Genomic DNA, 461,373 nt, shown 5'->3' with positions numbered 1-461,373 from the left:
GCATATTATTGAAAAGCATTTGTACACCGATGCCTGTCGCATTGTTGGTGCCGCTGGTGATAGCCATCACGCCGTCAGGTTTAGACGCATAGGCAGGGGAACTCATGCTCATTGTGATATTGACCGGATTATCGCAGGTCACCGGAATGAAGAAGTTTCTGTCGCCTGCGGTAGAACCCGGACCGGTAAAAGCATTCACCGGGATATCGCCCAGCGGAACGGGGACAGTACTTCCCGTTGAACAGGAAACGCTGCGATAGATAATATTCCCCGCGTAAGAAACGGAGCTGTCGGTTGAACTGCCCAGACCCCAGCCGGTGTTATACATGCCGATACCGAATTTAGTCTGCGACTGGTTAAGCGAGCCGGTGCCGATGGTGGCAGAGGTTTTAACCAGCGCCAGAGTCATGCTGACAGAAAATGTTTTTCCGGGCGTACTGGAAATATATCCCAGCGGCGTGTTGCGGGTATCACAGCTCGTGCCCGCCCCCACGACACGTTGTCCGGCGGAATTGACCAGCGTAATGCCAATGCCGCTGACGCCGGTATTATAAACGCCGGGCATACCGCTGATTTCTGTCCCGCTACCGTAATAACAGGTGATGATCACCGCGCCCTGAGGGACGCCACTGATTGCCGCGCAGTTACCGGTAAAAGCGAACACTTTCTCCGTGCCGGGAATGGTCGATCCAACGGGTAAGCTGGCATCTACCGCGATACTACCGAGCGTTGCGACACCCGGAATATTTGGCGAGCTGGTGCAACCGGTATTGGCCGCCAGCGCAGCGGGTGAAAGAAAACTCAGTCCGGCGAGTAAACCGGCCAGCATCACTATTTTTTTGATTATTTTCATCATCGGTATCCTTTCCCTTACCTGCATTGCGCGTTCAGCACCTGAACGCCTGTTGAGTCTGTCGCTGGTTTTGCCAGGCTGTAATGCACGGCACACTGTTCCGCCGGGGTGTTTCCCCATTTCGCCAGCAGCGAACCGCTTTCTGCCATACCGGTCAGATAGACCTGTCCGGCGTCGCCGACAATAAAGCCCTGTGCGGTTTTCTGCGCCGTATCACTGACCGTGGCACCGAAAGGTACCGGTGAGCCATTCTGGCGCTGCAATGTCATCATCATGCGCAGGCCCACGCTTGCCGCAAAACGGGCACGCACGACCGCGCCGCGGGTCGGGATCACCGTCTGCGTGGTCTGTGGCAGTTCAACATCGTCAGGCAATGTTTCAGTATCCAGTTGCACCAGATTCTTACGGTACGGACTGCTGTAGGGAACGATGGCATAACCGCGCCAGTCGGTTTTTACGCCAGGCTGATTGCTGATGCTGACACCGCTGGCGCCGGAAGCCTGGACCAGCGCAAGGGTTTCGCCCATCGGCTGACCGAGCGTGATGCCGTTTTCATGAGCCAAAATGCCGCCCTGAAGGCCATAGTTCAGGCGGCGACTGTTCTGGTCATAGGCATAACCCGCAGTCATTTCGCCGTAGGTACCCCGGTAATCGGCGTTCATATTGCCGCTGTTTCCCGTGCCCTGACTGCCATAGCCTTCCTGCACATTCCAGTTGAGGTTATTGGCAGCAAGCGCCGAACCGTTGAGCCCGACGGTATGCGTGGTATTTCCTTGTTTGCTGGTGTTGTAGCTGTAAGTGGCGTACACCGGGGCATCGAATAAACTTAACGGCACGCTGATGTTGAAACCGATGATTTGATCCCGGTCGTAAACACGTTTTCCGTTAGTGCCATCGTGACTGTTGCTGCTGGCATTTTCGTTATAGCTGTAGTTGAGCCCGTAACTGATCCCGCGCCAGCTGTTGTTGTAGCCGACCCCGACTGAGCGCATTGAACGCCCGCTGTTCCAGTAATTCTCGCTAATCCAGCTCAGGGAAAACGACCCGGCACCCTGCCACAGGTTTTGACTCATGGTCATTTCACTGCGGTTACGGCGTCGTCCGGCAGGCAGTTCAGCATTCTGATCCCGCCAGGTATCCATCACTTCCTGCAGGTTGTAATAACCGTCAGTGGAGTATCGGTAACCTGCAATCGCGAAGTTAGTGCCGGTCTGTACGATGTTTTTGCTGTAGCGCACCCGCAGGGACTGACCGCTGACATGGGGCTGATTTTCCATCGCTGACCACGCGTGCGTCAGATCAGAGGAAAAGGCGCCGAAGTCGCCCAGATTCTTGCCCATGCCCAGCGTCACCGACTGATAGTGACTGGAGAACTGGCTGCCGCCGTAGGCCGTCAGACCATGAGGCAGACCATAAATAGCCGTCCCCTGACCAAAAGGTGTCGCGTCAACATTGTTGTCATACGCGCGATATTGTCCGCCGGTCAGACTGTATTTCAGGCGGCCTTCACGTTGTAACACCGGCAATGAGGCGAAGGGCACCACCAGCAACTGCTCGCTGCCATCGGCTTCTTTAATGGTCACGTATAAATCGCCGGAGCCACCGGTCGGGAACATATCCGCGATTTCAAATGCCCCGGGCGAAACGTAACTTTGGTAGATGACGTAGCCGTTCTGGCGCACGATGACCTGCGCATTGGTGCGCGCAATCCCCCGCACCACCGGCGCATATCCCTTCATACTTTCCGGCAGCATGTCATCGTCGGATGCCAGCTGCACGCCGCGAAACGGCACGCTGTCAAAGATGTCAGCGGGCGAAGAACTGTCCCCGATCGTCATCTGACTTTTCAGCGAAATAATGCTGCGCGTGGCGTAGGTATAAACGGTATCCCATTTATCTTTGCCGCTGCCGTCATGCTCCCAGGTGGTGTAATTACGCAGCCGCCACGGGCCGATATTCAGACCAGGGCGCAAATTGGCGTATTGCGTACTGCTGTTAGTGCCGGTGTGACTGCGGGCAGAATTGTCCGCGCCGCTCAGGTTGTAGTTGAGCAACGCGGCAGTGATGCCGTTATCCCACTGAGTTTCAGGTACATTTCCCCGGGCTTTCTGCGTTATCGCCGCCTGCGGTACGCTGAGTAACAGCTGCTGCGCACTGAAGCGAAATTCGGCTGTCCCCTGCGGGATGGCATCCAGATTGGCGCAGGGCGTCTGCGCGTTGCCCAGCTCAGGAAACAGCGGCGTTCTGATGCCCATGTCTTCCAGCTGTGCGAGGGTCAGGCAGGGCGCCAGAGCCGTGGAGCCGTCGGCCATTTTCTGCGTATGGAACTCCACGTCCCGGGTATCCTGCAATTCATTGTTGAGATAAATATCAACGCGATAGGTACCGGGTAACTGACCTGAGCCTGTTTCAAATACCGACAGGTCGGCGCTGCCCTGACCCGCGCTTTCAATCTCAAGTAAGGCCGGGTTAAAGGTCTCACCTGCCTGAACGGCAAAAGAGGTTCCAGCGTAAAGGGCCAGCTGGCTGGCGATCAGACAGGCGAGGCTGTTCAAAGGCTGAGAAAATGGGGACTTTCCCTGTTGCTTGTGGCGATTCATCCATGTATTCCCCTGCCGGAAGGGCGGAGAACGCCGCCTTCTGGCTTCATATTTATGTTTGGGCGCAGGTGTTTTGTGCTGACGGGTTTTGCAAAAGTGAATTACAGGGCAGCGGTATGCTCATCCCCGATACCGCCGTAATCACTGATGATTTTCCAGCTGACGCTACCTGCATTCGCGCCAGCGGGCAGGGCGAAACTGGCAGCGCCACCGGGGGCGACGAACGTCACATCCTTCACGTCTTTTCCGCCCACTTTCACCTGCATAAAGTTCATGTAAAACGGCGTCGGATTGCTCACCTGCAAGGTATTCCCGTTGCGCTGCCAGTGAAGCTTTTCGGTCACGGATTCCGGTACCCCCGTCACGCCTTTTGGCCGGTAAATCAGCTTGATGCGGGTTTTCACCGCAATCTGTAATGTGTTTTGATGATCATTACTTTCCGCCGCAGGAATGGATTTGATATTCATCCAGTACAGGGATTCTTTGTCAGACGGCAGATTGCCACCGGCCTGAACAACGCGAAGCACGTTCTGTTGTCCGCTGTTGAGGCGGAACAGCGGCGGTGTGACCATAAAAGGAGCTTTCTCAGCGCCCGTTCCGGCGGCCTCTACCCAGGTCTGGATCAGGTAAGGTTTTTTGTCCGGATTACTGACGCTCAGTGAAGACTCCTTCTTGCCACCGTCATAGATCAGACGCGTGCCGCCGACGACAACCCCGGCCTGTGCGGATGTGGCGCATACCAGCGTCACGGCCAGTAATGTGCATGGGAATATTTTCATAATGCATTTCCGATAACGTAGAAATACTGGCCGGCAGTGTCTGCCGGCCAGAAGTAAAACTCAGTCGCCCGGTGAAGGGCGACGAAGGATCAGTTGTAAATCACAGAGAAATTCGCGACGGAGTTAGCAGGGCCCGGATTAACAGTGTCGGACGTAGCGATGTAACGTGCTATGAAATCCAGATTGTTGTCCTGGGTGCTGGTCAGCGGATACGCTTTGGTTTCAGTGAACAGTGGCACCAGAGTATTGGTGTCATCGGTCAGTTGAATCGCCACGTTTTGCGCTACGCCTGCTTGCTGAGTCAGTGCGAGCAGGCTGGTATCGCCATTCACACTGGAACCGTCAAATTTAATCTTTGCCGTAGAGACAGTTGCCGGGCAGTTGGTCAGCACCAGGGTGAATTTGGTCGGTGCAGCGGTAGAACCGGCCCCGGTAAATTCACTTTTTGCCACCTGACCCATGACGACATTCAGCGGAGAGCTTGGGGTATTCACGATGTCGCAACCGGCATCGATAATTTCACCCGTAAAGTTCACCTGACCGCCTGCCGCCATCGCTGAAGTACCCCAAAAAATAGCGGTAGTAATAACAGCGAGACTGATTAAATTCTTTTTCATAATAATTCCTTTAAATGAATGAATCTGACTAAGAAAATAAAGTTCTGGATTTAGGGTAAATAAATCCCATCACTTTGAAATTCAAAGTGTCCATGATGTGTTATGTTTTTTTGCAGTGCCGGCAGCCCTAAGCAATCTCCGCTGAAAGTTAAATAACTTACTAAAACGCTAAGGTATAAACCGATGCGGAAATACTTATGACTGCGGTTGCTGGCGGCGATTTTGATTGAAGTGTGAGGATCTATACAAGATATTTATGGGTGTAATTTTACACCCATAAATAACTTTATAATTTAACGGGTTTTCGCATAATCCCTGCGCAAGAAAAGTCCCGGTAGTACTGGAGATTCGTGGAGGGAATCACGTGCAACGAGATATAAAGCCTTTTTTTACAGATAATTGCAGTATCAGAGACAAAAAGCCTCTGAAAGAAATTGAAACGTTAATCGAACATCTTTCTCCGGACTCACACATTCTCGAAACGAATATCAGGGACTCACTGAGTTATTCCGCTGATAAACAAAAGAATTGCTTCTTATTACACAGCGGCAACGTGATGCTGCACCGTAAAATCGATGGCATGGTATTAAATTCTGAATCCGCGCCCTATGTATTTGGAATAAGTACCCAATATACTGATCCGGATTATCTTTTTATCCGCATCCATGAACATTCGCAGGTCAGTTCACTGCCTGTCGATCTGGCGAATCAGATTGTTTCGGCAAACAATTTATGGCGCAGTCTGGCGCAGTTATTAATTTATACCGCCACACGGGTTTATGATCACTGCGCCAAGATTTCTGCGCTGTCCTCGTATGAAATTATTTGTTATCAGCTGTATGAGCTGATGTATGAACCGGAGGAGGTCAGGAATAATATCACCGTTGTGTCCTATGTGATGAACCGTACCTTCCTTTCGCGAAGTACCATCATGAAAATTCTCGCGCAACTGAAAACCGGGGGTTACATCGCTATGGAAAAAGGCATTTTAAAAACGATTAACCGTATTCCTTCACGTTATTAAGCGCTTGCTCTGATTATCTCCGCGTTTATTTTTTGCTAAAAGAAGCAAAGTCCTCCCTGTGAGGTTTAACGTAAGTCATTCATGAATAAAATTCATAACGCCATTCTGATTAGCCCTCTGGTGGCTGTCCGCTAAGGGCGATATTGTTACCTGACAATCAAACGGCCAGCGACAGTCTGTGCCGAAGCGGAGAATGAAATGACTGATAAAATGAAAATCACCAAAAGCGGTTCTGTGCCTTCACAAAAAGGGCCGGAGAATTATTTCACCGGTAAGGTGCGTATCGATTCGCCTTTCAGCGGCACGGAATCCGCCCGCGTCGGCGGTGCAACAGTGACTTTCGAGCCGGGTGCGCGTACCGCATGGCATACGCATCCGCTGGGTCAGACGCTGATTATCACGCAGGGGCGCGGCTGGTTGCAGGAAGAAGGCGGTGAGATCCGTGAGATGAATGTCGGCGATATCGTGTGGATCCCGGAAGGCGTAAAACACTGGCACGGTGCTACTCCTGAAAATGCCATGACCCACATCGCGATTGCCGAATCTCTGAACGGCAGCCCGGTTGAGTGGATGGAAAAAGTGACTGACGCTCAGTACTCAAAATAATTTTCCACCCTGCCTCAGGACGCAGTTTTTTGGCTGCGTTCACTCAAATCCTGTCCGGTATTGCTGGTCAGGATTTCGTTGTTTAACCTAAATTCGCGCATTAACGATCAATCCCTCCGATTTACGCCTAAAAACCCCGCTGTTCGGGCTATTGAAACCCATGCTTTCTGTAGCTCTCTCATAAGCAACTCGACTACTATAAATAGATATCAACTTAAGAGTCGCTTCAGGTATGCCATATTATTCTCCTGGTGAAAGCCTTGTTCGCGAGCGTTCAGATCGCTTCTTACGCCGAATGTACTTTATGCGCATGCTGGGCACATTTCTGTGCTTTTTCCCGATCCTTTCCGTTCTTCTGGAACGGGGGGCTTCCTGGATTGCGGTCTCTTTGCTGACGCTGAATGCCTTTGTCTGGCCACATGTCGCGATGATGATTTCCCAGCGGTCTAAACACCCCAATCAGGCTGAATTTCGAAATCTGGCGTTTGATGCGATTGCCGGTGGCGCGTGGGTGGCGCAGATGGGGGTTTGTTTGCTGCCCTCGGCGGTGATCACCTCAATTCTCATTGCTGACCGGTTCTCTGCCGGAGGCTGGCAGTTACTGCGCCGCGCTGCGCTGTTTTACTGCATCGGATTTATTGTTTGCTGGCCGTTCACCGGGATGACCTTCTATACCACCGTCACTGACCGGACGTTATGGCTGACATTGCCTCTTTCGACGATTTACATTATTGCGTTCAGCGCAGCCAATTATTCCATCTCAAGAAAGCTGCGTGATAAACAGCATGAGCTGGAGAAATCGGCGCTGATGGATCCATTTCTCGGTTTGCCCAACAGAAGGTTACTTGACCGGCGACTGATGCTGGAATTTGAACGTTCTAAACATGACCTGGCCTGTCTGATGGTGCTGGGCGTGGACGATCTGAAAATGGTGAATGATCTGTTCGGGCGCGAAGCGGGCGATTATGTGTTGCGATCGGTTTCCGTTATTTTGCGTCAGGAAACGGGGCTGAATGATTTTCCAGCTATTCTGGGTGGCGATGAATTTGTGGTTATTCTGCCGGGCGTTTCGGAGGAAGAAGCTTATGCCGTCGGTTACCGGTTATTACTGAAAACGTCTGAAATTCATTTATCGCAGGATGAAGGGTTTCAGTGTTCATTGAGTATTGGTGTGGCGACATCGAAACATCATGAGGATTATCATCAGTGGCTGGCGACAGCGGAACGTGCGCTGATGAATGTAAAACGTAATGGTAAAAACAGTATTGGCAGCGCGGGCAGGGCAGAAGCCGTCGCCTGACTATACTGAATACACTATTCGCGACATAACGACATACACGAATGAACAAATATTTTCCCGGATGAAAAATGAAAAATATTAAAATAATGATGGTGGCAGCAGTTGCAGTGACGGGTGTTCTGGCAGGATGCTCATCAATAGATAAACCCGTTGGCGCTGAAACTTACCGGCCTGCGAATTACGATGCATCTTTTGCTCAGGGCGAGGCGAGCTATACCACGTCAGTGTTTTCGATACTTGAACGCCAGCGTCGCGCGGATACTTACAAGAAGATCTTCGAATTCTGCAGCGGCAAATTCCAGACGCTGGGCGAAAGTGACGACGGCGAAACGATGCATATCCGCTTCGCCTGCTTGCCAAAAGAAACGGTTCAGACCCAAAGTTCTTATTCAATACAGCAGAAGTCTCCTTCACTTTACTGAGTTTAAAACTGACTCGGAGGATTTATGAGCAAGGAAAGACCTGATTTTATCCGTCACTGGACTGAGCTCGAAGGCGCTGACGACGGCAATTATCCTGGCGATGACGAGCTGATGTCGATTGGCGCGCCGCTCGGCAAAACGCTCGGACTGACGCGTATTGGCATTCATCATGAACGCCTGTTGCCTGGCCGCCGCACCTGTTATGCCCACGCGGAAAGTGCAGAAGACGAATTCGTGTATGTGCTGGAAGGGCATCCTGATGCCTGGATTAACGGCACATTGCACCGGCTGAACGCAGGTGACGCAGTGGCGTTTCCGCACGGTACGGGGATTTGCCATACCTTCATCAATAACACGGATGAGGAAGTGCGGTTGCTGGTCGTGGGTGAAGCCAATAAACCGGAAAACCGGATTTATTATCCGCTCAATCAGGAATATGAGGCGACGCGCAAAGACCGCTGGCAGGAGGTTCCGCAGCAGGAATTTGGCGGGCACGATGGTCTTTCCGATGTAAGAAGACAGCAAATAAAAAAACCGGTGTAGAAACCGGTCTTTCTGTTCTTTCCATTAATTTCTCAATAATTACTGGATGGAAAGCGACTGCCAGCGTTGCTGACAATAAGGCATCATCTTGTGGATCTTCAGACTTTGCGCCTGATGATGATTCAGGGAATAACCTTCCGGCGTGATCTCTAAGGTATCACCGGCTTTCAGGGTAAAATCGTTATCCACGGACAGGATCAGCTTCAGATTTCTGAACGCCTGAATGCAGATATACTTCAGCCCCGTCTGAGGGATGCTCAGGATATCTATGATTTTCCATTCCATATTCTCACTCCTTTCGTGTTTCTGTCTGATTTCTCGTGAGTCTTTCTGCCTCTTTTTTAACTCATAAGTCCGTCATGTTTTGTCATCACAAAGTAATGATTTCTTTATAGGCGTTCCGATAGGTTCAATGCTTGAACTGACTCACAAAAGAGGCAGGAAGAACTTTCACAGATCGCATAATGGATTAATTAGGACAAAATGCATTTATTAGCGACGAACTCTGGAAATGAAAACGAAAGCAAAAAGACTTGAAATGACAACGATAAAACAGGTATTTCTGAATCCTTTCTGATTTTCAGGGCTGAACATCATGACAACTGATTCATTATCTGTGCCGGAGGATGATTTCATCTGGCTGGAAGGATTGCGTAACGAAAAAGCGCTCGAATGGGCGCACGAACAAAATGCCATCACACTGGCGGCTTTCACACAAGGCAGTGAATTTACGCCTCTGCGCGAGAAAGTGCTGCTAGGGCTGAACTCTCCGGAGCAGATCCCGGTCGTCTCAAAGTGCGGCAATGACTGGTACAACTTCTGGCAGGATGCACAGAATCCCAAAGGATTACTGCGCAGAACCACGCTCGACGAGTTTCGTAAACCGCAGCCGAAGTGGGAAACCGTGCTGGACATCGATGCGCTGGGCAAAGCCGAAGGCAAAGACTGGGTGTATCACGGCGTGTTCGCGCTGAAGCCCGATTTTAACCGTGCGCTGATTTTTCTGTCACCGGATGGCGGCGATGCTTCTGAAGTACGTGAGTTTGATTTGCGGACGCTGGAATTTGTCTCTGACGGATTTTTCCTGCCCGTCGCCAAAAGCCGTACCGGCTGGATTGATCACGACCATCTGTTTGTCGCCACCGACTTTGGCGAAGGCTCGCTGACCGATTCCGGTTATCCGCGCATTGTAAAAATCTGGCAGCGCGGCACACCGCTCTCAGAAGCCAAAACGGTATTCAGCGCCGATAAGAAAGACATGCTGGCGGCCGGTTATCACGACAGTTTTAAAGGTTTCGAACGCGATTTTGTGGTGCGCGTTATCGACTTTTATCACCGCGAGGCCTTTGTGCTCAATGGGCAAAAAGAGCTGACCCGGATTGACCTGCCAACGGATGCCAAATTCAGTACCTGGCGCGACTGGCTGCTGATCCAGCCTTCCAGCGAATGGCAGATTAACGGCGAAACCTGGCCTTCCGGCTCGCTGCTGACCGTAAACTTTGAGGCGTTTCTGGCCGGGGAACGCGCGCTGAAACCGCTGTTTATGCCGGGGGCGCATTCCTCCCTCAGCGGTGTGACGGCAACCCGCGACCAGCTAAACGGTTATTCCTTCACCAGCGATCACATCATCCTCAGTATCACGCACGATGTGGTCAACCGCCTCGAAGTGCTGACGCCGGAAAACGGTGAATGGCGGCGTGAACCGTTCGGCAAGGTGCCGGAGCTGAGTAAAATTCATGCCTGGGGCGTGGATGACGACACCAACGAATATTTCGTGACGGTCAGCGGGTTCCTGCAACCGGCGAGTTTATCACTCGGTAATCTGGATAACGGTGTGGAGGTGGAGGCTGAACTACTGAAACAGGATCCTTCGCATTTTGATGCATCGCGTTATCAGGTCAGCCAGCATTTCGCGCAATCTGATGACGGCACACGCGTGCCGTATTTTGTTATCTGTCGCAAAGACGTGGTGTACGACGGGCAAAATCCGACGCTCCTTTATGGTTACGGCGGCTTTGAAGTCTCGCTGGATCCGTATTATCTCGGCGTCAGCGGCGTGTCGTGGCTGGATCGCGGCGGCGTCTTTGTGGTCGCCAATATCCGTGGCGGCGGTGAATACGGGCCGGAATGGCATAAAGCGGCACTGAAAGAAAAACGTCTGCGGGCGTATGAGGATTTCGCCTCGGTCGCCAAAGCGCTCATCGCCAGCAACATCACCTCTCCGGCGCATCTTGCGGCGCAGGGTGGCAGCAACGGTGGTTTGCTGGTCGGCAATATGCTGACGCGTTATCCGGAGTTATTCGGGGCGATTGTTTGTGAAGTTGCGCTGCTGGATATGTACCGTTATACGCAAATTTCGGCAGGCGCTTCGTGGATTGCCGAATATGGCGACCCGCAGAAGCCGGAAGAGTGGGCGTTTATCCGCGAGTTTTCGCCGTATCATAATCTTGATGCAACGAAAAAATATCCGCCGGTGCTGATAACCACTGCCACCAGCGATGATCGCGTCGGACCTGACCATGCACGTAAAATGACCGCCAAAATGCAGGCAATGGGCATCCCGGATGTGTATTTTTATGAGAATACCGACGGGGGGCATAGCGCAGCGGCAGACAAGGCGCAGTCTGCGTTTAAGCGCGTGATGGTGAGTGAGTTTCTGTTGCACTTCATTGGACGTAAAGCATAGAAAGAAAGCCGATGCAGTGATTCGGTGACTTAAGCCAAACGGGATGCCATTACGGTATCCCGTTAATATTTCGACATGTTTTAACCGCCAATATTCTCCCTAAAAACATTGCCCCGCCAATCCTTCCTTGTTTATTATTTCAGCCTTACTTGATAACAATTATCAAAATCATTTCTTATTCATTCTCATCTTCGGGTAATCGCATGTTAAAGAACACCGCTCGCGTGCTGTCTGTTACAGGTCTGATGGCTGCCTCATTCTCCGTTTTTGCTACCACCTATCCGCTGACCGTGACCGATATGGCCGGGCAAAAGGTCACCATTGATAAAGCGCCGCAGCGTGTGATTTTGCAGGACGGGCGTGATCTGCTGGCGCTGGCCGTTCTGGACAAAGCCAATCCGTTCCAGCATGTGGTGGCGTGGAATAACCTGCTGAAGAAAACGGACAGCGGCACCTGGGACATGCTGAAAAGCAAATGGCCTGACTCAGCGAAAATCCTCGATATGGGATTCAGCGATAAGGGGCAGGTGGATCTGGAAACGGTGATCGCCAAAAAACCGGATCTGATGATTGCCCAGACGCGTGCCAAAGACTCGCTGGCGCAGGCTGGTGTGCTGGAAAAACTGGCTGCGCTGCATATTCCGGTGCTGTTCGTGGATTACGAACTGGATCCGGCCAAAAATACCGCGCCGAGCATTGAGCTGCTGGGTAAAGTGATGAATCAGGAAGACAATGCCCGCGCCTATACCGCGTTTTATAATGAGCACTTCCAGGCTATTCAGAAGGCCGTCGCTGCGATTAAAACCAGGCCTAATGTGTTCATCGAGCCGATTGCCGGGCGTGACGATTCCTGCTGCTTTACCCATGGGAATGCAGGCTGGGGCAAACTGATCCAGGCCGTTGATGCCAATAATATTGGTTCTAAACTGCTGCCGGGCGCATCAGGCACGGTTTCTCTGGAACAAGTCATCAGCATGAAACCGGACGTTTACATCATGACCGGTTCTGCGCGTCCGGCTTCCGGTTCCGTGACGCACATTCTGCCGTTCGGTTATGGCGCGAATGAAGCTGATGTGGATAAACAAGCCAAAGTGTTGCTCTCCCGTACCGGCGTTGCGCAGATCCCGGCGGTTAGCGCCAACCATGTGTATGGCGTTTATCACCAGTTCTACAACCATCCTTACAACATTGTCGGCATGGAATATCTGGCGAAATTTATCTATCCGCAACAGTTCAAAGATCTGGATCCGGCGAAGACTTATCACGACATCGTGCGTAACTTCACTAACCTGCCGGATCAGGATTTCATTCTGGGCTGGACGCCGAAAAAGTAACGACTGACATCTGTCCTTCTCAGGTCTGATGATTCCGCCTGTGGTCCCGCAGGCGGGTTTTCAATCCCTCCGCATGTTTTCTGCACCAACTTTACCTTCGTCACATTTGTTGACACTCCGTTAATTCATACAAAAATGTAACTGTATTACTGTAGCGTTATCACGCCGGTGAATACCGTATAAGGCGTCGTACGACACATCAACAAGGTGAATTTATGCAATCTGAAGAACAGCGTTTAATTGACGGACTTTTTGGTCGCTTACAACAGGCTGAGTCCAATACAGCACCGCGTGATGCGGAAGCTGAGCGTGTGATTCAGGCCCATATTCGTCAGCAACCGTCTGCCCCGTACTACATGGCGCAGGCGATGATTATTCAGGAAGCGGCGCTGACCAAGCTCAATGCGCAGGTGCAGGAACTGCAACAGCAGAATGAACAGCTGCAACAGCAGGCGCAAACCGCCAAACCGCAAAGCAGCGGTTTTCTGGCCGGTTTGTTTGGCGGCGGCTCCTCCCAGGCTGCGCCACAGCGTCAGGCGTCGCAGGGCAGCCAGCCTATTCCCGGTACGCAAGGGTGGGGCAGTCAGCCTCAGCAACAGCAATATGCGGCACAACCTCAGCAGCAGGCTCCGGCTCAGGCCGCGCCTCAGCAGCCGGGCTTTTTAGGCAGCGCACTGCGCACAGCCGCCGGTGTCGCGGGCGGTGTGGTGCTGGCGGATATGCTGACCGGCATGTTCCATCACAGCCAGCCGCAGGAAATCGTCAATATTATCGAAGAGCCGCCAGTGCAGGATCTCAATCCGGCTGACAGCAGTTTCCTCGACAATAATCAGAGTTTTGATAGCGGTCAGCCTTCCTGGGAAGACGCCTCGCTGCGCAATGACAATTCGGATTTGGGTTTTGGAAATGATGATTTCGACACTGACGATTTCAACAATGATGACGACTCATTCTTCTAACCGGTTGATGTCATAAGGCGATTAAAGGCCTTTTTGACAGCAGAACAAAGCAACAGAAAGTCAGGAGTGAGAGCTTTATCGCTTATTACCATCAGAATTCTGGACAAAAGTGAAATCTGTTGCTGTACTGTATTTGACACACATTTTGTGTCCAACATTCACGTAAAGGTAAGTTTGATGTCTAAGATTAAAGGTAGCGTTAAGTGGTTCAATGAATCTAAAGGTTTTGGTTTCATTACCCCTGAAGATGGCAGCAAAGATGTTTTCGTTCATTTCTCTGCTATTTCCAGCAACGGTTTCAAGACCCTTGCTGAAGGCCAGCGCGTAGAGTTCGAAATCACCAATGGTGCCAAAGGCCCGTCGGCTGCTAACGTTATCGCTATCTGACTTTAGCCGAATTCTAAAAAACCCGCCGAAGCGGGTTTTTTTTTGCCTGTCATTCGTGAAATGTTTACGCCGGTCTGCGGACCAGCATCATGAACATCAGGATAGCAATCGCGTAGCAGCCAAGAATGGTCAGCCCCATCGACAGGGCGGGCTGGCTGCCAAAGCCGGTCACCGGCACCGCCAGTGCGCCAAGCGCAAACATACAAACCCCGAGCAGAGCAGAAGCGCTGCCTGCGTTTTTCCCCTGACTTTGCATTGCCAGTGATCCGGCATTCGGGCCGATAATTCCTATCACCATCACCGAGAAGAACAGCGGGATCAGCAGCATCACCAGCGGCGCGTTAAAGCTTGCGGCGATGACCAGTGCAACGGAGGCCACAGCGGCGATACCTAAACCGGCTTTCACCAGTGCCAGTTCACCAAAACGACGACTCAGGCGGGTAGATACCTGCGCGGAAATCACCAGTCCGATGCCGTTTATCGCAAAGCACAGGCTGAACATCTGCGGGCTGAGATGGTAAATCTGTTGCAGCACAAACGGCGATGCGCCGATATACGCAAACATTCCCGCCATGATAAAGCCCTGTGTCAGGCATAAACCCATAAACGGGCGGTGTTTCAGCAGGCTGAATACCGAGCCTAACATGCTGAAAATGCCGCCCGGCGAACGGCGTTCGGGGGCTAAGGTTTCATGCAGTTTCAGCGATGAGAAGCTGAACAGTAAGATGGCAATGAACGCCAGTACGCCGAATATTCCCCGCCAGTTCACCCAGTTCAGTAAGGCGCCGCCAAGTACCGGCGCGATAATCGGTGCCAGCCCGTTGACCAGCATCAGCAACGCAAAAAAACGTGTCAGCTCATGTCCGTTATATAAATCCCTCGCGACTGCGCGTGACAACACGGCACCTCCGGCACCGGCGATCCCTTGTAAAAGACGGGCGACGATCAGCTGACTGATATCCTGCGCTACGGCGCACCAGACTGACGCGGCCAGCAATAAAGCCAGTGACCATAATAAAGGTCGCATACGGCCATAGCGGTCGCTCAGCGGGCCAAAGAGTAACTGGCCGAAACCTAGGCCGAGTAAACCGGCGGTCAGACTAAGTTGGGCGCTGGCGGTTGTGGTATTCAGATCGCCTGCCATTTCTGGCAGCGCGGGAAGATATAAATCGGTGCATAAGGGACCCAGTGCGGCGAGGGAGCCTAGCACCAGGGCATAACCGAGGCGTTTTTCTTGCAGATGAGCGCTCATGGTAAAGGTTTATTCCGGTTTGCTGGTGATTAAATCCGTTTCGAAGAGGCTCTGGAAGTAGCGATGGTAGATGGCTTCCAGAAGCTCCGCGTCGGCGTGAATTGTCGTCAGTCGACGAAATGCGGTCCCTTCACAAATCACTGCTAAAGTTTCCACTTTGGCCGTCATTTCAGCTTCTGAAAATTGCGGGAAGGTGGCACTGAGCAGAGACTTTGCTTCGTTGAACAATTGTTTTTCAGAGTCGCGCCAGATCTTTTCCACAACAGGATTGCGGGTGGCTTCTGCGGCTACTTCCAGCATTAATGCGTGGTCAATTTCTGCCTGTTCTTTTTGAACCGCGCACAGTTCTTCTTTATAAGGCGCGCTGAGATTGCCAATCCGGCGGTATGCCAGATTGTGTGCCACCTGCTGCAGATTATGAGCATTGCCGGTCATCAGTCTGATTTTTTTCATCACGATGCGGCGCACAATCTCTTCGATGATGGCGTCTTTATTCGCGAAATAGCGGTAAATTTGTCCCACGCTGAGCAGTGAAGTTTTAGCGATTTCAGCCATGCCGGCACCGTGAAAGCCGTGCTTGCGAAAACACAGGCGTGCTGCGGCAATAATCTGGTCGCGCCGTGCGCTGATGCGCGCGTCTTTACTGCATTGTTGTGGGTGAAGCATGATTTACCTGAGAATTTTGCTGACAGTGACTGTGAACGATCATTCTCAAGTATAGGCAATAAGGAGGAACAGGTAAATATTTGTATTATGAATGGAATGAAAATGACGTTTAGTTTCAGCGCTATTACGCACGACGCTGAAATGCAAACGACGCAAACCTGAGGAATGCGCCGCTTACGGAAAAGGGAGAAGTGATAACTCTACGGGCAAGGCATTGTTGTTCAGGCAAAGTAAGCCTGTAAAAAAGCGACAACAGTCAGAATACAGAGAGCAACAACCAGAAGCTCAGAAGACGTTTTTGGAACAGAAAACATGCCATACCTCGAAAATAAACCAGAGTGAACTGACGCTATTATCAGTACAGAAGATGAAGGAAACATTAAGGCGAGGCGGAAGGATAAGAACCTGTGTCACAAATTTAGGGCAGCGATGCCTTTTGTCATAAAAAAGGCATCGCCGGAAGATAGTATCAGTGCGCGCTGAACCAGCTGACCAGCATGAAGGCCAGTAACGTCATGGCCAGGGAACCGGCAAGATTGAGCGCCATATTAAGAAGGGCGGCACCAAAACGGCCATCCTGTAACATGTATACGACTTCCAGTGAGAAGGTGGAGAAGGTGGTTAAACCGCCGCAAAAACCGGTGGTGATCAGCAGTTTCCACACCGGATCAATATGAGTCAGACGGGTGAAAAGGGCGATACACAGACCAATAATAAAAGCGCCGACCAGATTCACCGTCAGTGTACCCACGGGCAGAACCGGACTCATCCCGTTCATTTTGAGGCTGACATACCAGCGGACCACGCTGCCAATACCACCGCCAATAAAGACTGCAAGTAAGGTGCTAAACATAGTAATGCCTTAAAAAAGCAGATGAATTCAGAAAGGGCCGGGCGCTAAGTTTACCTCGCGTCCTGAGGCTTGTGTAGCCACGATACAGAAACAGTATGTAACCAGGAAAATGCCATGCTAATCAGAGAAGGTGTTGTTTCAGACGCGCAGATTCTGGCGCAATTGCTGGGCGATTTGGATTATCCCAACACGCCGGAAGCCATAGCAGAACGTGTGGTAAAAATGGCGACCAACCCGGACAGTTGTCTGCTGGTTGCTGAAGCAGACGGCAAAGCGGTGGGCTTTATCTCGTTGCACTATATCCCGCAAATCGCCCTGGCCGGAGAATTCTGCCGTATCAGCTATTTATGCGTCAGTGATCAGTGTCGTGGCGGCGGTATCGGCCAGAAATTGCTCGATGAAGCAGAGCGTCTGGCGGCGGAGCGCGGCTGTGACCGTATGGAAGTTCACAGCCATACCCGCCGCGTGCGCGCCCACCAGTTCTATGCGCGGGCGCAGTACGAAGAGTCGCCGAAGTATTTGCTAAAAAAACGGTAAATCATCAGGCACCCATTGCCAGAACCAAAGCATCGGCAATTAAATCAACCTGTTCCGGTTTCACCTGACTGGTACTGATACGGATAAACTGCCCCGGCCCGATGCGGCTGCGCTCGCCGGGCAGAACGGCAATGCCCCGCGCAGCCATTGTGACCAGTGCGAACTGCTCCGATGGCACCGGGATCCACATCGCCAGCCCGTCGCGTTCGGGAATGTTAATCCCGCGTATGCGTAAGGCATCGGACATGGCTTTACGGCGCTGTGCATATACGCTTTTGGCGTGCGAAATACCTTCCTGCGTTTTCGGATCTTTAATCAGCCAGGCCAGTGCTTCCTGTAAAATTCGGCTCGACCAGCCGGCACCAAAGTTACGGAATGATTTGATTTGTTTGATTAAATCTTTCGATCCTGAAATGACGGCCAGCCGCAAATCCGGCCCGTAAGCTTTGGAATAGGAGCGAACATGCACCGTCCGGTCAGGCAGGCGACTGCCCATACTGAGCGGCGGATGACAGGACAATTGCCCGATGCCGTCATCTTCAATAATCAGCGTATTGCTCTGGCTGAGAATTTCCGCCAGCGCAGCATAACGTTCCGCATTGATGGCGTGACCGCAATGTGAGTGCGTACGGGGCTGATAAATAAACGCGGAAGGATTTTTCAGCAGCGCCTGAGCCAGGGATTCCGGCTGCGGGCCGAACTCATCACATTTCACGGCAATGACCTGCGCGCCCAGATTGTCCAGCATATCCAGCAAACGGGTAGCGGTCGGATCTTCGATAGCCACCACGGAACCCTGCATCAGCAAGGTTTGCAACGTCAGGTTCATCCCGTCAAACCCCCCATCCGCAGACATAAAAGCCGGCGCGTCATAAGGCCAGTCCTGTTTAGCCGCTTCAAGCAAAGACGGCGCGATGGCCTCACGCTGATAGCTGTTGAGATTGTCTGCGCCAACGCCGTGTTGCATGGCTTCGAGCAGGTTTGGCAGCAACTCCGGATCCGGCGAAGACAGCGCCAGATCCGCAATGATATGTTCGCCAAAATTGCCGATTTTCTCGAACCGCGCCGGTCTCGGCGAGAGCATGTCCCCGCATACCCAGACGCCGTTACGCCCGCGACCGGCGATCACTTTTTGTCTGCGGAGTTGCCCCCAGGCGGCGGATACCGTGGCCGGACTGACCCCCAGCGCCTGCGCCAGTTCGCGGACGGCGGGCAGGTGCGTTCCGATTTCAATCACGCCGGAGCGGATCATCGCCGCGGTTTCAATTGCAATGCCCCGCATGGAACGATCCTGTAATTGCGTCGCTAACCATTGTGCATCCAGCGTTTTTTCGAGGGGGTTTTCTGCCATTTTCTCGCCTTTTGTTCAGTAACAAAGAATCTATTGTACATATTAATTTATGCCATTAGTATCAAACTTAGCCAGAGGAGGCGATAAAATAATCACATTACGATGAAGATGGTCTCCTTCGTAAAAGAATTTGGTGTGTTTGCCGGAAGGTTTGTAAACGCACAGTTGTTTTTCTGCATATCAACCATGCTGACACTTAAGGGGACAGATGTGACGATTACCATCAGGCTGGCAGTTCGTGACTGGGATTATTTTACGCCGCTGGCGTTGGGCGACCTCAAACCGGAAGGCTTTAATCTTGAAATCGATCGCGTGGGTACGCTGGTCGATAATCTGGGCAGCAGCGATAAATACGATGCGGGCGAAGTCTCTTTCAGCCGCTACGCACAAGGGCGTGCGCGGGGCGAATCCGATTTGCTGGCGATACCGCATTTCCTGATGCGCGGTTTCCGCCAGCGTTGCATCATCACCCGCGAAGACAGCCCGCTGACCGAACTTTCTCAGCTGGCAGGCAAACGTATCGGACTGACCGGCTGGCAGGATTCCGGCAACACCTGGACCCGCACGTTGCTGGCGCTGGAAGGCGTGGGCATTGAAGATGCGAACTGGTATGTCGGTCGTCTGACCGAAGCGCATCCGGTTGTGGATCGTCTGGCAGGTTTTGGTCGTGAAGGCCGTATTGAAGCGGTGCCGGAAGAGCGTCCGATGATGGAGTTGTTGCAGGAAGGCTGGCTGGACGCGATTTTCACGCCCTTCATGCCTGACGGTTTCTTCAAACCTGACTCCGGTTTCCGTCAGTTCCAGCCGGATTTCCGTGCCGCCGAACTGGCCTATTTTAACCGCGTCGGTTATATCCCTGGCATTCACCTGCTGGCGATCAAACCTGCACTGGCCGAGGAACACCCGTGGTTACCGCAGGCACTGAGCGAAATTATCGACCGTTCTTATCAGGTCTGGATGGATAAGCGTGCTAAATATGCCGATACCACACCGTGGTTGCTGGACGATTTACGTCGTACGGTCATCGATTTACCTGCGGACTGGAATGCAAACGGTTACGCGGCCAATGAGAAAATGATCGACGATTTTGCTCATGAATTACATGCGCAGGGGCTGACGGCTAAACGCCTGACGCCGCAGGAGTTGTTCCCGCAATTTGCTAATACTATCTAACCACTTGCCTGAATTCTCAGGCGACAGGGGAGTAAAGATGAAAGTTGCATTAGGTCAGTTTGCCGTTTCCCGTGAATGGGAAGCGAACGTCGAAACCTGCCTTTCGCTGATGGCGAAATCGCTGGAAGCGGGTGCGGATTTGCTGGTATTGCCGGAAGGCATTCTGGCGCGCGACATCACCGATCCGGATCTGGTTTTGAAAGCGGCACAGCCTCTGGATGGCCCGTTTGTCAGCCAGCTGGTCGCCGCCAGCCGGGGCAATCAGATGACCACCATGATGAGCGTGCACACGCCCGCACCGGACGGTCGTGCCTATAACGTGCTGATTTCCATCCGTAATGGCGAAATTATCTCTGAATACCAGAAGCTGCATCTTTATGATGCCTTTTCTTCACAGGAATCGAAAAACGTTACGGCTGGCGATGAAGTGCCGCCGCTGGTCAATGTCGCCGGTTTTAACATCGGCCTGATGACCTGTTATGACGTGCGTTTCCCGGAACTGGCGCGGCGTCTGGTGCTGGATGGCGCAGACGTGCTGGTTCTGCCTGCCGCGTGGGTGAAAGGCCCGCTGAAAGAAATGCATTGGGAAGTGCTTGTCACGGCGCGTGCACTGGAAAACACCACTTATATGGTGGCAGTGGGCGAGTGTGGCGAGCGTAATATCGGCAACAGTATGGTGGTCGATCCGCTGGGTGTGGCCATTGCCCGCGCAGCAGAAGCCCCGGCGCTGGTGTTTGCCGAACTGGATAAAGATCGTCTGGCACATGCCCGCAAGGTGTTACCGGTGCTGGCAAACCGCCGCTTTGGTTTACCGCAATTGCGTCAGGACTGATTTCGCTGCCGGTCCTCAACGGCGGCCACTGATTTCATGCAGTACCGCGCCCTCACCAGGGAATGCGTTTGTTTTATAAATAAAAGGCTAAAGCTGTTTTTAATAGCCATAGAAAAAACCATAGAAAAAGCTTCGAAAAGAAGCATCCGGAATCCCGCCACGGAAGGCACTCACTATAAATACACAACATTCATAAACTCACAGACCGACTTTTTCGACAGAGGAAATAAGAGAATGATGGCAAAAAAATTACGTCAGGCTGCTGTTCTGACTGCTGCATTACTTTCCGTATCTTCCATGAATGCCCTGGCTGCTGAAAATGTGACCATCCCGACGCAGACAATGGATCCGGCGATCCACGCTAAATTACCTGCGGATATTCAAAAGTCAGGCGTGATGACGTCGGTGAACAACGGGTCATTCCCTCCGTATGAAATCGTCACCGGCGCAAACGGTCTGGACGGTGCAAGCGCCGATCTGGCACACGCGCTGGCCGAAGTGTTAGGTGTGAAAATTGAACATGCTTCCGTGAGCGGTTTATCTGGCATCCTCAGCGGTATGGCGGCTGGTCGTTACCAGATGGGCATCGGCCCGATTGGTGATTATCCGGATCGTCAGGCGAAAAATGATTTCATCGATTTTGTGAAAGAATACGTGGTGTTCGGCGTACGCAAAGGTAATCCGGAAAAGATCACTTCTCTCGATGATACCTGCGGTAAACGCATCGCTGTCATGGCGGGCGGGTCTGCTGAACAGGTTATCCGCAAGCAATCGGATGTGTGTGTCAAAGACGGTAAACCGACAGTCACGGTGCAATCTTTCAGCGATCAGCCGACGTCAATTTTGGCTGTGCGCTCAAACCGTTCCGACGCGTTCTTCTCTTCTCAGGCTCCGCTGACCTATTTCGTGGAAAAAGCCAACGGCCAGCTTGAGCTGACCGGCACCGGTAAATCCAACGGATTTGGCGATATCTTCCAGGGCACGGTGGTGGCAAAAGATTCCCCAGTGCGTGATGCGATCCTTGCCGGTTATCAGAAATTGTTCGATAACGGCACCTACGCCATCATCATGAAAAAATGGGGGCTGGAAGGCAATATGATCCCAGCACCGGGCATCAACCTGGCAAAGGCGCAGGCTAAATGACTGATAAAACGTATAGTTCAACGCCGGCAGTCAAGGACGACTATACGCAGGATCCACGACGTAACGTTGAGTTTTCCCATGCACCGCGAAACTACGGTCGCTGGATTGCCTGGATAGTGGTGCTGCTGATTGCCGCGGATGTTCTCTGGGCTGTCTCTCACAATCCCAATTTCGAATGGCATGTGGTGGCGCAGTGGTTTACGGAAGGTACAGTCATCAAAGGCCTGGGCGTCACGCTTGGCCTTACCGTGGTCTCAATGGTGCTCGGTGTTTTCATCGGCCTGATGCTGGCGATTGCCCGATTGTCCGACAGCATGCTGCTGCGAAGATTAGCAGGATTGTACATCTGGTTCTTCCGCGGTACGCCGCTGCTGGTGCAATTGCTGTTCTGGTACAACATGTCGACGCTGTTCCCTCGGGTGGTGCTCGGTATCCCGTTTGGTCCGCAATATTTGAGCTGGAATACCAATGATCTGATCACGCCGCTGACGGCAGCGATTGCCGGTCTGGCGCTGAACGAAGCGGCGTATATGGCCGAAATCATCCGCGCCGGTTTGTTATCGGTGGATAACGGTCAGGCGGAAACTGCGCAGGCGTTCGGCATGAGCCGTGGTCGCGCGCTTCGCCGGATCATCATTCCGCAGGCGATGCGTTCGATTATCCCTCCGACCGGTAATCAGCTGATCAGCATGATTAAAGCGACGTCGCTGGTCAGCGTTATTGCTATGGGCGACCTGCTGTATTCGGTGCAAACCATTTATAACCGCACCTTTGAAGTGGTACCGATGCTGATGGTGGCGGTGATCTGGTATCTGTTTATCACGTCATTACTCAATCTCGGACAGTCGGCGATAGAACGCTATTATTCCCGGGGTACGCGCCGGACGTTGCCTAATGCGAAGCGACGTCAGGGTAATGCGGAAGAAAAAACCGCGCCGATCATTAACTCGCCGGGTCTGGCCCGAAAGGAGGACTTATGAGTCAACTATTATCCGACGCACAGTCATCCGAACCGGCATCACTGGTGACAGCCCGTAACGTACATAAAAGTTACGGTGATAATGAAGTGCTGAAAGGCATTGATCTGGATGTGAAACCCAGCGAAGTGGTGGTGATCCTCGGGCCGTCAGGCTCAGGTAAATCGACATTCCTGCGCTGTATTAATCATCTGGAAGATATCGATCGCGGTTCTATTATGATGGGCGGTGAGCAAATCGGTTATGAGCTGCGCGGCGATCGTTTGCATAAATTGCCTGAACGGGCGATTGCGCGCCAGCGCCGGGATATCGGCATGGTGTTTCAGCAATTCAATCTTTATCCGCATATGACCGTGCTGCAAAACATTATTGAAGCCCCGGTCGGCGTGCATAAAGAAAGCCGTCAGGACGCAGAGAAATATGCCCGTGAGTTGCTGCAAAAGGTCGGACTGAGCGATAAGGCCGATGCGTATCCGCGCCATCTTTCCGGCGGACAACAGCAGCGCGTCGCGATTGCCCGTGCGCTGGCAGTGAAACCTAAACTGATGTTGTTTGATGAACCCACTTCAGCGCTTGACCCTGAACTGGTGGGCGAGGTGCTTGCGACTATGCGCGATCTGGCGCAGCAGGGGCTGACCATGATTGTGGTCACCCATGAAATCGGTTTTGCGAAAGAAGCAGCTGACCGTGTGGTGTTTATGGATCGCGGAGTGGTGGTTGAGCAGGGCGCGGCAGATGAGGTGCTGGTGAATCCTCAGCATCCTCGCACGCAGGCATTCCTGAGCCGCTTCATCTGATAACAGCGGGCAGAACACGGGGAAGCGATATATTTACTCTGCTATCTCAACCCGGTTCCGCCCGTTTTTATTCGCCTCAAACACCACATGGTCGGGCGGGCTAATCGGGCGTGTAAAACGGGTCGAAATCAAAGACGAAGTGGTTTTGCTGTAAATAAAGACAGAATTACTTTATGAGCAGGCTATTCACGCTCATAATAGCTCACTATGGTCATAATGCGCACAGTTCTGGATCCGTTCTGTTACATTTTCGGGTTGTATTAACGTCGCGAATGGCCGTTAATAGCGACAAATTGTCACTGCTGTTTTCCAGCACTCAGTGTAAAGAAGGTATGTATGGAAGGTCTAAGTATTACTAAATTGTTGGTGGTCGGCGTGCTGATCGTTCTGTTGTTCGGTACCAGCAAACTGCGTTCTCTGGGCGGCGACCTGGGTGCAGCACTGCGTGGCTTCAAGAAAGCCATGAATGATGATCCGGCTCCGGCAGCTGCTGAAAAAACAGCAGAAGCTAAACCGGCTGAGCGCGTAGAGCACAAAGACTGAGTCTGACTCAATCACGTTTTCCGGGCATGAAAAAAGGTTGTTCTCACGAACAACCTTTTTTGTTTTCGGCGATAAGAAGTAACAAAATATTAAACGCAGTGCCGGAGCACCACGTCAGACTTTATTTAACTTCTAAGCCTTTGGCTTGCAGATCGGCGTGATAAGAAGAACGCACGAACGGACCGCAGGCTGCATGGGTGAAGCCCATTTCCATCGCCGCTTCTTTCATCTGGTCAAACTCTTCCGGGCTCACGTAACGCTGAACCGGCAAATGGTGACGGCTTGGCTGTAAGTACTGGCCGAGCGTCAGCATGGTCACACCGTGGCGACGCAGGTCGCGCATCACTTCGATGATTTCTTCGTTGGTTTCACCCAGACCGACCATCAGACCAGATTTGGTAGGGATTTCCGGGTGCGCTTCTTTAAAGCGTTGCAGCAGGGTCAGTGACCATTCGTAGTTCGCGCCAGGACGAACCTGACGGTAAACGCGTGGCACGTTTTCCAGATTGTGGTTAAACACATCCGGCGGGCTGGCGTTGAGAATGTCCAGTGCGCGATCCATACGGCCACGGAAATCCGGTACCAGCGTTTCGATTTTGATGGTCGGGTTTTTCGCGCGGATTGCCGTAATACAATCAGCAAAGTGCTGAGCACCGCCGTCGCGCAGATCATCACGGTCAACAGAGGTGATAACCACATAACGCAGACCCATATCCGAGATGGTTTGCGCCAGTTTTTCTGGCTCGTTGGTGTCTGGTGCGGTCGGACGACCATGTGCCACGTCGCAGAACGGGCAGCGACGGGTACAAATAGCGCCCAGGATCATGAAGGTCGCGGTGCCGTGGTTGAAGCATTCGGAAAGGTTAGGACAAGCCGCTTCTTCACAGACAGAATGCAGGCCGTTCTTGCGCAGCGCTGATTTAATGCCCTGAATTTTCGTTGAGTCGGCAGGTAATTTGATTTTCATCCATGCCGGCTTACGTAACATTTCCTGCCGGTCACTGACCACGGTTTTCACCGGGATTAACGCCATCTTGTCTGCATCGCGGTATTTGACGCCGCGTTCCATCTGAATCGGTTTACTCATAATCTCGCAGCTTCCAGGTTTGTCACTCGTTACCCGAGTTTTTTCAGGACATTCAATGAACTGGCTGATTCATCAAAAAAAGTAGAAATAATGCGGAAATTATATCATTGAAGCATCCCTGCGTTCAGCCCTTCGTCATGGCCTGAAGTGCTAAATGCTGCAATTATTTAACCTTAAACAAGAATAATTCTCGAAAAACCAACCCTGTAATGATTCCAGTGGATTGAAAATATTAGCTTTTTCCACAAACACCCCCTGCCGGAGAGAGGGTGTTAATGGTGTGTAAATATTTTTTCGCAGCAGGTTTTATGACGCAGTTTTTGAATCGATGAAAATCATTCCGCTGAAGAGGAATAGTGTTCGATCTGCCACGGCAGATAATCAACCTGCTGATAATCAAGGCGATGGTTAAAGGATTTCACCAGAACAGGCATGACCTGATCGACTGTTAATCCCGGCTTTTCCAGACTGGCCTGAGTCATTTCGAGACCGGCATATCCGCAGGGATTGATCCGGTGGAACGGCTCCAGATCCATATCAATATTCAGCGCCAGACCGTGTAACGAACAGCCTTTGCGAATGCGCAGACCAAGCGAACAAATCTTCTTGCCATCGACATAGACACCCGGCGCGTCGGCACGCGGATAAGCGTCGATAGAGAAATGCGCCAGCGTATCCACCACCGTTTGTTCGATAGCTGTGACCAGCTGACGGACGCCGAGCTTTTTGCGCTTGAGATCCACCATCACGTACATCACCTGCTGACCGGGACCGTGATACGTCACCTGACCGCCGCGATCACTCTGGATAACCGGAATATCGCCGGGCATCAGAACATGTTCAGCTTTGCCTGCCTGACCCTGCGTAAAGACACGCGGATGCTGAACCAGCCAGATCTCGTCAAGCGAGTCAGCGTTACGGTGTTCAGTGAAGTGGTGCATGGCCAGAGAAACGGGCTCATAAGGCTGAAGGCCAAGCTGGCGCAGTACGATACGTTCTTGCGGGTTATGTGGTTGCACGGCAGTTATCGTCAGTCAGGGAAGGGGAGAACGCGCGACAGTGTTGTGGCTCCCGCGCGTATCGGTCAGAAAGGGCTTACAGCACCATGCGGACAATTTCGATATTGCCCAGCTCATCGTACAGGGTCTCTACCTGATCGATGTGGGTGGCAGTGATCGTAATAGAAACGGAGTGATAATTCCCTTTACTGCTCGGTTTTACCTGAGGATTGTAGTCACCAGGCGCATGGCGTTGCACGACTTCCACAACCTGGTCCACCAGCTCGGGTTGTGCCAGGCCCATTACTTTGTAAGTAAAGGGACAAGGGAATTCGAGCAGTTCGTTCAGTTTGGTTTTCATGTGCACTCCAGCGTGTTGTACAGCGTATTAAGTTTTGTCTCTGAAAGTATAACTCCCGCCGTAGCGGGAGCCATAATCTATACCGGTTATATGGGGATTGTTGCAAACTTTTTCAAGCAGCCACTTAACCGAACCAGTGGTGGAACATCAGTTTGATGTAATCCACGATGCGACCAAAGAAGCCGCCTTCTTTCACTTCGTTCATCACCACCAGAGGACGCTCATCAATGGTTTTACCATCAAGCTGGAAGTTGATTGAGCCAACCACCTGATTTTTCTGCAACGGCGCGTGCAGTTCAGGAGTGTTCAGCACGTAGCTGGCTTTCAGATCTTTCATACGTCCACGTGGGATGGTCAGGTATGCATCTTTTTCGACACCCAGCGCCACACGGTCGGTATCGCCAAACCAGACTGGCTCAGAGGCAAACTCTTTCCCGGCTTTCAGCGGAGAAACCGTTTCGAAGAAGCGGAAGCCCCAGGTCAGCAGCTTTTTACTTTCAACTTCACGACCTTTATAGGTGTGACCGCCCATGACGGCAGAGATCAGACGCATCTGGCCTTCAGTTGCAGAAGCCACCAGGTTGTAACCTGCTGAATCTGTGTGACCGGTTTTAATGCCGTCAACATTCAGACTGTTATCCCACAGCAAACCGTTACGGTTCATCTGGCGGATATTGTTGAAGGTGAATTCTTTCTCTTTATAGGTGGCGTATTCTTCCGGCACATCACGGATCAGCGCCTGACCAATCAGCGCCATATCACGGGCGGAGCTGTACTGACCGGCGGCATCAAGACCATGAACGGTACCGAAATGGGTATTTTTCAGACCCAGCGCGTTCACGTAGTTGTTCATGATGGCGACGAAAGCGTCCTGGCTGCCGGCGACATGGTCGGCCATCGCCACACAGGCGTCGTTACCTGATTGCAGGATAATCCCGCGGTTCAGTTCAGAAACCGGCACGCGATCGCCTGGTTTTAAGAACATCAGGGAAGAACCTTTGAACACCGGATTGCCGGTTGCCCAGGCGTCCTGACCGACGGTCACGATATCAGTTGGGGAGATTTTGCCGGCTTTGATGGACTGACCAATCACATAACTGGTCATCATTTTTGTCAGGCTGGCAGGGTCGCGGCGTGCGTCGGCATTCATTTCTGCCAAAACTTTACCGGAGTTGTAGTCGATCAGGACATAGGCTTCAGCATCAATTTGCGGAACGCCAGGGATCATTGTTTTTAAATTAACATCGTCGGCATAGGCGGACGCTGCACTTAAAGTGATTACGGTGCCAAATGCGAGGCTTTTGACTAAACGTGAAGTATTTACAAGTTTCATGATCGGGACAACAACATCCGTGGGAGTAAGTGATAAACGTGCGCCACTATAGCAGAAGAGTCATAAGTCAGACATCTTCGATTACCGGCGCTTACTGATTTTTACTTATAAGACAGAGCCCTTATAAGACAGAGCACTGATAAAAACGGGGCCGCAGCCCCGTATTTCTAAATTACATACTGGCAGTGACGAAAGACTGCTGCTGGGCTTCGCTGGCCAGTCGCTGTTTCAGCTGTTCGGCCTGCTGGCGGGTGCTGAACGGACCAAGCTGCACGCGATAGGTGCTGCCATTGGCCTGTACTTTACCGGGTACAGAGAAACGCTGGCTGAGGCTTTTTTGCCACAGTTGCGCATTCTGAGGATTACTCAGTGCGCCAACCTGCACCATAAATCCCGAGGAAGGAACGGCAGTGGTATGCGCAGGCGCTGCGGAAGCCGCAGTTGCTGCAACCGGCGCGGCACTGGCGACAGCAACCGGTGCTGCCACCGGTTCGCTGCCTTCTAACACCCCCTGACGCAGAGGTGTTGGCGCACTCAGAAATCCGCCGCCGCTGCTGTTACCGGACATCGTGGTCGCTGCTGGCGCAGAGGCTACGGCGGTGTTGTTATCTTCGTCATTGGTTAATGGCGCAGCATTCTGATTACTTAGGGTGCTGTTGCTGATCGGACGCACATCTGAGGTATCGACCGGTTGAGTGCTCAGCGTCGGCGTGCCCATGCTGCTGGCACCTAAACTTGGACGTGACGGCAGGGCGTAAGATTGTTTAGCGACAGTCGTACCAATCGTACCCGGTCCGGACAATGTGCCGTCTTGCGCCACATTGATGAAGTCGATACGGACTTTAGTGCTGTTGGTCAGATTCAGGCGATCTGCGGCCGCCTGTGACAGGTCAATTATTTTGCCCGGCACATAAGGACCACGGTCGTTAACACGCACAACCAGCATACGGCCTGTTGCCATGTTAGTGACGCGAACATAGCTTGGGATCGGCAGTGTCGGGTGCGCGGCGGTCATGGCACTCGGGTCGAATTCTTCACCGATTGCCGTGGTATTGCCGCCATTTTCCTGACCGTACCAGGCAGCCTGACCGACCTGAGAGAAGTTAGACGGGTCTTTGATGATCTTATAGGTTTTACCGTTGACGGTATAATCCTGCATCGTGCCCTGATTATAAGGTTCGTAACGCGGATCAGCCCCGCCGATTTCCACCACAGGGCCGTTATAGGCTTGTTGCGGTGCCGGTTGTTGTTGCTGGGTATCATCAGTGGCGCAACCACTTAACAGCAAACCGATAATGACAGCTCCAAGCCACTCCTTACGCATTGCTCACCTCTATAAATTTTTTGACAACATTTTTCGATGAGTATGTATCGACATGACGATACCAAACCCTGCCATTAGCACGATGAGTGCTGACCCGCCATAGCTGACCAGAGGCAAAGGTACCCCAACTACCGGGACAATACCACTGACCATGCCGATGTTAACAAAGACATAAACGAAGAGAATCAGCATCAGCCCGCCGGACATGACACGCCCGAAAGTTGTTTGCGCATTGGCGGCGATCACCAAACCACGCATGATCAGGCACAGGTACAGCCCCAGCAGCACCAGCACGCCAATCAGGCCCAGTTCTTCGGCCAGTACGGCAAAGATAAAGTCGGTGTGTCGTTCCGGCAAGAATTCCAGCTGTGACTGCGTACCGTGCAGCCAGCCTTTACCGGATAGTCCGCCCGAACCGATAGCAATTTTCGACTGAATAATATGATAGCCGGCTCCCAGCGGATCGCTTTCCGGATCGAGGAGCATCATCACGCGGTCACGCTGATAATCGTGCATCAGGAAGAACCACAAAATCGGGATAAACGCGGCAACCAGAATGGCGGCGACGGCGATCAGTTTCCAGCTCATACCGGAAAGAAACAGCACAAACAGACCTGAGGCGGCAATCAGAATCGAGGTGCCGAGATCGGGCTGCGCGGCCACCAGCAGGGTAGGGATAAAAATCAGCGCCAGTGCGATAGCGGTATTTTTCAGTGACGGCGGACAGACGTCGCGGTTGATAAAGCGCGCGACCATTAACGGCACGGCGATCTTCGCCAGTTCCGACGGCTGGAATTTGATAATCCCCAGATCCAGCCAGCGCTGTGCACCTTTACTGATACTGCCGAACGCATCTACCAGCACTAACAGGAAGACGCAGAAGATATAAAGATAGGGCGCCCAGCTTTCATAAACGCGCGGGGGAATTTGCGCCATGACCAGCATGATCACCAGACCCATCAGGATCTGGCCGATTTTACGTTCCATCATGCCCATATCCTGACCGCTGGCGCTCCACATGACAAACGCACTGTACGTCAGCAGCGCAAGTATGATCAGCAACATCGTCAGGTCGATATGCATTTTCGACCACAATGATCTTTTCTGTTGGTTCTCAGTCATTGACGGTTAATCACCTTCGGTTCCCGGCGGCGCTGGCGCGTCAGCCGGTAATTGTGTCGTATTGTCGCCCAGTAAAATATGGTCGAGTATCTGGCGGGAAATAGTCCCCACTGCCGGACCTGCACCGCCGTTCTCCAGCACCACGGCCACGGCCACAGTCGGTTTATCGTACGGTGCGAAAGAGGTCATCAGCTTATGGTCACGCAGATGCTCAGCGATTTTATGCGCATTATAGATTTCATTGGCTTTCAAACCGTAAACTTGTGCTGTCCCCGATTTGGCCGCTGCTTTGTAAGGCGCATCAGCAAAATATTTGCGCGCAGTCCCGTTTGGTCGGTTAGCTACGCCGTACATCCCGTCTTTGGCAATTTCCCAGTAGCCGGAATGGATATCACCAATTTGCGTGGTTTCCTGTTGCTTATAAGGCACGAGCTGCCCGTCAACTTTGGTACTCAGCAGTAAATGCGGCGTTTTGACATTGCCGTCATTAATCAGCGTGGTCATGGCCTTCATGATTTGGACCGGTGTTGCTGTCCAGTAGCCCTGACCGATACCGACCGGAATGGTGTCGCCCTGATACCACGGTTTTTTGAAGCGTTTAAACTTCCAGTCACGGTTTGGCATATTACCGCTGCGTTCTTCCGATAAATCGATGCCGCTGTAGTGTCCGTAACCAAATTTGCCCATCCACTCGGAAAGGCGGTCGATCCCCATATCATAAGCCACCTGATAGAAGAAGGTATCAGCCGATTCCTCAAGTGCTTTGGTGACATTCAGACGACCATGCCCCCAGTGTTTCCAGTCGCGATAACGCTTGTCTGAGCCCGGCAACTGCCACCAGCCCGGATCGAACAACGACGTGTTTTTAGTGATTACGCCCGAGGTCAGTGCTGAAACCGAAATGTACGGTTTCACGGTCGAGGCCGGCGGGTAAACACCTTGCGTGGTACGGTTAATCAGCGGTTTGTTCGGGTCGTTAAGAAGACCGCTGTAATCCTTGCTGGAGATGCCATCCACAAACAGGTTCGGATCATAACTTGGGTTAGATACCAGCGCGCGGATCGCGCCATCGCGTGGATCGGTCACCACCACGGCGGCGCGGCTGCCGGTCAGCAACACTTCAATGTATTGCTGCAAAGGCAGGTCGATGGTCAGGTAAATATCTTTCCCCGCCTGAGGCGGTTCTTCGTGAAGCTGGCGGATAACGCGGCCGCGGTTATTAACTTCTACCTCTTCGTAGCCGGTTTTACCGTGCAGGGTATCTTCGTAATAACGCTCAATGCCGAGCTTACCAATGTCGTGCGTCGCCGCGTAGTTGGCGAGAATACCGTCTTTATCCAGACGTTCTACGTCGCGGTCGTTAATTTTCGACACGTAGCCGATCACGTGCGTCAGTGCAGAGCCGTAAGGATAATAGCGACGCTGATAGCCTTTGACTTCAACGCCGGGGAAATGAAACTGGTTCACGGAGAAACGCGCGACCTGAACTTCGGTCAGGGCTGTTTTTACCGCTATTGAAGTGAAACGCCGCGAGCGCTGACGTTCTTTCTTGAAGTTTTCGATATCTTCATCGGTGAGATCAACAATCGGTCTGAGGCCTTCGAGCGTGGCCTGCAAATCGTCAACCTTTTCCGGCACCAGTTCCAGCTGATAAATCGTCCGGTTCAGCGCCAGCGGGGTGCCGTTGCGGTCATAGATAATCCCGCGGCTTGGCGCAATCGGCACCAGCTTGATGCGGTTATCGTTGGAACGGGTTTGGTAATCCTGAAACCGGACGATTTGCAGGTTATAGAGATTGAAGGCCAGGACACCGCTAAGTAGCAGAATGCCGATGAACGCCACCAGTGCACGGCGCACAAAGAGGGCTGATTCAGCCGTATAGTCGCGAAAAGGGTTACGATCTATTTTCATCCCACTACTTAATTCATGTTGCTGACATTCACCACCCGTTATTCGCGGTGGTATGGATGATTAGTGGTAATACTCCAGGCACGGTAAAGACTTTCCGCGACCAGAACCCGAACCAGCGGGTGAGGGAGTGTCAACGGAGAGAGCGACCAGCTCTGTTCCGCCGCCGCCTTGCAGGCCGGAGCTAATCCTTCCGGACCGCCGATCAGCAGGCTGACATTACGTCCGTCCTGTTTCCAGCGTTCCAGTTGCTGCGCCAGTTGCGGGGTTTCCCACGGTGTCCCTGGAATATCCAGCGTCACGATGCGATTCCCTTTTCCGACCGCGGCCAGCATCAGCTCGCCTTCTTTCTCAAGAATGCGTTTGATATCCGCGTTCTTCCCGCGCTTCCCTGCCGGAACCTCAGTCAGTTCAAACGGCATGTCTTTAGGAAAGCGGTGCAGATAATCGTTAAAACCGGTTTGTACCCAGTCAGGCATTTTAGTGCCGACGGCGACAAGTTGCAGCTTCACGCATCAGCCCCAGAGTTTCTCAAGCTCATACAACTGACGGCTTTCTTCCTGCATAACATGAACGATCACTTCGCCCAGATCGACAACGACCCAGTCAGCTTCGTTGATGCCTTTCACGCCCATCGCATCGAGACCGACGGCTTTGATTTCTTCAACCAAATGCCCGGCGATGGACATAACATGGCGGCTTGATGTGCCGGTACAAATAATCATGCAGTCAGTGATGCTTGATTTACCTTTAACATCAATGGCAATGATGTCTTGTGCTTTCAGGTCGTCGACTTTATCGACAACAAAATCTTGGAGCGCTTTACCTTGCAAAGGTTCCCCCTGGGGATGTTTGAAACAATTGACACCACAAGACGTTCGCCGGTGCGGCACCGAAGCGACAATCAGTCTCATGATGGATAAACATAGCGGTTATCAGGAAAACAGCCTAAAACGTTTAACAATCAATACATTGTATTGGTGAGTCACGTAGCGTTATCGAGAGCCGAAATTAAGCGGCGCAGTATAGCACGCGTTCGCTACTGGCGGTACAAGCCCTGCGATTCAATATAGTGCTCAACCGCTGCTGGCAGTAAATCTGAGCAATCTAGCCCCGCATGGCGCCGTTCCCGGATTTCTGTCGCTGAAATATCCAGCAGGGGCGTATTGGCCTGATAAATGAATCCGCAGGGTTTCTGTTTCAGCTTTTCAGCATCAGTCACCCGGTGGGCGTCATACCATTTCTGTAATTCTGGCGTATCGAGACGCTCTTTGTATCCCGGACGCGCCATCACCACCAGATGACAGAAATCCAGCAGTGACGCCCAGCGGTGCCATTTATGCAACGTCAGCAATGAATCCTGCCCAATGATAAACGCCAGCGGGCAATCATCGCCATGTTCTTTACGTAACGTTGCAAGTGTCTCGATGGTGTAGGAGGGCGTATCCACCATCAGTTCGCGGGGATCAACAGAAAACAGCGGATCGGCGGCGACGGCAAGCTCAACCATCTGCAGGCGTTGTTGCGCCGTGGCCTCGGGCTGCGGACGATGCGGCGGGACATTATTGGGCAGCAGGATAACCTGATCAAACCCGGCGATATTCGCCAGACTGGCCACCGGTTTCAGATGACCGTAATGGATCGGATCGAACGTGCCGCCAAAAAAGGCCAGCAACGGTGCTGGGCCGGAGGAAGAAGTAAGAGAGGTGTTACGCGGCATAACGGATACCTGACTTCAATACGAACCCAAACCAGCGAAATGGGTGGGTAATGGTTTTCCACATAATAGCATGGAGAGGCTTTCAAGCTCCGACCAGACTGACTGACCGTAATCTTGTTTTAGCGTAATCTCCATTTGAGTCAGTAAACGTACGGCCTGAGAAAGTTGCGCTAGCGATAAGCGTTGCAGCGCCTGTGTCACCAGTGCCCGGCGATTTTGCCAGACTTTTTGCTGATCAAACAATGTGCGGAGTGGCGTGTTATCCATTTTACGTTTCAGATTCAACAGCATCAGAAGTTCACGTTGCACGGTGCGCAGTAAAATAACCGGCTCGCTGTCTTCCTGTTGCAGCTGACGCAAAATGTGCCAGGCACGTTTACTTTTCCCCGCAAGCAGAGCATCCAGCCAGTGATATGGCGTAAAATGCGCAGCATCATTCACGGCTTCTTCCACGCGTGGCAGCGTGAGTTTACCATCCGGATAAAGCAGGGAGAGGCGCTCCAGAGACTGCGCTAACGCCAGAAGGTTGCCTTCATAACAGTAACACAAAAGCTGGTTGGCGGGCTCATCAAGCTCCAGAGATAACTCTTTCGCACGGCGTGAAACCCAGCGCGGCAACTGAGCCTGTTCGGGCGTCTGGCAACTGATGAAAACGCCTTTGTCACTCAGCGCTTTAAACCATGCACTGTTTTCCTGAGCTTTGGTCAGCTTAGTTCCGCGTAACAGCAGCAGGATGTCATCATGCAATAACGTCGTGAGCTTAAGGAGTTGTTCGGCAACCGGCGCTGTCGGACCATTTTCGGGCAGGATAAGCATCAGGGTCTGACGGCTGGCGAAAAGGCTGAGCGCCTGGCAGATGCTGAAGATTGATTCCCATTCAGTATGGTTATCGATGATAAAGGTGTAATGCTCTTCGAAATTAGCCAGCTGCGCCGCTTTGCGGATGCTGTCCTGACTTTCCTGCAGCAACAAAGGATCGTTGCCACATAACACATAACAAGCGCGCAGCCCCTCACGGAGCTGCGCGGCAAGTTGTTCCGGATAAACTCGGATCATTTTACAGACGTGCTGGACGACGTCGTTGGTGGTACCTCTTTGGTATCCTCAGACGACTTGCTGCCAGCGGATGTACTGGTAGAAATGACTTCTACCTCACGTCCGCCGACATCTTCAGCTTTATGCAGTTCAGACGCATGAACGGTCAGCAACTTACGGATCAGTTGCTGTGCAGCCTGCTGACGCATTTCATCGATAATGATGTCCTGCTCGTTATCTTTTGCCAGCGCCGTTAACGGGTTGTCAAAGAACGAACGGAACACTTTCACGTGGATTGGATAAATATCTTTACCCGGCATCAGTACGGTTGCACTCAGATTCATTTCCATCTGGTACTCAGCGGTTTTACCGTCCTGGAAGATCGACGCGGTACTTTGACCTACTGACTCTGCACCCACGCGCAGCGAAGGAATATCCTTACGCTGCTGTTTGGTTGGATCATCAACAATGGTCACATTGCTAAGACGCAGCTGAGTCCTGATATTACGAGTCATCGGACCATACGGATCCCCACTGTCTAAAACGATTGTTTGCAGTTCGTCGGGAACGTTGGTTTTTCCACGTAAATGGAATCCGCAACCTGCTGTCACCATAACTGCGGCGGTCAGCAGCAGTGTCACTAAGGGATGTCGCACAGATCCTCCTTGACTCAACCTACAACCAGGTTAAGAAGTTTGCCCGGGACGTAGATTACTTTGCGAACCGTAACCCCATCCAGATATTTTGCGACCAAATGCTCTTCTGCCGCACGCTCGCGCACTTGCTGCTCGGTAGCATCAGCGGCTACGGTGATTTTAGCACGCACTTTACCGTTCACCTGTACCACGACCAGCTTAGAGTCTTCAACCATTGCCTTTTCGTCAGCCTGTGGCCACGGCGCGGTATCGACATCGCCTTCACCTTTCAGTGACTGCCAGAGGGTGAAGCAAACGTGTGGAGTGAACGGATAAAGCATACGCACAACCGCCAGCAACGATTCCTGCAGCAACGCACGATCCTGTTCGGTCTCTTGCGGCGCACGCCCCAGCTTGTTCATCAGCTCCATCACGGCTGCAATAGCGGTGTTGAAGGTCTGACGACGGCCAATATCATCGGTCACTTTAGCGATCGTTTTGTGCAGGTCGCGACGCAGATCTTTTTGCGCTTCGTTCAGAGAAGCTGCGTCCAGATCAACGGTAGCGCCTTTTGCAGTGTGCTCGAAGGCCAGTTTCCAGACGCGTTTCAGGAAGCGGTTTGCCCCTTCAACGCCTGATTCCTGCCATTCCAGCGTCATTTCAGCCGGTGAAGCGAACATCATAAACAGACGCACAGTATCGGCGCCGTATTTATCTACCATGACCTGCGGGTCGATGCCGTTGTTTTTAGACTTGGACATCTTGCTCATGCCGGCATAAACCAGCTCGCGGCCCTGCGGATCAGTGGCTTTAGTAATGCGGCCTTTTTCGTCACGCTCAACCGTGGCATCTGTCGGAGAAACCCAGATACGTTCGCCGTTGCTGCCGGTGTGGTAGAAGGCGTCAGCCAGAACCATACCCTGACACAGCAGACGTTTTGCCGGTTCGTCAGAATCAACCAGACCTGCGTCACGCATCAGTTTGTGGAAGAAGCGGAAATACATCAGGTGCATGATGGCGTGTTCGATACCACCGACATACTGATCAACCGGCAGCCAGTAGTTGGCAGCAGCCGGATCCAGCATACCTTCGTCATATTGCGGGCAGGTGTAACGCGCGTAATACCAGGAAGATTCCATGAAGGTATCGAAGGTGTCGGTTTCACGCAGACCCGGGATACCGTTCACGGTGGTTTTCGCCCACTCAGGATCGGCTTTGATCGGGCTGGTGATGCCATCCATTACGACGTCTTCCGGCAGAATAACCGGCAGTTGATCTTCTGGTGTAGGAATAACGGTACCGTCTTCCAACGTGATCATCGGGATTGGTGCACCCCAGTAACGCTGACGGGAAACACCCCAGTCGCGCAGGCGGTAATTGACTTTGCGCTGACCTACGCCCTGAGCAACCAGTTTGTCGGCAATGGCATTAAAGCCGTCTTCGTGGCTCAGACCGTCAAATTCGCCTGAATTGAACAGCGTGCCTTTCTCTGTCATCGCTTCTGCGCTGACGTCAGGCTGGCTGCCATCAAGATTCAGGATAACCGGTTTAATTTGCAGGTCATATTTAGTGGCGAATTCCCAGTCACGCTGGTCGTGACCTGGAACGGCCATCACGGCGCCGGTGCCGTATTCCATCAGAACGAAGTTAGCGACCCAGATTGGCAGCTTTTCACCAGACAGCGGGTGAATAGCAAACAGACCGGTTGCCATGCCTTTTTTCTCCATTGTTGCCATTTCTGCTTCGGCAACTTTGGTATTGCGGCATTCATCGATGAAATCGGTCAGGGCAGGATTGTTTTGTGCACCCTGTTGCGCCAGCGGATGACCCGCAGCCACGGCGACATAAGTCGCGCCCATGAAGGTGTCCGGACGGGTGGTGTAAACCGTCACTTTTTCGTCGCTGTCTGCCACGTCAAAAGTGATTTCCACGCCTTCGGAACGGCCAATCCAGTTGCGCTGCATGGTCTTAACCTGCTCTGGCCAGCTTTCCAGCGTGTCCAGATCGTTAAGCAGCTGATCGGCGTAATCGGTGATTTTGATAAACCACTGAGGGATTTCTTTGCGTTCTACTTTGGTATCACAACGCCAGCAGCAGCCATCGATAACCTGTTCGTTCGCCAGAACAGTCAGGTCATGCGGGCACCAGTTCACCGCGGAGGTCTTCTTATAAACCATGCCTTTTTCATAGAGCTTGGTGAAGAACCATTGTTCCCAGCGATAATAATCCGGTTTGCAGGTCGCCACTTCGCGATCCCAGTCATAGCCGAAGCCCAGCAATTTAAGCTGGTTCTTCATGTATTCGATGTTTTCGTACGTCCACGGAGCAGGCGCAGTGTTGTTTTTCACCGCAGCACCTTCAGCAGGCAGGCCGAAAGCATCCCAGCCGATTGGCTGCAGAACGTTTTTGCCGAGCATACGCTGATAACGGGAAATCACGTCACCGATGGTGTAGTTGCGCACGTGTCCCATATGGAGACGACCCGACGGGTAAGGCAACATGGAGAGGCAGTAGTATTTCTCCTTGCCAGGCTGTTCGGTAACTTTGAAGGTTTGCTTCTCTTGCCAGTGAAGCTGAACGTGTGACTCGATGTCTTCTGGACGGTATTGCTCTTGCATGGCGGCCGGTGGTCCTGTGAGTGAAAACAGCTACGCCTGTAGCTCAAAAAGTTTTAATCAAAAGATCCGCATAGCATAGCTGATAAGCGGATGGTGCAACAACACCCAGCGAAGGCTAAAGGGGATTTCTGTCCGCTATTGGCGCAATATTCATAATCTGCGAGCCGGCACGACATAATCTGCGCAACGGATCAGGGATTTACGGCTAAAATAAAGTCAATGCGCTTTCGTCGGGCAAATGATCACGTCAGTTCAAGGAGAAGAAATTATGAGCAATATTACGCAATCTTACCGCCAGCTGGTGGCTTCACTCACTGAACGGTTAAAAAATGGGGAACGTGATATCAGCGCGCTGGTGCAGGATGCCCGTATTGAGCTGCAAAACGAAGGCAAACTGTCTGAAATCCAGATTGAACAGCTAACGTCAGCGGTAAGACGCGACCTGCATGAGTTTGCGCGCAGTTATTCTGAAAATCAGCAGGCAGTAGCAGAAGCTGAAGATGACGGCACGGACAGCGTATTTATGCGGGTGATTAAAGAAAGCCTGTGGAAAGAGCTGGCGGATATGACCGACAAAACCCAGCTGGAATGGAAAGAAGTGTTTAAAGATGTCAGCCATCACGGGATTTATCACAGTGGGGAAGTGGTCGGGCTGGGGAATCTGGTCTGTGAAAACTGTCATTTCAATTTAGCGGTGTATACGCCGGAAATTCTGAGCAAATGTCCTAAGTGCGGCCATACAGAGTTTACGCGCCGTCCGTTTGAGCCTTGATTATCAATAATCAGCCCCGCAAATGCGGGGCTGATTTGTTCCTGTTGCTGGAACTAGTCTGATCAGTGCAGGATTTTCGCTAGGAAGTCCCGCGCACGGTCTGATTCCGGATTATTGAAGAAATCGTCTTTATTACGATCTTCCACAATTTTACCTTCATCCATGAAAATCACGCGGTTAGCCACTTTACGGGCGAAGCCCATTTCGTGCGTGACCACCATCATCGTCATGCCTTCGTTTGCCAGTTCAACCATCACGTCCAGCACTTCGTTGATCATTTCCGGATCAAGCGCAGAAGTCGGTTCGTCAAACAACATGGCGATAGGATCCATACATAACGCACGGGCAATCGCCACACGCTGCTGCTGACCACCGGAAAGCTGACCCGGAAACTTATTGGCATGTGCGGATAAACCGACGCGATCCAGTAATTTCAGGCCTTTGTCTTTTGCTGCGGCTTTATCGCGTTTCAGGACCTTGACCTGTGCCAGCGTCAGGTTATCGATGATAGAAAGGTGCGGGAACAATTCAAAATGCTGGAACACCATGCCCACTTTGGCACGCAGTTGCGCCAGATTGGTTTTCTTATCATTCACTGGCGTGCCGTTAACCAGGATTTGGCCTTTCTGAACCGGCTCCAGACCGTTAACGGTTTTGATCAGCGTCGATTTACCTGAGCCGGAAGGCCCGCAAACCACCACAACTTCACCTTTTTTAACTTCGGTGCTGCAATCGGTAAGCACCTGAAAGTGCCCGTACCATTTAGAAACATTCTTCAGTGAAATCATGAAACGGTCCTTTTCTTCAAATAACGCACCAGCAAGGAAGCACAAAGGCTGATAACAAAGTAAATAAGTCCTGCAAACAGCACCATCTCAACCAGCGTACCGTCGCGGTCGCCAATGTTGGATGCACTGCGGAAGAAGTCCGCGAGGCCCAGAACGTACACCAGCGAAGTATCCTGGAATAATACGATCGCCTGTGTCAGCAGCAGCGGCACCATGGCGCGGAAAGCCTGCGGCAATATAACCAGCTTCATCGACTGCCACTGCGTCATACCCAGCGCCAGTGCGGCAGAAGACTGGCCGCGGGCGATACTGATAATGCCTGCGCGGATGATCTCGGAATAGTAGGCCGCTTCAAACAGCGCAAATGCCACCATCGCTGAAATCAGGCGGATATCAGTTTTCGGTGACAGCCCGAGCACTTTCTGTAAAAAGCCCGGCACAATCAGATAGAACCACAACAACACCATTACCAGCGGAACGGCACGGAACAGATTGACGTAGGCAGAAGCAAACCAGCTGATCGGTTTAAACGTCGATAAACGCATCACCGCCAGCAACGTGCCCCACAAAATACCGACCACAATCGCCAGTGACGTAATCTTCAGCGTAATGACCATGCCTTGCCACAGATAGGGCAGACCGGGACCAATAGAACTCCAGTCAAATTCATGCATGCTTATTTACCTCCCATGTTGCCCGGCAGGCGGACTTTCCGTTCTACAAAGTGCATCAGCAGCATGATGACGGCATTAATCAGAACATAAGCCAGGGTAATCGCAGTGAAAGACTCATACGCATGCGCGGAGTAATCCAGCAATTTACCGGCCTGTGCCGCCATATCGACCAGACCAATCGTCGAGGCGATGGCGGAGTTTTTAACAAGGTTGACCATCTCAGAAGTCATCGGCGGCACAATCACGCGATAAGCATTCGGCAAAAGCACATAACGGTAGGTTTGTGGCAGGGTCAGACCCATCGCCAGTCCCGCGTTGCGTTGCCCGCTTGGCAGTGACTGAATCGCAGCACGCACCTGCTCGCACACGCGGGCAGCGGTGAACAAACCGAGACAAATCACAGATGAGGTGAAGAATTGCACGTCCGGCGCCAGTTCAGATTTAAACCACATGCCGATATTTTCAGGCAGTAATTCAGGGACCACCAGATACCAGATGAAGAACTGAACGATCAATGGGACGTTACGGAATAACTCAACGTAACACGTACCAATGCCTGAGAGGACGCGATTGGGGACGGTACGTAAGATACCGAACAGAGAACCGACGAAGAAGGCGATGATCCATGCGCAAATTGACAGTGCGACAGTGACCTGAAATCCATTCCAAATCCAGCCCAGATAAGTGGTATTGCCGAAGGGCGCTTGTTGCAGAAAAATGCCCCAGTTCCAATCTATTGACATAAAAACTCCGTAACACGGGTAATGAATTACCCTCTGAGTGATGACGTAATTCCGCCTAAAGTGAATGGGAAGAAACGCGGGGTGGGGAACGACCACCCCGCATCTTTATCATCACAGGCTGGTGGGCCAGCCTTATATTTTAGTCACTTTTCACTCTTCTCTTGGTTATACCTGTCTGTCTGGTATTTCTTACAGCGCTTTATCGTTTGGCGCTTTGAACAGAGCTTTCATGTCGTCAGACAGTTCAAAGTTCATGTTCAGGTTTTTCGGAGGAATTGGTTTTTTGAACCAGGTTTCAAACCATTTAGTGGCTTCACCGGAGGTCTGCGCTTTCACGATGGTGTCATCAACCAGTTTTTTGAACTCCGCATCGTCTTTACGCATCATGCAGCCATAAGCTTCTTTGGACTGCGGGGTGCCGATGATTTCCCAGTTATCAGGTTTTTTGGCTTTAGCACGTTCACCGGCCAGCAGGGCATCGTCCATCATAAAGGCAACAGCACGGCCAGTTTCCAGCGTACGGAAGGAGTCACCGTGGTCTTTCGCGCTGATGATGCGCAGATCCAGTTTCTTCTCTTCGTTAAGCTTGTTGAGCAGCACTTCTGAGGTAGTACCGGAAGTCACCACTACAGTTTTGCCTTTCAGATCAGCAAAATCTTTAATGTCGGAGCCTTTTTTCACCAGCAGGCGGGTACCAATCACGAAGATGGTGTCAGAGAACGCGGCCTGTTGCTGACGTTCCAGATTGTTGGTGGTTGAACCGCACTCAAAATCGTAGGTCCCATTTTGCAACAGCGGGATACGGTTCTGGGAAGTGATCGGCATCATCTTGACTTGCAGGTTTGGCAGGTCGAGTTTTTTCTTCACGGCATCGACGATAGCGTCAGAGTAGTCCTGTGAATAACCCACGACTTTTTGTTCGTTATTGTAATAAGAGAAGGGCACTGAGGATTCGCGGTGACCCACAACGATAACGCCGTTGTCTTTAATTTTTTTCAGGGTACCGGTCAGTTCTTCTGCGTGAGCAAAGCTGCTTACGGTAACGCTTGCCAACAGTACTGATAATGCCAATTTGCGCAATTGCATGTCCAACTCCTTGCTGTCATTAGGGATCCAAACTCAGGGATCAGAAAGTACTAATGCCTCGTCATATGAAGCTAGAAAATAGCTGAATGTGAATATTATGAAACCATATTGTTTCTTTTTTGAGACGAGACGCGCACCAATTCGAAGCAATCAAATAGCTGTGCACTGAAAAAGTGCATGAGGATCAGCCTGTTTGTATCAAAATGATGCATCCCGTCGCAAAAAATCACTAAACAGATATCTTTCAATCAGATGTAGCAAGACTCGTGCCAGATAGCCCGATTTAACTTCATTAGCCGTCATTCCTGCAGCGCTAAATGCGGTAGTCTCAAAAATCGGCAGCAGGTAAAAGGGAGCGGGAAGAGCGGGGCAGAACAGGGTGCGACATAAAAGAACAGGCACCCGGAGGTGCCTGTTTTCACTGCGAAATGCGTTTACTTAGGATTTACGACGGCCAAGCCACAAGGCGGCGCCCGCCATCACTACTGTTGCGAACCATACCGGCCACCAGCCCACCCGGGCATACGGTGTCATACCGGTTGTCGGTGTGACTTTCACGTTCAGCACCTGACGGGTGAATTGCGGGATTTCGTGTGTCACATCGCCCTGCGCATTCACCACGGCGGTAATGCCGTTGTTGGTGCTGCGCAGTAACGGGCGACCCAGTTCGAGCGAACGCATACGTGCCATCTGGAAATGCTGCCACGGGCCGATGGAATGTCCGAACCAGGCATCATTGGAAATCGTCAGCAGGAAGTTAGTGTCCGGTTGCAGGTTATCACGCACCTGTTCACCGAAGACCACTTCATAACATATTGCCGTGGTCAGATTCAGGCCGCTGACCACCAGCGGTTTTTGCACGTAATCACCACTGGTCAGTCCTGACATCGGCAAATCAAAGAACGGTGCCAGAGGGCGAAGAATGGCTTCAAGCGGCACGAATTCACCGAACGGCACCAGATGATGCTTGTTGAAACGATTTTCGTCGGGATAGCGATACGGCTTTTCCCCGCCGAGCACGATGGCGCTGTTATACACCTTCATGCCTTCTTCGTTACGGCGCGCATCGATAATGCCGGTGATGAGTTGGGTGCCGTGTGAGCGATAGATATTATCTACCATGCTCAGGAAACCTTGCTGATCGGATTCAATGTCTGAAATCGCCGATTCCGGCCAGATGATCATGCTGGATTTGCCCACGTACGGACGGCTGAGATCCAGATAGGTCTGCAATGCACTTTCCAGCGCCTTTGGATCCCACTTCATCGACTGCGGAATATTGCCCTGAACCAGTGCCACATCGACCGTTTTATCGGTCTGTTCCTGATACCAGTGGATATAACGCAACGGCCACGGCAGCAGCAACATAGCAACAGCAATGAGCCCCGGCGTGATGCGACGCTGATGTACCGCATACACAATCAGGCCGCTCAGCGAAGTGAGCAAAATCGTGATGCCATCGACGCCAGTGATGGGGGCAAGGCCTTTAAGCGGGCCATCGATTTGGCTGTAACCAAACTGTAGCCACGGGAAACCGGTCAGTACCCAGCCGCGCAGAAATTCAGTCATCTGCCACAGGGCGGGCGCGCCAAGAGCCAGTTTCCACCAGGTGGTTTTTGGCCACAGTTTGCTGAACAATCCGGCAAACAGCATGGTGTACAGCGACAAATAGGCTGCCAGCAACACGACGAGGAAAAGGTTAATCGCTTCCGGCATGCCGCCAAAGGTGGCGATACTGACATACACCCAGTTTACGCCGCTGCCAAACAGTCCCATCCCCCAGAAGAAGCCGATCAACGCGGCCTGACCCGGACGGCGATCGAGCGTTAATGCCAGCAGACCGCACAGCGAAATAATCGCCGCAGGCCAGAAGTCATAAGGGGAAAATGACAGCGTGCCACAGGCACCGAAAAAGAGCGCCAGCAGGGCGCGAACCCGCTGGCGTTGATATAAAGAGGCAATTGCCATGGAGAATTATTCTTCCAGTATCGGTTGCGGCGCGTCGTCCGGTATTTTTACGTGAACCTGAATGATACGGCGGCTATCGGCCATCGCAACCTTGAACAGGTAACCGTCAATTTCAATGCTTTCGCCACGCGCCGGTAAATGGCCAAATGACTGCATCACCAGACCACCAATGGTATCGACTTCGTCGTCACTGTAGTGGGTCTGGAACACTTCATTGAAATCTTCAATCGGCGCCAGGGCGCGGACGGTATACGTATGACGGCTGAGCTGGCGAATATCCAGATCTTCCGCTTCGTCGTACTCATCATCGATTTCGCCGACGATCAGTTCGAGAATATCTTCGATGGTGACCAGGCCGGAAACGCCGCCGAATTCATCCACGACAATCGCCATGTGGTAACGCTGGGAGCGGAATTCTTTCAGCATGCGGTCTACGCGTTTGCTTTCAGGAACAACGACCGCGGTTCTCAGCACTTTATCGATGCTGAAGGGTTCAGACTCTGTGCGCATAAACGGCAACAGGTCTTTGGCCATCAGGATGCCTTCAATGTGATCCTTATCTTCGCTGATCACCGGGAAGCGTGAGTGTGCGGATTCGATGATGACATCGAGGCACTCTTCCAGCGGCTGATTGCGTTTTAGCGTGATCATCTGAGAACGGGGGATCATGATGTCCCGCACGCGCTGCTCGGCGATATCCATCACGCCTTCCAGCATGTCCCGGGTATCGGGGTCGATCAGATCGTTTTGTTCTGAATCACGGATCAGCTCAACCAGATCGCCACGGTTTTTAGGTTCACCGTGAAAAAGCTGGCTAAGGATAAGGGAAAAGAAGCCCTTCTTGGGACTGGGGCTGTCACTATTTTGTGAATGGTCATCGCTCATGGCGTTTGGTTTTTTTTACTCGTAGTTAGTGAAAATTATGCGAAACGCCTGCGGATGATAAACCTTCACCGGGCAGGCGCTGCGCGAGTTTACTGATAAATCAGTGGTCTTCTTTCTCTGAAATGTACGGATCTGGATAACCCAAACCCTGCATGATTTCAGTTTCAATCGATTCCATTTCTTCGGCTTCTTCGTCAACGATATGGTCATAGCCCAGCAAATGCAAACTGCCGTGAATCACCATATGCGCCCAGTGGGCCAGAAGTTCTTTATCCTGCTCTTTCGCTTCTTTTTCAACGACCTGACGACAAATAATCAGGTCGCCAAGAAGTGGCATCTCCATACCCGGAGGTGCTTCGAACGGGAAGGATAACACGTTGGTCGGTTTATCCATGCCACGATACGTCATATTCAGTTCATGACTTTCGGGGATATCGACCAGACGGATGGTCACTTCCGATTCTTCCTGAAATTGTGGAAGAACAGCTTCGAGCCATTTTTGAAAGTCATTTTCAGACGGTAAACCTGCGGGTTCTTCGCAGGCAATTTGTAAATCGAGAATTACCGTATTCATTGACCGGCCTGTTGTGTTGAGCTGTTCTGGTGTTCATGTTTACGCTCTGCGGCAATCGCATCGCGGCGTTTTTGGTCTTCTTCTTCCCAGGCTTCGTACGCGACAACAATGCGCGCCACCACCGGATGACGGACGACGTCCTCACTGTGGAAGAAGTTGAAGCTGAGTTCTTCAACGGAAGACAGCACTTCAATGGCATGACGAAGCCCTGATTTCTGATGACGCGGCAAGTCGATTTGCGTGACGTCACCGGTGATCACCGCTTTGGAGTTAAAACCAATACGGGTCAGGAACATCTTCATCTGTTCGATAGAGGTGTTCTGGCTTTCATCGAGAATAATAAAGGCGTCGTTCAGCGTACGGCCACGCATGTAAGCCAGCGGGGCGACTTCAATGACGTTGCGCTCAATCAGTTTTTCCACTTTTTCAAAGCCGAGCATTTCGAATAATGCGTCATACAGCGGGCGCAGGTACGGGTCGACTTTCTGGCTGAGATCGCCCGGCAGGAAGCCCAGCTTTTCACCGGCTTCAACAGCAGGGCGGGTCAGCAGAATACGGCGTACTTCCTGACGCTCCAGCGCATCCACCGCAGCAGCCACGGCCAGATAGGTTTTACCCGTACCCGCAGGACCAATCCCGAAGGTGATATCGTGGTCGAGGATATTAGCGATGTATTGCGCCTGATTTGGCGTGCGCGGCTTCACCATCCCGCGTTTGGTTTTGATAATGACCGCTTTGCCGAAATCCGGCACGCTTTCTGCGGTTTGTTCCAGCACCCGGCTTTCTTTGATCGCCAGATGGATTTTTTCAGGGTCGATATCCTGGATTTCACCACGCAGCGGCGCAGTGTCTACGTATAAATCACGCAGGATGTCGGCGGCTGCCGCAACAGGCAGACTCTTTCCGACCAATTTAAACGCGTTATCACGACGGTTGATTTCAACGCCCAACCGGCGCTCCAGTTGTTTGATATTGTCATCAAACGGCCCGCACAGGCTCAGCAAACGCTGGTTGTCTTCGGGCTCCAGTAAAATCTCTTGTGTTACAACGTTCAAACGAATCCTTTGGGTCACTTCGGACCAGTTTACCCTTCATTCTGAAGCTACAGAGTGTGTTGGCTGCATTCACTCGACTTTATGCAACTCGAATTATTACGGGTACGTTTTATGAAACACCCGGCTGATTACTGCTTTCAGCCGTCAACCATACCTGACTTAATAATACATGCCCTTGGCAAAATATGCTGCGCCGTGGCAGCAGTTGCAGGGACCTTCATCCGGATATGCGGCCTTTGCTGGAAAATTAAACCCTTGTGATGAAGGTATTAGCGAAAATTTCAAAAGAAACAGGACGCCGGAGCGCCCTGTCGATATCGGGTCATACATCATTACTATGGTTCAGGGTTGATACATTCCAACGCCCAATTCATTTTCTTTACGGGTACGTTCGATGACCGATTGCGGAGATTCATGCAGGCGCAGCGCCATCTGTTCTTCGGTGCGGACAACCACACCGCGCAGTGAGTTGGCATACACATCGACAATTTCGACATCCACGAACTTACCGATCATATCCGGCGTGCCTTCGAAGTTGACCACGCGGTTACATTCGGTACGCCCGGTCAGCTCCATAATGTCCTTGCGGGACGTGCCTTCCACCAGAATGCGCTGAACGGTGCCCAGCGTGGCGCGGCTGAAACGCATGACCTGCTGAGTGATTCTGTCCTGTAACAGCGCCAGACGCTGTTTCTTCTCGTCCATGCTCACATCATCCACCATGTCCGCCGCCGGTGTGCCAGGGCGCGGAGAGTAGATGAAGCTGAAACTGACGTCGTAATTGACCTGTGCGATCAAATCCATTGTGCGTTCAAAATCTTCATTGGTTTCGCCAGGGAAGCCAATGATGAAATCTGAACTGAAATGAATATCAGGACGCGCAGCGCGTAACTTACGGATCGTCGATTTGTATTCCAGCACCGTATGAGGGCGTTTCATCATGGTCAGAATGCGGTCGGAACCGCTCTGAATCGGCAGATGCAGGAAGCTCACCACTTCCGGCGTGTCTTTGTAGACATCAATAATGTCATCGGTAAATTCGACCGGATGACTGGTGGTGAAACGGATACGGTCGATGCCGTCAATGGCCGCCACCAGACGCAGCAGCTCAGCGAAGGTGCAGATGCCGCCGTCAAAAGAATCGCCGCGATACGCATTGACGTTCTGGCCCAGCAGATTGACTTCACGTACGCCTTGCGCGGCCAGCTGGGCGACTTCGAACAGCACGTCATCGCACGGGCGGCTGACTTCTTCGCCGCGGGTATAAGGCACCACGCAGAAGCTGCAATATTTGTTGCAGCCTTCCATGATGGAAACGAAAGCGGTCGGGCCGTCGGCGCGCGGTTCCGGCAGCCGGTCAAATTTTTCGATTTCAGGGAAACTGATATCGACGACAGGACTTTTAGTGCCACGCACATGGTTCACCATTTCTGGCAAGCGGTGCAGGGTTTGCGGGCCGAAGACGATATCAACACAAGGCGCGCGTTTACGCAGCATTTCGCCTTCCTGCGAGGCTACACAGCCACCGACGCCGATAATGATATCCGGATTTTTCTTCTTCAGTAATTTCCAGTGTCCGAGCAGGCTGAAGACTTTCTCCTGCGCTTTTTCCCTGATTGAGCAGGTGTTCAGCAGCAGAATGTCTGCTTCTTCAGCGTTATCCGTCAGCTGGTAACCATGGGTGCTGTCGAGAAGGTCAGCCATCTTAGATGAATCATATTCATTCATCTGGCAGCCCCAGGTTTTTATGTGCAGTTTTTTAGTCATCAGCGTGTCAGTACTCAATACGGGGAACGTGAGATCGGCAATGCCGCAGTGCAAAGCATAGTTCAGGGGCGCTATTGTAAACCCTCACTCCGGTGCTGACCAGTGCAGGAAAGCAGCTTAGGCCCTGATGCTGACACAAAAATCCGGTACACTTCGCATAATGAACTGAACAGAAAGCCGGAATAAAATGAATAATTCTGAGAAGACATTTGATGCAGTAATTGTCGGCGGCGGCATGGTCGGCGCAGCTGCGGCGTTGGGGCTGGCAAAACAAGGTCTGCAAGTCGCACTGATAGAGAATGAAGCGCCCGCCGGATTTGATCCGTCGGCACCGGCTGATTTGCGTATTTCCGCCATTGGCTGTGCATCCGCCCGCTTTTTACAGAAACTGGGCGCATGGGAATCCGTTGAGAAAATGCGCTCAGTACCGTACCGCCGCCTGGAAACCTGGGAAGTGGACGGTTCTGAGGTGAAATTTGACGCGCAATCCCTAGGATTACCGGAGCTTGGATTCATGGTCGAAAACCGTGTATTGCAGCTTGCGTTGTGGCAGCAGTTCGACGCACTCACCAATCTGACGCGTTTTTGTCCGGCAAAGTTACGCCATCTTTTGCAGCACGATGATAAAACCTGGTCGCTTCAGCTGACCACGGGGGATTTGTTGCGTACGAAACTGGTGATTGCCGCCGACGGGGCGAACTCACTGGTACGCCAGCTGGCGGGCATTGGCGTGGATGGCTGGGAATACCGCCAGCACTGCATGCTGATTAACGTTGAAACTGAAACGCCGGATCAGGACGTCACCTGGCAGCAATTTTTCCCTTCCGGCCCGCGGGCGTTTCTGCCTCTGTTCGGCAATCAGGCCTCGCTGGTCTGGTATGACAGTCCGCAGCGTATCCGTTATCTGAAAACGCTGAATATGCAGCAGCTCACAACAGAAGTGATGCAGGCGTTCCCTGCACGACTGGGCACGGTCAAAGCGTTATCCGCAGGGGCGTTTCCACTGGTTCGCCGTCATGCTCAGCGTTACGTGTTACCGGGGCTGGCGCTGGTGGGTGACGCGGCGCATACCATTAATCCGCTGGCAGGGCAGGGCGTGAATCTGGGATATCGTGACGTGGAAGCATTGCTCTCAGTGCTGGAGAAAGCGCGGGATCATGATGAGGCGTGGAGCAGTGAAAAAGTGTTGTTACGCTATCAGCGTCAGCGTCGTCTGGATAATTTGCTGATGCAAAGCGGCATGGATTTGTTCTATACCGCCTTCAGCAACGATCTGCCACCGGTGAAAGCGTTGCGTAATCTGGCGTTAATGACCGCACAGCGTGCCGGCGCACTGAAAACCAAAGCACTGAAATATGCTTTAGGGATTTAATCAGCTCAGGGCAAACCGGAGAAATACTGGTTTGCCTTTCTTTTTTGCTGACTAAAAGACAAATAGCAAAAAGCCCGCACGAGGCGGGCTTTCTTAATGTGGCTGGGGTGCCAGGATTCGAACCTGGGTATGCTGGTATCAGAAACCAGAGCCTTACCGCTTGGCGACACCCCAATTTTATTTCTCACTACCTTTTGAGCAGTGTACTGCAAGTAAAATGGTGGCTACGACGGGATTTGAACCTGTGACCCCATCATTATGAGTGATGTGCTCTAACCAGCTGAGCTACGTAGCCAAATTTTACTGACTTACTTCAAAACTTCAAGCACTAATTTAACTAACTTAATAATAAATTTCAAGTGCTTACCAATTATACAGAAAGAAGTATGGCTGGGGTACCTGGATTCGAACCAGGGTATGCTGGTATCAAAAACCAGTGCCTTACCGCTTGGCGATACCCCAACAGTACAACTTCTTCAAATTGGATTTTCCTCACAAACACATCAGTAACGCAATGTGAAAGATAAGAAAATGGCTGGGGTACCAGGATTCGAACCTGGGAATGCTGGTATCAAAAACCAGTGCCTTACCGCTTGGCGATACCCCAACTGTGCTACCGATGTCTGGAAATGGTGCGGGAGGCGAGACTTGAACTCGCACACCTTGCGGCGCTAGAACCTAAATCTAGTGCGTCTACCAATTTCGCCACTCCCGCAAAAAAGATGGTGGCTACGACGGGATTCGAACCTGTGACCCCATCATTATGAGTGATGTGCTCTAACCAACTGAGCTACGTAGCCATCTTTTTTCGCGCTACCTTCATCGGCGTTGCGGGGCGCATTATGCGTATATGACCGTTTTGCGTCAACACCTTTTTTGGAGAAAAAGCCCTGATGGCGTCCATTTGTCTGGCTTATAACCACTCTGGTGATTAATTGGACAAAAGACATTATTTTTAGTGGCTTTACCCACAAAAAAACGGGCCATAACAGGCCCGTTTGTTACAAGGAGATTTACCAGGGAAGAGATTATTTGTAGGCGGACTGGTGCACGCCAACAGCACGCCCGGATGGATCGTCCATGTTTTTGAACGCTTCATCCCACTCAATCGCTTTCGCAGAAGAACAGGCCACAGAAGGGCCGCCAGGCACGCATTCCGCCGCGCTTGGGACCGGGAACAATTCTTCAAAAATCGTGCGGTACAGGTAGCCTTCTTTGGACGTCGGCGTGTTGTACGGGAAACGGAAATGCGCAGTTTCGAGCTGTTGATCGGTGATCTGCTGAGAGGCCACTTCTTTTAAAGTATCGATCCAGCTATAACCTACGCCATCAGAGAATTGTTCTTTCTGACGCCATGCCACGCTGTGTGGCAGATATGACTCGAAACATTCACGCAGGATATGTTTTTCCATCTTGCCGTTGCCGCACATCTTGTCTTTAGGGTTGATACGCATCGCAACGTCGAGGAATTTTTTGTCCAGGAACGGTACGCGGGCTTCCACACCCCAGGCTGACATGGCTTTGTTGGCACGCGCACAGTCATACATGTGCAGGGCCAGCAATTTACGCACGGTTTCTTCGTGGAATTCTTTGGCGTTTGGCGCTTTATGGAAATACAGGTAGCCGCCCAACACTTCGTCTGCGCCTTCGCCAGATAACACCATTTTGATGCCCATCGCTTTGATTTTACGCGACATCAGATACATCGGCGTTGATGCACGGATAGTCGTCACGTCGTACGTTTCGATGTGATAGATAACATCACGGATAGCATCCAGACCTTCCTGCACGGTGAAATGAATTTCGTGGTGCACGGTACCTAAATGGTTAGCGACTTCCTGAGCTGCGCGCAGATCCGGAGAACCTTCCAGACCGACCGCAAAGGAATGCAGTTGCGGCCACCAGGCTTCGCTCTGATCTTTATCTTCGATACGACGACCGGCAAATTTCTTGGTGATCGCGGAAATCACGGAGGAATCCAGACCACCTGACAGCAGCACGCCGTATGGCACGTCAGACATCAGATGGCTTTTCACTGCTTCTTCCAGCGCATCTTTCAGCGCCGCAGCGTCAGTGACGTTGTCTTTGACGTTTTCGAAGTCAAACCAGTCACGTTGGTAATATTCGCGAATTTCACCGTCCTGGCTCCACAGATAGCTGCCTGCCGGGAATTCTTTGATGGTGCGGCAAACCGGCACCAGCGCTTTCATTTCAGAAGCGACATACATGTTGCCGTGTTCGTCGTAACCCATATACAGCGGAATGATGCCCAGATGGTCACGGCCAATCAGGTACGCGTCTTTTTCTGTGTCATACAGAATAAAGGCGAACATGCCTTGCAGTTCATCGAGGAAAGCAGGGCCTTTCTCCTGATACAGCGCCAGAATAACTTCGCAGTCAGATGCGGTCTGGAATTCATATTTATCGCCCAGTTCTGCGCGCAGAGCCTGGTGGTTGTAGATTTCGCCGTTAACAGCCAGAACGTGAGTGTGTGCTGCGTTGTACAGAGGCTGTGCGCCGTTGTTCACGTCAACGATGGACAGACGCTCGTGCGACAGAATCGCTTTATCGCTGGCAAACACGCCGGACCAGTCTGGTCCGCGGTGACGCATCAGGCGCGACAGTTCCAGCGCTTTTTTGCGCAGCTCGACGGAGTCAGTTTTGATATCGAGCACACCGAAAATTGAACACATATTGCTTTCTCCCTAACGACGTTTCTCTGGCTGTCATTTTTACGTTTATGAATGAGGATCAACGTTGCCGTTCTTGCAGTTTTAACCGGCGGTTGTTGCGTTGCTGACTATGAAAATGCGTCAAAACCCCCATGTTGTGCAAGTGGTTTAACGCTCTTCTGATAAATAGTTGGTAGAGGGAGGGTGATCTTTAACGAATCATCATTTTTATGGCGTTTTCTTTAGCGAATTCTTAATTTAATTGCCAAAAATTGAGGAGGATTCAAAAAAATAGAAAAGTGGATAAAAATCAGGCGGCAAGACGAAAAAAAACGAGCCGGGAGTCAAATCCGGGCTCGTTTTCATAGACTTATCAGTGGCCGTTAAATTACGTCAATATCGGCAACGGAAGGATAAATCCAGGTCGGGCGGAATGGCATTCCCTCAATATCATTGAGCGTGGAAACGCCGGACAGCACCAGAATGGTTTCCAGACCGGCCTGGAAGCCCGCCAGTATGTCGGTGCGCAGATTGTCACCCACAATGACCGTCTCTTCGGAATGCGCCTGCATTTTATTCAGCGCCGAGCGGATGATCCACGGGCTTGGCTTGCCGACGTAAAACGGCTGGCGTCCGGTGATTTTTTCGATAGGTGCGCATAACGCGCCACAGGCCGGGACAAAACCGTGTCCGTGATTATCCGGATTGGTCGCGATAAAGCGTGCGCCGTTAGCCACGAAATACGCGGCTTTATGGATCATATCCCAGTTGTAAGAACGGGTTTCGCCAACAATCACGAAATCAGGATTGATATCGGTAATGGTGAAACCAGCTTTATACAGTTCATGAATCAATGCGCCTTCGCCGACGACATAGGCTTTTTTGCCTTCCTGGCGTTTCAGGAAATCGGCGGTCGCCATCGCGGAGGTGAAAAATGCACTTTCAGGCACTTCAAGACCGGCTGCGCTGAAGCGGTTAGCCAGATCCTGCGCTGTCTGGGAAGGGTAGTTAGTGAGGATAACTAACGGCATTCCCTGTTCCTGAATTCGCGCGAGAAAACGGTCGGCGCCGGGTACTGCGGTATTGTCGTGCAACAGCACGCCATCAATGTCACAAATTACGTTCTTTATTGTCATGATTTCCAAACCCACATTTTCAGTCCCATTCCTGGCAGCCTGATACTATAGCACGTCTCAATTTTCCATCAGACGCTGCAACAGAACGCCATTCAGCATCGCCCGTTTGACCAGCGCAAAAGCGCCAATCGCAGACTGATGATTCAGGGCTGACGTCACTACGGGTAAATTGCGGCGGAAATCCTTCAGAACCTGCGCATTAATACAGTTCTGAATCGCAGGAAGCAGTACTTTGTCGGCCTCCGTGATTTCACCGGCAATCACCACTTTTTGCGGATTAAACAGGTTAATGGCAATCGAAACGCCTTTACCCAACTGGCGCCCCACATGCTCAATGACTTCGGTGGCTAGCGCATCGTGGCGATTGGCGGCCTTACAAATGGCGGAAATCGAACAGTCTTCCAGGCTCAGTTTGCTGGCATAGCCTTGCGTAAGCAGGTGGCGCACACGATTTTCGATGGCGGCGTTGGCCGCAACGGTTTCCAGACAACCGAAATTACCGCAATGACAGCGTTCGCCCAGCGGATCAATTTGGATATGCCCGATTTCCCCCACATTGCCGTTGCTGCCCAGGAAAATCTGCCCGTTAACGATGATCCCGGCACCTGTACCACGGTGTAAACGAACCAAAATCGAGTCCTGACAGTCGCGGGTCGCACCGAAATAGTGCTCAGCCAGCGCCAGACTGCGGATATCGTGGCCAACAAAACTGGTGACTTTAAATTTTGCCTCCAGCGCATCCACTAATTTCCACGCACCGACGCTGATATGCGGCATGTAGCGCACAATTCCTTTATTAGGATCGACCAGCCCCGGAAGGATGACAGAAATGGCAATCAGTTCGCGGATTTTACGCTGATTCAGCTCGATGAACTGGGCAATAGCCTCGAACAGCGCGTTCTCCAGCGTTTCCTGAGTGCGCTCGGGCAGGGCGTAATATTGTTCAGCCAGCGATTTGGCACTGAGATCGTAGAGGGTAATCGTTGCATCGTGGCGGCCAAGGCGCACCGCAATAGCGTGGAAAGGGCGGGTTTCAGTAATGATGGAAATTGCGCGGCGGCCTCCCGTGGAAGCCTGCTGATCCACTTCTTTGATCAGCCCGCGCTCAAGCAATTGCCGGGTAATTTTGGTGACACTGGCGGGTGCCAGCTGGCTCATGTCGGCAATCTGAATGCGCGAGATGGGCCCTTGCTGGTCAATCAGGCGGTAAACGGCTGCGCCGTTTAACTGCTTAACCAGATCAACGTTGCCGATTTGTGCCTGCTGTCCGCCAGTTGTCATCAATGCTGTTATCCGCTCAATTAAACTTCGTCACCATTAACGATAGTTTTTGTGATTTTAAAATCATGAGTGAACGCGGTGAGGTTGGCGACTTTACCTGCTTCGATGCTGCCAAGCTGATCTTCAAGACCAATGGCGCGAGCCGGATAAAGCGATGCCATACGCAGCGTTTCATCCAGAGCTATTCCGACATGTTCGACGCTGTTTTGCACCGCTTCGATCATCGTCAGCGCAGAGCCGCTCAGCGTACCGTTTTCGTCCACACAGAGTCCGTCACGGTAGTATATTGTTTTACCGGCAAAAATGAACTCATCAATATTCGCACCCGCTGGCGCGGTGGCATCAGTGACCAGCACCAGCTTCTCGCCTTTGAGCTTTTTCGCGTTACGGATATTGGCCCAGTCCACATGCAAACCATCTGCAATCACACCGGTATACACTTCAGGCGTATCGAAGATTGCACCAATAAGGCCAGGCTGACGACCGGTAATGGCGGGCATTGCATTATAAAGGTGCGTCGCAAAGCTGATACCTGCCGCAAAACCGGCACGGGCTTCAGCATACGTTGAATTTGAATGGCCTGCGGAAATCACGATCCCTGCATCACGCAACTGGCGGATATATTTCGCATCAACCTGTTCCGGTGCGAGCGTCAGTTGGGTAATTACATCAGCATTCGCGCACAGGAAATCAATCATGGCGCTGTCTGGCAGGCGGATAAAGGCTGGATTATGCGTGCCTTTTTTTGCCGGGCTGAGGTATGGCCCTTCCAGATGCAGACCCAAAGCCTGGTTCGGATACTTTTCCAGATACGTGCGCATCACGCTGATACCGTGTTTCATGTAGTCGTCGCTACAAGTGATCAGCGTCGGTAAGAAACTGGTACAGCCGGATTTTTCATTGGCTTTCTGCATGATTTCTAACGTTTCTACTGAAATGGCTTCCAGAGAATCGTTGAACTGCACGCCGCCACAACCATTAAGTTGCAGATCGATAAATCCGGGGGCAAGAATGGCGCCGTCCAGACTGCGGGTTTCCACATTCGCCGGCAATTCACTCACCGGGCAGACACGTTCGATTTTGCCATCGGCAATCACTACCGCGTGGTTATCCAGAACGTCATGACCGGTATAGACCCGGCAGTTCACTAATGCGTACATCATGCCCCCATTCCCCTAAATCCTTTGAGCCGCAGCAGCGTTGGCTACCTTCACTCACTCCGGTCACTTACTTGAGTAAGCTCCCGGAGACTCGTTCCGTTGCCGCCTTGCTGCAACTCCAATGCTTTCGGGGACTCAGTTAATTAAAGGTTCTTCATATTTTCCGCTTCTAACTCGCGGAAATATTTAACAGTTTTGACTTTCAGTTCCATGGTGGAAGGTTCATCACACACCATAACGGCTTTTGCGTGTAATTGCAGGCAACTGATGGTCCACATGTGGTTGATATTACCTTCAACAGCGGCTTCCAGCGCCTGCGCTTTCGCGTGACCAGTAACCAGAATCATCACTTCTTCCGCATCCAGCAGCGTACCCACGCCAACGGTCAGGGCGAATTTTGGCACCTGAGACACATCGTTGTCGAAGAAACGGGAGTTCGCGATACGGGTTTCATGGGTCAGGGTTTTGATACGCGTACGTGAAGCCAGGGATGAAGCCGGTTCGTTGAACGCGATATGACCGTCGTTACCCACGCCACCCATGAACAGGTTAATTTTGCCGTAAGACTTAATTTTCGCTTCGTACTGGCGACATTCTTCGTCGACGTCGGGTGCATTACCATTCAGCAAGTTGATATTTTCGCGTGGAATATCAACGTGATCAAAGAAGTTTTTATACATGAAGGTATGGTAGCTCTCAGGGTGTTCCTGCGGCAGACCCACATATTCATCCATGTTAAAGGTGACGACGTTCTTGAAGCTAACCTGGCCTGCTTTATGCATGGCGATTAAATGTTTGTAAGCTTCGAGAGGGGTACCACCAGTAGGCAGGCCCAGAACGAAAGGACGGTCGGCGGTAGGTTTGAAAGCGTTAATACGTTCAACGATATGACGTGCAGCCCATTTGCCAACTTCAGTGGTGGTGTTTAAAGGAATAAGTCTCATCACGTACCTCTAGTTTCAGAATATTGAATATACTGTTGATATCCTTTGTCCTTGACGCTGCAGGGGCGTTGGCTGCTCTCGCTCACCCGAATCACTTACCTGTGTAAGCTCATCGGGATCCACTCGATTGCCGCCTTCCTGCAACGTCAATGACTGCGGATATACGTAGTCAAAGTAAAAACTAAGTTCGTCAGTTCAAAGGCGGTCTTGTTAAGCGTAAACCACCGCGGCGGTTTATGACTGGCACAATGCCGTCTAGATTTTTTTAATGATAAAATAAGTTTTGTGTGTTGACCAGTCTGATGGCATGTTATGACCTCTTTTTGGTGACATTTCTCACAAAAAGAGAGGTTTTAATTTGCGATACGAAATAATCTTTTTACACTCGCAGTGCTGTTAGTTATAAGTGCAGTTGGTTAAATCGGAACGGTAAATGTAAAGGTAGTAACCATACTAATTAAACTACTTAGGTGATTCGCCTGACGGCGGATAGGGGGAAATGTGAATATTCTTGGATTCTTTCAGCGTTTAGGCAGAGCGCTACAGCTGCCGATAGCCGTACTGCCGGTCGCTGCTTTACTGCTGCGTTTCGGTCAGCCTGATCTTCTTAATATGCCTTTCATCGCGCAAGCCGGTGGCGGGATTTTCGATAACCTCGCATTAATTTTTGCTATTGGTGTGGCATCCAGCTGGTCTAAAGACAATGCGGGTGCAGCAGCATTAGCCGGTGGTATTGGTTACTTCATCCTGACTAAAGCGATGATCACCATCAACCCTGCGGTAAACATGGGCGTGCTGGCCGGTATTATCACCGGTCTGGTGGGCGGTATGGTTTACAACCGCTGGTCTGATATCAAACTGCCTGACTTCCTGAGCTTCTTCGGTGGGAAACGCTTCGTTCCTATCGCAACCGGCTTCTTCTGTCTGATTCTGGCCGCTATCTTCGGTTACGTCTGGCCTCCGGTGCAGGATGCAATCCGTGCGGGCGGGGAGTGGATCGTAGGTGCTGGCGCATTCGGTGCAGGTATCTTTGGTTTCGTTAACCGTTTGCTGATCCCAACCGGTCTGCATCAGGTTCTGAACACCATCGCATGGTTCCAGATTGGTGACTTCACTAACGCTGCAGGTACTATATTCCACGGTGACATCAACCGCTTCTACGCGGGTGACGGCACTGCAGGGATGTTCATGTCCGGCTTCTTCCCAATCATGATGTTCGGTCTGCCAGGCGCAGCCTGTGCCATGTACTTCGCTGCACCGAAAGAGCGTCGTCCGTTAGTAGGCGGTATGCTGGTGTCCGTCGCGGTGACTGCATTCCTGACCGGTGTGACCGAGCCATTAGAATTCCTGTTCATGTTCCTTGCTCCGTTGCTGTACTTAGTGCACGCCATCCTGACCGGGATCAGCCTGTACATCGCAACCGCTCTGGGCATTCACGCAGGCTTCTCCTTCTCTGCAGGCGCCATCGACTATGCATTGATGTACAACCTGCCAGCAGCAAGTAAAAACGTCTGGATGTTGCTGGTGATGGGTGTGATCTTCTTCATCATCTACTTCGTTCTGTTCAGCGTTATCATCCGTATGTTCAACCTGAAAACGCCAGGTCGTGAAGACGACGTTGATCATATCGGTGAGCCTGAAGCAAACAGCAACACTGAAGAAGGTCTGAATCAGCTGGCTGTGAGCTACATCGGTGCTCTGGGTGGTTCTGATAACTTCAAAGGTATTGATGCCTGTATTACCCGTCTGCGTCTGAACGTGAAAGATGCCGGCACCGTTGATGACGCCGCATGTAAACGTCTGGGCGCATCAGGTATTGTTCGTCTGAACAAACAAAGTATTCAGGTTATCGTCGGCGCTAAAGCAGAATCTCTGGCAGATGCCATGAAGAAAGTGATGGCGCGTGGCCCGATTGCTGCCGGTGTCGTTACGCCAGTGGCTGCGGTTAAAGCAGCGCCGCAGGCTGTGCCAAACAGCGTCAAAACCGTCGTAGAGACGCTGGTTTCGCCGGTTACCGGTGACATCGTTGCGCTGGATCAGGTGCCTGATGAAGCATTTGCCAGCAAAGCGGTCGGTGATGGCGTCGCTATTCGTCCGACAGACAAAATCGTCGTTTCTCCTGCGGCCGGTACTGTGGTGAAAATCTTCAATACCAACCATGCGTTTTGCCTGGAAACCACTTCCGGCGCTGAAATCGTGGTGCATATGGGGATTGATACGGTTGCACTGAACGGTCAGGGCTTCACCCGCCTGGTTGAAGAAGGTGCAACGGTCGTCGCTGGTCAGCCTGTACTGGAACTGGATCTGGATTATCTGAACGCCAATGCGCGCTCAATGATAAGCCCGGTTGTGGTCAGCAACATCGACGATTACACCGGTGTGATTTCTCTGGCCAGCGGCTCAGTGGTTGCCGGTCAGACCAAACTGTTCGAGATCCAGAGTAAGTAACTCTGTTGATTGATTCACAGTAGAAAGCCCTGTCGCGGGAAGAGAGTAATCTCTTCCCGCGTTTTTATTGCTTCTAAGCAGAAGTCATGCAGATAACCACGATTTTATGCAACTAACGGTTGTTTCCTTACGTGGCTTGTTGGAACATAAGCGGTTATCCGTAGAGTCAAATGTCGCGTAGAGGAATTGCACAATGAGTGAGGCAGAAGCCCGCCCAACAAATTTTATCCGTCAGATTATTGATGAAGATCTGGCGACCGGGAAACACAATACCGTTCATACCCGTTTCCCGCCTGAGCCTAATGGCTATCTGCATATTGGTCATGCGAAATCTATCTGCCTGAATTTTGGCATCGCGCAAGACTATCAGGGGCAGTGCAACCTGCGTTTTGACGATACCAACCCGGCAAAAGAAGATATTGAATTCGTTGAGTCCATCAAACACGACGTGCAATGGTTAGGTTTCGACTGGAGTGGTGATATTCACTATTCTTCAGACTATTTTGATCAGCTGCACGCCTATGCGCTGGAACTGATCAATAAAGGTCTGGCGTATGTTGATGAACTGTCTCCTGATCAGATCCGCGAATACCGTGGTTCCCTGACCTCGCCGGGTAAAAACAGCCCGTATCGCGATCGCAGCGTAGAAGAGAACATCGCGCTGTTCGAAAAAATGCGTAACGGCGAATTTGCTGAAGGCGCTGCGTGTCTGCGTGCAAAAATCGATATGGCTTCGCCATTCTTCGTGATGCGTGATCCGGTAATTTACCGTATCAAATTTGCAGAACACCATCAGACCGGCAACAAATGGTGCATCTACCCGATGTACGATTTCACCCACTGCATTTCCGATGCGCTGGAAGGGATCACCCATTCACTGTGTACGCTGGAATTCCAGGACAACCGTCGTCTGTACGACTGGGTGCTGGATAACATCAGCATTCCATGCCATCCGCGTCAGTACGAGTTCTCCCGTCTGAATCTCGAATACTCCATCATGTCCAAGCGTAAGCTGAACCTGCTGGTGACGGATAAAATCGTTGAAGGCTGGGATGACCCGCGTATGCCGACCGTTTCCGGTCTGCGTCGCCGTGGCTACACTGCCGCGTCTATCCGTGAATTCTGCCGTCGTATCGGCGTGACAAAACAAGATAACAACGTCGAAATGATGGCGCTGGAATCCTGTATTCGTGACGATCTGAACGAAAACGCACCGCGCGCCATGGCGGTTATCAATCCGGTTAAAGTGATCATCGAGAACTTTACCGGTGATGACGTGCAGATGGTGAAAATGCCGAATCATCCGAGCAAGCCGGAAATGGGTACCCGCGAAGTGCCGTTCACGCGCGAAATTTACATCGATCAGGCTGATTTCCGCGAAGAAGCGAACAAACAGTACAAGCGTCTGGTGCTGGGCAAAGAAGTTCGTCTGCGCAATGCGTATGTGATCAAAGCGGAACGCATTGAGAAAGACGCAGAAGGCAATATCACCACCATCTTCTGTTCTTACGATATCGAAACGCTGAGCAAAGATCCCGCTGATGGCCGCAAGGTGAAAGGTGTGATCCACTGGGTTTCTGCGACAGAAGGTAAACCGGCGGAATTCCGTCTGTATGACCGTCTGTTCATCGTGGCGAATCCTGGCCAGGCAGAAGACTTCCTGACCACGATCAACCCGGAATCGCTGGTGATTGCTCACGGTTTTGTTGAGCCTTCTCTGGTGGCTGCTCAGGCTGAAATCAGCCTGCAGTTCGAGCGTGAAGGTTACTTCTGCGCCGACAGCCGCTACTCAAGCGCTGACAATCTGGTGTTCAACCGTACCGTTGGTCTGCGTGATACCTGGGAAAGCAAACCCGTCGTGTAATTGCCTCTGAATGGCTTGTTTGAACGACTGATGAAACGCAGCTCCGGCTGCGTTTTTTTTATGTCTGCTATTTCTGTCTGCTAGTAATGACAGGTGCATGGTGATTTTGTTTTTCATCGCGAATTAATGTATTTTTGATGTTTACTTTTAAACCCTGTTTTTTGTGTGCTGAAACGTTTAAATGAAAGCTTAAAATTTACAATTTACTGATTCTATTATTTATTTTTATCAACTCTCTGCCTGACCCTTTCTTAAAGCTTTTTGTTACACTTTTTCATCTTTATGTGCACTTAGTCATACTTCGGCGATCAAGGAGTAATTACTCATTGATAATTCGCGTCGCGAAAAATACTCTTGATCATGAATTAACCGGTTACGCCTTTGGCGGCCGCTTTTAATACCCGTTTGGGTTTTGTTGGTATTTTTTAGTCAAAGATGAGGAATTTCTATGCACAAGCACCTTAACAGGGGCAGGGGATCGGCTTACCTGAAACCTGCACTATATTCTCTTGCCGGCACCTTATTGGGTGGCGGAATGATGTTTTCTGAAGATGCCAAAGCGGCAGGTTTTATTGATGATTCGACGCTGACCGGCGGTGTGTATTACTGGCAGCGTGAGCGTGACCGCAAGGACATGGATCCGGCGAGCGACAACTACAAAGACTACACAACCAACCTTTCGCATTCTACCGCAAACCTGAATCTCGATTTTTCTTCCGGCTATGCCTGGGACATGTTTGGTATTGATATCGCAGCCTTTACGGCGATTGAAATGGCCGAAAGCAGCGAAAGCGGACATCCCAACGAAATCGCTTTCTCCAACAGCAACCGTGCCTACGACGAAGATTACTCCGGCGATAAAAGTGGGGTCAGCCTGTACAAAGCCGCCGGTAAATTTAAATACGGCGGATTCTGGGGACATGCCGGCTACATCCAGCCAACGGGCCAGACACTGATTGCGCCGCACTGGAGCTTCATGCCGGGAACTTACCGCGGCGCGGAAGCGGGCTACAAGCATGACTTCGGTGATCCGGGAGAGTTGAGTTTCTCCTACATGTGGGCGGACGAATATAAATCTCCGTGGCATCTGGAAATGGATGATTTCCGCCAGAACGATAAGAAAACGGGCGTTTCGTACATCCACTCTCTTGGAGCGAAATACGACTTCAAAAACGACTTTGTGCTGGAAGGCGCTTTTGGTCAGGCTGAAAGTTACGTCGATCAGTATTTTGCCAAAGCGTCTTACAAAATCGATCTGATGGGCAATCCGCTGACCACCAGCTACCAGTTCTACGGTGCGGAAGATCGCATCAGCAATAAGAACGATCCGAACAGCTTGTATGACGGGATGGCCTGGTTGCAGGCGCTGACTTTCGGTTACACCACCGGTCAGTTTAACTGGCGGCTGGAAGGTACGATGGTCAAAGCGGAAGGTAATCAGGGCTACTTCCTGCAACGTATGACCCCGACGTATTCCTCCTCCAACGGTCGTCTTGACGTGTGGTGGGATAACCGTTCGGACTTCAACGCCAACGGCGAGAAAGCGGTGTACGCCGGCGTACTTTACGATCTGGCGAAATGGGATCTGCCGGGCTTTGCCGTCGGGGGTTCTTACGTTTACGCGTGGGACGCCAAACCGAGTACCAATGCCGCTTATGACCAGAGCCAGCGTCTGAAAGAGACCGCCTGGAGCCTGGATGCGCTTTACACCATTCAGGAAGGCCGCGCTAAGGGGACATTGTTCAAACTGCATTACACCCAGTACGACAACCACTCGGATATTCCGAGCTGGGGCGGGGGTTACGGCAACATATTCCAGGATGAAAAAGACGTGAAATTCATCGTTATTGCTCCATTCACTATTTTCTGAGGTCGTTATGTCGATGAATAAATTACTGATGATGGCGGTATCTGTTGTTCTGCTGGCAGGCTGTGCGCCAACGGCCGATCAGGCTCAGATTTCGCAAACGCGTGAAGACTACCGCGCGTGTATTAATTCTTCAGAAGGTAATCCGGACAAACTGGCGACTTGTCAGGTGTTGCTGAACAAGCTGAAACAGGAAAAAGAACACCAAAAATTTGCGGAACAGGAAACAGTACGCGTGCTGGATTACCAGCGCTGTCTGACGGCGCGCAAAACCGGTGATGGTCAGGCATATGCGGCGGATTGCGGTAAAATCTGGCAGGAAATCACATCCAATAACGCGCCTGTAATGGCGAATTAATAGCAGATTTTTGTAAAAGCCTTAGCTGGCAAAATCATCATTATCAAAAGCGAAACCCCGGCTTGCCGGGGTTTTTTACGTCGGTAAGCGGCGTCTGTGTTCGGGGTGAAACGCAGACATAAAAAAACCGCTTTCCAGCGGTTAGTTTATTTAGAGTATTTGCGACAATCGAAGCTGTGCAAATTAATGCGCAGGTTTGTCATTGTGCAAAGATTCATCTTCACGGCAGTCGCCTGCTTCACAGTGACCGTACAGGTACAGACTGTGGTTGGTCAGTTTAATGCCATGTTTTTTAGCAATCTCACGCTGACGACCTTCAATATATTCGTCACGGAATTCAATCACACGACCGCAATCCAGGCAGATCAGGTGATCGTGGTGATGTTGCTGAGTCAGTTCGAATACGGACTTGCCGCCTTCGAAGTTATGACGGGTGACGATACCAGCATCATCAAACTGGTTCAGAACACGGTAAACCGTGGCCAGACCAATTTCTTCGCCCATATCAATCAGTTGCTTGTACAGATCTTCCGCACTAACGTGATGACCTTCCGGCGCTTGCAGCACTTCCAGGATTTTGAGGCGCGGAAGCGTGACTTTTAAGCCGGCTTTCTTCAGTGCGGTGTTGTTGTCAGTCATGCGGATTCAGTCCTGTTACTATGTGCTAATCAAGTTGAGGCATGCAGCCTGTGGCATCGGCGGCACAAAATTGTTCGTTTACTGTTCTTCGTTTAAGGGAAGTGTGCCCATTCTCGTAAACGACAGCCTGTTAATAAAGATCACAAATTGCCTGTCACATTAATAATGCAACGACTTGATCGATAGAAAAAACAGATGAACTCAGTGTACCTTGATACGACCAAAAGTTACAATTTTGTAGCGGTTAAATTGTTAATTTCAGTAATAGTTTGGCCCTTCAATTGTAGAATAAATCCTCAGGGCCAACAGGGTTTTAGCCGATAATTTCTGAAAGGCTGAGTTCTTCTGTGATCTGTTTCACCCACGCATCAACACGTTCAGCGGTCAGTTCCGGCTGACGGTCTTCGTCAATTGCCAGTCCGATGAAGTGCTTATCATCTGCCAGGCCTTTGGATGCTTCAAAGTGGTAACCTTCAGTTGGCCAGTGTCCGACAATCACTGCGCCGCGTGGCTCAATGATATCGCGCACGGTACCCAGTGCATCGCAGAAATACTCGGCATAGTCTTCCTGATCGCCGCAGCCAAACAGGGCAACCAGCTTACCTTCGAAATCTATCTCTTCGAGCGACGGGAAAAAGTCATCCCAGTCACACTGCGCTTCACCGTAATACCAGGTTGGAATTCCGATCAGCAAAATATCGAATTTTTCCAGATCCTCTTTGCTGCTCTTCGCAATGTCATGCACCTCAGCCACATCTTTACCCAATTGTTTCTGGATCATTTTAGCGATGTTTTCGGTGTTACCTGTATCGGATCCAAAGAAGATACCTACAACGGCCATAAGATTATCTAACCTCTTGTTCTAAATGAAGTGCCCTGCATTGCAGGCAATAATAGCGAAGATGATACCAAACTCGCGAGGCGGAGAATATGCTTCTGCTCGCCTTCTTAACTGGGGAATAAGTTTATCGGGCAATATTTTAAAGTGTTATCGCCATCGTGTGCTTATCAACCACAGAGTTCCTGAGGTCATAAGCAAAGTGAAGAAATATACCGGCTCCTTCCTTAAGTTTATGCATGTCCCGCCGATAGATGATGCGAGAGCAATCTCAACATAATAAAGAAATCGATGCCCGGAGAGGTGTTCAAACATGTCCGGGGGCGTAAGCCTGCTGGTTACCTGTTTTGATTCTCCGCATCCCCGTCAATCCTCAGACCAGAAACAGTCCTGTTTCGAGAGAGGCATATCGTGCAGTTTTTAAAAAATATTACCATCAGGGCCGCTTTATTAACCATTCTTGGCATCTTCTGCGTGATGTGGGCTGGTGTTTCCCTTTATACCGTCACATCACTTGGCACATTAACGCAAAATACCAGGAACAGTACCGAACTGGTCAACAACATGACGCTGATCAGCAAAGGCAACGATCAGTATTTCCGTACCGTGACGCGTCTGAGTCGTGCGGTTGCACAGCTTCAGGCTGACCCGTCAAAAGGCCCTGAAATTTTTGACAGTGCCAAACAATCTCTTGATGGACTGACTCAGGCGCTGGCTGGTTTTAAATCAGTACCCCATCCGGGCCTGGAAGAATCAGCCATTCAGGAACTGCAGACCAGTTGGGAAAACCTGCTGACACAGGGCGTTACGCCGTTATTCAATGCTGCCAGCAGTAAGAATACCGACACCTATAACCAGTTAGCCAACACCACGGTTCCGGCGCTGAGCCGTACTTTTGGTTTATCAATGGAAAAGGTCAGCAGCCAGATTGCAGTTGATTTTCAGGCCGCACAAAATGAATCCAATCATCTGACCTACATGAGCAAAGTGATCCAGCTGAGCGCATTTGGTATTGGTTTGATCCTGTTGCTGCTGACCGATCGTTATCTGGTGATGGCGCTGGTGAAACCGCTGGATAAAATCCGCGATCAGTTCGCGGTGATCGCCAGCGGTGACCTGACGCAGTATATGGAAGAGTTCGGTAAAAACTGCGCCGGTAAACTGATCCCGCTGCTGAATGTGATGCAGGCGAGTCTGGTGAATACGGTGCAGACGATCCGTAACTGTACTAACCATATCTATCAGGGCGCATCGGAAATTTCAGCGGGCAATAATGACTTGTCTTCGCGTACCGAAGAACAGGCTTCTGCTCTGGAAGAAACCGCAGCCAGCATGGAAGAACTGACAGCGACGGTGAAACACAATGCCGATAACGCACATCACGCCAGCCAGCTGGTGATTGAAGCTTCCGGCACGGCGCAGAAGGGCGGTAATATTGTGGCGGACGTGGTCAGTACCATGAAAGACATTTCCGGCAGCTCAAAGAAAATTGCTGAAATTACGTCGGTCATCAACAGCATTGCTTTCCAGACCAACATTCTGGCGCTGAACGCCGCGGTTGAAGCCGCACGTGCGGGCGAACAGGGGCGTGGATTTGCGGTGGTCGCCAGCGAAGTGCGCAATCTGGCACAGCGCAGCGCCCAGGCGGCGAAAGAAATCGAATCCCTGATCAGTGAATCGGTTTCCCGCGTCGACAGCGGTTCAAAACTGGTTGAAAACGCCGGTCTGACGATGAATGAAGTGGTGCGCTCAATTACGCATGTCACCGATATCATGGCGGAAATCGCTTCGGCATCTGATGAGCAAAGCAAAGGCATCGGTCAGGTGGCGGTGGCGATCACTCAGATGGACAGTGTGACGCAGCAGAACGCCTCGCTGGTTGAAGAGGCATCGCAGGCTGCGGTTTCTCTGGAAGAACAGGCTGCATTACTCAACAACGCCGTGGCCACGTTCAAACTCAAAGACAGCGTGACCAACGTGAAGGGACGTCCAGCGAAAGCGGTTTCCGCTCCGTTGCTGCGTCCGGATACCGGGATGGGCGGGGTGCTTTCGGCGAATAGCGCGAAAAGTGCTGAGAACTGGGAAACGTTTTGAGAAGGGCGAAGAGAGTTAGCGTTGAATAAGTAAGAAAAAACAAACGGGTAGCCTGGAAAGGTTACCCGTTTTCAATCAGCCTTCATGACCGTTAAGATGCGCCAGCAGCATCTCTTCAATCAGTTCACTACGACTGATGTTACGTTCTTCAGCCAGCTTATTGAGCGTATCAACAGCATCGGCATTCATTTTCAGCTCCACGCGACGCAGACCGCTCGCTTTATCGCGGCGTAACTGATTGCGCTTGTTGATCCTGAGCTGTTCATCACGGGATAGCGGATTTGTTTTTGGACGCCCCGGACGGCGGTCATCTGCGAACAGATCAATCGTCGTGCGATCCAGTTGTTCTTTTGCCATAGGTAGCGGTACAACCAGGGAAGTTTTTACATCGGAAAACGGCAAGCCGATTCCTGACGAGCGTTTCACACATTTCGGGCTAAGAAACCCTGACCCAATTTACCCCCCGCGACTCAGCCTGAGTGAAACGGGGCGGCAAAATTATAGCGCGCAATCATACACTGGCGCGCCTGGGGTTCACAACGCCTGATTGCCCTGATTTCATGATAACTTTCTAAGTTGTGCAGGCTTTTTGCACAATTTATCCCCAGGATGTTAAACCTTAGTCCACATCGATGAAACGGTGAACAGCACGCAGCACGGCCTCAGGTTTTTCCGCGTGAACCCAATGTCCGGTTCCGGCGACGACATAGGCTTTGGCCTGCGGGAACTGACGGGCAATATCTTCGCGGTAAGCGTCCTGCACATACGGCGACAATCCGCCGCGGATAAATAACGCCGGGTGATCCCACGCCGGTACGTCTTCCCAGCCGGTGATGGTTTCATATTCACTGAGCAGAACCGGAACGTTGAAGCGCCATTCTCCCTGCTGGAAAGATTTCAGCAGAAACTGAATCACGCCGTCTTCCTTTATATACTCGCGCATACAGGTGGCAGCCGACGTGCGGTCACGTAATCCGGCAGCGGTGACGGCGTTAATCGCCGCAAAAATCTCATCGTGACGGCGCACGCGGTAATCGACCGGCGCGACATCAATGGCGATCAGCTTCTCGATACGGTCAGGGATCAGCGCGGTCAGCGCCATCGCTGCTTTGCCGCCCATCGAGTGGCCGATAACAATGATTTTTTGGAAACCCACTTCATCCAGCGTTTCTGCTAAATCCTGCGCCATCGCGGCGTATGACATCTCATCAGAACGCCCGGACTGGCCGTGGTTACGCAAATCGACCTGTAACACTCTATGCTGTTGTTTCAGGTCGCGGCCTAGAACGCCCAGATTATCAAGGGTTCCGAACAAGCCGTGGATTAACAAAACCGGCAGGGCATGGCTGCCAGCGACTTCAGGTTCTTGCAGGCGATAATGTAATTTCATGGCGAAGTTCATACTGATAAACGATTCCATTAGGTTATCATGAGTTGCGGATGATTTTTTAAAACAGAAAGTTTCTGCCAGATGCCTGAGCGGGATTTGACTACCAGAAGCAAGAACAGGCCGGAGCCTGCATGTAGCAAAAACGGGAAGTAGTCTGGTTTTTGCTTCGCGGCACAATTCCCCTGTTTGTTACTGTGTAGAAATTTGTATAATCCTTTTGAATTAAGTAGAAAAACAGTACTGGATAAAGATGAAAACTATTGAGGTTGACGAAGAACTCTACCGCTACATTGCCAGCCACACGCAGGCTATCGGTGAAAGTGCGTCTGATATTTTACGCCGTATGTTGAAGTTTACTGCCGGACAGACCGCTCCTGCCGCGACAGTGAATGCTTCCATTATTGCCGGCACCGTTGCACAGGAAAAACCTGTCGCCGCTGCAGCACCGACGTCGCGTGATAAAGTCCGCGCCGTCCGTGAACTGTTGTTGTCTGACGAATACGCAGAGCAGACCAAAGCGGTGAACCGCTTTATGTTGATCCTGTCGACCTTGTATGGCCTGAACCCGAAAGAATTTGCAGTTGCGACTGAGTCATTAACGGGCCGCACGCGTACCTATTTTGCCGGTGACCAGCAAACCCTGCTGCAAAACGGCATTCATACCAAGCCTAAACACGTTCCCGGAACGCCGTATTGGGTTATTACGAACACCAACACAGGTCGCAAACGCAGCATGATCGAACACATCATGCAACTCATGCAGTTCCCGGCGGAACTGACTGACAAAGTGTGCGGCACCCTCTAAATTTCAGCGTAAGGGAGAAGCGCCAGTGGCTAATCACCCCCGTGCAGGGCAACCTGCTCAGCAAAGCGATTTGATTAATGTGGCGCAGTTAACGTCACAGTATTACGTTCTGCAACCGGATCCGGCTAACACAGCACACGCTGTGAAATTCGGCACGTCCGGTCATCGCGGTAGTTCGTTGCGTCACAGCTTTAATGAAGCGCACATCCTGGCCATTGCTCAGGCAATTGCTGAAGTGCGTAAAGAGCAGGGCACCACCGGCCCGTGCTACGTGGGTAAAGACACACATGCGTTGTCCGAACCGGCGTTTATCTCTGTGCTGGAAGTGCTGACGGCGAATGGCGTAGATGTCATCGTTCAGGACGACAACGGCTTCACGCCGACGCCTGCGGTGTCTCACGCTATCCTGACCCACAACCGCAACGGCGGCGCGCTGGCTGATGGCATCGTCATCACCCCTTCGCACAACCCGCCGGAAGATGGCGGCATAAAATATAATCCGACCAACGGTGGCCCGGCAGATACCAATCTGACCTCCGTGATTGAGAAACGCGCTAACGCACTGCTGGCTGCCAAGCTTGCGGGTGTGAAACGTCAGTCTCTGGATCAGGCGTGGAAAAGTGGTCATCTGGTGGCGCAGGATCTGGTTCAGCCGTTTATCGAAGGCCTGACCGATATCGTTGATATGGCCGCGATTCAGAAAGCAGGCCTGAAACTGGGTGTGGATCCTCTCGGTGGTTCCGGTATCGAATACTGGAAGCGCATCGCTGAGCATTACAAACTGGATCTGACGCTGGTGAACGATGAAGTCGATCAGACTTTCCGTTTCATGCATCTCGATCACGATGGTGTGATCCGCATGGACTGCTCGTCTGAATCCGCCATGGCCGGTTTGCTGGCGCTGCGGGATAAATTCGATCTGGCCTTTGCCAATGACCCTGACTACGATCGACACGGTATCGTGACGCCAGCCGGTCTGATGAACCCGAACCATTATCTGGCGGTGGCGATTCAGTACCTGTTCCAGCACCGTCCGCAGTGGGGCAAAGAGGTTGCCGTCGGTAAAACGCTGGTATCCAGCGCGATGATCGACCGCGTAGTGGAAGATTTAGGCCGTAAACTGGTAGAAGTACCGGTAGGCTTTAAATGGTTCGTTGATGGTCTGTTTGACGGCAGCTTCGGTTTTGGTGGCGAAGAAAGTGCAGGGGCTTCTTTCCTGCGTTTCAACGGCACCCCGTGGTCTACCGACAAAGACGGTATCATCATGTGCCTGCTGGCCGCGGAAATCACCGCCGTCACCGGCAAGAACCCGCAGGAACATTACAACGAGCTGGCTGCCCGCTTTGGCGCGCCAAGCTACAACCGTATTCAGGCACCTGCAACTCACGCGCAGAAAGCCGCGCTGTCTAAACTTTCTCCTGAACAGGTGAAAGCCGACACGCTGGCTGGTGACCCGATCACTGCCCGTCTGACCAACGCTCCGGGTAACGGCGCGTCAATCGGCGGCCTGAAAGTGATGACCAAAAACGGCTGGTTCGCGGCACGCCCGTCGGGTACAGAAGAAGCCTACAAAATTTATTGTGAAAGCTTCCTCGGTGCTGAACACCGTGAACAAATCGAGAAAGAAGCGGTAGAAATCGTCAGCAAGGTTCTTGCCGACGCTAAATAAGCCGTTCTCTGCTTCTCATCAAAGGCGCTGATTATTCAGCGCTTTTTTTTTGCGCGTTTCTTGCCGCCAGTTCAGAGACGAAAAAGATATATCTAAATGCGCTTTTCGGCTTGCCAGTTTCTGAAAATCGATCTAGTTTAGATATATCGAAATAATTCGATATATCTAAATAGGACGTAAACTATGTTTAGTAAAATGTTTGAAGGCCGCCACCGCGGTCACGGTTGCCGGGAAGAAGGGCATCGTGGTCATTGCCGTCATGAATCAGATCGCAGCGATCACAGCGAGCGTCACATGTTGCGCCGGGATGGCCGCCATCGTGGTGAAGAACGTGGTGAAGAAGGGCGCGAACGTCGCGGACGTGGCGAAGGCCGTCGCGGTGGCCGTGGCGAGCGCGGTGTGCATCGTCTGTTTGAACACGGTGATTTGCGCCGCGTGCTGCTGGCGCTGGTGGCGAAGAAACCGAGCCACGGTTATGAGCTGATCAAAGCCATCGAAGAAGCGTCTTCCGGTCTGTATGTGCCAAGCCCGGGCGTCATTTACCCGACGCTGACGCTGCTGGAGGAGCAGGATTTTCTCGAGCCTGTCGCCACCGGTAATGGTCGTAAAAGCTATCAGATAACTGAAGCCGGAAAAGTCGAACTGGCGCAGCATCAGGCGGCGGTGGATGTGATTTTTGCCCGTCTGGCTGGCGCTCAGCGTCCGCGCAAAAACAATCTGGCAGAAGGTATTCATGAATCGATGCACCGCCTGCGTCACGCGCTGCGCGGCAACATGATGCGTTCGGATTTAACGCCGGAGCAGGTGGTGCGGGTGAGTGCCATTTTGCAGCAGGCTGCGGAAAGTCTGGAAGCTGAATTTGGCGAAGCCAAACCGGAAACTGACGAACCTAAGGCATAAAACGATAGCCCACGCCGGTTTCAGTCAGTAAATGACGCGGCCGGGTGGCGTCGGCCTCCAGTTTCTGGCGCAAATGCCCCATGTAGATGCGCAGATAATGGCTGTGTTCGACGTAATTCGGGCCCCACACGTGGCTGAGTAACTGACGCTGAGTAATCACTTTGCCGCTGTTTGCCAGCAGTTCGGCCAGCAGGCGAAACTCAATCGGCGTCAGATGACAGTCTTCCCCGTTTCGCTGTACGCGGCGGTTGATCAAATCTACCGTCACATCCGCAAACGTGACCAGCGGGCTTTCCTGTGAGCTGCCCGCATGGCGGCGCAACGCAACGCGAACCCTCGCCAGCAGTTCACCAACGCCAAACGGCTTGGTCAGAAAATCATCAGCACCGGCATCCAGCGCAGCAATTTTGTCTTCTTCGCTCGTGCGTGCTGACAACACAATAATTGGGATCGCGCTCCAGTGGCGCAAATCGCGGATATAAGTCAGGCCGTCACCGTCCGGTAAACCGAGATCGAGAATAATCAGATCCGGTTTACGCGTGCCGGCCTCAATCAGCCCGCGTTGCAGCGTCTCACTTTCAAATACCCGTAAGCCTTCCGCCTCTAGCGCCGTGCGCACAAAGCGGCGGATCTCTTTTTCGTCTTCAACAATTAAAATATTTACCGGGGATGCGCTCACGTTGCCTCGTCGATGTCAGTGTCCATATCCGCTTCCATCTCAGGCAGGGCTTCCAGCGGCAGCCTGAAACGGAAACGCGCGCCGCCGTCAGGGCCATTCTCCGCCCAAATACGTCCGTCGTGCACCTCAATAATGGCACGGCAAATCGCTAATCCCAACCCCACACCGGGAATGGCTGACTCTTTATTTCCCCTGGCGAATTTTTCGAAAATAGCGTGTTCGGCACCGGCCGGAATTCCCGGACCGTTATCCCAGACTTCGATCTCCAGCCACTCATCCAGTGGTGTGGCTTTTATGCCAATCGTCGCGCCAATTCCGGCATATTTATGGGCATTTTCCAGCAGATTGATCAGCACCCGTTCAATCAGGCTGGCGTCGCAGTTCACCAGCACCATTTCCTTCGGCAAATCTATCTCGATGTGGTCGTGAGCCAGCACCGGCTCAAGCATCCGCAGCGCGCTGCCGGTGATTTCTTCCACTGACTGCCACTCTTTGCGCAGATTAAATCCGCCGGACTGAATGCGCGCCATATCCAGCAGATTATTCACCAGCCGTGTGGTGCTCAGTACCTGCTGGCGGATCTGGCTGGCCTGCGGGGCGTGCTTCGAACCTTCCGACGCCAGATCCAGCGTCAGGATTTCCGCCTGCCCGAAAAGCACCGTCAGCGGTGTGCGCAGGTCATGGGAAAGCGCTGAAAGCAGTGAGTTGCGCAGTTGCTCGCGTTCAGTTTCCAGTCTTGCTGTTTCCGCGCTGGCGGCCAGATGCAGACGTTCCAGGGCATTAGCAATCAGCACGGTGAAAGTTTGTAGCAGACGTTGCTGTTCCGGCACCAGTAGCTGGCGGATATTCGGCGGTTCGACCGCCAGCAGACCGCGCGATTCCCCGGAAGCAATCAGCGGCAGAAGCTGATACGGCACGCCGGGCAGGGTATCGGTGCCCGCACCGGCAGGCAGTTTTTTATCGAAACTCCAGCGGGCGATGGCGTCATCCACCACAATCGAGGCGGTTTCACCGGCAGGTTGTGCCAGTTCGCCATTCTCCTGCGGCAGCAAAATGGCGGTTTTGGCATTCAGGCTGGACGAAATAAAGTGGCGGCTGGTTTTCGCAATGGCTTCCGGCGTCAGCGACTGGCTCAGCCCTTTGGACATTTCATACAGATGCTGCGCGCGTTTTTCACGGTGACGGGCGATGCGCGCCTGATAACGCACACCGGCGGTCAGATTCCCGATCAGAATACCGACAATCAGCATGACGCCGAACGTCACCAGATACTGTGCATCAGTGACCGCCAGCGAGCCGCGCGGCTGGACGAAAAACAGATCGAAGCTGACGACATTGATTACTGCCGCCAGCACCGACGGCCAGCGGCCATAAAACAGCGCGACAATCACCACGCCGAGCAGATACACCATCACCAGGTTGGCCTGATCGAAGGTCGGCACCAGCCATTGCGACATCACGGTGATCACCGCACACAGCGCCACCGCCAGCGAGCAGCCCCAGAGCTGGCGGCTGAAGCGGTCAGCGAATGTACGTGAGTCCTGTTCTTTGCGTGCCGGATTGGGTGGAGAATCTTCCAGTCCGACCACGATGAGATCGAGATCCGGCGCGATATTTGCCAGTTTATCGGCAAAACTGGCACTGAACTTCCAGCGTTTTTCGCGGCGGCGACCGGTCACGATTTTGCCCAGACGATGCTCGCGGGCGTAGCGCAAAATAGCCTGTTCTTCCTGCGGATCGGAGAGCGTGGCGGTTTCTGCGCCCAGTTCCTGCGCCAGTTTCAGGGAATGCAAAATGGCACGGCGCTGGCCTTCAGGCAGACGATGCAGACGAGGCGTTTCTACATACACGGCGTGCCAGACGCAGCCGAGACGTGCGGCCATGCGCGACGCGACACGCACCAGTTTTTCATTACCGCCGCCGTGACCAATGCACAGCAACAGCGCGTCGCGGGTATGCCAGACACGATTAACGCCCTGATCGTCGCGATATTCGCGCATCTGATCGTCAACGCGATCGGCGGTGCGGCGCAGGGAAAGCTCGCGCAGGGCAATCAGATTGCCTTTACGGAAGAAGTGTTCGATGGCGCGTTCGGCCTGACCGGGAATATAAACTTTGCCTTCTTTCAGGCGCTGGCGCAGGGAGTCTGGCGGCAAATCCACCAGCACCACTTCGCTGGCGTCATCAAACAGACGGTCGGGAACGGTTTCGCGAATAATAATGCCGGTGACGCCGCTGACCACATCGTTCAGGCTTTCGAGATGCTGCACGTTGACGGTGGTAAACACGTCGATTCCGGCATCGAGTAACTCTTCGACATCCTGCCAGCGCTTCGGATGGCGCGAACCGGCGGCGTTACTGTGTGCCAGTTCGTCCATCAGGATCAGGGCAGGGCGGCGGGCCAGCGCGGCATCGAGGTCAAATTCCTGCACCTGACGACCGCGGTGGTTTATGCGTTTCGGGGGTAACAGAGAAAGCCCCGGCAGCAGCGCCTGCGTTTCCTCCCTTCCGTGGGTTTCCACCACGCCAACCAGCACGTCGAGACCGGTGGCACGCAGACGCTGTGCTTCCTGCAACATGGCAAAAGTTTTCCCGACGCCCGCACAGGCGCCGAAAAAGACTTTCAGTTGCCCGCGTGGCTTCTCATTGGCGAGCGCCAGCAGGCTGTCAGGATCGGGTCTTTCTTCTGTCATATCACCCTTCATACTTCGAGCTGCAGGTGCGTTGGCTTCACTCAGTCACCCGAATCACTTACTTATGTAAGCTCATCGGGACTCCTTCACTTGTCGCCTTCCTGCAACCCGAATTATTTTGGTTGGTTAATTGGTTAATTGGTTAATTGGTTTTCAGTTCATCCAGCGCCTGATTCAGGCCGAGCACGTTAACCACGTCGGGGCCGAGGAAACCAATCAGCGGCGATGATGTATTATCATCAATCAATTTATTCACTTGCGCCAGTGGCAGACCACGCGCGGCAGCAATGCGCGGTGCCTGCCATTGGGCGGCGGCGACCGAAATCTGCGGGTCTAAACCACTGCCACTGGCAGTGACCAGATCCACCGGCACCGCCGCCGGACTTTGCGGGTTGGCCTTGCGCAGCGCAGCTACGCGGTCTTTCACCGCCTGATCCAGCGCCGGATTACTGGCCGCCAGATTGCTGCCAGCGGACGCCATCGGGTTATATGGCGAGTCGGAGGTGACAGAAGGACGTCCCCAGAAATAATCATTACGGGTAAAATTCTGCCCGATCAGTTCTGAGCCAATCACTTTGTTGCCGCTGTCTTTTACCAGCGAACCCATGGCCTGAGTACGGAACACCAGCTCGGAAACCCCGGTGGTCAGCAGCGGATAAACGACGCCGGTCGCCAGCGTCAGCAGAACCGTCATCACCAGAGCCGGGCGGACATAGGATATTCTTTTAACGGACATAATGGTCTTCCTCAAAAATCAGCTCAGATGTAAAACGGTCAGGATCACGTCAATCAGTTTGATACCTGCAAACGGCACCAGCAGTCCGCCGACGCCATAAATCCACAGGTTACGGCGCAGCAGGGCGGCGGCACTCATGGCTTTATAGCTCACGCCTTTCAGCGCCAGCGGGATCAGAAACACAATCACCAGGGCGTTGAAAATAACCGCCGACATAATGGCCGACGACGGCGACGTCAGGTGCATGACGTTCAGCGCATTCAGTTGCGGATAGGTCGCCGCGAATGCCGCCGGAATAATGGCGAAATACTTCGCCACGTCGTTGGCGATACTGAAGGTGGTCAGTGAGCCGCGCGTCATCAGCATCTGTTTACCGATATGCACCACTTCAATCAGCTTGGTCGGATTGGAATCGAGATCGACCATGTTCCCCGCTTCTTTCGCCGCCTGTGTACCGGAGTTCATCGCCACCGCGACATCTGCCTGCGCCAGAGCCGGGGCGTCGTTGGTACCGTCGCCGGTCATCGCCACTAAACGGCCTTCCGACTGATACTGACGGATCAACGCCAGTTTGGCTTCCGGCGTGGCTTCCGCCAGAAAATCATCCACACCTGCTTCGGCGGCAATCGCAGCGGCTGTCAGACGGTTATCCCCGGTGATCATCACCGTTTTTATGCCCATTTTGCGCAGTTCGGCGAAACGTTCCTTGATGCCGCCTTTGACGATATCTTTCAGTTCGACCACGCCCAGCACTTTTGCGCCTTCGGCCACCACCAGTGGCGTGCCGCCTTTGCGCGCTACGTTTTCCACCAGACCATCGACGGCTTTCGGGAAGGTGCCGCCGTTGGATTCCACATGACGACGGATCGCATCCACCGCACCTTTACGAATACTGCGCTCACCGACGTTTACGCCGCTCATGCGGGTTTGCGCGGAGAAGGGCACGAAGGTCGCATTCAGTGAATGAATATCGCGTTCGCGCAGGTTAAAGCGCTGCTTCGCCAGCACTACGATACTGCGGCCTTCCGGCGTTTCATCCGCCAGAGACGATAACTGCGCGGCATCGGCCAGTTCCTGTTCCGTCACCTGAGGGGCGGGCAGGAACTGCGAAGCCTGACGGTTACCGAGCGTGATGGTGCCGGTTTTATCCAGCAGCAATACATCCACGTCACCGGCGGCTTCTACCGCACGACCGCTGGTGGCAATGACGTTGGCTTCCAGCATACGGCTCATCCCCGCCACGCCGATAGCCGACAATAAGCCGCCGATGGTGGTCGGGATCAGACACACCAGCAGCGCGACCAGCACGGTGACAGTCACCGGAATACCGGCGTGACTTGCGCCCACGCTGAACAGTGAGAACGGATACAGCGTCGCCGTTGCCAGCACGAACACCAGCGTCAGCGCCACCAGCAAAATGGTCAGCGCCACTTCGTTCGGGGTCTTGCGGCGTTTCGCGCCTTCGACCATCGCAATCATGCGATCGAGGAAGGTATCGCCGGGGTTTGCTGAACACTCCACAACCAGCCAGTCGGACAACACGCGCGTCCCGCCGGTAACCGAGGAGAAATCACCGCCGGATTCGCGGATCACTGGCGCGGACTCACCGGTAATCGCGCTTTCATCCACAGATGCACCGCCGATCAGCACTTCGCCGTCGCACGGCACGGTATCGCCCGCTTCGATCAGCACGTAATCGCCTTTGCGCAGCGTATCGGCGGCGACTTTGATCACCGGTGATTCAGGGCGCGGTTCGTAGATTTTTTTCGCCCAGCTGGTTTTCTGCACGCCTTTCAGGCTCTGCGCCTGCGCCTTGCTGCGGCCTTCCGCCAGCGCTTCGGCGAAGTTGGCAAACAGCACGGTGAACCACAGCCACAGCGACACGCTGCCGGTAAAAGCCGCGCTGCCGTCGGTACGGTGCAGCAAGATCGCCAGCCAGATAAGGGTGGTCAGGATGCTGCCCAGATACACCACGAACATCACCGGATTGCGCCACTGAACGCGGGGATCCAGCTTTTTCACTGAATCCAGCAGGGCAGTGCGGATCAGGCGGGGTTCAAATAACGCACGTTGTTTACGACTCATCTTTTTAGTCTCTATATTCATCAGTTCAACGAGTTACGCAGCATTACTGTGCTGACCAGACCTGCAAATGTTCCGCGACCGGTCCCAGCGCCAGTGCCGGAATAAAGGTCAGCGCGCCGACTAACAACACGGTGCCGACCAGCAGACCGATAAACAGCGGGCCGGACGTCGGCAGGGTGCCGTTGCCTGCCTGCTGGCGCTTTTTCGCCACCAGTGAACCGGCAATCGCCAGCACCGGAATGATCACCCCGAAGCGGCCAAAGAACATGCACGCGGCCAGCAACAGGTTGTAGAACGGTGTGTTCACACTCAGCCCGGCAAATGCGCTGCCGTTGTTGTTGGCGGCGGAGGACACCGCGTACAGCACTTCACTGAAACCGTGTGCGCCGGGGTTTAAAATCCCCGCGCGACCTGCGTCGGTGACCAGTGCCAGCGCAGTGCCAAGCAGCACCAGCGTCGGTGTAACCAGGATCGCCAGTGCGGTCATCTTCATGTCGTAAACGTCGATTTTCTTACCGAGATATTCCGGTGTGCGGCCTATCATCAGCCCGGCGATAAACACCGTCAGCAGCACGAACAACAGCATGCCGTACAGGCCGGAACCCACGCCGCCGAACACCACTTCACCGATCTGCATCAGCCACATCGGTACCATGCCGCCGAGCGCGGTGAAGGAATCGTGCATGGCGTTGACCGCACCGCACGATGCCGCCGTGGTGACCACCGCATACAGGCTGGAAGCCAGAATGCCGAAGCGGCTTTCCTTCCCTTCCATATTGAAGTTGCTGTCAGCGCCGAGCATCGTGAAGTGCGGATTGCCCTTGAGTTCGGCGTACATCACCACCACCACAGAGACGACGAAAATCACCGACATCGCCCAGACCAGCGCGTGTCCCTGACGGTTGTCGCCGACCACCCGGCCAAACGCGAAGCACAGCGCACAAGGGATAATGAAAATTGCCAGCATCTGCACCATGTTGGTCAGCGCCGTCGGGTTCTCAAACGGATGCGCGGAGTTAGCGCCAAAGAAGCCACCGCCGTTGGTGCCGAGCATTTTGATCGCTTCCTGAGAAGCCACCGGCCCCATCGGCAACGTCTGTTGCAGGCCTTCCAGCGTAGTGATGTGCTGATACGCTTCGAAGTTTTGCAGTACGCCCTGACTGACGAAAAACAGCGCCAGCAGGAAAGATACCGGCAGAAGCAGATACAGCGTGATGCGCCATAAATCTGTCCAGGCATTACCGATGGTCTGCGCTGAAGGACGCGCAAAAGCGCGGATCAGAGCGAACGCTACGGCGATACCGGTGGCAGCAGAGAGGAAGTTTTGCACGGTCAGTCCGACCATCTGACTGAGATAGCTCAGCGTACTTTCGCCGCTGTAAGCCTGCCAGTTAGTGTTGGTGATGAAACTTACCGCGGTGTTAAAGGCCAGATCCCATGACAGTCCGCCATAGTGCTGCGGATTCATCGGCAACGCGCCCTGTGCCATCAGCATCGCCGTCAGCACAATAATGCCCAGAATGTTGAATACCATGATCGCCAGTGCGTACTGCCACCAGTTCATTTCAGCATGGCTGCTGCCAGACGTGCGTAAAACACCGTTTTCTATGCGCTGAATAAATGCGCCGGGCTGTCCTTCGATCAGTTGAGCAATAAAGTTACCCAGTGGTTTTGCCAGCAGCAAAAGCACCAGCATAAAACTGGCAATCAGTAAGAATCCGGTTGCGGCCATTTAAAAATCCTCCGCATTCAGCAGGGCATAAACCAGATAGCCGAGCAGCAGAAGAACCAGTAATGCGCCGCAGATTACGCCAACACTCACAATCCACCTCCACAGGTGTGTTTTTATGTTGTGGCGAGAATAAGGAAAGGCGGGAAAAGATCCTGAAAAGAAACATAACCGCAGTGTAAAAAAAGTATAAAAATGCGCAAAAATGAAACCATAAATAAACTTTAATTGCGTATTTATTTAACCATTCTGTAACTCAATTACAGCGCCAGGGCGAAATTGGCGAATATTTACACTTTTAAGTGGTCAGATGAGTAGTAAAATTTCATCAATTGCAGTATATTTTTCGCAACTTACAGTTTCCGAAAACTTTCCAAATTTCACAGGAGCAACGCGATGAATGAATACACGCCATATACAATGACCCGCATACTGGCCCGCCGCGCTTGTGTTATCGCAGCCGGTGTTCTGGCTTTGCCGGTCATGCTGTTCCGCGCTGACCGCGCCCGTTTTTATAGCTATTTACACCGCGTCTGGATGAAAACCAGCGATAAGCCGGTGTGGCTGAGTCATGCTGAGATGGCGACACAAGATTTTTACTGATTTATTCCCGTCGTCCTTGACGCCGCAGCTGCGTTGGCTACATTCGCTCACCCGAATCACTGACCTCAGTCAGCTCATCGGGATTTGCTCATTCGCCGTCTTGCTGCAACGCCAATGACTCGGGACTAACCTGAGAAGTTTAAGAAACCCCGTTTCCCTGCGGGGTTTTTTATTGCTTGTCGATAAACCTGTACAACATTATTTTTATGTATAACTTGTGCTAAGGTTATACATGCAGGTGATGAAGTTAAGGCACCCCTCTTTTTTCTCAATACCGGGAGCTGACCATGGCGAAAACAATTCCAGTTGGCATCAGTGCATGTCTGTTGGGCGACAACGTGCGTTTTGATGGCGGTCATAAACGCCTGGCGTTTGCCGTCGAGCAGTTATCGCCTTATGTGCGCTTTGAGTCGATCTGTCCGGAAATGGCCATCGGCTTGCCGGCACCTCGTGCCGCACTGCGTCTGATTAAACACGATGACGGCGTGATCATGCGTTTCAGCAACGATGACACGACCGATATCACTGAGAAGATGCAGGCCTACGCGGAAAAACGCGTTGCACCGCTCGATCACCTTTGCGGCTATATCGTTTGTGCAAAATCTCCCAGCTGCGGAATGGAGCGGGTGCGGGTGTACAGCGCCAACGGTAAAGATGCCAAAAAATCCGGCGTCGGGATTTATACCGCCGAGCTGATGAAGCAGCATCCCTGGTTGCCGGTAGAAGAGGACGGGCGTCTTAATGATCCGGTGTTACGTGAGAATTTTGTCGAGCGCATTTTTACGCTGTTTGAACTGAATCAGCTGCGGGAAAGCGGTCTGACGCGCGGCAAACTGATGGCTTTCCACAGCCGTTATAAACTCATTCTGCTGGCCCATTCGCAGCCGGAATACCGCGAGCTGGGGCGCTTTGTTGCCGCAATGGCCGAATGGGATTCCCTTGAAGAATACTTTAAAGAATATCGCCTGCGGTTAATGAATCTGCTGAGTCATAAGGCCACGCGCCGCAATCACACCAACGTGCTGATGCATGTGCAGGGATATTTCCGCAAACAGCTGAGTTCGCCGCAACGTCAGGAACTTGCCGGGCTGATCGACCGTTATCGTCAGGGCATGCAGCCGCTGCTGGCGCCAATCACGTTGCTCAAGCATTACATGTCGGAATATCCGGACGCTTATCTGGCTGACCAGCGTTATTTCGAGCCTTACCCGGAAGCACTAAAACTTCGATACGGACATTAAAAGGAGTGTTATGACCACGCATTTAGTCTGGTTCCGTAATGATCTGCGGATAACCGATAACCGCGCGTTGCATGCTGCCTGTGAAGACCCGCAGGCGCGAGTGATTGCCCTTTTTATCGCCACGCCGGAACAGTGGAAACTGCATCAGATGGCACCACGGCAGGCGATGTTTATTTATCAGCATCTTCAGGCACTGCAACATTCACTGGCTGAGCGCGGTATCGGACTGCATTACCATCAGTGTGATGATTTTGCTGACAGCGTGGACTGGCTGAAGGATTTCTGTAAATCCGAAAAAGTGGATGCGCTGTTTTACAATAAACAGTATGAATTCAATGAACGTCAGCGCGATGCAGCAGTTGAAAAAGCGGTCAGTGAATCGGCCATCTGCCACGCGTTTGACGACAGCTTGCTGCTGCCGCCGGGTTCGGTCACGACCGGCAATAATGAAATGTACAAGGTGTATACGCCTTTTCGCCGCGCGTTTTTATCCCGCCTGACCGAGTCCGACAGCCGTTCCCTGCCTGCGCCACAAGCCCGGGAAAATGCCGGAAAAGTGGTGATGCACCGGCTGATGCCCTTCGATTATCCGCTGGCGGATATTGGTGACGACTTTGCGATTGGCGAAGAAGCTGCGCGTCATCAGCTGCGCAGTTTCTGCCGGGAACAGGTTCAGGATTATCTCGAACAACGCGATCTACCGGCGGTTGACGGCACCAGTTCGCTGTCGCCGTATCTGGCGATTGGTGTGCTGTCGCCGCGTCAGTGTCTTAACCGTCTGCGCACCGAATGCCCGGATGTGCTGGAGAAAACCGACGGCGGCGCGTTCGGCTGGCTGAATGAGCTGGTGTGGCGTGAGTTTTACCGTCATCTGATTGTTGCCTGGCCGAAGCTTTGTAAGCATCAGCCGTTCGTGGAATGGACCGACAATGTACGCTGGCGTCATGCACCGGAAGAGTTACAGGCGTGGAAAGACGGTAAAACCGGTTATCCGATTGTGGATGCGGCAATGCGTCAGCTGAATTCGACAGGCTGGATGCATAACCGCCTGCGTATGATTGTCGCCAGTTTTCTGGTGAAAGATTTGCTGATCAACTGGCGCGAAGGCGAGCGTTATTTCATGTCGCAACTGCTCGACGGCGATCTGGCGGCCAACAATGGCGGCTGGCAGTGGGGCGCTTCTACCGGCACCGACGCCGCACCGTATTTCCGTATTTTCAACCCGACCACGCAGGGTGAACGTTTTGATAAAGCAGGACGCTTTATCAAAGCCTGGGTGCCTGAACTGGCGGATGTGCCAGAAAGAGACATTCATCAACCCCATCGCTGGGCGGAAAAACAACATCGCGTGCTAGACTACCCGCTGCCGGTTATTGATCATGCGCGGGCGAGAAAAGACACGCTCGCGGCGTTTGAGGCGGCAAAAAACCGGTCTGACTGACCTTACTCTCACCACGACAAGGAGCGATGTGATGAAAAAGCACCTGCTGGCGCTGATGCTGGCATGCTGGGCGGGACAGGCCACCGCAGGATTTGATGTGGTGGCGCTGGGCGTGAACGGCGGCGTCGAAGAAGGCAATCTCACCTCGTACCTGATCAGAAGTGATGATCAAAAACTCTATCTCGGGCTGGATGCCGGTTCTGTTTTACCGGGCATCCGCAAGGCGCTGGATAAGGGCAGTTTTCCGCAGGTGACCGCTGAAAATGCCGCGCCACTGACCCCGCAGGGTGCGGTTTTCCGCAATCTGATTGGCGGATACTTTATCAGTCACGGTCATCTCGACCATCTTGCAGGGTTGATTATCAGCTCGCCGGAAGACAGCAAAAAACCGATTTACGGCACGGCGGATACCATCGGTACGCTGCGTCAGCATTATTTCAATGGCCGCGTCTGGCCTAACTTCACCGACTCCGGCAGCGGTTTGCGCATCGGCACTTATCGCCTGAATCAGCAGCGTCCGGCACAACGTTTCTCCCTCGGGCTGACCGGTCTGGACGGCAATATTTACCCGCTCAGCCATGGCGGCACACCATCGAGCATGATTCTGGTGAGCCGCAATAAAGAGTCGTTTGCCTTCTTCGGCGATACCGGCCCGGATGAAGTCGAAAAATCGAAGAACCTGGATACCGTCTGGCGCGTGCTCGGTGATGAGGTGAAAGCCAAACGGCTGAAAGGCATCATCATCGAGACCTCTTATCCTGATGGTGTGCCTGACAGCAAACTGTTCGGGCACCTGACACCGGACTGGTTGCTCAAAGAACTGGGGATTTTGCAGCAATACGCAGGGGGCGAGGGTTCGCTGAAAGATATTACGGTGATCATCAGCCACGTCAAACCGGGCCTGAAAGCGGGTGCGGATCCTGAAAAAGAGATCATGGCACAGCTGGAGAAAGGCAATAAATTTGGCGTGAAGTTTGTCAGAATGGCGCAGGGTGATAAATTAGAGGTCAAATAGACCATTCATTTAATAACGAGAAACGCCATGAATAATCTCCAGCTTGAACGCCTGATTAATCAGAAACTGGACATCAGCAACTACAAAGATTACGCGCCGAACGGATTACAGGTTGAAGGCCGTCGCGAAGTACAGCGCGTGGTGACCGGTGTGACGGCGTCGCAAGATTTGCTGGATGCCGCGATTGCGGTGGAAGCCGATGCGGTGCTGGTGCATCACGGTTACTTCTGGAAAGACGAACCGGCTGAAATTCGTGGCATGAAACGCAACCGTCTCAAGACGTTGCTGGCGACCGATACCAACATGTACGCCTATCATCTGCCGCTTGACGGCCATCCTGAACTGGGCAATAACGCGCAACTGGCAAAGCTGTTCGGAATTAATGTGCAGGGCGAAATTGCCGTGCTGTTGCCGTGGGGCGAGCTGGAAAAACCGCTGACCGGTGAAGAGTTTCGCCAGCGCATCGAAGTGACGCTGGATCGCAACGTCCTTCACAGTTCACAGAATGCACCGGCTGAAATCCGCCGTGTGGCGTGGTGTTCCGGTGGTGGTCAGGGCTACATTCAGAAAGCGGCGGAATATGGCGTCGATGCCTTTATCAGCGGCGAAGTGTCCGAACAGACGATACATATTGCCCGCGAAATGGGACTGCATTTCTACGCCGCCGGCCATCACGCCACAGAACGTTATGGCGTGAAAGCGCTGGGTGAATGGCTGGCAGCGGAACATGGGTTAGACGTCATGTTTATCGACATTGATAACCCTGCCTAGGGGCTATCTTATTTGCCATTTTGAATCCGGGCAGTGCTCGTGACAGTCACGTACTCATTGTACGCTCCTGTCCCTGCGCGCTGGCCGAATCCAAACTGCCTGCAACGATTACGCCCCTTACTTATGTATCGTTTTATCAGTTGTCTCTTCAGAAACGCTGTCTTCCAGCAGAGTAAACGCCCGCTGTAATCCGGTATCCACTTCGGGGTCTGCGCCCTGCGGTGGATACTTGCTTTCCTCTTCTTCCTCTTCTTCCTCTTCTACCTCTGCGGCTTCGCTTTCCTCAACCAGCGGTTCAACCACATTTTCCGGCGCGGGCATGGTGTCCTGAATCATCTGCTCATCAAACGCCGGATTCAGTGCAGGAGAGAGCGGGGAACTGCTGAGGCTGTCCGGCATGGCGATGTGCGGAACCGGTGCATCGACCGCCATCTGCGTCTCTTCTTCTTTTTTCGATGTCCGGCTCAGCGCCACAATGCCGCCGCCGCAAATAGCAAAAAATGCGTACAAAATATTGCCACCCAGTGGCTCGATCAGCGCGCCGACCGCCAGCGGACCGATACAGGCACCGACGCCGAACGCCATCAGCAGACAGGCGGACAGCGAAACACGCCGTTCCGGCTCGATCATGTCATTGGCCAGCGCGACGACCAGCGGGTACAACGTGAACTGCATCAGGCTGACGATAAAACCGATGCCAAGCAGCAGCGGGAAGGAGATATGCGTGAGCAGCGCCAGCGGCAATGCCGCCACGGCCAGCAGAATCGCGTTAATGCGCATCAGCATGTTGCGGTTATACCGATCCGAAAGCCAGCTCAGCGGGAACTGCGCCAGTAATCCGGCGAAAATCGCCAGCGCCATAAACAGACCGGTTTGTTGTGTGCTCAGCGATTGCTGGCTGGTGTAAATTGGCGCCAGCCCGTAGAACGACCCGACGACCATGCCAATCAGCAACGTGATAGCCAGCACTTTGGGGATCGCGCCGATAAAGAATTTCAGCTCCATCGGCGCCGGAGACATATGTCCGACGTTGGTGCGCGTCGTCAGGGCAATCGGCACCAGACACAGGGCGAAACACAGCGCGATAACGATAAGCGTACTGACGCCTAAATCGCTGTTGAGCATCAGCACCACCTGACCAAGTGCCATCCCGAGATAAGACGCCACCATATAAAAGCCGAATACCACGCCGCGCTGACTGGCTTCGGCCTGGTCGTTAAGCCAGCTTTCCAGCACCATATATTGCACCATCATGCACAAGCCGATGATCAGGCGCAGCACTACCCAGATCGGGATAATGTCGGTCAGGCCGTGACCCAGCACGGCAGCGGTAATAATGCCGGAACAGGAAACGTATGCGCGAATATGCCCGACGCGGGCAATCAGAATGTGGCCGACTTTACCGCCGATCACCAGCCCGATGTAGTTGGCCGCGATGATTGCCCCGATCATCGCGCCGCTGACGTGGACAGCGGACAAACGCAGGGAAATGTAGGTAGTCAGCAGGCCGGAGCCCAGCAGCATCAGTAATGTCGTGGTGTACAGCGGAAAGAAGAGTGCTAACGGTTTTCTCACAGGCCATCCCTATTGTGTAACGAAGGCGTTATCCAAACGCTAAAAAAACAGCAACTTTTATGAGAGTACCAGTTGCGGACGGCGGGCGAAACCTCAGTGTCCTGCGCAAACGGGCAGATGAGTTGACATCACCACTCGATTTCACGCATAACTGATAACAAATCTCACACTATTGATTTAGTGAATAACCTGATGATCCACAACCTTTCTTTGAGGAGTGCCTGAGTGCAACGAGCACGATGTTACCTGCTGGGTGAACGCGCAGTAGTGCTGGAACTGGAACCTCCGGTTTCGCTGGCGAGCCAGCAGCGTATCTGGGGACTGGCTCAGCGTTTACAGGATCGGGCGACCTATCCCGGTGTCCGCGAAGTCATACCCGGTATGAATAATCTGACGGTGTTACTCACCGATGCACAAAGTTCGGCGCTGGATGCGATTGAACGCCTGCAAACCTGGTGGGAAGAGAGTGAAGCGATTGAGCCGGCATCACGGCTGATTGAAATTCCGGTGGTTTACGGCGGGACACAGGGCCCGGATTTAGAGCATGTGGCGCAGCATACCGGTATGACGCCGCGTCAGGTGGTCGAATGCCACAGTGGCATTGATTACACCGTCTACTTCCTCGGTTTCCAGCCCGGCTTCCCTTATCTGGGCGGTATGCCGGAGAAACTGAGCACACCGCGTCATGGTGAACCGCGTCTTTCTGTACCCGCAGGCTCGGTCGGTATCGGCGGCAGCCAGACGGGCATTTATCCGCTGGTCACGCCGGGCGGCTGGCAGTTGATCGGGCAAACGTCGCTGGCAATGTTTGACCCGCAGCGCGAAATTCCGACATTACTCCTGCCGGGTGACAGCGTGCGCTTCGTGCCACAAAAGGAGGGCGTATGCTGAAGGTTTTACGCGCAGGGATGTTGACCACCGTGCAGGATTTAGGCCGTAACGGTTATCGCCAGCAGGGCGTCAGCCAGTCCGGTGCGCTGGATGCGCCGGCGTTGCGGATTGCTAATCTGCTGGTCGGCAATGATGAGAATGCCGCCGGTCTGGAAATCACGCTCGGTCAGTTCAGCGCAGAGCTCCACCGCGAAGGTTGGATTGCGCTGACCGGTGCGGGCTGCCACGCGCAACTCGATGGCAAAGATCTCTGGACCGGCTGGAACTATCCGGTGAAGCCGGGGCAAATTCTGACCATGAAAATGCCGACGCGCGGTATGCGCAGTTATCTGGCGATTTCCGGCGGGATTGATGTGCCGCAAGTCATGGGGTCGCGCAGTACGGATCTGAAAGCCAGGTTTGGTGGTTTTCAGGGGCGTCAGTTGCAGGATGGCGATCAGCTTCCCACCGGCGACTCATACCAGCAGCCGAAGCATTCCGGCGGCATTAAACAGTTGCTGTTCGGCAACCGTATCCGCGCCTTGCCGGGACCGGAATATCAGGAATTTAGCGCGCAGTCGCGTGAAGAATTCTGGCGTGCCTCGTGGCAGCTTAGTCCGCAAAGTAACCGTATGGGCTATCGTCTGCACGGGCATGTCCTGAAGCGCGAAACTGACCGCGAAATGTTGTCGCACGGCCTGTTACCGGGCGTTGTACAGGTGCCGCACGGCGGACAACCGATTGTGCTGATGGCCGATGCCCAGACTACCGGCGGTTATCCGCGTATCGCCTGTGTCATCGAAGCCGATTTATACAATCTGGCGCAAATCCGCCTTGGCGAACCCGTTCACTTTGTGAAATGTACGCCAGAAGAGGCGCAGAAAGCGCTGCGTGAGCAATCGCTGTTTATTGAGCAGGTAAAACGGGGGCTGCATGGTCGTTGATCTCAACGCGGATTTAGGCGAAGGCTGTGCCAACGATGAGGCACTGTTGCAACTGGTCAGTTCCGCCAATATTGCCTGCGGATTCCATGCCGGTGACGCGCAGACCATGCGTCAGTCTGTGCGCTGGGCGCTGAAATACGGCGTGGCGATTGGCGCGCATCCGTCGTTTCCCGACCGGGAAAACTTTGGCCGTACTGCGATGCGGTTGCCTCCTGAAACGGTGTACGCACAGGTGGTGTATCAGCTCGGTGCACTGGCCGCCATCACCCGTGCGGAAGGCGGGGAAATGGTTCACGTGAAGCCGCACGGCATGCTTTACAATCAGGCTGCGACCGACGCTATTCTGGCTGATGCGATTGCCCGTGCGGTGCATACCATCAACCCGGGGCTGCGTCTGGTCGGACTGGCGGGCAGTGAATTGATCCGCGCGGGTGAGCGGCTCGGGCTGAAAACGCGGCAGGAAGTGTTTGCTGACCGCCGGTATCAAAGTGACGGCACGCTGGTGCCGCGCAGTCAGCCGGATGCCATGATTGAAAGCGATGAACTGGCGCTGGACCAGACGCTGGCGATGGTGCAACAAGGCAAAGTTCTCAGCCGCGAAGGCCTCTGGGTGCCGGTCAGCGCCGATACTGTCTGCCTTCACGGCGACGGTGAGCACGCACTGACTTTCGCCCGCCGGTTGCGGGAAGCGTTTGGTGAGCAAAACATTCAGATCAGCGCGGGCTGATCTTAGGGAATCTCAATGCGTAAAGTTCTGGTAACCGGTTTTGAGCCTTTTGGCGGCGAGCGTGTGAATCCGTCATGGGAAGTGGTCAAACAGCTCGGCGATCTGGAGTTATCCGGCGCGCAGATTGTGGTGCGTCAGTTGCCTTGTGTGTTCGGTAAAGCTATTGATGCGCTGAATGCGGCAATTGATGAAATCCTGCCGGAAATGGTGCTTTGCGTCGGACAGGCGGGCGGGCGCGTCGATTTCAGTCTCGAACGTGTGGCAATCAACGTCGACGATGCGCGTATTCCTGATAACGAAGGCAATCAGCCGGTGGACGAAACCATTGTCACCGGCGGACCTGCGGCCTATTTTTCCTCACTGCCGATCAAAACGATTGTCAGCGGATTACGCGAATCCGGTATTCCGGCGTGCGTATCACAAACCGCCGGCACCTATGTCTGTAATCACGTGATGTACGGGCTGATGCACCGTCTGGCGCAGCCGTCATGCAAGGTGGTGAAGGGCGGTTTTATCCATATTCCTTATCTGCCGGAACAGGCGGCGAAGCATCCTGGCGCGCCGAGTATGTCAGTACACACTGTCCTGAACGCCCTTGAGCTGACTATCGCTATCGCGCTGCACACGGAACAAGATTTAAAAATTGCTGAGGGTGCGACTCACTGATGCCAGAAGGTCCTGAAATCCGCCGCGCTGCCGATTTACTGGCAGAAGCGGTGGTCAATAAACCGCTTACGGAAGCGTGGTTTGCGTTTCCCTCATTAAAACCTTATCAGTCTGCACTGCGCGGAACGAAAATCACCTCGATTGAAACGCGTGGCAAAGCGCTGCTGACGCACTTTTCTAACGGACTGACGCTCTACAGCCACAATCAGCTCTATGGTGTCTGGCGGGTGGTGAATGCCGGTGAAGTGGCGAAAGAAACCAAACGCTCGCTGCGGGTAAAATTGCAGACCACCGACGCGGCGATCCTGCTGTACAGCGCATCGGAGATCAGTATTTACGATACGGCGGAAATCGAGAATCATCCGTTCCTGCAACGTATCGGCCCCGACGTGCTGGATGAGACGTTGACGGTCGCACAGGTACGTGAGCGGTTACTCTCACCTAAATTCTGCAACCGGCAGTTAGGCGGAATGTTGCTGGATCAGGCTTTTCTGGCCGGGCTGGGTAACTATCTGCGGGCGGAAATTCTCTGGCTGGCGAAACTATTGCCAGATCATAAACCGAAAGAACTGAACGACGAGGAGCTGGATGCGCTGGCGGATGCCTGTTTGTCTGTTGCGCGGTTATCTTATGCCACACGCGGCACGATGGATGAAAATGTGCATCACGGCGCGCTGTTTCGCTTCAAGGTGTTTGGCCGCACGGGTCAGCCTTGTGAGCGCTGCGGTGATCCGATCGCGAAAACCAGCGTGTCATCGCGACCGTTTTTCTGGTGTCCGGTGTGTCAGGTATGAGTGATAAAAAAGGGCACCGGAGTGCCCTTGCTCTGTCTAATAAGGATCAGAAATTCATTTTGATACCCAGATTGCCGCTGTAGCCTTCCAGATCTGAATCAAAGCCTTTCTGGTAGCGGACGTCAGTATAAATCGTGGTGTTTTCACTGAGTTTGCCCGCCAGACCTGCGCCTGTCTGCCACCAGCTGTCGCTGAATTCTGCTTTCAATCGCTGATCCGCGATTTGTACATCAGGTTCATCGCCGATAGTAGTGACAGCATCCAGCGTCAGATAAGGCGTCCAGGTTGGATTATCCAGGAACAGGCGCACACCGCCGCGTGCCTGCGCGTTACTGGTTGATACGCCGGAGACATGGCTGATGTCATCGTTGAAATCATCCAGATTCAGATACTGATAGATCACCTGCGCCTGTGGTTCAATTTTCAGATTTTCATGCAGGGTAAATGGCTTGCCAGCTTCTACTGATAGCGCGACGCCATAACCGTCCTGATCGGCATCATGCGTGCTGTCATAGCTGTTTTTATACCAGCTGCCCATGCCCACCGCGTCAATGTATCCGCCATCTTGCGCTTTCAGCGTGTAATAACCGCCAAAGCTGTAGATGTCGCTGTCTACACTGCCGGTTTGTACGGAATACAACGGATTATTGCTGCGAAGGCTGTCTTCCGCATCAGTATTCTGACGTCCGAGTGTCACGAGAATACCGGCACTGCGTTCGGTGTTTTCTTCGTTTTTATCCCACATCAGATCCATACCCAACTGCGCATACCAGGTATCGGTGTCATAGCTGTAACGACCTGCATCATTTTCAGTGTGAGTACCGACAATCCGACCCCAGGCTCCGTCTTTATGCAACACATCACCGCCGGTACGCTGGTGATAAGTGCCGATGGCATCAAAGCCATACTGCATATTCAGCACCGGCGCCGCGATATATCCCGGCACTTCCTCACGCCATGGCTGAATGTCGTCGGATGGTGTCGGGGTAGGGTTCACATCCGGATTGTTGTCTGGAATATCGTCAGGGATGTTATCAGGATTAGCATCAGGATTGTCGTCCGGATTATCATCTGGCGTTGGGTCCGGAATAGGATCTGGATCCGGGATAGGCGTTGAACAATCGTAACTGGCGCACGTGCTCAGATACCAGTTTTCGCCCTCACCGGTGGTGATATCGCCTTTACGCAGACCGTAGTTGAAAGCGCCGGCAGAAACAGAATTCCCCAGCGTGAAAGCATCGGTTCCCTGCGAATTCGTTCCCTCCACGGTAACCACTTCAATCCCGTTACCCAGCGTATTATTACCGTTGCCGCCAGTGCTGGTGACAAACAGGGTATTTTGACCGGTAATGTCGCCCGTTACGTGGATCTTATCTGTCGGCGAATTACTGTCATCCAGATAAGTATTGATACGGTATGTACCGTCGCCGGTCATATTGCCATTCACGGTCAGCTCAGAATATTCACTACCGCTGTGAGTGAAGTGAGTGGTGCCGCTGGAATTCATCTGCGAAATCGTCGAATCACCGGTCAGCGTCCACAGGCTGGAATCGTCGATGTTGACGCTGTTGGTACTTGCGGTAATGCCTTGCCATTCAGAGCCACTGTTAAGATACACATCCACAACACTGCCGGTATCGACAATTATTTCGCCTTCCATGTGCGAGTTACTTGCAGATAAGTTCACCTGACTTTGCGCGGTCACGCCCGTATCTGTATAATTTTTGGCTCTCAGCAGAATACCGTTTCCGCTTTGCACGGTTGACCCGTTGTTCACGTTAATCCGGGTATTGGCACCTGCAGCCAGTATTCCCTCGCTGGTGGCGCTGCTAACAAGGCTGTTATCCAGCGTTACGACGGCCTGATGGTCTGCATCAAAACCCTGCGTATAGATGCCATTTGCTAATGCACCGGTGGCCGATAATTCGCTGTTGCTGATGGTCATCTGGCTGTTGGCGTAGGAACGGACAGCAGAAGCACCATTACCGGTCGAATTCCCCTTAACTGCGTTGGCACTCAGGGTAGAATCATTCATTGCTACCAGCAGATTACTGTTTGCTCCCTGAGTTGTGATCTCAGCGCCATCAAGATCCATAATCCCTGCGCGGGCAGCGACGACTGCAGCGGAGTTGGAACCTGTGGTGTTGATCTTCATATCTTTGGCAGTCAGTGTGGCGAGGGGCAATCCCGCGTTTGTCGCTTCATTGGAATCGACATAAAGGCCATAGGACTGATCACCCAGAGTCGTGATGCTGACGTTATTTAATTCTGTCTCCCCCCGGGCATCCACCGCATTGGAATGTATGCCATTGGTGGTGAGCGCCAGATCACTGGCGGTTAACTTCGCGCCTTTACTCGCTGTAAAGAATCCGGTGTTATTATCACCTACCGCTGTATATGTCCCGCCATTGAGCGTGACATCGCTGTAAATGTTTGTGTTCACCATAGTATCGCCAGTTCCGGTCATTTCGACGTTGCCGTTTATTATCTCAGCGGTGGCTTTCTTGGTGTCGCTCGAACCTGATACATAAACAGCTGATTGAGTACTTTCAGATTTTTGACTAATGGTGAGGTTTTCAATGATCGCGGTTGAGTCCGATACCGTGATCGCGTTTCGGCCATTGGTTAAGGTAATATCAATATTGCTCAGATCAGCTGACGCACCTGAGCGGATATTAATTCCCCGGGCCTGAGCTGCATCACTGGTGATACGAATATCATTGCCTGTTAAAGCCGATCCTTTATCGGAGACATAAATAACACTGCTATCTTGTTTGCCTGAACTTATATCGGCGTTATTAATTTCAGCCGAAGCGCCGGTAGTAATGTTAAATGTTTTTCCGGAATTAGTTGTGCTGACGTCAGCATAATTAAGTACCAGTTTACCTTCATTAATAATATTGAAAGCATAGGCTTCGTTGCCGGTCGTGGAGACTACAGATTGGTAAGGCGCCGTCATCTCGCCAAGCGTAATTTCACCATCGACGGTCACTATTGTATTCGCGTCAGTGATGACATAGGCATGTTCCTCGTCAGCTGTAGTTGAAGAGATCATATAGTCAAAAGGTGATGAATTCCCGCCAGAAAATGTAGTTGTTGCAAGTACAACCGATGACGGTAATAAAAGGCTAAAAATGGCACTCGATAATAATGTTCTTTTAAACGATCGTGAGCCGTTCCGATATTCTTCCATGTCAGAATGTCCTTGGTTTAATAATGGCATGTTTATATTATATGTTTCATTTATCCGTTCTTTTAATTACCGGATTGCAATGAATCGTGTTAATGGTGACTATGGCTTTTGTAGCCGGGTGAATTTCGGGGGATGGTATATCACAGAGGGGTAATCGTCAAACATTGGTATTGGTTTTTATATGCTTTTAAAAATCTTAATATATAATTAAGTTGTCATGTGAATTAATAAATAAAAAAAAGGCCGATGAGTTATTCATCGGCCTTATATATTGAAGGTGAGTTATTTCTTCAGCTGAGAATGGAAATCGCGTTTATCGTAGCCGGTATACAGCTGGCGAGGACGGGCGATTTTAATGCCTTCCTGATGCATTTCGCTCCAGTGAGCAATCCAGCCAACAGTACGCGCCATCGCGAAGATAACGGTAAACATTGAAGACGGAATACCCATCGCTTTCAGAATGATGCCGGAGTAGAAATCGACGTTCGGGTACAGTTTCTTCTCGATGAAGTACGGGTCGTTGAGCGCAATGTGCTCAAGTTCCATCGCCACTTCCAGCAGGTTGTCTTTCAGATCCAGCTCTTTCAGCACTTCATGACAGGTTTCACGCATTACGGTAGCGCGCGGGTCATAGTTTTTGTAAACACGGTGACCGAAGCCCATCAGGCGGAAGGAATCATTTTTGTCTTTCGCACGCTTAACGAATTCCGGAATGTGATCAACGCTGCTGATCTCTTCCAGCATTTTCAGCGCAGCTTCGTTGGCGCCACCGTGAGCCGGTCCCCACAGGGATGCGATGCCCGCAGCGATACAGGCAAACGGGTTAGCGCCTGAAGAACCGGCGGTACGCACGGTAGACGTGGAGGCGTTTTGTTCGTGGTCAGCGTGCAGGATCAGAATACGATCCATGGCGCGTTCCAGAATCGGGTTCACTTTGTATTCTTCGCACGGCGTGGAGAACATCATGTGCAGGAAGTTACCGGCATACGACAGGTCGTTGCGCGGATATACAAACGGCTGGCCGATGGAATATTTGTAACACATGGCTGCCACGGTCGGCATTTTGGACAGCAGGCGGTAAGCGGCGATTTCACGGTGACGTTCATTTTCGACGTCAATCGAGTCGTGATAAAACGCCGCCAGTGCGCCGGTCACACCACACAGCACAGCCATCGGGTGAGAGTCACGACGGAAACCGTGGAACAGGCGGGTGATTTGCTCGTGAACCATCGTGTGACGGGTCACATTGGTTTTGAATTCTTCATACTGTTCTGGCGTCGGGGTTTCGCCGTTGAGCAGCAGATAACTCACTTCCAGGAAAGTAGATTCTTGCGCCAGTTGATCAATCGGGAAGCCGCGATGTAACAGGATCCCTTCGTCACCGTCGATAAAGGTGATTTTAGATTCGCAAGATGCGGTAGACGTAAAACCGGGGTCATAGGTGAAAAAACCTTTCGCGCCTAACGGGCGGATATCAATTTCATCCTGGCCCAGTGTGCCGGACAGCACGTTTAGTTCGATCGGGTCGTGACCTTGTAGGGTAAGTGTCGCTTTCTTATCAGCCATTTACAGTCTCCTTAGCGCCTTATTTTTAAAAATCCCTAACAACAGAAATGCCTGGAAGCGACGCCTTGTAAGGTCATTATTATTGTCAGCCTTAGCTCTTCGATCGAATGAAAAAGGGAACGTAGAGCTGAGTCGAATTGCAGTCTCAGACTGCTCTGTGACAAACAAGCGGCGTTTCATCGTTGTTAAAGATTCGGTAAATCATTACTGTTCTGTCACTCAGTACCTGTGAGAAGCATGAGGATTTACACAATCACCACTTTTGCATAACTTGAGCCATCAGGGAAGACCCGTATTTGCGATTGTGTGATCCACTGATTCTTCAGAAACTTTCACCCTATTGGTGCATCAGGCGAAAGCCGGTATGTGCTCAGTATCACAGTCCTATAGAGATAGCTCATTTGTAATGGAAATGTTGATCAATTGTCAAACCAGATAATTTATTTTGTGTCTTTTATGAAAAGTGAGAGCTAACTCACTGTTTCAGAGAAATGTGAATAAAGCATTTGTAGGGCAATTGTAATAAGAATGTGATCAACCTATACTCCTACAAGGTCTCCGGACAATCCGAAGTAGGAGCACCCAGCATCATTTTCTTCGCCCTTTACGTTACGGCTACGAAAATACGTTTATCGCGCCTTTTAAGCACACTGGATGTCGTCCTTTGAGCGCGAAAACTGATGAGCTTTTAGCTCAGCTTTCCAAAGTTATTGGTGTTGTGGGAAGACGGCAAGCAACCGAATCCCTATGAGCTGACATAGGTCAGTGATTAGGGTGAGCGCGCGCAGCCAACGCACCCACAGCGACAAGAACGAAGGAAAGGGTGCTGTCTGACATACTGCTCCGGGCCGGAGGGAAAATAATAAGAGCTGTGTGGGCAAAACCGTGAAAAAACAAAGACCTGTCAATCTGGATCTGCAAACGATCCGGTTTCCTGTTACTGCGATAGCGTCCATCTTACACCGAGTCTCTGGCGTAATTACCTTCGTCGCCGTCGGTATCCTCCTCTGGCTTTTAGGCCTGTCTCTCTCTTCTCCTGAAGGGTTTGCACATGCTGCCGCCATCATGAATAGCTTCTTCGTCAAATTCATCTTTTGGGGAATACTCACTGCGCTGGCCTATCACGTTTGCGGTGGCATCCGCCATTTGCTGATGGATTTTGGCTATATCGAAGAGAGTTTGGCTGCCGGTACCCGTTCTGCCCAGGTGGCAATCGGTCTGACCGTCGTGCTGTCAATTCTGGCTGGAGTCCTCGTATGGTAAGCAACGTTTCTGCGTTAGGGCGCAATGGTGTGCACGACTGGCTGTTACTGCGTGCTTCCGCAATTATCCTCACCCTGTACATCCTCTATATTCTGGGCTTCGTGGTTCTGGCTCAGGAACTGACATTTGATGTCTGGCATGGCTTCTTCTCTTCCTCCATCACCAAAGTATTCACACTGCTGGCGCTGCTGTCGATTCTGATCCACGCGTGGATCGGCATGTGGCAGGTGTTAACGGACTATGTGAAACCGGTAGCTGTCCGGCTTGTGCTGCAACTGGCCATTGTCGTGACATTAGTGGTTTACCTACTTTACGGAACAATTGTTGTTTGGGGAGCGTAGTAAATGAATCTGCCAGTCAGAGAGTTTGATGCTGTCGTTATCGGTGCAGGTGGCGCCGGAATGCGTGCCGCGTTACAAATTTCACAAATGGGGCTGTCTTGCGCCCTGATTTCAAAAGTCTTCCCGACCCGCTCCCATACGGTGTCAGCGCAGGGCGGTATCACCGTCGCGCTGGGTAACACCCATGAGGATGACTGGGAATGGCACATGTACGACACCGTAAAAGGTTCCGACTATATCGGTGACCAGGACGCCATTGAATATATGTGTAAAACCGGCCCGGAAGCGATTCTGGAACTGGAGCACATGGGGCTGCCTTTCTCCCGTCTTGAAGACGGTCGTATTTATCAGCGTCCGTTTGGTGGCCAGTCGAAGAACTTCGGCGGCGAACAGGCGGCACGTACTGCAGCAGCCGCTGACCGTACCGGTCACGCCTTGCTGCACACGCTGTATCAGCAAAACCTGAAGAACGGCACCACGATTTTCTCCGAATGGTATTCACTGGATTTAGTGAAAAACCAGGACGGCGCCATCGTCGGCTGTACGGCTATCTGTATCGAAACCGGTGAAGTGGTGTACTTCAAAGCCAAAGCCACCGTGCTGGCAACCGGCGGTGCAGGGCGTATTTATCAGTCCACCACCAACGCCCACATTAATACCGGTGACGGTGTCGGCATGGCGCTGCGTGCAGGCGTGCCGGTGCAGGATATGGAAATGTGGCAGTTCCACCCGACCGGTATTGCCGGTGCAGGGGTTCTGGTAACAGAAGGCTGTCGTGGTGAAGGCGGTTATCTGCTTAATAAAGACGGCGAGCGTTTCATGGAACGTTATGCGCCGAATGCGAAAGACCTGGCGGGTCGTGACGTGGTGGCGCGTTCCATCATGATCGAAATCCGTGAAGGCCGTGGCTGTGAAGGTCCGTGGGGCCCGCACGCCAAACTGAAACTTGATCATCTGGGTAAAGACGTTCTGGAATCCCGCCTGCCGGGTATTCTCGAACTGTCGCGTACCTTCGCACACGTCGATCCGGTGAAAGAGCCAATTCCTGTTATCCCAACCTGCCACTACATGATGGGCGGTATTCCGACCAAAGTGACCGGTCAGGCGCTGCGAGTGAATGCACAGGGTCAGGATGAAGTGATCCCGGGGCTGTTTGCGGTCGGCGAAATCGCCTGCGTATCGGTTCACGGCGCTAACCGCCTTGGTGGTAACTCACTGCTGGATCTGGTGGTGTTTGGTCGTGCAGCGGGTATGCATCTGCAGGAATCCATTGCCGAGCAGGGCGACAGCCGCGATGCGTCTCAGGATGATATCGATGTGTCTCTGGAACGTCTGAACCGCTGGAACAACACCCGTTCAGGTGAAGATCCGGTGGCAATCCGTAAAGACCTGCAATCGTGCATGCAGAACAACTTCTCGGTATTCCGTGAAGGTGATGCGATGGCGAAAGGTCTGGAAGAACTGAAAGTGATCCGCGAGCGTCTGAAATCAGCGCGTCTGGATGATACCTCCTCAGAATTCAACACCCAGCGCGTCGAGTGTCTGGAGCTGGATAACCTGATGGAAACTGCGTTCTCTACTGCCGTCTCCGCAAACTACCGCACCGAAAGCCGTGGCGCACACAGCCGCTTCGACTTCCCTGAGCGTGATGATGCGAACTGGTTGTGCCATACGCTGTATCAGCCGGAAACAGAAAGCATGACCCGCCGTGAGGTGAACATGCAGCCTAAGCTTCGCGCGGCGTTCCCGCCGAAAGCGCGTACTTACTAGGGCGGAGCGGAGACAGATTATGAAAATTGAATTTTCGATTTATCGCTACAACCCGGACGTCGATGACGTTCCGTACATGAAGGATTACGTGCTGGAAGCTAAAGAAGGGCGCGACATGATGTTGCTCGACGCGCTGATTTTGCTGAAAGAACAGGATCCGACGCTGGCTTTCCGCCGCTCATGCCGTGAAGGTGTATGCGGGTCAGATGGCGTGAACATGAACGGTAAAAACGGTCTGGCGTGTATCACGCCGGTATCGACGTTGCGTAACGGAAGCAAGAAAATTGTTATCCGTCCGTTACCAGGTTTGCCTGTTGTGCGCGACCTTGTTGTGGACATGGGACAATTCTATAAGCAGTATGAGAAGATTAAGCCTTACCTGTTGAATGATGGGAAGAATCCTCCGGCGCGTGAACATTTACAGATGCCGGATGACCGTGAAAAGCTGGACGGATTGTACGAATGTATTCTCTGCGCCTGCTGCTCAACATCTTGTCCTTCGTTCTGGTGGAATCCGGACAAATTTGTCGGTCCGGCAGGCCTTCTGGCCGCTTACCGCTTCCTGATCGACAGCCGCGATACCGAAACACAATCGCGTCTCGACGATCTGAACGATGCTTTCAGCGTATTCCGCTGCCACAGCATCATGAACTGTGTGAGTGTGTGTCCGAAAGGGCTGAACCCGACCAAGGCGATCGGCCACATCAAATCCATGCTTCTGCAGCGTGGTGCCTGAGTGGTTTAGGTGACGCAATCAGCGGGAACTCAGGTTCCCGCTGTTATTTAGTTACTACCGGTTTTGCACTTTCTTTAGTTACAAATGCGGTAACTGAGGCGACGATAGCAAATAAGTAATTTTTTAATAACAAAGTAGCAACAAGTGCAACAAAGTTGCGCCTGACTGGAGTAAGATAGCCGGGTCAATATCAGGGGATAAAAGGGCAGTAAAGAGTCGGGAAGTAAAAGCAGGGCAACTTCAAAAATCACTCAGCCAGATGGATGATTTTTGAAGGTTCCTTGAAGAGCCAAACGCTCAACCAGCGAACTGTTTTAGTAAGGAAAACCGTTTTACCGCGGTGTATCACGGTCAATATTATTAACCACGGCGAAAACTAAAGCTTCAAAGCTTAAGGGATCACGATGCAGAACGGCGCAATGAAGGCCTGGCTGGATTCCTCCTATCTGGCGGGTGCGAACCAGTCTTACATAGAACAACTCTATGAAGACTACTTAACCGATCCTGGTTCCGTTGACGATAGCTGGCGTTCGATTTTTAAACAGCTACCAACAGTGGGTGTGAAACCAGAGCAACTCCATTCTCAAACACGAGACTACTTCCGCCGACTGGCGAAAGACGCGTCACGTTATAACTCCTCCATCAGCGATCCGGAAACGGATGCCAAGCAAGTCAAGGTGCTGCAGTTAATCAACGCCTTCCGCTTCCGTGGCCATCAGAACGCGAACCTTGATCCCCTCGGCCTGTGGAAACTGGACGATGTACCTGATCTGGATCCTGCGTTCCATCATCTGACAGAAGCTGATTTCCAGGAGACCTTCAACGTCGGTTCATTTGCCATTGGCAAGGAAACCATGCAGCTCGGCGAGCTGTATAAAGCCCTGAAGCAAACCTATTGCGGATCCATTGGTGCGGAATACATGCACATCACCAACACCGAAGAGAAACGCTGGATCCAGCAGCGTATCGAATCCGTGGCGGGTCGTGCGAATTTCACCAATGATGAAAAGAAAACCTTCCTGAAAGAACTGACCGCAGCTGAAGGTCTGGAACGTTATCTGGGTGCGAAATTCCCGGGTGCAAAACGTTTCTCTCTCGAAGGTGGCGATGCGCTGGTTCCGATGCTCAAAGACATGATCCGTCATGCCGGCAAAAACGGAACCCGCGAAGTGGTGCTGGGTATGGCGCACCGCGGTCGTCTGAACGTGCTGATCAACGTGCTGGGGAAAAAACCTCAGGATCTGTTCGACGAATTCTCCGGTAAGCATAAAGAACACCTGGGTACCGGTGACGTGAAATACCACATGGGCTATTCGTCTGATGTGGAAACCGAAGGCGGTATGGTTCACCTGGCGCTGGCGTTTAACCCGTCGCACCTGGAAATTGTCAGCCCGGTTGTCATCGGTTCTGTTCGTGCCCGTCGTGACCGTCTGGACGAAGCGCGCAGCAACATGGTTCTGCCAATCACTATTCACGGTGACGCGGCAATTACCGGTCAGGGTGTGGTTCAGGAAACCCTGAACATGTCGCTGGCACGCGGTTATGAAGTGGGCGGTACCGTGCGTATCGTCATCAATAACCAGGTGGGCTTCACCACCTCGAATCCGAAAGATGCGCGTTCTACCGATTACTGTACTGATATTGCGAAAATGGTGCAGGCACCGATTTTCCACGTCAATGCAGATGATCCTGAAGCGGTCGCTTTCGTGACCCGTCTGGCACTGGATTTCCGTAACACCTTTAAACGTGACGTCATGATCGACCTGGTTTGCTACCGTCGCCACGGCCATAACGAGGCCGACGAACCTAGCGCAACCCAGCCGCTGATGTACACCAAGATCAAGAAACACCCGACGCCACGCAAAATCTACGCAGATGTCCTGACTGAGCAGAATGTTGCCAGCCTCGAAGATGCGACGGAAATGGTCAATCTGTACCGTGATGCGCTGGATGCCGGTGAGTGCGTAGTGGAAGAGTGGCGTCAGAATGACATGCACACTTTCACCTGGTCGCCGTATCTGAATCATGAGTGGGACGAGCCATACCCGAATAAGGTTGAGCTGAAACGTCTGCAGGAACTGGCGCGTCGCGTCAGCCATGTGCCGGATGCTATTGAAATGCAGTCACGCGTTGCCAAGATTTACGGCGACCGTAACGAGATGGCTGAGGGTAATAAGAAATTCGACTGGGGCGGCGCAGAAAATCTGGCGTACGCTACTCTGGTGGACGAAGGCATTCCGATTCGTCTGTCCGGTGAAGATACCGGTCGTGGCACCTTCTTCCACCGTCATGCTGTGATCCACAATCAGAAAAACGGTTCCGTATACGTGCCGCTGGCCAATATTCATAACAGCCAGGGCGAGTTCAACGTCTGGGATTCCGTGCTTTCCGAAGAAGCGGTACTGGCGTTTGAATACGGTTATGCGACTGCTGAACCGCGCACCCTGACCATCTGGGAAGCGCAGTTCGGTGACTTCGCCAACGGTGCGCAGGTAGTTATCGACCAGTTCATCAGTTCCGGCGAACAGAAATGGGGCCGCATGTGTGGTCTGGTGATGCTGCTGCCGCATGGCTACGAAGGGCAGGGGCCGGAGCACTCCTCCGCGCGTCTGGAACGCTATCTGCAACTTTGCGCTGAGCAAAACATGCAGGTGTGTATCCCGTCTACCCCGGCGCAGGTTTACCACATGATCCGTCGTCAGGCACTGCGCGGTATGCGCCGTCCGCTGATCGTGATGTCACCGAAGTCACTGTTGCGTCATCCTCTGGCGGTTTCTACGCTGGAAGAACTGGCCGACGGCAGCTTCCTGCCAGCGATTGGTGAAGTTGACGAACTGGATCCAAAACAGGTTAAGCGCGTGGTGATGTGCTCCGGTAAGGTTTACTACGACCTGCTGGAACAACGTCGCAAAAACGAGCAAACCGATGTGGCGATTGTCCGCATCGAGCAGCTGTATCCGTTCCCGCACAAAGCGATTCAGGAAGTGCTTGAGAAATTCTCACACGTTCATGACTTCGTCTGGTGTCAGGAAGAGCCGTTGAACCAGGGCGCGTGGTATTGCAGCCAGCACAATTTCCGTGAAGTGATTCCTTTCGGGGCTTCTTTACGTTACGCAGGACGTCCGGCCTCTGCTTCCCCGGCAGTCGGCTACATGTCCGTTCACCAGAAGCAACAGCAAGATCTGGTTAACGATGCGCTTAACGTTAAATAACGCGTTGGCGTGAGTTAACACTATGGAACATAAGAAGGATTTATAATGAGTAGCGTAGATATTCTGGTCCCTGACCTTCCTGAATCCGTTGCGGATGCGACGGTTGCCACCTGGCACAAAAAACCGGGCGACAGTGTTGAGCGTGACGATGTACTGGTAGAAATTGAAACCGATAAAGTGGTTCTGGAAGTGCCAGCAAGTGAAGCCGGTATTCTGGACAGCATCATCGAAGACGAAGGCGCTACCGTGATTTCCCGCCAGATCCTGGCGCGTATCCGTCCGGGCAACAGCTCCGGTAAGCCAAGCACTGAGAAAAGCTCCGAAAAAGAAGCGACTCCTGCGGCACGCCACACAGCAGCACTGGAAGAAGAGAACAATGACGCACTCAGCCCGGCTATCCGCCGCCTGATTGCTGAACATTCTCTGGATGCCAGCGCCATCAAAGGCAGCGGTGTCGGCGGTCGTCTGACCCGTGAAGATATCGAACAGCATCTGGCGAAAGCCAAAGATGCTAAACCGGCAGCCGCGCCAGCCGCCGCTCCGGCAGCTTCCAGCGCCGCTCCTGCTCTGGGTTCACGTAGCGAAAAACGTGTGCCGATGACCCGTCTGCGTAAGCGCGTGGCTGAGCGTCTGCTTGAAGCGAAAAACAGCACTGCGATGCTGACCACCTTCAACGAAATCAACATGAAGCCAATCATGGATCTGCGTAAGCAGTACGGTGATGGTTTCGAAAAACGTCACGGCGTGCGTCTGGGCTTCATGTCTTTCTATCTGAAAGCCGTGGTTGAAGCGCTGAAACGCTATCCGGAAGTGAACGCGTCTATTGATGGCGAAGATGTGGTTTACCACAACTATTTCGACGTCAGCATTGCGGTATCGACTCCACGTGGTCTGGTCACGCCAGTTCTGCGTGACGTAGATACGCTGGGCATGGCTGATATCGAGAAGCAAATCAAAGAGCTGGCGATCAAAGGTCGTGACGGCAAACTGAAAGTGGAAGAACTGACCGGCGGTAACTTTACCGTGACCAACGGCGGCGTCTTCGGCTCCCTGATGTCCACGCCAATCATCAACCCACCACAGAGTGCGATCCTCGGCATGCATGCCATTAAAGATCGTCCTATGGCGGTTAATGGTCAGGTAGTGATTCTGCCAATGATGTATCTGGCACTGTCCTACGATCACCGTCTGGTGGACGGCCGTGAATCGGTCGGCTTCCTGGTGACCATCAAAGAAATGCTGGAAGATCCGGCTCGTCTGCTGCTGGACGTCTAGTCCCGGCGCAGCGAAAGATTAGAGATCGAAAAATCTGCGGCACAGTTCGCTGTGCCCTGATAAGCCTTCCTACTTACCGAATAAGAATGGATAGAACATCATGAATTTACACGAGTATCAGGCGAAACAGCTGTTCCTGCGCTACGGCCTGCCAGCACCATCAGGCTTCGCCTGTTCCACCCCGCGTGAAGCGGAAGAGGCTGCATCGAAAATCGGTGCCGGTCCGTGGGTGGTGAAATGTCAAGTTCATGCCGGTGGCCGCGGTAAAGCGGGCGGCGTGAAAGTGGTTAAAAGCAAAGAAGAAATTCGCGCTTTTGCTGAGCACTGGCTGGGTAAACGTCTGGTGACTTACCAGACAGACGCCAGCGGTCAGCCGGTTAACCAGATCCTGGTTGAAGCGGCAACGGATATCGATCAGGAACTGTACCTCGGTGCGGTAGTTGATCGCAGCTCCCGTCGTGTGGTGTTCATGGCCTCTACCGAAGGCGGCGTGGAAATTGAGAAAGTGGCAGAAGAAACGCCACACCTGATCCATAAAGTGGCACTGGATCCGCTGGCAGGTCCGCAGCCTTACCAGGGTCGCGAACTGGCTTTCAAACTGGGTCTGACCGGTAAGCAGGTTCAGCAGTTCACTAAGATCTTCATGGGTCTGGCGAACATCTTCCTTGAGCGCGACCTTGCGCTGATCGAAATCAACCCGCTGGTGGTGACTACCGCTGGCGACCTGATCTGCCTCGACGGCAAACTGGGTGCGGACGGCAACGCCTTGTTCCGTCAGCCAGAATTGCGCGAAATGCGCGATTACAGCCAGGAAGATGCCCGTGAATCACAGGCAGCGCAGTGGGAACTGAACTACGTTGCCCTCGACGGCAACATCGGTTGCATGGTGAACGGTGCCGGTCTGGCAATGGGTACCATGGACATCGTGAAACTGCACGGTGGCGAACCGGCTAACTTCCTGGATGTTGGCGGTGGTGCAACCAAAGAACGCGTGACTGAAGCCTTCAAAATCATTCTGTCTGATGAAAAAGTGAAAGCCGTCTTCGTTAACATCTTCGGCGGTATCGTACGTTGCGACCTGATCGCCGACGGTATCATCGGCGCGGTGGAAGAAGTGGGCGTCAGCGTACCGGTTGTGGTACGTCTTGAAGGTAACAATGCAGAGCTGGGTGCCAAAAAACTGGCAGACAGCGGTTTGAACATCATTGCAGCGACCAGCCTGACGAATGCGGCTCAACAAGTTGTCGCGGCAGTGGAGGGGAAATAATGTCGATTTTAATCAACAAGAATACCAAAGTTATCTGCCAGGGTTTCACCGGTAGCCAGGGGACTTTCCACTCCGAACAAGCCATCGCTTACGGCACCAAAATGGTTGGCGGCGTTACGCCAGGCAAAGGCGGCACCGAGCACCTGGGTCTGCCCGTGTTCAACACCGTGCGTGAAGCGGTAGAAACTACCGGCGCAACGGCGTCTGTAATTTATGTTCCGGCTCCGTTCTGCAAAGACTCCATTCTGGAAGCGCTGGATGCAGGTATCAAACTGATCATCTGTATCACTGAAGGCATCCCGACGCTGGATATGCTGGTGGTTAAAGTGAAACTGGATCAGAGCGATGCCGTGATGATCGGACCAAACTGCCCGGGCGTTATCACTCCTGGCGAATGCAAAATCGGCATCATGCCTGGCCATATTCACCTGCCAGGCAAAGTGGGCATCGTTTCCCGCTCCGGTACACTGACCTATGAAGCGGTTAAACAGACGACTGATTACGGTTACGGCCAGTCTACCTGCGTCGGCATCGGCGGTGACCCGATCCCAGGCTCTAACTTCATTGATATTCTGAAGCTGTTCCAGGAAGATCCACAGACTGAAGTGATCGTCATGATCGGTGAAATCGGTGGTAACGCAGAAGAAGAAGCTGCTGCGTACATCAAAGCACACGTGACTAAACCGGTTGTGGGCTACATCGCCGGTGTGACTGCGCCTAAAGGCAAGCGTATGGGCCACGCAGGTGCCATCATTGCCGGTGGTAAAGGCACTGCAGACGAGAAATTTGCAGCACTGGAAGCGGCCGGCGTTAAAACCGTTCGCAGCCTGGCTGATATCGGCGAAGCCGTGAAATCTGTCCTGCCGCAATAAGTAATACCCGTCGCGCCGGAAAAAATCCGGTGCGATGTAAGTCGATTTATTTAAGAAACTGATTCGACATGTTGGCCGCCTTCGGGTGGCCTTTTTTATTTTAAGCGAAATATTTAACATTCGCTGAATTGAGCTATATTTATTAACACAGCACGATAGGTTCATTGGAAATAAAAGGTTAATAATTAGGTTTCAACAGGTAGCAAAATAGATATTAATGACAACCATATAAGTACAATTAATTAACATTAAGTCCACCCTTAAAGCCCAATGAAACCAATGATTAACATCCTGAAATATTTTTTCAGAAATTGATGTGGGTAATATAGAAATAAACAAGGAGATAGGCTTAAATTGCGGCAGATCAATTACAGCGATTTTCACTGTTTTGTTCTTAAATTGACCTGTACACGGAAATCCGCTTTGGGTCACTAAAAAACCTATTTAATGTGTGGGATTACTGGCGTAACATATTGGTCCTGTAACATCAGTTTTTTGTATGTTTACTTTTCCCCGTGATTTCGCCTGCTCATCAGCCTCTTAGAGGCTTACTGACCGTGCGCTTTCCGGGTTCAGAGTGCCTGCCGCGGGCATTTCTGTTCTACACACATTTGAATATTGGTAGTCAAGAGGCGTTCCGGCAACCGGTTCGTCAAAGATCGCAATTTGGGGTCTTCCTCCGAGGAGCAAGGGGTCAAGATGTTTGATATCGTTGAACTGTCGCGTTTACAGTTTGCTTTAACAGCCATGTACCATTTCCTATTTGTCCCATTAACGCTGGGTATGGCGTTTTTACTGGCAATTATGGAAACGGTTTATGTGCTTTCCGGCAAACAAATCTATAAAGATATGACCAAATTCTGGGGCAAACTCTTTGCAATTAACTTTGCACTGGGCGTTGCAACCGGTTTAACCATGGAATTCCAGTTCGGTACTAACTGGTCATATTTCTCACATTACGTCGGTGATATCTTCGGGGCGCCTCTGGCGATCGAAGGTTTGATGGCGTTCTTCCTGGAATCCACTTTAGTCGGCCTGTTCTTCTTCGGTTGGGATCGTCTCTCTAAAGTTCAACACATGACAGTGACCTGGTTTGTGGCGCTTGGCTCAAACTTGTCCGCCTTGTGGATCCTGGTGGCGAACGGCTGGATGCAAAACCCGATTGCGTCCACCTTCAACTACGAAACCATGCGTATGGAAATGGTCAGCTTCTCTGAGCTGGTCCTGAACCCGGTTGCGCAGGTTAAATTCGTTCACACCGTAGCGTCTGGTTATGTGACTGGCGCGATGTTCATCCTGGCTATCAGCTCTTACTACCTGCTTAAAGGTCGTGACATCGGTTTCGCGAAACGCTCATTTGCGATTGCTGCAAGCTTTGGTCTGGCTGCCGTACTTTCCGTTATCGTGCTGGGTGATGAATCCGGTTATGAAATGGGTGATGTGCAGAAAACCAAACTGGCAGCTATTGAAGCAGAGTGGGACACCCAACCTGCACCGGCCAGCTTCACGCTGTTTGGTATGCCTAACCAGGACAAAATGGAGAACGAATATTCTATTCAGATCCCATATTTGCTCGGCCTGATTGCCACGCGTTCTGTTGATACGCCGGTCACCGGTCTGAAAGACCTGATGGCGCAACACGAAGTGCGTATCCGCAATGGTATGAAAGCCTACACCCTGCTGGAAGAACTGCGTTCGGGCAACACTGACCCGAAAGTACGCAGCGATTTCGAAAATGCTAAGCAGGATCTGGGCTACGGTATGTTGCTGAAACGTTATACCGACAACCCGGCGGGTGCGACTGACGCACAAATTCAGAAAGCGACCAAAGATTCTATCCCGCGCGTTCTGCCGCTGTACTTCGCATTCCGTATCATGGTTGCCTGCGGCATCCTGATGTTCGTGCTGATTGCGCTGTCCTTCTACACCGTATTGCGCGGCAAGATTGGTCAGAAACGCTGGTTACACCGCGCGGTATTCATCGGCCTGCCATTGCCGTGGATTGCTGTCGAAGCGGGCTGGTTCGTGGCCGAATATGGCCGTCAGCCTTGGGCGATTGGTGAAGTGTTACCGACTGCGGTTGCGCACTCTTCACTGACTGTGGGTGATGTACTCTCCTCGATGATCCTCATCTGTGGCCTGTACACCCTGTTCCTGATCGCTGAAATGTTCCTGATGTTCAAATATGCGCGCCTGGGCCCAAGCAGCCTGAAAACTGGCCGTTATCATTATGAACAAACTTCAGCGCCACTTGAGCAAGCTCGGTAATAGGGAGTCCACTTATGTTTGATTATGAAGTTTTACGGTTCATCTGGTGGGTGCTGATTGGCGTGCTGTTTATCGGCTTCGCAGTCACCGATGGATTTGATATGGGCGTGGGCATTCTGGTGCGCATTATCGGTAAAACCGATACTGACCGCCGCGTGATGATCAACGCCATCGCCCCGCACTGGGACGGTAACCAGGTCTGGCTGATCACCGCCGGTGGTGCATTGTTTGCAGCATGGCCGATGGTTTACGCCGCGGCATTCTCCGGCTTCTACGCCGCGATGGTGCTGGTGCTGTGCGCCTTGTTCTTCCGTCCGCTGGGCTTTGACTATCGTTCAAAACTCGAGAGCCCGCGCTGGCGTGGCATGTGGGACTGGGGCATCTTTATCGGCAGTTTCGTCCCTGCACTGGTGTTCGGTGTGGCGTTCGGTAACCTGCTGCTGGGTGTTCCGTTCCATATCGACAGCGACCTGCGTCTGTTCTACACCGGTAACCTGTTTGGCCTGCTGAACCCGTACGGTATTCTGGCCGGTCTGGTCAGCCTGACCATGCTTATCACGCAAGGTGCCACCTATCTGCAAATGCGTACTGTGGGTGAACTGCACCTGCGTACCCGCACCGCGTCGCAGATTTCTGCACTGGTGATGATGGTGTGCTTCCTGCTGGCAGGTATCTGGTTAGTGAAAGGGATTGATGGCTTCACCGTGACGTCTGTTATGGATCACGCCGGCCCGTCTAACCCGCTGCGTAAAACGGTGTCTCATGAAGCCGGTGCATGGCTGGCTAACTTCAACAAGACTCCGGGCCTGTGGGCGATCCCTGCACTGGGTGTGATTCTGCCGCTGCTGACCATTTTGTTCTCACGCATGAACAAAGCTGCGCTGGCATTCATCAGTAACTCACTGACTATCGCCTGTGTGATCCTGACTGCGGGTATCACTATGTTCCCGTTCGTGATGCCGTCAATCACTGAGCCGAACGCCAGCCTGACCATGTGGGATGCGACATCCACCTTGCTGACGCTCAGAGTGATGACCGTTGTTGCCTGTATCTTTGTACCAATCATCCTGATTTACACCTCATGGGCGTATTACAAGATGTTCGGTCGCCTCGATAAACACTACATCGAGAACAACAAGCATTCGTTGTATTAAGGAGAACACCATGTGGTATTTTGCCTGGATCCTCGGCACCTTACTGGCTTGCTCATTCGGTATTATTACCGCGCTGGCGTTTGAACACAGCGAAGCCAATAAAGCGGCTAAAGAAGAGAAGTAATAATGAGTGTGATCGTGGATAAACTCTACGCCATCACAGACAAGGGCCCCTTGCGGGCCCTTTCGCTTGTGATGTCACTGGTGCTTGCCGGATGCGTATTCTGGAAACCGGGCCTGTTTGCCTCGTCAACCAGCCAGCTGGAAGTCTGGCACGGCATCATTCTGATATGGGCAGTCTGTGCCGGTGTGATCCACGGCCTTGGCTTTCGTCCGCATAAATCGGTATGGAAGGCATTCTTCTCTCCGATACTTGCCATGATTGCGCTGGCCGCAGGACTTTTTTACTTTTTCAGCTGATTCTTTGCTGAAATAAAAGACAAATTTACAGTAATCGTCCTATGGGCCGCTCTGGCCCATAATTATTTTCGTTCCAGCAATGCAACCCATTCCCAACCCCAACTCACTTGAGTATAGTAGTGCCGTCAAATTGCATTACGGGATGTAGAGTGAGTAATTCGTTGTTCCGATGGCCGGTTCGTGTCTACTTTGAAGACACAGACGCGGGAGGTGTGGTCTACCATGCCCGATACGTCGCCTTTTATGAAAGGGCTCGCACAGAGATGTTGCGCCAACGCAATTTTCACCAGCAACAACTGCTGGGAGAACATGTCGCTTTTGCTGTCCGCCGCATGACGGTCGAATACTTTGCACCAGCTCGCCTAGATGACCTGCTGGATGTTCAGAGTGAGATTACGTCCATTCGCGGAGCTTCTCTTACTTTTGCACAACGAATTCTTGATTCGCATGGAAACCTTCTGAGTTCTGCAGAAGTGTTGATTGCGTGCATTGATCCACACCAAATGAAGCCACGTGCGCTTCCTAAGTCTATTGTCGCGGAGTTTAAGCAGTGACTGACATGAACATGCTTGATTTATTTTTAAAGGCCAGCATCCTGGTTAAGCTGATTATGCTTATCCTGGTGTGCTTCTCTGTCGCGTCCTGGGCGATCATCATTCAACGCACGAAAGTGCTGAATGCCGCCACCCGTGAGGCAGAAGCATTTGAAGATAAATTCTGGTCCGGTATTGAGCTTTCCCGTTTGTATCAGGAAAGCCAGGGCCGTCGCGAAACCCTGAGCGGGGCAGAGCAAATCTTCCATTCCGGTTTTAAAGAGTTTGCGCGTCTTCATCGTGCCAACAGCCATGCGCCTGAGTCGGTGATCGAAGGCTCTTCACGTGCGATGCGTATTTCCTTTAACCGTGAACTCGAATCTCTTGAAATGCACATTCCTTTCCTTGGTACCGTCGGTTCCATCAGCCCGTATATCGGCCTGTTCGGTACGGTCTGGGGGATCATGCACGCCTTTATCGGCTTAGGTTCTGTAAAACAAGCTACCCTGCAAATGGTTGCGCCGGGTATCGCAGAAGCACTGATCGCCACCGCGATTGGTTTGTTTGCTGCTATCCCTGCGGTGATGGCGTATAACCGCCTGAACCAGCGTGTGAACAAGCTTGAGCAAAACTACGATAACTTCATGGAAGAATTTACGGCCATCCTGCACCGTCAGGCTTTCTCTCGCGAAACCAGCAGTAACTAAAGGGGGAGCGTATGGCTCGTTCACGAGGTCGTCGTAACCGTCGCGAAGGTAAGTCGGAGATCAACATTGTTCCGCTGTTGGACGTACTGCTGGTTCTGTTACTGATTTTTATGGCAACAGCTCCCATCATTACCCAGAGCGTGGAAGTGGATCTGCCAGACGCGACGGATTCCAAAACGGTATCCAGCGATGATAACCCGCCAGTGATTGTGGAAGTCTCCGGCGTGGGTCAGTACACCATAGTGGTGGATCATCAGCGTATGGAACAATTGCCTGAACAGCAGGTTATCGCGGAAGCGACCAGCCGAATCCAGGCCAATCCGAAGACGGTATTTCTGATCGGCGGCGCAAAAGATGTACCTTATGATGAAATCATTAAGGCGCTGAATATGCTGCATCAGGCTGGCGTGAAGTCTGTCGGATTGATGACACAACCTATCTGAGGATAGGTAATTTGTAACACTTATTTGAAACCCGGCATTCTCTGGCTTGTTAAAAGTATGACAGGCAATACAGGAAACCGGGTTTTTAGTAATCCTGTCTTGGGAAATCTATTTTGGTAAAGGCAACTGCAACTGAACAAAACGATAAGCTCAAACGCGCCGTTATTGTTTCGGTCGTTCTGCATATCATCATTATAGGCCTGCTGATTTTGGGATCGCTGGACGAAGATACCAGCATGAGTGGTGGCGGTGGCGGCAGCGATATCTCTGCCGTAATGGTTGATCCCAGTGCCGTGGTCGATCAGTACAACCGTCAGCAACAGCAACAGGCTGATTCCCAACGCGCTGCTGCAGCGCGTCAGAAAAAATCAGAGCAACAGGCTGAAGAGCTTCAGCAGAAACAGGCCGCCGAACAACAGCGCCTGAAAGAACTTGAAAAAGAGCGTCTGCAAGCGCAGCAGGATGCGAAGCAGCAGGCTCAGGAACAGGCTCAGCAGCAAAAACAAGCTGAGCAAGCCGCTGAACAGGCGAAAGAACAACAGAAGCAGGCTGAAGCTGCCGCTGCACAAGCGAAAGCCGAAGCAGCAAAAGCGGCGGCACAGGCCAAAGCGGATGCCGCGAAAGAAGCGGCTAAAGCACAAGCAGACGCACAGAAAAAAGCTGCTGCTGATGCTCAGAAAAAAGCAGAGGCTGAAGCAACCGCCGCTGCTGCCGCTGCGAAGAAACAAGCAGAAGCTGACGCGAAGAAAGAAGCGGCTGCAGAAGCGAAGAAACAAGCTGCTGCAGAAGCCAAAGCGCAGGCCGCTGCAGATGCAAAAGCCCAGGCTGAAGCGGATGCGAAAGCGGCTGCTGATGCCAAAGCCGCTGCTGCTGCTGAGAAAAAAGCAGAAGCTGCAGCTGCAGCGAAGAAAGCCGCAGCCGATAAAAAAGCTGCCGCTGCCGCCGCTGCGAAAGAAGCAGCTGATGCGAATAACTTATTTGATGGTCTTGCTGACTCCAAAAATGCACCGAAAGGCGCAACAGGTGGCGGCGCTTCTGCTCCGGCAGGGAAGGGGACTCAGAAAAAGGCAGGCGCATCAGGTGCCGATATTGCTAACTATGGCAGCCAGATTAAGGCAGCTATCGAGAGCAGATTCTATGACGCGTCATCGTATGCGGGTAAAACTTGTTCGTTGCGCGTTAAAATGAACCCGGATGGCTCGCTTATCAGCGTGTCGGCGGAAGGTGGGGATCCTGCACTTTGTCAGGCAGCGCTTGCCGCAGCCCGACAGGCGAAGTTCCCGAAACCACCTTCTGAAGCAGTCTATGAAGTCTTTAAAAATGCTCCGATAGATTTTAAACCGTAGAAAGACGAAAATAATTTCTTTTCAGAATTTTACGATAGATTGCAGGGTGTAATTCTAGTTTTGTATGCGTTGGTTTGTTAAAATTCTGCTAAATTATCGCGGGCAGATACGTCCAGATAAGGGAGATACAATGAAGCAGGCATTTCGAGTAGCGTTCGGCCTTTTGATGATGTGGGCATCTGTGGTTCATGCAGAAGTTCGCATTGAAATTACCCAAGGGGTAGATACAGCTCGCCCGATTGGCGTTGTGCCATTCAAATGGGCTGGCCCGGGTACACCACCTGAAGATGTGGGTGGTATCGTTGCAGCTGACTTACGTAACAGCGGCAAGTTCAATCCTATTGATGCATCACGTATGCCACAACAGCCGACCTCTGCCGCAGAAGTAACTCCTGCTGCATGGACTGCGCTGGGCATTGATGCGGTTGTTATCGGTCAGGTTCAGCCTGCAGCCGATGGCAGCTACGTGGTGTCTTACCAGCTGGTTGATACCTCTGGTGCACCAGGTACCGTGCTGGCACAAAACCAGTACAAAGTGACCAAACAGTGGTTACGTTATTCCGCCCATACCGCCAGTGATGAAGTTTTCGAAAAGCTGACCGGTGTGAAAGGCGCATTCCGTACCCGTATCGCTTATATCGTGCAGACCAACGGCGGTAAATTCCCGTATGAACTGCGCGTAGCGGATTATGACGGTTACAACCAGTTCGTGGTTCACCGTTCACCAGAGCCACTGATGTCTCCGGCCTGGTCGCCGGATGGCAGCAAACTGGCGTACGTCACGTTTGAAAGCGGTCGTTCAGCACTGGTTGTGCAGACTCTGGCTAATGGCGCTATCAAACAGATTGCTTCATTCCCGCGTCACAACGGTGCACCGGCGTTCTCACCTGATGGCAGCAAACTGGCTTTCGCTCTGTCTAAAGACGGCAGCCTGAACCTGTATGTAATGAATCTGTCTTCTGGTCAGATTAGCCAGGTGACAAACGGACGCAGCAACAACACTGAACCAACCTGGTTCCCGGACAGCCAGAATCTGGCGTTCACATCGGATCAGGGTGGTCGTCCGCAAGTTTATAAAGTCAATATTAATGGCGGTGCGCCTCAGCGTCTGACCTGGGAAGGCTCGCAGAACCAGGACTCTGACGTAAGTGCAGATGGTAAGTTCCTGGTGATGGTGAGCAGCGCCAGCGGTACACAGCACATCGCTAAACAAGATCTGGCAACGGGAGCCGTTCAAACATTGACGGACACGTTCCTGGATGAAACGCCTAGCCTCGCACCAAACGGCACCATGGTAATTTACAGCTCTTCACAGGGCCTGGGTTCCGTATTGCAGTTGGTATCGACTGATGGGCGCTTCAAAGCGCGTCTTCCGGCAACTGATGGACAGGTCAAATTCCCTGCCTGGTCGCCGTATCTGTAATGCATAGAAAACTATGTATGGCAAAAAATTATAAAAGGATCGAATAGATGCAACTGAATAAAGTGCTGAAAGGGCTGATGCTGGCGTTGCCTGTACTGGCTGTAGCTGCTTGTAGTTCTCACAAGAACGCAGACAACGACCAATCTAATGGTATGGGTCTGAACTCTGGCGCAGGCACTGAAAACGCAAACATGTCTTCAGAAGAGCAAGCTCGTCTGCAGATGCAAGAACTGCAGAAAAACAACATCGTTTACTTTGGCCTGGACAAATACGATGTGTCTTCTGAATTCGCTCAGATGTTAGACGCGCACGCAGCATTCCTGCGTAGCAACCCGTCTTACAAAGTGACTGTAGAAGGTCATGCTGACGAACGTGGTACGCCAGAGTACAACATCGCCCTGGGCGAACGTCGTGCTACTGCTGTTAAAATGTACCTGCAAGGCAAAGGCGTTTCTGCTGACCAAATCTCTATCGTTTCTTACGGTAAAGAAAAACCAGCTGTACTGGGCCATGACGAAGCGGCATACGCTAAAAACCGTCGTGCAGTACTGGTATACTAAGAGAATAGTATGAGCAGTAACTTCAGAACTCACTTGTTGAGTCTGTCGTTACTGGTTGGCGTAGCGGTCCCATGGGCCGCTACTGCCCAAGCGCCAATCAGTAATGTCGGCTCAGGCTCGATTGAAGATCGGGTCACCTCTCTGGAGCGTATTTCTAACGCTCACAGCCAGCTATTAACTCAACTCCAGCAACAACTTTCTGATACCCAACGTGATATGGATACTCTTCGTGGTCAAATCCAGGAGAACCAGTATCAGTTGAGTCAGCTTGGTGATCGCCAGAAGCAAATTTTTAATCAACTGGACAGCTTAAGCCAGGGCAATGCCGGAGCCGCCAGTACGGGCGCTGCAGCAGCCACAGGTGACGCAGCCGGTTCTGCTGCCGCAACGCCGGACGCGGGTGCTGTACAAGCGCCTGCAAGCACCGGTGACGTGAACAGCGATTACAATGCTGCGGTTTCACTGGCGCTGGAAAAGAAACAGTATGATGAGGCAATTGCTGCCTTTCAGAGTTTCGTCAAAAAATATCCTGATTCAACTTATCAGCCTAACGCCAACTACTGGTTAGGACAGTTGTATTACAACAAGGGTAAAAAAGACGACGCTGCGTATTATTTTGCAGTTGTGGTCAAAAATTACCCTAAGTCTCCAAAAAGTTCTGACGCGATGTTTAAGGTTGGGGTGATCATGCAGGAGAAAGGTCAGGCTGATAAAGCCAAAGCCGTCTTCACGCAGGTTGTAAAACAGTACCCAAATACCGATGCGGCAAAACAAGCTCAAAAACGTTTATCTGCAAAGTAGTTCCTCATTCAGGTCTGGAAAATGTACATATCGTGCATTTTCTGGGCTTTAGTGTGTGAAACGCCATCAGTTAGCACTCTTTCTGAAAATTAAAGTTGCACTGAAAAGTTAAATAAGTAATATATGCCGCCGTTGCCCAGACAACTCCAAACGGCTAACGCTGTCAGAGATTTAGGCAATATGCAGTAGGTTTAGAAGGGCCGTTAGCTCAGTTGGTAGAGCAGTTGACTTTTAATCAATTGGTCGCTGGTTCGAATCCAGCACGGCCCACCAAATCTAAATCATTTATTGCATGTGGCTTGCACACCAACTGCAAGACACGCAGGCAGACAGAAGTATTCAGGAAGGGCCGTTAGCTCAGTTGGTAGAGCAGTTGACTTTTAATCAATTGGTCGCTGGTTCGAATCCAGCACGGCCCACCACTTTTAAAGTGGAAAATGTAGTGAAGCAGTGCAGGATGAGAAGCAATGGTTCGAGCCGAGCGAAGCGAGACGACAACGCGCAAGCGTTGCCCGCAGGGCGAGGTGAAACCGAGTCAATCCAGCACGGCCCACCACTCTTTTAGAGTGAACGCCCTGAATAGTTTTAGACGCCGACAGTAAAAAGTAGTACCCAGCATTTAGATGGGCCGTTAGCTCAGTTGGTAGAGCAGTTGACTTTTAATCAATTGGTCGCTGGTTCGAATCCAGCACGGCCCACCATCTAAAGCACACTTTCAGAGAAAAGCGCCTTTTGGCGCTTTTTTCGCATCTGACGCCTGAAACTTCCTCCCATCGCGATATCCATTTCTCCGGCAATTTTGTCAATCCTCGTCTCTTTTAAGTGCAGTAAACATTTTTAGCTTTATGGCTAATATATGGACGACTTTCCCTGTATTTTGCGGTATTTTGTTTAGCATACAAAACCAACGGGTTTCCGGATGGGATCTGTTGCGGCTTCTGGCGTTTCAGGCGTGCTGCCTGACTGAATGAGATGACGAGTATGAGCGAAACATTGGACCTGAATGCGACGGTTTATCCTTTTCCTCCTAAACCCGCAGTTCTGAGTGCAGATGAAAAGACTTTCTACAAAGAGAAGATCAGAAAATTGCTCAGGGAACGTGATGCCGTGATGGTGGCGCATTACTACACTGATCCTGAAATTCAGGCGCTTGCAGAAGAAACCGGGGGCATTGTCGCAGACTCTCTGGAAATGGCGCGCTTTGGCAGTCAGCATCCGGCTTCCACGTTGCTGGTGGCCGGCGTACGCTTCATGGGTGAAACGGCCAAAATTCTCAGCCCTGAAAAAACAGTGCTCATGCCGACGCTCAATGCGGAATGCTCGCTGGATCTGGGTTGCCCGGAACAGGCTTTCTCAGATTTCTGCGACCAGCACCCCGATCGCACCGTTGTGGTCTACGCTAATACCTCTGCGGCGGTGAAAGCCCGTGCCGACTGGGTAGTTACGTCGAGCATTGCGGTAGAACTGATTGAACATCTTGATAGTCTGGGCGAAAAAATAATCTGGGCACCGGATCGTCACCTCGGCAATTATGTTCGCAAGCAGACGGGCGCTGATGTGCTGTGCTGGCAGGGCGCCTGTATCGTCCATGACGAGTTTAAAACCCAGGCCCTGACCCGAATGAAAGGCTTGTATCCAAACGCCGCTGTTCTGGTGCATCCTGAGTCTCCGCAGGCGATTGTGGATATGGCAGATGCGGTCGGTTCTACCAGTCAGCTCATTCAGGCTGCAAAAACCTTGCCTCAGAAACAGCTGATCGTCGCTACTGACCGCGGGATTTTCTACAAAATGCAGCAAGCGTGCCCGGATAAAGAATTATTCGAAGCGCCAACGGCAGGCGAGGGCGCAAGTTGCCGCACCTGCGCGCATTGCCCGTGGATGGCGATGAACGGCCTGAAAGCCATTGCTGAAGGTCTGGAGCACGGCGGAGCAGAACATGCGATAGAAGTGGATGAGGCGCTGCGTGTGAAGTCATTGATTCCGCTGAACCGTATGCTGGATTTTGCCGCGCAACTCAAATTACGCACACAGGCCAAAGCCCTGTAAGCAAACGCGATGTGACTGACGAAAAAGGAAGGACGTGATGATGGATTTTTTCAGTACCAGCAATATTCTGGTTCATATTCCTCTCGGCAAAGGCGGATATGATCTGTCTTGGATTGAAGCGGTTGGCACTATTTTTGGTTTGCTTTGTATCTGGTACGCCAGCAAAGAAAAATTGATCAATTACGCGTTCGGTCTGATCAACGTCACCTTGTTTGCGATCATCTTCTTCCAGATCCAGCTCTACGCCAGTTTACTGCTGCAAATCTTCTTCTTTGCCGCCAATATTTATGGCTGGTACGCCTGGAGCCGTCAGACAGCGGATCAGGAAGCCGAATTGCAGATCCGCTGGTTGCCACGTGGGAAAGCGCTGATATGGGGCGTGGTGTGCGTCGCAGGCATTTTGCTGATGACGTTTAACATTGACCGCGTATTTGCTGCGCTCACTCTGGTGGCGGTCAATCTGATGCAGGCGCTGGGGATGAATGTGCAGATGCCAGAATTGCAGCCGGATGCTTTCCCGTTCTGGGATTCATCAATGATGGTGCTGTCGATTGTGGCGATGCTGCTGATGACGCGCAAATATGTCGAGAACTGGTTGCTGTGGGTGGTGATCGACGTGATAAGTGTGGCGATTTTTGCTTATCAGGGCGTCTATGCGATGGCGCTCGAATACGTGTTGCTGACGCTGATTGCACTCAATGGTTCGTGGCTGTGGATCAAGAGCGCGAAGCAAAATGGCTCGCAGCCACTGCAAACCGTCTGAATCTGCTTAAACAAAAACGCCTCCATACCGGAGGCGTTTTGCTTTCTGTTATTGGTGAACATCAGTGATGATGGTGTGCGTGGGAGTGACCATGATGATCGTGCCCTGCGCTGGCAGCCGGGATTTCATTAATCTCGCAATCCGGTGTTTCACAGCGACCGTATTCCATCTGAATCGTCGCGTGGCCGATACGGCATTTCTCCAGCAAATGATGCTGAATGCGGTCTAACAGCGCATCGTGATCGTGCGGTGGCACCACCTGCACATGCAGCGTCATCAGCCGCTGTTCACCAATCTGCCAGACGTGAACGTGATGGACATTGCGAACTTCAGGGATGCTGAGCGACAAATCACGGCGCAGTTTATCGATATCAATTTCCTCAGGCGTACCTTCCAGCAACTCATGAAAACTTTCGCGCAGTAGCCGCCAGGCGTTGTTCAGCACCAGACACGACACAAGCACCGACAGAATCGGGTCGATGGGCGTCCAGCCGGTATACATGATGATCAGTGCTGCAGCGACCGCACCAATCGATCCCAGTAAATCACCCAGCACATGCAGAGCCGCAGCGCGCACGTTGATGTTGGCTTTTTCCTGACCCTGATGCAGTAACCAGAACGCCAGAATATTGGCAAACAGCCCGGCGATAGCGATGACCAGCATCGTGGTACCCATCACCGGCTGTGGATTGAAGAAGCGGGCAATGGCTTCCCAGACGATCAGCACCACAATCACTAACAGCGCGGCGGCGTTAACGAAAGCCGCCATTGTCGTCAGGCGCAGATAACCAAAGGTATGACGGGAATTGGGCTTACGTTTTGCAAAACGCACGGCCATCAGCGCCACGAGCAACGCGGCAGCATCTGTCAGCATGTGACCGGCATCTGCCAGCAACGCCAGAGAGCCAGAAATCAGCCCGCCGATAACTTCCGCAACCATAAAAACAACGGTTACAAGGAAAGCCAGTAACAGGCGACGGCTATTTTTATCCTGCGGTAACAGGGAAGAAGACATAGTTATATTCACAAAGATGATGAACAGAGACGATCACAATAGCGTAATCAGATGACGTTGCAAGAAGGGGAAGTATCGGAATAAGGAGGAACCGAAGTTCCTCCTGAGCGAGAGACTACCGGCGTATTTATTTACCAGTTTCTTTTGATTGCGTGGTTCCAGGTGCCTGGTCAGGACAACGACCATCTTTGCACATCGCTTTCTTATGCTGTTTGTCCTTGCTCATATGCTGCTTGGTGGTATCCGTTTTGGTATTCACTTCATCTGCTGGCTTGTTCGTGTTGTTAATCTGGTCATTATCAACACTTTTAGGTGCCATATTCTGAATTGAGCCAGGTGAACCGGACTGATTGGCCTGACCGTTGTTATCACCAGCCGAGGTTTCACCGGCGGCAAAGGCCGCGCCCGTTGTCAGAGCCATAGTGGCAGTCAGTAACATGATTGCGAGCTTTTTCATAATGTCATCTCCATTGTTTCAGAAAGGTCCGTGGTCGTGTTTCATGTGTCTGCTTAAAGCCTAGCTAAATAAATTATGTCCTAAATCAAAATGAGACTAATCGTAAGTGTAAAAGCAGGTTTACACTGCTCCCCATTACGGCTAGATTGAACGCGGTCAGCGTTTCGCTTTGTCTCTTATGAACACCCGAATGGAACTGTTATGAATTATCAAAACGACGATTTACGCATCAAAGAAATCAAAGAACTTTTACCTCCGGTTGCCCTGCTCGAAAAATTTCCCGCCACTGACAAAGCGGCAAAAACAGTTTCTCAGGCTCGTAATGCTATTCATAAGATCCTGAAAGGAAACGATGATCGTCTGCTGGTTGTTATCGGGCCTTGCTCAATCAATGATCCTAAAGCTGCCAAAGAATATGCGGCACGCCTGCTGAAAATGCGTGAAGAATTGCAGGGTGAGCTGGAAGTGGTAATGCGCGTTTATTTCGAAAAACCGCGTACTACGGTGGGCTGGAAAGGGCTGATCAACGATCCGCACATGAACAACAGCTACCAGATTAACGATGGGTTGCGCATTGCCCGCAAATTGTTACTTGATATTACTGACACCGGTTTGCCTGCCGCAGGCGAGTTCCTGGACATGATCACGCCACAATATCTGGCGGATTTAATGAGCTGGGGCGCAATCGGTGCGCGTACCACAGAATCTCAGGTTCACCGCGAGCTTTCCTCCGGTTTATCCTGCCCGGTCGGTTTCAAAAATGGTACCGACGGCACCATCAAAGTGGCTATCGACGCCATTAACGCCGCAGGCGCGCCGCATTGCTTCCTGTCTGTCACCAAATGGGGTCACTCCGCCATCGTGAATACCAGCGGTAACAACGACTGCCATATCATTCTGCGCGGCGGCAAAAAGCCAAACTACAGCGCTCAGGACGTGCTCGAAGTGAAAGACGGCCTGAAAAAAGGCGGTCTGCCAGCACGTATCATGATCGACTTCAGCCATGCGAACAGCAGTAAGCAATTCAAAAAGCAGATGGAAGTTTGCGAAGACGTTTGCGGGCAGATTGCTGGCGGTGAACAGGCAGTTATGGGCGTGATGGTTGAGAGCCATCTGGTGGAAGGTAACCAGAGCCTCGACAGCGGCGAGCCGCTGGTTTACGGCCAGAGCGTGACCGATGCTTGCATCGGCTGGGAAGACACAGAAGTGCTGCTGCGTAATCTCGCGAACGCCGTTAAAGCGCGTCGCGGATAATTCTTTAACGCCAGCACATCTTTCTGAGCCCCGCTTTTGCGGGGCTTTTTATTAGCTGAATACGTCAAAGTGCGCAGCGCATCTCCATGCAACGCAAATCGGCATTCGCCATTTCTGACCGGTACAGACCCTCTTTTACCAGGCTGAATCCGTTCCTCTTATAAAACTCAAAAGCATTGGGCGTGGATGACAGGATGATCTCTTTAAACCCCCGCGATTTTGCTTCAGCTTTTAGTGTATTGAGAATTTGCGTAGCGAGTCCTTTTCCTTCGAATTCCGGCAAGGTGAATATCGCCTCAACGCTGCCATTTTTCAGGTCGAGATAACCCGTTGCCGCAGGTGTACCCAGACCGTGCGCTTCAGCCACATAAAAAGGATTCTCAGCAATGGCTTTACGGTAACCGGGCGGCATCTGATCCGGCGTCCAGGCCATCACAATGTCGGTGCCATAGGTATTTTTACATCCGTGGCGGATAGCCTGATTTCTGATTTCCCAGAGTATTTCTGCTTCATCGGGGCAGGCGAGTCTGACGGGCATCGGTTTCTCCTCAGGTTCAGATACAAAAAAGGCACGCTTGCGCGTGCCTGTTCCAATCGCTCTGCTTAACACAGAAAACGCGAAATTACTTCGCTTTACCCTGGTTTGCCACGGCCGCTGCTTTCGCTGCGATTTCGTCGGCATTACCCAGATAGTAACGTTTGATTGGTTTGTAGTTTTCGTCGAATTCGTAAACTAATGGAACACCGGTAGGGATGTTCAGTTCCAGAATTTCGTCTTCGCTCAGGTCATCGAGATATTTGACCAGTGCACGCAGGGAGTTACCGTGCGCAGCGATGATCACGCGCTCGCCGCTGGCGATACGTGGTTTGATCACGTCAGTCCAGTAAGGGATAACACGTTCGATGGTCAGTGCCAGGCTTTCAGTCGTTGGCAGTTCAGCCGCAGTCAGTTTTGCATAGCGCGGGTCATGGCCAGGGAAACGCTCATCAGCGCGATCCAGTTCTGGCGGAGTTACCGCGAAGCCACGACGCCATTGTTTAACTTGCTCGTCACCGTATTTCTGAGCGGTTTCTGCTTTATCCAGACCCTGCAACGCGCCGTAATGACGTTCGTTCAGTTTCCAGGATTTCTCAACCGGCAGCCATGGCTGGTTCAGTTCGTCCAAAACGCTCCACAGAGTATGGATGGCACGTTTCAGCACAGAGGTATAAGCGAAGTCGAATTGGAAGCCTTCGTCTTTGAGCAACTGACCAGCAGCTTTTGCTTCAGTGCGACCCTTATCGGACAGTTCAACATCATGCCAACCGGTAAAACGGTTTTCTTTGTTCCACTCACTTTCACCGTGTCTTACCAGCACCAGCTTGGTTACAGCCATAGCTAAACTCCTCAGTTAACTGAATTTTCAATGATAACGGTTATCATTATAGGGGCTTGGCCTCCCGTACAGCAATCTGAAACTTCCTCAGGAAGCCTTTGCGGGACACCGTTTGTATTAAACATAACGAATTTGCTGCGGCGATGTAAAACAAAACGCGCGAACGGTTTCCCGGACAGCGCGTTTTTTGCAAAAGGACAGCAGTTAGCTGGCTTTTTTCAGGCAGGTACTCATGAAGGTTTTACGTGCATCGCCTTTAAGCTCTTTTTTCGCTGCGTCAGCGTTACAGGTTTTCATTTTTTCCTGCTGAGGCGTCATGCCTGCCGTCGCCGGTTTGGTTTCCGCCTTGAGGCACTGACTCATGAATTTTTTACGGTCATCACCTTTCAGGGACTGGGTAGTGGCCTGCTGATTACAGTCGGTCATCTTTTGGCGTTGCTCAGTCTGAGCAGGAGAAGGCACTTTAACAGGGTCAGCCGCCAGAGCGGAGCCAGCCGCGCAAAGCGTTGCCAGCAGGGATAACACAACAGGTAAACGCATATCGAACTCCTTATTAAACGTCCTTTTATGCAGGACACTCTCTAAGAGTAGATGCGGGAAATGCCTTTAGCTGAAAAAGTGCTGATACAGATGCGCCATGAGTCACAAATTTGCAGAAGTCGGAATAAATGAAGACAGGGCCGGGCGACCCTGTCTGACAGACGTTAAAGATGATGGACGTTATAGCGCGAAGAACTGATACGTGGTGGCAGATTTATATGCCTGTCCCGGTTTGATCCAGCAGCTTGGCTGTGGCCAGGTTGCGTGGTTCGGGCTGTCTGGCAGGAATTCACTTTCCAGCGCCACACCGCTATAGCTGGCATATTCGCCGCCGCTGCGATTCGGTGTTCCGCCGAGGAAATTGCCGCTATAAAGCTGAACCGCTGGCGCCGAGGTAAACATGGTCATTTTCACTTTGCCATCCGCAGACCACAAATGTGCTGCCGGATTTGTAGCGGCATTGCATGAGCGGTTGAGCAGATACGCGTGGTCATAACCTTTCACCCGTTGCTGATCGCGATCCTTGAGGAAATCTTTCGCCAGCGTTTTTGCGGCGTTGAAATCCATGCCGGTATGTTCAACTGGCGTCGGATCGGCGCAAGGAATGCCGTCGCTGTCCACTGGCAGGAAGCGGTCAGCAAACAGTTGCAGCTTATGCTGGCGCGCGTCAGTGCCTTCGCCGTCGAGATTGAAATAGGCGTGATTGGTCAGATTGACCGGGCACAGCTTATCGACAGTCGCTTCATAACGAATTTCCAGACGGTTATCGTCAGTCAGCTGATAATGCACTTTGGCGGTCATATTGCCCGGGTAACCCTGATCGCCATCGGCTGAGAACAATTCGAACGTCAGTTTTTGCGCGGTTTTCCCGAGGATCTTCCAGCGACGCGCATGGAAGCCTTCCGGCCCGCCGTGCAGCTGATGAACGCCCTGATTGGCGACGACCAGATGCGGTTTGCCGTCAACTTCAAACTGCGAACGTGCGATACGGTTGGCGTAACGCCCCACGGTGGCACCCAGATACGCGCTCTGATTCATGTACTCCGGCGGCGACTCGCAGCCGAGCAACAGCTCACGAGAGGTGCCGTCGGCCAGCGGCAGCGTGAAAGATAACCAGGTCGCGCCCCAGTCCATAAACGTGGCGGTGGCACCCGCCGCATTCTGTAGCGTTACCTGTTCAAACGGCTGGCCGTCGGGCGCCAGCTGTGTGTTTTCAGGTTTTAACATATGCCTGCTCCCTGTGATGCGGTGCAAACGTAGAAGGTTTCTTTCAGGCCGCTGTGGGCGTGATATTGCTGTTCAACGGCATGACGGACTTTTTCCACCATGTCTTCCGGAACCAGCGCTACGATACAGCCGCCGAAACCGCCACCGGTCATACGCACGCCGCCTTTATCGCCAATCACGTCTTTGACGATTTCTACCAGCTTGTCGATCTGCGGAACGGTGATTTCAAAATCATCGCGCATGGAAGCGTGAGATTCCGCCATCAGCTCGCCCATACGTTTCAGGTCGCCGCTGGCCAGTGCATCCGCTGCCGCCAGTGTGCGGTCGTTCTCAGTGATCACGTGACGCGCACGGCGGGCAACCACCGGATCCAGTTCATCCTGAATGGAGAAGAACAGGGCAGGATCCACGTCACGCAGCGCTTTTACACCGAAGAACCGGGCGGCGACTTCGCACTGTTCGCGACGGGCATTATATTCGCTGTCGACCAGACCGCGTTTCACGTTGGAGTTGATGATCACCACCGCCGCGTTTGTCGGCATAGACACCGCACGGGTTTCCAGTGAACGGCAGTCGATCAGCAGGGAATGATTTTCCTTGCCGAGTGCGGAAATCAGCTGATCCATAATGCCGCAGTTACAGCCGACAAACTGATTCTCCGCTTCCTGACCGTTCAGTGCCAGCGCCACGCCATCCAGCGGCAAATCGTACAATGATTTCAGCGCCTGACCGACGGCCACTTCCAGAGATGCCGATGAACTCAGGCCCGCGCCCTGCGGCACATTGCCGCTGATCACCATGTCAGCGCCGGAGAAATCTTTGTTACGCAGCATCAGATGTTTCACCACGCCACGCACATAGTTGGCCCACGGGTGCGCGTCGGTGTGCAGAATCGGTTCGTCGAGAGAAAAGCTGTCTTCGTCATTGTCGTAATCGGCGGCGATCACACGGATGGTGCGGTCGTTACGCTGCGCGCAGGCGATCACCGTTTCGTAGTCGATCGCGCACGGCAATACGAAGCCGTCGTTATAGTCGGTATGTTCGCCAATCAGGTTTACGCGGCCCGGTGCCTTGATAGTGATGGTCGCAGGGTAGCCAAATTTATCGGCAAAGATTTCCAGGGTCTTGGTTTTCAGTTTCATTGTTTTTCTCCGGCCTCACGATAATGAACATCACTCACCGCCCGCAGACGTTCTGCGGCTTGTTCCGCTGTCAGGTCGCGTTGGGTTTCAGCCAGCATTTCGTAGCCGACCATGAATTTGCGCACTGTCGCTGAACGCAGCAACGGTGGATAGAAATGCGCATGCAACTGCCAGTGTTCGTTGTCGCCTTCGGTAAACGGCGCGCCGTGCCAGCCCATTGAATACGGGAAAGAGCACTGGAACAGATTATCGTAGCGGCTGGTCAGCTTTTTCAGCGCCAGCGCCAGATCACTGCGCTGTTCATCAGAAAGCTCGGTGATGCGCTTCACATGCACTTTCGGCAGTAATATCGTTTCGAACGGCCACGCCGCCCAGTAAGGTACTACCGCCAGCCAGTGTTCGGTTTCGACTACCGTACGGCTGCCGTCTGCCAGCTCGCGCTGCACGTAATCCACCAGCATCGGCGAGCCCTGTTTTTCCAGATAGGCACGTTGCAGGCGGTCTTCACGCTCGGCTTCGTTAGGCAGGAAGCTGTTGGCCCAAATCTGGCCGTGCGGATGCGGATTCGAACAGCCCATTGCGGCGCCTTTATTCTCAAAAACCTGCACCCACGGATAAGTTTTTGCCAAATCTGCGCTCTGTTCCTGCCAGGTTCTGACGATTTCCGTCAGTGCTTCAACTGACAACTGGGGCAAAGTTTTGCTGTGATCCGGCGAGAAGCAAATCACACGGCTGGTGCCGCGTGCGCTCTGAACGCGCATCAGCGGATCGTCGCTTTCCGGCGCAAACGGTGTGTCCGGCATCAGCGCGGCATAATCGTTGGTGAACACGTAGGTGCCGGTGTATTTCGGATTCACATCACCGGTCACACGGGTATTTCCCGGACACAGGAAACAGTCTGGATCGTGTGCTGGCAGCACTTCCTGCGAAACCGCTTCCTGCTGGCCCTGCCACGGGCGCTTGGCGCGGTGCGGACTGACTAAAACCCACTGATCGGTCAGCGGATTGTAGCGGCGATGCGGATGGTCAATCGGGTTAAACGTTGTCATAACTTTCCTTAGTGCTCCTTAATCCGGGTAGCCCTGCGGGTTTTTCGACTGCCACAGCCAGGTGTCGTTGGCCATGTCTTCCAGCGTGCGGGTGACTTTCCAGTGCAGCTCTTTCTCGGCTTTCGTCGGATCCGCCCAGTACGCCGGTAAGTCGCCATCGCGACGTGGTGCAAATTTGTAATTCACCGGCTTGCCGCAGGCTTTGCTGAAGGCATTAACCACGTCCAGCACGCTGTGACCAAAGCCCGCGCCCAGGTTGTAGATATGTACGCCCGCTTTGTTGTGCAGGGTTTTCATCGCCGCGATATGGCCGTCAGCCAGATCCACCACGTGAATATAGTCACGCACGCCGGTACCGTCTGGGGTCGGATAGTCGTTGCCGAAAATGGCCACCGATTCGCGACGACCTACCGCGACCTGCGCGATAAATGGCATCAGGTTATTCGGTACGCCTTGCGGATCTTCGCCCATCAGGCCAGACGGATGCGCGCCGACCGGATTGAAATAACGCAGCAGCGTCATGCTCCATTCCGGTTCCGCACGTTGCACATCTTCCAGAATTTGCTCGACCATCAGTTTGCTGCGGCCATACGGGCTGGAGGGATTGCCGGTCGGGAAGTCTTCGACATAAGGCGTTTTTGGCTGGTCGCCGTACACGGTTGCCGAAGAGCTGAAAATCATGTTTTTGACGCCTGCAGCACGCATCGCTTCGAGCAACACCAGCGTTCCGGTGACGTTGTTGTCGTAATACGCCAGCGGTTTTGCCACGGATTCACCCACGGCTTTCCAGCCCGCGAAATGAATGACGGAATGAATATGATGTTCACTGAAAATTTTATCGAGGAGTGGGCGGTCGCGGATATCCCCTTCATAGAACAGCGGCGTTTTGCCGGTCAGCGTATTAATGCGTTCAAGCACGCTGACTTTACTGTTGTGAAGGTTATCCAGAATGATTGGCGTATAACCTGCGTCAATCAGTTGCACGCATGTGTGACTGCCAATGTAACCGCTACCACCTGTGACTAAAACGTACATAAGAGCTCCCCGATGATTATCTTGCTGCAACGATATCACGCTGCAAGGCTGAAAAAGGTGATCCATCCCCAATAAAATGGAATCGCTTACACAAACAGTTTAGCACCTTTCAGGATGAGCAAACAGGTACAGTGCGCCGTACAGAAAGCCCGCGACATCCGGCATTAAGTCAGAATTGATGGTAAGTGTAATCGCTTACACTGATTTGTTTGCGTTATATGAATCGGCTTTTATTGTGATTTTTCGGACAACATCCGGGGAATGGTGCTCATTTTATCCAGCAGCCAGTGGGGCACTGGCGCTGGCGGGCGTAGTGACCGCGCTGATGGCCCCCGGAAAAGGGAAGAAAGTTACAATGCGTCAATCTGATAATGATAAATATCGCCGTCAGGGATAAAACTCAGGCGATGCGTAATGCATTGCGGGGCGTCTTCGGCGTGATGCGAAACAAATAGCAGCTGTGTTTCCCCTTCGCCAATCAAAATATCGACAAACCGGCGCACCAGCTGACGGTTGATCGGATCCAGACCCTGCAACGGTTCATCAAGAATTAACAGGGCAGGATGTTTAACCAGTGCGCGGGCGATCAGCGCCAGCCGCTGTTGTCCCCAGGATAAACTGTGGAATGGCGTCTCACCGGCATTGCCCCCCAGACCTAGCAGTTCCAGCCATTGCGACGTCAGGAGCCGCTGGCGGTCAGAGACTGCCTGATAAATACCGATAGAGTCGAAGAAGCCGGAAGTAATCACATTGCGCACGCTGGTGCTGACGCGGTAATCCAGATGCAGGCTGCTGCTGACGTAACCGATGTGGCGTTTGATATCCCAGATGGTTTCACCGCTGCCACGCCGACGGCCAAACAGCGTCAGATCGTTGCTGTAGCCCTGCGCGTGGTCGCCGGTAATCAGACTCAGCAGCGTGGATTTTCCGGCGCCGTTCTGGCCGGTGATCTGCCAGTGCTGACCGTGATCGACCTGCCAGCTGAGGTTATGCAAAATCGGTTTGTCGTTGTACTGCACCACGCCGTCACGCAGCACGATCAGCGGACTGCCAGCCGGCGGGCTGATGCGGGCGGTTGGATCTTCAGCTTCCGGCACGGCCATGCCATTCAGGCTTTCGCTGTGGGCCAGTTGTGCGACCAGCGCGTCGGCCATCACCTGTTCACGCGGGCCCACCGACGCCAGCGTACAGTCAGCCAGCACGCCGACATTTTTCACAAACGCAGGAATATCGTCGAAGCGGTTAAGTACCAGCACCATTGTCTGGCCTTCGGCGGAAAGTTTTTCAAGCAGTTCTGCCAGCTGGGCGCGGGCATTAACATCAAGGCCGTCAAAGGGCTCATCCAGCACCAGCAAATCGGGTTGTTGCATCAGCACCTGACACAGCAACGTTTTGCGGGTTTCACCGGTCGATAAATATTTAAAGCGGCGGTCGAGCAATTTCTCAATACCAAACTGCGCGGCAAGTGCGGCGCAACGGGCCGGATCGCGCACGTCATCCTGAATGATTTCAGCGGTTGTGCGACCGGTATCGTCTTCACCTTCACTGAGTAAATCGGTGTTGTTACGCTGCCACTCATCCGCGACCAGTTTCTGTAACTGTTCAAAAGAGAGGCGGACAATGTGTGCAAAACTGTTTTCGCGGGTGCCTTTCAGCAGGGTTAAATCGCCCGCCAGCGCACGGGCGAGAGCGGATTTACCGCTGCCGTTCGAGCCGACAAATGCCCAGCTGTCGGCCTGGCGGATAGTCAGATCGGAAAGTGTGAGGGTTCGGGTGTCACTGAGGCGGAAAACGCCTTGCGAAATATGCAACGACGACATTTTTTATCTCTCATTTTGAAATGATTATAAAATAAGGGATAAGCGCTGCACCTTCGCAAGTCAATTGACAATTCTGCAAAATGAAAACGCTGATTTTGCAAGATACTGATTAAATACCCGTTTTTAGCAAAGGGTGGCGATGATGACTTTGTCATCGTCAAACTGAGCAAATACCGTCTGACCGGTTTTCAGCGCCAGTTTATCCATCTCAGTATTTGGCACCGTGGCGCACAATGTCTCGCTGCTGAGTAATTTCACCAGCACTTCGCTGTTTTTCTCGCCGCGCTGAATACTGATAACTTCGCCCCGCAGCGCGTTGTGGCTGTTTTCAGCGTTAAATCCGAGGGTTATCCACGGGGCTTTAATCAGCACCAGCACTTCTTTACCCGGTGTCAGCGCCAGACGGTCGGCACTTTGCTCGGTAATGGCGGCGCGAATTTGCGTTTTTCCGTCCGCCAGCAGGATATCAATATGCTGCTGGACGGTCTGATGGGTGCGCTCCACGACGGTGCCGAAGAACTGATTACGTGCGCTGGTTTGCAGTGAAAAACGGGAAATTGCCGCCAGCAGGCTGTCCAGCGGCAGGGAATCTTCTTTAAGCACGTCAAAGGCTTTTTGCTGGATTTGCGCCAGCAGCTCATAAAGTTGGATCAGGCGCTCGCCGTAAGGCGTCAGCACGGCGCCACCACCGCCTTTGCCGCCGGTACTGCGGTCAACCAGCGACTCATCCGCAAGCTGATTCATCTCGTTGATGGCATCCCAGGCGCTTTTATAACTGATCCCCGCGAGCTTCGCGCCCTGGCTGATTGAACCGGTGTGACGCACCTGTCGCAGTAATTCGATACGACGTGGATCGGCGAACAAGCGTTGCTGGAGCTTGAGAGTTAAGAGAATTTCGGCTTGCATTGCAGCTTCCTTAAATGAATCATGCTTTATTGTCGCCGCTAAACCCGCAGGCAGGCAAGTTGGCTAAATGCTAAAGTATTTACAGTCCCGTGCTGTTATTATCTGCCACAGTTTGATTTACGTTTTTGACTTCATGCAAGAAGTCCTACACCGTCTGCGGGCGGTTCAGCCAGCTAAGTGAGGCTATCATGTTAGAACTATTAGAAAGTTTGATTTTCGCTGCCATCATGGTGCCAGTCTTCATCGCTGTGATCCTGGGCCTGATCTGGGGACTGGGCGAAGTATTTAACCTCATCTCCCACGTGGGTCACTCTAAAGAGTCCCGCGAGAAACCTCATTACTGAAAGATGAGTGTTTTCTGAGAACGCATTTTCCAGAAGCCCGGCCATTGTGCCGGGCTTTCTATTTTTGGGAACAGACTCATTTTGAAAACAGGCTCATTTTGGAAACAGACTCGATTTTCCGCCTGAGATCAAAAAACTACCGCTTCTTCAGCAGAGTGCGGAAAAACCGGATGACATCGTGTTTTTTCTCGTTATATTCATCTCTACATAACGTATCCATATCTATAACAGCAGAGGAAATCCGATGAAACACACCTGGGGCAGATTACTTACCGCGACCGTGCTGGTGGCAAGCGTCAGCATGCACGCGCAGGCCGCCGAAAAAATCACTGTTTTCGCCGCGGCGTCCCTGACCAACGCATTACAAGATATCGCCACCCAATATCAAAAAGAAAAAGGTGTGCAGGTGGTCTCTTCTTTCGCATCGTCTTCTACGCTGGCTCGCCAGATTGAGCAGGGCGCACCTGCGGATATGTTCATTTCTGCCGATCAGCAGTGGATGGACTACGCGATCAGCAAACAACAAATGGTCGATAACACCCGTTACACCTTGCTGGGCAATGAACTGGTGCTGATATCTGCGGCCAACAGCAAAATTGATAAAGTCGACATCTCTGATAAAACCGAGTGGACCAAACTGATTGGCGACAGCCGTCTGGCGGTCGGGGATCCGGACCACGTTCCGGCCGGTATCTATGCCAAAGAAGCGCTGCAAAAACTGGGTGCCTGGACCACGCTGGAGCCTAAACTGGCGCGTGCCAGCGACGTTCGTGCCGCAATGGCGCTGGTTGAGCGTGAAGAAGCGCCGGTCGGGATTGTTTACGGTTCTGACGCCGTCGCCAGCAAAAAAGTGAAAGTCGTGGGCATCTTCCCGGCATCCAGCCATAAACCGGTTGAATACCCGATGGCGATTGTGAAAGACCATGACAACGCCACCGTGAAAGGTTTCTATGATTATCTGAAAACGCCTGCTGCGGCTGAAATCTTCAAAAAATACGGTTTCACCCCGCGCGGTTAACGTCATCTGCCCGTGAACAAAATACGTAAGCCATCGCCTCAGGGGGTGGCTTTTTTGTCTCAACGCCACTGCATCAAGGTTTATACTTTGCGGACACAGGCTTCCGCGATTAAAGGCTTTTAAATTTTTGCCGATATTTTATCTTTAGCGGCACATTTACTTCAGGATTAACAAACCGACATGATGTTGAGTGAATATGAGTGGCAGGCGGTACTTCTCAGTCTGAAAGTATCGAGTCTGGCCGTAGTTTGCAGTCTGCCGCTTGGAATTCTGATGGCGTGGATCCTGGTCCGCTGCCGCTTTCCCGGCAAATCCCTGCTCGACAGCATTATTCATCTGCCGCTGGTGTTACCGCCGGTGGTCATCGGCTATTTGTTGCTGGTGGTAATGGGGCGTCGCGGTTTTATCGGCGAGCGTTTATATGAATGGTTTGGTTTCAGCTTCAGCTTCAGCTGGCACGGTGCTGTGCTGGCATCTGCCGTGGTGGCATTCCCGCTGATGGTTCGCGCGATACGTCAGTCACTCGAAGCCGTTGATCCTAAACTGGAACTCGCCGCCCGCACGCTCGGGGCTTCACCGTGGCGGGTCTTTTTTACGATTACATTGCCGCTTTCTGTGCCCGGCGTCATCGTCGGCGTGGTGCTGGCCTTCGCCCGTTCACTGGGTGAATTTGGCGCAACCATTACCTTCGTGTCGAACATTCCCGGCGAGACCCGCACCATTCCGCTGGCGATGTATACCCTCATTGAAACACCGGGCGCAGAAAGTGCCGCCGCGCGCCTTTGCGTGCTGGCCATTCTGTTGTCTCTGGCAGCGTTACTGATTTCTGACTGGCTGGCAAAACGCAGCCGTATCCGGCTGGGAGGCTGAAATGCTCGAACTCGATTTCAGTCAAAAGCTGGGCGATTTAGATTTACAGGTTACGCAAACTTTACCCGCGCAAGGCATCACGGCCATTTTTGGCCTGTCGGGCGCAGGAAAAACGTCGCTGATCAACGCCATCGGCGGACTGACCAAACCTGATAATGGCCGCATCACCTTAAACGGCCGTATCTTGTCAGATGCGCAAAACAACATTTTCCTGCCGCCGGAAAAACGCCGCGTGGGCTATGTTTTCCAGGATGCGCGGCTGTTTCCCCATTATCGCGTGAAAGGCAATCTGCAATACGGCATGGCCGCGTCGATGCGCGGTCAGTTTGACAGCATCGTCCGTTTGCTGGGTATTGAATCCCTGCTGGATCGTTTTCCTCTCACCTTATCCGGGGGCGAAAAGCAGCGTGTGGCGATTGGCCGTGCCTTACTGACTGCGCCGGAAATTCTGCTGATGGACGAACCGCTGGCGGCACTGGATATCCCGCGCAAACGGGAACTGATGCCGTATCTGGAGCGTCTGGCGCAGGAAGTCAGCATCCCGATTTTATACGTAACGCACAGCCTGGATGAGATTTTGCGGCTGGCGGAAAAGGTGCTGGTTCTGGATGCTGGCAACGTGCTGGCGATGGGCGCGCTGGAAGACGTCTGGGCGAGCAATGTCATGCGTCCCTGGCTGCCAAAAGCAGAGCAGAGCAGCGTGCTGAATGTCAGTGTGCTGGAACATCATCCGCGTTATGAAATGACGGCGCTGGCGGTGGGAGATCAGCGGTTGTGGATAAGCAAAGTAGAGGAAGAACCCGGCACACCGCTGCGTATTCGTGTGAACTCCACGGACGTTTCACTGGTGTTGCAACCGACGGCCAACAACAGCAGTATCCGTAATATTCTGCCCGCCAAGGTGCTGGAATGTCTGGATATCGGCAATCAGGTCGAAGTGAAACTGGCGATGGCCGACCATATTATCTGGGCCCGCATTACGCCATGGGCACGAGACGAACTGATGATCCGCGCCGGACAGTGGCTGTATGCGCAGATCAAAAGCGTGTCGGTGAACCGTTAACGTTGGCGTGCGTTATTTGACCGGAGCGCGGAAAACTTCGTAAAGCGCCAGAACCTGTTCGGCAAACGCATCGTCAATGATATAGAAATAACATTCCGGCACGTTCAGTACGCGGGCGAAATGACACATGGTGTCGAAGTTCGGGCTGTACGTGCCGCTTTCATATTGAGAAACCCGCGAGCGTGCGGTGCTTTCATCAATACCCGCTAAAACACCTAATTTTTCCTGCGTAAGTTTTGCTTTTGCTCGTGCTGACTTCAGTCGGTGAGGGATCATAGCCAATAACCATAAAAACTGTATTGACGTTATGTTAAGCATCCCTTAACATCATTGTTGTTTAGAGTTACTGAACGTTGTAACCGAAAAGTGTAGTGCAGATTTCTGAAGGCTGTATCAATCACGAAAGGAAGAACGATGAAAATGGAAAATGACTGGCATCCCGCAGATATTATTGCCGGATTACGCAAGAAAAGAACCACACTGGCCGCCGTATCACGCAAGGCAGGATTGGGGTCTTCAACGCTGGCAAACGCGCTGGCACGTCCCTGGGCAAAAGGTGAAATGCTGATTGCGCAGGCGCTCGGTGTTCCGCCGTCAAGCATCTGGCCAAGCCGTTACTTCGACGAGAACAACTGTCGGATCCTCCGTTCTGTCAGGCCGGCGAAGGTGAAAGCGGTGAACGCGGTAAAAGTACAGAAAGCAGAGCAAGAAGAATAACCCATGTCCGGGTCAGAAGAATAACGCCTTCCCTGTAAGACATGGGAAGGCGTACAACACTTATCAGTTCAGCACTTTACTGCGGATAACGTCTGCAATTCCTGGCGTTTCGTGGTCACCGATGACCAGCGCAGCGCGCTCTTTGATAGCATCCGCCGCATTGCCCATCGCCACACCCAGACCGACATTTTCCAGCATGCTCAGGTCATTGTAGTTATCACCAAACGCGACCACATCCTGCATGCTCATGCCCTGAGATTCGACCCATTCCTGCAAACGACGGCCTTTGCTGTTGCCGCCTTTGGCGACGTCCACCTGATCGTGCCACGACCATTCGCACGCCAGACCCAGCTCGTTTTCTACCTGCGCTGCAAAAGTATGCAATGCATCGAGATCCTGATGGGAAGTTGCGAATTTCCAGATGGACTGCGCTTCATCAGCCGCCTCGCGTAAGCTGTTAACCTGAATGATGTTCGGGCGCTGATTTTCCGGCAGAGTTTGTCCCCAGGCGATAGAACGGCTCACATGGCCGCTGGGTTGCTGATACAGCATGGCGTCATCGACATACAGCAAACCGTGAATACCGTGATACTCCAGCAGGTCGATCACTTTTTTGGCTTTCACACGGTCGAGTGGATCAGACGTTAAGACCTTACGTGCCTGATAATCGTACAAATACGTACCGTTACAGCAGATAGCAGGTGTATCGAGCTGCAATGCCTGATAAAACGGATGTATCGCCACATGATGACGTCCGGTAACCACGACCACTTTGACACCCTGTGCGCGGGCATCCGCCAGAGCGGCAAGGGATTCAGGAAGGATACGTTTTTGGCGGTCCAGCAGTGTACCGTCGAGATCGAGCGCGATAATGCGATAAGTCATGAGCAGTCCGTCGTAAGTGAGGGAGGATCGGGGAAATTATCGCCATATTACCTTTTTTAGCCTGCTAATTAAACCGCGCTTCCGGCACTAAAGGTGCCGCCAGAGCGTTGGGGAATCGTGTTAACCTGAGCTACGCTTAATACCCGGCATATTTCAAGTTGCAGATGCGTTGGCTGCGCCCGCTCACCCGAATCACTTACTTTAGTAAGCTCATCGGGATTAATGAGCCTCGTCCCTGAGGCTCACCCTGCGGGCCAGCGCAAGCGCTGTTCAAATCGGTTCCTGACCGATTTGTCTCTCGTTTGCCGCCTTCCTGCAACTCGAACTATTTTGGGTATTACAACTATTTGATTCTTAATAAGGAGATGTGATGAAGCAAGTTGTCTACGTTGCCAGCCCTGAGAGCCAGCAAATCCACGCTTTTCGTCTGGCAGACAATGGTGAGCTGAGCCTGCTGCAAACGGTTGAAGTTCCGGGACAGGTTCAGCCGATGGTTATCCATCCTGATGGTCATCGCTTGTACGTCGGCGTTCGCCCTGAATTTGGCGTGCTGACTTACCACATTGATGGTGAAGGCAAACTGGAAGAGGGTGCGATGGCGCCATTACCGGGCAGTCCGACGCATCTGGGCATCGATCTGCAAGGGCGTTTTGTGTTCTCGGCTTCTTACAGCTTCAACAATGTCAGCATTCATCCTTTGAATGAAAAAGGTCACGCGCTGGCGCCGGTTCAGGTTCTGGAAAATATTCAGGCGCCGCATTCCGCCAACATCGACCCGACCAACCATCTGCTGATGATCCCTGCGCTTAAAGAAGACCGCATCCGTCAGTTTGATTTCAGCGTGAAAGGTGAGGCAACGCCTCATGCTTCCGCTGAGCTGAAAACAGTGGAAGGTGCCGGTCCGCGCCATATGGCATTCCATCCGAATCATCATTTTGCCTACTGTGTAAATGAGCTGAACAGCAGTGTGGATGTGTACCAGAAAGATGTCGCCAGCGGCGAATATCGTCAGGTGCAGACGCTGGGCATTATGCCTGCTGATTTCACCGGCACCTGCTGGGCAGCCGATTTGCACATTACGCCTGACGGTAAATATCTCTATGCTTCCGACCGTACCGCGAGCCTGATTTCCATCATGACCGTCTCCGCGGATGGCAGCGAACTGGAGCTGGTCGGGCATCACGCCACTCAGACACAGCCGCGCGGTTTCAATATCGATCATTCTGGTCAGTACGTGATCACTGCTGGTCAGAAATCTGATGCGATTGAAGTGGCGAAAATTGATCCGAAAAACGGTCAGCTGACGACGCTCAAAACCTACCCGGTGGGCAAAGGCGCGATGTGGGTAAGCATTCTGGAAATTAATTAATCACATTGAGTGACTGGTCAGTTTTGCTTATGTTTACTTTTCAGCTGATCAATAATCCCGTCGTGATATTATGATCAAGCCTCTGTAATAAGGGGCTTTTTTATTGCCTGATGCTTCTCACCAATAGTTAAGAATAATTTCCACTTTCCACTAAATGTTATTCCGCACTGGTCGATAACTCTCCCGTATTTCACTCATTCTTCGGTGGCATCTGCCGCTTCAGAGTCAGTCCTTTTGGAAATCAGGGAGAAGAAAATGAATGTACTTTCAGGGATCGCTGGCCGGTTTCGCCACGCCACCATCGCTCACAAGCTCGGCGCAGGCTTTGCGCTGGTGTTGCTACTGGGATCCTCAATCGCCTTATCCGGTATTTACCATCTCACCAGCATCAATCAACGCGCCGAAAAATCCACGCTGCTTAAAAGCATGAACGACCTGCTAAACGAGGCCAAATTTTCACGTCTTTCCTACATGGCCAGCAAAGACATGAAATTTGTTGAAGAAAACCGTCTGGCGCTGGATAAACTCGACACCGTCCGCGCCGATGTTGCGGCGCATTCCTGGGCCAGCGGCGACCAGTTACTGGTCGATACCATGCCGGATAACATCCGCCGTTATCGGGAAAGCTGGCAGCAGACGCTTAATCCTCCCGCAGGCAGTGATCCGCAGCAGATAGGCGCACAACTTGCCGCCGCCGGACTGGCGCTGACTTCGGCGTCGAACACCTTGCTGAATCATGAAATGACCAACCTTCACCATGAAGTAAGCCGTACCATTTCGGAGATGCTGGCGATTATTGTGGCGACCATTATTGCCGGGGCGCTGATTTCGTGGCGCATGACCCGTCAGCTGACACTGCCGCTGCGCCGCACGCTGCAAACCGCCGAGCGTATCGCCGCCGGGGATTTATCGACCCACGCCTCGAGCCATAGCTTTGACGAAGTCGGACAGTTGAGCCGCGCTATCGAAACCATGAACCAGAACCTGCACGGCATTATCGGCGATATCCGTGAAGGCGTGATGCAGGTGACACGCGCCTCAGGCGAAATTGCAGCGGGCAATATTGACCTGTCTGCACGCACTGAAGAACAGGCTGCCGCGCTCGGGCAAACGGCGGCGAGCATGGAGCAACTGACGTCCACGGTGAAACAGAACGCCGACAATGCCACTCAGGCCAGCCAGCTGGCGTCTGATGCCGCAAACACTGCCGCTCGCGGTGGCAAGCTGGTGGCGGATGTCGTCGGTGTGATGAAAGAGATTACCGTCAGCTCAAAACAGATTTCGGAAATCACCACCGTCATCAACAGCATCGCTTTCCAGACCAATATTCTGGCACTGAATGCGGCCGTCGAAGCGGCGAGGGCAGGCGAGCAGGGGCGCGGATTCGCCGTCGTCGCCAGTGAAGTTCGCAGCCTTGCACAGCGCAGCGGTCAGGCAGCGAAAGAGATTGAAGGCCTGATCGGTAAATCAGTCGCCAACGTGACCAGCGGTTCGCAGCTGGTCGCAAAAGCCGGTGACACGATGGAAGAAATTGTCGGTTCAGTCCGCCACGTCACGCAGATCATTCATGAGATTGCCTCGGCCTCTGACGAGCAAAGCCGGGGCATCAGCCAGATTGCGCTGGCAGTGGCAGAAATGGATACCGTGACGCAGCAAAACTCTGCGCTGGTTCAGCAGTCAGCCAGTGCGGCGGCCTCGCTCGATGAACAGGCGGTGAATCTGGAACGCACCGTGTCGGTATTCCGCCTGGGAAACGACGCGCTCTGACATAGTTGCGAAACCCGATCCGCAGAACGAAAAAAAACCGCCGGAGTTAATCCCGGCGGTTCTTCATCATGTTAAATCACAACCTCAGACGATATTACTTCGCAGGCTGAGTCAGCACGTTGTTGTACTGCCACAGGCGGTTGAAGTTGGTATCGTTCAGATTACGCTGTTGTTTCTCATCTTTCGGCACGTTGCCTGCAAACGGCTGGCCGGAGAAGACGGAAGCGCCCCACGGGTTCATCTGGTCATAGCTGTTGTCGAAGCTGCTGTCGCGGATCACCAGCTGGCTGCTCGCGCCGTCAGCGTCCCACGCACGACCCATTTTCGCTTTCGCTGCCTGTTCGAAACCACGGTCACCGGTCAGGTTGCTGTCGATCACCAGGAAACCGTATGGCGCGGTTGCTGGCGTATTCGGTGCGAAGATGGACGCCTGTTTCACGCCACGGCTGCTGACAGTGTGGAATTCAACGTGATCGAACACCGCATTGGCGCGACCAAACACGTAATCCACATCACCGACGATCAGGCTGTTATGCACGTAAACGCGGCTGTAACGGCTGTTGTCAGTCTGATTGTGGATATTGGCGGTGTTTGCCATAAAGGTATTCTGGCGGCCAATCAGGCGCACGTTATCCAGAATGACGTTATCTCCGTCGGTACGCAGTGCCACAGCGGAGTGATCACCGGCATCCACGGTATCAAGCAGGGAATTACCAATGGTCAGATTCTGCAATTGCAGGCTGCTGCTCTGTGACCACACCGTCGCGGTACAACCGGTGCCGATGGTTTCAGTGGTCAGCGTTGCGCAGTTCTGGAACATATAGAATGCGCGATCACCTGGCAGGAACTGACCGGCAGGGCTGACGGTTGAACGGTAAACGGCTGGCGCTGCTGACGCTTCCAGACCTTGTGCCAGGGTCACATCAGCGGAGCTGTTGCCGGCACCGAACAGGGTGATGGGTGGTGCGCCAGCGGGAATGTAAACCGCGCCGTTATAGGTGCCCGGCAGGATTTTAATGAAGATACGTTCGCCGTGGTTACGCACTGCCAGCGCGGCATTGACTGCCTGCTGAACGTTGGCGTAAGCCGCGCCGTCGGTGCCTAACTGCGGGCCGACCACGAAGTCGGTTTTCGCGCCGTCAGTGCTTGCCAGTTTAGGGAACCAGCCCTGCTGCTGAACCTGCAAAGAAGGGCCGCCAAAGGCCAGATAATTTTTCGCTGTAAAGTTGGCCGCTTCGTCCGCAGATAATACGGGCAGTGACGCGGTGCCCGGAGCAACCTGGCTGGATAAGCCTTGATGGCTGCTGCTACATGCCGCCAGGATCAGGCTGGCAGACAACATAGCGCACGCGCGCGACAGGGTGGAAATTTTCACTGTGACTGACTCCTTGATGAAGAAGATTGTTCTTTTTTTTCAATGTTGCGGTCATCGCCGCAATAAAAAAACGGTGGCCAGTAAAACTGACCACCTTTTCTGCGTCTTTTATACCACAGGAATCAGCTGTATATCACTGTCAGTGATGCTTTGCCGAGAGTATGGAAATGCACATTGAAGCCGAGATAAGCGCCGCTGGCATTTTCATCCACTTCCAGCGTTTCTGTATCGATGGCATATACGGTGAAATGATAGTGGTGGTGTTCGCCCTGCGGAGGTGCTGCGCCGCCATAACCGGCTTTGCCGAAGTCTGTGCGGGTCTGAACGGCACCGGCAGGTAAACCGCCTTTACCGGAGCCCGCGCCTTGCGGCAATTCGGTGACGTCAGCCGGAATATTCGCCACGCCCCAGTGCCACCAGCCGGAGCCTGTCGGTGCATCGGGGTCATAAACGGTTATCACAAAACTTTTGGTGCCTTCCGGAGCGCCGGACCAGGCCAGATGCGGCGACAGGTTGTCGCCGTTGTAGCCCATGCCGTTAAAAACCTGCGTTTCCGGCATTTTTTCGCCATCGCGCAAATCATTACTGGTCAGTGTAAATGCCATAAAATCCTCATCTTTTGGTGAACGGTTACCCGCAGATTACTTACTGATTTCAGCCCCGCCCAGCATTTTCAGCAAGGCCTGTGCGACCGCTTTGGAAGAGGCGGGATTCTGGCCGGTAATCAGCTTGCCGTCGGTGATGGCATAAGAACGCCAGTCTGCGGCTTTGCTGTAATCACCGCCATTTTTCTTAAGCTCATCCTCGACCAGGAAGGGCACGATATCGGTCAGGCCGACGGCGTCTTCTTCGCTGTTACTAAAACCGGTCACGCGTTTGTCTTTGACCAGCGGCGTGCCATCAATCAGGACATTACGCAAAACACCCGGCGCATGACAGACGGCAGAAACCGGTTTGCCGGCATTCCAGAACGCCTCGATCAGCGCAATAGAATCCGCATCTTCCGCCAGATCCCACAACGGCCCGTGACCGCCGGGATAGAAAACGGCATCAAAGTCATCAGCGCTGACGTCACTGAGTTTCACGGTATTTGCCAGCGCCTGTCTGGCGTTGTCATCCTTGTGAAAACGCGCCGTGGTTTCTGTCTGGGCATCCGGCTCAGAGCTTTTGGGATCCAGCGGCGGTTGCCCGCCTTTGGGGGAGGCCAGCGTCAGTTCAGCGCCTGCATCCAGAAACTCATAATACGGCGCGGTAAATTCTTCGAGCCAGAAACCTGTTTTCTTACCTGTTTCGCCGAGCTTATCGTGTGATGTCAATACAATCAGTAATTTCATGTTACCTCCTGTGGACGTCGTCAGCTGAAGTTGCCGTCAGCTGACGTTAAAGAGAGATCAGTCCTGACCGACACGAACGACCAGTTTGCCAAAGTTTTTACCTTCCAGCAGGCCAAAGAACGCCTGCGGCGCGTTCTCTAATCCTTCCACAACATCTTCGCGGAATTTGATTTTTCCTGCTTCAAACCATTCGCTCATCTGTTTTGCAAACTCAGGATAACGATGGCCGTAATCATCAAAAATAATGAAGCCCTGCACGCGCATGCGTTTCTTCAGGATAGTTCCGGTCAGCAGTGACAAGCGATCTTGCCCGTCTTTGAGCCCGGTCGCGTTGTACTGCGAAACCAGTCCGCACACCGGAATACGTGCTTTGGTGTTAAGCAGCGGCAGCACCGCGTCGAATACCGCGCCACCGACGTTTTCGAAATACACGTCGATACCGTCCGGACAGGCCGCTTTCAGGCGTTCATCCAGATCCGGCGCGCGGTGATCCAGACATTCATCAAAGCCGAAATGTTCGACCGCATAGCGGCATTTCTCTTCGCCACCGGCAATCCCCACCACGCGACAGCCTTTGATTTTACCAATCTGCCCGACCAGCGAGCCGACCGGACCGGTTGCCGCAGCGACCACCAGCGTTTCGCCCGGTTTAGGTTCGCCGATATCCAGCAGACCCATAAAGGCCGTGAAGCCGGGCATACCCAAAACACCCAGCGCCAGGGAAGGCTGTTTGAGTGCTGCGCCTTCCAGTTTCTTCACTGCTTTAGCATCAGCCACGGAATAATCCTGCCAGCCGGTGCTGCCGACCACTAAATCACCGGCTTTGAAATCCGGGCTATTGGATTCCACCACGCGGGAAACTGCGCCGCCGGTCATCACTTCACCGATTTGTACCGGCGCGGCGTACGAAGGCGCATCGCTCATCCTTCCGCGCATGTATGGATCGAGCGAAAGCCAGACGGTGCGCAGCAATAACTGGCCGTCTTTGGCTTGCGGTAACGGGGCTTTTTCCAGACGGAAATTATCATCGACAGGTTTACCGTGAGGACGTGAAGCCAGCACGATGCGGCGGTTTTCAGACTGTAACTGGGGCATAGTCATTCCTTTTCGTTTTCTTATAAGAAAGTTAAAAGCTAACGTAATTGGGAATAAGTATAGGACGCTAAACAGTTTTCGAACCAAGCGCTTTATGCCATGTTGGAAAAATTCAGACGGTTTTACCCTGAAATGTGACCATCATCTTTTCCTATGACATCCGCCGGAAAATTCCTTTAAATCTGCAGGTTGCGCAGGTATGGTCGTTAAGATTTTTGACCTGTTGCTCCACTTTATCTGCAAGATTAATAAGCATAAAAAAGGGATCCGAATGCGTAAAACGCCTCTGGCACTGAGTGCCATCTTCCTGCTGCTCAGCCTGAATCAGTCTGCTGTCGCTAAAGACGCCACGCCTGCACCGCTTTATCCGGGTGTGAATGTCGCGCAACTCGCGCAGCAAGCTCCAGTTCACTGGGTGTCTGTTGCTCAGATTGAAAACAGCCTCAGCGGCCGCACGCCGATGGCGGTGGGTTTTGATATTGATGACACCGTGCTGTTCTCCTCGCCGGGTTTTTACCGCGGTCAGGTCGAGTTTTCACCGGGTAAACAGGATTACCTGAAAAATCCGCAATTTTGGGAAAAAATGAATAACGGTTGGGATGAATTCAGCATGCCAAAAGAGGTGGCAAAGAGCCTGATTGCCATGCACCTCAAGCGTGGCGACAGCATTTACTTTGTAACGGGACGCAGTGAAACCAAAACGGAAACTGTGACCAAAACCTTGCAGAACGATTTCCAGATCCCACAGGACAAAGTGAATCCGGTGATTTTTGCCGGTGACAAAGCCGGGCAGAACACCAAAGTTCAGTGGCTGAAAGACAAACAGATTAAAATATTCTACGGAGATTCTGACAACGATATCACTGCCGCCCAGGCCGTGAGCGCGAGGGGCATTCGCGTACTGCGCGCCTCTAACTCAAGCTACAAACCATTGCCGCAGGCCGGTGTATTTGGCGAAGAAGTGATTGTGAATTCGGAGTATTGAGCAACCTCGTCCTTCGCAGTAAAGAAACAGGGCACCGTTCTGCTCCCACCCCTGCGAAGGGAAGGGCTGGGGTGGGGTATAAATGGCCTTTCAGAACTGACCCTCTTTTTTGCACCATCTCTAACTCCTTGATTTTACTGAATCACGCGAGCTACACAAAAAAGAGGGTATTTCATCCCATAAAGGGATAATCTTTTGCAGTTCAAAGCGTAAACCTGAAAAACCAACTGTTCACTGCCGTACAGGCAGCTTAGAAAAGAAATTTGTTCCAGCTGCTCGCGAGTGACCGGTTCACTGCCGTACAGGCAGCTTAGAAAAAAATCGGGCAGGTGAAAACCGGTATTTTTAAATTCACTGCCGTACAGGCAGCTTAGAAAACAAGCCAGCCTTAATCGCGCCTGTATCTGTTGTTCACTGCCGTACAGGCAGCTTAGAAATCGAAGACATGTCTCTGCGCAAACAGCTTTGCTTTCACTGCCGTACAGGAAGCCGATTGCAAATTACTGCAAGCCATAAAAACTCCTTGGAAGCAGTATCTCATCTGCGCGATTTGCCCATTTTTAATGTGTGGATATCCAGTTATTGTCTGCTCGCTGCGGCAAAATCCGCAGTCGGGTGTAGGAGCCTGGTTTCTGCCGTAGCACTGCATTGTGTGCTATCGCTTTGTATCACCTTTATAAAACGTTTTTTAACGTATATTGTTCAGGTGACTCAGGCGGGGCAGCCTTCGGGCTGGTCGGAAGGTAGACCGATCTCCTACTCCCGCCTGAGTTACCGCCTGTTGCGTAGGAGCTAGGCGGTAGCAGATATGCAATCTGCCATAGGTCCAGTCAATGAAGACAATAGATACCAACGAAACATCCCCCGATTCATGGACACTCACCGATCGCTGTCGTTTGCTGGCGAATGCGCTGGTGAACCCGCAAAACAGAGGTTCGCAGGACAGACTTTGCATCATGCTGCAAAACGAGCTTGAATACCTTGAAGCGACGTTATCGCAACCCATCCCCGAGCATCGCAAGAATTTGGGGATCCCGATGGACGACGGCTTATTTGATTACGCCGATCTCGAACCCGATGAACTTTGCGATCAGTGCATGGCGCTGAATTTCACCCTGATGACGCTGCATGACAGAAAGATAAAAGAGATCATCACGTATATCTTGTGGGAACGGTTCGAGATGCTGCGCTGCTCACTGTATGCCTCCGGTGAGGTGATCGCATGAACAAAGACTGGCATCAGGCCGATATCATTGCGGCAATCAAAAAGAAGGGCACCACAATGGCGGCTGTCTCACGCCGCGCAGGTTTAAGCTCTTCGACGCTCTCAAACGCCTTGACCCGTAAATGGCCGAAAGGGGAAAGACTGATCGCTGATGCGATTGGCGTAAAAGCCGAAACCATCTGGCCGAGCCGATACACCGAGATTAATTAAAACTGAGAACGGCTCCCTCCCCTGCGAAGGGGAGGGATGGGGTGGGGTATTAAAGAAAAATCAATGAGTTGAAGTTTTCTTTGATAAGGTTTTAGCCCTTAAAACTCCCTCCCAGACTCCCCCTTCAAAGGAGCAAAAGCAAAACCTGTCTTTCCGGCGGCTTTACTTCACGCTCACATCAATATCGCCAAAGTATTTCTTCGAAAGCTCTTTCACCACGCCATCTTTTTGCACTTTAGCGATCGCCGTATCCAGCTTCTCTTTCAGCTGGGTATCGCCTTTGCGCAGGCCGAATGCGATACCGCTGCCGAGGATTTTGTCATCCCGCACGGCGTCGCCGACAAAGCCATAATCTTTACCGTCCGGACGCGACAGGAACCCGCTCTGACCGGCTGGCGCCAGTACTAAAGTGCCATCAAGGCGACCGGAGGACAGATCCAGATAAACCTGATTCTGATCCTGATAAGAGACGATATCTACGCCTTTCGGTGCCCAGTGTGCCTGCGCGTAGCTTTCCTGAATCGAACCCTGCAACACGCCGATATGTTTGCCTTTCAGCGACTCAACCGTTGGCAGCAGGCCGGAATCTTTCTTCGCAATCAGTTTGCTCGGTACGCGGTAAATCACGTTGGTGAAATCAATCGCCTGACGACGTTTTTCTGTCACGTTCATGGCTGAGTTGATCGCATCAAATTTACGCGCCTGCAATGCTGCAATCAGGCCGTCGAATGAGGTATCAAACCATTCGCATTTCACGCTGGCAGCGGCGCAGACGGCGTTGCCCAGATCGATATCAAAACCTTGTAACTCACCGGTCGCGCTCTTGGATTCAAACGGCGGATATTGCGCTTCCAGACCAAATTTGAGTGTGGAACCGTCCGCCAGTGCGGAGAAAGAAGCCACGGCACAACCTAACAGCAATGCGATTTTTAACTTTTTCATTATTCACAATTCCCCAGCGTGATGTATATAAATGCAAAGGCTCAGACGCGACACAGGCGGCGTGCGCCTTCGTACAGCGTGTCGTTGTCTTTGGCGAAACTCAGGCGGATAAGCCCGGTGGGTTTGTTATTGCTATAAAAAGCCGAGAGCGGAATGGTGGCAATCTGATGATCGCGGATCAGGCTCAGCACAAATTCGTCGTCAGTCAGCGGGCTGAAATGACTAAAACGCGCCAGCATAAAGAAGCTGCCACGGCTTGGCAGTAATTCAAAGCGGGATTCACTGAGTGCTTCGGCCAGCAGGTCGCGCTTTTGCTGATAAAAATCTGCCAGACCTAAATAACTTTGCGGATCAGCCAGTGCTTCGGCGAAAGCCACCTGCATCGGCGTATCCGCGGAGAACATCATAAACTGATGCACTTTACGGATTTCACTCATCAGCTCTGCCGGTGCCAGGCAATAGCCCACGCGCCAGCCGGTGACGTGATAAGTTTTGCCGAACGACGACACAATCACACTGCGTTCTGCCAGTTGCGGATGGCAGGCCATGCTTTCGTGGCGCTCACCGTCGAACACTACGTGCTCATACACTTCGTCGGACAAAATCACGATGCCGGTGTCTTTGGTCAGCGCGGTCAGACGCTCGATATCAAAATCCGTAAAAATGGCGCCGGTCGGGTTGTGCGGGCTGTTAATGATGATCATTCGCGTGCGGCTGTTGATGGCGCTGGCAACCTGATCCCAGTCGATACTGAAATCGTCCATCGACAGGCCGATGGCCACCGGTTTCGCCCCCTGCAAACGGACAATCGGTGCGTAGCTGTCAAACGACGGTTCAAAATAAATGACCTCATCGCCCGGATGTACCAGCGCACTGATGGCGGAATACAGGCCTTCGCTGGCGCTGGCAACCACGGTCACTTCACTGTCGGCGTCATATTTGCAGCCGTAAAGTGCTTCGGCTTTGGCAGAAAGCGCATGACGTAAGGCCGCCACGCCGCTCATCGGCGCGTACTGGTTATGACCTTCGCGCATGGCTTTAGCCACACTTTCAATCAGCGCGGGCTGACAGGAAAAGTTCGGCGCACCTTGCGATAAATTCAGGGCATTATGCTCGGCGCTGAGCTGGCCGATGACGGTAAAAATAGTGGTGCCGACGTCCGGTAATTTAGACTGCGGCGACATGGCGCTCTTCATAGCATTTCCCCAAAAAATACAGGCCGGGCGGCCATAAGAAGGTAAAACAGGGTTTGAATGATTAAGCAACAGTTCCCCTGTGCCGACAATGGAAAGTTTGTCATACTCGTTATGATCTGAAGTCATGGCTTAATGACGTTTATAACGAGGTAACAGTGAGCTTTTCGCCTGAACTGCCGTACCTGAATTTGCCTTCGCTCAACGTGCTGAAAACCTTCGCGGTTGTAGCGCAGACGCTAAATCTGACCCATGCCGCCTCGTTGTTGCATATCACGCAGGGCGCGGTCAGCCGCCAGATAACCGGGCTTGAGTCCACGCTGGGCTATCCGTTGTTTTTGCGTCAGGCCAGAGGACTGACGCTGACCCCGCGCGGGGCGCAACTTTTACCGCCGGTACAACAGGCGCTGGCGCTGATGGGGGAAGCCCTGAAACGCGTCGGTTCGCACCCGGATACGCTGCGGATTAAATGCCCGACCTGTTCGATGCGCTGGCTGCTGCCGCGCGTTATCCAGCTGCAAAATGATCGCCCGGATATGCAGATTGAACTGACGGCATCCATCGCCCACGGCGTGGATTTCAGCAGTGAGCATTTTGATGCTGCCGTAGTCTTTGGCCGTCCGCCGGAATCATCGCGCCGGGCACATCATTTGTTTGATGAAGTGCTGACACCGGTCTGTGTGCCTGATTTTTTGCCGCGTCATAAAGGGCAAACTGCGGTGGCAGATCTTGAGGATAAAACACTGTTGCACCCGACGCGGGATCGTCGCGACTGGTTGTTATGGCTGCGGGAAGAGGGCGTTCAGGGGCTGCCTTCAGCCAAATCCCAGCATTTCGATACGCTGGATTTGGCCATTAATTCTGCGTTGCAGGGATACGGCGTGGCGATTGGCGATCTGACATTAATTGAGGACGATTTGCAGGCGGGGCGGATTGTCGCACCGTTCCCGCTGTGCGTGGCGAGCGGCGCATCTTATACGTTGCTGTATCCGGAAAATCCGACGCCCGCACTAAAAGTAGCGATTGATTTTCTCAATGAAGAAGTGCGGCTCAGCCGGGAAAAGCTGAGCGCGCTGTTATCGACGTCACACCGGTTAGTCAGCGCAAACTGATCAGTACAGCGCAGCCAGCGCGCTGGCAATGGTGCTGGTCAGTTTGCTCAACTCTTCTGCCGAAATGATGTACGGCGGCATCAGGTAAATCAGCTTGCCGAACGGACGGATCCACACGCCTTGCGCAACGAAGTGTTGCTGCAACTGCGCCATATTCACCGGCTGGCGCATCTCCACCACCCCAATTGCGCCCAGCACCCGCACGTCGGCGACGGCCGGATGTTCTGCCAGTGGCTTTAATTCGGCTTTCAGTTGTTTCTCTATATTCAGAACCTGTGCCTGCCAGCGGTTTTCAGCTAACAACCGCAGGCTGGCATTGGCGACCGCGCAGGCCAGCGGATTGCCCATAAAGGTCGGGCCATGCATGAAACATCCCGCCTCACCGTTACTGATCACCTCTGCCACATGACGGGTGGTTAAGGTAGCCGAAAGCGTCATATAGCCGCCGGTCAGCGCTTTGCCGAGACACAGAATATCCGGCGAAATCCCGGCGTGATCGCAGGCAAACAGCTTGCCGGTACGGCCAAATCCGGTGGCAATTTCATCGGCAATCAGCAGCACGCCGTATTCGTCGCATAACTTGCGCACGCGTTTGAGATACAACGGATGGTAGATCCGCATTCCACCCGCGCCCTGAACCACCGGTTCCAGAATGACGGCGGCGATTTTGCTGTGGTTCTCGTCGAGCATTTTGGCGAAGGGCGCGATATCCGTTTCATCCCATTCGCCGTCAAAGCGGCTTTGCGGCGCATCGGCAAACAGATGCTGCGGCAGATATCCCTGATACAAACTGTGCATCGAATTTTGCGGATCGCACACTGACATCGCGCCAAAGGTATCGCCGTGATAGCCGTTGCGCAGCGTCAGCAAGGTCTGACGTTTTTCGCCGCGCGCCTGCCAGTATTGCATCGCCATTTTCAGCGCCACTTCGACGGCAACCGAACCCGAATCCGCCAGAAACACGCATTCCAGTCCGGCAGGCGTCATTTCCACCAGACGGCGCGACAGCGCAATCGCCGACGGATGCGTGATCCCGCCAAACATCACATGTGACATTTTGCCGATTTGTTCGACTGCGGCCTGATTGAGCTGCGGGTGATTGTATCCGTGGATCGCTGCCCACCAGGATGACATGCCGTCAACCAGCTGACGTCCATCGGCGAGTTGCAACATCACGCCGGACGCGGATTCCACGGCATACGCGGGCAGCGGTTTGGTCATCGAAGTGTACGGATGCCAGATGTGGCGCTGATCGAATTCAATATCGGCGGGTGTCATAAATAAGTCCTGCGGGAGCTAAGTTGTAAACTAAAAAATAATTTTAACGTTGACGGTAAACCAAAACAAATTAAAAATGGTTTACTAATCATAAAACATTAACCCCAAAATCATTCTGGTTGCATTATTTGGAGATGTCGTCATGTCCCACTGGACGCTGGAAAAAACGCAGGCTCTGTTCGATAAGCCGTTCCTGGAGCTGATGTTCGAAGCTCAGCAAATTCACCGTCAGCATTTTGACCCGCGTCAGGTGCAGGTCAGCACCTTGCTGTCGATTAAAACCGGCGCCTGTCCGGAAGACTGTAAATACTGCCCACAGAGTTCCCGTTACAAAACGGGGCTGGAATCTGAACGTCTGATGCAGGTGGAACAGGTGCTGGAATCTGCCCGTCAGGCGAAAGCCGCCGGTTCGACCCGTTTCTGCATGGGCGCCGCGTGGAAAAACCCGCACGACCGTGACATGCCGTATCTCGAACAAATGGTGCAGGGCGTGAAGGAAATGGGCATGGAAACCTGCATGACGCTCGGCACGCTGAACACCACGCAGGCGCAGCGTCTGGCGCACGCTGGTCTGGATTTCTACAACCATAACCTCGATACCTCGCCGGAATTTTACGGCAGCATTATCACCACCCGCAGCTATCAGGAACGTCTGGATACGCTGGCGGAAGTGCGCGGTGCGGGCATTAAAGTCTGTTCCGGCGGAATTGTCGGGCTGGGCGAAACGGTCAAAGATCGCGCCGGTTTGCTGATGCAACTGGCGAACTTGCCGGTACCGCCGGAAAGCGTGCCGATCAACATGCTGGTGAAAGTCAAAGGCACGCCGCTGGCCGATAATGACGATGTGGATCCGTTCGATTTCATCCGCACCATCGCCGTGGCGCGCATCATGATGCCGCAATCTTACGTGCGTCTTTCCGCAGGTCGCGAGCAGATGAGCGAGCAGACGCAGGCGATGTGCTTTATGGCCGGTGCTAACTCGATTTTCTACGGCTGCAAACTGCTGACCACGCCGAATCCGGCGGAAGATAAAGACTTAATTCTGTTTGGCAAACTTGGGCTGAATCCTCAGTCCTTCGAAACAGAAATGGGCGACAACCAGCAACAGGCCGCGCTGGCCGAACAACTGGTTCATGCTGATACCGATCAGTTCTACAACGCGGCGGTATAACCGGTGAGCTGGCAAACGCGGATCAACGAAGCTGTCGCGGCGCGTAAACAGGCGGCGGCATTTCGTGTGCGCCAGCCAAATGAGGGCGGCAGCGCGCGTTTTCTGACGCAGGGCGAGCGGCGTTATCTGAATTTTTCGGGCAATGATTATCTCGGCCTGAGCCAGAACCGAGATGTGATCGCCGCGTGGCAGCAGGGCGCGGTGAAATATGGCGTCGGCAGCGGCGGGTCCGGGCACGTCACCGGTTACAGTCAGGCGCATGCCGAGTTTGAACAGCAACTGGCGGACTGGCAGGGTTATCCGCGTGCGTTGTTGTTTATCTCCGGTTTTGCCGCCAATCAGGCGATCCTTGCCGCGCTGATGCAGGCTGAGGATCGCGTGCTGGCCGACAAACTCAGTCATGCGTCTTTACTGGAAGCCGCGGCACATGCGCCTTCGCAATTACGGCGTTTTCATCACAATCAGCCGGATTTCCTGCAGCGTCTGCTGGAAAAGCCGGTGAGCGGTGAAACGCTGGTGGTGACGGAAGGCGTGTTCAGTATGGACGGTGACGCTGCGCCATTAGCTGAGCTGCATAATTTGTCGAAAACGCACGGCAGCTGGCTGATGGTGGATGATGCGCACGGCGTGGGCGTGACCGGCGAGGAAGGACGCGGAAGTTGCTGGCAGCAGGGCGTGCGGCCGGAGCTGCTGGTCGTCACATTCGGAAAAGCGTTCGGCTGCAGCGGGGCGGCAGTGCTGTGTGATGATGCGACTGCGGATTATCTGTTGCAGTTCGCCCGTCATCTGATTTACAGCACGGCGATGCCCGCCGCACAGGTGTGTGCGTTACAGGCTGTGCTGGCACGAGTCCGGCAGGGTGACGACTTGCGTGATAAACTGGCGGCCAATATTGCCCGTTTTCGCGCGGGTGCCGCTGGTTTACCTTATCAGCTGACCTCTTCACAGACCGCTATTCAGCCCGTTATTGTGGGTGAGAATCAGCCAGCGCTGGACTTGGCTTCGGCGTTGCGTGAACACGGGTTGTGGATCAGCGCCATCCGTCCGCCGACGGTGCCGCCGGGCAGTGCGCGGTTGCGTATTACCCTGACGGCGGCGCATGAGCCGGAAGATATCGATTTTTTGCTGGAGTCCCTTCATGGGTGCAGTCACTGAATTAGTGAACAAACAAGCGGTGGCCGACGCGTTCAGTCGCGCCGCCATCAGTTATGAAAACGCCGCACAATTGCAGCGTGATGTAGGCGAGGAATTACTGGCGCTGGCAGCGCCGTATCTTAAAGACGCCGGTAATCTGGTCGTCGATGCGGGCTGCGGCACAGGTTATTTCAGCCGTCACTGGAAGGCGCAGGGCAAAAAGGTTATTGCGCTGGATCTCTCCAGCGGCATGTTAGATCGTGCCCGTGAGCTGGATTCCGCCGATGAATACGTGCCGGGCGACATCGAACGTTTGCCGTTCGCCGACAATTCTGTCGACATTTGTTTCAGCAATCTGGCGGTGCAGTGGTGTAACGCGTTGCCGCGCGCGCTGGAAGAAATGCACCGCGTCACCCGCAACGGCGGGCTGGTACTGTTTTCCACGCTGGCGGAAGGTTCGCTTAACGAACTGGCTGCGGCATGGATGAAAGTCGATGGCCGCCGTCACGTGAACCAGTTTCTGACGCCGGACAAAATCGCTGAAGCCTGCGCACCGTATCGCCACGAAGTGACCTTCAGCGACCACGTGGCCGAATTCCCCGATGTGATGTCACTGATGCGCTCGCTGAAAGGCATCGGCGCGACGCATATCAAAAATGGCCGCCTCGGCGGTCTGGGCGGACGCGAACGTCTGCAATTGCTGGAAAAACACTACGTCCGGCGCGACGGCATCCTGCCGCTCAACTACCGGCTGGTCTACGGCATTTTGCAGGTCGAAGAACTTATCCCACGTTAACAAAGCTCCTCCCAGGTTTGAAACAGGCGTGGTCTGCTCCCTCCTCTGCGAAGGGGAGGGCTGGGGTGGGATATTAATGGCAACTCTGGAGTCGTCTTTAAAACCCCCTCCCGACCTCCCCCTTCGCAGGGGGAGGAGCAAAACCTGATTTCAATGCGGGGAGGGAGCCAACCAACACCAGACGTTTATTAAAATAAATCATGAAACAAAAATACTTCATTACCGGCACCGACACTGAAGTCGGGAAAACCGTCGCGACCACCGCTTTCTTGCAGGCCGCCGCATGTGCCGGACACACAACAGCCGGATACAAACCGGTGGCATCTGGCAGTGAAATGACCGCCGAAGGGCCACGTAACAGTGATGCTCTGGCGTTGCAGGCTTACAGCACCGTGGGTCTGCGTTATGACGAAGTGAACCCGTGCACTTTTATCGAACCAACCTCTCCGCACATCGTCAGCGAACTGGAAAAGCGTCCGGTTGACCCGCAGGTGTTATCCGCAGGTTTACGTCATCTGGAACCGCTGGCGGACTGGGTGATTGTGGAAGGCGCGGGCGGCTGGTATACGCCGCTGACCGCGGATTATACCTTTGCTGACTGGGTTATCGCCGAGCAGTTGCCGGTGGTGTTAGTGGTGGGAATGCGCCTCGGCTGCATTAACCACGCGGTGCTGACGGCGCAGGCCATCGCACAAAGCGGATTGCATCTGGCGGGCTGGATAGCCAACGACGTGCAGGAAACGGGGAAGCATCATCAGGCGTATATGGATACGCTCACGCGTATGCTGCCTGCGCCGCTGCTGGGCGAGATCCCGTACCTGAGCGCCGGACTGGACGTTAATCTGGGACAATATCTTGATCTTGACCGTCTGACGGCATGAAACGTCAGACCGTCAGATAGTTTTTGATTAACTGATCGTCGAGCTGTGCCAGCGTGCCCTGTGCGACATCGCGGCCGCCATCGACCAGACAGAACCGGTCGGCGACGCTGCGGATGAACGGCAGTTTGTGGCCGACCAGCAACAATGTCAGACCCAGATCCCGGTTCAGGCGGTGAATAATGTTGCCCATATTCGCCGCCATCGACGCGCTGGTGTGCTCGGTCGGTTCATCCAGTATCAGTAATTCGGGCTCCTGAACCAGCGCCCGGCTGATCGCCAGCTGTTGCTGCTGGCTTTCATCAAGCTCTCCCGCCTTACGCGTGCCCATCTCTTTTAACGCCGGAAACAGGTCATAGACTTCTTCAGGCACCCGACGCGTCTTATTCCGGCTCGCCATCATGGCGATTTGCAGGTTTTCATCGACACTCATCTGCGAAAAGATCTGCCGCCCCTGAGGCACATAACCGATACCCATCTGTGCGCGGCTTTCCACTGGCAGATTCAGCAGACTTTGCGGCTCTTCATCACGCGATTGCCAGGAAATGGCGCCGCTTTTCACCGGAAGATGGCCCATGATGCAATTGACCAGCGTCGTTTTGCCCACGCCATTTCGCCCGATCAGGCAGGTGCATTGCCCGCGGTACAGTTCGAGATTGATGTCCCAAAGAATATGTTTTTGCCCATAGTACTGATTAACGGATTTTACACTTAACATCAGACATACCTCCCTCATGGAGCTTTTCACCGGACTGCATTTTGACGGCCACTGTCATGTTTCTGACATTTATGTTCCGCTGTATGTGCGTTCTACAGGGGAATCCTTCACGAAATCTCTTCAAAGAGTGAATTTGCAACTCTCAGGCCAAGTTTTATCAGGCAGTGATAAAAAGAGACGTTACGTGGCTGTTAACAGGCTTCGCACGAATGATTTAGGATTATTCAAGTGTATTGTCAGGATTTTGAGATTCGGCGTGAGCCCTTGTAAAAGAAAACTGCACTTTGGCAGTGCCGGTTTCACTGATTTTGGTGCAAGGTTTGCGCCGTTCGGAAGCTGGATAATCCTCATCAGATGCACTTTTGATTTTTGCAAGAAAGATCAGCCGGTAAATCCAGGGGAAATAGGCATAAATAAGGAGATAAAAAAGATAAAAAATAACTAAAAAAGAGCTCTCAGACGCTGACGAAGCAAAAACTGGTTTTTTACCAACTCCCGCCGCGCCTGGTGTGCTGAGACTTATCCACTATTCCTGTGGATAACCTTGTGCATGAGAGTAAGAAAAGTTGCTACAGCCGAGTCAGAATGCGGCCTCCGCTCAGTTTGCCCGTATTCGCAGCTTTTTGATGATACTGTTTTTAATCAATAAGTTAGATAAAAGCAATACAGGCGTAATTCGTTCGTCATCGTTGTGTCAATTTTCGTCAAGCTGTTGTCAGAAAGGGAATAGAGATAAATATCGGGATAAAAATGTCAACTGATGGTGAGAATTTTCATTTGCCGTAACCTAAAAAAGTGCAGTGTCAGCAAGATGTTAAAAGAGGCGCTGATTTTATCGGTTGGAGGCTGGTTTTATATACAGTATTATAACGGCGGTAAAATTTGGGCTGGCAAAATTTGCGAAGTCTTTCATACTATTTTTCCCCGAACTGTTCACCGGTTCAGCCCGTACGGCCTTGTGCATTTTCATTTCAGTCAGGTAGCCCGTCATGAGTAAAGAGTTCAAACTGCATTCCGAATTTAAACCTTCAGGCGATCAGCCTGAGGCGATACGCCGCCTGGAAGAAGGGCTGGAGAACGGGCTGGCGCACCAGACGTTGCTCGGGGTGACCGGTTCAGGCAAAACTTTTACCGTGGCGAATGTGATTGCTGACCTGAACCGTCCGACGATGGTGCTCGCCCCGAACAAAACGCTCGCGGCGCAGCTTTATGGCGAGATGAAAGAGTTCTTTCCGGAGAACGCGGTTGAATATTTTGTCTCCTACTACGATTACTATCAGCCCGAGGCCTATGTCCCGAGCTCAGACACGTTTATTGAAAAAGACGCCTCAGTGAACGAACACATTGAGCAAATGCGTCTTTCCGCGACTAAAGCCCTGCTGGAACGCCGGGATGTCATCGTGGTAGCGTCAGTTTCTGCCATCTACGGTCTGGGTGACCCGGACTTGTATCTTAAGATGATGCTGCATCTGACCAAAGGGATGATTATCGATCAGCGAGCCATCTTGCGGCGTCTGGCGGAGCTGCAATATTCCCGTAACGATCAGGCTTTCCAGCGCAGTACTTTCCGCGTGCGCGGTGAAGTCATTGATGTGTTCCCGGCAGAATCTGACGATCTGGCGCTGCGCATCGAACTGTTCGATCAGGAAGTCGAACGTCTGTCGCTGTTTGATCCGCTGACCGGTCAGGTGCAGCACGAAGTGCCGCGTTTCACCATCTACCCGAAAACGCACTACGTGACCCCTCGCGAACGTATCGTGCAGGCGATGGAAGAAATCAAAGTCGAACTGGCGGATCGCCGTAAAGTGCTGCTGGCCAATAACAAACTGCTGGAAGAACAGCGTATCAGTCAGCGCACCCAGTTTGATCTCGAAATGATGAACGAGCTGGGTTATTGCTCCGGTATCGAAAACTACTCGCGCTACCTTTCAGGGCGCGGGCCGGGCGAGGCACCTCCGACACTGTTCGACTATCTGCCTGCCGACGGTTTGCTGATTGTTGATGAATCCCACGTGACCATTCCGCAAATCGGCGGGATGTACAAAGGCGACCGCTCGCGTAAAGAAACGCTGGTTGAATACGGTTTCCGTCTGCCTTCCGCGCTGGATAACCGCCCGATGCGCTTTGAGGAATTCGAAGCGCTGGCGCCGCAAAGTATTTATGTTTCGGCCACGCCGGGTAAATACGAACTGGAGAAATCCGGTGATGATGTGGTCGATCAGGTGGTGCGTCCGACCGGTCTGCTGGATCCGATCATCGAAGTGCGTCCGGTGACCACCCAGGTGGACGACTTGCTGTCTGAAATCCGTAAACGTGTGGCGGTTAACGAGCGTGTGCTGGTCACTACGCTGACCAAGCGTATGGCAGAAGACCTGACCGAGTATCTGGAAGAACACGGCGAGAAAGTACGTTACCTGCACTCTGACATCGATACCGTCGAGCGTGTGGAGATCATCCGCGATTTGCGGCTGGGTGAATTCGATGTGCTGGTCGGCATCAACTTACTGCGAGAAGGGCTGGATATGCCGGAAGTGTCGCTGGTGGCCATTCTGGATGCCGACAAAGAAGGCTTCCTGCGTTCTGAACGCTCGCTTATCCAGACCATTGGCCGTGCGGCGCGTAACCTCAACGGTAAAGCGATTCTCTACGGTGATAAAATTACCAACTCGATGGCCCGCGCCATTGAAGAAACCGAACGTCGCCGCGCCAAACAGGAAGCGTATAACCTCGAAAACGGCATCACGCCGATGGGGCTGAATAAGAAGATCTCCGACATCCTGCAACTCGGTCAGCCTAAGACCAAAAAGAACAAAGACAAACGCGATGCAGAAGCGGCGCAAACCTTCAAATCGCTTACGCCGAAAGCGCTGGAGCAACGCATCAAAGAGCTGGAAAGCAAGATGTATGCGCACGCGCAGAATCTGGAATTCGAAGAAGCAGCAAACACCCGCGACGAACTGCATGCCTTGCGCGAGCAGTTTATTGCGATTTCATAACGAGAAGGGTGGTAGACTGCGCGGCTTAAAAATCATGACCCAGACATTTTAACGAAGAGCGAGCCAATGACTGACACACCACAAAATCCTGGCGCAGCGAAAGATCCGCTGCACGGCGTCACGCTGGAAAAACTGCTGACAACGCTGGTGGATAACTTTGGCTGGCCGGCGCTGGCCTCGCAGGTGAATATCAACTGCTTTAAAAGTGACCCGAGTGTGAAATCCAGCCTGAAATTCTTGCGCCGTACGCCTTGGGCGCGCAAGGAAGTGGAAACGCTGTATCTGGATTTCATCGAAGGTCATCTGCGCCCGGACATGACCCGCAGCAAGCGCCGTACACCGCTCTCAGCGCAGGCTCCGCAAAAGCCAAAAGTCAGTACCGCCAAACCGGCTGCTGACAGCCCGTGGAATAACCATCCGCTGGTGAAAAAGTAATTTACGCGCATTTCATTCTGTTCATTTGAGGAGGAGGATCGTGTCAGAGCAACAGGTTCTTATCGTAATCGATATGCAAAACGGGGTGTTCGCCTCCCCGCGTTATGATCGCAGCGGACGGGCTGAGCGCATTAATCAGCTGATTGACCGGGCAGGGCGGGTTATTTTCATCCAGCACGCCGAAGGTGAAATGACCGAAGGCAGTGAATTCTGGCAAGTGTTACCTGAAATTCATCAGCCGGAAGGGGCAGTTTCTGTCACCAAAACCGCCTGTGACTCTTTCTACCGCACCACGCTCGACGCGGTATTGCAGGAACTGGACGCGACCCGTTTTACTGTCTGTGGTTGTGCAACGGATTATTGCGTTGATACCACCATCAAAGTTGCCGCCAGCAAAGGCTATGCCGTGACCGTTGCATCGGACGCGCATACCACCGGCGACCGCACGCATGTGACGGCGCAGCAACTGATCGGCCAGCATAATGAAGTGTGGCGTGAGTTATCCGTGCCGGGGAATCCGGTTACCGTGAAAACTACCGCTGAGATCCTGGCTGACTGGCAGTAAATTCAGTTTCCGGACGCAAAAAAGGCCGCATCGCGCGGCCTTTCCTGTTTCTGCTATTCAGTAAATCAGAGCATCTTTTGCAGCGCTTCTTCGATGGCCGCCCGCAACATATCGCGGTCATGGCGATAGGGCACATCACTGGCTTCAAGCGGGCTCTGAATAATCAGATGTTCAGCGGCGCTTCCGCCAACAGTCACTTTCGGACCGACAATCGCGGCATCCGCACGGCGGCCAATACGCGTTTCGATCATATCCAGTTTGTTATCCAGCGTCAGAGACGCCGCGGCGACGCTGAGTTCTTTCCCCAGATTGCCGATATACACAATGTGCGCACGGCTGCGACGCAGCGCTGTGGTGAGGTCATTCATCAGCAACAGCGGCATCAGGCTGGTGAAGAAACTGCCGGGACCAATCAGGATCAGATTAGCTTCTGCAATCGCCTGCAATGCTTCGCGCGTGGCCGGCACCTGAGGTTCAAGCCGCAGTTCTCGCGGGATCTGCGTCAGTTTATCGACATTCACTTCGCCGTGAACCGTTTCACCGTTGGCATCAATGGCGGCCAGATCGACCGGCTGTTCTGACATCGGGATCAATTCGGCATCCACTTTCAGCAGACTGCGCACCAGATTGATCGCTTCAAGCGGACGCACGGTCAGGTGATCGAGCGCGCGCAGCATCAGATTCCCCAGATTATGCCCGTCGAGTTCGCCCTGCCCGCTGAAGCGATATTCAAACATCGCGGAGGCCAGACTCGGTTCGGTAATCAGCTGATTCAGGCAATTGCGCATATCGCCCCAGGCAATGCCACCCACGGAACGACGTATGCGGCCGGTCGAACCGCCGTTATCCGTGGTGGTCACGATGCCGGTCAGACGCGGGCCGAGAGAGGAGAGGGAGGACATCACGCGGCCAAGCCCGTGACCTCCGCCTAACGCCACCACCCGGTCGAGGTCTGCTAATGTTCGGTTACGCATGGTTTTCCTTTCGATGGGGAGTGGCGATATAAATCAATTTTCTGCGGGGATTTTACCTAACTTTGCAACAAGATGTTATCACTTAAGGGCACGACATTTGCAGACTCAGCGTATTCAAAATCAAACGCTTTTAGCCTTGAAAATGCTGTCTTTTGTCGTGAAAAATCGTTATGTATCAAAATGCATAACGAAAAACCATCTTGGCGATCCGGACTTTGCGGCGTTAGAATATGCCCCGTTACCCCCGTATTCATCATCGCTCCGCTATGGATCGGATGAATCAACTCCTAGCCCTGGTTCCTAAGTTGCCTTTCTGACGTCGTTCCCACAGAAACAATATGGAGCCCTGGCCGTGACGAAAGTCACCAGGGTGTATGGCAGAAATGCCCGCATCTCCCGTATCTGGAAAGGTGTTAAGGTGCTTCAACTTACTGATGCTTTTGCCCGCAAGTTTTATTACTTGCGGCTGTCGATCACAGACGTGTGCAATTTTCGTTGCACCTATTGTCTGCCGGACGGCTACAAGCCGCACGGACACAGCAATAAAAGTTTTCTCTCGCTCGATGAAATCCGTCGGGTCAGCCGCGCGTTCGCTCACTTAGGGACAGAAAAAGTGCGCCTGACCGGTGGAGAACCGTCGCTGCGCCGCGATTTCTGCGAGATCATTGCCGCAGTGCGCGAAAATCCTTCCATCAAAACCCTCGCGGTGACCACTAACGGTTATCGCATGGCGCGTGATATCGATAAATGGCGCGATGCCGGTCTGACCAACATCAACGTCAGCGTCGACAGTCTCGACGCCCGCCAGTTTCACGCCATCACCGGTCAGGATAAATTCCGCGATGTGATGGCCGGAATCGACGCGGCTTTTGACGCCGGTTTCAGCAAGGTGAAAGTTAACACCGTGCTGATGCGCGATGTGAATCACGCCAGCCTGAACACGTTCCTCGACTGGATCAAAACCCGTCCGATCCAACTGCGTTTCATCGAACTGATGGAAACCGGCGACGGCGGCGATCTGTTCCGCAAACATCACGTGTCGGGCGAAGTGCTTCGCGAACAGCTGGTGCGTCAGGGCTGGCAGTTGCAGGTTCGCTCCCGCAGCGACGGCCCCGCACAGGTCTTCAGCCATCCGGATTATCTCGGTGAAATCGGTCTGATCATGCCGTACGAAAAAGACTTCTGCGCCAGCTGTAACCGGCTGCGCGTGTCTGCCATCGGCAATCTGCATTTGTGTCTTTTCGGCGAGCAGGGCATCCCTCTGCGTGATTTATTAGCCAACGACATGCAGCAGGACGATCTGATGGACCGCATTCAGGGCGGCCTGAGCCGCAAAAAACAAACTCACTTCCTGCATGAAGGCAATACCGGAATTACCCAGAACCTGTCGTTTATCGGCGGCTGAGTCCGGCATTAATCGTTTAAGGAGCAAACTGATGAGCAAAGCCAGTAAAGAGTTTTTGCCTTTATCTGTGGCGATCATGACGGTTTCCGACCGCCGCACCGACGCTGAAGACACGTCCGGGCATTACCTGAAAGAGGCCGTGACCGAAAGCGGCCATCACGTCGTCGCACAGCAAATCGTCAAAGAGAACATTTACAGCATCCGCGCCGTGGTTTCTGCGTGGATTGCGGATGAAAAAATCCAGGCGATTCTGATCAACGGCGGTACCGGTTTTAACGCCGGCAACAATACGCCGGAAGCGCTGAAACCGCTGTTTGACCGCGAAATCGAAGGCTTTGGCGAGTTGTTCCGCATGGTGTCATTTGAAGATATCGGTACCTCGACCATTCAGTCGCGCGCCATTGGCGGCATCGCCAACCAGACGGTAATTTTCGCCATGCCCGGCTCGACCCGCGCCTGCCAGACTGCCTGGGACAACATCATTGAAGCGCAGCTCGACGCCCGTCAGGGACCATGCAATTTCACTCCACATTTGAAGAAATAAGTATGTCTGAACTCACTCACATTAATGCTTCCGGCGACGCGCACATGGTGGATGTCTCCGGTAAAGCCGAAACGGTTCGCGAAGCGCGAGCCGAAGCCTTTGTTGAAATGGCGGCCGGTACGCTGGCGATGATTATTAACGGCAACCACCACAAAGGTGATGTGTTTGCTACGGCGCGTATCGCCGGCATTCAGGCGGCGAAAAAGACCTGGGATTTAATCCCGCTGTGTCATCCGCTGTTGCTGACCAAAGTGGAAGTGAATCTCGACGCGCAGCCGGAACATAATCGCGTGCGCATCGAATCCCGCTGCCGTCTGAGTGGCAAAACCGGCGTGGAAATGGAAGCGCTGACGGCGGCTTCTGTGGCGGCGCTGACTATTTACGATATGTGTAAAGCGGTGCAGAAAGATATGGTGATCGGCCCGATCCGCCTGCTGGAAAAAACCGGCGGCAAATCCGGAGACTTTAAGGTGGAAGGTAAAGCGGAAGGTAAGGTGGAAGTATGATCGACGTTCTGTTCTTCGCGCAGGTACGCGAACTGACCGGCACCTCCAGCCTGCAACTTGCGGCAGAATTCCCGACGGTGGAAGAATTACGGGCTTCGCTGACCGCACGCGGCGACCGCTGGGCACTGGCGCTGGAATCCGGAAAATTACTGGTGGCGGTTAACCAGACGCTGACCACGATGGCGCATCCGCTCACGGCGGGCGATGAAGTGGCCTTCTTCCCACCGGTCACCGGAGGCTGAGATGGACCTGACGAAAATTGTTGTGGATGCCGCGCCGTTCAGCGTGGGTGATGAGTACAACTGGCTGGCGCAATCTGACGCCGACGGTGCTGTGGTGACGTTTACCGGCAAAGTGCGCAATCACAATCTGGGTAATCATGTCAGCGCGTTAACGCTGGAACATTATCCGGGCATGACCGAAAAAGCGCTGGCAGAGATTGTTGCTGAAGCCCGTATCCGCTGGCCACTGCAACGCGTGTCGGTTTATCACCGCGTCGGGCCGATGTATCCGGGCGATGAAATCGTGTTTGTCGGCGTGACCAGCGCGCATCGTGGCATGGCTTTTGAAGCCAATGAATTCATTATGGATCATCTGAAAACCCGCGCACCGTTCTGGAAGCGTGAGGCCACGGAAGAGGGCGACCGCTGGGTTGATGCCCGTGACAGCGATAAACAGGCCGCGGCGCGCTGGTAAATCGCATCTCAACCGCACGCAGACCTTCCATGCTTTTCTCTCTATCTGTGATACGCTTAAAAAATCGGGAGGCTGTTTTGGCCTCATTTTTTGTCCTCCATGCAAAAGGGTAATCATCATGGATCGATATCCACGCAGTAACGGTTCAATTGTTGAACGCGCGAATACCGGCATTCAGGCGTACATGGCGCAAGTGTATGGCTGGATGTTCTGTGGTTTGCTGCTGACCGCATTTGTGGCCTGGTACGCCTCCGGCTCTGAGAAAATCATGAGTTTTGTTTTCTCCAGCCAGATTACTTTCTTCGGTTTGATCATCGCGCAGCTGGCGCTGGTCTTCGTGATTTCTGGCATGGTGAATCGCCTGAGTGGCACGGTCGCCACCGGTCTGTTCATGCTGTATTCCGCGCTGACCGGGCTGACGCTTTCCAGTATTTTCCTGGTCTACACCGGTGATTCGATTTTCGGTACCTTCATTGTCGCCGCCGGTATGTTTGGCGCGATGAGTGTTTACGGATACGTGACCAAGCGTGACCTGACCGGTATCGGCAGCATGTTGTTCATGGCGCTGATCGGCCTGGTGCTGGCATCGCTGGTGAACATGTGGCTGAAAAGCTCCGGCCTCGCGAACATCATTTCTTACGCCGGTGTGTTGATCTTCGTCGGTCTGACGGCGTATGACACACAGAAGCTGAAAAACATGGGTGCGCAGTTGTCTGCTGATGATCGCGATAACTTCCGTAAATACTCCATTGTTGGCGCACTGACGTTGTATCTCGATTTCATCAACCTGTTCCTGATGCTGTTGCGGATTTTCGGCAACCGCCGGTAACGGTTTTTGATTGCAAACGTTTGAGAGGGGCACTGAGAAGTGTCCCTTTTTTATGCCGGAGCCGAGGCAAAGGGCGGCTTTTAAAAAAGGATTGAGAAAGTTTCGGTTTCTCACGTGCGGTGATTGCATAACTCACTGTGCCGAAACCGACCAAAGAGGGCTATGACGAGCCCTCTTTGGAATCTCCACGTCTTGAACTGCGCGCTACCGCTCGCTGGCTATGTTTCAGTTGCCGCAGAGACAGGCTGGAAATCTTGCCGCTGTGCGGTCCCTTCTCTCGGTCTTCGAGCCAAAGGTCTCGAAGCCGCTCCGTTCAGCAAGATTTCTGAATCGCCCGCACGATCTTAAATTCGAAGGCAGACTGTTTATCATCTTTTAGAAAAGTGGATTGGCGTGATCAAAAATGGCACCGAATGAATGGTTCGAGACGTAGGGCTCGAAGCCTGAAATGAGGGAATCGCGCAGCGATGACATTTTGCGCCACCCGGTGATGCGACAGGATATGTCCATCGAGCCTGCGATAGCGCGCAATAAAAAAACGAGGGGAGTTCAGAGGGGAAAAGCCTTTCCCCTCTGGTCGGTTTCGGCGCAGCAAGTTAAATGAACGACGTCATTAAGAAACCGAAATTTTCTCGATCAATTTTTAAGTCAAAAAGTTTCCGCCATTTCCAAATGGTCATGACCGCCCCGATACCGCGGCTTACGGTATCCGCACTCTTCCCGTCGGTACCCGCCGAAAACTCCACCACACCTGCACGGTGTTAAACAGCACCAGAATCGCCGTCACGATAAACACCCACCGGAAGCCGAGCAGGGCAGAAGCACTGGAGCCAATCAGCGGCCCGACGACATTTCCGAGATACATAAACGACTGGTTGTATCCAAATATCCGGCCTGTGACCTGATCGCTGCTGTATTTCACCAGCAGCGCCTGAACCGCAGGCATCAGCGCGCCATCACCGAAACCGAGCATGAAACGCAAAATACCCAGCTGGGTCGGTGTATTAATCAGCGCCATCAGGCAGAACAGAATGAAGCAAAAGACCAGTGCGGCGATAAGGATACGGTGTGCGCCAATGCGGTCGCCGAGCTTGCCGAGTTTCGGGGCGGCCATCAGCGCGGAAACGCCCGGTACGGCGGCGATTACCCCGCTGATAAACGCGATGTTGCTGGTGTCAGACGAAATCTCGCGGATAAACAGCGTCAGGATCGGGCTGATGGAACCGTTCGCCAGTTGAATCATCATGGTGGTAACGAACAGGCTGACGATGAGCCACGGATAAGGCAGTGTGGTGAATACCGCTTTACCACTCAGCCGGTTGGCTTTGGTCACCGGCACTACGCGTTCTTTGATCAGAAACAATGTGATCAGGAAGCTGATAAACAACATGCCGCTGGTGACGAAAAATACCGTGCGCAGGCCGAGATGGTCAGCCATAAAACCGCCGAGCAGAGGGCCGATAATCACACCAGATACCTGACCGGTAGACAAGGTGCCCAGCGCCCAGCCGCTTTTATCCCGTGGCACCTGCGAGGCGACCAGCGCCATCGCATTGGGTATATACCCGGACGTCAGCCCCATCAGCGTACGCAGAATGAAAAGCTGCCAGACGTTGGTGGCGAAACCCTGCAACATCATGACAATCGCCATGCCCAGCGCGGCGCGCAGCAACATCAGCTTGCGGCCTTTACGATCCGCAAGGCTGCCCCACAGCGGCGCCACGATGGCCGAAACCAGAAACGTACCGCTGAACACCAGTCCTGACCACAGGCTCAGTGATTCATGAGATGTGACGCCAAGCTGTTCGATGTAAAGCGGTAAAAAAGGCAGGATCTGACTCATCGCCATGCCGGTGAAAAAACAGCCCAGCCAGACGGAGATTAAATTTACTTTCCAGGTTTCCATGTTGCAGCGAGCGAGCCTTATGGACAGAGGAGTGTGAGAAACGAAGCATAGCAATCAAATCTGTGAAGTGGGACGCAAAAAGTGGGAACCCATTCATCAGATTTATAATTGATTATCCTGTGTCAACATTTGGGATTATCACGACAGATTATGCCGCCGGAAAGCGTCGCCGGAGTCAGCCTCTGTAACCGCCCGTTACAGGCCGGCAGGAGATAAATTCACGCACGGCGGCGTTCTGTGGTAGAATCGACCCAACTGGCGCACTGCAGTTTGTGCCGAATCCTCGTGGTAATGCCTCATTTGCCTCGTCTGATCATCCACTCTTGAAACTGCACCGAACCCCGTTCGGGTTAGAGTGGACTGGAGCTTTTCCTTATATGTCATTTGATTCCCTCGGCTTAAGTGCCGAAATTTTGCGTGCTGTTGAAGAACAGGGCTATCGCGAACCTACGCCTATTCAGCGTCAGGCTATTCCTGTCGTGCTGGAAGGTCGTGACCTGATGGCGAGTGCGCAGACCGGTACCGGTAAAACCGCTGGTTTTACCCTGCCGCTGCTCAATATGCTCAGCCATACCAACGCGCAATTCAAAGGACGTCGCCCGGTTCGTGCGCTGATCCTGACCCCAACCCGTGAGCTGGCGGCGCAGATTGGTGAAAACGTACAGGCTTACAGCAAATACCTGACCCTGCGTTCGCTGGTGGTATTTGGTGGTGTGAGCATCAACCCGCAGATGATGAAACTGCGCGGTGGTGTGGATGTTTTGATCGCAACGCCTGGTCGTTTGCTGGATCTGGAACATCAGCGTGCTGTTGATTTATCTCAGGTTGAAATTCTGGTGCTGGACGAAGCTGACCGCATGCTGGACATGGGCTTCATTCATGACATCCGTCGCGTGCTGGCGAAACTGCCTGCCAGGCGTCAGAACCTGCTGTTCTCCGCGACCTTCTCTGATGAGATTAAAGGTCTGGCGAGCAAGTTGCTGACCAACCCTGCTTCTGTCGAAGTGGCGCGTCGCAACACCGCTTCTGCGCAAATTGAACAAAGCGTTCACTTTGTTGATAAGAAACGTAAAAGAGAATTGCTGTCTCAGATGATCGGCGAAGGCGACTGGAAACAGGTGCTGGTCTTCAACCGTACCAAACATGGCGCAAACCATCTGGCTGAGCAGCTGAATAAAGACGGCATCACTGCCGCCGCTATTCACGGCAACAAAAGTCAGGGCGCGCGTACCCGCGCACTGGCCGATTTCAAAGCCGGTTCTATCCGTGTTCTGGTCGCGACTGACATCGCTGCGCGTGGTCTCGATATCGACCAGCTGCCGCACGTGGTGAACTACGAGCTGCCAAACGTGCCGGAAGATTACGTTCACCGTATCGGCCGTACCGGTCGTGCGGAAGCCACCGGCGAAGCGATTTCTCTGGTGTGCGTTGACGAACACAAACTGCTGCGTGATATCGAGCGCCTGCTGAAACGTGAAATTCCACGCATCGCGCTGGAAGGTTACGAGCCAGACCCGAGCATCAAAGCTGAGCCGATCATTAATGGTCGTCAGGGCAGCGGCGGCGGCGGTCGTGGCGCGCCACGTCAGGGCCAGCGTCCGGGCGCACCGCGTTCTGGTGCTCCACGCTCCGGTGCTCCGCGTCAGGGCGGGAATGGTCAGCGCAGCGGTACCTCAGAAAATCGTGGTTCAGAAAACCGCGGTTCAGCTGAAAATCGTCCGGCACGTTCGCGTCCTGCTCATGCAGGTCAGCGTCGCACCGGCAATGCAGGCAGCGGCAACAAGTAATTGTTATCGCTGTTCTGCAATCAAACCGCCTTCACCGGCGGTTTTTTTTCGTCTGCGATCTACCGGATCCGATTTATCGGATCACATAGGCACAACGCCGCGCGCCCTGCAAAATATGCTCGGTGCGTTGCACATCAGCATCCAGCACTTCGCTGAACACATCGCGTTCTGCCCGGCAAAATCCCTGACAGGTAGCGGCGGCGGCACAAATCGGGCAGTGATTTTCGATAAACAGATAACTGCCATCTTCCTGTAATGTCCAGTCCGCCATATAGCCTTCACGGGTACGGATATCCGTCAGCCTTTGCAATTTTTCTTCCATCGACACCGCCCCGAGCATCGCCTGGTGGTAGTTTTCCTGCGTGATTTTTTCCCGCGAAGTGATCAGCTGATCCAGCGCTGAATCGCCCAAAGAGGTGCGGATCAGCTGCAAAAGTTGTACGGTGAGATCGGCGTGCGCATCGGGGAATCGCGCATGGCCTGCGGCGGTCAGCTGCCAGTATTGTGACGGGCGGCCGACACCCTGGGAAACGGCTTTGGCTTCCACCAGACCTTCTTTTGCCAGCTTCACGAACTGCTGTCGTGCGGCTTCTCCGGTGGTGCCCAAAAGGTGACCGGCATCACTGGCCTGTAATTCCCCGCGCGTTTTCAGAAGCGTCAGCAGGCGTTCTGCCACACTTTGTCTGACGTCATTTTTATTTTCCAAGTCATTGCTTGACATATTACCTCGGCGGGTTCTAGATTACGTAAAACATATTCCAAGTTGTTTCTTGTTTTAATCATACCATAACCACATCACGCTTCAATGTGTGGAAAGCACAAACCAAAGGGATGCAGAGAAATGTCGGGAAGTCAGAACGGTTGGGCGGACTTATTCAGTGCAGAAAACCGCGGGAGCGCCATCACCCTCAGTGCCGGTGTCGCGCTTTACGCCACCAACAGTTACATCGTGATCACCATTTTGCCCTCTGTCGTGCAGGATATCGGCGGGCTGGCGTGGTATGCGTGGAACACCACACTGTACGTCGTGTGCTCCATACTGGGCTCGGCACTTTCCGCCCGTCTGATGCGGACCGCCGGACCCCGCGGCAGTTATCTGATGGCGACCGGTATTTTTATCGCCGGTGCCGCGATTTGTACCGCCGCGCCGAATATGCCGGTGTTGCTGCTCGGAAGGGCGTTGCAGGGGCTGGGCGGCGGATTCCTGTTTGCGCTTTCTTACGCGATGATCAATCTGCTATTTAAAGAATCTCTCTGGCCGCGGGCAATGGCACTGATTTCTGCCATGTGGGGGATTGCGACGCTGATCGGCCCGGCAGTAGGCGGGATTTTTGCGGAACTGCACGCCTGGCGCTGGGCATTTGGTTTGCTGCTGCCGGTGACGTCTTTGTTCGGGCTGTGGGTATGGCGGATTTTGCCAAAAGCGCAGCGTGAAAAACAGGCCGACGAGCCGTTACCGCTGATGCAGCTGGCGTTGCTGACCGGCTCGGTGCTGGTGGTTTCTGCGGGGAGTTTGTCCTCCGAAGGCCTGATTAACCTGCTCGGATTCGTGATTGCGGTGGTGATGATGTTAATTCTGCGTCACCGCGAATTTACCGCTGATGTCAGGCTGCTGCCGCGCGATGCATTACGCCGTTCTTCTCCGCTTTACGGGCTGTATCTGGTGATGAGTCTGCTGATTATCGGCCTCGGCTGCGAACTGTTTGTCCCTTATATGCTGCAACATTTGCATGGTCAGGCGCCGCTGGCGGCCGGTTATATCACGGCAGCCGCGGCAGCGGGCTGGACATTAAGCGAAGTCGCGAGCTCCGGCTGGACAGGTCGCCGTGCCGACAACGCCATTGTCTGCGGGCCGGTGATACTGGCTGCCGGTTTGCTTTTATTGTTGTTTACCGTACCCGTCGCGTTTGGTCTGCCGTGGCTGAATATCAGTGGTGTGGTTCTCGGGCTGACGCTGGCCGGTTTCGGCATCGGTCTTGGCTGGCCGCATCTGCTGACCCGCGTGCTGCAACAGGCTCCGGAGGACGACCGCGAAAAAGCCGGTGCATCAATAACTGTCGTGCAGTCTTTTGCGTCAGCGCTCGGCGCGGCACTGGCGGGCACTGTCGCTAACTTCGCGGGCGTGAGTCAGGGAGATGCCGGTGCGGCCAACGCGGCTTTCTGGATGTTCCTGCTGTTTGCCATACCGGCGTTCCTGGCTGTGTGGATTGCCTGGCGCTCGGTAAAAGCCCGGCAGGCCAGCGGCAATGCGCCGGAACAAATGAGCCGCGATTTGTCACAAGGGTAATTGCCCGGCGGCGGGCCATGCGGTAATCTTGCGCGTCATTTTTAAAGGTTGAACAACGATGCGCGTATTACTGGCTCCGATGGAAGGTGTGCTTGATCCTCTGGTTCGTGAACTTCTCACTGAAGTGAACGACTACGATTTGTGCATCACTGAGTTTGTGCGTGTGGTCGATCAGCTGCTGCCCGCCAAAGTTTTCCATCGCCTGTGCCCCGAATTACATCACGACAGCCGTACGCCCTCCGGTACGCGGGTGCGCGTTCAACTGCTCGGACAATATCCGCAATGGCTGGCTGAAAACGCCGCTTTTGCCGTTGAGCTTGGCTCTTACGGAGTAGATCTCAACTGTGGTTGCCCGTCGAAAATGGTCAACGGCAGCGGCGGCGGAGCGACGTTACTCAAAGATCCTGAGTTGATTTATCAGGGTGCGAAAGCCATGCGCGCCGCCGTTCCCGCGCATTTGCCGGTGACCGTCAAAGTGCGTCTTGGCTGGGATTCCCTCGAGCGCAGTTTTGAAATTGCTGATGCAGTGCAGCAGGCCGGTGCCACCGAACTGACCGTTCACGGGCGAACCAAAGAAGACGGTTACAAGCCGGAGCGCATTAACTGGGCCGCGATTGGTGAAATCCGTCAGCGGCTGAGTATTCCGGTGATTGCTAACGGCGAAATCTGGGATTACGAAAGCGGTCAGGCCTGTCTGCAAACCACCGGTTGCGATGCGGTAATGCTGGGGCGTGGTGCGTTGAATATCCCGAACCTCAGCCGCGTGGTGAAGTACAACGAACCGCGTATGCCGTGGCCGGATGTGATGACGCTGTTGCAGAAATACACCCGCCTGGAAAAGCAGGGCGACACCGGTTTGTATCACGTTGCGCGTATCAAACAGTGGCTGAGCTACTTGCGCAAAGAGTACGAAGAAGCGACAGAGTTATTTACTGAAGTGCGCGTGCTGAAGACGTCGAAGGAAATTGCCGAACGCATCAACCGGTGATGCCATGATGTCTTTCCACGGGCAGAGAGACGACAGAATCCGGAGGGACGCTTTTTAAGCGTCCCTTTTTTCATTTCAGGTTAATCTTACGCAAGTGTTCACTTACTCGCCGTTCCACGGTTGGCGGGCGCTGGTGACAGACTTTGTGACAAATAGAATTGAAAAATGCGGGTGCTAAGACTATTCGCGTCACTTATAATTCCGCCCGCTGTTTCGACATAACTCAATGACAACTTTCTAAATACAGAGCAATGCATGTGAAAATCCGTCTTCTGGTTCTGAGCTTATTAGCCTTAAATACAGGCATGTTGTCTGCACCTGCCGCCTTCGCTGCAAAGCAAGAGCAGGCCGTCGCCCCGATTGTTCAAATTGCTTCCGGCAGCGCCATGGTGGTGGATCTTAAAAGCCACGAAGTGATTTATTCCCGAAATCCTGATGAGGTGAGGCCGATTGCCTCCCTGACAAAACTGATGACCGCCATGGTCACGCTGGATGCGAATCTGCCACTCGACGAAGTGATTAACGTCGATATCAGTAATACGCCTGAAATGCGCGGCGTTTTCTCCCGCGTGAAACTCAACAGCGAAATTACCCGTCGCCAGATGATTCAGCTGGCGCTGATGTCTTCGGAAAACCGTGCAGCAGCCAGTCTTGCGGCGCATTATCCCGGCGGTTATTCAGCGTTCATTAAAGCCATGAATACCAAAGCGAAATCGCTGGGAATGACCCATACGCATTATGTGGAACCGACCGGTTTGTCGCCGCACAACGTCTCGACTGCACGCGATTTGACCCGCCTGCTGCTGGCTTCCCAGCGTTATCCGTTGATCGGCCAGCTGAGTACCACAGCGGAAAAAACCGCGGTCTTCAGCCATCCGGCGTATGCCTTGCCATTTCGTAATACCAATCATCTGATCATGAACCCGTCCTGGAATATCCAGCTGACAAAGACCGGTTACACCGATGATGCTGGGCATTGTCTGGCGATGCGCACCACCATAAACGGTAAACCGGTTACTCTGGTCGTGATGGATGCTTTCGGAAAATACACCGCTTTTGCCGACGCCAACCGTCTGCGCACCTGGATGGAAACCGGTAAAACCGTGCCCGTTCCGCAAATTGCGAAGAACTATCGTAAGCAGAAAGAGCAGCAGAAGACGCAGCCATCCGTCGAAGAAGCAGACGACTAAAAATATCCTGCATACTTCGGACCGCAATGGCGTTGGCGACGTTCACTCACCCGAATCACTGACTAATGTCAGCTCATCGGGATTCGTTCGCTTGCCGCCTTATTGCAATCCGAATTATTTTGGATATTTCAGCAATCGCTGATAAATGAAAAAGTCCGGCCATGTGCCGGACTTTTTGTTTGCAGGGAATGAACTGATGATCAGAAAATCAGTTTAAAGACACCTGTGAGGGTCAGCAGGCCGACGATAAAGATGATGGCGATGATCCACAGAATAATTTTCATGTTTTCTCCTTAACATACTTTTCAGTCATCATCGGCCGTCCGGCTAAGCCAATGATATTCCTTATCAGTATAGCTTCTGCCTGCGTTTTTGCTTTTTGCTCGCTGTTTTTTCAGGCCAGCGCCGCGCGTAAGCCACATTCGGGGCTGGTGAGCGGTTTGCCCATTTGTGTCAGCTGCGCCGCGCCGGTCATTGATGCCTGTGCCAGCACCACACAGACCGCACCTTTCATATATTGCGCATCAGCCGCTGCCGCGATGGCCTGTAAGTATCCCGCCAGATCACCCTGCTTAAACTTTTCCCATGCGCCCGTTACCAGACGGATTTCAAGCTGTGCCTGCGGATGCTTTTCCACCTGTGCGAATAACTCTCGCGTCGGCTCAAGGGTCGTTTCGATTGCACACAGCACGACCACATTACCCGCCGTTTTCATGGCCTGTTGCGCCAGCGCCTGATCGACTCGCAAAACCGGCACCGTGGCTGTTTCGCTGGCAAGCGTTGCCGCTGAACCCAGCGTCGAGCAGGTCAGTAAAACGCGGTCGGCATTTTCACTCAAAGCCAGCAACACATCGGCAGTTTGCTTACGAATATCCTTAGTCAGTCCGCCTGCCTTTTCGGCTGCGGCGAGTAAATCAGGCCGGGACACATGCACAAACTGATGCTGCTCCAGTCCGAGTTCCTGTGCTGCGTTTTCGAATACCGCAATATTGCTGTCCGCCGTGTGTAAACAGGTGATGCGCATCTCATTCTCCTGATAAATTCCAGCCTCTACGTTAATGATTTTTTAGACGTGGTGCAGGCTTATTCGCCTGTAAAAATTTGTTAGTTAGTGTACTAACTCACTACCAAATAAATAATACCTTGATTTAAAACAAATAAAGTATGTACCAGTTGGTACAAAATATCTTACTTTCGCCTAACATCTTCGTATAATCTCCGTCACAAAATAAAAGCCCACCGCAGATGTGGGTACTTCCCCGTCAGACCCCGCTAAAAGGAGTTTTATCGTGAAACGCAGACATTTTCTGACCTCAATGGCGGTGCTGTTATTCAGCACTGCGCTGAAGGTTAAAGCCAAAATTTTCTCCGGTGGTATGCCGTGGATTATCCATTCGGTTCGTCCGCCAAAACCGGTGGTCGCCGGTGAATGGACATTTTTCACGCCCGAAGAAGTCAGCCTGGTGGAAACCCTGGCCGACCGTATCATTCCGGCAGATGAACTCAGTATCGGCGGCAAAGAGGCCGGTTGCGCGGTGTTTCTGGATCGTCAGCTGAGCGGCGATTTCGGCAAAGCGGTAACCACCTATCGTCTCGGACCGGTTATTCAGGACGGGTTGCCGCAGGCCGGACCTCAATATAAAGACACGCCAGCCGAACGTTACAAACTGGGGCTGACGGCGCTGAATAACGTCGCGAAATCGCGCAATGGCGGGAAAAACTTTACCGAGCTTTCCGGCGAACAACAGGACGACTTACTGCGTCGCGTGGAATCCGGCGAAATTCCGCTGGCGGGCGTCAATGGCCAGCTGTTCTTCAACATGTTAGTGCAGAACATGCGTGAGGGATTCTTCTCCGACCCGTTATATGGCGGCAACAAAGATATGGCGGGCTGGAAAATGCTCGGTTTCCCCGGTGCACGTTATGACTTCCGGGATGTCATCGACCGCCGTGGCGAAGACTTACATATCGAACCGGTCAGCATGCTGTCCCAATACGAAAAATCATAAAAACCGCCCACGAACGGTCATTGATTGAATTGATTTTGCAGGAGTAAATGTCGTATGAGTAATAAACGTGAAAAGGTTGATGCGGTCATCGTCGGCATGGGTTGGGCAGGTTCGCTGATGGCGAATGAGCTGACGCTGGCAGGACTGAATGTGGTGGCAATTGAGCGCGGTTCATGGCGCGACACCAGCAACGATTTCCCGACCACTATTGATACCGATGAGCTGCGCTTTGTCAGCCGCCGCGCGATCATGCAGCCGACGGCGGTGGAAACCCTGACATTCCGTAATAACCCGATCCAGCAAGCGTTACCGCTGCGTGAATTTAATACCTACCAGTTTGGTATGAATGTCGGCGGTGCGGGTACGCACTGGAATGGCATGACCTGGCGCTTCCTGCCGTACGATTTCCAGAGCTACAGCCAGACAGTAGAACGTTACGGTAAGAACAAATTTCTTGAAGGCATGCAGGTGCAGGATTGGGGCGTGACCTATGATGACGTCGAACCGTTCTACGACAAATTCGAACGCTACGCGGGTACTTCCGGGAAAGCGGGCAACATTAAGGGTGAAAAAATTGAAGGCGGGAATGTCTTCGAAGGGCCGCGCAGCCGCGATTATCCGCTGCCGCCGCTCAAACGCACTCAGCTGTCGATGATCTTTGATAAAGCCACCCGCGAGATGGGCTATCACCCGTTTGCCGTGCCTGCGGGTAACACGTCTGATGCTTATACCAATCCGCTGGGTATTAACATGGCACCGTGTACTTATTGCGGTTACTGCGAATTCTTCGGCTGCGGCAACTGGTCAAAAAGCAGTCCGAATGCCTGTATCTTACCAGCCGTCATGCAGCGCCCCAATTTCACGGTAATCACCGAATCTGAAGTGTTGCGCGTGAACAAGGCCGCCGACGGCAAAACCGCTACCGGTGTGACTTTTATCGGCAGCGACGGCGTAGTGTGGGAACAACCCGCGGACATCGTGGTGATTTCTGCTTACCAGATGGACAACGTGCGCCTGATGCTGCTTTCCGGCATCGGTAAACCCTACGACCATAAAACCGGCGAAGGCGTTGTAGGCCGCAACTATGCTTATCAGACCGTTTCCGGTGCAGGTTTCTTCTTTGAAGATGAAATGATGAATCCGTTTATCGGTGCCGGTGCGCTGTCGCAGGCGATTGACGATTTCAACGGCGACAACTTCGATCATACCCACCACGATTTTATCGGCGGCGGTGTGGCGCTGGTGCATTCCACCAACGGACGTCCGATTGGCTATTCCAATAACGTGCCGCCGGGCACTCCGCGCTGGGGCGCTGACTGGAAGAAAGCCGTCAAACACAGCTATCAGAACTACAACAACGTCTATTGCATGGGCAACAGCTACCCGCACCGCGATGTGTTCCTCGATTTAGATCCGGAATATAAAGACCGCCACGGCCAGCCGCTGCTGCGCGTGACCTTTGACTGGATCGAAAACGACAAACGCTCAGCGAAATTTATGGCCGACCGCTCGGTTGAGATAGCGCACGCGATGGGCGCAAAGACCGTCGTGCGTCAGGAACCGACCACCAAACCGTTCTCACCGATGGATAACCTTTCCTCGCATACCACCGGTGGCGCCTGCATGGGCGACGATCCGAAAACCAGCGCGGTAAACCGCTATCTGCAAAGCTGGGATGTGCATAACGTCTTTGTCTGCGGCGCTTCAGCCTTTGCTAATAATGGCGGATATAACCCGACCGGTACCGTGGGTGCGCTGACCTTATGGGCAGCTGAAGCCATCAAAACCCAGTATCTGAAATCTCCTGGTCCGCTGGTGAGGGTTTAAGCATGAGCGTAAAAAAGACATTAGCAATTATCGCGGGCGTGGTTGTCATCGGCGGGCTGGGTTTTGTCGGTTTTAAAACCTGGCACAATGCCAGCCAGTCAGGTGATTTTCAGGCTCCGGCTGCGGCAGCCATGACCGGCAAAACTGCCATTGAGCGCGGCAAATATCTGGCACTGGCAGGGGACTGTGTGGCCTGTCATACCGCGCCCGGCGGCGGTAAACCTTTTGCGGGCGGCTACGGGCTGAACACGCCGTTCGGCACGATTTACGCCACTAACATTACGCCGGATAAAGAAACGGGCATTGGCGGATGGACCGATCAGCAGTTCATTAATGCGGTGCGAAACGGCAAAGGGATCAACGGTGAGAATCTGTATCCGGCGATGCCTTACAACGTTTACGCCAAGGTCAGCGATCAGGACCTGAAAGACATCAAAGCGTATCTGAATACCGTGCCTGCCGTGCATTATGACGGCCCGAAAACGGATTTGCCGTTCCCGTATAACATCCGTCTGATGATGTTCGGCTGGAACCTGTTGTTCCTGGATACGGCACCGTTCAAAGCCGATCCGTCGCAGTCGGCAGAATGGAATCGCGGCGCGTATCTGGTTGAAGGGCTGGGGCACTGTACATCGTGCCATACTGCAAAAAATCCTCTGGGCGGTGATAACTTTGGCGTGCATCTGCAGGGCGGAGAATTGCAGGGCTGGTTCGCGCCGGAAATCACCGGCAATACCCGTCAGGGCATTGGCGACTGGAGCAATGACGAAGTGGTGCAGTACCTGAAAACAGGGGCTAACTCGCGTACCGTGGCTGCCGGTCCGATGGCGGAAGCGGTCACGAATTCACTGCAGCATTTGTCGGATTCAGATCTGCATGCCATCGCGGTTTATCTGAAAAGCTTGCCGGGCAGCAAAGATAATTCCGCGCCTTTAGCCGCTAATTCCGCGATGGCCAACGGCAAAGAACTCTACGCCGATAACTGCGCGGCATGCCATCAGAATTCCGGTGAAGGGGTACGCAACATGATCCCTGCCCTGAAGGGTAATAACGGCGTTCAGGCCACCCGGCCGACCAACATTCTGCACGTGCTGATGAACGGCGGGCAGGGGGCGGCAACGGCAAGCAATCCGACCAGCGCGGACATGCCTGAGTTCGGCTGGAAACTGACCGATCAGCAGATGGCGGATGTCAGTACGTATATCCGTAACGCATGGGGAAATCAGGCGCCGGCGGTTAGCAAAGACGACGTAGCAAAAGCGCGTAAATCTCAGCAGGGTGCTGCCGCATTGCATAATCCCGAACAGCAGTAAACGAAAACTAACGTAAGTTTTAAAGTTTAAAGAGCCTCGTAAGAGGCTCTTTTTGTTGGTTTTTATTCATCATCTAAATGTAAGATTTCGAAGCATAGATACATAAGCAGTGGCATGTGAAACGAGAAGTAAATTGATTTGATATGGTTATTTATACAGCGCAAAATCCCCACAGATTAAGAGTTTCTAAACAGGGAAAGCTCATCAGCTCATGTGAGGGACAACAGCCATGTTTCAGCTCAGCACAATGGATATCTCGCCCGTCAATCCGATGCTCTACTTTCCCGGTGCCTCTGCCTGGCCGGAAGAATACAAAGGAAAATTGCTCATGGAAAAGCTCATGCAAAATCAGATCAATAATATCGAAAAACAAGGGATCAAAAACGGTGAGGAAATTGCCGGACTAAATCTTCGTGTAGGGAAGGTGGAACAACAGGTCAGTCAGCTGACGGAAGTGGTCACCGACACTAATCTGCGGGTCGGCAAACTGGAGTATCAGATGGTCACGCTCACTGAAGCGGTAACAGATATCGGTGTGCGTGTAGGAAAAACTGAACAGAACATCTCCCGCATCGACGGGCATCTTCTTAGGATTGACGATCGACTGGTGCATATCGACAAACGGTTTGAACAAGTCGATAAACGGTTTGAACAAGTCGATAAACGGTTTGAACAAATCGACAAACGGTTTGAACAGGTGGATGCGCGCTTTGTAAAGATTGAAGCCTCATTAAGCGCCATGCAGAAGATGTTTTATGACCTTATGATCCAACAGACACGCTGGATTATTAGCATGATGCTGGTACTGGTAGGTGCAACTTTTACAGCCGCTCGCTTTATCCATTAAGAGGGGCCTGCTGCGGTCAAACGCTGATTACGATAAGTTGAGCGCAGCAGCAAAACTGGCAATAACGGCTATAATATAGACAGGTCGCCACCTTCCTTGTGCCCTTGTGTGACGGGCATTTCCGAAGGTCTATCACTGCACGCCGCTGGCGGCTTTCGGCGTACAAGGGGGTGTTTCATGGCAAATCATGTCTGGGGACTGTTATCCCATCCTGGTCCCGAACTGCAGCAAATCCAGCGTGAGCGGGAAACCGTTTCACATGTGTATTCCCACCATGTTCTTTTGATGGCGTTGATCCCGGTTGTCTGTTCGTTTATCGGTACAACACAGTTGGGCTGGAATTTCGGTGACGGTCAGACGCTGATGGTTTCCATGTTCACCGCGTCGTATATCGCCGTTATCTTCTATGTTCTGATGCTCGCCGCTGTCGCACTCATGGGGCGCATAATCTACTGGATGGCACGTCGTTATGACAGCCGCCCGACACTCAACAGCTGTATCGTGTTTGCCGGTTATGTTGCCACGCCGATGTTCCTGAGTGGTCTTGTTGCGCTTTATCCGATGGTCTGGTTATGCCTGTTCGTCGGCATCATCGGGCTGTGTTATAGCGGATATCTGTTGTATCTCGGCATTCCTAACTTCCTGAATATCGACCGTCGCGAAGGGTTCCTGTTCTCCAGTTCAACGCTGGCAATGGGCGTTCTGGTATTAGAGTTACTTCTGGCTCTGACGGTGATTATGTGGGGTTACGGAACACAGTTATTTTAACGTAATGGCTATCTTACTTGCCATTTTGCCCCCGGGCAGTGCTCGGCTTCCTCACGTACTTTATGTACGCTGCGGAGCCTCCGCGCTGTCCGGGAACAAACTGCCTGCGCCGACTACGCCATTTGCCTTTTGAAGGACATTATTCCTGCCAGTTTTTCATCTTACTGGTTTTTCCGATCCCCGGATTGAAGCTGTTGGTCGGGTCTGCTTGCCGGTAGAACTCTTTCAGATGCGGTTTTGCCAGATACAGATGCCCGACGTTATGCTCTGCCGGATATTCCGCGCCTTTGGCGTCGAGCAATTCAAGCATCCGGTGTTTCAGTGCCTTGCTGTTCGCGCCTTTTTTGACGATGTAATCCTGATGGAAAACGTGGCACATGAAATGGCCGTAATACAGTTTTGCCACCAGCTGATTGTCGATATCTTCCGGCAATGTTTCGAACCAGTCGCGGTCATTACGGCGCAGTGCAATATCCAGCGCCAGAATATCCTCCACTTCTTTTTCATGTACCGCGTGATAACGCACCGCAGCACCTGCAGCGGCGAAACGGTGGAGGAAAGCTTTTTTGCCTTCGTCAGCCGAGCAAATAAAGAAATCACCCTGACCATCACTGAAGAAACGCGTCAGAAATGTACGTGCCTCATCAATTCCAGGGCCGGACATTTTTAGCAGTAAGTGATGTTCAAACCGGTCACGGTACTGCTTCATGCGAGGTGGAAGGTGATTCGGCAGGGCTTTGCTCAGGCATTGCATTACGCGGTCGCTGAAGTTTTTCGGCAGGAAAGGGACTTTACTGGCATGCGCATCGAATTTCCCTTTCGCGGTAAACATGTCCGGCATTTTGTCGGTGCCAAGCTTATCGATCATCATGAACGTGTCTTTGCCGTAGACTTCGGTGATATCGAAAATATCGCGATGCATGTATTCACCGGCCACCGGCAGGTTCGCAAAATCACGCAGGATCTGACGACGTAATTCGGTCAGCACTGCCGTGTCATTGGTGCCGATATAAAATACCTGCTGTTGCGTTTCAGCCGGGAAAGTATCCAGACGTACGGCGAACACGGCCAGTTTTCCTGCACAACCTGAGGCTTCAAACAGCCGCCGTTCATCGGCGTTAAAACGTGAAGGCGTATCAGCGTCCACTTCACGCACCCGCGCAGCATAATCATGGTCAGATGCCAGACGCTGATCGTGCAGTATGTCACTTTCCAGATAATCAGCTTTTTCCAGACGCGTCAGTATTTCTTCCGGCGTTTCGCCAAGATTAATACCCAAATGGTTAATCAGGCGTAATTCACCCTGTGCGTCGATCTGCGCATAAAGCGCCATTTCGGTATAGGCCGGACCGCGTTTCACCAGCGATCCACCTGAGTTGTTGCAAATCCCACCGACCACCGATGCACCGATGCACGACGAGCCAATTACCGAATGCGGTTCACGGTTATAAGGTTTGAGGATTTTTTCCAGCTTATAAAGGGTGCTGCCGGGGAAGCCGATTACCTGATGGCCACCGTCGAGCAACTGAATTTGATCAAGTTTGAGAGTACTGAAAATGACGATATCGCGGTCATAATCATCACCGCTGGGCGTTGAGCCTTCGGTCAGCCCGGTATTAGCGGCCTGCATAATGACAATCTTATCGGCGGCGATACAGGCTTTAAGCAACTGCCATTGTTGCAGCAGCGTTTGCGGAAATACCACGGCCAGCGCTTTGCCGCCACCTGAACGAAATCCTTTGCGGTAGCGCTCAGTGTTGCTGTCTCCGGTCAGAACATGACGGCTGCCAGCAATCTCTTTGAGCGTGGCGATGAGTGACTGATTATCCATTTCATCTTCCTTTTTAAATGCGTTGCCATCTAATCATAGACTTAAATGATACTTATTAAGTTAAACCCCATTCGGGATATCCGTTAGGTAATTTCACTTAATCTGTTGCATTTTTGTCATGTGCTGTCCATTAAATCGTCATTGATGTGTCATATAACTCGCGCTTAATGAACGCCAGATTATGAAAGCAACCGAGAGACAGCATCATGGCGCAAGCTCAACTTAAGCTGGCACAGGCTGAATACCCTCAGGCCGGGCCACAGCATTTAAACAAAGTTCTGGACGTGAAAGGCCTGGTGAAATCTTATAAATCAGGTCAGCGCGTCCTGAATGACATCAATTTTGATCTGCACGCGGGTGAGTTCGTGGCGGTGATTGGCCGGTCCGGCGCAGGTAAATCCACTCTGTTACACGTACTCAACGGTACCATTCCGCTTACCGATGGTAGCGTAGTGTGTCATTACGAAAATGGTGAACAACAGCAACTGGCCGGGCTGACCGGTAAAGCGTTGCGTCGCTGGCGCTCGGGTTGCGGGATGATTTTCCAGGATTTTTGTCTGGTTCCTCGCCTGGATGTGCTGACTAACGTGTTGCTGGGCCGTCTGAGCCATACCTCAACATTCAAATCTTTCTTTAACCAGTTTGACGACGAAGACCGTGCCCGCGCGATTTCTCTGCTCGAGTGGCTGCATATGTTGCCGCATGCGTTGCAGCGCGCTGAAAATCTCTCCGGTGGTCAGATGCAACGTGTGGCGATTTGCCGTGCCCTGATGCAGAACCCGAAAATTCTGCTGGCCGATGAGCCTGTTGCGTCGCTGGATCCGAAAAATACGCTGCGCATCATGAATGCGCTGAAAAAAGTCAGTGAAGAAAATATTGCCGTCATGGTCAACCTGCACTCGGTCGACCTGGTGAAAGATTATTGCACCCGCGTTATCGGTATCGCCAAAGGGCAAATTATTTTCGACGGTCATCCCGATCAGTTAACTGACGGTATTTTGCAACAGTTATACGGTGAAGAACACGAAGCCATAAACAGTTAAACAACAACGTTATTTATTTTGCAGTACTTATTTCTACTTTCTCTCAATCTACACAAGGTCATCATTACATGAAGAAGTTATTACGTCTGGCAGTTTTCGTAGCAGGTTCTTTTACCGCGATGCACAGCATGGCAGAAGATGCGCCTAAAGAATTGAATTTGGGTATTCTGGGCGGCCAGAATGCGACTCAGCAAATCGGTGATAATCAGTGTGTAAAAGATTTCTTCGATAAAGAATTAAACGTGGATACCAAACTGCGTAATTCCTCTGATTACTCAGGTGTTATTCAGGGGTTATTAGGTAAGAAAGTAGATATGGTATTAAGCATGTCGCCATCGTCTTTCGCTTCAGTTTATATTAATAACCCGAAAGCCGTAGATCTGGTCGGTATTGTTATCGACGATACCGATAAATCCCGGGGTTATCACTCGGTGGTTGTGGTGAAAGCCGACAGCCCGTACCAGAAATTGTCTGACCTGAAAGGTAAATCATTCGGCTTCGCGGACCCGGATTCCACGTCCGGCTATCTGATCCCAAACCAGACTTTCAAGAAAGAATTTGGTGGCACGACAGACAACAAGTACAACAACTTCTTCTCCAGTGTCACCTTCTCCGGCGGCCATGAGCAGGATATTCTTGGCGTGCTGAACGGTCAGTTTGAAGGCGCAGTGACCTGGGCATCGATGATTGGCGACCGTGAAACCGGTTATACCTCCGGCGCATTCAACCGTATGATCCGCATGGACCATCCGGATCTGATGAAGAAAATTCGTATCATTTGGGAATCTCCGCTGATCCCTAACGGCCCGATCTTAGTGCGAAGCGATCTGCCACCGGCGTTCAAGGCTAAACTGGTTTCTGCCATCAAGAAACTGGATAAAGAAGACCACGCCTGCTTCGTGAAAGCCGTCGGCGGTAAACAACATATCGGCGAAACGTCCCTGGCTGAATATCAGCAGATTATTGATATGAAGCGTGAGCTGACTAAAGGCGGTCGCTAACCCGTAACTCCCTCCCCTGCGAAGGGGAGGGTTGGGGTGGGGTATTAATGGCAACTCAGGAAGCGAAAGCTTTTACCATTATTGTTTTTTTAATACCCCCTCCTGACCTCCCCCTTCGCAGGGGGAAGAATAATGATTATCGCAAATCGGAAATATTATTTTGAACAAAGACTTCAATCGTTATTACCAGCAGATCCGGGGAAAACAAAAGCGTGAGGCGCTGATCTGGTCAGGGCTGATGCTGTTGTTATATCTGTGGTCAGGCAATGTTTCCGAACTTAATTTAAAAACGATTATTGTCTCCGCGCCGAGCTTCTTTGATTATATTGGTCAGACGGTGCCGGTATTACACTGGTCATTGTTATTTTCTGACGGTCATACAGAAGGTTCACTGGCGTATTGGGGATATCGTCTTAATATTCAGTTGCCACTGATCTGGGAAACTATTCAGCTGGCGTTATCCTCGACGATATTATCGACCGCGCTGGCGGTTATTCTGGCGTTTCTCGCCGCGGGTAATACGGATTCGCCAAAATGGGTGAAATTCAGTATCCGCACTTTTGTGGCTTTCCTGCGTACCATGCCGGAGCTGGCGTGGGCGGTGATGTGCGTCATGGCCTTTGGCGTCGGCGCTATTCCGGGCTTTATCGCGCTGACTTTACACACCGTCGGCAGTCTGACCAAACTCTTCTACGAATCCATTGAAACCGCATCGGACAAACCGGTGCGCGGTCTGCGAGCCTGCGGAGCGGGACGCTTGCAGCGTATGCGCTTTGCTATGTGGCCGCAGGTTAAACCTATCTTTCTGTCGTACAGTTTTATGCGCCTCGAAATCAACTTCCGTCAGTCTACAATCCTCGGTTTAGTCGGGGCGGGGGGCATCGGGCAGGAACTGATGACGTCAATCAAACTGGACCGTTATGACCAGGTCAGTATGACCTTACTACTGATCATTCTGGTGGTGTCGGCGATGGATTTTCTATCCGGTAAATTGCGCAAACGCGTCGTGGAGGGCACTTTCTGATGTTAACTGATGCGCTTGAACCTCATGTTGTCAGCAGCCTGAAGCAGCAGCACGGACATTTGTTTGCCGCACAGCGCCGCTATCTGCGTTACCTCGCGATACTGGCTGTCGTCATTGCGTTGTACTACGTCTATTTCTTCAGTTATTTCGGTATTCCGTGGAGCGAAGTGGTGCGCGGCACCCGTGAAGTCGGACGATATTTCCTGCGCATGTTCGTCTGGCATAACGTTTCCGAATGGCCTTTTAAGTATTATTTCACGCAGATTGCGATCACGCTGGCGATCGTTTTTGCGGGCACAATCACTGCGTCTTTCCTTGCTCTGCCACTGTCCTTTCTGGCGGCGCGCAATGTAATGTCTACGCCGCTACTCAGACCGGTTTCCATGATTATTCGCCGACTTCTGGATGTGCTGCGCGGGTTGGATATGGCGATCTGGGGACTTATTTTTGTCCGAGCTGTCGGCATGGGGCCACTGGCCGGCGTGCTGGCGATTGTGATGCAGGATTTAGGCTTACTCGGCAAACTGTACGCCGAAGGACACGAAGCCGTGGAACGCTCGCCGAGCCGCGGTTTACGGGCATTGGGAGCTTCACCGTTGCAAACGCACCGTTTTGGCATTTTCACGCAATCTTTCCCGACATTCCTCGCGCTGTCGCTGTATCAGATTGAATCTAATACCCGTTCTGCCGCGGTTCTCGGTTTTGTCGGCGCGGGTGGGATCGGTCTGGTGTATGCGGAAAATATGCGTTTATGGAACTGGGATGTGGTGATGTTTATCACATTGATTCTGGTCGCCATTGTCATGACTATGGATAAGATCTCCGCCATGTTGCGCGCCAAATATATTCACGGTGAAGAGATTGATTTGTTTGAGCCGGAAGAGCGAAAAATGAAGCCGCCGGTGGAGCTTTACCGTCCTTAATTTATTATCCCGGCAAACAAAACGCATTAAAAAGGCGGCATCCGCAGGGAGGCCGCCTTTTGCTCTCTTATTTATTAGCGAAGGGTTACTCGTCGAAATACCAGTAACCCTGATTCACCAGATCCGTTAACAGGACAACAAATTCAGGATCCTGCAACGCATTGCCTAGCTCTTTCTGACTGATCAGAGTGAACCGGCACAGCGCATCGGCGGCTTCGTGCTGAGCAGTTTCCAGTGGTTCGCTGTTCACAAAGAAACGTTCACCGACATTCAGTACGCGCAGCCCGCTTAAACGGGTCAGGCTATCGCCCTGCATCAGCGCATCCACAATTTCCTGCGCTTCATAAGGCGGCTCCGCCGGGGCGATATCCAGCTCGTGGCGCGGCGTGGTGGCGAAACGACCAAACCACTGTTTGAAATCTTCCGGCTGACTGAGCATTTCAACCATCATCTGGCGCACACGTTCCAGCTCATACTCTTCCACTTTCCCGACGTGTTCACGCAGCGTCAAATCCGGATCGCTGTAATGATTGCCGCCCAGATCGTTTTCCAGCGCATAGTCAGCAAAGCTGCTGATGAAATCGCGCGAGTTAGGACCGCGGAAACCGACTGAATAGTTGAGAGCGGTTTCATGGGTGAAACCGTCATGCGGGAAGCCCGGCGGAATGTACAGAATATCGCCAGGTTCGAGATCTTCATCAATGATTGGCGTGAAGGGATCGACATGCAGTAACGCCGGATGCGGACAGAACTGACGCATCGGCAACGCATCGCCTACACGCCAGCGACGGCTGCCCATACCCTGAATGATAAAGACGTCGTACTGGTCGATATGCGGGCCGACACCGCCGCCGGGCACGGAATAGGAAATCATCAGGTCATCTAAACGCCAGTCCGGCAATACGCGGAAAGGTTTCACCAGTTCAGCGGCGGGCAGATGCCAGTGATTCACGGCCTGCGCCAGTAATGACCAGCCGGTTTCACCCAACCCGTCAAAATGTTCGAAAGGCCCGTTGCTTGCCTGCCATTCCCCATTTTTATGGCTCACCAGACGGCTGTCCACTTCCGGCTCCATCGCTAAACCGGCTAACTCATCAGGGGAAATCGGATCGACAAAATTAGAGAACGCTTTTTTAATAACAACAGGTCGTTTTTGCCAGTATTTTTCTAAAAATTCCGGCCAGTCCAGATTGAGTTCATAAGCCATGTGATTTACCAGTGGGAAGACAAACGAGCCTGATTATAGAGAGGCGGTGCTTGAGCGCGCTTTGTCGTGGGTCAAGGCTTGGTAAATGAGGGAGAAACGAGAAGTGCGGAGAGAGGAAAATCCCCCTTCGCAGGGGGAGAAAAAACATCAGGACTTAGCGGCCAGCACCACCAGTTTCTGGTTCACAAACTCTTTGATACCTAAATCAGACAATTCGCGACCAAAACCGGAGCGTTTCACACCGCCAAAAGGCAGTTCGGCTGCGGTATCTGTCGGTGAGTTGACGTACACCATTCCGGTTTCAATCTGACTAGCCAGCTTACGGGCGCGGTTCATATCTTTGGTAAACACTGAACCGCCAAGGCCGTAATGAGAGTCGTTGGCGAGTTTCACCAGCTCTTCATCATTTTTGACCACGTACACCTGCGCGACCGGGCCAAAGAACTCTTCGAAGTACGCCGGATTATCACGTGTAATGTGCGTCAGTATGGTCGGCTCAAAGAAATTCCCCGGATTATCACTGACTTTCTTGCCGCCAAAGTGGAGTTTCGCACCGTGCTTCACGGCGTCATCTACCTGTTTGCTCAGAGTTTTCACCGCATCGGCAGAAGACAACGGCCCCAGCGTGGTGGATTTATCCAGCGGGTCACCCATTTTCAACGCTTTAAAGTGTTCGGTGAACTTTTTCAGGAATTCATCGGCGACTTTCTCGTGAATAATGAAACGCTTGGCGGCGGTACAGACCTGACCGGCATTCGATACGCGTGCCTGAGCACCTGCTTTGGCAGCATTATCGATATCGGCATCATCAAGTACGGCAAACACGTCGTTACCGCCCAGCTCCAGAGTCGATTTCTTCAGCTTACCGGCGGCGCGTGCAGCCACGATGGCACCTGCTTTTTCCGAACCTGTCAGCGCAACGCCCTGAACACGGTCGTCATCGATAATGGAGGCCACCTGATCCTGTGAAATAAACAGATTGGTATAGGCACCTTTTGGCGCACCTGCTTCGGCAACCAGTTTCTCAAAGGTTTCTGCACAATGAGGAACGATACTGGCGTGTTTGACGATTACGCTGTTACCGGAAGCCAGGTTTGGCGCCAGCACGCGCATCAGCTGATAGAACGGGAAGTTCCACGGCTCAACGGCCATGATCACACCAATCGGATGGTGCTCCACCCAGGCTTCACCGAGATCGGATTTATACGGCACAGGTTTGAGAAATTCCTCCGCTTTTTCAGCATAGAATTTCGCAATATCGGCGCAAATCTGCACTTCGCCACGGCTCTGACCGATGAGTTTCCCCATCTCCGTACTGACCACTTCTGCCAGCTCATCGACACGGGAAACCATCAGTTCTGAAAGTTTATGCAGCACTTTAACGCGTTGCTTAATATCGCCTTGCGCCCAGTCAGATTTATACAGGGCATGTGCCGTGGAAAGCGCTTCCTCAACCTGTTTGTCATTATGGGTCTGATATTCTTTGATGAGTTTGTTATTGAACGGATTTATCGTTTGATATGGCATGTGTTGCTCCTTGTTTTGTGGCGTGTCGTCGAAAACAACGGCACGTTGGAATTGAGGTGCGTCCGCCTTACTGCGTTCTTTCTCAACAGAACAATAAGCATAGACGAAAAAACGTGACCTCTGTCCCACAGACACCTCATGCAACACAACCGTTTCGCGTGCTCAGCCCCTATTTTCAAAGGCCCCGCCATACGCGGGCTGTAGCCTGTCTCTAAGAACAATCGGCTTTACGTAACTTTGCGGCGGGCTGTTAATGAATTGTTTTCAGCAAGCGATTGATAAATTTAACGCTCACTTTTATGCTGGCTTTCCTTCAAATTCCCGACATTGAGAAACTCATGAAGCTTGATGCGATTCCGTTTTGCACGACTGACTGGAGCGACGTAACGCCGACACAACATCCGGGCGACACCGGCATGGCGCTGTGGCGTACGCAAAAATTTGGCGATATCCGGGTGCGTATTGTTGAATATTCGGCAGGTTATGAGGCAGATCACTGGTGCAGTAAAGGCCACGTACTGTTTTGTCTGGAAGGAGAGCTTCATACCCGTCTGGAAGATGGTCGTAAATTTACGCTGTCGCCGGGCATGAGTTATCAGGTAGCGGACGATGCCGAAGCGCACCGTTCCTCCACGCCGGTAGGCGCGAAACTGTTTGTTGTTGATTAGGCAAGGCTGTTTTGAGCACGTTTGTTTATAGAAAATTCGCCGTCTGCTGAGGCGGACGACAAGGAGCAGCAGGTGAGTAAATTACGGGTTGGTATCATTTTTGGTGGTAAATCGGCAGAGCACGAAGTGTCACTGCAATCGGCAAAAAATATTGTAGATGCGATTGATAAGCAACGTTTTGATGTAACATTACTCGGCATTGATAAGAAGGGCGAATGGCATATCAATGATGCCAGCAATTACCTGATCAATGCTGAGAACCCTTCGCTGATTGCCCTGAACCGCTCGAATAATCAGGTTGCGCTGATCCCGGGGCAAACGGAAAATCAGTTAATCGAAACGCACAGCGCCAGCGCGCTTTCACAAGTCGATGTGATTTTCCCGATTGTCCACGGCACACTGGGCGAAGATGGTTCGTTGCAGGGATTGCTGCGTATGGCAAATATCGCCTTCGTCGGTTCGGGCGTATTAGGTTCAGCCGTGAGCATGGATAAAGACGTCACCAAACGTTTGTTGCGTGATGCCGGTTTATCTGTCGCCCCGTTTGTCTGCCTGACCCGCGCGAACCGCCAGAAACATACGTTTGCCGCAGTATCACAACAACTCGGCCTGCCGCTGTTTATCAAGCCTGCTAATCAGGGCTCATCCGTCGGCGTCAGCAAAGTCAGCGATGAAGCGGGATATCAGCGCGCGCTGGATGAAGCGTTCAGTTTCGACCATAAAGTGCTGATCGAATCCGCCATTAAAGGCCGCGAAATCGAATGCGCGGTGCTGGGCAATGATTATCCGCAGGCAAGCGTCTGCGGAGAAGTTATCCTGCACGATGAGTTTTATTCCTACGATACCAAATACATCAATGAATCCGGCGCTTCTGTTGCTGTTCCGGCGGACCTACCGCAGGAAACTCACGACAGGATACGCGCTATCGCTTTACAGGCATTTCAGGTGCTGGAGTGCCGGGGTATGGCGCGCGTAGATGTATTTCTGACTGAACAGGGCGAAGTCATCATCAATGAAATCAACACACTGCCGGGGTTCACTAATATCAGCATGTATCCGAAACTCTGGGCAGCCAGTGGTTTAGGTTACAGCGATTTGATCACCCGCCTGATCGAACTGGCGCTGGAGCAACATCAGCAGGACAACCAGCTGAAAAGCTCGGCTAACTGACCGTCTGGTTTCAGGGCAATACGAAGACGGCAGGGAGAGATCCCTGCCTTTTCTATTTTGTGATAGTGATTATTCGACCACCAGTTTCACCTGTTTGCCAGCCAGACTCAGCATCAGAATCAGAGCATCCAGCGTAAATTTATCGGTTTTTTTATTCACTACGTCGGAAACCCGCGGGCGTGAAACCTGGAGCACTTTAGCTGCATCACCTTGACGCATATTTTGCAGTGCTATCCAGTTGCCAATTTCAGTCATCAGTTGTTCTTTCAGGGCAATGGTCTGTGCGATTTTAGCTTGCGAATCCGCATGTAGATGTTGCGCTTGTTCTTCGCAAAATCCTAAATCGGCAAAGACATTACCGCCAGCAGGCGTGATATGGCGCGAAGCAACATCAATGTTCTCTTTCATTTTGTCTCCTTTCACGTTCTCTGACGATCTCAGCGTACCGTGTTTTTATGATGGCAATATCGGTCTGACTGGTTTGCTGAGTCTTTTTCGCAAAGCAATGAAGGATGTAAATTGTATCTTCAAATTTTGCGATATAAACAACCCTAAATGTGCCGGCAAAAGCATCAATTTTGATTTCAACCACGCCGGCTCCCCAGTCATTGACGGACTTCCATTGTGTCGGAGGCAGGCCTTGCTGGATCTGCTCAAGTTCATAGCCCGCCCGCTTTTTGACATCAACAGGAAAATTGCGCAAATCTTTGAGTGAACTTCCCCTCCAGTCGATATTTTTAGTCACCATCACTTTCCTTGTGTATAAAATTTTATACCTAAATATGCCTCACGCCAACACCTTTATATGACGGCAGGGGCTGTGAGCAAGAAAGTGGATATATGTTTTGCGTGATGCGCCGTAACAAATGTGGTTTTGGTGAATCGCAGGCACGAAAAAGGCGGCAAATGCCGCCTCTTCTGCTTACTGCTTTAAAGTATACCGCTGTGCTTATTTATACAGTTCAGCTGTACCGTACAGGTGGTTGTCACCTGAAGCACCGATGATACGGTAAGAACTTGCGCCTGCTTCGCTGGCTTTGGCGCTCAGTTTGTCCTGCAGGCTGCTCAGGCTGTTACCTGACGTTGCGCTGACAACACCAATTGCCTGCTGACCGGCCGGAGCGGACTGAACTTCAGTCGCTGCCAGAGTGGAGAATGAAGCGGTTGCCAGTGCGATAGCGGCGAGAGTCATAGTAATGTTTTTCATGATAGTTTCCTCAATTCGTTTATTGAGCTTTGCCAGGCGTTGTCATCAACGTTCATTTAATGGGCAAAGCTGTCTTCTGTCCGATCTAACATCTAGCTTATTAATCGTTAACTAAATGTCGGTTACCCTTAACGCAAAGCTTCTTACTTATTTGTACAGCTCAGCAGTGCCGTGCAGATGATTGTCACCAGAAGCACCGATGATGCGGTATGAACTTGCGCCAGCTTCGTTAGCTTTTGCATTCAGTTTGTTCTGCAGGCTGGATAAATCATTGCTTGAAGAAGCACTTACTACACCGATTGATTGTTGACCCGCCGGTGCAGACTGAACTTCAGTCGCTGCCAGGGTGGTGAAAGAAGCGGTAGCAAGGGCGATTGCAGCTAATGTCATTGTGATATTTTTCATGATGGTCTTCCTTTTAATCTGTTTATCAGCAGGTGATGATTCGGTCAGACGTTGTTAATTAACGTTCGATAATTAAATCTTAGACCTGGATCACATTCTGTGCAACTCATTTATTTATTAATCGTTAACTAATTGTGCGGAACAATCTGCTTAGCATCTTCATCTCTTATTTGTACAGCTCAGCAGTACCGTACATGTGGTTTTCACCGGAAGCACCGATGATGCGGTAAGAGCTTGCACCAGCTTCAGTGGCTTTCGCATTCAGTTTTGACTGCAGCGTACTCAGGTCACCGTTTGAAGAGGCACTGACAGTGCCGATAGTTTGTTCACCCGCTGGTGCAGACTGAACTTCAGTCGCTGCAAGTGTGGAGAAAGAAGCGGTAGCCAGTGTCAGAGCGGCGAGGGTCATTGTGATAGTTTTCATGATGGTGATTCCTGTTCGTTAATTTTTTCGGCAGTGCCCTAATCATTAATAAGGAATAGGGCGCGTCAGTTTCAGGTCAACGTTATCTATTAGTTAACGTTCGATAAGTAAATGGTAAGGGGTGTAGCGGATTTGTGCAAGATGTTTTTTTAATGAGCGTTAACTAATTGTGCTGTGACTCAGATCACGCTCGGAAAGGCTGTTGTTTTTGTTTTGTTAAATTTATGTTTTTAAACTAGATCGCCGGAAAGGAATGAGACAGCCATATCCATAATTTCGCTAAATGAATCTTTAATGATCGCTAAGTTAATGGTTGGCTCTGACCAGAGAGGGTGATAAAACAGGGGTCGGTTACGAAAAAGATAAGGCGACCTGAGCCGCCTTACCGTTATTCCTGCCCTGACTCTCTTTCATCAGGCGCCACGCTTGGGTGTAAACAAAAGCTTGTAGTTAAAAAGCTAGTAGTAAACAGAAGCGGGCTGATGACCAGAGGCCGAAGGTGCAGGTGGCTGAGTCGGAGAAGTGGAAATTCGACCCTGTGCGACTTTTTTGTTCGCGCAGGTAGCCGGGTTACAGAAGTTACTGTCACCGGTCACATTGACCATTCTCACTTCCTGACTCAGTGCTGGCATCATGATAACCTGCTGTGCGGCAACATTGGCAACCGGTACAGCGGTTAATGCCAGAACTGCAAGAAGGATTTTGAAGTTACTCATGATGTTACGTCCTGGGTTTGTTGCTTGTTAAAGCGTTTATAGCTGTGCAACTTTGCGGGTTTGAGTGATTTTCTTATCGCTCGATAATTAAATAATAAACTCCGCTGGACTTGTGTGCAACTATTTTTAATAATGATCGTTAAGTTATTTCTATAACTATTTTAATAACCATAATCACAATGGTGATGGAAGGAGGGTGTATGAGCACTGAACAGACGGCTTTGGTCCGGAAAAGTCGCGGTCGCCCAAAACAGTTCGACCGTGGAACTGCTCTGAGCAAGGCCCTGAATTTATTCTGGCGCCATGGTTACGAGGCCACTTCATTAGCTGATTTGGTCGAAGCAACCGGTGCGAAGGCGCCGACTTTGTATGCCGAATTCGGAAACAAAGAAGGGCTCTTTCGCGCAGCCGTTGAACACTATCTGAAAAACTTTTACGAAAAGAGCTCATGTTTATTGAGCAGAACAGATTTGTCCGTCGAAGATACGGTCGGGCGCTACCTGCGCGCCATCGTTGAGCTGTTTACCGACTGCGACACGCCAAGCGGCTGTTTCATGATCAGCGCATCATCCGGGATGTCTTCATCTTCTGCGGACATTGCCGAAATGCTGCGTGCGCGTCACCTCTCGCAGGAACGCACTTTGTTTGAATACTTCGAGAAGAAGAAAGAGAGCGGTGATCTGACGGCGGTAACGGACAGCGCGCTGCTGGCGAAATACCTCGCCTGCACCATTCAGGGCTTCTCCGTTCAGGCACGTGACGGCGCAAGTTCCGCTGAACTTAACCGCCTGATCGACGTGGTCATGAATCTGTGGCCGGAGCTGACGAAAGCCACGGTTGCCAGTAAAGCCGCACACTAAACGCTGAGTTTTAGACAATTGTTAAGAAAGAGAATAGAACGCCAGGTGCTGAGTATTTCGGGCCTGGCGTTGGGCGGTATAGACTTCGAGAAACCGGCAGGTGATCCGGGGCTTTTTGGCCCGGAAAGCATCACCTGGCGAATTCACGGAGACTTCTCCTCGATGCTTTGTGGTGGCGTCAGTGCCTTGCTGCTGCAAATGCTTCATCCGCTGGCGCTCGCCGGTGTCTGGGATCATTCCTCATTTCGTGAAGACATGCTTGGCCGTCTGCGGCGTACCAGTCAGTTTATTTCCGCTACTACCTTTGCGCCGGTTCGAGACGCCAATGCGTTGATCGAAAAGGTAAAATCCATCCATTTACGCGTCACCGGAACCGATGCTTACGGCACGCCTTATGCTGCCAGCGATCCGGATTTATTGGTCTGGGTGCACGTAGCCGAGGCGTACAGCTTCCTGCAATCGCATCTGCGTTATCGCAATCCTGCGCTCAGTCTGAGCGATCAGAACCGCTATTATCAGGAATTTGCCCGCGTGGCAGAAAGTCTGGGTGCTGTAAACGTGCCGGACAGTGTGGCGGCGGTAGACGAGTATTTGCAGGCGATGCGCCCGCAGTTACGCTGCGATGAGCGTACGCTGGAAGTGGTGAGATTATTGCAGAATGCGCCCGCGCCAAGCCGTCTTGCAAAACCTGTCGGCAGCCTGATGATTCAGGCGGGTATCGAGCTTTTACCCGAGTGGGCCGCCACACAACTGGGGATTTCCCTTTCCCCGTCTAAACGCAGAAGCATTCGTTTTGCCACCCGTCGCATCGCTGGCGTATTGCGCTGGGCGGTGAGAAACGGCTCATGGCACCGCGCCATGCGCCGGATGGGACGTCTGAACTGACGGTTAAAGATGCGGATAAACGCCCGGACCAATCGGCAAACCGAGCAGATACCAGCCCACCAGCATCAGCAACCACACCACAAAAAATACAATCGGATACGGCAGCACCAGCGAATAGTAGGTGCCAAGCTTCGCCTCTTTGTTGTACCGCTGAAGGAATCCGAGGAACAGCGGCACGAACGGCGACATCGGCGCGAGCGGGATAACCGAAGAATCCGCCACACGGAATACAATCTGTGCAAAGGCCGGATGGAAGCCAAGCAGCATAAACATCGGCACAAAGATCGGAGCCAGAATCGACCAGATGGCTGAGCCGCTGGCGATAAACATACACAGCAATGCCGACAGAAAAATCAGCCCGAGGAACGCCGGAATACCGGTCATACCTAAGTTTTCCAGCACATCCGTCAGCCCGATTGCCATGAATTTCCCCATGTTGCTCCAGTTGAAAAACGCCACAAACTGGGAGAGCGGGAATACCATCACAATAAAACCGGCCATCGATTTCATCGGGTCAACCAGCAAGTCCGGTACGTCGCTGGCACTGCGGATTTGCTTCGTCACCATGCCGTAAGGCACTGAAATAACGAAGAAGAACAAAATAATCAGCGGCACGATGCCCTGAATAAACGGCGAGGGAATAATGCCGCCGGTTTTCGGGTTACGCAGCGGTGCGGCTTCCGGCACTACCAGCAATGCCACCAGTCCGATGAACACCAGTGCCGCAATACCACTGGCCATCAGCCCGCGGTTCTGCTCCGGTGTCAGCTTTTTCATCTCTTCATTGCGTGCGCCCTGATACACCGGCAGGCGCGGTTCCACGAATTTATCGGTGAGGATAGCGCCGACAATGGTCAGCAGAATTACCGACGCGGCCATAAAGTACCAGTTGTCGATCACGCTGACCTGAACCGCCGGATTAATGGCTTTCGCCGCTTCTGTGCTCAGCCCGGATAACAACACATCGGTAGTCACAATCAGCAGATTGGCGGTGAATCCGCAGCCAACACCGGCAATCGCCGCCAGCAAACCGGCGACCGGATGACGCCCGACGGCGAGAAAAATCAGTGCGCCCAACGGCGGCATGACCACCAGTGCGGCGTCCGAGGAAATATGGCTGAAGAAGGCGATAAAAATCACCATATAACTGGCGTACCGGGCATTCACTTTAGAGGCCATTTTGTACATCAGGCTTTGCAGCAGCCCGACTCGTTCCGCCAGTCCTGCACCAATCACCAGCGCCAGAATCGACCCCAGCGGGGTAAATCCGCTAAAATTTTTGATGACGTTCGGCAAAATCCACTGAATACCTTCCACGCTCAGCAAATTTTTAACGCGGATAATCTCACCGTTCGTCGGGTTCACGGCTGTAATGTTGAACCATGAAATCACCGCACTGGCGACCATCAGCAAAGCAATCAGATAAACAAATAATAAAAACGGGTTGGGAATTTTATTACCGATACGTTCCACCCACTGGAGAAATCCTCCAGGGCTCTGTCCGGAGTCTTGCGCCTGAATACTCATCTGTTAACCCTCTGTCGTGTTTGTCTTTTTTATATTTATGCCGCTCATCCGTGCCGGAACGGGGCGCGAATGAGCGGTTTATTTCATTAACTGACACCAGTGATTTATTTCAATGGCGAAGGTTTCACTCCAGCCAGGATCGGGCACTGATACGGGCGTCGTGCGCGTTGTACATCGCGCTCTTTCTGACAGGCCGCCAGTAAATCCGGCTGAGTGAACAGTTCAATTGCGGTTGAGGACATGACTTTTGCCGCCAGAGACATGCCTTTATGGGCGATGGAGGTACGCCCCTGCGACACAATCTGCCAGGTATGCAGCGGGGATCCGACCGCAAAACACGGGCTGAAGCATTGCGCCGTGGGCACCAGCCAGCTGACATCACCGACGTCCGTTGAACCGTAGAGGATATTGCCGTTCGGGGCATACGGAGCAACAGAGTCTGTCAGCGGGGAATGGCGCAGGGTTTCGGCGAATTCGATGCCTTCTGCGCCGCTGGTGCGGGAGATATTCAGCAGATTATTATCAATATCCTGTTCCGTCAGCGTGGCATGAATCGACGCCGCAAACGCCCGCTCTTCGTCGGTGTAATGCGGTGTGCCGAAAGCCTGAACGTACTGATACATGGCGCTTTCCAGCGTGCGGTTAGGCACGTAGTTGGAACAGGCTTTATCAAAGCGCATCGACATTTTTGTGCCGGTCATCAGCGCCGCACCTTTGGCAATATCCACTACGCGGTCGAAAATCGCCTGCGCCTGATCCATTTGCGGCGCGCGTACCAGATACAGCACTTCGGCGTCGGCCTGCACCACGTTTGGCGAAATTCCGCCCGCGTTGGTGATCGCGTAATGCAGGCGCGCTTCCTGAATGATGTGCTCACGGAGGAAGTTCGCGCCGGTATTCATCAGCGTCAGGGCATCCAGCGCGCTGCGGCCCAGATGTGGCGCGGCGGCGGCGTGTGAGGACACGCCTTTAAAGCTGAACGACGCCTGAATATTGGCCAGCGTCTGGTTGCTGAACATGCCGCTGTAGGTTTCCGGATGCCAGGTCAGCGCGGCATCGACGTCATCGAACAACCCTTCGCGCGCCATAAAGGTTTTGCCGGATCCGCCTTCTTCGCCCGGACAGCCGTAAAAACGCACCGTGCCCTGAATGTTTTCACGTTCCATCCAGGCTTTCACTGCCAGCGCCCCGCCGAGTGCCGCCGTCCCCAGCAGATTATGGCCGCAACCGTGGCCGTTGCCGTTTTCAATCAATGGCTGAGCCACATCGCAACCGGCTTTCTGGCTTAAACCGGCCAGCGCATCGAATTCGCCGAGCAGGGCGATCACCGGTTTGCCGCTGCCGAAGCTGGCGATAAATGCCGTTTCCATACCACCGACGCCGTGCTCAACGGTAAATCCGCTGGCGTCGAGTTTGTCGGCCAGTAATGCAGAAGAGAAGGATTCGACAAAGCGGGTTTCAGGATGGTCCCAGATGGCATCACTGATTTCTGCCAGCGCGGGCTGCTGATTATCGATAAAGTCATTGATAAAATTGACAATATTTTGTTGATCAGCCATCAGTTATCTCCTTTGAATTCAGTGATATTCAGCGCCAGTGCTGCCAGCGTTTTGATGCCCTGCATCATCACTTTTTCATCGAAATCAAACAGTTCATTGTGATGGCCTGCGCTAAGGTCGGTACCGAAAATCACATAAGAGGCTTCGCCGCCGCGGGATTTCACGCGTTCCATCATGTACGTGGCATCTTCCGAACCGGCCGCGCCTTCCTGACGGTCTATGATCTGTTCGAATTCGCCGAGTTTTTCCGCCTGCCGGTGGATGTAATTCACCCAGGCTGGCGTTGGCGTGCTGCTTTGCGCCGCGCCCATCAGGGTGATGTCGAATTTCACCTGATGCATTTCGGCTGCGCCGGAAATCACTTTCAGCGCCTGCTGGTAAATAAATTCGTTCACTTCATTGGTGGTGCCACGCGTTTCCACTTTCATCGTGGCGCTGGAAGGCACCACATTGCGCCCGGTACCGGCCTGTAAAACGCCGACATTGATGCGTGAATCACCGCCGCTGTGACGCGGGATCGCGTGTAAGCCGAGCGTAGCCTGAGCCGCTGCGAGGAGGGCGTTGCGACCGTCTTCCGGCTTGCCGCCCGCATGAGAAGCGACGCCGGTGAAACGCACGTCGAGTTTGGTGGTGGCCATAAACGTATCGTTACCGCAGACGATGTGATTCGCGGGTACGCCGGTGCCGATATGCACGGCGGTGAAATAATCCACATCGTCCACCACGCCCGCCTCGACCATCGATTTCGCGCCACGTGTACCTTCTTCGGCAGGCTGGAAAATCAGTTTGAGGGTGCCGCACAGCTGGTCGCGAACCTGCATCAGCACTTCCGCCAGTCCGAGACCAATGGTCGTATGACCGTCGTGCCCGCAGGCGTGCATCATGCCGTTATTGGCAGAAGCAAATCCTTCGCGGAACGGACGGTGCTGGTCTTCCAGCACTTCGTTTAAATCCAGCGCGTCCATATCCACCCGAAACCCCATCACCGGACCGGGGCGGCCGGTTTCCAGCGTGGCGACAATACCGGTAAAACCGCCGGAGAAATGCGGCATCCAGCGGGCAATCGCGCCCTGTTCCAGCGCACGTTGCTCCTGTTGAGCCAGCACGGCGTCAGAAGGCAAACCCATACGCGAATCAGCGTCTATCACTTCTTTACCGAGTTTCAATGTATAGCCGAGCTTTTCCAGACGTTCCGCCACCAGCGTGGAGGTGCGAAATTCAAGCCAGCCGGATTCTGCGTATTTATGCAGGTCACGACGTTGCGTTTGCAGGGAAGGGAACAGCTTTTCTACACGTTCAGAAATCTCATTAACCATCACGGACTCTCTTTTTGTACAGACATGCAGGCTTTCCGCGCAGCGGCAGAAAGGAGGAAATCAAAGCTTTGGGAAGTGCAGGCCAGCGTGCAGAAAGCGACGAAAGGCGGCCTTAGATGATTTTCAATGTACATAAAGCAATCAGGGCATATAAGATGCCAAAATCTTCTTAGTGATAATCAGGGGTTATCAAAGAATCTCATGCCATCACAAATTAAAATGCATCAGTTACGGGCGTTTGTGTCGGTTGCGCGTCAGGGCAGTATTCGTGCCGCCAGCCGGACGATGAATTTGTCACAGCCTGCGCTGACCAAATCGATTAAAGAACTTGAGGAAGGATTAGGCGCGCGGCTGTTTATCCGCCGTCGTCAGGGCGTGACGCTAACTGACTGTGGTGAGGCGTTTTTTAAGCGCGCAAGCCTGATTCTGGAAGAGCTACGTGTCGCACAGGAAGATATTTCTCAGCGCCTCGGCGGGACCAGCGGCAGGGTGAATCTCGGTGTGGGTGCCAGTATCGCGCGTACTATCATGCCGGAAGTCGTGGACCGTTTTCACCGCGAATTCCCCCATGTGAAGGTGCGGATCGCTGAAGGACAACTGGTATCGATGATCCCCGAACTGCGTCAGGGCGAGCTGGATTTCACGGTGAATACCTATTATCAGGGCCCCTTTGATAACGAACTGTTATATGAAAAGCTTATGGATAAAGAGTACCGCGTGGTGGCAAGACGCGGTCATCCGATGCAAAACGCCCGGTCGATGCAGGAGTTGCGGCATTGCGACTGGACCATGCCGACGCCGCGCGGCAGCTATTACAAATTGCTCAGCGAAGTATTCAGTGAAATGGATGCGGAGCCGAATATCAGCGTGATTTGCGAAACCTTTATGTCGTGCACCAGCCTGATTGCGAAAACAGACTTTCTCAGCGTACTGTCCGTTGATGTGATTAACGATCCGGTGATCGGCCAGAGTCTGGTGGCGCTAGATTTGGATCTGCCGCTGCCGAAAGCAACGTTCTATCTCATTCAGCGGCGTGATACCACGCTGACGCCAATGGCCGCGCATCTGGCACAACTGTTCCGCATGTATTGCCGCTGATGCCGATATTTTGACAAAAAAGCGCCTGTTTTAATGATTTATCGGGGATTTTTGGGAATATTGCCCGTTATCGGGCTGGCTTATCCGTTCTACACTGACCATCACAGGGAATAATAAGCTTCCTGATAATGTTGAGGTCATATGCGCCAGTCCGACATAGTTGCTGAAGTCAGTAACGACAAACAAACCCTGACCGCGCTGGTCGAGCAGGATAACCGCGTGGTGTATTTCTACATTTTTGCGCGTGAAGATTTGCGCGACCGTTTTCCGAAAATGCGTGCCTGCTGGGTACGCAATCTGGTGCCCGCGCCGGTAAACGATGACACGGAAGCGATGGAGCAGGGGATGGCCCCGATGCTGGCGGCGCAATATTGCCGGAATCTGGAAGGCGAAGCGCCGCTGGATCCGGCACAAATTCAGATCCTGTGGAATGAAAGCGATGACGGCGCGGCGTTGTGGTATCAGGGATTGTTGCTGGCGGTGATCCCCGGCTGGAGTTTGTATATCGATCATTCGGTGTGTTATTCCGCCGGCTGCATTAAACAGAATCCGCTGACTTTCCCGCTGGGTTCTGCCTCGACCAACACACAATGTGAACTGGCGGAAAAGACCCGTCTTTTCTGGCGTGACTGGCAAAATGAGTTCACTAATCCGTGGCCAAAAATCCAGCGTAAACTGCTGGAATCCTACGAAGACCGCTTTGGCCCGTCGCTGAAATATTATCTAATCAATCAGGGCAACTGGCCGCCGATGGCGATTTCCCAGCATGAAGATGAAGAAAACTATTACTTCTTCACCGTCGGCATGAGCATCCGCCCGATGCCGCAAATCGACATTGTTTTCAACGATGAAGCGGAAAAGCACCGCCGCATCGAGCTGGCTTTTTCAGTTGGCAAAGAATACGTCACCGAAGAAAACGCCGTGCAGATGGCGAGTGCATTATCCGGCTACGCGCAGGTTCCCTGGACCACACTGAGCTGGCTCGGCGAAGGTCACACGCTGATGTCACCCATGGCACCGCTCGGTTTCGAAGGCCACGTGATTTCCTCCGCACTCTGCGGCCCTGCCGACAAAATGCGTTTGCCGAAGATTTACGGCGATCCGGTGAATCAGTTTTGGGTCAGCCCGGTGTTTACCAGCGAACTGGAGTTCGCCCAGGCTAAGCCAAACGGTGGATTTGAACTGGTGGCCGCGATGATCGAGAACGATATCGGGTTTGTGTTTGCGCCGAGAAGCGCGGTGATTTGATGCTTTGAGGTTGCCGCTCAAACTTGGCTTTAAGATCAAGACCGTGGGCTCGCCGCCCACACCCACAAAACCTTGGGTTGCCACCCAAACTGGCTTTAAGGTCAACACCTTGGGTTGCCACCCAAACTGGCTTTAAGGTCAACACCTTGGGTTGCCACCCAAACTGGCCCTAAGAGGCGCCTATCGCCGCGCCTCTTAGGAATCTCCGGCTCTTTCACTGCGCGCTACCGCTCGCTGGCTATGTTTCAGGTATAGCAGTGACAGGCTGGAAATCTTGCCGCTGCGCGGTACCTTCATTTCGGGATTGCAGCCTTAGGTCTGCAACCTCTCACTCAGCAAGCTTTCTGAATCGCCCGCACGATCTTAAATTCAAAACACGGTCTTAAATTCAAAACACGGTCTTAAATTCAAAAATCGAATGGGTTTATCTTTTAGAAAAATTGATTGGCGTGCTCAAAATGGCACCGAATGAATGGTTCGAGACCCAAGGCTCGACACCTGAAATGAGGGAATCGCGAAGCGATGACATTTTACGCCACTCACTATTGCCGGGAAATATGTCCGTCATACCTGCGACAGCGCGCAGTGAAAGAGCCCGGGGGGTCTTGGGGGGTGGCGGCGATAGGCCGCCCCCCAAGTCGGTGTGGGCCGACGCCCACGGTCTTGACCTTAAGGCCAGTTTGGGTGGCAACCCAAGGCTTTGACGTTAGCAGCGATTAAACCGCTGCCCCCGGTTTAATTTCCTGCTGAAAATCCTCAGCATCAACATCATATCCCGACGGTTCCCACCGCACCGCTGTCAGCACGATCAGTCCCGCCAGTGGCGCTAACGCGATCACCCAGAACACGCCGGTGCCGAGCGCAGCGGAAAGTACCGGGAACAGGAACAGGGAAAGGGTGGAACTGGCGCGCATCAGCGTCTGGTTGAAACCGACACCCATGCCGCGCAGCGACGTCGGGTAGCTCAGTGAAGCAAACGTCATGGTGTGTGAACCAGGCCCGAAGCCCTGACCGAACAGGAATAACGCCAGCATGGCGATGGAAATCGCCGCTTCACCGCCGTCTGCCGGACGGCCAACGACGGCCAGGCCGATCATTGCCACCAGCTGGCAGGCGTATCCGGCGTAAGTCATTTTCCATGCGCCAAATTTCGACACATACCGTACCGCAATCAGGCCGCCGACGAAGGCGAAACACAGGTTCAGGCCGAGTGAGAACAGAATAGTGCTGATCATCGACTGTTGCAGGAAGCTGGATAAAATCACCGGCAGACCGAACGCCACGGCGTTATAGGCAAATGATGAGGCAACGGCGGTGACCGTCGCCAGCACGGTGCGGCGCAGATAAATCCCCTGCAACAGCGTGCCGTAGTTGCGCCATGCGGCTTTGCGTACTTTCACCTGCGGGGTTTTGTCCGCATCGTCCGCAACGACCGCATTGATGTTATAGGATTTTCTCAGGATCGCCGCCGCGCTTTGCAGGTCGCCCTGATTCGCCGCCCAGACCGGAGATTCATTCATGTAACGGTGGCGGATAGCAATAATCAGAATTGCAGGCACTGCGCCGAAACCGAGGATCAGACGCCACAACCAGTCGGTATGCGTGGCTGGCAGCACCGCATAAAGCAGCAGCACCAGCAGATAGGAAACGCTGATCGCCGCGTACCATGTCGGGCACCACATCGCCACGCGCGAGGCTTTATTGCCGCGTCCCTGAAGTTTTGAGAACTCCGCCAGAAACGCCATCGCCACCGGTAAATCGATGCCGACGCCTAATCCCATCACAAAGCGCGAGCCACCGAGCACCCATTCGTTTGGCGCAAAGGCACAGGCCAGCGCGGCAATCACGAAGAAGAACATGTCAGCCATGAACACGCGGTAACGGCCGATTTTGTCGGTCAGATAGCCACCGAACAATGCGCCGACAATCGCCCCGAAGGTAATCGCCGATGCGACAAAGCCCGCGCCGGAAGGCGTCAGACCAAACTGGTGGGTGATGTCTTTCATCCCGAAGGCCAGCGCGCCGAGGTCATAGGCGTCGAGGAAAACGCCGCCCAGCGCAATAGCAATCACGATACGCGCGTCGCTGATTTTCGCCGCGCCGCGGTTTACTAACTGAGTAATATCGGCAGCGGAACGAATCACCACCGGCTGGTCAGACGCAGGATCTGCGCTGTAATCCCCTGAAGAGGCGGCGGGAGAGGCCGCAATTGAATCAGACATTATTGTGTTTACGCTTTTTGACAAAAAAACCAGCATAGAGGCGAGGTGATGCCCGTCACAAGTCCTGATTAGACGTTGAGTGAAAACAAATGGCTATAAGTTAAAACAAAGTGATCTAAGAGGAAGAGGTGAGCATTTTTTTTCGGGGGAACAGACAATCTTGTTTGAGCGATTTCACGGATAAGCTTCGAACATTTCGGTATTTTACTCCGCTACCGCCGCCTGTTTTTATGGCACACCCTCCATTCCCCTGCGCGAAATTGGACTATTCTTGTTAGCAGCTTGTTTATACAGATGAAAGCTCAAAGACTGAGCCGTCGCCGGGCGACAAAACCAACATAACCCGATAAGAGGATAGAGTATGACTGCAACAACTGGGCGAGTACGGGGATTTTCCGTGGCAGCGCTGGCGCTGGTTTCTGCGATAAGTTTCAGCGCACAGGCCGCTGATGATGCCGTACGTGTCGGCTCGAAAATTGATACCGAAGGTTCGCTGCTCGGTAACATTATTATTCAGGTGCTGGAAGCCAACGGTATTCATACCACCAATAAATTGCAGCTGGGGACGACGAAAGTAGTGCGCGGCGCGATCACCGCCGGTGAAATCGATATCTATCCGGAATACACCGGTAACGGCGCGTTCTTCTTCTCCGACGATAAAGATCCGGCGTGGAAAAATGCTCAGGCCGGTTTCGATAAAGTTAAAAAGCTGGATTACGACCAGAACAAAATCGTCTGGCTGGATCCGTCTCCGGCTAACAATACCTGGACTATCGCGGTGCGTCAGGACGTGGCGAGTGCGCACAACCTGAAATCGCTGGGTGATTTGGGCAAATACATCAGCAGCGGCGGCGAGTTCAAACTGGCGGCCTCAGCAGAGTTTATCGAGCGTCCGGATGCCTTACCGGCGTTTGAAAATGCTTACGGTTTCAAACTGAATCAGGCGCAGTTACTTTCGCTGGCGGGCGGTGATACGGCGGTAACCATCAAAGCGGCAGCGGAAAAAACCTCCGGTGTGAACGCGGCAATGGCCTACGGCACCGACGGACCGGTGGCGGCGCTTGGCCTGCAAACGCTGGAAGACCCGAAAGGCGTGCAGCCAATTTACGCACCTGCGCCAATCATCCGCGAGGCCGCGCTGAAAGCGCATCCGAACATTCCTGATTTGCTCAAACCGGTGTTTGCTTCGCTCGATACCAAAACATTGCAGGGCCTGAACGCGAAAATCGCGGTGGATGGTCAGGATGCGAAAAAAGTGGCGGCGAAGTATTTGCAGGAAAAAGGTTTCGTTAAAAAATAACCGGGCAGTGACGCCCGGAGCACGGCCTTCGGGTCGTGCTCTTTGATATCAGGTAATGTTTTGACTTATCACTCACCCGTTAAAAACCGCGTCCTGCTGACGCTGGTTTTGCTGCTGTTGCTGGCCGGTTTCGGACTGGCCTTCGTCAGTCATGCGCCTAACCGGCTGGTCTCCGGCAAAGGTATTTCGCTGGCGAGCCTGCTGAATGGCTATTCTGCCTTACTGCTGTTGCCTGCCGTCTTGCTGCTGATCTGCGCCTTTCTGAATCTCTATGGCCGCAATCATCTGGTGGTGATGTTACTGGCTGAAATCCTGCTGACCGCGCTGGTCTGGCTGGCTGGTCACAGTGCGGTTCAGCTTGCCGGTGGCGATGAAGACAGTATCGCGCGCACCTCGCTGGGCGGCGGTTTCTGGGCGGGCGCGGCGCTTTGTCTGCTGATCGCCTCCGACGCTATTTCCCGTTTTACCCGCAATCACAGCCTGCGCATTTTGTTTAGTGTGCAGATGATCGTGCCGGTAGTTTTGCTGCTGGCGTACGGTCAGCTTGCCGAACTTTCGCTGCTCAAGGAATACGACAACCGTTCCGACGTGTTTAACGACGCGCTGTGGCAGCATCTCGGCATTTTGTCTGGCACGCTGGTGCCTGCGGTATTGATCGGCCTGCCGGTCGGGTTGCTGTGTCACCGTAAACCCCGCTGGCGCGGGCCGGTATTGTCGGTGCTCAATATTATCCAGACCGTGCCGTCGATTGCGCTGTTTGGTCTGCTGCTCGCGCCGCTGGCCGGGCTGGCAAAAGCGCTGCCGTGGCTGGCGGAGCACGGCATCAGCGGCATCGGGCTGGCTCCGGCAATTATCGCGCTGGTGCTGTATTCGCTGTTGCCGCTGGTGCGCGGCGTGATTGCCGGGCTGGAATCGGTGCCGGAAGCGGTCATTGAATCCGCCCGCGGTATGGGCATGAACCGCGCTCAGGTGTTTTTCCGCGTGCAGATGCCGATTGCTTTGCCGGTTATCCTGACCGGCGTGCGCATCGTGGCGGTGCAAACGGTCGGCATGGCGATGGTCGCCGCGTTGATTGGTGCAGGCGGGCTGGGCGCTATTATGTTCCAGGGCTTGCTCAGCAGCGCGCTGGATCTGGTCCTGCTCGGGGTGATCCCGGCGGTGCTGATGGCGGTGGTCGTCGACAGTCTCTTTAAATTTGCAGTCTCAATTCTGGAAACCACACGCAGATGATTCATTTCAAGCAGGTTAGCAAACACTTTGCCGGAAAAGCGGTCGTGCGCGATCTCACGCTGGAAATGGCCAAAGGCGAATTCACGGTTCTGATTGGCACGTCCGGTTCGGGAAAATCCACCACGCTCAAAATGATCAACCGGCTGGTGGAGCACGATCGCGGCGAGATTTTATTTGCCGGTGAACCGATAGAAAAATTCCGTGCGCAGGATTTGCGTCGCCGGATGGGCTACGCCATTCAGTCGATTGGCCTGTTCCCGCACTGGACGGTGGAAGAGAACATCGCCACCGTGCCGCAGTTACTGAAGTGGCCGAAGGTGAAAATCCGCGACCGTGTGACGGAGTTGCTCGAATTGCTCAATCTGGATCCGAAACAGTTCCGGCATCGTTATCCGCATCAGCTTTCCGGCGGGCAACAGCAACGCGTCGGTGTGGCGCGTGCGCTGGCCTCGGACCCGGAAGTATTGCTGATGGACGAACCTTTCGGTGCGCTCGATCCGGTGACCCGCGCCACGTTGCAGGAAGAAGTGGCGCGCATCCACAAAATCACCCACCGCACCATTGTGCTGGTGACGCACGATATTGATGAGGCGCTGGCACTGGCCGACCGCATCGTGCTGCTCAACGACGGACAAGTGGTGCAGCAGGGCACACCGCTGGAATTACTGACCCGGCCTGCGACGCCGTTCGTGCGCGATTTCTTTGGTGGCAGCGATATGGGGATCCGATTGCTGTCCCTGCGCGAAGTCGGTTCACTGACGCGGCGCGGCGAACCGTATTCCGGCAGCCAGCCGCCGCTGACGGATTCGATGAGCCTGAGTCAGGCGCTGTCAAAATTTGTCGCGCAACGGGTTCAGCAACTGCCGGTGGTCGATGGACAGGGCCAGCCGCTCGGCGTGCTGCATTTCGCCGATCTGACGACTGAGAGGAATGACGCATGAAACGGATATTCGCAGATCCTCTGATTTGGTTATTCGCTTTACTGCTGGCGCTGATTTTCGGCATGACCTCGCTCGGCGGCCTGTTCCACTGGATGTTCCCTGAGCTCAGCAGGCCGGTATATCAGCAGGAAAGTTTCGCCTCACTGGTGGAAGCACATTTATTACTGGTCGGCATTTCCAGTCTGATCGCGGTGGTGATAGGTGTGGCGGCCGGTGTAGGCGTGACGCGTCCGGCGGGCAAGGAATTCCGCTCACTGGTGGAAACGCTGGTGGCGATGGGGCAGACATTTCCGCCGGTCGCCGTGCTGGCGGTTGCGGTACCGGTGATGGGATTCAGCGAAAAACCGGCGATTATCGCGCTGGTGCTTTACGGGTTGTTGCCGATTTTGCAGGGAACGATTGCCGGGATTGAATCCGTGCCTGCCTCGGCGCGTGAGATTGCGCAAGGCGTGGGCATGAGCCGCTGGCAGATGTTGCGGAAAGTGGAAATTCCGCTGGCCGCGCCGGTGATTATTTCCGGCATCCGCACGTCGGTGATTATCAATATCGGGACGGCGGCGATTGCCTCATCGGTCGGCACGTTAAGCCTCGGATCACCGATTATTATCGGCCTGAGCGGCTTTAATACGGCTTACGTGTTGCAGGGCGCGGTGATTGTGGCGCTGCTGGCGATTTGCGTGGATATGCTGTTTGAACGCTGGAGCCTTTGGTTACAACGCTGGCAGCAGCGATCGGCAGACGAATCAGTTCGTTGATGCAGAAGACGGCGCAGGGACAACAGAAGGGGCGTCGTTATCGCTGACAGGTTTAGCGTCGTCCTGGATCACCACCGCATAACCGGCAACCATTACGCCGCCAATTGCGCCCATCGCCATCAGACCAAACAGCGCGATAAATAATTTTTTGCCAAGCGAATTCATGTGCAATACCTCAGAAATTTGAACGACGAATTATAAATCGTTTCGTTACCCCTGCAACAGACTATTCATGCTGTGACTACATTATCGTTGCCGTCAGCGAATTTTTTGTCATATGCAGAAACTTTTTAGCAACATTTTGACGCGATCGCACAGATTCCCTTGCCGGAAATCAGGCCAATAGCGTTAACTGTTGGCCTTCATTATCACGCTAATAAGTTCTTCCTATGACTGGTTCCGTCACCCGTTCTCTGCTGCCATTAATTGCTGCACTGTTTGCGTTGTATTTTATCTGGGGTTCTACGTATTTTGTTATCCGCGTCGGCGTGGAAAGCTGGCCGCCGCTGATGATGGCCGGCCTGCGTTTCTTTGTCGCCGGATGCATTTTATTTACATTTCTGCTGCTGCGCGGGCATATAGTCCCGACGCTGAAACAGTGGATGGCCGCCGGTGCCGTGGGCATTTTGCTGCTCTCAGTCGGCAATGGTCTGGTGACGGTGGCGGAACATATGCAGGTGCCGTCCGGCATTGCCGCCGTGATGGTCGCGACCGTTCCGCTGTTTACCCTGTGTTTCAGCCGCCTGTGGGGAATGCCCAACAGCCGTCTGGAATGGACCGGTGTCGCCATTGGCCTGTTTGGGATTGTGCTGCTCAATACCGGCAGTAATCTGGAAGGGAACCCGTGGGGCGCGGCGCTGATCCTGCTCGCCTCATTAAGCTGGGCATTCGGTTCGGTGTGGAGTTCGCGCCTGCCGCTGCCAGCAGGCCTGATGGCCGGTGCTGCGGAAATGATCATCGCCGGTGTGGTATTGCTGGTTGCCAGCCGCGTTACCGGCGAACATCTGACCGCGACGCCATCGCTGCACGGTTTTCTGGCACTCGGTTATCTGGTGGTTTTTGGCTCTATGATCGCTATCAGCGCCTATATGTTCTTACTGAAAACCGTGCGTCCGGCTGTCGCCACCAGTTACGCCTATGTGAATCCCATTGTGGCGGTTCTGCTGGGGATCACCTTCGCTGGCGAATCCCTGTCACCGGTCGAATGGGTGGCGTTAGGCGTGATCCTGTGCGCAGTCCTGCTGGTGACGCTGGGGAAATTCGTGTTCGGACGTAAGAAAACTGAGATCACGGAAGTGAAGGTTTAAACCGCTCCCTTTCTCAGATGTGACAGCTGGTTTGTTGTGCTCCTCCCCCTGCGCAGGGGAGGAAGCAGATCGAACTTACCTACTTCTTCTCAAAGAAGATCGACACCCGCGCGACTTCCACGCCGAATTTTGTCAGTGAGGTGACGTTGAACAGGTGCTGTTCATCCTGCTGATAAATCCAGTCATCGAAGGTCAGGCGGTAGGTGCTGCCGCCTGATTTCACATCCATGACGTATTTCCAGTTAAACGCGTTACCGGCGGAATGACCGGTGGCGGTACCGATAATATCGCCCGCCGTGCCGGTATAGCTGCCGTCAGCGAGTTTACGTATATGCCAGACGCGGGTTTGCTTCTCGCCGTCGTCATACACAAAATCCTCATGCAACGTCAGCGTATCGCCCGCCACGTCACCACGAATTTTCACGGTAAAGCGTCGCGTTTGTTTGTTGCTGTAATCCTGCACCATGCCGTACGCCAAGCTGTCACCGGCGAACCAGGTAAAAATATCCAGCTTCGGCTGAGCCTGGGCGTAATCCTCGATGTTGGCTTTACAGCCGCTGAGGACCACAATGCAGCCCATCAGTAACGCAAAAAAACCTTGGCGAAAAACAGTCATAAAGCCTCCGGTCAGAGGGATGTCAATCCGATGCGGTAGCACCGGTCAGTTTGCTGCGTAAATCCGGATATTGCGTTTCAGGGGAGAGCCAGATGGCCAGGAACGCATCACGAAAAGCCGGGGTGAATGCGTTGCCCGCCGGATTTATCATCACGCTGTTGGCCGCACGGCTGTAAAACTGCCCGCCGTTTTCTGTGGCGACAAAAATGATTTCACTGCCATTACTGACGTCCGGCCAGGTATTTTCAACGGCGTCCAGCCAGCCATTTTTTTGCGCCTGTGCCAGCAATCCGAGTGCCTGCCACTGTTCTTCTGTGGCTTTGGTCAGTTCCTCGCGATCAATACTGCGCAGGTAATCAATGTCTAATGCCAGTGGCCATTTTTGGGGCTGATATGTGCCGTCAGGGGTCAGCAACTGCGAGTTGTAAACCTCAAACGGCCCCCAGCTGAGCGTGGCGTGCCCGACAGGTTTCCACTGTTCCCACGGCACAGCGGCGAAAAGCGGGGAGCAGAACAGCAGCAGCGCGGCGGTTAAAAGTGCTTTCATCAGCTTCTCCGCAGGGAATGTTGGTTAAGCAAAACCGGCAGGCTGATCAGGGGTAAAAACAGTGCCCAGCCCGCGGCCAGCGCCAGCCAGACGTACAACGGCGTGGCCTGAAGTTGCATCGCACCCAGGTTCATGCCGATAAAATAAGCCAGCGGGCCGCTGACGGCACCGAGCGGAATTAACCAGCACACTTTCAGGCGTAAAACCCCCAGCAGCCACAGCCACCACGCGCTGAAACCCAGCCACAGTGCCATCATCCACGCGGGCACGGCGGCAGAATCAGTAAACTCAAACAGACCCAGAATGCACCACAGCGAATCCATCATAATGCCCAGCGTACAGGCCACCGCGACCCACAAACGGCGGCGCGACGGGGTGAACGCCAGCATCAGAAAACTGCTGATCAGCAGAAAAATAATAAAACGGTCGCGCCCCCAGACTGCCAGCGTCCACCAGACGTCGAAGCCTGCTGCCAGCAACCAGAAGCGCAGGGACATCATCCGCGTCGCTCGGCGGTCAGTTGTACGGTGCTGATGGTGCGGGCGCGGAAACCGGCCTCGCAATAGCACAGATAAAACAGCCACAGGCGGCGGAAATGCTCGTCCTGCCCGTCACCGGTTTGCGTATTCCAGTAACGCTGCACACGCTCGCGCCATTCATGTAGGGTGCGGGCGTAATCGGAACCGATATCAAATAAATCACGCACCACCAGACTGGTGCAGCGCGTCATGGTGTCATTCATGGCGGTGATGGACGGCAGAAAGCCGCCGGGAAACACATAACGCTGGATGAAATCGACTTTGCGGCTGTAAGACGCGTAACGCTGATCGGCAATGGTGATCGCCTGGATAGCCATGCGTCCCTGTGGTTTAAGCAGGGCATTACAGCGTTTGAAAAAGGTGGAGAGATAACGCTTTCCGACCGCTTCGATCATTTCAATCGACACCAGTTTGTCGAACTGGCCGCGCAACGAGCGGTAGTCTTCACACAACACCGTCACGCGGTCGCTCAGCCCGGCTTTTTCAATACGCTCGCAGGCAAAGCGATATTGCTCGCGGGAAATGGTTGTGGTCGTCACCTGACAGCCGTACTCGCGCGCGGCAAATTCTGCCATCGCACCCCAGCCAGTACCGATTTCCAGCAGATGATCTCCTGCATGCAGTTGCAGCTGTTCGCAAAGACGGCGCATTTTGGCTTCCTGCGCCTGTTCCAGCGTCATTTGCGGTTCCTGATACCAGGCGGAGGAATAGAGCATTTTCTCATCGAGAAAGCCCTGATAAAAATCGTTGCCCAGATCGTAATGCGCGGAGATATTTTTTCGTGCCTGAGAAGGGCTGTTGCGACGGAAAAAGTGGATCAGATTATTCGCGGGCGTGCTGAGCCAGCTCAGGCGTGCTTCGAGCTTGTCCACCAGTTTCAGGTTTTCCGCCAGCAGCTGTAACACCGTCGTCAGGTTCGGCGTGGTCCAGTCGCCATCAATAAAACTCTCGCCCGCCGCAATGCTGCCGCCCAGTAAAACACGGCGATAAGCGCGCAGATGATGAACTTCGATTTCGCCCTGCAAAGGCGCTGTGTGATCACCAAAGAAAATGGCGTCTTCGCCCGGTTCCCGCAGGGTCAGACCGGCTCCTTTCAGCTGCCTGAGCACGCTCAGAATCAATGCGCGTGCGGCCTTGCTGCGCCTGTTGTTCGCCCCTTCGCGGGCGAGCTGCACTTCAGGTTGGCTCATGGTCAGTCCTTATCAACGGGAGGATGAGAATAAATGGGGGCCCGTTTCAGCCACAGTTTCAGCGCCTGCCAGTAAATGGTCAGCGCGGTCTTTGCGGTCATCAGGGGCAGCCGCCACAATTGCTGACGCAGCGCCTCGCGGGTCAGCGGGCGGGCGGTCAGAGAAAGGGCAGCATCGAATTCCCGTTCTTTGCGGTGATTTTCGATAGTGATGTGTAACTGTTTTCCAGGAGGTGTCAGGCGCCAGTGATAGACCATGTCCATCGGATTGAAGGGCGACACATGAAAGGCTTTCGGCACAGGCTGCGAGCCGTCAGGGAGCACCGCGTAGGTGTGGCGTTCATTCCAGGGCGTATTACGCACTTCGGCCAGCATCCAGCGCAAAATTCCGCTTTGATCATAAAGGTAGTAGAAGTTGACCGGATTGAAATAGCAGCCGAAATAACACAGCTGACAGAGCAGCATCACGCGTCCTTCGGGGCGTTCGCCGGTCAGCTCGGCAATTCTCGCCTGGGCTTTGGTTTTGATATCGCCACCGCCGAGATAATCTTTACGGCGAAAACTGGCAGGAGAAAATTTTTCCAGCCGGATACCCAGAGCGGGCAATGCATCCAGTTCATCGAGATCAATCAGCGGCATGAAAATGTCATAGTCAAAACGATGCTCAACCGGCGTAAACCGGCGATGGCGCACCGTGCCAACATACAGCTGGCTGTTCATGACGCCTCCCGTTTTTCCGGCGCAGGTTCTGCCTGTGCAGTGAATAACCGCAGGCTCAGTTGTTCCACCACGTCGCGTGCGCTGTTAACACCGTCTTCATGAAAACCGTTGTACCAGTAAGCGCCGCAAAACCAGGTGTTGTGGTGGCCGTTGATCCGGTAACGCTCCTGCTGCGCATGGTGGCTGGCCAGATTCAGAACCGGATGCATATAGGTGGCGCGGAACAACACCTTGCTCTCATCAATCGGCGTCAGCGGATTGAGGGAAACACAAAACGTCTGCGGCGCGTTCAGTCCCTGCAAAATATTCATGTTATAGGTCACGCTGGCACGGCGGCTGTGCGCCGGATTGCTGTCGCGAAAATCGCCGCGCCCCGCCGGATGGAGCGTATTAGGCAGCTGATAATTCCAGCTCGCCCAGGCGCGTTTCTCGCGCGGCAGCAGATGGGTGTCGGTATGCAAAATGACGTCATTGGCCTGATAAGGCAGCGCGCCGAGAATGCTTTTTTCTGCGTCCATTGCGTTCTCACCCAGAATGCTCAGCGCCTGATCGGAATGGCAGGCGAAAACTACCTGATCAAACCGTTCTTCACCCTGTGCTGAATGCAGCGTCACGCCGCCGGATGTGCGGATAACGCCAGTGACCGGTGTACTGGTCAGCAGTTTTACGCTGGCGGGGAGTTTCTCCTGCATCCGGCGGATATATTCCCGCGAACCGCCCGGCACCACCATCCACTGCGGACGGTTAGTGACATCCAGCAGCCCGTGGTTATTGAAAAAGCGCAGAAACATCGACAGCGGGAAATTCGCCATATCGCCGAGAGAAGAGGACCAGATTGCCGCGCCCATCGGCAGCACATAATGCAGGGCGAAGAACGGCGAAAATCCGTTTTGATCCAGCAAATCGGCCAGTGTGTCTTCGTCATTATGCGGATTGAGCAGGCGTGCCTTACACAATTTATTAAAGCGCAATATTTCGAAAATGAACTGCCAGAACCGCGGCCTGAAAAGGTTGCGACGCTGGGCAAACAGGCTGTTGAGCGAATGCCCGTTGTATTCGAGTTTGCTGAGCGGATTACGCACAGAAAAGCTCATTTCCGTCGGCTGACCTTCAATGCCCAGCTCTTTGAGCAGGGCGATAAAATGCGGATACGTGCGGGTGTTATAGACAATAAAACCGGTATCGATGGCGTATTCCTGGCCGTCTGAAATCACATCCTGCGTGGCGGTGTGCCCCCCTAACGTTGCCGATGCCTCAAAGACGGTAATTTCGCAGTCCGGCTGGTTCTTTGCCAGTAACCAGGCACAACTCAGCCCTGAAATCCCGCTGCCAATGATAGCCACTTTAGTTGTCATTTTATTTCACCATTTTCCGGCATAACCATTTTTGCAGACCGACCGGCAGCAGCGCGGTAGTTTTCAGCAAACGGGCAAAGAGAGGAGGGAAGGCAATTTCGCTGGCGCCGTGCGCCAGTTTTTTACGGATGTGTTTTGATGCCTGCACCGCCGTCACCATCATCGGCATCGGAAAATCATTGCGTGCTGTCAGCGGCGTTTCGACAAATCCCGGCTGGATCAGGGAAATATGGATCTGACGTTTTGCCAGATCCACCGCCAGAGAACGGGCGAAAAAGGCCAGCGCGGCTTTCGAGGCACCATAAGCTTCACTGCGTGAAAAAGGCAAAAGCCAGGCCACGGAGCCGACCAGCGCCACGCGGCTGCCGGGAGCCAGGCGCGGCAGCAGGGCATCGAGACAATTCACCGGGCCGATGAAATTGGTGTTCATCACGCGGACGACTTTTTCAGCCTCAACCACGCCGTCATCAAGATATTCGCAGGTACCGGCGCACAGGATCACCAGATCGGCCTGCACGTCCTGCAACGCCTGACGGGTTTCTGATAAATCGGTGATATCAAAACGCAGCGGGATAATCAGCGGACTGGCGGCGGCGACCGCAATGAGTTTTTCACCATCACGCCCGCAGGCGATAACTTCCCAGCCTTCTGCGGCATAGTCCTGAGCCAGCTGTTTTCCGATACCCGAACTGGCACCGGTGATCAGGACGCGGCGCATTATTTCAACCTTGCTTTAACCGCGCGGACAGCGCCGCCGAGCACCGGAACATGCTCATACAACATCGCACCGAGATCGTAATAATCGCGCTGATAAGCAATCCGGTTATCTGACAGGCGCAGATGGCTGGCGCCATTGAGGAACATAGCCTGACCTTTTTTCAGTGCCGGATGCGAAAACTCCATCCGCCAGAACAGCGACGCTTCAGCGCCACTGGTCAGCGGAGGCTGAATGTCAAAGCGGCAGTAATTCACTTTTTTGAGCAACTGTGCGAAATAGCGTTCGAGAGCATCTACGCCGTCGTAATGCGACACCGGATCAATGAACACCACATGCGGATGATAAATACGCGAAAGCTGCGGGAGCTGGCTCACATCCAGATGGCTGTAAAATTCGCAAAGCCGGGTCAGAACATCAGCGGGTATCGCGGGTTCAGGAAAATATTTGATCATTATTTTTTCCTTCCATTACGCACTGGCACTATCTGCAGAACCGGAGGCGTGCCTTCACCGTGAAGACTTTCGACATTATCGTTTTCATCTTCGCTGTCTTGTGAGCCAAGCAGCAGGGAAGCACTGCCCAGAAGAAGTATCGACAGGCCCTGTTCAACCCAGTTCAGCAGGCGCTGGCGCTGAATTTGCGTCAGTTTGCCTTCAGCCCATAACAGGATTTGCGAACCACTGAGATTTTCAAGATGCGGGTCATCGAGCGGGACCGGCATGATGTCGATCTGCATTCCTTCCTCGCAGCGCACAATGGCTTCCAGCCATAGCTCGGTGCTGTCCAGATGTCCCCAGCCCACCAGCGTCGCCGGATTGCCGGGACGTTTACGGGCGGCACCCATACACATCACCGCGTGTTCGATGATCAGGCCGTCAAGCTGGCTGCGTAACATCAGCAGGCGCGGATCACCTGCACTGAGACGCGAGCGCAAGGGTCTGAGCACGTTATTCACAAAAGATGCCGCCGGATATTCACGACCGAGTTCCATCATCAACTGACGGACTTTATTGCTGCGGCCATCCTGCAATGCGGTCAGCAAACTGTGTTCTGACTGCGACCAGCCGCCCGGCAGTGCATCCACTTTGCCTTCGAGCAGGGATTTCACCTGACCAACAGGTATCCCGCGATTAATCCAGCCCAAAATAGTGCGAATGGTATCAAGGTCATCATCATTAAACAGACGATGGCCGCCTTCGGTGCGCTGCGGTTTTAGCAAGCCGTAACGGCGTTGCCAGGCACGCAGCGTGACCGGGTTGATACCACAAATTCGGGCGACTTCGCCGATGCTGTAAAGAGACATAATGAATTCCAAAATTTTCGCACTAACTAATCTTAACTCTAGCGCCAGATTGCAAAGCTGTACAACTTTATTATTTTTGTACAACTTGCCTAATACTTTTCGCCTACATTATTTTAACTTGCAATGTTCTCATATCAGAGATATTTTCCCGATATTGAGATTTAACGGCAGGGTAAGAAAATGGAAGAAGGGCAGGAAAGTCAGGATCTGCGTCTCGCTGAGCGTCTGGCAGAATTACGTATCGGGCAGGGCTGGTCACTTGAACAACTGGCGCAACTGACCGGTATCAGCCGTGCCACACTTTCGCGAGTCGAGCGGGCAGAAACCAGCCCGACGGCATCTTTGCTGGGCAAACTGAGCGCGGCTTACGGGCTGACGACTTCACGCCTGCTGATGGCGCTGGAAGATAACCCGCCGGAGCTTATACGCCGCGCGCAGCAACCTGTCTGGCATGATCGCGAAACCGGTTTTGAGCGTCGTTCGGTCTCCGCGCCCGCCCCCGGTTTTCGTGCTGAGCTGATTTCCGGTTTGCTGAAATCAGGCGCGACCATTTCGTATGATTCCCCGCCGGTGGACGGCCTCGAACAGCATATCTGGATGCTGGAAGGTGTACTGGAATTCACCCTCGATGGCCGCTGTTACCGGCTGGAAGCGGGAGACTGTCTGCGTTTTCATCTTCACGGCACAACATCTTTTCACGTACCCGGCCCGCAGGATGCCCGTTACGCCATCGTTATTTCACGTCCTTAACCTCTGATGAAAAGGGTTATTCCCATGCAAAGCAGCAATGAAGAAGTGGTGATCAGCGAAGTGCAGGATGGCGTGCTGACGCCTGCGGATCTGGATGCGCTGGCGGAGACGCTGATGCAATCCGTCGCACTCGGCGCAAGTATCGGATTCATTTTGCCTTTTGGTTTTGTGCAGGCGCAGGCCTTTTGGCAAAAGCTTTTGCCAGCTTTTGAGCGTGGTGAAAAGCGTCTGCTGGTGGCGCGGGTGGCAGGGAAAATTGCCGGTACTGTGCAACTGGTGGTCGATCAGCCCGCCAACGGCATCCATCGCGGTGACGTGGTGAAACTGATGGTTCACCCCGATGGCCGCCGTAAAGGGCTCGCCCGTAAGCTGATGACGGCAGTCGAAGCGCTGGCACGCGAAGAAGGTAAAACCCTGCTGGTACTGGATACGGTGACGGGCAGTCCGGCACAGACATTGTATGAAAATCTCGGTTTCACCCTGAGCGGAACGATCCCGCATTATGCGATGTCGACGGAAGGGATGCTGGAATCGACGAGCGTGATGTATAAAGTGCTGATGTGAAATGTTTTAAAGTCAAAACCGTGGGCGTCGGCCCACACCGACTTGGGGGGCGGCCTATCGCCGCCGCCCCCCAAGACCCCCCGGGCTCTTTCACTGCGCGCTCCGCTCGCTGACTATGTTTCATAAGCCGCAGTGATAGCCGCAAAATCCCGCCGCTGCGCGGTTCCCTCCCATCGGGTTACAACCTGCGCAAAAAGATGCGCGGTTTTCCACCTCTCGTCCGGCGGTATTTTGGAACCGGCCTCAGGCTCTTAATTCACAACCTGACTGATTTTGAAATCTAAAAACTGTCTGCCCTTGAATTTAAGATGCTGCGGGCGTTTCAGAAAGCTTGCTGAATGAGAGGTTGCAGACCTAAGGCTGCAATCCCGAAATGAAGGCACCGCGCAGCGGCAAGATTTCCAGCCTGTCGCTGCGGTGACTGAAACATAGTGTCTGGCGATAGCGCGCAGTTAAAAAAACGCAGGATTCCAAAGGGTTTCGTTTAAAACCCTTTGGGCCAGTGTGGGCGGCGAGCCCACGACCTTGAGGCCAGTTTGGGTGGCAACCCAAGGTTTTGTGGGTGTGGGCGGCGAGCCCACGGTGTTGACCTTAAAAAAGCCGAAATATAGCAGCGGCCTCTGCTATCTCTTCTGAATGTACGTCAGCGCCAGCGCCACCGCCAGCACCAGCCCTTTGATGATATCCATCGCGTAATACGGCACCGACAACATCACCAGTCCGTTCGACAGCACGCCTAAAATGACTGCGCCCAGCAGGGTTCCCAGCGCATTCGGTTTACCGGAACCTGCCAGCGAGAAGCCGATGTAGGCGGCGGCAACGGCGTCCATCAGGTAACCGCCTCCGGCATTCACCTGCGAAGACCCGATACGTGACGCCAGCAAAATACCCCCAGCACCGGCCAGAACGGATGACATCACATAGGCAATCACGCGATAACGCGCGGTGCGGATCCCCGCCAGACGTGCAGCCAGCGGGTTACCGCCGATAGCGTACATGCGGCGGCCATGTTTGGTCAGCGACATAAACAGTTGTACCGCAATGGTCACGACGGCCATCACGATGACAATCACCGGCACCTGACCGAGCAGGCTGAACACCGCGGGCACCGTGCCTTCGGCCATGTCACCGCTCGGCAATAACATGTTTTCAGTGATCGAGCCGCCATAGCTGTAAGTCATCGCCGCGCCCTGAATCACAAACAAACTGGCGAGGGTGGCGAGCATGTCAGGGATCTTCAGGATGACAATCAGGAAGGCATTGAACAGGCCGACCAGCGTACACAACGCCAGCGTGATTAAGATGGCTTCGGTGGTGCCGAAACCGTGCCAGACGAACATCGAAATCACCAGCGCATTGGCGAGTGACGCCGTTGACCCGACGGATAAATCGAAGCCGCCGACCGCCAGTGAAATCGATACGCCGATAGCAATCACCGTCACGATGGCAATCGAACGCAAAATGTTGATGATATTCGACGGCTCGAGGAAGTTATCTGATGCCACACCAAAACCGGCAATCAGCAATACCACGGTCAGCAACATGCCCCATTTATACAAAAACTCGAACAGCTGATGACGCCACGGCTGACTCGCTGCGGGCACGCTTTCTTTACTCACCACGGCTTTGTTCACGCGGGTGTTCCTCCGGTTGAATAGACTAATAAGGTTTCTTCGTCGACGTTAGCGGCGTCAAGTTCGGCCACAATGCGGCCATCCCACAACACCAGAATGCGGTCGCATAAACCGACCAGTTCGGCGAACTCACCGGAAGCATAAATAATGCCTTTTCCCTGTTGCGCCAGGCCGTCGATCAGCCTGAACACGTCCGTTTTGGCTTTGATGTCTACGCCTTTGGTCGGTTCGTCGAAGATCAACACCTGACTCTCACTGCGCAGCCATTTTCCGATAGCGACCTTCTGCTGGTTGCCGCCGGAAAGCCGTGCCAGCTTCTGCATCGGCCCGGAAGCGCGAATGCCTAAGCGGCTGATAATGTCTTTTGCCCATGACAGTGACTGGCGCGCGTTGAAAATACTCCAGCGCGAAAAAGTGTCGTCAGCGGTCACACTCAGGTTCATCGGGATATTTTCATCAATGAAAATCCCTTCCTTGCGCCGTTCTTCCGGCACTAACGCCAGCCCCTGTTCGACAGAAAGATGCGGTTCTTTCGGCTTCCAGGGTTTGCCATTCAGTTCACCGCTTTCCACCTGACTCGGCGTCGCGCCAAACAGCGCCTTGCACAGTTCAGTTTTTCCGGCACCCGCCAGCCCGGCAATGCCGAGGATTTCGCCACGATGCAGTCGCAGCGAGATATCCCGCAGTTTGTCTTTATCGTGCATCCCATGAATGCTTAGCAGCGTTTCACCGCTGTGCGGCGGACGGCGCGGTGGGTAAATATCGTCGAGCTGATGGCCGATCATTTTCTCAATAATGTGCTCGTTGCTCAGGCCGTCCATGCTGTCATCGCTGACCAGACGCCCGTCGCGCAGCACCGTCATGCGATCACAGATATCACGCAGTTCATGGATACGGTGCGAGATAAACACAATCGCCATTCCGGCGGCTTTCAGCTTGCGTACCAGTGCGAACAGACGTGCACTTTCCGCCTGATCGAGCGGGGCGGTCGGCTCATCGAGGATCAGGAACCGGCATTTATGCGATAACGCCCGCGCCAGCAAAATCAGCTGTTTCTCCGCCAGCGTGCAGCTCTCGATGCGAGCCCGCAGGTTGATGTTCAGCCCAAGCTGTTCGGTCAGTAACTGTGCCTGACGGTAAAGCTGCGGCCAGTTATGCAGATGACCCGGTTCAGAAAGGCGGTCGAGCATGATGTTTTCGGCAACGTTCAGCGTCGGCACCAGCGCGACATCCACTTCCTGCTGCACCAGATGAATCCCGTGCTCGCGGGCATGATGCGGCAGGCGGATATTTGCGGCTTTGCCGTCGATAGTGATCTGCCCGGTGTAATGTTCATGCGTGCCGGAAAGCACCGCCATCAGTGTCGATTTCCCCGCGCCATTCGCGCCAACTAACGCATGGACGGAGCCGCCTTCCAGCGTGAAATCCACCTGGCGCAGGGCAGGGAAACCGGCAAATGCAATCGAGATATCGCGCATCTCAAGGAGGGAGGTGGTCACTGGGCGTTCGGCCTTATTAAATAGACGGATGGGGATTTAGACGTTTAGCCGTCCATTGGGTTTTTGATTGCAAATTTTTAACATATTGGGGGATTAAATCAAGAGATTAAAAAGGATAAGAGATAACAGAAAGATCTAAGGTCAAGGTTAAGACCGTGGGGGTCGGCCCACACCGATCACAAATTCAACACCTTGGGCTCGCCGCCCAAACTGGCCTTAAGGTCGTGGGCGTCGGCCCACACCGACAAGACCTTGGGTTGCCACCCAAACTGGCCTCAAGGTCGTGGGCGTCGGCCCACACCGACCAGACCTTGGGTTGCCACCCAAACTGGCCCTAAGAGGCGCCTATCGCCGCGCCTCTTAGGAATCTCCGGCTCTTTCACTGCGCGCTCCGCTCGCTGGCTATGTTTCAGGTATCGCAGCGACAGGCTGGAAATCTTGCCGCTGCGCGGTCCCTTCATTTCGGGATTGCAGCCTTGGGTCTGCAACCTCTCATTCAGCAAGATTTCTGAATCGCCCGCACGATCTTAAATTCAAAGACAGATTGTTTTCATCTTTTAGAAAAGTTGACTGGCGTGATTAAAATTCAGCTGAACGGAGCGGCTTCAAGACCTATGGCTTGAAGACCGAGAGAAGGCAGTGCGAAGCACCTGGATTTGCGCCACTCACTGATGCAACAGGACATGTCCCTTTTGCCCGCGATAGCGCGCAGTGTAAAAAGCGCGGAGTCCAGAGGCCCGCGCGTTACCGGGTCTCTGGTCGGTGTGGGCCGACGCCCACGACCTTGAGGCCAGTTTGGGTGGCAACCCAAGGTGTTGACCTGGGTGGCAACCCAAGGTTTTGTCGGTGTGGGCCGACGCCCACGACCTTGACCTTATTCCTCGCTGAATTTAAGCGCGACCCCTAGCCCGTCCGCTGCCCGGACAGACACGAGATCAACGTCATCCCTGAATGTAATTTCCCCGACCCGCAAACTATTCCGTACTGCCTCCAGCGATCGGGTGGCGAATTCCAGTCCGACCATCCGCGCGCTGCCGTTTTCGCCTTCCGGCACAATGCCGAATTCAGCGGTGGCTTGCTCCGGCGTGATAAACCGGACGGTGGCGCGACCCGCGCGCAGGGCCACTTCCTGCGGTCTGATCTCCAGTGCAGCGGCACCAAATAACTCGCCATAGACTTTTGCGGCGTCCTGCGGATTTGCTGCAGAAATCACGAAGCTGGTGATATCAGCCACGGCGTTCGGGTGGTTTTGCCATTCGTTGCGCCACACCAGTTCCGGCGTCAGGTGATGACAGAAGAAACTGCGGCCATTCGGTACGCGGCTGGCGGCCAGCGGTACGGTACGGAAACGCGCATTCGGCGAGGTGCCATCGTTGAGCGCCACAGGGCGGAAGAATTCTGCCGGTGCGGAACCCGCAATGTTTTGCTGTTGCAGATGTTCGTACACCGCCGATGAATTCTGCGTTTTCCACACCAGACCGGTCAGGCCAAGCGGCGCCTGCCACAGGTCTTTGCGGGTGTGCGCGTTGCCCAGCTCAAAGCCGAGCAGTTCCAGATAGTTTTCGCCGAAAATCGCCAGATGATTACTGGATCCCAGCGAGTGATGGCCACGCGGCGTGAGATGGAATCCCAGACGGCGAAACTGCTGCCCGGCCTGATCCAGTTGTTCGGCGACGTTGATCACCACGTGATCAAGCTGCGGGCGAAGGGGCTGCGGATGTTGAGCTTCAGTCATTAAACGGTTCTCCCAGCGTTAACATCAGACGGTTTGCCCAGGCGAAGAACGCCGCAGACTGCGCCAGATCGACAATCTCAAGTTCGTCTAAACCCTGTTCGCGCAGCGCCGCAATGTGCTGCGCAGTGGCGACCGGCGGGGTAGCGGAAAGCGCGGCGGCGAAATCAATTTCGGCCTGCCAGCGCGGGGATTGTTCTTTGCTGAGAATGCCGCCCGGCGGGGTGTCGATCAGGCGCTGGACATCTTCCGTCTGTTTGGAAAGCTGGCTGGCTTTGCGCGAATGCACCGATGCGCAGTAAATACAGCCGTTGATTTTGCTGGCGACGGTGGCGGCCAGTTCGCGCTCTTTGCGCGGCAGCCCGCCGGAAGTGTAGAAAATTCCTTTGTCGGTCAGCGTGCGCTGTTCGAGCACCGGCAGATTACGGCCTAACAGGCGGAAATAGTCGGAATTCGTATGACCGAATTTCGCCAGGATCGCCTGCTGGGCTTCATCAAATTCTTCCAGCTTTTTCGCCGGTATCCACGGCTCCCAGCCCAGTTCTTCCTGGGTAAAGGCCTGTGGTGCATCGCGGCCGCTGTGGGTATTCGGTTCGGTGCGCCAGAACGCGGCACCGACAGGTTTATTGCTGCCGTTCTCTACCGGCTTGCCACCAATCAGCCGGTAGCTGCGCAGCACACGGCTCTGGAAACTGACGAAAGCGATCAGTTGCGACAGTGTGAGAATCGCATCTGCCGACCAGCCAGCTTTTTTCAGTGCCTGCAAATGCGCCGGCGTCGCGCTGGCAGGTTTGAAACTCAGGCGTTCACCGTGCGTCAGCGCAGCGTCGAGACGGGCAGTTTCGTCGATGTCGGGCAAGTCCTGCAAACGTTCGGAATAGTGGTTAGTCAGTTGCGAATCGCCATGCCAGCGCGCGACGTTTTGCGCTAACCGCAGGCGTTCAGCCAGTGAAAAATCCACGCCATCCTGTTCGGTAAACAGCGCGTCATAGCTGCCCTGTGCGTGACGGGTTGCGGCATCACGCGTGTCGCGAGCCTGTTTCAGCGCCGAGTCCGGGGCGATGTCAGCCAGCTTTTCCAGCAGGTCGGTCGAATAGGTAGTCATAGGGCTTCCCTTGAGAATGAGGAGTCGGCAGCGGAGGTGGAAACACGGCGTTGCGGCGTGCGGCGAACCCAGCCGAGCGCGGGCGCAACGTGACGGGCAATCAGTTCGATAGAACGTAAAATGTAAGGGTGCGGCGGATCGATGGAATGCACCTGAAACGCCAGATCGGTGACACGTGCCAGCGCAGTATCGGCCTGCAATGTCGCGGTGACCTGTGCCGCCGTGCCGAGATGCACGTCGAAAGCGCGGATGTAATCGTCCAGCGTATCGCCTTTCACAATCTGCCCGCTGGCGCGGTGGTTTTCGGCCTGACGGCGTAAACCTTTTTGCGCCAGTTCACGGGCTTCATCGCCGTTTTCAGTGACGAATGCGGTACGCGATCCCATGATGCGCGGCGTCACGCCTTCCGGCAGTGCATCCAGATAGGCATCGATAATCGGGTTTTGCAGTTCATCGAGACGTAAATCTGGCGCATCTTGCGGACGTGGCTGGGTGCGCGAAAGCATCAGGCCGTCACCGGATTTACCGGCACGTGCGCCGCCGTCCACCGAGAACGTCGCCTGCCAGACGCGGTTCGCCAGTTGCGGAGCGGCCGGATATAAACGGTTATCGGTGCCCGCCAGCGGTTCGCCGCGCCAGGCGGTGAGCAGGGTTTGCAGATTGTTGCCAAAGGCCTTGCCGCGATCCTGACTTTCCAGCCCGAACGGCGGGAATGACGTCGGCGTACCGCCCGAGCCTAAACCGATTTCAAGCCGTCCGCCGGAAAGTAAATCCAGCACGGCGGTGTCTTCGGCAACGCGCAATGCGTTTTCCATCGGCAGCGTGATCACGCCGGTGCCGAGACGGATAAAGCGGGTATGCGCTGCCACCTGCGCGAGGAAAACCAGCGGCGCAGGCAGGCCGCCTTCGGCCTCGTGAAAATGGTGCTGCGCGACCCACGCGGAATCAAAGCCTAACTGTTCGGCGTGAATAATTTGCTCGGTCGCCAGCCGGTAACGTTCCTGCGCGCTGGTGTTGTCCAGCAGGCGGGTGAAGAATCCAAGACGTTTACTGCTCATAATGTCCCTCTTTTTTCTGTACGGACGTTCATGTACGGGTTCAGGCGGCGCGGTGGCGGCCGGGTATGGCGTCAATCAGCTGGCGGGTGTAATCGCTGGAAGGCAGGGCGAAAACGTCTTCCACGTCGCCGGAATCTACCTGCTGTCCGCGGTTTAACACCGAGACGCTGTGCGAGATTTGCCGGACGGTTGCCAGGTCGTGCGAGATAAACAAATAGGTCAGGCCGAGTGAATCCTGTAACTGCGAAAGCAATGTCAGGATTTGCGCCTGCACGGTGACGTCGAGCGCCGACGTCGCTTCATCAAGGATCAGCACTTTCGGCTCTAAAATTAATGCGCGTGCTATCGCCACCCGCTGGCGCTGCCCGCCGGACAGCTCACGCGGTTTGCGGCTGAGTAATTCTTCCGGCAGCGCCACGCGGCGGGCGATATCCAGCACCCGTTCACGGCGCACGGCAGCGGGAATTTTTTCGAAATTCAGCAGCGGTTCTTCAATCACTTTGAACAGCGTTTGCGACGGATCCAGCGAGGCGAACGGGTTCTGATACACCAGCTGGATTTTCCTGCGCAGCTGACGCAAGGCTTCGCCTTTCAGGCGCGTGATGTCTTCGCCGTCAATCAGCACACGTCCGCTGTCCGGTTTCTGAAAACCGAGCAGAATGCGTGCCAGCGTGGTTTTTCCGGAGCCGGATTCGCCGACCAGCGAATGCGTAGTGCCGCGCGGAATACTAAATGACACCTGATCTACAGCGCGGAACGCCGCCTGGTTTTTGCCCCCCAGCGTGAAATCATGGGTGATGTTTTCGACCACCAGCACCGGATCTTCCGCCGTGCGAAGTTGCGCGCGGTGGCGGCCGGAAAGGGCAGGGACATCGGCGAACAGCTGGCGGGTATAATCACTTTTCGGCGCAACCAGCACCTCGCGGGTGATGCCCTGTTCCTGCACTTTGCCGTGACGGAACACCAGTAACCGGTCGGCGCGTTCAGCGGCAATCGCTAAATCATGTGTCACCAGCAACACGGCAGTACCAAATTCGCGACGCAGCTCGTCGATCAGATCCAGAATGCGTTTTTGCACCGTGACATCCAGTGCGCTGGTCGGCTCATCGGCGATGATCAGCGCCGGTTGCAGGGCAATCGCGATGGCGATCAATACGCGCTGTTTCATGCCGCCGGAAAGTTCATGCGGATACTGTTTAGCCCGCTGTTCAGGATGTGACAGGCCAACGCGGGAAAGCAGCTCCACCACGCGGGCGTCGCGCTGCGCACGCGGCAGCCGCTGATGGATATCAAGAATTTCCGCTACCTGCGAACCGATGGTTTTCACCGGATCCAGCGAACTGGTCGGATCCTGCGGTATCAGGCTGATGCGCGCGCCGCGCAGGGCATCCAGACGGCGCTGCGACCACTGGCTGATGTCCGTGCCGTTCAGGCGAATTTCGCCCTGTTCGATATGACCGTTCTCCGCCAGCAGGCCAATAATCGCCTGTGCGGTGGTGGTTTTCCCTGAGCCGGATTCGCCGACCAGCGCCAGCACTTCTCCGGCGTTAATCGTAAACGATACGTTATGCACCACCGGTTTGCCGTCGTAGGCAATTGATACGTTTTCCAGTTCGAGAACCGGCGGAGCGTCATGCGTAAAAGTGGCCTGTGCGTTCATCGCGTTCTCCTGCGTAATGACTGGCTGATGCGGTTGGCGGAAAGCACCACTAACACCACGACCACGCCGGGGAAGGTGGTCAGCCACCAGGCTGTGGAAATGTAGTTACGGCCTTCGGCAATCAGTAACCCCCATTCCGGCGTCGGCGGTGGCGTGCCGTAACCGAGAAAACTCAGGGTGGAAATCGCCAGAATGGCACTGCCGAACTGCAGTGCGGAAAAGGCAATCACCGAGGTCAGCGAGTTGGGCAAAATGTGTCGCCACAAAATGGAGAAAAAGGAACCGCCGCTGCCATACGCCGCTTCGACGTAATCGCTGTGACGCACCAGCACCACTTCAGCACGTGCCAGTCTGGCGAAGTTGGCAACCGACGTCACACCGACGGCAATCGCCGCATGAACCGTGCCGAAACCAAGCAAAATAATCACGCTCAGCGACAGCAGCAGGCCGGGGATGGACAGCAATACGTCGTTGATGCGCATGACAATGGCATCCACCAGACCGCCGCTGGCACCGGCCGCGAGACCGAGTGCGGTGCCGAATACCAGCCCGAGCGCCACGGCGACCAGCGCGCCGGAAAGTGAATGCGATGCGCCGTAGACAATCCGTGCGTACACATCGCGGCCAAGCTGATCCGTGCCCAGCCAGTGTCCGGCCTGCGGAGCGAGCCGCTGCGCACCGGCAATCCCTTCGGTGCCGCTGTAATCCGTAAATAAACCAGGCGCAATTGCCCACAAAATGACGGTAGCCATCACCAGCCACGCCAGGATTAATCCCGGTTGCAGGCTGGCCGGTTTCCAGCGGCGGCGCTGTGTGAGCGGCAATGAAAGCGTACTTTTGCCAAGCGGTAAGCTGCTCATGCGGTGGCTCCCCGTGAGTTTTTAGAAGCAGAAGCTTTAAGGCGCGGATCGAGTAACGGATACAGCAAATCGACCAGTAAATTGATGCCGACAAAGGCGGCGGCGGAAATCACCACAATCGCCTGCAATACCGCGACATCCTGATTGTTGACTGCCTGCTGGGTCAGTTGTCCGAGGCCGTTAAGACCGAAGACAGTTTCGGTGATCAGTGCTCCCGCAATCAGTTCGCCGAACAGCAAACCGGCAATGGTCAGCGCCGGAAGCAGGGCGTTGCGTGCCACATGTCGCCACAACACGCCGCTGCGGCTGGCGCCTTTGGCGCGGGCGACGGCGACGAACGGTTGGGTTTGCACCTGATCAATGCTGCGGATGAGGATCTGCGCCAGCGGCGCGGAAATCGGCACCGCCAGCGTGATAATCGGCAAAATCAGCCCGACCCATTCGCCCGGATTGATCACCGGGATCCAGCGCAGGTGGAACGAAAAGAACTGAATCAGCGCGATGCCCAGCCAGAAGGTGGGAATGGAAATAAACAGCGACGGCACTGCCTGTAAGGCGTTTTTCAGCCAGCCGAAATGCAGCAGGCTGGAAAGAAATGCCAGCGCAAAGGCCACCACGGCGGCCAGTGCGAAACCAATCAGTGCCAGACGCAGCGTCGGCGGAAAGTTGCTGCTGAGTAATTCGGTGACCGGTACGCCAGCCTGAATCGAATAGCCCAGATCCCCGCGCAGGAAATTACCCAGCGTATGCAGATATTGTTGCCAGACCGGCACATCGGCGCCGTACGCAGCGCGCATATCGGCAATCTGCGCCGGGCTTAATCCCATGTCCGGGTTCTGGAATTTAATCAGAATCGCATCGCCGGGCAGCACCTGCAACAAGATGAAGGAGACGGTAAACGCCGCCCACAGCACCAGCAATGCCTGCCCGAATCGACCGCTTACGTATCGGCTCATGATTGACTCCCGTCTGTTAATGCTTTTCCAGCCAAGCGCCATAGAAGCTCGGACGCCCGACCGCTTCAAAGCTCACGCCTTTGAAATATGGCGCACCGGCAAACACCTGCGGCTCTTCGAAAATTGGAATCACGTATGCCTGATCGAGCAGGTAGTTCTGCACGTCGCCGGTCAGTGCCAGACGTTTTTTCGGATCGACTTCGGCAGAGATCGCGGTCAGCAGATCGTTGAGTTTGTCGTCGCGGAAGCTTTTCACCTTGCTGCTCAGGCCACCTTTTTGCAGCAGCGCATCGCGGTTAGTCGGGTAGAAGGAGCTTTTAATCACGTCCGGATCGGCACGTCCGACTTCCACCACGTTGGCCGGGGTTTTCTCAGGATCGAGGTTATCCGCCACTCGGCTGCCCGCATCGCCCGCCAGAATATTCAGCTTCGCGCCGACCTGGCTCCACTGCTGAGAAACCAGCTGCAACACTTCTTTGTTCTGCGGTTGTGGCAGGGATTCATAAATAGTCAGCGACAGCGTTTTGCCGTCTTTCTGGCGTATGCCGTTCGGACCCGGTTTCCAGCCCGCTTCATCCAGCAGCTTTTTGGACAGCGTCGGGTCGTAAGTCAGTTTGTTACTCAGATCGACATAACCGGCCGCCGTTTTGGCAACCACAGACGTGGCCTGCGGATAGTTTGGCGAGAACAGCGTGTCGACAACCTGTTTGCTGTTGGTGGCGTGCAGCAGCGCCTGACGCACTTTCAGATCTGACACCAGCGCGTTGTCCGGACGGAACGAAATGCTGTCGTTAACGCCTTTGGTCGGCGCGGCATAAATCGGGAAGTTCTGATCTTTAGCCTGTTTCTCGTCATAGGCCTGAACCTGACGGATGAAATCAGCCTGACCCGCCAGCAGCGCGCCGATACGCACGCTGTCTTCGCCGGTGACGATCACTTTGATGCCGTCAAGATTGGCGCGACCCTGCTGTTTGAGGTTTTTCGGCCCCCAGTTGTAATCCTTCCGCGCCGTCAGATCGACTTCACGCCCCAGCGTTTCTTTGCTGACCACGAACGGGCCGGAACCGATGATGTGCGTGGCGTCGCCCAGCGCATCAAAGTTACGATCCAGCGTGCTCAGCGACACCAGACCGGAGCCAATCGTCGCAGTGCCTTGCAGGAAACCCGGTGAGGATTTTTTGAAATAGAACTTCACGGTCAGCGGATCAACCACTTCGCTGTGGTCGTAATTGTTGATGACTTCGGAAACCGGCAGGTGATGCGCTTTATTGCCCAGACCGTAAGTATCAAAGTTTTTGGCGACCGCGCTGGCGTCCAGCGGCGTGCCGTCGGAGAAGGTCACGCCCGGACGCAGCTTGAATGTGTATTCGGTTTTATCGGCATTGAAAGACCAGGATTCGGCGATCCACGGCTCAATTTCCAGCGTCTTCGGATTCTGATAGGTCAGTTTATCGGTGATCTGATTCAGTATGCCGCCGTTGGGATAGAAGCCGCCTGCGGGCGGATACAGGTTAGTGTGCGCCTGTTGCTCGAGATAAATCAGGGTGCCGCCCTGAACCGGTGTGCCGTCAGCGGCGATGGCGGAAAACGTGCTGGTGAGAAGTGCCCCTAAAGCCAGTGCGCGGGTAACCGCGTTAATCCGGCGAATGTTCTTCATCGTTAAACCCTTTTTCTTATTTGGTGTGATGGCAGGTGAATGACTTATGCGTTCTTAGAACGAAAGTGCTGAGCCCATAACAAACCAATTTAAGGGGGAGGTGAACGAAGGAATTTTGCAATCGTTAGCTGGAAACGGCATTAGGGAAAATGGGCGGGAGGCAGAAAGAAAAAAACCAGCGGCTAATCCGGACGGGTGGACCGGATAACCGCTGGCGATCATCAAAAATGATGAGCTAAGGAGAAACTGAGGTCGTCAGTGATCTTTTAATGCAGCTTCTGTGCCAGTTTTTATTTCAGGCTGTGTTTTTACCTGTTTGCTGCGGCTCAGGAAGGCATTCAGCAGAATCGCACCGAAGGTCGTCGTGCCAATGCCGCCCATGCTGAAACCGCCCAGGCTCAGGGTAAAGTTGCCTGCGCCCAGTACCAGCGTGACCGCCACCATGATCAGATTGCCGTTAAGTCCCAGATCCACCTGATTTTGTACCCAGATACGCGCACCGGCCACGGCGATTAATCCAAACACCACAATCGACGCGCCACCGAGTACCGGCCCCGGAATGGTGTGGATCAGTGCACCAAATTTGGGCGAGAAGCCCAACACGATGGCAACGAGGGCGGCGGCGACAAAAATCAGCGTGGAGTAGATTTTAGTTACGGCCATCACGCCGATGTTTTCTGCGTAAGTGGTGACGCCGGTACCGCCCGCCGAGGCGGAAAGTAAGGTCGCCAGACCGTCACCGACAAAGGCGCGACCCATGTAGGGATCCAGGTTTTTGCCGGTCATGCCAGCCACCGCTTTAATGTGGCCGAGGTTTTCAGCCACCAGAATTACCGCGACCGGTGCAATCATCAGCATGGCGTGAGAGCTGAATACCGGCGTGGTGATGGCCGGCACGCCAAACCATGGCGCTTGTGCCACGGCGCTGAAATCCACCGGAGTACCGAGCCCGAGTCCGTTAGTGATCACCATGTAAATCAGATACGCCGCCACCAGCCCGAGCAGCAGCAAAAGACGTTGCACCAGACCGCGGGTGAACACCGCCACCGAGCCGATACACAGCACGGTCATCACCGCCATCCAGCTGTCGAATGAAGAAGCCGATACGCTGTTAATGGCAATCGGCGCGAGGTTCAGGCCGATCGCCATCACCACCGCACCGGTGACGACCGGCGGCATCAGGCGTTCAATCCAGCGCGTGCCGACCGCCATCACCACAAAACCGATCAGTGTATAAACCACGCCGCAGGCAATAATACCGCCCAGCGCCACGCCGATATTCGGGTTGGCGCCATGGCCGCTGTAGCCGGTCACCGCGATTACCAGCCCGACAAACGCAGCGCTGGAACCGAGATAACTGGGCACACGCCCGCCGACGACCAGGAAGAACAGTAAGGTGCCGATGCCCGACATCAAAATCGCCATGTTGGCGTCAAAACCCATCAGCAAGGGCATTAAGACGGTGGCACCAAACATTGCCACCGTATGTTGCAGACCCATGATCACTGTCGATCCGAACGGCAGTCGTTCATCCGGTGCGATCACCGCGCCATCCAGATTGCCTTCTCTTTTACGCCATTGTGGAAACCAGGTATTTGCCATGCACGACCCTTACTAAGTTGAGAGGATTGAGTTATCAGGCTATCTGACGCATCAGCGGGTGATAGCGCCGGTCGAAATACACCAGTCCGTGGCTGTCGTCGTTGCGTCGCAATGCAACGGCTTCACAAATCAGGATGTCATGGGTGCCGACGCGGGTGATTTGTGTGACTTTGCAGTCAAACGACACCAGCGCGTCGGTGAGGATGGGCGAACCTGTGGCGAGGCGCGCCCATTCGGCGGCGTCAAAGCGTTGTTCCATTGGCGTTTTTCCGCCGAATAAATTGGACAGTGACTCATGACAATCAGCCAGCGTGTTTACGCACAGCACCTGATTTTGCGTAAACGCTGAATGCACGGATGCTGAGCGGTTCAGGCACACCAGCAATGTCGGCGGCGTATCGGTCACGCTGCACACTGCAGAGGCGGTGAAACCTGCACGTCCGCCGGGGCCGTCGGTAGTGATGATATTGACGGCAGAACCGAGCCGCGCCATCGCATCGCGATACTCTTGTTTTTCAACGGCGGCTTGTTTTTCAACGACGGCCTGTTTTTCAACAACGACTTGTTTTTCAACGACGGGCATATCGGTCGCAGACAATGTGGCGTTCAGGGCTGATTGCATGGTCATGTCCTCAGAGGTTTTATCCGTACTCATTAGCGGGTGGCGGTATGTTGCGCTGAATGCCGCCGCAGCCAGTCCAGTAAAATCGGGTTAAAGGTTTCCGGGTCGGTCACGCTCATGGCATGGCCGCCGTACAGCATTTGTGTGTGTTCGCCCTGGGGCAGGCGGGAAGCCAGATCCACCGACCGCGACCACGGCACCAGCAAATCGTCTTTAGCGCTGAAGGCCAGCGTCGGGGCTATCACCTGGTCCAGGCTGTCCGTCAGGTCTGAATCCATCAGTGCCTGCAAGCGGTGCAGCAGGTTTTCCATTCCCTGAAAATGCGCCACCTGATGCTGGCGCTCTTCCTGCAATAACGCCTCATGTTCAGAAAGCCAGTCACCCGGATACAGAAACAGCGGTTGCGCCTGCACATAGGCATCCACGCCGCTGTTGAGCAGCAGATTCTGCCGCACTTCAAAACAGCGCCGCGTCTGGCTGTCGAGCTTCGTCCAGCCGTTAATCACCACCAGACTTTGCAGCAATGCCGGATATCGCAGGGCAAGATGCAGGCCGATAATGCCGCCGAGAGCGTGACCGACCAGATGACAGCGGCTGATTTCCAGCTCGTTGAGCATGCCTGCCAGCTCATCGGCCATGTCTTCCATGCGGTAACCGGCGGGCACCGTGCCCTGACTGACGCCGGTACCGTGCTGGTCGTAAACCACTACACGAAAATGTTCCGCGAGCATCGCCAGCTGTGGCTGCCAGAAGCCGCCGGAACCGCCGAGGCCGGAAGAAAGCACGACGGTTTCTGCATCAGCATTTTTCTTACCCAGTATCTTGTAATACATGCTGCTACCTCAGGGAGTTCAGGACAGGTTCCATCGCACGGATTATTTGCCGATATGGGCGATGGACGCGATTTCGATCAGCGCATCCGGTTTCACCAGCCCGCACTGAATGCAGAAACGTGCCGGTTTTTCTCCCGGAAAATATTCGGCATACACCTGATTCACTGCGCCGTAATTTGCCCAGTCGGTGATGAAAATCGAGTTCATAGTGACGTCATCCATGGTGCCGCCTGCGGTTTCGATCACGCTTTTGATGATCTCCAGCACATGACGGGTTTGCGCAGCGGCATCGCCGACATGCACCACGTTATTGTCTTTATCAAACGGCAGGGTGCCGGAAACATACACCACGCCATCGGCGAGAGTGCCCGGAACAAAAGGTGCCAGCGGAACGCCGCTGCCAGCCGGAATAATGGCGCTTTTAGACATCGTTAATCGTCCTTTTCAGAAAGCGGTCAGGCCGCGTTTTGTTCAGTTTTGTAGCCCACGGCGTCGCAGAAATTGCGCACGCTGGAGACCCAGCCAAAGAAGGTTTCGATGTTATAAATCGCGGCTTTTTGCGCGAATTCAGGTCCGGCCTGATGGGTGGCGTCTTCCAGCACCACGCCGAAATATTCGAGGAAGAAACCGTCGCGCAGGGTGGATTCGACGCAGACGTTGGTGGCGATGCCGGTGAACACCAGATGATGAATACCGTAACTGCGCAGCAGGCTGTCGAGCTGGGTATTGAAGAAGCCGCTGTAGCGCGGTTTGGGTAACACAATGTCGCCAGACTGCGGTTGCAGTTCGTCCACCAGGTCATAATCCCAGTCGCCTTTTGCCAGCAGTTTACCCATCAGTTCCGGGCGCTTGCGCATGGTTTTCAGCGCATTGGATTTGTGGAAGTTCGGCGAACCGGCACCGCCAGCTTCGACATACTGGTTGTCCCAGCCGTTCTGGAAGAAAATCACTTTGATACCGGCGGCACGGGCGGCAGCAATCGCCACTTTGATATTGGCAATCACCGGCGCGGTGGCGGAAACATCAAAACCGGCCAGATCCAGATAACCGCCCTGTGAGGCATAGGCGTTTTGCATATCCACCACAATCAGCGCCGTTTGCTGCGGCGTGAAAGCAATGGCTTCAGGACGTGCTGTGAGGATCGTTTCCTCGCCGGTATTTTGGGGTTCGCGGCGGACCACAGTTTGATTCTCAACAACGTTCATCATGCGACCTCTTTTTGCTCAGTGCCGATGTGCTGGCGGGTTTTCATTAATGGCTGGATGTAACGGCCGAAGTTTTCAATGCCTTGCACAAAATCATCAAAGGTCAGCAGCACGCCGCCTGCGCCGGGCACGGTGTCGATTTCGTCGAGCATTCTGGCGACGCTGGCGTAAGAACCCACCAGTGTGCCCATGTTGATATTGACCGCCGAAGTCGGGTCAGCCATCTGGCGGACGTTGGTATCGGCGCCGGATTTGGTGTCTTTGCTGCTCTGATCGGTGAGCCACGCCAGCGCATCGGCGTCGGCACCGTCTTTATATAACTCCCATTTGGCACGGGCAGCGGCATCGGTTTCGTCGGCAATCACCATAAACAGGACATAAGAGGACACGTCGCGGTTTTCAGCTTCTGCCGCCGTTTTCATGCGCGCAGCGGTTGGCGCAAAGGCGGTCGGCGTGTTAACGCCTTTACCGAAGCAGAAGTTGAAGTCGGCGTGTTTGGCGGAGAACGCCATACCGGCATCGCTCTGGCCGGCGCAGATCACTTTCATTTCGCTCTGCGGACGCGGGCTGACGCGGCAGTCGTCCATTTTGAAGAATTCGCCGTCGAGCGTGCAGTGGCCGGTGCCCCACAGGTCGCGCAGAACGCTGACGTATTCGGTCAGGTAGTCATAGCGGCGGGTGAAATAGTCGTCGCCCGGCCACATGCCCATTTGTTCGTATTCTGGTTTCTGCCAGCCGGTGACGACATTCACGCCGAAACGGCCATTAGAAATTGAGTCGATAGTCGCCGCCATGCGGGCCACGATCGCCGGAGGCATCACCAGCGTGGCGGCGGTGGCGTAAAGCTGGATGCGGGAGGTCACGGCGGCAAGACCGGCCATCAGCGTGAATGACTCCATGTTGTGTTCCCAAAATTCGGTTTTGCCACCGAAGCCGCGCAGTTTGATCATCGACAGCGCGAAATCGAAATGGTAGTGCTCCGCTTTCTGCACGATGGTTTTGTTCAGTTCGAAGGTCGGTTTGTACTGCGGCGCAGTTTCTGAAATTAACCAGCCGTTGTTGCCGATAGGAATAAAGACACCGATTTTCATAGCTCACCTCGATTGAAAATAATAAGTACCAAAACAAGGGCTTGCGAAAATCTCTGCGCGGCTTGAGTGCGTCCTGCGGGTTCCGAATTGCACCGTGCTGAAATCTCCTGACGGAAAGGTTATTGCAAAGCGGATGCCAGTTTTTAAATCATGATGATTATCAGCAGGTTAAAAATGAGTCTGGATGCATGGTGGAGCAAACGGTCTGTTTCAGACCATCTGGTCAAAAATAACTGCACGTTTATCAGGCAGGATTGAGCGTAAATGGTGCAGAATTGTTAATTTTATAATCCTTAATGGTTACGCATTAATATTGTCAGTGTTACTTCCATCATCGGGATGCATAGCGATAGTCGCCTGTAGCGCCATTTGCTATGATTTCAGCCTTGCCGTTTGTCTCAGGGAGACGTTGTGAAGCCATTGGTCGAACCTCCGCAGCCTGCCGCCGGAGAGAAAAAATCCCGTCAGACGGCGGCGAAAACCCCGTCGCGTCGCTCGCGGGCGGTCGCTGCCAAGCGCGGCAATATCATGGCGGCGGCGCTGGAATTCTTTTCGTTGTACGGCATTCATGGCACCAGTCTGGATCAGGTTGCCGAGCGCGCCGACGTGTCCAAAACCAACCTGCTGTATTACTTCCCGTCAAAAGAAGATTTGTATATCGCGGTACTGAAAGGGCTGCTGGATATCTGGCTGGCGCCGCTGAAAGCATTGCAGTCTGATCAGCATCCGCTGGAAGCGATACGTGAATATATCCGCCTGAAACTGTGTGTATCCCGTGACCATCCGCAGGCATCGCGGCTGTTTTGTCTGGAGATGGTGCAGGGCGCGCCGTTACTGAAACAGGAACTGGGCGGGAGTTTGAAAACGCTGGTGGAAGATAAATCGGATGTTATTCGCGGCTGGATCAAAGATGAGCTGATCGCGCCGGTTGATCCGATGCAGCTGATTTTTATGTTGTGGGCAACCACCCAGCATTATGCGGACTTTGGCGTACAAGTTGAGGCTATCACCGGTAAAACGCTCAGCGATCCTGAGTTTTTTGAACAGACGGTGAATAACGTGCAGCACATTATTACCGAAGGCATTCAGCTTCGGGCTTAAAGAGGTCAGGATGGATTCGGTTTCTCAGTTAGTATTGGGCGCGGCGGTCGGTATCGCGGTGATGGGCAAACGCGCGCCGGTGTGGAAATCCGCGCTGGCCGGGGCAGTCTGCGGCACGTTGCCCGATCTGGATGTGTTTTACGATCACGGTGACGCCATCAGTAATATGACGATGCACCGCACTGAAACTCATGCGCTGTTGTATCTGACGTTGATTTCACCGCTGCTGGCCTGGCTGATGGCAAAACTGCTCAGCGGCGGGCGGCATTTCAAACACTGGTGGGGCGCGGTCTGGCTGGCGCTGATCACCCATCCGCTGCTGGACTTAATGACCGTTTACGGTACGCAGCTCGGATTACCTTTCACAAACTATCCGTTTGCGGTCGGCAGCATTTTCATCGTCGATCCGCTGTATACCTTACCGCTGATCATCGGCGTCGGGCTGGCGCTGTACCGCGAGCAACAGCGCGGGATCACGTGGAATAACGTGCTGCTGGGGGTGAGTTGTTTGTATCTGGCCTGTACCGCCTTCGAGCAACATCAGGTGACGCGCCATGTTGGCGAGGAATTACAACGCCAGAACATCGAAAGCACGCAGGTGCTGGTCACGCCGACGCCGCTCAATTCGCTGGTGTGGCGCGTGGTGGTGATGAATAAGGACAGCTACGGCGAAGGGTTTACCTCGCTGCTGCATCCGGATTCACCGATCCGCTTCCGCTTTTATCCGCGCGGCGATGCGTTATACGAGGCGCATAAAGATAATGCGTTTCTGGCGCGCGTCGCCTGGTTCAGCCACGGTTTCTTCAGCGTAAAAGAGCAGGGTGGCCACATTCTGGTCAGCGATTTACGCATGGGACAGGAACCGGATTACACCTTTGTGTTTGATCTCGGCGAAATGAAACCCGGTATGCCGCCAGAACTGCCGGTGAAAGTGGCATCCGCCAGACCGTCCGCCAGAAAAATGCTGGATCAGTTCTGGCAGGCGCTGGAAGTGGAGTAATTCGCAGTAAGGTGAAAGGAGCCGGGTGGCGGATGCCAGTCACTTAAGGAAATGAGGCCCGTGAATTCGGGCCTTCAATGAAGCAAACAGTACTGCAAGTCTGATTCCTGCGTTACTTAGAAGCACAGAAATGAATTTGTATTCATAAATGGCTTAATTAAACGGTTGGCATCAGGCATGAACCCCATTCCCGCAGGAAATTATTATATTGTTGAAAGGCCAAAGGGTAGTATCAAAAATAGAATAAGAGCCTGGGGCGTGGATACTTATAAAAGCACATTCTATTATCACGTTGACCATAGTGAATGGTTTGCTTTATATCGAGACGATATGTTAACAGATGATGGGACTATGATTGAAGGCGTGGGACGCGGCGGTTTCAGGTTGCACCCTGGGCAAATATCTGAAGTATGTATCACACTGGCTCATCATTGTGATTTCGCAATGCTGAGAGACGCTTTATTGCGGACAACCATGGTAGAAGTCCCTTGTATGAAGCATTTAATGGCATATGGAACAATTGAGGTAATCGCCAATGGCAGCATATGTTCTTAAAGGACTGCGGGTTTTGGGGTTTCTGACTCTATTCTTTATCAGTTCGAAAATTTACTTTTTTATCTATGGTGATACAGCCATATTAAATGGAAATACAGCATTTCAGGTCGCTGGATTTTTCAACAATAATCCTACGCCAGAAGATGTTTATGCAATCTCAGACTATGCAGTGCTGGTTATCAATATTATCGTGGCAATTGTTGTGTATTCTGTTGGTATAAATTTAATTCCAATCAAAAGTTTATTAGGTAAGGGTTTTTCTCAGCACATTGCGAGCATAGCGAAAGGGATAGCACTCAGGATTTTGAAGGTGGTTTCAGTGATTGGCCTTTTCGCGCTGTTCGTTTGTTGCATCGATTATGACCGATTTGTCTCGCCTGACGCGGAATATGGTCCTGCATTGGTATTTGCAATTACAACCTTTCTTACACTGATGAGTTATGGTTTGTTCGTTTATATGTTGCGTAGGTTAATGAAAAAAAAGAGGCCTGAGCCTGCTGCCAGTCACTTAAGGAAATGAGGCCCGTGAATTCGGGCCTTCAATGAAGCAAACAGCACTACAAGCCTGATTCCTTCGTTCCTCAGAAGCACAGAAAGAATTTGTATTCATAAATGTGCTTAAGTGACGGGTATTAGCCAGGTGGCTCTTTTTTCAATCCCTTCTTATATCAATCATTCAGACTTTGCGGCTGCGGCAGCGCAACCAATAACCAATCCCCAGCACCACAAACCACAACGGCGTGACGAGAAGCGCCTGACGGGTGTCATCCTGCAAGGTCAGCAGCACCAGAACGAAGGTAAAGAATGCCATACAGACCCAGCACATCAGTTTACCGAGTGGCATTTTGTAGATGGATGCTTCGTGCAACTGAGGGCGTTGACGGCGATAGACCAGGTAAGAGCAAAGAATGATGGTCCAGACGAACATAAACAGAATCGCCGAAACGGTCGTGACCAGCGTGAAGACCGTCACCACGTTTGGGATTAGGTAAATCAGCACCACACCGCCGAGCAGGCAGATGCAGGAGAAGGTCAGGCCGTTTGACGGCACCGCGCGGGAAGAGAGTTTACCGAACGCTTTCGGCGCATTGCCTTCCTGTGCCAGACCAAACAACATGCGGCTGGTGGAGAACACGCCGCTGTTAGCGGAAGAGGCCGCCGAAGTCAGCACCACAAAGTTGATAATGCTCGCCGCCGCGGGAAGACCTGCCAGCACGAACAGTTCAACAAACGGGCTTTTATCCGCAACTACGTGGCTCCACGGTGTGACGGACATAATCATGATCAGCGAGAACACGTAGAACATGATGATGCGCAGCGGAATGGCATTAATCGCGCGCGGCAGGGACTTCTGCGGATCTTTGGTTTCGGCGGCAGTAGTGCCCACCAGCTCGATTCCGACAAACGCGAACACCGCTATCTGGAAACCGGCAAAGAAGCCGCTGACGCCTTTCGGGAAGAATCCGCCGTCATTCCATAGATTGCTGAAGGAGGCGACGGTGCCTGCTGGTGTCTGGAAGTGGGTCAGCACCATCACCAGTCCGGCGATAATCAGCCCGACGATGGCGACGATTTTGATCATCGCAAACCAGAATTCCATCTCACCGAACATTTTCACCGTGGCTAGATTCAGGCTGAGCAGCACCAGAACGCAGAGCAGGGAGGCGATCCATTGCGAGAGGCCGGGGAACCAGAATTGTGCGTAGGCGGTAATTGCCACGACATCCGCGATGCCGGTCACCACCCAGCAGAACCAGTAGGTCCAGCCGGTGAAATAGCCAGCCCACGGGCCCAGCAGGTCGGCGGCAAAATCGCTGAAAGATTTGTATTCGAGGTTGGACAATAAGAGTTCGCCCATCGCACGCATGACGAAAAACAGCATAAAGCCGATGATCATGTAGACGAAGATGATGGACGGACCGGCGAGGCTGATGGTTTTTCCCGAGCCCATAAACAGGCCGGTACCGATAGCGCCACCGATGGCGATAAGCTGGATATGGCGGTTGGAGAGATTTCGCCGCAGACCTTCCGCGTTCTCTTCCTCCGGCCGGGCGAGGATTTTTGACTCTTCTTGCATGTTGTATAGATTCCTGTTTTTTGCTTTCTGCGTATGAACTCCGCCATATCGCATTCATTTACGGCAATTATTTGAGCTCTGAGGCTCTTATATCCTCTCAGCTGGAACGACAGCCGGAGTGAGTGATTGTAATAATAATGTTAATTTCGAATATGTTATAACCGAGATGAAAAATGCCAGTCAGGGTAAATGTATCGTAATTTTTACATAGTGGATAACTGAGTGTTAATTAACCAGGCATGAGCCGAAGGGGAAGAATAATACCTTTTTTTGGTGTGATGAGCTTCACAAATATTTACCGGAAAGACGGTAAAAAAAGTAAGGGTAAGCGTTTGACATCATCAGGATAGAGGAGAATAATTCGTCCCGTTGGGTCGTTAGCTCAGTCGGTAGAGCAGTTGACTCTTAATCAATTGGTCGGCGGTTCGAACCCGCCACGACCCACCAACAATTCGCAAGCCCTTGCATTATCTCCTGCAGTTTTAATTCTCCTTTCATTATTACGTAATACGTTCTCCTCCAGACAATATAAGCCAGCGAAAAAATAACGCTTTGTGTTCTCAGAAGGCTTTTGTTCTCAAAAGAAGTCGGTGAAGTTTTTTTTTAAATCAACCAGCAAGTTGGGATTATTTACGCGAGCCTTGAAGGGTGTAAAGACTGAATGATTTTAGAGGAGTCAGGCCCCTGAATGAGGCCAGAATATGTTAGGGCGAGGTGATGCAGGTATATATCAATACATAATTGTCGTATTGGGAGTCTTACCATTCTTTAGCTGTTTTTGCACCCGCATACACAAGCTGAAAATCAGCAGATGAACATGGGTGATAAAAGTACGTTCTTCAGCAAACTGACTGCTGCGTAAAACGACCGTTTCGGATCGGTTCTGTTTGGCAACCAGCAGCTCAATCCCTTTTTCACGAAATTCGTCTTCGTATGCCTTAACTATCCCTGCGGGAGCGATGAGTGTGTAACTGTACATAATCATTCCTGATATTGAGTTGAACATCTGATCGGATAAATCTGATTAAGAATATCAAATACGACCTGATGACTATTAGCAATTCGGGTGATGGTTTTTTATACGGATGTCACAAATCAGCACGACTTTTTAGAAGTACGGACACTTCACCGGTTGCCGGTACAGGTTTTTTGTTGCCCGTTGCGCGCACGCTGCTATCATTCGTTCATAAACTCAGGGAGATAACGATGAAAAAAACACTGGTGGCCTTGGCTGCTTTATTTTTAGCCGGGTGTGCGAGTAATCCTTATGAACCGACGCTTCAGGTTAAATCAACCTACGCGAATGCCAGCGCGGTTGCGCCAGAAGGGCAAACGCATATCCGTTTGCATCGGTTAGAACAATCTTCGATTATTCCGTTTGAGAAGACCTGCCCGCTGCTGGTGATTCTGGACGGAAAGACAATCGCCACTCTGCATTTCAATCAATATGTGGATTTGAATGTGCCAAACGGTATGCGCAAGATTGAAGTGCGGATTGCCTGTGCGCTGACGAAAACCACCGGCTCGATCACGGTCGATGCGAACGGGAAAAACATCAGTCTGGAAACCGACCGTAGTTTCTTCGGAACCTACAATATCCGGCCTGAAGGCAGCACTAATAAGTAATAAAATAAAAAACCCGCGAAAGCGGGTTTTTTATTGTCAGCCATTTATCTGCATTTTCAGATGTACGGTTTGGACCACTCAAGAATCTGATCGTGCTTCAGCGGGCGTGAGAAATAGAAACCTTGCACCGAATCGCACCGAAGCTCTTCCAGACACAACAGGGTATCGTTGTCTTCAACCCCTTCCGCCACCACCTGATAACTGAGCGCATGCGCCATTTCTATCATCGATTTCACAATGACTTTGCTTTTGTTGTCATTGCTGATGCCCTGAATCAATGACTGGTCCAGTTTCAGCGTATCCGCCGGGATTTTTTGCAGGTAATTAAGATTACTGTAACCGGAGCCGAAATCGTCCAGCGCGATGCTGATCCCCATATTGCGTAGTGCATCCAGCGAAGCCACGGCGTGCGGATTATTCGCCAGCGTCTGAGTTTCCAGACATTCGATTTCCAGCATCGAGGGCGATACCTGATGCAGAATCAGCGCGTTGTGAATGCGCTGCACCAGATCCTGCTCTACCAGATTATTGGCGGTGAGGTTAATCGATACCTGAATTTGTGCGCCGCGTTTTTGCCATTCGGCAATTTGCATCACGGCCTGGGTGATCACCCAGTTGGTCAGCGGAGTAATCAGCGGTGTTTTTTCAGCCAGAGGAATAAATTCGGACGGCGAAATCACGCCGAGAGTCGGATGCTGCCAGCGGATCAGCGCTTCAACTCCCTGGAATTTTTTATCGGCCAGACGAATTTTCGGCTGATACAGCAAATGGAAATCTTTGCAGGAGGCAACGGTCGCCATCAGATCATTCAGCAGGTTAAAGGCGCGCCGCTGGATAACATCCGATTCCTGATGATAGGGCATCACCAGCTGGTTTTTGCTGATGGCTTCATGCAATGAGGACATCCCCTGCCGCATGATATTTTCAGCGCAGTCAGAGGTTGGCGAAAACACCGTATAACCGGCATGCAGGCGGACATTTATCGGAATGTCGCTGGTGATACTTTTCTGAATTCTTGTCGCCGCATTTTCCAGCTGAGTGAAGATTTCTTCCTGCTCATCAATGCGCTTGATGAGTGCAAAGCGACCCAGCATCAGGCTGTACACTTTGTCATTTTCGTTGAGTTCACTGCGCAGGAATGAGCCGATATCTTTGAGGATATTTTCGACTTTGGGGATACCAATGGCACGGCCAATGTCATAGGCGTAGAGCGTATCCAGCGTGTCGATCATTATCAGCAGATAAGCGGTATTGTCCGGCGCTTTGATCAGTTGCGCGATGTCTTCCATCAGACGCTGGCGGTTAGGCAATCGCGTAACGATATCGACAAAACTCATGCTGCTGCGGGATTCGATAATGTCGATGACAATCGCCGCCAGATCCGAGAGCATTTCTGTTTCCTGAACGGAAAAGTCGCGGGGATTTTTATCTGCCAGGCATAAGCTGCCGACAGCAAAACCTTCACGGGTAATCAGCGGGGCACCGGCGTAAAAGCGCATCCCTTCTTCACCAGTGACCAGCGGGTTCTCGTTAAAACGGGGATCCAGAGTAGCGTCATTCACCACCATCACAGACGAAGAGCGAATGGTGTAATCGCAAAAGGCGATATCCCGTGCGGTATAACACAGCGCGGTATTGGTTTTAGATTTAAACCACTGACGATGCTGGTCAACCAGAGTAATGATGCAAATTGGAATATCAAAAATCTGCTGAGTGAGACGGGTAATCAGATCAAGGACTTCATCCGGATTGCTGTCAGCAATCTTGAGTTTTTGCAGCGCCGCAAGCCGTTTCTTTTCGTTTGGATTCAGAACCCTTTTCATTCTGTACGACCTCTGATCGCCGAGCTGGACGCGTTTAGTTATGCACTATAGCGTGACTTTGATTCATTTATCATTTTCTTTTGTCCGTTTTGCGAGGGTGGCTGTCAGTTAGTCAGGCGCAGGAAGTTATCGTTTGCGTACTATGAATCTACCGGCGCATCGCAGCTGCCTCTAAACCTCAAGGAGAATCGTATGTTAAACGACCCGTCGCAGAAATATCGCCCCTTCCCGCAGGTCAATTTGCCTGACCGGCAGTGGCCGGGAAATGTGCTCAGTGCGGCACCACAGTGGTGCTCAAGTGATTTGCGCGACGGTAATCAGGCGCTTGCGGAACCCATGGATAATGCGCGTAAACGTCAGTTTTTCGATTTGCTGATTAAGTGTGGTTTTAAGCAGATTGAAGTCGCATTCCCGTCGGCATCGCAAACCGATTTTGATTTTGTTCGCGGGCTGATTGAAGACAAGCTGATCCCTGATGACGTGGTGATCCAGGTTCTGACGCCATCGCGTCCTGATCTGATTGCGCGCACCTTTGAAGCTCTGAAAGACGTGCCACGCGCTATCGTGCATTTATACAACGCCACCGCGCCGGTTTTCCGCGAAGTTGTTTTCAATCAGGATCAGGCTGCAACCCGCGAACTGGCCGTGCGCGGCGCGCAGCAGATCCGCCAGCTTTGCGAACAATATTCGCAAACCGACTGGACGTTCGAATATTCACCGGAAACTTTCTGTTTTACTGAACTGGAGTTCGCGCTGGAAGTGTGTGAAGCCGTGGCGGATGTCTGGGAGCCGGGCGCGCAAAGACCGATGATCATTAATTTACCGGCCACTGTGGAAGTCAGTACACCGAATATTTATGCCGATCAGATTGAATGGTTCTGTCGTCATTTCAGCCGCCGCCAGCAGGTTTCCATCAGCGTGCATCCGCACAATGACCGCGGGACCGGCGTGGCGTGTGCCGAACTGGCCATGCTGGCGGGTGCAGATCGCGTGGAAGGGTGTTTGTTCGGAAACGGTGAACGCACGGGGAACGTAGATCTTGTGACGCTGGCGCTGAATCTCTATACACAAGGTGTCGCGCCTGAACTGGATTTCAGTAATTTGCAGGCTATTGTGGAAGCGGTGGAAGAGTGCAATCAGTTGCCGGTGCATCCGCGCCATCCGTATGCGGGGGAGCTGGTCTTTACAGCGTTTTCTGGTTCGCATCAGGACGCTATCAAGAAAGGGTTTACGGCGCAGAAAGCCTCAGATAGCCCGTACTGGCGCGTGCCGTACCTGCCGCTGGATCCTGCGGATGTCGGATGCAGCTACGAAGCGGTCATCCGCGTCAACAGTCAGTCAGGGAAAAGCGGGGCGGCGTGGCTGCTTGAGCAAAACCACGGTCTGAAATTGCCACGTGGCTTGCAGATTGATTTCAGCAAAGCCGTGCAGCGCGAGACCGATACGCATGGCAAAGAAATGAGTACCAGTGATATCTGGCGCCTGTTCCGCCAGCGTTATGGTTTAACTGAACAACCGGCGATCAAACTGCTGGGTTATGACATCCGCAGTGATGAACAAAACGTCTGTCATTTCAGCGCGCGGATCCGTTATCGCAATGAAGATCAGAATATTACCGGCAGCGGCAATGGTCTGCTTTCCGGCGCAGCTGATGCGCTGCGTCGCAGTTTCGACGTGCAACTGGAGATCGGGGATTATCACGAGCATACGCTGGGGCATCAGAGTCACAGCCGTGCGGTAGCCTATCTGAGCTGTCAGGGGCGTCCGGGGGAAACCTGTTACGGCGTGGGGATCGACAGCGATGTTTCCAGCGCGTCTTTGCAGGCGCTGTTTAATGCAGCCAGCGCCATAATGGCTGATTAATGTGGCTGACTGATTTTTCTGGTTAAGCTGTCTGATTAAAGTATTCGCTGGGTGAAACGCCCAGTAAACGGCGGAACATCGCACTAAAGGCACTCGGGCTGTCATAGCCGAGTGCCAGCGCCACATCAATCACTGACACGCCAGCCGCCAGCTGATTCAGTGCTTCGAGTAATTTCGCCTGACGTACCCAGTCACTAAAACGTAATCCTGTTTCACGCTGAAAACGGCGCGAAAGGGTGCGGCTGCTGATCCCCAGCCGTTGTGCGACGTCTTCCAGCTCCCAGGATGAACACAAGTCTGCCCGGATCTGCTGAGTCAGTATCAGAAGCTCCGGCTCCTTCGGCTCCGGAAGATGAAGCGGTAAGCTCGGCAACAGACGTAATTCGTCAAGCAAAAGCTCCATAATGCGTTCGTCGCGACCGCCGGGGAGGTAATCGACCGGAACGGTCAGCGAGGTGAGGATCAGTTCGCGCAGCAAGGGCGAAATTTGAACAACCTGACATTGTGCGGGCAAATCTGCACGGGCCAGAGGCTCAACAAACAGGGTGCGGGCTTTGACGCCACCGATAAAACGCAGGCTGTGCTCGACGTAAGCGGGTAACCAGACGCCGCGTCCGGGTGGCACTATCCAGGTTCCGAGCGTGGTATGCACTTCCACCACGCCGGATAAAGTATGAATCAGTTGTGAACAGCTGTGGCTGTGCGCGGGCTCACTGTCGCCATGTTGGTAATCGATAGCCAGAGGGGCTATCGCCTGGTGAGGAGCAAGGAAGTTGTGCTGCATGGATCAATGATGTTGTTGATTCTTGGCATCTTCAACGGCTTGTTTCGCTTCTTCTGCCGCTTTCTGAATTTCTTCTTCAGTCAGTTGTTCCGAAACTTCCAGCAGTTCTCCCAAGCCGTCACTGACATGGACATCATCGGCTTTGCTTTTGTTTTCTTTATTCTTTTCGTCGCTCATGCTTTTGTTCCCGTTAAATGAATTCAGGACTTAACTATAGCAGAGAGTTAGCGCAGAAAGTGCAGGGTATAAACGGGGAAAGGCAGAGCCTGTCGGGCGACAGACTCCTGAATACATTACTGGCGGTATGCGAACTTAATTTGTTGCAGGGAGTTTTTGAAGACTTCAGCCTGTTGCTCGTCTTCCATCTGCGCAACAAAACGCTCCATGTTCAGCATGACTTTACCCGCATCAGCCTGACCGATGGCTTTGAGGATCAGGGTCAGCGTGGCTTTCAGGCAGGCAACTTCGGTCGCCAGTGTTTCAACGTTAGCTTCAGTCGTAAAATCGCAATTACTCATTATTTATATCTCCTCAGGCTGGCTGCCAGGCAGCACGCCGATTTCTATAGGGCAGAAAAATGGGGCTAAAAATGAACTCACCCGTTCGTGCCGGGTGGAAAGTGGCGGCATTTTAGCATAGTTGGCCGGTTTTAGTGCATCGCCGGTGTCGGCGCTGTCAGCGCGTTAATTGGATATAAACATATAGCGCTTTTGTACATGGAGTAAAGAATACTAAACATTATTGCCGGATGAGAACATTTCATCCCCACGTGCAGATTTATTCATATAATCCCGCAGCAATTCGTGCGATCGCAAATAATCATCGGCCATATCATATATATGTGAATGAGGTTTGCTGGCGGTTAAATAGACAGCACTGTTAACAATGGGGTTTAAGCCTCAAAAGACAGCGGGCATTATTTTTTTGCGGGAAAAAAGACAGGATGGATCCTGCTGTTTTACCCTTGATTAAAAAGCCTTTTTTATAAATTATTAATACAGGTGATGGCATTTCTCATTTACATTCAGCAAAGTAGTTTTTTGCAGACACTCCTTGGTCAGGAAGGCATGTTAGAGTAAAATACGCGGGCTATAATAAATAACTGTGTCTTCCTGATTTAAAAACACTGCCTTGACATGCAGTGGGACGAGTTAGTTGATGCTGGCCTCTAATTGCCACCTTCTCTTCATTTATACGCTGTCTGAGAACAATATTAATGTTCGCCGCGTTGGAATACGTAAGACTGGCCTGAAGACCCTGACGGTGTGTTGCCCTTATTTTTTGGAGAATTCTCTTTGATTAGCGTTCTTCTTGTTGATGACCACGAACTGGTGCGCGCAGGGATCCGACGCATTCTTGAAGATATCAAAGGCATCAAAGTTGTTGGTGAGGCGCAATGCGGTGAAGATGCCGTCAAATGGTGTCGTACCAATGATGTTGATATTGTCCTGATGGATATGAACATGCCAGGTATTGGTGGGCTGGAAGCGACGAAAAAAATCGTCCGTTTCTCCCCGGATATCAAGATCATCATGTTAACGATTTATACTGAAAACCCGTTGCCGGCCAAAGTGATGCAGGCGGGGGCGTCAGGTTATCTGAGCAAAGGTGCTGCACCACAGGAAGTGGTCAATGCGATTCGTCTGGTCGATTCTGGTCAGCGTTATATTGCGTCTGATATTGCACAGCAAATGGCACTGAGCCAGATAGAACCTCAGTCTGAAACACCGTTTGATTCCTTATCTGAGCGTGAATTACAAATCATGCTGATGATTACCAAGGGACAAAAAGTGAATGAAATTTCAGAACAACTGAACTTGAGTCCGAAGACCGTTAACAGTTATCGTTATAGGATGTTTAGTAAATTAAATATCAGCGGCGATGTTGAGTTAACCCATTTGGCTATTCGACACGGTTTGTTCAACACGGAGACTTTATCAGGCAGTGAGTGATGAGCGTTTCGACCCCAAGGCCTTTCTGAAAACGGTCACCAGCCAGCCCGGTGTCTACAGGATGTATGACGCCAGCGGCACCGTAATCTACGTAGGTAAAGCCAAAGACCTTAAAAAACGTCTTTCGAGCTATTTCCGTGTCCAGGTTTCCAGCCGCAAGACCGAAACTCTGGTCAAAAATATTGCGCAAATCGATGTCACCGTTACGCATACGGAAACGGAAGCGCTGCTCCTCGAGCATAACTACATCAAGCTGTATCAGCCACGTTACAACGTCTTGTTACGTGATGATAAGTCTTACCCGCTGATTTTCCTCAGCGCGGATAATCATCCAAGAATTACGGTTCACCGCGGTGCAAAACACGCCAAAGGCGAGTATTTCGGGCCTTTCCCGAACTCTTATGCCGTGCGTGAAACCCTGGCGTTGCTGCAAAAACTTTTCCCGATCCGCCAGTGCGAAAACAGCGTTTACAGCAACCGCTCGCGCCCTTGTCTGCAATATCAGATTGGCCGTTGCCTGGGGCCGTGCGTCAAAGGGCTGGTGAGTGAAGAAGATTATAAAGATCAGGTTGAATACGTTCGCCTGTTCTTGTCCGGTAAAGATCAGCAGGTAGTTACCCAGCTTGTTAACCGCATGGAAGAAGCCAGCAAATCGCTTCGATTCGAAGATGCCGGACGGATAAGAGATCAGATCCAGGCCGTGCGCCGCGTAACCGAACGTCAGTTCGTGTCCGGTAACAGTGAAGATCTGGATGTCATCGGCGTGGCCTTTGAATCCGGTATGGCTTGTCTGCACGTATTGTTTATCCGGCAGGGCAAAGTGCTGGGCAGCCGCAGCTATTATCCGAAAGTGCCGGGCGGTACTGATCTTGGTGAAGTGGTACAAACGTTTGTCGGGCAATTTTATCTGCAGGGCAGCCAGCAGCGGACACTTCCCGGTGAAATCTTGCTGGACTTCAGTCTGGCGGAAAAAGATCTGCTGGCCGACTCGCTTAGCGAGCTGGCCGGGCGCAAAGTGCAAATACAGAGTAAACCGCGCGGCGATCGTGCACGTTATCTGAAACTGGCGCGCACCAATGCTTCAACAGCCCTGACGACCAAGCTGGCGCAGCAGTCGACAATCCATCAGCGGCTGGCGGAGCTGGCAAAAACCCTGCACCTTGCTGAAATTAACCGCATGGAATGCTTCGACATCAGCCATACTATGGGCGAGCAGACGGTCGCATCTTGTGTGGTTTTCGATGGCAATGGTCCGGTGCGTTCTGAATACCGGCGCTATAACATCACCGGTATTACGCCCGGCGATGACTACGCTGCGATGGCGCAGGTGTTGCAGCGCCGCTATGGTAAAGCGCTGGATGATAATAAAATCCCGGATGTCATCTTTATCGATGGCGGTAAAGGGCAGCTTGGCATGGCGCTGGATGTGTTCAATTCACTGAATGTGGAGTGGGATAAATCCAAACCGTTGCTGATTGGTATCGCCAAGGGGGCGGATCGCAAAGCCGGACTGGAAACGCTGTTCTTTGTGCCAGAAGGCGAGGGGATTGCGCTACCGGCAGATTCCCCGGCCCTGCATGTTATTCAGCATATTCGCGATGATTCACACAATCACGCCATTACAGGTCACCGGCAGAGACGCGCTAAAGTCCGCACTACCAGCGCACTGGAAGAAATCGAAGGCGTCGGGCCGAAACGGCGTCAGGTTTTACTGAAATACATGGGAGGCATTCAGCCATTACTGAATGCCAGCGTAGAGGAAATTGCACAGGTACCGGGTATTTCTATCGCATTGGCAGAAAAGATTCATAATGCGTTGAAACACTAAGGGCGTTGTAGCAACATACTCATAATATCCACACCGGACAAACAGTTACCTTCGCTATGCAATTTAATATACCTACGTGCCTTACCCTGTTTCGCGTTGTACTGATACCGTTCTTCGTGCTGGCCTTTTACCTGCCTTATCCATGGGCACCGCTGGCTTGTGCGTTGATCTTCGTTTTTGCCGCCGCGACTGACTGGTTTGATGGTTATCTGGCACGTCGTCTGAAGCAGACAACCCGCTTCGGTGCGTTTCTTGATCCCGTCGCCGACAAAGTGATGGTGGCTATTGCGCTGGTGCTGGTCGCGGAGTATTTCCACTCCTGGTGGATTACGTTACCTGCTGCGACCATGATTGCCCGTGAAATTATCATTTCAGCATTGCGTGAATGGATGGCTGAAATTGGTAAACGCAGCAGTGTGGCGGTATCGTGGATTGGTAAAGTGAAGACCACAGCGCAAATGCTGTCGCTGGTCGCGTTATTATGGCGTCCGGATGCGATTGTTGTGGGCGTGGGGGTCGTGGCGTTGTACATTGCTGCGGTGCTGACTTTCTGGTCAATGTTCCAATATCTCAACGCTGCGCGCCACGATTTGCTGGAACCCTGATCAAACTGACGTAAAAAACGTCAAACGATCGCCAGAAGCGATAATTTTATTGACTCAATCCGTCAGGTCAGTAGAATGCAACGCATCGGAAGGCAGCCAGTCTTATGCCAGAAGATTAGTTAAAAAAATCAGTACGTTCTGATTAAAGCGGGAATAGCTCAGTTGGTAGAGCACGACCTTGCCAAGGTCGGGGTCGCGAGTTCGAGTCTCGTTTCCCGCTCCAAATTTTATTAAACTGGTTCATGAATTGGTTTAAGTGCAAGACAAGTAGTAAGATTTAAGGCGCGTTAACAAAGCGGTTATGTAGCGGATTGCAAATCCGCCTAGTCCGGTTCGACTCCGGAACGCGCCTCCAATTTTCCCGGAGCCCGGGTGGTGGAATCGGTAGACACAAGGGATTTAAAATCCCTCGGCCTTAGGCTGTACGAGTTCAAGTCTCGTCCCGGGTACCATGGGAAAATGCAAAGAATAATCAAAAGCAATATAGTAGTAATGTCGTTATAGCCACCTTCGGGTGGTTTTTTTATGTCTGCAATTCAGGCACTTCCCGCTGCTCCAGTCTGATACAACACATTCTGTTGCCACGAAGCTATTGCCACAATATCGGCGCAATAAAAAAGGCCACCTGCAACAGGGGGCCTTAAGTGTTTCTTCAATAACATCCTTCGCGCAAAGAGCCGCAGTCAGAGTTTTATTTCTGAACAGAATGCTGGTTATCGATAAAAAGAATGAAGAAAATCAGAAATTAAAACAGCCCCGAGGGGCGTTTTTAGGGTCAGAATTCACCCGGTGATTCAGTATTGCTCAGTGCCCTGATAGATAAAGGCAGGTGGTAGTTAGGCTGGCTGGTGAAAAACGCCTGCAGGGCAACGCGTTTCTTACGGTCAATTGAAATCTCTTCCATGGTTTTACGGAAGATACTGTACCGGCCACAAGATGTGCAGGTCACAGTAACAATTTTTGCGGACATATTGACCGACGTCTTATTCGTGCTTTGGCACAACGGACACTCGTCTTGAGCGCTTACAACTGTGGAACTCATAAAACCTCCGGTTTTACTTAGAGCGGGCAGTAGTCTAGCACAAAAAGGCGCCAGTTACTTAACGATAATTTAATTATCAGTGGATTTCAGCGCCAACTCAGTGTAGAGAGCCCACAAACCGCTGATGCCTTGGGAAAAGTGACCGCCGGTTTTCTTCATACTGTTCATTTCACTTCCGTGCTTCTCACTTCACCTTCCTGCGTTACACTTAAAAGATTCACTTCTCCTATGGATCCTTGCTTAATATGACTTCCGCTTTATACCAGCGTATCGATGGTTCGGTTTACAGACATATTTATATCGTCGGGGATTTACACGGCTGCCTGAGCCTGCTTGAAGAGCAGCTGGCGAGAGTAGCTTTCGACCCGCATCGGGATTTATTGCTGTCAGTCGGAGATCTCGCCGACCGTGGGCCTGACAGTGTGGGATGCCTGAGACTGTTGAATGAGTCCTGGTTTTCCTGTGTCCGGGGCAATCATGAACAAATGGCTATTGATGCAGTGAATGAAGAAAATATCCCCCGCTGGCTGCGCAACGGTGGCGACTGGTTTTATGCACTGGAAGGCGACAAACAGGAGGAAGCAAAATCACTTATTCTTCAGGCTGATAAGTTGCCACACGTTCTTGAACTGACCACCCGTGAAGGCAAGCTTATTGTGGTCGCTCACGCGGATTATATTTCCGATGATTATGTTTTCGGCAAGCCTCTGGATGGGTATGAGATTATCTGGAACCGGGATCGCGTTAACTTCGCTCTGGCAGGGCGTTACAAACCCATTTCCGGTGCTGACGAGTTCTATTTCGGCCATACGCCGGTGGAATCCACGATGCAGTTTGCTAATCAGTTTTATATTGATACCGGTGCGGTTTTTGACGGCTATCTGACGCTGCGTCAGTTGCAATAAATTGAGGCATTGCAGAGGTTTGCGGTGAGTGCCGGGCAACGGTATAGTGAGCGGCTGCGAAACGGTAAGGGCGTGAGATAACATCATGGAAAGTAAGCGTGAAGACAGGATCCAGCGTCTGTTACTGGCTTTAAAAAAAACCGACAAAATTCATCTGAAAGAAGCGTCGTTGCTGCTCGATGTTTCCGAAATGACGATTCGCCGTGACCTGAATTCCGCCCCCGCCCCGGTTATTCTGCTGGGCGGTTACATCGTTATGGATCCCAAAAATAGCCCGGCCACGCATTATTTTGTCAGTGAACAGAAAATGCGGCAGATAGAAGAAAAGCGACGACTTGCTTCGCGTGCTGCCAGCCTCATCCAGAATAACGATACTGTATTTTTCGATTGCGGCACGACTATGCCTTATGTGATTGAAAAAATTGCCGAAGACTGTGTATTTACCGCTATTTGCTATTCCCTGAATACGTTTCTGGCGTTGCAGGAAAAACCGCACTGCGAGGTTATTTTGTGCGGAGGGGCGTTCAAATCCAGCAACAGTATCTTCACGCCCATAGGGCGAAGCAGTGAACTGGATTTTATCCGGCCCTCGAAAGCGTTCATTTCCGCAGCTGGCGTGAGCATTGAGCATGGCGTGACGTGTTTCAACTTTGATGAGCTGCTGATGAAACATCAGGCCATTGAACGTTCTGCGCAAAGCATTCTGGTGGCTGACAGCAGCAAGTTCGATCAGGTGCGACCGGCTGCGATCGCACCTCTTGCCCGTTTTAATGTGGTGGTCAGCGATACTGAGCCACCACAGGCTTATATCGATTTTTGCGACCAGTCTGACATCCCGTTGCTGGTTTGATCATCTAACGTATCGGCGGAATTTTCTCTACGGACTGATACAGCACCACTTCCCAAATGCCATTTTTCGAGCCATCACTGAGATAGTGCTCAAAACAGGCCTTACCATCCGGACGGTAATGACTGCTGGTGAGCAGCTGGCTGTAAAACTCACGCCAGGCTTTCTCGAAATTCTCATCTGTTATCGTGGTGTGGTATGCCGCATAAGTGCCACCGGGCAGCGTTTGCAACGTCAACCCTTCGGCATCATCAAGAATAAAGTTATCCGCAACGCACACAGAAGGATCAGCACGCAAAGCTTCCGCAGGCGTTGTATCCGGGTTATCGTGAAACCACGTCAGCCATTCTTTTTGCGGCTGATGGTGCCGTGCAACCCATTTTGTCAGTTGCTGAAAGCCGTGATGGATTGACTCCTTATAAGGGCCAACAACCCGGTAGCTCACCAGCTTTTTCGCCGGTCTTTCTACGATTAGTAATGCCACGATGATCTCCTTTTATCTGACATGCAGAGAGTGGATTCCTTTTGGGATGACGCAAATGCCAAACTATAACAGTTTGCCGTTTAACTCCCGGCAACTGCTCTACGCGCTATAACAGTTGTCATGATAAAATTCACCTATCAGATTGCATTATAGTCGTGACGCAATGAGGAAATGAGATGGACGTAATCAAAAGTGTATTAAACAGTGAAATTGATCGTATCAACCATCAGGAAGGGCGCGACGGGAAACCACGCATTAACGCAGAATTTTTTGTGAATCACCCTTGGTTATGTCTGGCCATGCTGGTGGGGTATATCGCGGTGGGCATCGTGATGTACGTTTCGCCTTACATGGGCATCGGTTGGTTCATCGGGTTCACCGCGTTTCTGGTCTTCATGTCGGCAATGTTACTGCTGGAAATCAAACCGGTTTATCGCTATGAAGATATCGGCGTGCTGGACTTACGCGTCTGCTACAACGGTGAATGGTATTTCAGCCGTGAATTATCTTCGGATGCCGTGCAACAAATTCTCAGTTCCGACAGCGTAAGCGCACGGATCAAAAATCGCATTCAGTCGATCGTCAGCCATAAAGGTTTTGTCGATTTTTATGATGTGTACGATCTGGCTCGTCTCGAACAACAACAGCTGCCGGATCCCACCGGAACAGCACAGTTAGCTCATTAATCCCGCGTGTAAACATGGCCACAGGCCATGACGTTACCCTGCATGCTCTGATAAAATAGCGGCTGGACATCATTTTCGTGAATGAATATGACAAGCGAAAAAGATGTTGAGCCGTGACAGGAGCGACTGTGGAACGTATCAAACTGACTATTCATCATCTGCACAAAATCATTTCGGGCGAGAAACAAGATGCTCAGGCGACCGCACGCATTTATGCCGGGGACGAATTGCTGCTGACTGAAACGATGACCGGGCAGGCGACGCATTTTGATCGCTTCATTAAAGCTGAACGCGATAATGGCAAACCTTTACGCGTTGAATGGGACAGCGACGGCAGCGCTGAAATGTCAGTTTCCCGCGCCGAAGTATGCCCCTGCTGTGGCGGTGACGTCTTACACGGTTGATTTAACCTGGCACTGTCCGCATGTAGAGTAAAAGCCGAACAGAGGTGCATGATGAAATTTATCAACAATGAATTTGAATACCGTAAATGGATTATGGATGAAATATTCCAGGCGAGTGCGGTAGGCGAGACCTCTGAGTTTGCCGATCAGGAAGTGGATGACTTTATCTTTGATGCGCGACCGGTGGCTTATCCGTGTGTGGCTGTCATGATCCAGACGCCGGGAGAGCCGGGCGTCTGTGAGCCGCGCTTCTTTTACAAAGAGCAAATCTTTGAGTGGGCGCATAAAATGGGATTTGGTTTCGACAGCTGAAGGCTGTGGGACACTCATGCGAAAACCCTGAGCGGGACTCAGGGCTTCCTGTTACCGGTATACTCTTACCAGTTTAGGCCTGACGTAATCAGACGTTTTTCCGGTCGATTTTCTCTTCGCCCCAGAAAAGATAGTCGTCCTTGGTTTTAGCGAAGGCGATAGGCAGAACCTCATCGTTTCCTTCTTCCCAAATTTTCTGCGCCAGCTTCTCGTCGTTTTTAGCCAGTTCGAAAATAGCCTCAGCGATTTCGTGAGACGTTTCACGGGTATTTGCCCAGGCTTTGATGTTTGACGTCGTCATCCGGTTCTCCTCGTATTTATCAGCAAAAAGTGTCTCCGTGACACCGTTGTATTCACTATAACTATGGTTTCCGAAAGGTGTTTATGCAAATCCTGCGGGTTTTTGTGGCGTGTCTGTAGCCTTTTATACGCCTTCAGGGCACAAAAAAACCGGCATCTGCCGAGGCGGGTCGTTATACTTAGGCCGATTTCGAACAATTAAGGTGATGAGAATGAGCGACGATATTTTTGATTTTGACATTGATGCTGCACTGGAAACCGCTGAAGTCAAAGCGGCTGAAAAAGCAGCGGAAGTGCCTGAAGCCGTTCAGGACGAAAGTGACTGCGAAGGTTGCAAAATCTGATTTTGTACAACTATGCAGCAAACAAAAAACCGCTTCGGCGGTTTTTTTGTATCTGTCATTTCTTTCTCTTTGCCGATTTTTTGCTGAATATCCTTTACTGACATAGCGTTGCAACCGGTTATCCGCAATGGCATTTTGACGCAAATGTAAGGGTAGCGTTAAGGCATTTTTTTTGGGATAAATTCCTATAGAACAGGAAGATAGCTGGCGGTACTTTGTCACCACCTGATAAGCAGGTCGTGAGGTTCACAATGAAAAAATTGATTTTAGTTCTCGCCGTTTTGCTAACTTTGCCAGCTATCGTACAGGCAGACGTCGAGCTCGGAGTTAATATGCCTGGCCTGTCACTGCACATCGGTGATCGCGACAACCGCGGGTACTATTGGGATGGGGGTGACTGGCGTCCGCCAGGCTGGTGGGATCATCATTATCGTGATGAAGGGCGTGGTCACTGGGTGTATTACGAGCCAGCTCCGCCACCACCGCCGCATTACTGGCATCACGAGCACTGGCATGAAGGCCCGCCACCAGGCTACTGGCGCGATGGACCTCCGGGACACTGGCGCGAAGGTCCGCCTCCGGGACGCTGGTAACAGTTTAAGATAGTCAGGGTAAACACAGTTAAACAGATTTAGGGAACAGGGTTGGCAGTGGCGATGCGAAGGCATCCCCAATGTCAGTTCTGTTCCTCTCAGTTCTTCTCTCAGTTCTCCTCTCTTTATTGAAATGCTTCTTCTGAATTAATCACGTCATTAATAATAAAATTTAATCTATTTGTTCAAATTATATTTAATTCAAACATTTGCCATCTAATAACTAAATGTTCATAAAATGAATTTTTCAGAGTAATTGCTGCTTGCTAAAGGCCATTGATATGTTAATTTCTTGTTATATGAAATCAGCAATGGATGGCTCGAACGCGACGCGTGCCTGATGTCATAGTTGCACTTGATAACTGCACTTTAGGGAGAATTTTTTCAGGTACGCAATAGGTCTTTTACCGAGATTATCCCTATGCAATTTATTAAAAATGATTATGAGTACCGGGTCTGGATGCTGAATGCCTATTTTTATCAAGATGATATGGAGGGGGATAAACTGCTGACCGATGAGGAAATGGATGATTTTCTCTTTGAATACCGGCCACAGGAATATCCATGTTTAGGCTCAGTAACGCCGTCGAAAGAAAGCTCGCTGGAACTGGATATCACTTTCTTTTATCGGGATCATATCAGTGAATGGGCAAAATCGATGGGGCTGATAAATACCAAGTAATACTTTTGCTAAACACTTATTTTCTTTATGAATAATGAAAAGCGCCGTCAGGCGCTTTTTGCTTTTATAACGATGAGTTAATCACTACAAGTTTATAACTACAGGCTTAATTGCCCCGGACTTCAACCAGCACCGGGCAGGGCGAATCTTCAATCACGTCGGCGCTGACCGAGCCTTTCATCATGCGACCAAAAGCGGAAAGCTGGCGGTGGCCGATAACAATCACGGAAGCATTGATCCTTGCGGCTTCCGCCACCAGCGCTTCACCCGCAGGCCCGACAATCAGATTACCTTTGGCACGGATACCCGCCTGCTTTAGTGTTGCCATGGCCTGACCGACGACAGCCCGGGCAGTGTTTTGCTCTGCTTCTGCCGGCGGATAATCAACAATTTCACCCGGTTCATCTCCGTTATCTTCCAGAGCATAAGATTCATCAATACAACAGGTAACATAAACGGTCGAAGGCTGACCTTTAGCCAGCTGACAGGCAAGATTTGTGACAAAAGGCGACTGCTTTGATCCGTCCACCGCCAACAAAATGACATCAAACACGGGAACTCCTTTATTCATTTTTAGGGCTGTTATTTGTTCTCACTCAGCTTGCCGATTTCACCAATCAGGGCGGTTTTGCACTCCAGCAACGCTTCGCGGATTTGTGCTTCTTTGGCTGCGCGTCGGGCCGTCGGGAAAAGTACGGAGACGGAATACCTCCCCAGAATAGTATCTATTGCTACGGCAAGGGTGGTGACGCCGCTGACCGTTTCGCCTTCTTCCATCGCGATTCCGCTTTCACGCACAGCGGCAACTCTTTCCAGCAGGGAATCAAATGTGCGTACAGTATTTTCGGTTGCCGGTTCCAGAACCTCGCCCACCAGAATGCGGATTTCTTCATCCGTTTTCAGCGACAGCAGGGCGCGGCCGCCGGACGTGCTGTATATCGGCAGATTCAAACCGACCCGGGGAACCACGCGTAATTCCCGCTCGGCCACGATGCTGTGAATATTGGCAATCTGGCGGCCACTCGCACGCCCCAGTGAAACAGTTTCCTGCGTGATATCGCAAAGCTGACGCAGGAAAGGGGAGGCGATGGCAATCACATCAGTATGCACGGTGGAAACCAGTTTCAGCAGTGTCGGGCCTAAACGCACGCCGCCGCTGCCTTCTGAGCGCACTAAGCCTTCTTCGGCCAGCGCCGCGACGATGCGCTGCACGGTCGAACGGGGCAGGTCTACCTCATTGGCAATTGCGCCAAGACTCATGCCCTGCGGGTGTTTTCCCAGTGCATTGAGAATGGTCGCTGCGCGCGAGATAACCTGGATCCCACTGCTGCGTTCTTCGTCTGCCGGAATGTCCTGAGCCATCATTTCTCCTTTTCCCCCACCGGTGATCCCAATCTGGATCCTGAGCGGTCAATGTAATGGCTCGCCGGGTTAAAAACAATTTTTAATCACATTGCAATACAGTGCACCGTATTATAGTATTTCTGCTTGTATCGCAATGTGGTGCATTGCATCGAAATGTATGTGATCCATCCGATGTTTGAAGCTCACAGGATACAAACCTGCCTTTTCCTCTCACCGCACTTATAAAGCGGTGAAGTTAACGAGTTGATGAATTTATGAATCAGTCAGTCACGGCGGCACCTGCCGCCACGATGCCTGTTCCGCAGCCTTTCACCCTGAGACTGGTGATCGGGCTAATCGGCGTATTAATCGCCTCGCTCTGTTCAGGTCTTAACGACCGTGTCACTGATATCGCGCTCGCGGATGTGCGTGGTGCATTGAGTATCAGTTCTGATCAGGGTTCCTGGCTGATCGGTGCCTATCAGGCCGCGGAAGTGTCAGCCATGATGCTGGCACCGTGGTTTGCTATGACGTTTTCACTGCGTCGTTTTACTCTGTTCGTCACGACGGGCTTTCTGGTTCTGGCCGCGGTTCTGCCTTATTCCCCCAATTTGCCCGTGTTTATCGCAATGCGTGCTGTGCAGGGGATTTTTGGCGGTGCGTTGCCGCCGTTGCTGATGACTGCGGCACTGCGTTTTATGCCACCGCACCTCAAGTTATACGGGCTGAGTGCCTATGCGCTGACGGCAACATTCGGACCCAATATGGCCACGTCACTGGCGGCAATCTGGACGGATTACGTTGGCTGGGAATGGGTATTCTGGCAGGTGATCCCGCCGTGTCTTCTGGCCTTCGCCATGGTTGCTTACGGTCTGCCACAGGATCCGTTGCGGCTTGAGCGGTTTAAACAGATGGACACTGTCGGAATGCTGACCGGGCCCGCCGGAATTACTTTGTTAGTGCTGGCGTTGCAGCAGGGCGAACGGCTGGACTGGTTCAACTCTCCTCTTATCACGCTGATGTTTTTTGGCGCACTCGGCTTGCTGACACTTTTCCTGGTGAACGAATGGCACCATCCGTTGCCTCTTTTCAAATTACAGATGTTGCGTCGGCATAATCTGGCGCATGGCCTGATCACGCTCTTCGCGCTGATGTTTCTCTTCTTATCCGGCTCGGCATTGCCTGCCAGCTATATGGAGCAAGCTGGCGGATTTCGCGCGGTACAGGTCGGGCCGCTGGCGCTGACCATAGGTGTACCGCAGTTATTGCTCGCACCGCTGGTGGCCTTCGTGCTGACCATGCGCTGGATAGACAGCCGCTGGGTGCTGGCCTGCGGGTTGGGGCTGGTGGGTTTGTCCTGTTTTCTGGGAACGCAGATCACCGGTGTCTGGTCGCGCGAAAACTTTTATCTGATCCAGATAATGCAGGCTTTCGGACAACCGATGGCGGTGCTGCCAATTCTGATGAGCGCCACCAGCGTGGTTCAGCCTCAGGAAGGGCCTTTTGCTTCAGCGATGTTCAACACTACCCGCGGGCTGGGCAGTGTCATGGGCGGTTCCCTTGTGGCCGTTTTTGTCAGCCATCGTGAACAATTCCATTCCAACATTTTACTTAATCATGCCGGCAGTGTGAGTTATCTGCTGTCCCAGCCTTATGCCGGCGACAGCACTTTCCTTGCGCCGCTGAACAGCACGGGTGCAGCGATTTCGACAGAAATCCTTGCTCAGTTTTCCAAAGGTGTGAAACGACAGGCGCTGGTGATGGGGATATCCGACACCTATATGGTCATCATCGGGCTGGCACTGTTCCTGGTTTTGCTGGTCGCCGTTTTGCCGAAAAGGACTTATCCCCCTCAGTCGCTGGTTAAGCGTCCCTGAATGCAGCATCACCTGACTATTTGAATTCACTATAAAAAAAACGAGAGATAAGAATCATGACGAAAACCTCATCCGTCCGCCTGAGCTGGCTGATTGCCGCTGTGGTGGTGATCATCCTGACGGTAGTCGCTTTCTGGATCCTCAGCGGCAACTCACGGCCTGTTACCGATGATGCCTTTGTATCTGCTGATTCCACGCTGGTCGCACCGCGGATTTCTGGCACTATCGCCGAGGTTTATGTGCAGGATAACCAGAACGTGAAAGCGGGGGATGTGCTGGCAAAAATAGACGACCGGGATTACCGCAACGCTGTGCAGACTGCGGAAGCTAATCTGGAAACAGCCAATGCGCAGATGCTAAGCCTGACCGCACAACTGGCTAAGCAGCAACAAACTATTTTGCAGGCGCAGGCACTGGTGAATTCGGATGCCGCAAGCATTGCCTATGCGCGCCAGAGTGCGGACCGCTATAAAAGACTGCTGCAAAACGGCTCTGGCACCGCCGATGCACGTGACGAATCCGATGCCAATTTACGTGCCAAACTGGCGTCGCAGCAAAGTGATATAGCTGCGGCACTGGGCGCTGAAAAGCAGGTGGATGTCCTGAAGGCACAACAGGCGCAGGCAAAAGCCGGAATCGATTCAGCGGCGACTGCGCTGGCGCAGGCTAAACTGAACCTTTCTTATACTGAAATTACTGCGCCGGTTGACGGCGTGGTCGGCCAGCGCTCGGTGCGTATTGGCGGATATGTCAGCGCGGGCACACGCGTTCTGGCGATTGTGCCGCTGAAGGACGCCTATATAGTGGCGAACTATCTGGAGACTCAACTGGGTGATGTGCAGACGCAGCAGCCGGTAGAAATTAAAGTCGATGCGCTGCCGGGCGTGGTGCTGAAAGGCAAAGTGGACAGCATCTCTCCTGCAACCGGCGTGACGTTTTCGCCGATTTCACCTGATAACGCGACAGGAAATTACACTAAAGTGGTGCAACGGCTGGCAGTGAAAATTGTGCTGGATGCGCATCAGCCTGATGCCAGTCGTCTGAAAGTGGGGATGTCGGTGATCCCGTCGATTCAGACAGCGCGCTGATAAAGCGCCGGCTCAGCAATTAAAAAGGCGGCTCTGCATCAGCAGGGCCGCCTTTTCTTTATGTCCGCTTCGCAAAAGGGATCAGGATGCCTGATTTTGAGGAGGCGTTGGCTCAGATGCGTTTTTCTTTGCCGGGTGCTGCGGTTTACCTGAGAACAGGAAACGCAGGATCGGGATGCGTTTATGAACCTCATAAAGGAAGAACGCGATACCAAACACAAACACCAGTCCCAGTAAGAAGCCAAGCCAGTCACTGTGGATTTTCGGCGTAATAAATGCACCGTAAATAAGCGTTAACGGGTGGTGGATCAGATAGATAAACAGTGATGAATTCACCAGATAGGTTATCCACGGCGCCTGGAAATTCAGCAGGTAATGGCTGAACGAGAACACCACGTTAACCATCAGGATGCCCAGCAGGGTAGTGATGATGGCATCAATTTCCATCGAATACAGCTGCGGGGTATTTACATGCTGATTGAACATGTATGCCACGAACAGGAAGATGCTGACCACGCCCGCCGTTGCCGAAGGTTTCAGGAACAACTCTTTCAGCCAGGAGAATTTATAAGCAAACGCACCGATGATGAAAAATGGCAGATAAAACAACGTCTGCATAACGATGAAATTAAAAGCACCGTTTGAAAGTAGCTCAGGCGCAAAAAGATACAAGCTTCTGTTAAATACCGCGTAAATTAATCCGATGAACAAAAATATAATTGAGAGTTTTCCTAAGCTGTTTGTCCGGCTTTTTATAATTTGAATACGACTACTCTTAATTTCTTTAATGAATTTGAACAGGTAAAAACAAATACTGGTAAGAATAACTAAAGTTAACAGGAACCATAAATGTGAGACCAGTTCCCAGACGGTGGCATTAATTTTCTGATAAAAACCCATGCTGTCCCAGCCGGAGAATTTATCAGTAAATTTCATCAGGAAATACAACTGCGGAATAGTGATGAGCGGGAAGGCCGCCGCCAGCGGGATGGCGACGCGCTCCAGACGTACCTTCAGCCATTGCTGGGGATTGTAGCGCTCATAGAGCATATAAGAAAAATACCCTGAGATAACAAAGAATACCTGCATCCGGAAGGCGTGAATGACATCATTGAATATTGTCAGGCCGTGAGAGGGTATTGCACTGTTTACCGCCCAGATATGACTGGAGTAAATCAATGATATATGGAAAGGAATACCCAGCAGCATCAAATATGCGCGGATGGAGTCTAAGAAGAACTCACGTTGTGGTTTTTGTTCTTTCATTACGTATCCGTGGTAGAGAGCTCATCCTAATTTTAGAGCGTGATTTGTCTTTAGGCCTAATTTTACCGGTAAGCAAAAATGACCCTCGTTGACATTAGTTTAGTTTCTAACCTTAAAACATGCTTTGTTATAGGACAAGTTATAGGACAAGTTTCCATAGCCGGAGTTTCAACGAATTGATATCCTTGTATCCTGTCGCGCTTAAACGGTTCATCAATGGCTGAACCATCGACTGCTCAAGTTGTCGGAAACCTGACACTTCCCTTAAAATAGTTACAGTTAACGAGTTAAGCGCGCGTAAAGGAGACAAGGTGTCGGATAAAAATTTTTCCATAGGGTCACGTATGATCAAAGTCCGTTTGCTAAGTGCCGCAGTGTTGATGACCATGTTCACCTCATCTGCCTGGGCTTTTTCTATAGATGATGTTGCCAAACAAGCGAAGGCATTAGCCGATAAAGGTTACGAAGCGCCGAAAAGCAATCTTCCGTCTCAGTTCCGCGATCTCAAATTCGCAGATTACCAACAAATTCAATTCAATCATGATAAAGCGTACTGGAAAAACCTGAATACGCCGTTCAAGCTTGAGTTTTATCATCAGGGTATGTACTTCGATACGCCGGTTAAAATTAACGAAGTGACGGCGAACTCAGTTAAAGAAATCAAATACAGCCCGGACTACTTCAACTTTGGCAACGTCAAACATGACGCTGACTCAGTGAAAAACCTCGGCTTTGCCGGCTTTAAAGTGCTTTACCCGATCAATAAAGCCGACAAAGATGATGAAATTATGAGTGTGCTGGGTGCCAGCTACTTCCGCGTCATCGGTAAAGGTCAGGTTTATGGCTTATCCGCGCGTGGTCTGGCAATCGACACGGCACTGGCTTCCGGCGAAGAATTCCCGCGTTTCCGTGAATTCTGGATCGAGCGTCCAAATCCGGATGAAAAACATTTAGTCATTTATGCGTTGCTGGATTCTCCACGTGCAACTGGTGCTTATCGTCTGGACGTTTATCCAGGCAAAGAAGCGACGGTGGATGTGCAGTCTCAGGTTTATCTGCGCGACAAAGTGGGCAAGCTGGGTGTGGCACCATTAACCAGTATGTTCCTGTTTGGCGCAAATCAGCCTTCACCGGTACTGAACTACCGTCCGGCGCTGCATGATTCCAACGGTCTGTCGATTCACGCCGGTAACGGTGAATGGATCTGGCGTCCGCTGAACAATCCGAAACACCTTGCGGTCAGCCAGTTCTCAATGGAAAACCCGAAAGGCTTCGGTCTGCTGCAACGTGGTCGCAGCTTCTCCAACTTCGAAGATTTGGACGATCGTTACGACTTGCGTCCGAGCGGTTGGGTTGAGACCAAAGGCGACTGGGGCAAAGGTAAAGTTGAGCTGGTCGAAATTCCGACGGCTGATGAAACCAATGACAACATCGTTGCGTTCTGGACGCCGGAGCAATTGCCTGATGCTGGCAAACCGCTGAGTCTGAACTATCGTCTACACTTCACCCGTGAAGAAGAGAAGTTACATTCTCCTGATCTGGCGTGGGTTGAACGGACAATGCGTTCTACGGGTGATGTGAAACAGTCGAACCTGATCCGTGAGCCAGATGGCAGTGTTGCTTTCCTGATTGATTTCGTCGGTCCGAATCTGAAAGCACTGAAGAGCGATACGCCGGTGGCGTCTCAGGTCAGCGTTGGTGACAACGGTGATCTGGTTGAAAACTCCGTCCGCTATAATCCTGTCACTAAAGGCTGGCGTCTGACGCTGCGCCTTAAAGTGAAGGATCCGAAGAAAGCGATCGAAATGCGCGCTTCTCTGGCCAATGGCGACAAAACTCTGAGTGAAACCTGGAGCTATCAGCTGCCTGCAAATGAATAAGTCAACGCACTCTACTCAAGATTATGTAGAAGCTTTGCCGCTTACTGATGAACAGAAAGCGGCGCTCACTCAGCAGCTTCCCGTTGCTGAAGAGCAGGCTTTTGCAACCGTCCATCACCGCTTAGGCGGTGATGTGTCGGCCATCGTTGATGCTGCGGATCCTGATGCCCCTTTGGTGTCAGTCAAAGCACGTGTCAGCGCAAGCTGGCCAGATGCCCGGGAGAAGGGCACTCTGGACGAAGTCGATAACGAAGGCCGTACCATCGCCCGCGCGATGCCGCCGGTTAAACGTTCCAGCATGTTCCCTGATGTCTGGCGCACCAACCCGGTCGGTCGTTTCTGGGATAACCTGATGGGGCGCAGTGCGGCTTCCCGCCATCGTGCCTCAGAAATGCCTGAGTCGGAAAAGCGCTGGCGTCATGCCGGTTCTGTTCGTCGTTATATCCTGCTTATCCTGATGCTGGTTCAAACGGCGATCGCTACCTGGTACATGAAAACTATCCTGCCTTATCAGGGCTGGGCGCTCATCGACCCAAGCGATATGCTGAATCAGGACTGGCAACAGTCGGTTCTGCAATTGCTGCCTTATGTCTTACAGACCGGGATTCTGGTGCTGTTTGCGATTCTGTTCTGCTGGGTTTCGGCCGGTTTCTGGACCGCACTGATGGGCTTTTTGCAATTGCTCATTGGTCGTGACAAATACAGCATTACGGCATCGACTAAAGGCAATGAGCCGCTGAATCCGAACAACCGTACTGCGCTAATCATGCCTATTTGTAACGAAGACGTGGAGCGCGTTTTCGCGGGTCTTCGTGCAACGTATGAATCAGTCAAAGCCACGGGTGACCTGGATCAGTTCGATATTTACGTGCTCAGCGACAGTTACGATCCGGATATCTGCGTAGCGGAACAAAAAGCCTGGATGGAAGTGTGCCGTGACGTCGAAGGTCACGGGCGTATTTTCTATCGCCGTCGCCGCCGTCGTGTGAAACGTAAAAGCGGAAACATTGATGACTGGTGCCGTCGCTGGGGCGGGGAATATGCCTACATGGTTATTCTCGATGCCGACAGCGTCATGAGCGGTGAATGCCTGACCGGCCTGGCCCGTCTGATGGATGCTAACCCGAACGCCGGTATTATTCAGTCTGCGCCAAAAGCGTCAGGTATGGATACGCTGTATGCGCGTTGCCAGCAGTTTGCGACCCGCGTTTACGGCCCGCTGTTCACCGCCGGTCTGCACTTCTGGCAGCTGGGCGAATCTCACTACTGGGGCCACAACGCGATTATCCGCGTGAAGCCGTTCATCGAACACTGTGCGCTGGCGCCATTGCCAGGCGAAGGTTCATTTGCCGGTTCCATCATGTCTCATGACTTTGTGGAAGCCGCGCTGATGCGCCGTGCAGGCTGGGGCGTGTGGATTGCCTATGATTTGCCGGGCAGTTACGAAGAGTTACCACCAAACCTGCTGGATGAGCTGAAACGCGACCGCCGCTGGTGTCACGGTAACCTGATGAACTTCCGTCTTTTCCTGGTTAAGGGGATGCACCCGGTTCACCGTGCGGTATTCCTGACGGGCGTGATGTCTTATCTTTCTGCTCCGTTGTGGTTTACTTTCCTCGCGTTGTCTACCGCATTGCAGGTCGTTCATACGCTGATGGAACCGCAATACTTCCTGCAACCACGTCAGTTGTTCCCGGTGTGGCCGCAGTGGCGTCCTGAACTGGCGATAGCCCTGTTCTCGACCACCATGGTCTTGCTGTTCCTGCCGAAGCTGCTGAGTATTGTGCTGATCTGGGCAAAGGGCGCGAAAGAGTTTGGCGGTGCATTCCGTCTGCTGGTTTCGATGTTCCTCGAGATGTTGTTCTCGGTACTGCTTGCGCCGGTACGTATGCTGTTCCACACCGTTTTCGTGGTCAGCGCGTTCCTTGGCTGGGAAGTGGTCTGGAACTCACCGCAGCGTGATGATGATGACACGCCATGGGGCGAAGCCTTCAAGCGTCATGGATCTCAGCTGTTACTGGGTGCTGTCTGGGCTGCCGGTATGGCATGGCTGGACTTGCGTTTCCTGTGGTGGCTGGCGCCAATCGTCTTCTCTCTGATCTTGTCGCCGATTGTTTCGGTGTTGTCGAGCCGTGCAACGCTCGGGATTAAGAGTAAACGAGCCAAACTGTTCCTGATCCCGGAAGAGTACAATCCTCCGCGTGAACTGGTGGCGACTGAAGAATACCTGACGCTGAACCGCGAACGTAAGCTGCAGAATGGCTTCATGCACGCGGTATTTGATCCGGGCTTCAACGCACTGGCAACGGCGATGGCAACGTCCCGCCACCTGCTGCGCGATGCCGTTGAAAACGGTCGTCGTGCTCATCTGGAACATGCGCTGAAAACTGGTCCGAAGGATCTGGGTAAAGCGGATCGTCTGATTCTGCTGAGTGATCCGGTGCTGATGGCACGTTTACACTCTGCGGTGTGGACGCAACCGGATCAGCAGGCATGGGGTGCATACTACAACCAGCTGCCTCGTAACGTACAGGCGTTCCCTGTTACGCAGACGCTGGAAGTAAAACCCGCCTGACTGACAGTGCAGGGCTAAAAACGGGCAGTATGTGCAAACATACTGCCCGTTTTCTTTATGCGTGAAGACAGGTAATCTTTAGCGGATTACAGTGTAAATTTTACCTCCCCTTAACATTGAAAGTGTCACGCGCGTGCTAAGCTCAGAGCGCAATTTTGCGCTAAAAAGCGTGCTTCTTTTGATTTGATTCGACAGGTTGTGTGAGTGATTAAACGGGTTGTTTTACGTGGATGTGTGCTGGCGTTACTGACCACTCTGCTTGCCGGATGTGGCAGTATTATCAGCCGTACCGTTCCGGGGCAGGGACATGGCAATCAGTATTATCCCGGCATGCAGTGGGATTTGCGTGACAGCCCGTGGCGTTACGTCACCGTCATTGACGTCCCTTTATCAATGATTGTCGACACTTTTATGTTGCCGATTGATGCCCGCCACGGGCCTTATGAATGAGTCTTAATCCGCGCCCTTAATCGATATCGCGGCCGGGATATTCGTCTTCATCATCCCATTCTTCCGCTGCGGCTTCACCTTCTTCGGTATCAAGCTGCGGCTCGTGCTGGAATTCGCCTTCATCCCATTCATATAACGTGGCTTCGTCATCCCACTCTTCTTCGAGTTCTATCTGATCATAGTCCTCGTCAAAGATAGCCTGCGCTGCCGCGCCGCTGCGGAAAGTCAGTGCGTCGACAGCTTCGCCTTCACCGGTGAAAAATTCTGCCTGCCACATGATATCGCCATCCTGCATGATGTATTTTTGCAGGTTGAACTGATCCGGAACGGGCTCCTCATCACCATGGATCCTGTCTTGCGCAGCTTCGAGAAATTCTTCGCGGGCGGCATCAATAGCTTCTTCAAGCGTTGCGTACAATGACATGCTTTCTCCTGTAATCATTTTGTATGATTAGTGAAGGATAGACCAAGTTTGTCGAGGGTAAAAAAAATGGCGATAAAAAAATTAAGTCTTATTTATACACTCGTATCAGTAGGTTGCAGCAGCAAGCGGGTTATGGGATTGAGCATCAGATTAACACTGTAATGGATTTTCTTTCTGAAGCGTCCTTACCGCTGGCTTGGGTTATGAGCTTGACCCAAATGATTACGAATTGCTGGATAGTAATTTAGGGAAGTCTGCCTATAAGGGACACAAATTCACTAAAGGGGAGCTCGAACGTTTCAAATAATAAGAATAGAAAACCGAATTGGAAGAAAGAAGGAATGAAGTCAAACGGACTTTATAATACTATCAAAAAATCCCCACTAAGTGATATTCCCCTAATAGGTAATGAACTAAGGGAGGTAATCAGGGATCTTATAATTAAATATAAAGAACAGAGGGGACCACGGAAAGTTGCACACATTTGAATAAAAAATATGGACTACGTGCTACCGGAGAATTTTACAAAAACTTATGAGGATATAAAATGGGAGAAAAAGCTAAAGCAGAACTACGTACTGATTACCTAATGGCTAATACAAGCTACGTAGAGAGCGTTACAGACTATCTATTAGTAACAAACCTCATAGCACTACAGAAAGATTTAAACAGTCTCATGGGATTGGCAGACGTATATGGAAGCAATGATAAATTTGATGCTCAACTAAAATAATTACAAGATAGTATTTATAACATCAAATCTCTAATAAATGCAGAAAGGTAACAATATAGGTCATCATAACAGAATATTAAAATTTTATGATTAGACGAATACTGAGTTGCACGATCTAAATCACAAATAAAAGTAAAATCAGATATTTCGTACACGCTTTTTAATGTTTAAGAATTTTAATCAGTTGTATACTCTTTAGACGTCACGTAAAAGGGGAAGGTATGGATACGGTTGAAGAACTAAATGGAACTTACTTTTATGCGGGTAAGTCAAATTTAACTGCTGGTCAGATGCTTTTTATGATCTTTTGTGAGAACACAGCTGATCAATTTGGTTTCGGTGATTTTGGTGCGTTAGTTGCGTTATACAGCGGCGTGAACAACCAGACAACACGAGGCAAACCCAGAACTGCTCTTAAAGGCACATCGAGAGCTTCACAAAAAGTTAGGGCAGTATTCAAGCAGGCCAAATTCCCATTCGGGATACAGTTACCGACGTGGATTGGCGGCTACACACCTTGGACAGTAAAAAGAAGAATGGTGTCACAAATCAGTACATTTATAGGTCGTACTATTCCCTTGATCGGTGAGTTGGTTCTAATCTCTGATGTTTCCCAAATCGTATATCGCTCAATCCGTGACTACAATATGATAGCCAGAGGCGATGATAAAATATGGTAACTGATGATATAGCTAAACAAGTCATTGATCTTGTGACTCGCCGCAGTGGCGTTTATATGTTTAGACCTAAAAAATATGATACATATACTGAAGAATCAAATATTCATTTTGATGTGAAATTAGATCAAGATGATGTTGAAGAGTTAATGGACGAATACTTTTCAAAGTTTCAGGTTAAGAAGGAAGGTTTTAAAATTGAAACCTATTATCCAGAAGTAACCTTTTCATGGAATCCATTTAAAAAACAAATAGTAGACATTCCAGATTTTACTATTGGTATGTTGATAGAGTCGGCAAAAGCCGGTAAATGGTTGTACGATTAGCAAGGAGCTAAATCAATGGCTGTACCAGTTCACTTATGGCTTAAAGACGATGGCGGTGCAAATATCCGTGGTTCATCTGATGTAAAGGATCGTGAAGGAAGTATAGAACTAAGGTCGATTCACCATAACCTGAGTATCCCAACTGATAGCAACACAGGGAAGCTAACAGGCACTCGACAACATGCCCCTTTCCAGTTTGATAAGGAAATCGACTCATCAAGTCCTTACTTATACAAGGCAGTTGGTACAGGTCAAACGTTACACTCTGCCGAAATCAAATGGTATTGCATCAACGATGCAGGGCAGGAAGTCGAGTACTTCAACATTTTACTTGAAACCGTAAAGGTCATTTCTGTAACTCCGATGATGCACGATACCCGTGGTTGCCCCGGCACAGGCCATATGGAAAACGTTGCACTTCGTTATGAGAAAATCACCTGGAAGTATGTTGATGGTAACATTCAATATACCGATGCTTGGAACGAAAGAAGTACGGCATAACGCATTTGGGGCTATATCAGCCCCTATTTAAGAAATTAAAAAAACAATAAGCCAGGCTGATTATCATATTGAAAGTTTTATGAATGCGTTTTTTGAAAAACCGCAGGATCTAAAAGTAAATTAAGTTAAAAATGTGAACTACTCGATGGTATTGGTTTACAGTTTGATGTGTAAGTTATCGATACAAAAAAGCTATTCTTCAAAGGTAAGAATTACTGGGTATTTGCAATAAAAATTATAGAATAATAGGAATTACAAATATTATTGAATTGATTAAAACAGGTTTTGGATTCTTCCAGAATAAGGAACAGAGTAAGGCAGATTTAGATGCACAGAACAGCCATGAACAGAATGAAATCACGCTTGAAGAAACACGTAAAGGGTTTACATGGCGTCAGGGGCTTGGTTGGGTACTAACGTTCATTGTCTTTTACAACTATGTAGTGATACAGCTGTTAGCACTATGTTGTGTGTTACTACCAGCGATACCCCTTGATGAAGTTTGGAAAGTACTTATAATCTTAATCGGTGGCGGTTGATTTATATTTTTAAATGGGAAGGGTTTATTTATATGAAAGTGCTTTTTTTTAAAATGGTCCATTTTTATTAGCATAGTATTCTTGGTATTATATTTTATAAATAACAATTTTAGTTTTATTTATCTTTCAAAAGGCAGTAAAACTGATGTTATCCAAGCATGTAGTAGTGTTATGTCATTCATTGGCGGTGCTGCTTCTGTAATTGTCGCTATTCTTGTATCACGTAAAGATAATAATAATAGGAGGAAAGATCTTTATAGTAAAAGGGCGATAATTATCTATTATATGTATGATGCATTATGTGATTTAGAAGACGCCATGAATATGTTTGTTCGTGATTTTGAACCTTTTGTAAAAGAAAGAAAAACCTACATTTCAGATATGCTTTACAGTGTTCATTTGAGCCAAATTTTGGATGCTTTGTCTATGCTTGATGAGTTTAAAGTTACAGATATGCCAGATCATACCGTACTATTAATGTTTGTTGATGTTAAGAGAAATCTCAAAAAAATTCGAGATATAAGTGGGTCTCTTAAAGAAGTTCACTCTTCAGGTTGCATTTTCGATGATGGTTACTATTCCATGTGTAGTCCATGGCTAATAGGTGACTATGAGGAAATGGTTAAATCAATTGATATTGTTAGAAAAAATATGGATAGAATAAAAGCATATATTAAAATTACATAATCATTCTTACAACAAGAAATTAATAATTAAGCCGTTTGAAGCTGGGACTGCATTAATACCAGTATCTACAAGGATGAATGGAATGGTACGAAGGTGATATGTGAGGTAGTGACGGTTGAGTACTAACTATCAGTTTTAATGGTGTGTAAAAGATTGTTGTGCTTCTTCAAGCGTTGCGTACATGCTCATTGTTGTCTCCTGGATTGAAAGGGAAATAGGGGTGCAGCAAATAGCGTTATTAATGAAAAAGTAACGACCATCTGACAGTGAAAAACCTGATTAAATGATTGTTGTCGATAACTGGCAGGATGCAAGTTTTCAGACCAAATCAGTCGGATTTTTTTCTGCTATTCTCAATTTCTTGCTGGTGATTTTCATCGGATAAAAAGAGAGACGGTACAAATGGTTTCACGACAGGCAGTTATGCGGGTGGCGCGTCCGACGGATAATCTCGAGCCGTTAGCGCGAATGTATTGTGAGGGGCTGGGTTTCGGGGAGATCGGCCGTTTTAGCGATCATCAGGGCTTTGATGGTGTGCTGGTAGGGCATCCGCATCACCATTATCATCTGGAGTTCACGCATCATCACGGCACATCAGTTGGGCGGGCACCGACGCAGGACAATCTCCTGGTGTTCTATATCCCGGATAACGAGGAATGGCGTAGTCAGTGTGAGCTGATGTCAAAAGCGGGTTTTATCGCCGCGCCATCGTTTAATCCTTACTGGGATGAATGCGGTAAAACCTTTGAGGATATCGATGGTTATCGCGTGGTTCTGGCTCAGCGTGACTGGCGCGCCTAGCGTCAGTACAAGCCTTGCGACGCCAGTCAGGCGCTAGTCCGCCATGGCCTGTTTAGGGCGGCGTTGCAGACACCAGTACGAATATCCCGCATTGAACAGCACGACCATCGCCGTGACGAAAAATACCGTACGGAAGCCGTAACTGGCGGATACCGCCGCGCCCAGTAACGGACCGGTGACGTTCCCGACATCGCGGAAAGACTGATTGTAGCTGAACACGCGTCCGGCAACCTGATTGGTACAGTTATAAATCAGCAGCGTCTGCACGGCGGGAAGCAGTGCGCCATCGCAGGCACCCAGCAGAAAGCGCAAAATACCGAGTTGTAATGGCGTCTGGACAAAAGCCATGGGGATCAGGAGTAACACTGACAGCGCCAGCATCGCCACCAGAATTCGCTCCGGGCCAATCCGGTCGCCGAGTTTGCCCAAACGGGGCGCACTCATCAGCGCGGCCACGCCAGGTACCGACGCAATCATCCCACTAATGAACGCCAGATTTTGCGTATTTCCCGCCAGTTCACGCACATATAACGTCAGGATCGGCGCAATTGAGCCGGTCGCAATCTGAATAATCAACGTAGTGACGAAAAGACATAACACCAGCTTGGGGTTTTTCAGCGAAGCAAAAACTTGCTTACGGTTGAGCATGTCCTTTTTGTTCACCGGCACGAACTGCTCGCGGATGAAATACAGCGTCATCAGAAAACACAGGAATAACACGCAGGCGGTGATGAAGAACACCGGACGCAAACCGTAGCTGTCGGCGAGCAACCCCCCGACCAGCGGGCCGATCAGTGCGCCACTGACCGCACCGGTAGATAACGTGCCCAGCGCCCAGCCGCTTTTATTGCGCGGAATTTGGGTGGCGATCAGCGCATTGGCATTAGGGACGAATCCGCCAAGAAGCCCGAGCAGCGCACGCAGGATCAGGAATTGCCAGATATTTTGTGCAAAGCCCATCAGCGCCATAACAATCGCCATACCCAGCGCGGAACGCAGCAGCATGATTTTACGGCCTTTACGGTCGGCGAGTCCGCCCCAGAAAGGCGAGGCGATAGCAGAAAACAGAAAGGTAATACTGAAAACCAGCCCCGACCACATATTCAGGGATTCATGGCCGGTAACACCGAGGGTTTCTATATACAAGGGCAGGAACGGCATGATCAGGCTGAATGCGGCACCGGTCAGGAAGCAGCCAATCCAGGCAACATACAGATTACGTTTCCAGTTTATAGGATCTGGTGCGATTTCAGGTTCAGGTGCCGGAGTCATAAAATACCGAAAAATGAGGTCAGGTTCGCTCTGGAATGACAGACGGAAACAAGACAGAGCACAAGTAACAATCAATTGGCATGATAATTATGCGCCTAATTATCATTCACTTCAATGATGTTAATGAACTGTAACAGTAAGAACTAAAATACAGATTTAAAAAAATCGGGGAGTGAAGAAGATCAAACGGAGGGTGAAAAATGCAAAAAAAACGGCCAGCAACGTAGCTGACCGCGACAGACACAGATTTAATAACAGCCAGGATGACGCAAAAGAGACCGATTAACGCAAGGCTTCGTTTTTCATAACGGAGTAACGGCCACTGCCCAGGAACATGATCACCAGACCGCCGAAGAAGTACATGGCTTCACCTTCCAGACCCCAGGCTCCGACTTCAGTGGTGGTAAAGAACTTACCGGCGACGACCAGGAACACAGCGACTAAAATATTGAAGGCCATTACCAGCGCAGCAGGGCGGGTGAAAATACCCAGGATAATCAGAACCGGCGCAATCACTTCGCCAATGTAAGCGCCATAGGCGATAAAACCAGGCAGACCGTCAGCCTGCAACATCTGGGCAATCCAGCCGACACCGTTTTCCATTTTAGCCACGCCATGAAATAAAATGAGAATGCCAAAAGTCAGACGTAACAGCAGCTTACCAAAATCCTGATGATCAATGGCGCGGGTAAAAGAAGCGTTCAGTTTAGCCAACATAATGTGTTCCTTTTGAAGGTAACATGCCCGGGTGCAGGCAGGGGGTCACGCGGCTCCAAGATCAGCGGAGTAATCACGTGGAGGAATTATGCAGAGAGTATTGGCCTAAACGGGATGGGATAAAATCTGATAACTTTGAAGATGTCTGTCAAAAAAACTGTCGAAGCAAATCAAAAAACCGGCAGAACCTGAGTCCGCCGGTTTGGTACGTTAATCCCTGAGGGCTTTATAGAGCGACGGTTCCCCTTGCGGGCGCGTTTTGAAGCGGCGGTGCAGCCACATATATTGCTCCGGCGCCTGGCGGATTTCGTTCTCAACCACTTTATTCATATACGTCGCGGCGACCACTTCATCATCCAGCGGGAAGTCAGCCACCTGAGGATGAATGATCATCTCATAGCCTTTTCCACCCGGCAGACGGCGCGGAGTGAACGGGATAATGGCCGGTTTGCCCATCCGCGCCAGCAGGTAGGTGCCGGTGGTCGTTGCGGCTTTATCCACGGCAAAGAAAGGAACGAATACGCTGGCACGCGGGCCATAGTCGTGATCGGGCGCATACCAGATGATGTCGCCCTGCTTGAGACTACGGATCATACCTTTGAGGTCTTTGCGATCAAGCATCCCTTTGTTCGAACGCATACGTCCTTTGGTCTGGATCCAGTCCATCAGCTTATTGTCGTGCGGACGGTAAACGCCCACGCCCGGGTTGTGAATGCCGAAAATGCGGGCGCCCAGCTCCAGCGTCAGGAAATGTACGCCTATCAGCAACACGCCCTGTTTGTTGTCACGTGCGTGCTGGATATGCTCCAGACCGCTGACTTTGAACCAGCGCTCTATACGCCAGTCCGGCCAGAACCAGGCCATACCGGTTTCAAATAAGCCCATTCCCACGGATTCAAAGTTTTTAACCACCATATCTTCACGCTGTTCCGGGTGCATGTCCGGGAAACATAATTCGATATTACGCTGCGCAATTTTATAGCGGTGTTTGAGAAAACGCATAGAGAAGCGGCCCAGTCCGGTGCCAATTCGATAAATGACCGGATAAGGTAATAATACCAGCGCATACAGCAAGCCCAGACCAAGCCAGGTGATCCAGTAGCGTGGGTGAAGCAACGATCGGTTAAAGGTCGGTACCTGAGTCATAGATTCTCTGCGTCAATGGATCGAAGTAGAAAGTTTATAAGCTCTGTCTAGTGCAGCAGCCTGCCACGGAAATACGTCCATATTTCGATGGGAATAAAAGTTGTTCGTAATTATTTGCAGTAAAGTGAAACATTGTGGCATTTTTTTTGGATGAGGTGAAAATTCACGGCACTAATACCTCATTTTACTTATGGATTGGGTGAATGGAAAACAAGTTGGTTTTTTTCTACTCATCCGTTTTGCTACGGTATACATCGCATCAAATATCAGCAGAGAAACGGTTTTGTCAATGAAACAGGCAGCCCTGAAGGCTGCCTGTTGTGCTTTTGTGACTGAGGGATTATTCCGAATGGAACAGACCTTTCAGCCCGTGAGGCTCGCTCCGCCAGTACTGTTTCGGCGCCGAAACTTTGGCGCCCAGTTTCGCGGCGGCATGCCACGGCCAGCGCGGGTTATATAAAATGCCACGAGCGAGGGCAATCATATCAGCCTGACCGGTGCCGATAATGGCTTCAGCCTGTTCTGGTTCGGTGATAAGTCCTACGGCGATCACTGGCATGTTCACATAACGCTTGATGCCGTCAGCGAAAGGCACCTGATAGTTCGGGCCAACAGCGATTTTCTGGTGCGGACTCAGGCCGCCGCTGGAGACGTGAATATAGCTGCAACCCAGCTTATCCAACGCTTTAGCCAGTTCAATGGATTGTTCCAGGTCCCAGCCACCTTCCACCCAGTCAGTGGCAGAGATACGCACACCGATCGGTTTTTCAGCCGGGAATTCGGCACGTATTTCCTGGAAGATTTCCAGCAGCAATCTCATACGGTTTTCCAGTGAGCCACCATACTGATCCGTGCGCTGGTTTGACAGCGGTGACAGGAACTGATGCAGCAGATAACCGTGCGCACCGTGCAGTTCGAGCAGGTCTAAGCCCAGACGATCCGCGCGGCGGACAGTCTCAACGTACGCTTTTTTCAGCTCATCAATACGCGCCAGAGACATCGGCTCAGGTGCTTCAGTACCCTCTGTGAAGGCAATCGCGGAAGGTGCGACCGTTTGCCAGCCGCCGGCGGATTGTGGGATTTGCGCGCCACCGTTCCACGGTGCAGCGCAGGAGGCTTTGCGACCGGCGTGTCCCAGTTGCAGACCCAGCGGCATTTTGCTGTTGGCGCGCAGGCCGGTAATCAGATCTTTCATTGCTGCTTCAGTGGCATCGTCCCATAACCCCAAATCCTCGGCAGAGATACGTCCTGCGGCTTCAACGGCAGTGGCTTCAAGGATGAGCAGACCGGCACCCGAGAAGGACAACTGGCCCAAATGGGCGTGATGCCATTCAGTAGCTTTCCCCTCATCGGAGGAATACTGGCACATTGGGGCGATCACAATGCGGTTTTCCAGCGTCAGCTCGCCTAAGGTAATTGGTTCAAAAAGCTTACTCATATTTCATGCCCCTTAAAATTCAGCGTAGTGAAGAGTTCCCAAGGATGGGTGACATCTAAGAATAGGTTATCGCATTTAAAACATGGGCAATGAACAGCAGGTGTTTTTCTTATGACGAATTTGCAACGGAAGATGTCCTCGTTGTTGCTTTAATGTATAATCTTGCCGCTTCAAAAGTAGCTATTCGGTATCCAATAGTTAAATTTCCCTGAAAGACAGGAACGTACACCATGCCAGTGTTACATAACCGTATTTCTAATGAGGAACTCAGGGCGCGCATGTTGGCTGAAACAGAGCCGCGCACCACCGTTTCTTTTTATAAGTATTTCCAGCTCGAAGATCCGAAAACCTTCCGCGATGCTTTGTATGTCAGCCTGACGCGTCTTAACGTGTTTGGTCGTATTTACGTGGCAAAAGAAGGGATTAACGCGCAAATCAGTGTTCCGCAGAGCAAGTTTGAGGCGTTTAAAACCGAGCTGTTTTCCAGCCATCCGGCGCTGGATCAAATTCGTCTGAACGTTGCGCTGGAAGACGACGGTAAATCCTTCTGGGTGCTGCGTCTCAAAGTGCGTGACCGTATCGTGGCGGACGGGATTGATGATGATTCTTTCGATCCTTCTAACGTGGGGGAGTATCTGAAAGCCGAACAGGTCAACGCCATGATTGACGATCCGGATACGCTGTTTGTTGATATGCGTAACCACTACGAATATGAAGTGGGGCATTTTGACAAAGCGATAGAAGTGCCATCGGATACCTTCCGCGATCAGCTGCCAATGGCCGTTGATATGCTTAAAGAAGACAAAGACAAAAAAATCGTGATGTATTGCACGGGTGGGATCCGCTGTGAAAAAGCCAGCGCCTATATGCTGCATAACGGTTTTAAGAATGTCTATCACGTTGAAGGCGGCATTATTGAATATGCGCGCCGTGCGAAAGAGCAGGGGTTACCGGTCAAATTTAAAGGCAAAAACTTTGTCTTTGATGAACGCATGGGTGAGCGTATTTCTGATGACGTGATCGCCCATTGCCACCAGTGTGGCGAAGCGTGCGATAACCATACCAACTGTAAAAATGACGGCTGTCATCTGTTGTTTATTCAGTGCCCGACGTGTGCGGCGAAGTTTGACGGTTGCTGCAGCGAAATCTGTATGACCGAACTGAAACTGCCGGTGGAAGAACAGCGTGCGCTGCGTGCTGGCCGTGAAAACGGCATCAAGATTTTCAATAAGTCCAAAGGCCTGTTGCAAACCACCATGCACATTCCATCACCAGAAAACGACTGATCTGCGTCTGAATGCTGAATGACAAAAAGCCCTGAACGGCATTCGCTGTTCAGGGCTTTTTTTGGCGCAGTGAATTACTTCTCCTGCACACCTTCCACGGAAATAATCAGCTCCACATTCTGAGACGCAGGACCCAGATCGGTGGTGATACCGTAATCTTTCAGCGCGATAGTGCCCGCGGCTTCAAAGCCTGCACGATAGCCGCCCCACGGATCCTTGCCCTGACCGAGCAATTTGGCCTGAAGAGTCAGCGGTTTGGTGACGCCGTTGAGAGTGAAATCACCGGTGACTTCCAGATCCTCACCTTCTTTTTTCACTGACGTTGATTTGAACGTTGCCTGCGGATGTTTGCCGACATTCAGGAATTCGGCGCTGCGCAGATGTTTGTCACGTTCGGCATGATTGGTAAATACGCTGGTGGTGTTGATGGTCACATTCACTTTATCCGCCGCTGGGTCTTTCTCGTCGAAAGTGAATCCGCCGTCAAAATCGTTAAAGCTGCCGTAGAGCCAGCTGTAACCTAAATGTTTGATACGAAATTCGATAAAGGCGTGCTGACCTTCTTTATCAATTTTGTAATTTGCTGCGGTGGCAGAACCGGCGGCCAGTAACAGGGATGCCAGCGTCAGACCCAGGGTGGTTTTTTTCAACATGGTTATTCTCCGTTTATCCATAATGTGAACAACATAAGTAAAGAGCAGAACGTTAACCGGATCAGCGCCCCAGCATGCGTGTCAGGGTGCTGTCGCGGTCAATAAAATGATGTTTAAGCGCTGCAAGCGCGTGGAACCCCGAGACAATCACAATGCCCCACGCCAGCCACAGATGCAGGGTGCCTGCAATGTCCGCCTGCTGATTCAATCCGAACAGCGTCGCGGGAAGTTCAAACCAGCCGAAGACGCTGACGGCCTGGCCTTCAGCGGTCGAAATGAGATAGCCGCTGATAAGAATGCCGAACAACCCGATAAATAACAGAACATGAGCAAGCCACGCGCCGATCCGGGTTTTCGCGCTATAGCTTTCAAGAGGCGCAGGCGGCGGTGAAATAAAGCGCCAGGCCAGACGAAATACCATGGCAATAAATACCAGCACGCCAATACTTTTATGTATTTCCGGCGCACGGTGATACCAGGTGTCGTAATAACCCAGTCCGACCATCCACAATCCCAGTGCAAATAATCCGTAAACGGCCAATGCAATAATCCAGTGAAGGATTACTGAAATATGACCAAACCGGACGGGCGTATTTTTCCACAACATAAACAGGCAATCTCGACTAAGGCTTTTTGTGGAAATTAAACATTTAGAAACATTCTGGCAAACTATTATTTCCAAAAAAGGTGATTAATTTTACTCTTTCATTATTTTTGATGTTTTTATCATGATCTTATTCAGTGCTTTCGTTTTATCTTCACGAAGATACGGGTTTTTGAGTGTAAGGCAGAGCCGGCAAGGGTTTGTCAACTTTTGTCATCGACGGTAAAGTTTGCTTTTCTTCTAAAAATTTGAGTAAAAATAATGATTTCAACAGTGATTAATAAAATCGAATGCTTTTGGCTTGAGGTTTGTTGAATGGCTGAAGATACGGAATAACGCAGTATTTATGTCGGAAAGACTCAATGTTTCTTAAAGAAAGCGTAAAGACTTTTAGGGTTTTGTTCAGACCTGATCGAGATCAGCTTATGCAATAGGATGATATTTATAATCCTTTTTAATTCCGATTAGGAATATTTTTATTGTCTTATATTTGATGTTTCCTGATGAGGTTTCTTTCCCTGAATTCAAAGAGAGCGGCATCCGGCATCACATGGAGAGTGACATTATGTTTACTGCACCAAAACGGTTTACTGCAACAAAACGTTTTGCCGCCATTCCGTTACTGCTGACATTATTCATCGCCCCGCTGGTCGTTCATGCTGCGCAGCCTCTGCCGGTAGTAACCGCGGCCACTATCGAAACTCAGGCTGACGGCGTTGGCCGTACTTATCTCGGGCGCCTTGAGGCCGTTCAGGCGGTGAATATCACCAGCAGGACGGAAGGATTTATTGCCCGCCGCGCCTTTGAAGAAGGGCAGTTCGTGAACGCCGGGGATCTGCTGTATGAAATCGAACCGGCCCTGCATCAGGCCGCGGTTGCTCAGGCAAAGGCCCAGCTGGACAGTGCGAATGCCACCGCGCGCCACGCCCAGACACATCTGAACCGTATTCAGCGTCTGGGAGATGCGCGTACGGTGAGTCAGTCCGATGTCGATACGGCGCTCGCCGCACGTGATACCGCCCGCGCTGCCGTGGCGCAAGCTCAGGCTGCATTGAAAACGCAGGAACTTCAGCTCAGTTACACCCGTATCACCGCGCCCATTTCGGGGCGCATCGGCGTGAGTCATTTTCATACCGGCAGCCTGGTCAGTCCGGCCAGCGGTGTAATGACGGAAATTGTGCAACTTGATCCCGTCCGCGTGGTGATTTCGGTCAACGAGCGGGATGTTCTTAGCGCGACGCATACCAGCGGTGACCTCGGGCAGGCATTTTCTGATACCCATATGGCTTTGTCCCTGCGCTTATCGGATGGCTCACCCTATATGAAAACGCCGGTGTTTGAGTCACTGGGTAACCGCATCGAAGCACAGACAGGAACGTTGCCAGTCAGGCTGACGGTCGCCAATCCTGAGCATCGTTTATTGCCGGGCGGAACAGTCAATGTCACTGCCCAGCCGCACACAGGGGATCAGCTGCCGGTATTGCCGGCGCAGGCTCTGCAGCAAAATGCGACAGGATATTTTGTTCTGCTGGTGAATGCTGAACAGCGCATCGAGGCGCGTCCTGTCCGGCTTGGCGCACAAACTTCTCACGGCTATTTCGTGGCGGAAGGATTGCAGGGCGGCGAAAGTGTCGTGACGGAAGGCCTGCAACAGGTTCAGCCAGGCATGAAGGTCAGTGTACGGGACGCTTCTGACGTCTCAGCCGCCGCTGCTAAGAAAGGTTAAGGAACAACGATGCTTCAGCAATTTATCAAAAGACCCCGTTTTGCGGTGGTGATCGCGCTGGTGACGGCGCTGATGGGTGCCGTTGCACTGAAGGTAATCCCGGTTGAGCAGTATCCTGATATTACGCCACCGGTGGTTTCGGTCAGCGCCACCTATCCCGGTGCCAGCGCGCGCGATGTGGCGGAATCCGTCGCTGCGCCGATTGAAGCGCAGGTCAATGGCGTCAGTAATATGTTGTATATGTCGTCGAACAGCGGCAATAACGGCAGTTACACCCTGACCATTACCTTTGCCAGTGGAACCGATCCGGACACCGCGGCCGTGGAAGTCCAGAACCGTATTTCTCAGGTCAGCTCGCGCCTTCCGCCGGAAGTGCTAAGTACGGGTGTATCGGTACGTAAACAGGCGTCTAATATTCTGATGGGGATCAGCCTGCTTTCACCTAAGAATACGCACGACAAATTATTTATCAGTAACTTTGCCAGCATTCAGTTACGCGATGCGCTGGCGCGTATTGATGGCGTAGGTGATGTCCGGGTTTTCGGTTCGCGTGATTACAGTATGCGGATCTGGCTGGATCCGAACAAAATGGAAGCGCTGGATGTCAGCAGTATTGAAATCAGCACGGCTATCCGCGAGCAAAACGTACAGGCCGCTGCCGGACAGATTGGCGCGTCACCCAGTCCATCGATGCAGCAGCAAACCCTGACCATTAGCGGTGCCGGACGGCTGAGTTCGCCGGAAGAGTTCGGCAATATCATTGTGCGCAAGAATGCCAATGGCGGAACGGTTCGTCTGCGGGACGTCGCGCGAATTGAACTGGGCGCGCAGGATTATCAGGTCAATGCCACACTGAATCAGACGCCATCTGCGTTCCTGTCTGTATATCCCGCGCCGGGAGCGAATGCGCTGAATGTGGCCAATGCGGTGCGTGAAGAGATGACGCGTCAGGCGCGCAATTTTCCTCACGACCTAACCTATGAAATTAAATTCGACTCAACCCGTTTTGTCAGCGCTACGCTGGATGAAATCGCTGTTTCACTGGTGCTGACCTTTATCGTTGTTCTGACAATTGTGTATTTGTTCCTGCAAAGCTTGCGAGCGACATTCATCGTCGCGCTGACCATTCCGGTTTCGTTGCTTGGCACATTTGCTGTGCTGTACGCCTTTGGCTATTCCGCCAATACGCTGAGTTTGTTCGCCATTATTCTGGCCCTGACGGTGGTGGTCGATGATGCCATTGTGGTGGTAGAAAACGTCGAGCGTCTGATGATGGAAGACCCGTCTCTCGGACGCGTTGCCGCCACCCGCAAAGCCCTGAAGCAAATTGCGGGCCCGGTAATTGCGACGACCGTGGTTCTGCTGGCGGTATTTGTCCCGATTGCGGTTTTGCCTGGCATTACCGGCGCCCTGTATCGTCAGTTTGCCGTTACATTGTCTGCTGCGGTGGTGCTTTCCAGTATCAATGCGCTGACGCTGACGCCGGCACTTTGCGCGACGTTGCTCAAACCGCGTCCTGAGAAACCCGCCCGCATTTTCCACCTCTTTAATCAGGGGCTGGACAAGGTGCGTGACAGGTATGTCAAAACCGCTGCGCGTTTGAGTAAACATGCCCTGACCAGCGTGGCGACGGTACTGGTCATAACCGGTGCCTGCGTGTGGGGCTACAACAGCCTGCCAAAATCTTTTCTGCCGGATGAAGATCAGGGCTACTTCTTCGTGAATGTGCAGTTGCCAGATGGTGCATCCCTGAACCGGACTGACGCCGTGCTGGATCAGATGCAGGCTCTTCTGGAGAAGGATCCTGCGGTGGAAGATGTGATCGCCATCAGCGGCTTTAGCCTGATGAGCGGGGGCAGTGCGCCCAATACTGCATTCGGCATAGTATTGCTCAAACCCTGGGGTGAGCGCAGCGCAGTGGATCAGGTGATCGGTCGTCTGCAACCGGCAATGGCGGGCATTCCTTCCGCGATGATCATGGCGATAAATCCGCCGGCGATTTCCGGGCTGGGAACCGCTTCCGGACTGGATTTACGCCTTCAGGCCTTGCAGGGACAATCCCCGCAGGAACTGGCAGAGATTGGGCGAACGATAATCCAGAGTGCTAATCAAAATCCGCAGCTGAGCCGTGTCTTCACTACCTTCAGCGCCTCCGTACCGGAAATCGCTTTAAGTGTGGATCGCGACCGTGCGGGCATGATGCAGGTGCCCGTTGGCAGGATTTTCTCGACATTACAGACGTCTCTGGGCGGCGTGAATGTCAGCGATTTCATCAAGAATAACCGTTTGTTTAACGTGCAGATGCAAAATGAAATGGAAGATCGCCAGCGCGCGGACCAGATTTCGACACTCACTGTGCGCAGTGATAACGGTTCACTGGTAAGCCTTGGGAAAATGGTGGAGCTGACACCGTCACTGGGCGCGCCCTTTATTACGCAATATAACCAGTTCCCGTCACTGGCGGTGAGCGGGGCGGCAGCGCCGGGCGTCAGTTCTGGTGAGGCCATGGCGCAGATGGAAAATATCCTCAGTGAAAAGTTACCGGCAGGATATGGCTATGAATGGAGCGGAATGTCGTTGCAGGAAATTCAGGCCGGAGGGCAGGCAATCCTTATCTATGCCGCGGCACTTCTGTTTGCCTATCTGTTCCTGGTGGCGCAATACGAGAGCTGGAGCATTCCGCTGGTGGTCATGATTTCGGTGATTTTTGCGGTATTTGGCGCTATCGGCGGCCTGCATTTAGCGGGATTAAGTAACGATGTCTATGCTCAAATTGGCATGGTGTTGCTCATCGGGTTGGCCGCGAAAAACGCTATATTGATCGTCGAGTTCTCCAAAGCACGCAGGGAAGAAGGGGCATCCGTCCGCGAAGCAGCGCAGGAAGGGGCGAAACAGCGTTTTCGTGCTGTTATGATGACGGCCATTTCCTTCATTCTCGGCGTGTTACCTCTGGTAATGGCGTCAGGAGCGGGAGCCATGAGCCGTCATATTATCGGTGTCACAGTGTTTAGCGGTATGTTGCTGTCCACGACGGTGGGGATCCTGTTTATCCCGGCGCTGTATGTTCATATTCAGCGTTTACGTGAGTGGACGAAATCCCGCTAAAGGCATGAGGGAAAGAAATTTGCGAAAGACAATGGTGACAACTCAGGGGCTGAGGATCGTCGTGATGATGGCGATGCTGGTGGTGATATTTGCGGGCATTAAATCGGCAGCAGATATCATTGTGCCATTCATTCTGGCGCTGTTTCTGGCTTTCGTGCTCAATCCGCTGATTGTCTTACTGGGAAAATGGCGGGTGCCCCGGGCACTCGCGGTATTACTGGTTGCGACCCTGACGGTATGCCTGATGGTGTTTCTGACCACCAAGTTGCTGATGACCCTGAATGAGTTTGCCCGCACATTGCCGCAGTATCGCGGGCTGATTGCAGCAAAGCTTATCGAAATTGATACCTGGTTCCACTGGTCAGAATTTTCATTAACACCTGAACAACTGGCCGGCTATATTGATCCGGCCTTCATGCTCAATCTGGTCAGCAAGCTTATCAGCTATCTGTCTAATGCCATGGCGGGTTTATTTTTACTGCTTATGACCGTCGCCTTTATGCTGCTCGAAGTTCCGCAACTGCCTTATAAGGTGCAGCAGTTGTCCGAAGATCCGGGCAAGGGCATGGCGAATGTTCAGCGTGCGCTCGACAGCGTAACCCGTTATCTGGTGATCAAAACGCTGATCAGCGTGGTGACCGGGCTGGCGGTGTGGGCGTTGCTGGCCGTTATGGGGATCAGGTTTGCGTTTCTCTGGGGGATGCTGGCTTTTGCGCTCAACTATATCCCCAATATTGGTTCTTTTATCGCGGCAATTCCTCCCATCATTCAGGCATTTCTATTCAATGGCTTCAGTGAAGGACTGATTCTGACCGGCGGATATATCCTGATCAATCTGCTGTTTGGCAGCATTATTGATCCGAAAATTCTTGGCCGCGGGCTTGGGCTTTCAACGCTGGTGGTGTTTGTATCGTTGATTTTTTGGGGATGGCTGATGGGGCCGGTGGGAATGCTGCTGTCAGTACCGCTGACCATTGTGCTGAAAATTGCACTGGAGCCGACCGCTGCTGGTCACAAAATTGCCGTCCTGTTGGGCGACGGACCGCTGAAACGCTAATTTAAGTTTTGCTCTTCTATTTGCTGTGCGAGAATTTCGATGCTTTGCAGCGATATCAGTAATTGCTGACGGGCGGCTAGATCAAGCCCGTCAAACAATCTGTCGATGGCTTCCTGCTTGGGTTTTTTCACCTGCGCCAGTGCCTGTTTGCCGGCTTCTGTTAGCTCAAGCAATTGCGAACGGCGGTCAGTAGGATGGCGACGACGTACCAGTAAACCATCTCTGTCCATCGCATCTATCGCATCTGTGATCGTCCGGGGAGATTGCTGAAGCACGTTGGCCAGCTCAGCCGGACGGCAGGTCCCTTCCTGGGCAATTGCTGTCAGCAGTTTTTCGCGTGCCAGAGAAAGTCCCTGAGCGGACATGGCGGCGTCTACTTGTTTACGCATCAGCCGGATAACCGACAGCAGCGTTTCAGTGATCACCGCTGGAGTTGCATCGTCAGATGTGTGTTCAATCATATTGTGAGGCCGCTCAAAATTAGTCTGCTAACGTTGAGTTTATTGTATCCCTCCGCGGGGGGAGTGCAACCTGCCTGTGGCATGGAGTTAAAAGCACGACGGATAAAGTGGAAGGTTTGAAGCGGAGAAATAGTGATGACAAAGCCACTTAATACCCTGACTGAACAGGATATTAATTAGCTTTGTTGACTTAACTGTAGATTTTGTAAATCTGCTGAAGGTCATCTTTAATCTGACGACTGACGGGTGTTGCGGAAATATCATCGATCGGCCAGAACATATACTTGATGAGATTATAAACGAAGCAGAACTCCAGACGGTTACGCACTTTTATTTTTTGCGCCAGATGACGCTTATGGACATACACCGTACGGCTGCTGATATTCAATTTTCTGGCGATGCGGTAGTTAGGCATTTCCGACATCCAGTAACTCATCACCAGAATCTCCTGATCGCTGAACAAGGTTCTGGGGATCTTGAAATTATTAACTGGCATAAACGATTGCGGGTCTAACGCTATGTCTCGTAATAATGACGTCAGTGACTGTTTGTTGAGAATAAATACTTCACGGGTAATCGGAATCGGAGTATCACAATCAGGATAATTCGCATCGATATAGCAGTATATACTTGCGCCGTGTCGATACTCGAAGAAGTTTTTTAATTCCTGAGACAATTCGGAGTTGTGACAATACTTCGTCATGTTAACTAAGATAATGTCTGGCTGAAATCCAGGGATTGATTCTAACGCCTGTGAAACATTCACTGCATCAATAATCTGGAGATTATTATTCTCAGCCAGATAAGAGAAAATTCCTAATCGGGTAAAGCCACAGGGTTCAATAATTGAGATTTTCATGTCACGTCCTTGTCATGCGTGTCATTACGCGATGGAAACCACTCCTGTGATTTCTGCGGCTAGCATAGTTTTTTTTCTATAATGCTGTCAATTCGGAAATACCAGACTATTGATCTCGTTCAAAGCGAAATTAGAAATAATCCTTACAGAAATACAATGACAACCATCGTTAAATATCAACGATGGTTGAAACATTTATACATTAACTGAATCTTGAGAGAGAAAAGGGTTTAAGATCAAAAGGAATAGGATGATTGTTAGCGAAGTGAGTAACTATTTCACCTAATACGCTGGAAAATTTGAACCCGTGTCCGCTTAACCCTGAAATAACCAGCGTGTTTTTCTGGTCAGGCAGTGTATCTATAATGAAGTCTTCATCCGCAGTCATATCGTAAGTGCATGATGCACCGCGCAGACTGACCCCAACTCCTGGCAGGAAATGTCGGAAAAAATTGAAGGACTCGGTACCATCCTGACTGATTTTGCCGAAAGGTGACCGTTCCTCCGGTTCTGTGATCCACTGGCCCCCGTTGTGTTTTCCTAGTTTCAGGGCATCTTTGACAGAGGGGAAACCGTAGTACTGATCGCCTTGCTGTGTCTCAAGAGTAAACGCAGGGAAGTGGTTTTCCTCACTATAACGGCCATCTGCATGGAACCAGGCGAAAACTTTACGCAGAGGTTTAACCGGCAATTCAGGCAGAATTTTGGTGACCCAGGTTCCCGCAGATATCAGCATTTTTGCCGCACTGTAGACGCCATCCGCCGTAGTCACCTCAACGCTGTTCTCATGCCATTGAATACTTTCAACCGGGCAATTAAACAACTGCGCGCATCCGGCTTCTCGTGCCAGACGGATATAAGCGGTGACGGCCATTTCACATTGAAGATAACCGGAGTCAGGCTCAAACACGCCTGAGTAACCGTCAGGTAACGTGAATAAAGGCCATTTATCGCGGATCTCGGCGGCGCTCAGGTTCTGTGTGTTCAGGTGATAGGTTTGTGCGCTGTGTTTTACATTGCCGATGAATTCAGAATTTTCGGGACCGATGTTGAGCACGCCGCTGCGATGAAAAATCTTATCGCCGCTCAGTTCTGCCAGTTCATTCCACAGCGTTTGTGCCCTGAGCAGCATAGGTACATAGCGCGCGCCTTCACCATAAGCATGGCGGATCAGGCGGGTTTCACCGTGATGGCTGCCTGCCTGATGGGGCGGCATTGAACTGTCTATCATCAGTACCTTCAATCCGGCACGTGTGGCGTAGTAGCCCGCCGCAGAACCGACGGAACCGCTGCCGACGATGATGAGATCGTAATCCATATTTAAAAATTCCTGAGGTGAGTTTTTAACAAACAGGTTACAGGCATGATAGAGAGTTTACGACGGTGAAGGCAAGCAGGTCAGGGGCAAAGAAAAAGGCACCAGGATGAAATCGCTGGTGCCTCAGGCTGGCAGATTAAAATCAATGTTTTCGGTGATCACTGTATTCGTACTCGTTAGATTCTATCTTTTCAATGCCGGCTTCGAGAATGTTGATCAGTTGTCGGGCAACGTCGGTAGTTAACCACAAAGTTCTGTCTACCTGAGCATCCTCGGGTGTCTGGTCTTTTGAAGACAGGTAATGAAGACGTATCATCATGGCGTCATAAGAGTCGACGGTACTGATATCCCAACCAACAAGCGGGTGTGTCTGAATAACTTCATCATTTCTGTCCATATAGACCCCTTATATTGTAGTGACTAACGTGAGTGACTATCTGAGGATCAATGCGGCTCATTATCAGGTGAGCTTGTTCAGTATAAACAGTTAAATCGATTTATGGTGAGATTTGAGAGTATTAAATTGTAAATAATTTGTGGCGATTAATAATTCAGCAGAATAGTCCGAAGATTAACCAAAATTATTTTTGGGGGAAGTGTGATTTATGCATTCCAATGGAATAAAAAACCGGACTGCGACGCCCGGTGAAATACAGAAATAGCCTTACGGCGTGGTTTTAATAAACCTGATTATTATAAATAGGGCAGAGAAAATGAATAGGTTTGCAGAAATTTCATAGTGTTACTCATCGTTCTGATTTGAAAACCAGTCGTCGGCACTTTCCCAGGTTTCCTGCAAAATTTCTTCGATCAGATCGCGATCAGTTTTAGCTCCGCCCAATACGGACAGGCTATTTGCTCCCGCATAACGGACCTGAACTTTATTTTCGCGATCAGTAAACTGTTTGTTAATTCTCTTACTCAATTCACCCGATAACGCGTCCAGCGCGCCAACAGGCAGAGGCTTGGTTTTATCGATTGTGACTTCAACACGCATAGGACCTCCTGAATAGATTTGACTGTATATTTATACAGTCAAATCATAATCAGCGCAAGCTACCGTGTTGAGAAATCGTATTTAGTACGATGTCACTTTCCAGTTCAGGGTTTGTCCCGCGAGGAATGGCACAACAGATTCGTTACCCAAAGCAATTTCTTCCGGCTGCGTCACCGACGTGCGCGTCAGTTCGATGAAATCTTCATTGAGCGGCAAACCATAGAAACGCGGACCATTAAGGGAGCAGAATGCCTCGAGATGCTGCAGTGCATTCATCTCTTCGAAGACGGTTGCATAAGCTGATATCGCGAGTGGTGCGTTAAAGCAACCGGCACAGCCACAGCTTGATTCTTTACGGCCTTTGGTGTGCGGGGCGGAATCGGTACCCAGGAAGAAACGGTCAGCACCGCTGGCGATGACTTCACGCAGTGCTTCCTGATGAACGTTGCGTTTAAGAATCGGCAGACAGAACAGATGCGGACGAACTCCGCCTACCAGCATATGGTTGCGGTTAAACATCAGATGCTGTGGCGTAATGGTTGCGCCCAGATATTGATTACCGGAAAGAACATACTGAGCCGCTTCTTTGGTTGTGATGTGCTCGAAGACAATTTTCAGCTCAGGGAACTGACGGCGAACCGGATCCATCACTTCATCGATGAAACGAGCTTCCCGATCAAAAATATCAACATGGCTGTGAGTGACTTCGCCGTGGATAAGCAAAGGCATGCCGATTTTTTGCATACGCTCGAGCACAGGATAAATCGTTTTGACATCCGTAACCCCATGCTGGGAGTTGGTGGTCGCATTGGCCGGATACAGTTTTGCCGCAGTGAAAACACCTTGCTCGAACCCGCGGGCAATTTCTTCCGGATCCAGAGAATCGGTCAGATAGCAGGTCATCAGCGGGGTGAATTTATGCCCGGAAGGCAGCGCGGCCATAATACGTTCACGATAGGCGATTGCCGCAGCGACAGTCGTTACAGGTGGCGTCAGGTTTGGCATGACAATCGCGCGACCAAAGACTTCACTGGTGAAAGGTAACACCGTGCTGAGCATTTCGTCATCACGAAGGTGAATATGCCAGTCATCTGGGCGGCGGATTTTCAAAACTTGCGGTGTTGCGGTCATCAGGCAAAACTCCGGCATTGAGAGACAAGATGTTGGGATCAGGTGCGGTAATGGGAGCATTAACGGCGGGGAACAAGAATAAGCGTAAAACCGTTGTGTTGCATCTGTTAAATAAAGTTCGTATTGAAATCAATGTATCGAAAGGTTCATAGTGGAGGGAGATTTTAGTCACCGTGCTTCATGGTGTGTGCCTGAAGCACGACAAAATAACGGGAGAACCATTATGGAAATCAGAGTTGTTGCCACAATTGTCGCGAAAAAAGAATTCAGGGCAAAAGTGACAGAAGCATTGCTTGACGTAATTGAGCCAAGCCGGCAGGAAGTGGGATGCCTGCAATATGAGCTGCATCAGGATCTGGATAACGACGGCACTTTTGTTTTCTATGAGCGCTGGGCATCAGAAGATGCGTTGAACCAGCACAACAAGACCGAGCATTTCCAGCATTTCGCCAGAAGCCTGGAAGGGAAACTTGAGGAACTGACGATCCGTCGTCTGAAAAGTCTGGCCTGATTTTCATGGGGCAGCTAACTCGCCAATAAAAAAACCCGCCGAGGCGGGTTTTTAGTTTTGTGACACTGTCAGCTCAGCGGAATTACTCTGCTGGCATTTCCGGCTTAGTGGCAGGAGCCGTGGCAGTCGTTACTGCAGCATGGCCACCGGCAGAACCTTTGCCATCAAAGTTGAACTCAGGGCGAACCCAGTCACTTTGACGCGCGGGTTCAGGCACATAGCTAGGTGCTGGTGCTTTCGTCATAGGCGCTGTCGCGAAATGCTTGAAGCGAGGTGCAACAACCGCAGCTTCAGTCACTGCCGGAGCGTGCGCAACGGGGGCAGCCTCCACGGCAGGTTTTACTTCCGCAACCGGTTCTGCTTTCTCTTCCACTTTCACTTCAGGTTCTGCGACTGGCGCAGGTGCCTGAAGTTCAGGTTCAGCAAGCACGGCTGTCGGTTCAACGACGGCTGGCTCGTGCGCTTCAGGTGCCACTTGGACAACAGGCGTTTCTTCAACAGGTTCAGCTGTTGCAGGCTCAACCAATACAGGTTCGTCAGCAACAGGCTGTGCCGCTTCTGCAGGTGCAGCATCTGTAGCTGCTTCTTGCTGAGCAGCTTCAACTACTGTTTCTGACTGAGCTACTGGCTGAGGTGCAACCTCTGCAGTTTCAGAAATGACCGGCGTATTCGCCTGGGCAATCTCAACTTGCTGAGTCAGTACTTCAGGTGCTTCTGCTTCAGTGTTCTGCTGCTCATGGGACTGATATTCAGAAGACTGATATTCAGAAGAGTGGGCCACCGGATAGGTGATCCAAACTTTGCCAGACGCCATTTCCGGAGAAACGAATGCACCTGCCATTGGCATTGGCGACTGAGTCGGGTAACGCTCGTCACGGTAACGACGACGACGCTGACCGCTGACACGCAAGTGACGCGGAGAACGACGTGAACGACGCGGCATTCCATTTTCACGGGCGTTGTCATTCTGATTGTCTTCGTTGTCCGCTGTGTTTGCTGGTTCGGCATCAGAAGATTCTTGCGCAACCACGGCTGGCGCTGGTGCTGCCGGACGAGTGCCGGTGATCAGCAACTGAGCCGCAGCTTCTTCTTCATGATCAACTTCTTCAGATTCGAAGCGGATTTTCTGATTCAGCTGGCGACGCTGACGGCGCTGTGCTGGCTGACGGTCTTCCTGTTCAGTTTCATCAGTAACAACCGGTGCAACAACAACTTGCTCAACAGCAACCGCATCCTGAATTTTCTCTTCAGTTTGTGGTTTACGTTTGTCTTCAGAACGGCGACGCGAACGCTCACGACGAGGTTGTTGCTGCTGTTCTTCGCGAGCAGCAGTTTCAACTTCTTCGTTACGGGTTTCAGTAACAACCGGTTCCTGATTACGACGGCCACGACGCTGATCATCACGTTGTTCGCGATTATTTTCGCGGTTATCACGGCCTTCGCCACGATTATCACGATTGTTATCACGACCTTCGCCACGCTCACCACGATTACCGCGGTCATTGCGCTCGCCACGTTCACCGTTACGCTCACGGCGTCCGCCCTGACGACGCTGGTTACGGCGTTCGTTATTACGACGGTTTTCGGTTTCAGTTGCTTCCGTAGTCTCTTTTGGTGCTTCAACAGGTTTAACTTCCTGTTGTGGCTCCGGTGCGAACAAGCTCTTCAACCCGCTCAGCAGACGGCTGACAAAACCGGATTTTTCAACAACAGGCGCTGCCGGAGCATTCACTGTGGCTGTTCTGGTTTTGACAGGTTCTTCAGGCACAGCAGCCTGCTCGAAGCTGGAAGGAGGTGCTTCGCTTTGCAGCGCGAATGCAGCCAGTGCCGGTTGCTCAGGACGACGACGTTCAGCCGGCAACTCTTCAGAAGGTTGCAGCATTTCTGCTTCGTGGATCTGAGGCAGCAAGTAGCTCAGTGCAGAGATTTCTTCACCTTTACGTACACGCAGAACGTGGTAGTGCGGAGTTTGCATCTGATCGTTAGGTACGATCACTGCACGCACGCCACCCTGACGTTTTTCGATGGCATTCACCGATTCACGTTTTTCGTTCAGCAGGTAAGAAGCGATTGGCACCGGAACGATGGCATGTACTTCTTTGGTGTTTTCTTTCAGCGCTTCTTCTTCAATCAGACGCAGAATCGACAGTGACAGAGATTCGTTGTCACGGACGGTACCGGTACCTGCACAACGCGGGCAAATATGGTGCGTTGATTCACCCAGTGAAGGGCTCAGACGCTGACGGGACATTTCCAGTAAGCCGAAACGGGAAATACGACCAATCTGGATGCGGGCGCGGTCCTGACGAACGGCGTCACGCAGACGGTTTTCCACTTCGCGCTGATGGCGAACTGGCGTCATATCGATGAAGTCGATAACGATCAGGCCACCCAGGTCACGCAGGCGTAACTGGCGGGCAATTTCGTCAGCCGCTTCAAGGTTAGTGTTGAATGCAGTTTCTTCGATATCGCCACCGCGGGTTGCACGCGCGGAGTTGATGTCGATAGCGGTCAACGCTTCAGTGCTGTCGATAACAATCGAGCCGCCGGAAGGCAGACGGACTTCACGCTGGAAAGCGGATTCGATTTGCGATTCGATCTGGTAGTGACTGAACAGCGGAATTTCACCGACGTACGGTTTAATTTTGCTGCTGAAATCAGGACGGCCCAGAGCGGCGATATGCTCTTTTGCCAGGTCGAGGATTTTCGGGTTATCGATAAGGATTTCGCCGATATCCGGACGCAGATAGTCACGGAATGCACGAACGATAACGTTACTTTCCTGATGGATCAGGAATGGGGCAGGGCGGCCTTCAGCAGCTTTCTTGATAGCATCCCAATGCTTGAGACGGAAAGTCAGGTCCCATTGCAGGGCTTCTGCGGATTTGCCGACACCGGCAGTACGCACAATAAGACCCATGCCATCAGGCAGTTGCAGAGAAGACAGCGCTTCTTTCAGTTCAGTACGGTCATCACCTTCAATCCGGCGGGAAATTCCCCCAGCGCGTGGATTATTAGGCATCAGAACTAGATAGCTACCGGCCAGACTGATAAACGTCGTCAGTGCTGCGCCTTTATTTCCACGTTCTTCTTTATCGACCTGAACAATAACTTCCTGACCTTCGCGCAACACATCTTTGATGTTTGGGCGGCCGTGGGAAGAATAGTTGCTAGGGAAATATTCACGGGAAATTTCTTTCAGGGGGAGGAAACCGTGTCGTTCTGCGCCGTAATCTACGAATGCCGCTTCCAGACTAGGTTCAATGCGGGTGATTTTACCTTTGTAAATGTTCGCTTTTTTCTGCTCATGGCCCGGACTTTCAATATCCAAATCATACAGCCGCTGTCCATCTACAAGGGCAACGCGCAACTCTTCTTGCTGAGTCGCGTTAATCAACATTCTTTTCATCGTAACTTACTCATTATTATTCCATTATTGACAGAGCTGCGGGCAAAATGACCTCATGACCGGGTAAACCGTTGGCCCCGAGTCTTCTCGCAAATCGTCAACCTCACGGTTGTCGCTTGCATAGGGGCGCATTATTTCGGTAAGTCTGCTTTTGCTGTATTAAAGACACCAGCGTTATGAAAGCAGCACTTTTATTAGGGGAATAGCTTCTGAATTTAGGTTAACAGATCTCATTCCGTATGCCGGCCAAGCTGCAACCCGCAGCCCGCTAATTGCTTGATTTCACATTACGTCTTACGCCATTGCTGCGTTTTTGCGCAATCAGGCAAATCTATAATTCCTGCGTTTTCCCTAACTTAAGAGAAACAACGCCGAAAGTAGTTTCATTATTCCATTGCAGGCACTGTGATAGCAAGGTGACTTTTCCCATGCGGGTAAGATATTTACCTCAATGAGAGATGTGCCGCATTGTCTGAACTTTCGCTTTCTGTAAAAACAAAGGGTATAGAAGGGTTTTCCTCAGCAGTTACTGGTAAAGTAAGAGTTAAGCACATAAAAATCAGTGGCGCGAACCGTGCCGGATATTTAGAATCGCGAGCCATGAAAACTGAGAATCCAACTGTACAATTAATCCCCATCTCCGAAGACGAAGCCGGTCAGCGCATCGACAACTTCTTACTTAAAATCCTTAAGGGCGTGCCGAAGAGCATGATCTATCGCATCGTGCGTAAAGGTGAGGTGCGGGTTAATAAGAAAAGAATTAAGCCTGAATACAAATTACTTGCCGGTGATGAAGTGCGTGTCCCGCCGGTTCGCGTGGCAGAGCGTGATGAAGCGCCGGTTTCTGCGAAGCTGGATAAAGTCGCGGCTTTAGCAGATTGCATCTTATATGAAGACGACCATTTACTGATCCTGAACAAACCTTCCGGTACTGCCGTACATGGTGGCAGCGGTCTGAGCTTTGGCGTGATCGAAGGTCTGCGAGCCCTGCGTCCGGAAGCGCGCTTCCTTGAACTGGTTCACCGTCTTGACCGTGATACTTCCGGTGTTTTGCTGGTCGCCAAGAAGCGCTCCGCCCTGCGATCACTGCATGAGCAATTGCGCGTTAAAAGTATGCAGAAGGATTACCTGGCGCTGGTGCGCGGTGAATGGCCTTCGCATTGCAAAGTGGTGCAGGCTCCGCTGCTGAAAAATATCCTGCAAAGCGGTGAGCGTGTTGTCAGGGTGAATGCGGAAGGAAAACCTTCTGAAACACGTTTCAAAATTGAAGAGCGTTATGAATTTGCAACGCTGGTGAAAGCCAGCCCGGTGACAGGCAGAACGCACCAGATCCGTGTGCATGCGTTGCACGCTGGTCATCCGATTGCTTTTGATGATCGTTATGGTGAGCGTGATTTCGATGCGAAACTGTCAGGAACGGGTCTGAACCGTCTTTTCCTGCATGCGGCTGCGCTGCGTTTTGAACATCCGGCTAGCGGTGAAACCATGCGCATTGAGGCTCCTATGGATGCCAAACTGCGTAACTGCCTGAAAATTTTACGCGGCAAAGCAAACGCTCGTTAAAAAGATCAGCTTATAAAGAGGCGCACTGGTTGCGCCTTTTTTATGCCTCTCAATTAACGGCTTTCAAGCAATGGATTGATGCCGTGTTCGCGCAGTAAGGAGAGCAGGGCAATAAGTGGCAGCCCGATTAGCGTGTTTGGGTCGCGCCCCGTCAGACTGTCGAAAAGCGTAATCCCCAAACCTTCGCATTTAAAGCTACCCGCGCAGTCGTACGGCTCTTCGCGATGTAAATATCCGGTAATTTCTTCATCGGTCAATGGCCGGAAGGTGACGTCAAACGTTTCGCATAACGTCTGCGCTGTTTTTGCATCGCTGTTATAGAGACTCAGGCCGGTATAGAACGTAACCATTTTTCCGCTGGCTGCCCGCAACTGACGGAATGCATTATCGAAAGTGTGCGGCTTTCCGGTGATTTTTCCATCGATAAAGCAAACCTGATCGGAGCCAATGATCAGATGATGCGGATAAGCAGTAGCGAGCGTGTCGGCTTTGGATTGCGCCAGCCGCTGCACCAGTTCTGCCGGATTTTCATCGGGAAAAGGGGTTTCATCAATATCGGGTGAAGCGCAGGTAAATTTCAGCCCGGTTTTCTCCAGCAAGGCTTTCCGGTAGGCCGAGGTCGAGGCTAAAAGTAAATCTGGTGCAGACATAATCATAATTTTTTTTCACAAAGCGTAGCGTTATTGAATCACACATTTTAAACTGTCGTCCGCTGCGGAAGCGAATATTGGTGAAAGGTGCGGTTTTGAGGCCTTTTTCTTTGACTCTCTGTCGTTACAAAGTTAATATGCGCGCCCTATGCAAAAAGTAAAATTACCCCTGACCCTTGATGCGGTCCGCACTGCCCAGAAGCGTTTAGACTATACAGGTGTCTATACTGCAGATCAGGTTACGCGTGTTGCCCAATCAGTGGTCAGTGTGGATTCTGATATACAAACCTCATTGTCGTTTAATATCGACAATCAGCGCCTGGCTGTGATTACCGGCCACTCCGATGTTGCTGTGACTCTGGAATGCCAGAGATGCGGTAAGACGTTTGAGCATCAGGTTCACACAACATATTGTTTTAGCCCTGTCCAGAATGATGAACAGGCTGAGGCATTACCGGAAGCGTACGAGCCTATCGAAGTCGATGATTTTGGCGAAGTCGATTTGCTGGCAATGATTGAAGACGAAATTATTCTTTCACTGCCTGTCGTTCCGGTACATGAATCTGAACACTGTGAAGTGTCCGACGCGGACATGGTATTTGGCAAACTGCCTGAAGAGGCGGAGAAACCTAATCCATTTGCCGTATTAGCGAGTTTAAAGAAAAGTACTTAAGGAGTAAGGTCCATGGCCGTACAACAGAATAAACCAACCCGTTCTAAACGTGGCATGCGTCGTTCACATGACGCTCTGACCACTTCCACTCTGTCTGTGGACAAGACTTCTGGTGAAACTCACCTGCGTCACCACATCACTGCCGACGGTTTCTACCGCGGTCGCAAGGTAATCGGCTGATAATTGCCTGCAACTTATTCACGTGATAAGTGCTGGCAAGGCGATACCTTGACTCGTCTAACCATCGCGTTAGATGTAATGGGCGGAGATTTCGGTCCTTCCGTCACAGTGCCTGCTTCATTGCAGGCACTGATCTCTAATTCTGAATTAGATCTTCTTCTGGTCGGCGATCCCGACGCAATCACACCTTTCTTAGCCAAAGCCGATCCTTCTATAACAGAACGAATTCGGATAATTCCTGCTGAATCAGTTATAGCCAGCGACATGCGCGCGTCGCAAGCTATACGTGCCAGTAAAGGAAGCTCAATGCGTGTGGCGTTGGAACTGATCAAAAGCGGTGATGCACAAGCGTGTGTCAGTGCCGGGAATACCGGCGCTCTGATGGGATTAGCCAAAATGGTGGTCAAGCCACTGGATGGCATTGAACGCCCGGCGCTGATGAGCGTCCTGCCCAATCAGCAACGCAGTAAAACTGTGGTGCTGGATTTGGGGGCGAACGTTGAGTGTGACAGCACAATGTTGGTCCAGTTTGCCGTGATGGGTGCAGTAATGGCGGAGCAGGTGGTGGGTATCAGTAACCCCCGTGTCGCCTTACTCAATATCGGTGAAGAGGAAAGCAAAGGGCTGGATAATATCCGCGAAGCCGCCGCTATTTTAAAAAATACCGCACTAATCAACTATATCGGCTATCTTGAAGGCAATGACCTTCTGACCGGTAAGACAGATGTGATGGTGTGTGACGGCTTCGTGGGCAATGTTACGCTTAAGACCATGGAAGGTGTAATAAGGATGTTTTTGTCACTGTTAAAATCCTCCGGTGAGGGTGGCAAGAAGGCCTGGTGGTTGAAATGGTTGGGACGGATAGTCCAGAAGAAGTTGCTAAAGCGTTTTAGCCACCTCAACCCCGACCAGTATAATGGCGCATGTTTGTTAGGATTACGGGGCATCGTTATTAAAAGCCACGGTGGAGCAAACCAGCGTGCGTTTGCTGTTGCTATCGAACAGGCTGTGCAGGCGGTGCAGCGGCAGGTCCCTCAGCGGATTGCCGCGCGCCTTGAAGCTGTATTACCCAAGAGTGACTGATCGTACATGTATACAAAAATTCTCGGTACGGGGAGCTATTTGCCCGTGCAAGTTCGGACTAATGCCGACTTAGAAAAAATGGTGGATACCTCCGACGAGTGGATTGTCACCCGCACAGGTATTCGTGAACGTCGTATCGCTGCACCGGATGAGACTGTGGCCACAATGGGCCTGCACGCAGCAGAAAAAGCACTTGAAATGGCCGGCGTCAGCGCAAGCGACGTGGGTTTGATCATTGTTGCAACAACCTCATCTTCACATGCATTCCCGAGTTCAGCCTGCCAGGTGCAGAACATGCTGGGCATCAAGGATTCTGCAGCGTTCGATCTGGCCGCCGCTTGTGCCGGTTTTACCTACGCACTGAGCGTTGCCGATCAATACATCAAAAACGGTGCTGTGAAATATGCACTGGTGATCGGCTCTGATGTGTTGTCGCGTAAACTCGATCCTGAAGATCGCGGTACGGTTATTCTGTTCGGTGATGGTGCGGGCGCAGTATTGCTGGGCGCTTCAGAAGAGCAGGGCATCATTTCTACGCATATGCATGCGGATGGTCATTACGGCAACCTGCTGACGCTGGCCTACCCAAGCCAGACTGAGCCGGAAAAACCTGCTTATGTCACCATGGCGGGTAATGAAGTCTTCAAAGTCGCTGTGACTGAACTGGCGCACATTGTTGATGAAACACTGACCGCAAATAATCTCGACCGTACTGCACTCGACTGGCTGGTTCCGCATCAGGCGAATCTGCGCATTATCAGTGCGACAGCGAAAAAGCTGGGTATGGGAATGGACAAAGTCGTGGTTACGCTCGATCGTCATGGCAATACCTCTGCGGCCTCTGTGCCTGCAGCATTTGACGAAGCAGTGCGTGACGGCAGAATTCAGCGCGGGCAATTAGTGTTGCTCGAAGCATTTGGCGGTGGCTTTACCTGGGGCTCGGCGCTGGTACGTTTTTGATTTAACAGGATGATAAAAATGACAAAAATTGCAGTTGTTTTCCCTGGTCAGGGTTCTCAGACGCTCGGTATGCTGGCTGATTTAGCCGCTGCACATCCGGTTGTTGAAGAAACATTTGCCGAAGCTTCTTCGGCGCTGGGATATGATTTATGGCAGCTGGTGCAACAGGGGCCTGCTGAAGAACTGAATAAAACCTGGCAGACGCAGCCTGCGTTGCTGGCCGCTTCCGTCGCTATCTGGCGTGTATGGCAGCAGCAGAACGGCACTCAGCCTGTTCTGATGGCGGGTCATAGTCTGGGCGAATATTCTGCTCTGGTTTGTGCCGGTGTGCTGGATTTCAAACAGGCGATTTCACTGGTTGAACTGCGCGGCAAACTGATGCAGGAAGCGGTTCCGGCAGGTACTGGCGCGATGTACGCTATTATCGGTCTGGATAACGACGCGATTGCCAAAGCCTGTGAAGAGTCTGCTCAGGGGCAGGTTGTCTCTCCGGTTAACTTTAACTCGCCAGGTCAGGTTGTGATCGCGGGTAATAAAGAAGCGGTAGAACGTGCCGGTGCGGCCTGTAAAGAAGCGGGTGCAAAACGCGCTCTGCCTCTGCCTGTCAGCGTGCCATCGCATTGTGCGCTGATGAAGCCTGCTGCGGATAAACTTGCCGTTGCACTGGAAAATGTCACATTCAGCGCACCGCAGTATTCCGTGGTGAACAACGTTGATGTGAAAATTGAAACGTCTCCTGAAGCCATCCGCAGTGCGCTGGTACGCCAGTTGTACAGCCCGGTGCGCTGGACTGAGTCTGTCGAATTTATGGCAGCACAGGGCGTTGAGCAGCTTTTAGAAGTGGGGCCGGGTAAAGTATTGACCGGTCTGACAAAACGTATTGTTGACACCCTGACGGCGGCCGCTGTGAATGACACGGCAAGTCTGGCAGCGGCGTTAGAGCAGTAATAAGAGGATGAGTATGACCTTCGAAGGCAAAATTGCACTTGTTACTGGTGCCAGTCGTGGTATTGGCCGCGCTATTGCAGAGAAACTGGTAGCAGGCGGCGCGAAAGTGATCGGCACAGCGACCAGCGAGAAAGGTGCTGAAGCGATCAGCGAATATTTAGGCGAAAATGGCAAAGGTATTATGCTCAATGTGGTTGATTCTGCATCTATTGAGCAAGTATTGGCGACAATTCGAGCTGAATTTGGCGAAATTGATATTTTAGTTAATAATGCCGGCATTACCCGTGATAACCTTCTCATGCGTATGAAGGATGATGAGTGGCAGGATATCCTGGATACGAATCTGACTTCTGTGTTTCGGCTTTCAAAAGCTGTCATGCGAGCTATGATGAAGAAACGGTGTGGACGGATTATTACAATTGGTTCCGTTGTTGGCACCATGGGTAACGCAGGGCAGGCGAACTACGCGGCGGCTAAAGCTGGCTTGATTGGTTTTAGTAAGTCTTTGGCACGTGAAGTTGCTTCACGTGGCATTACTGTCAACGTCGTCGCTCCCGGCTTTATTGAGACGGATATGACAAGGGCGTTGACAGATGATCAACGCGCAGGCATTTTGTCATCAGTTCCAGCCAACCGGTTGGGCGATGCCAAAGAAATTGCCAGCGCCGTTGCTTTTTTAGCCTCTGACGAGGCCGGCTATATCACGGGTGAAACATTACATGTCAATGGCGGCATGTATATGATTTAAAAATTACGAAATTATTTGCGTTTTTTGCGGTAAAAACCGCAAAATAGAGCAAATTCGTGGTTTGACCAGCCTGGATTTAGTTGCATCTTTTTCAACATTTTATACACTACGAAAACCATCGCGAAAGCGAGTTTTGATAGGAAATTTAAGAGTATGAGCACTATCGAAGAACGCGTTAAGAAAATCATCGTTGAACAGCTGGGTGTTAAACAGGAAGAAGTAGTGAATGCTGCATCTTTCGTAGACGACCTTGGCGCTGATTCTCTCGACACCGTTGAGCTGGTTATGGCTCTGGAAGAAGAGTTTGATACCGAGATCCCTGACGAAGAAGCTGAAAAAATCACTACTGTTCAGGCAGCAATTGATTTTATCAACGCTAGCCAACAGTAAGCGTACATGCTTTAAGTTTAGATAGTTAGGCGGTCATTTGACCGCCTAAGTTTTTTATATCCCACGGTATTACTACTTTTTTCCCTCCCTGGAGGACACACGTGTCTAAGCGTCGAGTTGTAGTGACTGGACTGGGCATGCTGTCTCCTGTCGGCAATACTGTAGAGTCCACTTGGAACGCTCTCCTTGCCGGTCAGAGTGGCATCAGCCTGATCGACCATTTTGATACTAGTGCCTATGCAACGCGTTTTGCTGGCTTAGTAAAAGATTTTAACTGTGAAGACTACATCCCGCGTAAAGATGCCCGCAAGATGGACGCCTTTATTCAGTATGGTATTACTGCCGGTATTCAGGCGATGCAAGACTCCGGGCTTGAAGTGACTGCTGAGAACGCGACACGCATTGGTGCGGCGATCGGTTCTGGCATCGGCGGACTTGGTCTGATTGAAGAAAACCATACGTCATTGGTTAACGGCGGACCTCGCAAAATTAGTCCTTTTTTCGTTCCATCAACCATCGTTAACATGATTGCCGGTCATCTGAGTATCATGTTCGGGTTGCGTGGGCCGAGTATTTCTATTGCTACAGCCTGTACTTCTGGTGTGCATAATATTGGTCATGCAGCACGTATCATCGCCTATAACGATGCTGACGTGATGCTGGCAGGCGGCGCAGAAAAAGCCAGCACCCCGCTGGGTGTCGGTGGTTTCGGTGCAGCACGCGCGCTATCCACGCGCAACGATAATCCGCAGGCCGCAAGCCGCCCGTGGGATAAAGATCGTGATGGTTTCGTACTTGGTGACGGTGCCGGAATTATGGTGCTGGAAGAGTACGAACATGCCCGCAAACGCGGTGCAAAAATTTATGCTGAAATCGTCGGCTTTGGTATGAGCAGCGATGCTTACCATATGACCTCTCCACCGGAAGACGGTGCAGGTGCCGCGCTGGCGATGGAAAACGCTTTGCGTGATGCAGGCATTTCTGCGTCGCAAATTGGCTATATCAACGCGCATGGGACTTCTACCCCGGCGGGTGACAAAGCCGAAGCGCAGGCGGTTAAATCTGTCTTTGGTGCGGATTCTCACAAAGTGCTGGTCAGTTCAACCAAGTCTATGACAGGCCACCTGTTAGGTGCGGCGGGGGCGGTGGAGTCTATCTTCACTTTACTCGCGCTGCGTGATCAGGCCGTTCCACCGACCCTGAATCTGGACAATCCAGACGAAGGGTGCGATCTGGACTTTGTACCGCACGAAGCGCGTCAGGTGAAAGACATGCAATATTCACTTTGCAACTCCTTCGGATTCGGCGGAACTAACGGTTCCCTGGTATTCCGCAAGATGTGATTGCGACGGTGTATTATTGAGAAAGGCCCGTTAATCGGGCCTTTTTGCTGTCTGAATAAAAGCATTTGCTATGCGGTAAAGTGGAATCAAACGGCAGCTCAACGGAAGGAGTCTTCCCGCCATTTCGGCCTGCCGGTACGATAAAGTAAGAATGCTCCACTTGCTGCCAGAGGCCTGCTCACGCAGTCTCAGCGGTCGGAGAACGCTAACCCTGAAGTCAGGAGGAAGTAACCATGTGGATTAACGGTGCGGCGGCGACAACATTGCCAGCGGCAGACCGGTCTGTGCAATTTGGCGACGGTTGCTTCACTACGGCCAGGGTGTTGCGCGGTGAAATCCTGCTTCTTCCAGAGCACATTGCGCGGATGCAGCGCGCGGTGTCTGTTTTGCATATTGATGGCGTGAACTGGGCAGCTTTAGAACGCGAAATGATTCAGGCCGCAGGGCAACAGGAAGAGGCTGTCGTTAAAGCCGTTGTGACACGCGGGCAGGGTGGACGAGGCTACAGTTCGGCAGGATGCTCTGAACCGACCCGGATTGTATCTGTGTCCGCTTATCCGGCACATTATCACGCGTTACGGCAGCCCGGTGTAAAACTCGCCCTGAGCCCGGTGACGTTGAGCAAAAATCCGCTGCTGGCGGGCATAAAACACCTCAACCGTCTTGAGCAGGTGATGATCCGCCTGCATCTTGACCAGACGGACGCCCACGAGGCGCTGGTGGTTGACACCTCAGGTTGCCTGGTGGAATGCTGTGCGGCTAATTTATTCTGGCGGAAGGGGAATCAGGTATTTACACCGGATTTATCACAGTCGGGCGTGGATGGCGTTATGCGTCAGCACATTATCCGGCTCATTGAAAACTCGTCGCCCTGGACGCTGCACATTGTCAGTGAACCTGCCGACGTATTGTTTGATGCCGATGAGGTGCTGATTTGTAATGCCCTTATGCCGGTTTTACCCGTGGCACAGGCGTGCGGGTGGCATTACTCATCCCGAGATTTGTACAATTTTTTGCTCCAGAACTGTTAAAAAAGTGAATAAACAATGACAAACAAAAAGACCAAAATCTTCGCCGTTATTGTCCTGATCCTTGCAGGACTGGCGACGTTTGCCTACCAGAAAGTGAAACAGTTTGCGGATCGCCCGATCAATGTCAGCAGTGAAACGATCTTCACCCTGCCTGCCGGTACCGGGCGTGTGGTTCTGGAAACGCTGCTCATCGACAAGAAGCTGATGAAGCCCAATCCGTGGTTCCCATGGTTATTACGTTTAGAGCCCGAACTGAGTGAGTTTAAAGCCGGTACCTACCGTCTGGAAAAAGGCATGACCGTTCGCCAGATGCTGGAGTTGCTGAAAAGTGGTAAAGAAGCTCAATTTAGCATTCGTTTTGTCGAGGGCTTTAAGCTCAGCGACTGGATGAAGGTTTTAGATACTTCAGAGTATCTCAGGCATAAACTTAGCGGCAAAAGCGGTGAAGAGATCGCCGCGGCCTTAGGCATGACCGATACCAAAAATGCCGAAGGCTGGTTGTATCCCGATACTTACCATTACACCGCAGGCATGACGGATTTATCTCTGCTCAAACGCGCCCATGTGCGCATGGAAAAAACCGTTGCGGATATCTGGAAAGACCGCGCTGATTCGCTGCCGTATAAAACGCCTGAAGACATGGTCACTATGGCGTCGATTATTGAAAAAGAAACTGCCGTGAAAGATGAGCGTCCTGAAGTGGCGTCTGTGTTCATCAATCGTCTGCGGATCGGCATGCGTCTGCAAACAGACCCGACCGTTATTTATGGTATGGGTGATAAATACACCGGTAATATCACGAAGAAAGATTTAGAAACGCCGACCCCCTACAATACTTATGTGATCACCGGCCTGCCGCCTTCACCGATTGCGATGCCGAGCGAAGCCTCACTTCAGGCTGCGGCACATCCCGCAAAAACGCCGTATCTTTATTTTGTCGCTGACGGCAAAGGCGGGCATACTTTCAGCACTAACCTTGAGAACCACAACAAGGCGGTTCGTGTGTATATAGAGGCTCTTAAGAACAAGAATGAAAAGTAACTTCATTGTGATTGAAGGCCTGGAAGGGGCGGGGAAAACCACTGCTCATAACGTGGTGGTGGATGCATTGCGCCAGCACGGCGTAGAAGAAATTGTGTTTACCCGTGAGCCGGGCGGTACGCCGCTGGCGGAGAAATTACGCGATTTGTTTAAGCGTGGCGTAGATGGCGAAAAACCGACGGTCAAAGCCGAAGTGCTGATGCTTTACGCTGCCCGTGTCCAGCTGGTTGAGACGGTGATTTTACCCGCTCTGGCGCGTGGCGCGTGGGTGGTAGGTGACCGGCACGATCTCTCCTCACAAGCTTATCAGGGCGGCGGACGTGGGATTGATGCCAAACTAATGACCTCATTGCGCGATACCGTTCTGGGGGATTTCCGCCCTGATCTGACGTTGTATTTGGATTTACCTCCGGCCATCGGCCTGCAACGTGCCCGTGCGCGTGGTGAACTGGATCGTATCGAGCAGGAAGCCTTGCCTTTCTTTGAACGTACGCGCGCCCGTTATCTGGAGCTTGCCGCCGCTGACAGCCGCATTAAAACCATCGATGCCTCGCAGACTATTGAAGAAGTGAAGTCATCGATCGAACAGACACTGAAAAACTGGTTTGACGAGCAGGCAACCCGGGAGCATTCATGAACTGGTATCCGTGGCTCAGCGCCCCTTATCGCCAGCTGACAGGGCAATATCTGACAGGCCGCGGGCATCATGCGGTGCTAATGCATGCCGCTGCGGGGATTGGGGATGAGGCGCTGGTATATGGTCTGAGCCGCTGGCTGCTGTGCCAGCACAAGGATGGCGAAAAGAGTTGTGGTTCATGCCACAGCTGTCAGCTGATGATTGCCGGCAACCATCCTGACTGGCATATCCTGCAACCTGAAAAAGGCAAAAACTCGCTGGGCATTGATCCGGTGCGTCAGCTCATCGAAACGCTCTACAATTATTCCCAACAGGGCGGCTCGAAAGTTGTCTGGATCCCGCAAACGGAATTGCTGACTGAAGCCGCAGCGAACGCCTTGCTGAAAACGCTGGAAGAACCCCCGGCGGGCACCTATTTCCTGCTCGGATGCCGCGAACCTTCGGCGTTACTGGCAACGATCCGCAGCCGCTGTTTTTACTGGCATCTGCCGGTGCCGGAAGAAGCGCTGGCGGTGCAGTGGATCAACCGTCAGCTCAGTGCTGATCCTGTCTCGATCAAAACCGCATTGCGTCTGACCAATGGTGCGCCGTTGTCAGCCATTGAACTTTTGCAGCCGGAACGCTGGAAGCAACGCGTGGCATTATGCCAGCAGCTTTATACGCAATGTCAGCAACAGGATATGCTTTCCCTGCTGCCGCAGCTTAATCATGATGACGCGCCGGAACGTCTGTACTGGCTGGCGACGTTACTGCTTGATGCCATTAAATGGCAGCAGCAGGCAGGGCAGTTCATCATCAACCACGATCAGCAGCCGTTAATTGCGTTGCTCGCCGGTGCGCAGTCCGGCGTGGCTTTACAGCAATCGGTGAGTGCCTGGATGCATTGCCGCCATCAGCTGCTTTCTATCGTCGGTGTTAACCGTGAGTTACTGCTGACCGAACAACTTCTTGAGTGGGAACAGATGCTCCAGGGCACGGTTTCTGCGTCGATTTTCAGTTCCGCGCTTTCCCGCTGAACCCCTTATTTGTCATGAGTTAAATACTATGTTTTTAGTCGATTCCCACTGTCATCTCGACAGCCTTGATTACAATGAGCTGCACTCCGGCGTGGATAATGTGCTGGAAAAAGCCCGTGAACGTGACGTGAAATTTATGCTGGCGGTGGCGACCACATTGCCAGGTTATCGCGCGATGACACAGCTGATTGGTGACCGTCCCGACGTCGCATTTTCCTGCGGTGTGCATCCGCTGAATATTGACGATGGCTATGATTTCGCAGAACTGCGTGAGCTTGCCGCCAGCTCGAAAGTGGTGGCAATGGGTGAAACCGGTCTGGATTATTTTTATCAGAAAGAAGCGCATCAGCTGAAACTGCAACAGGATTCATTCCGCGAGCACATCCGCATTGGCCGCGAGCTTAACAAACCGGTGATCGTCCATACCCGTGATGCCCGTCAGGATACGCTGGATATTCTCAAAGAAGAGAACGCAGGGGAGTGCGGTGGTGTTTTGCATTGCTTCACCGAGGATCTGCCGACGGCAAAATTCCTGCTGGATCTGGGGTTCTTTATCTCGTTCTCAGGGATTGTGACTTTCCGTAACGCTGAAGCGTTGCGTGAAGTGGCCCGTTATGTACCCCTGGATCGTTTGCTGGTGGAAACTGACTCACCGTATCTGGCACCCGTACCACATCGTGGTAAAGAGAACCAGCCTGCTTATGTGCGTGACGTTGCCGATTACATGGCCGTGCTCAAAGGTGTGAGTGTGGAACAGCTGGCTGAAGCGACCACTGCAAACTTTTCACGATTATTTCACATCGATACTTCCTCCCTGATCTAACCTTAGGCTTAGTCATATACGCCAGATTTATTTTACACCTCGTAATTAATCACCAGAATGAGGTATCGTGGCCCCGTTTTTTGCGGGGTCACTGGCGTTTATTTCGGATTAAATGTTGTAAATCGTGGGTTTTTTAAACGCTCTCACTGCATTTTTCAGAAAAACGTGACTGCCATCAAACATTAACAAAGGGAATTATTTTACCCTGCGTAAAAATTAAAAGGGGTGCTCAGACACCCGATAGCAAAGGGCTGTACGACCTTTTGCAAAGCGGTTAGTTATCAGGCTAAACCGCATGAAGTATCAAAAAGCATCATTACTCAGGAGCACACTCAATTATGTTTAAGAACGCGTTTGCAAACCTTCAAAAGGTCGGTAAATCGCTAATGCTGCCAGTATCCGTACTGCCAATCGCAGGTATCCTGCTTGGTGTCGGTTCTGCAAACTTTAGCTGGCTGCCAGTGATCGTTTCCCATGTTATGGCCGAAGCCGGTGGTTCCGTCTTCGCTAACATGCCTCTGATCTTTGCTATCGGTGTGGCGTTAGGCTTCACCAACAACGACGGTGTTTCTGCACTGGCGTCCGTTGTGGCATACGGCATCATGGTGAAAACCATGGCAGTTGTTGCACCACTGGTTCTGCATTTGCCTGCTGAAGAAATTGCAGCCAAGCATCTGGCGGATACCGGCGTACTGGGCGGTATTATCTCCGGTGCGATTGCGGCATACATGTTCAACCGTTTCTACCGCATCAAGTTGCCAGAATACCTGGGCTTCTTCGCCGGTAAACGTTTCGTGCCAATCATCTCCGGTATGGCAGCGATTATCCTGGGTGTGGTTCTGTCCTTCATCTGGCCGCCAATCGGTACAGGTATCCAGACCTTCTCACAATGGGCTGCTTACCAGAACCCGGTTGTGGCATTCGGTATCTACGGCGTTGTAGAACGTGCGCTGGTTCCGTTTGGTCTGCACCATATCTGGAACGTTCCATTCCAGATGCAAATCGGTGAGTACGTGAACTCTGCGGGTCAGGTATTCCACGGCGATATCCCACGTTACATGGCGGGTGACCCGACTGCGGGTAAACTTTCCGGTGGCTTCCTGTTCAAAATGTACGGTCTTCCAGCGGCGGCTATCGCTATCTGGCACTCAGCAAAACCTGAGAACCGTGCAAAAGTCGGCGGCATCATGATTTCGGCTGCACTGACTGCGTTCCTGACCGGTATCACCGAGCCAATCGAATTCTCCTTCATGTTCGTTGCGCCGATTCTGTATGTGATCCACGCGATCCTGGCCGGTCTGGCATTCCCAATCTGTATCCTGTTGGGTATGCGTGACGGTACCAGCTTCTCGCACGGTCTGATTGACTTCATCGTACTGAGCGGCAACAGCAGCAAAATCTGGCTGTTCCCAATCGTGGGTGCGGTGTATGCAGTGGTTTACTACAGCATCTTCCGTTTCCTGATTGCGAAACTGGATCTGAAAACCCCTGGCCGTGAAGACTCTACCAGCGAAACCACAGCGCAGGGCGGTTCTGAAATGTCTGCTTCTCTGGTTCAGGCTTTCGGCGGTAAAGACAACATCACTAACCTCGATGCCTGTATTACCCGTCTGCGCGTCAGCGTAGCGGACGTCTCCAAAGTTGATCAGGCTGGCCTGAAAAAACTGGGTGCGGCAGGTGTAGTGGTTGCAGGTTCTGGTGTTCAGGCGATTTTCGGTACCAAGTCTGACAACCTGAAAACTGATATGGACGAGTACATGCGTAACCATTAATGGTGAGCAATGTCTGGTTCTGATAAAGGAGGCTTCGGCCTCCTTTTTTCATGCCTGCGATTTGGAGGAACGGTTGCCGCTGCCTCTCGATGGCGCTTTCTGCGTCAATTAAGCATCAAAAAGCGTAATCAGGTTGAAAGGAATGGAAATTCTAACCCATACTGCGTACAACGCTTTTTACTTTGTTAAGGACAGTTAAGATGGCCGAAGAGACAATTTTCAGCAAAATTATTCGCCGTGAAATTCCCGCAGATGTGGTTTACCAGGACGAACTGGTGACTGCATTCCGCGATATTTCTCCTCAGGCGCCAAGCCACATTCTGATCATTCCGAATACCCTGATCCCTACAATGAATGACGTTGATACCACGCATGAAGCCGCGCTGGGCCGGATGATGACGGTTGCCGCTAAAATTGCTGAACAGGAAGGGATTGCCGAAAGCGGTTACCGCCTGATCGTCAACTGCAACCGCGACGCGGGTCAGGAGGTTTATCATATCCATATGCATCTGGTCGGTGGCCGTGCATTGGGTCCATTGCTGTCACGTCAGTAAGGGTAAACATGCGTTTCCTGATGGCATTATTGCCGGTAATTTTGTTGACAGCCTGCAGCAGTAAGCCAGGCATTTCGCTCAATAATCAGCAAAGAGTGGTCATGGAGTCCCCCGTTCTGACGGCGGGTATTATCCCGAGTTCGCCATCCGTGTCTGATTCCGGTGGGCAGAAAAAAGCCACCAGTACACTGGATAATAACCAGCCACATCCTGTCACCTTGCATTATCGTTTCTATTGGTATGATAAGCAGGGACTGGATTTATTACCGATTGCCGAATCCCGGACCGTCACCGTGCCAGCCAACAGCAGCGTTGACATCAGTTCACTTAATGGCAATCTCGATGCGTACAGTGTGCGCATGTACCTTTATCTCTAAATTCCCGTACGGAGAAGGTTGATGAAAAAGTATTTTCTCATTGTGGCAATGGCCGCTTTGATCCTTGGTGGTTGTACTTTGCCAAACCAGCAACAAACCCAGCAGCCAGAACAACCACAGCAACCGCAACAGCCACTGCCGCCGGTCAATCCGCCAGTGCCAGAGCAGCCACCGGTTCAGCCGGTTCCACAGCCGCCAAAATTCGCGAATATTGACTGGACGGCGACCGTTCAGCCGATGCTGGCAAAAATGCTGAAATCCGATGGTGTGCAGTCCGGCAGCGTGTTGCTGGTGGATAGCGTTAAAAACAGCACTAACGGCTCACTGCAAATGGCCAAGGCGACGGATGCCCTGCGTAATGCACTGGCGAACAACACCACTTTCCAGGTGGTTCCGGCAGATCAGGTGTCTTCGGCCAAACAGTCACTGGGATTATCGCCGGATGACAGCCTGGCGTCGGTCAGCAAAGCCATCGGCCTGGCAAACATCGTGAAGGCCCAGTACGTGCTTTACAGCACCGTAAGCGGTGATGTAAAAGCGCCGACCATGTCGATGCGTCTGATTACCGCACCAAGTGGCGAAATCGTCTGGTCAGGCCGTGGTGCAGTCCAGAACTAACGCTGAGCTTCTGCAATCAGAACTACGGCAACTGATCGAAAAACATTATCCGGCGGTGAAAACCGCCGGATTTCGTTTATTACCGGTCGCCGGACTGACGGGGGAAAGCTGGAAAATCTGTTCGCCTGCCGGTGATTTACTGGCGCGGCATCAGTCTTTTGATAAGCGGATTGCGGGCGCTGACCGGCGACGAGAATCTGCGATTTTGCGGCATGTCGCGCGGCAAAGATCAGGCCCGTGTGTCAGACTTTATTCGCCGCCGTGGCTGATTGTTGACTGGATAGAGGGCACGCCGCATACGGAACAGACCTTCGCAACGCCCGCCACACAGCAGTCACTGAGCCGGACGCTGGTCAGGCTGCACCAGTTACCGCCTTCAGGCTACCGGCTGGATTTGCAGCATCAGTTTGCACGTTACTGGCAACATATCGACCGGCGCAGACTCACGCCGCGCTGGTTGCGTTTACATCGCAAGATGATGTCACAGACACAGCCCGCGCCGCTGAAACTGGCGCTGGTGCATATGGATATCCACGCAGGAAATGTATTGCATACGCCAGACGGCCTGCGGTTGATTGACTGGGAATACGCGGCGGATGCGGATGTTGCCCTGGAGCTGGCTGCGATTGTTCGCGGCAATGGCTGGAGTACGCAGCAGCAAAATGTTTTTCTGCGTGAGTACATCAACGCGGGTGGCTATCAGGATATTTCTCTTTTGCAGCAGCAGGTTAACCGCTGGATCCCCTGGGTCGATTACCTGATGCTGATGTGGTTTGAAGTGCGCTGGCAGCAGACCGGCGAGCATAAATACCGTGAATGGGCGCAACCGTTGCGGCCGTGATAATCGTCTGAAAAATAAAAAGGAGCGTCCATTTTGTTAGGACCTGTAATGCTGGATGTCGTTGGCTTTGAGCTGGATGCCGAAGAACGTGAAATTTTGCAGCATCCGCTGGTGGGCGGACTGATTTTATTCACCCGAAATTATCATGACGTTGATCAGTTGCATGAACTGATCCGCCAGATCCGCGCCGCGTCCCACGACCGGCTGGTGCTGGCGGTGGATCAGGAAGGTGGACGCGTGCAGCGTTTCCGTGAAGGCTTTACCCGTCTGCCTGCCGCGCAGTCTTTTGCGGCCCTGAATGCGCCGCATGAAGCGAAGCGCCTGGCACAGGAAGGCGGCTGGCTGATGGCGTCAGAAATGATTGCTATGGATATCGATATCAGTTTTGCGCCGGTTCTGGATATCGGTCATATCAGCGCGGCCATTGGCGAGCGTTCGTTCCACGCCGAACCGCAGAAAGCGCTGGATATGGCAGAGCAGTTTATTCTCGGCATGCATGCCGCGGGGATGAAAACCACCGGTAAGCATTTCCCGGGACATGGCGCGGTCAGTGCGGATTCTCATAAAGAAACGCCGCGTGACGATCGCCCGCTGGAGGTGATCCGCGGGCACGACATGGCAATCTTCCGCCAGCTTAATGAACGTAAATTGCTGGATGCCGTCATGCCAGCCCACGTGATTTATACCCAGGCTGACCCGCGTCCGGCCAGCGGTTCACCTTACTGGCTACAGGAAATTTTGCGCAAAGAACTGAATTTCAACGGTGTGATTTTCTCCGATGATATTTCGATGGAAGGTGCCGCGATTATGGGCAGCTTTCCGGAACGTGCTCAGGCTTCTCTGGATGCCGGTTGCGATATGATCCTGGCCTGTAACAACCGTCAGGGCGCAGTGAGCGTGCTGGATAACCTGTCTCCGGTCAAAGCTGAACGTGTTGCGCAGTTGTATCATCGCGGACTGTACAGTGGAAAACAGGCCCGTCAGGACCTGCAAAATTCCAGTCGCTGGAAAGACGCAAACCGTGAACTGACCGCGCTCGACGCCCGCTGGCAGGAACATAAAGAAACTGCCCGGTAACGTTTTTCAGTCCGCGTAAGGGTTTCAACGCACATTCAGGATGAGGTAAACGATGATTATCTATTTACATGGCTTCGATTCAACCAGTCCCGGTAACCACGAGAAAGTGTTGCAGCTACAGTTTATTGATCCCGACGTCCGTTTCATCAGCTACAGCACGCTGCATCCGCGCCACGACATGCAACATTTGCTGAAAGAAGTCGATAAAGTGCTGCATGAAACCACCGACAAAAATCCGCTGATTTGCGGTGTCGGGCTCGGCGGGTTCTGGGCTGAACGTATTGGTTTCCTGTGCGGTATCCGCCAGGTGATGTTCAATCCGAACTTATCCCCGCAGGACAATATGACCGGGAAAATCGACCGTCCCGAAGAGTACGAAGACATCGCGACGAAATGCATCAGTGATTTTCGCGAGAAAAACCGCGACCGTTGTCTGGTGATTTTATCCCGCGAAGACGGTGTGCTCGACAGCAAGCAAACCGCTGAGAAACTTCATCACTATTACCCGGTTGAATGGGATGAACATCAGAGCCATAAGTTCAAGGACATCTCGACCCATCTTCAGCGGATCAAAGCGTTCAAAAACATCGCCTGATTTAACATTTCATTTCTGCAATATTTAAAAACCACTGCCCGAAAGCAGTGGTTTTTTATTTGGTTCATTCCGCGGGATGAAATCATTTTTCCGCCTGTTTTTCCTCTAACCTGCTGATTTAAATCCGTCAAAATACGTGCCATGTCCCTAAGTCAAATTAGCCAAATGAATTTAAATTGACCTATATCAATTTTGGTATGACCAAATCACCACGCGTGATATCCTCCGTCTCAGATACCGATTTAACTTAAGCAACCCTATGTAATATAAGGATAATATTTTTACTCTTATATAACAATTGGTTCACATTTGAGGGGGTCATTTTGACATCACCAATGAAGAAAATTGTGATTATCGGCGGTGGCGCCGGCGGTCTGGAACTGGCAACCAGCCTGGGCCATAAACTTGGCCGCAAGAAAAAAGCGGAGATCATTCTGGTCGATCGCAACCATAGTCATTTGTGGAAACCCCTGTTGCACGAAGTAGCGACCGGCAGCCTGGATGACGGCGTGGATGCGCTGAGCTATCTGGCTCATGCCCGCAATCACGGCTTTACCTTCCAGATTGGCTCACTGACTGACATCGATCGCGAAAATCAGACCATCAAACTGGCTGAAATCTGCGACGAGAACGGCGAAATGCTGGTGCCGGTACGCGACATTGCGTACGACACTCTGGTGATGGCGCTGGGCAGCACCTCTAACGACTTCGGTACGCCGGGCGTGAAAGACAACTGCATCTTCCTGGATAACCCGCATCAGGCGCACCGTTTCCATAACGAAATGCTGAACCTGTTCCTCAAGTTCTCTGCCAGTTCCGATAAGCAGAAGAAAGTGAATATCGCGATTGTCGGTGGCGGTGCGACCGGCGTTGAGCTGTCTGCTGAGCTGCACAATGCGGTCAAACAGCTGCACAGCTACGGTTTTGAAGGTCTGGACAGCGAAGCGCTGAACGTCACGCTGGTGGAAGCAGGTGAGCGTATTCTGCCGGCGTTGCCACCGCGTATTTCTGCGGCGGCACACAATGAGCTGACCAAACTGGGCGTGCGCGTTCTGACGCAAACCATGGTTACCAGCGCGGATAAAAACGGCCTGAACACCAAGTCCGGCGAATTCATTGACGCCGATCTGATGGTCTGGGCGGCGGGGATTAAAGCTCCTGATTTCATGAAAGAGATCGCCGGTCTGGAAACCAACCGTATTAACCAGCTGGTGGTGGAACCGACGTTGCAAACCACACGCGACCCGAACATCTATGCGATTGGTGACTGTGCGTCCTGTCCACAGCCGTCCGGCGGTTTCGTGCCACCGCGTGCTCAGTCAGCACACCAGATGGCCTCCCGCTGCTTTGCAAACATCATGGCGCAGCGCAAAGGGCAGAGCCTGAAACCTTACGTTTATAAAGACCACGGTTCACTGGTTTCCCTTTCACGCTTCAGTACTGTCGGCAGCCTGATGGGTAACCTGATGCGCGGTTCTATGATGGTCGAAGGGCGTCTGGCGCGACTGGTTTATATTTCGCTGTATCGTATGCATCAGATTGCACTGCACGGTTACATTAAAACCGGTCTGATGATGCTGGTCGGTGGCATAAACCGCGTGATCCGCCCGCGTCTTAAACTGCACTGATTCCGTTCAGCGACGTTTTTTTGAACGTCAGCTGAATCGTTTCGTACCTAAAAGCCTGTTAATTACAGGCTTTTTTATTTCTGATGCAATATTTATTACGTTACAAATACCCACACAGCACAAGATCACGTCACTATTACTTTGTCAGCTAAGAATCCTCCGAAACGCCCCTCAGACAGGTCATTTTCCTCACTTACAGATTTCGTCTTATTGTTTGCTTACGTTTTGGTATGCACTATTGACAATAAGTTTACAGACGGCGTTTCACGCACGCCGGACCTCAGATGTGTTGTTGTCCGCTGAGGAGCGCCATTGAAAGGGCGAATTGCGTGGTAACATTTTCGGAGGAAGTCCTGTGAACAAGTCAATGTTAGCTGGGGTCGGAATTGGTGTGGCTGCGGCGTTGGGCATTGCTGGCGTTGCGAGCATGAACGTCTTTTCGTCTGGCCCGCAATATGCGCAGGTTGTCAGCGCGACGCCAATCAAAGAGACCACGAAAACTCCGCGTCAGGAATGTCGTAACGTCACTGTCACTCATCGCCGCCCTGTGCAGGATGAGCATCAGATCACCGGTTCCGTACTGGGTGCGGTGGCGGGGGGTGTTCTGGGTCACCAGTTTGGTGGTGGCCGCGGACGCGACGTCGCGACGGTAGCTGGTGCGCTGGGTGGCGGTTATGCAGGTAACCGCGTACAAAGCAGCATGCAGGATAACGATACTTACACGACTCAGCAGCAGCGCTGTAAAACCGTGTATGACAAAGAAGATAAAACGCTCGGTTATGATGTGACCTATAAAATAGGCGATCAGCAAGGGAAGGTTCGTATGGACCACGATCCGGGCACTCAGATCCCGCTGGATAAAAGCGGTCAGTTGCAGCTTACCCGTTCGTAATCAACCGGTTAGTCTGTACAAAAAAGCCTGAGGCGTAAACCTCAGGCTTTTTTTATGGAATCAACCGTTCATTCAGTCCGTCGTGCTGAACTGCTTCACTCCATTTTTATGTTTAACGATATCGGCCATGACGGCCAGCGCGATTTCGGCGGGAGTTTTGCTGCCAATTGGCAAGCCTACCGGCGCGTGCAGACGGGAAAAATCATCTGCTGTGAAATCAGCGATGGTTTGCAGACGCTCACGGCGACGTGCGCTGTTGCGCTGCGATCCCATCGCACCGATATAAAATGCCGGGGTATTCACCGCTTCCATCAGGGTCAGATCATCCATTCTCGGGTCATGGGTCAGCGCAACAATGGCGGTATTCGCATGACAGCTTTTTTGCTCGAGATATTTAGCAGGAAACTGTTTTTCCAGACGAATATCCGCCTTCAGCGACGGCAGAAAGTTTTCCAGCACGTCCTCGCGGCACTCACATACCACCACTTCAAATCCCAGCGCGCAGGCAAAATCCGCGCAGTAAAGCGCGACACTCGACAATCCGGCAATCAGCAGACGCGGCGGGGCGGCCAGATGCAGGGTGATGCAATCATCATTGCGCATCACCTGAGTCGCATTATGATAATTCGTCAGTTCCAGATGATCGCAGGCTTCGGGCAGGGTAAGTGACTTGGTCAGGGCGTAATGTCCCGCCAGCGCCATGCCCATTCTTTGCAGATAATCCACATTACTTTGCGATGACGGCAAATACTCGATCAACACATCCAGCGAACCACCGCACGGCAGGGCAATATTTGGCGTCAGACCGCCTTCTCCGTAGCGCACAATCTGGCTGGCTTGCTGATATTCGCCTCTCGCTATGCGTTGCAGGAAATCCTCTTCGACACAGCCACCGGAAAGCGAACCGCAAAAATGCCCCCCGGCTGTTGCCACCATCAATGCGCCGGGCGCACGCGGGGAAGAACCGTAAGTGTTCAGCACCGTACAAAGCCAGACCGGCTGGTGCGCCAGCCATTCCATCGCCTGAGAAATAACCTGATTATCAAGATGCTGCATACGGTTGTCCGTTCTGAAAAAGCGAAGATTTGGGGAGTTGCTCCGGCAGATCGATATCTGCGATCACTGCCGGATTGTTAAAATTCAGTCGTAAAACTTCGCGTCCGCGCAAAAGAACCCGCGCGCCATGATCGCCGCGCAACTGCAAAAGTCCCTCACGCAACGGCCGGGAAAAACCGACCGGATGGCCCGGCTCATTTTGCCAGTATGGCCGTACCACCTGCGCCTGTTGCAGGCTTTTAGCAACCGCGGTGAAAACCTCTGCGGGAACAAAGGGCATATCCGCCAGATGAATCAGCCAGCCGTCCCATTCCGGCGTATCGCGTACGCCGGCAGCAATGGATTCACCGGTTCCGGCACTGCTGACGAGGGTGAAAGGCACGGCTTTACGTGCGCAACTGGCCTGAACCTGCACATTTTCCGGACGGGTGACCACATGGACTGATAAACCGCTGCCGGTTAACTGATTCAGCGTGGTTTCAAATACCGTGACAGGATTTTCTGCTGTTTGACTCAGAACGGCATTGAGCTTGTTTCCCTCGCCACCGGCGGCAGAAAACCGCTTTCCTGACCCTGCTGCGAGCAAAATAATTCCGGCCATTTCGCTTCTATCCCTTCTGGTTATTGTTTGCGCAACAGAAACGAATTATCGCACTTTTTTGCGCTCATTTGTGAACAAGATATTAAAAATGTGTTTCTCATCATAGCTTATAAGGTTTTGCGTACCTATAATCGCCCGCGAAAAACAGGATTTTCAGAATATTAGAAAGTGCTGAACAATAAAAAGACATAAAAGAATCAAAGGAATTTATGAGCAATTTCAATCCGTCCAGGCGGCGCTTTGTGAAAGGCGCGGTGATCGCTGGCGTCTCCGTTTATCTCGCGCCGTTGCACAGTCGGGCTTATGCCGCACTGTTCGAAGAAAAAATTCTGCAATCACCCCAGTGGGATGCACAAAACAAACGCGTCCGTTTCCGTATCGATGGCAAAGCGAAAGTTATGGGGCAGAAAGTCTTTGCCCGCGATATCCGCGCCAAAGACATGCCGCACTGGCCCCAGAAGCAGGCGCACGCCTTTATCCTGCGCGTAACTGAAGCCGATAAAATCTACACCGGACTGGATCTCTCACTGCTTGGCGACGATCTTCAGCCCGACCAGCTGGTAACGGCCGAGGTGCTGGCGCGCGACGGGCTGGCATTCCCGGCCTTTTACGGCGAAGACATGCTGCTGCCGGAAGGCAAAACGCCTGCCTATCTGGGACAAGCCGTGGCGATCCTGGTTTATCAGGATTTTGCCAAATTCCGTTTCGCCAAAAATGCATTGAAATTCAAAGACGGTGTGGTGCGCTACGGCGAGAAAACCGGGCCGCTGGAGCGCGATCCGTGGGGCACGTTCCGCTTTGTGCGCGTCGGGGGTGAAACCGCCTATGAAGATGATAAATTCTCCAGCCTGAAAGATATGCCGGTCTTTCCGGTGGGTATGCGCAAACACCTGCCGGTCTGGCCGGAAGGGCGCGAGGGCGGCAAGCTGGACGAGCAGGGCATGTTCTACGCGGGTGAAATGGCTGATGAACTGAAATCGCCTCCGCAGGACTGGCTGGTGATGTCGCGCCGTTTTACCACGCAATCCGTTGATACTTCCGCGCTTGAGCCGGACAACGCCAACGGCTGGTATGACGCTGCGACACAAACGCTGCATATGGTGGTGCCAACGCAGTCGCCGCAGGAAGTGGCGGATGAGATGCCGCGCATGATGGCGAAATCACACCGCACGGTGAAAACGCTGATTATGCATCCGTGCTACACCGTAGGATACGGCTCGAAAGATCACTACAACTTCCCGTATTACGGTGCCGTTGCGGCGATGTACGGTGACGGCACGCCGGTGCGTCTGGCTAACGACCGCTTTGAACAGTTCCAGTCAGCGCTCAAACGGCATGCGTTTGATATGAATTACGACATTGCCGTGAACCGTGAAACCGGCATGTTGCAGTCATTCCATGCGGCAATGACCGCAGACGGCGGCGGGCGCAGCAACTTCACGCCGTCGGTGGTGATGGTTGGCGCAACAGCGGCACAGTCGATTTACTACTTCCCGAAAAGTGATTTATCTGCCGTCGGTCTGGCCTCGCGCGCGCTCGATGCGGGTTCCGCACGCGGCTACGGTACGCTGCAAAGTATGGCCGCCACTGAAATGATGATGGATGAGCTGGCCGCTGAACTGAAGCTGGATCCGATTGCGTTCCGTATGCGCAACGTTCTGAAATCGGGCATGAAAAACACTCAGGGCGCCATTCCGGCGGGCGCTATTCGTACTGATGAAGTGCTGGAAAAAGCCGCTGTTCATCCGTTATGGACAGAGCGTAAAAAGCGTAAAGCCGAATACGAAAGTCAGAATCCGGGTAAACGCTATGGCGTCGGTTTTGGTTGCGTGCAGAAAGATTTCGGCACCGGCGCGGAAACCTCTTTCGCCCGTGTGGAACTCAGTGAAAAAGGCGAAATCAGCCTGTGGCACAGCGGCGCGGAAATGGGCACGGGGATGTCGACGTCGCAGTCCGTTCTGTGCGCTGAATGGCTGGGGAAACCGGCTGAACAGGCGCATTTCTCGGTGACAGACTGGTCGGTATTGCCGGTGGAAACCAGCGGCGATCCGTACATTATGTCGCAGGAAGAGCAGGACAAGCTGCAAACTAATCCGCGCTGGTCGCCTTCTTACTGCTCGCCATCCAGCGCCAGTAACTCGGCCTATTACTTCTCTCACAGCACCCGCGAAGCGGCACGCCTGATCTTCGACAACGGCATCTGGCCAGCGGCGATGGCTATCTGGCAAACCGGCATTGGTGGCGGACAGGCTGCGCCTTATGTCGTGCGCAAAGAAGATGCCCGCTGGGTGGAAGGCGGTCTGACCGCCAACGGAATGCAAATTCTCAGCCTCGAAATGCTGGCGAAAAAAGTGTACGAAATGAAAGGCATGACCGGCGCAGCGGTTCACGTATTCAACCGCTGGCAATGGGCAGAAGCCGATTTCACCCTCAATAATGTGCGTCAGCGCATTCCGGTGGATGGCATGTCAGTGCGTCACGGTGCGGATCAATTCCAGACCCTGGCGCGTGACGCGGTGTATTACCCGCCAACACAACGTAACAACGCTTCTGTGACCTATTACAGCGCGGTCGGTACGCTGGCCGAAATCGCAGTCGACATTGCCACCGGCAAGGTCGAACTCCTGACGCACCATTCCATTATGGAGTGCGGCAATCTGATCGTACCTGAGCTGGTTTCCGGTCAGCTGCAGGGCGGGCTGGCAATGGGTATCGGTCACGCATTACACGAGTATTTACCGCTGTACGAAGACGGGCCGGGCAACGGAACGTGGAACTTCAACCGTTACCATTTGCCGCGCGCCAGCGATGTGGCGGTCTGGAAACAGACCAGCGATATCCTGCCTGCGCTGTCGGAAACCGATCCGCCGAAAGGCATGGCTGAAGTGGTGATGATCCCGGTCGTCGCTGCGCTGGTGAACGCCATTGCCGATGCCACCGGCCACCGTTTCCGTGATTTGCCTGTTCGTGCTGAAAATATTCGTGAGGTTTTACAATGAGCATCAAAACCCAGCCAATGACGCTGACCATCAACAATCAACAATACGGCCCGCTGGAGGTTCCTGAAGGCCTGATGATGATTGATTTCCTGCACGAGTATGTGGCGCTGACCGGTTGCCGTCTGGGCTGCGGTCAGGGGATTTGTCACGCCTGCGTGGCGATCGTCGACCATGAAAGTGGCACCAGTGAAGAAGTGCGGACCTGTATCACCGGCGCACATTTCTTCAACGGCAAAAAAGTGCGTACCGTCGAAGGGCACGCGAAAACCGATGACAAAGGCGAAGTCCACCTTTCTCCGGTTCAGCAGGCGTTTCTGGAACATTACAGTTTCCAGTGCGGTTACTGCACGCCGGGTTTTGTGAATGCGGCGACGCTGCTGCTTGAGCGTCTGGAAAAGCACCCGATCCCGCTGGCTGATCTCGAAGCGGCGATTAACGGCGCGCTGGAAAATCACATCTGCCGCTGTACCGGCTACGTACGGTATTACGAAGCGGTACGCGATGTAGTGATGAAAACCCCAGGCCTGATCCGGGAGCATGCGTGATGAAAAAACGTCTTTTCCTCGCGCTGCTGGTAGTGATCATTATCGTGATAGCCGTGCTCTGGTGGCGGGAAAACCGCACGCTGGATGCGCCGGTGCAGAAAGTCACTGCGGATACGGCGCAGATTGAACGCGGTCGTTATCTGGTGCAGGCGTCTGACTGCGCGGCATGTCATACCGCTTCCGGCGGTGCGCCGCTGGCGGGTGGCTATCCGCTGGAAACGCCGTTTGGCAAAATCTTTGGCAGCAATCTGACGCCTTCTGCGGACGACGGCATTGGCCGCTGGACGTCAGACGATTTCTATCTGGCGCTGACCAAAGGCGTGGCGCCGGGCGGACGTCATCTGTATCCGGCGATGCCTTACACTTCATATAAAGGTGTCACCCGCAAAGACTCTGACGATATGTATGCGTTTCTGATGACGCGTCCGGCGGTGGATCAGCCGGTGCCGGAAAACGAAATGCCATTCCCGTTCAACCAGCGTATGGCGATGATCGGCTGGAACCTGTTATTCCGTACCAGCGATCCGATGCCAGCCAGTTCTGAGGGGAATTCTGCCGACTGGCAGCGCGGTCAGTACCTGACAGATGTGCTTGGTCATTGCGGCGAATGTCATACACCTCGCGGCAAACTGGGGCAGATGGATACCGACAGTAACCTGAGAGGCGGTACGCTCGGACGCATTACCGCACCAGCGATCACCCCGGAGTCGCTGGCGCAACGTGGCTGGAATCCGGCGGATCTGAGCCGTTTCCTCGCGACCGGCATTGCGCCTCAGGGATCTGCCTTTGACGAGATGCATAAGGTTGTCGACCTCAGCACCCGTCATCTGACCGACGCCGATCACCGTGCGATCGTCACGTACCTGCTGGGCGATAAACCACCGGCGGCGGTGCCGGTCAGTACCGGACAGGGCGGTAATGACGCCGGACGTATCACTTATCTGGATCAGTGTTCCGGTTGCCATATGGCCGATGGCTCCGGCAAACCGCACGTCGCGGTGGCGATGCAAAACAATGCCACCTTGCGCCAGCCGGATGGTCGTAACCTGATCGTTTCCGTGCTTGATGGTTTACCAGCGCAGGATTTCCCGAACGGTGAAAGCATGCAGTCGATGCCTGGTTTTGCGGACCGTCTGAACGATGCGCAAATTGCTGAGATGGTGAATTATCTGCGCGTGACCTTCGGCGGCCTGCCGGGGAATATTTCGGCGGACCAGGTGAAAGCGTTGCGCAAACACTGATTAATCAGCCTGATGAGCCTGTAAAAAAGCCCGGTGAATGATGAGTTCACCGGGCTTTTCTTTTTGCTTCGTCAGACTCAGATCAGATGTTCTGTAAACTCACTCAGCATGTCACCGACAAATTTCAGGCGTTTTGGGCGGTCAGTCAGATCCAACATAAACTTCAGTTTAGTCGGGCCGTCGAGACGATACACCTGCGGTTGTTTTTGCAGCAGACCGATCAGGAAGCCCGGATCGACACGGTTCTTATCACCGAATTCGATAAAGCCACCGCGCTCGTTGCCTTCGATACGTCGGATGCCCAGCTCTTTAGCCTTCAGGCGCAGCACGGCAATCTGCAACAGATTGCGCGCGGCGTCCGGCAGCGTGCCGAAGCGGTCGATCAGCTCCACGCGCAACTCGTCCAGTTCACCTTCGGTCTTCGCGCTGGCAATGCGTTTGTACAATGACAGGCGGGTATTGACGTCAGGAATGAAATCTTCCGGCAGCAGCGCAGGCATGCGCATTTCGACTTCCGTCTGGCTGGTGGTTAAATCCTCCAGCGACGGCTCGCGGCCTTCCTTCAGCGCTTCGACGGCGTTTTCCAGCAATTCCATATACAGCGAGAAACCGATGCTGGTCATCTGACCGCTCTGGCCTTCACCGAGCAGCTCACCTGCACCACGAATTTCCAGGTCATGCGTCGCCAGCGCGAAACCGGCACCCAGGTCTTCCAGCGAGGCGATGGCTTCCAGACGTTTATGCGCATCAACAGACATGGCTTTCGGCGGCGGCGTCAGCAGATAGGCATAGGCCTGATGATGTGAACGCCCGACGCGGCCACGCAACTGGTGTAACTGCGCCAGACCAAAGTGATCGGCGCGTTCGATAATGATGGTATTCGCCGTCGGAATATCGATACCCGTTTCGATGATGGTGGTACACACCAGCACGTTAAAACGCTGATGATGGAAATCATTCATCACGCGCTCGAGGTCGCGTTCACGCATCTGCCCGTGACCGATAGCAATACGCGCTTCCGGCACCAGTTCGGCCAGACGCTGCGAGGCTTTTTCGATATTCTCAACGTCGTTGTAAAGATAATAAACCTGCCCGCCGCGCAGAATTTCACGCAGTATCGCCTCACGCACCACCAGACTGTCGTACTCGCGCACAAAGGTTTTGACCGCCATACGACGCGCGGGCGGTGTGGCAATAATCGACAGATCGCGCATACCGCTCATCGCCATATTCAGCGTACGCGGGATAGGCGTTGCGGTCAGGGTCAGGATATCCACATCGGCACGCATGGCTTTGATTCGTTCTTTATGGCGCACACCGAAACGGTGTTCTTCATCGACAATCAGCAGACCGAGATCTTTCCAGCGCAGGTCGCTTTGCAGTAGTTTGTGCGTGCCGATAATAATATCGACTTTGCCTTCGACGGCATCTTCCAGCACCACGTTTTGCTCTTTGGCGCTGCGGAAACGCGACATCATTTCGATGCGCACCGGCCAGCTGGCAAAACGGTCGCGGAAGTTATCAAAGTGCTGCTGTGCCAGCAGCGTGGTCGGCACCAGAACGGCCACCTGTTTGTTGTTGGAAACGGCAAGGAAAGCTGCGCGCATCGCCACTTCGGTTTTCCCGAAACCCACGTCGCCACAGACCAGACGATCCATCGCCAGCGGTTGCGTCATATCGGTCAGTACAGCATTAATTGCCTGAGCCTGATCCGGCGTGGTTTCAAACGGGAAAGCCTGACAGAACAGCTGATACTGTTCTTTGTCATGCTTAAAGGCGAAACCACTTTTGGCTTCGCGCTGGGCATAGATATCGAGCAGTTCGGCGGCAACGTCGCGTACTTTCTCTGCGGCTTTCTGCCGTGCTTTCGACCAGGCTTCACCACCCAGTTTATGCAGCGGCGCGCTTTCGTCGGCACCACCGGCATAGCGGCTGATCAGATGCAGGGATGACACCGGCACATAGAGTTTGTCTTCACCGGCGTAAGTCAGGATCAGGTATTCGGCAGTAATACCGCCGGTTTCCAGCGTGGTCAGCCCGAGATAACGACCGACGCCGTGCTCGACATGCACCACCGGCTGACCGGGGCGCAGTTCGGCGAGGTTGCGGATCAGCGTATCGGTATTAATCGACCGGCGGCTGTCCTGACGGCGACGCGCCACGCGTTCACCAAGCAGGTCGCTTTCACAGATCAGCGCCAGCTGTTTATCCGCATCCAGAAAACCGCGTTCACATGCGCCAATCATGATGTAACGACCGGCAGTATCGGCTTCTTCGATGCGGGTAATCAGCGTCGGCATCAGCTTGATGCGTGCCAGCAAATCCTGCAACGTTTCGCGGCGGCCTTCACTTTCTACTGAGAAGACCAGACTGCCCGCGAAGGATTCATTGAAGCGACGCAGGTTATCCATCGGCGTTTTATTCTGCGGCTGAACGGATAAATCAGGCAGCTTTTCGTAGCTCAGGTTAGTGTTCGCGGCTTTCTTCGGCAGCGAATCGGTGCGCAATTGCACGCGCGGCCACTCTTTGAGTTCGGCAAATAACGAATCAACGCGCAACCACAGATTTTCCGGTTCCAGCAGCGGACGCATCGGATCGACGCGGCGGCTTTCGTAACGCTGGCAGGCATCCTGCCAGAAACGTTCGGCGGCGGCTTCGAGGTCGCCGGTGTTCAGCAGCAGGGTATTTTCTGGCAGATAGCTGAACAGCGTGGTCAGCGGCTGGCTGAAAAACAGCGGCTGCCAGTATTCGATACCGGCCGGGAAGGTGCCTTTGCTGACCTGCTGATACACATGCTCAGCGTCGCGACGCACTTCGAACTTCTCGCGCCACTGGCTGCGGAACAGTTCGATGGCATTTTTGTCGGTCGGGAATTCATGTGCGGGCAGCAGATTGATGTGATCGACTTCGGTCAGCGTGCGCTGGGTATCCACGTCAAAGATACGCAGACTGTCGATTTCATCATCAAAGAAATCAATGCGGTAAGGTTCTTCGCTGCCCATCGGATACAAATCGAGCAGGGCGCCACGGGTGGCAAACTCACCGTGTTCCATCACCTGATCGACGCTGCGGTAACCGGCTTGTTCCAGCTGCGCACGCAGCTTATCGCGGGAAAGTTGCTGGCCTTTTTTCATCACCAGCGCGTGACCGTGCAGGAACTCGTGCGGGCAGACGCGCTGCATCAGCGTATTCACCGGCAGAATGATGATGCCGCGTTCCATAGTCGGAAGCTGATACAAACTGGAAAGGCGCGAAGAAATGATTTCCTGATGCGGAGAAAAACTGTCGTAAGGCAGGGTTTCCCAGTCGGAAATGCTCAGGACTTTGTTTTCAGTAAACTGCTGGATTTCATCGCGCAGGCGCAGGGCATTCTGCATATCAGGTGCGATCAGCAGCACGGGACCGGTATGGCGTTCACTGATTTGGGCGCATTCCAGCGCGCAGGCGGAGCCCGTAAGCTGGCCTAACAGGCGGGTGTCGCCCGGACGTTCAGGCAACGAATAACGATAATCTTGAGACATAGGCTGTTTTGAGTTCTCGTTTTGGCGGCTGTCGGAGGCCAATTTGCAGACCGTATCTTGCTTCGCTGGTGTCATCGGGGTCAACCCGTTGACGGTATAAAAGCGTCAACAGAGTCACAAAGTTAAACCGATTACTTTGGGTTAGTGGTTCCATAAAGCGGTGCTAGCCTTTATTATCCTTGATCACTTTAGTCTGCGCCACGCACTTATTTGCGGCCAAGCACTTAAAACGGATGTTATGTATCAACCTGTCGCGTTATTTATAGGTCTGCGCTACATGCGCGGGCGTGCTTCGGACCGCTTCGGGCGGTTTGTCTCCTGGTTATCCACCATTGGTATCACCCTTGGGGTGATGGCGCTGGTAACCGTATTGTCTGTGATGAACGGTTTTGAGAAAGATCTGGAAGGTAACATTCTGGGTCTGATGCCTCAGGCGTTAATCACCACACCGGCCGGATCGCTTGATCCACAGAAAATCACCCATGATCAGGTGTCAGCGCTGAAAAGTGTTAACCGCGCCGTGCCGCTCACCACCGGTGATGTCGTGCTGCAAAGTCCCGGCAGCGTTGCCGTGGGCGTGATGCTCGGTGTCGATCCCACTCAGCATGATCCGCTAGCGAAATACCTAATTGGGGTTGCGCAGCAGGAACTTCAACCCGGTCAGTACAACATCATTCTGGGCGATCAGCTGGCGCAGCAACTCAAAGTGCGTCGCGGTGATCAGCTGCGTCTGATGGTCACCAGCGTCAGCCAGTTTACGCCGGTCGGTCGTGTGCCAAGCCAGCGTCTGTTTAATGTGATCGGCACGTTCTCTGCCAACAGTGAAGTGGATGGTTACCAGATGCTGGTGAACATTCAGGACGCCTCACGTCTGATGCTGTATCCGAAAGGCAACGTGACCGGCTGGCGTCTGTTCCTCGATAAACCGCTGGACGTCGACAGCCTGAGTACGCAAAAGCTGCCGGACGGAGCCAGCTGGAAAGACTGGCGCGAACGTCGCGGTGAGTTGTTCCAGGCGGTGCGTATGGAAAAAAATATGATGGGGCTGCTGCTGAGTCTGATCGTCGCCGTCGCCGCGTTTAACATTATTACGTCACTGGGCTTACTGGTGATGGAGAAACAAGCCGAAGTGGCAATTTTGCAAACGCAGGGGTTAAGCCGCCGCCAGATTATGGCGCTGTTTATGGTGCAGGGCGCCAGTGCCGGTGTGATCGGCGCGTTGCTCGGTGCTGTGCTCGGCGTGGTGCTGGCTACCCAGCTGAATACCATTATGCCGGCTATCGGGCTGATGCTTGATGGCGCGTCGCTGCCGGTCGATATCGAACCGGTTCAGGTCGTTGTCATTGCGCTGGTCGCCATGGCAATCGCCCTATTATCTACGCTTTATCCTTCCTGGCGCGCTGCTGCCACCCATCCCGCAGAGGCTTTACGTTATGAGTAATTCTTTATTATTGCAGTGTGAAAACCTCTGTAAGACTTATCAGGAAGGCAAGATGCATACCGACGTGCTGCGTGACGTGAGCTTCGCCATGCAACCGGGTGAGATGATGGCGATCGTCGGGACGTCCGGTTCCGGTAAAAGTACCTTGCTGCATCTGCTGGGCGGCCTGGATTCACCGACGTCCGGCGAAGTGATTTTCAAAGGTCAGTCGCTGAACAGCATGTCATCTTCTGCCAAATCTGAACTGCGAAACCGCGAACTGGGCTTTATTTATCAGTTCCACCATTTGTTGCCTGATTTCACCGCGCTGGAAAACGTGGCGATGCCGCTGCTGATCGGCAAAAAGAAATCTGCCGAAGTGCAGGAGCGCGCGCTGGCGATGCTTGAGGCGGTTGGGCTGCAACACCGCAGCAATCACCGTCCTTCCGAGCTTTCCGGCGGTGAACGTCAGCGTGTGGCGATTGCCCGTGCGCTGGTGAATAACCCTTCGCTGGTGCTGGCCGATGAACCGACCGGTAACCTCGACCAGCGCAACGCAGACAGCATTTTTGAACTGCTCGGCGAACTGAATGTGCGTCAGGGCACCGCGTTTCTGGTGGTGACTCATGACCTGCAACTGGCCAATCGTCTGACGCGTCAGCTGGAAATGCGTGACGGCAAGCTGCAGCAGGAATCGATGTTGCTGGGAGCGAAGTGATGTCTGGCATTCCTTTTTCATTATTGATTGGCCTGCGCTTTAGTCGTGGGCGCCGCCGCAGCGGTATGGTGTCGCTGATTTCGGTGATTTCAACGTTAGGTATTGCGCTGGGTGTGGCGGTACTGATCGTCGGCCTGAGCGCCATGAACGGCTTCGAGCGTGAGCTGAAAGAGCGAGTGCTGGCGGTGGTTCCCCATGGCGAAATCCGTCCGGTGAACCAGCCGTTTAACAACTGGCAGGGGGTTCTGGATCGTGTGGAAAAAGTGCCGGGCATTGTGGCCGCCGCGCCGTATATCCAGTTCAATGGCCTGATCGAGCACGGTGCCAAACTGCGCGCTATCCAGCTTAAAGGTGTGGATCCGCAGAGCGAACCGCGTGTCAGTGCCGCGCCGAAATTTGTACAAAACAATGCATGGCAGAACTTTAAAGCCGGTCAGCAACAGCTGATCCTCGGTAAAGGCGTTGCCGATGCGGTGGGCGTGAAGCAGGGCGACTGGGTGACGGTGATGATCCCTAACAGTGACCCGGAAATGAAACTGTTGCAGCCAAAACGCATCCGTTTGCAGGTCGCCGGGATTTTGCAGCTCAGCGGACAGCTTGACCACAGTCTGGGCATGGTGCCGCTGGCCGATGCGCAGCAATATCAGGATATGGGCAGCAGCGTGACCGGCATTGATATCAAAGTGAATGATGTCTTTGCGGCGCAAAAATTAGTCCATGATGCGGGTGAAGTGACGCAGGCTTACGTCTACATTAGTAGTTGGATCGGCACATACGGCTATATGTACCGCGATATCCAGATGGTCCGCGCCATCATGTATATGGCGATGGTGCTGGTGATCGGCGTAGCCTGTTTCAACATTGTGTCTACGCTGGTGATGGCAGTGAAAGATAAAAGCAGCGATATTGCGATTTTGCGCACACTGGGCGCAAAAGACGGGCTTATCCGCGCGGTCTTCATCTGGTACGGTTTACTGGCAGGGCTGGTAGGCAGCGTGGCGGGTGTGGTGATTGGCGTGATTGCGGCTTTCCAGCTGACCAACATCGTCAACTTTTTGCAAAAACTCACCGGGCATCAGTTCCTGTCGGGCGATATTTATTTCATCGACTTCCTGCCATCTGAAGTTCACTGGCTGGATGTTGCGGGCGTGCTGGTCACCGCCCTGATCCTGAGCCTGCTGGCGAGCTGGTATCCGGCGCGTCGTGCAAGCCGTATTGATCCTGCCCGCGTACTCAGCGGCGGTCAGTAATGTTTTTATTAATGCAGTGTTGATGCAGTTTTAATCAGACACAGAGAGAGTAAGGAGCACTTCATGCGCACACGTCATCGTCTGTGTCGGTTTCGCAAAAACAAGCGCATTCGCCATCAGCGGTTCCGGTCGAATATTTTCCACCGTGATTCGATGGCTGCGGCTTCACTGAAAAAGCCGTTTGTGGTGGTGCTGACCGGTGCCGGGATTTCAGCTGAATCCGGTATCCGTACCTTCCGCGCTGCGGACGGTTTGTGGGAAGAACACCGTGTTGAGGATGTGGCGACGCCGGAAGGTTATCGCCGCGACCCGGAACTGGTGCAGCGTTTTTACAACGAACGCCGCCGCCAGTTGCAGGCCGACGATCTCAAACCGAATGCCGCGCATTATGCGCTGGCCACGCTGGAAGAAGCGCTCGGCGATAACTTCCTGCTGGTGACGCAGAACATCGACAATCTGCACGAGCGCGCCGGGAGTTCTCGTGTGATTCATATGCACGGTGAATTGCTGAAAGTACGCTGCACGCAGTCCGGACAAGTGCTGGAGTGGCCGGGCGATCTGAGTGTCGACGACCGCTGTCATTGCTGCCAGTTCCCGGCGCCGCTGCGTCCGCACATTGTCTGGTTCGGTGAAATGCCATTTGGCATGGACGAGATTTACGATGCACTGGCGAAAGCTGACTTCTTCGTGGCGATTGGCACGTCAGGCCATGTTTATCCGGCTGCCGGATTTGTTCATGAGGCGCGTATTGGCGGTGCCTGTGCGGTTGAACTGAATCTTGAGCCCAGCCAGGTAGAAAGCGAGTTTGATATGAAGCATTACGGTCTGGCGAGTCAGGTCGTGCCGGAATTTGTGCATAAATTTCTGACGAAGAAAGATGAAGCCTGGTCGTAGACCGGGCTTTTTTTTCGACTTAATGACCGTAAAGCGAAAAATTGCGCCTGTCCCGCAGACATATCTCGTTAAACTTGGCGAAAACTGACCTGACGCAATATTCACGGTTTTCATGCTGCGCATAATAAAAGCCAGCCGCCAGAGGATACCCAAATGAATAAGTTGCTTGATCGTTTTCTTCATTATGTTTCTTTCGATACCCAATCTAAACCCAATATCAGACATACGCCCAGCACCGACGGGCAGCTCAAGCTGGCGCAAGCCCTGCGTAATGAACTGACAGAACTGGGATTTTCAGATGTCACTCTCAGCGATAAAGGCTGCGTGATGGCAACCTTGCCGGGAAACGTGGCCTGGAAGGTACCGGTGATTGGTTTTATTTCCCATCTGGATACCGCGCCTGATTTCACGGCCAAACACGTTAATCCGCAAATTGTGGAAAATTATCGCGGCGGCGATATTGCACTGGGAAATGGCGACGAAATTTTATCACCGGTAATGTTCCCCGTGTTACATCAGCTTCTCGGCCACACGATCATTACCACCGACGGCAAAACCTTGCTCGGGTCTGATGATAAATCCGGTATCGCAGAAATTATTACCGCGATGGTGCGGCTGAAGGACAGTAATATTCCGCACGGGCCGGTGCGTATCGCCTTCACGCCAGACGAAGAAATCGGCAAAGGCGCGCAGAGTTTTGATATTCCTGCATTCGGCGCGCAGTGGGCCTACACCGTCGACGGTGGCGGAGTGGGGGAGCTGGAGTTTGAGAACTTCAACGCTGCATCGGCCACAATTAAAATTGTCGGTAATAACGTGCATCCGGGCAGTGCCAAAGGGGTGATGGTGAATGCGCTGTCACTGGCGACGCGTTTTCACAACGAACTGCCTGCGGATGAAACCCCTGAGCACACAGAAGGTTATGAAGGTTTCTATCACCTGACGACCATCAAGGGCAACGTTGAGCGCGCGGAAATGCATTACATCATTCGTGATTTCGACAAAACCCAGTTCGAAGCCCGTAAGCAGAAAATTATTGATGTCGCGCATCTGGTCGGCAAAGGGTTGCATCGCGATTGCTATATCGAAGTGACGCTGGACGATCACTACTACAACATGCGCGACAAAGTGGCACAGCACCCGCACATAATTGCGCTGGCGCAGGAGGCGATGAAAGATTGCGACATCGAGCCCATCATGAAGCCTATCCGCGGCGGTACTGATGGCGCACAACTTTCGTTCCGTGGTTTACCCTGCCCGAATATTTTCACCGGCGGCTATAACTTCCACGGTAAACACGAATTTGTGACGCTGGAAGGAATGGAAAAAGCGGTCTCCGTAATTATGCGTATTGCGGAACTGACGGCGGAAAGATCTAAATAAAACCTGGTCAGCCTTTGAGTTATAAAGTGTAACAATACAAGGCTGGTTAGATTAACCTCTAATATCAGCGCGTTACCCCTTCACTTTGGTTATTAAGATATCCTGCCTAAATATATCTTGATTTCGTATTCGTGAAAATAAGTGTGCATGCCAAATCTCTGAACCTTAATCCTTTGAAACGCCTGTTGCGGCTTCGATAGCCCCGTCGGGCCGCGAAAGCCCGACAGCATTGTGTTTGTTATTTTAAAAGCTCCATTCCGTGCAGCGTCATCCGGCAGCCATCTGCGCCATTACCCTGCGTAGTGATCAAACATTTGTCTGGCATGGCTACTGCCCGGAACGAGAGCTGTAAGTTAAACTGACTACGTTCTTTATCCACCATGATAATATCGTTATTTCTGAGTATAATATTTGAAATATTCGCCTGACTAATTAACTTAATCATACCGGTGCTGGAAATATAAAAGCTGGTGTTGGTCTTATTTCTGTCCAGAGAAACCATAGCGATTTCCAACTTACTGCCATCACTGGCCTTCCAGTTATCCACAGCGCCAAAAAAATCAGGAAAAATGCCCTGATGCAGGAAAGAAGAAAGCGAACCGATATGCTCCTGAATCCATTGATTTTTGGATTCAATGATCTGAGCGGAAAAGTTAATTTTAGATTGAATCTCATTTCCCGGAACGGATATTTTTTTGTTATCAATAAAATAATTCATTCGGGAGAGATCGGCGAGCATACTCGGATTCATGACGGATTTGCCAAACCTGCGGATATCCCGGTCTATATTCTGATTAATTGTATTGTATAATCTACAGGTTATTTCAGATGAGATATTCCGGCTTATGTAAAGATCGGTTTTTTTTGCTTCAGGTTTTTGGAGGGGATGACGGGAAAAAGTATGAGCTTTAGTTAACTCATTTTTTTTCTTGAACAACTGTGTCAAAAACATATCTGGCCTTTAATAACTGGGTTTAGTAATGAAATGTAATCCGCAATTATAAGATTAAAAAAGGCTGTTGACTAATATCAATTAATTATTGGTTGCGTGTCAGAGATTAATAACTAAAATATTAAGTTTTTTAATTAATACAGAATGCCGGAGCATCCTGTATTAATAATTAGATTAAATAGTTCTTAATATCAGTCGTTAAAGTACCAGTAACCGCTGTTCACCAGCGCAGACAGCAGCGCAAGGAATGAAGGATCGTCCAGCGCATCACCCAGCATTTCTTTGGTCACGGTTTTGTGACGGGCAATGGCATCCACTGCGCCGATATGTTCCGTGGTCATCGCTTCACCGTTGACGTAACAGGTATCGCCCACACGCAGCACGCGCAGACCGCCAAGTCGTTCCAGCGTTTCACCGGATTCCAGCAACTCATAAATTTCACCTGCCTGATAAGGCGGTTCCGGCGGTGCCAGATCCAGCTCATGACGCGACTGAGAAATAAATTCACCAAACCAGCTGTTGAAATGCGCCGGATTACTGATCAGATCCAGCATCATGCCGCGCAGTTTATCCAGCTCAGCCGGTTGTACTTCGGCAGGATGTTCACGTTCAACCAGTTCCGGATCACTGTAACGGTGACTGCCGAGTTCGCGGGAAAGCACGTAATCCGCAAAGCCACTGACCATTTCACGGGCATTTGGCGCACGGAAACCGACAGAATAATTCAGTGAGTTTTCCAGCGAATAGCCGTCATGCGGAAAACCTGGTGGAATGTAAACGATATCGCCCGGCTCCAGTTCTTCATCAATAATCGCGTCGAACGGCTCGACCTGCAGCAAATCCGGATGCGGGCAATGCTGTTTCATGGCGACTTTTTCGCCCACACGCCAGCGACGACGGCCGGTGCCCTGAATAATAAAGACGTCGTACTGATCCAGATGCGGACCCACGCCGCCGCCCGGAACCGAGAAGGAAATCATCAGGTCATCCATGCGCCAGTCAGGGATATGGCGGAACGGGGTCATCAGATGTGAAGATGGTTCGTGCCAGTGATCGACCGCCTGAACCAGCACCGACCAGCCGGTTTCGCCCAGATGATCGTAACTTTCAAACGGCCCGTGGCTGACATTCCATTTACCGTCGTGATTGCTCACCAGACGGCTGTCCACCTCATTTTCCATCGCCAGTCCTGCCAGTTCGTCAGGCGAGATAGGATCCACAAAATTTTTAAAGCCGCGTTTTAGCACGACAGGACGTTTTTGCCAGTAACGCTGCAGGAAATCATTCCAGTCTAGGTCGAGTTGGTAATCCATAGTATTTCCCTTGCATTAAAAGGAGGGTGGATAAAGAAGAGGGCTGTCTGTAAATGATTATAACGGAAGGTGTTGCGGCTGAGTTGGGCAATTGCCAGCAAATTTCGCATGATGGTTAAGATTACGCCGAAATGTGCTGGCAAAATGGTCGGGTAAACGTTACTCCAGTTCGATGCCTTGTTGCAGGCCGAAACAGACACGCATACTCGCGCCGCCGAGCGGGCTGTCGCTGATGATAATTTTGCCGTCATATTGTTCGATAATGTCGTTGGCCAGTGAAAGTCCCAGACCTTGTCCCGGGCGCAATGTATCCGCACGCTGACCGCGCTGGAAAATCACCTCACGCTTGCTCTCGGGAATACCCGGGCCATCATCTTCAATCAAAATCACCAGTTCATGCTCGGTATGTACAGCGCTGATTTCGACAAATTCCAGACAGTACTTGCAGGCGTTATCAATCACGTTGCCCATGACTTCCATGAAGTCATTTTTCTCTCCGACAAAGGTGATTTCCGGCGAAATATCGACGGTGATCACCACGCCTTTACGCTGATAAACTTTGTTCAGCGCTGAGCACAATCCGTCGAGGATCGCCGGCACGGAATGCACTTCGCGGATCAACAGGTTCTGTTCAGAGCGTAATGTGGCGCGATGCAGGTAGTAACCAATTTGCTGTGAAATGCGGCTGATTTGCTCAAGCATCACGGGTTCCGCTTCTTCGATGGTCATCTGCTTGCCATTACGCAGAGCGCGCAGGGTGGATTGCAAAACCGCCAGCGGGGTTTTCAGGCTGTGTGTCAGATCCGCCAGCGTGGTGCGATAACGATCATAGCGGCCACGTTCGCCGTGCAGCAAAATATTCAGGTTACGCACCAGCCCGCGCAGCTCACGGGGCGGGTTTTCATCCAGTAATTCCCGTTCATGAGATTCCAGCTGGGCGACCTGATGGATGACCTCTTTGATTGGGCGCAGACTCCAGTATGCCGCCAGCCATAACAGCGGTACGACTAACAGTAGGTTTGCCAGCAGCACATAACTGAACCATTCCCACACCAGATCTGAACGTTGCAATTCCTGCGGTATGGTATCCACCACAACAATGTTAAGTGTCGGCAGGCGCGCCGTCGCGTTATAGGTGTTGACCGCAATGGAATGGGTCATCGCGTTGGCGTCGGTTTCGTCGTAATCCTTCAGCTTATCCTGCGCTTTCGGGTTATTGCCCAGCACTTCGCTGCTGATTTGCGTGTCGGTATCCAGCTCGTAGAAGCCCGGTTTATTCATCCACGCTTTATCGATATGCGCTTCCAGCTCGGGAATGCGGCGCTCAGCCCACAGCAGTTTTCCGTTGGCGTCGTAAATAAACACCAGCGTTGGCGTGTTGAGGTCGAGATCAGGGGGAACGTTGATGCTCAGCTTGTTGTCGCGCCACTGAGCCAGGCTGAAAAAGAGATTACTTTCGCCGCGCAGCAAACGGTAGGCGGTTTTATCGAAACTCACCATATATCCGACGACTGCCACCAGCCCGTAGGCCAGCGACAGGGCGAGAACGACCGCCGCGGTCGCCATCATAAAACGGACGCGAAGGGAGAAGGGTTTCCTGGTGCGTCCTTTCATGGCGCGTCCTTTCGTGGTGAGGAACATACCCTTACGGGCGGATGTCGAAACGATAACCCTGACCGCGAACGGTCGTGATCACATCAACCGGATGTTCAGCCTGTAATTTTTTACGCAACCGTCCCATCAGCACATCCACGGTGTGGCTTTCGCGCAGTTCGGCATCGGGATAAAGCTGAAGCATCAGGGAATCTTTGCTGACGACTTTTCCGGCGTTGCGGATGAGCGTCTCGATAATCGTATATTCGAACGCGGTCAGTTTAATCGGCTGTTCGTTGACGGTCAGCTCGCGGCGGGACAAATCAATCTGGAAAGGTTGAAGTGTAATGACCTGAGAGGCGAGGCCGCTGTTACGGCGCATCAGTGCCTGCATACGCGCCAGCACTTCTTCCAGATGGAAAGGCTTCGTAACGTAATCGTCGGCACCGGCTTCCAGCACGGCGACTTTATCTTGCCAGCTTTCACGGGCGGTCAGCACCAGAATGGGCAGATTGGTCTGATGGCTGCGCCAGCGGCGGATCAGGCTCAACCCGTCTTCGCCCGGCAAACCCAGATCGACAATCGCTATGTCCGGCGCATGTTCATGCAAAAAATAGTCGGCTTCTTTGGCATCTTCCGCCGCATCCACCTGATGGCCCATTTCCCGCAACTGAACTGAAAGGTGATGACGGAGCAGTGCATTATCTTCAATGACTAAAATTCGCATGGTGATTCCTTATCCTGACAGCACGCAAAAGGGTTTACATATTCTGAGTGCAATTGTAATTGATTCAGAAACATTTTAATCAACCTGAGGTCAACGCACATGTGCTTAAACCTCAACAGAACCTAAACGAATTATAAACGGCTTTTGGCAGAAAGCGCATAAAAAAGGCGACCCGCAGGCCGCCTCATGATCTACACCCTAAAAACTTACTTCAGTTCGTCAACCATGGTGGTGGCGCGACCGATGTAATTGCCCGGAGTCATGGCTTTCAGGCGGACTTTCTCTTCTTCCGGTAATTCCAGAGAATCGATAAACGCCTGCATACCCGCCGCATCAACACGCTTGCCGCGGGTCAGCTCTTTCAGCTTCTCGTAAGGCTTTTCGATACCGTAACGGCGCATCACGGTCTGGATTGGTTCAGCCAGCACTTCCCAGTTGTGATCCAGTTCGTTCGCCAGATTGGCTTCGTTGACTTCCAGCTTGCTGACGCCTTTCATGGTGGCCTGATACGCGATCAGCGCATAGCCCAGACCCACGCCGAGGTTACGCAGCACGGTGGAGTCGGTCAGGTCACGCTGCCAGCGGGAAACTGGCAGTTTGCTGGCAAGATGTTGCAATACGGCGTTGGACAGACCCAGGTTGCCTTCGGAGTTCTCGAAGTCGATCGGGTTGACTTTGTGCGGCATGGTGGATGAACCGATCTCGCCCGCGATAGTGCGCTGTTTGAAGTGGTTCAGGGCAATGTAACCCCAGATGTCGCGGTCAAAGTCGATCAGGATAGTGTTGAAACGCGCCACACAGTCAAACAGTTCGGCGATGTAGTCATGCGGCTCGATCTGCGTGGTGTACGGGTTCCAGGTCACGCCCAGAGACGTCACGAATTCTTCACTGAACTGGTGCCAGTTCACTTCAGGGTACGCCACGATGTGAGCGTTGTAGTTGCCTACTGCGCCGTTGATTTTGCCGAGGATTTCGACGTTTTGCAGCTGCTTAAGCTGGCGATCCATACGGTAAGCGACGTTAGCCAGCTCTTTACCGATAGTGGATGGCGTCGCTGGCTGACCGTGAGTACGGGACAGCAGCGGTATATCACGGTACTTGTGCGCCAGACCTTTCACTGCATCAATAATCTGCTTCCAGTAAGGCAGTACAACATCCTGACGTGCGGTTTGCAGCATCAGCGCGTGGGACAGGTTATTGATGTCTTCGGAGGTGCAGGCGAAGTGAATGAATTCAGAGACGGCGTGCAGGGCAGGGATGGCTGCCACTTTTTCTTTCAGGAAGTACTCAACCGCTTTGACGTCATGGTTGGTGGTTTTTTCGATATCTTTAATGCGCTGAGCGTCATTAACATCAAAATTGGCCACAATCTGGTCGAGGAAAGCGTTTGCGTCGGCATCAAAAGCAGGAACTTCCTTGATTTCTGCACAGGCTGCCAGTTTTTGCAGCCAACGTACTTCAACCTGCACACGGAATTTCAGCAGGCCAAATTCGCTGAAAATAGTACGCAGCGCGCTGACTTTATCACCGTAGCGTCCATCAACGGGGGAAACGGCGGTCAGTGAGGATAATTCCATCGGTAGCAACTCCTGGGATCTTATTAACAATGAGCGAGAATATTCTTCGCCTGTTCAAACAAGCGATTACGGGAAAACATCAGTTGCAGGCGGCCACCGCCCACCTGGTGCCACAGTACCGCAGAGCGGATACCGGCCAGTAAGATGGCGCGGACTTTGGCCTGAACCTGCGGGTTTTGTAAAATGGCCGGTGAACCGGTGACCTGAATGCGCGGACCGGCCGGGCTGACCACATCGACATAAATCGAGGCCAGGGAGCTGATCATCGTTTCAGATTCCAGCTCAAAATGCGCCAGCTGGCGGTCAAGCTGATCGATACGTTCACCGAGCTGATTCATGGCGGCTTTATTGGCGTACAGCTTGCGTTCAAGCACCATCAGGCTTAATGCGTAACGCGTTAACTCAGCGCCCGGCCCCTGACGGTTAGCGTTCAGCACACCCAGCAGCGTCTCCAGTCCCATCTTCAAATTGGCTTCATTATTACCGTAAACCGCCAGCGTTGACGCCGGATTCATCTCCAGCAGGCTGCGCAGTGACACTGACATTTCTTCCTGCGAGCATTGGCCTTCGTGTGCCAGTTGCTGAACCAGGCGCGCTGCCTGACAGATCCCCGCCAAAGCCAGCGTAATGTCGTAATAATTTTTAGCCACGTTTACTCCTGTAAGCGTTTTGAAACGATGAGACGCAGTGACAATGAAATAGCCCAAATTCATGGCGACAGATCATGCCATAAAACTGCCTCTAAACACAGTTCGGAATCAGTGCAGGGCATCACAGTCGGACAGAAATAAAGCGGGACGCCCGAAAGCGTCCCGTATTCAACGATATATTTACCGCGTATCAGGCCTGAAGCGGCAGGCGCTGTTCGATGATCCCGCCTCCCAGACAGATTTCACCCTGATAAAATACTGCAGACTGACCCGGCGTGACCGCCGCAACCGGTGCCTCGAAACGCACTTCGATACGGTCTTCACCGAGTGGCGTCACCACGCACGGAATATCTTCCTGGCGGTAACGGGTTTTCACGGTGCAGGTCAGCGGGGCGGTCAGCGTTTTGCGATCGACCCAATGCAGTTGTTGGGCAATCAGACCGACGTTCATCAGGCGCGGATGTTCGTGTCCTTGTGCGACGTAGAGAATGTTGTTCTCCACATCCTTTTCCACCGTGTACCACGGCTCTTCGCTGCCGTCTTTCTGCCCGCCGATGCCCAGACCTTTACGCTGGCCGAGTGTGTGATACATCAGCCCCTGATGTTGTCCCATCACCTGACCGTCCACGCTTTTAATCACGCCCGGTTGTGCCGGTAAATAGCGGCCAAGGAAGTCACGGAATTTACGCTCACCGATAAAGCAAATGCCGGTAGAGTCTTTTTTCTTCGCAGTGATCAAATCCAGTTCTTCGGCGATACGACGAACTTCAGGTTTTTCCAGTTCACCGACCGGGAACAGGCTTTGTGCGACCTGCTCGTGACCGAGCGTGTAAAGGAAATAGCTCTGATCTTTGTTGCCATCAACGCCGCGCAGTAAATGGCTGACACCGTCGATATCCTGGCGGCGGACATAGTGACCGGTCGCGATATAATCCGCGCCCAGATCTTCAGCTGCAAATTCCAGGAAGGCTTTGAATTTGATTTCTTTATTGCACAGGATATCCGGGTTTGGTGTGCGTCCGGCTTTATATTCCTCAAGGAATAATTCGAACACGTTGTCCCAGTACTCCGCCGCGAAATTCACGGTGTGCAGTTCAATACCCAGCTTATCACAAACGGCTTGTGCATCCGCAAGGTCAGTGGCGGCTGTGCAATATTCTTCGTCGTCATCCTCTTCCCAATTTTTCATGAAGAGGCCCTCAACCTGATAACCCTGCTGTTGCAGAAGGTACGCAGAGACAGAGGAATCGACACCGCCGGACATCCCGACGATCACTTTTTTCTGGCTGTTGTCAGACATAATAGTCCCGAAACACATGAATTAATTGCCCGGTACTGACGGTGTTTATTCTGATGCTTGACTCACGAGGATGAAGGCCGCGCGCATCCAAAACATCACAAAAAACCGAACACCACAGAAACCGAACAGAGAGGAACTGCTTTACTAAGATTCCACGCGAGCTACATCGTGAAGCGCAAAATTTTATCACGTCAGGCCGGTTGCTGCATCGCTGATTAACCGCGTGGCAACAACCGGAAGAGGAGGGTTATTCCGGCAGATTGAAATTGTGCAGAATTTCCAGAGGATAACGCGGTGATTGCTGATAACAGCGAATGCTTTCCGCCACCAGCGGCGAGCGCAGTTGCGCAGAACCGATAATTTCCTCGGCAGTCACCCAGCGGCAACGGTCAATATCACTATCCTGCGGTGCGGTTTCCAGCATTTCTGGCAGGTCAATCACAAAGGCGAAACGCAGAAACGGCGTGGCGTCTGGTGCCTGCCACTGGTGCAAACCCAGGAAAAATTGTGGCTCCGCGCGGATCCCTGTTTCTTCATACAGCTCACGTTTTGCGGCGCTGACTAAGGTTTCATCGGCTTCGAGATGACCGGCAGGCTGATTCCAGGTGACTTTGCCGTGAATGGTTTCTTCGACAACCAGAAACTTTCCCTGTGCCTGAACGATGCAGGCGACAGTAACGTGCGGTTTAAACATGCGGAATTTCCTTCCATTGGCCGGGTTGTAAGTCGCCGAGGGTGAATTCGCCCATACTAAAGCGGATCAGGCGCAGCGTCGGGAATCCCACATGGGCCGTCATGCGGCGTACCTGGCGGTTTCTTCCCTCGTATAACGTGATTTTCAGCCACGCAGTCGGGATAGATTTGCGCTCGCGGATTGGCGGATTTCGCGCCCACAGCCATTCCGGCTCATCGACAATTTCCGCACCCGCAGGCAATGTCGGCCCGTCTTTCAGTGTGATGCCCTCGCGCAGTGATTTTACTGCGGCGTCATCCGGTTCGCCCTCGACCTGAACATAATAAACTTTGCCGGTGCGTTTGCCCGGCTGAGTCAGCGTAGCCTGCAGTTTGCCATCGTTAGTCAGCACCAGTAAACCTTCGCTGTCGCGATCGAGACGGCCTGCGGCATAAACGTCTGTTAAAGAAATGTAATCTTTAAGCGTTGCCCGACCGGCCTCATCAGTGAATTGTGGCAGTACATCAAACGGTTTATTGAAAAGAATCACCTTTCCCGGCCCTTTTGGGGCAGATTGTTCTTTGGCAGGCCTTTTGCTGAAACGTTTAACGTTGTGATTTTTAAAAGATAGCGGGTTCATAGGCATTGAAGTTGGAGAGAATTAGCGCATTATACTTGAAAAATGTTTCGGATTGGCTAGCGAGAAATATTCGAGTAATATCGTCCGGCATCTTACAAATTTTTAACAAAAATGCGCTCGAAGGAGAGGTTAATGGAAAGCAAAGTAGTTGTTCCGGCTGAAGGTAAAAAGATTACAGTAGACGCTCAGGGTAAACTGGTCATTCCTAATAATCCTGTTATCCCATTTATCGAAGGTGATGGCATCGGTGTTGACGTAACGCCTGCCATGATCAAAGTCGTTGATGCGGCTGTTCAGAAAGCCTATAAAGGCGAGCGTAAAATCTCCTGGATGGAAATCTACACCGGCGAGAAATCCGTAGAACTGTACGGTAAGGACGTGTGGCTGCCAGAAGAAACTCTGGACCTGATCCGTGATTACCGTGTTGCTATCAAAGGCCCACTGACAACTCCGGTTGGCGGCGGCATTCGCTCCCTGAACGTGGCACTTCGCCAGCAACTCGACCTGTATATCTGTCTGCGTCCGGTTCGTTATTACACCGGCACTCCAAGCCCGGTTAAACGTCCTGAAGACACCGACATGGTTATCTTCCGTGAAAACTCCGAAGATATTTATGCGGGTATCGAGTGGAAAGCGGGTTCTGCTGAAGCAGATAAAGTGATCAAGTTCCTGCAAGACGAAATGGGCGTGAAGAAAATCCGTTTCCCACAAGATTGTGGTATCGGTATCAAACCTTGCTCCGAAGAAGGCACCAAACGTCTGGTTCGCGCTGCGATTGAATACACTATCACCAACGATCGTGATTCACTGACTCTGGTTCACAAAGGCAACATCATGAAGTTCACCGAAGGTGCCTTCAAGGATTGGGGCTACCAGCTGGCGCGCGAAGAGTTCGGCGGTGAGCTGATCGACGGCGGTCCGTGGGTGAAAATCAAGAACCCGAACAACGGCAAAGACATCATCATTAAAGACGTGATCGCGGATGCGTTCCTGCAACAAATCCTGCTGCGTCCTGCTGAATACGATGTTATCGCTTGTATGAACCTGAACGGTGACTACATCTCCGACGCCCTGGCGGCGCAGGTTGGCGGCATCGGTATCGCACCGGGCGCAAACATCGGTTCTGATTGCGCGCTGTTCGAAGCGACGCACGGTACTGCACCGAAATATGCCGGTCAGGACAAAGTGAACCCGGGTTCAATCATCCTGTCCGCAGAAATGATGCTGCGTCATATGGAATGGTTCGAAGCCGCAGACCTGATCGTCAAAGGCATGGAAGGCGCTATCGCTAACAAAACCGTGACTTACGATTTCGAACGTCTGATGGAAGGCGCTAAGCTGCGTAAATGTAGCGAGTTCGCCGACGACATGATCGCAAATATGTAATTGCGATATTGTTGAAGAATCAGCGGAGGCTTAATGCCTCCGTTTTTTTATGTCCGCGATTAACTGATAAATGTCTCTGAACAAGGGCAATGCTTACATAAAAAATTTCAATATCAATAATTTGAGTTAAGTCTGTTGAGGCTAAGTACAATTTTTTGTTGGGGATTCAGACGGATAATAGTTTATTTTTTCGGCCTTATTGTGCATCGGGGGCAGCGGTGTTACATATGAGCCACTTTTTACCACAGGAATGACTTTTTGTTGCGCTCACTCCTCTCAAGCTCTCTGTTCCGTATTGATCTGCGACGCCTGATCCTGATTTTAGCCGTGATGAGCGCCTTTGTGACGCTCGCCAACAGCTTTTATGCCAGCTATCGTGTTCAGCGCCAGTTACTTATCGACAATACGCTCGAAGAGAACCGCGTTTACGCGACGAAACTGGCCGCCAGCACCGAACAGTTTCTAAAAAGTATGCAGAAACAGCTTGCCTATAGCAGTGTGATCGCGGCGAGAAATTTTGACGATCCTGCCGTTCTGCAATCTGAAACCGCGCGTCTGAAATACCAGACCGACAGTTTTAATTCTGTCGTGCTCACCAATGCACAAGGCAAAATTCTGGCGACGTCTCCTGACAGCCTGCAACTGGTCGGCCATATTCTTAAAACGCCGGGTGCGCTTGAAGCACTGAAAGAACGCCGGCCGCTGATCAGTAAACCTTATACCTCGGTCGCGCAGAATCTGGTGGTCGTGATTTCGACACCGATTTTTACCACTGAAGGTAAATACCTCGGGTATATCGCAGGTACTATTTACCTGCGCCAGAAGAGCATTTTGAATGAGCTGCTTGGCGAGCATTATTATCGTGACGGTTCTTATATTGCGGTGCTGGATAAAGAGCGCCGTATTCTCTATCACCCTGATGCCTATCGCATCGGAGAAGTGGTGAAGCCCCGTCCGCTGACAGAGGCCGTCAGAAAAGAACCCAATGGCAGCCTGATGGTCACTAATCTGGCGGGTCAGAACATGCTGGCCGGTTACGCCGTTGTTCCTTCGTCGGGCTGGGAAATTATTACTCAGCGGCCGACTAATTCGACTCTTAAGCCACTGGAAGGGCTGATGGTCAAAGTGCTGAAACATCTGACGCCGCTGGCGCTGTTGACGCTGCTTTGTGTCTGGCTGTTCTCCAGAATGATAGCCCGCCCGCTCTGGTTGCTGGCGCGCAGTGCTAACGAAATGGATAAACCTGATATTTCCAGTAACATCCGTGAAATCCCTTCCTGGTATTTCGAGTCGAACCAGCTCAAGCGTGCTTTGCTGATTGGCATTAATTTATTGCAGAAGAAAATCGGCAAACTTAAATTCGAAACGCAGACCGACCCGATGACGGGTCTGTTCAACCGGCGCGGGCTGGCGATGGCTCTGGAATCAGTAGTGCAAATGCGGCAGCAGTTTTCTGCGATTACGTTGGATATCGACCACTTCAAGACGATCAATGATTCTTACGGGCATGACACCGGCGATGAAGTGATCAGAACACTGGCCGAGCAAATCCGGCATAATGCCCGTGAAAGTGACATTCTGTGCCGCGTGGGCGGGGAAGAGTTTCTGGTGTTGCTGCCAGACACGACGCTGGCGGAAGCAGAAATGATTGCTGAACGTCTGCGCCAGAATGTGGAAATATTGGTGCTGCCGGGGATCCGCCCGATTACGATTTCATTAGGTGTATCTTACTGGAATCAGCAAATGGGCGAACCGGAGACGTCACTGAAACGAGCCGATGAGGCGTTATACAAAGCCAAGCAGGAAGGGCGTAACCGCGTGGTTGTCGTACCTGAATAACGTTTTGCTCAGTCAGGGCATTGTCTGCCCTGACTGAGTTATTTACCGGTAGCCGCTTGCTGTTTCTTTGCCTGAGCCGCCAGATGATGCCCGATGGCGCATCCGGCCACTGCCCCGATGACAGCGTGATGCTTCAGATGACCTGCAACTCCGCCGACTACCGCACCTTTCAGACAGCCTTCTGCCTGCGCCAGTGAACTGACCAAAAGCATGCCCGCCATTGCTACACCCAGAACTGTATTTTTCACCTGATCTCTCCCAAAACGAACAAATAATGCTGTGGCAGAAAATGTCACATCAGGTATCCGGCTGTCATTTTGCTATCTGTAAGCAGGTACTGCCGCTGTTACGCATCACGTGGTCAGAAGCCCGGCGCAGCGGGTCGTTTGAGTTAAGCCGCGGTTACAACTGCGCAGGCGTTTAATGGCTCATTGAACAACGGTTTATATTGCCTGCCGGCAGCGGGCAACATCTACTTTCTTTAACTCTGCTAAACTTAACGTCAGTAACCGGCGAAGATCTTTCTACTTCTTCGCTGTCTCCGGTTATTTTCCACCCGTGAAGAAGGATGCCGCTATGACGCATCAAGAGCAATTGCAGGCCCTGATGGTTCGCATTGACGCGCTGGAACAACGTGAAAGACAACTGACTTATGCCTCCAATGCCTATCAGGCCATTCTGACGACCTTGCTGGGGATTGTGGACAAAACCACTCGTGATCGTGTTATCAGCATGGTTGATCAGGCGCATGATATGGCTTATGCCAAAGCCAGTCTGGAGCAGAAGGGAAACATTCTCGGCGCAGATGACATTACGCAGCGCATTTTCTTATTTGCTCAGGGGCGAGCGGCGCAATCTAAATAACGGCAGGCTGATGATGGATAAACGACTCGTTACCCGAAAGGTTGCGGGGCTTTTGTTTGTCTTGATATCAGGAGCGACGATCAGCTTTGAGCAGATTAATCGCTGCACCGAGCAAGATACGGCGCTGGACGCCGGTCGCCGTGACCAGTTGTTCATCGAGATACCCAATCAGCGCATCGGCACTCAACGGCTCACCTCTGTGGCGCATCTGAATCACGCCATCACCGATAATACGTGCAACTTCGTCCCAAAGCGGTTGGATCTCACTTTCCGAGAATTTCATAACAGCTCCCGTTTGTGTGATTTACGTACAATCTATCATCTGAGTGGCGTGTGGCAAGTGGGTTAGCGGAAAGAAGGTGAGGGCGCGATGGATTTGAAGTGCCTTTCCTTACGCAGTCAAACGCCGTAAGGAAAGGCAGGCAGCATTAGTGCTTAATTACGTACAAGTCTTTGGTGTAAATGTAATTAAGCAGGCTGTCGTTGAAACCACCCACATACGGTTTCACCAGACGTGCGCTGACATAGTGATACAGCGGAATTACCGGAGATTGTTCAGTCAGTACCTGCTCTGCCTGCTGATAGGCTTTGCCAACGTCGGCTTTATCCGTGGCTTTCAGGGCATCATTCAGTGCCTGATCATAGGCTGCATTACTGAACTTCGGCGTGTTCTCGCTGTTGCCTGTGCGCAGCGTATTCAGGAAAGTCGAAGGCTCGTTATAGTCAGCAATCCAGGCATAACGCACGACTTCATACGTCCCCTGATGCATGGTATCGAGCATTGTTTTCCATTCCTGATTCTGTAAAACAGCATCCACACCGAGATTCTTTTTCCACATTGACGCGGCGGCAATCGCAATGCGCTGATGCGATTCAGAAGTGTTGTACAGCAGATTGAATTTCAGCGGATGGTCCGGACCAAAACCGGCTTCGGTCAGCAGCTTTTTGGCTTCTGCGTTACGCTGTTCCTGCGTCAGGCTGGCTTCTTTTGGTTTAGCGAAAGTAAAACCCCCCGTGTTATCTGGCGATAAATGCCATGCCGGAGTTTGCCCCTGACCTAACACTTTATCGGCAATGATCGACTTATCAATGGCCAGATTCAGCGCTTTACGCACGCGGACATCGTTAAACGGCGGCTTTTGCGTGTTCATCGCATAGTAATAGACGGCGAGATAAGGGCTGACGTGAACCTGCGAGCCCAGCTCTTTTTTCAGCGAGGCAAACAGCGGAGAAGGTACGGTATAGGTGATGTCGATTTCACCGGCTTTATAGCGGTTAACATCCGCCGTGCCTGAAGCGATCGGCAAATACGTCACTTTGTTAATGACGGTATGCGAGTTGTCCCAGTAGTTCGGGTTGCGTACGGCGGTGATGCGCTCGTTGACCGTCCAGGTATCAAGCTTGAAAGGACCGCTGCTGACCAGATTTCCAGGCTGAGTCCACTTATCACCGTATTTTTCAACATCCGCCTGACTGATCGGCGAAAGGGAAGGGTGTGCCAGCATGCCGAGGAAGTAGGAAAGCGGCTGGTCGAGAGTAATTTCCAGCGTTTGTTTATCCAGCGCTTTGATCCCTAACTGATCGGCGGGCTTTTTGCCGTCAATGATATCTGCGGCGTTCAGCACATGCATGCTGCCGAGATAGCTTTCATAAGGTGAGGCTGTTTTCGGGGCAATCAGGCGTTGCCAGCTGAAGACCACATCCTGCGCGGTAATCGGTGAGCCATCAGACCAGACAATGCCGGGACGTAAATGGAACACCCAGGTTTTGTTATCTTTGGTTTCCCAGCTACCAGCCAGCGAAGGCTGTGCATCCCCCTTGCTGTCGGTAGTGACTAATCCGGCAAACAAATCGCTGAGGATGTTGAACTCCACATCGCTTTCCACTTTATGCGGATCAAGAGAAGCGGGTTCACTGCCATTGTTGCGGGTAATTTCCTGTTTGGCCGCCAGCTCTACACCTGCGGGAACGTTCGCAGCGTAAGTGGTGTAAGAGGCCATAAAGGTGGTGGAGAGAAGAAGCGCGAGAGGTATTTTTTTAAAGCTTCCATAAGTTTTACGTATCGTCATTGCCATTTCCTGCCCTGTCAATATGGTTAAATATCAATGAGTAACAGGGTATTCATACCTTTGTTCGGTCACTTTAGCAATCTTTATGAGACTTTTGTTATTACTCTGTGAAAGGCAACACAGTGGATTAGAAATCAGCGTTTTCGTGCGCCGGGATCCAATAGCCATCAATAAAATCTTCGATAGGATAGCAGCCGGCCTGCCGTAAGCCCTGCTGATGCATTGCAACGGTGCATTGTTTCTGAGTATTAAAGGCATCTACCACCAGGTCTTCACATCCTCCGCCCAGATAACAAATGGTCAAAACTAGAGCGAACATAGCGCGTCTCCTTCTTTGTCATCAGATTAAGCATAGAACTAATGTGTCCGTAAAAAAATGTAATAGCGCGCGTTTGCTGCATATTTGTCCGGTTGAAAAGAGGGGGTAAGGGCAGAAATGGCAGAAAAGAGAATTTCCATAAAGGGCATGATATCCTCGCGACCATAATTTTTATGAATGACGTAATGGAAGGAGCAGCTCATGTCCGAATCTTTAAACAGAGAACAAGAAATCGAATCTGATCTGGTTGCATGCCAGCTGGTGATTAAGCAAATTCTGGATGTGATTGAAATTATTGCGCCAGCAGAAGTACGCGAAAAGATGTCCCATCAGCTGAAAAGCATTGATTTCAGCAAGCATCCGGCAGGTGCCGATCCGGTAACTAAACGTGCCATTGAAAAAGCGATTTCATTGATTGAACTGAAATTCACTAAGCACGACAGCTAAGAATTATTGTCATGCCCGTGCTAACGGGCATGACAAGCCAAAAAAGTGTCTTATTTATTATCGACCACTTCGCCGACTTTTTTGAAAATCGGACAGTTCGCGACACCAATGACTCCGCTGTCAGAATGAATGTACTGAGAGCTGACAATCCCTCTGGCCGTTAAGTACTGGCATTTCAGGCCTAATCCCGCTGCATTCTCGCTGCTTCCGACCGTCACGCCATATCCTGAAAAAAGAAAAATAGCGTAAATCACAGCCAGTACAATAATCGTCTTAACGATACCCATTCTGAAACTCCCTAAATATCTGCTCCTGAACAATTCAGGATATTGATCAGCCTAGTAGAAGTTATTTTTCAGTAAATGTCATTGCAGCAGATTCCTAATCAGAAAAGCCCTGAAGATGTCAAAAAAATTGGCCCCGTAGAAGGGGCCAATACACTACTGAAGAGTCTTATCAGACAGTCAAATTACCAGCGGTATTTCATACCCAGGTTTGCTGCCCAAGGCTGATCAACATCGCTGCCGCCGAGGTAGTTAACGCCTGTGTAAACGGTGAAGTTTTTGTTCATGTCGAACTGACCCCCTAAACCTAGGCGGACAGCAGAACCATCAACGCCGTTATCGATACGGTCACCGTTGATGTTTGCATCGTTGTTAGCATCTTCATACACATACGCCAGAGTTGCGTAAGGACTGAGTGCCTGATCTGCACCCAGATCGAAGGTATAACCCAGGTTCCCGCCCAACTCATAACGCATGCTGTCATAAGCCTGATCGCTAACATGCATGTTGTTGGTCATGCTGTAATCGTCATCGCCAATAAACACGCCAGTAATGCTTGCGTATGGAGTCAGATACGCCTGTGGAGCGAATTTCCAGTCGTAACCCAGTTTCAGACCAAAGCCCCATGCATCAGTCGTGCTGTCACCTGATACTTGCTGACCGTTGCTCATGGTGCTGTCAGTAGAGTTGCTGAAATGGCTGTAGCTCAGAGAAGAGTCAAAGAATGCGCCATTATTGAAGTTCAGGCTGGAGTAAACGCGTGCTGACTGGCTGTCAGTATCCGCATCCGCATCATCCATAGACAAGCTTGATTTGGCGAAGCTTGCTGCCATACCGACCAGCCACTGGCGTTCGCCACCCCCTTCGGTGACTTTATCCAGACCAACCATAATGCCATTAACGTCCTGATCGTAATCAATTACGCCGTTGTCACCATTTTGCTGACCACCAAAGTAGTTAACCCACACACCACCTTTGTCATTGCCCTGGGTGTGACGTGAACTGTTCATGCGGTTTTCTAAGGTGTCTTGTTCCATATGCCAGGTTGCTGCATTGGAAGAAGGCAGGCTCAGGGCTGCATTGGCGGTAGAGGTAATGCCTTGTTTAGCCAGCACTACAGTATCGTCATATTGCTCAGCCTGATATTTATAGGCGCCCAGGTCAGCGGTGTTAGCATGAGTAAATGTCGCATTGCCGCCGTAGATGCGGATCAGCTCTTTATTCTCATAATCAGCAACCTGGCCTTCGCCTGTCGCGTTATCAATACGTACCTGATAATTACCGTTAGTCACGCCATTGACGGACAGATGACCGTCAGAGTTGATACCGATGGTGCCCTGATCATAAACATAGTCGGCGGCAGTTTTGTCGCGCGCGTTGTTCATGTCAGAGTTAAGAACATATTCACGGCTACCGATATCGAAAGTACCGTTATCAGTCAGAACCATATTATGCGTATCAACCTGACCCAAACCTAAGTTCAGCTCGGAACCGTTGCCCACAACGATAGTGTTGGCATAAAGAGACGCAGTTTCTTCGGTCAATGATGCCTGACTGCCTGAGTTCAGGCTCAACACATCAGTTTTAACATCGCCGTGCGCGGCAATTTTCAGGGTTGATGCATTGGTCAGAGAAATGTGATCTGCCAGTAATCCTGACTCAACAACATTCACCTGAGAACGGTTATTGACGGTCAGATCATCAATGTTTGAAGATTTGGTCGTGTCCCACTCTGAACCGTTATTCAGCGCGACATTGAACAGACCGCTTTGATAAACATCATCGCCAACCAGGTAGCCATTGGTGCTGCTGAAAACAGAACTCGGCCAGATGCTGTTGGTGCTGCGGTTATACAGAGCTGAATCCATCTGAATATCTGAGGTGGCTGCGCCAACCCATTTGCTGCCATTGTCCAGTGTCAGGTTCAGTTCGTCTGTGTCATCCCAGCCATTGGTATCCAGCACACCATCGGCATTGCTGTCATAACCACCGACGTAATAGTTCTCGTCGAAAGTGCTGACAAAAGCAACGTCACCGGTAATGGTTGAATTATTGAATACGGCATTAGTTTTCATTGCGTTATCAGCTGTTGCACTTGCAACAACAGATAATGCAACGTCATCAGCCTGAGTACCTGCGGCGCTAATATTGCCGTAATCACTTGGCTTATCAGACTGGCCGTAGAAACCGGTGGTTTGCAATTCTGTGTAAGAACCAGAAGTCAGCGAGGAGTCATTAACTGTCAGGGTATTATCAAACGTATTACCGTTATTAACGTCAGTATCAGCCCACTCGTAGCCCTGGGTTAGCGCAATGCCAGCAACGTGAGAGTTGTTCTTAATAACGATGTCACTTTCCTGATCCAATGTCACCGCAACACCCATATCGTAGGTATTCAGGGTTTCATGATCACGCACTTTATTGGCATCAGTTACGTCGTAATCGAAGTGTTCGTAAGAATCGTTAATAGTGGAATTATCAATGGTCAGTTGCAAAGGTGACTGATCATAATCATTACGCGCATCGCCGCAATCGGTCGACATACACTCAGAAGTGATCATGCCGTTGACAGTGGTGTTGGTAATATTCAGCGTGTTGCTAGTGTTGTTATCAAAGCCCAGATAGTGAGTGGAAATAACGCCATTAACTATAGCGTTGTTGATTGAAGAGTAGATGTCTCCGCCAACGTAACCGTTATCTGCACCGTCATCATCTGCATATCCACGATAGCCGATATGACCCGCCAGAGCAGAGTCATGATAGAACGTGTCATATACGGTGCCAGATATATCAGCTGATATCGCCGCAGGTGCTGTTACTGCAACAGCGCAGGCCAGCGCTATTTTAGAAACGAAGAACTTTTTATTCCATGCATGCATTTATTAATCCCTCAACAAAAAATAGTCAGCATGAGTGAGCTGAAAATAATTCAGCTATTATGCTTTCATTTATATAACAGAAGAGACAGAAGAACTGTTCGACGGCGGGATGATATTTTAATGCATGGTTTAATTCAACAAGGAAGTTCCAGTGAAAGTTCATCAAATTTGAAAATTTATATTTAATAATTGCCGTGTTTTTAGTTTTGCATTTCTTTTAATATTTTAATGGTTGTTTTATAGTTTCTAAATAAATGTGTTTTATGGGTAAGCCGAACAGGCTGATTAATCCTGGTCTGATGCGAGCCAGGATGCGTGCTTTCAGGTTAGACGGCTATTTATCATATTGGAATGATGTTGAGATATGGTCTTTCATGAAGTTAATGGCTTCATCCGCTTTCTATTATTTCTTTATGTAATGTATTATTACAGGATCTGCAAAATTCATTTTTAAGAAATTCGAAAGGGAGATTTTGTTTTTAAAGGCAGAATGAATAATTGGTTTTATTTGACGCAGGTCAACTCTTGTCTGGTTGGTATATATTTATAAGGTGAATGCATTTTAATTTATGATTTACGTATGTGATTATTACAGGATGTTTGCCCGTTAAAAGCCGACGTTTTGTTATATCGTTGTTTAAGATTTTCATCGTAGTATGTGTGTCTGTTCATTCATCCGTTGGACGTCGCCTTGAGCCCTGATAGACGTTGTTTAAACCAAAAGAAACCTGCCCTCAAATTGAAAAAGCCTGTTTTCAATGTCAGGAAGATCGTGATGTTCGTCCTTTTCCTGCTCATCTGCATAGGTCTTTACCTGCTTGCGCTTAACAGCTATTGCGATCAGGGCGGGAACTTTGACCTGGGCGTTTGTGCGATCACTTCATTTATCCCTTTTTAGGGGATCTCTGCCAGAAATTCTGTCTGCCGCCAGCCCGGCAGTAAGAAAAGCCTGTTTTTTCGTTAATGGATTTGTGAATGACTTCCCTGATCAGCCGGTGATGGTAAGATGAAGGCTCTGAACATTCAGTGGTAGGGTAGTCAATGTTTGATTTCGCAATGGGCCAAAACAGCCTGGCTTCATTGGTGCTGTTCGCACTCTCAGCTTTGTTATTTTTGTTGGTATGGTTTTTTGTCAGCCGGGCCAGTGTCAGGGCAAATGAACACATCGCGTTGTTGCACGAGATAGCTGAGCAACAACGCCAGCAAACCGAGTTGCTTAAGGTTCTCGCTGCACAGGCACGAGGCAAAGCGCCCCCTGTTGAAGCAGAGGATGATTCTGCTCTCAGTCTGCGTGGTTTTATTCCTGAACGATAATTTTACATCGTAAACCCGCTTCGGCGGGTTTTTGCTTTTGTTACTCCTTCATAAATCTGTCTTATTCTTCCGGTAGTCTCCACGCATGTGCCCTGCTGGAAGGATGAACTGATGATCAAATGGTCGGAAGAAAACGATAGCGAAGTAAACCACAACATTGCTTTACTGACGGGAGAGGAACCTGAGAAGTGGTATCCCTACGGCGGTATGAAGGGCAAAGATTATTGCAACAACCCCTCCGACGCGTGGCCGATTATTTGCGCCAACAAAATCAGCATCAATTTTAAAGAGTTGCAGAGCGATCCCCTCTGGCTGGCTGAGATAAGCAGTCCTCATGGCCAGTGGCAGGCGCAAAGCAAACGGCCTCTGCGTGCCGCTATGGTGTGTTTCCTGCTTAGTAAGACTTGCGCATAAGCAAAAGCGCAGAGATACTCAGATTGTGACAAAGTTTTGCAAAGAAGTGATTCGAATAAGCGTCGCATAAAGCGATGCGTATCAAGTGATTAATGTTTCCTCATTTTGACAGTTGTGTCTAAGGCGGAGTCCATTATGAAGCGCATCATTAAAGGTGATAAAACTCTTTCCCATCTGGTGGTTGCTCATGCAGCTATCGACAGTCATGAAAAAGCCTACGGCAAACGCCGGCAGGGCTGGCCTTCAACCTATCTCATTAAGTATAAAGATGCGCGTGTAGCGGTCGAAGTTGTCACCCGCAGACAATCCTATGTTGCAACCCTCATGATCGGCGCCAGAAATCTAACCAAACTTTGCGGTATGCCTGCCTGAAAATCAGGAATGCATCCCCGTAATCTCAAACCGTGTCGTTAAACCGACACGGTTTTGTTTTATACAGGCTTTCTCATCAGCTGGCGCCGGTAAACATTTCCCCGGCGGAAAGGGCGCTTCAGCAGCCCTGAAATCAGGCTAATCAGGTCAAGCACCAGCAACATTGTCCCGGTGATCGCCAGAACCATCAGCGTCAGAATGGCGTAGGCGATGACTTTGAGTGAAGAAGGGACGTTGATACGGCGAAAACGTGAGCTTAGCCACAGGCGGCCATACTGGGTCTGAATCTGCATAATATGCGTTAGTCGCGCAGTAAATGAGCGCCGGCGTTGAGTAGTGTTCCTGGTCATAAATTTTCTCCTTTTTGAACGTCCTCAGTAAAACACACAGTTATTAAGATTTTCTTAACCGTTGATAGCTGCTGAATTGGCACATATTTTTTCACTTTCTCTCTGTAGTGTGTTTAACAAATATGCTACTTAAAATGATGTGTTCACATTTTCGTTCAAACAGGAAAGCTTTCCCTTGGAGCCCTATGCCTGGTAAAAATCCCTATTACGATCCTTCAAAATCTCATCATACGCCTGACGGTTTCACCAATGTTGAACCGCAGAACCGCCAGGAGGGGGATTTCAAACGCTGGAGAAAGGAACGTAAAGCCCAGCGACTGCCTGCACCGCCAGAGAAAGGCTACGAACATTTCATCAGCCAGTGGTGGCAGACAGCTGATTTTAGCGGAACGGATGATCGTTTATGGTTTTTAGGTCACGCCTGTTTATTGCTGCGCGTGGCCGGACGTTACGTTCTTATGGATCCTGCGTTATCGGATCGCGCCTCGCCGCTGAGTTTCTACGGGCCTAAACGTAAAACGCCCGTTGCTGCACCGGTTGAAAAACTTCCACCTATTGACGTCGTGTTATTTTCCCATAATCACTATGACCATCTTGATCGCGCGACTGTGCGCAAGCTGTTGCGACGTTTCCCTGACGTGCAGTTTATGGTGCCTTTGGGCATGAAACCGTGGCTTGAGCGGCGCGGAGCGCGGTATATCGAAGAACTTGACTGGTGGCAGGAACATCAGTTTGGTGATCTGACTTTCTCAGCCGTGCCTGCGCGTCACTGGAGTATGCGGACATTTTGGGATCGCAATCAGTCCCTGTGGTGTGGCTGGGTCGTCAGAAACACTGATTTGCGCTTCTATTTTTCCGGGGACAGTGGTTATAGCAATCAGTTTGAACTGATCGGTCAGCGTCTCGGGCCATTCGATTTAGCCGCCATTCCCATCGGCGCCTATGCACCAAGATGGTTCATGAGCGCGCAGCATATGGATCCGCAGCAGGCTGTGACGGTCTTTTCGCAACTACGTTGTCAGAAAGCCGTGCCGATCCACTGGGGGGTTTTTGAATTAGCTGATGATTCTCTCGATCAACCCTTAAACGAATTAGCGGAGGCGATATCTCAAAGTGACTCGCCAGAAATGGAATTCAAACCCTTAAAAATCGGCGCAAGCATTTCTAAAGATTGAATATCATTTGCCCGTTGCAGAGGGATTTTAAAGTGCAATTTGGTAGTTATTAAATGAGAAGTATTATCAATCATCGTGATGTTTTTATGATGGCTTACAAAATGAATGGGTTACTGATTTGTTAATTAATATCCATGGAAGGATAATGCTCCCGCTGTCAGATATTTTGCGGATGAAATAATTATTCGTATCGATAAGCGCAAAACTGCCGTTGGTGGCGTGTAATCCCTGAGATTGCTTAAGATACAGTGCATTGTGCTGATTAGGTTGTCGTAAAGTCCTCGCCAGTCATGCTGTCGCAGTGACGATTGCGCGCCCGTTTTCCGAGAACATGATAATGATGATTTGAGATTCCGATCACGGTATTTAATATTATATTTTCATAACGATATTTTTTATATGAATAAGTGAGTTTTAAAAGTTTGCGCAAGTGTTATACCGATTTAACCAACTCGCAAACTTTAATTCATTATAATGTCAAAAATGAGATGACAAGAAAACTGTATTTGGACGGCGAGGAGTTTAGAATTGAAACCCCGAAGGGGTTGAGTGATTTTATGTATTATCGGGTACATGCCTAAGGCGCACAGTTAAGGTGCATTTATTGTAGTCTGCGTTTTGTTTTGCACCATTTTATCCTTCCCTGGCGTAATTGATTATTGCATAACCAGTCATATTGTCTGGCTATGTTTTAAACCGGTTGCCCGTTCTGTTGCACAAGTGTGCACCTGGCCCGACAGACCCGCTGTCACCCGAACGTGACCTGACCCGCGGTGTTGCTTTTCCGCGCCTTATCAGGCCATCAGCAAAAGGTTTTGGCCGATCTTGACAATAAAAATTCAAATAAAGGAGTGTTTTACGCTTACGGTTCTGCATTAAATGATCAATAATCAAAAACAGGTCGTTATTGTTTTGTTTGATATGCAGGTGAAACTGCAAAGCAGAAAAAAGCATGTCTATCAACATATTTCAGCATAACTGAACACGAAGTGCCTTTAACCGGCTCAAATATGTGCGACATGTCCATCACTGATTAAAAATGGCTTGCCATCGAATTCAGAGTATGTGATAACGCATCTGGGTAAAACGAGGTACAGTTCTGTATATGTGTGGCATTTTCAGTATAGAAGTTCTGAGTAAAGACGTTCACGTTGAATACCGCTTCTCTGCCGATTCTAATCTTAGTGCCTCAAGCAGTAACGACTCTAGTTTGTCTATGTAACGCCTACGGGCGGTTTAAACAATCCAAAGGAAATACTCAAGATGGCAAAGATCAAAGGTCAAGTTAAGTGGTTCAACGAGTCTAAAGGTTTCGGTTTCATTACTCCTGCTGACGGCAGCAAAGATGTGTTCGTACACTTCTCTGCAATCCAGGGTAACGGCTTCAAAACTCTGGCCGAAGGCCAGAACGTAGAGTTCGAAATCCAAGACGGCCAGAAAGGCCCGTCAGCAGTTAACGTAACTGCAATCTAAGCAGCGTCAGCTGTAAAAAAACCCGCCAAGGCGGGTTTTTTTGTGTCTGTTTTCAGCATGTTGAGCTGTTATTGCAAGATCACTTTATCGCAAGATCATAATGCCAGATTGCTGATTTCGCCCGCTGATGCCCGGATGTGAAGGGTCTTTTGCCCGCTGATGACTGTTACGCCGGAAGCTGGTGTATTTGAATGCTGTCCCCTCCGTTGTACTCCCTGCCGTTGTACAAATCGTGCAGCTGCCAGCGTGGTCAATTCCTGCAAATCCCAAAGCCTGTAGTTTAGCCTCTGCAATCGCAGCCAGGTCAAGGTGACGATGACGCGGCGAAATCAGGGCAGGGGGGAAGTCGAGTTGTTGCATAAATGTATCCACAAGTTCCTGACTGACTTCGTAACAGCAAGCCTGCGCTGCAGGACCGATGGCCACAACCCAGTCACGAGTATCACCCGACTGATTAATCCGTTGCGCCATTTTCTCCAGAATACCGTCGATAAGTCCCCGCCAGCCAGCGTGAACCGCGGCCACTTCCTTGCCATCTTTGCGGCAAAAAATCACCGGCAGGCAGTCCGCGGTAAAGACGGCCAGAAGAATACCGGGCACGGAGGTGATAAATCCGTCCGCATCGCCACAATCTTGTCCGGGCTGGGTCACATCCACAATCCGTGTGCCATGAACCTGTTTCTTTTCCGGTCGTGTGGCTTCAAAGGCTTTCAGATGAGCAGGCAGCAAGGATTCTTTATCGCCGAAGCCATGTAAAATGCCGGGGATATGGCTGAGTAAAACTGAGCTGTCACTCATCTCGTCTCTCGGTCAGGAAAATGATATCGCTTCAGTGTAGCTGCCTTTTATGCGGATTTTCCAGCAGTTGCAACCTCAGTGCGCCTTCTTTAGACTTACCTCTATTGCGAACTTTCGCCTCCTCAGACTTTCCTTGCAGGTTTTCTCCATGACGTATCAGTGCCCGCTTTGTTTCCAGCCGCTTACGCTGACAGGTCAGCAATGGCATTGCCCGGCCAATCATCAGTTTGATCATGCCAAAGAGGGTTACGTGAATCTGATGCCCGTACAGCACAAACGCTCAAAGCAACCAGGTGACAGTCCGGAAATGATGATTTCCCGTCGTGCATTTCTTGATGCCGGTCATTATCAGCCTTTACGGGACCGTTTGTCGGATATCCTCGATGAAGTCATTCCGGAGGATGCCCAGGCATTACTGGATATCGGCTGCGGGGAAGGGTATTACACTGCAGCTATCGCAGAACGATTAATACAGCGTCGTACGCTGAAAGTCTTTGGCCTGGATGTGGCTAAAGTGGCTATCCGTTATGCCGCCAAACGCTATCACGATGTGTCTTTTTGCGTGGCGTCCAGCCACCGCTTGCCCTTTGCAGACAGCTCTCTGGATGCGGTCATTCGCATTTATGCGCCGTGTAAGGCTCAGGAGCTTTACCGGGCCATTAAACCCGGGGGTTTGGTGGTGACTGTTGCGCCTGGACCGCGTCACTTATATCAGCTGAAAGGGCTGATTTATCAGGATGTACAATTGCATGCCGATCTGGATGAACAACTGGACGGCTTTGAGCGGATCAGCACCGAGGCACTGGCGTACAACATGAGCCTTTCGGGCGCACAGGCATTTGATTTGTTGCAGATGACGCCTTTTGCATGGCGGGCAACAGAGGAAGTGATGGCTGACTTAAAAGCTCAGACGGCCTTTGAGTGTGAAACAGATTTTCTCATCAGAATACATCAGCGCGTCTTAGCTTAAATAGCCCAGATGCTCGAGCAGGATATTCAGTCCAGTTCCGATCAGCACCACGCCCCCTAAAACTTCGGCCCACTTGCCTAAAAGCGGGCCGATAAAGCGTCCGACCATAATTCCTAACGTGGACATCAGCAGGGTTGCCATACCGATAAAGAGTGCGGTCTGGATGATGTTCACTTCCAGTAACGCTAATCCTACGCCAATTGCCAGCGCATCCAGACTTGTGCCAACCGCTGTGGCTGCCAGGATCCAGAAACTATGGTGTGTTGCGGTTGTAAGAGCATCATCCGGTTTATCTTTCAGCCCTTCAACAATCATTCGTGTGCCAAGAATGGACAGCAGAATAAAGGCGAGCCAATGACTCCATTGCATGATGTATTGACTGGCAAATAAGCCCAGCCCCCAGCCAATTAGCGGTGTAATTGCTTCTATTACACCGAAAATCAGGCCAGTACGGAGGGCTTCACGCAGGCAAGGGCGATGAAGGGCAGCACCTTTACCAATGGATACGGCAAAGGCGTCCATCGACATGCCAAATGCCAGAATAAGCGTTGCGGATAAGTTCACGAGTATACTCCCCAAATAACGGCGCAACCTTATCATGATATTTTTATGCAGGACAACACCAAATAAATAAGGGTTTTTATATCCGGGAATAAATTAATGTTATTGCAGATAAAAGGGGTTTTGAATGTAGGGGTAAATAACAATCAGGTTAGTGTGGAAATATTAGCATTAAGCTTAAGCATTAAAGCCATAAATATACCTATGGCTATAAATGATAGTCTTGAGATTACTTCCAGGTTATTGATTTTCAACCATTAACTTGTATATCCTTTCCAGATCGTCAAGTTCATTAACGCGGATTAATAACTTTTTCTGTTCTAATTCAAATACCAATACACCATCTTCTGAAAGGTTCATGCTACGGATCCTGTCATAGGTAATGAAGGTATTGGCAAAATAAAAACCCTTCGGTTTGAACAGCATTTTTGGCCAGCGGATGAACGAGAGATAGAAAGCAATAAGGCCAAGACCAATTAACAGATAATTCGTTACGACAGTACCATTAGCATGGATATTGTTATAAAGCAGGATCGCCAGCAGACCGATGAAAATAATGGAATCCAGTTTATTGCGGCGTCTTAGATTCACACGCAGGCGCGTTTCACCATTTTTAGTTCCCATGATGAACTCATCGTAGATGGCGTAGGCCAGCAACAGGAGGATGAAGAGCGCGAGGACAATATCGGTAACAGACATGAAAACTCCAGCTTACGGCCACAAAAGGCAAATCAAAAACAGCAAAATCAGGTCATAAAAAAACCGGGGGAATGATCCCCCGGTTTAGCGGTTATCAGAGACCTAACAGGCCAATCCAGTAACCGAAGATACCGATGGCGAAGAAGCCAACGATGATCCACAAGGCGTTAACTTTCTTACGCAGCAGCCACATACAACCGAAGGTCAGCAGTAATGGCACCAGGCCTGGCATCAGCTGATCCAGAATCGTCTGGACAGTGGTGACCGTGGTATGGCCTGTCTGGTCGGTGATTTTTGATACCACCAGCGGAATGTTAACGTGCGTCCACTTGTTAACCAGGGCGCCCATGACAAAGAGGCCGAGAATTGACGCCCCCTCGGTCAGTTTCTGCAGGAAGCCGCCGCCCATATCGTTAACGATATCGACACCTTTTTTGTAGCCATAAGACACACCGTAGTAGCGGGTCAGCAGACGTACAAGGTTAAACAGAATGAAGAACAGCAACGGCCCCAGCAGGCTACCGGTCATCGCGATACCCGCACCCAGTGCAGCAAACACCGGACGAACAGTACCCCAGAAGATCGGGTCACCCACACCGGCCAGAGGCCCCATCAGACCGACTTTCAGGCCGTTGATGGCTGCGTCGTCGATAGGTGCGCCGTTAGCACGCTGTTCTTCCATCGCCAGCGTAACACCTAGTACAGGGGCCGCAACATAAGGATGGGTGTTAAAGAATTCCAGGTGGCGTTTGATAGCCGCTTTGCGATCGTCGTTATTTTCAGGGTAGAGACGACGGATGGCAGGCACCATACAGAAGCAGAAGCCCAGAGCCTGCATACGTTCGAAGTTCCATGACCCCTGGAAAAGGTTGGAGCGCATAAACACACCGCGAATATCGCTGGCCGTGAGTTTTTTAACTGCAGTTTGATCAACCATGTCCTTCACCCTTAATCCAATTCGTTGTCGAGATCGTTAACACCCGGTGCAGCCGCTGCCTGCGCAGACTTGTTGTATTTCGGGCTCAACTGGATGTAAAGAACAGCCATCACCACACCAATCACACCCAGTGCAACCAGGTTGAAGTTGGTGAATGCGGCAGTAACGAAACCAAGGTAGAAGAATGGCATCAGGTAGCCAGCACGCATCATGTTGATAACCATGGCGTAACCAACCACAACGATCATACCACCAGCAATGTTCAGACCGTTGGTGACCACTTCAGGGATTGAAGCCAGCAGGTCATGAACAATCGCAGTACCCACAGACACAGCAACAATCACCGCAGGGATTGCGATACGCATTGCCTGCAGGATCAGCGCGGAAACGTGGATCCAGGTAATGGCGTTCAGGTTACCTTTCTCAGCCGCTTTATCCGCTGCGTGCTGGAAGGCAACAGTGATAGTACGAACGATAATGGTTAATACCTGACCGGCAGCCGCCAGCGGGATAGCCAGTGCGATACCGGCACCGACAGACTGTCCGCCTGCGATAACCAGAATGGTAGAGATGATTGAGGCGAGGGCGGCATCCGGCGCAACAGCCGCACCGATGTTCATCCAGCCAAGTGCAATCATTTCCAACGTACCGCCGATGATGATCCCGGTTTTAACATCACCAAGAACAAAACCGATCAAAGTACAGGCAACTAACGGGCGGTGAAACTGAAATTCATCCAGGATCGAACCCATCCCGGCAATACATGCAACAATAAATATCAGCACAATTTGTAGTGTGGTGATCTCCATTGCACTTCTCCTATGACCAAAGGACGCTGAGTATAAACAGGCACATCAGGCAGATAACGTTGAGGGAATCTGCACATTCGTGATGTGCTTATTAATTCATCTTATTAATGAGATCCATCATCTTGAGGCGAGAGTCAGTAGAGACTTTGCGCACTTCAAGTTCGATACCTTTTTCATTCAATTTCTTGAACGCTTCGATATCTTTTTCGTCGACAGACACTGCGTTATTCACCTGAGTTTTACCCTGGCGGAAAGCCATACCACCGATGTTTACGGTAGTGATTTTCACGCCACCCTCAACTAAACGCAGAACGTCAGTCGGGTTAGTGAATAACAACATCACGCGATCGCCAGCGTATTTTGGGTTATCCCAGACACGGATGGCTTTTGCGACGTCAACAACGTGTGCAGTAACACCAGGAGGAGCAACCTGAGTCAGCAACGTTTTACGCACGGTATCGGCAGCCACTTCGTCGCTGACAACAATAATGCGGGTCACGTTGGTTTCTTTGGTCCAGCGGGTCGCGACCTGGCCATGAATTAAACGGTCATCGATACGGGCAAGGCCGATCTTCATATGGTCGTTCGGACCGGCAGGTTTAGCCGGAGCAGCTGCTTTTGGCGCAGGGGCGGCGGCAGGGGCCTGGGCAGCAGGTTCAGGGGCTTTCAGCGCTTTCACGCCGATACGACCTGTTTCTACTGCAATGGCAACCAGTTCTGCGAAAGAAGGGTTGTCATCGCGAGCCATGAAAGTCTCTGCCAGCATTGGGATATTGACACCGGTGACAACTTCGTAATTTTCTTTATCGACAACAATACGGCTGGCGGCATTGAACGGGCTGCCCCCCCAGGTGTCGACCAGGAAAAGGACGCCGCTGCTGGTGTCTAAACCACCCAACTTTGCCGTGTACTTTTCGATCAGGGTTTCGGCGTTCTCGCCGGGAACGAAATCGATGTAGGCGACATTATCTTGTTCACCTAAAATCATTTCCGCTGTTTTCAGCAACTGCTCAGCTGCTGACCCGTGCGTGCCGATGATAATAGCAATACTCACTCGCTACCTCCTCTGTTAACTCTTGAAAAGAGTTATGCACATAAGTAATGGTGCTGATGATATCCGCCCGTTTTTATTCCTGAGGCGGACAGGGCATTCCCTGCGTACTAACGTTCCTTAATTTCTGATAAGACTGCAAAACAGTAAAACTGCAGAACCTCAACAGGTTGTGCGACGTGATTTATTTTAGTGTGCGAAAAAATAATTTTTGTGACCGTTGTCCGTTATTGAACGACGTAGTGTGAATACGTTTTCACATTGCACATTAAAACAGCATAGATGTTTCAAAATGATGCGGATCGTAAAAAATCACACTTTATTCAAATAATCATTCCTGATAGAGTGATTTTCCGAATCATTGAACAGGAGTACCCGGCCCTCAGCCCTCCCTATGGACTGTCACCGACGTCACTATTCTTCGCACTATCACCTCATTCTTACCGGCAAATACGCCCCACTGGGCCTGATTACTGCCGCACTGAAACCGCTTTCATCTGAGATTTTTATCGTGACCGCCTCTGGCAAGTCTTCTGACCGCCTGACGTCACGCGTTTCTTTGCGTCATTTTTCTTTAACTCATTGCGGAGTCTGACATGGAATTTTTGATGGACCCTTCAATCTGGGTCGGTTTGCTGACGCTTGTTGTCCTGGAAATTGTTCTGGGTATCGACAACCTTGTTTTTATTGCCATTCTTGCGGATAAACTGCCGCCTAAGCAGCGCGATAAGGCCCGTATTATCGGCCTTTCGCTGGCGCTGATTATGCGTCTGGGCCTGCTGTCGCTGATTTCGTGGATGGTTAAACTGACCACGCCGCTGTTCAGCATTGCGCAATTCAGCTTCTCAGGGCGGGATCTGATCCTGCTGGTCGGAGGGCTGTTCCTGTTATTTAAAGCTACCACCGAGCTGCATGAGCGGCTGGAAGGGCATGACGAACAGGGAACACCGAACCGCGGCTATGCCAGTTTTTGGTCGGTTGTGGCGCAGATTGTGGTGCTCGACGCCGTCTTCTCGCTGGATGCCGTGATTACAGCAGTCGGTATGGTGAATAATCTGGCTGTGATGATGACCGCCGTGGTGATCGCCATGGGTGTGATGCTGCTGGCGTCTAAATCGCTGACGCGTTTTGTGAACAATCATCCGACCGTAGTGGTGCTGTGTCTCAGCTTCCTGCTGATGATTGGTCTGAGCCTGATAGCGGAAGGTTTTGGCTTCCATATTCCGAAGGGCTACCTGTACGCGGCGATCGGCTTCTCGATTCTGATTGAACTGTTCAACCAGATTGCACGCCGTAACTTCCTGAAAAGCCAGTCTAACCGTCCGATGCGTGAGCGTACCGCCGAGGCCATTCAGCGCCTGATGGGCGGGAAACGTCAGCATCAGAATGAAGATGAGCCAGTCGGTGATGTACTGCCTGCATCAGAAGCTTTTGCAGAAGAAGAGCGCCATATGATAACGGGCGTTCTGACGCTGGCATCGCGTACATTGCGCACTATCATGACGCCGCGCACCGAGATTTCATGGGTGGACTGCGAAAAGTCACCGGCCGAAATCCGCAGCCAGCTGCTGGATACGCCGCACAGTTTGTTCCCGATCTGTCGTCATTCTCTGGATGATGTCATCGGTGTAGTACGTGCGAAAGACCTGCTGGTGGCGCTGGAGAACGGCGAAAACATCGTGGCTTTCGCGGAGAAAACGCCGCCGATTGTGGTGCCGGAAACCATGGATGTGATCAATCTGCTGGCGGTATTACGTAAAGCCAGGGGGCGTCTGGTGGTGGTAAACAATGAGTTTGGTGTGATTCAGGGGCTGGTCACGCCGCTGGACGTGCTGGAAGCCATTGCCGGTGAGTTCCCTGACGAAGATGAAATGCCGGATGTGATCGCTGACGGTGAGTCATGGATCGCGAAAGGCGGGACAGACTTACACCTTCTTCAGCAAGTTCTCGACGTGAACAATCTGGTGAATGCGGATGATGATTTTGCTTCACTTGCCGGATTGCTGCTGTCGAAATCAGGCCAGATGCCGGTTGCCGGTGAAGTGATTGAAATGGCGTCGCTGCACTTTGAGATCCTTGAGGTGACAGACTATCGCATCGAGCGTGTCCGCATCACCCGGATTAAGTCAGAAGATCAGTGGGACGAAAGCCACTAAAGCTGGCGCAATGCCTGAAGGTAAAACGGCGACTCCGGTCGCCGTTTTTTATGCCTGAAATAGTGCGAATACTTTGGGATCAGACAGAACCCTGAACGTCCTGAGGTTCCATATTTTGGGTCGATTTCTGATAACGTTCCAGCCAGACCGGGAAAACTTCTACCGGCATCGGACGTGCAAAGTAGTATCCCTGCAAAGAGTCCACTCTGCGTTTACGCAGATAATCAACCTGTTCGCGGGTTTCTACCCCTTCAGCAATCAGCTTTAAATTCAGCCGCTGCGCCAGCGTAATAATGGTGTCCGTGACCGTCGCATTGATGGCATCGGTTCCGATGGATGCTGTAAACGCCTGGTCAATCTTCAGCACATCCGGATTCAGCGTTTTGAGATAACTCAGCGAACTGTGGCCGGTACCAAAATCATCAATAGCCAGCAAAATCCCCATGTCCTTGAGTTGAGATATTTCCGCGGCACGCAGTTCCTGAAGACGCGTGCGCTCGGTCAGTTCAAGCATCAGTGAGACAGAAGGCTGAGCCGGAAGCCACAGCTTGCGGATATCATCCACAATTTCCATATTATTAAAATGCTGCGCTGCTACGTTAATGCTGACATAAAAGCCAGGTGTCGCCGGGAAAACCGCCAGATTATCGGCAACGGTTTTAATCAGATAGCGGGTAAGCGAGATGATTAACCCGTGCTGTTCTGCCAGCGGAATAAATACATCAGGCGACACCCATTCCTGCCTGCGGTTTTTCCAGCGCATCAGCGTTTCCACACCGATACAGCGGCCGTCATCGCTGTTAATAATCGGCTGGCAATAGACCTTAAATTCGCGGTGTGAAATGCCGTGGCTGATCGGATAGGCCAGACTGATCCGGCTGCCGGAAAGCAGGTACACCGCGGTAGCCGTCAGCAAACTGATTAACACCGAAAGTGGCAAGTGTGAAGGGAGTTCATTCCAGGCCAGTTCGCTGGCTTTTTCTCCGAAGATGGAGACAGAGAAATCATATTTTTGCGATCTCTCACTCAGCAGAGGAGGGTACGGAAGATCGTCGCTGCTGATGATGTCCTTTTTGCCATACTCGAGATATTGCTTACCAACGTTCAAAACGATATGGCTGGCATAGGGCGGTTGCGGTTCGAGCAGGAAATTCGACAATATGCCAATATTATAAACAAACAGTTCGCCGTTACGGTTATCCGGTGTTGAGGGATTCCAGAGAACCAGTGTCGGGGTATCGACACGGCTCCATTTCGAAGCCCGCAGTTCAAGTTGCGTTAAGCCCTGAGAAAATGACGGCAAAATGTCGTTGAGGCTGAGATCCAGCGCACCGACCAGACTTGAACAGGTGATTTTACCGTCACTGACCAGGCTTATAGAGCGTAATGTCTGCAGCCGGGCGACTTTTTGCTGAAGTAACGATTGCAGGACGTTGCAGCCAAGCGTCTGATCCAGAGGCGTTGATTTTCCGGCAGGTGACGCCGGTTCGAGTAGTTTTTCCAGCTTCTGAACGGTGTGCAGCGCGACACGTTGCTGGTCTTCTGCAATGACCTGTGCTTGTTCGTAAATACGAATGCCAAGCGTCAGAAGCAAAGTACATATCCCCATCGCGCAGGCAAGCGCAATGCGATAGTAGCGATACTTCGCAAGTCCGGTCTGTGAGAACAGCATCGTTCTAATCCTTTTTATCCCGTGTTAATTGCAGGCTCAAATTATTTTTTTAAAGGTTTACCGATGCGTAACAGCCAGTGTGTTTTTATTGATAGTAGCTGTAAATCGTCGGATGCTCAGCCTGAGCTGGGGAAAATACACTCAATTTTAGGGTAAAAATTAAAGAAAACCAGCCTAGGTGACGTTGTCACTTATATTTTCCCCGAAGAACCCGTCCTTTATTTTTCTGTAGTAAGAGTCTTACCGATCGGGGAAATCAGGCGGAAAACAGCATGCCGTACCTGCAGGGTACAATGCAAGTGACACATCCATTATGTTTTGATAATACAACAGGTTGTCATTAACGAAGGTTTTATTGCTGCCAGCTATCGTGCGGATAATATTTCCTGCGGTAAACCGGCTGAAAATGCTTCAGCTGAAGAACCGCAGGAAATTATCAACGCGACAGTAAAATCAGTCGCACTGAACCTTAATCGCCAGACCACCACGCGACGTTTCACGGTATTTTGAATTCATATCTTTACCGGTTTCGTACATGGTTTCGATCACTTTATCCAGAGACACTCTTGGCTCGCTGGTGCGGCGCAGTGCCATCCGGGCAGCGTTAATCGCTTTCACCGAAGCAATGGCATTACGCTCAATGCACGGCACCTGAACCTGTCCGGCTACCGGATCACAAGTCAGACCGAGGTTGTGTTCCATACCAATTTCGGCAGCGACACACACCTGCTCAGGGCTGCCGCCCAGCAATTCCGTCAGACCTGCTGCCGCCATCGAACAGGCTACGCCCACTTCGCCCTGACAACCGACTTCTGCACCAGAAATCGACGCATTCATTTTATACAAAATGCCGATAGCGCCGGAGGTCAGGAAATAGCGCAGGTAAATGTCAGGGCTGACCGACTGAATAAACTGGTCATAATAGGCCAGTACCGCCGGCACAATGCCGCATGCACCGTTGGTTGGCGCAGTCACTACGCGTCCGCCTGCGGCATTTTCTTCGTTAACTGCCAGCGCAAACATATTCACCCAGTCGATCACGTTCATCGGGTCACTGGAAAGCTTATCGTTTGACACCAGCATCCGGCGCAGAGCAGACGCACGGCGCGGTACCCGCAGCGGCCCCGGCAACACGCCTTCAGTATTCAGACCGCGATCGATACACGCCTGCATGGTGTGCCAGATCTTCTCGAAATACTGGTCGATTTCCTGCTTACTGTGTTGCGCCAGCTCGTTCTTCATCACCAGCCCGGATAATGACAGGCCGGTTTCCTTACATTTCGCCAGCATTTCACTGGCCGAATTAAAGCTGTAAGGCACGGTGACTTCGTCGAGAACCGGCTGACCGAAGTGTTCGTCATCGACAATAAAACCGCCGCCGACGGAATAATACGTTTTGCTGTAAATCATTTTATCGCCAGCAAACGCATGGATTTGCATGGCGTTCTCGTGGCGTGGCAAATTCTCACCGCGGAACACCATGCCGGTATCACGCGGGAAATCTACTTCATGCTGAGTGGTGCCCAGCGGCAGACGCTCACGTTGCTCAACGTCGCGGATAAAATGGGGAATTCCGTCAATGTCGACGGTGTCTGGCTGATTACCGGCCAGGCCTAAAATAATGGCGATATCTGTGTGGTGGCCTTTGCCTGTCAGAGACAAAGAACCAAAAACGTCCACGGCGACACGCGTAACGGCAGGCATCATGCCCTTTTCCAGCAGGTCGTCAGCGAACTGTTTACCGGCTTTCATCGGGCCCAAAGTATGGGAACTGGAAGGGCCAATCCCGACCTTGAACATGTCGAAAACGCTAATCACGTCGAATACTCCTGTAATAGATTGCGGCAGGGAACGGGATCCCTGGCTTCCATAAATGAACCACAGCGAGATTTCGTCTTTATGGACGGCTCTCTTGTTCTTATGGATAGACTTATAGTTTAAAAGGGCTGAGAGGCAAAAGTTTCATTTTTCGCATGAAATAAACTTATTTGATGCAAAAGTGTGATCGCTATGTAATCAGAGCGCTCAGACTTCGACCTGTCCGGCGAGCTGGCGGATGATAGCGGCGGTGAGACCCCAGACAAATTGCTGCTGATACCAGGACAAATAAACGCGGTGATGAATGCCCCGGCGATGAATATCAAGCGGGTGATAACGAGCCAGATCAAAAGCTTCACGCAGCGGCATTTCAAATAACTCGGCGACTTCGTCTTCAGCCGGATGCAGCGGCACATCGACGGGTAACAGCCCTACTACCGGTGTGACCCGGAAACCGCTGCTGCTATCCTGCGGCGAAAGTGTGCCTAATACATAAACCTGTTCAGGCGGAATGGCGACTTCTTCCTGCGCTTCACGCAAGGCAGTGGCGATAATCGACGCATCAGAAGCATCCGCCGCGCCGCCGGGAAAGGCGACTTGTCCCGCGTGTTTGCGCAGCTGATCTGATCGGCGTGTCAGTAACAGCGTAGGTTCGGGGCGGCAAATGATCGGGATCAGCACCGCAGCGTGACGGGTTCCGCGCAGCGCCGGTGCGGGCTGGTGAGGTTGCTGCAACTGAAAGCGCAATATGAAATCTTCAACAGCGGGGGAAAGTGTCTGAATTGGCGCATGTTGTTCCAGCAAAGTCACGATGATGTTTCTCCTAACTGAGGCAGAATTCGGGCAATCTTATCAAAAGTTTCCTGATATTCTGCCTGTTCCTGACTGTCCGCCACAATCCCGCCGCCTGCCCAGCAATGAATTTTTCCCTGCGACGTGAGTAACGTGCGGATGGTGATGTTGCTGTCCATGGTGCCGCAAAAGCTGATATACGCGATGCTGCCGCAATAGCCGTTGCGGCGATGTGGCTCGAGTTCTTCGATGATTTCCATAGCCCGCACTTTCGGTGCGCCGGTAATGGAACCGCCGGGGAAACAGGCGCGTAACAAGGCCGCAGGATGGCACTCTTGCGGTAACTGCGCAGTGATGGTGCTGACCAGATGATGCACCGCCGGAAACGGCTCAACCACAAACAGTTCGGGCACGCGCACGCTGCCGGGCACGGCGACGCGCCCGATATCATTACGCAGTAAATCGACAATCATCAGGTTCTCGGCACGATCTTTCTCCGATCCTGCCAGCCTTTCTGCCTGTCGCGCATCTTCTGTCGGATCTTCGCGACGTGGCAGGGTGCCTTTAATCGGCCGCGTCTGGATCTGGTTTTCTTTAAGCCAGATAAAACGCTCCGGCGACAGACTGAGAACGGTGTTTTGCGGCAGACGCAGAAATGCTGAGAAGGGCGCACGGTTGGCCTGATTCAGACGCAGAAAAGCCTGCCATTCATCGCCGTCGTACTGCGTGGAAAAACGTTGCGCCAGATTGATCTGATAACAATCGCCGTCGCGGATATATTCCTGAATCTGCCTGAACTTTTGCCCGTATTCTTCGCGGCTCATATTCGCCTGCCACGGCGCATTCAGCCGGAAAGGCGCTGACGCAGAGCGGATTTGCTGATGCTCATCAAGCCAGCGCAAACGTGCAGAAATATCGCCATGACAAATCAATGTTAAACGCTGCAAATGATGATCGGCGATCAGCGCCCAGTCATAAATCCCGACAGCCATATCGGGCAACTCAATATCGCGTATCGCGATTTGTGGCAGATCCTCAACGCGACGGCCTAAATCATAGCCGAACAGCCCGAGAGCGCCGCCGAGAAACGGAAAGTCAGGCAAGCTTTCTGCGTGTAATCCGCAAGCAGTCAGTTGCTCTTCAAGCAAGGCGAAGGGATCGTCCTGCCGGCATTGTTCCACGCCATTTTTTTCAATCTGCGTCAGCCCGCCACGGGTGGTCAATGTTATCAGCGGATCCGCCACCAGAATATCGAAACGGTTATGCTGATGCTGTGCTGCACCTGAGTGTAAAAGCATCGCCCAGGGCAGGGCGGAAAGCGGTGTGAAGCGCTCTGTCAGTGCATCTGGATGATAAGGTAAGGAGTGAAAAACAACGGACTGGGTGGCTTGCATGGCAGGTATAAGCTTCTCTGGCGCGATGACGTATTTTAGGCCGATCCTAACACAGAACTGAGGGGCTGAAAGCAGCGCAGGCGATTTGCCTTATTTAGGCGTATACTGTGCAACCCCGCCTTGCGCGGGCTTTATTTATCACCAGTACAACAGGACACTCCCATGCTGACAGGTATGCCTTCATTATCACATCATGAACAAGAACAGGCCGCCGATCGTATCCGCCAGTTAATGGAAAACGGCATGAGCAGCGGCGAAGCCATTGCGACCGTTGCAGAAGAAATCCGCGAAACGCATAAAGGCGACCGCGTAACCGTCATTTTTGATGACGAAGACGAATAAAACTGACTGACGGTTTGCGTCACTGCTTACGTCATGACAAAGAAAAACCGGACCCTTTTCAGGCGTCCGGTTTTTTTTCGTCTCAGCATTCTGAATCGTCTAGCCTTTAACAACCACAGCAGCGGCCGCTTTTTTCGCCTGTTCCACGGCGTCTTCAACATTGTCTGCAATCGCCAGCGCCACACCCAGACGACGTTTGCCACTGATTTCCGGCTTGCCGAACAGACGAACCTGATTGTAGCCCGTCAGCGCATTTTCCAGACCGCTGAACGTGACGTTATTGCTGGTCAGTTCCGGCAGAATCACGGCAGATGCAGAAGGGCCGAACTGGCGGATTTTACCTACAGGAAGGCCGAGGAACGCGCGTACATGCAGAGCAAACTCGGACAGATCCTGAGAAATCAGCGTCACCATACCGGTGTCGTGCGGGCGAGGGGAGACTTCGCTGAAAATCACTTCGTCGCCGCACACGAACAGCTCAACGCCGAACAGGCCTTTGCCGCCCAGCGCTTTCACCACTTTCTCCGCGATGTCTTTTGCACGCTGCAATGCCAGCTCAGTCATCTGCTGTGGCTGCCAGGATTCGCGGTAATCGCCGTCTTCCTGACGGTGTCCGATTGGCGCGCAGAAATGAATGCCATCAACAGCGCTGATGGTCAGCAAGGTGATTTCGAAATCAAACTTCACCAGTCCTTCAACAATCACGCGTCCGCCGCCTGCACGGCCGCCTTGCTGCGCGTAATCCCATGCGGTCTGCAACTGATCGGCGCTGCGGATCAGGCTCTGGCCTTTACCGGATGAGCTCATGACCGGCTTGATAATGCATGGATAACCGATGGCGTCGACGGCCTGACGGAAAGCCGCTTCATCATCAGCGAACTGATACGTCGATGTCGGTAATTTCAGGGTTTCAGCGGCCAGACGGCGAATGCCTTCGCGGTTCATGGTCAGGCGGGTCGCTTCAGCACAAGGCACCACGTTGTGGCCCTGTTTTTCCAGCTCAACCAGCATGCTGGTTGCGATGGCTTCGATTTCAGGCACGATAAAATCAGGGCGTTCACTTTCGATAACTGCTTTCAACGCGTCGCCGTCGAGCATATTAATCACATGACTGCGATGAGCGACCTGCATCGCCGGTGCATCGGCGTAGCGGTCAATGGCGATCACTTCCAGGCCAAGACGCTGACATTCGATGGCCACTTCTTTACCCAGCTCGCCAGAGCCTAATAACATGACGCGGGTGGCGCCGGTGCGCAGTGCAGTACCAATGGTTAACATAGCTTCGTACCCAGATCTGTGGTGAGTGAAAACAGGAATTTCGGCGCGCAGTATATCTGAAATAAATGGCGACGAAAACGATTGCGCGGCACGTCAGGTAAAATTCTCTGTGCAACAAAACCGTGTTTTACAGGTTTTTTTTAGCCTGTTTTCTGCTGTTTAAGGCAGCCGGTGAGCGTCTCTGTTATCATTTAGCCAAACCATGGCGTCAGGCTTCCTGCCGCTGCCCCGATTTTTGCCTCACATAAAGAGTTATCGCCTTGAGCACGCATTCCTTTTCTGCCCTGACATTGCCCGCTGAGCAACTTTCCAACCTGAATGAACTGGGTTACACCGAAATGACCCCGATTCAGGAAGCCTCTTTGCCTGCCATTCTGCAAGGTCAGGACGTTCGCGCTAAAGCCAAAACCGGCAGCGGTAAAACGGCCGCCTTTGGTATTGGTTTGCTGAACAGCATTACCGTTTCACAGTTTGTTGCTCAGGCGCTGGTGCTGTGTCCGACTCGCGAACTGGCCGATCAGGTCAGTAAAGAGTTACGCCGTCTGGCGCGATTTACCCAGAACATCAAAATTCTGACCCTGTGTGGCGGCCAGGCGATCGGGCCCCAGCTCGAATCACTGGTCCATCCGCCGCACATTGTGGTGGGTACGCCGGGCCGTATTCAGGAACATCTGCGTAAAGGCACGCTCAAGCTCGACGAGCTGAAAGTGCTGGTGCTGGATGAAGCTGACCGCATGCTGGACATGGGCTTTAGTGAAGATATCGAAGATGTCGTCAGCTATACGCCGCAGGATCGCCAGACGTTGCTGTTCTCCGCGACCTATCCGGACGGCATTGAGCGCATCAGCTCCAAATTCCAGCGTCAGCCGCTGAAAGTAGAAATCGAAGGTGAAGATGACATTGCCGATATTCAGCAAATCTTCATTGAAGCCGGTAAGCAACAGCGCTTATCCCTGCTGGCTGCGGTGCTGTATCAGTATCAGCCAGCGTCCTGCGTGGTGTTCTGTAATACCAAGCGTGACTGTCAGGATGTTTGTGATGACCTGAAAGCGAAAGGCATCAGTGCGCTGGCGCTGAATGGCGATCTCGAACAGCGTGATCGCGATCGCGTGCTGGTGCGTTTCTCCAACGGCAGTTGCCGTGTGCTGGTGGCGACAGACGTGGCCGCGCGCGGGCTGGACATTAAACAGTTGGGACTGGTGATCAACTACGAGCTGTCTTTCGATCCGGAAGTTCACGTTCACCGCGTGGGTCGTACCGGCCGTGCAGGAACGAGCGGTCTGGCCGTCAGCCTGGTGACGCCGCAGGAAATGCCGCGTGTGACCGCGCTGGAAGATTATACCCGTCAGCGTTTCACCTGGCAGCCTGCGGCTCAGGCACTGGCCGCAACGCCGGTGGCGCTGGATCCTGAAATGGCGACATTGTGTATTGATGGCGGCCGCAAAGCCAAAATCCGTCCCGGTGATATTCTCGGTGCGCTGACCGGCGATGCTGGGCTGACCGCTGCTGAAGTTGGTAAAATCGATATGTTCCCGGTTCACGCTTATGTGGCGATCCGCCAGAAAAGCGCGAAGAAAGCATTGCAGCGTTTGCAGGAAGGGAAAATCAAAGGCAAAAACTGTAAGGCCATCATTTTACGATAAAGGCTTTGCGCAGATAATTTTACGTTAACGGCTTATCTTTGAATTGAACGTCATATTGTTAATGTTGTGTTATTGCCTTGTTGAGGATTATATTATCTAACGCAAGCGATGACCTTGTAATTGGTAGGGCTATTATTTTTAAGGTCCACGGCTCCGGCAAGGTCAACTGGATGAACGACAAAGACTGGGAAGACGAACGATGAAAAAGGTAATCTTGGGCGCTGTGATGGCCGCTGCAGTAATGAGCAGCCTGAGCCAGGTCGCACAGGCTGATGAACCCGAAGTGAGAACGGCAACGGTGACACCGTGCGCCACGGCCACCAAAGATGACGTGGCCGCGCTGGTAAAACGTGATTTCCTGCAAAATCGTATTCCGCGCTGGGATGCGGATAAAAAAGTGCTCGGCACTTCCACGCCGGTCGCGTGGGTGGTGACCGACAGCATCAGCGGCAGTAATGCGAAATGGGATATCCCGCTGAAAGTGCGTGGTGATCACACCGATAAAACTTATCAGGTGACCCTTAACTGTCAGATTGGCGAAATCAGCTACAGCGCGCCGTTATAAGCACCGACTGCGTCCGTTAATTCCTTAGCGGACGCATTATTTCCCCGCATTGACGTCTCTTGGTTTCCCTGTCTAAACCTGTCACTCTTGTCACACCGCAAAGAGGACAAAGAGATCCCGAGATGATGACACCTCCAAAGGCTAAAAAACGCCCGCAAACCCTGAGTATTCACGGTGATGACCGTGTCGATAATTATTACTGGCTGCGTGACGATGACCGCGCCGATCCTCAGGTTCTGGCCTATCTCACGGCTGAAAATGAATTTACAGAACAGGCCATGCAGCCACAGCAGGCATTGCGTGAAACGCTGTACGGCGAAATGGTGGCGCGCATTGCGCAGCAGGATCATTCCGTTCCTTACGTGAAACACGGTTATCGTTATCAGACCCGTTATGAGCCGGGCAACGAATACGCCATCTATCTGCGCCAGCCTGCCGCCGGACAAGAAAACTGGAGCACGCTGATTGATGGCAATGAGCGCGCCAAAGACAGTGAGTTTTACACGCTGGGCGGTCTGGATATCAGCCCGGATAACAAACTCATGGCCGTGGCGGAAGACTTTCTTTCCCGCCGTCAGTACGATATCCGCATCAAAAAACTCGATGACGAAACCTGGACGGACGATCTGTTAAAAAACACCTCCGGCAGCAGCGAATGGGCTAACGATTCTCAGACGTTGTATTACGTGCGCAAACACAAGAAAACGTTGCTGCCGTATCAGGTTTATCGCCACGTGGTCGGCACGGATCCGAAAACCGACAAGCTGGTGTACGAAGAAAAAGACGACACGTTTTACGTCGGACTGGATAAAACCACGTCTGAAAAATACATTTTGATCCATCTCGACAGCACCACGACTTCCGAGATCCTGCTGCTGGATGCCGATGATCCGCAGGCCAAACCGCAGGTATTTCTTTCACGTCGTAAAGATCATGAATACGCCCTCGATCATTATCTTGGGCATTTCTACATCCGTTCCAATAAAGACGGCAAAAACTTCGGACTTTATAAGAGTGAAGATGGTGTGGAAGCCAACTGGCAGACGCTTATTGCACCGCGCATCGAAGTGATGCTGGAAGGCTTCAGTCTGTTCCGTGACTGGCTGGTGGTGGAAGAACGTCACCAGGGGCTCACGCAGTTGCGCCAGATCCACTGGAAATCCGGTGAGGAAAAATCACTGGCGTTCGACGATCCGACGTATACCACCTGGCTGGCATACAATCCGGAACCGGATACGTCGTTACTGCGTTATGGCTATTCCTCGATGACCATGCCGAGCTCGTTGTTTGAACTGGATCTTGATACGCATGAACGTACCTTGCTTAAACAGCAGGAAGTGAAAGATTTCGATGCAGACAATTATCGCAGCGAACGTGTCTGGGTTACGGCGCGCGATGGTGTGAAAGTGCCGGTGTCGCTGGTTTATCGACGTGAGTTGTTCAAGCTGAATGAAAATCCGCTGCTGGTGTACGGCTACGGTTCTTATGGCAGCAGCATGGATCCGGCGTTCAGCGGCAGTCGCCTGAGCTTGCTGGATCGCGGTTTTGTTTTTGCACTGGCGCATATCCGCGGCGGGGCAGAACTGGGTCAGCAATGGTACGACGACGGTAAGCTGTTCAATAAACTCAACACTTTCCATGATTTCATCGATGTGACCAAAGAGCTGGTGGCTGAAGGCTACGGCGATGCCGGACAGGTGTATGCGATGGGAGGGAGTGCGGGCGGCTTACTGATGGGCGCAATCATTAATCAGGCGCCGGAGTTGTATCACGGCATCGTGGCGCAGGTTCCGTTCGTTGATGTCGTGACAACTATGCTCGATGAGTCGATTCCGCTGACGACCGGTGAATACGACGAGTGGGGCAATCCGAACGACAAAGCCAGTTATGACTATATGCTGCAATACAGCCCGTACGATCAGGTCCGCGCACAGGCCTATCCGCATATGCTGGTCACCACCGGTTTACATGATTCGCAGGTGCAATACTGGGAGCCGGCAAAATGGGTGGCGAAATTACGCGAGCTTAAAACCGATGATAACCAGTTGCTGATGCACACCGATATGGATTCCGGGCACGGTGGTAAATCCGGCCGCTTTAAAGCCTATGAAGATATCGCGCTGGAATACGCTTTTGTACTGGCGCTGGCGACGAAAAACTGAGTATCAGGCTTTTCCCCTAAATAATTCGAATGGCAGGCAGGCGGCAACTGAGCGAATCCCGATGAGCTGACATGGGTCAGTGATTCGGGTGAGTAAACGCAGCCAACGCACCTGCAATTTGAAGTATGACGGGGACATAAAAAAACCCGCTCTCGGCGGGTTTGATCTACGAAGTACATTGTTAAGCAGAAGCTTTCTTGGCTTTTTTATCAGCCTTTTTTTCGGCCGGTGTTTTCAATGGCTTTTTCTTCGCATTCTTTTTGCTATCCATTCCTTTACTCATAATTGCCTCTCTTAAAGCGGGTGGATTGGGTTGCTCACCTATTTACTGCTTAATTCAGGTCAGTTGCAAGCACCTTCGCGTTTCCCACAATACTTTACAGAGGAGTGACATTTCATCAGCTGGCATGTGAGGCAATCAAATTGCGCGATAAGTATGCGAACGGCATGCAAAACAACGGTTTTTGGAGATAACCACTTGTTGTAAGTGGGCCAATGCGCTGTTATTAAGATGTAAGCACATTTATCAATACACTGGCCGAATAGAACAGGAAATGTCATGCCAAAATTAAAAGGGTTGTATCCACCGCTGGAAGCTTATGCCAGTGGCATGCTTGATACGGGCGATGGTCACCAGATTTACTGGGAGCGCAGCGGAAACCCGGCGGGCAAACCGGCAGTATTTCTTCATGGCGGGCCTGGCGGCGGCTGTTCATCGGTTCACCGTCAGTTGTTCGATCCTAAAGATTATGACGTCATGCTGTTTGACCAGCGTGGCTGCGGACGCTCTAAACCTCACGCCAGTCTCGACAATAATACAACCTGGCATCTGGTCGATGATATTGAACGTTTGCGCAAAATGGCCGGTANNTGCGCAAACAGGAACTGACCTGGTATTACCAGGACGGCGCCTCCCGTTTCTTCCCTGAGAAATGGCAGCGTATTTTGTCGATCCTGTCGGAAGAAGAACGCAAAGACGTGATTGCTTCCTATCGCGCCCGTCTGACCTCCGATGATCGCGCTGTTCAGCTTGAAGCGGCTAAGATCTGGAGTTTGTGGGAAGGGGAGACCGTGACGTTGATGCCTGCGGAAGGAGCGGCATCATTTGGCGAAGATAATTTCGCGCTGGCTTTTGCCCGCATTGAGAATCACTACTTCACGTATATGGGCTTTTTAGAAACTGATGACCAGTTGCTGAAACATGTGGAACGCATCCGCCATATTCCGGCAGTCATTGTTCACGGCCGCTACGATATGGCCTGTCAGGTGCAAAACGCCTGGGATCTGGCGCAGGCCTGGCCGGAAGCAGAATTGCACATTATCGAAGGTGCAGGGCATTCTTTTGATGAGCCGGGCATTCTCGATCAGTTAATCCGCACCAACCAGCGTTTCGCCGCCCGGCGCTAACGTTTCCAGCTTTCCCGCTTACTTTTGCTTAGGCTCGTAAGGTAAGCGGGAGAACTTATGTGATTCCCCGCGATAAAATATCACCCGTTCACGAAAATAAGTGCGCAAATGCGCAGGCTGCTCGCGTTCTGCTATCTCCGCGACAACCGGCATGTTGTAGCGTTCTTTGAAAGCCACCGCTGAGGCGGCAAGATCGACGTTGATGCGATCCATTTCGTCTTTGCTGATTTCAGCCAGATTGATACTCATTGCTGCTTCCTGGTGATCCGTTTTGCCTCATTGTACCCGAGGCAGACGCCATCGTGAATGTTGTGATTTTACTTTTACACTATCCCTAAGAAGAGAATTGGCAGATTAATATTAAGAGTAAATAAGAACTATTCACAAAGCCGAAGTGATAATTAACCTCAATAAGAACTCGCTAATTAATACCCTGAATAAGAATGATTCTTTTTAATATCCATCCATGTGTTAATGATTATCATTGTTGTATATTTATTGAATTAAAATACTTTTATAAATCATGATCTTAAGTATATTTGTTATTTCGGTGAATATTAATGTGAATCGGGTGTTTTTATTTTGTGTCGATGCGGGCATAATGCGGGTAAATAATTCAGCCCACCTGCCGTAATTTAAATCCGGAGCCGTACCATGCTTAAAAAAGAAATGATTGATCAGCTTAACGAACAGCTGAACCTCGAGTTTTATTCTGCCAATTTATATTTGCAGATGAGTGCATGGTGCAGCGATAAAGGCTACGAAGGTGCTGCCGCATTCCTGAAACAGCATTCAATGGAAGAAATGGATCACATGCATCGTCTGTTCAAATACGTCAGCGATACAGGTGCTCTGCCACTGCTCGGCGCCATTGCTGCTCCGCCGGTGTCTTTCGAATCGCTGACCGATTTGTTCAAGCAGACTTACGAACACGAACAACTGATCACTCAGAAAATCAACGAACTGGCAGATTTGTCCATGACGCTGAAAGATTATTCTTCCTTCAACTTCCTGCAATGGTACGTTGCAGAGCAGCATGAAGAAGAAACGTTGTTCAAATCTGTTCTGGATAAACTGGCGCTGGTAAGCAATACCGGCAACGGTTTGTTCTTCGTGGATAAAGATCTCAAAAATATGGTGGCCCAAGCTCCGGCTGGTTAATTTTCAGTTGTGTGAGCTTGCAAACAACGCAGAGTGCTTCGGCCTCTGCGTTTTTTATGTTTTTATGACAAACGTTTTAATCGCGTTTGCGCTAAAGTGTCGGCGTTATAAATTCATCATCAAGCAAGCCAAGGAAATTATCGTGTTCAATAAAACCACTTCTCTTTGCCGTGCCCTGGCAGTCTCAGCCGTTTTGCTGAGCGGATTTATCTCACAGCAGGCTTCTGCTCATGCTCACCTCAAAACGGAAACTCCGGCGGCGGATGCGGTTCTTACAGCCAGTCCGACCGAATTATCGCTGGGTTTCAGTGAAGGTATCGAGCCAAATTTCAGTAAAATTACCCTGAAAGATGCCAGCCAGAAAACGGTGAAAACCGGGAAAATGACCCTGGCTGCGAACGATAATACGCAGGCCGTGCTGCCCCTTACCGATGCGCTTGCCGCCGGTAAATATGTCGTGACGTGGAATGTGGTTTCCGTTGATGGTCATAAAACAAACGGTCAGTACAGTTTCACTGTTAAATAAGCCATGAGCCTTACAGCACTTTTCGTCCTGTGCCGGTTCGTGCATTTTGTGTCACTGATGCAAATCTTCGGACTGAGCGTATTTTGCTCATTGCTGGCGCCAGACGGATTTTCGGCCATTTTACAGCGTAAAAATCAGACGCTGATGGTTTGGTCCGGACTGCTTGCTGCGGTCACTTCTGTCGGAATGCTGGCTATTCAGGCAGCACTGATGGGAAATGGCTGGGACGATATCCTCAACATTAACGTGTGGATACTGGTGTTAACCACCGCATTTGGCGAAGTCTGGAGCTGGCACTTATTACTGACCGCTGTGCTGTTACTGGTTCTGTTAATGGAGTGGATGCCCGGACGTCACGTCCTGCTGTTTCTGTGCTCGCTGGGTTTACTGATCACTCAGGCTTTGATTGGCCATGCCGCCATGCATCAGGGCTTACTGGGACTGGCACAGCGGGCTAACCATGTGGTGCATTTGCTCAGCGCAGCCTACTGGTTCGGGTCTTTACTGCCTTTACTGACCTGCATGTTGTATGCCCGCGAGCCCTCTGCAAGACCCTACGCGATTGTGACGCTTATCCGTTTTTCTGTCTGGGGACATGCCGCGGTCTCGCTGGTGATCATCACCGGTGTCATCAATACCGCCATAGTTTTGCAGCGCTGGCCCACCGATATGACATCGCTTTATCAGTGTCTGCTGGTGGCCAAAGTGATACTGGTCGCGATGATGGCGGCAGTGGCTGTCTATAACCGTTACCGGCTGGTGCCCCTTATGGGTAAAGACCCGAAGAGGGCGCAGAGCCGTTTTATCACCATGACCTGGCTTGAGTGGGGGCTGGCGCTTAGCGTTATATTGCTGGTGAGTTGGTTCGCGACACTTGCCCCGCGCTGAAACGGTCATCTGAAGATTACAAAGAATTTAATATCATCGAGGAAAAATCATGAGGAAAACACTGCTAGCCTGCGTGCTGCTTACCTTATCTGCCAGCAGTTTTGCCGCACCGCAACTGGAGACCATCAGCCGCCTGCAATACGGTAAGGACTGGGCCTTCACCCGTGAAGAAGTCATGCTGCAATGCCGTCCGGGCAATGCGCTGTATGTGATTAACGACAGTACGCTGGCGCAATATCCTCTGAATGACGTGGCAAAAGAGCAGGTTAAAAACCATCAGGTTCAGGCGGTGCCCCTGGAGAAAATCTGGCTGGATGACCCGCAGAATCCCGGACAAAAAATGAGTCTGGCACCTTTTATCGCCAAAGCTGAATCGCTCTGCTGAAGCGCCGTGCTGCCGGTAAATGGCTGATGTTAATCCCATGTTTTGCGTATGTTGTCACACAATGAAAATAATGCCTCATTGTTATTATCACTATGTTTCAAACTGAGTGGAAATTAGTCATCTGTCGTCTATTCTTTAAGTTGTACGGCTTAACCGCCTGCATTAATGCCAACTTTTAGCGCACGGCTCTCTCCCAAGAGCCATTTCCCTAGACCGAATATAGGAATCGTATTCGGTCTTTTTTTTGCCTGTTTTTCAAATCAAAAATTGCTATCCAAACAGTCAATTAGCCGATTTTCACTTACCTTCAGTACCACCAGTTTAGACTTTCTCACTCCACTGTAGCTATGATGTTTGCATACTCTATTTGTATGACCTGACAGGGCGAATTCTATGCTGATTTATAATGTTTTTGGTCGCCACCTTGCTGTTAAAAAGACTTCCGGTGGATGGCAAGTCTTCCGTGTGGATTTGGCAGAGAGAAAGTTCTCCAGACTTTATGACATCATCATTCCTGACGAGATGACCGAAGATGAAATTCCCGGCTGGCTGGGGGATATTTTTCATGAGGCGGCCAGTGAAAGGCATCCGGGTGTCAGGCGGATGGAATAACCGGGCACGGCATTGCTGAATAGCGCTCTCAGATTTCAGTTTAAAAAAAAAGCCCGCTCGGGGCGGGCTGAAAGGGGTATTGCGAGGGTCTTACACACTATGAAGGACAGTTCACAGTGGACACAGGAGAAGAAACTTAGTCTTCGGGAATTAAAGTAACAAACTCAATGTCGATTTATGTCAAACCTTCGTAAGTTTATTCCCCTACTTGTAACTCTGTCAGAACATTATTTACTCAGGCGCTATACTCATAATATTACTCTCGATAAATCAAGGGACTGCTGCGGCACAACCGGGTAAGGAGCATTATGCGATATTGGGTTAGCCTGATTGTAATTTTAGCGGCAGCGTATTTCTGCGGTCCGTGGGTAAGCCGCCATGTGCCTTCTGAATATAATCCTTTCACCCCGCTGGTTATCACTGACCCTCCGAATCTGATCACCCGGTACAAATTAAGAAAGCTGGATAATAATCCTCACGAATGTCTGGCCGCACTTGAACGTGCTCAAACTGAAGGCGCTATCCAGTTCAGCAATGCCGGGAGTATGGGAGGAAAGTGTCCGCTGACGGATCCCGTTCGTGTTCGCGGTTTTGGGGATGTTGGACTCAGTTCGAGCTATCTGGCGAGCTGTCGCCTTGCCCTTAGCAGTGCGATGTTTGTCTGGCAGGTGGCGAAGCCTTTGGCTTCTCAGGAGTTAGGTTCACGGCTGGTGAAAATTGACCATCTGGGCAGTTATGCCTGCCGGAATGTTTACAATAAACCCGATGCACGGCTGAGTGAACATGCGACAGCTGAAGCTCTTGATATCGCGGGATTTGAGCTGGCGGATGGTCGCCATTTAACCGTGTTGAAGCAGTGGCCTCAGACGAGCATTGAAGCGCAGTATATTCATACATTGTTCACAGAGAGCTGTCCGTTTTTTGGAAACTCTATTGGTCCGGATTATAACGCAGCGCATGCGAATCACTTCCATTTAGGCATGCGCTGGTTCGGATTTTGCCGCTAAGCTGTTAGGTCGTTAATCTGCCAGATAACGCTCAACCAGGCGAGTCCAGTAGGCTGCGCCGAAGCTCAGGCTCTCATCATTAAAGTTGTAAGCCGGATTGTGCAAAACGGCGCTGTCCCCGTTACCCAAACGAAGGAAGCATCCCGGTTTTTGCTGCAGGAAATATGCAAAATCTTCACTGCCTGAAATGGGTGGCAGATTATCAATGACGTTGTCTTCACCCAGCAGTTCTTTTGCCACTTCGGTTGCAAACGCTGTTTCCTTGTCATGATTCACCAGCACCGGGTAGCCGGGCACATATTCAATTTCTGCTCTTGCGCCGTATCCGGCAGCATGATTCTCCACCAGCTGACAAATGCGTTGTTCGAGGATTTTACGTACTTGCGGATCGAACGAGCGGACACTCATTTCCAGACGGGCTGTTTCCGGGATGACATTCGCCGCATGGCCTGAGTGCAATGAACCGATAGTGACCACTGCCGTTTCATTAGGGTCGATGTTGCGCGCAATGACCGACTGCAAGGCAACAACCAGACTGCCGGCAACCATAATGGGGTCGACGGTCATGTGAGGGCGGGCGGCATGACCGCCTTTTCCATGGATAGTGATATTGACGGTGTCGCAGGCAGCCATAAACGGCCCTGATCGGAACATCATTTTCCCGACCGGATAGCCCGGGTGATTATGTAAGCCGTAAACGGCATCACAAGGGAATCGCTCAAAAAGTTGTTCAGCCAGCATGCGTTCAGCGCCGCTGTTGAAACCAATTTCTTCTGCAGGCTGGAAAATAAGATGTACGGTTCCAGAGAAGTTTTTGCTGCGCGCCAACTGTTCGGCTGCACCAAGCAGCATCGTTGTGTGTCCGTCATGTCCGCACGCATGCATTTTGCCTGGATTCTGACTGGAGTAACTCACACCTGTTTGTTCAGTTATCGGCAAGGCGTCCATATCGGCACGAATACCGATACTGCGTGAACCGTTGCCAAGTGTCATTGTGCCGACGACACCGAAGCCGCCAATGCCCGTCGCCACCTGATAGCCGAGAGATGCTAATCTTTCAGCCACGAGCGCAGCCGTTGCGGACTCTTCATTGGAGAGCTCCGGGTGTTGGTGCAAGTGTTGGCGAACTTTACGCAGCTCAGGAATAAGGTCGGCTACGTCAGCGATGGTGCAAAGTGATTTATTATTCATTTTTAGATATCTGTTTTTGCCTGAAAAAAATCCGGTGAACTGACCGGCGCCACGTCGTTACATCAGACAGAATGCAATGTGGAATCACCGCTTGCAATCAATTAATCAGGCCTGGAAAGAGGTTTTCAGATATGTGGAATGTTCAATTCAATAACGCTATGTAACTGATGTAACGAGCTAAAGTTTATTACGCGACGTTACGCAAGAATCAACTTTGACCGTGGACGGTATTCCCTGATGTCTGTAACTTCATCAGCTGCAAAACGTCGGATTGCGAGGTCTTAAGATCAGGCAAATGGTTTTCCATTCGCCTGAGCAAAATATTAAAAGAAATGAAGGCTTTTTTATAAGAAGGTGATCAGGCTGGCAGGTAGCTGATTGAATGCTCCAGAGAGTCGCATTTGGAATCGATGAGGACATTCCAGACACCTTTGTAGGGGATACCTACATAAGCCGTATTCTGATCATTAACTGTCAAAATATCGCCGAAACCAGAGTGACGTCCTTTTCGCTCAACTTCACTTTCACACATCAGGTGTATGTGACATTTTTCTGAACAACGTATGACGACAGTGTCGCCACCAAACAGACTCAGTCTGGCTCGAACAATAGGCATGACTTTTCCCCAATTAGATAAAGCACCTGAAATACGCTGTAACCGAACACTGCCAGGTTTTACGTCACCCAGACCGGGAGTGATATTGGTCACACAACGCTCATTTATCTATAAAACCAGACAAAAGCTGGGGAAATAATGACTTTAATCAAAAGTTATAAGAATCTTTCAGAGATTAATAATTCGCCATTTTTATGCCTGTAACCAAAAATGATCCTATTTTTAAGAAAGAAGTAAAAATGTAATTATAAGGTTAACGGAATGTGCTGAATCAAATCGGATGGTAACATCTGTAGGGTACCTTTCGGTGCAGTGATGAAGTGTATTCATTCGTTACAGAGTAATAAATTAGCTGCTTTTTCTTTCACAAGCTGACACCCTATAGGCGTATAACATGTGCGCGCGTTTGAAATTGATTATTATCGGATTTATTACCGTCTCACAGGCCCATTTTGCGGGTGATGAAGAAAAAGCGCGCGCAACACTTTCCTATTTTATCCAGTTATAAGGGCATCGGATGAATTGCTCCGAAAAATTTAAATACATCAGAAATTTCAGTGCGTTAACCCTGGTTCTGAATGCTTTTTTTACTATGCCGGCACATGCGGACGACGCGCAGTTACGGGCATGTGGCAATGCAAAAACCGCCAAAGACTGTCAGTTGCCTTTCCAGCAGGGGCTTTCGCCTGTTCAGGTCGGCCTTTCGCGTGAACCACAGTGGGGCTACGTGGATACCACCGGGCACATGGTCATCAAACCTGATTTCAGCGAAGCGCGGGGTTTTGTTAACGACCTGGCTGCGGTGAAAAAAGGCGACCAGTTCGGATATATCGATAAAAAAGGCCACTGGGTTATCGAGCCGCGCTTTACGCGTGCTACAGATTTTAACGCCCAAGGGACTGCGTTAGTGGTGACAGATAATCGTCTGGCGCTCATAGACAAAAAAGGCGCAGTGATTAAAACGCTGCCATTTGCCGTTGCACTCGACAGCCGTGGTTTTGCCGGCGGCCAGGCCCTGGCAAGTGTACAAACTCAGGTGTCACCTGCGTTGTGGAATGCCTCCACCGATCGCTCTCTTTCTTTACCTGATGATGTTATGGCGCTCGATTTGCCACAGTCAGGGTTAATCCCCGCCAAAAAACGTGATTCTTCAGAAGAAGGTTATTGGGGCTATCTCGATGAGAACGGTGACTGGGCGATAAACCCGATGGTGCTTAAAACGCGGGATGAACCACAACTTAATGGTGACGTAGTTGCGGTAAAAACCAAGAATCTTTGGTCATTTGTGGATCGTCAGGGTGTTGCGTTAAATAAAGAGCAATACAAATCTGTTCGACCGCTTGCTTCCGGCAGCTGGCTGGTGACGGGGAATGATAACAATAAACAGTTACTCAGCAGCAAGCTGGAGAAAGTGCAGGATATTCCTGCTGATCAGTCTGAAAACATTCTGGTCTGGGGAAAGGCAACATTGGGTACGGGTAGCAAAGGCATTGTTATCATCGGTGCGGATAATCAGATTGTTTCGCTGAAAGTGAATAAGCCGCAAGTGCTGCAGCAGGGAAATCATCTCTGGGTTATGCAAACTGAAGGCAAGGCGCCACAAGTCGCACAGATTTATGACAACAATGGTGTGGCGCTTCTCAATGATGCCACCCTTACTGCTCTCAAAGACTACCAACTACGGCCATTGGGCACAGTGGCGATCACAGATGATGTCACTGCACTGCCAGAAACAAACGGCGATGCGGCACACAGTCTCCCATGGGCGGTTCTGACCCCCGCGGATGCCAGCAAACCGCCTGCCATTCTTACCTCGCAAGGTAATGTTTTGTCTGATCCCCAATGGGCTTCAGTAGAAATCTCCGGTTCTCAGGCGCCGCTCATCATCCACACTCAAACTAAAAAAACGGGTGCTGTCGATGCTTCAGGTAAGTGGGTTATTCAGCCGGTGTATACCCATATCACTCCGTTCGAGGGTGACTACACCTGGGCCGTAGAGAATGCCAATAATGCTGATGTTAAACATCTGATTGACCGAAACGGTAATGCAATCGAGGTACCGGCAGACATTCAGAAAAATGCTCAGCGTTTATCCTCAGGATTGATTTATTACACCGAGGGTGAAAACGAAGCGCAGCGCTGGGGCTTGTGGGATATCGCGAGCAAAAGTATTAAGGCGGCACCACAGTTCACTGAAATCGATGCCTTCAATGAAGGTTATGCCCTGGCTAAAACGGATGAAGGATGGGGCGTTCTCAGCGCTAATGGCTCCTGGGCGATAGCCCCGGATGCGGAGCGAAGCGGTAAATTCCAATATATTGGTCAGGATGCGTTTACTCTTTCTGATAATGATCAGCCTGGAGAACGTGGTGCAATCGCCAGCCATTACAGTCTTTATAGTGCCCAAAGCGGGCTGGCGTTAGCGACGGATTTACTCGCCAGACCGCAAGCTGTCGGTCAGAACCATTGGCTGGCTCAACCTTCCGAAGGGGGCGTGGCCTTACTGGATAACGCCGGGCGTTCCCCTGTCAGTAAAGCCATTAACGCTTCATCGAGTTCTGTAGAAGGTGACTGGATTAAATTGAGTTTCGCGCCACATTACGGCGCGATTGACAGCCAGGGCCACTGGCAAATTCAGCCGCTTTACACGGCTGAATTTAATTTCATCGCACCTCTGAATCTAAGCCGTGCTGTCAGCGACGGGCGAACTATGCTGATAAGTGACCATGGCGCTTCGGCAGAGGGCTTCGAACAGGCGCAACCGCTTAATTCGATGATGCGTCTTGTCATGAATGATGACGAGAAAGGTGAAACCGTTCTGTATGACAACGACGGCAATGAAATCCAGCGCTTCGCCGGGCTTGACAGTCTGCAGGCCGACAAAGCCAGTTCAGGTGTTATTCCTATGCGTGACCAGAAAGGCCTTTATGGTTTTGTCGATCAGCAAGGCAAGAAGCTGATTGGTGCTTACTTCGATCAGGTGGGTGCGATGAGTAATAATTTTGCGACTGCCGTGAAAAAATCAACGTACGGAAACCTGCTGGGTTATATCAATACCACGGGCCGTTTCGCTGTTTTGCCTAAATTTGACTGGGCAACCGATTTTAGTGAGAAGCGTGCGTGGGCTGGTGGCAAGGGTGTGGTGAATTTGCTGAATGCCGACGGGAATGTACAGGCAAAAATTCAGGTGCGTTGTAATCAGCGCGTCATCTTGGATGCGAAAGGTGCTTATCTTTGGCCTGCTAAAACACCCACTTGCGGTTCCGGGAGTAATTAATGATTGTCAGCAAACCTTCAAGGCTACGTCACGCACTCCGCTGCGCATTGAACACCGGTAGCACATTGGCCTTTTTGACGCTGACTGCCTCGGCTGTTGCGGCTGAACCTGTAATGGCTGAATCAGCACCGGGATGTTCGGCGCCATTGCCCGCTTCCAGAGCCGATATCCAGCTACGCGCTGCGCTGCCTTTAGTGCAAAATTTGTGTATCCGCGATGTGCGTGAAGGGCGTGCTGCCGTACTTTTATCCGCAGCTGACGCAACGGATGAGCGCTGGGGGTTTCTGGATAATCAGGGGCAGCTCGTTATCAAACCTGTTTTTGAGCAGGTCGGGGATTACCACTTCGGTGCCGCTGCCGCCATGCAGCAGGGAAAATGGGGCTATATCGATCTGACCGGCAACTGGATGATTCAGCCTTCCTTTGACAGCGTACAACCCTTTACAGAAGCCGGTCTGGCCGTTGTGAAGGTGGGCGGAAAATCCCAGATTATTGATCGTAAAGGTATTCAGGTCGGTAAAGCACTTGATGATTTGGTTGATGATGCTGTCCTGAGTAATGGCGTTCCTGCCCGCCTCAGCCTGACATTTAACAGCGTACTACTTTCACCAGACGGTGTACGCCATGTGGCGACGGACAAAATGGAAGTGGTTGAGCCGTTTGGTTCCGATGATCTGTTCATTGCGGTCGATGCCACAAAAGGCTATGGCATTGTGGATGGGAATCTGACCTGGCGTGTTCAGCCACAGTACACGTCCATCACCTTGGATCCCCGTAATCCTTCTGTCGCACTGGCGAAAAAAGCGGATGGAATGACTTTAATCCGCACTGACGGAAGTCAGGACGAGCAGAAATATCTTACTGTCAGCGAGGAAACTGGCGCCTTCTGGCTGGCGAAAACGGCCGATGGCATCAAATTGCTGAATAATTCCGCCGCTGTGATTGCCACTTTCAATGAAGCCGGAGCGGCAGCACTTCGGGTTTCAGGGGATTATGTTTTAAATCCTGCCAGCAAAGACTCTCTGACTTTATATGTGCCGGGGCGAAAACAAGCCATTACGCTGCCTGCAGGCAGTGAGCCCTGGGAGCACAATACCGGTGAGTTCCTGATAACGACCAAAGGTGAGCAGAAAAAAGTGAATGCCATTATTGCTCCTTCTGGCGGAGTCATTGGCGGGACTCAGAACGTTGGCTGGCTGGCGCAAATTTCCAGTGCTGAAGTTATCGAGCACCGTTTGTGGTTGCGCAATGATCAAGGTGATGTGGTGAATGTGGTTGATGCCACAGGCAAGGCATTGCTGAATCAGAAGAGTATCAGCACTCTGGAAGGCAGCCGTATCGAACCTCTGACTGCCAGTATTGATTCCCCTTCAGCTTCAGCGCCACAGGCACTTGCGCTGGTGCGCCCTGGTAATGCTGGCAGCAAAAATGGCGCGGGTTTCCTGCGCCCGGATGGCTCCCTTCAGCTTGAGACTAAATGGCAGGATATTGAACCTGCTGACAGCAGCAATAACATCGGTCAGTTCATCGTGAGAACAGCCGATGGCACTGGCGTGGTGGATGTGCAGGGCAAGGTTATTATCCCGCTGACTGAAGATAATATTTCTCCTTTTGTGCAGGGTTACGCTCTGGACTATCTGAATGGAAAACTGACCGCACTTGATCACGCCGGTAAGTATTATGATTTGCCGAACGTGTTTGAGATTGAATCCCTCGGCAATGGCTGGTTCCGCTATCGTGAAACGGCAGCCGAGGGGGCGTTGTGGGGCATCTACGACGTCATCAGTCAGAAGGCTGTCCTGCAACCGGCGTATCAGGATGTAGGCGATTACTCAGAGGGGCTGGCCGCATTCAAATCACCGGAGGGGCTGTGGGGGATACTCGACAGTCAGGGTAAAGTGGTTGTAACGCCGAAGTATGCTGAGGCCCGCCGCATTAACTCCGCCCTCTGGTTACTGACGCAACCTGCAACCGACGGACAATCTGAATCGTCTGTTCTGGCAGAAATCACAGGCAATGACGCGCAACCAAGAATTGCACCTGTCGCCGGACTCACCGTAAATCAGTTTAGTGACGGGCGTATTCTGGCTACTTCTGCGGCCGGTCAGTCCTGGCTTCTGGATGCTAAAGGTAATATTCAGCTTCATGAGCAGCAGACACGTATCAGTGCGCTCGGCGACTGGGTCAAATTATCGCGCCAGCCTCAGCAAGGATATCTGTCTGCGCAAGGCGAATGGCAAATTCAACCTGTGGGTGAAAGCCGGAGTTCTGCTTTTGTACGAGGGCGGGCCTTGCGCTCAACGCCAGCAGGCTATGAGCTGATTGATGACAAAGGTGTGCGCGTGGCAGCCATGCCGGAAGGGCAGTGGAGCATGCCGCCAGCGAGCGGCTGGTCTGTGTCCTATGATCCGCAGGACAACGAGCCTGCGACACGTTATGTCGATAATACCGGTAAACTGGTTCTCACGGTTCAGGGCCACGCCAGTCAGATGGTCGATGATCATGCCGTACTGACGCGTGCTGATGGGACAAAAACCTGGATTAACGGGCAGGGTAAACAGACTGATGGCGTCTCTTATGCTGATTTAGGTTTGCCTGTCGACGGGCTGGCATTCGCCAAAACTGACGGTAATTATGGTTATGTCGATGCGCAGGGCAACTTCGCGGTGGTGCCGGTGTTTAGCGCCGCGTCGCCGTTTGACAGCGGAGTGGCGGTCGTTTCCACACAGGCCATGTCGATGATGATCGACAAAACGGGTAAACCTCTGGCGCGTGTTGATAAGGAATGTGGTATTAGCGTCTTATACGGCGCCGGTAGCGCGCGTCAGTGGCCGGCGACAATGCCGGAAAACTGCAAACCTTAAGACACTTTTCCGGCTTGCAAAACCCGCTGCGGCGGGTTTTTTTGTGCTAATGTTTAACTGTAATGGCAGTGAACTATCTCAATTGAAAGGATAAATTATGATTCCGCAGATCCCACTCAAATACAGGGACGCAGAGCGCTGGTCGTTTGGTGATACTGAATCGTCAGCTGACGAACTGGCTAAGCGCGTTATTGCTGGCACAAAAACCGCCACCTGTTCAAATCTTGATGATGATCCTGAACCTGAGCCGGGCGAAATCTTTGTGGTAGTTGATGGCCGCAATAATCCGGTGTGTGCCGTGCAACTGACCGAAGTGAAACAAGTGCCTTTTGATCAGGTAACAGAACAACATGCCTGGGAAGAAGGAGAAGGTGACCGGACGCTGGAATACTGGCGCAAAGAGCACCAGCGTTTCTTTGAGGAATATGAAATGTTTGAACCGACTATGCCTCTGTTACTCATGAAGTTCCGGATGGTTGAAAAGTTCTAAACCCTTCCAGAGGCCTGATGCAGAAATCAGGCCTTTTCATTCGTCAGTGAAATGATCAACCTGATGTTTTCAGTGTTCGACCAGGAATACGTCATGTCCGTTAATCAGCCATCGTTTTCTGCTTCTTCCGCAGTCCCTTATTTTAACCAGTGGGAAGATCCTGACTGTGCGGCCGGGATTATTGCCGGAGATATCAAACTCAGTGATATCAGTTTGTGGCCTCAGTCCGGCGCATCAGATCAGCAGGAATTTATTGAGTGGGCAAACCATGTTTGCGGGATGTGTTGCCTGAAAATGGTGCTGGCCGCTGTTTCAGGCAAAGTAGTGCCTGTTTTGAAACTCACCTACCGCAGCTTGTCCTACGGGGCATATATTCGCGAGGGTGACAACATTAAGGGGCTGATCTACGCGCCTTTTGTTGAATATGTCCGGCAGGAGTTGGGGCTTGAAGCTCAGGTGAAGGTAGATATCTCGGCACAAGAAATTGCCGGTCAGCTGCAGGAACACCGGTTTTTTATGGCTTCGGTGCATCCTTCGGTTCGTATCCCGGACTCCACACCCCCGCATAAAGGCGGTCATCTGGTGCTGGTAACGCGAGCGGATGCTCAGACTGTGACCTTCCATAATCCTTCCGGTCACGATGTTTCTACCCAACAGGATGTCACGTTACCTGTGGAAACTTTCGCGCGCTTTTTTGCCGGGCGGGGTATTTCTCTGGTCAAAAAAACTCAAAAGTAACTCACGCCGTCCGACCGCAAGCGGCGTGGCGAACTCAGTTCCGTTCGCCACGCTGTGTTACTCCAGTCGCATGATCCACTCATCTTTCTGTTCGTCGTACTTTTCTTTATACAACACAGAATGACGGCCATCGAGGACTGCCGGAACGCTGGTGTGGTCATCCCAGGCATCAAGCTGCATACACAAATCAGGGTCTGATTTGCACGGAATATGCACCTTATCGCCGCCTTTTGCTTCAGGCGTTGAAAGATGTGCATCGTCAATTTCGTAACTGCCAATCCGGATAATCGATTTTCCCATCTGATACTCCTCGCCAGAGTGAAGTAAGCCATTTCAACAACATCAGGTATGACCAGTTGGTCTGCCTTATTTGAGAATAGTCGACAGCACAAAAAGCGCCACCCGAATTTTTGCGGATACTCTTTTTTATGGATGACCAGAAGAGGCAGGATTTTGAACCGGGCGTAGCGGTGTTGAGATGCCGGGAGCCGCCTTATGCTAAACGCAGCGGCTCGGAAAAGGATTAAAGCTGATTAAATCTTACTGACACAGGCATCGCGTTAATCTGGTTGCGGCCATTATTTTTGGACAGATACAAGGCCTCATCTGCGGCACTGACGATATCCGACTGATCTTCAATGCCTGGATCCTGGTCCGGCATATAAGTCGCAATCCCCTGACTGATGGTGACGCGGTTAAATTCGCTGAAGCTATGCTTGATGCCCAGCGATTCAATCGATTCCATAATGTGTTGTGCGACAATCCATGCGCCTTTCAGGTCAGTATCCGGCAGAATGGCAGCGAACTCTTCACCGCCAAAACGTGTCACGACGTCAGTGCTGCGTTTGAGTGATTTGCGCAAGGTGCGTGCGACTAAACGCAGGCAGGCATCGCCGGAAAGATGACCATAATGGTCGTTAAAGTGTTTGAAGTAGTCTATGTCGATCATCACTACGGTCAGCGGCGTGCGGTTCCGTTTGGCGCGCATGTATTCGTGGCTGAGCACTTTTTTGAACTCGCGGCGGTTAGGCAGTTTGGTCAGTGAATCTGTGCGTGCCTGGATTTCCAGCCGACGGTTGGCTTTGACCAGTTTCAGTTCCAGCAATTTGCGCTCATGAACGTCTTCAGCGGTACCGTACCAGCGTTGAATCGAGCCATCGGTGGCGTAACTTGCCGCAGCGCGGATACGCATCCAGTTCCAGCCGCGATCTACGTGACAAAAGCGGACTTCAATATCCAGCGGCGCGCCTGTTTTCAGGCATTGTTCCCAGGTCTGAACGGCGGCGCGGCGGTCTTCCACATGCATACTCTGGATCCACTTGTCGGCCAGAATATCCTGCCGGGTCATGCCGGTTATCCGTTGAAAGCGTGAACTGACATCATTGAGCATCCCGCGCGGATCGGCTGTCCACGGGATTTGCGGGTTGAGCTCAACCATGTTGCGATAATGCTCCTGGCTTTCGCGCAGGGCTCTTTCCATTCGTTTGAGGCTGGTAATGTCAGTCATCGCGACGGAAAGGCCATTCAGCTGATTCTGACCATCATAAGCTGCTTTAATGCGCACGAAGAAAACCTGATTTTTTCCGGGAACGGAAAACTCACGATCGGGTGTTGTTTCGTTACGCTGGGCCAGTTCCAGCGCGTTATTCAGCAGAGGGGAAAGCCCTGGCAGGAAAACGCCGACTTTTCGGCCGATCGCTTCGTAGGGTTGCAGGCCGATAATAGTGGCCATTGCGTCATTGACCGTGACGTATCGCATCTGCAAATCAATGAAACACAGGCCAACCGGCGCATTGGAATAGATTGTTTCTAGCTGGAAGAGACGCTGACCCGGCGCCTGATCGAGGCTGGTCAGATTGCGATCAATCCCGCGATAGCCACGGAAATTCCCGTCATCATCAAAGAGCGGAACACCGCTGGTTTCGAGAATGACTTCAGTGCCGTCCGGGCGGATATTACGGTTCAGTAATCCACCGAAAGGGGCGCGACGCTCAACGATGGCAGCAAATTGCTCGCCAACGCGGCGGGCTTCATCCGGAGGCATAAAATCGAAAGGGGTTTTCCCTAATACTTTTTCAGGCGGAACGCCCAGGAACTCGATGCATTTGTTGGAGGAGAAAACATAACGCCCCTGCGCATCGACTTCCCAGATCCAGTCAGAATTGTTATCGATAATGTCTCGCAGGCTGGCCATTTGCTGTAAAAGCAGCCCATCTGCTGATTCGAGTTTCATTTCATCCGACATGATACTTCTCCGACTGGCAGGTCTTTACTCAACATCAGGCATTAAGATTTATATCTGAAAATGATATATCACTGACAATGTTATCTTGATGGCAATAATACATGCCACGATAGGATTATTCCTACTTATAATTCAATAAACCTTTCTTGATAATATAAGTCGCTATCCGATATATGAAGCATAAAATGCTCTGCTACTAATTGTTATATACACTTTGGCACCGTGATTTCACCTAAAAGTTCAGTTGCACAGTATTCACAGAAATGCCGTTATAAGGTGTTTTTGTCGGTATGAATGAAGGTTAAGCAGAATATTCTGCGCCGTCGGAATGCTCCTCTGGCACAGAAGATTGCGGGAAAGTTAAGTCTGATTAATCGTTCGGCAATGTCTGCGGACGTATCGCACCGTCTCTCACCAGTTCACGCGGCAGGCTGTTTTTAATACGACTACCGATGCGTTTTGCCAATCCCAATGGCTGGCCAAGCCAGGTCACCAGACATTCATCAGCGGGTGGCGTGTCGTCCGGATAGATATCGACGCCACGGAACCAGCTTTGCGCCAGTTCATCATTTATCTCAAAGCGGTTTTTGGCATCTTTGACACTGAAAGCCACCACGGCTTCATGCTGCCAGCGAAATCCTTTCGGAAAACGCTCCGCCAGCCGCACGCCGATACGGGAAAAACGGACTTTGCCAAAAACAGGTTCCAGCACGGCAGGGAACAGCCAGATTTCTTTATCACGCTGCCATATTGTGTATTGTTTCTCAGGCCAGGAAAGCCCTGAAAGACCCGCAGCCTTGATAATTTCGGCGCTGTCCTGACGGGAAAGTGGCGAGAACGGGAAACGCCCCACTTTATATCCCGGGACTGGCAGACGCGGAACAGAATCGGTTTTACGAAAGCGCGCGACAAAGAAACCTTCGCTGTCATAAACCTGCGGAAATACGTGCAAATAGCCTTCCGGTGTGACGGCTTTACCGGCGTCTGTGAATAACTGGGCCAGCGACTCCACTTCAACCGCATCCCTGTAGGTATCGAGTAACCACTGACAGACCTGCTGGTTTTCCTGTGCGTTAAGGGTGCAGGTGGAGTAGACCAAAACACCGCCAGGTTTAAGCGCATGAAACGCGCTGTCGATCAGTTCACGCTGAGTCGAGGCAATTTCAGTCACGCTGTTTTCAGACCAGTTGCTCATGGCGTCGGGGTCTTTGCGGATAACGCCTTCGCCGGAGCAGGGCGCATCAAGCAGGATAGCGTCAAACGTTTCAGGCAGAGCAGCACCAAATACGCGTCCGTCAAAGTGAGTCAGCGCCGTATTACTGACGCCACAGCGGCTGATATTTGCGTGCAGCACTTTGACGCGGCTGGCGGAATATTCATTGGCAATAATGCCACCCCGATTTTCCATCAGCGCCGCGATTTGCGTGGTTTTAGAGCCGGGTGCAGCAGCCACATCCATCACCAGAACCGGTTGGGTATCGTTGGCAAATAACGCCGTGACCGGCAACATGGAACTGGCTTCCTGAATATAGAAAAGGCCGGCCAGATGCGATAAGGCATTGCCCAGACGTGTATCGTCCAGGACGTTGCGGTTTATCCAGAAACCTTCCGCACACCAGGGCACAGGCTCCAAATCCCACTGATAATTGCCGGCAAGTTCAAGGAAATCCGTCACGCTTATTTTCAGGGTATTCACCCGCAGACTGGGGCGGAGAGGGCGCTGGCAGGCTGCAATAAAATCGTCCATGCTCAGTTCAGCGGGCATGACTGCGCGTGTGGCTTCCAGAAAAGCGGCGGGTAATTTATCAGTAAAAGTGCTGGCGGTAGTGAGCTTTGACAAAGGTGAGGTTCCAGAGCTGAAGAAGATTTTCTGCCGCGGAGTTTACCATATTTACCCGTGATGAGAGGGCTGCGCGCGTTGCCTGATAAAGAAAAGGCCACCCGAAGGTGGCCCTGATCAACATAATATCGGTTAATTTCTCGGGATTGCCGTTCCCCATTTCTGCCAGTCTTTTGGTGCTTCAGGATTAAGCAGGAAATGATTACCGTTGGCGGCTTTCGGCGCCAGTGGCGTGGTTGGCGGCGTCGCAAAGGCGATACCTCCGCGAATAAATTGCTGGAATGTGCCGCTTTTGAACACGCCACCGGTCAGACCGAATTGCAGGTCGTAACCAGAGGCCAGCCAGAACACGGAGTTTTCCCGCACCAGATATTGATATTTTTTACTGATACGAAGCGTCACATTCACCCGATCCGCCATGGCGCCCAGATAGAAGCCCGATACGGTACCGACTTCAATTCCGCGGAACAGCACCGGCGTGCCGATTTGCAATGAACCGACTTCGGCGGCATCGACCACGATACCCAGACCATCCGTGTAGCGCGAGTCGGTGATGGTGGAGTCCTGCAAATCAAAGTTGCGCGCTGGCGCGCCTTTGCCTGCTTCTACATTAATGTAGGGCTGGAGAAGCGTATCGAGATTGCTGACGCCACCGGCCGAAATTTCCGGTGAAACGATTGAGAACCGGGTTCCGCGACGGGCAAAGTTTTCAACGTATTCCGGATACAACACGGCTTTGGCGGAAACCTGATTCAGTTGCGGATCCAGTTTCAGCGACTCCACCTGACCGATGGTGATGCCCAGATAACGAATAGGCATGCCGGCGGAAAGCTTACTGGCATCATATGTATTCAGCGTTATCTGGCTGCCAACTGCGCGTGCCGAAGTTTCTGAATCATACAGAACACGCTTCGCCCCTTTGCTGGCTGTGACGCCATCAAGATTATCGAAGCTGATAGCGCCTTTAAGCGCGCGATCCAGCGGTGAGGCCTGAACGGTCAGCCCGCTGCCGTTGAGCTGTACTTTAGCGCCACCTTCTGCCCAGAAAATGGTCTTCTCTGTCAGCAGGTTGCGATATTGCGGCTGAATATAAACATCAACTTCAAATTCATTGGCTTTAGGACGGACATTGACTATCTGGCCTACCTGGAATTTCCGGTAAAGCACGACTGAACCTGTCTGAACATCAGGCAGGCTTTTAGCGGTCAGTGTCAGCGTGGCGCCCGGTTGCTCGCCCTGAATGCCTTCGGCAGCTTTTTCGGCATTACTGTAAAGCGGATATTTTTGTGCAGGTGCGCCTTTGGTGCCTGGAATAATACGCACACCACCATCGACCCATTCCTGAGCGCTGGCACCAAGGACTTCCATACCATCGACACCCAGTTTCACATCAACCCGGCTGTTGACCACAAACTTGCTGTCTTTATGCAGCAAGTTTTTATATTCCGGCTTGATAGCAACATTAAACACAATGCCTTCGTCTGTTAGCGTCCGGTCAATAATGGTGCCGACGTTGAGGCCGTAAAGTTTAATGGGCTGCCCCGCATCAATACCGTAACTCTGCGGTGCAATCAGCTGAACTTTGAGTATGTCAGGGTTCTGCAACAATCGCTGATTACTGTCGAGCACCACAAAATGCTTTTGCGGCTCACCATCGCCGGGGATCAGTTCCAGCGTATTACCGGTCAGCAACTGGCTGAGATTGGCATTATTGAGGCTGATTTTCGGACTGTTCATTTCAATGCGCGTGCCGGTACGCATCATGTCGAGCACTGAAGGATCAACCGTCAGTTTACCGGTGACTTTATTATCCGGCTGTAATGTGATTTTGGTCAGCGTACCGACTTGTAAGCCCTGATACATCAGTGGTGTCTGGTCTTCGGATAGCCCGTTACCATCGGGTAAATCCAGATTGATTTCCACACCACGCTGGCTTTGCGCCAGATCCGGATAGAGCACGTATGACTGATCGGCTTTTGCCTGTTTCCCGTCATTCGGGGAATCCATAGCGATCGCGCCATTCACCAGTGCTGCCAGACTTTCCATCTGAACTTTCGCTCCGCTCAGACTCAAATCTGCCTTAAAGCCTGAAACGTTCCAGAAACGGGTATTTTCTTTGACCAGATTTGCAAAGCGTTTGTCGACCAGTACGTCGATCGTCACGCCTTCATTGCCACTTTCAATATCGTAATCATAAACCTTACCGACCGGAATTTTACGGTAATACACCAGCGAACCGGTGTTCAGTGAACCCAGATCTTTGGCATGCAGATGGACCATCAGTTCGCCGGTATTGAGACGGAATTTAGGCTGTGTATCGAGCGCCACAAAGTGGTCTTTCTCTTTTCCAGGCCCTGGCATCATGCCGATGTAGTTACCGCCCACCAGCGCATCAAGTCCTGAAACGCCCGCAAGTGACGCTTTCGGAGTGACCAGCCAGAACTGTGTGCCTTCACGCAGGGCATCAGACAAGTCACTTTTAATACTGACTTTCACCTGAATAGTGCGCAGGTCTTTCGTCAGGCTGATCGATTCCACCGTGCCAACTTCCACGCCCTGATAACGCACCGGCGTACGGCCAGCGACAATACCTGCCGCTGACTGGAAATCGATAGTCACAGTGTTTCCACGTTCCTGATAGTTGCTGTAAATCAACCATCCGGCGATCAGTAAAGCAATAAACGGCAGAAGCCAGAACGGCGAAATCCGGCGTCTGTGTTTAATACGTGCTTCAGTCGGTGTATTCGGCGTTTCCTGTTGCATGTGCATCCCAAATCAAGCGGCTATCAAGCCATTCAACGGCAAGAACGGTCAGAATTACGGCAGCGCCAAAGTAAAAGGCGGCCGGTCCCATCGTAAAAGACAAAAGCTGGTCTCGGTTAACCAGCGACATCATTAATGAAATAACAAACAAATCCAGCATCGACCAGCGTCCGATCCAGTGCACCAGACGGAAAAGGCGGATACGTGTTTTGAGTCCCTGAATCGCTTTGAAATGAATGCTGAGAAGCAGCGTCAGCATCACGATCACTTTGGTAAATGGCACCAGCACGCTGGCGATAAATACAATGGCGGCGATCGGTACGTTCCCCGATGTGGCGAGCGACACAACACCGGAAAATATAGTGTCCTTCAGCTGTTGCCCGTTGGCATAGATGATAGAAATGGGCAGTAAATTGGCCGGGATTAAAAAGACAATAGCGGCAATCAGAGCAGCCCAGGTTTTCTGCAAACTGTGCTTATAGCGCAGACGCATCGGAACATGGCAGCGCGGGCAGCGTCCGCGCTCATCCGGGATACCGGTGAATTTACAGGCCAGGCACAGCCGCAATGAAGAGGGCAATCCTTTTGGCTGACGCTGCGGGTAAAACTCTTCCCATAACTGCTCGATGTTGAGATTTATCATGGTCAGCGTGACCATCAGCGTCATCATCAGATAGGCGGCTAGCGCAATACCGACGTTGATGTCGGCATATTCTTTAACTTTGATGCTGGCAACGGCCATTCCTACCAGATAAATATCCAGCATCACCCAGTCTTTGAGGCGATCTAGCATCAGCAGCACTGGTTTCAGATTCATCCCAAGTTTGCTGCCAAAATGTAAATAAAGAATGGATACTGCGAGTGTCAGCGGCGCACCGATGGTACAAAAGGCCACCATGCTGGCGGTCACGGGATCACCCTGTTGCGACATCTGCCAGATACCTTCAAGCAAACTGGCGTCAATGCGTGTCCCCAGCAGACGAATGCTGATCAGCGGTTCGGTATACGCGAAAGGCATCAGCAATAATATGCTGATAGCCATCGTGATCAGTCGCGGCAGGGAACAAACCCTGCCTTTTTCAACTTTCGCGTTACAACGCGGACAATGAGCTGTCTGCGTGCGTTGCAGCGACGGAAGTGTGAAAAGCGTGTCACACTCGCTGCATCGCTGATAGCGAATCTGTGGTATCTGGGCTGAAATTGTGTGTATTTTCATAGTGCCTGAAATAGTAAAGAATACCTGTTGTTACAATTACGCATCCCGCGAAGGGGTCAGGCGAGGCCATCAGGCCAAGATCAGCCAGGTTTTTTTGACAAAATAACGTATTATGCGGTCGGCAAACAGTTATTGTAGGTGAGTCTTTTTGATGTCACACAGGATTAACCTTGTTCATATGGGCATATAATGCTTATTTTATAGGGGTTAAGCACAACAGAATGGCTCAGTGCTCTTAGGTTATTATTGGTTACTGCATGAATAAAGAAGCATTCTACACGGAATTAAAACGTGATTTGAGCGCGTTGATCGCCGGAGAAAACAATTTTATTGCGACTCTGTCGAATGCGAGTGCCTTACTTTTTGAACGTCTTGAAGGCGTTAACTGGGTAGGTTTTTATCTGATGGATGGCACAACGCTGGTGCTGGGACCATTCCAGGGTAAAATTGCCTGCGTGCGTATTCCGGTAGGAAAAGGTGTTTGCGGTACGGCAGTGGCGGAAAATACTGTGCAACGTGTGGGTGATGTTCATGCCTTCCCGGGCCATATCGCCTGTGACGCAGCAAGTAATGCCGAAATCGTTCTGCCAGTAACAGTAAATGGCAAAGTGATCGGCGTATTAGACATTGATAGCACCGTTTATCAACGCTTCGACGAAGCCGATGAACAGGGGCTGACAGAGTTAGTCAGCGGGCTTTGCCAGCATCTCGAAAACTGCGATGCTGAAAAATATGTCAATCTGATCGTAAGTTGATCGTCGGATAACGTGGCATTTAATAACGGCGTCATTATAATGACGCCTGTTCATGCCTGCGCCGGTTGGCAAACCCGTTGTAATCAGGAAATTTCATGGAAAATCAACCTAAGTTGAACAGTAGTAAAGAAGTCATCGCCTTTTTGGCTGAGCGGTTCCCGCTCTGTTTTACCGCCGAAGGCGAAGCACGCCCATTAAAGATCGGTATCTTTGCGGATTTGGTCGAGCGCGTGCAAGGTGAAGAGAATCTGAGCAAAACTCAGTTACGCTCTGCTCTGCGTCTGTATACCTCAAGCTGGCGCTATCTGTACGGCGTCAAAGTTGGCGCGGAACGCGTTGACCTTGATGGTAATTCATGTGGCGTTCTCGAAGAGCAGCACGTTGAACATGCCCGTAAACAGTTGGAAGAAGCAAAAGCCCGCGTTCAGGCACAACGTGCAGAACAACAGGCTAAACGTCGTGAAGCCGGTGAAACCACTGAGCCACGTCGTCCACGTCCGGCCGGTAAAAAACCCGCGCCGCGTCGTGAAAATGCGCCCGCTGCTGTAGCTGGTCAGGAAAATCGCAAACCACGTACACCTCGCCCACCGCGTGAGGAAAAACGTGAACCGCGTCAGGTGCCAGTAACAGACATTTCAAAACTGCAAATTGGCCAGGAAATCAAAGTCAGAGCAGGACAGAGTGCAATGGATGCAACCGTTTTGGAAATTGCCAAAGACGGTGTACGCGTTCAACTCTCTTCGGGTCTGGCGATGATCGTGCGCGCAGAACACTTGCAGTTCTGATACGGAGGCCAACTCAGGCATGAACAAATTTGTCAGATTAAGCGTTATTGCGGGTCTGTTAATGGCAGGAGCAGGGCTGGTGAACACCAGCTTTGCAGCGAACGAGAGTACACCGGTGACTCTCGCTCAACTCCCTAATTTAACTCAGGATCCTCAGGATGCAACGGTGAGCGAGCGTGTTACTGCTCGCTTTACCCGTTCACATTATCGTCAGTTCGACCTTAATGCAGATTTCTCAGCGAAAATCTTCGACCGTTACCTCAACATGCTCGATTATGGCCATAACGTATTAATGGCTTCCGATGTCGCACAGTTTACTGATAAACGTGCAACCTTGGGTGAGGAACTGAAAACCGGTCAGTTAACCACGCCATATGCTCTTTTCAATCTGGCTCAAAAACGCCGCTTTGAACGCTATGACTATGCGTTGAAAGTGCTTGAGCGCCCGATGGATTTCACGGGCAACGACACGATTGAACTTGATCGCACTAAAGCACCGTGGCCGAAAGACCGCGCTGAGCTGGACAAATTGTGGGATGCGAAAGTCAAATATGACGAGCTGAACCTCAAACTGACTGGCAAAAACGATCAGGAAATCCGTGACGTGCTCTCCAAGCGTTATCATTTTGCGATGAAACGCCTGACACAAAGTAACAGCGAAGATGTTTTCCAGCTGGTGATGAATGCCTTCGCGCATGAAATCGATCCGCACACCAACTATCTCTCGCCCCGCAGCACCGAGCAGTTTAATACCGAAATGAGCCTGTCTCTGGAAGGTATTGGCGCGGTATTGCAGGGCGACGACGATTACACAGTCATCAATTCGATGGTAGCTGGCGGCCCGGCGGCCAAAAGCAAAGCTATTGCAGTCGGTGACCGTATTGTCGGTGTAGGCCAGGTTCAGGCAGGAAAACAAACGCCAATTGTCGATGTGATTGGCTGGCGTCTTGATGACGTCGTCGCGCTCATCAAAGGGCCGAAAGGCAGCAAAGTCCGTCTGCAAATCTTGCCGGCCGGCAAGAATGCTAAAAACCACGTGATCACGCTGACTCGCGAGAAAATCCGTCTGGAAGACCGCGCAGTTAAAATGACCATTAAGAATGTTGGCGCTCAAAAAGTCGCTGTGATGGACATTCCTGGTTTCTACGTTGGCCTGACGGATGACGTAAAAGTTCAGTTGCAGAAAATGGCGAAGCAGAACGTCAACAGTCTGGTTATCGATCTCCGTACTAACGGCGGTGGTGCACTGACTGAAGCGGTTTCGTTGTCTGGTCTGTTTATTCCGAGTGGCCCGGTGGTTCAGGTTCGCGATAACAACGGCCGCATCCGTCAGGACAGCGATACCGATGGCGTCGTTTACTATAAAGGCCCGCTGGTGGTTCTGGTTGATCGCTTCAGTGCTTCTGCTTCCGAAATCTTTGCAGCCGCAATGCAGGATTACGGTCGTGCGCTGATTGTCGGTGAGCCAACCTTCGGTAAAGGTACCGTTCAGCAATACCGCTCGCTGAACCGTATTTATGACCAAATGCTGCGCCCGGAATGGCCTGCACTCGGTTCCGTGCAATACACTATCCAGAAGTTTTATCGTATCAACGGTGGCAGTACTCAGCGTAAAGGGGTGACCCCGGACATTCTGATGCCAACCGGTATTGAATCGATTGAAACCGGCGAGAAGTTCGAAGATAACGCACTTCCGTGGGATAGCATTAACGCGGCAACTTACACCAAATTAGGCGACATGAAACCGTTCCTGCCTGAATTGCTGAAAGACCATGAAGCCCGTATTGCGAAAGATCCAGAGTTCCAGTACATCCAGCAAGACATTGCCCATTACAAGGCGCTGAAAGACAAACGTAACATCGCCTCTCTGAATTACGCGCAGCGTGATAAAGAAGATAAAGAGGACGATGCCCTGCGTCTTAGCCGTCTGAATGAACGCTTCAAGCGTGAAGGTAAGAAGCCGCTTAAATCTCTCGACGATTTGCCGAAAGACTACGTTGCTCCGGATCCTTATCTCGATGAAGCTGACCATATTGCTGTTGATCTCGGCAAACTGGAAAAGGCTCAGGCCGACCAGACTGCTGCGAAATAAGCACGCAGTTGGACAAATAAGAAGCGCACTCCGGTGCGCTTTTTTTATGCGTGAATTATGAAAAATCTTCTAAATTTCAGGCTTGTCTGTGAAATAAAACGCTTCAAAATGTAAAGTATTGTGATTTTAGACCTTCAGAACGCACGGGCTCTTGAATCTTAGTAAGAAGCCCATAGGATCAGTACAGCCGGGTGTGCTATGTGCCGGTGGTTAAACTCTGCCAATAACAATGAAGTAACAATGAGGAAGTAAAATTTTATGATGCGTATAGCGTTGTTCCTGCTGACTAACCTGGCCGTTATGCTGGTATTCGGGCTGGTGCTTAGCCTGACTGGCATTCAGCACAGCAGCGTGCCGGGATTGATGATCATGGCCGGGCTGTTTGGCTTCGGTGGTGCAATTGTCTCGTTGCTGATGTCTAAATGGATGGCGTTACGCTCGGTGGGTGGTGAAGTTATCGAGCAACCTCGCAATGAAACTGAACGCTGGTTAATGGAAACCGTTCGTCGTCAGTCTCAGCAGGCAGGTATTGGTATGCCACAGGTCGCGATTTATCACGCGCCAGATATTAATGCGTTCGCGACAGGCGCGCGCCGCGATGCCTCTCTGGTAGCTGTCAGCACCGGACTGCTGCAAAGCATGAGTCAGGATGAAGCCGAAGCGGTTATCGCCCACGAAATCAGCCACATTGCGAATGGCGACATGGTGACTATGACCCTGATCCAGGGTGTGGTGAACACATTCGTTATCTTCATTTCACGTATTATCGCGCAGGTGGCTTCTGGTTTCCTTTCCGGCAACCGTGATGGCGAAGAGAGCAGTAACGGTAACCCGTTGATTTATTTTGCCGTGGCAACTGTGCTGGAACTGGTATTCGGTATTCTGGCCAGCATCATCACCATGTGGTTCTCGCGTCACCGTGAATTCCATGCCGATGCGGGTTCTGCAAAACTGGTAGGTCGTGAGAAAATGATTGCTGCATTGCAGCGTCTGAAAACCAGTCATGAACCGCAGGAAGCGGGAAGCATGATGGCGTTCTGTATTAACGGTAAATCGAAATCATTCAGTGAGTTGTTTATGTCTCACCCGCCGCTGGATAAGCGTATTGAAGCATTGCGCAGCGGTGCATACATTAAATAAGACGCAAATAAGAAGCCAATAATCAGCCTCTGGCGATGATTGGTTAATAGAAGCCCGGCCATTATAGCCGGGCTTTTTCATGCCTGAATTTTACAGCTTAGCGTTTTCTGCTTCACGCTGACTGCTGGTTTTTTGCGTCATTCGCAGCAGACTGACCAGAGCGCCAGTGCCTGCGAGAGTTCCGGCGAGGATCAAAGAAGCGTGCGTACCGTGCTGAGGGAACAGGTTAAACATCAGTGCGACCATTGCCGCGCCGGTAGTTTGTCCCAGAAGGCGCGCTGTACCCAACAGGCCACTGGCTCCGCCACTGCGATTGCGCGGTGCTGAGCTGATAATTGTGTGGTTATTGGGTGACTGAAATAACCCGAAACCGGCTCCGCAGAGTAACATGCGCCAGATAATGTTCAGATGCGAAGGCTCGGGTGGCAGTAATGAAAGTGAAAACAATCCGAATGAAAAGACCACCAGACCAATTCCGCCCAGCATTCCGGGATGGAAGCGCTCCACCAGTCGGCCTGCAATCGGCGCCATCACCATCGTCGCCAGCGGCCACGGCGTCAGCAGAAGGCCGGTTTCAACTGAATTCAGACCCAATGTGTTTTGCAGGAAGAAGGGCAGGGAAACAAATGCCAGCATCTGTGCGCTGAAAGAGCACAGGGAAGTCCCGAGCGACATACTGAAAATCGGAATACGCAGCAAATCAACCGGCAGCAGCGGGAAGGGTCTCGTCAGCTGACGGCGAACAAAGAACCAGCCAATGACCAGAAGGGCAATGACTTCGCCGAGGATCAGCATATGATTCATTCCTTGCGCAAACCCGCTGATGGCGCTGATCAGTAGACCAAAGGTCAGAGCGTTCATCACGCTGCTGGTAATATCAAAACGCTGCCCCTGACTGCGTGTGGAGTTCGCTGGCAGAAACTTCAGACCCAGAATCAGAGCAACAATACCGATCGGCACGTTGATGGCAAACAGCCATTGCCATGACGCGACAGAAAGGATGCCCGCAGCGATGGTCGGTCCGGCAGCAGCAGACACGGCCACAATCAGCGCATTAATGCCCACGCCGCGCCCTAAGAATCGCTGAGGATAAATAATCCGGATAAGCGCGGTGTTCACACTCATGATCGCGGCGGCGCCAAAACCTTGTAAAACGCGGGCGACCGTCAGTGTCAGCAGAGAATCTGAGAGGGCGCAAAAAAGTGAGGTGATACTAAACACCAACAGCCCGGTCTGATAAATGCGGCGGTAGCCGAAAATATCGCCAAGCGATGCCAGAGAAAGCAGCGAAATGGTAATCGCCAGCTGGTAGGCATTCACCACCCAGATTGACGTCGCCGGACTGGCATGGAAATCATTGGCAATCGTCGGGAGCGCGACGTTTGCGATCGCCCCGTCCAGCACAGAAACGGTGATCCCCAGCGCAATCGCCAGGATCGCGCCGTATCGTTGTGGAAGAGGTAAGCCATCAGTGGGTGTTGGAGTCATGAGTTCTGTCAGTGCGTAGTCATCAGTAAGGGGAATATTACTACGCTAATCAACGTAAAGTGACTATTGTCACATGATGAAATGAATTATTTATCTCTCCGCCGGGAATGAAACTGGCTTAACAGTTCTTACATTCTCAATCAATGGGTTGATTGCTTCTGTACAAGGCTTACCACTATAATAAAAACCACGTTCTATTTTTTTTGAAACAAAACCAACGCGAGCAGGTAACTCACCCTATGGCTATCGCAGATCTTGATAAGCAACCCGATTCCGTCTCATCTGTCCTGAAAGTTTTTGGTATTTTACAGGCGCTGGGCGAAGAACGTGAGATTGGTATTACTGAACTTTCTCAACGCGTTATGATGTCTAAAAGTACGGTATACCGTTTCCTTCAGACCATGAAGTCACTCGGCTATGTTGCACAGGAAGGTGAGTCAGAGAAATATTCACTGACTCTGAAATTGTTTGAACTGGGTGCTAAGGCACTGCAAAACGTCGATCTTATCCGCAGCGCTGATATTCAGATGCGCGAATTGTCCCGCCTGACCCGTGAAACTATTCACCTTGGCGCGCTGGATGAAGACGGCATCGTCTACATCCATAAAATTGATTCCATGTACAACCTGCGTATGCATTCACGCATTGGTCGCCGCAATCCCCTGCATACCACGGCGATTGGTAAAGTGCTGCTGGCATGGGGCGACAAAGCGGAAGTCAGTACGCTGTTGCAGGAAATTGAATTCACCCGCAGTACCGAAAATACCATCATGAATGCAGCCGATTTGCAGGCAGCATTGGTGCAGGTGCGTGAGCAAGGTTATGGCGAAGATAATGAAGAACAGGAACAAGGTCTGCGTTGTATCGCTGTTCCTGTTTTTGACCGCTTTGGCGTTGTGATTGCCGGGTTAAGCATTTCCTTCCCGACTATCCGTTTCTCTGAAGAAAGCAAAAGCCACTACGTCGAAATGCTGCATACCGCCGCGCGTAATATCTCTGAGCAGATTGGATTCCACGACTATCCGTTCTGAGTAAATGCGGAAATGTAGGCATAAAAAAACCGAAGCCAATGGCTTCGGTTTTTTGTTTTCAGCAATCTGAACTTAACGGTGTGCCAGTTCTGCTGTTTCTTCTGAATTCATCACTTCTTTATCGGTCTGTTTCAGTAACTGGCTGGTAATCGTACCGGCAGTCATTGATCCGCTGACGTTAAGCGCAGTACGCCCCATATCAATCAATGGCTCGACAGAGATAAGCAGTGCCACCAGCGTGACCGGCAGACCCATAGCAGGTAATACGATCAGCGCAGCAAAGGTCGCGCCGCCACCGACACCCGCCACACCGGCAGAGCTCAGTGTCACGATACCAACCAGCGTCGCAATCCATACTGGATCAAACGGGTTAATACCGACGGTTGGTGCAACCATCACGGCCAGCATTGTCGGGTACAGACCTGCGCATCCGTTCTGGCCGATAGTGGCACCAAAGGAAGCGGCAAAGCTTGCGATAGATTCCGGAATACCCAGACGACGCGTTTGCGCTTCAACACTCAGCGGAATGGTTGCCGCACTGGAACGACTGGTGAACGCGAAGGTCAGCACCGGCCAGACTTTACGGAAGAATTTCGCAGGATTCACGCCAGTGAAAGAAAGCAGTACGGCATGAACCACAAACATAATCCCCAGACCCAGATAAGACGCGACCACGAAGCTGCCGAGTTTAATGATGTCCTGAATGTTGGAACCGGCAACCACTTTGGTCATCAGCGCCAGAACACCGTACGGGGTCAGTTTCATGACCAGACGTACCAGTTTCATCACCCATGCCTGCAGGGTATCGATGAAGACCAGAACACGAGGGCCTTTTTCTGCGTCATCTTTTACCAGCTGCAAGGCGGCAACACCCACGAAAGCAGCAAAGATAACGACGCTGATGATTGACGTCGGACTTGCGCCAGTCAGGTCAGCAAACGGGTTCTTAGGAATAAAGGAAAGGATTAACTGAGGCACGCTCAGGTCAGCCACTTTACCTACATAGTTTGACTGAATCGCAGTCAGACGCGCGGTTTCCTGCGTACCTTGTACCAGACCTTCAGCGGTCAGACCAAACAGGCCGGTAACAAAGATACCCACCAGCGAGGCAATCAGCGTGGTGAAAAGCAGGGTACCGATGGTCAGGAAACTGATTTTGCCCAGCGAAGACGCGTTATGCAGTTTTGCTACCGCACTCAGAATCGAAACGAAGACCAGCGGCATGACAATCATTTGCAGCAACTGGACGTAGCCGTTACCGACAATATTGAACCAGGTAATAGAGGTTTTCAGTACCGGATCGTCGGAACCGTAGATCAGCTGTAAAGCCAGACCAAACACAACACCCATGGCCAGACCGAGTAATACTTTTTTTGCCAGACTCCATTGCTTGTGGCGGGTTTGCGCCAGCAGCAACAGGAGAACAACGAAAACCACTACGTTAAGAACGAGCGGAAGATTCATACCGAACTCCAGACTTATAGTTTTGATATTTAAAACGGGTGTCCCCGACAGGGTTTGCACCATCCCAAAGCAATGGTGAGCAGAATATCAGTTTGGACACCTGAACATTTATATCCAAAAAGAATGCTTTATAACTTTTTGGGTTGATTCGTATCAAATATCGCCAAGTTGCGGGTGTTTTATGCCGGTCAGATGAACAATTTCAGGATGTGATTAAAAATATCAGGATTGATTGCACCAATGATGGGCGTCCAGTCGGGCCAGAACAGCGTTAACCCGACCAGCATCAGACACAACGTCCGTTCCAGTTGATTGCCTTTTTGACTGTTGATGATCGGCAGACGAAAGCGCCAGCGACATGGCCAGAGCAGGGGAACGCCAGCTGGCGTCAGCATATCCGCAAGAATGTGGCTCAGATAACCAATGATCATGGCGTGGAAAGCGTCTACCGGAATGACCCAGTCGTGCGGAAAATGCGTGCGCAAAAGGAAGATACCGCCCGCCACAGCCAGTAAACTGTGGGTAAAACCGCGGTGACCGAATGCCCGGGCGATTGGATGGGAAAGCCACTTCAGACGCTGACCTAGCACGGATTTCGGATGGTCGATGTCGGGCAATAAACAGGTAAGCAGGGACCCTGGAATAATATGCCACCAGTCGCCGTGCGCCAGCTCCGGAGAGAGCTGCGCCTTTTTGGCAAATACCGCACAGGCGATTGAGAAAATGAGATGGCCTTCCGCCGTCATGACGCGTCCGAACTGGATAACTGTTATTTTATCCAGTATAAGTGAAACTGTCACAATCTTGGAAGAGACACCCTGTAACTAATTGTCAACGGACTGATTAAAAAGAAAAAGGCGTATAAAAATACGCCTTTTGATTGTCACATTCTGAGCAGTTATCTCGCCAGCCAGCCGCCATCTACCGCAATCGTGTAACCGTTGACGTAATCGGAGGCTTTTGAGGCAAGAAACACTACCGGCCCCATGACATCTTCCGGTAAACCCCAGCGTCCGGCCGGGATCCTGTCGATAATTTCTTTGCTGCGATCGCCATCGGCGCGAAGTTGCTCGGTGTTGTTGGTGGACATGTAACCCGGCGCGATTGCATTGACATTAACCTTATGCTTTGCCCACTCGTTAGCCATCAGCCGGGTAATCCCCATGACTGCGCTTTTAGATGCGGTATAGGAAGGAACGCGGATCCCGCCCTGATACGACAACATAGAGGCAATATTAATGATTTTGCCGCCATTGCCTTGTTTAATGAACTGCTTCGCTACTGCCTGAGACATAAAGAACAGCGTCTTACTGTTCACATTCATTACGTCGTCCCAGTTTTTCTCGCTGAACTCGATAGCATCTTCGCGGCGGATAATTCCAGCGTTATTGACCAGGATATCGATATGGCTGAATTCAGAGACGGCTTTTTCGATAAGCTTCGGGATTTCTATAATACTGCTAAGGTCGGCGCGTAAATCGAGAAAGCGGCGGCCGGTGGCGATAATCTTTTGTTCTGTCTCTTCTGGCGCGGACTGGTTGATACCCACAATATCGCAACCCGCCTGAGCGAGACCCAACGCCATGCCCTGGCCAAGTCCGGTGTTACAACCGGTCACGATGGCGACTTTGCCGTTTAATTCAAACGAATCGAGGATCATATTCAGAGTCTCTTTTGCAACGGCATGTTCGCCATAAAAATTGAGTGGCTCCGCCTGCGGTGACAGAGCCAGAGAGTTAGCGCAGTTCGCTGACCTTGACGTGATCCATATCGTCGAATACCTGATTTTCTCCCACCATACCCCAGATGAAGGTGTAGTTTTTGGTCCCTACGCCCGCATGAATCGACCAGCTTGGGGAAATCACCGCCTGCTCGTTATGCACTAATAAATGACGGGTTTCCTGCGGCTGCCCCATCATGTGGAATACCGCAGTTTCCGCTTCCATGTTGAAGTAGAAATAGACTTCCATGCGGCGCTCGTGGGTGTGGCAAGGCATGGTATTCCACAGGCTACCTTCTTCAAGCTTGGTCAGTCCCATGGTCAGCTGGCAGGTTTCCAGTACGTCCGGCACGATAAATTTATTGATAGTGCGGCGGTTGCTGGTCGCTGCGTCGCCGATAGTTTGTGGTGAGGCTTCCGCCAGCGTGATCTTTTTGTTTGGAAAAGTGGTATGTGCAGGGGCGCTGTTATAGTAAAACTTGGCAGGTGTAGTCGCATTAACGCTACTGAATTCAACAAGTTTTGCTCCCTTGCCGACATACAGCGCTTCTTCATGACCAATTTCATACGTCGTGCCATCAACCACAATAAGGCCTGGCCCGCCAATGTTGATCACGCCCAGTTCGCGACGTTCGAGGAAATAGCTCACGCCAAGTTGCTTGCCGACTTCATCGCCCACGGACACCGTTTTTTCAGCAGGCATGACGCCGCCGACAATGATGCGGTCAATATGGCTGTAGGTCATGGTGTAGGCATTTTTTTCAAAGATTTTCTCGATGAGAAATTCGCGGCGTAATTCAGCGGTATCAAGCGTTTTTGCATGGTCGCTGTGAATGCTTTGACGAACTTGCATGTCGGTGCCTCTCGTTGGATATCGGTTAAGGAGGACTTACCGGGCGAGTCTGACCGTTGCGTGGCAGTGACAGCGTACAGAAGCAGGAGAGCTCCCGGCTCGTCCTTGTTGCAGAAAGAATAGGTTCATTGGTATGCGAATTCAATAAAAATGAAATATCGTTTTATTTATTTTATGAGTCAGTTCAAGGTTTGCGAAATTAAACGCAGATTTGAAAATTGTGGCAGAGGGGGTAAGTAAAGAAGAAAGCTAAAACAGGAAGGGTGCGCAGCAACATGAGCGACTGCGCATAAATTTTAACTGATGTGTGTCACTCGTAATTCTTCAAGCGAAGAAAGTTTGACATCCGCCAGCGCCCAGCGGGGATCCACGCTGTATTCATGGTCTGGCACAACAATCGAACGCATACGCGCGGCTTTGGTAGCGATCATGCCATTAAAGGAGTCTTCCAGCGTGACGCAGTTCAGCGGGTCGACCGCTAACTCGCCGGCAGCCAGCAGGTAAACTTCGGGATGGGGTTTGCTGTAAGGCAGTTTCTCGGCAGATACGCGAACCTGAAAATAGGATTGCAGATTGAACATTTCCAGCACGGTATCAAGCATGAATAAAGGTGACGCTGAGGCGAGGCCAATTTTCAGCCCCTGATCACGGCACAATTCCAGCGCGTGATTAACGCCAGGTAACAATGGCCGGGTTTGTTCTACCAGTTCAATGGTACGGGCAATGACCATTGAAGCGACTTCCTCCTGACCCGGCCCCTGCCACGGCAATACCTGATACCACATTCTGACAACCTGATCGATACGCAACCCAAGCGTGTCGGGCAGCAAATGTCGCTGAGAAATATCGACGCCAAGGCTGCTGAAAACGTCCAGTTCTGCCTGAACCCACAACCGTTCAGAATCAATTAACAGACCATCCATATCGAAAATTGCTGCATTAACAGGGCGGACATAAGCCATGAAAGCGGACTCCCTAACAGTGAATAGATCCTCACTTTAGCATTGGCTTTCGCGCGGACGAAATCCGTTCTACGGACAAATGGCATTGTTGCTGGCACTGAAGAGGTGCTAACTGATTAAAACATTGGGCGGAAAAACCTTTCTGTGGGTAAACTTAGCTGTTGCTTAAGGTATCCTAACAAGGGGAATTCATGACGTACCAACAGGCCGGACGTGTGGCAGTGATTAAACGGATTGCAGGATGGATTATTTTTATCCCTGCGCTGCTTTCAACGCTGATCTCATTGCTAACCTTTATCAATGAGCATACTAAAACTGAGCAGGGCATCAACGCCGTTATGCTGGACTTTGTCCACGTGATGGTTGATATGATTAAGTTTAACACTTCATTTTTGAACGTTTTTTGGTACAACTCGCCGGTGCCGTCTCTCGGGCAGGGCGTGACAAGTGCGAATATCATGTTCTTCATCATCTACTGGCTTATCTTTGTGGGGCTGGCGCTTCAGGCATCCGGCGCAAGAATGTCCCGTCAGGTGAAACATGTTCGCGAGGGGATCCAGGATCAGCTTATCCTTGAGCAGGCGAAGGGCGCAGAAGGGCGGACTCGTCCTCAGATTGAAGAACGCATTGTGATACCCCGGCACACCATTTTGGTGCAGTATTTCCCGTTGTATATTTTGCCGATCATTATTGCAGTTATCGGATATTTCATTTTGAAATTATTAGGGTTAATTGCCGGATAGCTCATACAACATATTCATAACATTTCGTTGTTGAGTGATCGGTTGCCAACGATGTAAAATATTTAAATAAGGCCTGAATATTCACGTATTCAGGCCTTATTTTTTGACGCTAAAAGAGTGCTGCGTTAATTGATGTCATCGTGTAGCAGTCTGTCTACCGCGCGTTGAGCCACCACCAGATGTTGACCGCCGAATAAATTACTGCGGTTAAGTAAATAATATAACTGGTAGAGAGGCTGCCTTGAAATGAATCCGTCCGGTAAAGGCGTTTTACTCTGATAGCCATCATATAGCTGAGGTGGAACATTGGGATACAACGGCAACATGGCCAGATCACATTCTCTGTCGCCCCAGTAACAAGCCGGGTCGAAAATAACGGGACCATTATCAGATAACCCGCAGTTATGCGGCCATAAATCGCCATGTAATAGAGACGGCTGCGGCTGATGATTCTGTAAACGCGCATGTACTAATGCGGTGATATCTTCAATATTACCGAATGTCATGCCTTTCTCTGCCGCCAGTTGTAACTGCCAGCCAATCCGCTGCTCAGCAAAAAATGTGGCCCAACGCCGTTGCCAGCTATTAGGTTGCGGGAGTGTCGCGAGTTCATTATCGAAATCAAGACCAAATTGCAGCTGTTCACTCCATTGGTGCAAAGCGGCAAGTTGTTGCCCTAAAACATACGCATTGTGCGCATCCAGCGGTTTTTGTGGAATGTATTCAAGCAGAAGAAAGCTGTAATCACGGTCACTGCCCACTCCGTAAACTTCTGGTACCCGGACGGTCTGACTACGCGCAAGCAGGGCGAGTTGATCGGCTTCTGCGGCAAAAATAGGCAACATCTCGCGCGCATTGCATTTCACGAATACATCCCTGTCGCCATAGCTCAGCCGCCATGCCGGATGGATTTCACCTCCAGGCAGTTCAACACGTTCGCGGATTTCAGCACTGCCAAGGTGTTCACTCAACAAACGATTGACGGCTTGCCACATGGTATTACCCCTTCTGACTGGCCCGATAATTCATTAAGTTAGCGTTTTCTCTGGTTTAAAAACCCGATCCGGCGCACGGCTGAATCAGATGATGACGTTAATTTATGCAATTTACGATGTTGACGGAATGCGAGCGTAATCAATGAATCTGTTATTTTCAGAATATGTGACATAAAAGAGGTTTTATATGCAGAATTGTCTTATCGACATGTTCCTAACCCCCTTGTTTAACAAAACAATAATAATAATAGACTAAAAATATATTCAGGTGTGGAAAGAAGATGTATATGCTACATCTCGTCCCAGTCGCGAGAGAGATAACGTGAAACCAAACATTCTTTATTTGATGGCCGCGCTATTACTGGCGGGTTGCGCTAAAGAAACACCGGTTCAAACTACGCGTTTTTTGAATCCATCGCCGCCACCTCAGCGCGATACTTCATTAATGCACCCGGGGCCTTATGGTGATGTTATTCACCAGGCGGCAAATACTTACGGCGTCGACGAAACACTTGTTAAAGCAATCATTCAGGTCGAATCTGGATATAACCCAACCGTTGTCAGCAAATCGAATGCGATTGGGTTAATGCAGCTAAAGGCCTCAACGGCAGGACGCGATGCCTACCGGATGAAAGGACGTTACGGTCAGCCTACGCCACGTGATTTGAAAGATCCGGCAGTGAACATTGATCTGGGAACGGCGTATCTGAGTATCCTGCAGCAACAGCTGGCGGGCATTAACAACCCTGAAACCCGTCGTTATGCGACCACATTAGCCTATGTGAACGGGGCAGGGGCATTGCTAAGAACGTTTGCGAAAGATAAAACCTACGCCATTGCGAAGATTAATCTGATGTCGCCGGCTGAGTTTTCCCAGCATGTGCAGAAAAACCATCCTGCACCTCAGGCACCGCGTTATTTGTGGAAGGTGAACAACGCTTATCTTGCCATGCGATAAGCGTTGAAGTTACCGCCAGCAGTTCAGGCTGCCGGCGGTAATGTTTTGATGATTTCAAGGATCCCGTTAATCACAAACTGAACCCCCATACACACCAGTAAGAATCCCATCAGACGTGAAATCGCTTCAATCCCGCTCTTGCCGACCAGGCGCATAATCGCTCCTGAACTGCGCAGCGTTAACCATAAAATCAGTCCGACTAAAAAGAAAATAATCACCGGTGCAACGGTAATAACCCAGTGCGGGAAATCAGAATCCCGTACGGTAGACGCGCTGCTGATGATCATCGCAATCGTACCCGGGCCCGCCGTGCTTGGCATCGCCAGCGGAACGAAGGCGATATTTGGCGATTCCTGTTTCCTCATTTCCTCGGTTTTATTCTCAATTAATACTCTTTCTTCCACATGGGGTTGTGGGAAAAGCATTCTGAAACCGATAAACGTGACGATCAGACCCCCTGCAATTCGCAGGCCGGGAATAGAAATCCCAAACGTGTTCATAACCAGCTGCCCTGCGTAATACGCCACCATCATGATGATGAAGACATACACAGAGGCCATCAGCGATTGCTGGTTTCTTTCCTGCGTGGTCATTTTCCCTGAAAGGCCGAGCAACAGCGCCACGGTAGTCAGGGGATTTGCCAGCGGAAGGAGTACCACCAGGCCCAAACCTATTGCTTCAAATAACAGCCTGACTTCAGACATATGCTTCCCTTATCTCATGTTTCTCTGAATAGCTTATCTTGCAGGAGGGGATTACACGAAAAATATCCACATTAAGCAACACAGGTTGCTGGAAATTCGCACTTTACGGGTGTTAAACTCGTTGCCTGTTTTCACGTCGCATCCCGATACATTTACGTGATGTATTTCAGGGTGTCTATATTTGGCAAAGTAAAGCTAGATAGCGTGGATAACTACATGAAATTACACTCAAATATTTTTCTAGATGTGCTCTGTCGTGTGGGGCACCACTGTAGATTAAGGAATTAACATGCCTGTCATTACTCTTCCTGATGGAAGCCAGCGCGTTTTTGATCGCCCCGTTTCTCCTCTTGATGTTGCGCTTGATATCGGTCCGGGTCTGGCGAAAGCCTGTATCGCGGGTCGCGTTAACGGCGAACTGGTTGATGCAACTGATTTGATTGAAACCGATGCACAACTGGCGATCATCACCGCTAAAGACGAAGCCGGTCTTGAAATCTTGCGCCACTCCTGTGCGCACCTTTTGGGTCATGCCATCAAGCAATTGTGGCCAGACACTAAAATGGCTATCGGTCCGGTTATCGATAATGGCTTCTACTACGACGTCGATTTAGATCGCACGTTGACTCAGGAAGACATCGAACTTCTTGAAAAGCGCATGCACGAACTGGCTGAAAAGAATTACGACGTTATTAAAAAGAAAGTCAGCTGGCAGGAAGCGCGCGATACCTTTGCAAGCCGTGGCGAAGAATACAAAGTGGCCATTCTGGATGAAAACATCAGTCATGATGATCGTCCGGGCTTGTACCACCATGAAGAATACGTCGATATGTGTCGTGGTCCGCACGTACCGAACATGCGTTTCTGCCATCATTTCAAACTGCAGAAAACATCCGGTGCTTACTGGCGTGGTAACAGCGACAACAAGATGCTGCAACGTATCTACGGCACTGCATGGGCAGATAAAAAGCAACTCAATGCCTATATTCAGCGTCTGGAAGAAGCCGGTAAACGAGACCACCGTAAAATTGGTAAGCAACTCGACCTGTATCACATGCAGGAAGAAGCGCCAGGTATGGTGTTCTGGCACAACGATGGCTGGACTATTTTCCGTGAGCTGGAAGCCTTCGTGCGCATGAAACTGAAGTCATACGATTATCAGGAAGTGAAAGGTCCGTTTATGATGGACCGCGTGCTGTGGGAAAAAACAGGTCACTGGGAAAACTACAAAGAAGCAATGTTCACTACTTCTTCTGAAAACCGTGAATACTGCATCAAACCTATGAACTGCCCGGGTCACGTTCAGATCTTTAACCAGGGTCTGAAATCCTACCGTGATCTGCCGCTGCGTATGGCGGAGTTCGGCAGCTGCCATCGTAATGAGCCGTCAGGTGCATTGCATGGTCTGATGCGCGTTCGTGGCTTCACTCAGGACGATGCCCACATCTTCTGTACTGAAGAGCAGGTACGTGATGAAGTGAACAGCTGTATCCGTATGGTTTACGACATGTACAGCACTTTTGGCTTCGAAAAGATTGTGGTGAAATTGTCCACTCGTCCTGAGAAGCGCATTGGTACTGACGAAATGTGGACTCGTGCTGAGGATGATCTGGCAGCCGCGTTGACTGAAAACGACATTCCGTTCGAATATCAGCCTGGTGAAGGGGCGTTCTACGGTCCGAAAATTGAATTTACCTTGCATGATTGTTTGGATCGTGCGTGGCAGTGTGGTACCGTGCAGCTCGACTTTTCATTACCTGGTCGCTTGAACGCCTCTTATATTGGCGAAAGCAACGACCGTCAGGTCCCGGTAATGATTCACCGTGCTATCCTGGGTTCAATGGAGCGTTTCATCGGTATTCTGACTGAAGAATACGCTGGCTTCTTCCCAACATGGATAGCTCCGGTCCAGGTAGTGATCATGAATATCACTGATTCACAAGCTACCTATGTCGAAGAATTAACTAAAAAACTGCAAGATGCAGGCATTCGCGTTAAAGCCGACTTGAGAAATGAGAAGATTGGCTTTAAAATTCGCGAACACACGCTACGCCGTGTTCCTTACATGTTAGTTTGTGGCGATAAAGAGGTCGAAGCAGGCAAAGTTGCTGTTCGTACCCGCCGCGGCAAAGACTTAGGAAGCATGGATGTTAGCGAAGTCGTTGACAAACTGCTGGCGGAAATCCGCAGCAGAAGTCTTCATCAACTGGAGGAATAAAGTATTAAAGGCGGAAAACGAGTTCAACCGGCGCGTCCTAATCGCATTAACAAAGAGATTCGCGCGCAAGAAGTTCGCCTCACAGGCGTCGATGGCGAGCAGATTGGTATTGTCAGTCTGAATGAAGCTCTTGAAAAAGCTGAGGAAGCGGGCGTCGATTTAGTAGAAATCAGTCCGAATGCCGAGCCGCCAGTTTGTCGAATCATGGATTACGGCAAATTCCTCTACGAGAAGAGCAAGTCGACTAAAGAGCAGAAAAAGAAACAAAAAGTTATTCAGGTTAAGGAAATCAAATTCCGACCTGGTACCGATGATGGCGACTATCAGGTCAAACTACGCAACCTGATTCGCTTTCTGGAAGATGGCGATAAAGCCAAAATCACCCTGCGTTTCCGTGGGCGTGAAATGGCGCACCAACAGATCGGTATGGAAGTGCTTAACCGCGTCCGTAAAGACCTGTGTGAAGATTCTGAACTGGCCGTTGTCGAATCCTTCCCTACGAAGATCGAAGGTCGTCAGATGATCATGGTGCTCGCACCTAAGAAGAAACAGTAAGGCTTCCAAGTAATCCTGCTGCGCGGTGTTAGCACCGCGCATGCTGGATTCGCCTTTCTGATTCATGTTAATAACAATGCGAAGTGGAATTTAAAATGCCAAAGATCAAAACAGTACGCGGCGCCGCTAAACGCTTCAAAAAAACCGCCAACGGTGGTTTTAAGCGTAAGCACGCAAACCTGCGTCATATTCTGACCAAAAAAGCTACTAAGCGTAAACGTCACTTGCGTCCAAAAGGCCTGGTATCCAAGAACGATTTGGGTCTGGTCTCTGCATGTCTGCCGTACGCATAAATACACTTTTTCATTTAGAATATAAAACTCAGGAGAGCATATGGCTCGCGTAAAACGTGGTGTGATTGCACGTGCACGTCACAAGAAAATCTTAAAACAGGCGAAAGGTTACTACGGTGCCCGTTCTCGCGTATATCGTGTTGCATTCCAGGCTGTTATCAAAGCTGGTCAATACGCTTACCGTGACCGTCGTCAAAAGAAACGTCAGTTCCGTCAGCTGTGGATCGCGCGTATCAACGCAGCAGCTCGTCAGAACGACATGTCTTACAGCAAATTCATTAACGGCTTGAAAAAAGCTTCTATTGAAATTGACCGTAAGATCTTGGCTGACATCGCAGTCTTCGACAAAGTGGTATTTGCCGCTCTTGTTGAGAAAGCGAAAGCAGCACTGGCGTAAGTCAGTTGAAAGAGGGAGCTTGCTCCCTCTTTTATATTTTGTGTTTAAAAACATTCTGTTTCGTTGTTTAATATCCTCTGTAGTGTCATTAGAACGTCAGCACAAAATTTACAACCGATAAGGTAACGCAAGCATGAATCCTGCTATTTTCCGTTTCTTTTTTTACTTTAGCGCCTGACTCAGGAAGGCTTTCGCGCGTAAGAGAAGAAACGAAAAGTAGCGCCTAAGCCTCCCTCGTGGAGGCTTTTTTGTATCTGTGCTTTATACACTAAGGTTCAGGGTCAAAATCGCGCCCCTGATTAATCACGGTTATTTTACATCGGGCCATATTGGCCAGAAGAAGAGGAAAGCAATGCCACATCTCGCAGAGCTGGTTGCCAATGCCAAGGCAGCCGTAGAGAGTGCTCAGGACATCGCCGCGCTGGATAACGTGCGTGTCGAATATCTGGGTAAGAAAGGCCACCTGACACTCCAGATGACAACACTCCGTGAATTACCTGCGGAAGAACGCCCGGCAGCGGGTGCGGTCATCAATGAAGCGAAAGCGCAGGTTCAGGAAGCCCTGAACGCGCGTAAAAATACGCTGGAGTCTGCTGAATTGAATGCGCGTCTGGCTGAAGAAACGATTGACGTTTCCCTGCCTGGTCGCCGCATCGAAAACGGTGGTCTGCACCCGGTGACCCGTACTATCGACCGCATTGAAACCTTCTTCGGTGAATTAGGCTTTACCGTGGAAACCGGCCCTGAAATCGAAGATGACTATCATAACTTCGATGCCCTGAATATTCCGGGACACCATCCGGCACGTGCTGATCACGATACATTCTGGTTTGATGCCAAGCGTTTGCTGCGCACACAGACTTCCGGTGTTCAGATCCGTACGATGAAAGATCAGCAGCCGCCGATTCGTATCATCGCGCCGGGCCGCGTATATCGTAACGATTACGACCAGACTCACACCCCGATGTTCCATCAGATGGAAGGCCTGATCGTTGATAAAGACATCAGCTTCTCCAACCTGAAAGGCACGTTGCACGATTTCCTGAACAACTTCTTTGAAGCTGATTTGCAGATCCGTTTCCGTCCTTCCTATTTCCCGTTCACAGAACCTTCTGCGGAAGTGGATGTAATGGGCAAAAATGGCAAGTGGCTGGAAGTGCTGGGTTGCGGCATGGTGCATCCGAATGTCCTGCGCAACGTCGGCATTGACCCAGAAGTGTATTCCGGTTTTGCCTTCGGAATGGGAATGGAACGTCTGACAATGTTGCGCTATGGCGTGACTGACCTGCGTGCATTCTTCGAAAATGATCTGCGTTTCCTCAAACAGTTTAAGTAAGGCGGGAATATCACATGAAATTCAGTGAACTCTGGTTGCGTGAGTGGGTAAACCCAGCCATCAGCAGCGAAGCATTATCAGACCAAATCACCATGGCTGGCCTTGAAGTCGATGGCGTTGATCCGGTTTCCGGCGCATTTAATGGCGTGGTTGTCGGCGAAGTTGTCGAATGTGGTCAGCACCCAAACGCAGACAAACTGCGTGTGACTAAAGTGAATGTCGGTGGCGATCGCCTGCTCGACATCGTTTGCGGCGCACCAAACTGCCGTCAGGGCCTTAAAGTTGCCGTCGCGACTGTCGGCGCGGTATTGCCGGGTGATTTCAAAATCAAAGCCGCCAAGCTGCGTGGCGAGCCTTCAGAAGGCATGTTGTGTTCTTTCTCTGAGCTGGGTATTTCGGAAGATCACGACGGTATCATTGAGCTGCCGCTTGATGCGCCAGTCGGGACTGATATCCGCGAATTCCTGAAGCTCGATGACACCATTATCGAAATCAGTGTGACGCCAAACCGTGCTGACTGTCTGGGTATCCTGGGCGTGGCACGTGATGTTGCGGTGATTAATCAGCTGCCGCTGGTCGAGCCGGAAATCAATCCGGTGAAAGCTAGCGTTGACGCCACAATCTCCATTGATGTGCAGGCGCCTCAGGCGTGTCCGCGTTATCTGGGCCGTGTGGTAAAAGGCATCAATGTTAAGGCCGCTACGCCGTTGTGGATGCGTGAAAAACTGCGTCGCTGCGGTATCCGTTCTATCGACGCTGTTGTGGATATCACCAACTTCGTGCTGCTGGAACTCGGTCAGCCAATGCATGCGTTCGATCTGAATCGCATCAGCGGTGGCATTGTCGTGCGCATGGCGCAGAAAGACGAAGCATTAACGTTGCTTGATGGCACCAAAGCGAAACTGGCGGAAGACACGCTGGTCATCGCTGACCACCAGAAAGCGCTGGCGATGGCCGGTATCTTTGGTGGCGAACATTCCGGTGTGAATGATGAAACGCAGGATGTCCTGCTGGAATCTGCGTTCTTTGCTCCGCTGGCCATCACTGGCCGTGCACGCCGTCAGGGCCTGCACACAGACGCTTCACATCGCTATGAACGTGGTGTGGATCCTGAGCTGCAATTCAAAGCCATTGAGCGCGCAACTGCTTTGCTGCTGAGCATTTGTGGTGGTGAAGCCGGTCCGGTCATCAACGCGACTTCAGAAGAGCATCTGCCAAAAGCGGCTACCATCACATTGCGTCGTGAAAAACTGGACCGTCTGATTGGCCACCATGTAGAAGACGCACAGGTAACCGATATTCTGACCCGTCTGGGCTGTCAGGTTGAGCATAAAGCCGACCACTGGGTGGCTGTCGCACCAAGCTGGCGTTTCGATATGCAAATCGAAGAAGACCTGGTGGAAGAAGTGGCCCGTGTTTACGGCTACAACAACATTCCTGATGTGCCAGTGAAAGCCAGTCTGGTGATGACTAAACACCGTGAAGCGAATTTGTCGCTTAAACGTGTGAAAAATCTGCTGGTTGACCGTGGATTCCAGGAAGCGATCACCTACAGTTTTGTGGATCCAAAAGTTCAGGCTCTCCTGCACCCTGGTGAAGAAGCGCTGATTTTGCCAAGCCCGATTTCGGTGGAAATGTCAGCAATGCGTCTTTCCCTGTGGTCTGGCCTGCTGACTGCGGTAGTAAATAACCAAAATCGTCAGCAAAGTCGCGTGCGTTTATTTGAAAGCGGCCTGCGCTTTGTCCCTGATGCACAAGCCGATTTGGGTATCCGTCAGGACGTCATGCTGTCTGGTGTGATCTCGGGTACTAAAAATGAAGAGCATTGGGATCTGGCGCGTCAGACAGTTGACTACTACGATTTGAAAGGTGATCTTGAGGCTATTCTTGAGCTTACCGGCAAAATGAACGACGTACAGTTCAAGGTAGAAGCAAATCCTGCGCTGCATCCTGGGCAAAGCGCGGCGATTTATTTACGCGGCGAACGTATTGGTTTCATTGGTGTAGTACACCCTGAGCTGGAACGTAAACTCGATCTTAATGGTCGTACCGTGGTCTTCGAATTGTTATGGAACAAGGTCGCAGACCGCGTACTGCCTGATGCGAAAGAGATTTCTCGCTTCCCGGCGAACCGTCGTGACATCGCTGTGGTAGTGGCCGAAAACGTGCCCGCAGACGATATTTTGGCAGAGTGCAAGAAAGTTGGCGCAAATCAGGTAGTTGGCGTAAACTTGTTTGATGTGTACCGTGGCAAGGGCGTAGCTGAAGGTTACAAGAGCCTGGCTATCAGTCTGGTGTTGCAGGATACCGGCCGTACACTGGAAGAAGAGGAGATCGCCGCTACCGTTGCAAAATGTGTAGAGGCTCTAAAACAGCGATTCCAAGCATCCTTGAGGGATTGAACCTATGGCGCTTACTAAAGCTGAAATGTCAGAACACCTGTTTGAGAAGCTCGGGCTGAGCAAACGGGATGCCAAAGACCTTGTTGAGATATTTTTCGAAGAAGTACGTCGTGCTTTGGAAAATGGCGAGCAAGTAAAACTGTCTGGCTTTGGCAACTTTGATCTGCGTGACAAAAACCAACGTCCGGGACGTAACCCGAAAACCGGCGAAGATATTCCGATCACGGCGCGTCGTGTGGTGACTTTCCGTCCGGGACAGAAATTGAAAAGTCGTGTAGAGAATGCCACTCCGAAAGAATAAGTGAAAACATCAAAAAGGCCGCGAAAGCGGCCTTTTTTTTGGGCCGAATTTACGGTTCTCTGAAGGGAAATAATTTGCGTTAAATTGCGCAGGAAGTGAAAAGATTTCGTTAATGGGGTGGTTGTTTCAGGAATCGTCTGATAGATTAAATTTAACGCCAGGTCGAGGAGGTATATTATCTGCACCTTGCAGGTTGTTAATTACGGGCTGACTTTTTCATCAGTGTTGTTTTATTCGGCTTTTTATGTGAGCCGCAATAAATACAGTGGTTGCATAAAACAAAAAAAGGGGCCCAAGCCCCTTGATGTTAAACGCATTGGCAAATGTTTATATTCAGATTCGCAGTCAGTAAATAAACAAATGCAATGATGAAAATTCTTAATTAATGTTAGCGCCAGTAATAATGCGGATGACCACCGCCATGGCCGCCACCGTGACCATATGGCCCCGGGAAGATACAGCCACTGAGGCTTACGACAACCAGAGCAACACCAAACAAAGCGAGAATACGACGCATAAGAATGTCCTTTATTGGAATAAACAATTTTATTATAAATAAACGGCAGACGGATTATCGTCAGGCTTGCGTTAAGATTTGTTAGTATCGTAATAAGAATTGAATAGTTAATAATCTTCATCCTGTTGATGTATTTCAAACAGGATATGTTTGTATTTTTATTGTAAGGTCACAGCAAGATATCCGAAAATACGCCGCACTCTTATATTCTCTGTCTTTCCTGCCTGATATAAAAAACACGTCATAAAAATAAAGAAGGCGTGACTCTTATGAAAAAATCACTTTTATTGCTTTGTTGTGCACTGGCATTGCCTGTGATCGCGCAGGCAAATGTTTCTGTTGACGTTAACGTACCCGGCGTATCGGTTCATCTCGGGGATCAGGACCAGCGTGGCTATTACTGGGATGGTTACGACTGGCGTCCGCCGCAGTGGTGGCATGACCATCAGGGCCATCATTATGGTGAGCGCAATGAGCATGGTATGTACTGGCATGGCAACCGCTGGGATCCCAAACCGCCGCAGCGTGGTCATAGCAATCCGCCACACAACCCGCAACACGATCAGGGCCACCCGAACAACGGCAATCATCATGATAATGGTGATCACCATGATAATCGTGATCATCAGGGCGGGCAAAATGACAATCACGGGAAGGGTCAGCCGATCCCGCCAGATGGCCATCAGGGCCACTGATTCTCCCCTTCAATGAAGACTTTTCAGGCCGGTGCTTTGTCACCGGCTTTTTTGTTTCCTGTTTTTGTCATTATCCGGTTCACTCGCCAGAGCTAACTGACTAATATCGGTAGGATAGTCATCCACAGTGAGTCTCAGGAAACTGCCCTACATGCCCATTCCGCAGACCTATTCTGCTCTTGAACAACAACGTAAACGCCGTGACCGCCGCTGGCTGGTCGGGCTGAGCCTGTTGCTGGTAATAATCTGCGTATTCAGCCTGAGTGCGGGTGAAAACTGGTTATGGCCCAATCAGTGGCTGGGCAGTGAGGCGCGACTTTTTGTCTGGCAACTGCGGTTACCCCGGGCTATCGCGGTGATTCTAGTCGGCGCCAGTCTCGCGGTTGCTGGCGCAGTCATGCAGTCATTATTCGAAAACCCGCTCGCCGAACCCGGATTGCTCGGCGTTGCCAATGGTGCCGGTGTGGCGCTGGTATTGTGTGTCATGCTCGGCCACGGCATTTTACCTGTCTGGGTGATGAGTCTGGCGGCGATTGCAGGCGCACTGATTGTCACATTTTTCCTGTTAACGATTTCCCGTAAACGTTTGTTAACGAATGCCCGTATGCTGCTGGTGGGCGTAGCGATCGGTATCGTTTGCAGCGCTTTAATGACCTGGGCCATTTACTTCAGCAGTAATCTTGATTTGCGCCAGCTGATGTACTGGATGATGGGCGGGTTCGGCGGTGTCGACTGGAACCAGATCTGGCTGGCAATGCTGTTGTTGCCGGTATTATTGTGGCTGGTTTTTCAGGGCAACGCCCTTAATCTGCTGTCATTAGGTATCGTACAGGCGCAACAACTGGGGATATCTCTGACAACCTGGCGCTATGGGCTTGTTCTCGCAGTCGGCTGGATTGTCGGGCTGAGCGTGGCATTATCTGGCGTTATCGGCTTTATCGGGCTGGTTATCCCGCATATTCTGCGCCTTGCGGGTATCACCGATCAGCGCCGTTTACTGCCAGCCTGTGCGCTTGGTGGCGCCAGCGTGTTACTTCTCGCTGACGTGGTATCAAGAATTGGTCTGTATGCGGCTGAATTGCCCGTCGGCGTGGTTACCGCCACGCTGGGGGCTCCGGTCTTCATCTGGCTTCTGATCAGAGTCGGACAAATCCGCTGATTATTTACGGCGGGTCGTCTATGCTCTCCCTTTACCTACCTGCAACTATCAGGATAAAAACGATGAGTAATGACATTTTTGACATCTCCCTGAAAACCATTGATGGCGAAACCACAACGCTGGGTGCTTATAAAGGTTCTGTATTGCTGGTCGTTAACGTAGCGTCACAATGTGGCCTGACCAAACAATATGAAAGTCTGGAGAATATTTATCAGGCCTGGCAAGACCAGGGATTTGAGGTTCTGGGCTTCCCGTGTAATGAGTTTGGCGCGCAGGAACCGGGTACAGAAGAGGAAATCAAAACCTTCTGCACCACGAACTTTGGCGTGAAATTCCCTATGTTCAGCAAAATTAACGTCAATGGCGACAACCGCCACCCGCTGTATGCGGCGATGATTGCTGCCCGTCCTGCGGCGGTAAAACCAGAAGATAGTGCTTTCTACGAGCGTCTTGCGAGCAAAGGCCGTCAGCCTTTAAAACCCGATGACATCTTGTGGAACTTTGAGAAATTCCTGATCGGTCGCGATGGCACCGTTGTTCAGCGTTTCGCACCGGACATGACGCCGGAAGATCCTATTCTGATGGAAACTATTAAAGCAGCACTGGCAAAATAACTAAGTTATGGAAGCGCAGATGCTGGAATGTCGCGAAATTGCGGTTGAAGGGCGCCTTCAGGCGTTTAGTTCGCACATCGCGCCCGGAAGCCGGATACATATTATCGGGCCGAACGGGGCAGGAAAGAGCACCTTACTGAACCGGCTGGCAGGCATGTCGGCCGGAAAAGGTGAGGTCAGTATCGACGGACAAAGGTTAGCTGAATTATCAGGCCCGCGTCTGGCTCGTCTGCGCGCCTGGCTTTGCCAGCAACTGACACCGGCATCCCTGATGCCGGTTTTCCAATATCTGTCACTTCATCAGCCACAAAATTCCGATCCTGAAGTGCTGGAGCGCACAATTGCACGGTTGTCTGCTGCGCTGCATCTTGACGATAAACTTGCCCGTCCGGTCACACATCTTTCAGGTGGTGAATGGCAGCGGGTTCGCCTCGCGGCGGTCTTATTGCAGGTGTGGCCTGACGTTAATCCCGACAGCCGGCTTTTATTTCTCGACGAACCGATGAACAGTCTTGACGTGGCGCAGCAGCAGGCGCTGGATCAGTTGCTCACGGAATTCTGTGCAGCAGGGCGTTCAGTCGTGATAAGTGACCACGATCTTAATCATACTTTGCATTATGCACATGAGGTCTGGCTGATGTCGGCGGGTGAAGTCATTTCAGCGGGAAAATGTCCTGATGTTATGCAGCCGGAAACACTTTCTGCGGTTTATAAAGTGGTATTTCAGGGACATGAACTGGCTGGTCGACACTGGATAATGGCGGCGATGGCGTAACGTATTACTTAATCAATAGCCGGGTAACTATTTTATTATCAGCTGTTAGGTTTTTGAATGCCCATTTTCTGTTCATAAAAAGAACAGTGTTTTCTATTTCTAAATAAAGTTCATTTTTTAGTATTACATTAAATACAATTCAATACATTGTTTTCAAGACGTTTTTTGGTATTAAGATAGTTTCTTTTCTTCTGGTTTAGTTTCTATTTAGCTTCACAAAACTGGAAAATCCTTAAGGTTAAATTAAGATTAAACCGACATCATAAGATTCATAAATTCATGACAGTGTTTACCTGTTGTTAAATAAATGCGGTCTAAAGTTGGTATCAATTAATTACCTTTCGGGATAGCGTAATGGAAAACTTTTTGCCTTTCTCCCGTCCGTCTATGGGCGAAGAAGAGATTGCGGCTGTGGGGCAGGTTTTGCGCTCAGGGTGGATAACCACCGGACCGCAAACAAACCAGCTGGAACAGGATTTCTCTGCCGCTTTCGGTTGTAAACATGCTATCGCAGTCAGTTCCGCAACCGGTGGCATGCATGTTACGTTGATGGCGCTGGGCATAGGCCCCGGCGATGAAGTGATTACCCCTTCCCAGACCTGGGTTTCGACCATCAATATGATTGTTCTGCTGGGTGCAGAGCCGGTCATGATCGATGTTGACCCGGACACCCTGATGGTAAGCGCAGAAGCCATTGCTGCCGCCATCACGCCGAAAACCAAAGCGATTATCCCTGTGCATTACGCGGGCGCGCCTTTAGACCTTGACCCGATTTACGCTGTCGCCAACGAACACGGTATTCCTGTCGTAGAAGATGCCGCGCACGCGGCAGGTACCCGTTACCGTGACCGCTGGATTGGCGGGCAGGGAACGGCAATCTTCTCCTTCCACGCCATCAAAAATATGACCTGCGCCGAAGGTGGCCTGATAGCCACGGATGACGACGAGCTGGCGAATAAAGTCCGCGCGTTGAAATTCCACGGTCTGGCCGTTGATGCATTTGACCGTCAGGTACTGGGGCGCAAACCGCAGGCTGAGGTTGTCGAGCCCGGTTTTAAATACAATCTTTCCGATATTCACGCTTCTATTGCCGTCGTCCAGCTTAAACGCCTGCATGAGATCAATGCGCGCCGTACCGAACTGGCGCAGCGATATCTGGATAAATTACAGGGCTCACCTTATTTGCCAATGAATGTACCGGCTTACCCGCACCTTCATGCGTGGCACTTATTCATGATCCGCGTGGATGAAGAACGTTGCGGTATCAGCCGTGACGCTCTGATGGAACGCCTGAAAGAGCAGGGGATCGGAACTGGTTTGCATTTCCGCGCCGCTCATACCCAAAAATATTACCGCGAGCGTTATCCGCATCTGAGCCTGCCAAACAGCGAATGGAATTCGGCACGTTTGTGCAGCCTGCCGCTGTTCCCTGATATGCAGGACAGTGATGTGGACCGTGTTGTCGCGGCTCTTTTTTCCCTTCTGGAGGCGCAGTAGTGGCGCAATACGAACCAATCCGTAAAGTCTCGGTGGTTATCCCGGTCTACAACGAAGAAGAAAGCTTGCCGGCATTGTTATCTCGTACGCAGGCAGCCTGTAAGCAATTAACCCAACAGTACGAAATAATTCTGGTGGATGACGGCAGTTCTGACAGCTCCGGTGACATGCTCGCTGCCGCTGCAGAACAACCGGACAGCCATGTTATTGCCGTTTTGCTCAACCGTAATTACGGCCAGCATTCCGCCATTATGGCCGGTTTTAGCCATGTGACAGGTGATCTGGTCATTACACTTGACGCTGACCTGCAAAATCCACCGGAAGAAATCCCGCGCCTGGTCGCCACGGCCGATGAAGGCTATGACGTTGTCGGCACCGTACGTGCAAACCGCCGCGATTCCTGGTTCCGTAAATCAGCCTCGAAAATGATCAACATGATGATCCAGCGCGCTACCGGCAAATCGATGGGCGATTACGGTTGCATGTTACGTGCCTACCGCCGCCACATTATCGAAGCCATGCTGCATTGCCATGAGCGCAGTACCTTTATCCCGATTCTGGCAAACACCTTCGCGCGCAAAACGATTGAAATCCCGGTTCAGCATTCTGAGCGCGAATTCGGTGATTCCAAATACAGCCTGATGAAACTCATCAACCTGATGTATGACCTGATTACCTGCCTGACAACGACGCCGCTGAGAATGCTTAGCGTGGTGGGCAGTGCGATCGCCATTTTCGGTTTTGTGCTGGCGGTGTTTCTGATTTTAATGCGCCTCATCAACGGTCCTGCCTGGGCTGCGGATGGCGTATTTACGTTATTTGCATTGTTATTCATGTTTATCGGTGCGCAGTTTGTGGGCATGGGGTTACTCGGTGAATACATCGGGCGTATCTACAATGATGTCCGTGCGCGTCCCCGTTATTTTGTTCAAAAAGTCGTCGGCGTTCGTTCCGAAGATAACAGTCAGGAAGAAGAGTGATGAAAGCGATTGTATTTGCCTACCATGATATTGGTTGTGTTGGTTTACAGGCTCTGGTTGATGCCGGTTATGACGTACAGGCAGTCTTTACGCATACCGATGCCCCGAATGAAAACCAGTTCTTTTCATCTGTTGCCCGTCAGGGTGCTGAACTGAATCTGCCGGTTTATGCCCCGGAAGATGTTAACCATCCATTGTGGGTCGACCGCATCCGTGCTTTACAGCCTGATGTCATTTTCTCTTTCTACTATCGCAACATGCTGAGCGAAGAGATTTTATCTCTGGCGCCACGCGGCGGTTTTAATCTGCATGGTTCATTGCTGCCACGCTACCGTGGTCGCGCACCGGTTAACTGGGCGCTGCTGAATGGCGAAACCGAAACCGGCGTTACCCTGCATAAAATGGTTAAACGGCCTGATGCGGGTGATATCGTGGGGCAGCGTAAAGTCGCTATCGCCGCCGATGACACTGCACTGAAATTACACGCCAAAGTCCGTGATGCAGCTAAAGCGCTTCTGACAGATGTTCTGCCGGAAATGAAAGCCGGTAAGATCACGCTGACTCCGCAAGACGAGTCTCAGGCAAGCTACTTTGGACGTCGCACTGCTGCCGATGGTGAAATTCACTGGCATAAATCTGCCACTGAAATTAACAACCTGATCCGTGCTGTGACTGAACCTTACCCGGGTGCATTCTCTTATCTGGGTCAGCGTAAACTGACCGTCTGGCGCGCCCGTCCGCTGGATACTCAGCATGACAAACAACCGGGCACCGTACTTTCTTCTGATCCGCTGACTATCGCCTGTGGCGAAGGCGCACTGGAAATTCTGGCAGGGCAGAGTGAAAACGGCCTGTATGTTCAGGGTTCCCGTCTGGCGCTTGAACTGGGTATCATGCCGGATATGCGCGTGGCGACATTGCCAACCGCCGTCATGAAGCGTCGTACACGCGTGCTGATTCTGGGTGTGAACGGTTTCATCGGTAACCACCTGAGTGAACGCCTGCTGCGTGAAGACCGTTATGAAATTTATGGTCTGGATATCAGCTCTGACGCGGTCAGCCGCTTCATGGATAACCCGCACTTCCACTTCGTTGAAGGCGATATCAGCATCCATTCTGAGTGGATCGAATACCACATTAAAAAATGTGATGTCGTTCTGCCGCTGGTGGCTATCGCCACGCCAATTGAATACACCCGTAATCCGCTGCGTGTGTTCGAACTGGATTTCGAAGAAAACCTGAAAATCGTTCGCGACTGTGTGAAATACAAAAAACGCATCATCTTCCCGTCGACCTCTGAAGTTTACGGTATGTGTGATGACAAAGAATTCGATGAGGACCATTCCCGTCTGATCGTTGGCCCGATTAACAAACAGCGCTGGATTTACTCTGTTTCTAAACAGCTGCTGGACCGTGTTATCTGGGCATATGGCGCGAAAGAAGGTCTGAAATTCACACTGTTCCGTCCGTTTAACTGGATGGGGCCACGTCTGGATAACCTGGATGCTGCGCGTATCGGCAGTTCCCGTGCGATCACTCAGCTGATCCTGAATCTGGTAGAAGGTTCACCGATCAAACTGGTCGATGGCGGCGAGCAGAAACGTTGCTTCACCGACATCAACGACGGTATCGAAGCGTTGTTCCGCATCATCGAGAACCGCGACAACCTGTGTGACGGTCAGATCATCAACATCGGTAACCCGACGAACGAAGCAAGCATCCGTCAGCTGGCAGAAATGCTACTGAAAAGCTTTGAGGCTCACCCGCTTCGCGCCCAGTTCCCGCCGTTTGCCGGTTTCAATCTGGTCGAAAGCAGCACTTACTACGGTAAAGGCTACCAGGACGTTGAGCACCGTACGCCGAGCATCAAAAATGCCCGTCGTCTGCTGGACTGGAAACCTGAAATTGGCATGGATAAAACCGTCGCCGACACGCTGGATTTCTTCCTGCGTTCTGTAAACACTGACGCTGACAAAGCCTGATACGGTGCCAGACATGAAGAAAGTGGGTCTGCGCATTGATGTGGATACCTGGAGCGGCACCCGGGAGGGTGTCCCTCAGCTTCTGCAAACCCTTGCAAAACATAAAATTACCGCCAGTTTCTTCTTCAGCGTTGGCCCGGATAACATGGGGCGCCACTTGTGGCGCCTGCTTAAACCGCGCTTTCTGTGGAAAATGCTGCGCTCTAACGCTGCCTCCCTTTATGGCTGGGATATCCTGCTGGCGGGTACCGCCTGGCCGGGTAAACCCATCGCCCGTGACCTCGGGTATCTGATGAAAGAAACCGCAAAACGGGGCCACGAAGTCGGACTGCATGCCTGGGACCATCAGGGCTGGCAGGCGAAAGTCGGCAAATGGTCTGAGAAACAGCTGGAAGAACAAATCCGGCTGGGGCTGGATGCACTGGAAAAAAGCCTGGGTCATGACGTCGAATGTTCGGCAGTGGCTGGCTGGCGTGCTGATGAACGCGTCATAGAAGTGAAAGAGCGTTTTCATTTCTATTACAACAGTGATTGTCGCGGAACCCATCCTTTCCTGCCGGTGCTGGAAAATGGAACCCCGGGAACCGTACAAATTCCGGTGACGCTGCCGACTTACGATGAAGTGGCGGGCGGCGAAATTACGGCGGATAACTTCAACGATTTTATTCTTGATGCTATCGCCAAGGATACCGGCGTGCCGGTGTACACCATCCACGCCGAAGTTGAAGGAATGTCGCTGGCAACGCAATTTGACGAGTTACTGACCCGTGCTGCTGCACAGGGTATCCGGTTTTGCGCGCTGGGCGAGTTACTGCCGCAAGATCTCAGTACGTTGCCAAAAGGCAAAGTGGTTCGCGCCAGTTTCCCCGGTCGGGAAGGTTGGTTAGGCTGTCAGCAAGAAGGTTTGTCCTGATGTCGAAAACAATTAAAGGCGTATGGAGCACCATGATCCTGGTGTTCTTCGCGCTCGTTTACCTTGTTCCTCTTAATACCCGCCTGTTATGGCAACCAGATGAAACCCGATATGCCGAAATCAGCCGCGAAATGCTTCAGCGCGGCGACTGGGTTGTGCCTCATCTTCTCGGATTGCGCTATTTTGAAAAACCGGTGGCAGGTTACTGGTTTAACAATATCAGCCAGATGATTTTCGGTGACAGCAACTTTGCGGTGCGTTTTGGTTCAGTATTCAGCACTATGCTGAGCGCCATTCTGGTGTTCTGGCTGGCAAATCTGATGTGGCGTAATCGTCAGACCGCTTACACTGCCGTGTTGATCTACCTTTCCACCTTGCTGGTGTTCAGTATCGGTACCTACAGCGTTCTTGATCCGATGATCACGCTTTGGATGACTGCGGCTATGGTAGCGACCTGGTTCTGCCTGCGGGTTTCGCGTACACCGCAAAAAGCCATGAGCTGGATAGCGCTTGGACTGGCCTGCGGTATGGGCTTTATGACCAAAGGGTTTCTGGCGCTGGCGCTGCCGGTGATTGCAGTTCTGCCGATTGTCTGGCGTGAAAAGCGTTTCAAAACCCTGTTTGGCTGGGGACCGCTGGCGGTTCTCAGTGCTGTGGTTCTCAGTCTGCCGTGGGTGCTGGCGATTGCGCGGCATGAACCTGATTTCTGGAATTACTTCTTCTGGGTCGAGCATATTCAGCGATTTGCAGAATCGGATGCCCAACATAAAGCGCCGTTCTGGTTCTATTTGCCGGTGATCTGTCTGGGCGTTCTGCCGTGGCTCGGTCTGTTGCCGGGTGCGCTGCGCCAGGGCTGGACTCAGCGCGTCATGCGCCCGGAGCTGTTCTTCCTGCTGAGCTGGGCGATTATGCCGCTGATCTTCTTCAGCATCGCTAAAGGTAAACTGCCGACTTACATTCTGCCGTGCATAGCGCCGATTGCCTTGCTGATGGCCGATCATCTTGAACAAATCCGGCAGTCAGGGAAGTTACGCGCACTGAAAGCGAATGGCGTCATTAACATCATTTTTGGTGTTCTGATGGCAGTTGCTGTACTGGTGATATCCGGCATTCTGCCGTTCCACGTTAAAGCCGTCTTTACCCGTACGGAGTTACCCCGCGCTCTGATCGGTATTCTCTGTTTTGCCGTGTGGGCGCTGGCAGGGGCAATGTCACTGACCGATGTGAAAAAACGCTGGTACTGGGGCGCTATCTGTCCGCTGGTATTGGCGCTGCTGGTCGGGCAGGCTATGCCGCAGAAAATTATAGATTCAAAACAACCTCAGGACTTTTTACAACAGCACAACGACCTGTTGCAGGACAGCCGTTTTATCCTGGCAGATAATGTCGGCGTAGCCACTGCGGTTGCCTGGTCGCTGAAGCGCAGTGATATCCTGATGTTTGATGAAAAAGGCGAGCTGCAATACGGATTAAGTTATCCTGATGCTAAAGATAACTTTATTGATGCGGCTGGCTTCCCGGCATGGCTGCAGAAAGCCCGTCAGGAAGGAAATGTTTCTGTGATCCTCAGACTTGACCGCAATGCGCATGTGAAATCAACAATGCCGGCTGCTGACCAAACAGTGAAGTTTGATCGTCAGGCGATACTGTTCTACAAAAAACTGCCATGACCGGATTCCTTCTGGTGCTGGCAGTTAGTGTGATCACCTGTGCCGGCCAGCTATGTCAGAAGCAGGCCGCTCAGGTGTCCGCTGACGGTCTGGCGCGCGTTCTGCGCTGGCTTGGGCTGGCGGTGCTTTTGCTTGGCATCGGCATGCTCTTGTGGCTGCGGGTGTTACAACTGCTGCCGCTGAGTCTGGCGTATCCGATGCTCAGTCTGAATTTTGTTCTGATCACATTGTGTGCCCGCTGGTTTTTCCATGAACACGTCGACGGACGCCACTGGTGTGGCGTTGCGTTAATCATGTCAGGGATTGCACTGATGAGTGTCAGCTTATGAAAGGCTATTTGTGGGGCGGGGCCAGCGTCTTACTGGTAACAGCAGCGCAGTTGCTGATGAAATGGGGGATGGTGCAGATCCCGTGGATTGCTCTGTCTGCCATTGACACCTCGTTTATTCTTAGCCATTTAAGCGCACTGACTGCCGTGTTTTTGGGGTTATGCGGGTATGTATTCTCGATGGGCTGCTGGTTCTTTGCCTTACGGCATTTGCCGCTCAACCGCGCTTATACCTTACTAAGTCTGAGTTATGCGCTGGTGTATATCGCGGCGGTCACCTTGCCCTGGTTCAATGAAAGCATCAGCTTAACCAAAACACTGGGCGGTTTACTTATCTTGTCCGGTGTCTGCCTGATCCACAGTAAACCTGTCAAAAAGTCTCAATGAATTCATTCTGAAACGATAAAAATCATCACAAAAGATTGGATGACGGATAAAATAGCGCTAAATTCTATTAGTTCTTAGATAACGGCGACTTATCCGGCCCGCGTAAACCTTCGTGTTCCGGTGATGCCGTGACGCTATTGAGGAAGGAATGCACTATGCGCTGGTCGTCCGTATCCATGTATTCCCTGCTGGCTGTTGCCGCGTTAATTCTTAACGGTTGCAGCAGCCACGCGCCACCGCCAAGTGGCCGGTTCGCTGATTCTATAACCGTGGTTGCCGAGCTCAATGATCAGCTCAGTCAATGGCACGGTGCGCCTTATCGCTATGGTGGTTTACAACCCAGCGGCGTGGATTGCTCGGGCTTTGTCTTTCGTACTTATCGCGATCGTTTTGGGGTGGTTTTGCCAAGAACGACGGCCGATCAAACGAAAATTGGCACAAAAGTTTCCCGTGATGAACTGCTTCCCGGCGATTTGGTTTTCTTTAAAACCGGCAGCGGGGAGAACGGCTTGCACGTCGGGATTTATGATACTGCAGATCAGTTTATTCACGCCTCAACCAGTCAGGGCGTCACGCGTTCTTCGCTCGATAACGTCTACTGGCGCAAAGTGTACTGGCAGGCTCGTCGTATCTGATACGGTATAAAACCCATTCCCCCTGATTTCACTGCGTATTTCATCCTGTTTTTTGCTGTTATTATCAGAGCAGACTCATTCAGGATGAATATGCGATGAAACCTCTCAGACTGTTACTTTCCGATTCTTACGATCCCTGGTTCAACCTTGCCGTAGAAGATTGCATTTTCCGCGAAATGACCACTCAGCGGGTGTTATTCCTCTGGCGGAATGCCGAAACGGTGGTGATCGGGCAGGCGCAAAATCCCTGGAAAGAATGTAATACCCGGAGAATGGAAGAAGACGGCATTCGCCTGGCGCGCCGCAGCAGCGGCGGTGGTGCGGTGTTTCATGATCTGGGCAATACCTGCTTTACGTTTATGGCCGGCAAACCGGAATATGATAAAAGTGTCTCGACCAACATTATCCTCGATGCCCTAAAACGTTTGGGGATAGATGCCAGCGCCTCCGGTCGCAACGATCTGGTGGTCCAGACCGCGGAAGGGGAGCGGAAAATCTCGGGGTCAGCGTACCGTGAAACAGCAGATCGCGGGTTTCATCACGGCACATTGCTGCTTAACGCTGATCTGAGCCGTCTGGCAAACTATCTCAATCCTGATGTCAAAAAGCTGCAGGCGAAGGGAATTACGTCAGTGCGCTCAAGGGTGGCGAATCTCAGTGAATTTGTACCGGACATCAACCACGAGCAGATTTGCGAAGCCGTTATTGCCGCTTTCTTTGATTGGTACGGGGCAAGTGTGGAACCGGAAATCATCTCACCGGATGTCTTCCCTGATATTCCGGGCTTCGCGGAGCGATTTGCTAAACAAAGCAGCTGGGAATGGAATTTTGGCAAGGCACCAGCGTTCAGCCATCTGCTGAACGAGCGTTTTATCTGGGGCGGCGTGGATATTCACTTTGACGTTGAAAAAGGCAGTATCAGCCGGGCGCAGATTTTCACAGACAGCCTGCACCCTGCGCCGTTACTGGCCTTAGCCGATGCGCTGGTCGGTACGCGCTATCATGCGCAGGATGTGGGGCAAACGTGCCAGGAAATCATTGAGCAGAATCCCGCGATGCGGGCAGAACTGACCGAACTGCAATCCTGGCTGATGCGTTGTATTCAGTAGGTTTGAATCCCGGAGATGGCCCTTCTTGTGCGTTTCCGGGAAATATTTTAGCCACGGCTCAGCTTGTGTTGCAGGCTTCTTTTCACCATCAGCCATTCATGGTCAATGATGGAAAACACCACGGTGTCACGATAGCTGCCGTCAGCATTTTTGCTGTGATTGCGTAAGACGCCATCCTGTTTAGCCCCCAGGCGGGTAATTGCTGCACGTGATTTATGATTATGCCAGTGAGTCCTGAATTCGACGGCAATCGCCTGAAGTTGTTCAAACGCATACTCCAGCATCAGTGCCTTACATTCGGTATTCACAGAGGTTCGCTGGAAACGTTGCGCATACCAGGTAAACCCAATTTCCAGCCGGTGATTTTTCACATCGGCGTTGGAAAATCGCGTCGTGCCGATGACTTTCCGGGTTTCATTATGGACAACAACGAACGGCAAAGCGCGTCCTGCCGCCTGTTCATTCAGGGCATCATCAATATACTTTCCAACCGTATCCGGGCGCGGGACTGAGGTAAACCACAGTTCCCATAATTCGCCATCGGCAGCGGCTTCAGCCAGTGCATCTGCATGGTCATGACGTAAGGGATGCAAACTGATTGTACGGCTTTTCAGAACCGTTTCTTTTAACCATAACGCGACTGACATTTTATAATAACCTCTGGTTTTTTACTGGATTAGAGGAGTGACAGAGTCTGGAGTAGAGACTTCAATTGCAGGCGGATGGCTTGCGCCATATCTCTTAAGACACTATAACCATTAACTAAAATAGTTGAATACGACTCCCCCCGGACAATAGCGCAATGAGTGACCGTTAATTTGTCTAAATATGTCTGATAGCACTCATGGTGCACGTTGCGTGTTTTCCCTGCTGACGATAAGATTAGTCTGAACCCCCTGTATTGACTGACATATCCCTCAAATTAGAAGGTGAGAAAGGGGAGTCACATCTTGCAACGCTTTATTACGCAGTTATCAGCACCCTGGTCGCTTTTTACTGACAACCGGGCTGGCTCTTTCTTGATATCAATTTCTCTGACGTTTCGGTTACGCCTCGGGGCTCCGGCATCTTTATGATCTGATTGATAGTCAAAAAGGTTATTAATCAATTAGCAGTGCCGTTGATGTTTTGGATAAAAATGAAAATACAATTCGATACGGCCTTTAACAGTAGCTATCTGTGTCAGCCGGTCTACACCATTGAAGGGAAATTGCTTGCCGTAGAATTAATTTGCCGCTTTTCCAGTGCAGACAGCAAGCTGGTTATGCCCACAGAACTGGTGTTAAACCTTCTCACACCACAGCAATTACTGCGTTTTCTCAATGAACAGCAAGTCTGGGCGGATCAGCATGCCCAATGGTTTAACGATAATCAGGTTATTTTGAATATCAGTGTTGAAGAAAAGCAGGTGGCTTTATTACTCGCGGATGAAAATCTCCGTGAGGCTTTTAAAGCACACCCCTTTATTCATCTCAATCTGAGTGAATCATTTCCGCAGCTTTCTCAGGGCAGAAACAACATTCAACTGGTTGCACTAAAACAAGATTTTACCCTGTGGCTGGAGAACTTTGGTTCCGGGAATATTACGATGGCGCCGATTTTCGATCATCTTTTTCAGTGGGTGAAACTGGATAAAAACCTCTTCTGGCAACTTTATGAAGGTGAACATTTTACGATCGTGATGCCGGCATTAATCCGCAATGTAAACCGTTTTTGCCGCAATATTGTGGTGGACGGGCTGGACAGTCAGGAGTATTTCGATGCATTGCATAAAAAGGATATAAAGGGCGTAAAAGGCCTGTTGTGGCCAGGCGTTGATCCCGCTGAGATGGACAGCCTGCTTAACCGGCCTGTTCAATTTCACTCATCGTCACTGCCGTCTTGATATTCAGGATCCCGGTCAGCACCTGCTGTATCGGGATTTTTCATCCCGGGCGTCGGTAATCTCCCTGCATTTACTCCGTGTTAATCACGACGGAGCAGACCTACACTAAAGAAAAGGGGGATTTATGCCACAATTCGAACACCATTATGCAGACCAACTGCCCGGTTTTTACACCGCGCTGCAACCGACGCCACTGAAAGGTGCGCGTCTGCTTTACCATAGCGAGTCGCTGGCACAAGAACTGGGGCTGGATGCATCTCTTTTCGGCGCTGACCACCGCGAATACTGGTGCGGTGAGAAAATCTTTCCGGGCATGCTGCCTTTGGCGCAGGTCTACAGCGGGCATCAGTTTGGTGTCTGGGCTGGGCAGCTGGGTGACGGGCGTGGCATTCTGCTCGGGGAACAGGTTTTGCCTGGCGGAAAGCGTTTTGACTGGCACCTGAAGGGCGCCGGACTGACGCCGTATTCGCGCATGGGTGATGGTCGCGCAGTATTACGGTCCGTCGTCCGTGAGTTTCTGGCTTCAGAAGCGCTGCATCATTTATCGATTCCAACCACCCGCGCATTGACGATTGCAACAAGCGATGAGCCTGTATTTCGCGAACAGCCGGAGCGCGGTGCGATGCTGGTCCGCGTGGCTGAAAGCCATATTCGTTTCGGGCATTTCGAGCATTTCTATTACCGTAAACAGCCGGAACAGGTGAAGCAACTGGCCGATTATGTCATTGCTCATCATTGGCCGGAATTGCTGGAAAGTGAACCAGTTGAATCTTTGCGTTATCAGCGCTGGTTTACGGAAGTGGTGGAACGCACCGCCAGTTTGATGGCGCAATGGCAAAGCGTTGGATTCGCTCACGGTGTGATGAATACCGACAATATGTCTATTCTCGGGCTGACTATCGATTATGGTCCGTTCGGCTTTCTGGATGATTATCAGCCGGGTTACATCTGTAATCATTCTGACCATCAGGGGCGTTACAGCTACGATAATCAACCTGCCGTAGCCTACTGGAATTTGCACCGGTTGGCGCAGACGCTGTCCGGTCTGATGACTACGGAACAGTTACAGGCGGCGCTCGGTGAGTATGAACCGGCGCTGATGAAAACGTACGGTACACTGATGCGAGGAAAGCTGGGCTTCTTTACCGAGAATAAACAGGACAACGACCTGCTGACCGGTCTGCTGAGCCTGATGGCGAAAGAGGGCAGGGATTTCACCCAAACCTTCAGGTTGTTAAGTCATACTGAGCAACAACAGGCCCGCTCGCCGCTGCGGGATGAATTTATTGATCGTGAGGCTTTCGACAGCTGGTATCAGGCTTATCGCCAGCGCCTGCTGACGGAGGAAGTGGCTGACTCGACGCGCCAGGACGCGATGAAACAGTGTAATCCGAGAATTATTTTAAGGAATTATATGGCGCAGCAGGCCATTGAACGTGCCGAAAAAGATGACATCAGTGCGCTGACTCAACTGCATCAGGCGTTGTGCGATCCATACAGTGACGCGCCGCAATATGACGCGATGGCGGCACTGCCGCCGGACTGGGGAAAGCATCTGGAAATATCCTGCTCGAGCTGACAAAAAAAGCCACAAAGCAACATGCCTTGTGGCTTTTCATTTCTGCAGGGCACTTACTGGCGCAGGAAAACCTGAGGCAACGCGGTGTCCGGATGCGGACAGACGTTTAAATCGGCCTGATACCAGCGACTCAGCGTTTCTTCGCTCAGCACCTGAGCCGGTGTCCCGCTGGCGACCACTTTCCCGCTGTGCAACAAAATAACCCGGTCGGCATACAATGCGGCAAGATTTAGATCGTGCAAGACACAGCATACGGCCAGCGGTGTCTGTTGGGTCAGATGACGTAACAGGCGCAGCGCATGTTGCTGATGATATAAATCGAGCGCTGAAGTCGGTTCATCGAGAAACAGCCAGCGCGGGGCAGGCTCAGGTTGCCAAAGCTGGATTAATACCCGTGCCAGCTGAACGCGCTGTTGTTCACCGCCGGATAGCTGGCGATAGTCACGCTCAGCCAGATTCAGACAGCCTGTCTGCGCCATCACCTCTGCCAGCGCGCGCTGCAAATTTTGCTGGCCGTGGGGCGAACGTCCAAGTGTCAGCACTTCGCGGACACTAAATCCGAAAGCCAGCGTACTGTTCTGGCGCATTACCGCACGTGTGCGTGCCAGTTCTTGTGGCTGCCAGTCGTTCAGCGGTTTGCCCATCATGGAACATTCCCCCGACTGGGGTGACAGATAACCGGTCAACATCCGCATCAGGGTCGATTTACCGGCACCGTTTGGCCCGATCAGCGCCACCATTTCGCCGCTTTCCAGACTCATCGAAACGCCATCAATCAAACGCCGGCCGTTGACAGAATACGTCAGATTTTCAGCCATCATAGATGAGGAAATATCAGACATTGCGTGGCACTCCCGGACGCAGGATCAGCCAGAGAAAATACGGACCGCCGATCAAACTGGTCAGCAGTCCCACCGGCATTTCTGCGGGAGCAACCAATGTACGCGCGAGCGTGTCCGCCAGTAATAACAGGCAGGCTCCGGCCATGGCAGAACCGGGCAACAACCAGCGGTGATCGGCACCAATACGCATTCGTAAAAGGTGCGGGATAACCAGCCCGATAAAGCCGATAACCCCCGAAACCGCCACCGCCGCACCCACCAGCAATGCGCTCAGCAGCAACAACTGCAACTGGGTACGGCGGACATTCACGCCCAGATAATGCGCATCTTCCTCCCCCAGTTGCAGAATGTTCAGACGGCGTGCCATGAACAACGCGGCAATGCAGGCTGGCAGGATCAGCGAAGAAGCAACGGCCAGCGTCGGCCATTGTGCTTGTCCCAGACTGCCCATGCTCCAGAGCGAGAACTGACGCAACTGCTGATCATCACTGACATAAGTCAGCACGCCTACGGCTGCGCCGCACAGTGCATTAATGGCGATCCCCGCCAGTAATAAACGCGATAACCCACCATGCCCGAAACGGCTCAGGGTGAAGACAATAGCTGAAATCGCCAGACTGCCGACGAAGGCGCTGATCATATGGCTGTAGAGAGCCAGCAGCGGCGGCAGGGCGAGCGGCATGACAATCGTTAGTGCAACCGCCAGCGCTGCACCGCTGCTGATCCCAAGTAATCCGGGATCTGCGAGGGGATTGCGAAAAAGCCCCTGCATTACCGCACCGGAGCTGGCGAGCGCACAGCCGACCACCACAGCCAGTAACACTCTTGGCAAGCGTATGCTCAGCCAGACCTGCCAAAGGTCATCGTCAAAAGGACGCGAAATTAACGTTCTGAGCGACAATGCCATCGCGCCGGTATTGGCCGCCAGAATAGCCAGTACCAGCAGAGCACCGCCGAGTCCGATCAGCGCCCAAACCGGCGAGCGGCGTCGTGATGGCATTGGGGGGCTCATGCTGCTCATTTCGCTTGTTCCGCCGCCCGACGAAGTTGCGCCATCACGGCCGGAGTTTGCAGACCAAAGCCCAGCAGCGACATATCATCCAGCACTAAAACGCGTTTGTTCTTGCCCGCAGGCGTCATCGCTACACCCGGTAATTTCCACACCTGATCCAGTCCGCCGAGCGTTTTGACACCGTCTGCGGTCAGCAGAAGAATATCCGGCGCACTTGCAATCACCCCTTCCTGAGAAAGCGGGCGGTAGCGGCTAAATCCCTGCATGGCGTTTTTTGCGCCAACGGACGTGATCATCGCATCCGCCGCGGTATTTTGTCCCGCCGCCATGGAAGACATGCCACCGTGGCTCATTACAAACAACATTTTCACCGGCAGCGCATCATGACGAATGGTCGAAAGCTGTGAACGATAAGTGGTGATCAGTTTCTCCCCTTCAGCCTGACGGTTGAGGGCTGCGGCGATTACTTCAATTTTCTCAGGCACGGTATTGATAGAAGGGGTACCCGGCACACGGACAACTTTCACGCCATTTTGTGATAACTGTTGCAACACCAGCGAAGGTTCAGCCAGTTCACTGCTCAGTACCATTGAAGGATGCATTGATAAAATGCCTTCGGTATTTAGCTGGCGCATATAACCCACATCCGGCAGCGCCAGAACTGCCTTCGGACGCAGACTGGTGCTGTCTCGCGCCACCAGTTCATTGCCAGCGCCGAGGGCGTAAACAATTTCAGTGACGTCTCCGCCGATAGTGACCAGTTTTTCGGCCGCATGTAGCAAAGGTGCTGCCAGCAAAGTGCTGGTAGCTAACAGGGCTTTCAGCGAGAGTTTCATGCTGCAACGCCTTCGCCACTGAGCTGAGCCAGCTGCTCGCGCCACTGAGTCTGTTCAGGCGTGCCTTCGGTACGCTGTCCGTAAAGCTGGGCAATCTGGGTACCATCGGCAGCAAACAACTCCAGACTGGTGACGAAACCGTCTTTGGTTGGCTTACGGGTTATCCAGCTTTGTGCGATGGCGCTTTCTACCAGATGCAGCGTGAAGCGTTCATTGAACACGTTGATCCACTCACCGTGCGGCATCACTTTTTCAATCTGGCCGGTGAAGATCTGCACACAGCCACGGTTGCCGACGAAAATCATAATTTCGTTTTGGTCTTCTTTGGCGATATTCAGCAAACGGGTCAGGGAACCATTTTCCACGCGCCATGCCAGGTCATCGCCGACCGCTTCAAAGGCCTGCTGACGGCTGATGTCATGGCGTTTCAGCAACTGGAAGAACTGATGAACGTCAGTCATAGCGCGCCAGTCTGCATCGATAGCACTGGCATCAGCCGCTTTCAGGGCGGGAGTCGATGGCGCAGCTTCAATCTGCAATGGCGGATTGACGTCGGTTTTGTATTGCGCAATCAGCGCGTCCCATGCCGCCATATCGGTTTCATCGGTGTTATAGACTTTATGCACTGCATCGCCGTGAGCATCAAAAAACTGAATACTGTGGCGAACGCCACGAGCCGTGTTTTCAGACATACTGAAAATATGCTGCCAGTGTTGCAGGAACAGGCGCAAATCCAGTGCGCGCGGGTTCAGAATCAGGCCAGCATGACCACTCAGATGCTGGTTCTCATAACGACCTTGTTGTTCATGAACGGCAAAATCATTGCGGGTAATCGATTTTGTTCCACCGACATTTTCCAGAGCAGCCAGCAATGTGCGGGCATCAACATCAAGTCGTGCGGCATCATGGGAAACACGTAATGCAGTTAATTCTGCTTCACTGATAGCCAAAATTTCCGCCAGATCGCGGGCATATTTACCCGGGTTCGCGTCTTTAGCCTGTAAATAATCCTGATAGTGAACTGAATGCATTGCTGTCTCCTCGTTAGCCTAAGTCACCCGCCCGCTGGCTGGTAAAAACTCGCGATGTTATGTGAATGATTTGTAATAAAATTCGGGTCAGTAGCCCGTTAACTTACACTTGGTAATGGGAATTAATATCAATTTGATAATCATTATCAAATCATTGCAAGAACACATCAAGAAAATTTTTGTTGATGGAATGTAATTTTTGCCAGGTAACCCTTTAATGTAAGAGGGATAGTGCAGTATTTACAGAGTGAAAAACGCAGGGGTCAGGAAGACGCGGCGAACCGCAGGCATAAAAAAGGGCAACGAAGTTGCCCTTGGAAAGGTTGCCAGCAAGTGATCAGAACCGGCTGTCAGTGGCCTCAGCCAGCATCGACAACAGGGTTTCAGTATCTTCCCAGCTCAGGCAAGGGTCAGTCACTGATTTGCCATAAACCAGCGGTTTACCAGGATGAATCGCCTGAGTGCCTTCTATCAGGAAACTTTCCGCCATAATACCGGCAATCGCTGAAGAACCACTGCGGATCTGCTGGCAAATATCTTCTGCCACATCCAGCTGACGGCGGTGCTGTTTCTGACAGTTGCCGTGGCTGAAGTCGACCACCAGACGCTGCGGTAAATCAAACTCAGCCAGATTCTGGCAAGCCTGCTCCAGATCCTCTGCATGATAGTTGGGCTTTTTACCGCCACGCATGATCACGTGGCCATAAGGGTTGCCTGCGGTGCGATAAATAGTCATCTGACCGCTTTTATCCGGTGACAGGAACATGTGGCTGGTACGTGAAGAACGAATGGCATCAATGGCGATACGCGTATTGCCGTCGGTACCATTTTTAAAGCCAACAGGGCACGACAGCGCTGACGCCATTTCACGGTGGATCTGGCTTTCTGTGGTGCGTGCGCCTATCGCGCCCCAGCTGATGAGGTCAGCGATATACTGTCCGATCACCATATCCAGGAATTCGGTGGCAGTCGGAATACCCAGCTCATTGACGGCCAGCAGGACTTTGCGCGCCAGCTCTATACCGTCATTAACACGGCACGAACCGTTAAGCTCAGGATCAGAAATTAATCCTTTCCAGCCGACAACGGTACGCGGTTTCTCAAAATAGGTGCGCATCACGATTTCAAGGCGATCCTGATACTTGTCACGTAATACGCGTAGTTTTCCCGCGTAATCAATCGCCGCTTCAATATCGTGGATAGAGCAGGGACCGACGACAACCAGCAAGCGCTGATCTTCGCCACTGACAATTTTTTCAATCCGTTTACGTGATTCCATCACGTGTTGTGCGACCGACGGGGAAATTGGCAATTTGTCTGCCAGTGCCTGAGGCGTAATCAGGCTGTCGATGCGCGTCGTACGCAGTTCATCTGTTTGTGACATGGTGCTCTCGAAAATTTGTTTCTTCGCTGCGGCAGGAATACCGGGAAGTGATGTCGATCACAATAACCCAAAAACAGATGAATTCAACCACTGTCAGCAGGATATGCCACCCGAATCAGGAAATGGATTCAGAACATACGACGGCTCATACCGAAGCTGTCCATAATCTTCGCTGATATCTCCTCAACGGAATAATTCGTACTGTTGAGATAGCGTATTTTGTTCTTGCGAAACAGCGCCTCAACTTCCGACACTTCCAACCTGCACTGGCGTAAGGAGGCATAACGGCTGTTTTCAACGCGCTCTTGCCGGATAGCGGTCAGACGCTCCGGATCAATCGTCAGGCCAAAAAGTTTATGCATATGCGGTTTTAGTGCTGCTGGCAACTGGATGTTGTCCATATCGTCAGCAGTAAAAGGGTAGTTAGCCGCCCGGATCCCAAACTGAAGCGCAAGATACAGGCTGGTCGGCGTTTTACCGCAGCGGGAGACGCCCAGCAAAATCACCTGTGCCTGATCGAGATTACGCAAGGAAATGCCATCGTCGTGTGCCAGCGTGTAATCAATAGCGGCAATACGCGCATCGTACTTGGTGATGTTGCTGGCCGTCAGACCGTGGGTTCTGTTGGCAATGGGCGTGGGGTCGACACCCAGCTCATTTTGCAGAGGCGCCACCAGCGACTGCACTATATCCTGGCAGAATCCTTCACTGCCCTGAATGATATCGCGGATGTTGGGGGAAATAATCGAGTAAAACACCAGCGGACGGGCTCCGGTTTTCTCAAAAATTTCATTGATCTGTTTGCAGACAGCTCTCGCACGTTCCTCACTTTCTACAAAAGGTAACGAGTATGTGGTCGCATTGACCGGGAATTGAGAAAGCACCGCATGGCCCAAAACCTCAGCTGTAATCGCAGTACCATCGGAAATGTAAAACACGCATCTGTCCACAAATGACTCCTGAATTAAATCACTTCATTTTATTTATTCGCGCCGATCTTTTGGGGCTTATTAAGTAATAACCAGAATTGAAGGAAATAAAAAGAGTAATTCCTCCGCATTTCCATCTTATCTTCATTGCTGCGAGATACTGCGCAAAATGGCTGTAATAAATGAAATGCCATTTTAAATTTTCCGCGATCCCTCGCAGGTTTTTGATTTGCTTCAGCACAACTTCAGCAGCCCTGTTAGCATGAATCACAGACCGGAGGCAGAGATAACTTCTTCATGATTCATAAGGAATAATGCTAATTTTCCCTCAGTAACAAAAATGCTGACGCTGGATTTTTCCTAAACAAAAATAGTTTGATTTGCTGGAACGATTCACCTGTCCATCTTCTATGGATCATTATGCTAGTCTCAAAAAGACAGCGTTGTTTAATGACACAAAAAGTGTTTCAGGCAACCGTTGAATAACCGGTTTTACACTCCTGTTGACTATTACTGTAAATAAATAAGAAAGGATTGTTTCATGGCTCATCTCGATCCCGATTTACGCAATGTTATCTGGTACAACCAACTGGGTATGAACGACGTTGATAAAGTCGGGGGCAAGAACGCATCCCTCGGGGAAATGATCACCAATTTGTCCGATTTGGGTGTTTCCGTTCCGAACGGTTTTGCAACGACGTCTCAGGCATTTAATGATTTTCTCGATCAGAGCGGCGTAAACCACCGTATCCATGAATTGCTGGATAAAACGGATGTGGACGACATCGCGCAACTGACCAAAGCGGGCACGCAAATCCGTCAGTGGATCATTGAGACGCCGTTCCAGCCAGAACTCGAGCAGGCTATCCGCGAGGCTTATCAGCAGCTTTCTGAAGGCGAGCCGGAGGCTTCTTTCGCTGTGCGTTCATCGGCAACGGCCGAAGATATGCCCGATGCGTCTTTTGCCGGGCAGCAGGAAACTTTCCTGAACGTTCAGGGATTTGATGCAGTCATGACTGCCGTGAAACATGTTTATGCTTCTCTCTTCAACGACCGCGCCATTTCTTATCGTGTGCATCAGGGCTACGACCACCGCGGTGTGGCGTTATCTGCCGGTGTCCAGCGTATGGTGCGTTCAGACCTCGCCGCAGCTGGCGTGATGTTTACAATCGATACTGAATCGGGTTTTGATCAGGTGGTCTTTATCACTTCTGCCTACGGCCTGGGTGAAATGGTGGTGCAGGGGGCGGTGAATCCCGACGAGTTCTATGTACATAAGCCGACGCTCGACAAGAAAAAACCGTCGATCGTTCGTCGCACCATGGGCTCAAAGAAAATCCGCATGGTTTATGCACCAAGTCAGGAGCACGGCAAGCAAGTCCAGATTGAAGATGTGCCAGCCGAACTGAGCACCCGATTCTCCCTGACTGATGAAGAAGTGCAGGCGCTGGCGCGTCAGGCGATACTGATCGAAAAACATTATGGCCGCCCGATGGATATCGAATGGGCTAAAGATGGTCATAACGGCAAACTCTATATTGTGCAGGCGCGTCCTGAGACCGTACGTTCAAACGGTCAGGTGATGGAACGTTACCAGCTCAATGGCAGCAGCAAAGTGTTGGTGGAAGGACGTGCAATTGGTCACCGCATCGGTGCGGGGCCCGTTAAGATCATCCACGACATCAGCGAAATGCATCACGTTAAGGCAGGCGACATCCTGGTGACCGATATGACGGATCCCGATTGGGAGCCGATCATGAAAAAGGCATCAGCCATCGTGACTAACCGCGGCGGTCGTACCTGTCACGCTGCGATTATTGCCCGTGAACTGGGCATCCCTGCTGTTGTCGGTTGCGGAGACGCCACCGAGAAACTCACCGAAAATCAGAAAGTCACGGTTTCCTGTTCAGAAGGTGATACCGGATATGTGTATCAGGATGAACTGGATTTCAGTGTACAAAGTTCTGAAATCGATGAGCTGCCAAAATTACCGCTGAAAATCATGATGAATATCGGTAATCCGGATCGTGCTTTTGATTTCGCCTGCTTACCGAATGAAGGAGTCGGGCTGGCGCGTCTGGAATTTATCATCAACCGCATGATTGGCGTGCACCCAAAAGCCTTGCTGGAGTTTGACCAGCAGCCGGCTGAATTGCAGGAAACCATCAATAAGATGATCCAGGGCTATGACAGCCCACGCGAATATTATGTGGCACGCCTGACGGAAGGGATCGCGACGCTCGGCGCGGCTTTCTGGCCAAAACGCGTCATTGTTCGTTTGTCTGATTTCAAATCAAACGAGTATGCCAATCTGGTAGGCGGCGAGAAGTATGAACCGCATGAAGAAAACCCGATGCTCGGTTTCCGCGGTGCTGGCCGTTATGTATCAGACAACTTCCGCGATTGTTTTGCACTGGAATGCGAGGCAATGAAACGCGTGCGTAATGACATGGATCTCACTAACGTTGAGGTGATGATTCCGTTTGTACGCACGGTAGCGCAGGCGGAAGCCGTGGTCGCCGAACTGGCAAATCAGGGACTTAAGCGCGGCGAAAACGGGCTGAAAGTTATCATGATGTGCGAAATTCCGTCGAATGCTTTACTGGCGGATCAGTTCCTCGAACACTTTGATGGATTCTCGATTGGCTCGAATGACATGACTCAGCTTGCTCTGGGGCTGGATCGTGATTCCGGAGTGGTTTCTGAACTCTTTGATGAGCGAAATGACGCCGTCAAAGCGTTGCTGTCGATGGCAATCAAAGCCGCGAAAAAGCAGGGCAAGTATGTCGGCATCTGCGGGCAGGGCCCCTCAGATCATCAGGACTTTGCGCAATGGCTGATGGATGAGGGAATCGACAGTCTGTCGCTGAATCCGGATACAGTTGTACAAACCTGGCTGGCGTTAGCAGAAAAGTAAATCGATTCATAAAGCAATTCCTAACACATAAAATAAAGGCTGTCACTCATGGGTGATGGCCTTTTCATTTTGTGCAAAAGGACTGAAAAATATTTATATCAGGAAGGAGAAAACAGAAAAACGAAGGTTTTTAGCGGGTGGTTTTATCAGGTAATAATTAAAAATCACAGGAGAATGAAGTTAGCGGACAATAAATAAAAAAAAGGCCCGTCATAAGACAGGCAAAGACTACACACAGCAATTTGGGGTATACCGGCTCAGGGGGAAGCCTGTATATAAATCAGTGAGTTGACATCCGAACTGTTAATAATACTAAGTTTCTCAAGGTATTTAGTCTGTAAGAATTCTCCTAATAGAGTTCATTCTCATACTATTTAGTGAGGGCAGTTATTGAGGAGCGGATAGAGGGTAAAATAGGGAGCAGAGGAAAGGAATAAAATAACGGCGCTGCCACATTCAATTTTATGGGCAACGCCGTCAGAAAGTTACTTAATGAAGAGTTTATTCATCCAGTGCTTTTAAAGCTTCTTCCGGATCCATCTCTGGTTCAGGGGCTTCATGTACCCAGAGGGAAATCAGGCGATACGATACGGCCAGTACCACTGGTCCGATGAACAGCCCGATCATACCGAAGGCAAACAATCCCCCGATAACACCAGAGAGAATCAGCAACATGGGTAAATCTGCACCCATGCGGATCAGAACGGGACGCAGTACGTTATCAAGTGACCCGACCACGCAGCTCCAGACCAGAAGCACGGTGCCCCAGGTATTGTCGCCGGACCAGTAAAGCCAGATGATTGCCGGTATCAGTATCAGCAACGGACCGATTTGCGCAACGCAGCAAACGAACATCACTACCGTCAGCACGGTAGCATAAGGGATGCCCGCAATCGCCAGCCCGATACCGCCGAGAATTGACTGCACAATGGCGGTTACGACTACGCCTAAAGCCACAGCGCGGATGGCCTGACCGGCCAGAATAACGGCAGCGTCACCGCGTTCTGCGGCCAGACGAATGGCAAAGTGGCGGATCCCTAAAGCAACCTGTTCGCCACGGCTGTACAGCAAGGCACTGAACAACAGCATCAGCGAACAGTGGACAATAAACCGACCAAGATGACCGGCCTGAGTGACAAACCACGCGGCGGTTTGTCCGACGTAAGGCTGAACTTTAGTCACCAGCGCATTACCGCCGCCATTAATCAGGGCGTGCCAGCCGGTATACAGCTTATGGCCCACCAGCGGTATGGAATTGAGCCAGTGGAAATCAGGCATATGCAGTGAGGAAGGGTGGCTGGCGATTTCTACCAGAGGCGCGCCATTTTCAATTGCACTGCTGACCAGCATCGCAATAGGCAAAACAAATAATAAAATCAGTAACAAAGTCATGATGATGACGGCAAGGAACCTGCGTCCCCAAAGCAGCCGCTGGAGCTTGATCATCAGCGGCCATGTCGCGATAACCACCATGCCTGCCCAGACAAACCCAAGAATAAAGGGCTGAACGATCCAGATACTGGCGATGGTCATCAGTGCAATAAACAACACCCCAAACATAATCTGAGGTAAATCGTAACGTTTAATTGGGAGATTCATTCATGTTTCTCAATGTGATAAACGAAGTAAGGCACGAACCCTGTGCCTCCATACTTTGTATTTCAAACGCGGGATATTAAATCCGGGGTAGTCAAAATTCAGTGTGCGCATGATCCCGCGTGTCCATGATCAGTGTGTTCAAAATCCAGCCTGTCTGAAATAAGCATGGAACATCCGGCTGCTTTTGGATAGCTCGCCGCAAGATTAGTTGCAACGCGTTGTGCTGATACGCGATTTTTGCGATTCATCATGAAAGTAATGCAACAAACGGCAACCAGACGGAGCGCGGAAAAACGAAGTATGTTAGTTTTTATTCTGGGTAAATAACAGGTGGATCTGCAACTCAGATCCGGCAGGTCGCCTCGGGCCCGCCAGGCATACAACAAAGACAGAGTCATAATTCAATGATCCCACAGATTTCTCAGGCGCCGGGTGTCATCCAGCTGGTGCTCGATTTTTTGGAAGCGTTAAAAAAGAACGGTTTTACGGGTGATGTCACAACAACTTATGCAGATCGGCTGACGATGGCGACAGATAACAGCGTCTATCAGTTGTTGCCGGATGCTGTCTTATTCCCGATCGCCACGTCAGACGTTGCACTGATTGCCCGTCTTGCAGGGCAGGAACGTTTTAAAACGCTGGTATTCACTCCGCGCGGTGGCGGTACCGGTACCAACGGTCAGTCGCTGAACCGCGGCATTGTGGTTGATATGTCCCGTCATATGAACCGCATTCTCGATATCAATACAAAGCAGGGTTGGGTAAAAGTTGAAGCCGGTGTGATTAAAGATCAGCTCAATGATTATCTGCGTCCGTTGGGTTATTTCTTCTCTCCGGAACTCTCGACCAGTAACCGCGCCACGCTCGGCGGGATGATCAATACCGATGCCTCCGGGCAGGGCTCGCTGGTGTACGGTAAAACCTCAGATCACGTGCTTGGCGTCCGGGCCATTGTGCTTGGCGGCGACATGCTGGATACCACTGCGATCCGGACAGAGCTTGCAGATAAACTGGGCGAAGAAGATTCGGTTATCGGGCGGATTTACCGCACGGTGCTCGACAGCTGCCGCGACAACCGTGCGCTGGTAATAGAGAAATTCCCAAAACTTAACCGTTTCCTGACCGGATACGATTTGCGTCATGTGCTGAGTGATGACCTGCAAACCTTCAATCTGACACGAATTCTGACCGGCTCAGAAGGCTCGCTGGCCTTTATTACTGAAGCCCGTCTGAACATCACCCCAATCCCGAAAGTGCGTCGTCTGGTCAACATCAAGTATGACTCTTTCAACTCGGCCCTGCGCAACGCACCTTTTATGGTGGAAGCGAAAGCCCTGTCAGTAGAAACCGTTGACTCAAAAGTGCTGAATCTGGCGCGTGAGGATATTGTCTGGCACAGCGTACGTGACTACATCACGGATGTTGAAGGCAAAGATATGCAGGGGCTTAACATTGTTGAGTTCGCCGGCGATGATGCTGCTCTCATCGAAAGCCAGGTGAGCGCATTGTGTGAGCGTCTCGACGGGCTGATGAGTGACAAAGAAGGCGGTGTGATTGGTTATCAGATTTGCGCCGATCTGCCTGGTATAGAGCGCATCTATAACATGCGTAAAAAAGCCGTCGGGCTGCTGGGCAATGCGAAAGGGCAGGCTAAACCATTGCCATTTGCCGAAGACACTTGTGTTCCGCCTCAGCATCTGGCGGATTACATCGTCGAATTTCGGGCGCTGCTCGACAGCCATCATCTGAGCTACGGAATGTTTGGTCACGTGGATGCGGGCGTATTACACGTACGTCCGGCGCTGGATATGTGCGATCCGCAGCAGGAAATGTTGCTCAAGCAAATTTCCGATGAAGTCGTAGCACTGACGGCAAAATATGGCGGGCTGCTATGGGGCGAGCATGGAAAGGGTTTCCGTGCCGAATACAGTCCGGCCTTCTTTGGTGAAGAATTGTTCCATGAGTTACGCCGGATCAAAACCGTGTTCGACCCGGACAACCGCCTCAACCCAGGTAAGATCTGTGCGCCGCTGGATTGCGATGAACCGATGATGAAAGTGGACGCGGCGAAACGCGGCACACTGGATCGCCGTATTCCGCTGGAAGTTCGTCAGTCATTCCGCGGTGCGATGGAATGTAACGGCAACGGGTTATGTTTCAATTTCGATGTGAAAAGCCCGATGTGCCCGTCGATGAAAATCACCGGCAGCCGCATTCATTCGCCTAAAGGTCGTGCAGGTCTGGTGCGCGAATGGTTGCGCCTGCTGTCAGAACAGGGCGTTGATCCGCTGGCGCTGGAAAATGCGCTGCCTGAAAAAGGGCTAAGTTTCCGTACCCTGATTGATCGCACGCGTAACACCTGGCACGCCAATAAAGGCGAATATGATTTTTCCCATGAAGTGAAAGAGGCGATGTCAGGCTGTCTGGCCTGCAAAGCCTGTTCCACACAGTGTCCGATTAAAATTGATGTTCCTGGATTCCGATCGCGGTTCCTGCAGCTTTATCACACACGATATCTGCGTCCTGCTCGTGATCACTTTGTGGCTGGCGTGGAAAGCTACGCACCGCTGATGGCAAAAGCACCGAAGTTGTTTAATTTCTTCCTCAAACAACCCTGGGTGCGTGAAATGAGCCGGAAAAGTATTGGCATGGTAGATTTGCCTTTACTCTCTTCTCCGACATTGCGCGAGCAGCTACTTGGACATCGCGCCAGTACGATGACGCTGGAGCAACTTGAAGCCATTTCTCCTGCGCAGCGTGGCGAATACGTGCTGGTAGTTCAGGATCCGTTCACCAGTTTCTATGATGCGCAGGTGGTGGCTGATTTTGTCCGGCTGATTGAGAAACTTGGCCTCAAACCTGTTCTGTTGCCATTCTCTCCGAACGGTAAAGCGCAGCACATTAAAGGCTTCCTCACTCGTTTTGCGATAACAGCGAAGAAAACGTCGCTGTTCCTCAACCGTGTTTCGCAATTAGGAATGCCGATGGTCGGCGTCGATCCGGCGCTGGTGCTGTGTTATCGCGATGAATATAAGGAGATCCTGGGCGAGTCGCGTGGCTCATTCCAGGTACAACTGGTGCATGAATGGCTTGATGCGTGGCTGGCTGAACGCCCGGCACAGCAGCAAAGCGGCGAATCCTGGTATCTGTTTGGTCACTGTACGGAAAGTACGGCGTTGCCAAACAGCGGCAAGCAATGGGGTGATATTTTTGCCCGCTATGGCGCGAAGCTGGAAAACGTCAGTGTCGGCTGCTGCGGAATGGCCGGAACGTACGGCCATGAAACTAAAAATCTTGAGAATTCTCTGGGGATTTACGAGCTATCCTGGCATACCTCTTTGCAGCGGTTGCCGCGCCAGCGCTGTCTGGCAACCGGTTATTCATGCCGTAGTCAGGTTAAACGTATTGAGGGTAACGGTGTCCGCCATCCGTTACAGGCCTTGCTGGAAATCATTCCCTGACCATTAAGGAAGCTTTATGTCACTCTGGAAACGCAGTACCACGCTGGACGCGCTGAATGAGCGCAGTCAGGGATGTATGGTCGGGCATGTGGGGATAGAATTTACCCAGCTGGGCGAGGATTTTCTCGAGGCGACCATGCCCGTGGACAGCCGCACGACACAACCTTTTGGCCTGCTGCATGGCGGGGCATCGGTGGTTCTGGCGGAAACCATGGGATCGATGGCAGGCTATTTGTGTTGCGAAGGCAGCCAGACGGTGGTCGGCGTGGAGATTAACGCCAGCCATATGCACTCAGCACGCGAGGGACATGTGCGCGGTGTGTGTCATGCATTGCGCGCCGGGCGCCGCAGCCAGGTCTGGCAAATCGAAATTTTTGATGAGAAAGGAAATCTTTGCTGCGTGTCGAGGCTGACCACGATGGTGATTGATCACTGAGACAGGCCCTGTCAGTTATCTTGATTCCTCAGTTATCTTGAGTCGTGTTTCAGAGAAGGGCGGATACATTAATCATGTGTCCGCCTTTTTATTTGGCTTAAAAATGGCGTAACACATTGAAATTAAGTCAAAGCTGGAAAGGGACGCGTTTCGCAAAGTCAGTTTGAAATGCCGTTGCTTTTTCCCAGATGCCCATCATGGCATAATACTGACAAATGAGTTTTAACGTATGCCGCGCAAAATGATAACTCTGAACACGAAAGAGCTCACAGCGGACAACACTGTTGATTTCCAGAATCAGGCGGTTGTGCAATTTGCAGAGCGCATGCAGATAGCTGTGATCATCGCCGTTTTGCAGGCACAGGTTAGCCATTTCCAGACAAATGTTGTTGAAGCGTTTGAGCTGACATAAATGTGCATCAGGACGTCGTAAGGCCGCATCAGCCATGTAGAAATCCACTGTGGCATCGCGGACATTCGATTTGTATTCGTCGATCTTGCCTTGCAACCACGCATTTACCGATTGAGCCATTCTCAGTATTCCGGGTTATCTGAATGATAATCATTATCAAAGAATGACCATCATATTGGCAAAAAATGACCGGATCAACGTTTTCATCGGGTTTTTTTCATTTTGTTGTGCGAAAGCAGATAAGCAAAAAGAGCTTTAATTTTTTCGGTTGTGGCGAATTCATAAATAGGCATTTCCGATGAATGTTTTATAATAGACACAATGAAAGCTATTAACCCGCAATGTTTATAAGGTTAATTTTAATTTTTAACAAAAAATTGACAATTTATTCAATCAGTTGATGGTTGCGGTGTTCAAGACCCGCCAGCGACCAGGTGTTAACCCGATGCACATTGAGCGACTTTCCTCATGGGCAATCGCTATACCCTCTTAAAACAAGAGGTTGAAGTGGTACCTGTTATCACTAGAATAGAGACAATAGGTCTTGTCTATGACCGTAAAATTACGAGGTAAGACAGATGCAAACTGAAACTGTCGGCTCTTTCTCTTTAGACGACAACGTATGGCAAGGTGTGAGCCTGACTGATTCTGCCGCAAAACAGATTAATACTCTGATGGCGCAGGATCCTGACGTTAAAGGTCTCCAGCTCTCGGTGAAACAATCGGGCTGTGCCGGCTTTGGCTACGTTCTGGATTTAACCAAACAACCAGCCAGTGATGATCTGGTGTTTGAACATGACGGCGCTTTGCTGTTTGTTCCGCTGAAGGCCATGCCTTTCATCGACGGAACTGAGGTAGATTTTGTCCGTGAAGGACTGAATCAGATATTTAAATTCAATAATCCTAAAGCTCAGCATGCCTGCGGGTGTGGCGAAAGTTTCGGCCTGTAAGAAACGGCTTTCAGTTTTTAAGATTATTGTAAACAAAGCGATGTAACCAACATGTCACGAAGCAACGTAGAAATTCCAGATGATGTGCAGTCTTGGGTCGGCGAGGGAACGAACTATAAAGAAGGGTTCTTTACCCAGCTTGCAACCGATGAATTAGCATCAGGCATCAACGAAGATGTGGTGCGTGCCATTTCCGCGAAGCGTAATGAGCCTGAGTGGATGCTGGAGTTCCGTCTGCAGGCTTATCATGCCTGGTTGAAAATGGAAGAACCGCACTGGCTCAAAGCGTATTACACGCCTCTTGATTACCAGGATTACAGCTATTATTCCGCGCCATCATGTGGCAGCTGCGATGATACCTGTGGTTCTCAGCCTGGCGCCACACAGCAGCCTCCGGAAAATTCTCACAGCATTCCTGCGCTTGACGGCGCTCTTGACAATAAAAACTACCTCACCAGTGAAGTAGAAAAAGCCTTTGAGCAGCTGGGTGTTCCGGTTCGTGAAGGTAAAGAAGTGGCGGTCGATGCAATTTTTGACTCCGTTTCTGTCTCCACGACTTACCGTGAAAAGCTGGCGGAATCAGGCGTGATTTTCTGCTCATTCGGCGAAGCCATTCACGAATACCCTGATCTGGTGCGCAAATACCTCGGTACTGTGGTGCCTGCGCAGGATAACTTCTTCGCCGCACTGAATGCTGCCGTTGCTTCTGATGGTACCTTTGTCTATGTGCCAAAAGGCGTGCGTTGTCCGATGGAACTGTCGACTTATTTCCGTATCAACGCGGCGAAAACCGGCCAGTTTGAACGTACTATCCTGATTGCCGATGAAGGCAGTTACGTGAGTTACATCGAAGGGTGTTCGGCGCCAGTTCGTGATACCTACCAGCTGCACGCCGCGGTTGTAGAAGTGATTCTGCACAAAGACGCGGAAGTGAAATATTCCACTGTCCAGAACTGGTTCTCCGGCAGCAAAGACAGCAGCGGCGGTATTCTGAACTTCGTGACCAAACGCGCATTGTGCGAAGGCGCGGGTTCGAAAATGTCCTGGACGCAGTCTGAAACCGGCTCAGCGATCACCTGGAAATACCCAAGCGTTATCCTCAAAGGCGATAACTCTATCGGTGAATTTTTCTCGGTTGCACTGACCAGCGGCAAACAGCAGGCGGATACCGGCACCAAAATGATTCACATTGGTAAAAATACCAAGTCGACCATTATCTCCAAAGGTATCTCTGCGGGTCACAGCCAGAACAGCTATCGCGGTCTGGTTAAGATCCTGCCAAGTGCAGAAAATGCGCGTAACTTTACGCAGTGTGACTCGATGCTGATTGGCGCGGACAGCGCAGCGCATACCTTCCCGTATGTTGAAGTGCGTAACAATACTGCGCAGCTGGAACACGAAGCCACAACGTCAAAAATCGGCGATGACCAGCTGTTCTACTGTCTGCAACGTGGTATCAGCGAAGATGACGCGATTTCCATGATTGTTAACGGTTTCTGTAAAGATGTCTTTTCCGAGCTGCCGCTGGAGTTCGCTGTCGAAGCACAGAAACTGCTGGCCATCAGTCTTGAACATAGCGTCGGTTAATTCGCCGACGTTTTTCCTGCCGGTGTAGCGTGGTGTGACGTCAGCACCGGGCAGGTTTTAGTTCAGCACAGTCAAAGCATAAACAGAATTAAGAGCGCGCTGGCGCAAACTCAAGGATACGTATGTTAAGCATTAAGAATTTGAAGGTCCGTGTCGAAGAAAAGGAAATTCTGAAAGGCCTTGATCTGGAGATCAAACCGGGTGAAGTACACGCCATCATGGGTCCGAACGGCTCAGGTAAAAGTACGCTCTCCGCGACACTGGCTGGCCGCGAAGATTACGAAGTCACCGACGGCTCCGTAATCTTCAACGGTAAAGATTTGCTGGAACTCGCTCCGGAAGACCGCGCTGGTGAAGGCGTCTTTATGGCTTTCCAGTATCCGGTGGAAATTCCCGGTGTGACTAACCATTTCTTCCTGCAAACTGCGGTAAATGCTGTGCGTAAATACCGCGGACAGGAACCAATGGACCGTTTTGACTTCGCTGATTTCATCGAAGAAAAAATCGAAATGCTGAAAATGCCTGCCGATTTGCTGACCCGTTCAGTGAACGTTGGTTTCTCCGGCGGTGAGAAAAAGCGTAACGACATTCTGCAAATGGCAGCCCTTGAGCCAAATCTGTGCATCCTGGATGAAACCGACTCCGGTCTGGATATCGATGCCCTGAAAATCGTTTCTGACGGTGTTAACACACTGCGTGACGGTAAACGTTCATTCGTTATCGTAACCCACTACCAGCGTATCCTCGACTACATCAAGCCTGACTACGTGCACGTTCTGTATCAGGGCCGCATTGTTAAATCCGGCGATTTCACCTTGGTTAAACAGTTAGAGGAGCAGGGTTATGGCTGGCTTACCGACGAAGAGTAATGCACCTGCGGCGGGCAGTTCGCACGCCATGCAGCAGCTTTACCGTCTTTTTGAAAGCCGTGGCGGTGAACAATCCACTCACGCTCATGCACACTGGCAACAGGTGCTGCGCCTGGGTTTCCCGCACGCAAAACTGGAAGACTGGAAGTACACTCCGGTTTCTTCACTGCTGGGTAATCAGTTCTTTGCTCCGCAGCAACAGGCACTGACTGTTGAACAGGTTAAATCGCTGGCGCTGCCAGTGGATTGCTACCGTCTGGTATTCATTGATGGCCGTTTCGATGCGGATCTCAGTGATTCAGATACCGGTGCTTTTGAAATTGAAAAACTGAGCCCGGCGGCGCAACAGACGTTGCCTGATCCGATTCAGTCAGAAGTGTTTTTGCACCTGACCGAAAGTCTGGCGCAAGATTCCCTATCTGTACGTTTGCCCGCGGGCAAGCAGGCCGAGAAGCCGCTGTATCTTTTACATCTGAGCAGCGGTCGTGACCAGTCACGCGAAATGAACACCGTGCATCATCGCTATCATCTGGCGATTGAGGGCGGTGCGAATGCAGAAGTGATCGAACATTATCTCAGTCTGAACGATCACGGCCATTTCACCGGCGCACGTATGACGGTGAATGTGGGCGATAATGCCGATTTCACGCATTACAAACTGGCCTTTGAAAGCCAGGCAAGTTTCCATTTCTCGCATAACGATCTGGTTATTGGTCGCGATGCGCGTGTTGCCAGCCACAGTTTCCTGCTGGGGGCTGGTCTGACCCGTAATAACACCAGTGCGCAGCTTAACGGTGAAAACAGCGAACTCAACATTAACAGCCTGGTTCTGCCGGTTGATTCTGAGATTGCTGATACCCGTACTTATCTGGAACACAACAAAGGTTATTGCAACAGCAACCAGTTGCATAAAGTGATCGTGAACGATCGTGCTAAAGCGATTTTCAACGGCATGATCAAAGTGGCGCAGCACGCACTGAAAACCGACGGCAAAATGACCAACAACAACTTGTTGCTGGGCAAACACACTGAGGTTGATACCAAACCACAGCTGGAAATTTATGCCGATGATGTGAAGTGCAGCCACGGTGCTACTGTGGGTCGTATCGACGACGAACAGCTTTTCTATCTGCGTACCCGTGGGATCAGCGGTCAGGATGCTCAGCAAATGATCATCTTTGCTTTTGCCGCTGAACTGACGGAAGCCATTGAGAATGAAACCCTGCGTGAAGTCGTGATTGCCCGTATTGCAGGCCGGCTAAATCGAGGTAAGTAATGAGTTTTCCACTGGAAAGAGTACGTAGCGATTTCCCTGTGCTGAGCCGTGAAGTTAACGGCCAGCCGCTGGCCTACCTTGACAGCGCGGCCAGCGCACAGAAACCGCGTCAGGTCATTCAACGTGAAATGTCTTTCTTCGAGCAAGGTTATGCTGCGGTTCACCGCGGCATTCATACCATGAGCGCGGAAGCCACCGAGCAGATGGAAATCGTCCGCACGCAGGCCGCACAATTCATGAATGCTGCGTCGGCAGAAGAAATTGTCTTCGTGAAAGGTTCCACGGAAGCCATTAACCTGGTCGCCAATACCTGGGGGCGTGAGTTTTTACAGCCCGGCGACCATATCATTCTGACCGAAATGGAACACCACGCGAACATCGTGCCATGGCAGATGCTGGCGAAAGAACGTGATCTGCATATTGATGTCTGGCACCTGACGCCGCAAGGCGAGCTGGATTTATCGCAGCTTGAATCCCTGATCACGCCGCGCACTAAATTGCTGACGCTGGCGCATGTTTCTAACGTGCTGGGCACCGTTAACCCGATCGAAAAAATCATTCCTCAGGCGAAAGCCGCAGGGCTGACCGTTCTGGTGGATGGCGCGCAGGCGGTGATGCATCACGCGGTTGACGTTCAGGCGCTGGGTTGTGATTTCTATGTCTGGTCCGGGCACAAACTTTACGGACCTACCGGTATCGGTATTCTTTACGGTCGCAAAGCGTTGCTGGATCAAATGCCACCCTGGGAAGGCGGCGGCTCGATGATCAAGCATGTCAGTCTGACCGAAGGGACGACCTTTGCCGCTGCTCCTTGGCGCTTTGAAGCGGGTACCCCAAACACCGGCGGTATCATGGGGCTGGGCGCCGCCATTGAATATGTGACTGAACTGGGTCTTGAGAATATCCACGCTTATGAACAGGAACTGATGGCTTACGCGCTGAAAGCGATGGAGCAGGTGCCGGATATTCAGATTTATGGCCCGGCGACGCGTGCTGGAGTGATTGCGTTCAATCTGGGTAAACACCACGCCTATGATGTCGGCAGCTTCCTTGACCAATATGGTATTGCCATTCGCACCGGTCATCACTGTGCGATGCCGTTAATGTCCTTCTACGGTGTGCCGGCTATGTGCCGCGCATCGCTCGCGATGTACAATACCCGTGAAGAAGTCGACCGTCTGGTCGCAGGACTGCAACGTATTCACCGGCTGTTGGGGTAATCCCGCCAGCCTTGATCAGGATGTTGTTATGGCTTTGCCCGATAAAAATAAGTTAGTCAAAAACTTTTCCCGGTGCCCGAACTGGGAAGAGAAATATCTGTACGTGATCGAACTGGGTGGCCAGTTACCGGCTTTGGCGGAAGAACATCGTCAGGATAAAAACCTGATTTCCGGTTGCCAGAGCCAGGTGTGGATTGTAATGCGTACCGATGAAAATGGTGCGCTGACTTTTGAGGGTGACAGTGATGCTGCCATCGTGAAAGGTCTGGTGGCGATCGTGTTCAGCCTTTATCAGGGTCTGACTCCGCGTGATGTGGTAGAGCTGGATGTGCGTCCGTTCTTCACGGAGCTGGAACTGAGCCAGCATCTGACGCCTTCACGCTCGCAAGGGTTAGAAGCGATGATCCGCTCGATTCGCGCTAAGGCTGCTGAGCTGTCTTAATTCAGCCCCTGCAGTGCTGCTTTGCTCATTAGGAATTGTCTGCTAATGAGCAAAGCAAATTCTCCGTTCTGCCTTTTGCTATTCGTTTTTAGCCTGATTTTTCAATTCACTATCTTTGTCGTTTTCGCCTGACTCCCTTTCGGTAACTTTCTGATTTTCTGTGGTTTGATTGCCACAGGATTCTGCGCTGCTAGTATTACCAGACGAGATAATGTCTTGCCTCAGATTGTCTGAGCGCAGGCCGAAAAAGGACTGAGTATGAGACGCGCATTACCCCTTCTGGCAATGTTAGTTGGCACGTTTGTGGCAACCCATTCCATGACCGCAAGTGCAGCAGAATACCCTTTGCCGCCGGATAATAGCCGCCTGATTGGCGAAAACACGACTTATGTGGTGCCAAATGACGGCAAACCTCTGGAAGACGTGGCAGCCAAATATCAGATTGGCCTGATCGCTATGCTGGAAGCCAATCCCGGCACGGATCCTTATTTGCCGAAAGCGGGAACCGTACTGACTATCCCTTCACAGATGCTGTTACCTGACACGAAACGTGAAGGCATCGTGGTGAATCTGGCAGAGCTGCGTCTGTACTACTATCCGAAAGGCGAGGATAAAGTCATCGTCTATCCGATTGGTATTGGCCAGCTGGGTCGTAATACGCCTGAAATGGTCACCTCCGTTAGCCAGAAAATCCCTAACCCTACGTGGACGCCGACGGCCAACATCCGCAAAGCGTATCTGAAAGACGGCATTACGTTGCCGGGAATGGTACCTGCTGGTCCGGATAACCCGATGGGACTTTTTGCGATGCGTCTGTCGGCCGGAACAGGGCAGTATCTGATCCACGGTACCAATGCCAACTTTGGTATTGGAATGCGCGTGAGTTCCGGCTGTATTCGTCTGCGTCCGGACGATATCGAAGCGCTGTTTAACTCAGTCCCAAAAGGAACCCGCGTGCAGATTGTGAATCAGCCAATCAAATATGACGTGGAGCCGGACGGTAAGCGTTACATTGAAGTGCATCAACCTTTGTCGCATACAGAAAAGGATGATCCGCAGACTAAACCGATTCCGCTGACTGCAGCAATGAAGAAATTCATCAGGAACGATGAGACTAATGCTGCAATGGTGAAAGAGGCGATTACCCGCCGCTCAGGTATGCCTGTCGTGGTGAGTGTGGGTGATAAAGCAACAGATACGCCATCACCTGTTAATGAGCCGCAGACGGCAGCTTCAGCACAACAATCTGATGTGACAACCGCAAGCTCGCAGTAAACGTTACAAAAACGTTTCAGAAGCGATCTTCACTGAAGGAGCCATCATGGCTCCTTTTTTTATGTCAGTCGTTCGGAGGTGCCATAGAGAGTGTTTTAGGAATGAGTGTTGATGAAGGGTAGGTGCGTTGAAAGAAGGTAGGGGCGGATAAATTGCAGGCAAAAAAAATGGCGCACTGAGTGCGCCATTGAACTAGAGAAGTAAATATTACTTCTTGTAAGCGTGAGCTTGGTTGTCAAGACGTTGGTTAGCGCGAGCTGCATCGTCTTTAGCTGCTTGAACGTCAGAACGCATTGCGTTCACGTCGTTGCTCAGTTGGTCAACTTTAGAGTTCAGAGTAGAAACGTCTGAAGACAGTTGGTCGATTTTAGCATTGCTTGAACAACCAGCCAGCATAGTTGAAGCCAGGATTACAGCGCCCAGTACCAGTTTAGTGCGATTCATTATAAAACCCTCTAGATTAAGTTAATCTCCATGTAGCGTTACAAGTATTACACAAACTATTTTCTAATGAGAATAATTTTTTGTCGGTAAACGCTATATTTTGATCGTTCGCTCAAAGAAGCATCTTTTTTTTCGAAAAAGTTAAAAATTGCAGCGAAAACAGCTGTATTCCATGGGACTTATCCCAATTATGCTACTACCGCTTTTCGCACTTTTTATGAAGCAAGATACTTTTTGAATAAATAAACGCCACTTATCGCGGCGTTCATTAATGCTTCTGGTCACGTTTTTAATTAAACAACATGCACCGATGAAGTATTTGTTGTGCCGCTCTGAACCAGTGCGCCAGAAACCATCACTACGATGTCGCCTTTCTGAGCCAGACCACTTTCGATAGCGGCTTCTTTACCGATACGGTAGAAATCATCAGTAGAGGCAATTTCTTTCACCAACTGAGTCACAACACCTTTGGTCAGGATTAACTGACGTGCTGTGATTTCATTGGTGGTCAGAGCCAGGATAGTGGCATGCGGGAAGTATTTACGCACAGCTTTAGCAGATTTACCACCGCTGGTTGCAACAACGATAAGTGGTGCATCCAGTTTCTCAGCAGTTTCTACCGCACCGCGGCAAACGGCTTCAGTAATACGCAGTTTGCGGTTGTCGTTCTGACCATCGATGCGGCTTTGCATTACGCGGTCAGTACGGTCACAAATGGTGGCCATGATAGTCACAGCTTCCAGCGGGTATTTACCTTTCGCACTTTCACCAGACAGCATGACAGCGTCGGTGCCGTCGATGATGGCGTTAGCGACGTCGCCTGCTTCAGCGCGGGTAGGGCGTGGGTTTTTGATCATGGAATCGAGCATTTGCGTAGCGGTGATAACCACTTTGCGTGCACGGTTACATTTCTCAATCATCATCTTCTGCGCGAAGATAACTTCTTCAACCGGGATTTCTACGCCCAGGTCGCCACGGGCAACCATGATGCCGTCAGAAGCTTCGAGGATTTCGTCGAAGTTGTTCAGGCCTTCCTGGTTTTCAATTTTGGAGATGATCTGGATGTGCTCGCCACCGTGTGCTTTCAGGTGTTCGCGGATTTCCAGAACGTCAGAACGTTTACGGATGAAGGAAGCCGCGACGAAGTCAACGCCTTGCTCACAACCGAAGATCAGGTCACGTTTGTCTTTTTCTGCCAGCGCTGGCAGGGCGATAGAAACGCCAGGCAGGTTAACGCCTTTGTTCTCGCCCAGGTCACCGTTGTTCAGCACTTTACAGGTCACTTCGGTTTCAGTGACGTTAGTCACTTCCATACCGATCAGGCCGTCATCGACCAGAATGGTGTTGCCGATTTTCAGGTCAGCTGCGAAGCCCTGATAGGTCACGGCTACGCGCTGGGTGTTACCGATAACGCTTTGATCAGTGGTGAAGGTATACGTCTGACCCGCAACCAGAGAAGCGTCTTTGCCGCCTTCCAGTTTCATGGTGCGGATTTCAGGACCTTTGGTGTCCAGCAGAATTGCCGCTTTGTGACCGGTCTTCGCCATCACGTTGCGGATATTTTGGATGCGCTGACCGTGCTCTTCATAATCACCGTGGGAGAAGTTCAGACGCATAACGTTCATGCCTGCATCAAGCAGTTTGGTCAGCATTTCTTCGGATTCGGTTTTCGGGCCGATGGTACAAACAATTTTGGTCTTTTTCATGACGATTTTATCTACAAGTTGTGATGGAATGGAAAAGTGTTTGCCTGACAGCAGAGCTGCCCGCGCGGAATTGAGATGGTGCCTGGTTGAATCAAATCATTACTAAGCGTAGAAGACTGTGAAAGGAATGGTGTAGTAAGTTCAGCCAAAGCATAGCGATTTGTGCGATTTATCATCGCTACTGGAGTAGTCACGCTTTTATTGGGGCGATATCGACAGATCAAGGGGCTGAAACCATTCAATCGAAGAGACGATGCGTATTATAGAGGGGAACGGGTTGGGAAACCAAATAAAAAACGTGATGTTGCGCAAGCTTAGGAGAGATATCGGAACGTTGTTTTGAATTCAATCAATGCGGGCAGCGTATCAGTCAGCAGGTCACAACATTTTTTTCACCGCGCGATCGCAAATGACACAAGTAACAAATAATCGTAAAAAAATACAAACACATGTCATCGAAGAGCACTGAAGAAAAGCAGGCAGAACGTTCAGGGATTTTAGTGTTGGGAGGCGAATCAGGTTTACATCAGGTAGGAAAGAGAGAACGTTGCTTTGGTGCGTCCGAGTGGACTC

437 protein-coding genes, 13 tRNA genes, 1 other RNA gene, 1 pseudogene, 1 riboswitch and 1 other annotated feature (1 of these 454 running past the window's edge) are annotated in these 461,373 nt (G+C 51.8%); of the genes and pseudogenes, 249 read left to right on the top strand and 203 right to left on the bottom strand.

The window, feature by feature from the left end:
- From ACM615_RS09355 to ACM615_RS09340, 4 genes are all read right to left on the bottom strand, one after another.
- Positions 1-853 carry the 5' portion of a fimbrial protein gene (locus ACM615_RS09355; protein WP_431011799.1) on the bottom strand. Its footprint begins 155 nt before the window's first position, so only the first 853 of its 1,008 coding nucleotides appear in the window; the start codon lies at positions 851-853; its stop codon lies off the left edge, out of view.
- A gap of 17 nt (positions 854-870) precedes the next feature.
- Entirely contained in the window at positions 871-3,453 is a 2,583-nt protein-coding gene (locus tag ACM615_RS09350) for a fimbria/pilus outer membrane usher protein (RefSeq protein ID WP_431011798.1), read from the bottom strand.
- Positions 3,454-3,554: 101 nt separating this feature from the next.
- A complete protein-coding gene (locus ACM615_RS09345) occupies positions 3,555-4,232 on the bottom strand; it encodes a fimbrial biogenesis chaperone (protein WP_113876076.1) in 678 nt (225 codons plus the stop codon).
- Between the two features lie 89 nt (positions 4,233-4,321).
- Positions 4,322-4,849, bottom strand: a complete 528-nt coding sequence (locus ACM615_RS09340; protein WP_113876075.1) for a fimbrial protein — start codon at positions 4,847-4,849, stop codon at positions 4,322-4,324.
- Between the two features lie 556 nt (positions 4,850-5,405).
- Between ACM615_RS09340 and ACM615_RS09335 the strand changes: the two genes are divergently transcribed.
- From ACM615_RS09335 to ACM615_RS09315, 5 genes are all read left to right on the top strand, one after another.
- On the top strand, positions 5,406-5,873 hold the full coding sequence (locus ACM615_RS09335) for a winged helix-turn-helix transcriptional regulator (RefSeq protein WP_243701048.1): 468 nt from the start codon (positions 5,406-5,408) through the stop codon (positions 5,871-5,873).
- 210 nt (positions 5,874-6,083) lie between these two features.
- Complete coding sequence (locus ACM615_RS09330; RefSeq protein WP_113876250.1) at positions 6,084-6,479, top strand: (R)-mandelonitrile lyase; 396 nt, start codon at positions 6,084-6,086, stop codon at positions 6,477-6,479.
- Positions 6,480-6,711: 232 nt separating this feature from the next.
- Positions 6,712-7,779: a diguanylate cyclase domain-containing protein gene (locus ACM615_RS09325; RefSeq protein ID WP_431011797.1), complete on the top strand. Its 1,068-nt coding sequence runs from the start codon at positions 6,712-6,714 to the stop codon at positions 7,777-7,779.
- A gap of 68 nt (positions 7,780-7,847) precedes the next feature.
- Complete coding sequence (locus ACM615_RS09320) at positions 7,848-8,201, top strand: hypothetical protein (RefSeq protein ID WP_112287611.1); 354 nt, start codon at positions 7,848-7,850, stop codon at positions 8,199-8,201.
- Positions 8,202-8,225: 24 nt separating this feature from the next.
- On the top strand, positions 8,226-8,744 hold the full coding sequence (locus tag ACM615_RS09315; protein ID WP_129638359.1) for a cupin domain-containing protein: 519 nt from the start codon (positions 8,226-8,228) through the stop codon (positions 8,742-8,744).
- Between the two features lie 39 nt (positions 8,745-8,783).
- Here ACM615_RS09315 and ACM615_RS09310 read toward each other — a convergent pair whose 3' ends face one another.
- Entirely contained in the window at positions 8,784-9,029 is a 246-nt protein-coding gene (locus ACM615_RS09310) for a hypothetical protein (protein ID WP_112287613.1), read from the bottom strand.
- A 310-nt stretch (positions 9,030-9,339) separates the two neighbouring features.
- Here ACM615_RS09310 and ACM615_RS09305 point away from each other — a divergent pair, with 310 nt between their 5' ends.
- From ACM615_RS09305 to cspE (ACM615_RS09290), 4 genes are all read left to right on the top strand, one after another.
- Positions 9,340-11,430: a prolyl oligopeptidase family serine peptidase gene (locus tag ACM615_RS09305; RefSeq protein WP_431011796.1), complete on the top strand. Its 2,091-nt coding sequence runs from the start codon at positions 9,340-9,342 to the stop codon at positions 11,428-11,430.
- 203 nt (positions 11,431-11,633) lie between these two features.
- Positions 11,634-12,764 (top strand): ABC transporter substrate-binding protein, encoded by a 1,131-nt coding sequence (locus tag ACM615_RS09300; RefSeq protein ID WP_430318942.1) that lies wholly within the window; start codon positions 11,634-11,636, stop codon positions 12,762-12,764.
- 215 nt (positions 12,765-12,979) lie between these two features.
- Positions 12,980-13,723, top strand: coding sequence for a DUF2076 domain-containing protein (locus ACM615_RS09295; RefSeq protein WP_112287616.1), 744 nt, complete (start codon positions 12,980-12,982; stop codon positions 13,721-13,723).
- A gap of 177 nt (positions 13,724-13,900) precedes the next feature.
- Positions 13,901-14,110 carry a transcription antiterminator/RNA stability regulator CspE gene (gene cspE / locus ACM615_RS09290; RefSeq protein WP_009636912.1) on the top strand — a complete coding sequence of 70 codons (210 nt, stop codon included), beginning with the start codon at positions 13,901-13,903 and terminating at the stop codon, positions 14,108-14,110.
- Between the two features lie 64 nt (positions 14,111-14,174).
- On the opposite strand, the gene ACM615_RS09285 is transcribed toward cspE (ACM615_RS09290), so the two are convergent.
- The 3 genes from ACM615_RS09285 to crcB form a co-directional block, all read right to left on the bottom strand.
- Positions 14,175-15,362: a multidrug effflux MFS transporter gene (locus ACM615_RS09285; RefSeq protein ID WP_431011795.1), complete on the bottom strand. Its 1,188-nt coding sequence runs from the start codon at positions 15,360-15,362 to the stop codon at positions 14,175-14,177.
- Positions 15,363-15,371: 9 nt separating this feature from the next.
- Positions 15,372-16,028: a TetR family transcriptional regulator gene (locus tag ACM615_RS09280; protein ID WP_129638362.1), complete on the bottom strand. Its 657-nt coding sequence runs from the start codon at positions 16,026-16,028 to the stop codon at positions 15,372-15,374.
- 469 nt (positions 16,029-16,497) lie between these two features.
- Positions 16,498-16,881 carry a fluoride efflux transporter CrcB gene (crcB, locus tag ACM615_RS09275; RefSeq protein ID WP_112287619.1) on the bottom strand — a complete coding sequence of 128 codons (384 nt, stop codon included), beginning with the start codon at positions 16,879-16,881 and terminating at the stop codon, positions 16,498-16,500.
- Between the two features lie 114 nt (positions 16,882-16,995).
- Here crcB and ACM615_RS09270 point away from each other — a divergent pair, with 114 nt between their 5' ends.
- Positions 16,996-17,418: a GNAT family N-acetyltransferase gene (locus ACM615_RS09270; RefSeq protein ID WP_112287620.1), complete on the top strand. Its 423-nt coding sequence runs from the start codon at positions 16,996-16,998 to the stop codon at positions 17,416-17,418.
- Positions 17,419-17,422: 4 nt separating this feature from the next.
- Here ACM615_RS09270 and ACM615_RS09265 read toward each other — a convergent pair whose 3' ends face one another.
- The gene (locus ACM615_RS09265; RefSeq protein ID WP_431011794.1) at positions 17,423-18,769 is read right to left on the bottom strand and encodes an aminotransferase class I/II-fold pyridoxal phosphate-dependent enzyme; all 1,347 of its coding nucleotides are present in this window, start codon (positions 18,767-18,769) and stop codon (positions 17,423-17,425) included.
- A gap of 210 nt (positions 18,770-18,979) precedes the next feature.
- On the opposite strand from ACM615_RS09265, the gene ACM615_RS09260 reads away from it, so the two are divergent.
- The 6 genes from ACM615_RS09260 (at position 18,980) to tatA (ending at position 24,234) form a co-directional block, all read left to right on the top strand.
- On the top strand, positions 18,980-19,942 hold the full coding sequence (locus ACM615_RS09260) for a nitrate ABC transporter substrate-binding protein (protein WP_129638365.1): 963 nt from the start codon (positions 18,980-18,982) through the stop codon (positions 19,940-19,942).
- Between the two features lie 37 nt (positions 19,943-19,979).
- Positions 19,980-20,774 (top strand): deaminated glutathione amidase, encoded by a 795-nt coding sequence (locus ACM615_RS09255; protein WP_113876065.1) that lies wholly within the window; start codon positions 19,980-19,982, stop codon positions 20,772-20,774.
- 234 nt (positions 20,775-21,008) lie between these two features.
- A complete protein-coding gene (locus ACM615_RS09250) occupies positions 21,009-21,917 on the top strand; it encodes an ABC transporter substrate-binding protein (protein WP_431011793.1) in 909 nt (302 codons plus the stop codon).
- On the top strand, positions 21,914-22,897 hold the full coding sequence (locus tag ACM615_RS09245) for an amino acid ABC transporter permease (RefSeq protein ID WP_113876063.1): 984 nt from the start codon (positions 21,914-21,916) through the stop codon (positions 22,895-22,897). Before ACM615_RS09250 ends, ACM615_RS09245 begins: the two co-directional genes overlap by 4 nt.
- Positions 22,894-23,691, top strand: coding sequence for an amino acid ABC transporter ATP-binding protein (locus ACM615_RS09240; protein ID WP_132965142.1), 798 nt, complete (start codon positions 22,894-22,896; stop codon positions 23,689-23,691). Before ACM615_RS09245 ends, ACM615_RS09240 begins: the two co-directional genes overlap by 4 nt.
- 336 nt (positions 23,692-24,027) lie before the next feature.
- The gene (gene tatA, locus ACM615_RS09235) at positions 24,028-24,234 is read left to right on the top strand and encodes a Sec-independent protein translocase subunit TatA (RefSeq protein ID WP_112287626.1); all 207 of its coding nucleotides are present in this window, start codon (positions 24,028-24,030) and stop codon (positions 24,232-24,234) included.
- Between the two features lie 121 nt (positions 24,235-24,355).
- Here tatA and lipA read toward each other — a convergent pair whose 3' ends face one another.
- From lipA to leuS, 13 genes are all read right to left on the bottom strand, one after another.
- Positions 24,356-25,321, bottom strand: a complete 966-nt coding sequence (gene lipA / locus ACM615_RS09230) for a lipoyl synthase (RefSeq protein WP_095921145.1) — start codon at positions 25,319-25,321, stop codon at positions 24,356-24,358.
- Between the two features lie 335 nt (positions 25,322-25,656).
- Positions 25,657-26,340, bottom strand: a complete 684-nt coding sequence (lipB, locus tag ACM615_RS09225; protein ID WP_112287627.1) for a lipoyl(octanoyl) transferase LipB — start codon at positions 26,338-26,340, stop codon at positions 25,657-25,659.
- Between the two features lie 76 nt (positions 26,341-26,416).
- A complete protein-coding gene (ybeD, locus tag ACM615_RS09220) occupies positions 26,417-26,680 on the bottom strand; it encodes a DUF493 family protein YbeD (protein WP_013576500.1) in 264 nt (87 codons plus the stop codon).
- Between the two features lie 124 nt (positions 26,681-26,804).
- Positions 26,805-28,013, bottom strand: coding sequence for a D-alanyl-D-alanine carboxypeptidase DacA (gene dacA / locus ACM615_RS09215; protein WP_112287628.1), 1,209 nt, complete (start codon positions 28,011-28,013; stop codon positions 26,805-26,807).
- Positions 28,014-28,185: 172 nt separating this feature from the next.
- Positions 28,186-29,337 carry an endolytic peptidoglycan transglycosylase RlpA gene (rlpA, locus tag ACM615_RS09210; RefSeq protein WP_431011792.1) on the bottom strand — a complete coding sequence of 384 codons (1,152 nt, stop codon included), beginning with the start codon at positions 29,335-29,337 and terminating at the stop codon, positions 28,186-28,188.
- Between the two features lie 9 nt (positions 29,338-29,346).
- On the bottom strand, positions 29,347-30,459 hold the full coding sequence (gene mrdB, locus ACM615_RS09205; RefSeq protein ID WP_112287630.1) for a peptidoglycan glycosyltransferase MrdB: 1,113 nt from the start codon (positions 30,457-30,459) through the stop codon (positions 29,347-29,349).
- A 6-nt stretch (positions 30,460-30,465) separates the two neighbouring features.
- Complete coding sequence (gene mrdA, locus ACM615_RS09200; RefSeq protein WP_113876061.1) at positions 30,466-32,370, bottom strand: peptidoglycan DD-transpeptidase MrdA; 1,905 nt, start codon at positions 32,368-32,370, stop codon at positions 30,466-30,468.
- 38 nt (positions 32,371-32,408) lie between these two features.
- On the bottom strand, positions 32,409-32,879 hold the full coding sequence (gene rlmH, locus ACM615_RS09195; protein ID WP_112287631.1) for a 23S rRNA (pseudouridine(1915)-N(3))-methyltransferase RlmH: 471 nt from the start codon (positions 32,877-32,879) through the stop codon (positions 32,409-32,411).
- A gap of 3 nt (positions 32,880-32,882) precedes the next feature.
- Positions 32,883-33,200 carry a ribosome silencing factor gene (gene rsfS / locus ACM615_RS09190; RefSeq protein WP_015698163.1) on the bottom strand — a complete coding sequence of 106 codons (318 nt, stop codon included), beginning with the start codon at positions 33,198-33,200 and terminating at the stop codon, positions 32,883-32,885.
- Between the two features lie 206 nt (positions 33,201-33,406).
- A complete protein-coding gene (nadD, locus tag ACM615_RS09185; protein WP_113876060.1) occupies positions 33,407-34,087 on the bottom strand; it encodes a nicotinate-nucleotide adenylyltransferase in 681 nt (226 codons plus the stop codon).
- A gap of 15 nt (positions 34,088-34,102) precedes the next feature.
- Positions 34,103-35,143: a DNA polymerase III subunit delta gene (gene holA, locus ACM615_RS09180; protein ID WP_113876059.1), complete on the bottom strand. Its 1,041-nt coding sequence runs from the start codon at positions 35,141-35,143 to the stop codon at positions 34,103-34,105.
- On the bottom strand, positions 35,140-35,778 hold the full coding sequence (gene lptE, locus ACM615_RS09175; protein WP_165929019.1) for an LPS assembly lipoprotein LptE: 639 nt from the start codon (positions 35,776-35,778) through the stop codon (positions 35,140-35,142). Before lptE ends, holA begins: the two co-directional genes overlap by 4 nt.
- Positions 35,779-35,792: 14 nt before the next feature.
- Positions 35,793-38,375 carry a leucine--tRNA ligase gene (leuS, locus tag ACM615_RS09170; RefSeq protein WP_431011791.1) on the bottom strand — a complete coding sequence of 861 codons (2,583 nt, stop codon included), beginning with the start codon at positions 38,373-38,375 and terminating at the stop codon, positions 35,793-35,795.
- A 268-nt stretch (positions 38,376-38,643) separates the two neighbouring features.
- On the opposite strand from leuS, the gene ACM615_RS09165 reads away from it, so the two are divergent.
- Entirely contained in the window at positions 38,644-39,147 is a 504-nt protein-coding gene (locus tag ACM615_RS09165; protein WP_112287636.1) for a zinc ribbon-containing protein, read from the top strand.
- 62 nt (positions 39,148-39,209) lie between these two features.
- On the opposite strand, the gene ACM615_RS09160 is transcribed toward ACM615_RS09165, so the two are convergent.
- The 9 genes from ACM615_RS09160 to miaB form a co-directional block, all read right to left on the bottom strand.
- Positions 39,210-39,935 carry an amino acid ABC transporter ATP-binding protein gene (locus ACM615_RS09160; protein ID WP_095921160.1) on the bottom strand — a complete coding sequence of 242 codons (726 nt, stop codon included), beginning with the start codon at positions 39,933-39,935 and terminating at the stop codon, positions 39,210-39,212.
- A complete protein-coding gene (gltK, locus tag ACM615_RS09155; RefSeq protein WP_013576487.1) occupies positions 39,932-40,609 on the bottom strand; it encodes a glutamate/aspartate ABC transporter permease GltK in 678 nt (225 codons plus the stop codon). Before gltK ends, ACM615_RS09160 begins: the two co-directional genes overlap by 4 nt.
- Positions 40,610-40,611: 2 nt before the next feature.
- Positions 40,612-41,352 (bottom strand): amino acid ABC transporter permease, encoded by a 741-nt coding sequence (locus tag ACM615_RS09150; RefSeq protein ID WP_112287638.1) that lies wholly within the window; start codon positions 41,350-41,352, stop codon positions 40,612-40,614.
- A 189-nt stretch (positions 41,353-41,541) separates the two neighbouring features.
- On the bottom strand, positions 41,542-42,438 hold the full coding sequence (locus ACM615_RS09145; RefSeq protein WP_112287639.1) for an amino acid ABC transporter substrate-binding protein: 897 nt from the start codon (positions 42,436-42,438) through the stop codon (positions 41,542-41,544).
- Between the two features lie 438 nt (positions 42,439-42,876).
- Positions 42,877-44,406: an apolipoprotein N-acyltransferase gene (gene lnt / locus ACM615_RS09140; RefSeq protein WP_431011790.1), complete on the bottom strand. Its 1,530-nt coding sequence runs from the start codon at positions 44,404-44,406 to the stop codon at positions 42,877-42,879.
- Positions 44,407-44,412: 6 nt separating this feature from the next.
- A complete protein-coding gene (corC, locus tag ACM615_RS09135) occupies positions 44,413-45,291 on the bottom strand; it encodes a CNNM family magnesium/cobalt transport protein CorC (protein ID WP_015698153.1) in 879 nt (292 codons plus the stop codon).
- Between the two features lie 100 nt (positions 45,292-45,391).
- Positions 45,392-45,865 carry an rRNA maturation RNase YbeY gene (gene ybeY / locus ACM615_RS09130; RefSeq protein ID WP_120160339.1) on the bottom strand — a complete coding sequence of 158 codons (474 nt, stop codon included), beginning with the start codon at positions 45,863-45,865 and terminating at the stop codon, positions 45,392-45,394.
- On the bottom strand, positions 45,862-46,938 hold the full coding sequence (locus tag ACM615_RS09125; protein ID WP_113876055.1) for a PhoH family protein: 1,077 nt from the start codon (positions 46,936-46,938) through the stop codon (positions 45,862-45,864). Before ACM615_RS09125 ends, ybeY begins: the two co-directional genes overlap by 4 nt.
- Before the next feature lie 324 nt (positions 46,939-47,262).
- On the bottom strand, positions 47,263-48,687 hold the full coding sequence (gene miaB / locus ACM615_RS09120) for a tRNA (N6-isopentenyl adenosine(37)-C2)-methylthiotransferase MiaB (protein ID WP_112287667.1): 1,425 nt from the start codon (positions 48,685-48,687) through the stop codon (positions 47,263-47,265).
- Between the two features lie 187 nt (positions 48,688-48,874).
- Here miaB and ubiF point away from each other — a divergent pair, with 187 nt between their 5' ends.
- Entirely contained in the window at positions 48,875-50,059 is a 1,185-nt protein-coding gene (gene ubiF, locus ACM615_RS09115; protein ID WP_112287644.1) for a 3-demethoxyubiquinol 3-hydroxylase, read from the top strand.
- Between the two features lie 99 nt (positions 50,060-50,158).
- On the opposite strand, the gene ACM615_RS09110 is transcribed toward ubiF, so the two are convergent.
- From ACM615_RS09110 to nagB, 11 genes are all read right to left on the bottom strand, one after another.
- Positions 50,159-50,233 (bottom strand) — tRNA-Gln (locus tag ACM615_RS09110).
- A gap of 44 nt (positions 50,234-50,277) precedes the next feature.
- Positions 50,278-50,354, bottom strand: a tRNA-Met gene (locus ACM615_RS09105).
- A 92-nt stretch (positions 50,355-50,446) separates the two neighbouring features.
- A tRNA-Gln gene (locus tag ACM615_RS09100) sits at positions 50,447-50,521 on the bottom strand.
- 70 nt (positions 50,522-50,591) lie between these two features.
- Positions 50,592-50,666: transfer RNA gene (locus ACM615_RS09095), tRNA-Gln, on the bottom strand.
- 23 nt (positions 50,667-50,689) lie between these two features.
- A tRNA-Leu gene (locus ACM615_RS09090) sits at positions 50,690-50,774 on the bottom strand.
- Between the two features lie 8 nt (positions 50,775-50,782).
- Positions 50,783-50,859 (bottom strand) — tRNA-Met (locus ACM615_RS09085).
- A 228-nt stretch (positions 50,860-51,087) separates the two neighbouring features.
- Positions 51,088-52,752, bottom strand: a complete 1,665-nt coding sequence (gene asnB / locus ACM615_RS09080; protein ID WP_129638374.1) for an asparagine synthase B — start codon at positions 52,750-52,752, stop codon at positions 51,088-51,090.
- 362 nt (positions 52,753-53,114) lie between these two features.
- Positions 53,115-53,867: an HAD-IIA family hydrolase gene (locus ACM615_RS09075; RefSeq protein ID WP_113876248.1), complete on the bottom strand. Its 753-nt coding sequence runs from the start codon at positions 53,865-53,867 to the stop codon at positions 53,115-53,117.
- A 57-nt stretch (positions 53,868-53,924) separates the two neighbouring features.
- On the bottom strand, positions 53,925-55,148 hold the full coding sequence (gene nagC, locus ACM615_RS09070) for a DNA-binding transcriptional regulator NagC (protein ID WP_431011789.1): 1,224 nt from the start codon (positions 55,146-55,148) through the stop codon (positions 53,925-53,927).
- A 20-nt stretch (positions 55,149-55,168) separates the two neighbouring features.
- On the bottom strand, positions 55,169-56,308 hold the full coding sequence (gene nagA / locus ACM615_RS09065) for an N-acetylglucosamine-6-phosphate deacetylase (RefSeq protein ID WP_113876050.1): 1,140 nt from the start codon (positions 56,306-56,308) through the stop codon (positions 55,169-55,171).
- 143 nt (positions 56,309-56,451) lie between these two features.
- The gene (gene nagB / locus ACM615_RS09060; RefSeq protein WP_112287648.1) at positions 56,452-57,252 is read right to left on the bottom strand and encodes a glucosamine-6-phosphate deaminase; all 801 of its coding nucleotides are present in this window, start codon (positions 57,250-57,252) and stop codon (positions 56,452-56,454) included.
- A gap of 501 nt (positions 57,253-57,753) precedes the next feature.
- Between nagB and nagE the strand changes: the two genes are divergently transcribed.
- The 4 genes from nagE to chiQ all read left to right on the top strand — a co-directional run bounded on the left by nagE (position 57,754) and on the right by chiQ (position 63,789).
- Complete coding sequence (gene nagE, locus ACM615_RS09055; protein WP_112287649.1) at positions 57,754-59,700, top strand: PTS N-acetyl glucosamine transporter subunit IIABC; 1,947 nt, start codon at positions 57,754-57,756, stop codon at positions 59,698-59,700.
- A 193-nt stretch (positions 59,701-59,893) separates the two neighbouring features.
- On the top strand, positions 59,894-61,564 hold the full coding sequence (gene glnS / locus ACM615_RS09050; RefSeq protein ID WP_132965154.1) for a glutamine--tRNA ligase: 1,671 nt from the start codon (positions 59,894-59,896) through the stop codon (positions 61,562-61,564).
- Positions 61,565-62,012: 448 nt separating this feature from the next.
- Complete coding sequence (gene chiP / locus ACM615_RS09045; protein ID WP_132965156.1) at positions 62,013-63,434, top strand: chitoporin ChiP; 1,422 nt, start codon at positions 62,013-62,015, stop codon at positions 63,432-63,434.
- Between the two features lie 13 nt (positions 63,435-63,447).
- Complete coding sequence (gene chiQ / locus ACM615_RS09040; protein WP_165353136.1) at positions 63,448-63,789, top strand: ChiQ/YbfN family lipoprotein; 342 nt, start codon at positions 63,448-63,450, stop codon at positions 63,787-63,789.
- 183 nt (positions 63,790-63,972) lie between these two features.
- On the opposite strand, the gene fur is transcribed toward chiQ, so the two are convergent.
- The gene (gene fur, locus ACM615_RS09035; protein ID WP_015698140.1) at positions 63,973-64,428 is read right to left on the bottom strand and encodes a ferric iron uptake transcriptional regulator; all 456 of its coding nucleotides are present in this window, start codon (positions 64,426-64,428) and stop codon (positions 63,973-63,975) included.
- A 313-nt stretch (positions 64,429-64,741) separates the two neighbouring features.
- The gene (fldA, locus tag ACM615_RS09030) at positions 64,742-65,269 is read right to left on the bottom strand and encodes a flavodoxin FldA (RefSeq protein WP_112287653.1); all 528 of its coding nucleotides are present in this window, start codon (positions 65,267-65,269) and stop codon (positions 64,742-64,744) included.
- Between the two features lie 408 nt (positions 65,270-65,677).
- On the opposite strand from fldA, the gene ACM615_RS09025 reads away from it, so the two are divergent.
- Positions 65,678-67,360 (top strand): methyl-accepting chemotaxis protein, encoded by a 1,683-nt coding sequence (locus tag ACM615_RS09025; RefSeq protein WP_431011788.1) that lies wholly within the window; start codon positions 65,678-65,680, stop codon positions 67,358-67,360.
- Positions 67,361-67,435: 75 nt separating this feature from the next.
- On the opposite strand, the gene ybfE is transcribed toward ACM615_RS09025, so the two are convergent.
- Both ybfE and ybfF read right to left on the bottom strand, forming a co-directional pair.
- The gene (gene ybfE / locus ACM615_RS09020; RefSeq protein WP_056772022.1) at positions 67,436-67,717 is read right to left on the bottom strand and encodes a LexA regulated protein; all 282 of its coding nucleotides are present in this window, start codon (positions 67,715-67,717) and stop codon (positions 67,436-67,438) included.
- Between the two features lie 262 nt (positions 67,718-67,979).
- Positions 67,980-68,762 (bottom strand): esterase, encoded by a 783-nt coding sequence (ybfF, locus tag ACM615_RS09015; RefSeq protein WP_314720329.1) that lies wholly within the window; start codon positions 68,760-68,762, stop codon positions 67,980-67,982.
- A 238-nt stretch (positions 68,763-69,000) separates the two neighbouring features.
- On the opposite strand from ybfF, the gene seqA reads away from it, so the two are divergent.
- From seqA to ACM615_RS09000, 3 genes are all read left to right on the top strand, one after another.
- On the top strand, positions 69,001-69,555 hold the full coding sequence (seqA, locus tag ACM615_RS09010; RefSeq protein ID WP_112287655.1) for a replication initiation negative regulator SeqA: 555 nt from the start codon (positions 69,001-69,003) through the stop codon (positions 69,553-69,555).
- A 25-nt stretch (positions 69,556-69,580) separates the two neighbouring features.
- Complete coding sequence (pgm, locus tag ACM615_RS09005) at positions 69,581-71,224, top strand: phosphoglucomutase (alpha-D-glucose-1,6-bisphosphate-dependent) (protein ID WP_132965160.1); 1,644 nt, start codon at positions 69,581-69,583, stop codon at positions 71,222-71,224.
- Between the two features lie 183 nt (positions 71,225-71,407).
- Complete coding sequence (locus ACM615_RS09000) at positions 71,408-72,124, top strand: PadR family transcriptional regulator (RefSeq protein ID WP_431011787.1); 717 nt, start codon at positions 71,408-71,410, stop codon at positions 72,122-72,124.
- Here the strand turns inward: ACM615_RS09000 and kdpE are convergent.
- The 6 genes from kdpE to ACM615_RS08970 all read right to left on the bottom strand — a co-directional run bounded on the left by kdpE (position 72,114) and on the right by ACM615_RS08970 (position 80,139).
- Positions 72,114-72,803, bottom strand: coding sequence for a two-component system response regulator KdpE (gene kdpE / locus ACM615_RS08995; protein WP_113876042.1), 690 nt, complete (start codon positions 72,801-72,803; stop codon positions 72,114-72,116). The two genes, ACM615_RS09000 and kdpE, sit on opposite strands and share 11 nt — an antisense overlap.
- Entirely contained in the window at positions 72,800-75,496 is a 2,697-nt protein-coding gene (kdpD, locus tag ACM615_RS08990) for a two-component system sensor histidine kinase KdpD (protein WP_431011786.1), read from the bottom strand. Before kdpD ends, kdpE begins: the two co-directional genes overlap by 4 nt.
- A 142-nt stretch (positions 75,497-75,638) precedes the next feature.
- The gene (gene kdpC, locus ACM615_RS08985) at positions 75,639-76,232 is read right to left on the bottom strand and encodes a potassium-transporting ATPase subunit KdpC (RefSeq protein WP_112289165.1); all 594 of its coding nucleotides are present in this window, start codon (positions 76,230-76,232) and stop codon (positions 75,639-75,641) included.
- A gap of 18 nt (positions 76,233-76,250) precedes the next feature.
- Complete coding sequence (kdpB, locus tag ACM615_RS08980; RefSeq protein WP_113876040.1) at positions 76,251-78,317, bottom strand: potassium-transporting ATPase subunit KdpB; 2,067 nt, start codon at positions 78,315-78,317, stop codon at positions 76,251-76,253.
- 43 nt (positions 78,318-78,360) lie between these two features.
- Positions 78,361-80,049 carry a potassium-transporting ATPase subunit KdpA gene (gene kdpA, locus ACM615_RS08975; protein WP_431011785.1) on the bottom strand — a complete coding sequence of 563 codons (1,689 nt, stop codon included), beginning with the start codon at positions 80,047-80,049 and terminating at the stop codon, positions 78,361-78,363.
- Positions 80,050-80,139 (bottom strand): K(+)-transporting ATPase subunit F, encoded by a 90-nt coding sequence (locus ACM615_RS08970; RefSeq protein WP_071823630.1) that lies wholly within the window; start codon positions 80,137-80,139, stop codon positions 80,050-80,052. It lies immediately after the preceding gene.
- A gap of 303 nt (positions 80,140-80,442) precedes the next feature.
- Between ACM615_RS08970 and ACM615_RS08965 the strand changes: the two genes are divergently transcribed.
- The 5 genes from ACM615_RS08965 to ACM615_RS08945 all read left to right on the top strand — a co-directional run bounded on the left by ACM615_RS08965 (position 80,443) and on the right by ACM615_RS08945 (position 85,117).
- A complete protein-coding gene (locus tag ACM615_RS08965) occupies positions 80,443-80,649 on the top strand; it encodes a YbfA family protein (protein ID WP_431011784.1) in 207 nt (68 codons plus the stop codon).
- A gap of 287 nt (positions 80,650-80,936) precedes the next feature.
- Positions 80,937-81,890 (top strand): YbgA family protein, encoded by a 954-nt coding sequence (locus tag ACM615_RS08960; RefSeq protein ID WP_113876038.1) that lies wholly within the window; start codon positions 80,937-80,939, stop codon positions 81,888-81,890.
- 10 nt (positions 81,891-81,900) lie between these two features.
- On the top strand, positions 81,901-83,331 hold the full coding sequence (phrB, locus tag ACM615_RS08955; RefSeq protein WP_431011783.1) for a deoxyribodipyrimidine photo-lyase: 1,431 nt from the start codon (positions 81,901-81,903) through the stop codon (positions 83,329-83,331).
- 31 nt (positions 83,332-83,362) lie between these two features.
- Positions 83,363-84,346 (top strand): MBL fold metallo-hydrolase, encoded by a 984-nt coding sequence (locus ACM615_RS08950; RefSeq protein WP_431011782.1) that lies wholly within the window; start codon positions 83,363-83,365, stop codon positions 84,344-84,346.
- A gap of 27 nt (positions 84,347-84,373) precedes the next feature.
- Positions 84,374-85,117, top strand: a complete 744-nt coding sequence (locus tag ACM615_RS08945; protein WP_112289171.1) for a type 2 GTP cyclohydrolase I — start codon at positions 84,374-84,376, stop codon at positions 85,115-85,117.
- A gap of 117 nt (positions 85,118-85,234) precedes the next feature.
- Here ACM615_RS08945 and ACM615_RS08940 read toward each other — a convergent pair whose 3' ends face one another.
- Positions 85,235-86,641, bottom strand: a complete 1,407-nt coding sequence (locus tag ACM615_RS08940; protein WP_420849419.1) for an MFS transporter — start codon at positions 86,639-86,641, stop codon at positions 85,235-85,237.
- Positions 86,642-86,917: 276 nt separating this feature from the next.
- Here ACM615_RS08940 and pxpB point away from each other — a divergent pair, with 276 nt between their 5' ends.
- Genes pxpB through nei form a run of 5 tightly spaced genes read left to right on the top strand, consistent with a single transcriptional unit; the run spans position 86,918 to position 90,693 of the window.
- The gene (gene pxpB, locus ACM615_RS08935) at positions 86,918-87,583 is read left to right on the top strand and encodes a 5-oxoprolinase subunit PxpB (protein WP_159282381.1); all 666 of its coding nucleotides are present in this window, start codon (positions 86,918-86,920) and stop codon (positions 87,581-87,583) included.
- Complete coding sequence (gene pxpC / locus ACM615_RS08930) at positions 87,577-88,506, top strand: 5-oxoprolinase subunit PxpC (RefSeq protein WP_113876033.1); 930 nt, start codon at positions 87,577-87,579, stop codon at positions 88,504-88,506. The genes pxpB and pxpC overlap by 7 nt, the downstream gene beginning before the upstream one ends.
- A complete protein-coding gene (pxpA, locus tag ACM615_RS08925; protein WP_113876032.1) occupies positions 88,496-89,233 on the top strand; it encodes a 5-oxoprolinase subunit PxpA in 738 nt (245 codons plus the stop codon). The genes pxpC and pxpA overlap by 11 nt, the downstream gene beginning before the upstream one ends.
- 15 nt (positions 89,234-89,248) lie before the next feature.
- The gene (gene pcp, locus ACM615_RS08920; protein ID WP_431011781.1) at positions 89,249-89,899 is read left to right on the top strand and encodes a pyroglutamyl-peptidase I; all 651 of its coding nucleotides are present in this window, start codon (positions 89,249-89,251) and stop codon (positions 89,897-89,899) included.
- A complete protein-coding gene (gene nei, locus ACM615_RS08915; RefSeq protein WP_129638384.1) occupies positions 89,899-90,693 on the top strand; it encodes an endonuclease VIII in 795 nt (264 codons plus the stop codon). Before pcp ends, nei begins: the two co-directional genes overlap by 1 nt.
- A gap of 46 nt (positions 90,694-90,739) precedes the next feature.
- Here nei and ACM615_RS08910 read toward each other — a convergent pair whose 3' ends face one another.
- On the bottom strand, positions 90,740-93,748 hold the full coding sequence (locus tag ACM615_RS08910; protein WP_431011780.1) for an autotransporter outer membrane beta-barrel domain-containing protein: 3,009 nt from the start codon (positions 93,746-93,748) through the stop codon (positions 90,740-90,742).
- Between the two features lie 420 nt (positions 93,749-94,168).
- Entirely contained in the window at positions 94,169-95,452 is a 1,284-nt protein-coding gene (locus ACM615_RS08905; protein WP_112289179.1) for a citrate synthase, read from the bottom strand.
- Between the two features lie 873 nt (positions 95,453-96,325).
- On the opposite strand from ACM615_RS08905, the gene sdhC reads away from it, so the two are divergent.
- The 25 genes from sdhC to pnuC all read left to right on the top strand — a co-directional run bounded on the left by sdhC (position 96,326) and on the right by pnuC (position 118,652).
- The gene (gene sdhC, locus ACM615_RS08900) at positions 96,326-96,715 is read left to right on the top strand and encodes a succinate dehydrogenase cytochrome b556 subunit (protein WP_015698116.1); all 390 of its coding nucleotides are present in this window, start codon (positions 96,326-96,328) and stop codon (positions 96,713-96,715) included.
- Complete coding sequence (gene sdhD, locus ACM615_RS08895; RefSeq protein WP_095921202.1) at positions 96,709-97,056, top strand: succinate dehydrogenase membrane anchor subunit; 348 nt, start codon at positions 96,709-96,711, stop codon at positions 97,054-97,056. Before sdhC ends, sdhD begins: the two co-directional genes overlap by 7 nt.
- Positions 97,057-97,059: 3 nt before the next feature.
- Entirely contained in the window at positions 97,060-98,826 is a 1,767-nt protein-coding gene (gene sdhA, locus ACM615_RS08890; protein WP_112289181.1) for a succinate dehydrogenase flavoprotein subunit, read from the top strand.
- Positions 98,827-98,845: 19 nt separating this feature from the next.
- A complete protein-coding gene (locus ACM615_RS08885) occupies positions 98,846-99,562 on the top strand; it encodes a succinate dehydrogenase iron-sulfur subunit (RefSeq protein WP_013576440.1) in 717 nt (238 codons plus the stop codon).
- A 404-nt stretch (positions 99,563-99,966) separates the two neighbouring features.
- Positions 99,967-102,774 (top strand): 2-oxoglutarate dehydrogenase E1 component, encoded by a 2,808-nt coding sequence (gene sucA / locus ACM615_RS08880; RefSeq protein WP_095921204.1) that lies wholly within the window; start codon positions 99,967-99,969, stop codon positions 102,772-102,774.
- A 45-nt stretch (positions 102,775-102,819) separates the two neighbouring features.
- The gene (gene odhB, locus ACM615_RS08875; RefSeq protein WP_113876028.1) at positions 102,820-104,049 is read left to right on the top strand and encodes a 2-oxoglutarate dehydrogenase complex dihydrolipoyllysine-residue succinyltransferase; all 1,230 of its coding nucleotides are present in this window, start codon (positions 102,820-102,822) and stop codon (positions 104,047-104,049) included.
- 100 nt (positions 104,050-104,149) lie between these two features.
- The gene (sucC, locus tag ACM615_RS08870) at positions 104,150-105,316 is read left to right on the top strand and encodes an ADP-forming succinate--CoA ligase subunit beta (RefSeq protein WP_113876027.1); all 1,167 of its coding nucleotides are present in this window, start codon (positions 104,150-104,152) and stop codon (positions 105,314-105,316) included.
- Positions 105,316-106,188 carry a succinate--CoA ligase subunit alpha gene (gene sucD, locus ACM615_RS08865; RefSeq protein WP_101077378.1) on the top strand — a complete coding sequence of 291 codons (873 nt, stop codon included), beginning with the start codon at positions 105,316-105,318 and terminating at the stop codon, positions 106,186-106,188. Before sucC ends, sucD begins: the two co-directional genes overlap by 1 nt.
- Before the next feature lie 699 nt (positions 106,189-106,887).
- A complete protein-coding gene (gene cydA / locus ACM615_RS08860; protein ID WP_112289184.1) occupies positions 106,888-108,456 on the top strand; it encodes a cytochrome ubiquinol oxidase subunit I in 1,569 nt (522 codons plus the stop codon).
- A 14-nt stretch (positions 108,457-108,470) separates the two neighbouring features.
- Entirely contained in the window at positions 108,471-109,610 is a 1,140-nt protein-coding gene (gene cydB / locus ACM615_RS08855; RefSeq protein ID WP_037037106.1) for a cytochrome d ubiquinol oxidase subunit II, read from the top strand.
- Positions 109,611-109,620: 10 nt separating this feature from the next.
- Positions 109,621-109,734 (top strand): cytochrome bd-I oxidase subunit CydX, encoded by a 114-nt coding sequence (cydX, locus tag ACM615_RS08850; RefSeq protein ID WP_013576433.1) that lies wholly within the window; start codon positions 109,621-109,623, stop codon positions 109,732-109,734.
- A 2-nt stretch (positions 109,735-109,736) separates the two neighbouring features.
- On the top strand, positions 109,737-110,030 hold the full coding sequence (ybgE, locus tag ACM615_RS08845; protein ID WP_112289185.1) for a cyd operon protein YbgE: 294 nt from the start codon (positions 109,737-109,739) through the stop codon (positions 110,028-110,030).
- Between the two features lie 149 nt (positions 110,031-110,179).
- Positions 110,180-110,584, top strand: coding sequence for a tol-pal system-associated acyl-CoA thioesterase (gene ybgC, locus ACM615_RS08840; protein WP_015698108.1), 405 nt, complete (start codon positions 110,180-110,182; stop codon positions 110,582-110,584).
- Positions 110,581-111,270, top strand: coding sequence for a Tol-Pal system protein TolQ (tolQ, locus tag ACM615_RS08835; RefSeq protein ID WP_056771666.1), 690 nt, complete (start codon positions 110,581-110,583; stop codon positions 111,268-111,270). Before ybgC ends, tolQ begins: the two co-directional genes overlap by 4 nt.
- An 11-nt stretch (positions 111,271-111,281) precedes the next feature.
- Positions 111,282-111,713 carry a colicin uptake protein TolR gene (gene tolR / locus ACM615_RS08830; RefSeq protein WP_013576429.1) on the top strand — a complete coding sequence of 144 codons (432 nt, stop codon included), beginning with the start codon at positions 111,282-111,284 and terminating at the stop codon, positions 111,711-111,713.
- Between the two features lie 113 nt (positions 111,714-111,826).
- Complete coding sequence (tolA, locus tag ACM615_RS08825) at positions 111,827-113,059, top strand: cell envelope integrity protein TolA (protein ID WP_120160393.1); 1,233 nt, start codon at positions 111,827-111,829, stop codon at positions 113,057-113,059.
- A gap of 130 nt (positions 113,060-113,189) precedes the next feature.
- A complete protein-coding gene (tolB, locus tag ACM615_RS08820; protein WP_112289187.1) occupies positions 113,190-114,482 on the top strand; it encodes a Tol-Pal system beta propeller repeat protein TolB in 1,293 nt (430 codons plus the stop codon).
- Positions 114,483-114,529: 47 nt separating this feature from the next.
- The gene (gene pal / locus ACM615_RS08815; protein ID WP_013576426.1) at positions 114,530-115,042 is read left to right on the top strand and encodes a peptidoglycan-associated lipoprotein Pal; all 513 of its coding nucleotides are present in this window, start codon (positions 114,530-114,532) and stop codon (positions 115,040-115,042) included.
- A 9-nt stretch (positions 115,043-115,051) separates the two neighbouring features.
- On the top strand, positions 115,052-115,843 hold the full coding sequence (gene cpoB / locus ACM615_RS08810) for a cell division protein CpoB (protein ID WP_159282378.1): 792 nt from the start codon (positions 115,052-115,054) through the stop codon (positions 115,841-115,843).
- Positions 115,844-116,040: 197 nt separating this feature from the next.
- Positions 116,041-116,116 (top strand) — tRNA-Lys (locus ACM615_RS08805).
- A 73-nt stretch (positions 116,117-116,189) separates the two neighbouring features.
- A tRNA-Lys gene (locus tag ACM615_RS08800) sits at positions 116,190-116,265 on the top strand.
- Positions 116,266-116,279: 14 nt separating this feature from the next.
- Positions 116,280-116,399, top strand: a non-coding RNA gene (locus tag ACM615_RS08795) — RtT sRNA.
- Between the two features lie 69 nt (positions 116,400-116,468).
- Positions 116,469-116,544: transfer RNA gene (locus ACM615_RS08790), tRNA-Lys, on the top strand.
- 280 nt (positions 116,545-116,824) lie between these two features.
- Positions 116,825-117,889 carry a quinolinate synthase NadA gene (gene nadA, locus ACM615_RS08785; RefSeq protein ID WP_129638388.1) on the top strand — a complete coding sequence of 355 codons (1,065 nt, stop codon included), beginning with the start codon at positions 116,825-116,827 and terminating at the stop codon, positions 117,887-117,889.
- Positions 117,890-117,929: 40 nt separating this feature from the next.
- On the top strand, positions 117,930-118,652 hold the full coding sequence (gene pnuC / locus ACM615_RS08780; protein ID WP_113877930.1) for a nicotinamide riboside transporter PnuC: 723 nt from the start codon (positions 117,930-117,932) through the stop codon (positions 118,650-118,652).
- A 61-nt stretch (positions 118,653-118,713) separates the two neighbouring features.
- On the opposite strand, the gene zitB is transcribed toward pnuC, so the two are convergent.
- Both zitB and ACM615_RS08770 read right to left on the bottom strand, forming a co-directional pair.
- Positions 118,714-119,667, bottom strand: a complete 954-nt coding sequence (gene zitB, locus ACM615_RS08775; RefSeq protein WP_113877924.1) for a CDF family zinc transporter ZitB — start codon at positions 119,665-119,667, stop codon at positions 118,714-118,716.
- A 127-nt stretch (positions 119,668-119,794) separates the two neighbouring features.
- The gene (locus ACM615_RS08770) at positions 119,795-120,124 is read right to left on the bottom strand and encodes a protein YbgS (RefSeq protein ID WP_112291877.1); all 330 of its coding nucleotides are present in this window, start codon (positions 120,122-120,124) and stop codon (positions 119,795-119,797) included.
- Between the two features lie 201 nt (positions 120,125-120,325).
- Between ACM615_RS08770 and aroG the strand changes: the two genes are divergently transcribed.
- Positions 120,326-121,378 carry a 3-deoxy-7-phosphoheptulonate synthase AroG gene (gene aroG, locus ACM615_RS08765; protein ID WP_431011779.1) on the top strand — a complete coding sequence of 351 codons (1,053 nt, stop codon included), beginning with the start codon at positions 120,326-120,328 and terminating at the stop codon, positions 121,376-121,378.
- 64 nt (positions 121,379-121,442) lie between these two features.
- Here the strand turns inward: aroG and ACM615_RS08760 are convergent, their stop codons facing one another.
- From ACM615_RS08760 to modE, 9 genes are all read right to left on the bottom strand, one after another.
- Positions 121,443-121,916 carry a GNAT family N-acetyltransferase gene (locus ACM615_RS08760; RefSeq protein ID WP_129638389.1) on the bottom strand — a complete coding sequence of 158 codons (474 nt, stop codon included), beginning with the start codon at positions 121,914-121,916 and terminating at the stop codon, positions 121,443-121,445.
- 85 nt (positions 121,917-122,001) lie between these two features.
- Positions 122,002-122,754, bottom strand: coding sequence for a 2,3-diphosphoglycerate-dependent phosphoglycerate mutase (gpmA, locus tag ACM615_RS08755; protein WP_112291869.1), 753 nt, complete (start codon positions 122,752-122,754; stop codon positions 122,002-122,004).
- A gap of 204 nt (positions 122,755-122,958) precedes the next feature.
- Positions 122,959-123,294, bottom strand: coding sequence for a PsiF family protein (locus ACM615_RS08750; RefSeq protein ID WP_112291867.1), 336 nt, complete (start codon positions 123,292-123,294; stop codon positions 122,959-122,961).
- A gap of 180 nt (positions 123,295-123,474) precedes the next feature.
- Entirely contained in the window at positions 123,475-124,521 is a 1,047-nt protein-coding gene (galM, locus tag ACM615_RS08745; RefSeq protein WP_132965183.1) for a galactose-1-epimerase, read from the bottom strand.
- The gene (gene galK / locus ACM615_RS08740) at positions 124,515-125,663 is read right to left on the bottom strand and encodes a galactokinase (protein WP_129638391.1); all 1,149 of its coding nucleotides are present in this window, start codon (positions 125,661-125,663) and stop codon (positions 124,515-124,517) included. Before galK ends, galM begins: the two co-directional genes overlap by 7 nt.
- Positions 125,660-126,712 carry a galactose-1-phosphate uridylyltransferase gene (gene galT, locus ACM615_RS08735; RefSeq protein ID WP_113877920.1) on the bottom strand — a complete coding sequence of 351 codons (1,053 nt, stop codon included), beginning with the start codon at positions 126,710-126,712 and terminating at the stop codon, positions 125,660-125,662. Before galT ends, galK begins: the two co-directional genes overlap by 4 nt.
- Before the next feature lie 18 nt (positions 126,713-126,730).
- The gene (gene galE / locus ACM615_RS08730; protein ID WP_431011778.1) at positions 126,731-127,747 is read right to left on the bottom strand and encodes a UDP-glucose 4-epimerase GalE; all 1,017 of its coding nucleotides are present in this window, start codon (positions 127,745-127,747) and stop codon (positions 126,731-126,733) included.
- A gap of 350 nt (positions 127,748-128,097) precedes the next feature.
- Positions 128,098-129,567, bottom strand: a complete 1,470-nt coding sequence (modF, locus tag ACM615_RS08725) for a molybdate ABC transporter ATP-binding protein ModF (RefSeq protein ID WP_431011777.1) — start codon at positions 129,565-129,567, stop codon at positions 128,098-128,100.
- A gap of 123 nt (positions 129,568-129,690) precedes the next feature.
- Positions 129,691-130,473 carry a molybdenum-dependent transcriptional regulator gene (gene modE / locus ACM615_RS08720; RefSeq protein ID WP_159282374.1) on the bottom strand — a complete coding sequence of 261 codons (783 nt, stop codon included), beginning with the start codon at positions 130,471-130,473 and terminating at the stop codon, positions 129,691-129,693.
- A 188-nt stretch (positions 130,474-130,661) separates the two neighbouring features.
- On the opposite strand from modE, the gene ACM615_RS08715 reads away from it, so the two are divergent.
- The 4 genes from ACM615_RS08715 to modC all read left to right on the top strand — a co-directional run bounded on the left by ACM615_RS08715 (position 130,662) and on the right by modC (position 133,768).
- On the top strand, positions 130,662-130,817 hold the full coding sequence (locus ACM615_RS08715) for an AcrZ family multidrug efflux pump-associated protein (RefSeq protein WP_015698087.1): 156 nt from the start codon (positions 130,662-130,664) through the stop codon (positions 130,815-130,817).
- Between the two features lie 244 nt (positions 130,818-131,061).
- The gene (gene modA, locus ACM615_RS08710) at positions 131,062-131,835 is read left to right on the top strand and encodes a molybdate ABC transporter substrate-binding protein (RefSeq protein WP_431011776.1); all 774 of its coding nucleotides are present in this window, start codon (positions 131,062-131,064) and stop codon (positions 131,833-131,835) included.
- Between the two features lie 180 nt (positions 131,836-132,015).
- Positions 132,016-132,705, top strand: coding sequence for a molybdate ABC transporter permease subunit (modB, locus tag ACM615_RS08705; RefSeq protein WP_112291853.1), 690 nt, complete (start codon positions 132,016-132,018; stop codon positions 132,703-132,705).
- 1 nt (position 132,706) lies between these two features.
- The gene (gene modC, locus ACM615_RS08700; protein WP_113877914.1) at positions 132,707-133,768 is read left to right on the top strand and encodes a molybdenum ABC transporter ATP-binding protein ModC; all 1,062 of its coding nucleotides are present in this window, start codon (positions 132,707-132,709) and stop codon (positions 133,766-133,768) included.
- 12 nt (positions 133,769-133,780) lie between these two features.
- On the opposite strand, the gene ACM615_RS08695 is transcribed toward modC, so the two are convergent.
- A complete protein-coding gene (locus ACM615_RS08695) occupies positions 133,781-134,044 on the bottom strand; it encodes a helix-turn-helix domain-containing protein (protein ID WP_112291849.1) in 264 nt (87 codons plus the stop codon).
- Between the two features lie 144 nt (positions 134,045-134,188).
- Between ACM615_RS08695 and ACM615_RS08690 the strand changes: the two genes are divergently transcribed.
- Positions 134,189-134,485 carry a helix-turn-helix domain-containing protein gene (locus ACM615_RS08690; RefSeq protein ID WP_132965224.1) on the top strand — a complete coding sequence of 99 codons (297 nt, stop codon included), beginning with the start codon at positions 134,189-134,191 and terminating at the stop codon, positions 134,483-134,485.
- Between the two features lie 63 nt (positions 134,486-134,548).
- Here the strand turns inward: ACM615_RS08690 and ACM615_RS08685 are convergent, their stop codons facing one another.
- On the bottom strand, positions 134,549-135,370 hold the full coding sequence (locus tag ACM615_RS08685) for a pyridoxal phosphatase (protein WP_113877911.1): 822 nt from the start codon (positions 135,368-135,370) through the stop codon (positions 134,549-134,551).
- A gap of 370 nt (positions 135,371-135,740) precedes the next feature.
- Here ACM615_RS08685 and pgl point away from each other — a divergent pair, with 370 nt between their 5' ends.
- Positions 135,741-136,739 (top strand): 6-phosphogluconolactonase, encoded by a 999-nt coding sequence (gene pgl / locus ACM615_RS08680; RefSeq protein WP_113877910.1) that lies wholly within the window; start codon positions 135,741-135,743, stop codon positions 136,737-136,739.
- Positions 136,740-136,994: 255 nt separating this feature from the next.
- The gene (locus ACM615_RS08675) at positions 136,995-138,506 is read left to right on the top strand and encodes a methyl-accepting chemotaxis protein (protein ID WP_431011775.1); all 1,512 of its coding nucleotides are present in this window, start codon (positions 136,995-136,997) and stop codon (positions 138,504-138,506) included.
- 94 nt (positions 138,507-138,600) lie between these two features.
- On the opposite strand, the gene ACM615_RS08670 is transcribed toward ACM615_RS08675, so the two are convergent.
- The 4 genes from ACM615_RS08670 to ACM615_RS08655 form a co-directional block, all read right to left on the bottom strand.
- A complete protein-coding gene (locus tag ACM615_RS08670; RefSeq protein WP_113877928.1) occupies positions 138,601-139,881 on the bottom strand; it encodes a putative acyl-CoA thioester hydrolase in 1,281 nt (426 codons plus the stop codon).
- Between the two features lie 122 nt (positions 139,882-140,003).
- A complete protein-coding gene (locus tag ACM615_RS08665; RefSeq protein ID WP_095921239.1) occupies positions 140,004-140,486 on the bottom strand; it encodes a kinase inhibitor in 483 nt (160 codons plus the stop codon).
- 36 nt (positions 140,487-140,522) lie between these two features.
- A complete protein-coding gene (locus tag ACM615_RS08660; RefSeq protein WP_431011774.1) occupies positions 140,523-141,215 on the bottom strand; it encodes a type 1 glutamine amidotransferase domain-containing protein in 693 nt (230 codons plus the stop codon).
- Positions 141,216-141,272: 57 nt separating this feature from the next.
- Entirely contained in the window at positions 141,273-142,310 is a 1,038-nt protein-coding gene (locus ACM615_RS08655; protein WP_129638401.1) for an NADP-dependent oxidoreductase, read from the bottom strand.
- Positions 142,311-142,581: 271 nt separating this feature from the next.
- Between ACM615_RS08655 and aphA the strand changes: the two genes are divergently transcribed.
- The 3 genes from aphA (at position 142,582) to ACM615_RS08640 (ending at position 144,730) form a co-directional block, all read left to right on the top strand.
- Positions 142,582-143,295 (top strand): acid phosphatase AphA, encoded by a 714-nt coding sequence (gene aphA, locus ACM615_RS08650; protein ID WP_431011773.1) that lies wholly within the window; start codon positions 142,582-142,584, stop codon positions 143,293-143,295.
- Positions 143,296-144,128: 833 nt separating this feature from the next.
- Positions 144,129-144,521 carry a hypothetical protein gene (locus tag ACM615_RS08645; RefSeq protein ID WP_132965206.1) on the top strand — a complete coding sequence of 131 codons (393 nt, stop codon included), beginning with the start codon at positions 144,129-144,131 and terminating at the stop codon, positions 144,519-144,521.
- Positions 144,518-144,730 (top strand): helix-turn-helix domain-containing protein, encoded by a 213-nt coding sequence (locus ACM615_RS08640; RefSeq protein WP_129638403.1) that lies wholly within the window; start codon positions 144,518-144,520, stop codon positions 144,728-144,730. The genes ACM615_RS08645 and ACM615_RS08640 overlap by 4 nt, the downstream gene beginning before the upstream one ends.
- Before the next feature lie 162 nt (positions 144,731-144,892).
- Here ACM615_RS08640 and ACM615_RS08635 read toward each other — a convergent pair whose 3' ends face one another.
- Positions 144,893-145,672 carry an ABC transporter substrate-binding protein gene (locus tag ACM615_RS08635; RefSeq protein WP_112291422.1) on the bottom strand — a complete coding sequence of 260 codons (780 nt, stop codon included), beginning with the start codon at positions 145,670-145,672 and terminating at the stop codon, positions 144,893-144,895.
- A 41-nt stretch (positions 145,673-145,713) separates the two neighbouring features.
- Positions 145,714-146,868, bottom strand: coding sequence for a methionine aminotransferase (locus ACM615_RS08630; protein WP_431011772.1), 1,155 nt, complete (start codon positions 146,866-146,868; stop codon positions 145,714-145,716).
- A 155-nt stretch (positions 146,869-147,023) separates the two neighbouring features.
- Here ACM615_RS08630 and ACM615_RS08625 point away from each other — a divergent pair, with 155 nt between their 5' ends.
- Positions 147,024-147,977, top strand: coding sequence for a LysR substrate-binding domain-containing protein (locus tag ACM615_RS08625; protein WP_431011771.1), 954 nt, complete (start codon positions 147,024-147,026; stop codon positions 147,975-147,977).
- On the opposite strand, the gene bioA is transcribed toward ACM615_RS08625, so the two are convergent.
- Complete coding sequence (bioA, locus tag ACM615_RS08620) at positions 147,978-149,255, bottom strand: adenosylmethionine--8-amino-7-oxononanoate transaminase (RefSeq protein WP_431011770.1); 1,278 nt, start codon at positions 149,253-149,255, stop codon at positions 147,978-147,980.
- 142 nt (positions 149,256-149,397) lie between these two features.
- On the opposite strand from bioA, the gene bioB reads away from it, so the two are divergent.
- The 4 genes from bioB (at position 149,398) to bioD (ending at position 153,237) form a co-directional block, all read left to right on the top strand.
- Positions 149,398-150,426: a biotin synthase BioB gene (gene bioB, locus ACM615_RS08615; protein WP_113877904.1), complete on the top strand. Its 1,029-nt coding sequence runs from the start codon at positions 149,398-149,400 to the stop codon at positions 150,424-150,426.
- 3 nt (positions 150,427-150,429) lie between these two features.
- The gene (gene bioF, locus ACM615_RS08610; protein ID WP_431011769.1) at positions 150,430-151,581 is read left to right on the top strand and encodes an 8-amino-7-oxononanoate synthase; all 1,152 of its coding nucleotides are present in this window, start codon (positions 150,430-150,432) and stop codon (positions 151,579-151,581) included.
- Positions 151,565-152,356 carry a malonyl-ACP O-methyltransferase BioC gene (bioC, locus tag ACM615_RS08605; RefSeq protein ID WP_113877902.1) on the top strand — a complete coding sequence of 264 codons (792 nt, stop codon included), beginning with the start codon at positions 151,565-151,567 and terminating at the stop codon, positions 152,354-152,356. The genes bioF and bioC overlap by 17 nt, the downstream gene beginning before the upstream one ends.
- A 200-nt stretch (positions 152,357-152,556) precedes the next feature.
- Complete coding sequence (bioD, locus tag ACM615_RS08600) at positions 152,557-153,237, top strand: dethiobiotin synthase (protein ID WP_112291703.1); 681 nt, start codon at positions 152,557-152,559, stop codon at positions 153,235-153,237.
- Between the two features lie 4 nt (positions 153,238-153,241).
- Here the strand turns inward: bioD and ACM615_RS08595 are convergent, their stop codons facing one another.
- The gene (locus tag ACM615_RS08595; RefSeq protein WP_113877901.1) at positions 153,242-153,952 is read right to left on the bottom strand and encodes an ABC transporter ATP-binding protein; all 711 of its coding nucleotides are present in this window, start codon (positions 153,950-153,952) and stop codon (positions 153,242-153,244) included.
- A 16-nt stretch (positions 153,953-153,968) separates the two neighbouring features.
- Here ACM615_RS08595 and ACM615_RS08590 point away from each other — a divergent pair, with 16 nt between their 5' ends.
- From ACM615_RS08590 to ACM615_RS08575, 4 genes are all read left to right on the top strand, one after another.
- A complete protein-coding gene (locus tag ACM615_RS08590; RefSeq protein ID WP_113877900.1) occupies positions 153,969-154,397 on the top strand; it encodes a hypothetical protein in 429 nt (142 codons plus the stop codon).
- 544 nt (positions 154,398-154,941) lie between these two features.
- Positions 154,942-156,948: an excinuclease ABC subunit UvrB gene (gene uvrB / locus ACM615_RS08585; protein ID WP_112291709.1), complete on the top strand. Its 2,007-nt coding sequence runs from the start codon at positions 154,942-154,944 to the stop codon at positions 156,946-156,948.
- A 66-nt stretch (positions 156,949-157,014) separates the two neighbouring features.
- Positions 157,015-157,383 carry a VF530 family DNA-binding protein gene (locus tag ACM615_RS08580; RefSeq protein ID WP_013576381.1) on the top strand — a complete coding sequence of 123 codons (369 nt, stop codon included), beginning with the start codon at positions 157,015-157,017 and terminating at the stop codon, positions 157,381-157,383.
- A gap of 40 nt (positions 157,384-157,423) precedes the next feature.
- Positions 157,424-157,948 carry an isochorismatase family protein gene (locus tag ACM615_RS08575; RefSeq protein WP_431011768.1) on the top strand — a complete coding sequence of 175 codons (525 nt, stop codon included), beginning with the start codon at positions 157,424-157,426 and terminating at the stop codon, positions 157,946-157,948.
- Between the two features lie 65 nt (positions 157,949-158,013).
- Here ACM615_RS08575 and ACM615_RS08570 read toward each other — a convergent pair whose 3' ends face one another.
- Positions 158,014-158,922 (bottom strand): gluconeogenesis factor YvcK family protein, encoded by a 909-nt coding sequence (locus ACM615_RS08570; protein WP_112291711.1) that lies wholly within the window; start codon positions 158,920-158,922, stop codon positions 158,014-158,016.
- Between the two features lie 272 nt (positions 158,923-159,194).
- Positions 159,195-159,351: riboswitch (molybdenum cofactor riboswitch) on the top strand.
- Here ACM615_RS08570 and moaA point away from each other — a divergent pair.
- The 6 genes from moaA to ACM615_RS08540 all read left to right on the top strand — a co-directional run bounded on the left by moaA (position 159,341) and on the right by ACM615_RS08540 (position 162,902).
- Entirely contained in the window at positions 159,341-160,327 is a 987-nt protein-coding gene (gene moaA, locus ACM615_RS08565) for a GTP 3',8-cyclase MoaA (RefSeq protein WP_112291713.1), read from the top strand. (Overlaps the previous riboswitch by 11 nt.)
- A gap of 31 nt (positions 160,328-160,358) precedes the next feature.
- The gene (moaB, locus tag ACM615_RS08560; RefSeq protein ID WP_112291715.1) at positions 160,359-160,871 is read left to right on the top strand and encodes a molybdenum cofactor biosynthesis protein B; all 513 of its coding nucleotides are present in this window, start codon (positions 160,359-160,361) and stop codon (positions 160,869-160,871) included.
- Between the two features lie 2 nt (positions 160,872-160,873).
- Positions 160,874-161,377, top strand: coding sequence for a cyclic pyranopterin monophosphate synthase MoaC (gene moaC, locus ACM615_RS08555; protein ID WP_129638413.1), 504 nt, complete (start codon positions 160,874-160,876; stop codon positions 161,375-161,377).
- Positions 161,374-161,619 carry a molybdopterin synthase sulfur carrier subunit gene (gene moaD, locus ACM615_RS08550; protein ID WP_113877895.1) on the top strand — a complete coding sequence of 82 codons (246 nt, stop codon included), beginning with the start codon at positions 161,374-161,376 and terminating at the stop codon, positions 161,617-161,619. The genes moaC and moaD overlap by 4 nt, the downstream gene beginning before the upstream one ends.
- Position 161,620: 1 nt before the next feature.
- Positions 161,621-162,073 carry a molybdopterin synthase catalytic subunit MoaE gene (gene moaE / locus ACM615_RS08545; RefSeq protein ID WP_431011767.1) on the top strand — a complete coding sequence of 151 codons (453 nt, stop codon included), beginning with the start codon at positions 161,621-161,623 and terminating at the stop codon, positions 162,071-162,073.
- Positions 162,074-162,191: 118 nt separating this feature from the next.
- Positions 162,192-162,902, top strand: coding sequence for a Bax inhibitor-1/YccA family protein (locus ACM615_RS08540; RefSeq protein ID WP_013576373.1), 711 nt, complete (start codon positions 162,192-162,194; stop codon positions 162,900-162,902).
- 700 nt (positions 162,903-163,602) lie between these two features.
- Here ACM615_RS08540 and mdtG (ACM615_RS08535) read toward each other — a convergent pair.
- Positions 163,603-164,808 carry a multidrug efflux MFS transporter MdtG gene (mdtG, locus tag ACM615_RS08535; protein ID WP_129638414.1) on the bottom strand — a complete coding sequence of 402 codons (1,206 nt, stop codon included), beginning with the start codon at positions 164,806-164,808 and terminating at the stop codon, positions 163,603-163,605.
- Between the two features lie 377 nt (positions 164,809-165,185).
- On the opposite strand from mdtG (ACM615_RS08535), the gene rhlE reads away from it, so the two are divergent.
- Positions 165,186-166,595, top strand: coding sequence for an ATP-dependent RNA helicase RhlE (rhlE, locus tag ACM615_RS08530; protein ID WP_113877892.1), 1,410 nt, complete (start codon positions 165,186-165,188; stop codon positions 166,593-166,595).
- Positions 166,596-166,668: 73 nt separating this feature from the next.
- Here rhlE and ACM615_RS08525 read toward each other — a convergent pair whose 3' ends face one another.
- Positions 166,669-167,316 carry a helix-turn-helix transcriptional regulator gene (locus ACM615_RS08525; RefSeq protein ID WP_120160463.1) on the bottom strand — a complete coding sequence of 216 codons (648 nt, stop codon included), beginning with the start codon at positions 167,314-167,316 and terminating at the stop codon, positions 166,669-166,671.
- Between the two features lie 120 nt (positions 167,317-167,436).
- On the opposite strand from ACM615_RS08525, the gene ACM615_RS08520 reads away from it, so the two are divergent.
- From ACM615_RS08520 to pbpG, 3 genes are all read left to right on the top strand, one after another.
- Positions 167,437-168,882 (top strand): MFS transporter, encoded by a 1,446-nt coding sequence (locus ACM615_RS08520; RefSeq protein ID WP_431011766.1) that lies wholly within the window; start codon positions 167,437-167,439, stop codon positions 168,880-168,882.
- Positions 168,883-168,940: 58 nt separating this feature from the next.
- A complete protein-coding gene (gene dusC, locus ACM615_RS08515) occupies positions 168,941-169,870 on the top strand; it encodes a tRNA dihydrouridine(16) synthase DusC (protein ID WP_112291338.1) in 930 nt (309 codons plus the stop codon).
- A gap of 251 nt (positions 169,871-170,121) precedes the next feature.
- Positions 170,122-171,060, top strand: a complete 939-nt coding sequence (pbpG, locus tag ACM615_RS08510; protein ID WP_165353137.1) for a D-alanyl-D-alanine endopeptidase — start codon at positions 170,122-170,124, stop codon at positions 171,058-171,060.
- Positions 171,061-171,454: 394 nt separating this feature from the next.
- Here pbpG and ACM615_RS08505 read toward each other — a convergent pair whose 3' ends face one another.
- Positions 171,455-172,084 (bottom strand): aspartate/glutamate racemase family protein, encoded by a 630-nt coding sequence (locus ACM615_RS08505; RefSeq protein WP_129638418.1) that lies wholly within the window; start codon positions 172,082-172,084, stop codon positions 171,455-171,457.
- Positions 172,085-172,349: 265 nt separating this feature from the next.
- Between ACM615_RS08505 and ACM615_RS08500 the strand changes: the two genes are divergently transcribed.
- The 5 genes from ACM615_RS08500 (at position 172,350) to ACM615_RS08480 (ending at position 177,824) form a co-directional block, all read left to right on the top strand.
- Positions 172,350-173,069 carry a gluconate 2-dehydrogenase subunit 3 family protein gene (locus ACM615_RS08500; RefSeq protein WP_113877886.1) on the top strand — a complete coding sequence of 240 codons (720 nt, stop codon included), beginning with the start codon at positions 172,350-172,352 and terminating at the stop codon, positions 173,067-173,069.
- A gap of 54 nt (positions 173,070-173,123) precedes the next feature.
- The gene (locus tag ACM615_RS08495; protein ID WP_129638419.1) at positions 173,124-174,896 is read left to right on the top strand and encodes a GMC family oxidoreductase; all 1,773 of its coding nucleotides are present in this window, start codon (positions 173,124-173,126) and stop codon (positions 174,894-174,896) included.
- Positions 174,897-174,898: 2 nt separating this feature from the next.
- Positions 174,899-176,209 (top strand): c-type cytochrome, encoded by a 1,311-nt coding sequence (locus tag ACM615_RS08490; RefSeq protein WP_120160477.1) that lies wholly within the window; start codon positions 174,899-174,901, stop codon positions 176,207-176,209.
- A 229-nt stretch (positions 176,210-176,438) separates the two neighbouring features.
- The gene (locus tag ACM615_RS08485) at positions 176,439-177,056 is read left to right on the top strand and encodes a hypothetical protein (RefSeq protein WP_129638420.1); all 618 of its coding nucleotides are present in this window, start codon (positions 176,439-176,441) and stop codon (positions 177,054-177,056) included.
- A gap of 177 nt (positions 177,057-177,233) precedes the next feature.
- A complete protein-coding gene (locus tag ACM615_RS08480; RefSeq protein WP_113877882.1) occupies positions 177,234-177,824 on the top strand; it encodes a Yip1 family protein in 591 nt (196 codons plus the stop codon).
- Positions 177,825-177,963: 139 nt separating this feature from the next.
- Here the strand turns inward: ACM615_RS08480 and dld are convergent, their stop codons facing one another.
- The gene (dld, locus tag ACM615_RS08475) at positions 177,964-179,655 is read right to left on the bottom strand and encodes a D-lactate dehydrogenase (RefSeq protein WP_120160481.1); all 1,692 of its coding nucleotides are present in this window, start codon (positions 179,653-179,655) and stop codon (positions 177,964-177,966) included.
- A gap of 206 nt (positions 179,656-179,861) precedes the next feature.
- Between dld and phnC the strand changes: the two genes are divergently transcribed.
- From phnC to phnE (ACM615_RS08455), 4 genes are all read left to right on the top strand, one after another.
- The gene (phnC, locus tag ACM615_RS08470) at positions 179,862-180,698 is read left to right on the top strand and encodes a phosphonate ABC transporter ATP-binding protein (protein WP_129638422.1); all 837 of its coding nucleotides are present in this window, start codon (positions 179,862-179,864) and stop codon (positions 180,696-180,698) included.
- A gap of 68 nt (positions 180,699-180,766) precedes the next feature.
- Complete coding sequence (phnD, locus tag ACM615_RS08465) at positions 180,767-181,699, top strand: phosphonate ABC transporter substrate-binding protein (RefSeq protein WP_112291356.1); 933 nt, start codon at positions 180,767-180,769, stop codon at positions 181,697-181,699.
- A 160-nt stretch (positions 181,700-181,859) separates the two neighbouring features.
- Positions 181,860-182,723: a phosphonate ABC transporter, permease protein PhnE gene (gene phnE, locus ACM615_RS08460; protein ID WP_431011765.1), complete on the top strand. Its 864-nt coding sequence runs from the start codon at positions 181,860-181,862 to the stop codon at positions 182,721-182,723.
- Positions 182,723-183,646: a phosphonate ABC transporter, permease protein PhnE gene (gene phnE / locus ACM615_RS08455; protein WP_112291360.1), complete on the top strand. Its 924-nt coding sequence runs from the start codon at positions 182,723-182,725 to the stop codon at positions 183,644-183,646. The genes phnE (ACM615_RS08460) and phnE (ACM615_RS08455) overlap by 1 nt, the downstream gene beginning before the upstream one ends.
- A gap of 85 nt (positions 183,647-183,731) precedes the next feature.
- Here phnE (ACM615_RS08455) and ACM615_RS08450 read toward each other — a convergent pair whose 3' ends face one another.
- Both ACM615_RS08450 and ACM615_RS08445 read right to left on the bottom strand, forming a co-directional pair.
- Entirely contained in the window at positions 183,732-184,853 is a 1,122-nt protein-coding gene (locus tag ACM615_RS08450; protein ID WP_112291361.1) for a cupin domain-containing protein, read from the bottom strand.
- 147 nt (positions 184,854-185,000) lie between these two features.
- Positions 185,001-186,380 carry an NAD-dependent succinate-semialdehyde dehydrogenase gene (locus ACM615_RS08445; RefSeq protein ID WP_431011764.1) on the bottom strand — a complete coding sequence of 460 codons (1,380 nt, stop codon included), beginning with the start codon at positions 186,378-186,380 and terminating at the stop codon, positions 185,001-185,003.
- A gap of 338 nt (positions 186,381-186,718) precedes the next feature.
- On the opposite strand from ACM615_RS08445, the gene ACM615_RS08440 reads away from it, so the two are divergent.
- Together ACM615_RS08440 and ddlA are read left to right on the top strand one after the other, a co-directional pair.
- Positions 186,719-187,048: a DHCW motif cupin fold protein gene (locus tag ACM615_RS08440; protein ID WP_112291380.1), complete on the top strand. Its 330-nt coding sequence runs from the start codon at positions 186,719-186,721 to the stop codon at positions 187,046-187,048.
- A gap of 72 nt (positions 187,049-187,120) precedes the next feature.
- Positions 187,121-188,218 carry a D-alanine--D-alanine ligase gene (gene ddlA, locus ACM615_RS08435; RefSeq protein ID WP_431011763.1) on the top strand — a complete coding sequence of 366 codons (1,098 nt, stop codon included), beginning with the start codon at positions 187,121-187,123 and terminating at the stop codon, positions 188,216-188,218.
- 69 nt (positions 188,219-188,287) lie between these two features.
- Here the strand turns inward: ddlA and ACM615_RS08430 are convergent, their stop codons facing one another.
- The 6 genes from ACM615_RS08430 to ACM615_RS08405 all read right to left on the bottom strand — a co-directional run bounded on the left by ACM615_RS08430 (position 188,288) and on the right by ACM615_RS08405 (position 190,970).
- Entirely contained in the window at positions 188,288-188,626 is a 339-nt protein-coding gene (locus tag ACM615_RS08430) for a helix-turn-helix domain-containing protein (RefSeq protein ID WP_113877876.1), read from the bottom strand.
- Positions 188,610-188,966, bottom strand: a complete 357-nt coding sequence (locus ACM615_RS08425) for a type II toxin-antitoxin system RelE/ParE family toxin (protein ID WP_129638425.1) — start codon at positions 188,964-188,966, stop codon at positions 188,610-188,612. The genes ACM615_RS08430 and ACM615_RS08425 overlap by 17 nt, the downstream gene beginning before the upstream one ends.
- A 201-nt stretch (positions 188,967-189,167) precedes the next feature.
- The gene (gene bhsA / locus ACM615_RS08420) at positions 189,168-189,425 is read right to left on the bottom strand and encodes a multiple stress resistance protein BhsA (protein ID WP_113877874.1); all 258 of its coding nucleotides are present in this window, start codon (positions 189,423-189,425) and stop codon (positions 189,168-189,170) included.
- Positions 189,426-189,572: 147 nt separating this feature from the next.
- A complete protein-coding gene (gene bhsA / locus ACM615_RS08415) occupies positions 189,573-189,830 on the bottom strand; it encodes a multiple stress resistance protein BhsA (protein ID WP_112291370.1) in 258 nt (85 codons plus the stop codon).
- Between the two features lie 166 nt (positions 189,831-189,996).
- Positions 189,997-190,254: a multiple stress resistance protein BhsA gene (bhsA, locus tag ACM615_RS08410; protein ID WP_112291372.1), complete on the bottom strand. Its 258-nt coding sequence runs from the start codon at positions 190,252-190,254 to the stop codon at positions 189,997-189,999.
- A gap of 458 nt (positions 190,255-190,712) precedes the next feature.
- Complete coding sequence (locus tag ACM615_RS08405; RefSeq protein ID WP_113877872.1) at positions 190,713-190,970, bottom strand: hypothetical protein; 258 nt, start codon at positions 190,968-190,970, stop codon at positions 190,713-190,715.
- A 200-nt stretch (positions 190,971-191,170) separates the two neighbouring features.
- Here ACM615_RS08405 and ACM615_RS08400 point away from each other — a divergent pair, with 200 nt between their 5' ends.
- A complete protein-coding gene (locus tag ACM615_RS08400) occupies positions 191,171-191,830 on the top strand; it encodes a TetR/AcrR family transcriptional regulator (RefSeq protein ID WP_113877871.1) in 660 nt (219 codons plus the stop codon).
- 45 nt (positions 191,831-191,875) lie between these two features.
- Positions 191,876-192,715, top strand: a complete 840-nt coding sequence (locus ACM615_RS08395) for an oxygenase MpaB family protein (protein WP_420849390.1) — start codon at positions 191,876-191,878, stop codon at positions 192,713-192,715.
- A gap of 3 nt (positions 192,716-192,718) precedes the next feature.
- On the opposite strand, the gene abgT is transcribed toward ACM615_RS08395, so the two are convergent.
- The 3 genes from abgT to ACM615_RS08380 all read right to left on the bottom strand — a co-directional run bounded on the left by abgT (position 192,719) and on the right by ACM615_RS08380 (position 197,117).
- Complete coding sequence (abgT, locus tag ACM615_RS08390; RefSeq protein WP_113877869.1) at positions 192,719-194,242, bottom strand: p-aminobenzoyl-glutamate transporter; 1,524 nt, start codon at positions 194,240-194,242, stop codon at positions 192,719-192,721.
- Positions 194,243-194,346: 104 nt separating this feature from the next.
- Entirely contained in the window at positions 194,347-195,801 is a 1,455-nt protein-coding gene (locus ACM615_RS08385; protein ID WP_431011762.1) for a M20 family metallopeptidase, read from the bottom strand.
- The gene (locus ACM615_RS08380) at positions 195,801-197,117 is read right to left on the bottom strand and encodes a M20 family metallo-hydrolase (RefSeq protein WP_112290831.1); all 1,317 of its coding nucleotides are present in this window, start codon (positions 197,115-197,117) and stop codon (positions 195,801-195,803) included. Before ACM615_RS08380 ends, ACM615_RS08385 begins: the two co-directional genes overlap by 1 nt.
- A gap of 201 nt (positions 197,118-197,318) precedes the next feature.
- On the opposite strand from ACM615_RS08380, the gene ACM615_RS08375 reads away from it, so the two are divergent.
- A complete protein-coding gene (locus ACM615_RS08375; protein WP_129638428.1) occupies positions 197,319-198,215 on the top strand; it encodes a LysR family transcriptional regulator in 897 nt (298 codons plus the stop codon).
- A 141-nt stretch (positions 198,216-198,356) separates the two neighbouring features.
- Entirely contained in the window at positions 198,357-199,463 is a 1,107-nt protein-coding gene (locus ACM615_RS08370) for a suppressor of fused domain protein (RefSeq protein ID WP_279919167.1), read from the top strand.
- 716 nt (positions 199,464-200,179) lie between these two features.
- On the opposite strand, the gene ACM615_RS08365 is transcribed toward ACM615_RS08370, so the two are convergent.
- On the bottom strand, positions 200,180-201,685 hold the full coding sequence (locus ACM615_RS08365) for an MFS transporter (protein ID WP_431011761.1): 1,506 nt from the start codon (positions 201,683-201,685) through the stop codon (positions 200,180-200,182).
- Positions 201,686-202,046: 361 nt separating this feature from the next.
- Here ACM615_RS08365 and osmF point away from each other — a divergent pair, with 361 nt between their 5' ends.
- The 4 genes from osmF to ACM615_RS08345 are packed head-to-tail and all read left to right on the top strand — an operon-like array spanning position 202,047 to position 205,911.
- Positions 202,047-202,985, top strand: a complete 939-nt coding sequence (osmF, locus tag ACM615_RS08360; protein WP_112287456.1) for a glycine betaine ABC transporter substrate-binding protein OsmF — start codon at positions 202,047-202,049, stop codon at positions 202,983-202,985.
- Between the two features lie 60 nt (positions 202,986-203,045).
- Entirely contained in the window at positions 203,046-204,215 is a 1,170-nt protein-coding gene (locus ACM615_RS08355; RefSeq protein WP_431011760.1) for an ABC transporter permease, read from the top strand.
- Positions 204,212-205,156 carry an ABC transporter ATP-binding protein gene (locus ACM615_RS08350; RefSeq protein ID WP_113877863.1) on the top strand — a complete coding sequence of 315 codons (945 nt, stop codon included), beginning with the start codon at positions 204,212-204,214 and terminating at the stop codon, positions 205,154-205,156. Before ACM615_RS08355 ends, ACM615_RS08350 begins: the two co-directional genes overlap by 4 nt.
- A complete protein-coding gene (locus ACM615_RS08345; RefSeq protein ID WP_120160514.1) occupies positions 205,153-205,911 on the top strand; it encodes an ABC transporter permease in 759 nt (252 codons plus the stop codon). Before ACM615_RS08350 ends, ACM615_RS08345 begins: the two co-directional genes overlap by 4 nt.
- Here ACM615_RS08345 and ACM615_RS08340 read toward each other — a convergent pair.
- Positions 205,900-206,076 carry a hypothetical protein gene (locus ACM615_RS08340; protein WP_165353138.1) on the bottom strand — a complete coding sequence of 59 codons (177 nt, stop codon included), beginning with the start codon at positions 206,074-206,076 and terminating at the stop codon, positions 205,900-205,902. The two genes, ACM615_RS08345 and ACM615_RS08340, sit on opposite strands and share 12 nt — an antisense overlap.
- Positions 206,077-206,300: 224 nt before the next feature.
- On the opposite strand from ACM615_RS08340, the gene yedA reads away from it, so the two are divergent.
- Positions 206,301-207,218 (top strand): drug/metabolite exporter YedA, encoded by a 918-nt coding sequence (gene yedA / locus ACM615_RS08335; RefSeq protein ID WP_431011759.1) that lies wholly within the window; start codon positions 206,301-206,303, stop codon positions 207,216-207,218.
- A 79-nt stretch (positions 207,219-207,297) separates the two neighbouring features.
- Here yedA and ACM615_RS08330 read toward each other — a convergent pair whose 3' ends face one another.
- The 9 genes from ACM615_RS08330 to ACM615_RS08290 are packed head-to-tail and all read right to left on the bottom strand — an operon-like array spanning position 207,298 to position 214,205.
- Entirely contained in the window at positions 207,298-207,834 is a 537-nt protein-coding gene (locus tag ACM615_RS08330) for a DUF3833 domain-containing protein (protein WP_431011758.1), read from the bottom strand.
- 22 nt (positions 207,835-207,856) lie between these two features.
- The gene (locus ACM615_RS08325; RefSeq protein ID WP_112287462.1) at positions 207,857-208,381 is read right to left on the bottom strand and encodes a hypothetical protein; all 525 of its coding nucleotides are present in this window, start codon (positions 208,379-208,381) and stop codon (positions 207,857-207,859) included.
- Positions 208,381-208,881, bottom strand: a complete 501-nt coding sequence (locus tag ACM615_RS08320) for a DUF2878 domain-containing protein (protein WP_113877858.1) — start codon at positions 208,879-208,881, stop codon at positions 208,381-208,383. Before ACM615_RS08320 ends, ACM615_RS08325 begins: the two co-directional genes overlap by 1 nt.
- Positions 208,878-210,110: an SAM-dependent methyltransferase gene (locus ACM615_RS08315; RefSeq protein WP_113877857.1), complete on the bottom strand. Its 1,233-nt coding sequence runs from the start codon at positions 210,108-210,110 to the stop codon at positions 208,878-208,880. Before ACM615_RS08315 ends, ACM615_RS08320 begins: the two co-directional genes overlap by 4 nt.
- A 2-nt stretch (positions 210,111-210,112) precedes the next feature.
- Entirely contained in the window at positions 210,113-210,829 is a 717-nt protein-coding gene (locus ACM615_RS08310) for a DUF1365 domain-containing protein (RefSeq protein WP_112287465.1), read from the bottom strand.
- Positions 210,826-212,184, bottom strand: a complete 1,359-nt coding sequence (locus tag ACM615_RS08305) for an NAD(P)/FAD-dependent oxidoreductase (protein WP_431011757.1) — start codon at positions 212,182-212,184, stop codon at positions 210,826-210,828. The genes ACM615_RS08310 and ACM615_RS08305 overlap by 4 nt, the downstream gene beginning before the upstream one ends.
- Before the next feature lies 1 nt (position 212,185).
- Complete coding sequence (locus tag ACM615_RS08300; protein WP_431011756.1) at positions 212,186-212,902, bottom strand: SDR family NAD(P)-dependent oxidoreductase; 717 nt, start codon at positions 212,900-212,902, stop codon at positions 212,186-212,188.
- Positions 212,902-213,354 carry a nuclear transport factor 2 family protein gene (locus tag ACM615_RS08295; RefSeq protein WP_129638437.1) on the bottom strand — a complete coding sequence of 151 codons (453 nt, stop codon included), beginning with the start codon at positions 213,352-213,354 and terminating at the stop codon, positions 212,902-212,904. The genes ACM615_RS08300 and ACM615_RS08295 overlap by 1 nt, the downstream gene beginning before the upstream one ends.
- Positions 213,354-214,205, bottom strand: a complete 852-nt coding sequence (locus ACM615_RS08290; RefSeq protein WP_129638438.1) for a MerR family transcriptional regulator — start codon at positions 214,203-214,205, stop codon at positions 213,354-213,356. The genes ACM615_RS08295 and ACM615_RS08290 overlap by 1 nt, the downstream gene beginning before the upstream one ends.
- A gap of 180 nt (positions 214,206-214,385) precedes the next feature.
- Between ACM615_RS08290 and ACM615_RS08285 the strand changes: the two genes are divergently transcribed.
- Both ACM615_RS08285 and ACM615_RS08280 read left to right on the top strand, forming a co-directional pair.
- Positions 214,386-214,955, top strand: coding sequence for a helix-turn-helix domain-containing protein (locus tag ACM615_RS08285; RefSeq protein ID WP_112287470.1), 570 nt, complete (start codon positions 214,386-214,388; stop codon positions 214,953-214,955).
- A gap of 24 nt (positions 214,956-214,979) precedes the next feature.
- Positions 214,980-215,519, top strand: a complete 540-nt coding sequence (locus ACM615_RS08280) for a GNAT family N-acetyltransferase (protein WP_129638439.1) — start codon at positions 214,980-214,982, stop codon at positions 215,517-215,519.
- Positions 215,520-216,142: 623 nt separating this feature from the next.
- Here the strand turns inward: ACM615_RS08280 and ACM615_RS08275 are convergent.
- The 15 genes from ACM615_RS08275 to rutA form a co-directional block, all read right to left on the bottom strand.
- On the bottom strand, positions 216,143-217,141 hold the full coding sequence (locus ACM615_RS08275; RefSeq protein WP_369964713.1) for an ABC transporter permease: 999 nt from the start codon (positions 217,139-217,141) through the stop codon (positions 216,143-216,145).
- A gap of 8 nt (positions 217,142-217,149) precedes the next feature.
- Complete coding sequence (locus ACM615_RS08270) at positions 217,150-218,631, bottom strand: sugar ABC transporter ATP-binding protein (protein ID WP_129639421.1); 1,482 nt, start codon at positions 218,629-218,631, stop codon at positions 217,150-217,152.
- 895 nt (positions 218,632-219,526) lie between these two features.
- Entirely contained in the window at positions 219,527-220,387 is an 861-nt protein-coding gene (locus ACM615_RS08265; RefSeq protein ID WP_431011755.1) for a VOC family protein, read from the bottom strand.
- Positions 220,380-221,489, bottom strand: coding sequence for an alkylhydroperoxidase domain protein (locus ACM615_RS08260; RefSeq protein WP_431011754.1), 1,110 nt, complete (start codon positions 221,487-221,489; stop codon positions 220,380-220,382). Before ACM615_RS08260 ends, ACM615_RS08265 begins: the two co-directional genes overlap by 8 nt.
- Complete coding sequence (locus ACM615_RS08255) at positions 221,486-222,547, bottom strand: putative FMN-dependent luciferase-like monooxygenase (protein WP_112291223.1); 1,062 nt, start codon at positions 222,545-222,547, stop codon at positions 221,486-221,488. Before ACM615_RS08255 ends, ACM615_RS08260 begins: the two co-directional genes overlap by 4 nt.
- A 40-nt stretch (positions 222,548-222,587) precedes the next feature.
- Positions 222,588-224,207, bottom strand: coding sequence for a dipeptide ABC transporter ATP-binding protein (locus ACM615_RS08250; RefSeq protein ID WP_431011753.1), 1,620 nt, complete (start codon positions 224,205-224,207; stop codon positions 222,588-222,590).
- Positions 224,204-225,067 (bottom strand): ABC transporter permease, encoded by an 864-nt coding sequence (locus ACM615_RS08245; RefSeq protein WP_112291220.1) that lies wholly within the window; start codon positions 225,065-225,067, stop codon positions 224,204-224,206. The genes ACM615_RS08250 and ACM615_RS08245 overlap by 4 nt, the downstream gene beginning before the upstream one ends.
- Positions 225,064-226,023 carry an ABC transporter permease gene (locus ACM615_RS08240; RefSeq protein WP_113878311.1) on the bottom strand — a complete coding sequence of 320 codons (960 nt, stop codon included), beginning with the start codon at positions 226,021-226,023 and terminating at the stop codon, positions 225,064-225,066. The genes ACM615_RS08245 and ACM615_RS08240 overlap by 4 nt, the downstream gene beginning before the upstream one ends.
- A 16-nt stretch (positions 226,024-226,039) precedes the next feature.
- Positions 226,040-227,680, bottom strand: a complete 1,641-nt coding sequence (locus ACM615_RS08235) for a TIGR04028 family ABC transporter substrate-binding protein (protein ID WP_431011752.1) — start codon at positions 227,678-227,680, stop codon at positions 226,040-226,042.
- A 255-nt stretch (positions 227,681-227,935) separates the two neighbouring features.
- The gene (gene rutG, locus ACM615_RS08230) at positions 227,936-229,282 is read right to left on the bottom strand and encodes a pyrimidine utilization transport protein G (protein ID WP_431011751.1); all 1,347 of its coding nucleotides are present in this window, start codon (positions 229,280-229,282) and stop codon (positions 227,936-227,938) included.
- A 34-nt stretch (positions 229,283-229,316) separates the two neighbouring features.
- The gene (rutF, locus tag ACM615_RS08225; protein ID WP_431011750.1) at positions 229,317-229,904 is read right to left on the bottom strand and encodes an NADH-dependent FMN reductase RutF; all 588 of its coding nucleotides are present in this window, start codon (positions 229,902-229,904) and stop codon (positions 229,317-229,319) included.
- Between the two features lie 32 nt (positions 229,905-229,936).
- Positions 229,937-230,737 carry a pyrimidine utilization protein D gene (rutD, locus tag ACM615_RS08220; RefSeq protein WP_113878314.1) on the bottom strand — a complete coding sequence of 267 codons (801 nt, stop codon included), beginning with the start codon at positions 230,735-230,737 and terminating at the stop codon, positions 229,937-229,939.
- A gap of 42 nt (positions 230,738-230,779) precedes the next feature.
- Positions 230,780-231,166 (bottom strand): pyrimidine utilization protein C, encoded by a 387-nt coding sequence (rutC, locus tag ACM615_RS08215; protein ID WP_129638446.1) that lies wholly within the window; start codon positions 231,164-231,166, stop codon positions 230,780-230,782.
- A gap of 26 nt (positions 231,167-231,192) precedes the next feature.
- Positions 231,193-231,945 carry a pyrimidine utilization protein B gene (rutB, locus tag ACM615_RS08210; protein WP_205951095.1) on the bottom strand — a complete coding sequence of 251 codons (753 nt, stop codon included), beginning with the start codon at positions 231,943-231,945 and terminating at the stop codon, positions 231,193-231,195.
- Positions 231,942-233,033, bottom strand: coding sequence for a pyrimidine utilization protein A (gene rutA, locus ACM615_RS08205; RefSeq protein WP_095921289.1), 1,092 nt, complete (start codon positions 233,031-233,033; stop codon positions 231,942-231,944). Before rutA ends, rutB begins: the two co-directional genes overlap by 4 nt.
- 411 nt (positions 233,034-233,444) lie before the next feature.
- On the opposite strand from rutA, the gene rutR reads away from it, so the two are divergent.
- The 4 genes from rutR (at position 233,445) to ACM615_RS08185 (ending at position 236,209) form a co-directional block, all read left to right on the top strand.
- Positions 233,445-234,134, top strand: a complete 690-nt coding sequence (rutR, locus tag ACM615_RS08200; protein ID WP_112291207.1) for an HTH-type transcriptional regulator RutR — start codon at positions 233,445-233,447, stop codon at positions 234,132-234,134.
- Positions 234,135-234,144: 10 nt separating this feature from the next.
- Positions 234,145-235,134 (top strand): metal-dependent hydrolase, encoded by a 990-nt coding sequence (locus tag ACM615_RS08195; protein WP_129638447.1) that lies wholly within the window; start codon positions 234,145-234,147, stop codon positions 235,132-235,134.
- Positions 235,135-235,311: 177 nt separating this feature from the next.
- Positions 235,312-235,689: a DUF2778 domain-containing protein gene (locus tag ACM615_RS08190; protein ID WP_129638448.1), complete on the top strand. Its 378-nt coding sequence runs from the start codon at positions 235,312-235,314 to the stop codon at positions 235,687-235,689.
- Positions 235,670-236,209 (top strand): hypothetical protein, encoded by a 540-nt coding sequence (locus ACM615_RS08185; protein WP_129638449.1) that lies wholly within the window; start codon positions 235,670-235,672, stop codon positions 236,207-236,209. The genes ACM615_RS08190 and ACM615_RS08185 overlap by 20 nt, the downstream gene beginning before the upstream one ends.
- Positions 236,210-236,365: 156 nt before the next feature.
- Here ACM615_RS08185 and cycA read toward each other — a convergent pair whose 3' ends face one another.
- A complete protein-coding gene (gene cycA, locus ACM615_RS08180) occupies positions 236,366-237,766 on the bottom strand; it encodes a D-serine/D-alanine/glycine transporter (RefSeq protein WP_431011749.1) in 1,401 nt (466 codons plus the stop codon).
- A gap of 371 nt (positions 237,767-238,137) precedes the next feature.
- Here cycA and ACM615_RS08175 point away from each other — a divergent pair.
- Positions 238,138-238,213: transfer RNA gene (locus ACM615_RS08175), tRNA-Lys, on the top strand.
- Between the two features lie 283 nt (positions 238,214-238,496).
- Here ACM615_RS08175 and ACM615_RS08170 read toward each other — a convergent pair.
- Positions 238,497-238,745, bottom strand: a complete 249-nt coding sequence (locus ACM615_RS08170) for a hypothetical protein (protein ID WP_120506137.1) — start codon at positions 238,743-238,745, stop codon at positions 238,497-238,499.
- Positions 238,746-238,972: 227 nt separating this feature from the next.
- Between ACM615_RS08170 and ACM615_RS08165 the strand changes: the two genes are divergently transcribed.
- Positions 238,973-239,392: a hypothetical protein gene (locus ACM615_RS08165; RefSeq protein ID WP_113878321.1), complete on the top strand. Its 420-nt coding sequence runs from the start codon at positions 238,973-238,975 to the stop codon at positions 239,390-239,392.
- A 56-nt stretch (positions 239,393-239,448) separates the two neighbouring features.
- Here the strand turns inward: ACM615_RS08165 and ACM615_RS08160 are convergent, their stop codons facing one another.
- A complete protein-coding gene (locus ACM615_RS08160; protein WP_129638450.1) occupies positions 239,449-241,215 on the bottom strand; it encodes a sensor domain-containing phosphodiesterase in 1,767 nt (588 codons plus the stop codon).
- Positions 241,216-241,407: 192 nt separating this feature from the next.
- Between ACM615_RS08160 and leuA the strand changes: the two genes are divergently transcribed.
- Positions 241,408-243,078: a 2-isopropylmalate synthase gene (gene leuA / locus ACM615_RS08155; protein ID WP_129638451.1), complete on the top strand. Its 1,671-nt coding sequence runs from the start codon at positions 241,408-241,410 to the stop codon at positions 243,076-243,078.
- 22 nt (positions 243,079-243,100) lie between these two features.
- Here leuA and ACM615_RS08150 read toward each other — a convergent pair whose 3' ends face one another.
- The 3 genes from ACM615_RS08150 to ACM615_RS08140 all read right to left on the bottom strand — a co-directional run bounded on the left by ACM615_RS08150 (position 243,101) and on the right by ACM615_RS08140 (position 244,380).
- Positions 243,101-243,862, bottom strand: coding sequence for an AraC family transcriptional regulator (locus ACM615_RS08150; RefSeq protein ID WP_112291196.1), 762 nt, complete (start codon positions 243,860-243,862; stop codon positions 243,101-243,103).
- Between the two features lie 3 nt (positions 243,863-243,865).
- Entirely contained in the window at positions 243,866-244,039 is a 174-nt protein-coding gene (locus ACM615_RS08145; protein WP_165353140.1) for a hypothetical protein, read from the bottom strand.
- Positions 244,040-244,155: 116 nt separating this feature from the next.
- A complete protein-coding gene (locus tag ACM615_RS08140; protein ID WP_015697982.1) occupies positions 244,156-244,380 on the bottom strand; it encodes a DUF2594 family protein in 225 nt (74 codons plus the stop codon).
- 777 nt (positions 244,381-245,157) lie between these two features.
- On the opposite strand from ACM615_RS08140, the gene uvrY reads away from it, so the two are divergent.
- From uvrY to ACM615_RS08110, 6 genes are all read left to right on the top strand, one after another.
- Positions 245,158-245,814 (top strand): UvrY/SirA/GacA family response regulator transcription factor, encoded by a 657-nt coding sequence (gene uvrY, locus ACM615_RS08135; protein ID WP_013576296.1) that lies wholly within the window; start codon positions 245,158-245,160, stop codon positions 245,812-245,814.
- The gene (uvrC, locus tag ACM615_RS08130) at positions 245,807-247,642 is read left to right on the top strand and encodes an excinuclease ABC subunit UvrC (RefSeq protein WP_113878325.1); all 1,836 of its coding nucleotides are present in this window, start codon (positions 245,807-245,809) and stop codon (positions 247,640-247,642) included. Before uvrY ends, uvrC begins: the two co-directional genes overlap by 8 nt.
- A 56-nt stretch (positions 247,643-247,698) precedes the next feature.
- Entirely contained in the window at positions 247,699-248,247 is a 549-nt protein-coding gene (pgsA, locus tag ACM615_RS08125) for a CDP-diacylglycerol--glycerol-3-phosphate 3-phosphatidyltransferase (protein ID WP_101077248.1), read from the top strand.
- Positions 248,248-248,394: 147 nt separating this feature from the next.
- Positions 248,395-248,470, top strand: a tRNA-Gly gene (locus tag ACM615_RS08120).
- Positions 248,471-248,528: 58 nt separating this feature from the next.
- Positions 248,529-248,602, top strand: a tRNA-Cys gene (locus ACM615_RS08115).
- A gap of 11 nt (positions 248,603-248,613) precedes the next feature.
- Positions 248,614-248,699, top strand: a tRNA-Leu gene (locus ACM615_RS08110).
- Between the two features lie 323 nt (positions 248,700-249,022).
- Here ACM615_RS08110 and ACM615_RS08105 read toward each other — a convergent pair.
- On the bottom strand, positions 249,023-249,289 hold the full coding sequence (locus ACM615_RS08105; protein WP_112291193.1) for a hypothetical protein: 267 nt from the start codon (positions 249,287-249,289) through the stop codon (positions 249,023-249,025).
- Positions 249,290-249,534: 245 nt separating this feature from the next.
- Between ACM615_RS08105 and ACM615_RS08100 the strand changes: the two genes are divergently transcribed.
- The gene (locus ACM615_RS08100; protein WP_129638460.1) at positions 249,535-250,194 is read left to right on the top strand and encodes a metallophosphoesterase; all 660 of its coding nucleotides are present in this window, start codon (positions 249,535-249,537) and stop codon (positions 250,192-250,194) included.
- 85 nt (positions 250,195-250,279) lie between these two features.
- Positions 250,280-251,044, top strand: coding sequence for a DNA-binding transcriptional repressor DeoR (gene deoR, locus ACM615_RS08095; protein WP_129638461.1), 765 nt, complete (start codon positions 250,280-250,282; stop codon positions 251,042-251,044).
- A 4-nt stretch (positions 251,045-251,048) separates the two neighbouring features.
- Here deoR and ACM615_RS08090 read toward each other — a convergent pair whose 3' ends face one another.
- Positions 251,049-251,525, bottom strand: coding sequence for a GyrI-like domain-containing protein (locus tag ACM615_RS08090; protein ID WP_129638462.1), 477 nt, complete (start codon positions 251,523-251,525; stop codon positions 251,049-251,051).
- Between the two features lie 176 nt (positions 251,526-251,701).
- Between ACM615_RS08090 and ACM615_RS08085 the strand changes: the two genes are divergently transcribed.
- From ACM615_RS08085 to ACM615_RS08075, 3 genes are all read left to right on the top strand, one after another.
- Positions 251,702-252,211, top strand: coding sequence for a YlaC family protein (locus ACM615_RS08085; protein WP_120160573.1), 510 nt, complete (start codon positions 251,702-251,704; stop codon positions 252,209-252,211).
- Between the two features lie 128 nt (positions 252,212-252,339).
- The gene (locus tag ACM615_RS08080; RefSeq protein WP_129638463.1) at positions 252,340-252,615 is read left to right on the top strand and encodes a hypothetical protein; all 276 of its coding nucleotides are present in this window, start codon (positions 252,340-252,342) and stop codon (positions 252,613-252,615) included.
- Positions 252,616-252,666: 51 nt separating this feature from the next.
- The gene (locus ACM615_RS08075; RefSeq protein ID WP_112291183.1) at positions 252,667-252,927 is read left to right on the top strand and encodes a hypothetical protein; all 261 of its coding nucleotides are present in this window, start codon (positions 252,667-252,669) and stop codon (positions 252,925-252,927) included.
- A gap of 88 nt (positions 252,928-253,015) precedes the next feature.
- Here ACM615_RS08075 and ACM615_RS08070 read toward each other — a convergent pair whose 3' ends face one another.
- Positions 253,016-253,228 (bottom strand): YccJ family protein, encoded by a 213-nt coding sequence (locus ACM615_RS08070; protein ID WP_095921306.1) that lies wholly within the window; start codon positions 253,226-253,228, stop codon positions 253,016-253,018.
- 211 nt (positions 253,229-253,439) lie between these two features.
- On the opposite strand from ACM615_RS08070, the gene ACM615_RS08065 reads away from it, so the two are divergent.
- The 3 genes from ACM615_RS08065 to ACM615_RS08055 all read left to right on the top strand — a co-directional run bounded on the left by ACM615_RS08065 (position 253,440) and on the right by ACM615_RS08055 (position 254,846).
- Entirely contained in the window at positions 253,440-253,571 is a 132-nt protein-coding gene (locus ACM615_RS08065) for a hypothetical protein (protein ID WP_013576285.1), read from the top strand.
- Between the two features lie 251 nt (positions 253,572-253,822).
- Positions 253,823-254,164: a DUF2502 domain-containing protein gene (locus tag ACM615_RS08060; RefSeq protein ID WP_129638464.1), complete on the top strand. Its 342-nt coding sequence runs from the start codon at positions 253,823-253,825 to the stop codon at positions 254,162-254,164.
- A 421-nt stretch (positions 254,165-254,585) separates the two neighbouring features.
- On the top strand, positions 254,586-254,846 hold the full coding sequence (locus tag ACM615_RS08055; protein ID WP_120160579.1) for a hypothetical protein: 261 nt from the start codon (positions 254,586-254,588) through the stop codon (positions 254,844-254,846).
- A gap of 106 nt (positions 254,847-254,952) precedes the next feature.
- Here ACM615_RS08055 and ACM615_RS08050 read toward each other — a convergent pair whose 3' ends face one another.
- Together ACM615_RS08050 and ACM615_RS08045 are read right to left on the bottom strand one after the other, a co-directional pair.
- Positions 254,953-255,399 (bottom strand): universal stress protein, encoded by a 447-nt coding sequence (locus ACM615_RS08050; RefSeq protein WP_129638465.1) that lies wholly within the window; start codon positions 255,397-255,399, stop codon positions 254,953-254,955.
- Positions 255,400-255,428: 29 nt separating this feature from the next.
- Complete coding sequence (locus ACM615_RS08045) at positions 255,429-256,208, bottom strand: IclR family transcriptional regulator (RefSeq protein WP_129638466.1); 780 nt, start codon at positions 256,206-256,208, stop codon at positions 255,429-255,431.
- Between the two features lie 257 nt (positions 256,209-256,465).
- On the opposite strand from ACM615_RS08045, the gene ACM615_RS08040 reads away from it, so the two are divergent.
- Both ACM615_RS08040 and ACM615_RS08035 read left to right on the top strand, forming a co-directional pair.
- Positions 256,466-258,067 carry an MFS transporter gene (locus tag ACM615_RS08040; RefSeq protein WP_129638467.1) on the top strand — a complete coding sequence of 534 codons (1,602 nt, stop codon included), beginning with the start codon at positions 256,466-256,468 and terminating at the stop codon, positions 258,065-258,067.
- 56 nt (positions 258,068-258,123) lie between these two features.
- A complete protein-coding gene (locus tag ACM615_RS08035; RefSeq protein ID WP_129638468.1) occupies positions 258,124-259,155 on the top strand; it encodes an HlyD family secretion protein in 1,032 nt (343 codons plus the stop codon).
- Positions 259,156-259,236: 81 nt separating this feature from the next.
- Here ACM615_RS08035 and mdoC read toward each other — a convergent pair whose 3' ends face one another.
- Complete coding sequence (gene mdoC, locus ACM615_RS08030) at positions 259,237-260,421, bottom strand: glucans biosynthesis protein MdoC (protein WP_129638469.1); 1,185 nt, start codon at positions 260,419-260,421, stop codon at positions 259,237-259,239.
- Positions 260,422-260,765: 344 nt separating this feature from the next.
- Here mdoC and ACM615_RS08025 point away from each other — a divergent pair, with 344 nt between their 5' ends.
- From ACM615_RS08025 to ACM615_RS08015, 3 genes are all read left to right on the top strand, one after another.
- The gene (locus tag ACM615_RS08025) at positions 260,766-262,301 is read left to right on the top strand and encodes a glucan biosynthesis protein G (RefSeq protein WP_112291240.1); all 1,536 of its coding nucleotides are present in this window, start codon (positions 260,766-260,768) and stop codon (positions 262,299-262,301) included.
- Complete coding sequence (gene mdoH / locus ACM615_RS08020) at positions 262,294-264,876, top strand: glucans biosynthesis glucosyltransferase MdoH (RefSeq protein ID WP_120160590.1); 2,583 nt, start codon at positions 262,294-262,296, stop codon at positions 264,874-264,876. The genes ACM615_RS08025 and mdoH overlap by 8 nt, the downstream gene beginning before the upstream one ends.
- Positions 264,877-265,080: 204 nt before the next feature.
- The gene (locus ACM615_RS08015; RefSeq protein WP_129638470.1) at positions 265,081-265,326 is read left to right on the top strand and encodes a YceK/YidQ family lipoprotein; all 246 of its coding nucleotides are present in this window, start codon (positions 265,081-265,083) and stop codon (positions 265,324-265,326) included.
- Positions 265,327-265,342: 16 nt separating this feature from the next.
- Here the strand turns inward: ACM615_RS08015 and ACM615_RS08010 are convergent, their stop codons facing one another.
- Entirely contained in the window at positions 265,343-265,750 is a 408-nt protein-coding gene (locus tag ACM615_RS08010) for a MysB family protein (protein ID WP_159281424.1), read from the bottom strand.
- 547 nt (positions 265,751-266,297) lie between these two features.
- On the opposite strand from ACM615_RS08010, the gene ACM615_RS08005 reads away from it, so the two are divergent.
- The 6 genes from ACM615_RS08005 to ACM615_RS07980 all read left to right on the top strand — a co-directional run bounded on the left by ACM615_RS08005 (position 266,298) and on the right by ACM615_RS07980 (position 270,014).
- Positions 266,298-266,483 carry a hypothetical protein gene (locus ACM615_RS08005; RefSeq protein WP_159281425.1) on the top strand — a complete coding sequence of 62 codons (186 nt, stop codon included), beginning with the start codon at positions 266,298-266,300 and terminating at the stop codon, positions 266,481-266,483.
- Between the two features lie 221 nt (positions 266,484-266,704).
- Positions 266,705-267,163 (top strand): STM2901 family protein, encoded by a 459-nt coding sequence (locus tag ACM615_RS08000; RefSeq protein ID WP_159281426.1) that lies wholly within the window; start codon positions 266,705-266,707, stop codon positions 267,161-267,163.
- On the top strand, positions 267,157-267,486 hold the full coding sequence (locus ACM615_RS07995) for a DUF1493 family protein (protein ID WP_431011748.1): 330 nt from the start codon (positions 267,157-267,159) through the stop codon (positions 267,484-267,486). The genes ACM615_RS08000 and ACM615_RS07995 overlap by 7 nt, the downstream gene beginning before the upstream one ends.
- Positions 267,487-267,501: 15 nt before the next feature.
- The gene (locus tag ACM615_RS07990) at positions 267,502-267,987 is read left to right on the top strand and encodes an Hcp family type VI secretion system effector (RefSeq protein WP_120131987.1); all 486 of its coding nucleotides are present in this window, start codon (positions 267,502-267,504) and stop codon (positions 267,985-267,987) included.
- Positions 267,988-268,697: 710 nt separating this feature from the next.
- Positions 268,698-269,213, top strand: a complete 516-nt coding sequence (locus tag ACM615_RS07985) for a hypothetical protein (RefSeq protein WP_431011747.1) — start codon at positions 268,698-268,700, stop codon at positions 269,211-269,213.
- A 402-nt stretch (positions 269,214-269,615) separates the two neighbouring features.
- Positions 269,616-270,014, top strand: coding sequence for a VOC family protein (locus ACM615_RS07980; protein WP_431011746.1), 399 nt, complete (start codon positions 269,616-269,618; stop codon positions 270,012-270,014).
- A gap of 33 nt (positions 270,015-270,047) precedes the next feature.
- Here ACM615_RS07980 and mdtG (ACM615_RS07975) read toward each other — a convergent pair whose 3' ends face one another.
- The 4 genes from mdtG (ACM615_RS07975) to ACM615_RS07960 form a co-directional block, all read right to left on the bottom strand.
- A complete protein-coding gene (gene mdtG, locus ACM615_RS07975) occupies positions 270,048-271,286 on the bottom strand; it encodes a multidrug efflux MFS transporter MdtG (protein ID WP_120134625.1) in 1,239 nt (412 codons plus the stop codon).
- Positions 271,287-271,568: 282 nt separating this feature from the next.
- Positions 271,569-272,003, bottom strand: a complete 435-nt coding sequence (locus ACM615_RS07970) for a DoxX family protein (protein ID WP_112291163.1) — start codon at positions 272,001-272,003, stop codon at positions 271,569-271,571.
- Between the two features lie 210 nt (positions 272,004-272,213).
- Entirely contained in the window at positions 272,214-273,149 is a 936-nt protein-coding gene (locus tag ACM615_RS07965; RefSeq protein ID WP_112291162.1) for a Kdo(2)-lipid IV(A) acyltransferase, read from the bottom strand.
- A 340-nt stretch (positions 273,150-273,489) separates the two neighbouring features.
- On the bottom strand, positions 273,490-274,587 hold the full coding sequence (locus ACM615_RS07960; RefSeq protein WP_132963777.1) for an NADH:flavin oxidoreductase/NADH oxidase: 1,098 nt from the start codon (positions 274,585-274,587) through the stop codon (positions 273,490-273,492).
- Positions 274,588-274,817: 230 nt separating this feature from the next.
- Here ACM615_RS07960 and ACM615_RS07955 point away from each other — a divergent pair, with 230 nt between their 5' ends.
- Entirely contained in the window at positions 274,818-275,873 is a 1,056-nt protein-coding gene (locus ACM615_RS07955) for a rhodanese-related sulfurtransferase (protein ID WP_132963778.1), read from the top strand.
- Between the two features lie 74 nt (positions 275,874-275,947).
- Here the strand turns inward: ACM615_RS07955 and ACM615_RS07950 are convergent, their stop codons facing one another.
- Positions 275,948-276,523: a YceI family protein gene (locus ACM615_RS07950; RefSeq protein ID WP_120160736.1), complete on the bottom strand. Its 576-nt coding sequence runs from the start codon at positions 276,521-276,523 to the stop codon at positions 275,948-275,950.
- 64 nt (positions 276,524-276,587) lie between these two features.
- Positions 276,588-277,133, bottom strand: coding sequence for a cytochrome b (locus tag ACM615_RS07945; RefSeq protein WP_112291157.1), 546 nt, complete (start codon positions 277,131-277,133; stop codon positions 276,588-276,590).
- A gap of 562 nt (positions 277,134-277,695) precedes the next feature.
- On the opposite strand from ACM615_RS07945, the gene ACM615_RS07940 reads away from it, so the two are divergent.
- From ACM615_RS07940 to ACM615_RS07930, 3 genes are read left to right on the top strand one after another with little or no spacing between them, the layout of a single operon-like run.
- Positions 277,696-278,856: an efflux RND transporter periplasmic adaptor subunit gene (locus ACM615_RS07940; RefSeq protein WP_431011745.1), complete on the top strand. Its 1,161-nt coding sequence runs from the start codon at positions 277,696-277,698 to the stop codon at positions 278,854-278,856.
- A gap of 9 nt (positions 278,857-278,865) precedes the next feature.
- Positions 278,866-281,961 carry an efflux RND transporter permease subunit gene (locus ACM615_RS07935; RefSeq protein ID WP_431011744.1) on the top strand — a complete coding sequence of 1,032 codons (3,096 nt, stop codon included), beginning with the start codon at positions 278,866-278,868 and terminating at the stop codon, positions 281,959-281,961.
- 19 nt (positions 281,962-281,980) lie between these two features.
- Positions 281,981-283,018 (top strand): AI-2E family transporter, encoded by a 1,038-nt coding sequence (locus ACM615_RS07930; protein WP_129638478.1) that lies wholly within the window; start codon positions 281,981-281,983, stop codon positions 283,016-283,018.
- Here ACM615_RS07930 and ACM615_RS07925 read toward each other — a convergent pair.
- The 6 genes from ACM615_RS07925 to pyrC form a co-directional block, all read right to left on the bottom strand.
- The gene (locus ACM615_RS07925; RefSeq protein ID WP_431011743.1) at positions 283,015-283,479 is read right to left on the bottom strand and encodes a MarR family winged helix-turn-helix transcriptional regulator; all 465 of its coding nucleotides are present in this window, start codon (positions 283,477-283,479) and stop codon (positions 283,015-283,017) included. The genes ACM615_RS07930 and ACM615_RS07925 overlap by 4 nt on opposite strands.
- Before the next feature lie 190 nt (positions 283,480-283,669).
- Positions 283,670-284,338, bottom strand: coding sequence for a LuxR C-terminal-related transcriptional regulator (locus ACM615_RS07920; RefSeq protein ID WP_159281436.1), 669 nt, complete (start codon positions 284,336-284,338; stop codon positions 283,670-283,672).
- Positions 284,339-284,540: 202 nt separating this feature from the next.
- On the bottom strand, positions 284,541-285,656 hold the full coding sequence (gene solA / locus ACM615_RS07915; RefSeq protein WP_132963782.1) for an N-methyl-L-tryptophan oxidase: 1,116 nt from the start codon (positions 285,654-285,656) through the stop codon (positions 284,541-284,543).
- A gap of 142 nt (positions 285,657-285,798) precedes the next feature.
- On the bottom strand, positions 285,799-286,053 hold the full coding sequence (bssS, locus tag ACM615_RS07910) for a biofilm formation regulator BssS (RefSeq protein WP_013576258.1): 255 nt from the start codon (positions 286,051-286,053) through the stop codon (positions 285,799-285,801).
- 345 nt (positions 286,054-286,398) lie between these two features.
- Positions 286,399-286,653: a DNA damage-inducible protein I gene (dinI, locus tag ACM615_RS07905; RefSeq protein ID WP_112291148.1), complete on the bottom strand. Its 255-nt coding sequence runs from the start codon at positions 286,651-286,653 to the stop codon at positions 286,399-286,401.
- A gap of 81 nt (positions 286,654-286,734) precedes the next feature.
- A complete protein-coding gene (gene pyrC / locus ACM615_RS07900; RefSeq protein ID WP_431011742.1) occupies positions 286,735-287,784 on the bottom strand; it encodes a dihydroorotase in 1,050 nt (349 codons plus the stop codon).
- Between the two features lie 223 nt (positions 287,785-288,007).
- Between pyrC and ACM615_RS07895 the strand changes: the two genes are divergently transcribed.
- The gene (locus ACM615_RS07895) at positions 288,008-288,295 is read left to right on the top strand and encodes a putative quinol monooxygenase (RefSeq protein WP_112291145.1); all 288 of its coding nucleotides are present in this window, start codon (positions 288,008-288,010) and stop codon (positions 288,293-288,295) included.
- 82 nt (positions 288,296-288,377) lie between these two features.
- On the opposite strand, the gene rne is transcribed toward ACM615_RS07895, so the two are convergent.
- A complete protein-coding gene (gene rne / locus ACM615_RS07890) occupies positions 288,378-291,704 on the bottom strand; it encodes a ribonuclease E (RefSeq protein ID WP_431011741.1) in 3,327 nt (1,108 codons plus the stop codon).
- Positions 291,705-292,304: 600 nt separating this feature from the next.
- Here rne and rluC point away from each other — a divergent pair.
- Positions 292,305-293,267: a 23S rRNA pseudouridine(955/2504/2580) synthase RluC gene (gene rluC / locus ACM615_RS07885; protein WP_129638483.1), complete on the top strand. Its 963-nt coding sequence runs from the start codon at positions 292,305-292,307 to the stop codon at positions 293,265-293,267.
- Between the two features lie 53 nt (positions 293,268-293,320).
- On the opposite strand, the gene ACM615_RS07880 is transcribed toward rluC, so the two are convergent.
- Positions 293,321-293,923 (bottom strand): Maf family protein, encoded by a 603-nt coding sequence (locus ACM615_RS07880; protein ID WP_390889610.1) that lies wholly within the window; start codon positions 293,921-293,923, stop codon positions 293,321-293,323.
- Between the two features lie 142 nt (positions 293,924-294,065).
- On the opposite strand from ACM615_RS07880, the gene yceD reads away from it, so the two are divergent.
- From yceD to ACM615_RS07770, 22 genes are all read left to right on the top strand, one after another.
- Complete coding sequence (yceD, locus tag ACM615_RS07875) at positions 294,066-294,590, top strand: 23S rRNA accumulation protein YceD (RefSeq protein ID WP_112291141.1); 525 nt, start codon at positions 294,066-294,068, stop codon at positions 294,588-294,590.
- Between the two features lie 12 nt (positions 294,591-294,602).
- Positions 294,603-294,770, top strand: a complete 168-nt coding sequence (gene rpmF / locus ACM615_RS07870) for a 50S ribosomal protein L32 (protein WP_013576249.1) — start codon at positions 294,603-294,605, stop codon at positions 294,768-294,770.
- Between the two features lie 48 nt (positions 294,771-294,818).
- Positions 294,819-295,853 carry a phosphate acyltransferase PlsX gene (plsX, locus tag ACM615_RS07865; RefSeq protein ID WP_129638484.1) on the top strand — a complete coding sequence of 345 codons (1,035 nt, stop codon included), beginning with the start codon at positions 294,819-294,821 and terminating at the stop codon, positions 295,851-295,853.
- 6 nt (positions 295,854-295,859) lie between these two features.
- A complete protein-coding gene (locus tag ACM615_RS07860) occupies positions 295,860-296,813 on the top strand; it encodes a beta-ketoacyl-ACP synthase III (RefSeq protein ID WP_112291138.1) in 954 nt (317 codons plus the stop codon).
- A gap of 18 nt (positions 296,814-296,831) precedes the next feature.
- Positions 296,832-297,761 carry an ACP S-malonyltransferase gene (fabD, locus tag ACM615_RS07855; protein WP_129638485.1) on the top strand — a complete coding sequence of 310 codons (930 nt, stop codon included), beginning with the start codon at positions 296,832-296,834 and terminating at the stop codon, positions 297,759-297,761.
- 13 nt (positions 297,762-297,774) lie between these two features.
- Positions 297,775-298,509, top strand: coding sequence for a 3-oxoacyl-ACP reductase FabG (fabG, locus tag ACM615_RS07850; RefSeq protein ID WP_112291135.1), 735 nt, complete (start codon positions 297,775-297,777; stop codon positions 298,507-298,509).
- Between the two features lie 153 nt (positions 298,510-298,662).
- Positions 298,663-298,899 carry an acyl carrier protein gene (acpP, locus tag ACM615_RS07845; RefSeq protein ID WP_015690190.1) on the top strand — a complete coding sequence of 79 codons (237 nt, stop codon included), beginning with the start codon at positions 298,663-298,665 and terminating at the stop codon, positions 298,897-298,899.
- Between the two features lie 101 nt (positions 298,900-299,000).
- Complete coding sequence (gene fabF, locus ACM615_RS07840) at positions 299,001-300,242, top strand: beta-ketoacyl-ACP synthase II (RefSeq protein ID WP_112291134.1); 1,242 nt, start codon at positions 299,001-299,003, stop codon at positions 300,240-300,242.
- Between the two features lie 233 nt (positions 300,243-300,475).
- The gene (gene pabC / locus ACM615_RS07835) at positions 300,476-301,273 is read left to right on the top strand and encodes an aminodeoxychorismate lyase (protein WP_132963785.1); all 798 of its coding nucleotides are present in this window, start codon (positions 300,476-300,478) and stop codon (positions 301,271-301,273) included.
- A gap of 15 nt (positions 301,274-301,288) precedes the next feature.
- The gene (gene mltG, locus ACM615_RS07830) at positions 301,289-302,314 is read left to right on the top strand and encodes an endolytic transglycosylase MltG (RefSeq protein WP_431011740.1); all 1,026 of its coding nucleotides are present in this window, start codon (positions 301,289-301,291) and stop codon (positions 302,312-302,314) included.
- Positions 302,304-302,951: a dTMP kinase gene (gene tmk / locus ACM615_RS07825; RefSeq protein WP_129638488.1), complete on the top strand. Its 648-nt coding sequence runs from the start codon at positions 302,304-302,306 to the stop codon at positions 302,949-302,951. Before mltG ends, tmk begins: the two co-directional genes overlap by 11 nt.
- Positions 302,948-303,967: a DNA polymerase III subunit delta' gene (holB, locus tag ACM615_RS07820; RefSeq protein ID WP_129638489.1), complete on the top strand. Its 1,020-nt coding sequence runs from the start codon at positions 302,948-302,950 to the stop codon at positions 303,965-303,967. The genes tmk and holB overlap by 4 nt, the downstream gene beginning before the upstream one ends.
- A 28-nt stretch (positions 303,968-303,995) precedes the next feature.
- Positions 303,996-304,790: a metal-dependent hydrolase gene (locus ACM615_RS07815; RefSeq protein ID WP_431011739.1), complete on the top strand. Its 795-nt coding sequence runs from the start codon at positions 303,996-303,998 to the stop codon at positions 304,788-304,790.
- A gap of 338 nt (positions 304,791-305,128) precedes the next feature.
- Positions 305,129-306,562, top strand: a complete 1,434-nt coding sequence (ptsG, locus tag ACM615_RS07810) for a PTS glucose transporter subunit IIBC (RefSeq protein WP_112291126.1) — start codon at positions 305,129-305,131, stop codon at positions 306,560-306,562.
- Between the two features lie 200 nt (positions 306,563-306,762).
- On the top strand, positions 306,763-307,116 hold the full coding sequence (hinT, locus tag ACM615_RS07805) for a purine nucleoside phosphoramidase (RefSeq protein WP_112291124.1): 354 nt from the start codon (positions 306,763-306,765) through the stop codon (positions 307,114-307,116).
- 8 nt (positions 307,117-307,124) lie between these two features.
- The gene (locus ACM615_RS07800; RefSeq protein ID WP_159281442.1) at positions 307,125-307,493 is read left to right on the top strand and encodes a YcfL family protein; all 369 of its coding nucleotides are present in this window, start codon (positions 307,125-307,127) and stop codon (positions 307,491-307,493) included.
- A gap of 21 nt (positions 307,494-307,514) precedes the next feature.
- The gene (gene lpoB, locus ACM615_RS07795) at positions 307,515-308,111 is read left to right on the top strand and encodes a penicillin-binding protein activator LpoB (RefSeq protein WP_120160634.1); all 597 of its coding nucleotides are present in this window, start codon (positions 307,515-307,517) and stop codon (positions 308,109-308,111) included.
- Positions 308,095-308,952 carry a phosphotransferase gene (locus ACM615_RS07790; RefSeq protein ID WP_431011880.1) on the top strand — a complete coding sequence of 286 codons (858 nt, stop codon included), beginning with the start codon at positions 308,095-308,097 and terminating at the stop codon, positions 308,950-308,952. The genes lpoB and ACM615_RS07790 overlap by 17 nt, the downstream gene beginning before the upstream one ends.
- A gap of 48 nt (positions 308,953-309,000) precedes the next feature.
- Positions 309,001-310,029, top strand: coding sequence for a beta-N-acetylhexosaminidase (gene nagZ, locus ACM615_RS07785; RefSeq protein WP_431011879.1), 1,029 nt, complete (start codon positions 309,001-309,003; stop codon positions 310,027-310,029).
- A gap of 52 nt (positions 310,030-310,081) precedes the next feature.
- Positions 310,082-310,624 (top strand): alpha/beta hydrolase YcfP, encoded by a 543-nt coding sequence (gene ycfP, locus ACM615_RS07780; protein WP_112291118.1) that lies wholly within the window; start codon positions 310,082-310,084, stop codon positions 310,622-310,624.
- Positions 310,625-310,947: 323 nt separating this feature from the next.
- On the top strand, positions 310,948-312,252 hold the full coding sequence (locus ACM615_RS07775; RefSeq protein WP_129638491.1) for an NAD(P)/FAD-dependent oxidoreductase: 1,305 nt from the start codon (positions 310,948-310,950) through the stop codon (positions 312,250-312,252).
- Positions 312,253-312,607: 355 nt separating this feature from the next.
- Positions 312,608-313,144 carry a glycine zipper 2TM domain-containing protein gene (locus ACM615_RS07770; RefSeq protein WP_120160641.1) on the top strand — a complete coding sequence of 179 codons (537 nt, stop codon included), beginning with the start codon at positions 312,608-312,610 and terminating at the stop codon, positions 313,142-313,144.
- Between the two features lie 72 nt (positions 313,145-313,216).
- Here ACM615_RS07770 and ACM615_RS07765 read toward each other — a convergent pair whose 3' ends face one another.
- Together ACM615_RS07765 and ACM615_RS07760 are read right to left on the bottom strand one after the other, a co-directional pair.
- Positions 313,217-314,200: an XdhC family protein gene (locus ACM615_RS07765; RefSeq protein ID WP_431011738.1), complete on the bottom strand. Its 984-nt coding sequence runs from the start codon at positions 314,198-314,200 to the stop codon at positions 313,217-313,219.
- The gene (locus ACM615_RS07760) at positions 314,187-314,801 is read right to left on the bottom strand and encodes a nucleotidyltransferase family protein (RefSeq protein WP_129638493.1); all 615 of its coding nucleotides are present in this window, start codon (positions 314,799-314,801) and stop codon (positions 314,187-314,189) included. The genes ACM615_RS07765 and ACM615_RS07760 overlap by 14 nt, the downstream gene beginning before the upstream one ends.
- Positions 314,802-315,010: 209 nt before the next feature.
- On the opposite strand from ACM615_RS07760, the gene ACM615_RS07755 reads away from it, so the two are divergent.
- Genes ACM615_RS07755 through ACM615_RS07745 form a run of 3 tightly spaced genes read left to right on the top strand, consistent with a single transcriptional unit; the run spans position 315,011 to position 319,586 of the window.
- Entirely contained in the window at positions 315,011-317,800 is a 2,790-nt protein-coding gene (locus ACM615_RS07755; RefSeq protein WP_129638494.1) for a xanthine dehydrogenase family protein molybdopterin-binding subunit, read from the top strand.
- Positions 317,797-318,345, top strand: coding sequence for a (2Fe-2S)-binding protein (locus ACM615_RS07750; RefSeq protein ID WP_112291108.1), 549 nt, complete (start codon positions 317,797-317,799; stop codon positions 318,343-318,345). The genes ACM615_RS07755 and ACM615_RS07750 overlap by 4 nt, the downstream gene beginning before the upstream one ends.
- The gene (locus ACM615_RS07745; RefSeq protein ID WP_431011737.1) at positions 318,345-319,586 is read left to right on the top strand and encodes a cytochrome c; all 1,242 of its coding nucleotides are present in this window, start codon (positions 318,345-318,347) and stop codon (positions 319,584-319,586) included. Before ACM615_RS07750 ends, ACM615_RS07745 begins: the two co-directional genes overlap by 1 nt.
- Positions 319,587-319,663: 77 nt before the next feature.
- Here the strand turns inward: ACM615_RS07745 and mfd are convergent, their stop codons facing one another.
- Entirely contained in the window at positions 319,664-323,107 is a 3,444-nt protein-coding gene (gene mfd / locus ACM615_RS07740; RefSeq protein ID WP_431011736.1) for a transcription-repair coupling factor, read from the bottom strand.
- 238 nt (positions 323,108-323,345) lie between these two features.
- Between mfd and lolC the strand changes: the two genes are divergently transcribed.
- From lolC to pepT, 5 genes are all read left to right on the top strand, one after another.
- Positions 323,346-324,548 (top strand): lipoprotein-releasing ABC transporter permease subunit LolC, encoded by a 1,203-nt coding sequence (gene lolC / locus ACM615_RS07735; RefSeq protein WP_112291105.1) that lies wholly within the window; start codon positions 323,346-323,348, stop codon positions 324,546-324,548.
- On the top strand, positions 324,541-325,245 hold the full coding sequence (gene lolD / locus ACM615_RS07730; RefSeq protein ID WP_112291103.1) for a lipoprotein-releasing ABC transporter ATP-binding protein LolD: 705 nt from the start codon (positions 324,541-324,543) through the stop codon (positions 325,243-325,245). Before lolC ends, lolD begins: the two co-directional genes overlap by 8 nt.
- Positions 325,245-326,495 carry a lipoprotein-releasing ABC transporter permease subunit LolE gene (lolE, locus tag ACM615_RS07725; RefSeq protein WP_112291102.1) on the top strand — a complete coding sequence of 417 codons (1,251 nt, stop codon included), beginning with the start codon at positions 325,245-325,247 and terminating at the stop codon, positions 326,493-326,495. The genes lolD and lolE overlap by 1 nt, the downstream gene beginning before the upstream one ends.
- A gap of 63 nt (positions 326,496-326,558) precedes the next feature.
- The gene (gene cobB / locus ACM615_RS07720; RefSeq protein WP_129638498.1) at positions 326,559-327,389 is read left to right on the top strand and encodes a Sir2 family NAD+-dependent deacetylase; all 831 of its coding nucleotides are present in this window, start codon (positions 326,559-326,561) and stop codon (positions 327,387-327,389) included.
- A 153-nt stretch (positions 327,390-327,542) separates the two neighbouring features.
- Positions 327,543-328,772 carry a peptidase T gene (pepT, locus tag ACM615_RS07715; RefSeq protein WP_431011735.1) on the top strand — a complete coding sequence of 410 codons (1,230 nt, stop codon included), beginning with the start codon at positions 327,543-327,545 and terminating at the stop codon, positions 328,770-328,772.
- Positions 328,773-329,010: 238 nt separating this feature from the next.
- On the opposite strand, the gene ACM615_RS07710 is transcribed toward pepT, so the two are convergent.
- The 9 genes from ACM615_RS07710 to rluE form a co-directional block, all read right to left on the bottom strand.
- Positions 329,011-329,724: a hypothetical protein gene (locus ACM615_RS07710; protein ID WP_129638500.1), complete on the bottom strand. Its 714-nt coding sequence runs from the start codon at positions 329,722-329,724 to the stop codon at positions 329,011-329,013.
- A 191-nt stretch (positions 329,725-329,915) separates the two neighbouring features.
- Positions 329,916-331,037 carry a cupin domain-containing protein gene (locus ACM615_RS07705; protein ID WP_129638501.1) on the bottom strand — a complete coding sequence of 374 codons (1,122 nt, stop codon included), beginning with the start codon at positions 331,035-331,037 and terminating at the stop codon, positions 329,916-329,918.
- A 159-nt stretch (positions 331,038-331,196) separates the two neighbouring features.
- Positions 331,197-332,651 (bottom strand): two-component system sensor histidine kinase PhoQ, encoded by a 1,455-nt coding sequence (phoQ, locus tag ACM615_RS07700; RefSeq protein ID WP_120160656.1) that lies wholly within the window; start codon positions 332,649-332,651, stop codon positions 331,197-331,199.
- A gap of 31 nt (positions 332,652-332,682) precedes the next feature.
- The gene (gene phoP / locus ACM615_RS07695) at positions 332,683-333,357 is read right to left on the bottom strand and encodes a two-component system response regulator PhoP (RefSeq protein ID WP_095921366.1); all 675 of its coding nucleotides are present in this window, start codon (positions 333,355-333,357) and stop codon (positions 332,683-332,685) included.
- A 206-nt stretch (positions 333,358-333,563) separates the two neighbouring features.
- Positions 333,564-334,934 carry an adenylosuccinate lyase gene (gene purB, locus ACM615_RS07690; RefSeq protein ID WP_431011734.1) on the bottom strand — a complete coding sequence of 457 codons (1,371 nt, stop codon included), beginning with the start codon at positions 334,932-334,934 and terminating at the stop codon, positions 333,564-333,566.
- A 23-nt stretch (positions 334,935-334,957) separates the two neighbouring features.
- Positions 334,958-335,584 carry a high frequency lysogenization protein HflD gene (gene hflD / locus ACM615_RS07685; RefSeq protein WP_112291091.1) on the bottom strand — a complete coding sequence of 209 codons (627 nt, stop codon included), beginning with the start codon at positions 335,582-335,584 and terminating at the stop codon, positions 334,958-334,960.
- A 190-nt stretch (positions 335,585-335,774) separates the two neighbouring features.
- Positions 335,775-336,884 (bottom strand): tRNA 2-thiouridine(34) synthase MnmA, encoded by a 1,110-nt coding sequence (mnmA, locus tag ACM615_RS07680; RefSeq protein WP_112291090.1) that lies wholly within the window; start codon positions 336,882-336,884, stop codon positions 335,775-335,777.
- 247 nt (positions 336,885-337,131) lie between these two features.
- Positions 337,132-337,578: an NUDIX hydrolase gene (locus ACM615_RS07675; RefSeq protein ID WP_129638504.1), complete on the bottom strand. Its 447-nt coding sequence runs from the start codon at positions 337,576-337,578 to the stop codon at positions 337,132-337,134.
- On the bottom strand, positions 337,571-338,197 hold the full coding sequence (gene rluE / locus ACM615_RS07670) for a 23S rRNA pseudouridine(2457) synthase RluE (RefSeq protein ID WP_431011733.1): 627 nt from the start codon (positions 338,195-338,197) through the stop codon (positions 337,571-337,573). The genes ACM615_RS07675 and rluE overlap by 8 nt, the downstream gene beginning before the upstream one ends.
- Before the next feature lie 132 nt (positions 338,198-338,329).
- Here rluE and icd point away from each other — a divergent pair, with 132 nt between their 5' ends.
- Positions 338,330-339,583: an NADP-dependent isocitrate dehydrogenase gene (gene icd / locus ACM615_RS07665; RefSeq protein ID WP_112291085.1), complete on the top strand. Its 1,254-nt coding sequence runs from the start codon at positions 338,330-338,332 to the stop codon at positions 339,581-339,583.
- A gap of 330 nt (positions 339,584-339,913) precedes the next feature.
- Entirely contained in the window at positions 339,914-341,422 is a 1,509-nt protein-coding gene (locus ACM615_RS07660) for a sensor domain-containing diguanylate cyclase (protein ID WP_431011878.1), read from the top strand.
- Positions 341,423-341,460: 38 nt separating this feature from the next.
- Here ACM615_RS07660 and ACM615_RS07655 read toward each other — a convergent pair whose 3' ends face one another.
- On the bottom strand, positions 341,461-341,670 hold the full coding sequence (locus ACM615_RS07655) for a hypothetical protein (protein ID WP_112291229.1): 210 nt from the start codon (positions 341,668-341,670) through the stop codon (positions 341,461-341,463).
- 328 nt (positions 341,671-341,998) lie between these two features.
- Between ACM615_RS07655 and ACM615_RS07650 the strand changes: the two genes are divergently transcribed.
- Positions 341,999-342,286: a hypothetical protein gene (locus tag ACM615_RS07650; protein WP_112291083.1), complete on the top strand. Its 288-nt coding sequence runs from the start codon at positions 341,999-342,001 to the stop codon at positions 342,284-342,286.
- 67 nt (positions 342,287-342,353) lie between these two features.
- Here the strand turns inward: ACM615_RS07650 and ACM615_RS07645 are convergent, their stop codons facing one another.
- From ACM615_RS07645 to ACM615_RS07635, 3 genes are all read right to left on the bottom strand, one after another.
- Complete coding sequence (locus ACM615_RS07645) at positions 342,354-342,569, bottom strand: hypothetical protein (protein ID WP_112291082.1); 216 nt, start codon at positions 342,567-342,569, stop codon at positions 342,354-342,356.
- Between the two features lie 145 nt (positions 342,570-342,714).
- Complete coding sequence (locus ACM615_RS07640; protein ID WP_431011732.1) at positions 342,715-344,355, bottom strand: ABC transporter substrate-binding protein; 1,641 nt, start codon at positions 344,353-344,355, stop codon at positions 342,715-342,717.
- Positions 344,356-344,482: 127 nt separating this feature from the next.
- The gene (locus ACM615_RS07635; RefSeq protein ID WP_095921376.1) at positions 344,483-344,674 is read right to left on the bottom strand and encodes a YebW family protein; all 192 of its coding nucleotides are present in this window, start codon (positions 344,672-344,674) and stop codon (positions 344,483-344,485) included.
- 201 nt (positions 344,675-344,875) lie between these two features.
- Here ACM615_RS07635 and ACM615_RS07630 point away from each other — a divergent pair, with 201 nt between their 5' ends.
- Complete coding sequence (locus ACM615_RS07630) at positions 344,876-345,121, top strand: DUF2766 family protein (RefSeq protein WP_015697897.1); 246 nt, start codon at positions 344,876-344,878, stop codon at positions 345,119-345,121.
- Positions 345,122-345,171: 50 nt separating this feature from the next.
- Here ACM615_RS07630 and ACM615_RS07625 read toward each other — a convergent pair whose 3' ends face one another.
- Together ACM615_RS07625 and ACM615_RS07620 are read right to left on the bottom strand one after the other, a co-directional pair.
- The gene (locus ACM615_RS07625; RefSeq protein ID WP_112291078.1) at positions 345,172-345,408 is read right to left on the bottom strand and encodes a YobH family protein; all 237 of its coding nucleotides are present in this window, start codon (positions 345,406-345,408) and stop codon (positions 345,172-345,174) included.
- Between the two features lie 182 nt (positions 345,409-345,590).
- Positions 345,591-348,284 (bottom strand): autotransporter outer membrane beta-barrel domain-containing protein, encoded by a 2,694-nt coding sequence (locus ACM615_RS07620; protein ID WP_431011731.1) that lies wholly within the window; start codon positions 348,282-348,284, stop codon positions 345,591-345,593.
- Positions 348,285-349,059: 775 nt separating this feature from the next.
- On the opposite strand from ACM615_RS07620, the gene mgrB reads away from it, so the two are divergent.
- The 4 genes from mgrB (at position 349,060) to ACM615_RS07600 (ending at position 350,384) form a co-directional block, all read left to right on the top strand.
- Positions 349,060-349,182: a PhoP/PhoQ regulator MgrB gene (mgrB, locus tag ACM615_RS07615; RefSeq protein ID WP_162940700.1), complete on the top strand. Its 123-nt coding sequence runs from the start codon at positions 349,060-349,062 to the stop codon at positions 349,180-349,182.
- A 143-nt stretch (positions 349,183-349,325) separates the two neighbouring features.
- On the top strand, positions 349,326-349,598 hold the full coding sequence (locus ACM615_RS07610; RefSeq protein ID WP_112291074.1) for a YebO family protein: 273 nt from the start codon (positions 349,326-349,328) through the stop codon (positions 349,596-349,598).
- A gap of 111 nt (positions 349,599-349,709) precedes the next feature.
- Positions 349,710-350,012, top strand: a complete 303-nt coding sequence (locus ACM615_RS07605; protein WP_112291072.1) for a phage protein NinX family protein — start codon at positions 349,710-349,712, stop codon at positions 350,010-350,012.
- Between the two features lie 135 nt (positions 350,013-350,147).
- Positions 350,148-350,384, top strand: a complete 237-nt coding sequence (locus ACM615_RS07600; protein WP_013576199.1) for a DUF4060 family protein — start codon at positions 350,148-350,150, stop codon at positions 350,382-350,384.
- Positions 350,385-350,443: 59 nt separating this feature from the next.
- Here ACM615_RS07600 and ACM615_RS07595 read toward each other — a convergent pair whose 3' ends face one another.
- Complete coding sequence (locus ACM615_RS07595; protein WP_431011730.1) at positions 350,444-350,734, bottom strand: hypothetical protein; 291 nt, start codon at positions 350,732-350,734, stop codon at positions 350,444-350,446.
- Positions 350,735-350,919: 185 nt separating this feature from the next.
- On the opposite strand from ACM615_RS07595, the gene ACM615_RS07590 reads away from it, so the two are divergent.
- From ACM615_RS07590 to cspE (ACM615_RS07580), 3 genes are all read left to right on the top strand, one after another.
- Positions 350,920-351,909: an MBL fold metallo-hydrolase gene (locus ACM615_RS07590; RefSeq protein WP_129638510.1), complete on the top strand. Its 990-nt coding sequence runs from the start codon at positions 350,920-350,922 to the stop codon at positions 351,907-351,909.
- A gap of 1,105 nt (positions 351,910-353,014) precedes the next feature.
- Positions 353,015-353,131 (top strand): DUF2627 domain-containing protein, encoded by a 117-nt coding sequence (locus tag ACM615_RS07585; RefSeq protein ID WP_071823629.1) that lies wholly within the window; start codon positions 353,015-353,017, stop codon positions 353,129-353,131.
- A gap of 41 nt (positions 353,132-353,172) precedes the next feature.
- Entirely contained in the window at positions 353,173-353,382 is a 210-nt protein-coding gene (cspE, locus tag ACM615_RS07580; protein ID WP_002221949.1) for a transcription antiterminator/RNA stability regulator CspE, read from the top strand.
- Between the two features lie 84 nt (positions 353,383-353,466).
- Here the strand turns inward: cspE (ACM615_RS07580) and pgeF are convergent, their stop codons facing one another.
- The gene (gene pgeF, locus ACM615_RS07575; RefSeq protein ID WP_129638511.1) at positions 353,467-354,180 is read right to left on the bottom strand and encodes a peptidoglycan editing factor PgeF; all 714 of its coding nucleotides are present in this window, start codon (positions 354,178-354,180) and stop codon (positions 353,467-353,469) included.
- 148 nt (positions 354,181-354,328) lie between these two features.
- On the opposite strand from pgeF, the gene rlmA reads away from it, so the two are divergent.
- Positions 354,329-355,150 (top strand): 23S rRNA (guanine(745)-N(1))-methyltransferase, encoded by an 822-nt coding sequence (gene rlmA, locus ACM615_RS07570; RefSeq protein WP_431011729.1) that lies wholly within the window; start codon positions 354,329-354,331, stop codon positions 355,148-355,150.
- On the opposite strand, the gene mntP is transcribed toward rlmA, so the two are convergent.
- The 5 genes from mntP to manX form a co-directional block, all read right to left on the bottom strand.
- Positions 355,142-355,714, bottom strand: coding sequence for a manganese efflux pump MntP (mntP, locus tag ACM615_RS07565; protein ID WP_132963797.1), 573 nt, complete (start codon positions 355,712-355,714; stop codon positions 355,142-355,144). The two genes, rlmA and mntP, sit on opposite strands and share 9 nt — an antisense overlap.
- Before the next feature lie 237 nt (positions 355,715-355,951).
- Positions 355,952-356,410 carry a DUF986 family protein gene (locus ACM615_RS07560; protein ID WP_120160682.1) on the bottom strand — a complete coding sequence of 153 codons (459 nt, stop codon included), beginning with the start codon at positions 356,408-356,410 and terminating at the stop codon, positions 355,952-355,954.
- A gap of 94 nt (positions 356,411-356,504) precedes the next feature.
- Positions 356,505-357,347, bottom strand: a complete 843-nt coding sequence (locus tag ACM615_RS07555) for a PTS mannose transporter subunit IID (protein ID WP_112291060.1) — start codon at positions 357,345-357,347, stop codon at positions 356,505-356,507.
- Positions 357,348-357,358: 11 nt separating this feature from the next.
- Positions 357,359-358,156 carry a PTS mannose/fructose/sorbose transporter subunit IIC gene (locus ACM615_RS07550; protein ID WP_112291058.1) on the bottom strand — a complete coding sequence of 266 codons (798 nt, stop codon included), beginning with the start codon at positions 358,154-358,156 and terminating at the stop codon, positions 357,359-357,361.
- A gap of 91 nt (positions 358,157-358,247) precedes the next feature.
- Complete coding sequence (gene manX, locus ACM615_RS07545) at positions 358,248-359,210, bottom strand: PTS mannose transporter subunit IIAB (RefSeq protein ID WP_112291057.1); 963 nt, start codon at positions 359,208-359,210, stop codon at positions 358,248-358,250.
- A gap of 593 nt (positions 359,211-359,803) precedes the next feature.
- Between manX and ACM615_RS07540 the strand changes: the two genes are divergently transcribed.
- Complete coding sequence (locus ACM615_RS07540) at positions 359,804-361,363, top strand: TerC family protein (RefSeq protein ID WP_120160685.1); 1,560 nt, start codon at positions 359,804-359,806, stop codon at positions 361,361-361,363.
- 79 nt (positions 361,364-361,442) lie between these two features.
- Here ACM615_RS07540 and ACM615_RS07535 read toward each other — a convergent pair whose 3' ends face one another.
- From ACM615_RS07535 to pabB, 4 genes are all read right to left on the bottom strand, one after another.
- Positions 361,443-363,035, bottom strand: coding sequence for an EAL domain-containing protein (locus ACM615_RS07535; protein WP_132963798.1), 1,593 nt, complete (start codon positions 363,033-363,035; stop codon positions 361,443-361,445).
- 453 nt (positions 363,036-363,488) lie between these two features.
- Positions 363,489-364,853, bottom strand: coding sequence for an L-serine ammonia-lyase (locus tag ACM615_RS07530; RefSeq protein WP_120160689.1), 1,365 nt, complete (start codon positions 364,851-364,853; stop codon positions 363,489-363,491).
- Positions 364,854-365,060: 207 nt separating this feature from the next.
- Entirely contained in the window at positions 365,061-365,663 is a 603-nt protein-coding gene (locus ACM615_RS07525; RefSeq protein WP_431011728.1) for a CoA pyrophosphatase, read from the bottom strand.
- Positions 365,660-367,039: an aminodeoxychorismate synthase component 1 gene (gene pabB / locus ACM615_RS07520; protein ID WP_431011727.1), complete on the bottom strand. Its 1,380-nt coding sequence runs from the start codon at positions 367,037-367,039 to the stop codon at positions 365,660-365,662. Before pabB ends, ACM615_RS07525 begins: the two co-directional genes overlap by 4 nt.
- A gap of 162 nt (positions 367,040-367,201) precedes the next feature.
- Here pabB and ACM615_RS07515 point away from each other — a divergent pair, with 162 nt between their 5' ends.
- Positions 367,202-367,381, top strand: a complete 180-nt coding sequence (locus ACM615_RS07515; protein ID WP_112291045.1) for a YoaH family protein — start codon at positions 367,202-367,204, stop codon at positions 367,379-367,381.
- 99 nt (positions 367,382-367,480) lie between these two features.
- Here ACM615_RS07515 and purT read toward each other — a convergent pair whose 3' ends face one another.
- Positions 367,481-368,659, bottom strand: coding sequence for a formate-dependent phosphoribosylglycinamide formyltransferase (gene purT / locus ACM615_RS07510; RefSeq protein WP_133822620.1), 1,179 nt, complete (start codon positions 368,657-368,659; stop codon positions 367,481-367,483).
- 260 nt (positions 368,660-368,919) lie between these two features.
- On the opposite strand from purT, the gene dbpA reads away from it, so the two are divergent.
- The 4 genes and pseudogenes from dbpA to ACM615_RS07490 all read left to right on the top strand — a co-directional run bounded on the left by dbpA (position 368,920) and on the right by ACM615_RS07490 (position 374,436).
- Positions 368,920-370,302 carry an ATP-dependent RNA helicase DbpA gene (gene dbpA / locus ACM615_RS07505; RefSeq protein ID WP_431011726.1) on the top strand — a complete coding sequence of 461 codons (1,383 nt, stop codon included), beginning with the start codon at positions 368,920-368,922 and terminating at the stop codon, positions 370,300-370,302.
- Positions 370,303-370,501: 199 nt separating this feature from the next.
- Positions 370,502-370,867: a protein YebF gene (yebF, locus tag ACM615_RS07500; protein ID WP_431011725.1), complete on the top strand. Its 366-nt coding sequence runs from the start codon at positions 370,502-370,504 to the stop codon at positions 370,865-370,867.
- Between the two features lie 122 nt (positions 370,868-370,989).
- A complete protein-coding gene (locus tag ACM615_RS07495) occupies positions 370,990-373,029 on the top strand; it encodes a S9 family peptidase (protein ID WP_431011724.1) in 2,040 nt (679 codons plus the stop codon).
- A 559-nt stretch (positions 373,030-373,588) separates the two neighbouring features.
- Positions 373,589-374,436 (top strand): annotated as a pseudogene (locus ACM615_RS07490) (alpha/beta fold hydrolase).
- A gap of 18 nt (positions 374,437-374,454) precedes the next feature.
- Here ACM615_RS07490 and ACM615_RS07485 read toward each other — a convergent pair.
- Positions 374,455-374,685: a DNA polymerase III subunit theta gene (locus tag ACM615_RS07485; protein WP_431011723.1), complete on the bottom strand. Its 231-nt coding sequence runs from the start codon at positions 374,683-374,685 to the stop codon at positions 374,455-374,457.
- A 405-nt stretch (positions 374,686-375,090) separates the two neighbouring features.
- On the opposite strand from ACM615_RS07485, the gene ftnA reads away from it, so the two are divergent.
- From ftnA to ACM615_RS07455, 6 genes are all read left to right on the top strand, one after another.
- Positions 375,091-375,597, top strand: coding sequence for a non-heme ferritin (gene ftnA, locus ACM615_RS07480; RefSeq protein WP_095921401.1), 507 nt, complete (start codon positions 375,091-375,093; stop codon positions 375,595-375,597).
- A gap of 139 nt (positions 375,598-375,736) precedes the next feature.
- Entirely contained in the window at positions 375,737-376,123 is a 387-nt protein-coding gene (gene copC, locus ACM615_RS07475) for a copper homeostasis periplasmic binding protein CopC (RefSeq protein ID WP_374756897.1), read from the top strand.
- A 3-nt stretch (positions 376,124-376,126) separates the two neighbouring features.
- Positions 376,127-377,011 (top strand): copper homeostasis membrane protein CopD, encoded by an 885-nt coding sequence (gene copD / locus ACM615_RS07470; protein WP_431011722.1) that lies wholly within the window; start codon positions 376,127-376,129, stop codon positions 377,009-377,011.
- Between the two features lie 46 nt (positions 377,012-377,057).
- The gene (locus tag ACM615_RS07465; RefSeq protein ID WP_232829845.1) at positions 377,058-377,396 is read left to right on the top strand and encodes a YebY family protein; all 339 of its coding nucleotides are present in this window, start codon (positions 377,058-377,060) and stop codon (positions 377,394-377,396) included.
- Between the two features lie 393 nt (positions 377,397-377,789).
- Positions 377,790-378,008, top strand: a complete 219-nt coding sequence (locus ACM615_RS07460; RefSeq protein ID WP_431011721.1) for a DUF7661 family protein — start codon at positions 377,790-377,792, stop codon at positions 378,006-378,008.
- A 308-nt stretch (positions 378,009-378,316) separates the two neighbouring features.
- On the top strand, positions 378,317-379,015 hold the full coding sequence (locus ACM615_RS07455; RefSeq protein ID WP_431011720.1) for an extensin family protein: 699 nt from the start codon (positions 378,317-378,319) through the stop codon (positions 379,013-379,015).
- A 12-nt stretch (positions 379,016-379,027) separates the two neighbouring features.
- Here ACM615_RS07455 and ACM615_RS07450 read toward each other — a convergent pair whose 3' ends face one another.
- Positions 379,028-380,206 carry a M20 aminoacylase family protein gene (locus ACM615_RS07450; RefSeq protein WP_431011719.1) on the bottom strand — a complete coding sequence of 393 codons (1,179 nt, stop codon included), beginning with the start codon at positions 380,204-380,206 and terminating at the stop codon, positions 379,028-379,030.
- 358 nt (positions 380,207-380,564) lie between these two features.
- On the bottom strand, positions 380,565-380,822 hold the full coding sequence (locus tag ACM615_RS07445; RefSeq protein WP_120161750.1) for a DUF1883 domain-containing protein: 258 nt from the start codon (positions 380,820-380,822) through the stop codon (positions 380,565-380,567).
- A gap of 592 nt (positions 380,823-381,414) precedes the next feature.
- Here ACM615_RS07445 and ACM615_RS07440 point away from each other — a divergent pair.
- The 4 genes from ACM615_RS07440 to ACM615_RS07425 all read left to right on the top strand — a co-directional run bounded on the left by ACM615_RS07440 (position 381,415) and on the right by ACM615_RS07425 (position 388,191).
- On the top strand, positions 381,415-384,099 hold the full coding sequence (locus ACM615_RS07440) for a WG repeat-containing protein (RefSeq protein ID WP_431011718.1): 2,685 nt from the start codon (positions 381,415-381,417) through the stop codon (positions 384,097-384,099).
- Between the two features lie 113 nt (positions 384,100-384,212).
- On the top strand, positions 384,213-386,963 hold the full coding sequence (locus ACM615_RS07435) for a WG repeat-containing protein (RefSeq protein WP_431011717.1): 2,751 nt from the start codon (positions 384,213-384,215) through the stop codon (positions 386,961-386,963).
- A gap of 97 nt (positions 386,964-387,060) precedes the next feature.
- Complete coding sequence (locus tag ACM615_RS07430; protein WP_112287996.1) at positions 387,061-387,453, top strand: ASCH domain-containing protein; 393 nt, start codon at positions 387,061-387,063, stop codon at positions 387,451-387,453.
- A 93-nt stretch (positions 387,454-387,546) separates the two neighbouring features.
- Complete coding sequence (locus tag ACM615_RS07425) at positions 387,547-388,191, top strand: C39 family peptidase (protein WP_431011716.1); 645 nt, start codon at positions 387,547-387,549, stop codon at positions 388,189-388,191.
- Between the two features lie 57 nt (positions 388,192-388,248).
- Here the strand turns inward: ACM615_RS07425 and ACM615_RS07420 are convergent, their stop codons facing one another.
- From ACM615_RS07420 to yebS, 5 genes are all read right to left on the bottom strand, one after another.
- Positions 388,249-388,491, bottom strand: coding sequence for a YebV family protein (locus ACM615_RS07420; RefSeq protein ID WP_112287995.1), 243 nt, complete (start codon positions 388,489-388,491; stop codon positions 388,249-388,251).
- A 223-nt stretch (positions 388,492-388,714) separates the two neighbouring features.
- Positions 388,715-390,436: a sensor domain-containing diguanylate cyclase gene (locus tag ACM615_RS07415; RefSeq protein ID WP_129638530.1), complete on the bottom strand. Its 1,722-nt coding sequence runs from the start codon at positions 390,434-390,436 to the stop codon at positions 388,715-388,717.
- A 370-nt stretch (positions 390,437-390,806) separates the two neighbouring features.
- Complete coding sequence (gene rsmF, locus ACM615_RS07410) at positions 390,807-392,201, bottom strand: 16S rRNA (cytosine(1407)-C(5))-methyltransferase RsmF (RefSeq protein ID WP_431011877.1); 1,395 nt, start codon at positions 392,199-392,201, stop codon at positions 390,807-390,809.
- A 207-nt stretch (positions 392,202-392,408) separates the two neighbouring features.
- The gene (locus ACM615_RS07405; protein WP_112287993.1) at positions 392,409-395,039 is read right to left on the bottom strand and encodes a PqiB family protein; all 2,631 of its coding nucleotides are present in this window, start codon (positions 395,037-395,039) and stop codon (positions 392,409-392,411) included.
- A complete protein-coding gene (gene yebS, locus ACM615_RS07400) occupies positions 395,008-396,255 on the bottom strand; it encodes a membrane integrity lipid transport subunit YebS (protein ID WP_112287992.1) in 1,248 nt (415 codons plus the stop codon). Before yebS ends, ACM615_RS07405 begins: the two co-directional genes overlap by 32 nt.
- A 257-nt stretch (positions 396,256-396,512) precedes the next feature.
- On the opposite strand from yebS, the gene ACM615_RS07395 reads away from it, so the two are divergent.
- The 4 genes from ACM615_RS07395 to htpX all read left to right on the top strand — a co-directional run bounded on the left by ACM615_RS07395 (position 396,513) and on the right by htpX (position 401,027).
- Positions 396,513-397,010: a GAF domain-containing protein gene (locus ACM615_RS07395; RefSeq protein WP_112287991.1), complete on the top strand. Its 498-nt coding sequence runs from the start codon at positions 396,513-396,515 to the stop codon at positions 397,008-397,010.
- Between the two features lie 95 nt (positions 397,011-397,105).
- Positions 397,106-397,795, top strand: coding sequence for an RNA chaperone ProQ (proQ, locus tag ACM615_RS07390; RefSeq protein WP_112287990.1), 690 nt, complete (start codon positions 397,106-397,108; stop codon positions 397,793-397,795).
- A 19-nt stretch (positions 397,796-397,814) separates the two neighbouring features.
- Complete coding sequence (gene prc, locus ACM615_RS07385) at positions 397,815-399,887, top strand: carboxy terminal-processing peptidase (RefSeq protein ID WP_112287989.1); 2,073 nt, start codon at positions 397,815-397,817, stop codon at positions 399,885-399,887.
- A 258-nt stretch (positions 399,888-400,145) separates the two neighbouring features.
- On the top strand, positions 400,146-401,027 hold the full coding sequence (htpX, locus tag ACM615_RS07380; protein ID WP_112287988.1) for a protease HtpX: 882 nt from the start codon (positions 400,146-400,148) through the stop codon (positions 401,025-401,027).
- Positions 401,028-401,117: 90 nt separating this feature from the next.
- Here htpX and ACM615_RS07375 read toward each other — a convergent pair whose 3' ends face one another.
- Positions 401,118-402,515 (bottom strand): MFS transporter, encoded by a 1,398-nt coding sequence (locus tag ACM615_RS07375; RefSeq protein ID WP_129638531.1) that lies wholly within the window; start codon positions 402,513-402,515, stop codon positions 401,118-401,120.
- Between the two features lie 239 nt (positions 402,516-402,754).
- Here ACM615_RS07375 and kdgR point away from each other — a divergent pair, with 239 nt between their 5' ends.
- A complete protein-coding gene (gene kdgR / locus ACM615_RS07370) occupies positions 402,755-403,546 on the top strand; it encodes a DNA-binding transcriptional regulator KdgR (protein ID WP_112287986.1) in 792 nt (263 codons plus the stop codon).
- Positions 403,547-403,618: 72 nt separating this feature from the next.
- On the opposite strand, the gene ACM615_RS07365 is transcribed toward kdgR, so the two are convergent.
- The 5 genes from ACM615_RS07365 to hxpB all read right to left on the bottom strand — a co-directional run bounded on the left by ACM615_RS07365 (position 403,619) and on the right by hxpB (position 408,545).
- A complete protein-coding gene (locus ACM615_RS07365; RefSeq protein WP_112287985.1) occupies positions 403,619-405,010 on the bottom strand; it encodes an L-cystine transporter in 1,392 nt (463 codons plus the stop codon).
- 188 nt (positions 405,011-405,198) lie between these two features.
- Positions 405,199-405,756 (bottom strand): metal-dependent hydrolase, encoded by a 558-nt coding sequence (locus ACM615_RS07360; RefSeq protein ID WP_120161759.1) that lies wholly within the window; start codon positions 405,754-405,756, stop codon positions 405,199-405,201.
- A 152-nt stretch (positions 405,757-405,908) separates the two neighbouring features.
- Positions 405,909-406,670 (bottom strand): 2-dehydro-3-deoxy-D-gluconate 5-dehydrogenase KduD, encoded by a 762-nt coding sequence (gene kduD, locus ACM615_RS07355; RefSeq protein WP_159281504.1) that lies wholly within the window; start codon positions 406,668-406,670, stop codon positions 405,909-405,911.
- Positions 406,671-406,746: 76 nt separating this feature from the next.
- On the bottom strand, positions 406,747-407,583 hold the full coding sequence (gene kduI / locus ACM615_RS07350) for a 5-dehydro-4-deoxy-D-glucuronate isomerase (protein ID WP_112287982.1): 837 nt from the start codon (positions 407,581-407,583) through the stop codon (positions 406,747-406,749).
- A 296-nt stretch (positions 407,584-407,879) separates the two neighbouring features.
- Positions 407,880-408,545, bottom strand: a complete 666-nt coding sequence (hxpB, locus tag ACM615_RS07345) for a hexitol phosphatase HxpB (RefSeq protein ID WP_112287981.1) — start codon at positions 408,543-408,545, stop codon at positions 407,880-407,882.
- A gap of 191 nt (positions 408,546-408,736) precedes the next feature.
- Here hxpB and ACM615_RS07340 point away from each other — a divergent pair, with 191 nt between their 5' ends.
- Complete coding sequence (locus tag ACM615_RS07340) at positions 408,737-409,288, top strand: YniB family protein (RefSeq protein WP_112287980.1); 552 nt, start codon at positions 408,737-408,739, stop codon at positions 409,286-409,288.
- Positions 409,289-409,413: 125 nt separating this feature from the next.
- On the opposite strand, the gene ACM615_RS07335 is transcribed toward ACM615_RS07340, so the two are convergent.
- The gene (locus ACM615_RS07335) at positions 409,414-410,283 is read right to left on the bottom strand and encodes a fructosamine kinase family protein (protein ID WP_112287979.1); all 870 of its coding nucleotides are present in this window, start codon (positions 410,281-410,283) and stop codon (positions 409,414-409,416) included.
- Positions 410,284-410,605: 322 nt separating this feature from the next.
- On the opposite strand from ACM615_RS07335, the gene ACM615_RS07330 reads away from it, so the two are divergent.
- Positions 410,606-411,241 (top strand): transglycosylase SLT domain-containing protein, encoded by a 636-nt coding sequence (locus tag ACM615_RS07330; protein WP_132964095.1) that lies wholly within the window; start codon positions 410,606-410,608, stop codon positions 411,239-411,241.
- A 23-nt stretch (positions 411,242-411,264) separates the two neighbouring features.
- Here ACM615_RS07330 and ACM615_RS07325 read toward each other — a convergent pair whose 3' ends face one another.
- The gene (locus tag ACM615_RS07325; protein WP_120161764.1) at positions 411,265-411,945 is read right to left on the bottom strand and encodes a MarC family NAAT transporter; all 681 of its coding nucleotides are present in this window, start codon (positions 411,943-411,945) and stop codon (positions 411,265-411,267) included.
- Positions 411,946-412,234: 289 nt separating this feature from the next.
- Here ACM615_RS07325 and thrS point away from each other — a divergent pair, with 289 nt between their 5' ends.
- From thrS to ihfA, 8 genes are all read left to right on the top strand, one after another.
- Positions 412,235-414,163: a threonine--tRNA ligase gene (gene thrS, locus ACM615_RS07320; protein ID WP_120161765.1), complete on the top strand. Its 1,929-nt coding sequence runs from the start codon at positions 412,235-412,237 to the stop codon at positions 414,161-414,163.
- A 3-nt stretch (positions 414,164-414,166) separates the two neighbouring features.
- Positions 414,167-414,718: a translation initiation factor IF-3 gene (infC, locus tag ACM615_RS07315; RefSeq protein WP_013576136.1), complete on the top strand. Its 552-nt coding sequence runs from the start codon at positions 414,167-414,169 to the stop codon at positions 414,716-414,718.
- A gap of 95 nt (positions 414,719-414,813) precedes the next feature.
- The gene (gene rpmI / locus ACM615_RS07310; protein ID WP_013576135.1) at positions 414,814-415,011 is read left to right on the top strand and encodes a 50S ribosomal protein L35; all 198 of its coding nucleotides are present in this window, start codon (positions 414,814-414,816) and stop codon (positions 415,009-415,011) included.
- Positions 415,012-415,051: 40 nt separating this feature from the next.
- A complete protein-coding gene (gene rplT, locus ACM615_RS07305) occupies positions 415,052-415,408 on the top strand; it encodes a 50S ribosomal protein L20 (protein ID WP_056773451.1) in 357 nt (118 codons plus the stop codon).
- A 128-nt stretch (positions 415,409-415,536) separates the two neighbouring features.
- Positions 415,537-415,661, top strand: a sequence feature (Phe leader region).
- Entirely contained in the window at positions 415,542-415,586 is a 45-nt protein-coding gene (gene pheM, locus ACM615_RS07300; protein WP_134389264.1) for a pheST operon leader peptide PheM, read from the top strand. It overlaps the preceding feature by 45 nt.
- Positions 415,662-415,760: 99 nt before the next feature.
- Entirely contained in the window at positions 415,761-416,744 is a 984-nt protein-coding gene (gene pheS, locus ACM615_RS07295) for a phenylalanine--tRNA ligase subunit alpha (protein ID WP_112287976.1), read from the top strand.
- A gap of 14 nt (positions 416,745-416,758) precedes the next feature.
- Positions 416,759-419,146: a phenylalanine--tRNA ligase subunit beta gene (gene pheT / locus ACM615_RS07290; protein ID WP_431011715.1), complete on the top strand. Its 2,388-nt coding sequence runs from the start codon at positions 416,759-416,761 to the stop codon at positions 419,144-419,146.
- Between the two features lie 4 nt (positions 419,147-419,150).
- A complete protein-coding gene (gene ihfA / locus ACM615_RS07285) occupies positions 419,151-419,447 on the top strand; it encodes an integration host factor subunit alpha (RefSeq protein WP_004089944.1) in 297 nt (98 codons plus the stop codon).
- A gap of 388 nt (positions 419,448-419,835) precedes the next feature.
- On the opposite strand, the gene ACM615_RS07280 is transcribed toward ihfA, so the two are convergent.
- Positions 419,836-419,964 carry a hypothetical protein gene (locus tag ACM615_RS07280; RefSeq protein WP_259274986.1) on the bottom strand — a complete coding sequence of 43 codons (129 nt, stop codon included), beginning with the start codon at positions 419,962-419,964 and terminating at the stop codon, positions 419,836-419,838.
- A 269-nt stretch (positions 419,965-420,233) separates the two neighbouring features.
- Here ACM615_RS07280 and ACM615_RS07275 point away from each other — a divergent pair, with 269 nt between their 5' ends.
- The 13 genes from ACM615_RS07275 (at position 420,234) to ACM615_RS07215 (ending at position 432,708) form a co-directional block, all read left to right on the top strand.
- Positions 420,234-420,659, top strand: a complete 426-nt coding sequence (locus tag ACM615_RS07275) for a DUF2502 domain-containing protein (RefSeq protein WP_129638536.1) — start codon at positions 420,234-420,236, stop codon at positions 420,657-420,659.
- Between the two features lie 151 nt (positions 420,660-420,810).
- On the top strand, positions 420,811-421,818 hold the full coding sequence (btuC, locus tag ACM615_RS07270) for a vitamin B12 ABC transporter permease BtuC (RefSeq protein WP_132963814.1): 1,008 nt from the start codon (positions 420,811-420,813) through the stop codon (positions 421,816-421,818).
- Between the two features lie 62 nt (positions 421,819-421,880).
- Positions 421,881-422,432: a glutathione peroxidase gene (locus tag ACM615_RS07265; RefSeq protein WP_129638538.1), complete on the top strand. Its 552-nt coding sequence runs from the start codon at positions 421,881-421,883 to the stop codon at positions 422,430-422,432.
- Positions 422,433-422,451: 19 nt separating this feature from the next.
- Positions 422,452-423,207 (top strand): vitamin B12 ABC transporter ATP-binding protein BtuD, encoded by a 756-nt coding sequence (gene btuD, locus ACM615_RS07260; RefSeq protein ID WP_431011714.1) that lies wholly within the window; start codon positions 422,452-422,454, stop codon positions 423,205-423,207.
- A gap of 354 nt (positions 423,208-423,561) precedes the next feature.
- Complete coding sequence (gene arnB, locus ACM615_RS07255) at positions 423,562-424,704, top strand: UDP-4-amino-4-deoxy-L-arabinose aminotransferase (RefSeq protein WP_431011713.1); 1,143 nt, start codon at positions 423,562-423,564, stop codon at positions 424,702-424,704.
- Positions 424,704-425,684 (top strand): undecaprenyl-phosphate 4-deoxy-4-formamido-L-arabinose transferase, encoded by a 981-nt coding sequence (gene arnC / locus ACM615_RS07250; protein ID WP_112287970.1) that lies wholly within the window; start codon positions 424,704-424,706, stop codon positions 425,682-425,684. The genes arnB and arnC overlap by 1 nt, the downstream gene beginning before the upstream one ends.
- Entirely contained in the window at positions 425,684-427,666 is a 1,983-nt protein-coding gene (arnA, locus tag ACM615_RS07245; protein ID WP_112287969.1) for a bifunctional UDP-4-amino-4-deoxy-L-arabinose formyltransferase/UDP-glucuronic acid oxidase ArnA, read from the top strand. Before arnC ends, arnA begins: the two co-directional genes overlap by 1 nt.
- 13 nt (positions 427,667-427,679) lie before the next feature.
- A complete protein-coding gene (gene arnD / locus ACM615_RS07240) occupies positions 427,680-428,579 on the top strand; it encodes a 4-deoxy-4-formamido-L-arabinose-phosphoundecaprenol deformylase (RefSeq protein ID WP_112287968.1) in 900 nt (299 codons plus the stop codon).
- Entirely contained in the window at positions 428,579-430,249 is a 1,671-nt protein-coding gene (gene arnT, locus ACM615_RS07235) for a lipid IV(A) 4-amino-4-deoxy-L-arabinosyltransferase (RefSeq protein WP_129638541.1), read from the top strand. Before arnD ends, arnT begins: the two co-directional genes overlap by 1 nt.
- Positions 430,246-430,578: a 4-amino-4-deoxy-L-arabinose-phosphoundecaprenol flippase subunit ArnE gene (gene arnE / locus ACM615_RS07230; RefSeq protein ID WP_129638542.1), complete on the top strand. Its 333-nt coding sequence runs from the start codon at positions 430,246-430,248 to the stop codon at positions 430,576-430,578. The genes arnT and arnE overlap by 4 nt, the downstream gene beginning before the upstream one ends.
- A complete protein-coding gene (gene arnF, locus ACM615_RS07225; protein WP_112287965.1) occupies positions 430,575-430,964 on the top strand; it encodes a 4-amino-4-deoxy-L-arabinose-phosphoundecaprenol flippase subunit ArnF in 390 nt (129 codons plus the stop codon). Before arnE ends, arnF begins: the two co-directional genes overlap by 4 nt.
- A gap of 155 nt (positions 430,965-431,119) precedes the next feature.
- A complete protein-coding gene (locus tag ACM615_RS07220; protein WP_082465713.1) occupies positions 431,120-431,599 on the top strand; it encodes an NlpC/P60 family protein in 480 nt (159 codons plus the stop codon).
- Positions 431,600-431,694: 95 nt separating this feature from the next.
- Positions 431,695-432,708 carry a lipoate--protein ligase gene (locus tag ACM615_RS07215; RefSeq protein ID WP_159281511.1) on the top strand — a complete coding sequence of 338 codons (1,014 nt, stop codon included), beginning with the start codon at positions 431,695-431,697 and terminating at the stop codon, positions 432,706-432,708.
- A 47-nt stretch (positions 432,709-432,755) separates the two neighbouring features.
- Here the strand turns inward: ACM615_RS07215 and ACM615_RS07210 are convergent, their stop codons facing one another.
- Positions 432,756-433,355, bottom strand: a complete 600-nt coding sequence (locus ACM615_RS07210; protein ID WP_431011712.1) for a GNAT family N-acetyltransferase — start codon at positions 433,353-433,355, stop codon at positions 432,756-432,758.
- 434 nt (positions 433,356-433,789) lie between these two features.
- On the opposite strand from ACM615_RS07210, the gene ACM615_RS07205 reads away from it, so the two are divergent.
- On the top strand, positions 433,790-434,593 hold the full coding sequence (locus tag ACM615_RS07205) for an EAL domain-containing protein (protein WP_240783298.1): 804 nt from the start codon (positions 433,790-433,792) through the stop codon (positions 434,591-434,593).
- Between the two features lie 124 nt (positions 434,594-434,717).
- Complete coding sequence (locus ACM615_RS07200; protein ID WP_431011711.1) at positions 434,718-436,172, top strand: protein adenylyltransferase SelO; 1,455 nt, start codon at positions 434,718-434,720, stop codon at positions 436,170-436,172.
- Between the two features lie 53 nt (positions 436,173-436,225).
- Here the strand turns inward: ACM615_RS07200 and ACM615_RS07195 are convergent, their stop codons facing one another.
- The 6 genes from ACM615_RS07195 to ppsR all read right to left on the bottom strand — a co-directional run bounded on the left by ACM615_RS07195 (position 436,226) and on the right by ppsR (position 442,227).
- Positions 436,226-437,014 (bottom strand): heme ABC transporter ATP-binding protein, encoded by a 789-nt coding sequence (locus ACM615_RS07195; protein WP_431011710.1) that lies wholly within the window; start codon positions 437,012-437,014, stop codon positions 436,226-436,228.
- Positions 437,007-438,014: a FecCD family ABC transporter permease gene (locus tag ACM615_RS07190; RefSeq protein WP_431011709.1), complete on the bottom strand. Its 1,008-nt coding sequence runs from the start codon at positions 438,012-438,014 to the stop codon at positions 437,007-437,009. Before ACM615_RS07190 ends, ACM615_RS07195 begins: the two co-directional genes overlap by 8 nt.
- Positions 438,015-438,031: 17 nt before the next feature.
- Positions 438,032-438,862, bottom strand: coding sequence for a heme/hemin ABC transporter substrate-binding protein (locus ACM615_RS07185; RefSeq protein WP_431011708.1), 831 nt, complete (start codon positions 438,860-438,862; stop codon positions 438,032-438,034).
- Entirely contained in the window at positions 438,859-439,893 is a 1,035-nt protein-coding gene (locus ACM615_RS07180; protein ID WP_159281516.1) for a hemin-degrading factor, read from the bottom strand. The genes ACM615_RS07185 and ACM615_RS07180 overlap by 4 nt, the downstream gene beginning before the upstream one ends.
- Positions 439,894-440,230: 337 nt before the next feature.
- Positions 440,231-441,277 carry a 3-deoxy-7-phosphoheptulonate synthase gene (locus ACM615_RS07175; RefSeq protein ID WP_431011707.1) on the bottom strand — a complete coding sequence of 349 codons (1,047 nt, stop codon included), beginning with the start codon at positions 441,275-441,277 and terminating at the stop codon, positions 440,231-440,233.
- 128 nt (positions 441,278-441,405) lie between these two features.
- Positions 441,406-442,227 (bottom strand): posphoenolpyruvate synthetase regulatory kinase/phosphorylase PpsR, encoded by an 822-nt coding sequence (gene ppsR / locus ACM615_RS07170; RefSeq protein ID WP_431011706.1) that lies wholly within the window; start codon positions 442,225-442,227, stop codon positions 441,406-441,408.
- A gap of 520 nt (positions 442,228-442,747) precedes the next feature.
- On the opposite strand from ppsR, the gene ppsA reads away from it, so the two are divergent.
- Complete coding sequence (gene ppsA / locus ACM615_RS07165) at positions 442,748-445,123, top strand: phosphoenolpyruvate synthase (protein WP_132963824.1); 2,376 nt, start codon at positions 442,748-442,750, stop codon at positions 445,121-445,123.
- Between the two features lie 501 nt (positions 445,124-445,624).
- Here ppsA and ydiK read toward each other — a convergent pair.
- Entirely contained in the window at positions 445,625-446,722 is a 1,098-nt protein-coding gene (gene ydiK, locus ACM615_RS07160; RefSeq protein ID WP_112287953.1) for an AI-2E family transporter YdiK, read from the bottom strand.
- A gap of 404 nt (positions 446,723-447,126) precedes the next feature.
- Here ydiK and ydiJ point away from each other — a divergent pair, with 404 nt between their 5' ends.
- Entirely contained in the window at positions 447,127-450,183 is a 3,057-nt protein-coding gene (gene ydiJ, locus ACM615_RS07155; protein ID WP_431011705.1) for a D-2-hydroxyglutarate dehydrogenase YdiJ, read from the top strand.
- 16 nt (positions 450,184-450,199) lie between these two features.
- Entirely contained in the window at positions 450,200-450,619 is a 420-nt protein-coding gene (locus ACM615_RS07150) for a hotdog fold thioesterase (RefSeq protein WP_132963825.1), read from the top strand.
- 127 nt (positions 450,620-450,746) lie between these two features.
- Here the strand turns inward: ACM615_RS07150 and ACM615_RS07145 are convergent, their stop codons facing one another.
- Positions 450,747-451,151 carry a hypothetical protein gene (locus ACM615_RS07145; protein ID WP_112287950.1) on the bottom strand — a complete coding sequence of 135 codons (405 nt, stop codon included), beginning with the start codon at positions 451,149-451,151 and terminating at the stop codon, positions 450,747-450,749.
- A gap of 458 nt (positions 451,152-451,609) precedes the next feature.
- Here ACM615_RS07145 and sufA point away from each other — a divergent pair, with 458 nt between their 5' ends.
- The 7 genes from sufA to ACM615_RS07110 all read left to right on the top strand — a co-directional run bounded on the left by sufA (position 451,610) and on the right by ACM615_RS07110 (position 458,650).
- Positions 451,610-451,981, top strand: coding sequence for a Fe-S cluster assembly scaffold SufA (sufA, locus tag ACM615_RS07140; protein WP_129638556.1), 372 nt, complete (start codon positions 451,610-451,612; stop codon positions 451,979-451,981).
- A gap of 51 nt (positions 451,982-452,032) precedes the next feature.
- Complete coding sequence (gene sufB / locus ACM615_RS07135; protein ID WP_120161788.1) at positions 452,033-453,568, top strand: Fe-S cluster assembly protein SufB; 1,536 nt, start codon at positions 452,033-452,035, stop codon at positions 453,566-453,568.
- 122 nt (positions 453,569-453,690) lie between these two features.
- Positions 453,691-454,437 carry a Fe-S cluster assembly ATPase SufC gene (gene sufC, locus ACM615_RS07130; protein WP_112287948.1) on the top strand — a complete coding sequence of 249 codons (747 nt, stop codon included), beginning with the start codon at positions 453,691-453,693 and terminating at the stop codon, positions 454,435-454,437.
- Positions 454,412-455,713, top strand: a complete 1,302-nt coding sequence (gene sufD / locus ACM615_RS07125; protein ID WP_120161789.1) for a Fe-S cluster assembly protein SufD — start codon at positions 454,412-454,414, stop codon at positions 455,711-455,713. Before sufC ends, sufD begins: the two co-directional genes overlap by 26 nt.
- On the top strand, positions 455,713-456,933 hold the full coding sequence (gene sufS / locus ACM615_RS07120; RefSeq protein ID WP_431011704.1) for a cysteine desulfurase SufS: 1,221 nt from the start codon (positions 455,713-455,715) through the stop codon (positions 456,931-456,933). The genes sufD and sufS overlap by 1 nt, the downstream gene beginning before the upstream one ends.
- Before the next feature lie 28 nt (positions 456,934-456,961).
- On the top strand, positions 456,962-457,375 hold the full coding sequence (gene sufE, locus ACM615_RS07115; RefSeq protein ID WP_129638559.1) for a cysteine desulfuration protein SufE: 414 nt from the start codon (positions 456,962-456,964) through the stop codon (positions 457,373-457,375).
- 258 nt (positions 457,376-457,633) lie between these two features.
- Positions 457,634-458,650 (top strand): L,D-transpeptidase family protein, encoded by a 1,017-nt coding sequence (locus tag ACM615_RS07110; protein ID WP_431011703.1) that lies wholly within the window; start codon positions 457,634-457,636, stop codon positions 458,648-458,650.
- 207 nt (positions 458,651-458,857) lie between these two features.
- On the opposite strand, the gene ACM615_RS07105 is transcribed toward ACM615_RS07110, so the two are convergent.
- Complete coding sequence (locus ACM615_RS07105; RefSeq protein WP_056773575.1) at positions 458,858-459,094, bottom strand: major outer membrane lipoprotein; 237 nt, start codon at positions 459,092-459,094, stop codon at positions 458,858-458,860.
- Between the two features lie 293 nt (positions 459,095-459,387).
- A complete protein-coding gene (gene pykF, locus ACM615_RS07100; RefSeq protein WP_112287943.1) occupies positions 459,388-460,800 on the bottom strand; it encodes a pyruvate kinase PykF in 1,413 nt (470 codons plus the stop codon).
- Positions 460,801-461,373 lie beyond the last annotated feature (573 nt).

The sequence above is a fragment of the Rahnella sp. PAMC25617 genome (genome assembly GCF_050606005.1).
In the GTDB taxonomy this organism is placed as follows: Bacteria; Pseudomonadota; Gammaproteobacteria; order Enterobacterales; family Enterobacteriaceae; genus Rahnella; species Rahnella variigena.
Note: the sequence above shows the minus strand (reverse complement) of the source record. Positions and strands in the feature narration are given on the sequence as shown.

Excerpts from the sequence above, each read along its gene's own strand:
- ACM615_RS09350 (WP_431011798.1), bottom strand. The coding sequence starts at position 3,453 with ATGAATCGCCACAAGCAACAGGGAAAGTCCCCATTTTCTCAGCCTTTG.
- ACM615_RS09345 (WP_113876076.1), bottom strand. The coding sequence starts at position 4,232 with ATGAAAATATTCCCATGCACATTACTGGCCGTGACGCTGGTATGCGCC.
- ACM615_RS09340 (WP_113876075.1), bottom strand. The coding sequence starts at position 4,849 with ATGAAAAAGAATTTAATCAGTCTCGCTGTTATTACTACCGCTATTTTT.
- ACM615_RS09335 (WP_243701048.1), top strand. The coding sequence starts at position 5,406 with ATGCTGCACCGTAAAATCGATGGCATGGTATTAAATTCTGAATCCGCG.
- ACM615_RS09330 (WP_113876250.1), top strand. The coding sequence starts at position 6,084 with ATGAAAATCACCAAAAGCGGTTCTGTGCCTTCACAAAAAGGGCCGGAG.
- ACM615_RS09325 (WP_431011797.1), top strand. The coding sequence starts at position 6,712 with ATGCCATATTATTCTCCTGGTGAAAGCCTTGTTCGCGAGCGTTCAGAT.
- ACM615_RS09320 (WP_112287611.1), top strand. The coding sequence starts at position 7,848 with ATGAAAAATATTAAAATAATGATGGTGGCAGCAGTTGCAGTGACGGGT.
- ACM615_RS09315 (WP_129638359.1), top strand. The coding sequence starts at position 8,226 with ATGAGCAAGGAAAGACCTGATTTTATCCGTCACTGGACTGAGCTCGAA.
- ACM615_RS09310 (WP_112287613.1), bottom strand. The coding sequence starts at position 9,029 with ATGGAATGGAAAATCATAGATATCCTGAGCATCCCTCAGACGGGGCTG.
- ACM615_RS09305 (WP_431011796.1), top strand. The coding sequence starts at position 9,340 with ATGACAACTGATTCATTATCTGTGCCGGAGGATGATTTCATCTGGCTG.
- ACM615_RS09300 (WP_430318942.1), top strand. The coding sequence starts at position 11,634 with ATGTTAAAGAACACCGCTCGCGTGCTGTCTGTTACAGGTCTGATGGCT.
- ACM615_RS09295 (WP_112287616.1), top strand. The coding sequence starts at position 12,980 with ATGCAATCTGAAGAACAGCGTTTAATTGACGGACTTTTTGGTCGCTTA.
- cspE (WP_009636912.1), top strand. The coding sequence starts at position 13,901 with ATGTCTAAGATTAAAGGTAGCGTTAAGTGGTTCAATGAATCTAAAGGT.
- ACM615_RS09285 (WP_431011795.1), bottom strand. The coding sequence starts at position 15,362 with ATGAGCGCTCATCTGCAAGAAAAACGCCTCGGTTATGCCCTGGTGCTA.
- ACM615_RS09280 (WP_129638362.1), bottom strand. The coding sequence starts at position 16,028 with ATGCTTCACCCACAACAATGCAGTAAAGACGCGCGCATCAGCGCACGG.
- crcB (WP_112287619.1), bottom strand. The coding sequence starts at position 16,881 with ATGTTTAGCACCTTACTTGCAGTCTTTATTGGCGGTGGTATTGGCAGC.
- ACM615_RS09270 (WP_112287620.1), top strand. The coding sequence starts at position 16,996 with ATGCTAATCAGAGAAGGTGTTGTTTCAGACGCGCAGATTCTGGCGCAA.
- ACM615_RS09265 (WP_431011794.1), bottom strand. The coding sequence starts at position 18,769 with ATGGCAGAAAACCCCCTCGAAAAAACGCTGGATGCACAATGGTTAGCG.
- ACM615_RS09255 (WP_113876065.1), top strand. The coding sequence starts at position 19,980 with ATGAAAGTTGCATTAGGTCAGTTTGCCGTTTCCCGTGAATGGGAAGCG.
- ACM615_RS09250 (WP_431011793.1), top strand. The coding sequence starts at position 21,009 with ATGATGGCAAAAAAATTACGTCAGGCTGCTGTTCTGACTGCTGCATTA.
- ACM615_RS09245 (WP_113876063.1), top strand. The coding sequence starts at position 21,914 with ATGACTGATAAAACGTATAGTTCAACGCCGGCAGTCAAGGACGACTAT.
- ACM615_RS09240 (WP_132965142.1), top strand. The coding sequence starts at position 22,894 with ATGAGTCAACTATTATCCGACGCACAGTCATCCGAACCGGCATCACTG.
- tatA (WP_112287626.1), top strand. The coding sequence starts at position 24,028 with ATGGAAGGTCTAAGTATTACTAAATTGTTGGTGGTCGGCGTGCTGATC.
- lipA (WP_095921145.1), bottom strand. The coding sequence starts at position 25,321 with ATGAGTAAACCGATTCAGATGGAACGCGGCGTCAAATACCGCGATGCA.
- ybeD (WP_013576500.1), bottom strand. The coding sequence starts at position 26,680 with ATGAAAACCAAACTGAACGAACTGCTCGAATTCCCTTGTCCCTTTACT.
- dacA (WP_112287628.1), bottom strand. The coding sequence starts at position 28,013 with ATGAAACTTGTAAATACTTCACGTTTAGTCAAAAGCCTCGCATTTGGC.
- rlpA (WP_431011792.1), bottom strand. The coding sequence starts at position 29,337 with ATGCGTAAGGAGTGGCTTGGAGCTGTCATTATCGGTTTGCTGTTAAGT.
- mrdB (WP_112287630.1), bottom strand. The coding sequence starts at position 30,459 with ATGACTGAGAACCAACAGAAAAGATCATTGTGGTCGAAAATGCATATC.
- mrdA (WP_113876061.1), bottom strand. The coding sequence starts at position 32,370 with ATGAAAATAGATCGTAACCCTTTTCGCGACTATACGGCTGAATCAGCC.
- nadD (WP_113876060.1), bottom strand. The coding sequence starts at position 34,087 with ATGCCGCGTAACACCTCTCTTACTTCTTCCTCCGGCCCAGCACCGTTG.
- holA (WP_113876059.1), bottom strand. The coding sequence starts at position 35,143 with ATGATCCGAGTTTATCCGGAACAACTTGCCGCGCAGCTCCGTGAGGGG.
- leuS (WP_431011791.1), bottom strand. The coding sequence starts at position 38,375 with ATGCAAGAGCAATACCGTCCAGAAGACATCGAGTCACACGTTCAGCTT.
- ACM615_RS09165 (WP_112287636.1), top strand. The coding sequence starts at position 38,644 with ATGAGCAATATTACGCAATCTTACCGCCAGCTGGTGGCTTCACTCACT.
- ACM615_RS09160 (WP_095921160.1), bottom strand. The coding sequence starts at position 39,935 with ATGATTTCACTGAAGAATGTTTCTAAATGGTACGGGCACTTTCAGGTG.
- gltK (WP_013576487.1), bottom strand. The coding sequence starts at position 40,609 with ATGCATGAATTTGACTGGAGTTCTATTGGTCCCGGTCTGCCCTATCTG.
- ACM615_RS09150 (WP_112287638.1), bottom strand. The coding sequence starts at position 41,352 with ATGTCAATAGATTGGAACTGGGGCATTTTTCTGCAACAAGCGCCCTTC.
- ACM615_RS09145 (WP_112287639.1), bottom strand. The coding sequence starts at position 42,438 with ATGCAATTGCGCAAATTGGCATTATCAGTACTGTTGGCAAGCGTTACC.
- lnt (WP_431011790.1), bottom strand. The coding sequence starts at position 44,406 with ATGGCAATTGCCTCTTTATATCAACGCCAGCGGGTTCGCGCCCTGCTG.
- corC (WP_015698153.1), bottom strand. The coding sequence starts at position 45,291 with ATGAGCGATGACCATTCACAAAATAGTGACAGCCCCAGTCCCAAGAAG.
- ybeY (WP_120160339.1), bottom strand. The coding sequence starts at position 45,865 with ATGAATACGGTAATTCTCGATTTACAAATTGCCTGCGAAGAACCCGCA.
- miaB (WP_112287667.1), bottom strand. The coding sequence starts at position 48,687 with ATGACTAAAAAACTGCACATAAAAACCTGGGGCTGCCAGATGAATGAA.
- ubiF (WP_112287644.1), top strand. The coding sequence starts at position 48,875 with ATGAATAATTCTGAGAAGACATTTGATGCAGTAATTGTCGGCGGCGGC.
- asnB (WP_129638374.1), bottom strand. The coding sequence starts at position 52,752 with ATGTGTTCAATTTTCGGTGTGCTCGATATCAAAACTGACTCCGTCGAG.
- ACM615_RS09075 (WP_113876248.1), bottom strand. The coding sequence starts at position 53,867 with ATGACAATAAAGAACGTAATTTGTGACATTGATGGCGTGCTGTTGCAC.
- nagC (WP_431011789.1), bottom strand. The coding sequence starts at position 55,148 with ATGACAACTGGCGGACAGCAGGCACAAATCGGCAACGTTGATCTGGTT.
- nagA (WP_113876050.1), bottom strand. The coding sequence starts at position 56,308 with ATGTACGCATTAGTGAACTGCCGGGTCTATACCGGTCATGACGTTCTG.
- nagB (WP_112287648.1), bottom strand. The coding sequence starts at position 57,252 with ATGAGACTTATTCCTTTAAACACCACCACTGAAGTTGGCAAATGGGCT.
- glnS (WP_132965154.1), top strand. The coding sequence starts at position 59,894 with ATGAGTGAGGCAGAAGCCCGCCCAACAAATTTTATCCGTCAGATTATT.
- chiP (WP_132965156.1), top strand. The coding sequence starts at position 62,013 with ATGCACAAGCACCTTAACAGGGGCAGGGGATCGGCTTACCTGAAACCT.
- chiQ (WP_165353136.1), top strand. The coding sequence starts at position 63,448 with ATGAATAAATTACTGATGATGGCGGTATCTGTTGTTCTGCTGGCAGGC.
- fur (WP_015698140.1), bottom strand. The coding sequence starts at position 64,428 with ATGACTGACAACAACACCGCACTGAAGAAAGCCGGCTTAAAAGTCACG.
- fldA (WP_112287653.1), bottom strand. The coding sequence starts at position 65,269 with ATGGCCGTTGTAGGTATCTTCTTTGGATCCGATACAGGTAACACCGAA.
- ybfE (WP_056772022.1), bottom strand. The coding sequence starts at position 67,717 with ATGGCAAAAGAACAACTGGATCGCACGACGATTGATCTGTTCGCAGAT.
- ybfF (WP_314720329.1), bottom strand. The coding sequence starts at position 68,762 with ATGAACTTCGCCATGAAATTACATTATCGCCTGCAAGAACCTGAAGTC.
- seqA (WP_112287655.1), top strand. The coding sequence starts at position 69,001 with ATGAAAACTATTGAGGTTGACGAAGAACTCTACCGCTACATTGCCAGC.
- ACM615_RS09000 (WP_431011787.1), top strand. The coding sequence starts at position 71,408 with ATGTTTAGTAAAATGTTTGAAGGCCGCCACCGCGGTCACGGTTGCCGG.
- kdpD (WP_431011786.1), bottom strand. The coding sequence starts at position 75,496 with ATGACAGAAGAAAGACCCGATCCTGACAGCCTGCTGGCGCTCGCCAAT.
- kdpC (WP_112289165.1), bottom strand. The coding sequence starts at position 76,232 with ATGTCCGTTAAAAGAATATCCTATGTCCGCCCGGCTCTGGTGATGACG.
- kdpB (WP_113876040.1), bottom strand. The coding sequence starts at position 78,317 with ATGAGTCGTAAACAACGTGCGTTATTTGAACCCCGCCTGATCCGCACT.
- kdpA (WP_431011785.1), bottom strand. The coding sequence starts at position 80,049 with ATGGCCGCAACCGGATTCTTACTGATTGCCAGTTTTATGCTGGTGCTT.
- ACM615_RS08965 (WP_431011784.1), top strand. The coding sequence starts at position 80,443 with ATGAATGAATACACGCCATATACAATGACCCGCATACTGGCCCGCCGC.
- ACM615_RS08960 (WP_113876038.1), top strand. The coding sequence starts at position 80,937 with ATGGCGAAAACAATTCCAGTTGGCATCAGTGCATGTCTGTTGGGCGAC.
- phrB (WP_431011783.1), top strand. The coding sequence starts at position 81,901 with ATGACCACGCATTTAGTCTGGTTCCGTAATGATCTGCGGATAACCGAT.
- ACM615_RS08950 (WP_431011782.1), top strand. The coding sequence starts at position 83,363 with ATGAAAAAGCACCTGCTGGCGCTGATGCTGGCATGCTGGGCGGGACAG.
- ACM615_RS08945 (WP_112289171.1), top strand. The coding sequence starts at position 84,374 with ATGAATAATCTCCAGCTTGAACGCCTGATTAATCAGAAACTGGACATC.
- ACM615_RS08940 (WP_420849419.1), bottom strand. The coding sequence starts at position 86,641 with ATGCTGCTGGGCTCCGGCCTGCTGACTACCTACATTTCCCTGCGTTTG.
- pxpC (WP_113876033.1), top strand. The coding sequence starts at position 87,577 with ATGCTGAAGGTTTTACGCGCAGGGATGTTGACCACCGTGCAGGATTTA.
- pxpA (WP_113876032.1), top strand. The coding sequence starts at position 88,496 with ATGGTCGTTGATCTCAACGCGGATTTAGGCGAAGGCTGTGCCAACGAT.
- pcp (WP_431011781.1), top strand. The coding sequence starts at position 89,249 with ATGCGTAAAGTTCTGGTAACCGGTTTTGAGCCTTTTGGCGGCGAGCGT.
- nei (WP_129638384.1), top strand. The coding sequence starts at position 89,899 with ATGCCAGAAGGTCCTGAAATCCGCCGCGCTGCCGATTTACTGGCAGAA.
- ACM615_RS08910 (WP_431011780.1), bottom strand. The coding sequence starts at position 93,748 with ATGATCTCTTCAACTACAGCTGACGAGGAACATGCCTATGTCATCACT.
- ACM615_RS08905 (WP_112289179.1), bottom strand. The coding sequence starts at position 95,452 with ATGGCTGATAAGAAAGCGACACTTACCCTACAAGGTCACGACCCGATC.
- sdhD (WP_095921202.1), top strand. The coding sequence starts at position 96,709 with ATGGTAAGCAACGTTTCTGCGTTAGGGCGCAATGGTGTGCACGACTGG.
- sdhA (WP_112289181.1), top strand. The coding sequence starts at position 97,060 with ATGAATCTGCCAGTCAGAGAGTTTGATGCTGTCGTTATCGGTGCAGGT.
- ACM615_RS08885 (WP_013576440.1), top strand. The coding sequence starts at position 98,846 with ATGAAAATTGAATTTTCGATTTATCGCTACAACCCGGACGTCGATGAC.
- sucA (WP_095921204.1), top strand. The coding sequence starts at position 99,967 with ATGCAGAACGGCGCAATGAAGGCCTGGCTGGATTCCTCCTATCTGGCG.
- odhB (WP_113876028.1), top strand. The coding sequence starts at position 102,820 with ATGAGTAGCGTAGATATTCTGGTCCCTGACCTTCCTGAATCCGTTGCG.
- sucC (WP_113876027.1), top strand. The coding sequence starts at position 104,150 with ATGAATTTACACGAGTATCAGGCGAAACAGCTGTTCCTGCGCTACGGC.
- sucD (WP_101077378.1), top strand. The coding sequence starts at position 105,316 with ATGTCGATTTTAATCAACAAGAATACCAAAGTTATCTGCCAGGGTTTC.
- cydA (WP_112289184.1), top strand. The coding sequence starts at position 106,888 with ATGTTTGATATCGTTGAACTGTCGCGTTTACAGTTTGCTTTAACAGCC.
- cydB (WP_037037106.1), top strand. The coding sequence starts at position 108,471 with ATGTTTGATTATGAAGTTTTACGGTTCATCTGGTGGGTGCTGATTGGC.
- cydX (WP_013576433.1), top strand. The coding sequence starts at position 109,621 with ATGTGGTATTTTGCCTGGATCCTCGGCACCTTACTGGCTTGCTCATTC.
- ybgE (WP_112289185.1), top strand. The coding sequence starts at position 109,737 with ATGAGTGTGATCGTGGATAAACTCTACGCCATCACAGACAAGGGCCCC.
- tolR (WP_013576429.1), top strand. The coding sequence starts at position 111,282 with ATGGCTCGTTCACGAGGTCGTCGTAACCGTCGCGAAGGTAAGTCGGAG.
- tolB (WP_112289187.1), top strand. The coding sequence starts at position 113,190 with ATGAAGCAGGCATTTCGAGTAGCGTTCGGCCTTTTGATGATGTGGGCA.
- pal (WP_013576426.1), top strand. The coding sequence starts at position 114,530 with ATGCAACTGAATAAAGTGCTGAAAGGGCTGATGCTGGCGTTGCCTGTA.
- cpoB (WP_159282378.1), top strand. The coding sequence starts at position 115,052 with ATGAGCAGTAACTTCAGAACTCACTTGTTGAGTCTGTCGTTACTGGTT.
- nadA (WP_129638388.1), top strand. The coding sequence starts at position 116,825 with ATGAGCGAAACATTGGACCTGAATGCGACGGTTTATCCTTTTCCTCCT.
- pnuC (WP_113877930.1), top strand. The coding sequence starts at position 117,930 with ATGGATTTTTTCAGTACCAGCAATATTCTGGTTCATATTCCTCTCGGC.
- zitB (WP_113877924.1), bottom strand. The coding sequence starts at position 119,667 with ATGTCTTCTTCCCTGTTACCGCAGGATAAAAATAGCCGTCGCCTGTTA.
- ACM615_RS08770 (WP_112291877.1), bottom strand. The coding sequence starts at position 120,124 with ATGAAAAAGCTCGCAATCATGTTACTGACTGCCACTATGGCTCTGACA.
- aroG (WP_431011779.1), top strand. The coding sequence starts at position 120,326 with ATGAATTATCAAAACGACGATTTACGCATCAAAGAAATCAAAGAACTT.
- ACM615_RS08760 (WP_129638389.1), bottom strand. The coding sequence starts at position 121,916 with ATGCCCGTCAGACTCGCCTGCCCCGATGAAGCAGAAATACTCTGGGAA.
- gpmA (WP_112291869.1), bottom strand. The coding sequence starts at position 122,754 with ATGGCTGTAACCAAGCTGGTGCTGGTAAGACACGGTGAAAGTGAGTGG.
- ACM615_RS08750 (WP_112291867.1), bottom strand. The coding sequence starts at position 123,294 with ATGCGTTTACCTGTTGTGTTATCCCTGCTGGCAACGCTTTGCGCGGCT.
- galM (WP_132965183.1), bottom strand. The coding sequence starts at position 124,521 with ATGTTAAAACCTGAAAACACACAGCTGGCGCCCGACGGCCAGCCGTTT.
- galK (WP_129638391.1), bottom strand. The coding sequence starts at position 125,663 with ATGAAACTGAAAACCAAGACCCTGGAAATCTTTGCCGATAAATTTGGC.
- galT (WP_113877920.1), bottom strand. The coding sequence starts at position 126,712 with ATGACAACGTTTAACCCGATTGACCATCCGCATCGCCGCTACAATCCG.
- galE (WP_431011778.1), bottom strand. The coding sequence starts at position 127,747 with ATGTACGTTTTAGTCACAGGTGGTAGCGGTTACATTGGCAGTCACACA.
- modF (WP_431011777.1), bottom strand. The coding sequence starts at position 129,567 with ATGTCGTCGTTGCATATTTCGCAAGGCGTTTTCCGCCTCAGTGACACC.
- modE (WP_159282374.1), bottom strand. The coding sequence starts at position 130,473 with ATGCAAGCCGAAATTCTCTTAACTCTCAAGCTCCAGCAACGCTTGTTC.
- ACM615_RS08715 (WP_015698087.1), top strand. The coding sequence starts at position 130,662 with ATGTTAGAACTATTAGAAAGTTTGATTTTCGCTGCCATCATGGTGCCA.
- modA (WP_431011776.1), top strand. The coding sequence starts at position 131,062 with ATGAAACACACCTGGGGCAGATTACTTACCGCGACCGTGCTGGTGGCA.
- modB (WP_112291853.1), top strand. The coding sequence starts at position 132,016 with ATGATGTTGAGTGAATATGAGTGGCAGGCGGTACTTCTCAGTCTGAAA.
- modC (WP_113877914.1), top strand. The coding sequence starts at position 132,707 with ATGCTCGAACTCGATTTCAGTCAAAAGCTGGGCGATTTAGATTTACAG.
- ACM615_RS08695 (WP_112291849.1), bottom strand. The coding sequence starts at position 134,044 with ATGATCCCTCACCGACTGAAGTCAGCACGAGCAAAAGCAAAACTTACG.
- ACM615_RS08690 (WP_132965224.1), top strand. The coding sequence starts at position 134,189 with ATGGAAAATGACTGGCATCCCGCAGATATTATTGCCGGATTACGCAAG.
- ACM615_RS08685 (WP_113877911.1), bottom strand. The coding sequence starts at position 135,370 with ATGACTTATCGCATTATCGCGCTCGATCTCGACGGTACACTGCTGGAC.
- pgl (WP_113877910.1), top strand. The coding sequence starts at position 135,741 with ATGAAGCAAGTTGTCTACGTTGCCAGCCCTGAGAGCCAGCAAATCCAC.
- ACM615_RS08675 (WP_431011775.1), top strand. The coding sequence starts at position 136,995 with ATGAATGTACTTTCAGGGATCGCTGGCCGGTTTCGCCACGCCACCATC.
- ACM615_RS08665 (WP_095921239.1), bottom strand. The coding sequence starts at position 140,486 with ATGGCATTTACACTGACCAGTAATGATTTGCGCGATGGCGAAAAAATG.
- ACM615_RS08660 (WP_431011774.1), bottom strand. The coding sequence starts at position 141,215 with ATGAAATTACTGATTGTATTGACATCACACGATAAGCTCGGCGAAACA.
- ACM615_RS08655 (WP_129638401.1), bottom strand. The coding sequence starts at position 142,310 with ATGCCCCAGTTACAGTCTGAAAACCGCCGCATCGTGCTGGCTTCACGT.
- aphA (WP_431011773.1), top strand. The coding sequence starts at position 142,582 with ATGCGTAAAACGCCTCTGGCACTGAGTGCCATCTTCCTGCTGCTCAGC.
- ACM615_RS08645 (WP_132965206.1), top strand. The coding sequence starts at position 144,129 with ATGAAGACAATAGATACCAACGAAACATCCCCCGATTCATGGACACTC.
- ACM615_RS08640 (WP_129638403.1), top strand. The coding sequence starts at position 144,518 with ATGAACAAAGACTGGCATCAGGCCGATATCATTGCGGCAATCAAAAAG.
- ACM615_RS08635 (WP_112291422.1), bottom strand. The coding sequence starts at position 145,672 with ATGAAAAAGTTAAAAATCGCATTGCTGTTAGGTTGTGCCGTGGCTTCT.
- ACM615_RS08630 (WP_431011772.1), bottom strand. The coding sequence starts at position 146,868 with ATGAAGAGCGCCATGTCGCCGCAGTCTAAATTACCGGACGTCGGCACC.
- bioA (WP_431011770.1), bottom strand. The coding sequence starts at position 149,255 with ATGACACCCGCCGATATTGAATTCGATCAGCGCCACATCTGGCATCCG.
- bioB (WP_113877904.1), top strand. The coding sequence starts at position 149,398 with ATGTCCCACTGGACGCTGGAAAAAACGCAGGCTCTGTTCGATAAGCCG.
- bioC (WP_113877902.1), top strand. The coding sequence starts at position 151,565 with ATGGGTGCAGTCACTGAATTAGTGAACAAACAAGCGGTGGCCGACGCG.
- bioD (WP_112291703.1), top strand. The coding sequence starts at position 152,557 with ATGAAACAAAAATACTTCATTACCGGCACCGACACTGAAGTCGGGAAA.
- ACM615_RS08595 (WP_113877901.1), bottom strand. The coding sequence starts at position 153,952 with ATGTTAAGTGTAAAATCCGTTAATCAGTACTATGGGCAAAAACATATT.
- ACM615_RS08590 (WP_113877900.1), top strand. The coding sequence starts at position 153,969 with ATGGAGCTTTTCACCGGACTGCATTTTGACGGCCACTGTCATGTTTCT.
- uvrB (WP_112291709.1), top strand. The coding sequence starts at position 154,942 with ATGAGTAAAGAGTTCAAACTGCATTCCGAATTTAAACCTTCAGGCGAT.
- ACM615_RS08580 (WP_013576381.1), top strand. The coding sequence starts at position 157,015 with ATGACTGACACACCACAAAATCCTGGCGCAGCGAAAGATCCGCTGCAC.
- ACM615_RS08570 (WP_112291711.1), bottom strand. The coding sequence starts at position 158,922 with ATGCGTAACCGAACATTAGCAGACCTCGACCGGGTGGTGGCGTTAGGC.
- moaB (WP_112291715.1), top strand. The coding sequence starts at position 160,359 with ATGAGCAAAGCCAGTAAAGAGTTTTTGCCTTTATCTGTGGCGATCATG.
- moaC (WP_129638413.1), top strand. The coding sequence starts at position 160,874 with ATGTCTGAACTCACTCACATTAATGCTTCCGGCGACGCGCACATGGTG.
- moaD (WP_113877895.1), top strand. The coding sequence starts at position 161,374 with ATGATCGACGTTCTGTTCTTCGCGCAGGTACGCGAACTGACCGGCACC.
- moaE (WP_431011767.1), top strand. The coding sequence starts at position 161,621 with ATGGACCTGACGAAAATTGTTGTGGATGCCGCGCCGTTCAGCGTGGGT.
- ACM615_RS08540 (WP_013576373.1), top strand. The coding sequence starts at position 162,192 with ATGGATCGATATCCACGCAGTAACGGTTCAATTGTTGAACGCGCGAAT.
- mdtG (WP_129638414.1), bottom strand. The coding sequence starts at position 164,808 with ATGGAAACCTGGAAAGTAAATTTAATCTCCGTCTGGCTGGGCTGTTTT.
- rhlE (WP_113877892.1), top strand. The coding sequence starts at position 165,186 with ATGTCATTTGATTCCCTCGGCTTAAGTGCCGAAATTTTGCGTGCTGTT.
- ACM615_RS08525 (WP_120160463.1), bottom strand. The coding sequence starts at position 167,316 with ATGTCAAGCAATGACTTGGAAAATAAAAATGACGTCAGACAAAGTGTG.
- ACM615_RS08520 (WP_431011766.1), top strand. The coding sequence starts at position 167,437 with ATGTCGGGAAGTCAGAACGGTTGGGCGGACTTATTCAGTGCAGAAAAC.
- dusC (WP_112291338.1), top strand. The coding sequence starts at position 168,941 with ATGCGCGTATTACTGGCTCCGATGGAAGGTGTGCTTGATCCTCTGGTT.
- pbpG (WP_165353137.1), top strand. The coding sequence starts at position 170,122 with ATGCATGTGAAAATCCGTCTTCTGGTTCTGAGCTTATTAGCCTTAAAT.
- ACM615_RS08505 (WP_129638418.1), bottom strand. The coding sequence starts at position 172,084 with ATGCGCATCACCTGTTTACACACGGCGGACAGCAATATTGCGGTATTC.
- ACM615_RS08495 (WP_129638419.1), top strand. The coding sequence starts at position 173,124 with ATGAGTAATAAACGTGAAAAGGTTGATGCGGTCATCGTCGGCATGGGT.
- ACM615_RS08490 (WP_120160477.1), top strand. The coding sequence starts at position 174,899 with ATGAGCGTAAAAAAGACATTAGCAATTATCGCGGGCGTGGTTGTCATC.
- ACM615_RS08485 (WP_129638420.1), top strand. The coding sequence starts at position 176,439 with ATGTTTCAGCTCAGCACAATGGATATCTCGCCCGTCAATCCGATGCTC.
- ACM615_RS08480 (WP_113877882.1), top strand. The coding sequence starts at position 177,234 with ATGGCAAATCATGTCTGGGGACTGTTATCCCATCCTGGTCCCGAACTG.
- dld (WP_120160481.1), bottom strand. The coding sequence starts at position 179,655 with ATGGATAATCAGTCACTCATCGCCACGCTCAAAGAGATTGCTGGCAGC.
- phnC (WP_129638422.1), top strand. The coding sequence starts at position 179,862 with ATGGCGCAAGCTCAACTTAAGCTGGCACAGGCTGAATACCCTCAGGCC.
- phnD (WP_112291356.1), top strand. The coding sequence starts at position 180,767 with ATGAAGAAGTTATTACGTCTGGCAGTTTTCGTAGCAGGTTCTTTTACC.
- phnE (WP_112291360.1), top strand. The coding sequence starts at position 182,723 with ATGTTAACTGATGCGCTTGAACCTCATGTTGTCAGCAGCCTGAAGCAG.
- ACM615_RS08450 (WP_112291361.1), bottom strand. The coding sequence starts at position 184,853 with ATGGCTTATGAACTCAATCTGGACTGGCCGGAATTTTTAGAAAAATAC.
- ACM615_RS08445 (WP_431011764.1), bottom strand. The coding sequence starts at position 186,380 with ATGCCATATCAAACGATAAATCCGTTCAATAACAAACTCATCAAAGAA.
- ACM615_RS08440 (WP_112291380.1), top strand. The coding sequence starts at position 186,719 with ATGAAGCTTGATGCGATTCCGTTTTGCACGACTGACTGGAGCGACGTA.
- ACM615_RS08430 (WP_113877876.1), bottom strand. The coding sequence starts at position 188,626 with ATGAAAGAGAACATTGATGTTGCTTCGCGCCATATCACGCCTGCTGGC.
- ACM615_RS08425 (WP_129638425.1), bottom strand. The coding sequence starts at position 188,966 with ATGGTGACTAAAAATATCGACTGGAGGGGAAGTTCACTCAAAGATTTG.
- bhsA (WP_113877874.1), bottom strand. The coding sequence starts at position 189,425 with ATGAAAAACATTACTATGACTCTCGCCGCTATCGCACTGGCAACCGCT.
- bhsA (WP_112291370.1), bottom strand. The coding sequence starts at position 189,830 with ATGAAAAATATCACAATGACATTAGCTGCAATCGCCCTTGCTACCGCT.
- bhsA (WP_112291372.1), bottom strand. The coding sequence starts at position 190,254 with ATGAAAACTATCACAATGACCCTCGCCGCTCTGACACTGGCTACCGCT.
- ACM615_RS08405 (WP_113877872.1), bottom strand. The coding sequence starts at position 190,970 with ATGAGTAACTTCAAAATCCTTCTTGCAGTTCTGGCATTAACCGCTGTA.
- ACM615_RS08400 (WP_113877871.1), top strand. The coding sequence starts at position 191,171 with ATGAGCACTGAACAGACGGCTTTGGTCCGGAAAAGTCGCGGTCGCCCA.
- abgT (WP_113877869.1), bottom strand. The coding sequence starts at position 194,242 with ATGAGTATTCAGGCGCAAGACTCCGGACAGAGCCCTGGAGGATTTCTC.
- ACM615_RS08385 (WP_431011762.1), bottom strand. The coding sequence starts at position 195,801 with ATGGCTGATCAACAAAATATTGTCAATTTTATCAATGACTTTATCGAT.
- ACM615_RS08380 (WP_112290831.1), bottom strand. The coding sequence starts at position 197,117 with ATGGTTAATGAGATTTCTGAACGTGTAGAAAAGCTGTTCCCTTCCCTG.
- ACM615_RS08375 (WP_129638428.1), top strand. The coding sequence starts at position 197,319 with ATGCCATCACAAATTAAAATGCATCAGTTACGGGCGTTTGTGTCGGTT.
- ACM615_RS08370 (WP_279919167.1), top strand. The coding sequence starts at position 198,357 with ATGCGCCAGTCCGACATAGTTGCTGAAGTCAGTAACGACAAACAAACC.
- ACM615_RS08365 (WP_431011761.1), bottom strand. The coding sequence starts at position 201,685 with ATGTCTGATTCAATTGCGGCCTCTCCCGCCGCCTCTTCAGGGGATTAC.
- osmF (WP_112287456.1), top strand. The coding sequence starts at position 202,047 with ATGACTGCAACAACTGGGCGAGTACGGGGATTTTCCGTGGCAGCGCTG.
- ACM615_RS08350 (WP_113877863.1), top strand. The coding sequence starts at position 204,212 with ATGATTCATTTCAAGCAGGTTAGCAAACACTTTGCCGGAAAAGCGGTC.
- ACM615_RS08345 (WP_120160514.1), top strand. The coding sequence starts at position 205,153 with ATGAAACGGATATTCGCAGATCCTCTGATTTGGTTATTCGCTTTACTG.
- ACM615_RS08340 (WP_165353138.1), bottom strand. The coding sequence starts at position 206,076 with ATGAATTCGCTTGGCAAAAAATTATTTATCGCGCTGTTTGGTCTGATG.
- yedA (WP_431011759.1), top strand. The coding sequence starts at position 206,301 with ATGACTGGTTCCGTCACCCGTTCTCTGCTGCCATTAATTGCTGCACTG.
- ACM615_RS08330 (WP_431011758.1), bottom strand. The coding sequence starts at position 207,834 with ATGACTGTTTTTCGCCAAGGTTTTTTTGCGTTACTGATGGGCTGCATT.
- ACM615_RS08325 (WP_112287462.1), bottom strand. The coding sequence starts at position 208,381 with ATGAAAGCACTTTTAACCGCCGCGCTGCTGCTGTTCTGCTCCCCGCTT.
- ACM615_RS08320 (WP_113877858.1), bottom strand. The coding sequence starts at position 208,881 with ATGATGTCCCTGCGCTTCTGGTTGCTGGCAGCAGGCTTCGACGTCTGG.
- ACM615_RS08315 (WP_113877857.1), bottom strand. The coding sequence starts at position 210,110 with ATGAGCCAACCTGAAGTGCAGCTCGCCCGCGAAGGGGCGAACAACAGG.
- ACM615_RS08310 (WP_112287465.1), bottom strand. The coding sequence starts at position 210,829 with ATGAACAGCCAGCTGTATGTTGGCACGGTGCGCCATCGCCGGTTTACG.
- ACM615_RS08305 (WP_431011757.1), bottom strand. The coding sequence starts at position 212,184 with ATGACAACTAAAGTGGCTATCATTGGCAGCGGGATTTCAGGGCTGAGT.
- ACM615_RS08300 (WP_431011756.1), bottom strand. The coding sequence starts at position 212,902 with ATGCGCCGCGTCCTGATCACCGGTGCCAGTTCGGGTATCGGAAAACAG.
- ACM615_RS08295 (WP_129638437.1), bottom strand. The coding sequence starts at position 213,354 with ATGATCAAATATTTTCCTGAACCCGCGATACCCGCTGATGTTCTGACC.
- ACM615_RS08290 (WP_129638438.1), bottom strand. The coding sequence starts at position 214,205 with ATGTCTCTTTACAGCATCGGCGAAGTCGCCCGAATTTGTGGTATCAAC.
- ACM615_RS08285 (WP_112287470.1), top strand. The coding sequence starts at position 214,386 with ATGGAAGAAGGGCAGGAAAGTCAGGATCTGCGTCTCGCTGAGCGTCTG.
- ACM615_RS08280 (WP_129638439.1), top strand. The coding sequence starts at position 214,980 with ATGCAAAGCAGCAATGAAGAAGTGGTGATCAGCGAAGTGCAGGATGGC.
- ACM615_RS08270 (WP_129639421.1), bottom strand. The coding sequence starts at position 218,631 with ATGCGCGATATCTCGATTGCATTTGCCGGTTTCCCTGCCCTGCGCCAG.
- ACM615_RS08265 (WP_431011755.1), bottom strand. The coding sequence starts at position 220,387 with ATGACTGAAGCTCAACATCCGCAGCCCCTTCGCCCGCAGCTTGATCAC.
- ACM615_RS08260 (WP_431011754.1), bottom strand. The coding sequence starts at position 221,489 with ATGACTACCTATTCGACCGACCTGCTGGAAAAGCTGGCTGACATCGCC.
- ACM615_RS08255 (WP_112291223.1), bottom strand. The coding sequence starts at position 222,547 with ATGAGCAGTAAACGTCTTGGATTCTTCACCCGCCTGCTGGACAACACC.
- ACM615_RS08250 (WP_431011753.1), bottom strand. The coding sequence starts at position 224,207 with ATGAACGCACAGGCCACTTTTACGCATGACGCTCCGCCGGTTCTCGAA.
- ACM615_RS08245 (WP_112291220.1), bottom strand. The coding sequence starts at position 225,067 with ATGAGCAGCTTACCGCTTGGCAAAAGTACGCTTTCATTGCCGCTCACA.
- ACM615_RS08240 (WP_113878311.1), bottom strand. The coding sequence starts at position 226,023 with ATGAGCCGATACGTAAGCGGTCGATTCGGGCAGGCATTGCTGGTGCTG.
- ACM615_RS08235 (WP_431011752.1), bottom strand. The coding sequence starts at position 227,680 with ATGAAGAACATTCGCCGGATTAACGCGGTTACCCGCGCACTGGCTTTA.
- rutG (WP_431011751.1), bottom strand. The coding sequence starts at position 229,282 with ATGGCAAATACCTGGTTTCCACAATGGCGTAAAAGAGAAGGCAATCTG.
- rutF (WP_431011750.1), bottom strand. The coding sequence starts at position 229,904 with ATGCAATCAGCCCTGAACGCCACATTGTCTGCGACCGATATGCCCGTC.
- rutD (WP_113878314.1), bottom strand. The coding sequence starts at position 230,737 with ATGTATTACAAGATACTGGGTAAGAAAAATGCTGATGCAGAAACCGTC.
- rutC (WP_129638446.1), bottom strand. The coding sequence starts at position 231,166 with ATGTCTAAAAGCGCCATTATTCCGGCTGGCAGCGGCGTTCCGCTGGCA.
- rutB (WP_205951095.1), bottom strand. The coding sequence starts at position 231,945 with ATGATGAACGTTGTTGAGAATCAAACTGTGGTCCGCCGCGAACCCCAA.
- rutA (WP_095921289.1), bottom strand. The coding sequence starts at position 233,033 with ATGAAAATCGGTGTCTTTATTCCTATCGGCAACAACGGCTGGTTAATT.
- ACM615_RS08195 (WP_129638447.1), top strand. The coding sequence starts at position 234,145 with ATGGATTCGGTTTCTCAGTTAGTATTGGGCGCGGCGGTCGGTATCGCG.
- ACM615_RS08190 (WP_129638448.1), top strand. The coding sequence starts at position 235,312 with ATGAACCCCATTCCCGCAGGAAATTATTATATTGTTGAAAGGCCAAAG.
- ACM615_RS08185 (WP_129638449.1), top strand. The coding sequence starts at position 235,670 with ATGGCAGCATATGTTCTTAAAGGACTGCGGGTTTTGGGGTTTCTGACT.
- cycA (WP_431011749.1), bottom strand. The coding sequence starts at position 237,766 with ATGCAAGAAGAGTCAAAAATCCTCGCCCGGCCGGAGGAAGAGAACGCG.
- ACM615_RS08170 (WP_120506137.1), bottom strand. The coding sequence starts at position 238,745 with ATGTACAGTTACACACTCATCGCTCCCGCAGGGATAGTTAAGGCATAC.
- ACM615_RS08165 (WP_113878321.1), top strand. The coding sequence starts at position 238,973 with ATGAAAAAAACACTGGTGGCCTTGGCTGCTTTATTTTTAGCCGGGTGT.
- ACM615_RS08160 (WP_129638450.1), bottom strand. The coding sequence starts at position 241,215 with ATGAAAAGGGTTCTGAATCCAAACGAAAAGAAACGGCTTGCGGCGCTG.
- leuA (WP_129638451.1), top strand. The coding sequence starts at position 241,408 with ATGTTAAACGACCCGTCGCAGAAATATCGCCCCTTCCCGCAGGTCAAT.
- ACM615_RS08150 (WP_112291196.1), bottom strand. The coding sequence starts at position 243,862 with ATGCAGCACAACTTCCTTGCTCCTCACCAGGCGATAGCCCCTCTGGCT.
- ACM615_RS08145 (WP_165353140.1), bottom strand. The coding sequence starts at position 244,039 with ATGAGCGACGAAAAGAATAAAGAAAACAAAAGCAAAGCCGATGATGTC.
- ACM615_RS08140 (WP_015697982.1), bottom strand. The coding sequence starts at position 244,380 with ATGAGTAATTGCGATTTTACGACTGAAGCTAACGTTGAAACACTGGCG.
- pgsA (WP_101077248.1), top strand. The coding sequence starts at position 247,699 with ATGCAATTTAATATACCTACGTGCCTTACCCTGTTTCGCGTTGTACTG.
- ACM615_RS08105 (WP_112291193.1), bottom strand. The coding sequence starts at position 249,289 with ATGAGTTCCACAGTTGTAAGCGCTCAAGACGAGTGTCCGTTGTGCCAA.
- ACM615_RS08100 (WP_129638460.1), top strand. The coding sequence starts at position 249,535 with ATGACTTCCGCTTTATACCAGCGTATCGATGGTTCGGTTTACAGACAT.
- deoR (WP_129638461.1), top strand. The coding sequence starts at position 250,280 with ATGGAAAGTAAGCGTGAAGACAGGATCCAGCGTCTGTTACTGGCTTTA.
- ACM615_RS08085 (WP_120160573.1), top strand. The coding sequence starts at position 251,702 with ATGGACGTAATCAAAAGTGTATTAAACAGTGAAATTGATCGTATCAAC.
- ACM615_RS08075 (WP_112291183.1), top strand. The coding sequence starts at position 252,667 with ATGAAATTTATCAACAATGAATTTGAATACCGTAAATGGATTATGGAT.
- ACM615_RS08070 (WP_095921306.1), bottom strand. The coding sequence starts at position 253,228 with ATGACGACGTCAAACATCAAAGCCTGGGCAAATACCCGTGAAACGTCT.
- ACM615_RS08065 (WP_013576285.1), top strand. The coding sequence starts at position 253,440 with ATGAGCGACGATATTTTTGATTTTGACATTGATGCTGCACTGGAAACC.
- ACM615_RS08060 (WP_129638464.1), top strand. The coding sequence starts at position 253,823 with ATGAAAAAATTGATTTTAGTTCTCGCCGTTTTGCTAACTTTGCCAGCT.
- ACM615_RS08055 (WP_120160579.1), top strand. The coding sequence starts at position 254,586 with ATGCAATTTATTAAAAATGATTATGAGTACCGGGTCTGGATGCTGAAT.
- ACM615_RS08045 (WP_129638466.1), bottom strand. The coding sequence starts at position 256,208 with ATGGCTCAGGACATTCCGGCAGACGAAGAACGCAGCAGTGGGATCCAG.
- ACM615_RS08040 (WP_129638467.1), top strand. The coding sequence starts at position 256,466 with ATGAATCAGTCAGTCACGGCGGCACCTGCCGCCACGATGCCTGTTCCG.
- ACM615_RS08035 (WP_129638468.1), top strand. The coding sequence starts at position 258,124 with ATGACGAAAACCTCATCCGTCCGCCTGAGCTGGCTGATTGCCGCTGTG.
- mdoC (WP_129638469.1), bottom strand. The coding sequence starts at position 260,421 with ATGAAAGAACAAAAACCACAACGTGAGTTCTTCTTAGACTCCATCCGC.
- ACM615_RS08025 (WP_112291240.1), top strand. The coding sequence starts at position 260,766 with ATGATCAAAGTCCGTTTGCTAAGTGCCGCAGTGTTGATGACCATGTTC.
- mdoH (WP_120160590.1), top strand. The coding sequence starts at position 262,294 with ATGAATAAGTCAACGCACTCTACTCAAGATTATGTAGAAGCTTTGCCG.
- ACM615_RS08010 (WP_159281424.1), bottom strand. The coding sequence starts at position 265,750 with ATGTCATTGTACGCAACGCTTGAAGAAGCTATTGATGCCGCCCGCGAA.
- ACM615_RS08005 (WP_159281425.1), top strand. The coding sequence starts at position 266,298 with ATGGGAGAAAAAGCTAAAGCAGAACTACGTACTGATTACCTAATGGCT.
- ACM615_RS08000 (WP_159281426.1), top strand. The coding sequence starts at position 266,705 with ATGGATACGGTTGAAGAACTAAATGGAACTTACTTTTATGCGGGTAAG.
- ACM615_RS07995 (WP_431011748.1), top strand. The coding sequence starts at position 267,157 with ATGGTAACTGATGATATAGCTAAACAAGTCATTGATCTTGTGACTCGC.
- ACM615_RS07990 (WP_120131987.1), top strand. The coding sequence starts at position 267,502 with ATGGCTGTACCAGTTCACTTATGGCTTAAAGACGATGGCGGTGCAAAT.
- ACM615_RS07985 (WP_431011747.1), top strand. The coding sequence starts at position 268,698 with ATGTCATTCATTGGCGGTGCTGCTTCTGTAATTGTCGCTATTCTTGTA.
- ACM615_RS07980 (WP_431011746.1), top strand. The coding sequence starts at position 269,616 with ATGGTTTCACGACAGGCAGTTATGCGGGTGGCGCGTCCGACGGATAAT.
- mdtG (WP_120134625.1), bottom strand. The coding sequence starts at position 271,286 with ATGACTCCGGCACCTGAACCTGAAATCGCACCAGATCCTATAAACTGG.
- ACM615_RS07970 (WP_112291163.1), bottom strand. The coding sequence starts at position 272,003 with ATGTTGGCTAAACTGAACGCTTCTTTTACCCGCGCCATTGATCATCAG.
- ACM615_RS07965 (WP_112291162.1), bottom strand. The coding sequence starts at position 273,149 with ATGACTCAGGTACCGACCTTTAACCGATCGTTGCTTCACCCACGCTAC.
- ACM615_RS07960 (WP_132963777.1), bottom strand. The coding sequence starts at position 274,587 with ATGAGTAAGCTTTTTGAACCAATTACCTTAGGCGAGCTGACGCTGGAA.
- ACM615_RS07955 (WP_132963778.1), top strand. The coding sequence starts at position 274,818 with ATGCCAGTGTTACATAACCGTATTTCTAATGAGGAACTCAGGGCGCGC.
- ACM615_RS07945 (WP_112291157.1), bottom strand. The coding sequence starts at position 277,133 with ATGTTGTGGAAAAATACGCCCGTCCGGTTTGGTCATATTTCAGTAATC.
- ACM615_RS07940 (WP_431011745.1), top strand. The coding sequence starts at position 277,696 with ATGTTTACTGCACCAAAACGGTTTACTGCAACAAAACGTTTTGCCGCC.
- ACM615_RS07935 (WP_431011744.1), top strand. The coding sequence starts at position 278,866 with ATGCTTCAGCAATTTATCAAAAGACCCCGTTTTGCGGTGGTGATCGCG.
- ACM615_RS07925 (WP_431011743.1), bottom strand. The coding sequence starts at position 283,479 with ATGATTGAACACACATCTGACGATGCAACTCCAGCGGTGATCACTGAA.
- ACM615_RS07920 (WP_159281436.1), bottom strand. The coding sequence starts at position 284,338 with ATGAAAATCTCAATTATTGAACCCTGTGGCTTTACCCGATTAGGAATT.
- solA (WP_132963782.1), bottom strand. The coding sequence starts at position 285,656 with ATGGATTACGATCTCATCATCGTCGGCAGCGGTTCCGTCGGTTCTGCG.
- bssS (WP_013576258.1), bottom strand. The coding sequence starts at position 286,053 with ATGGACAGAAATGATGAAGTTATTCAGACACACCCGCTTGTTGGTTGG.
- dinI (WP_112291148.1), bottom strand. The coding sequence starts at position 286,653 with ATGCGTGTTGAAGTCACAATCGATAAAACCAAGCCTCTGCCTGTTGGC.
- pyrC (WP_431011742.1), bottom strand. The coding sequence starts at position 287,784 with ATGACCGCAACACCGCAAGTTTTGAAAATCCGCCGCCCAGATGACTGG.
- ACM615_RS07895 (WP_112291145.1), top strand. The coding sequence starts at position 288,008 with ATGGAAATCAGAGTTGTTGCCACAATTGTCGCGAAAAAAGAATTCAGG.
- rne (WP_431011741.1), bottom strand. The coding sequence starts at position 291,704 with ATGAAAAGAATGTTGATTAACGCGACTCAGCAAGAAGAGTTGCGCGTT.
- rluC (WP_129638483.1), top strand. The coding sequence starts at position 292,305 with ATGAAAACTGAGAATCCAACTGTACAATTAATCCCCATCTCCGAAGAC.
- ACM615_RS07880 (WP_390889610.1), bottom strand. The coding sequence starts at position 293,923 with ATGATTATGTCTGCACCAGATTTACTTTTAGCCTCGACCTCGGCCTAC.
- yceD (WP_112291141.1), top strand. The coding sequence starts at position 294,066 with ATGCAAAAAGTAAAATTACCCCTGACCCTTGATGCGGTCCGCACTGCC.
- rpmF (WP_013576249.1), top strand. The coding sequence starts at position 294,603 with ATGGCCGTACAACAGAATAAACCAACCCGTTCTAAACGTGGCATGCGT.
- ACM615_RS07860 (WP_112291138.1), top strand. The coding sequence starts at position 295,860 with ATGTATACAAAAATTCTCGGTACGGGGAGCTATTTGCCCGTGCAAGTT.
- fabD (WP_129638485.1), top strand. The coding sequence starts at position 296,832 with ATGACAAAAATTGCAGTTGTTTTCCCTGGTCAGGGTTCTCAGACGCTC.
- fabG (WP_112291135.1), top strand. The coding sequence starts at position 297,775 with ATGACCTTCGAAGGCAAAATTGCACTTGTTACTGGTGCCAGTCGTGGT.
- acpP (WP_015690190.1), top strand. The coding sequence starts at position 298,663 with ATGAGCACTATCGAAGAACGCGTTAAGAAAATCATCGTTGAACAGCTG.
- pabC (WP_132963785.1), top strand. The coding sequence starts at position 300,476 with ATGTGGATTAACGGTGCGGCGGCGACAACATTGCCAGCGGCAGACCGG.
- mltG (WP_431011740.1), top strand. The coding sequence starts at position 301,289 with ATGACAAACAAAAAGACCAAAATCTTCGCCGTTATTGTCCTGATCCTT.
- tmk (WP_129638488.1), top strand. The coding sequence starts at position 302,304 with ATGAAAAGTAACTTCATTGTGATTGAAGGCCTGGAAGGGGCGGGGAAA.
- holB (WP_129638489.1), top strand. The coding sequence starts at position 302,948 with ATGAACTGGTATCCGTGGCTCAGCGCCCCTTATCGCCAGCTGACAGGG.
- ACM615_RS07815 (WP_431011739.1), top strand. The coding sequence starts at position 303,996 with ATGTTTTTAGTCGATTCCCACTGTCATCTCGACAGCCTTGATTACAAT.
- ptsG (WP_112291126.1), top strand. The coding sequence starts at position 305,129 with ATGTTTAAGAACGCGTTTGCAAACCTTCAAAAGGTCGGTAAATCGCTA.
- hinT (WP_112291124.1), top strand. The coding sequence starts at position 306,763 with ATGGCCGAAGAGACAATTTTCAGCAAAATTATTCGCCGTGAAATTCCC.
- ACM615_RS07800 (WP_159281442.1), top strand. The coding sequence starts at position 307,125 with ATGCGTTTCCTGATGGCATTATTGCCGGTAATTTTGTTGACAGCCTGC.
- lpoB (WP_120160634.1), top strand. The coding sequence starts at position 307,515 with ATGAAAAAGTATTTTCTCATTGTGGCAATGGCCGCTTTGATCCTTGGT.
- nagZ (WP_431011879.1), top strand. The coding sequence starts at position 309,001 with ATGCTGGATGTCGTTGGCTTTGAGCTGGATGCCGAAGAACGTGAAATT.
- ycfP (WP_112291118.1), top strand. The coding sequence starts at position 310,082 with ATGATTATCTATTTACATGGCTTCGATTCAACCAGTCCCGGTAACCAC.
- ACM615_RS07765 (WP_431011738.1), bottom strand. The coding sequence starts at position 314,200 with ATGCAGCATCTTGATAATCAGGTTATTTCTCAGGCGATGGAATGGCTG.
- ACM615_RS07760 (WP_129638493.1), bottom strand. The coding sequence starts at position 314,801 with ATGGCCGGAATTATTTTGCTCGCAGCAGGGTCAGGAAAGCGGTTTTCT.
- ACM615_RS07755 (WP_129638494.1), top strand. The coding sequence starts at position 315,011 with ATGAGCAATTTCAATCCGTCCAGGCGGCGCTTTGTGAAAGGCGCGGTG.
- ACM615_RS07750 (WP_112291108.1), top strand. The coding sequence starts at position 317,797 with ATGAGCATCAAAACCCAGCCAATGACGCTGACCATCAACAATCAACAA.
- ACM615_RS07745 (WP_431011737.1), top strand. The coding sequence starts at position 318,345 with ATGAAAAAACGTCTTTTCCTCGCGCTGCTGGTAGTGATCATTATCGTG.
- mfd (WP_431011736.1), bottom strand. The coding sequence starts at position 323,107 with ATGTCTCAAGATTATCGTTATTCGTTGCCTGAACGTCCGGGCGACACC.
- lolC (WP_112291105.1), top strand. The coding sequence starts at position 323,346 with ATGTATCAACCTGTCGCGTTATTTATAGGTCTGCGCTACATGCGCGGG.
- lolD (WP_112291103.1), top strand. The coding sequence starts at position 324,541 with ATGAGTAATTCTTTATTATTGCAGTGTGAAAACCTCTGTAAGACTTAT.
- lolE (WP_112291102.1), top strand. The coding sequence starts at position 325,245 with ATGTCTGGCATTCCTTTTTCATTATTGATTGGCCTGCGCTTTAGTCGT.
- cobB (WP_129638498.1), top strand. The coding sequence starts at position 326,559 with ATGCGCACACGTCATCGTCTGTGTCGGTTTCGCAAAAACAAGCGCATT.
- pepT (WP_431011735.1), top strand. The coding sequence starts at position 327,543 with ATGAATAAGTTGCTTGATCGTTTTCTTCATTATGTTTCTTTCGATACC.
- ACM615_RS07710 (WP_129638500.1), bottom strand. The coding sequence starts at position 329,724 with ATGTTTTTGACACAGTTGTTCAAGAAAAAAAATGAGTTAACTAAAGCT.
- ACM615_RS07705 (WP_129638501.1), bottom strand. The coding sequence starts at position 331,037 with ATGGATTACCAACTCGACCTAGACTGGAATGATTTCCTGCAGCGTTAC.
- phoQ (WP_120160656.1), bottom strand. The coding sequence starts at position 332,651 with ATGAAAGGACGCACCAGGAAACCCTTCTCCCTTCGCGTCCGTTTTATG.
- phoP (WP_095921366.1), bottom strand. The coding sequence starts at position 333,357 with ATGCGAATTTTAGTCATTGAAGATAATGCACTGCTCCGTCATCACCTT.
- purB (WP_431011734.1), bottom strand. The coding sequence starts at position 334,934 with ATGGAATTATCCTCACTGACCGCCGTTTCCCCCGTTGATGGACGCTAC.
- mnmA (WP_112291090.1), bottom strand. The coding sequence starts at position 336,884 with ATGTCTGACAACAGCCAGAAAAAAGTGATCGTCGGGATGTCCGGCGGT.
- ACM615_RS07675 (WP_129638504.1), bottom strand. The coding sequence starts at position 337,578 with ATGTTTAAACCGCACGTTACTGTCGCCTGCATCGTTCAGGCACAGGGA.
- rluE (WP_431011733.1), bottom strand. The coding sequence starts at position 338,197 with ATGAACCCGCTATCTTTTAAAAATCACAACGTTAAACGTTTCAGCAAA.
- icd (WP_112291085.1), top strand. The coding sequence starts at position 338,330 with ATGGAAAGCAAAGTAGTTGTTCCGGCTGAAGGTAAAAAGATTACAGTA.
- ACM615_RS07660 (WP_431011878.1), top strand. The coding sequence starts at position 339,914 with ATGAGCGCCTTTGTGACGCTCGCCAACAGCTTTTATGCCAGCTATCGT.
- ACM615_RS07650 (WP_112291083.1), top strand. The coding sequence starts at position 341,999 with ATGACGCATCAAGAGCAATTGCAGGCCCTGATGGTTCGCATTGACGCG.
- ACM615_RS07645 (WP_112291082.1), bottom strand. The coding sequence starts at position 342,569 with ATGAAATTCTCGGAAAGTGAGATCCAACCGCTTTGGGACGAAGTTGCA.
- ACM615_RS07640 (WP_431011732.1), bottom strand. The coding sequence starts at position 344,355 with ATGACGATACGTAAAACTTATGGAAGCTTTAAAAAAATACCTCTCGCG.
- ACM615_RS07635 (WP_095921376.1), bottom strand. The coding sequence starts at position 344,674 with ATGTTCGCTCTAGTTTTGACCATTTGTTATCTGGGCGGAGGATGTGAA.
- ACM615_RS07630 (WP_015697897.1), top strand. The coding sequence starts at position 344,876 with ATGTCCGAATCTTTAAACAGAGAACAAGAAATCGAATCTGATCTGGTT.
- ACM615_RS07625 (WP_112291078.1), bottom strand. The coding sequence starts at position 345,408 with ATGGGTATCGTTAAGACGATTATTGTACTGGCTGTGATTTACGCTATT.
- ACM615_RS07620 (WP_431011731.1), bottom strand. The coding sequence starts at position 348,284 with ATGCATGCATGGAATAAAAAGTTCTTCGTTTCTAAAATAGCGCTGGCC.
- mgrB (WP_162940700.1), top strand. The coding sequence starts at position 349,060 with ATGTTCGTCCTTTTCCTGCTCATCTGCATAGGTCTTTACCTGCTTGCG.
- ACM615_RS07610 (WP_112291074.1), top strand. The coding sequence starts at position 349,326 with ATGTTTGATTTCGCAATGGGCCAAAACAGCCTGGCTTCATTGGTGCTG.
- ACM615_RS07605 (WP_112291072.1), top strand. The coding sequence starts at position 349,710 with ATGATCAAATGGTCGGAAGAAAACGATAGCGAAGTAAACCACAACATT.
- ACM615_RS07600 (WP_013576199.1), top strand. The coding sequence starts at position 350,148 with ATGAAGCGCATCATTAAAGGTGATAAAACTCTTTCCCATCTGGTGGTT.
- ACM615_RS07595 (WP_431011730.1), bottom strand. The coding sequence starts at position 350,734 with ATGACCAGGAACACTACTCAACGCCGGCGCTCATTTACTGCGCGACTA.
- ACM615_RS07590 (WP_129638510.1), top strand. The coding sequence starts at position 350,920 with ATGCCTGGTAAAAATCCCTATTACGATCCTTCAAAATCTCATCATACG.
- ACM615_RS07585 (WP_071823629.1), top strand. The coding sequence starts at position 353,015 with ATGTGTGGCATTTTCAGTATAGAAGTTCTGAGTAAAGACGTTCACGTT.
- cspE (WP_002221949.1), top strand. The coding sequence starts at position 353,173 with ATGGCAAAGATCAAAGGTCAAGTTAAGTGGTTCAACGAGTCTAAAGGT.
- pgeF (WP_129638511.1), bottom strand. The coding sequence starts at position 354,180 with ATGAGTGACAGCTCAGTTTTACTCAGCCATATCCCCGGCATTTTACAT.
- rlmA (WP_431011729.1), top strand. The coding sequence starts at position 354,329 with ATGACGTATCAGTGCCCGCTTTGTTTCCAGCCGCTTACGCTGACAGGT.
- ACM615_RS07560 (WP_120160682.1), bottom strand. The coding sequence starts at position 356,410 with ATGTCTGTTACCGATATTGTCCTCGCGCTCTTCATCCTCCTGTTGCTG.
- ACM615_RS07555 (WP_112291060.1), bottom strand. The coding sequence starts at position 357,347 with ATGGTTGATCAAACTGCAGTTAAAAAACTCACGGCCAGCGATATTCGC.
- ACM615_RS07550 (WP_112291058.1), bottom strand. The coding sequence starts at position 358,156 with ATGGAGATCACCACACTACAAATTGTGCTGATATTTATTGTTGCATGT.
- ACM615_RS07540 (WP_120160685.1), top strand. The coding sequence starts at position 359,804 with ATGGAATTTTTGATGGACCCTTCAATCTGGGTCGGTTTGCTGACGCTT.
- ACM615_RS07535 (WP_132963798.1), bottom strand. The coding sequence starts at position 363,035 with ATGCTGTTCTCACAGACCGGACTTGCGAAGTATCGCTACTATCGCATT.
- pabB (WP_431011727.1), bottom strand. The coding sequence starts at position 367,039 with ATGCAAGCCACCCAGTCCGTTGTTTTTCACTCCTTACCTTATCATCCA.
- ACM615_RS07515 (WP_112291045.1), top strand. The coding sequence starts at position 367,202 with ATGCTGACAGGTATGCCTTCATTATCACATCATGAACAAGAACAGGCC.
- purT (WP_133822620.1), bottom strand. The coding sequence starts at position 368,659 with ATGTTAACCATTGGTACTGCACTGCGCACCGGCGCCACCCGCGTCATG.
- yebF (WP_431011725.1), top strand. The coding sequence starts at position 370,502 with ATGAAAAAGGTAATCTTGGGCGCTGTGATGGCCGCTGCAGTAATGAGC.
- ACM615_RS07495 (WP_431011724.1), top strand. The coding sequence starts at position 370,990 with ATGATGACACCTCCAAAGGCTAAAAAACGCCCGCAAACCCTGAGTATT.
- ACM615_RS07485 (WP_431011723.1), bottom strand. The coding sequence starts at position 374,685 with ATGAGTATCAATCTGGCTGAAATCAGCAAAGACGAAATGGATCGCATC.
- ftnA (WP_095921401.1), top strand. The coding sequence starts at position 375,091 with ATGCTTAAAAAAGAAATGATTGATCAGCTTAACGAACAGCTGAACCTC.
- copD (WP_431011722.1), top strand. The coding sequence starts at position 376,127 with ATGAGCCTTACAGCACTTTTCGTCCTGTGCCGGTTCGTGCATTTTGTG.
- ACM615_RS07460 (WP_431011721.1), top strand. The coding sequence starts at position 377,790 with ATGCTGATTTATAATGTTTTTGGTCGCCACCTTGCTGTTAAAAAGACT.
- ACM615_RS07455 (WP_431011720.1), top strand. The coding sequence starts at position 378,317 with ATGCGATATTGGGTTAGCCTGATTGTAATTTTAGCGGCAGCGTATTTC.
- ACM615_RS07450 (WP_431011719.1), bottom strand. The coding sequence starts at position 380,206 with ATGAATAATAAATCACTTTGCACCATCGCTGACGTAGCCGACCTTATT.
- ACM615_RS07445 (WP_120161750.1), bottom strand. The coding sequence starts at position 380,822 with ATGCCTATTGTTCGAGCCAGACTGAGTCTGTTTGGTGGCGACACTGTC.
- ACM615_RS07440 (WP_431011718.1), top strand. The coding sequence starts at position 381,415 with ATGCCGGCACATGCGGACGACGCGCAGTTACGGGCATGTGGCAATGCA.
- ACM615_RS07435 (WP_431011717.1), top strand. The coding sequence starts at position 384,213 with ATGGCTGAATCAGCACCGGGATGTTCGGCGCCATTGCCCGCTTCCAGA.
- ACM615_RS07430 (WP_112287996.1), top strand. The coding sequence starts at position 387,061 with ATGATTCCGCAGATCCCACTCAAATACAGGGACGCAGAGCGCTGGTCG.
- ACM615_RS07425 (WP_431011716.1), top strand. The coding sequence starts at position 387,547 with ATGTCCGTTAATCAGCCATCGTTTTCTGCTTCTTCCGCAGTCCCTTAT.
- ACM615_RS07420 (WP_112287995.1), bottom strand. The coding sequence starts at position 388,491 with ATGGGAAAATCGATTATCCGGATTGGCAGTTACGAAATTGACGATGCA.
- ACM615_RS07415 (WP_129638530.1), bottom strand. The coding sequence starts at position 390,436 with ATGTCGGATGAAATGAAACTCGAATCAGCAGATGGGCTGCTTTTACAG.
- rsmF (WP_431011877.1), bottom strand. The coding sequence starts at position 392,201 with ATGCCCGCTGAACTGAGCATGGACGATTTTATTGCAGCCTGCCAGCGC.
- ACM615_RS07405 (WP_112287993.1), bottom strand. The coding sequence starts at position 395,039 with ATGCAACAGGAAACGCCGAATACACCGACTGAAGCACGTATTAAACAC.
- yebS (WP_112287992.1), bottom strand. The coding sequence starts at position 396,255 with ATGAAAATACACACAATTTCAGCCCAGATACCACAGATTCGCTATCAG.
- ACM615_RS07395 (WP_112287991.1), top strand. The coding sequence starts at position 396,513 with ATGAATAAAGAAGCATTCTACACGGAATTAAAACGTGATTTGAGCGCG.
- proQ (WP_112287990.1), top strand. The coding sequence starts at position 397,106 with ATGGAAAATCAACCTAAGTTGAACAGTAGTAAAGAAGTCATCGCCTTT.
- prc (WP_112287989.1), top strand. The coding sequence starts at position 397,815 with ATGAACAAATTTGTCAGATTAAGCGTTATTGCGGGTCTGTTAATGGCA.
- htpX (WP_112287988.1), top strand. The coding sequence starts at position 400,146 with ATGATGCGTATAGCGTTGTTCCTGCTGACTAACCTGGCCGTTATGCTG.
- ACM615_RS07375 (WP_129638531.1), bottom strand. The coding sequence starts at position 402,515 with ATGACTCCAACACCCACTGATGGCTTACCTCTTCCACAACGATACGGC.
- kdgR (WP_112287986.1), top strand. The coding sequence starts at position 402,755 with ATGGCTATCGCAGATCTTGATAAGCAACCCGATTCCGTCTCATCTGTC.
- ACM615_RS07365 (WP_112287985.1), bottom strand. The coding sequence starts at position 405,010 with ATGAATCTTCCGCTCGTTCTTAACGTAGTGGTTTTCGTTGTTCTCCTG.
- ACM615_RS07360 (WP_120161759.1), bottom strand. The coding sequence starts at position 405,756 with ATGACGGCGGAAGGCCATCTCATTTTCTCAATCGCCTGTGCGGTATTT.
- kduD (WP_159281504.1), bottom strand. The coding sequence starts at position 406,670 with ATGATCCTCGATTCGTTTGAATTAAACGGCAAAGTCGCCATCGTGACC.
- kduI (WP_112287982.1), bottom strand. The coding sequence starts at position 407,583 with ATGCAAGTTCGTCAAAGCATTCACAGCGACCATGCAAAAACGCTTGAT.
- hxpB (WP_112287981.1), bottom strand. The coding sequence starts at position 408,545 with ATGGCTTATGTCCGCCCTGTTAATGCAGCAATTTTCGATATGGATGGT.
- ACM615_RS07340 (WP_112287980.1), top strand. The coding sequence starts at position 408,737 with ATGACGTACCAACAGGCCGGACGTGTGGCAGTGATTAAACGGATTGCA.
- ACM615_RS07335 (WP_112287979.1), bottom strand. The coding sequence starts at position 410,283 with ATGTGGCAAGCCGTCAATCGTTTGTTGAGTGAACACCTTGGCAGTGCT.
- ACM615_RS07325 (WP_120161764.1), bottom strand. The coding sequence starts at position 411,945 with ATGTCTGAAGTCAGGCTGTTATTTGAAGCAATAGGTTTGGGCCTGGTG.
- thrS (WP_120161765.1), top strand. The coding sequence starts at position 412,235 with ATGCCTGTCATTACTCTTCCTGATGGAAGCCAGCGCGTTTTTGATCGC.
- rpmI (WP_013576135.1), top strand. The coding sequence starts at position 414,814 with ATGCCAAAGATCAAAACAGTACGCGGCGCCGCTAAACGCTTCAAAAAA.
- rplT (WP_056773451.1), top strand. The coding sequence starts at position 415,052 with ATGGCTCGCGTAAAACGTGGTGTGATTGCACGTGCACGTCACAAGAAA.
- pheS (WP_112287976.1), top strand. The coding sequence starts at position 415,761 with ATGCCACATCTCGCAGAGCTGGTTGCCAATGCCAAGGCAGCCGTAGAG.
- pheT (WP_431011715.1), top strand. The coding sequence starts at position 416,759 with ATGAAATTCAGTGAACTCTGGTTGCGTGAGTGGGTAAACCCAGCCATC.
- ihfA (WP_004089944.1), top strand. The coding sequence starts at position 419,151 with ATGGCGCTTACTAAAGCTGAAATGTCAGAACACCTGTTTGAGAAGCTC.
- ACM615_RS07280 (WP_259274986.1), bottom strand. The coding sequence starts at position 419,964 with ATGCGTCGTATTCTCGCTTTGTTTGGTGTTGCTCTGGTTGTCGTAAGC.
- ACM615_RS07275 (WP_129638536.1), top strand. The coding sequence starts at position 420,234 with ATGAAAAAATCACTTTTATTGCTTTGTTGTGCACTGGCATTGCCTGTG.
- btuC (WP_132963814.1), top strand. The coding sequence starts at position 420,811 with ATGCCCATTCCGCAGACCTATTCTGCTCTTGAACAACAACGTAAACGC.
- ACM615_RS07265 (WP_129638538.1), top strand. The coding sequence starts at position 421,881 with ATGAGTAATGACATTTTTGACATCTCCCTGAAAACCATTGATGGCGAA.
- btuD (WP_431011714.1), top strand. The coding sequence starts at position 422,452 with ATGCTGGAATGTCGCGAAATTGCGGTTGAAGGGCGCCTTCAGGCGTTT.
- arnB (WP_431011713.1), top strand. The coding sequence starts at position 423,562 with ATGGAAAACTTTTTGCCTTTCTCCCGTCCGTCTATGGGCGAAGAAGAG.
- arnA (WP_112287969.1), top strand. The coding sequence starts at position 425,684 with ATGAAAGCGATTGTATTTGCCTACCATGATATTGGTTGTGTTGGTTTA.
- arnD (WP_112287968.1), top strand. The coding sequence starts at position 427,680 with ATGAAGAAAGTGGGTCTGCGCATTGATGTGGATACCTGGAGCGGCACC.
- arnT (WP_129638541.1), top strand. The coding sequence starts at position 428,579 with ATGTCGAAAACAATTAAAGGCGTATGGAGCACCATGATCCTGGTGTTC.
- arnE (WP_129638542.1), top strand. The coding sequence starts at position 430,246 with ATGACCGGATTCCTTCTGGTGCTGGCAGTTAGTGTGATCACCTGTGCC.
- arnF (WP_112287965.1), top strand. The coding sequence starts at position 430,575 with ATGAAAGGCTATTTGTGGGGCGGGGCCAGCGTCTTACTGGTAACAGCA.
- ACM615_RS07220 (WP_082465713.1), top strand. The coding sequence starts at position 431,120 with ATGCGCTGGTCGTCCGTATCCATGTATTCCCTGCTGGCTGTTGCCGCG.
- ACM615_RS07215 (WP_159281511.1), top strand. The coding sequence starts at position 431,695 with ATGAAACCTCTCAGACTGTTACTTTCCGATTCTTACGATCCCTGGTTC.
- ACM615_RS07210 (WP_431011712.1), bottom strand. The coding sequence starts at position 433,355 with ATGTCAGTCGCGTTATGGTTAAAAGAAACGGTTCTGAAAAGCCGTACA.
- ACM615_RS07200 (WP_431011711.1), top strand. The coding sequence starts at position 434,718 with ATGCCACAATTCGAACACCATTATGCAGACCAACTGCCCGGTTTTTAC.
- ACM615_RS07195 (WP_431011710.1), bottom strand. The coding sequence starts at position 437,014 with ATGTCTGATATTTCCTCATCTATGATGGCTGAAAATCTGACGTATTCT.
- ACM615_RS07190 (WP_431011709.1), bottom strand. The coding sequence starts at position 438,014 with ATGCCATCACGACGCCGCTCGCCGGTTTGGGCGCTGATCGGACTCGGC.
- ACM615_RS07185 (WP_431011708.1), bottom strand. The coding sequence starts at position 438,862 with ATGAAACTCTCGCTGAAAGCCCTGTTAGCTACCAGCACTTTGCTGGCA.
- ACM615_RS07180 (WP_159281516.1), bottom strand. The coding sequence starts at position 439,893 with ATGCATTCAGTTCACTATCAGGATTATTTACAGGCTAAAGACGCGAAC.
- ACM615_RS07175 (WP_431011707.1), bottom strand. The coding sequence starts at position 441,277 with ATGTCACAAACAGATGAACTGCGTACGACGCGCATCGACAGCCTGATT.
- ppsA (WP_132963824.1), top strand. The coding sequence starts at position 442,748 with ATGGCTCATCTCGATCCCGATTTACGCAATGTTATCTGGTACAACCAA.
- ydiK (WP_112287953.1), bottom strand. The coding sequence starts at position 446,722 with ATGAATCTCCCAATTAAACGTTACGATTTACCTCAGATTATGTTTGGG.
- ydiJ (WP_431011705.1), top strand. The coding sequence starts at position 447,127 with ATGATCCCACAGATTTCTCAGGCGCCGGGTGTCATCCAGCTGGTGCTC.
- ACM615_RS07150 (WP_132963825.1), top strand. The coding sequence starts at position 450,200 with ATGTCACTCTGGAAACGCAGTACCACGCTGGACGCGCTGAATGAGCGC.
- ACM615_RS07145 (WP_112287950.1), bottom strand. The coding sequence starts at position 451,151 with ATGGCTCAATCGGTAAATGCGTGGTTGCAAGGCAAGATCGACGAATAC.
- sufA (WP_129638556.1), top strand. The coding sequence starts at position 451,610 with ATGCAAACTGAAACTGTCGGCTCTTTCTCTTTAGACGACAACGTATGG.
- sufB (WP_120161788.1), top strand. The coding sequence starts at position 452,033 with ATGTCACGAAGCAACGTAGAAATTCCAGATGATGTGCAGTCTTGGGTC.
- sufC (WP_112287948.1), top strand. The coding sequence starts at position 453,691 with ATGTTAAGCATTAAGAATTTGAAGGTCCGTGTCGAAGAAAAGGAAATT.
- sufD (WP_120161789.1), top strand. The coding sequence starts at position 454,412 with ATGGCTGGCTTACCGACGAAGAGTAATGCACCTGCGGCGGGCAGTTCG.
- sufS (WP_431011704.1), top strand. The coding sequence starts at position 455,713 with ATGAGTTTTCCACTGGAAAGAGTACGTAGCGATTTCCCTGTGCTGAGC.
- sufE (WP_129638559.1), top strand. The coding sequence starts at position 456,962 with ATGGCTTTGCCCGATAAAAATAAGTTAGTCAAAAACTTTTCCCGGTGC.
- ACM615_RS07110 (WP_431011703.1), top strand. The coding sequence starts at position 457,634 with ATGAGACGCGCATTACCCCTTCTGGCAATGTTAGTTGGCACGTTTGTG.
- ACM615_RS07105 (WP_056773575.1), bottom strand. The coding sequence starts at position 459,094 with ATGAATCGCACTAAACTGGTACTGGGCGCTGTAATCCTGGCTTCAACT.
- pykF (WP_112287943.1), bottom strand. The coding sequence starts at position 460,800 with ATGAAAAAGACCAAAATTGTTTGTACCATCGGCCCGAAAACCGAATCC.